The following is a 343,163-nucleotide window of genomic DNA, read 5'->3' as shown; positions in this document are numbered from 1 at the left end:
TGCAAAGGTAAGAAGAAGTTTTGAAGTGGCAAGCAAAAAGTGAAAATTTTTATTTTTCGTTTGCTTCGCTTTTCAACTCCTGCCCGCTTCCTTTCGAAGCGGGGTGCAAAGGTAAGGCCCTTTTTTCGACTCTCGCAAGCGGCGCTGAAAATTTATTTTTCTAGCACTTTGCCCAGCCGGCACGGGAAGCAAGACAAGCGCCACTCCCGGCAAGTTCCCGACCCTGTCATTTTTTTTGCTGCAGCGGTTGCGTTGGCAAAACCCGAGGCCCTGTTGGCGATTGGGAGTGCAAAAGTAGTGGGATTTTTTGAGAAGACAAGAGGGGATTAAAAAAATTTTCATGCGGTCATAGCTCGCCGCATACTCATACTATTTAGAAGAGGAGTCTATATGTTCTAAATGTTCTAATCATAAATAGACCTTAGGCCAAGTGTTGGCCAAGTCGCGCTTTTGGAAGCGCTGACGACCGATTCTCTTTATTGACTGGCTGAGGCAGTTGCTCACTTACCTGCTCGATGGCTTCGGGAAAGGTTACCACGGCCAAGTGGACGCGCATGGCGCATTGTTACCCAGACACGGCCGGTCGCGATATCGCCGACTTCGAGGCATAGGCCGTGCTGCGGTATGAAGGCGCAGGGGGGCGAAGCACCAGCTTTCGGTTGGTCACCGGAGCGTAGCCATTCCCAGCTTGCTGGGAACTTGCAAGTATGATTCTAATAAACCGAACGGGATAAAGGCTAGAGGAGAGGCTGTGCATTGCAGCTAGCGTCGGCACTAGCAAAATCAATATCTTTGGCGTTATGGATTGGCAATCTGTGAATGAATAGGCTATATGTGGTTCTGGTTCTGCTATTGGGATGGGCGCGCCCTAGCCAAAGCCAGCCGGCTAACCTCTACCTCGATAGCCTAACGCACCGCCTGACGGCCACGCCCGCCGATACCAACCGCGTGCGCCTGCTCGAACAGCTGGCCAAAGCCACGGCCGGCGAAAACAGCGCGCAAGCCCTTCGCTATGGGCAGCAGGGCCTGCAGCTGGCCCGGCAACTGCACGATGCTTACGGCGAAGCAACATTGCTTAACCAGCTAGCAGACAATTATTTTAGGCAGACAGACCTGGTGGCGGCGGTGCGTTACTACCAGCAGGTGGTGCGCCGGGCAAAGGATTTACCCCGGGCGCAGCGCCTGCTAACTCGGGCGCTGCTGGGGCTGGGCCGAATTGCCAGCCTGCAGCAGGACTTTGTTGGCGCTCAGCAATATTTCCAGCAGGCGCTACAGCAACTACAGCGACCACAGTACCGAGCCGAGCCGGAAGAACTGGGCGTGGCGCACAACAACCTGGGGATGTTCTATCTCAGTTGGCTGCAGTCGGGCCGGCCGTATCCGGACTCTACCAAGCGGTTGTGCTTGTACCATACCAGGCTAGCCCTGACCATTCTGCGCACCACTCGACTGCCAAAGGCCAATATGGCCCAATACCTCAATAGCCTGGGGCTGGTGCATGCCTTTTACCAACAGATTGACTCAGCTTATTACTACCATCGTAGCGCCCTGCGCCTGTTTCAGCGTGCGGGCAAATCTTATGGTATTGTCGTCACCCGCATATTCATAGGCAACCTGATGCTGGAGCAGCGCCGGTTTGCCGATGCCCTGGCCGTGACGCAACCTGCGCTGCCTATTGCCCGGCAACTCAATCTAAACTCGTTGGTGGTGGGCTGTCTGAACATTATTGCCGACGCGCTGGCCGCCCTCGGGCGCGGAAACGAAGCCTTTCCCCTGGCCAAGCGGGCCCATGAGCTGCGTGACAGCCTGAACCTGGTGGAGCGCGAAGCCAATCTGAGCCGACTGCGCTTGCAGTTCGATACCGAGCTGGAGCGGAGCCGGGTGCGGGAGCTGACCAACCGCAACCAGTTGCAGGAGCTGCAGGCCCGCAAGCAGCGCCAGTACCTATGGGGGCTGAGCAGCTTTTTAGTGGCCGTAGTGGCCGGACTGGTGGTGGCGGGTGTGCTGGCCGGGCGGCTGCGGCGGCAACGCACCGAGCTGCAGGCCACTCGCGCTGAGCAGGACCGCCTCTACGCCCTTATTGCCCACGATTTGCGCAGCCCGGTGATGGCTTTCGGCGGCTTGGCCGATTTGCTGACGACCTATAGCGAGCGGCAGGACACCATGCGCCTACTGCGCTTGGGCGGGCGCGTGCGGCAGGCGGCCGAGAGCCTACGGGCTCTGCTTGATAACCTGCTGAACTGGGCCTTGTCGCAGCGCGGCGAACTGCGCCCCGTGCCGGAGCCCCTGCGGGTAGCGGACCTGCTGGCCGAAATTGTGACCCTCTACCAGCCCAGTGCCCACACGGCCGGCATCGCGCTGGAAGTGCCCCCCGCTACCGAAGAGCAACTGGTGCAGGCCGACCGCAACATGACGCTCACCATTCTACGCAACTTGGTCAACAACGCCCTGCAGGCCACGCCCGCCGGGGGGCGAATCACGGTCAGCGTGGCCGATGCCGACGCCCACCAGCTGCAGTTGGCCGTGGCCGACACCGGACCGGGCATGGACGCGCCGGAGTTGCGCCTTGTCATGAGCGACCAGCCGCTGCCGGCTGCCGGCCCCTACCGGGGCCGGGCCGGGTTGGGGCTGCGGCTAAGCCGGCTTTTTGCCCGCTTGCAAGGCGGGCAGCTGGACCTGCGCAGTAAGCCCAGCCAGGGCACCACCGCCACGCTTTCGCTGCCGCGCCCCGGCCAGCCGGCTGGCCCGACACCACGCGGCTGACACCCGGAATTTTCTCACTTACACCCCAAAACCGTCTTCTCGCGCCGGGACGGAAGGACGGGTGAGAGGCACGGGTTACTATTGCCTTACTGTTACCCAGCGCGGGCTCACGCTACAGGAGCCGGGGCGCAGCGCGGGTAAAGTGGCTGGTAACCAATTGAGATTCATTTTATGAGTTCTTCGCTGCTGTTCGCTGACATTGACCAACAGCCGGCCCTGGCGGCCGTGCGGGTGCTGGTGGTGGAAGACGAGCCGCTGTATGCCGACCAGGTTGAGTCGATGCTGCTAGGCATGGGCTACGAAACGGTAGGCCCGGCCGCGAGTGCGCAAGTGGCAATGGCCCTCTACCGCACTGAGCCCATCGACCTGGTGCTGCTCGACATTGGCCTGCGCGGCCCTACCAATGGGTTGCAGCTGGCCGAGCAGTTGCTGGCGCACAGTCCCGTCCCGCTCATCTTCCTCACCTCGTTTAGCGACGAGCAGACCTTTCAGCTGGCGCAGGCCGTGGGCCCGGCGGCCTACCTGACCAAGCCCGCCGTGGCCGATACGCTGCACCGCGCCATTACTCTGGCTGTGAAGAACTTTGCCAGCAGCACTTGGCCCGCTCCCGATGCCTCCCCGCAGCCGGGGCCAGCTCAGGCAGCCGCCGATTCCGTCTTCGTGAAGGAGAATGGGCTGTTGGAAAAGGTGCACTTGCGCGACATTTTCAGCATTGTGGCCGACAATAAGACGTGCAGCCTGACGCTGGCCGAGCGCAGCATACCGGTGCGCATGTCCATGCGCGAGCTAGCTCGCATCCTGCCCGCCGAGCGGTTTGTGCAAATTCAGCGCAGCTACTTCGTCAACGTTGAGCACATCGAGCGGCTCGACCCCACCCGCCTGCTGGTGCAGGTGGGCAAGCAGGTGCTGCCAGTGGGCCGCCTCTACCTGCCCGAGCTCATCAGCCGCCTGCGCACTATCGGCTAGGCGATTCCAAGCAGTTGCTCCACCCGCTGCGGAGGGGTTTGCCGCATTCCGGGGCCCTGTTCTGCCCACACTCTGCTGCTATTCCTACCCTAAATCCACCTGAATGATAAAGCTTTTACATAACGCTGTCTTGGCTGTGCGCTGCCCCCGGCGGCGCTGGCGCGAGGCGGTGGCGGCCCCGGCTATTGGTCGGAATGCGGCATTCTCTCCATCACCCATTTTTTTCTTCCAGCACATGCAAGGAAATTTACTTCTGGAACCGCAGGGTTTGCTGTTCCGGCTACTGTCGCGCCGGGCCAGTCTGGCCAAGGTCTTCGGGACCGGGCTGCTGCTGCTCGGCAGCCTGGGCGCGCAGGCGCAGCTTAGCGGTGCCAGAGCCATTCCCGGCTCGGGCAGCACCGGCTATGCTAGCCTGGCGGCGGCCATTACGGACCTGAACGCGCAGGGCGTGGGCCCGGGCGGGGTCACGTTCAACATCGCGGCGGGCTACACCGAAACCTTTGCCTCGCCCACGGCAGGGGCCATTACGGCTTCGGGCACGGCGGCTAATCCCATCGTGTTTCAGAAGGCGGGCACCGGCGCCAACCCCACCATTACGGCGGGCATCGGTGCCTCGCCCACGTTGGACGCCATCATCAGCCTGGCGGGGTCTGACTATGTGACCTTCGATGGCCTGACGCTGGTGGACCCGACCTCCAACACCGGCACGAACCCCCAGATGGAATGGGGCTTCGCGGTGCTGAAAGCCGGCTCGCCGGCCGTGGATGGTGCCCAGAACGTGACTATTCGCAACTGCACCATCACGCTGCAGAAAGGCATCGTGACGTCGGGCATCTACTTAAACAACCACACGCCCACCGCCATTTCGCAGCTGACGCCCACTACGGCGGCCGGTACCAACTCGAACAATAAGTTCTACGGCAACACCATCAGCGGCGTCAACAACGGCATCTACCTGGCCGGCTACCTGGCCAGCAGCCCATACGCCCTCTACGACCAGAACAACGAGGTGGGCAGCATCGTGAGCGGCACCGCGGCCACGGGCAATACTGTTTCGAACTTCGGTACCACGGCCACGGCTTATGGCATCTACGCCATTTATCAAAATGGGCTGAAGGTGCAGGGCAACAACCTGGATTCGACCCCGACGGGCTCGGCCGCCGCTTCTACCAGCACGCTTTACGGTGTTCTGGTGAGCACCGGCGGCAGCGCCGACCTGCTGGGCAACACGGTGAACTTGGTGTCGAACGTTGTGAGCACCGGCTTTACTACGATTTACGGCATCCAGAATGGCAGCGGCGCCAACACCACCAACGGCACGGTCACCATCGCCAACAACAGCGTGACCATGTCGTCGGCCACGGCTAGTGTGGCTACTTTTTACGGCATCTACAATACGGCGGCGGTGACTAACCTGACCATCTCGGGCAACACCCTCAGCGGCTGGAGCCGGCCGACGGCTACCACGGGCTCGACCTACTTCGTGTATGTGGGCACCGGGGCCACGGCGACGGTGAACGTGTTTGGCAACACCATCAGCAACTACAGCGGCACAGCCACGACGGCGGGCGTGTACGGGTTCTACGGTTTCCACAACTCGAACTCGGCGGCGCAGTACTACGACAACACGATGCAGAACATTAACGGGGGCGGCAACAACCTGTGGGGCACGAACCTGTTCGGCAGCAGCACCCTCGACGTGTACCGCAACCGGATATCGGGCCTGACGGCGCTAGGTACTTCGCCCATTGTGTACGGCATTTACGCATCGGGCGCGACGACCAACGTGACCAACAACCTCGTGGGCGACATCAATGCCCCCGCTGCCTCCAGCGTGACGGCCATCTCGGGCCTGTTTTTGGGCGGCACCGTGGTGAATGCCCAGTACAACAGCATTTACCTGAACGCCACCAGCACGGGCACCAACTTCGGTACCTCGGGCATTACCTACAACTCGCTGAATACCTCGCCCATCACCCTGCGCAACAACGTGGTGGTGAACACCTCGACGGCGAACGGCACGGGCGTGACCGCAGCGCTGCGCCGCACCGCGGGCACGGCGGGCGTGGTGCCCGTGAACCTGACCACTACCACCAACGCCAACCTGTACTACGCGGGCACACCTTCGGCCACCAACCTGATTTACGTGGAAGGCCAGAGTGTCCCCTACGTCAACGCCCAGCAGACGCTGACGGACTACAAGAACTTCATGGCCGGCCGCGAAGCCAACTCGGTGACGGAGAACCCGCCCTTCGTGAGCACCAGCGGCACCAACGCCAACTTCCTGCGGGTGAGCACCACCACGCCCACCCAGATTGAGAGCGGGGGCGTGCCCATCAACGGCATTACGACCGACTACGCCAATGCCACGCGCAGCACCACCGCGCCCGACCTGGGCGCTTACGAGGGCACCTACCAGCCGCTCGACCTGACCGGCCCCACCCTGACGTACGCTCCCCTCAACAACACCAACAGCACCGCTGGCCCCGCGCTGGTCGTGACCATCTCGGACCCCAGCGGGGTGGCCACGGGCGCCAATGCCCCGCGTCTGTACTACCGCAAGGGCACCACGGGCGCCTTCGTGTTCGTGAACGCCACGAGCGTGAGCGGCAACAGCTACACCTTCAACTTCAACTACGCGCTGCTGCCCGGCGGCGTGACGACGGGCGATGTGATTCAGTACTACGTGTCGGCCCAGGACCTGGTGGCCTCGCCCAATGCCAGCACCAGCCCCGGCGGTGGCGGCGGCACCACGCCCCCCGGTACCACCGCACCGGCCTCGCCCGCCTCGTTCCAGATTGTGGGCACCCTGAGCGGCGCCTACTACGTGGGTACCTCGACGCCGCCCGCCGGTACGCCGGCCAACCGCATGTTTGCCACCCTCACGGCCGCGGCCAACGCCTACGCCATCAACGTGCTGACGGGCCCGACGACGTTCTACCTGCTCGACGCCGCGTACTCGGGTACGACGGGTGAAACCTTCCCCATCACGTTCAGCAATATTCCTTCGGCCTCTGCTACCAACACGCTGACCGTAAGCCCCTACACGGGCGTAAGTGCTACCGTGACGGGCCCGAGCACGGCGGCAGCCGTGGTGCTGTTTAACAACGCCCGCTACATCACGCTGGACGGCGCCAACACCGCTGGCGGCAGCACCCGCAACCTGACCCTGAACAGCACCAACGTTGCGGCTAACGCCGTGGTGTGGGTGGGCAGCCAGGGCGCCAACGCCGGCTCGACCAACATCACGTTGCGCAACCTCAACCTGGTGGGCAGCAGCTCGTCCAGCAGCAACTCGTTCAGCAACAGCAACTCGTTCGGCATTTATGTCTCGGCGGGGCTTTCGGTGTCCCTTCCCACGCCCAGCTCTTTCATCTACGGCGACGACAACGACAACCTGGTAATCCAGAACAACGCCATCACGGCCACCTACGACGCCATTTTTGCCAAAGCCAACGGCGTGCCCACGTCCTACGACGGCCTGCAGATTGTGGGCAACCGCATCGGGGCGGTGCCGTCGGGCACGAGCACGGCGGCGTTCGGCAACGTGCTCTTCCGCGGCATCGACCTGCAGGGCGCCACTGCCCCGCTCATTTCGCGCAACACCATTCTGGGCATTGACGGCTCGGCCGCTGCGTTCAACATTGCCGGCATCGAGCTGGGTGCCAACGTGACCAATGGGGTGATTTCGCGCAACGCCATTTCGGGCCTGCGCCAGCAAATCTCCAGCGGCTACGGCGCCTACGGCATCTTCCTGAGCAGCACCACCAACCTGACCAACACGGAAATTTCGAACAACCTGATTTCTGATATTCTCACGGGTGCTTATTCGAGCAGCAGCATTTATAACCCCTTCGGCATCTACATGACGGGCGGTACGGGCACCAAGCTGTACTACAACACGGTGAACCTGTTCGGTACGTTCTCGCCCAATGCGAGCTACGCCACGCCGAGCAACATCAGCGCGGCCCTGGCCGTGACGTCGGCCTCGGTGACCGGCCTGGATGTGCGCAACAACATCTTTGCGAACACCATTGCCAGCGCAGCCACTACCAACACGGTGAAGTCCTACAGCGTGTACTACACCAACGCCAGCGTGCTGGGCACCAGCGACTACAACGACTACTACGTGGCCGCCCCCAACGGCGTGCTCGGCTACGTGGCTGCTGACGTGGCCACGCTGGCGGCCCTGAAAACGGCCACTACCAAGGACGTGAACTCCATCAGCGCCGACCCGGTATTTACCTCGAACACCAACCTGCTGCCGGTGTCGCCGGCCGTGGCCGCTGCCGGTACGCCGCTAACCGTGACGGTGGACTATACGGGCGCCACGCGCCCGGCTACCACGCCCAGCCTCGGCGCTTACCAGTTCACGCCCGCCGTGACGGACCTAGCCCCGGGCCGCCTGGTGTCGCCGCTGAACAACAACACGGCTACCTGCTTCGGCGCCAATACGCCCGTAACGGTGCTGATTCGCAACAACGGCTCGGCCGCGCTCGACTTCGCTACCACGCCCGCCACCGTGACGGTGGTTATCAGCGGCCCGAGCAGCTCGACCCAAACCCTGACCCAAACCATTAACACGGGCACGCTGGCCTCGACGGCCACGCAGAACGTGACGCTCACCAGCCTGGCCGACTTCACGGCCCTGGGCACGTACTCGTTTGCCATCACGGCCACGGTGCAGGGCGACGGTAATACCACCAACGACCTGCTGACGCCCGCCCCCACGCTGAACGTGCTGGCCCCGGTAGGCGGCACGCTCTCGCCGGCAACGTCCTCGATTTGCGTGAGCGGTACGGCCTCGCTGAGCCTAGCTGGCCCGGCCAACGGCAGCATCCAGCTGCAGAGCAGCAACAGCGCCACCGGCACCTTCACCGATGTGGCCGGCGCCACGGCCACTACCTACACCACGCCGGTGCTCACCAGCACCACCTACTACCGCTACAAAGTGACCTGCGGCGCCAACGTAGCCTACAGCAACGTGGCCACCGTGACGGTGAATAACCCGGTGATTTCGGCCGCCCCCTCGCCGCTGAGCGTGTGCGCCGGCGGCACGGCCTCGCTCTCGGCCACGGTGCCGACGGGCATTAGCGTGCGCTACTTCACCACCGCCACCGGCGGCACGGCCGTGGGCACGGGCAACCCCTACGTGACGGCTCCCCTCACGGCCAGCACTACCTACTATGCCGAAGCCTTTGCCAGCGGCGCGGAGCGGGTTGGCAAAGCGACATCCGTTCAGACCAACGGCGGCTACAGCGGTACCAACACGGGTATAGTGCTCACGACCAACGGCCCCACGACCATTCAGGAGGCTACGGTGTACAACGCCACCGCCACCGCAGGCAGCCTGACCGTGGAGCTGCGCGACAACGTAACCGGCACCCTGGTGGCCACCGCAGGTCCGTTCGCAGTGGCGGCCGGCAGCACCAGCTCGCTGATTCCGACCGTGCTGCCCCTGAACCTGGCTGTGCCGGCTGCCGGCACCTACCGCCTGGTAACCGCCACTACCGGCACCCCGCCCACGCTGTACCGCGACAACGTGAACAGTTTCCCTTACACCACTCCCAGCGGGTCGGTGTCAATTATCGGGGGCTACATCGGCGGCGCCAGTTCGAGCTACTACTTCTTCTTCAATCTGCTGGTGGGCAATGACTGCGTTAGCACCTCGCGCACGCCGATTCAGGTGAACGTGACGCCGGGCCTGGTGGCTATGCTGGGCGCTGCCACGGCCAGCAGCTGCGGGAGCACGCCGTATCAGCTGAACGGCACCGTCGCCGGCACGGCCACGGGTGGCACCTACACCAGCTCGGGCACGGGCACCTTCTCGCCCAACGCCACCACGCTCAACACCACCTACACGCCCTCGGCCGCCGACGTGGCCGCCGGCACCGTGACGCTGACGCTGACCCCCACCGGCCCCTCGGCCGCCTGCACCCAGACGGCGCAAACCGTTCTATCGCTCTCGACCCCGCCCAACGCCTCGTTCAGCTACCCAGCTGGTACGTACTGCACCAACTCGCCCGTGACGGTAACGCCCGTGCTGGCACCAGGCGCTGTGGCCGGCACGTTTGCTACCACGGCACCCGGCCTGCGTATCGACCCGGCGACGGGTGTCATCACCCTGGCCACCACCAATATCGATGGCACCTTCACCATCACCAACACGGTGGCGGGCACGGGCGCTTGCAGTGCTGGCTCTTCGGCGACCACGACGTTCACGGTCATCTTCGGCATCGGCCAGCCCACGCTCACGGCCACGCCGCAAGCGGGCGGCGCCGTGGTGCTGAGCACGCCGGCCACGGCGGGCGTGACCTACCAGTTCTACCGCTCGACGGGCGGCGGGGCGCCTGTAGCCGTGGGCACGCCCACCGCCACCGGCACGCTGCAGCTCACCGCCGGCGCGCAAAGCGGTTCCTACACGGTCGTGGCCATCTCGTCGGCCGGTTGCTCATCTATTCCCTCGGCGGCCGTCACGGCCACGGTGCTGGGCACTGGCACGGCCACGCTGGCGGGCGTGAGCCTGCGCGTGTTCCCCAACCCGACGGCCGACGGCCAGCTGAGCGTGGAGCTAAGCGGCATCAACGCCAAAGCCTCGCAACTGACCGTGCTCAATGCGCTGGGCCAGGTGGTGCACACCGGCACGGTGGCCGCCGGCACGGCCCAGCTCCAGCTCAGCCAGCTGGCGGCGGGCGTCTACACCTTCCGGGTGCTGACCGCGCAAGGCGTGCTCACCCAGCGCGTCGTTCGCCAGTAATGGCGTAGCACTTCGCTTCATTTAAAAGCCCCGGCCTGACAGGCCGGGGCTTTTTTGTAGTTGCGTAACACGGCTGAATGCATCCATTACGTGGCTAGCCAAAGCCTATCGCCCCAGCTGTGGCCGCGGGCGTTAGACTGGCCAGCTCGCCTGGCCCGAACCGCTCATCGGCCATGTGCTCGGCCACGCGCTTTCCTAACTGGTCCCGCTGCCTATGCGGCCTGCGTAAACGAGGGTATTTTTCGGCTCTAATGTCCTTGTCCGATTCAATCCAATGAATATTTTTCGTTTTCCAGTCGAAATGCCTGGCGGAGGTTGGCAAAACTGGCGCATCCGGTGGGTGCCCTTAGTAGTGTGGGTGCTCTTGCTAAACCTGGTGCTCATGCTCCTGATTTCCATACCCAGAAAAGACCGAGTGATTCAGGACGCATGGCCAGTTCATGCGGCGGAAGATTGAAACACAGGGTTGGAGGCGTTCAACGAAACGGTCCGAATGAAATAGGGAGCATTTACTTTTGATTCATGGCGTTCCAACAGCCGCGCGAGAGCCGCCGATTAATCAGCCGAAGTTCGCTCACACTCAACCTCTTGTATTGCATTGCCGGCGTGTTGTTTGGGCTGGTAGGCGTTGCTTGCCTGCTTTTCACTTGGTACTGGCCGGGGCTGCTCTGCCTGTTCGCGGTGGGGTATCTGGCCCGCATGGCCTGGTTGCACGAAGTACGGGCCGACGCCACGCATTTTTACCTGCGTCATGCGTTTAAACGCCCGGTTTGGCTGGCGCGAAACGAGTTGCTCGCCATCGAGGGGAAGGGCTCTTTGTTCGGGGCGTTACGGCTCCGCTTCCCAACGGCTACCTATGCCTTTTCCCCGTTGCTGGAGGCATCCTGGCCCGTTGATTTTGGAGCAACGGACCGTTTCATTCAGATGTGGAGCACCCCGAAGGGTTAGCCAATTCCGTTTATGGGGTTTGCCGTATAACATTCTTCCCAACCGTTCAGCGAAAGGGTCCGGATGGAAGAATGAGGGTAATTTCGGACTCCATCGGTCCAGATTGCGTCTCGTTGCCAACAGGGCCGGTGGGACTGCCCGCCAACGCCCTGCCCTCGCCTCCGATGCGCCCGTACCGTGAAAGCCGCCTGAAATACTTGCCCCTTGCCTTGAGCGTGTTGCTGCTGCTGTGCCCAACCACCGGGCGGAGCCAAAGCCCGTACCTTCGCTCTTTTCCATTTTACTTGGACGAACGCATCATCCGTTCCCTCCAAGACAGCCTCCGGCGGGAACGGCGCAGCGCCCAGTTCCTGACGTTTCTCACGCACCAGCGCGGTCAAGACATCACCTATTTTCTCTGGGTGGAAAACAACCAGTGGCGGGTCGTGCAGCTAACGGACTCGACCATTTCCACGCCCTTGCCCTGCCCGCAGCCCCGCTTTTTAGCGGCCCGGGACCTGCCCCGCTTGGCGGTTCGGCAGTCCGAAGACCGGCTCCGGTTCATGCCCCCGCTCAACCCGCAGGCCACCAACAGCGCCTTGGTTGAAATGGCCGGCCGCCGGTACTTGATTCAACAGGGCGTCTACAGCAACTACGTGCTGGACAAAACCAAAGACCACGCGCGGGCGGCTTTTTTTCGGCAGCTGGTTGAGGACTTGGCCCCTTTGCACGGGCACTGGCACGTGGCCCGCGCCTACGAGCGCTACCCCAAGGAATAGCCCCGGCCCGGCAGCCTATTCGCCCAGGAGGACCGGTTTCGGTGCGGTGGCCAACGGGACAAGACGCCGGAACGAGGGGATGCCCGCTAAAACGGGCGTGGGTTCAGGGGGCATCATTTTCCATATTTTCTGTGGGAAGCCTGTGGATTGTGGGTTCCGTGCGCATCACCCTAGCCCCCTCCTTTTGGGGCCTGACGCCATGAGTAACCAAACAAGTGTGCCACAGCAGAACCGCGGGCAGGTCCCAGCGGCGTGTCCGTCCGTTGCGCCTGACGGCTACCCGTGCCACCCGGCCGAGCCGTTGCCCTGCTCAAGTCTCGAACGTTCCCGGGTCCGCTTTCTGGGCAAGGCGCGGGGGGTACTGCTCGTGCTCGTGGCGTTGCCGGGGCGGGGCCAAGCGCCCCAGTCGCGGCAGCCGCTCCAGGCGCAGCGCGCAACCGTCCGGACCTATCACCCGCCCGCCCGAAAACCGCATATGTGGGTCGACCCCGCTGTTTTCAAAGGCATCGCGTTCAAGATTGAAACGGGCCAACAGGACACGCTGCAGGTGTATGTGGGCGAGCGGTGGGTGTACGAATACATTGGGCCGAATGGCAAAAACCGGTACGGGGCCGTGTTTCACTTCTTACTGCACGCCGACAGCGTCCGTCGCCAACCCATTACCCTCATCGACCGCCCGCACGGGGTCTACACCACGTTTTCTCTCAAGCCCGCGTGCCGGTGTGTTTGGATAGCCCAGCTGCCAACCGGCCGCTGGTCGGTGGTGCAATCCCGGTTCGCGGTGGATTTCGAATAACTCTGACCGGCTTAGAGCTTATTTAAAGGGTCCGGATAGCGAAAGGAGCTATTCCGATAACTGCTTTGCCAAGAAGTCGAAGAAGCTAGCGGCATACAATTGCGTCTCTTCTCCAAACGACACATACACCGGTGCCTCGGAAGCGGCATTGGCCCGTGATAAATCTAAGAAGTATTCCTGCCCCAAGTAGTCGTTCATAATCATTAAATGCTCCGGCGGCAGGCCTTCCCTCGCTCGGTCCAATTCGTTTATGTGCACGACGTCGCCCCCAGAGACGGTGTCGAAATCCAGTCCGTACACGCTGTAGACTTCGTCCCCGTAAATCGTCCCGCTGCCGTACTGGCGCAGCCACCAGCAGTACGAGGGCGGAAACGCGACGCCCAACCGCGCTTCGGCCCGTTGAATCCATTCTTCCGAGGTACCGTCCCCAAACTCGGCGAAATCGACCGCGTCGGCACGCGTGGCAATCAGGTGCCGGATGGCAGCCGCTTGGCGGGCAAAGTCGTTCATCGGGACGCGCAACGCATGGGAATTAGTGGCAAGGGATAAGGTAGCGATATGACACGGACTTGTTCAAGCAAAGGGTCCGAAGAGCAAAAAGAGCATTTGTAAAAAGGGCTCTACTCGTTCGTTCCTGCCTGACGATTGGCTTGTAAGGTTAAGCTGAGCAAGCCGCCAGCGACTAAAATGGCTCCGCCCACGAACGGGAAGCCTGCCCCAACTAAGTCCGCCATGTTTGCGGACCACAGGAACGGAAAGCAAAACAGCATCCCGAATAGGCCCGCAGCCACGAGTACATAACTGCCGATTAGGCTCACCTTCTGGTGTATGGTGGGTTTGCTCATGAATGGGGTGGCTGAATGACGATTTTCGAAGCTACTAGTAAAATTTACTTTAATGGTCCGAAGAGCAAAGGGAGGGTCTATTTGGCTGTTTCGGCCGAAACGGTCCGAATAACAAGCGCCGTTACCGTCACCGGTTCGGCGCCGAACCGGTGACGGTAACGGCTACCAGTGTCGCGTCGGTTCGGCTACCGGTTAGGTGAAAGGCGCGTACGATTTGCCCTCGGTAGGCAGACGGGATTACGGAAAAGGGATGGTCAACTGTTCGTCCCGAAATTGTGGTTTATCCGACAAGCCGGGGTCTGTGAACCAGTCGTTTTCCGCCCCGTACATCACCAGGCCCCCGTACAGCAGGTAGAGTGCCGCCAGCGCCCGTCGCAAGGGGGCGTTGCGCGCGCGATTGACGTAATGCCAGCAGAGCCAGGCGAGCGGCGGCAGGCCGAACAGTAGCCATTGCCACGTTTGCTCGCCTTGATACGTGGGGACAAACGTGCTCGGGTCCGTGCGCATAAAGCCGGAAGGGATTTCCTCGGTTCCGATAATGTGTTTCTGCTGCCACGCCACCAGGCGCGACCCACGGGCGCACATCAGCACTACCCCGTACAATACCGCGACGACGGCGAGTGCAGAGCGCCACGTCCAGGTGCCCGGGGGAAGCAGGGCCAAGGCCAAATAGCCGAGCGAGAATACCGGGAAATAAAGCATTGTTCAAGAATACGGTCCGAAGGAAAGAAGGAGCATTTCAAGTAATGGGCTGTGCTCCGCGGGCCAATAGTCTTTCCTGCATGGGGGGACCAACTCCGAAAAGCACGTCGTGGTGATTCAAGCACAGCAGCCACGCATACTTTTTCGACACTAAGTAAATCTCATCGAGGTAGTAACACTCTGCCAACACGCGGCCGATGGCGCGGGGCGTGCCCTGGTAAAACCAGAATTTATCCCCCATGTTGACCGTTTCGTTGAGCACGAGCCAGACCACTTCTCCCGGGTCCACCAAGGAGGTCAGGCGGGTGTGGCACTCGTCGTCGCACACCAAGCCCACGGCGCCCGGCCGAAACCGTTCCCATAACCACACCGGGCGGGCAGTAGGGTGGTCCAAGCGGCAAAACACGTGGTAGAGGTTCTCCTCCAACTTCGCCCAGTTGGTCGTGCAGGGCAAGGGCGCAAAGTCCTGCTCGGAGAGCTGCAGCCGTTGGCGGGCTTGGTCAATTTCAGCACGGAGGTCGCTCCACATGAAACGAAAGTACTGTGCAGGCCGAAAGCACTTGCTTAACGTTCAGCGAAAGGGTCTGAGTAGAAAAATAAGGACCACATATTCTTCTTTCATCTGACAGCGTCGTCCGCGGCTGCGCTCTACCAGCTTGCCCTTCCGACTTTTGCCAGCATGAGAGCCGAAATCAAAGCCTACGAGCGCGCCGATAACGAAGACGTGTCAAGCTATGAACCCGACGACAAGCAGGTGTTCGGGTTCACCTTGCTGTTCTCGATTGGCATAAAAGGCCAAGTCGGAGCCGACTACTTTGAAGTGGACGTCGCTTCGCCCGGGTATTTGGAGCACCTGATGCCACAACCCTTTTTCCTGCGGCACGCCATCTTGGCAACGGATTACAATATTCCCGCGGTGGTCGCCTTGATGACTCGGTACGTGGACGCGTTGGAGGAGGACTCGTGGGAAGCGTTAGCCAGCAAAATCAGTCGGGTGGCCCGGTGGGAGTTCGAAGACTACAAAGCCTAGCACGTTCACTGTAACGGTCCGAATAGAGAAATGAGGTTTTTAATCAACTATTTAGAGATGAAGAGTCGAATCGTGTATTGCTCTTTCGGAACTCTATTCACCGTACTTAACTCAGTCAAGTCGATAATGCTGACCGTGTAGCCTTGCACTGCCTGCGGGTCGTCAATGGGCCGGTCCATGGTCTGGGGCGATTTGGTCAAACAGGAGACGCAGTGAAAATCCAGGTTTTGCGTACTGTTGCCGTTAAATTGCACCTGTACGGTGACGGTCGCGTACCCGCCGAAACAGCGGGAACAACTTTCTTTCGCACATCTTCCTTCTATGACATTGGAGAAGGAGACGCGGGCAACCCCGCCGTCCACACTGATCCTCTGCTGCTCTCCGTATTTCAACGTGACCTCGGCAACGCTCCCGCTGGCCAGGGCAGGCAGTTCGGGCTCCTGTTGTTGGGGCGCCGGCTCTTTTGTGCAGCTAGCAACACCGAGCACGAGGGCTAAACCAAGCGTAAGTAATTTATACATGGGTTCAACCGGATGGGGAGAAAAGAAAAAGGCGGGCCCAGGCGCCCGGTCATTCCTTAATAGTCGGTAATATAGCAGATGTAAGTAGTTTCGCTTCATCGATTCAGCGACGGCTCCCTTTTCTAAAACCCCTGGCGCTGCCTCGGGCGGAAGAGGGCGTTGCGGCGGCGGGCTTGGGGCAGCTCGTGCACGCGTTCACGGCCACACTTCTTTCCCTGTTGCTTGCATGAAACGCTATCTGTTCCCCCTGGTCCTGCTCTCGCTCACGGCCTGCGGCAAAAAGGACAACCCACCGCCGGCCGACCCCGCCTCGATTGTGGGCACTTGGCACCTGCAAACCCGCCGCCAGCAACAGCTGGCCCTGCCCGGAGCCGCCGTGCCCAGTTCGGACCGCACCCTCGCCTACGCCACCGTCACGTACGGAACCGACGGCACGTACACGGGCCAGGTCGAGGGCGTGGCCTTCTCCCCGGGCGGCACCTACGTCCTGAACGGCACGGCCCTGACCACGGCCTTTCCCGTCGTCGGGCCCATGACGGCGCAAGTCACCGAGCTCTCGGCCACCCGGCTGGTCGTGGAGCAAACGGACCTGAATTACAACAACACCGTCCGCATCATCACCACGACCACCGCCACGCGCTAATCTCGCCCGGCCCACGTTTACCAAAAGGGTCCAAATGAAATTAAGCCATTCCATATGGATGCTATTTTTGAAGCACTAATCATGGCTGTTCTGGCCGTCCCGGGCATTGTGATTAGATGGGTGCTTCATCGGGGCAAGGTGCCACTGAAAAAGCTGGCCCAGGACAAGGAGGCCGGGTACAATGCGACGTATACGGTCCTGTTGATGATTGCCCTTATCGCCTTCTATCAGTTTGTAATGAAAGCGTAGTTAACCGGTCACGCCGACCTTAACTCATCTATTCCTTCCGCCAGTAATCGGTGAGTAGCAAATTTTAAATTGTCCGTTCTGGGAAAGGATCCAAAGAGCAAAAGGAGCGTTCACCTTTAATCATCTCAAGCCAGCCGCCAGTCGTGCTACTCCGGGTTCACCGAAGAAAAATGCTGCCCGGGGGATACTTGCTGTAGTCAGTCTTGGGCGGTAACACCAGCCAAATGTCCACTCGGGTCGTGGGCACCTCCGCGGTGGGCCTACGATGTGTACCTGCCCGATGGCTGCTGGCGCAATCCGCAGGACGGCGAGGGCTTGCGCGTCCAACGGATGGCCATTGAGCGCAAAGACAAGCGGGCCGCGCAGGCCCAAGCGGCGGCCCAGCCGGGCGAAGGCCTGGCCACGAATGCGCCGGGGAGAAGCGAAGTCAATGACCCCGACGCCCAAGTGCTGCAAGTGCGGCGCTTCGGCCCGGGCAGCGGGCGTGTCCCCGCTTTTGTACACCACCACTTTGGTAATCTGCTGGACCGGTAACTTGGCCAACAGCCCGTTGACGATGACGGTGGAGTTGAGTACGTAGACCGGGTCGGGAATTGGGCCCTGGGGCCGGCTGTAGGCCGGTGTTTCTTGCGCGTGGCCCACAAGGGCGATGCCGCAGACGGTCAGCAGGCAGAAGAAGCGAAGCCAGCAATGCATCGTGGGGCAGAAAATGGGTATATGGTAAAGGCAACCAGCTGATGCTCGTATTCCTGCTTTTACACACAGAAAATAAATCGTGGCTACCGTTGTTCAGCCAAAGGGTCCGAATGGAAAAACAAGCGTTTCAATGATTGCCTGTTGTTTAATTTCTTAGGACGTTAGTCCCCGTCAGCTTGCACCTTTACTTGGTGCTGTTGCAAGTCGCTCACGATTTCATCGAGCGTGTCATGCTGCCACCCGCTAAAGCCGGGCGCTAAAATGGCGCGCAGGGCTCCTCGTTCGTAGACCCGTACCCTACGTTGGAAAATGCCTTTGCCCGCAAGCTCTTTCCGGTAGGTGACTTCCAAGTCAGCGTACGGCACTCGGCATTCCTTGCGGTACTGGCCAAAACGAAACGTGTACAGCACCAGCGCCTGCGGCTGCACCTGCACGCGGTAGACCCGCCTAGCGAGGCCAAATGCAAGTAAAATCCCCGCGTTGACGCTGGCCATTAACCAGCACAGGACGGGAAAAGACAACTGTGACGAACAGGTCAGCAAGAGCAGATTCACGGCCGCGAATTCTAAAGCAATTTTGCGGGAGCTGATGGTGTACATCCGAACGAATACGCTGGCTGGAATCAGGAGCAATGAGAGCCCAAGGTAAAGATGCAGCCCCACGATGCCGTATTTACACGTAGGCGGATGTGTTCAGCAAAAGGGTGACAAGGTAAAGCCGCTGTTTGATGAAGGGAGACTATCTTTTGGTCATGTTTCCTTGGAAAAAAGCATTGCTTGCTGGTAGAATCTTGCTAGTGGATTTGGTCGTCCTGCTCGGGTTGGGCGTCCTGATGATGGACTACGACGATTCGTACGATGGCCCGCCTTCCGAGTATGGCGCTTGGCACACCATGACTCCCTTTCAACGCGGAGTATCCGTGAGCCACAGCCTGTGGTTATGCGCGAATACGCTGGCTCTGGTTGCCTTGGTGTATTGGCTGATAAAGAAGCGCACACAGCCTTCTGTGAGCCACTAACCCACTGCAATCGGACGCTAGTAATGGTTTAGCGAAACGGTCTCGACCTGTCCCGCGCAACGCCCCGTTCAGCCCCCTATTTTGCCGGGGATGTTGTTGCCCACGAAGTCGCGGAGCCAGAAAAAGGCCACGGCCAGCAGCGCAAAGGACAACCCGTAGAGGACCGCTTGGCGGAAGCGGTAGCAGACGGCGTTCGAGAAGAACAACCCCAAATTCGCCACCATGCCCACGCCCGCCACAACGGGCAGCAGCAGAAACGCTGCCAGCCCTCCATAAGCGCCCCACCCAAAGGCCGCCAGCGCGAGCAGAAGCAAGAGGCCCCAAACGATGCCGTTCAGGCGCCAAACACCAGCATAGGCAGTTGAAGAGGACGCCGGTTCAGGGGGAGAAGACATAGCAGGCAAGAAAGGTACAGCTTACAAGATAACCGCCGTATCGTGCTAAACACATGTGCGTTCAGCGAAAGGGTCCAACGGGCCGAATCGGTGCGAACGCCGTGACGGTTTCCGTGGCGAAACGCGTGCGACACTCGCCAGGGAAATCGTCACGGCGTTCGCGTAGCCCCAACCGCGACCTGTCCAAAAGAAGTAGCTTTTCATTACCCTATATTTGGTTTTTGCGTCTGTCAAAGAGGGAAACAAGGACGAGCGTGCTCACCAATAACGCGAATATGTTGAACCCTTCCGTCGCGGGGGCGGGCATCCGCCACACCAGTTGGGAAGCCACGTCGGTGGGGTCCATCGTCCAGGTCACCACGCCGTCGAGGTAGTGAACGTTGACGGCAAAGCCGCAGCGCAGCCGCAGGAACAAGTCCCCCAGCTGCAGGTCCGCGAGCTGCACCAATTGCAGCGGCAGCACCAGTACGGGCCACCCCGGCCACTGTCGGAACTGGGCCAGCCCTGCCAGGAGCACGCCCACGCTAAATCCCAGCATCGCGAGAATAACCAAGTACACTTGCACGGTATGGGCGCCACGGGTGCCCGCTGTGAGCAGATAGTAGGTGTTCAAGCCCAAACCCAATACTCCGTAGAGCAGCTGGTAGCGACCCAAAAGACGATTCATATGCAAGAATAGCTCAAGCAGGTGTAGAAGCGCGCAAACAGACCAGTGATAGCGGGAGTATGCTGGACTAGATACTAATTAGCCTAGTTCAGCGAAAGGGTCCGGAGAGCAGAACGAGCGAAGTTAGGGAAGCACTTGTGGTGCTTCTGGTAGGGCGTCAAAAGCCGCCGTTGTCCTCCGAAAGCTAAGGAGCAAGCACACCGCCACCGCGGCGCACAGTCCCCATTGAAACAGGCCGTGGGCAATCCCCCATCCACCGTACATCCGCTGGTGGCCCTTGCTGGCTTCCACGAGGGCAAACACGGCTCCGCCCACCAAAAACAGCAACAGCAGGGCCTTGGCCCAGCGTTTCCCGTTCCACACCAGGTACGCGTGCCCGAACATCAAGGCCGACAAACACGCCGCCTGCCCCATGGTCACGGGCACGGGGCGGCCCGGGTCGTAGTTCCCTGTGTGGGTGAAGTACTGAAAGGCCGTGCTGATGAGGTGCCCGCTGCCGTACCCAATACCGGCCCAGTGTTCGTATCGTTTTTGTTGCGCTGGGTTCATGGAAAGAGGAAAGGCAATAAGGGCTACAAGCGACCAACCGCCGCCACAGTGCGAAGTCAACAGCAAATATGGCGTTCAAATTAACGGTCCGAAGGGCAACGCCGTTACCGTCCCCGCTTCGGCGCCGCATCTGCTTTAAATCAGTCGCCGGTTCCGCGCCGGTTTGGCTACCAGTTCGGTGAAAGGATCGTTTTATTTGTTCCTTCGCTACATCTTCCATCAGTTATGTCCTCTGGCGTATTACTTGGCCCTACCCACCTGCAAGGCCACACGATTCCCGTTGAAGCCCTTCAAGCCGTAGAGCCTTTTGAATGGCGGAGGAAGCTGCAGGGAGCAACCGGCAATGCGTGGTTTCGCCTCAAGTACGCCGGCCAACGGCATCACAAGCACACGAGCCTCCTGGTTGGGACGAACAGCCCGGTCGTTGTGGTGGCGGTGGATGTCGAGACCCAAGAAGAAATTCTGTTGTTTGACGGCAGTCAGCACGGGCACGAAGCCCTGTTTGGAGATACCTATGCACCGCCGTCGGACCGGGAGGCGTGGGCCTTTTACCAGGACCCTGACGGGGAGGGCACCTTCGGCGTGGTGCTGTCGGCCTACTATCAGATAGATTACGAGGACGAGGAAGAAGGCTACTTGAATGAAGTAGACCATCAGGGCAACCTTGCCCTGACTGATGGGCGGCGAATGCCGTTTGCCGAGGCGCAGCGGAATGGGTTCGATTGCTTTCAGATTGCCGTCACGAACCGCCTTGGCCGTACCACCGAAGTCGTTTCCGAGGAACTAGCCTAAGGTTAAGAAAACGGTGGGCAAGGCGAACAGTTGTTGGCGAAGACAGTGTGGCGCTACTTCTCCTTCAAGGCGCGGAAAAAAGCTGGCACCAACCGGTGTTGCTTCGTGAAGGAGGTGCATTGATTGGTTGTGATGGCCGGAAACCGCCGGGCCCATTCCCGGTACTGCTGCACGGCCGCGGCCCCGCTGTCTTTATAAAAGACTTGTTTTGCCTCCTCAAAGTAGGAATAGGAGCGCTCGTCGTGCCGGGGCAGTGCTTGAACCCCGCGGATGGCGCGCGCAAAGACGTACACCGTGTCGCCCGCGACGAACGGACGGTTGCAGTTCCCGTCTGCTTGCAGGACCACGACGGTATCGCGCCGAACCGGACCTTTCTTCCAGGCGATGACGCGCACCAGGACGTCGTCGCCCAAAAAGCGGGGGCTCCGGCGCGCGTCCCGCGGGCCAAGGGCCGCGACGGCTTGCCCCACCAAGACGGCGTCGGATTGCGCGTACAGTTGCTGCAGTTGCGCTTCGGTGTCGAACCACCGGCACCCACACGCCAGGGAGATGGCCGCACACGCGAACAGGCACAGCGGTGGGCCACAGGCCCGTTTCATGGCGGCGATGTTCATGGCGGGTTTTGCATCGGCCAAGATAGCACCGGCAGGGGCACCGGTACAAAGCAGCCGCCAAGCAATCAAGCGTATACCAAAAGGGTAGTATTTCAGCGCGGGGTTCCTAGCGGTCCGTGCGTGGCGGTTCTGGGGCGTCGGGTTGCCAGGCGTTGCCGAGCAAGCTCACTTGCCCTTGTTCGGGGGTGCCGGACCCGCGGGCCCGGCCGGTGGGGGCGAAGAGCAGCTCGTAGACCAGGGTGACGCGCTGCCCCCGCCACTGCACCCGGCCGAAGCCGGCGGGCTGTTCGGGCCCGTAGAGTGCCCGCAGCACGCGCAGCATCTCCGGGGCGTAGGCCTCGCTGGTGGGGGCGAAGGTGAGCCGGGCCAAGCGCCCGTCGCAAAAGCCCAGCCGCAGCCCGCGCAGGATCAGGCCCCCGATGACCACCGGCTCGCCCGGCAGCCAAGCCGTGAGCTGGCCCCCGCGGGCCGCGCGCAGGCCCAGGCCCGCCAGCGGCGCGGGCCAGTCGACCAGGCGCGTGCCGAAAGCGAAGCCGTGGAAGCCGTTGGCCGAGTCGAGCGCCGAGAGGCGGGGCGGCAGAGTGCAGGCGGCCTGGTATGCGCTGACCCCGTGCCCCGGCGCGGGGCCCTGTGCGGGCTTCTGTGCGGCGGCAGGGCCGAACCGCAGGGCCCCCAGGAGCCCGCAGGCCAGGGCCCGTGCTGTGGAGTGGCGCATGAACGAACGCGTGGCCAGTGGAACGGGTGCAAGATAACGCCCGGCCGCGCGGCGCCAACTTCGTGGCGCCAACCGTTTCAGGGCGAATCGTTCAGCGAAATGGTCCGAATGCAATAACGAGGATTTCAATTTAACCTAACGTAGCCTTCGAAGCTGCTAGTACTAGCCGCAGACCCGTATTCGTTACAGCAAACGACCACAAAACCCTCCACCGGTAAAAGAAGGACTTGTGGTCGTTTGCGTTTTGTAACGTGGACGGCTGCTTGGCAACCAGGGCTGCTTTACTCCACCGTCAGGCGCAGGGCCTTATTGCCCACGCGCACCACGTACACGCCGGTGGTCAGGCCGTCGGGCAAGGCCAGCACGGCCGTGCCGGCGGCATCAGCCGGGAGGCTCAGCACCAGCCGGCCCACGGCGTCGAACACCGAGACAGCCGAGCCCGGTGCCGCGCCGGTGAGTGTGGCGGCCCGGCTGGTGGGGTTGGGAAACAGGGCCAGCCCGGTCGATGCCGCCGACACGGCCACGGTGCGCACGGCCGAGTAGGCGAACGTGCCGTCGCGGTCTATCTGGCGCAGCCGGTAATAAACCAGTGGGCTGCCGTAAGCGAGGAGCTTCGGGTCCCGGAACTCGTAGTTCGTGCGTTGCGAGGTGGCGCCTGGGCTAGCCACGGTACCTACTTGGCTGAACTGTCTGCCGTCGGTCGAAACCTCCACGGCAAAATGGTCGCTGTTGCGTTCCGAGGCCGTGGTCCAGCGCAGCAGGGCGACGGAGCCGTCGGGCTCGGCCGTGAACTGGACCAGCTCCACGGGCAGCGGTGAGGAGCCCAGCGTGCCAATCACCGTCTGGCCGAAGGAATTGACCGGGAACGTCACCGTGCCGGCAGCGGCATTGGCCGCATTGGCCGCAATCACTTCAAACGGCCCGTCCTCGTTGCTGCCGCGCTTGAACAGCCGCAGCGTGGTGGCAAAAGCAGCAGCGTCGGTGGGAGTAATATCGGTGGCGCTGAGCGTGTAAGTGATGTTGGCGGCGAAGGCACTCGTGCTGTAGCGGTCCACTATCCAATAGGCCGGGGTGTATATTTTCTTCAGGCCCGGGGCACTGGGCTGGGTGCCCAAGGGCAGACCGCCGAGGCGGCTTACCACCACGTCGTAGGGCGTGCCGCCGGCCGTGCTGAAGTTGATGGCCGCATTGGTACCGGGGAAGGTGTAGTTGCCCGCCCCCGTTACCGACAACAAACTGCTGGTGCCAAAGCCCACCGGGGCGGTACTGCTGGGGCGCGTGGCGCCCGTGAGCGTGCCCACCGAACTGCTGACGAAGTCGGTGGCCGTGGTGCCGTTTTCGTTGAACTGCAGGTACGACACCAGGTCTTGCTCCGAGCCGCGCAGCGTGAGGTGGCGAAGCTGGCGGATTTCCGACTGGCTCAGCGGCCGCTGCCACTGGCTCACCTCGTCGATGTCGCCGGGGAAAAAGTTGGCGCCGGTGGTGCCCGCACTGCCCACGAAGCTGACGCGGGTGCCGCTGGCGCCAAAATTGGAGGCGGTGCTGGTCACCAGTTCCCCGTCCAGGTACACCCGCAGGGTGGCCGCGTCTTTGGTCGCGGCAATGTGGTGCCATTGATTCGGTGTCACTACGTTTGCCCCCGTTTGCGCCAGCACCGTGCCGCTGCCCGTGCCGAAGCCGGCCCCGAGGCGGCCGTCGCCGGTTACGGAGAGGTAAGCGGCGGCCGTGGTGCCGGTGCCGTTGCCCAGCACGTAATACGTGGCACTGCCCGTGCCAATGGCCGGCTTAATCCACGCCATTTGCGTGTAGATGCCGCTCAGCTGCGCCCCTGCGGCCGTGCCGAAGGCCACGTAGCCGGGCGTGCTGCCGCCGGCGAAACGCAGCGCCGTGCCCGCCACCCGGCTCGCTTGCACAATGGGGCGGGCGCCCGCCGGGTCCGGAACGGTGGCCGCGTAGGTTTGCCCGCTTATGGTCACGCTGCTTAAGGTGGCGTCGAGCACGTTGCCGGCTGTGGCCGTAGAGGCCACGTTGTACGTCAAATAGTAGTAATACGTGCCGGGCCCCAGATTGGTGGCCGAGCTGCTGCTAAGCCCGATGGTAATGCTGCCGTTGGGGTTCGAAACCGCGCCAATTGCCCCAAACAACGGGTTGAAGGAGGAAGCGTTGCCATAGTACAGGCGAGCGGCCGTGATGTCGGCGGGCGAGGTGGTGCCGCCGGTCGTGAACGTGAACGATTGCAAGGTCAGCCGGGGGTCGAGGATGTTGGAGCCCCCGGTGATGCTGATGGCGACGCGCAGAATCACTTGGTCGACGCTGCCCTGGATGACGGGGTCGGTGCTGGCCTGCACGGTGGTGTTGCCGGCGTACACGGCTTGGTTGATGGCCGTGAACCGATTGGTGTTGCTGTTGGAACTGACCAGCAAGCCACTGCTCTGGGCCGTGACGTAGGCGTTGTAATCGCCGGTGGCCAGCGGGGAACTAGGCGTAAAGCTGAAGGTGCCGCTGCTCGTAGCTGTGGTGGTGCCCAGGTTTCGGAGCGTGCCGCCGGCAGCGGGCGTGACGTAAACGGTCACGGTGCTGCCGGCCGGGGCCGTCCCGGTGAACGTGTGGGGGGCGTAGAGGTCAGCCAGGGAGCCTGGCGTAACGAGCACGGGAGTGGCCGTGTACCCCGCCACGTAGGTGAGCGAGTACGGCGCCGCGGCCGCACTCGGGTTGCCGGCCCGGTCGCGGAACGCCCCGGCCACCAGCGTCACCGTCGTCACTGTGCCGGGGGTGGTGGGCGTCACCGTGAACGAGTAGGGGCCAAAGCCGCTGCCGGTCGGCCCGCTGGTCACCACGCCATTGGTCACGATAATGTTGCTCGCCGAACCGGTTACGGCCTCATTGGTATACACCTCGAAGGGAATAGGCGTGGCATGGGTGGTGCCGCCACTGCCCCCGGCAGGTGAGCTAAGCAACACCACGGGCGCCACCGTATCCACGGTGAAGGTATTGGTGGTGGAGGAGGCACTCACAACCGCGCCGCTGCTCTGGGCGGTGGCCCGCACCGTGTGGCTGCCTGATGCAAGCGCCGTGGGCTGGGTCAGCGTCCAGGTGCCGCTGGCCGAGGCCGTGGTGGTATTCGAGAGAAGCGCGCCGTCCACGTACACCCGGATGGTGCTGTTGGCCGGAGCCGTGCCGGTGTAAAACGGCGTGGTGGTGTTTACAAAACCACCGTCGGCCGGGGCCGTCAGCACCGGGGCCGCCGTCACGGGCTGGGCGTAGGTGAAGCTGTAGGGGCTGGCGGCGGTGTTGCCGGTGTTGTTGGCGTCGGCGGCGGCGTTGGCCGGCACGCTCACCGTGACCAAGCCGTTGGCGACGGGCGTCACAGTAAAGGTGTACGTCGTGCCCGAGCCGCTGACGGTGCCGCCCGTGATTGTGCCGTTGGTCACGCTCACGTCCGCGGCCGCGAAACCGGTTACGGCCGCCGAGAAGGTCACGGTGAAAGGAATCGGGGTGGTGCCCGTGGTGCTGCCGCTGGCGCCCGCCGAGGAACTGAGCGTCGCCGTCAGGGCCGGGGCCGTCACGGCAAAGGAGGCCGAGGTGAAGGTAAAATACGCGTTGTTATTCGCGGGCTGAATGGTGCCGATAAACACGCCGTCGAGCAACACGTTCAGCGCCTGGTTGTACGACGAGTTGCAGCAGTTGCGTTGGCTAGTTTGGAAGCTTACCTGGTAGCCGCTGCCCGTGGGCAGAGCCAGGTTTTGCTGTAGCTGGCCCAGGCCCTGCACCACGCCCACGGCCACCCCGTTGGGAATGGGGAGCACCGGGTTGAAGGCGCTGCCGCCGTTGGCAATGCCCGACTGGCTGTTAAAGGTCCAATTCGCTCCGGTGGGGTTGTAGCCGTAGGTGCCGTTGCCGCTGCCCAAGGTGTTGTGGGTCTCAAAGCTGCCGTTCTGCAGCGCGTTGGCGAAGGGCGCGCCGCCGCTGAGTACCTGCACCACGTCTACGAATGCCGTCACGTCCCCGCCCGTGCCGCCCGTGCCCACGATGGTGAGCTGCGGCTGGGCCGCGAAGCTCTTGGTGATGGTATACTGTTCGCCCGCCGTGTAGGGCACGTTCGTTATCGAGGGGGAGGCGCCCGTGCTGTTGGCCACGTCCAGACGCAGGGTACTGGTGCTGGTGCTGCTGCCCGTGTTTACCACCACCGTGTAGGTCGTGCCCGAGCCGCTTACGCTGACCACCGTAGCGCCGCTGATGCTCCCGCTAGTCACGGTGGGCGTGAAGTTGCCGGTCGTCAAGCCCGCCACGCTTCCCGAGAACACCACCCGGTAGTTCACCTGGGACATGGCCGTGGGCGAAAGGTCCAGGCGCGTCACCGAGACGACGGTGACGTTCTGGTTGATGGTGTAAGTCTGGCCGCCGATGAAGCCGCCGCTCAGGGCGTTGCCCACCGCGTCGGTAATGCCCGTGCCGCTGCTTTTCACGTCGAGGCGCCCGGTGCCGTTGCCGTTCACGCCGGTCACCGTCACGTCGTACTGCGTGCCATTGCTGCCGCTCACCGAGGCCGCGCTGAAAATGGTGCCGGTGACGCCGCCGGTGGTCGTGAACGCAAAGCTGCTGGTGGTTATGCCCGTCACGGCTTCACTAAAGGTCACGCGGTACGTGAGCGCGGTGGCCGCGGTGGGGTTGGCCGCCGGGTTCTGGCGGTTGCTGCTGCTCACCGTCGGGGCCACCCTGTCGATGGTGTAGGTTTCGCCCGCAAACGGTAGCGCGGTGGTGATATCGACCGAGAGGTTGGTGTCGTTGGTTAAGCTTAAGGTGAGCGTGCCGCTGCCCGTAATCCCGGTCACTGGTACTGTCCAGGTATTGCCCGCGCCGACTACCGGCGTGCCCACGGTGCCGCTCGTGGTGCCGGTGGTGGCCAGCGGGGAGAAATTGGCCGCCGTCAGGCCCGTTACCGGCGCCCCAAACGTCACCGTGTAGTTCACAGCGGCGGCGTTTGTGGGGTTGGCGCTGGCCCGCACGATGGAATTGACCGTGGTGGTCGGCGTGCCCGTTACCTGAAGCAGGTCGAAGGCAAACTCGGCCTGGGTATCGTCGGCAATCAGCTCCAACTTAAAGTCTACCAATTGCCCGTTTGCGTCGGCCGGAATGTCAAAGTTGAAGTTGGTCAGCGCAGGAGTCAGCGTGGCCGTGCCGGCGGGGAGCGTGGGCAGGTTGGCGAGGTCCTGCGTCCGGTCCTGCTTCAGTTCAGCGTTGCCGTTGATGCTGGTGGTGTTGCCGCGGAACGAGCCAAACAACTTCCAGGCGCCGCTGCTGCCGCCCGTGCGGTAGTACATCTTGAACGAGTCGGTGTTCTGCCAGGCCGCACTGCTGCCCGACTCGGCTCCAAGCCGGATGGAAAACCTCAGGTTGCTGAAGGCGGTCGCGTCTACCTGCTGGGTTTCCAGCCGTCCGACTCGCTCTGGGTTTTGCAGGATGGCGTTGGTATTCACCCCGTACCAGTAGTACCCGTTGCTGATGTTGGTGAACGTGAGGCCCCCCGTGGTATTGGGAAAGGGGGTAGCGTTGGTGCGGGTAAAAGCGAAGCCGTTGCTACCTACAAACGAGTTTGAGGCATAGCGGGTACCCTCCTCGTCGTTGGTGAAGTCTTGCGTGTACGGCAGCGTAGCCGGGCCGCTTAACAGGGCTTTTACTAGAACATTGCGGGTCACCGTAGTACTGGTGGAAGTGCCGTTGCGCACCACAAACTGTATTGCCCGATTGCCCCCCCTGGCCGTAGCGCTATTGCTGTTGCGGTAGCGCACCGATTGCAGCACCGTTTGGTACTGGGCAGCCGAGGCATTGCCCGTAAGGTTCAAAACACCGTTGAGATACGACCCGCTGATAACCCCGGTAATGGGGCTGAATGTCAGTTCATCATTGCTCGAGAGTACATTGCTGACGATGGTCACCGTCGCGCCGGTGAGGCCCGTTGCGCTACCGGCGGCAATGGTGCTGGTAATCTGCGTGGCCGGGTCGCCTTCGTTGTAGTTGATGGTCGCAGTCTGCGCATCGCTCAGGGTTGGCGGCTGCACCGAAGTGGGAATGCCCGTGACGCGGATGTTATCAAACGCCAATTCCTCGGAAGCGCCGCGTTCATCTACCACTACCCGAACCATGAGCGAAGCCGGGGAGCTAGGAATGGTTGCAAAGGCACTATTACCAAAGGTGTAATCGGTCATCTTATAGTTAAGCGTAGGCTTAACCTCATCGTTGACGTCTCCGTCCAGGTCTTCATCCAACTCCATGAAGCCAAAGGAGCCGTTGTTATTATTGCCCGAGAACCGCCCGATGGTGATGTAATTGGCGCCACCGTCAACGGAATATTGAATTTCAATTTTGTCGGCGGCGTTGAATGAGCCAGCTGACGGGGTAGTGGGGTTGCCGGCGGCAGTAAACGACCCCTGGCCACGCGGGTCGGCCAGCGACACCGTTACCTCAATGTTGTCGTACCCACGCGCGTCGAAAGACGTCAGCGTTACGTTGCCCGGGTCACGTCCGCAGGTAGTGCCGGTATTGCTGGTGCAACGCACCCCTTCCGCAATCCAGAACCGGCCCGCGTAGTTCGCCGTCCCAGCGCTGTTTTTAATGGCAACAGGGTCGGCAGAGGAGCCGAAAGAATAATTTGTAGGGTCAGCAGGATTCTGCGGCGGATTCGTAGAGGTAATGGTAAAGTACTGGTTGCTAGCCAGCGTCACGCCCGAGCCGCGTAGGTCGAATGTGTTCGACGAGTAATTGACCGCCTCGTTAAGTTCAAACGACTGGCTTCGGATGGTAGCCCGCTGAGCCCAAGTGTCCGGGCTTAATCCCAGCAGCATGACTAGCCAGAGCAGTATGATTTTTTTCATATAATTATTTATTTTGCACATATAAAGATACACCGCATTGACGGTGGCTCTTTACAATACTGAGGTGCTAAGGCAAGAAATACTTACTGATGTCCAAGCAACCGCAAAGCCTAAGCTAGGCGGCGAAAAAGCAGGCGACAGGTGTTTTTAGGGCAGCGGAAACTAGCGAGCTGGCAGCAAGCCCGCCAGCGTCACAAATATCCCGTCCTTTCTAATCTTGATTTGTCACATTTTTATGCGACATCCAAACTACTTTTCACTCGCTCTCTTCAGCTCCGGCCGACGCGTCAGACCCGGCCCGCGCGGTGGCGGGCCAGCAGTTCAGTTCGAGAACTGATTTCCAGCTTTTCGTACACGCGCCGGATGAAGGTGCGCACAGTGTTGATGGAAATGCTCATGCGCTCGGCCACCAAGCGGTAGCTCAGGCCTTCCTCAATGGCCTGCACCAGTTGCATTTCGCGCGGCGTGAGGACCTCGGTGAGGGAAGGCGCGGGCTGGAAGTGCCGCACCACGTGCCGGGCAATGGCCGGCGACATGGGCGAGCCGCCGTCGAGCACCTCCAGCAGGGCCGTTTTCACGTCGCGCAGCAACGTGGTTTTCACCAGGTAGCCCACAGCCCCGGCGCACAGAGCCTGAAACAGCCGCTCGGCGTCGCTGTACACGGTGATGAGCACCACGTCGGCCTTGGGCAGCACCCGCTTGATGCGCGACACGCCTTCAATGCCCGAGAGGCCGGGCAGCCCGATGTCGCTCAGCACCAGTCGCGGCGGACGGGTGGCACTGGGCAACTCCGCCAGAAACTCTTCCACCGAGCCCACCACCAGCACACAGTCAAACTCGGGTTGGGCGCAGAGGTAGGTAGCGTAGGTCTGCCGAATGGAAGGCTGGTCTTCGATGATGGCGAGGGGCACGGTGCTGAGCATGGGGCAAAGGTACCGGCCCGTGCCGCGGGCCACTAGCGCATTTTGATGCGACAACAGCCCCCCGTTACCAGCGCACCGGCACCTGCACGCGCACGGCAAACGCGCCCTCGCGCGCGGTCGCCGTGGCGCTGCCGCCCATGGCCTGCGCCCGGGTCTGCATGTTGCGCAACCCGTGCCCCGAGTTGCGCTCCGGAGCCACAGCCGACGAAACCGGGCCGTCGTTCACAACTTCCAACACCAAGTGTGGGCCCCGGCGGTGCAGCCCCACGGTGACGGTAGCCGACGCCGGCGCGTGCTTTAAAATGTTGTGCAGCGCCTCTTTGTAAATAAAATAAAGATGGCGGCGCACGGGCGCAGGCAGCTGCGGGTTTTCCCACGGCACGTCCGTTTCGAAGCGCACGTCGCGGCCGGTGGGCACCAGCACGTCGTGGGCGTAGTCGCGCAGGCGGTCGAGCAGGTTGGGCACGGTGTCGTTGTGCGCGTCCAGGTTCCACACCACGTCGTTGAGCTGGCGCACGGCCATGCGGCTGTTGTCGGCCACTTCGGCCAAGTAGCCTTGCTGCGCATCGGGCGGAGCCAGACCCTCCTGCAGCAGGTCGGTTTGCAAGGCAATCTGGCTGAGCAACGTGCCCACGTCGTCGTGCAAGTCGGCGGCCAGCTGGCTGCGCAGCTTCTCCTCGCGCCGCTGCTGCCGGCGGCGGTGGAAGTTCAGCCCCGCCAGCCCCAACAGCAGGCTTGCCAGCACCGCCCCGCCGAGCAGCAAGCGGTTGCGCGCGGTGCGGTGCGCATTCTCGAGTTCGGCAATGCGCCGCTGCTGCTCCAAGGCCCGAATCCGCGCCTGCTGGCCTTCGACATTGAAACGGGCCTGGGCCTGGGCCACGGCCTCGGCGCTGGTCTGTCCCACCAAGGCATTCAGCATCCCAACGTAGCGGCTCAGGGTATCGAAAGCGCCGGGTCGGCGCGTGGCGTGCAGGGCGCGGGCCAGCACCAGGGTGTTGTCGGTAATCTGGGACTGATTGCCGAGTTGGCGAGCCAGCCGCATGGCTTGCTGGGCGTAGGCCAGGGCGGCGTCCGGCTGGCCACGCTGCAGGCAGGCGGTGGAAAGGTTGGCGGTAGCGTAGCTCTGGGCCCGGCGGTTGCCCACTTGGTTGGCCAGCGCCAGTTCGCGTTGCCACGTCACCACGGCCGAGTCAAGGTGCTGCTGGTGCTGTTGTAATAGGCCCACCAAGTCGAGTAAGTTGAGAACAGTGGGCGCATCTACTGCGGCCGTAACCCCGGCCATGGCTTGCCGGAGCGGCTTTTCGGCCTCGGCAAATTGTCCGCTTTGGATGTAGGTGTTGCCGATGTTGGTCAGCAGCAGCGCTTCATTGCGCGGATGGATGGGCAGGCAAGCCGCGTATACCTGGCGGGCCTTGTTGAAGTAAGCAATGGCCCCCTGCACGTTGCCCAGCGCTTGCCCCACCAGCCCCATGCCGTTGTACGCTTTGCCTGCCACGTCGCACAGGCGGGTGCGCTGCGCCAGCCACACCGCCGCTTCGTAGGCCTGCCCGGCGGCTACGAATTTCCCAGCGTTGTAGAGGTCATTGGCGACGGCCACCTGGGCCCGGGCCTCGCCTGTTTTGAATCCTAAGCGGCGGGCCAAGCGCAGGGCCTGCTGGTTGTAATAGAGTGAACTATCAAGGTTGCTGTGTCGCACCGCCATGCCATGGGCCAGGTAGCTACGAATCTGGCTGGTATCAGGTATCCCCGAACCGTGGGGAGCAATGGCAGCAACCACTGGTGGCAGTGGTGAACGCGGCGATTGGAAAAGACGACCGGACTGCGCTTGAACGGGCATCGGCAATACCCACCAGAAGATGGCGATGAAGAGCACGCTGCCAAACGAGTGCATAAGGAGTAAAACGGGGAAGCAGGAGCAAGGTCTGAAAAAAGACTTGTAAGTCGAAATGTTCGTATCGCTAGTAGTCCTGCTCTCGAGTTCACGCAAACGGTCATTTGCCTCGACCTTGCCGCGCTACAGACCGCGTCCCCCTCGTTCCTTGCGCAGATGCATAACAGGTTTCGACTTTCTGGGCCTCGTGCTTCTGAAGAAAGGAAGTCACAGAGCCATCTCGTTTTGTCGACTTGATATGCTGCAAAGCGCCTGCACTTAGACAACTCCATGTGGGGCTTAAGCAGCGAACCGCACCAAGAGACTTTATCAGAACACTTGCATAACCCATAGTATAATCCAAAACCAAAACAGCCACCTAGCAACGAAGCTAAATGGCTGTTTCTGAATGAGCGGGAAACGAGGCTCGAACTCGCGACCCTCAGCTTGGGAAGCTGATGCTCTACCAACTGAGCTACTCCCGCGGGGTGACTTGGTGGGCCGAAATTACGCCAAAGAACCGGATTTGCAACGGCCGCTAACCCCGGCTCCGGCCGCCGCGTATGACGGGGGAACATGGCTTCTGCTCCCCTCCCCCCTGCTACGCGCCGCCTGGTTGGCTTCCTGCTCATGCTGAGCGGCGGGCTGCTGGGCCTCGGCATGCTGCTGAAAGTATACGTGACGGTGATGAGCTGGAACACGACCTACCAGAGTTCATACGCCATGCTATCGGTATACTTGGTGGGGCTGCTGGCCAGCGGACTGCTCATGCGCCTAGGCCGGCGCATGCGGCGCGGCGATGATTTGTCGCGCCGCGACCCCGATACCGAAGAGATACTGTAAATCGGCCGCCGCGGACCGACCTTTGCCCCATGTCATCTCCCCTGCGCATTTCGTTGGCCAAGGCCAACGCCGCCACCGCCGCCCAACTCGCCGACCTGGGCCGCCAAACGTTCCAAGACACCTTCGCTGCCACCAACACGGCCGCCGATATGGCCGCGTACCTGGCCGAGAACTTCGGCCCGGACATTCAACTGGCCGAGCTGCAGGACCGCGAAAACACCTTCCTGCTGGCCCACATGCAGGCTGAGCTGGTGGGCTATGCCAAGCTGCGCGACAATTCAGCCATAGGGCTGGCCGAAGGGCAGAACCCGGCTGGCCGCCTCGAAATTGAGCGCCTCTACGTGCGCGACGATTGGCAGGGCACTGGCCTGGGGGCAGCCTTGATGCGCGGCATTCTGGCCCTGGCCGAGCAACTGCACTGCACCGCCGTGGTGCTGGGCGTGTGGGAGAAAAACGACAAAGCGCGGGCCTTTTATCAGCGCTTTGGCTTCCGCGAGATTGGGCAGCACGAGTTCCGGCTGGGGCAAGACGTACAAACCGACCTGATTTTGCGCAAAGGGCTGGCGGGGCGCTAAACCACCTACTTTTGGGAATGCCTATACCCGCTTTGCTGCGATTGTTGAAGGGACGTGCCACCGGTCTGAGGACGGCGCTGGCCCTACTGGCCGCGGCGGCCTGCCAACCGCAGCACGACGCCGCCAGCAACCCCACGCCCCCGCCCGTGGGGCATTACGAAGGCAGCCTGGCCCAAGCCGGCCGGCCCGATGTGCGCGCGGCCCTTGACATCCGCCATCCCAGCCCGGGCCACTACGAAGCCGAACTAACCGTACCGACGGCGCCCGGGCTCAGCTTCGTGGCCGATACGGTTGTTTTCGGCGACAAGCAACTCCGCCTCACGCGCCCGGCCCGGCCCGGCCAACGCCTGACGCTCACGGCAGAGGGTGATTTTTGGCGGGGCACGCTGGAAGTCGACTCGGCCAAGGCGACGACCGTGCTGCTCAAGCGCGGTAGCCCTTCGCCCAGCACCTACCATGTGGAGGAAGTGCCGCAGGGCAATGGCTCAGCCTGGCTTTTTGCCCCAGCCGATGTGAGCACCCTGGGTCCGGTGTTGGCCTTGCTGCCCGATTCGGCCACGGCGGTGGCCGCGCCGCTGTGGGCCGATGCGCTGGCCCGCGAGGGCGTTATCGTCTTGGTGCTGCCCATGGCCCATTCGGCCACGCCCGAAACCGAAACGCCCCGCCTGCAAAAGGCCTTGCGCCTGCTACACAACACGCCGGGAGCCGATACAGCCCACGTGGGCCTCTGGGCCGCCGGGCCGCGCGCGGCAGCGCTGGCGCAGGCCCTAGCCGCGCCGGGTGGGCCGCGTGCAGCTTACCTCATTGCCCAGAATCTAGTTGTTGACCCGGTCACCCGGGCCGCCATTCGGGAATTAAAAGACCGGAAGGTACCCCTACTGAGCTTACATGGCGGGGCCAGTGCTACCACGCAAGCCGCCACGCTCCGCAACGCTGTGGGTGGGCGGCGTGGAGCCACGGTGCGCACCTATCGCCAGGCCGGAACCAATTTGCTGGTGGCCGGGGACCTGGGCCCCCAACTTGCCCCAGGTGTGCCAGCAGAAGTTCTGGAATGGCTGCGGCAACAGTAGCGGTCAGGGCTAATGAAACCAAGACCGGCCAGCCGCTTACAAGAGCAGCAAGCCCTTTTCGCGCAAAAGCTGCCAGGCCGGGGTTTGTAGAAAAGCCTCAAACGAGCCCTCTGTTTTAGGAAAGCCAGCCGCCGCGTCTTTCAACAATACTTTGGTATCGTAATCGTGGCTGAGCTGGGTGAGCAGCTGGTGCAGCCAACGGCCAGCGGCTTCGGTGGTTTTCACCTCAAAATCCTCGGCCTGCTCGTAGCAGGTGAGCACGGCGCGGGGGGTCTTTTTGCCGGCTTCGAGGCGGATTTCAGGGGCATTGCCGAGCCAAAATAGGCGCTGGTTCTGGCGGGCAAAATCGGGCTTTTCGGGAGCCTGCAGGGCCTGCTGCACGAGGTGCCGCGGCGTGGTGGGGCGTGGCGTTTTGAAATCGAACCAACGGGCCAGCGGCTCGTCGAGAGCCACGCCGTGCAGGTAGTTATAAAGGCTTTTGGCCAGGCCGGGGCCGAAGGCTTCGTGGTCGGTGCCCAGGGGGTCGTCGTGCCAAAGGTCGTTCCAAGCGAAGCCGGCGGGCTCGGGGCCGATGGCTTGCACCTGGTACTTCGCCGGGTTTTTGCCCACAGGCGAGTGCGCCGTCATGGAAAAGCGATGCCAGTAGCCGCTTTGCACCACACCGGCGGCAAAGAGCTGGCGCACCACTTCGAGGCTGTCGATGGTTTCCTGCGCGGTTTGGGTAGGAAAGCCATACATCAAATAGGCGTGCACCATGATGCCGGCCTGGGTGAAACCCTCCGTGACGCGGGCCACCTGCGCAATGGTGACGCCCTTTTCCATAAGCGCCAGTAACCGGTCCGACGCCACCTCCAGCCCGCCGCTCACGGCAATGCAGCCCGAGGCAGCCAGCAGGCGGCACAGGTCGGCCGAGAAGGTTTTTTCGAAGCGAATGTTACCCCACCAGGTGATGGGCACGCGGCGCTTGAGTAGCTCGATGGCCAGGTCGCGCAGGGCCAGAGGTGGCGCGGCCTCGTCCACGAAGTGAAAGCCGGTCTGGCCGGTTTGCTGAATAATCTGCTCGATTCTATCCACCAGCAGGGTGCTGGGCGCGGTTTCGTACCTACTGATGTAATCCAGCGTCACGTCACAAAACGAGCAGCGTTTCCAGTAGCAGCCGTGGGCCACGGTGAGCTTGTTCCAGCGGCCGTCGCTCCAGAGGCGGTGCATGGGGTTGAGCACTTCCAGCACCGAGAGGTACTCCGTCAGGGGCAGGTCGGAGTAGTCGGGCGTGCCCACCTCGGGGTGCGGTACATCGGGGTGTGGGTGGTTGATGTACTCAATCTGGCCCTGCTCATTGCGGAGGAAGGTGCGCTGCAGCTGGTCGCGGGTGGGCGGGCTGTAGAGGACGGTCTGCAGGTCGCAGTGCACTTCGTCCTCTGCCTCGCTCACTTCCTGGCGGTCATGCAGAGTGAAGCGAAGCATCTCGCCTGCGTCGTTGCTATTTTTAGGCGATTCATTGGTTAGTAGCGGCACGCGAGATGCTTCGCTGCGCTCTGCATGACGTCCTTTTTGCTCGTTCAATCCGCCCAGATACTCCAGCAGCCGCAGCCAGGGGCCCTCGCCATCGTCCAGCGTCAGGTAGTCGATGTAGTCGAAAAAGCGGGGCTCCTGAATGGTGCGCAGCTCGGTGTTGGGGTAGCCGCCGCCCATCACGGTCACGGTGGCAGGGCTAAGGTGCTTGATGTGCTTGGCCAGCCGCAGGGCCCCGTAGAGGTTGCCGGGGAAGGGCACGGTGAAGCCCACCACATCGGGCTGCACGCGCGCCAGCAGCGGCTCCAGTTCCTCCAGCAGCATGCGGTCCAGCAGGTTGGGGGCCGCTTCCAGTTCGCGGTGCAGGGGCTCGAAGGAGGTGGCCGAAAGGGCCAGCTTCTCGGCGTAGCGTGAGAAGCCGAAGTGCGGGCCCACGGTTTCCTTGATGAGGTCGGCCAGGTCTTCGAGATAGAGCGTGGCCAAGTGGCGGGCCTGGTCGGTGAGGCCCATACTGCCGAAGGCGGTTTCAAGGTCGGCCACGTTATCAAAGCGGCTGGCTTCGGGCAGGAAGCGGCCGTGGCAGATGCGCGGGGCCAGCGTGAGGTCCTTGTTCTGCAGAAACCGGATGACCGGACCGATGGTGGCCAGGTAGCGGCGTTGCAGCCGCAGCATGCGCCGGGCGTTGTCGCTCAGGTCGAAATTTCCGGCCTCAATTTCCTCAAATACGCGTTTCAAGCCTGCTTCCGAAAACAGGCGCAGCACTAGCTGCAGGCCCATGTCGGCCTGCGTCACGGCGTAGCCGCGCCCGCCCAGAAAGCCTTTGATATAGGCCGTGGCCGGGTACGGGGTGTTGAGCTGCGTGAGCGGCGGCGTGAGCAGCAGGATGCGGGGCGAAGCAGTAGGCACAGTGGCATCTAACCCGGCAAGGGGCGCCGGGGTTCATTTCCCGGCAAAGGTCGGCACGGCGCCGGCTTACATCTTCATGCCACCCATGCCCGAGCTGCCCATCCCCTTCATGCTCATCCACGGGGCCGTGAGGCGCAGATATACCGAGGCCGAAAGCGGCAGCTTGCCGTAGCCGGGCCCCACATAAGCGATGCCGTAACGGTCATTCTGCAGGCTTTCGGGAATAAAGTAGCCCGTGATTTGCCCGCCCAAGCTCAGCTCCGGCCCGCGTGGGCCGCCCAGGCTGGCCAGCCGGTAACTGCTGCCCAGCGTGAGAGCATGGATGTTGAACACCTTAGCATCCAGGCCATCATAGAGGCCGGTGGCGTAAAAATTCAGCTCTTCGCTGTCCTTCTGCACAAACTCGTAGCGCCCGTAGAACGTGGGCCGGCCCAGCGTAAGGTTGGTTTCGGCCAGCACCGCGTGCTCGCCGTGGTGGCCGTCGCCGTGTTCATTCAAGCCCCACACCAGAGCCGAGGCCAAGTAGCGTCGCTCGCCCCAAGTGCGGCTGTGCAGCACCGAAGCGGTGGTGCGCGTCACGTTTTCGTCGGGGTGCAGGTCTTCGGGGCTTTTAATGAAGGCGCGGCTCACCTGCAGGGCCAGGCTGCGGCTGGGGTTCCAGTTGAGGCGGCCGGCCCAGGAATCGGCGCGCGGCTTGTCAAAATCGTAGCGGTACTGGTCGGGCTCGCGGCCCGTGAAGTTGCTGCCTTCCAGCTTGAACTGCTTGTAGCGCACGCCCAGCGTGGCCACCCCAAAGGTGATGTGCGTGGCATCGGTCCAGTGGTGCGAGAGGGGCGCGTCGGGGTTGGGCATGGCCGAGATGCGGTGCATGAAAGCCACCGGCCCGATGGCCGGCTCGCCCGGGTAGCCCATGTAGAGGCTCACGTCTACATCTTCATTGATGGCGTGCGTATAGCTGGCCGTTAGCCCCGAAATCAGGTCGTGCGGGTGTTGCTTGTCGATGAGCGGCCGGCCCTGGTAGCTTTCGCCGGTCTGGAACAGCAGTGGGTAGCCGCCGTTGGTTTCCGTCAGTGGGTCGAGGCTGACCATTAAGCTCAGGTTCAGCAGGCCCCGCGCGCCGATGGTGCGCTGAGCCATGGCCATGCCCCAGTTTGGCCCGTCGATGGCGTTGGCGTGGCCGCGCTTGCCGTTGTTGTTGAAGTTCTGGCTGGTGTAGCGGCCATAAGCGGCGGCATGGTACATCAGCATCCAGGGGCCCTTGTGCTGCATCCACATGTACATGGGCGTGGCATCAGGGTGCCAGCTGGTGCCCGAACCGTTGCGGCTCATGGGCAGGTTGCGCGAGAGCGAGTGGCTCATGCCGTCCATGTGCATAGCGCTGTCGTGGGCCATGGCCATGCTGCCCATGTCGTGCCCGGCCCCCGACATGTCCATGCCGGGGGTGTGCTCGTGTGGCGGGGCCGGATGGGCGGTTTGGGCAGGCTTGGCCGGGTCCATGGGCATGCCTTCCATCGAGTGCATGGGGGCCGCGTGGTGGCTGGTATCGGCCGGCGTAGAAGTGGCCGGCGTGCCTGGCGAAGCCGGTTTTGCGGCGGGTCGGGCGGCCCTGGGGCCAGCCGGCTTGGGCGCAACCGGGCGGGGCTTCGCTGGCTTTGGTTTGGGCGGCATGGGCATGTTCATGTCCATGTGATTATGGTCCTGCGCCAAGGCCGCCCGGCCTGGCGCGGCGGTAAGTAGCGCCGCCGCGACAATGCCCGCCACAGACGGCACGGCTAGCCGATTGAGAAAACAATGCTTCATGCCGCTAATACCCGAAATCTAGGCCTTGGGTTAAGGCAGCATTTTGCCGAAAACGTACAGCACCCGGGCTGGCACCGAATTGTGTAAGCCACGAGCGTAAATTCTACACCTTCCTATAGCGGTTTTCTGCGTAGAATCAGCTAGTTGTTTACAGTTGTTCACCTAACATTCTTGCCATGCAAATGCCCGCTGCCGCGCCCCGCGCCCGCCAAAACAACCAAACCGTTCTAGACGCCCTGAGCCGCTGCATTGCAGCTTGCGAGCTGTGCGCCGACGCCTGCCTCGATGAAGAAGATATTCACATGCAGGTCGCTTGCATCCGCCTCGACCGCGACTGCGCCGACATCTGTCGCCTCACCTCCGCCTTCATCGCCCGCGGCTCTGACCATGCCCAGCATGTGCTCAAGGAGTGCATCGAGATTTGCCAGAAATGCCATGATGAGTGCGCTAAGCACCAGCACGACCACTGCAAGCAATGCGCCGAAGCCTGCCGCGCCTGTGTGGAGGCTTGCAAAAGCTACGCGGCATAACGCCTGTCATTGCGAGGAGGCACGACGAAGCAATCCGTCCTGTTCTCAGCGACCCAACCTAATATTGTGACAAAGCCCAATAGGAAAGCCCCGGTGCCGTAGTGGTACCGGGGCTTTCTGGAGTAAGAGCGTGTCGGGTTTTGACAGGACGGATTAGCTACGCTGACCTTCGGTTGCCACGGGCTTCGCCCTCGCAATGACAGATGCCCCCTTACGCCAGCGCATCAAGCGACATGCGCTCGGGCAGCATCAGGCGGCGGAACTCGCTTACGGAATAGCCCGTCACTTGGCGGAACTGGTTGCTCAGGTGCTGGCCCGAGCTGTAGCGCATCTGGTCGGCTATCTGGTTCAGGGTCAGCTCGCCATAGCTGAGCAACTCCTTCACGCGCTCTATTTTGAGGCGGATGAGGTATTTCTCGATGGTGAGGTGGGCGGTGCGCGAAAACACCTTGCTCAGGTGCGAGTAGGTGGCCGCAAACCGGTCGGTGAGGAAGGCCGAGGTGGTGAGCGGCGAGCGCGCCGTGCGCAGGTGCTCCAGGTACTCGGCCAGAGTAGCTTTGATTTGCTCGGTGAGCTGCTCGGCCCGGCCGCGCAGCAGCTCGAAGCCGGCGGCGTGCAGCAGCGGAGCCAGGGCTTCAGGGTCGGCGGGGGTGGTTTCGTCGAGCTCGGCCACGCCCAGGCTCACGGCTTTGGGCCGGTAGCCGGCGCGCTCCAATAGGTTTTGCACTGCCTCCACGCACCGGGGGCACACCATGTTTTTGATATGCAGTAGGTTGGTTTTCAAGGTCGTTAACGTGTTTCTGGCCGCCGCGAGGGGGCCGGTGAGGAATGAGAACGCGCCGCTGCAGAACCGGCAGAAGTCCGGCGCGGGCGAGGCGCCGGAGTGGAAACTTCGGCCCACCCGCGTCCGAACCAGTGCCCGGTGGCCCAGGTCACGAATGGCACCACGGCCAGGAACGTGACGGCCAGCAGCCAGACGAATACGAGAAAGGCAAAAAAAAGTCGACTGAAAAAATGGTCCCCCGTGCCGAACAAGTAACCGACCAGCGTCAGGGCCAGCACGAAGCTCACGCCGGCCAGCACGCCCACGCGCCGCCAGGGCCAGGCGGCAACGTGTTTTTGGAGGCGACGGCGCAACGGAAGCAACATAAACAATGGGCAAAGAGGCGGTGAAAATAAGCGAAAATTTATTGAAGCCAATGACTTAGCCCAGCGCAGCCAGCAACTCGTGCTGCAAAGCTGCGCCGTTGTCGGCCTCGTACCAGGCGTTCATTTCTTTAATTATTTGATTGACATGCAACGATTTATCGGCGTGCAACCGGTGAGCCAATTCCTGCGCCGCCGCCGGGCGCGGGCCCCAGTCGCCGAGGTCGGTGCCGGTGGCCGCGTCGCGCCGCACGAGCTTGGGAATGCTGTTGCCGCCATTGGTCTGGTGGGCGGCCATCAGGGCGGGGTGGTCGGAGCGCAGCAGCACGTGCAGCGTCACACGGCCGGCGCTCACCTCGGCCAAGTGCGCCAGGATGGGCAGGGTGTGGGCGGTGTCGCCGCACCAGGCTTCGGCCAGTACCAGCCACTGCTCGGGCCGGGGCAGGTTGGCGAGCTTCTCCACCAGCTCCGGCAGCAGTGGCACAGCGTGGGCACGGTCGAGGTGGGCCTGGTTTTGGTCGGTGTAGCGAATGAGGCCGGGCGTCTGCTCGGGGCCGGTGGTGCGGCGCTCGGCGGCCAGCGTGGCCACCAGGGCCCGGAACTCGGCGTAGGTGTAGGCAGGCTGCGGAACGGCAACGGGCGAAATAAGGGAACTGGACATCAGGAACAAACGGAGTGAATGGAGGCGCCGGGCCGCGCCGGGTGCAACCCCAGGGCCGCGCCCACCGCTACAACCGTATCCGGCCGCCCTGGTTCGGGTTGCGCCGCGGGAGGTTATTTCTTTACCTTGCGGCATCGCTCATTTCTCACGCCTTCACCTTCACGCTTTCATGCTTCTGAAATCCTTCCTCCGCCCCCTCGCCGTGGCCTGCGCCCTCACCGCCACCTTTAGCGCCTGCAGCTCGGGCACCAAAGAAGGCGACACCAACGTGGAGCGCGGCTACACCAAAAAAGGCCCCGCCGCCCCGCAAGATGGCGTGGCTGGCGGCGACTCGGCCACCGCCGGCCTCGCCCGCGACACCGCCCATCGCCCCACCGGCAAAGAGCTCTACAAAGCCGCCGAAAACGCCACCGACCGCAACCACGACGGCATTGCCGACTAACCCTGTGGAGTTACCACAAATAAAAAGGCCCGCACCTAGGTGCGGGCCTTTTCCTTTTTTGCAGGTAGAAAGGTGGAAATTCAGGATGGCGCCCCGAGCAATGAGCGGTAAGGCAAGGCATTAATAGCTAACGCTTCGGTGCCATTACGTATCATCGTCCCCTCACAGGTTCAGGGCTTAGTAAAACACGAAGCCGTTCGGGCCCACTTTCACTTCAAACGAATCGATGGGGGCACCGGTAGCCTGGTAGCGAATGAAGCGGCCGTTGCTGCTGTAGCTGGGCGAAACGGCGCCGAAAATGGAATTGTCGCGCGGGTCGATGTCGAAGCCCGAGAAGTTGCGCCGAATAAAGGGTGCCCTGGGCAAGGCCGTGGCCGCGGTGCTCAGCTGGTACTCAGCCCCGCCAAAGCCGTAATACAGTTGGTCTTTGGCCGCGTTGATGCGCAGCTTGCCCGGGCTGGCCGTGCCGGGGAAGTTCAGCTTGAGTTGGGCGGTAGGGTTGCCGGGGTTGAAGCGCACGAGGGTCCCGTTCGATACGCGGGTGAGGGTGTAGGGGGGCACGCTCAGGTAGCTCACGAAGCCGCTGCACAGCACCCACAGGTTGCCGTCTTTGTCGGCCACCATGCTGCTGGGCCCGTCGGCCACGGTGATGGTGGAGGCCAGGGTGCCGGTAGCTTCGTCGATGACGGAAACGGTATTGTCGAGGCTGTTGGGCACGTAAATTTTGCCGCCCAGCACCAACAGCTGCTCGGGGTTGCGGCCCACCGTCACCCGGCTGGCCACGGTGTTGGTGGCCAGGTTCAGAATGCTGAGCACGCCGGGCAGGTAGCCAGTGTAAGGCCCGCGCCACTCCGTGACGTAGCCGCGCCCGCTTGAGCCCGCCGCGAAATAGCGCGGCTGCGAAAGCCCGCTGATGGTGGCCACCGACTTGAAATCGGTCAGGTTCACCACTTCAATCTTGTTGGAGGCATTGACCACAACGTAGCCGCGGCTGCCCTGCACGCCCATGCTTTGCACCACGTCGCCGAGGCGGCTGCCATTGTTGGCGCTCCCAAATGCGTCCACCGTCAGGGCCTTATTGGCTTTGTTGAATACGCTCACGGCGCCATCGCCAACCCCAAACTGACCTTCGCTCAGGATGTACACGCCATAGGTGGCGGGCGGCGTGGGCGCGGGGGTTTCTTCTTTTTTGGGGTCGCAGGCGGCCAGCAGGGCCAGGCCAGCCAGGAAGGGCAAAATTTCTTTTTTCATGTAAAAACACGCCGGTAAAACCGGTCAGGAATTGATAAAAAGTTTAAGAAATGGTGAAGCTTCCCGCGGCTAGCGCCAGCCCAGGCGCAGGCTGGCGCCGATGGCGCGCGGCGGCGCCGGCCGGCCGGGGTAGCTGAAGTAGGCTTGGTTGAGCAAATTGGAAGCTTGCAGCAGCACAAGAAGGCTGGTGTGGGCCGGCCCCTGAATGGTACGCCCCAGCGTGGCGCTCAGCAGACGGGTGCCGGGCAAAAAATCGGTGCCCGAGGCATTGGTGAAGCGGTAGCTGGTGAAAACCAACGTTGTGCTCAGCTGCCAGCCGCGCCACTGCTGGTCGGCGCCGAAACTGGCCTGGTGCGGGGGCACATAGGCCAATTGCACGCCCACCGGGTCGGAGTCGGCCGCCGAGCCCTGGGTTTTGCGGGTGTCGGTGTAGTGGTAGGCCACCTGCACCCGGCCCGTGTAGCGGCCTTGGCGCAGGCGCAGGGCAGTGTTGGCTTCCAGGCCCTGACTGCGCACCCGGCGCAGGTTGCGCGGGCTCCAGATGCCAGTGCTGGATTCGGGCAGCCACTGCACCCAGTCATCCACGTCCTGCCGGAAGGCCGTCAGCTCGCTTTCCAGCGTCCAGCGGCGGCCCCAGGCGCGGCGGTGGCGCAGGCCGCCCTCGTAGCCCACGCCCGATTCGGGGCGCAGCTCGGGGTTGCCGCCCGGCAGCCAGTACCGCTCGTTTAGGGTGGGGGCGCGGTAGCTGCGGGCGGCGCTGGCTTTTAGCGTTAGCGCCTGCGCCGAATCGGGCACGGCCAGCAGGTCCCATTCCAGCCCTAGCGTGGGTGTGAGCGGGGCCAGGCCGGCGGGTAGCACCGCCTGGCGCAGGTTGGCCGAGAGGCGCAGGGCCGGGCGGGGGTCGTAGCGCAGCAAGGCAAAGGCAGCAGCGCGGTTCTCGCCGATTTCGGCGGTACCGTAGCCATCTACCTGCGCCGCGAAGTGCTGGGCCTCGGCGCCCAGGCGCAGGCTGCCCCGCGCGCCCAGGGCCGTGGTGCGCTCGGCCTGGGCCTGGGTGGTGCGCACGCGGGAGTTGCTGGGGGCGCCGCCGTCGCGGTAGTTGAGGATGTCTTCAAACCACGCGCCGCGCACGGCCCACTGCTGGCGTGCACCCACGTGGCGGTAGCCCAGCGTGAAGCGGCGGCTTTGGTCGCGCTCGCGGGCCTGCGTGCCGATGATGTTGACGCCGGACTGAATTTCACGGTCCACATCGGTCAGCCAGGCAGCGGCGGTTAGCTCGCCGGCCTGGCCCAGGCGCCAGGCCACGTCGGGGCTTATGCTCCATTGGTGGCGCAGGGCGGCGTTTTGCAGGGTATAGCGCACGGGGCCTCGGGCTTCCTGCAGCAGGTAGGTGTAATTGTTTTGGGCTTCGCGGTAGCTGGCGGCCACGCGCACGGCCACGTTGGAGCTGGCGGCGCGGGCCTCCACGCTGCCGCCGGCCAGGCCAAAGCTGCCGGCATCGGCCTGCACGCTACCGCGCAGGCCGGGGCGCCAGTCGGGGGCCGCATTGAGCAGCACGGCGCCGCCCACTGCCCCGCTGCCGTAGAGGGCAGCCGCCGGGCCGGGCTGAATAGCCACGCTGGTGCTGGCGCCCACGGTCAGCAGCGAGAAGTCGTTCTGGCCCAGCGTGGGCAGCATGATGTTCAGCCCGTTCCAGAGCACGGCGGTGTGCTGGGCCGAGGTGCCGCGCAGGGCAATGGTGGCCAATTGGCCAGGACCGTAGTATTTGAGGGCCAATGGGGTACGGGCCTGCAGCACGTCGGCTAGGTTGCCGCCGCGGTACTGCGCCAGCGTGGCCGAATCGAGCTCCAAGCGGGTGCTGCCCACAGCAAACCGCTCGGGGCCCACGGCACGCACCTGCACCTCGCCCAGCCGGTGCTGCCGCTGGCTGAGGCGGGCCGAATCGGGCGGGGCCGTCTGGGCGCGGGCGGTGCCGGCGAGCAGGCACAGCAGCACCACTCGCCGTAGCGGAACTGGATGGAGGGAAATAAAACGCAGCAGAATCAAATTCTCAGTCAAGAAAATTCGATTCAAAATCCGGCGCCAACCAGCTGCCATTAGCAGCCAGCTACCGTCAGACCGAGGCCGAAAAACAGGGGTAATCTGGCCGCCCGAAGGTGGCCGCTGTTCTCTTTCTCCATCCGTCCTCCGCGAATGCTGAACCTGTGAATGCTCGGGCAGGTCTCCTGGCTTGCTCCGCCGAGCGGGCCGCCTTCCCATTTTATTGCTTGCTATTCAAGCAACAAACAGTGGCATTGTGGCCCGCTCCGATGTGAAGCGTACAGTTGCGGGGACAGCTCCGGCTTCGAACCGGATTCCCTTTTCAGCCGCGCCCCACGATTGGGGGGTTGGCACCAAAGCAGGGCAAAGGTACGGAGGAAGAACCGAGAAAGTCTCTGTCATCCTGAGCGCAGCGAAGGACCTTGTCACGTCAGAGTTTTCTAGCGTGACAAGGTCCTTCGCTGCGCTCAGGATGACAGACAATTATGCGGGTTTACCGGCGGAAGGTGAGGCCCACAAAGTATTCGTGGTCGGTCAGGCGGCTCAGGGCCAGATGGGTGCCGAGGTCGAGCTGCAGGTTGGGCGTGAGCTTGAAAATGGGGGCGATGTTGGCGGAGGGCTGCCAGCGGCGCTGCTCCGTGTTCCACATGGCCACGGCTTCGGTCACAAGCCCCACCTTCTCTGTGAAATCGTACTCGAGAGCCACTGAGGGCACCAGGCGCACATAGCGCTGTTCGGTTTCACGGTCGTAGTTCAGGTCGGTTTCGAGTTGGGCTTCGAGGTTGGCTTTGTCGCTCAGCTCGACGTCAATGGGCAGCACCACACCGTATTCGGTGGCACCATCGCCTACATTGCCACCAGTGGGCAGCCGTACGTAGCCAATGACCGACATGGCAAATTTGCCCAATTGGTCGTCGCCTATAAAGTTGTGCTTCAGGCGCAGGGTCAAGTCGCCAAAGCCGGAGTGGCGCTCCTGCCAGTCGTCGGCGTCCGAAGTTCGTTGCTTGGCCACACTGTAGAGGGGCACTTCCAGTTGCACGTCGGTGCGGCGGCTGAGGCCCAATTTCAGCATGGAGTAGGCCAGGTGCAGCTCGCGGTTTTTATCATCGTTGCCCGAGCCGCTGTTGATGAGGCGCAGGGCGTCCATTTCAAGCTGGAAATGGCCGGCATCTACCGTGAACGGGCTTTCGGTCACGCCGGGCCGGTCGGGCTGCAGCTCGCGCAGGCGGTTGCGCGGCACGGGTTTGCGCCAGCTGAAATGGGCCGAGTCGTAAGGGGAAGTTTTGGCCGGGGCCTGTGCCCAACCGAACGCAGGCAAGAGTAGCAAGGATAGAAAAAAGTGCTTCATGGCGCCCTGTACGCAGAAAATCAGATACGGTAACGTTGCCCAAATCCTATATAGCAGCCCAAGCCCAACGGTCTGAAGGGCTACTAAAACGGCACCAGCACCTTCACCCCCACGTTGCGCCCCGGATTATAAATGCCACTGCGGCCGTTGGGCGTACCGGCGTAGTATTCGAAGTACTTCAGCCGGTTAAGATGGGCCTGGTAAGCGGTGTCGAAGAGGTTATCGACCTGCACAATGAATTGGGCCACGGCCCGCCCGTCGCGATTGGTGTAGGTGGTGCCTGCGCCCAGGCCCAGCAGCACGTAGCCCGGCGTGGCCGTTTCGGTGTTGTCGAGGGCGTAGAAGCGGTTTTGGCGGGCGCTGCCGTCCAGCGTGACGCGGCCATAGGTGCCGGTGAAGCGGCCGGCACGGGCTGGCGCGGTGGCCCGCAGCTCGGTGCGGCCGCGCAGGGGCGGAATCAGGGGCAGGTAGCGGGCGGCTTCTATCTGATGGTCGGGCAAATTAGTTTGGGCGCTTTCGCCACTCACGTAGGCCGCGCTGCTGCTCCAGGCCAGCCAGGGCAGGGCTGCCGGGCGCCAGTTTAGGCTGGCTTCGAGGCCGTAGAGGCGGGCAGCAGCCTGCTGGAATTGGTATGTGACATTGCCGGGCACGATGACGACCGGCTGGCCGCTGGCGTCCTGCAGGCGGGCCTGGTAGATGAAGTTCTGCACATAGTTGTGAAACAGCTCCACCGACGCATCCACTTCGGACTGGTGCCAGAGCACGCCCACATCCTGCTGCCAGCTGAACTCAGGCTCGAAGCCCCGGTTGCCGAGGTACACGATGTGGGCGCCGGGGTCGAGGCCGTTGGAGCCGATTTCGGGGATGTTGGGGGCGCGGTAGCCGCGGGCCAGGTTGGCGCGCAGCGTCAGCTGCTCGGTAGCCACGTAGCTCGCCCCCAAGCTGGCCGACCATCCTTGGTAGCGCCGCCGAAACGCCGGAAACTGCAGCACCGCATCGGGTTGCGCCGGGCCGGCGGCCTGGTCAAACCCCGTAGCCGGGTTGGGCGCCACGTAGAAGTCGGCCCAGTTCACCAGCCGCGTGTCGTAGCGCAGCCCGCCGCTGACTTCCAGCTTGCCCAAGGGCTTTTTCAGCAGCACGAAGCCCCCCGCGTCCAGCAGATTGTAATTGGGAATGGGGAAGTCGGTGGCGTTGAGGTGACGGTTGAGCTGGCCCATGCCGTTGCTGCCCACGCTCACTTCCAGCCCTTGCCACTCGGGCAAATGGTAGCGCACGTCGTAGGTAAAGGTGCTCAGGCGCAGAGCCAGGCCCGGCTGGGCGGGCGCCGTGGGGTGGTTAAATTCCTCACGCTGGTTTTGCTGGGCACCCAACAGCAGGTGCAGCTCGCCCCCGCCCAGCGCCACCTGCGTTTTGCTGAACACACGGTAGTGCCGGATGCGCTGGTGCAGCGGGCCAATGGCGTAGCTGCGCAGTTCCTCATCAGTCACCAAGGGCCGGTTCTTCACGTCATCGAGCCCGCTCTCTGCCACCTGCCGCGTGAAACAACGGCTGAGCGAGTCGCGGCTGCCGTCGGGAATTTCCTGCTGGTTGTCGTAGAGCGTGAGGTACCAGTGCGAGCTGCCCCAGGCTTTGCGCACGCCCGCCATGCCCGTGAGCGTCAGTTCGCGAAAGCCAGTGTTATACACCAGCCCATCCACACTGTTACGGTAGTCGCGCGCCAGACGGTGGCTGGCCCGAAAGCTGGTTTGGAAGCCATTTTTTTGATAGTTAAGCCCCAGCGAATTGCCTACTAGGCCGTTGTTCGACTGGTATTCGGCCAGCGCCTCGCCGCGCAACCGGCCTTCGGGTCCGCTGGGCAGGGCAGGCAGTAGGTTCACCACGCCCGCCACGGCATCGGAGCCGTAGAGCAGGCTGGCGGGGCCTTTCACCACTTCCACGCGCTCGATGTCGTAGCCGTCTACCTCCACGCCGTGTTCGTCGCCCCACTGCTGGCCCTCCTGGCGCAAGCCGTTGTAAAGCGTTAGCACGCGGTTGTAGCCCAGCCCCCGGATGAAGGGCTTCGACACATTGGGGCCCGTCGTCACGGCGCTCAGGCCCGGAATGCCGCGCACGGCCGCGTCGATGACGTTGGTATTGGCGTTGAGGCTGATTTCGCGGCGGCCCAGGGTGGCAATGGGCACGGGGCTGCGCCGGATTTCGGTGGCCCGGCTCACACCCGTCACCACCACGTCGGCCAGGGCGGCGGGCGCGGCGGCCAGGGTCAGCGGCAGGCTCAGAGTTTCGCCCGGCCTCAGAGTTAAGTTGCGACTCACAGCCGTATAGCCCACTGCACTGGCCAGCACCCGAACCGCGCCGGGAGGTACGTTGGCAATGGTGAAAGTGCCGTTTGCATCGGCCGTGGCACCCAGGCCCGCAGCAGGCACAGCCACGCTGGCGTAGGGCACCGGCCGCTGCTGCTCGTCGCGCACCGTGCCCGCGACCGTGCCCGTTTGAGCCAGCAGGCCGCCCGGCAGCAGCCACAGCAGCACGAGTAGGAGAGACTTCATACGCAGGTTAATAATTATGTATGAATGTTTAAGGGTGCAGCTTCAACCAGCGCCGCCCGAACGACGCAGGATGGCGCTTGACGCGCCTCTACGCCGTTCGGCTATGCAAAACTCTACCCCTCCCCTAACGCCGTTTCCCAGAGCAAGTAGCCGTTCAGGGCAATGATGACGGCCGACACCGACCAGGCCAGCACACGCACTATCGGCCGGTTCACAAACACGCCCATCTTGGCCCGGCTGCTGGTAAACAGCACCAACGGCACCACCGCAAAGCTGAGCTGCATCGAGAGAATGACCTGGCTGAAAACCAATAGTTTTTCCGTCCCACTTTCGCCATAGATAAGGGCCACCACCAGGGCCGGCACCACGGCCACCAGGCGCGTGATGAGCCGCCGCACCCAGGGCCGCAGCTTGAAATCGAGGAAGCCTTCCATCACAATCTGGCCCGCCAGCGTGCCGGTCAGGGTTGAGTTCTGCCCTGATGCCAGCAGGGCCACCGCAAACAGCACGCTGGCCGCGCCCGCGCCCAGCACCGGCGCCAGCAGCTTGTAGGCATCCTGGATTTTGGCCACCTCCAACATGCCGTTGTGATGGAAAGCCGCCGCCGCCAGCACCAGAATGGCCGCGTTGATGAAAAAGGCTAGGAACAGCGCCACCGTCGAGTCGATGGTGGCAAACTTGATGGCCATGCGCTTGCCGGCCTCTGTCTGCTCAATCTGCCGCGTTTGCACAATGCTGGAGTGCAGGTAGAGGTTGTGCGGCATCACCGTGGCGCCCAGGATGCCAATGGCCACGTAGAGCATGCCCGGCGTGGTCACGACCGCGCGCTGCGGCACCAGCCCGTGGGCCAGCGCCACCCAATCGGGCCGCGACACGATGAGTTCGTACACGAAGCAGCCGAAAATCAGCACCATCAGCCCCGCCACAATGCTTTCGATGATGCGGAAGCCCTTATTTTGAAAAAACAGCACTACCAGCACATCCAGCGTGGTCAGCACCACGCCCCAGGCCAGCGGCAAACCAAACAAGAGGTTCAGGGCAATGGCTGAGCCAATGACCTCGGCCAAGTCGCAGGCGGCAATGGCGATTTCGCACAAAAACCACAACATCAAGCTGATGGGCCTTGAGTAATGGTCGCGGCAGGCTTGGGCCAGGTCGCGGCCCGTCACAATGCCGAGCTTGGCCGCCAGATGCTGCAGCAGCATGGCAAACAAGTTAGAAATCAGCACCACCGACAGCAGCGTATAGCCGTACTTGGAGCCGCCGGCCAGGTCGGTGGCCCAGTTGCCGGGGTCCATGTAGCCGACGGCCACCATCAGGCCGGGCCCCCAGAAGGCGAACAGCTTGCGCCAGAACGAGGCATTGGCGCCCGGCACCCGGATGCTGGCGTACACCTCGCTCAGCGAATTGCTGCGGCGCGGGTGTCGCCAGCCCGTTTCGGCTTGGGGGGGCGTTTCGGTAAGAGTAGAAGGAGGCACGTTGAATAATTGTTTCAATACAAATCTATAAAATTTAGACTTATCTAAAAATTCATTTCGACCGCCTTAAATACTGTTTTCTCCCCAAAAGGTTTCGCCGTGAGCGCGCATTGATTTAAAATCTCCTGGGCCCTGACGTTGCGCCCCACAACTGCTGGCGTTGTTGTGACGAAACATTCCGCCCGATTGGTTGCCGCCCGCCGCCCGACCTTTGCGCTGAAATCCCGTTCGCATGACTTCTTCGCAAACCAAACGCCGCCTCGGCCTGCTTTCCCTTCTGGTGAGCGTAGGGCTGGTGGCCATCAAGTTCTACGCCTACCACCTCACCCGCTCGCAGGCGGTGCTCACCGACGCGCTCGAGAGCATCATCAACGTCTTCACCAGCGGGTTTGCGCTTTATAGCCTCTACCTGGCCGGCCTGCCCAAGGACGAAAACCATCCTTACGGGCATGGCAAAATAGAAAACCTCTCGCTTGGCTTTGAGGGCGGGTTGATTTTTATGGCCGGTGCCTTCATTCTCTACCATGCTTCCCAGGGCCTGCTGCACCCGCAGCCCGTGGCCCGGCCCGATTGGGGCGTGGCGCTGCTAGCCAGCACAGCCTTCGTGAACCTGGGTGTAGGCCTGGTGCTGGTGCGCGCGGGCAAGCAACTGAAATCGGTAGCGCTGGTGGGCGACGGGCAGCACCTCTACATCGATGCCCTCACCTCCATCGTGTCGTCGCTGGCGCTGGTGCTGGTAGCCGTCACGGGCGTGGTGCGCTTCGACACGGGCGCAGCCCTGCTGCTGGGTGGCTTCATCCTGGTGAACGGCTGGCGGATGCTGCGCCGCGCCGTTTCGGGCCTGATGGACGAGGCCGATACGGCCACCGTCACGGCCGTCATTGCCGAGCTGCAAGCCCAGCGCCGCCAGCAGTGGATTGACGTGCACAACCTGCGCGTGCAGCGCTACGGCGCCAACCTGCACATTGATTGCCACATGCAGATGCCCTACTACTTCACGCTGGAAGAAGTGCACTCCCAGTTGTTTGATATCGAGGAGCTCATCAAGGAGCGTTTCGCAGTAGATGTAGAAATGTTTGTGCACGCCGACCCCTGCACCTTTGCGGCTTGTTCGTTGTGCCTCATGGCCGAGTGCCCGGTGCGCCTGCATCCTTTCCGCCAAGAAGTGGTTTGGGACATTCACAACGCCGTGAAAAACGAGCGCCACCACTTAGCCTAAACGCGGTGAGGCGAAGCTCAGCCAAGCCGTAACCATTATTCTGCATAAGCCTAAACGCAAAAAAGGGTGCCGCGATAATCGCGGCACCCTTTTTCTGGTGGAGTAAGCAGGAGGCGCTTAGCGCACTACTTCTACCCAGCCTTTGGTTTGAACGCCTTTGCTGTCGGTCAGCAAGTAGTAGTATACGCCAGCGGGTTGGTTGTCGCCGCCCCAGTTATTGGCGTAGTTCGACTGCTCGTACACCTTACGGCCCCAGCGGTTGTAAATCTCGATTTTGCTGTTGGTTACATTAACCGACGAGACACGGAAGTAGTCGTTCTGGTTGTCACCGTTGGGAGTAATAATGTTCGGCACCTTCAAGTCCGGCACGAAGACAATACGCTCCGAAAACAGCGTGCTGCAGCTGGCTGAGGCGGCTGGCACCGTCACGGTCAGACGCACCCGGTAGTAGCCGGCCTCCGTGAGCTTGAGCGGGCCAGGCGAAGCCGAGTTGCCGCCGAAGGCTACTGCCGGGTCGCCTACCGGTGCCTCCTGTACGTCCTTGAAGCGCTGATACGTCCAAGCATAAGCCGTGGGAGCACCTGCTACGCCAACGCCAGGAGTGGTTTGGTTGGTGAAGGTGAAGGTGATGGGCGGGTTGTTGGTGTACTTACCATTGGTACCCACCGAGTCGGCGGTAATGAACTTGGTCGTTATCACAGGTACAACTAGTACCTGTACCGTGGCAGTGGCCGTGCAACCATAGGGCGAAGCGCCGTTGGCAGCTACCGTATAGGTATTGACCCCAAGCGTGGTGGGACGCGCCGTGTATGTGGTGCCCCGAGTGTTTGCCGGTACACCGGCACCCGTCCACGTATAGGTATAAGTATCGTTCAGATTGCTCCCCGTGCCGGTCGGCCGGGTAGCCGCAGCCGTCAAAGTAACGGGCGAACCTAGGCAAACGGTGGGCAGCGAAGCCGTGGCCGTTACTACGGGCTGGGGAACCACGCGCACCAGCACCGACGTCGTGTCGCCGCACAAGCCTTGGGCAAAGCCCAGCTGCGGCGTAATGCGCAGCAGGTAGCGGGTGGTCACGGTGGGGTTCACGGAGATATTCTGGGTGTTCGTCACGGCCGGCAGGCCGTTGCCGCCCGGAGCCACGCTCCACTGGAAGGAGTAGGGCTGGAGCACGGTGGTGTTGTTGGCAATGCGGCGGATGGAGTCCGGACGGAGCACGTTGCCTTGGATGGTCAGCGAACCGCCGGGGCAGATAGAAGCCGGCGTTTGGGCGCCGATGCCGGGGCTGCCGATGGTGGCAGCGGCCGTGGCGAAGTTGCCGCGCAGCACGCGAATTACCAGCACCCGGTTTTGCACACCCTTGATGGGGCAGGCGTTGTCTTCAATCTTGAAGCTCAACAGGATGGTGCGGCCCACGGTGGTAGGCGAGGGCTGGAAGAAGAACACGCCCTTGGGGTTGGTGGTGCCGTTGCCGCTCAGGCTGAAGGTACCCACGTCGCCCGAATCCAAGTAGCGGGGGTCGGTGTTGATGTTCGGGGGCAGCGTCACAGTCAGCAGCTGGCCGGCGCTGGGGGTACGCAGGTTGTCGGGGTCGGTGAAGTTGAGCTCCACGCGCGAGTAGTTGCAGCTGCGTACGTCGATGCGGGTCGTGTCGGTCGTGTTCACCGTCGTCGTGTTCGAGTTCGTCGTCACGGCGTTGGCCTGCACGGGGTTGGGGGTGCTGTTGTTGCCGCAGTCAATCACGATGATGTTGGCTTCGCGGCGCACCGTGCCGATAATGCGGCGCACGCCGTTGATGCGGCGATACTCGGTGATAAGCACGGCAATCTGGTACTTGTTGCCCCCACCAGCAGCGCCGGCAGCCGGGTCGTAGTAGCCAGGCGTGAAGGTGATGGTGCGCGACTGCTGGTTGAAGTTGAACGTGCGGGCTACACCGGTCCGCAGGGGGCAAGTGCCCACCGTGTCGAGGCCGAGGCGAATGGGGTTGGTGGGGCTATACAGGCTGGAGGGCATGCCCGGGAAGCTGAAGAAGCCTTGGCCACCGCCGGGGCAGTTGATGGGAGCCAGCACTGCGCCGCTACCGGGCATCGTGTTGTAAGTAGCGGGCGTGCCGCAAGATTGCAAGGGAGCTGCCAGCGAGTACACCAGGGAGTCACCGTCGGCCTCGGTCGAGGAGAAGGTGATGGTTTGGCGCTGCTTCCAGCAAGCATATTGAATCGGAATATCCTGCGGGTCGAACTGGGGCGAGTTGTTGGCCACGGCCGTGCTGCCCTGGTTGCGGTTGTCGAGGGTGGCTTCCACGTACAGGTCGCCGGCTTGGATGTTGGCCAGGGCCGGACGAGCGTTTTGGTCGGTGCTCAGAATCCACTGCCCAGGGGTCAGGGTCACCGTGGCCGTGTAGTTATACACGTCGTAGTTGGGAAGGCCAACAGGGCCTTGGCAAGGCCCGGCCGATACGGCGGCGCAGAACGGGTTACCGGCTTCAACAGCCCCTTGCTGCACAAAGGGAGCGGTTACGGAAGCGGCGGCACTGCAACCTCCGTTTTTGCAGCTCAGCGTGAAAGCGCTGGGCGTGATACCGGAGCAGTCGCGATAGAGGCGGAATTTCACGCGGTACTGGTTGTTGCCCAGCGACACGTAGGTCATATCACCGCCCAGCAAGTGGGAAGCGCGTGCTTCCTGCGCGCTGCCCATAAGCAGGCCACACGCAAAGAGCAGCATGGTGAAGGAATGTAAGATTTTTCTCATGGGTGAAAAGGGGTGAAGTGAAGTAAAAAACGCAGCAGGGGTGGGTACTGTCGAATCAGCGGCCCAAGATACAGGCGGAAAAACGGAGTGCCAAGAAGTACCCACAAAGGCTTCAAACCAAGAGCAAATTACGGGCCAGACTTGACGAAATTTTGATATTATGGAACTTATTCGTGATATTTATTTAGTTCCTTTTGCCTGCATGTTTTAAAACTTCCTCGGGCCCGCATATCTGCAACGTGATGCCGGTGCCACGTCCCTGATTCCCATTCGTTCGCACAGCGCACTCCTATATATTGAAAGACGTGCATCAATGCTTGGTCGCGCTTCGACGCGCCTTTCGGATTTACAAGGGTTTCATAAATAACCTGATAAAGTTTTTTATAGCGCAAAAACCATCATAAGCATGTAATTGACTGCCTTTTCAGCTCGGCAGCCCGTTTTCATTTGGCTTAAAATGCGGTTGATTTTTTGTAACTGCCCGAGCTTTCTTTCTACATTACATTGCCAAAAGCATGTACCAGGGCCCTTTCGATAGGCTGGTTTTGCTAATTTTCCACCCTGCTCCACCCGTATTGTTCAACCTTTTCCCTCTTCACCCCATGCACACACCTTTACATGCGCGACAGCGCGGGCCCCTGAACTGGGCGCTGCTGCTGTTGGCAACCCTGCTGCTCAACGGCGGCGCTCTGCGGGCCCAAACGGCCGACACGTATAGTTTTACGCCCAGCACCGGCACCTACACGCCCCTCACGGGCGGCACACCCGTCACCACCATTCTGAGTGATGATGCGTTGTCGGGGACGATACCGCTGCCCTTCTCCTTTGTGTTCGACGGCAACACGTACACTTCCTGCAAGGTGTCGTCAAACGGCTGGCTGACCTTCAACCCCAACGCCACCGCCAATAGCCTGACCAACGATTTGGAAAATGGCACGGCCTCTGAGCGGCCCCGGGTGGCTCCTTTCTGGGACGACCTCACCGGTACCAATGGCACGGCCAGCTACCTCACCAGCGGTACGGCGCCCAACCGGGTGTTCACGTTTGAGTGGCGCAACTGGGCGCGCCTGAGCGTGACCGGGTCTTTTTCGATGCAGGTGCAACTAGTAGAAGGCACCAACGTGGTGCGCTTCGTGTACAGCCAAGGGACTAGCCTTGCTTCGGGTGTGACGGCTTCCATAGGCTTGTCGGGCGCCGGCTCGGGTCCTAACTCGTACCTGTCGTTGAGCAACTCCAGCACCTCGCCGGCGGCTAGCTCCACCACCGAAACGGACAACATCTCGACGTTTCCGGCCACCGGCCAGATATACTCGTTCACGCCTCCCATCATCACGGCGTGCCCCACGCCGCGCATTCAGAACTCGGCCACTACTACCAACTCGGCCATTATTCAGTTCAACACGACCAACACTCCCTCGGGGCCGTTCACAATATATTATGGACCGGCGGGCTTCAACCCGGCGCAAGCCAGCACCAGCACCAACTTCTACACGACGGTAACGACGCCCTCTTCACCCTATATCATCAATGGCCTGACCGCGCAAACCACCTACCAGTTCTACGTGGTGCAGAACTGCGGCGGCGCAACCGGCAACAGTAGCTTCTCCAGCGTGGGCTCCTTCACTACTAATCCCAACCCGGCTACCAACGACAACTGCGCCCAGGCCGTGGCCCTTCCCGTGGCCAACACGTGCACCACGCCTACCAACGGCACCGTGTTTGGCGCTACGCAGAGCACCGCGCCCACTTCCAACTGCACGGCCACTACTGCCAACGACGTATGGTACTCGTTTGTGGCCAACGGCAGGACGCAAACCATCACCTTCACTCCGCAATTTGCCGGCGTGCTGGACGTGCGCGCGGGCAACTGCACCTCCGCTACCAGCATTTTCTGCACTTCGGCTTCGGCAGGGTCCACGGCCACCAGCAACGTTGGGGGATTGACGAACGGCCAAACGTACTACGTACGGGTGTACCCCTCGGGCAGCACGGCACCGACGGCAGCCAACAGCACCTTCACGCTGTGCGTGACCACGGGCCCGGCGGTGCCGGCCAACGACGAATGCACGGGCGCCATCGCCCTGAGCGTGGGCAACACGTGCACCTCGCCGGTGCTTGGAACGGTGCTGGCGGCAGCACAAAGCCTGCCCCCGACGTCGGGCACGGGCTGCGCGGCCACCAACGCCTACGACGTATGGTATTCGTTCGTGGCCACGGGTTCTTCGCAGATTATAACCTTCGCTCCGTCGTTTGACGGCATTATGAACGTGCGCTCGGGTGCCTGTGCCACTTCTACCAGCATCTTCTGCGCGGCCACGGCCGCGCAGGGCACCACTGCCAGCACGATTACCGGCCTAACGAACGGCAACACGTACTACGTACGGGTATATCCTTCGACGGCTACGCAGCCCGCGCCCAGCTCCAGCTCGTTCGTTCTGTGCGCTTCGGGCCGTCCGCTGGGCGCCCGTGCCCAAGCTGACACGGAGGCACTGGTGGTGTATCCCAACCCGAGCAACACCGGCCAGCTCACCCTGCGCCTGAGCGGCCTGGCCCACGCCGGCCAAGCTACCCTGCTCAACGCCCTCGGCCAAACCGTGCGCGCTCAGGCCCTGAGCACCGCCGCCGAGCAGACGCTGGCCACCCGCGGCCTGGCCGCCGGCGTGTACACCCTGCGCGTTACCAGCGGCGAGCAGGTGCTCACCCGCAAGGTAGTCCTCGAATAAAGAGGCGAATGCCATTAAGAGGTTGGAAAAAGCTGGCGACTGTCAGCTTTTTCCAGCCTCTTAATGGCAATGCGTCGGGCTGGTTAAAAGGGCCACACCGCCTTTTTATGCTTAGTCCTCTTGGTTGTTTGCGAGGCACTGCGCTACCAACCGACGCTATTAGTGGATAAGCTTTTTGCATGCCCCAGCGGCTTTCAATGCGCAGGTCGCTAAACACTTCTTTCATTCTTCGCCCTTATTCTTTCATAACATGCAACACCTCGTACCAAACAATCCCCCATTTGTCACATCGGCTTCGCGCCGGTGGCAGCTTTCTCTGTTATTGGTGCTGCTTCTGATGGCGCCAAAAGCGTGGGCACAGACCTACCTCATCGGTACCAACCAAACCGCCTGCGCCGGCACCATCTACGACTCGGGCGGCGCCAGCGGCAATTACTCCAATAACGAAGACCTGACCAGCGTGCTCACGCCGGGCACGGCCGGCTCGAAGGTGTCGCTCACCTTTGCATCGTTTGCCACCGAGAACTGCTGCGACTACCTGCGCATCTACGACGGCCCCACGGCTTCGGCTCCGCTCATTGGCGAGTATAAAGGCGCCACCAGCCCCGGCACGGTGTACGCCAGCAACAGCACCGGCCAGCTCACGCTGGTGTTCCACTCCGATGGCTCGGTGGTGCAAAGCGGCTTCGAGGCCGCCATTTCGTGCCTGACGAACGTGCCCAGCATCACCAGCTTCACGCCCGCTAACGGGGCCGTGGGCACGAGCGTGGTCATCACGGGCACGGGCTTCACGGGCGCTTCGGCCGTCAGCTTCAACAACATTGCCGCCACTTCCTTCGTGGTAAACTCAGCCACCCAGATTACGGCCGTGGTACCCGCCGGCTCCACCACGGGGCCCATCCGCGTGACGGTCAATTCGCTAACGGCTTCCAGCTCCACCAACTTCACGCTGCAGGCGCCCACCATCACCAGCTTCACGCCCACCAGCGGCCCCGCTGGCACCAGCGTGGTGGTAACGGGCACCGGCTTCACCGGGGCTACGGCCGTTACCCTTGGCGGCACGGCTGTGCCGACTTTTACCGTTAACTCGGCCACGCAGCTTACCCTCACGGTTCCTGCCGGTGCCTTCTCCGGTCCCATTTGCGTCACTACGCCCGGCGGCACGAACTGCTCGACCGGCAGCTACAACACCGGCACCCAAGGTTACCTCATCGGCACCAACCAAACGACGTGCACGGGCACCATCTACGACTCGGGTGGCCCCACGGGCAACTACGCCAACAGCGAAGACCTGACCACTGTGCTCACCCCCGGTACGGCTGGCTCTCGGGTAGCGCTCAACTTCACGTCGTTTGCCACCGAAAGCTGCTGCGACTACCTGCGCATCTACGACGGGCCCACGGCCTCGGCTCCGCTCATCGGCGAGTATAAAGGCACCACTGGCCCCGGCAGCGTATTTGCCACCAACGCCACGGGCCAGCTCACACTGGTGTTCCACTCCGACGGCTCGGTGGTAGCGAGCGGCTTTGAAGCCACGGTGTCTTGTTTCACCATTTTGCCCACCATTACCAGCTTCACGCCCACGAGTGGGGCGGTAGGCACAAGCGTGACCATCACGGGCACGGGCTTCACCGGCGCCACGGGCGTGAGCTTTAACAACGTGCCGGCCACGACGTTCAACGTCATCTCGGCTACCCAGATTACGGCTGTGGTGCCCACCGGCGCTGCTACGGGCCCCATCCGCGTGACCAACGGCGTGACGGTGGCCAGCAGCACCAACTTCACGGTGCCTGCACCGACGGTGACGAGCTTCACGCCCACCAGCGGCCCGGCCGGCACTAGCGTGGTGCTGACGGGCACGGGCTTTGCCGGTGCTACGGCCGTAACCCTCGGCGGCACCCCGGTGACGACGTTCACCGTCAACTCCGCCACTCAGATTACCCTTTCGGTGCCGCCCAATGCTTTCTCGGGCCCCATTTGCGTGACCACCCCGGCCGGCAACGGCTGCTCGACCGGCAACTACGCCACCGGCAACCAGGCCTACCTCATCGGCACCAACGTGACCGCCTGCTCGGGCAGCATCTTTGACTCGGGTGGACCGACGGGCAACTACTCCAACAGCGAAGACCTGACCAGCGTGCTCACGCCCGCCAACGGCTCGAAAGTGGTGCTCACCTTCTCGTCGTTCTCGACGGAAAGCTGCTGCGACTACCTGCGCATCTACGACGGCCCCACGGCTTCGGCCACGCTCATCGGCGAGTACAAGGGCACCAACAGCCCTGGCACGGTGCAGGCCTCGGCCAGCAATACCACGGGCCAGCTCACGCTAGTGTTCCACACCGACGGCTCGGTGGTGCAAAGCGGCTTCGAGGCTGCCATTTCGTGCCTGGCCCCGCCCACCTGCACGGCGGTAACCAACCTGACGGTGACCAACGTGACGGCTACTTCGGCTACGCTGAACTTCACGCCCGGCGTGGGCAACAACAGCTATGTTGTGACTTACACGCCCACCGGCGGCACGGCTCAGACGGTTACGGCCTCGGCCTCGCCCATCACGCTGAACAACCTGATTTCGTCGACCCCCTACACGGTTAGCGTGCAGCCGGTGTGCACCGTAGGCACCTCGCCCAACACGACCACCACCGCCACCTTCACCACGCAGCTGCCCAACGACGAGCCCTGCGGCGCCCTCACCCTGGGCAACACGAGCATCACGTCTTCGAACGTGAACGCCACCACTAGCCTCCAGAACGGCATCAACCTGCCCGCTTGCTCGCCGGCCGCTGCGCCCAAGGACGTGTGGTTCACCTTCGTGGCCACTGCCACCACCCGTACGCTGACCCTGACCGGCACGGCCGCCGGGTCGGTGCGCGTGTACACGGCAGCTAACTGCACGACGGGTCCGTTCGCGCAGGTGTTCTGCCAGGCCGCGCCCGGCAACAACCAGAACGTGGGCCCCGTGAACCTGACGGGCCTTGTGGTGGGCACCCGCTACTACATTGCTGTGAGCGGCTACGGCAGCTCCGATGCCACCGGCACTTTCACCATCCTGGGCTCGCCCCTGGCTGCCCGTGCCCAAGCTGAGACGGAGGCGCTGGTGGTGTACCCCAACCCGAGCAACACCGGCCAGCTCACCCTGCGCCTGAGCGGCCTGGCCCACGCCGGCCAAGCCACCCTGCTCAACGCCCTCGGCCAGACGGTACTGACCCAGGCCCTGAGCACTGCCGCCGAGCAGACGCTGTCGACTCGTCGCCTCGCAACTGGCGTTTACACGCTGCGCGTGACGGTGGGCGAGCAGGTGCTCACCCGCAAAGTGGTGCTGGAATAGCCTTCCACTTCGTTACCAGACAAAAAAAGAGCCGGCAGCTTGCCGGCTCTTTTTTTGTGCGCGTTGGTGAGCAACAGGCAGGGTCATTCAATCACCAGCTTGCGGGTGACGCGCCCGGCGCTGCCTTCCACCTGCACCAAATAGGTGCCGGCCCGCATGCCGTTTAAATCCAGCTGAGCCGCAAGGCCAGTAGGCCGCAGCTCGCGCAGGGTGCGGCCGGTCAGGTCGCAAACGGCGAGGCGCGTGGTCAGAGCAGACAGTTGCACGGTGGCTTGGCGGCGTGCGGGGTTGGGGAAAATATCGAATGAAGGTGCGGCCGCGGAGCGGGTGGCCGAAGGCGCATAGGCGCGGTTTTCGAGTACCAGAATCCGGTCATCGGTGGTGGCGGGAGCCCCGCGGCCGTCGCGGTTGCTGGTCCCGATGTACACTTTGCCCTGCGGCGACACGCAGATGGCCCGCAGGCGGCCGAAGGTGCTGAGGTAGCCGGTGGAGGCGCCCACCGCCTGGCCGCCGGCAGCCAAGGGCAAGTGCAGCAGGGTAGCATTTTTGAGCACGGCCAGCAGCAGGCCGCCGCGCCAGGCCGGAATGGCGGGGTGGTTGTAGTAGGCCAGGCCGGCGGGCGCAATGGTGGGCGTCCAGGTGGTGAGGGGCTCGCGCACGTTGTTGGCGGCGCAGAAGGTGGCCTCGGCAGGTAAGTTGCAGTAGCCTTCCACGTTGGGCCAGCCGTAGTTGCGGCCGGCTTCAATCTTATTGATTTCGTCGTCGTTGTTAGGGCCGTGCTCCGAGCTGTAGAGGCTGCCGTCGGGCAGTTGCACCAGGCCCTGCGGGTTGCGGTGGCCGAAGGTGTAGACCGGGCTGCCTGCAATCGGGTTGTTGGCCGGGATGCTGCCGTCGAGGTTCAGGCGCAGGATTTTGCCGTTGAGCGAGGCCGTGTTCTGGGCCTGCGGCTGCTGCTGGGCGTCGCCGGTGCTCATCAGCAAGGTGCCATCGGCCAGCACCAGCAGGCGCGAGCCGCTGTGCGAGGTAGTGGCGTCGATGTTGCCCAGCAGCACCAGCGGCGCCGTGAGCGTGCCCGCCGCGGCCGAGTAGGTGTAGCGCACCAGCTTTTCCTTGAGGGCGCCGCTGGCCGTGTAGTTATACACCACATACACGTAGGGCGAGGTGGCAAACTGCGGGTGCAGGGCCAGCCCAAGCAGGCCGCTTTCGCCGGTAGGCGTCACGTCGGGCAGCGTGAGCAGGGCTTGTACCTGGCCGGTGGCCGGGTCGACGCGGCTGATGCGGCCGTAGCGCTCGGTCATCCAGATATAGTTATCGGGGCCCCACACCAACTCCCACACGGTGTTTAGGTTGGTGGCCAGGGCTGAGACGGTGACGGTGGCGGTGCCCACCGGAAACGTGGTGAGGGCCGGCGCTTGTCCGCATGCGGCCAACGGCAGCGCAGCCGTCCAAAAGGCCAGCGTGGCCGAGCGTAAGTAGTTCATGGCGATAGGCTAATGGCAAAGAAGTGACGGAACAAGAATGATAGATAGCCTAACGCAACCCGCGCCTTGCCGGATGCCGCTCCTACTGCTTTTGTAGCTTGCGGCTGCATCAGCCCCCCTCCTACTCATGTCCGACGTCCTCACCGAAACCCATCCCAGCGGCTACACCCTCAGCACCGACCCGGCCCGGCTCGACATCACGGCCATCCATCAATGGTTGAGTGAGGAGTCGTACTGGGCCAAGAACATTCCGCGCGCCACCGTGGAGCGGGCTATTGCCAACTCGCTAAACTTCGGTCTCTACGCTCCCGACGGCGCCCAGGCCGGCTTTTGCCGCGTAGTGACGGACAAGGCCACTTTTGCCTGGCTCTGCGACGTGTTTGTGCTGCCCGCGCACCGTGGCCACGGCCTCTCGAAGTGGCTGGTGAAGCAAATGCTGGCCCACCCCGACCTGCAAAACCTGCGCCGGCACCTGCTCGCCACCTTCGACGCGCACACGCTCTACCAGCGCTTTGGCTACGAGCCGCTGGACCGGCCGGAGCGCTGGCTGGAGATGAAGAAAGACAAGCCGTATGGGTGAAATCAATTTTAATCAAAGCTTACTTAGCATCGCATTTCAGCTTTATCCGATAAGAAGGATGACTGATTTTGATGCATAAGCATGACGACCTTTTAACAGTGAGCCCAGCTTTTTCTTCTTTTCTCCGCACCTATGGCAGCCTGCTAGCAACATGGCTTTTGCTTGGAATTACGCTTTGGTATGAATACTCACCCGGCACCTACCTGTTGGGTAACTCAAATACGGTTCCCCTTTTTGTGCCGGCCTTACATATTGTTCGGAACTTCCACCTGCTGCTGTTCCTCGTAATCAGTACTGGCTTACTCTTGCTGAAGAGCCGCTCGCCGAATCGACGGACATTGGTGTTATGGATTCTATTAATAGGTGTAGGGTATTGGTTAGTCGAACGCGCGTTTCGTTATCAATCAGCAGTTGATTATTACACAATTTGGAAATATCAAATTACTGAAAAGCTTAAGTATGACCCATTTTCCAATCCGAAGTTGGTGCCCTTGGCGCTGAGAGATGTGCAGAATCCAGCCGAGCCATTCCGCGTACGCATGAAGTTAGTGTTTGCATTAGGCCAAGCAGGAGTACAATCTGCTTTTCCGGTACTGCAGTCTATCGCACAAGCCCCTGACCAAAACCCAGACCTTCGTTATTATTGCTTTCTATCAATGCGGCAATTACAACCGCAACGTTTTGCTGCGCTATTGGCTGCTATGCCTGCAGATTCTGCAGTGGCTTTGTTTCGTCAGTACGAGCAACGCTAGCCAGAATAATTCATTTGTAGTCAACCAGCACAACTTATTTCGCCGGGCTTATCCACGCACTGCCCCTGATGTAAAAGCGCCACGGTAACCCCGCCGCCTCGGTCCCGGCGTACTCACGCCCTACGCGGGCGCTAGCCCTAATTGCTTCATTTCAAGTATTTCTCGGCAATGGCGGGATACACGTCCAGCAGCTCATTGGCTTTGCCAGTCCGGTCGAATACTGCCTCCCAGGTGTTCAGCGGTTCCCAGATGAAGGAGCCGATGCCCTTGCCGCCCGGCACGCTGAAAGCAATATCGTTTACCTCCCGCTTCAGGTGGGTGTATTCGGCCACCATAATCTGCTTGTCGTACTTCTTGGCGAGGGCGGCAATGTTGCTTTTCAAGTCGGCAAGGGTGCCGTGCCATTTGGGGTAGTACGACAGGCCAATGATGTCGTAGGGCACGTTGCGCTGGCGCAGGGCGTTGTAGAAAAACTCAGCTTCTTCGGCCTGGCCACCCAGCGCCACGTGCACCATTATCAGGGCCCGGGGGCTCACGGCCTTCACGCCCCGGAACCCGGCGTAGAGCAGCTGCGACAGGCTATCGAGGTTGTTGACGTGGCCTTCGGGCCAAATCATGCCGTGGTTAATTTCGTTGCCTATCTGCACCATGTCCGGCTCTGTGCCCTGGTTTTTGAGCTGCTGCATCACCCGCTGGGTGTAGGCTTGCACCGAGTCTTTGAGGGCACCGAACCCCAGGCCAACCCACGCGGCCGGCTTGTTCTGCTGCTGCGGGTCGGCCCAGTAGTCGCTGTAGTGAAAATCGAGCAACAGCTTCATGCCGGCGGCTTTCACGCGTTTGGCCATTGCTTTGGTATGGGCCAGGTCGCAAAAGCCCTGCTGGGGCGAGTAGCCCTTGGGCTGCGCCGGGTTGTTAAAGATGCGGAGCCGCACGTAGTTGAAGCCGTGCTCTTTCAGAATGGCAATGGCGTCCTTTTCCACGCCGTGGTCGGAGAACTTGATGCCGCGCGCTTCGAGCTGGGGCAAAAAGGAAATGTCAGCGCCCAGAATCTTGTCGGTGGTGGTTTGGGGGCGGTACCGTTCCCGCGTGACCTGGTGCGCTTGGCCCGGCCGAATCAGGTGGATTTCGGTGGCACCCGCGCCCAGGCTATCGGCTTTTGCCTCGAATTTTATGGGCCGGCGAGTGGTGCCGGCTCGCAACATAATCCGGGCCGTGCCGCTTAGCGGGGCTTGCCAGGTGCTGTCAGTTTTGCGCAGGCTTTGCGCATCAGTGCCGTTAATGCTGACCAGCTTGGCATCGCCCAACACTTTGTACGTCACCAGCCGAGCCAACCTGGGCACATCCTGCCCCTTGCGGTCAATCAACTTCGCTGTTATCAACACCTCGTCCTTGCCATTGGCCAGCATGGTGGTTTTGTAAGGCGTTACCTGAATTTCGGTCGGTTTGCCGGTCTGTGCCTGCAGGTTTCCGGTGCCCAGCCCAAGTACCACGAAGGCCCCGGCTAGCTTTTTGAATAGGTTATTCATCGGCGTAAAGTAACAGCGGCTGGAAGGGCTACGATTGGTCAGACGCCCTTTGCACGAACAAAAACCGCCCCGCCTCAACCCTGCAGATTCTGACTAAACAGGGCCATTTCACAAGAGTTCGGCGGAGGCCCGCTTCTATTTTGCCGGGCTCGTCCACTTGCTGTCCTTAATCCGAAAGCGCCACGGCAGCCCCGCCGCCTCAGCCCCGGCGTACTCCAGCCCCACGCGGGCGCTGGCCACCACATCGGCATCGGCCACCTGCTCGCCGTGGTCTTCAAACCAGATTACTTCACCCGTGACGGGCAAACCACTCAGCGCCGGGGTGATGCCCAGCGCCTGGCTCAGCAGGCCCGGGCCGGCGGTGAAGCCGCGCTTGGTGGCAGCCAGGCCGCGGCGGCGCAGCATTTCCTCAATGCCCTCGGTGGGCTCGATGGCCCGGATGAGCACGGCATCAGGATGCTGGGCATCGTGGGTAGCAATGTTGAACAGAGCGTAGCGGTTGTAAACAGTATAGATGTAGGCCGCGCCGCCGGGCACGTGTAAGCCTTGCGCCTGGTGGCGCTTGCGCTGCAGGTGCATCGTGAGGGAGTTGTCGCCCTCGTGCCGGTAGGCCTCGGTTTCGACCACGCGACCGGCCGTGATGATGCCATCAATATTGGTGCAGAGGTGCTTCCCGAGCAGGTCGCGGGCAATGGCCAGCACATCGGGGCGCTGGAAAAAGGAGGCGGGCAGCTTGGAATGCGGCATGGGCTCTAGCGGACGCGGTAACGCAGCCCAAGGGTCAGCAGCCAGGGTTGCTGCTGCCACGGCAGGCGCGTGGTGGGCTGGTCGTTCACGCGCAGGTCTACGTCGGCCGCTGGCAAATCGACGGTGCTACTGCTGCGGAACAGGAAAAAGCCACTCTCCTCATCCAGTTGCAGCTGCGTTTTGCTGCTCAAGGGCACCAGATAGCTGGCATCGGCAACCAGCTCAAACCGGTGGCTCAGCTCCAAGCCCAGGCCCAGGCTGGGGCGCAGGAAGTCGCTCACGGTTTGGATGCGGGCGCTCAGCTCGTCGGCGCCGAGGTGAGTGCCGGCCACGCGCAGGCCGCTGTCGGGGTTGTCGAAAGTGCCCAGCGGCAGGCCCGTCGTCTGGCGCAGGTAGCCCAGGCCGGCGCGGCCGTAGAGCGGCCGGTGGCGTGGCGTGAGATTGTGCTGGTAGCTCAGCCCCACTTCCCAGCCGTCGCCCTTGAACTGCCGGTGCAGGCGCTGCGTGGCCACGCTCACAGCCAGCTCCCGCGTCAGGGCGTATTGGTATTCGAACTGCGTGAAAACGGTCAGGTCCTGGGCGCGCACCGAGGCGGCGCGCTGCATCTGCAGGCCGTAGCCGGCCGGCGCATACGCCACCGTGAGGCCGGCGGCCGGCACGGCCAGCGGCCAGGCGCCCAGGTGCGAGCCGTAGCTGAAACGCTTCAAAAAACGGTCGAAGGCACTGAGCTTTTTCTCCTGCGGGTCGGTGCCGGCTTCCGAGGGCTTGAACAAAGAGTCGGCCTGCTGCTGGCGCTGTTGGTCGAAGATGCTTTTTTGCAGCGCCGCCGGGGGCAGCAGCGTGGTGTGGCCCTGCCAAAAGGCCGAGTCATAGGCCACCGTGTTGCGCAGAAACACGTCGTAGAGCTGGGCCCGCTCCAGGTAGCTGGGCCGCGCCGTCTGGGCCGTGTCGATAGCCGTGGTGAGGAATTCGCCGAAAAATTTCAGCGGCGGCCCCACCGGCAGTTTGGCTTCGGTTTGCCACCACACGGTTTTCAGGTGCCAGCGGCCGGCGTAGGGCTGGTACGCCACCCGCAAACTGCGCGAGTCGGCGATGTCGCGCGCGCCGTGGTTGAGGCCGGCGGGCGTGTAATGCCACTCGGCCCCGAGGAAGGCGTAGCTGTCCTGCTCAATGTACATGCGGCCTTCAAGAGCGGCGCGGCGGTTGCCATTCTTCGGCCCGAAGGTGATGACGTACACCGGCCGGTCCTGGAACGTGCTGCCCGGCGCCAGCCGGTAGTCGTAGTCTTTGAAGTGGGCAGGGTCGATGAACTGTGAGCGGCGGTGCACAAAATCGCCCATGTGCGCAATGAAGGGCCCGCCGGCCCAGTCGATGCGAATGGGGGTGCGGTCGCGCCGCAAATCGACCTTGCGCGACTGCTTTATCTGAATCTCGCCCTCGGCCGTGCGCCGCAGGTACGACTCCTTGAAGGCCAGCACCAGCCCCTCAGCCAGGTAGCGCGGCTGCCCGGCCGGGTCGTTGTCCGACTCGCGGTAGAAGCCCGTGAGCTGGGTGGGCCGCGTGGGGTAGTTGCGCGGAATGCGGGCGATGGCCTCCTTCACAATGCCCAGCACCGAGCCCGTCACCTGCACTTCGCCCAGCGCCGCCGGGCTGATGCGCAGCTCAACGCGCAGCTCCGGCCCCGGCAGCGGCGGCAGGGCGCGGGTGTATTTGCGGTAGCCCAGCAGGGCCACCTCCAGCTGCTCGCCCAGCAGCGCTGCCGGCACGCTCAGGGCAAAGCGGCCGTCCTCGTTGGTGCTGGTGCCAATGCGGTTGTTGGCCACGCCCACCTGCGCGTTCGGGATGGGTTGGTGGGTTTCGGCATCGATGACCTGGCCGCGTAGCACTTGAGTGGTTTGGGCCAGCGCAACTTTTGGTAGCCACAGCAACACAAGCAAGAAACCCAAAAGCCTCATCATACTGATTTTTAGCGCAATTTATGCTTACACAGGCAATGAATACCTTGTACGGCTCGACCAGTAACGCAGACTTTTAGGCCGTGCGTATTCCTCTTGTTGGCAACTGCTTACGTGCGGCCTGAAAGTCCGTGCTACAAGGCAATAGTTGCGCTTACCGCAGCCGGTATTGTATGCCCAGCGTGAACATTGGCCGGCCCAGCGACCAGGGTGCCGCGGCCGGCGTGTTGTTGACCAATACCGTGGCTCCGGTAGCCGGCAACGGCAAATCGACTTCGCTGCGGGTCAGAGAAAACCCGCTTTCCTCGGCCAGGTGCAGCTCGCTGCGCGTGTGCCAGGGCAGCAGCCAGCCGGCATCGGCCGCCACGGCGAGGCGGTGCGTCACTTCCACGCCCACGCCCAGCCGCGGCAGCCAGCCATCGGTAAACTCCTGTACGGCCACGCTGATTTTATCGGCGTTCAGCTTGGTGCCGGCCACGCGCAGGCCCTCGTCGGCGTTGTCGAACGTGCCAAAGTCGTAGCCCACCCGCTGCATGCTGTAGGAGATGCCTAGCCGGCCGTAAATGGGCCGGTGGCCGCGGTTGAAGTTGTGCTCGTACGTCAGGCCCGTTTCCAGGCCCCGGCCCTGGTAGCTGCCCGACACCTTCCGCGTGAGGTAGTAGGCCGATACGTTTTTGGTGAGGTTGGCCTGAATGTTAAAGTTGAAATAGCCGCTGTTCCAGAACGCATAGTCCCGGGCGGGGGTGCGCCGCTGCGCCTCCGCCCGAAACGACGAGCCTTCCGGGGCAAAGGTCATCTGCACATCGGCGGCCGAGGCGTGCAGGGGCAGCAGCCCGCCCGAGGGGCCGTAGCTCAGGCAGCCCAGCAAAGCCAGGAAAATGCTCTTGGCACCGGGCTTGGCCGCCGCTGCCGCCTTCGACGTTGGCCCGGCAAAGAGTTGCTCGGCCTGCGCCTGCCGCGCCTGGTCGCGCAGGGCGTGGCGCAACTGCTCGGGCGGCAGCAGGGTGGTGTAGTTTTTCCAGAAAGCCGAGTCGTAGCGCACCGCGGTTTGCCGGAACACGTCCTGGAACTGCGCCTTTTCGGTGTAGCGCGGGGCCGGCCGCTGCGCCGTATCGATGGCCGTGGTCAGGAACTCGCTCAGGTGGTGCAGGCGCACGCCGCCCCCCGTTTTGCCCACCGTGTTGTACCACACGCTTTTCAGGTGCCAGCGGCCCGCATAAAACTGGTAGTCGGTGCGGTAGGCGCGCTCCTCCGAATCGAAGGTGATGTATTCGCGCTTAATGCCGGCCGGCGTGCGGTGCCACTCAGCGGCCAGAAAGGCGTAGCTCTGTTGGTCGATGTACAGGCGGCCCGCAAAGTCGGCGCGGGTATTATTCGGCTTCGGGCCAAACTCGATGACGTACACCGGCCGGTCGTTGTAGGCGGTGAGGTCGGCCAGCTTGTAATCGTAGTTTTTGAAGTCGTTGGCATTGATGAAAGCCAGCCGGTTGTGCACAAAGTCGAAGCGGTGCGGAATGAACGGCCCGGCGTACCAGCCGGTATTGTCAAAGCTGGTCTTGCTTTGCAAATCCACCTTCCGCACTTGTTCAATTACGATTTCGCCATCGTCTTTCGGTTGCGTGTAAGGCGCTTTCAACACCTTCAGCACGGCCTCGCCCAGGTAGCGGTACTGGCTTCTTTCCAACTCCTCGTCCGACTCCCGAAAGAACCCTTCCAGCCGGGTGGGCCGCACTGGGTAGTTCTGCGGAATGCGCGCCACAGCTTCCTGCACAATGCCCAGCACCGAGCCCGTCACCTGCACTTCGCCCAGCGCCGCGGGCGCAATTTTCAGCGCAATGCGCAGCTCCGGGCCCGGCAGCGGCGGCAAGGGCTGGCTGTAGTTTTTGTAGCCGATTAAGGCCACCGTCAAACGCTCCTGGCTGTATGCCGGCGGCACGTTGAGGGCAAAGCGGCCGTCGGCGTTGGTGCTGGTGCCAATGCGGTTGTCGGCCACGCCCACCTGCGCGTTCGGAATGGGCTGGTGGGTTTCGGCGTCCAGCACCTGGCCGCGCAACACTTGGGTGGTTTGGGCCCACCCCTGGCCCACCAGCAGCACCAACCATCCCAGCAACAAGCAACGTAGCGTACTCATCATAGCTTTTCTGCGAAATAGCGGCCGGCTCATCCTGGCCGGACTCACAGGCAGATGCACGACCGACGCGGGCGGTTGCTTCGGACGTCGCGCATTTTTCCCGGGCCATTGCTTAGCTATCCACCGCGCCTTCCAAGGTGGGCGTCAGGCCTTTCTGCATGCCAAACGGCCCCGGCCGGGCATTGCTGCTCCGCCGGGGCCGTTTGGTGTTTTCCGGGCCTTAGTTTTAGCTATTCTCCGGCGTCAGCTTGCCCACCAGGTATTCGGCAATTTGCACGGCATTGGTGGCGGCGCCTTTGCGCAGGTTGTCGGCCACCACCCACATGTTCAGGGTGCGGGGCTGGGTTTCGTCGCGGCGCAGGCGGCCCACCAGCACGGCATCGCGGCCGTGGCTGTCTTTGGGCATGGGGTATTGGTTGGTGCTGGGGTCGTCCACGAGTTCCACGCCGGGCGTGCGGGCCAGGATGTCGCGAACCTCGGCCAGGTCAAATTCCTTTTCAAATTCCACGTTAATGGATTCGGAGTGGCCGCCCATCACCGGGATGCGCACGCAGGTGGCCGTAACGCGGATGCTGTCGTCGCCCATAATTTTCTTGGTCTCGTTCACCATCTTCAGCTCCTCCTTGGTGTAGCCGTTGGGCTCGAACACGTCGATGTGGGGCAGCACGTTCAGGTCGATGGGGTGCGGGTAGGCGGGGTTGGCGGCGGGCTGGCCGGCGCGCTCCTCCAACAGCTGGTCCACGGCTTTCTTGCCGGTGCCGGTCACGCTCTGGTAGGTGCTCACCACAATGCGCTGCACCTTATAAGCCTTATGCAGCTCGTTCAGGGCCACCACCATTTGAATGGTGGAGCAATTGGGATTGGCAATGATTTTGTCCTCGGGCGTGAGGGTGTCGGCGTTCAGCTCGGGCACCACTAGCTTCTTGGTAGGGTCCATGCGCCAGGCCGAGGAATTGTCGATAACGGTGGTGCCCACAGCGGCAAAGCGCGGGGCGTGCTCCTTGCTCACCGAGCCACCAGCCGAGAAAATGGCGATTTCGGGCCGGGCCGCAATGGCATCGTCCATGCTCACCACGGGGTATTTCTTTCCCAGAAACTCCACTTCCTGGCCCACCGATTTGGCCGAAGCCACGGGCAGCAACTCCGTAAGCGGAAACTGACGCTCGGCCAATACTTTCAACATCTCGGTGCCCACCAAACCGGTAGCACCCACAACAGCAATTTTCATGGAAAAAGCAGAAATATAAAAAGCTACACCCTTGACGGGCACGGAACTACAAATGTCGCCACAAATGGACTACTTTAGACGTCGCATAGGCTTAGGTTACGCTTATTGAGTCGTCTGTCATCCGCATTGGTTTCAATGAAACACCTTTTACTGCTCCTACTTCTGCTGCCGGTTTTCGCCCACGCCCAGCTGCGCGACGATTTCGCGGATGGCAACTTCACTGCCAACCCCACCTGGAGCGGCGATGCGGCCAGCTTCCAGGTCGTCACGCAACAGTTGCAAAGCAACGGCCCGGCCACCACGGGCACGCTGCTCTCGCTCAGCACGCCCTGTCAGGCCAGCACGGGCACCGTGTGGGAGTTTTGGGCCAACCTCAAGTTGTCCACTAGTGCCAACAACTTGGCCGACGTGTGGCTCATGGCCTCGCAAAGCGACCTTAAAAATTACGCAGGCTCTCCCAATACCGGCTACTTCGTGCGCCTGGGCGGCACCGACGACGAGGTGAGCCTCTTCCGCAAAGACTCGACCCGCGCCGCCGTGCTCGTCATTGATGGCCAGAATGGCACACTAAACAGCACCACCAACAACCTGGTGCGCGTGCGCGTGACGCGCACCACCGCCAACCGCTGGACCCTGGAGCGCGACCTCACCGGCGGCCGCAACTTCACGGCCGAAGCCGCCCAGCCCATCGACGGCACTTATCAGCGCAGCGCCTACTTAGGCGTGTCGCTGGTTTATTCCTCGGCCAACTCGCGCAGCTTCGCTTTCGATGACTTTGTGGTGACCGATGCCACTGCGCCCACGCTGCTGCGCGCCCAGCCCATCGACCCGCGCCTGGTAGATGTGGTGTTCAACGAAGCCATGGACCCGGCCACGGCCACCAACCCGGCCAACTACCGCCTGCAAAGCGGCGCTGTGCCCACGGCCGCGCGGTTCTTCTCCGCCACCAATACCCAGACGGTGCGCCTCACCTTCGGGTCTGATTTTGCGACCAGCAACGTGCTGGAAGTGCGCAACGTGGCCGACCTCTACGGCAACGTGGCCGCTGGGCCGCTCACGGCTGCCTTTGCCGGGCCGCCCGTGGCCCCACAGTTTGGCGACTTGATTATCAGCGAAATTTTTGCCGATGAGACGCCGCAGGTAGGCTTGCCGCTGTCGGAATACGTGGAGATTTACAACCGCAGCGCCACCAAGGTGCTCAGCTTGGGCGGCGTGAAGCTGGGCAAACCTACCAGCACCACCACTTTCGCCGTGTTTGCCGATACCGCTAAGCTGCTACCCGGCCAGTACGCTGTGGTGTGCGGCAGCACGCGCACGAGTCAATTTGTGCAGCCCGGCATCAAGGTGTACGGCCCCACCAACTTCCCTTCGCTCAGCAACGGCGGCGACCAGCTGGTGCTGCGCGGGCGCGACGGCCGCACGCTGTTTGAGGTGACGTACTCCGACACCTGGTACCGCGACGCCAAGAAGAAAGACGGCGGCTGGAGCCTTGAAATGATAGACACCAACAACTACTGCGCCGGCGCCAGCAACTGGACGGCCAGCAACGACCCGCTGGGCGGCACTCCCGGCAAAGCAAACTCGGTGCGTGCCGCCAATGCCGACGCCACCGCCCCCGCCCTGTTGCGCGCCGTGGCCCTGAACGCCACCACCGTGCGGGCGTATTTCTCGGAAAAGCTGGATAGCGCCGCCGCGGCAAATGTTGCCCGCTACGCCCTGGCCGCGCCCGCCCCAGCCGTGCTGCGCGCCGCGCCCGTAGCCCCCGATTTCCGGCAGGTGGACCTGACCCTGGCCGCGGCCCTGACGCCCAGCCGCACCACCACCCTCACCGTGCAAACGGCCACCGACTGCGTGGGCAACGCCAGCGGCCCCTTGCAATCGGCCGCGCTGGCGCTGCCCGAGGCCGCAGTGACTGGCGACGTGGTGATAAACGAACTGCTGTTTAACCCGCGCACCGGCGGCGTGCGCTTCGTAGAACTGCTGAACCGCAGCAACAAATTCATCGACCTGCAAGGCTGGCAAATCGGCAACCTGCGGCCCGACAACAGCGTGGACGCCGACGTGCTGAGCGCGGGGCCGCTGGTGCTGGCGCCGAGCCAGCTGCTGGCCTTCAGCACAAGCACTAGCAACCTTGTTTCGTACTACCCCACCAGCAGCGACGAAGCCAACCTGGTACAGCTGAGCAGTTTTCCTACCTTCCCAGACGCTAGCACGGCGCTGCTGTTCAATGGGGTGGGCAGTGAAATTGACCGCTTTGCCTACAACAAGAACATGCACCTGAGTTTGCTGGCCTCGCAGGAAGGCGTGTCGCTGGAGCGCATTCGGGCGGCGGGGCTGAGCAACGGCAGCAACTTCCACTCGGCGGCCAGCGCGGTGGGCTACGCCACGCCCGGCCGGCCCAACTCGCAGGCGCAGGACGCTGTGGGCGGCGACCAGGAATGGACGGTGCTGCCCGAGGTTTTCACTCCCGACGACGACGGCCAGCAGGATTTCGCCACCCTCAACTACCACCTCGACCAACCCGGCTACGCCGCCACCGTGACGGTGTACGACGCCCTGGGCCGCCTCACGCGCCGCCTCGTGCGCAACGAAACCCTGCCCACCACCGGCTTCGTGCAGTGGGACGGCATCGACGACCGGGGCCACAAGGCCGCCGTGGGCTACTACATTCTGCTGGTGGAGCTATTCCGCCCCAGCGGCGGCGAGAAGCGCGAGTTCAAGAAGACCGTGGTGCTGGGCGCGCGGTTTTAGCGGAGGGTTGGCCTGCGCCGCCTGTCATTGCGAGGCCGCGGGCCGTGGCAATCCGTCCTCTCATGCGCGACCAACCCTGAGTTGTGATAAAGCCATTAAAAAAGCCCCGATACCGCAGTGGTACCGGGGCTTTCTGGTAAAGGAGCGTGTCTGGTTTTGACAGGACGGATTACCGCGCTGCGCTCGCAATGACAGGCGGCGCAGGCCAGCATCACGTTAAACCCCTGCCGCTGTTTCGTATCTTAACCAATATGAACAGCGCCCAGCAACTCCAGCACCTGTACTGGCGCGCCGGCTTCGGCCCGCGCCCGCAAGACGTGGCCGCCGGCCTCAGCCCACGCAAGGCGCTGCGCCAGCTGCTGCACGATTCGGAGAAGTACGAGCCCTTGGTCGGCCCCAATCTCAACTACACCGACCCGCAGGGCATGGCCATGACCGACCCGGCGTCTATTAAAAGCAACCCCGTGCCCAATGGCATGGTGACCACGCCCGACCAGCCCGCGCCCCCCGGCGCGCCCGTGCCGCCGGTGGCGGCCATGCGCCCCCGGGCGGTGTTTCGGGGCGGCACCATTGCGGCGGGGGTGCCGCGCCTGCGCCGGGCCGACCTCACGCCCGAGCAGCGCAAGATGCAGAACGAGGGCATCCGCGACGCCTTCAACAACATGAGCACGGCCTGGATGGACCGCATGGCCACCTCGCCGGCCCAGCTGCGTGAGAAAATGGTGCTGTTCTGGCACGGGCACTTTGCCTGCCGCGTGCGCCAGCCCGATGCGGCCCTGAGCCTGCACAACACCATGCGCCAGCACGCGCTGGGCAAATTCCCCGACCTGCTGCTGGCCGTGAGCCAGGAGCCGGCCATGCTGCAGTTCCTCAACAACCAGCAAAACCGCAAGGAGCACCCCAACGAAAACTTCGCCCGCGAGGTGATGGAGCTCTTCACGCTGGGCCGCGGCAACTACACCGAAAACGATGTGAAAGAAGCCGCCCGCGCCTTCACCGGCTGGGGCTACGACTACCAGGGCCGTTTCAAGTTCCGGGAACGGGAGCACGACGCGGGCACCAAAACCTTTCTGGGCAAAACCGGCAACCTGACCGGCGAAGACGTGCTGACGCACATTATGGCCCAGCCGGCGGCGGCCACGTTTTTGGTCACCAAAATCTACCGCTTCTTCGTGAACGACATGCCCAACCCAGCGCACATCGAGCCGCTGGCGGTGGCCTTCCGCCGGAGCGGCTACGACCTGGCCGATTTGATGGAGCGCCTGTTTTCGGCCGACTGGTTTTACGAGCCAGCCAACGTGGGCACCCACATCAAAAGCCCGGTGGAACTGCTGGCCGGCATTCGGCGCACCCTGAATGTGAAAGTTGACAACAGCCAGCCGCTGTTGGGCTACCAGCGGGCGCTGGGCCAGAACCTGTTTCAGCCGCCAAACGTGGCTGGCTGGCCCGGCGGCCGCAACTGGATAGATTCGTCGTCGCTGCTGCTGCGCCTGCAGCTGCCGTCCATTTTGTTCAAGAACGCCGAGTTTGCGGTGGCACTCAAGCAGGACGAAAACGACATTGCCCCCAACCTGAGCAAGGCCGAGCGCACGGTGCGCCCCGGCGCAGGCGCCCACCTGCCGCTGGCCCCGCTGCAACAGCTGCTGGGCACCACGCCCGCCGCCCAGCAACCCGAGAAGCTCAGCGCCTTTTTGCTGCAAGCCAGCATCCGGCCCGAAAACCTGCAGCTGGTGCAGCTGGCCGCGGCTCAGAAAGAACCGGCCGAAGCCCTGCGCGCCACGCTGGTGAGCTTGCTGAGCTTGCCGGAGTACCAACTGGCGTAGGCTATAAATCAGAACGTCATGCAGAGCGCAGCGAAGCATCTCGCGTGCTCAAGTAATCAAGCTCGTTGAACCAAAGGTCAGCGTAGCCAACGATTGAGTCACCATTGCAGGCGAGATGCTTCGCTGCGCTCTGCATGACGCTCCAGCTTGCCATCCCCCTCCTTCCCACCCCTTTCCCTGAAAACAAACCATGGCTACCACCCGCCGCGAATTTCTTCGCAATTCCGCCCTGGCCAGCACGCTGCTGCTGGTGCCCAAATTCCTGCACGCCCTGGACAGGGGAGAGGGCCTGGCGCGGCTGCGCGATGCCACCAGCGCCCGGCGCCTCATTGTAATGCAGCTTAGCGGCGGTAACGATGGGTTGAATACCGTTATTCCTTATAAAAACGACCTGTACTACAAGGCCCGGCCCACGCTGGGCATCAAGGAAACCGCTGGCATTCTGGCCCTGGACAAGGACTTGGGCCTGCACCCGGCCCTCACGGGGCTGAAAGGACTGTACGACCAGGGCCAGCTGGCCGTGCTGAACGCCGTGGGCTACCCCAACCCCGACCGTTCGCACTTCCGCTCGATGGATATTTGGCAATCGGGCTCGGGCTCCGACCAGGTGGTGAGCACCGGCTGGCTGGGCCGCTACCTCGACTCGAACTGCCCCGACTGCCAGCGCCCCTACAACGGCCTCGAAATCGACGACACGCTGAGTCTGGCCATGAAGGGCGCCCAGCGCAAGGGCCTGGCCCTGAAAAACGCTGATAAATTCCACCAAATCACCCAAAACCGCTTTCTCTCGAAGGTGAGCAAGGAGGCCGCGCCTGAGCACCAGGACCAAGTGGACTACCTCTACAAGACGCTGGCGGAAACCGCGTCCTCGGCCGACTACCTCTACGACAAGTCGAAGATTTATAAGTCGAGCGTCGCGTATCCGAACTCCGATTTTGGCAAGAACCTGAAAACCACCGCCGAGCTGATTAACTCCGGCGTGGAGTCGCGGGTGTACTACCTGGCTCTGAGCGGCTTCGATACCCACGTGCGGCAGCAGGAGCAGCAGCAGCGCCTGTTCACCGACCTCGGCAACGGCCTAGCCGCCCTGGCCGACGACCTGCGCCAGCACGACCAGTGGAACAACACGCTGGTGCTGGTGTTCAGCGAGTTTGGCCGGCGCGTGGGCCAGAACGCCAGCAACGGCACCGACCACGGCACGGCCAACAACCTCTTCCTGGCCGGCGGCGCCCTCCAGAAAAAAGGCGTCCTCAACGACGCCCCCGACCTCGCTAACCTCGACCAGGGCGACCTGCGCCACCAGGTCGATTTCCGCAGCATCTACGCCAGCGTGCTGCATGACTGGCTGGGCGCCGACGACACGACCATCCTCGGCACCGGCTTCGAGCGCATGCCGGGGCTGGTGTAGGAGGCGAATTGGTGAGTTGGTGGGTTGTAGCTTGCGCGCTCATCGTTTAGCTACCCATGAATCGATTCTTCAGCGCCGCCTGCCTCTTGGCAAGCCTGGCAATTGCGCCCATTTCTAGCCGGGCCCAAACCACCGAACCCACAGTAGCCTACACCGGCCCGCGCTATCCCGGTGGGCCCGATTCGCTGCGGGCCTTGGCGTACCGCAGCACTCGGCTGGTCAGCCCTGCCCCGACCGGGAAAACCATGCTTTTATTCGAGATTGGCAACGATGGCCGGCCCGTCAATTTCAAACTTGTTCCCCCGCCCGGCCCCGTCAATCCGACCTTGCTAAAGGCCGCCGGTGAGGCCACCGAATATATTCGCGAGCGAATGCTGCCTTGGCAGCTCAGCGCCCCCGACCCGAAAGCCAAGCATACCACCGAACTGGCCAAGAATGCGTTGTTATTGGATTTCAGCAATTTGCCCCTCGGCGCCCGGCCCTATAGCTACGCCGAGCAGCAGCCACGGTTTTCGGCGCTGGCCAAGGTGCTGGGCAGCCGCCAGCTTCAGTACGTCAAGCCGCCGCTCACTGACCCCGCTCAGCGTGCGGCGTACATCTCCTCCGTCAAAGGGCTCGTGCACTACACCCAAATGCAGGTGCGCTACCCCGCCGAAGCCCTGCGTCGCCAGCAGGAAGGCCAGGTGTACGTTTCGTTTGAAGTGGCGGAAAACGGAGCCATTGAGCACCCCGAAATTCTGGGCACCGCCGGCAGCGCCCTCGATGCCGAGGTGCTGCGCGTCGTGCAACAGTTGCCCGCCGCCGATGCTCCCGCCCTGTTAGATGGCCGCCCGGTGCGCGTGCATTACGCCCTGCCCATCACCTTCAAAATTCAGTAGCCCGTTACCGCCCAAACACGGCCTCGGCCAGCGCCAGTACGGCGCGGCGCGTCACCTCGGGCTGCTCCAGGTACGCGAGGTGCCCGCTGCCTTCCAGAAACAGCGCCGAGCCAATGGCCGGCAGCGCGGCCTGGCGCACGGCGTCGTCGAAATGCACGGCCACGTCGTGCTTGCCAGCCACCATCAGCACCGGGTAGGCGGCTTTGCTGAGCACGGCGGTGCGGTCGGGCCTTGCCGCCATACCCCGCAATGCGCTGGTGATGGTGCTGGCGGGCGTGGCCTTGCCTATTTCTTCGAGCAGGCCGCGGGCGTCGGTGAGCTTGTCGCGGTTAATCGGGGCGAAGAGCGGGCGCACGAACGATTCCATAAATTTGGCTACGCCGTACTTCTCCACAAAGCCGATGTTTTTTTCGCGGTTCTGGCGCTTCTCGTCGGTGTCGGCCAAGGCGGTGGAGTTGATGAAGGCCAGGCCGGCCACGCGCTGGGGCCAGCGCTCGGCCAGGGCCAGGGCCACGTAGCCGCCCATGCTGTGGCACACCAGCAGCACGGGCTCGGGGCAGCCTTTCTGGTTGAGGTAGTCGATGACGTGGCGGGCCTGCGCTTCCATCGAGAAGTCGGGCACGGGGGCCAGGTTGGTGCCGTGGCCGGGCAGGTTGGGCGTCAGCAGCCGGTATTCTTCAGGAAAGGGGCGAACAAATTCGGTCCACACCTCGCGGCTTTCGGCAAAGCCGTGGAGGAAAACGATGGTGGGCGGGATGGAGGCGGGCGTCATAGCGGCAAAAGTAGCGTCAGGCGAGGGGCTGCGCATTGTGCAACTCCTCAACGCCGCTGTGCAGCGACGAGGCCCGCACGAACAGCTGTGGCTGCAGCACCACTTGCCGGGGCGTCAGGGCCCCGCCATCAGCCTCCACCAACTCGGTGAACAGGCGGAAGGCGGCCTGGCCCATTTCCTCGCAGCGCTGGTCTACCGACGTGATGTTGGGCTCGGCCACCGAGGTCAGGGCTTCATTACTGAAGCCGGCCAGAGCCACGTCTTCGGGCACGCGCACACCCTGGCTTTTGAGTACCTGCAGGGCCCCCAATGCGGCCGAGTCGCCGGCCGAGAACACGGCATCGGGTGGGGTGGGCAGGGCCAGGAGCTGGGCCATGCTCTCGCGGCCGCTATCCACGGTGAGGCTGCTGTGGAGGATGAGGTTTTCTTCGAGTTCGAGGCCGTATTCTTGCAGGGCGTCGAGGTAGCCCTGGCGGCGGTTCTTGTAGATGTTGAGGTGCAGCGGGCCGCCCAGGTGGGCCACCCGGCGGCAGCCCTGCGCCAGCAGGTGGCAGGTGGCCTGATAGGCCCCGGCGCGGTCGTCGAGCAGCACGGCGTTCACGCCGTCGCCGGCCGGCACGCGGTCAAAAAACACCAGCGGCACCTTGTGCTTGCGCACCTTGTCGAAGTGCTGAAAATCGGTGGTAGTGCGCGATACTGACACCAAAATGCCGGCCACCTGGGCCCGCAGCAGCGTTTCGATGTTGCGCCGCTCCTGGGCCACGTCCTCGTTCGACTGGCAGATGATGACGCTGTAGCCCGCCCGGCTGGCCGCCGTTTCGATGCCGTGCACCACCGAGGCAAAAAAGCGGCCCTCGATGTAGGGCACCATCACGCCCAGCAGCTGGCTGCGGCCCTTGCGCAAGGCGGCGGCCAGGTGGTTGGGCTGATAGTTGAGCTTTTTGGCCAGCTTGAGCACGGCCTGCTTGGTGGCCGGCCCGATGCTGTGGTGGTCGCTCAGGGCCCGCGAAATAGTGGTCATGGACACGCCCAGTTCCCGGGCCAAATCGGCCATAGAAACGGGGCGGGCGGCTTCGGACGAAGCAGCGGGTTGGGGTCGACGGGCAGCCATGGGGCAATGGGGAAAATTCTGCTGTAAAGCTACTTCGATTGCGCGCCTCTTGTCATCCTAAGCGCAGCGAAGGACCTTCTCATACCAGCGCCACTTGTAAACTACTGCTAATTGTTCTGGTGTGATAAGGTCCTTCGCTGCGCTCAGGATGACAGGCGAAGCGCAACGCTGCTAAGCACAGCCATCATTTTCTTCCGGCTTTCTGCATTTCTCCCCGTATAGGTTGAAACCAAAGCCGTTCTTTCCTGACCTTTGGCGCACTAACCCAATTGCACCTTTATGAACCCTCTCGTTGACATCCGTCAGTTCGACCAAAGCCTGTGGCTGGACTTCATCAGCCGCCCCATCATCACCGACGGCAAACTGCGGCACCGCATCGAGCAAGAAGCCCTGCGCGGCGTAACCTCCAACCCTGCCATTTTCGCCAAGGCCATCGGCGACTCGGCCGACTACGACTCGGCCATCAAGGCGCTGGCCCTGCAAGGCAAAACCACCGACGAGATTTACACCAGCCTAGCCGTGGCCGACGTACAAGCCGCCTGCGACCTGTTTCGCCCGCTCTACGATGGCGAAGGTCACGGCTCCGACGGCTACGTGAGCCTCGAAGTTTCGCCGGAGCTGGTGAACGACACCGAAGGCACCATCGCCGAAGCCCTGGACCTGTGGAAGGCCGTGGACCGTCCTAACGTGATGATTAAAGTACCGGCCACGCTGGAGGGCCTGCCCGCCATCCGCCGCCTCATTTCGGAGGGCGTGAACGTGAACGTGACCCTTATTTTCGGCCTGGAGCGCTACCGCCTGGTGGCCGAGGCCTTCATCGCCGGCCTCGAAGACCGCGCCGCCGCGGGCAAGCCGCTGGCCCGCATCGACTCGGTGGCCAGCTTCTTCCTCTCGCGCATCGACGTGCTGATTGACCCCATGCTGGAGAAAATGGCGGCCGAAGGCGGCGAGAAAGGCCAGCTGGCCCAAAGCTTGGTGGGCGAAGTGGCTATTGCCAGCGCCAAGCAGGCCTACCAGATTTATAAGGAAACCTTCGCCGGCCCGCGCTGGGAAGCCCTGGCCGCCAAGGGCGCCGAAACCCAGCGCCTGCTGTGGGCCAGCACCGGCAACAAGAACCCCAAGTACGACAACTTGCGCTACGTCGACGGCCTCATCGGCCCGCACACGGTGAACACCGTGCCCGTGGAAACGCTGGACCTGTTCGGCAAGAGCGGCAAGGTGGCCACCACCATCGAAACCAACCTGGAGCACAGCAAAGACGTGCTGGCCCGCCTGCCCGAGCTCGGCCTGAACCTGGAGGAGCTGACCCAGCACCTCGAAGAAGACGGCGCCCAGAAATTCAAGGAGCCCTTCGGTAAGCTGATGCAGTCCATTGAGAAGAAGCGCGCCCTGGCCGCGGCCGAGCAGGTAGACGAAGCCAAGATGGAGCTGGGCCAGTACCAGGCCGACATCGACGCTCAAATCAAGAAATTCCAGGGCAGCAACTTCGTAGCCGGCTTCTGGGACAAGAAGGCCGACCTCTGGGTGCAGGATGAGGCCGGGCAGCAAAGCATCCGCAGCTTCATGGGCTGGCTGCGCGTGGCCGAAACGATGGTGGGCCGCGTAACCGAAATCGAGCAGTTTGTGCACGAGGTAAAGGCCGCCGGCTTCAAGCACGTGGTGGTAATGGGCATGGGCGGCAGCACCATGGCCCCCATTGTGTTTAAGTCGTCGTTCGCTATGGGCGAAAACGGCCTGCCGATGTCGGTGCTCGACACCACCGACCCCGGCACGGTGCGCGAGATTGAAGCCTCGGTGCCGTTGGCTGAGACGCTGTTCATCGTGGCCAGCAAATCGGGCACCACGGCCGAGCCGCTGGCTTTTGGCGACTATTTCTACGCCAAGGTGAAGGAAATCAAGGGCGACAAAGCCGGCGAGAACTTCGTGGCCATCACCGACCCGGGCTCCAAGTTCGTGACCGATGCCACCAACGCCAAGTACCGCCGCATCTTCCTCAACTTCCCCGAGGTTGGCGGCCGCTTCTCGGCCCTCACCTACTTCGGGCTGGTGCCGGCCGCTCTCTACGGCCTGCCCATCGGCGAAATCCTGGAGCGCGCCATCCTGATGATGCGCGCCTGCGGCGCCTACGGTGCTACCGACAAAAACCCCGGCCTGGAGCTGGGCGCCGCCCTCGGCGTGCTTGCCGAGCAGGGCCGCGACAAGCTCACGCTGGTAGTGCCTGATTCGCTGCACGACCTCGGCCTGTGGCTGGAGCAGCTGCTGGCCGAAAGCACCGGCAAGGAAGGCAAGGGCATCCTGCCCGTGGCCGGGGAGCCGCTGGGCGAGCCGAGCATCTACGGCAACGACCGGGTGTTTGTGTACGTGGGCTACAAGGACCAGGCCGATGAGGCTAACACCAGCAAGCTGCAGGCGCTGGCTGCCGCAGGTCACCCCGTCATCACCCTGCTGATGAAGGACGCCTTCGACCTCGGCCAGGAGTTCTACCGCTGGGAAGTGGCCACGGCTGTGGCCAGCGCCGTGTTCCACATCAACCCCTTCGACCAGCCCAACGTGCAGGCCGCCAAAACGGCTACCGACAAGCTGATGAAGGCCGTGGAAGCCGACGGCAAACTGCCTGAGGGCGAAAAACCTGCCGCCAGCGAGAATGGTGTAGACTACTACACCGCTGCCCACGGCGAAGGCGCCGCCGGCGTGCTCAAGGCCTTCTTCGCCCAGGCCAAGCCCGGCGACTTCATGTGCCTGCAAGCCTACCTGACCGAGACGCCCGCCGTGAGCGCCAGCCTGCTGGAGCTGCGCCAGCGCGTGCAAAAGGCCCTGCACATTGCCACAACCTCGGGCTACGGCCCGCGCTTCCTGCACAGCACCGGCCAGTACCACAAGGGCGGCCCCAACACCGGCCTGTTCGTGCAGTTCACCGACGACAACCCGCAGGACCTACCGCTGCCCGGCCGCTCCTACACCTTCGGCACCTTCAAGAATGCCCAGGCTCTGGGCGACCTGCAAGCCCTGCACGACAATGGCCGCCGCACCCTGCGCGTGAACCTCGGCAACGATGCGGAAGCCGGCTTGAAGACCATGCTGGCAGCCCTGGCGCTGTAGTCCCTGCGCCTGTTGACGTTTTAAAGAACGTCATGCTGAGCGCAGCCGAAGCAGCTCTACCGCTGAAGTAAATAATTACTCCTGCAGTAGAGCTGCTTCGGCTGCGCTCAGCATGACGTTCTTTTTTGTTTCCTTTTGCTGAATCCCTCGCTTCTTACTTCCGCCCCGGAATGCGCAAAACGGTCAGCGAATTCGGTGCCAGCGTATAGCTCACCACCGGGCCAGACACAGCAAATTTCACTTCTTGCGGCACCAGTTTCTTGGGTTCCTGCAAGCTGTTCTGAGTATTCAAATCGTCGGCCGCCATCACCAGCGCACGGCCGGTTTTGCCCAGCTTCTTGGCGCCGACCATATTCACTGCCACGGCGCGCGGAGCAGCGGAGTAGTTCACCAATTTCACCACCAGCTCGCCGGCCGCGTCGTCGGCCACGGCGCTAGCGAAGAGGTTGTCGGTGCCATTCTTGGCATTTGCAGGCAGCTGTAGGGGTAGCATCGTGGTACCCTTGTTCTGGCTGAATAGCTGCTGCACATAGTAGTTCACCGTGCCGTAGGCGTTCAAGTTGTCGAACCAAATCAGGTTGGGCGTCCACTGCCAGGCATCCACGTGGGCCAGCATGGGCGCGTAGGAAGCCATGCTCACCACGTCGGCGTTGCGCTCCAGGCCGGTCATGAAGGCGGCTTCGGAGAGGGCGCAGTCCCAGTTATTTTTGTTTTCGTTGTTGGCAATGCCTGCGCTCTGCGCTGCGTACTCGCCGGCGAATATTTTGGAGCCGGTGCGGGGGTAGTTGTCATAGCGGCCCACGTTCTGGCGGAACCACTCGGGCTTGGCATAGTAGTGCTCGTCGATGTACTCGGCATTCAGCTCGCGCATGCGCTTGGTGGCCAAATCAAAGTTGGCGCCTTCCGGCGAGGGACCAGCGCTGCTTACCAGCTGGATGTTTGGGTATTTGGCCTTCAGGGCTTTCGCAAATGGCTCGTAGCGCTCCAGGTACTGGGGCCCCCATTGCTCGTTGCCGATACCTAGCATTTTCAGGTTGAAGGGTGCGGGGTGTCCCATGGCTACGCGCCTGGCACCCCAGGGCCTGCTGGCCGGGCCGTTGGCGAATTCTACCAGGTCCAACGCGTCCTGAATGAAGGTATCAAGCGTGGGTTCAGCCGCATCGGCCGCATTGGGCCCTTTAGCGGCGCTGGCGCTAATGGGCGCCAGCTCGGCTGAGTTGTACTGGCAGGCCATGCCTACGTTCAGGATGGGCAGTGGCTCGGCGCCGATGTCCTCGGCCAACTGGAAATACTCAAAAAAGCCCAGCCCGAACGACTGATAATAGTCGGGGGTGTAGCGCCACTTAAACTCTTTGTTCCAACGGTTTATCATGGGCTGCCGAGAGGCCACGTCGCCGATAGTTTGCTTCCACTGGTAGCGGTTGTCGAGCGTCATGCCTTCCACGATGCAGCCGCCCGGGAAACGCAAGAAGCCCGGCTTCATGTCTTTGAGCAGCTGCACGAGGTCGGGCCGCAAGCCATTCTCGCGTTTTAGCCAGGTGTCTTTCGGGAAGAGGGACACCACATCAAGGTCCACAGCTCCGGCGCCGTCCAGCGTCAGCTTGAGGCGGTCGCGGGCGGCCGTGGCCGAGGGCTTCAGCACTACCGCGTACTTTTTCCACTCGCCAGTGAGGCCCGTGATTTGGCCCTGGGCTAGGGTGCGGTCGCCATCCTGCAGCGTCACGGTCAGGCCGCTCACGTTGCCGGCACCTTTGCGGGCGTAAACCGAAAATGTGTATTCCGCGCCGTCTTTCACGCCCATGCCCCGGAATCCTTCGTTCACGAAGCCGGCATCCGGCCCGGCAGTTTTGGCACTCAGCCGCAGGAAGTGGCTATTGGCGTTGCTGATGGGCCGGTCGCCCGACACCACGTAGCTTTCCAACCCCGCCGCGCCCCTGATGGCCTTCCAACCGATGAGGTGGTCGTCGTACTCAAACGACTTGTTTTTCACCAGTTCCGGGTACAGCCCGCCGTCGGCCGCGAAATTTATATCCTCGAAAAACAGCCCAAACATGTTTTTAGGCACCGGCGCAATCGGCTTGTTCACCTGCACGGTAATGGTGGCTGGCGCAGCGGTTTGGGCGCGGGCGCTGGGGTAGCCGGCAAGCAGCACACCAGCAGCGGCGAGGATGGGTTGCGAAGAGCGCATGAAATAACAGGCGTTGGTTAGTCAGGGAATAAAGAACGTCATGCTGAGCGCAGCCCGAGCTTCTCTACCCCGTGCAATAGTTAGTTGCGCGGGAGAGTTGCTTTGGCTGCCCTCAGCATGACGTTCTTTTTTTATCGCTCAAGCAAACGTAGCGCCTAGCGTCCGCCAAACGCTACCTCGTTGTAGCGCAGCTCGTTCTTGAAGGTGCGCAGCTTGGTATCGGCGTCAATCACCACAAACTCGATGCCGGCCATTTCGGCGAAGTCTTCGAGGTATTCGGCAGTCAGGTTCTGGCTGTAGCCGGTGTGGTGGGCGCCGCCGGCCAGAATCCAGGCGGCCGCGCCGGTGGCCAGGTCGGGCTGCACTTTCCAGAGCACGCGGGCTACGGGCAGCTTGGGCAGGTCGGCGGCGGGCAGCACGGCTTCCACCTCGTTCACAATCATGCGGAAGCGGTTGCCGAGGTCCACGATGGTGGCGTTCAGGGCCGGGCCAGCGGGGCAGTTGAACACCAGGCGGGCCGGGTCGGCCTTGCCGCCGATGCCCAGCGGGTGCACTTCCACGCGCACCTTGCCTTCGGCAATGCTGGGGCAGATTTCCAGCATGTGTGAGCCGAGCACCTGCTCGTTGCCGGGCTCGAAGTGGTAGGTGTAGTCTTCCATGAAGGAGTTGCCGCCGGGCAGGCCGGCGCCCATCACCTTCATGGCGCGCACCAGGGCCGACGTTTTCCAGTCGCCCTCGCCGCCGAAGCCGTAGCCCTCGGCCATGAGGCGCTGGGTGGCGATACCGGGCAGCTGGGCCATGCCGTGCAAGTCCTCGAAGGTGTCGGTGAAGCCCTTGGCACCCTTGTCCTGCAAGAATTTGCGCATCCCGGCCTCAATGCGGGCCGCTTCGCGCAGGCTGTCGCGCTGGGCGCCGCCGGCTTTCAAGTCGTCGGCCAGCTCGTACTCCTGCTCGTAGGTGCGCAGCAAGTCGTCAATCTGCGCGGCGCTCACCTCGTTCACCACGGCCACCAGGTCGCCGATGCCGTAGGTGTTCACCTCGTAGCCAAACTTGATTTCGGCTTCCACCTTGTCGCCTTCGGTCACGGCCACATAGCGCATGTTGTCGCCGAAGCGGATGAACTTGGCCGACTGCCAGTCGGCCCAGGCGCAGGCCACGCGGCTCCAGATGCTCAGGCTCTCATGCACGGCGGCGCTCTGCCAGTGGCCCACTACCACCTTGCGCTTCAAGCGCATGCGGGCTCCGATGAAGCCAAACTCCCGGTCGCCGTGCGCCGATTGGTTGGTGTTCATGAAGTCCATGTCGATGTCGGCCCACGGAATGTCGCGGTTGAACTGCGTGTGCAAATGCGCCAACGGCTTTTGCAGGATTTTCAACCCGTTTATCCACATTTTGGCGGGGGAAAACGTGTGCATCCAGGCAATCAGACCCACACAGTTTTCGGCTTGGTTGGCCTCCTGCATGAGCTGGTAAATCTCCTGCGGCGTTTTCAGAATGGGCTTGTAAACGATTTTAATAGGCAACTTGGAGCCCAGTGCCTCTGCAATTTCCTGCGAGTGGCGGGCCACTTCTTCTAGGGTTTCGGGGCCGTAGAGGTGCTGCGTGCCGGTGATGAACCAGGCTTCGTAGTGCGAAATGTCAATCATGTTTCAGGCTAAAAAGAACGTCATGCAGAGCGCAGCGAAGCATCTCGCGTGCAGCAGTAAATCAATCAAAAGAATTTAGTGGTGGCACGCGAGATGCTTCGCTGCGCTCTGCATGACGGGCCGACTACGACTGCCCGTAGTAAGAATTCGCGCCGTGCTTGCGCTCGTAGTGCTTGCGGATGAGGGCATCCTTGAGGCGCGGCACCTCCGGCCGCAACGTGCAGCTCAGGTAGGCCATGCGGGCTACCTCTTCGAGCACAGCGCTGTTGTACACCGCTTTTTCCACATTTTTTCCCCAGGTGAAGGGGGCGTGGTTGGATAGCAGCACCATTTCTACTTCGCTGGGCGAGAGGCCCCGGCGCTGGAACTCGTTCAGGATTTGCCAGCCGGTCTGGTGCTCGTAGTCGCCGGCAATCATGGCGTCGTCCATGGGCGGGGCGCACGGAATGTCTACGGTGAGGTGGTCGGCGTGGGTAGTACCCAGAATGGGAATGTCGAGCTGGGCCTGGGCCCAGGCCGTGGCATAGGTGCTGTGCGTGTGCACGATGCCGCCGATGTGCTCCCAATGGCTGTAGAGCACGGCGTGGGTCTTGGTATCCGAAGAAGGCCGCTTCTCCCCTTCCAGCACGTTATTGGCGAAGTCGAGAATGACAATGTCTTCCGGCTTCAGCAGCTCGTAGGGCACGCCGCTGGGCTTGATGGCGAACACGCGCTTTTCGCGGTCCACCACGCTGGCGTTACCGAAGGTAAAGAGCACCAGCCCGAGCTTGGGCAGTTGCATGTTGGCGTCGTAGCACGCCTGTTTCAGGGCTTGGTATTGGCTCATGCGGTGGTGATGGCGGGCGTTTCGGTTTCCATAACGGGCTCGTCGGGCTGGCCCACGGTGGCGGCCTCCACGTACTTGCCGAAGGCCTGGTACTGCGCGTAGCGGGCCGCGTAGTCGGCCACGCGGGCGGGGTTGGGCGTGTAGGTTTCGGCAAAGCCGTTGCCCATGGCCTTTTGGGCCGACAGCACGTCGGCGTGCAGGCCGGCGGCCACGGCCGCGTACATGGCCGCGCCCAGTGCCGGTGCCTGCTCCGACACCGCAATGCGGATGGGCCGGTCGAGCACGTCGGCCAGCGTCTGCATCACGAACTGCGACTTCTTGGCCACGCCGCCGATGCCGATGACTTGCTTAATGGCAATGCCTTCCTCCTCAAACCGCTCCACAATCTGCTTCGAGCCGTAGCAGATGGCCTCCACCAGCGCCCGGAACACCTGGGGGGCGCTTGTGCCCATGGTCAGGTTCATAAGGGCGCCTTTCAGGGCCTGGTTGGCATCGGGTGTGCGGCGGCCGTTCACCCAGTCCAGGGCCAGCACGTGTGACTCTTCGGGGTTGACGGCAGCGGCGGCTTCGCTGAGCTTTACCAGCAACGTGTTACTCATTTCTTCACGCAGGGCCGCCTGCAGCTCCGGCGTGAGCACCTTGGAGTGCGGCAGCACCTGTTGCAAGGGCCACTCCAGCATCTGCCGGAACCAGGCCAGCAAGTCGCCGAAGGCCGACTGCCCGGCTTCCAGTCCCAGCATGCCCGGAATCACGGAGCCATCCACCTGCCCGCAGATGCCGGCCACGAGGTGGTCGCCTACTTCAGCAAAAGGCGCTACCACGATGTCGCAGGTGCTCGTGCCCATCACCTTCACCATCGAGTAGGCTTCGATTTCGCCCGCCACCGCGCCCGCATGGGCATCGAACGAGCCCACTGCTACCACTGTATCGGTGCTCAAACCAAGGCGCTGGGCCCACTCTGCGGAAAGATGGCCGGCCACCTCATCGGCGGTGTAGGTTTCGGTGAATAATCGATTGCGTAAACCGGCCAGTTTTGGTTCGAGGTGCACCAGAAACTCCTCCGACGGCAAGCCGCCCCAGCTCTCGTGCCACATGGCCTTGTGCCCGGCGGCGCAGCGGCTGCGCTTGAAGCTGGCCAGTTCGCCGCCGGTGAGCAGCAATGTTATCCAGTCGCAGTGCTCCATCCAGGAGTGCGCGGCCTGGGCCACGGCGTCATCCTCACGCACCACGTGGGCTATTTTCGCCCAAAACCACTCCGAGGAATAGATACCGCCCTCAAACTTGGTGTAGTCCTCGCCGCCCCAGGTGCGCGCCTTGTGGTTGATTTCGGCCGCCTCGGCCAGGGCCGTGTGGTCTTTCCAAAGCACGAACTGGGCGTTGGGGTTCTCGGCAAACTCAGGTAGCAAACCCAGGGCTACGCCCTCAGCATTCACCGGGCCGGGCGTGCTGCCGGTGGTATCCACAGCCAGACCTTTTATCTGGTCGGCGGGCACGGCCTGGGCCACGCGGCGCACCACGCCTTCCAGCCCCTCGATGTAGTCGAGCGGGTGCTGGCGGAACTGGTTTTTGGCCGGGTTGCAGTACTGCAAAGTTTTCCAGCGCGTGTAAGGGTGCACAGCCTGGGCCTTTTCGGCGCCAGTGCGGGCATCGATGAGCACGGCGCGCACCGAGTCGGTGCCGTAGTCGACGCCGATGACGTAGGCGGGGGTGGTGGGTTGGTCCACGGGGGTATTGAATTAATAGTTAATTGTCATGGCGAGCGCAGCGAAGCAATCCGTCCTGTCAAAACCAGACACGTGCTTTTGCGACAAAGCCCTAGACGCTGTGTGGAATTAGGGCTTTACCACAATAGAAGGCTGGTCGCTGAAAACAGGACGGATTGCTTCGCTGCGCTCGCAATGACAGACAAAGTCTTACTTCCGCACCCCGAACTTGTAGGTACTCACGGTGTGGTAGGTCTCGCCCGGCTTCAGCTCGGTGCTGGGGAACTTGGGCTGGTTGGGCGAGTCGGGGAAGTGCTGAGTTTCGAGGCAGAAGCCGGCGTGCTTGCCGTACACGGTGCCGCCCTTGCCCTTCAGGGTGCCGTCGAGGAAGTTGCCGGTGTAGAACTGGATGCCGGGCTGGTCGGTGGTTACTTCCAGAGTGCGGCCGGTGGCGGGGTCGTACACGGTGGCTGCGGCGTGCTCGCCGGTGGCGGTGTTCAGCACCCAGTTGTGGTCGTAGCCGCCGGGCACTTGCGCGATGCGCTCCCCGATGGCGTGGGGCGTGGTGAAGTCGAAGGGCGTGCCCTTCACCGGACGCAGTTCTCCGGTCGGAATCAGGGTGGCGTCCACCACGGTGTAGCGGTCGGCGGGCAGGGTCACCTCGTGGTTCAGCACATCTTTGCCGGCGCCGTGGTTCAGGTTGAAGTAGGCGTGGTTCGTCAGGTTGACGACGGTGGCCTTATCGGTGGTGGCGGTGTAATCAATTTTCAAGGCGTTGTCGGCCGTGAGGGTGTATACCACGGCCACGTTCAGGGTGCCGGGGTAGCCTTCCTCGCCGTCCTTGCTCACGTAGGTGAGTTTGAGACTCTGGCCGTCGGCGCTGCTGCCGGGCTCGGCCTGCCACACCACTTTGTCGAAGCCTTTGAGTCCGCCGTGCAGCGAGTTTGGGCCGTTGTTTTTGGCCAGGTTATATTCTTTGCCTTCTAAGGTGAATTTGCCGCCCTTGATGCGGTTGCCGTAGCGCCCAATCAGCGCACCGAAGTAGGGACCGGCTTTCAGAAACTCGGGGCTCTGGTAGCCGCTCACATTATCGAAACCCAGGATGACATCGCCCAGCTTGCCATCCTTGTCGGGCACGAGCAGGCTGGTGAGCGTGCCGCCGTAGTTGGTGATGGTGGCCTTCACGCCGTTGGCGTTGGTAAGGGTATAAAGTTGCACTTCGGTGCCGTCGGTGGTTTTGCCGAAGGAGGCGGAGGTGGGCATGGCAGTGGATTTCGTTTGGGCAGTATCGGCCGGGGCCGACGCCGCTGAAGTGGAGGTTTGCTCAGCGGAGGGGTTATTGCCGCAGGCGGCCAGCAACAGCAGGCCGGGCAATGTTACGGCCAGCAGCCCGGAACGGCGAAGTGAAATCATATAGGCGAGTTGAAAAAGTTTGTGCGGTGGGAAATCAAGGTGCACAAATCTACACAATCGATTGTGCGAAGCAAGCGGTATAGCCTGCAAAAACATTAGAAAGCCATAATCTTTAACTAGCAGTCGGTGCCGCGTTGGTGCCTTCGCTCCTGCCCTAAAAGCAAAAGCCCAGCACCGTTTCCGGCACTGGGCTTTTCAATCGATGCTTCACTGCAGCGCTGCCTGAGCGCCGCCAGCGGCTAGCGGTGGCTCAAACGCAGGACTTGCTGCGTGTTGCCTTGGCGCACGGTCAGGTAGTAGATGCCGGCAGGCAGGCGGTCGGCCAGCGGCAGCACCACTTCCTGGGTGCCCGGCGTGGCAGTCAGGGTGTGGGTGAGCACCGTTTGGCCCATCAGGTTGTGCAGCGTGAGCGCAACGTCGCCGGCCTGGGGCGTGAAGAGTTGCACGGCAACTTTCGAATCGAAGGGGTTGGGGTAGGCCGTGGCTTCGAAAGCAGCGCCTTCTTTGGCCGTGGTCAGGGTCTGCACAGGCGAGTAAGTGCGCTCACCCGTCACGTCCACCTGGTTCAGACGGTAGTACACCTGGCCGGCGGCCGGCAGGCGCAGGCTCTGGTCGGCAAACTGGTAGTTGATGCGGGCGTTAGCATTGCCGGCAGCCGTCACGCGGCCCACCGCTTCAAAGCCTTCGCCGTTGAAGCTGCGCTCAATGTCGAAGTAGGCGCTGTTCTTTTCCGAAGCCGTGGCCCAGGTGAGCACCGGCGTCTTGCCGGCCCAGGCGGCCTCAAAGCTCACCAGCGTCACGGGCAGCGGGCGGCTAACGGTAACGAGGGCTTGAGCCGTGGCCGAGCAGCCGGCGGCGTTGGTGGTCGTTACGGCGTAGGTGGTAGTGTACTTCGGCGATACCGTGATGGAGGCCGTCGTAGCCGCCAGCGGAATAGTGTTGCCGCCAGTGGTGGCAGTCCAAGCGTAAGGTCCGCTGCCGCTGGCCGTCAGGGTGGTAGAAGTAGTCGGGTCCGTGGTTGCAGAAGTCGGCGAAACCGACACAGTGGGCTTGGCATTCACCGTCACGGTCACGTCCTGGGAGTTATTGCCGCAGGGCGTGGCGGTAATAACACGGTAGGTGGTATTGGCAACAGGTGCTGGGGAAAAGGTAGCCGAGGAGGACAGCAGGGTGCCCAGGTTTGTGGTGTTATACCACTTGTAGGTCGTGTTGGTAATGCCGCCCGAGCTGGCCGTTAGCGTAACGGCGTCGCCGGCGCAGGTGCTGGGGGTGCTGGGCGTAACGGCGAAGGTGGGCGACACAATGCTCACCGTCACCTGGCTGGTGGCGGTAGCGCCGCAAGGGGTGGTGGCCGTCACGGTGTAGGTGGTGTTGGCAGTGGGGCTGGCCGTCACGGTGGCGCCCGTGGTGGTGTTCAATCCCGTGTTCGGCGACCAAGTGAAAGTAGCGCCGGGGTTGTCCGAAGTAGCCGTGAGGGGAACGGAACCGCCAGGGCAAATAGCTGCCGAAGGACCAGTCGATACGCTAATCTTCTGCGGGCCCACGGTCACGGTTACATCGCGGGTAATGGTGTTGCAGTCGGCCGTAGTGGCCACCACCTGGTAGGTAGTCGTGGTGGCGGGCGTCACGGTGAGGGAGCTGCCGGTAGAACGGACCGTGGCATCGCCTTTTATGAACCACTGATAGGTAGCGCTGGTACCGCTGTAGCTGGCCGTAAGCGTAGTGGATTGGCTGGGGCAAATAGCCGGAGCGGCTGGCGCAATCGTCACGTCTTTCACCGGAATGGTAATCTGCTGCGAGCTCTGGCCGCAGGAAGTAGTTGCTTCCACCGTATAGGTAGTGGTAACCGCAGGCGTCACTGAGAGTGTAGCACTGTTTTGACCGGGTACGGTCACGCCGTTGGCTTTCCAGGTGTAGCCGCCGCTGCTGGCGCCCGAGGCCGTGAGGGTGACACTGGAGCCAGCGCACACGCCCGTAGTGCTGCTCGTGCCCGACGAAGACAGCGACAGGGCCGGCGTGAAGGTGAAGTACACAAACCCGTCCTTGTTGCAGCCGCCGTAAGCATTGGCATCAGATTCGAGGCGGTACTCGGTAGCCGTCGTAAACGACACCGTGGTGCTAAGCGTGTTGCCCGCCGTAAGCGGCGCCGAGTTGATAATCTCCACCACGTCGGCGCCCGGAGTAGCCCCGTGGGTAATAACCCTAGCCCAGGTCAGCACCGCATTACTTGTAGAGCTGCCGTTGAATGTGTATTGCGCGCCGGCCGTGGGACACACGCTGGCGCCGGTGCCGCTCTGACCATTGTTGATGGTCTGCGAAGTCAACACTCCGTTGTTGTAATAGTTGACTGTAATTTGATTGGCGCACTGTCCGTAGCTGGCTAGCGGCACAAGCTGCAGGAAAAAGCTGAGGCAGCCCAGCAAGGTAAATAGTTTTTTCATCGTAAATCTAGTTTAAAGCGTAGGTATAAATACAATTTACTTGAAGACACTACAAAGTTACGAAGGTTTTTAATCAATATGATAATTTTTATTTTTCAATGGCAAATTAACTATTAATTTGGATTATATTAACTTTCTATAAAATATACAGCTCTTGAAAGGCCCAATTCCCACCCGCTGTTTTATATAATAAATCATATTAATAAGCTAACGGTTGTTCGTTTTCAAATTGCTATTACGCCCGAGTTTTATAGTTTGAAAAAGGGCCGGTAGAACCAGTTGTTCTGGCCTGCTTATGCCATGTGGGTACATCAAAAAAAGCCCCCAACCGTAGTTGGGGGCTTTTTAATTGACTATGCAAAGCAGATACTTATGCGGGACTGATGGCATCAAGTACCGCCATATCCTCAGCCGATAGCTGAACGTCGGCGGTTTTCATATTCTCTTCCAAGTGCTTCACCTTCGACGTGCCGGGGATAAGCAGGATGTTGGGCGAGTGGTGTAGCAGCCAGCTCAGGGCAATTTGCTGGGTAGTGGCGCCGTGCTTCTTGGCCGTAGCTTCGAGGGCGGCCAGTGCCTGGGCATTGCCGCCAGCCAGCGGATACCACGGGATGAAGGCCATGCCCTGCTCGCGGGTGTAGGTCAGCTCGGCCTCCCACTTGCGGTTGTCGACGCTGTACATGTTCTGCACCGACACGATTTTCACGTATTCCTGGGCTTTCTTAATCTGCTCGACGCTAACCTCCGACAGGCCAATGTGCTTAATGAGGCCTTGCTGCTGGGCGCGCTGCAGAAACTCCAGCGTCTGCTCAAACGGTACTTTGGGGTCGACGCGGTGCAGCTGGTAGAGGTCAATTTGCTCCAGCTTTAGCCGCTTGAGGCTTCCGTGCAGGGCTTCTTCGAGGTGCTCAGGGCTGGAATCAATCGGCCACTCGTTAGGACCAGTACGCAGCAGCCCGCCCTTGGTGCCGATGACGAGGCCGTTCGCATATGGGTGCAAGGCCTCCGCAATCAGCTCCTCCGACACATTGGGCCCGTAGCTGTCGGCCGTGTCGATGAAGTTGACACCGAGCTCCACGGCACGCTTCAGTACGCGAATAGATTCGGCATGGTCGCGGGGCGGGCCCCAGATGCCATCACCGGTGATGCGCATAGCGCCGTAGCCGAGGCGGTTCACGGTCAGGTCGCCGAGGGTGAAAGTGGGATTGTAGGTTGACATAAATTCGGGGTTAAAAGCGAAGCGCGCCACAACCGAGCAGAGCCGCCGCGGGCGCAGGAGAAGACAGCCCACGCCGGCAAATGGTTTTGGCGGCGCGCCATGTCGCCATGGAAACACCCAGCCACGGGGGCCGCCGCGTGTTACTTTTGGGCCCCTCCCCTTGTTAAGCAGGTTATGAACGAGCAGCTAATGGTCAAGAATTTTGGCCCCATCAAAGACGCCACGGTAGACTTCAAGCGCGTCACGGTTTTCATTGGCCCAACGGGCGGCGGGAAGAGCACGCTGGCGAAGCTGTCTGCGATTTTTAGGGATGTCGAATTTTATACTTCGTCAGAGGGAATAGCCCCTTTTCTTGATTATTATGGATTAACAAATTTTCTTAGTAGAGCGAGTGAATTATCATCGCAACGCGGTGAACAAGGTGTAAAAGTTACTGGCAAGCGCATCACTTTCAACCAAAAGACAAGGCAGCTTATAAGATATCAGACCAAAGAAGCTGCTAAAGGGTTTGTTGAGCATTCAAAAGCTAAAATGCCTAAGCTTTTGCAAACAGTTCGTCAAGCCGGCAAAATCGCATCACGCGAGGACAGCCTTGCATCTGACGCAGCTGAAAAGCTTATGGAAGACGTAAGGTCTCTTGTAGACAACCTAGTTGACGACACTAGCAATGAAATTATTAAGCTAGTTTTTGCTAAGCTTTTTCTTCAAACCAATCCGGCATATATACCATCGGAAAGGATTTTTTTATCATCAATAAGTAATTCTTGGGCTGGATTGATGAGAGACGATATAGGATTACCCCAACCATTACTTGCGTTCGCAAATAACTATGCGCAAGCGCGCCTGAACGTTACCGAACTCGATATCCCGCTCTTTAACGTGCATTATTCGCATAAGAACGATGAAGATTATATAAGTGTAGAAGGCGAGAAAAAACCTCTTAAGCTTTATGAGGCCGCAAGTGGTATCCAATCAGTTACACCGTTATTAATATTACTTGAGCGACTTAGCAAATACAATACAATACCTCATAGCTTCATCATCGAAGAGCCGGAGCTGAACCTCTACCCCGCTGCCCAACAAGGATTGCTAAACTGGCTGGTAGAGAAATGCACCAAGGACGAAAACGACCTGACGATAACCACACACAGTCCCTACATTTTGTCGCACTTCAACTTACTGCTTTATGCTTACCAAGTAGGCAGTAAAGACGAGGAAAAGCGGGCCAAAGTGAAGGCCATCATTCCCGAAGAATACTGGATAAACCCTGATGAGTTTGCCGCTTATTATGTGAACGGCCCGGAAGGAGAGAAAGGTGTTCGCTCGCTGGTTGATGCCGAAACCAAACTGATATCACGGAATGGTCTGGACACGATTTCAGGCATTCAGGCTGACCAGTTCGACCAATTGCTGGACATCAACAGCGGGTTTTAGGTAATGATAAACGGCGTACGTGAAGCATTTCGCGACTTAATGCGCGGCAATGCGTGCCAGGATGCTTTAACCCATTCTGAGTTTTTTATTCAAGACCCGCCCAGTCCCAGTGAGGAACCTTGTTTCCACTACCTACCACCGGTTCGTTCTCGATTCGATTTGCAGGTAGTAAATCAAGCCGAGCGGTTGGTTCACTTAGTCAAGATAGACAAGTGCCTGTACAAAGCCGGAGATGCTGCCCGCTGCGACTGTGCTCTTTTTACCAGCAACCAAGCTTATTTCGTCGAATTTAAGATGACGGATACAGACGCTACCTCAGCAGGCAATGAGCGTTATGCCCGGGCCAGTGACTGCATGCGCCAGTTGGAAGCAAGCATCAAGGCTTTTGTTGAGCAAGGCGCTATTCCACCGGGGTCCTTGGTCATTGCTTACGCCTGTGTAGGACGCACTCAGCAAACCCCATATCCCGGAGCCGACTTTTTGAAGCTCAGCGCCTCTTTCCGCGAAAGGTTTGAGGGCATCCCTATTCGGCCCCGCTTAGTCGTCGGCAACACACTAGATTTATCATAAAAGAAGCCCCCGCAGCACGCGCTACGGGGGCTTCTTTTGTTCCTAAAGCTACACGAGCAACCTACCGCAGCACCGTAGCCAGCGTGTCTGTGGCCACTTTGGCGCTGAGCTCGCGCACAGCGGCGGCGATGCCGGCGGCGTCGAAGCCGCACTCTTTGTAGAGTTCGTCCTGGGTGCCGTGCTCTACCACGCGGTCGGGGATGCCGAGGCGGCGCACTGGCAGGTGGAAGCCGTGGTCGGTGAGGAATTCGAGCACGGCCGAGCCGAAGCCACCGGGCAGGCAGCCGTCTTCCACGGTCACGATGGCGCGGTAGCGGCGGGCGATGTCGCGCAGCATTTCCTCGTCCAGCGGCTTGCAGAAGCGCATGTCGTAGTGGCCCGCATCGAGGCCTTCGGCCAGCAGGGTTTCGGTGGCCTTCACGGCGTAGTTGCCGATGTGGCCGATGCTGAGGATGGCCACGCCGCCCTCTTCGCCCTCGCGCACCACACGGCCCGTGCCGATGGCCACGCGCTGCAGCGGCGTGCGCCACTGCGGCATCACGCCCTCGCCGCGCGGGTAGCGGATGCTGAAGGGGCCCGCGTTTTCGGGCAGGGTGGCGGTGTACATCAGGTTGCGCAGTTCCTGCTCGTTCATCGGGGCGGCCACCACGATGTTGGGGATGCAGCGCATGTAAGCCAGGTCGTAGCAGCCGTGGTGGGTGGGGCCGTCGGCGCCCGCAAAGCCGGCGCGGTCGAGGCAGAACACCACGTGCAGGTTTTGCAGGGCCACGTCGTGCACCACCTGGTCGTAGCCCCGCTGCATAAACGAGGAATAGATGTTGCAGAACGGAATCAGTCCCTGTGTGGCCAGGCCGGCCGAGAACGTGACGGCGTGCTGCTCGGCAATGCCCACGTCGAAGGCGCGGTCGGGCATGGCCTCCATCATGATGTTCAGCGACGAGCCCGAGGGCATGGCCGGCGTCACGCCCATGATTTTGTCGTTGGCCTCGGCCAGCTCCACCAGCGTGTGGCCGAACACGTCCTGGTACTTAGGCGGTTGCGGCTTGTCGGGCGTCTTCTTGTAAATCTCGCCCGTGATTTTGTCGAACAAGCCCGGCGCGTGCCACAACGTCTGGTCCTTTTCGGCCAGCGCGTAGCCCTTGCCTTTCACCGTGACGCAATGCAGCAGTTTGGGGCCGGGAATAGTCTTCAGGTCGTTGAGGATGGTGACGAGGTGCTGCACGTCGTGCCCATCCACGGGGCCGAAATAGCGGAATTTTAACGCCTCAAATAAATTGCTTTGCTTGAGCAGCGTGGCCTTCATGGCCGCCTCCACTTTGCGGGCAATCTGCTGGGGGTTAGGGCCGAACTTGCTGAGCTTGCCCAGCACGTTCCACAGTTCGTCGCGCACCTTGTTGTAGGTGCGGGAGGTAGTGATGTCGGTGAGGTATTCCTTGAGCGCGCCCACGTTGGGGTCGATGCTCATGCAGTTGTCGTTGAGAATAACCAGCAGGTTGGAATTGGCTACGCCGGCGTGGTTGAGGGCCTCGAAGGCCATGCCGGCCGTCATGGCGCCGTCGCCAATTACGGCGATGTGCTGCCGGTCTTTCTCGCCTTTGTAGTCCGACGCCACGGCCATGCCCAGCGCCGCCCCGATGCTGGTGCTGCTGTGGCCCACGCCGAAGGCATCGTACTCGCTCTCGCTACGCTTGGGAAAGCCCGACATGCCGTGGTAGCGGCGGTTGGTGGGAAACCGGTCGCGGCGGCCGGTGAGGATTTTGTGGCCGTAAGCCTGGTGGCCCACGTCCCACACCAGCTGGTCGTAGGGCGTGTTGAAGACGTAGTGCAGGGCCACGCTCAGCTCGACCACGCCCAGCGAGGCACCGAAGTGCCCGCCGTAGATGCTCACCGAATCAATGATAAACTCGCGCAGCTCGGTGCTCAACTGGACTAATTGCTCAGGAGCAAGCTTTTTGAGGTCGTCGGGCGAATCAATCGCCGCGAGCAGCGGGCCGGGTTCAACTATCATCGGGGCAGGCGTGGTGGGATTGGTGACGGTATGTAACCGCCTGACCCGTTAAAAGATTGTGGGGCCGGCACAAAGGTACGACGGCGAACGAAGAGCGGTTGTTGGGGAGCGGCAGAATCAGCCCCTTGGTCGGGATTTAGCTGTTGATAATCTAGTTTTTGAATATCGCCCTAGCCTTCGTGGGGACCTTTGCGTATCGGCAAGCCGATGGCGTGAAAACGTCAGGCCGAGATAAGAAGACCGTCATGCTGAGCGAAGTCGAAGCATCTCTACCGCAATAGTAAATGAATACTTGTGCGGTAGAGATGCTTCGACTTCGCTCAGCATGACGGTCTGAATTGACTTATTAATTCAAAAAGAAAATAGCCGGATGCAACCTCCGGCCCCCTCAACGGCACTTTGGCCGTTATGCATTGTATGAAACGAAATATACCGGCTACGGCCGTCCTGTTTACTGCCCTGTTGGGCGCTTCTCACCTGGCCGCCGGCCAACAGACACCCGGCGGGGGCAGCCGTCCCGCCACGGCCGCAGCCCCGCGCGCGGCTGCGGGCCGCGTGTCCGGCACCGTGCTGGACGCCAGCACGGGCAAGCCCGTGTCCTATGCCTCGGTGGCGGTGCTGGACGCTAGCGGCAGCCCCGTGAACGGCGGCGTGTGCGGCGATGACGGCAAGTTTGTGCTGCCCGGCATTCCGGCGGGTACTTACACGGTGCAGGTGAGCTTCGTGGGTTATAAGAACGAAGACCGGACCGGCGTGGTGGTGACGGCCGGCAACGCGACCGATTTGGGCACGGTAAGACTGGCCGTATCGGCCCAGAAGCTGGGCGAAGTGGTGGTGACCGGCCAAAAGACCCTGATTGAGGAGCGGGTAGACCGCACCGTGTACAATGCCGAAAACGACCAGACCACCCGCGGCGGCGACGCCACCGACGTGCTCAAGCGCGTGCCCATGCTGAGCGTGGACCTCGACGGCAACGTGAGCCTGCGCGGCAGCTCCAGCATTCGGGTGCTCATCAACAACAAGCCCTCAACCATTGCCGCCAACAGCATTGCCGACGCGCTAAAGCAGATTCCGGCCGACCAGATTAAGACCGTGGAGGTCATCACCTCGCCCTCGGCCAAGTACGACGCCGAAGGTTCGGGCGGCATCATCAACATCATCACCAAAACCAACAACCTGAAGGGTGCCACGCTGGGAGTAAATATCAGCGCGGGCCTGCGCAACAGCAACCTAGGCCTGCAGGGCAGCCTGCGCACCGGCAAAATGGGCTTTTCGCTGAGCGGCTTCGGCCGGGGCCAGTACAACACGCCGGGCGAGTTCAGCAACACGCAGGTGACCCGCAGCCTGGGCACCGGCGCGGCCACCACCACGGTGCAGAGCGCCGATACGCGCCAGCAGGGCATTTTCGGGCGCTACTCTCTGGGCTGGGACTACGACATCAACAAGTTTAACTCGCTGCAGGCCTCGGTGAGCTACGGCACGCGCAGCGGCAACAACTACCAGGACGGCCTTTCGCGCCTCACCTACAGCGGGGCCACGGTGGCGGGCGCGCCCATTGGCACCGACCTGCGCGACACCTACGCCAAGGACCTGTCGGGCACCGTGGACGCCAGCCTGAATTACACCCACAGCTTCGAGAAGCCGCAGCACGAAATCAGCCTGCTGACCTTGTTCAGCCGCAACGACCGCACCAATAGCTTCACCAACACCATCTTTCAGTCGAGCGACCCGCGTAGCCCATCGCGCATTGTCAACGACAACCCCAGCTACAACGAGGAATACACCGTGCAGCTGGACTACCAGAATCCCGTTAGCAAAACTCAGATGCTGGAGTTGGGCGCCAAAAACATTCTGCGCCTGGTAAATTCCGACTACGCTACCACTTCGTACGGCGCCAACGGCGAAGTGCTGCCCGCGGTGGGCCTGCTCTCGGCCAGCAACGTGTTCAACTACCGCCAGAACGTGACGGCCGGTTACGCGGCCTACACGCTGCAGCTGCCCAAGGGCTTCACCCTGAAACCGGGCCTGCGCTACGAGTACACCACCATTGAGGCCAGCTTCGCCAAATCGGAAGCGGCCGATATTCCGAACTACGGCGTGCTGGTACCCAGCGTGAACTTCTCGCGCAAGCTCGACAACGGCAACGTGCTTAAGCTGGCTTACAACCGACGCATTCAGCGCCCCTCGCTGCAGTTCCTGAACCCCAACGTGAACGCGCAGAACCCCAAGAACGTGAGCCAGGGCAACCCCTACCTCGAGCCCGAATACACCAACAACTACGAGCTGGGCTACAACACGCTGGTGAAGAAGGTAAACCTGAGCATGAGCGCATTTGTACGCAACACTACGGGCTCAATTGAGGCCCTGCGCACGGTGCGCGGCGCCGACACCGTCTCGACCAACTACGCCAACATTGGCCAGCAAAACGCCTACGGCGGCAGCCTTAACGCCAACCTCAACGGCGCCAAGCTCAACCTGAACGCGGGCACCGATTTTTACTACACCACGCTCACCAACAACGTGCCCGACCGCAACTTCAATGCCTCCAACCAGGGCTTTGTGTTCAGCGGCCGCCTCGGGGGCTCCTACAACTTTACCCCGGTGTGGGGCGTGCAGGCCTTTGCCTTTTACCGCGGCCGCCAGGTGCAGCTGCAGGGCGACCAAAGCGGCTTCTACTTCTACACGCTGGGCATCAAGCGCGACTTTGCCGAGAAGCGCGGCAGCCTGGGCTTCGGGTTCGATAACTTCTTCACCCCTAAAATCACCATCCGCAACACCGTGGTGTCGCCGCTTATCGACCAAGCCAGCCGCAACCAGCTTGCCACGCTGGGCTTCCGCGTCAATTTCAGCTACCGCATTGGCAAGCTCACGGCCGGCCCCACGCGCCGCGGCAAGAGCGTGAACAACGACGACTTGAAGAGCGAAGGCGAAGGCGGCGGTGGCGGCGGCCTCGATGCAGGCGGCGGTGGCGGCCAGGGTGGCGGGGGCGGCGCTCCCGGTGGCGGCGGTCGCCCGGGCGGCGCGGGCGGGCAGCGGCCTGCTGGCGCCCCGGGTGCCGCGCCCAGCGGCTACCCCGGTGCTCCGGCCGGCGCTCGGCCGGGCGGCTACCCGGGCCAGCGGCCCGGTGCAGCACCGGCTGATAGCACGCTCAGCCGGCCCGCTACCGACAGCACCAGCGCGCCGGCCAACGGCCAGCGCCCGGCTGGCTTCCCCAACATGCAGCGCCCCACGGCCCAGCCCGCCGACTCGACGCGTCGTCCGGCAACGCCGGCCCAGCCCACGAGCCCCATCAACGCGCCGTCGCCCGGTACCGCCACGCCCAACGGCACGGTGCCGGCGGGCAGCCCCGGCGGCCGGCCCTAGCCAGTAGCTACCGAAACCGGATAAAAAGAACGTCATGTTGCGCAAGCCGCGGCATGACGTTCTTTTTATCACCCAACGCTGCTCTTAATTGATTTTTAACGCGGCGCCTGTGGGCCAGCCTCTACTTTTGTTCAGCTGCTACTTTTCCGCCTGATGACCAATAAGCTCCCCGCCGCTCTGCCCGACGCCGACGATGCGCACTTCCTGCAGCGGCTGCGGCCCTCGCGCCTGATTCTGCCGGTGGTGCTGGGGCTGCTGGTGGTGGGCTACCTGTTCTGGCACAGCTACAAGCCCGGCGAGCTGGCCCCGCTGGCCAATGCCGACTGGCGCTGGCTGCTGGTGGCCGTGCTGGTATTGGCCGCCCGCGACCTGGGCTACATCTACCGCATCCGCCACATCGCCGAAACCGAGCTCACCTACCGGCAGGCGCTGGATGTGATTATGATTTGGGAGTTTGCTTCCTGCGTGCTGCCCTCGGGGCAGGGCGGCACCGGCGCGGCCCCGTTCATTCTCGAAAAAGAAGGCATCCCGCTGGGTAAAGGGCTGGCCTACATTATGGTCACGGCCCTGCTCGACAACCTCTACTACGTGGTGATGGTGCCGCTGGTGGTGCTCATCGCCGGGGCGGGCCTCTACCCGCACGAGGCCCTGCAAACCGGCTTCGTGGCCACGCTGCGGGTGGCGTTTGGGGTGAGCTACTTGTTCGTGACGCTGTATGCGGGGCTGATGCTGTACGCCATTTTCGTCAATCCGAAGTCGGTGCGCCGGCTGCTGGTGCGGCTGTTCTCATTCCGGCTGCTGCGGCGCTGGCGGCGTGCGGCATACCGCCACGGGCAGGAGCTGGTGCGTGCCTCGCAGCAGCTGCGCGGAGCCGGCGCCGGCTACTGGTGGCGCGCCAGCGTGAGCACGGCCTTCGTCTGGACGGCCCGTTATGCCATCATCGGCTGCCTCATCGCTGCCTTCGTGCCCATGGATACGGGCACGTTCCTGTTCATTTTTGCCCGCAACATCACCTACAAAGTCATTTTGCTGGTGGCCATCACACCGGGCGGCGCGGGCATCGCCGAGGGTGCTTTCCCCACCTTCTTCGGCAAGTTCATCGGCACGGCCACCATGACGAGCTTCGTGGTATTGCTCTACCGCATTGTTACCTATTACCTCTACCTGGTATTGGGCCTGATTTTCCTGCCGCGTTGGGTGGCGCGGGTGTTTGGCAAGCAGCCAGCACAGGCTTAGAATGACCGTCATGCCGAGCGTAGCCGAGGCATCTCGCATGCGCAACGCAATTCAATCGGCGTAACGGTTTTGATTACCACCCCACGCGAGATGCCTCGGCTACGCTCGGCATGACGGTCAACAGAACCCAAACAAAAAAGCCCCGAACCACAATGGCTCGGGGCTTTTTGCAAGCAAAAATTCGCGCTTATTCCTTTTCCAGCATCAGCGTAGCGCCGTCAGCCGACTTCAGCGTGAGCTTGTCGTCGGTGAGGGTTTCAACCGAAAACTGGTTGGACGTAGCGCTGCCTTCGGGGGTGAAGGTGATGGTTTTGGCGGCCTGGTCGAAAGCGTATTTACCCGACACAGCTCCGGCGGCGCCGTCGGTCATGGTGTAGTTGCCGTTGGCAAAAACGTGAAGCTCCTGCTGCTTTTGCGCGTCGGTTTGCTTTACTTTGTCGCCGGTGGCATCGGTTTCTTTGGCAGTTTTCCAAACTTTGCTATCGGTACCATATAGCATATTCACGCCTTCTACCTTTCCTTTGTCGTTGCCGCAGGCGGTTACGAACAAAGAAAGCAACAGCAGCAAGCTGGCTACATAACGAAGCGAAAACAGGGACTGAGGTTTCATGAGCACAAAAAAGAATGGTGAAAGAATGAGGTTGTCTGCGGTTGCAAACTCGTCGGCTTACGGCGGCTAAGCAAAAGAGTTTAGCGCGAAACCCGGCCGAAGCTCGCCCGTATATGGGCCCTGTTAGCCGGCTCGCGGGTCAGCTATTCCACATTTTTTTCCATCTTACTGAACTAATCCATGGGACTCTTTGATTTTCTCAGCGACAAAGGCGAGCAAAAACCTGCAGAGCCCGCCGCAAAACCGGCTGCTGGCGGTACTGATTTCTTCGGAAACGCAGCCGATGCCAAACCGGCCACGGCCGGCGATTCGTACACCGTGGTAAGCGGTGACTCGCTTTCTAAAATTGCTAAAAACCACTATGGCGACGCTGCCAAGTGGCATCAGATATACGAGGCCAACAAGGCCACCATCGGCAGTAACCCTGACCATATTGAAGTCGGTCAGGTGTTAACCCTACCTAGTCTCTAGGTACTTTTTTGCAGAAAAAAGGTGAGAAAAGCCACTCTGTTTCAGGGTGGCTTTTTTGCGTTTGATGGCTCACAATCGCCTGTCATCCTGAGCATAGCGAAGGACCTTATCATGTTCGTGTCTTTTTGAATTACTGCAAACTGTTCATCGGTTGTAAGGTCCTTCGCTACGCTCAGGATGACAGGCGATGGGGCTAGCAAAAAATATTTTTCGCATCCACCGCTTGCCCGTCCGAAAATTTCTCCCGTACATTTGCCCTACCAACGCGGTACTCCCTGCTAACGGCGGGAAGTTTTAAGTTTTATACAGAAGCGGCGAGAGACTAGGCTCCCTGACCCGCTGGCAACCATCCTTCGCGAAAGGTGCCAATTCCTACCCACGGCGGCTTCGGCTACCCTGGGGCATATGACTCGAGTGCCATGGAATACCCCGCTGAATCCGCTTTTTTGAACCCGACTGCTCCGGCTGCTTTGCGCGCCGTGGTTTCGGGTTTTTCTGTTTTGGCCCATGGCGGCCAACTCTTCACCACGCGCCCGGCACGAATGCGAATGTGCTGTTGCCGCCCGTGTTGTTGCTAAGCTGATTTCAGCTTAGACTCCCCTCCCTCCTTTCTGGATTTTCTGGTGGCTTGCCATGGCCGGCGCGTACCCCTTCGGGTTCGGGCGGCTAGGTTCAGTCCGCCGCTTCAACACGGGCTACCCGGGGGTTTAGCATGTCACAAAGCGCTTACTAAAAGGCTTTTGACAAATCCAAAGTATTCATCATTAAGGGTTTTCAACCTTCCAAACGCAATAGCATCATGTCCGCTCCTTCCCTGCACTTCGAAACTTTGCAACTCCACGCCGGCCAGCAGCCCGACCCCGTCACCGGCTCGCGCGCCGTGCCCATTCATCAAACCACCAGCTACGTGTTCAAGAGCGCCGAGCACGGCGCCAACCTGTTTGCGCTGAAGGAGTTTGGTAATATTTACACCCGCCTGATGAACCCGACCACCGACGTGTTTGAGCAACGCGTGGCGGCGCTGGAAGGCGGTGTGGCAGCGCTGGCCACCAGCTCGGGCCAGGCGGCCCAGTTCATCGCCCTCAACAACATCCTGCAAGCCGGCGACAATTTCGTGAGCACGGCCTTCCTCTACGGTGGCGCCTACAACCAATTTAAGGTAGCATTCAAGCGTTTAGGCATCGAAGTGCGCTTCGCTGATGGCGACAACCCGGCCTCGTTTGAGGAGTTGATTGACGAGAACACAAAAGCCATTTACCTGGAAACCATTGGCAACCCGAGCTTCAGCATTCCAGATTTTGAAGCCATTGCGGCCATTGCCAACCGGCACGATTTGCCACTGATTGTAGACAACACCTTTGGTGCGGGCGGTTACCTGTTCCGGCCGCTGGAGCACGGCGCGCACATCGTGGTGGAGTCGGCCACGAAGTGGATTGGCGGACACGGCACCAGCATCGGCGGCGTGATTGTAGACGGCGGCACCTACGACTTCGGCAACGGCAAATTCCCCCAGTTCACCGAGCCCAGCGAGGGCTACCACGGCCTGGTTTTCAACGATGTATTCGGTAAAGGCGGCCCGTTCGGCAACATCGCCTTCATCATCCGGGCCCGGGTAGAAGGCCTTCGCGACTTCGGCCCTTCGCAGAGCCCGTTCAACGCCTTCCAGCTGCTGCAAGGCCTCGAAACCCTGAGTTTGCGCGTGGACCGCACCGTGGAAAACGCCCTGAAAATCGCTACTTGGCTGGAGCAGCACCCGCAGGTAGAAAGTGTGAACTACCCCGGCCTAGCCAGCAGTCCCTATCAACGCCTGGCCCAGAAGTACCTCAAGCGCGGCTTCGGCGGCGTACTGAGCTTCCGCATCAAGGGCAGCAAGGAAACGGCGACGCAATTCATTGACAACCTGAAGCTCATCAGCCACTTGGCCAACGTGGGCGACGCCAAGACGCTCATCATTCAGCCCTCGGCCACCACGCACCAGCAGCTGAGCGACGCTGAGCAGCTAGCGGCGGGCGTCACGCCCACCTCGCTGCGCCTGTCGGTGGGCATCGAGCACTTTGAGGACATCAAAGCCGACCTACAGGCCGCCTTCGATGCCGTGGGCAATTCGGCCAGCCAGCCCACGGAGGGCGAGGAAGTAAGCGAGCCCGAACTGGAGCACGCCCAGCCGCTGGAAGTATAAGCTATAGGTGTTGTGCCTGTCATCCTGTGCGCAGCGAAGGACCTTTTCACGTTTGGGTGAACTGTCAGTAAACGCTACTGACGTGGTAAGGTCCTTCGCTGCGCTCAGGATGACAGGGCCAACATCCGACACCTAATAAAAACCGCCGCCAGCGGGCCACCTCTGGTGGGCCGGCGCCAGCCTCGCTGGCGGCCTAAGCATTTGGCAGGGGTAGAATCGGCCCACGGGCTCACTGGCTTTCCTGATTTACAGTTGGAGAAAGATGGGGGTGAGATACCAATGGCGGGCCTTGTGGCCCGATTCTACCGCTGCCTTTAGTTGTTAGAACCCATGTCAGACCAGTTTTTTTACATCCCCGAGCTGCCCCTCGAAAGCGGCGAAACGCTGGCCGATGCCCGCGTGGCCTACCGCACCTGGGGCCAACTCAACGAAGACCGCGACAACGTGGTGTGGGTGTGCCACGCCCTCACCGCCAACGCCGACGTACTGACCTGGTGGCCCGGCCTGGTGGGTCCCGGCTGCTATTATGACCCGGCCGACTGGTTCATCATTTGCGCCAACGTGCAGGGCTCTTGCTACGGCAGCACCAGCCCGCGCGACCGGGACCCCGCCACAGGCCAGCCCCGCTACCAGCACTTCCCGCGGCTCACCATTCGCGACCTGGTGAAGGCCCACGAGCTGCTGCGCCAGGACCTGGAGCTGACGGACATCCATACGCTTATCGGGGGCTCTTTGGGCGGACAGCAGGCGCTGGAATGGGCCGTGCAGCGGCCCGATTTGTTCGACCACCTGGTCGTTATTGCCACCAACGCGCGGCATTCGGCCTGGGGCATTGCCTTCAACGAGGCGCAGCGGCTGGCCATCGAGGCCGACCCAACCTACGCCGCCGGCCAGCCCGGCGGGGGCGACGAGGGCCTGCGCGCCGCCCGCGCCATGGCCCTGCTCAGCTACCGCAGCTACGCGGCCTACGCCGAAACTCAGACCGACCCCGACGATGACGAGCTGCCCCGCGAGCACCGCGCCAGCTCCTACCAGCGCTACCAGGGCGACAAGCTGGTGGCCCGCTTTGATGCCTACAGCTACGTGGCCCTCAGCCGCAGCATGGATTCGCACAACCTCGGCCGCGGCCGGGGCGGGGTGGCGAAAGCTCTGCGCCGCATTGGGGCCCGCACACTGGTGCTGGGTATTACCTCCGACGTGCTATTTCCGCTGAGCGAGCAGCGGGAACTGGCCGCGCACATCCCCGGCGCCATGTATGGCGAGTTGGACTCGCGCTACGGGCACGACGGCTTCCTGCTGGAAACTGGGGCCATCACGCACTTTCTGGAGCGCTTTTACGCGCCCACGTTTGTGCACTAAGTGTTACGTCGAGCGTAGGCCAAGCTTTTCAGTAGCCAAAAGTGGCTTCAGAAGCTGGAAACGCCCTTATCAAGCACAAACCCAGGAAATAGGGCATAAAATCCGATTCGGAAGCACAAAACCAAAACACACAGTACAAAACTGCTTGTGCGAGCACAAGTGCTGGCCGGGTGTTGCAGCACCGCAGGCCAGCAAATTTAACTCTACAGTGATGAATGAAAACACTCCTCTTCGCATTGGCCTGATTGGGTTTGGCTGCGTTGGGCAGGGCTTCTACGACATTGTGCGGCAGCAGCCAGAGCTCAATCTGGTTGTGGCGCGCATCGCCGTGAAAACGCCCGAAAAGCCGCGCCCACTGCCCGCTGCGCACTTCACTTACCACGCCGATGAGCTGCTGGCCGACACGACGCTGGACGTGCTGGTTGAGGTAATCGATGATGCCGCCGAGGCGTTCCGGCTGGTGAGCGCGGCCCTGCGCCAGGGCCGCCGTGTGGCCACGGCCAACAAAGCCATGCTGGCCCAGCACCTGCCCGAACTGGTGCAGCTGCAGGCCCAGTTTGGCGGCACGATGCTGTACGAAGCGGCGGTGTGCGGCAGCATTCCGGTGGTGCGCACGCTCGACCAGTACTTCAGCCACGAGCCGCTGCGCGCAGTGAGCGGCATCTTCAACGGCTCTTCGAACTACGTGCTGACGCGCATGAGTGAGGAAGGCTCCGATTACGCGGCGGCGCTGGCCGAGGCCCAGCTGCAAGGCTTCGCCGAAACCGACCCGGCGCTGGATATGGGCGCCTTCGACCCCCGCTCTAAAGCGGTGATACTGGCCGCCCATGCCTACGGCACTTTTCTGGAAACGGATGCTGTGCTGAACCTCGGCATCGAGGGCATCTCAGCGGTCGATATTGCCTACGCGACGGCCCAGGGACAGAAAATCAAGGTAGTGGCTAGCCTCAGCCGCCTGCCCAATGGCCACCTCACGGCCCTGGTGACGCCGCAGCTCGTAGGCCCAGAGTCGCCGCTCTACGGCGTGGAGCGGGAGTTTAACGGCGTGGTGCTCGATGCAGCGTTTGCCGGCAAGCAGTTCTTGCAGGGGCGTGGCGCCGGTGGGCACCCCACCGGTTCGGCCGTGCTAGCCGATGTGCTGGCTTTGCGCCGCGGGCTGCGCTATCAGTACGCCAAGCAGTCGGCCCGGCCCGAGGCGCAGTTGACGCAGGGCCTGGAGCTGGATGCGTACGTGAGCCACCCGGACGCCGGCGTGCTGCGCGAGGTGCTGACCTGGCTGGAGCTGCCCGCGGAGGCCTTGCGCCTCACCGAAGCGGGCGGCGCCTATGCCACCGGGCCTGTGGCCGTGCAGCAGCTGTGGGCCTGGCGCCAAGAGCTGCGGGCCAATGGCGTGTTTGTGGCCCGCGCGGGCGAGGCGCGGGTAGCCGCGCCGGTAGCGGAGGCGGAGGCGGCCGTGCGGGCCTGACAGCAACAGGCCGTCATGCTTCGGCTTCCCTCAGCATGACGGCCTGTTGCACCATCCGTAATGATTCGTACTTATTTAAACTCGATGCGCACGGGCACCTGTCCGGGAACTTTCAATAAATAAAGCCCCGCCTTGAGTGACCCACGCAACACGGTGAGGTCGCGGGTGCTGGTGGGGTCGAGGGTACGCACCACGCGGCCGGCGGCGTCAAGCAACTGGGCCTCGGCCAGGTTCACCCAGGCCTCGGGCAGCTGAAGGCGAATGGCGTCGTTGGCCGGGTTGGGATAGGCGTGGGCGGTGGGCTGGGCGCTGGCTCCGGTGCGGGCGGCCAAGGTGGTGCCGGCCTGGGCCAGCGCCGGGCGCAGAAAGTCGCGGATGGCGCGGAAGGTGGTGTCGGCATAAGCCGTGTTGCTTTCGAAGGGAATGTGGCCAGCACGCGAAAGGCGCACCAGCGTGTTGCGCACGCCCACTTGCGTGGCACGGGGGTTCAGGCGGCCGCTGCCGTACACGTACTTGGGCGGCAGCAGCGAGCCCACCCGCCCTTGCAGGTAGGGCACGGTGCCGTCGGAAGTGCCGTGCACGCTCAGTAGGGGCGCGTTGCCGGCCTCGATGACGCTGGGCTGCTCGGTGGCACCGCTCAGGTTGAGCACGGCCAGCACGGCGCTGCTGTAGCCGGGGTTGCCGCTGTTGCCCTCGATACCGCCCAGCCCTGCCAGGCCCACGTAGGTCGGTACTTCCGTGGCTTTGTCGATATACCCCACGGAGAGGGCCATGAAGGCGCCGGCCGACGAGCCGCCCACTGCAATGTAGCTGGGCTGGATGCGGTAGGTGTTGGTGGTAGCGGCATCCTTGCGGAAGAAGCGCACGGCCGCGCGTAGGTCCTGCATGCCGCGAATAGCGGCCTGGGCCACCCCCACGGTATCGGCGGCGGGCGGCGGGAAGCCGGTGATGGGGAAGCCCAGGCGGTACTCAATGCTGGCCGTGACGTAGCCCAGCCGCGCAAACTGGGTGCACACGTTCACCATGTAAGCATCGGTCTTGGAGCCCGTGAGGAAGCCGCCCTGGTGGGCAAAGATGATGAGGGGGCGCCGGGGGAGCACGTCGCCGGTGGGCTGGTACACGTCCATGACCAGCGTTTGGGTAGAACCGGTGTAGGTGGTGGCCGAGCCGTAAGTGACGTTTGATGTCACGGTAACGTTCGGGAAAATGGGCCGGTAGTAGCGCCCGCTGGTGGTGTCGATGAACGTTTGGGCACGGGCGGCCGGCACGGCGGCCAGCAGCAACAGCAGGATGCGGAGAATGGATTTCATAAGGCTGCAAATTAAGTCATTGACAAGGACTTATTCTACCACCACGCGACGCACCAGGGCCGTGCCGGCCACGGTGAGGTGCAGCTGGTACACGCCCGGCGCCAGGCCGCGCACGTTCACCTCACCAGCTGCCAACGAACCCGCGGTTGCGGACAGCGGCAGGCGGCGCACCGTCTGGCCCAGCGCGTTGGTCAGCACGGCAACCGGGGCAACGGCGCCGGCCGGCAGCGGCAGCATCACGTGGAAGCTGCCCGAAGCCGGGTTCGGATACACCTGCAGCTGGGCCGCCAGGGCCTGGGCTGGGCTGGTAGCCAGCACACCGGCGCTCAGCTCCAAGGCAAAGCGGCCAGGTGCGGTGGTGCCGACCAGCGTGAAGGCGTAGCGGGTGCCGGCAGCCAACGGCGTGCGGGTGCCCGTTAGGGCATCAGTCAGGACGAGGGCACCGGGGGCGTAGTTAGCCAGTTGGTCGGCGGTGAGGACGTAGGCGCCCGGGCTGGGCACGCCCAGGTCCAATGGCACGGTAGTGGGTGCCCCCACCACGGGCAGGCCGTTGATGGCAAGCTGCTGGCCGGCAGCCAGGGTGGCGAGGTTCAGGCCGCTGGGGTTAGGCAGTTTCACGGCATCGAAGGCGGCATCCACGCCATTGGTGGCACCGGCTTGCTGGTAGACGTAGGCCTCATCGGTGGTAGCTGGCGTGGCCGCGGCAGCCAGCGTGAGGCGCAGCTGCGGCCGGGTATCGGTAGCGGTGCGCTGCAGAGTGGCGGTGTTAGACGTCGCAAAGTCGGGGACGCGGGCGCTGACCGGGAAGGTAAAGGTGACGGGATTGGGTGACAATGAGCGCACGAAGAAGCCCTGCCCGAGTGGGATGATGCGGCCGGCACCGCCCACGCCGTTCACGTAGGCGCGGTAGTTGCCGGCATACTGGCTGGTGCTCACAAAAATGTACATGGCACTGCTCATGCCCGTAGGTAGGGTGACATTATCCCAATCCAGGGCAGAAGCAAAAGGGCTGCCGAGCAAGTGCCATCCTGCATCGGCAGCAACAGCGCCGGTGAGTGTAAACGAGATGTCCCGGTCGTTGGCTAGCAGTGCGCCAGTGAAGGATAGGGTCTGGCCAGCGGTGATGTTCACGGCGTAGCCATGGTTACCAGGCAGGTAATTGGGAGCACCGGGACGCGATACCGGCACAAACCAGCCTCTGTCAAAGGTTGAATAAACGGTGGCCGTGGACAAAAGTATCCGGGACTGTTCGTAGCCAAATACATTGGGGAAAGGCCGTACTAAATCAGGCCGCGTGCTTGTGTTGTAGGCTGGATTGATGATGGGGGTGAAGGCAGGGGTGGCCAGGTCATCGGTAGTAGCACTTGCTACTGGCGGAGCGATGTGCCGGTAGCCCAGCCCCGGGTTGACGCTTGGGTCTAAGTAGAGCTGTACGGTCACGAGATTGTTCTGCGTACCAGCGCCCGGTCCTACCAGGGCCGTACCAGATGGTCCCGATAGCAACGTCACGGTCTGGAAGCGGTTATCCAAGAGCCCGCTGGTGGGTACATACCTTTGCCGGATGCTCACCGCTCTGGTTAGGGTTACCCTGTTATTTAAGGGCACGGCAATTTCCAACTCGCGCGCAGTAGTAGGCAGGCCGGTGCCGGTCACTTGGTCGGCCGTGCCGTTATAGACGTACACGGCGTCGTTGCTGAAGCTGCGCGCGCCCGTGTTGCGCACGGCCCCCGTGGCCCCACTGGCACTGATACCATCGACGTCGCAGATGCGCAGGGCGCCCCCGGCCTGCAAATCGAAGTTGCCCGGCCCATCCACTACAAAGCAATTGGTGTTCAAAGCGCCAGCCGGCTGACCACTCTGGCTTTTGATAACCAGCGTGCCATACACCGTCACATTGCCGCTGAGGGTGGCCGTGCCGCTGTTGATGGTGATGTCCTGGTAGGCACCGGGGGCTACGGTTGTGTTCGTGTTGATGACTAGGCTCGGCAGGGCCACGAAGGGCGCCAGCAGCGGGCGCAGAAAAGCCCGGATGTCGCGGTACGTCGTGTCGGCGTAGGCTGCCGAGTTGGGGCTGCCGGTGTCGGCGCTCTGCACCGGGTATTGCGGGATGTGGGGGGCCTTGCTGAAGCGACGCAGCACGTTGGGCACGCCCACGCTGCTGGCGTAGGGGTTCAGCAGGCCGCTGCCGAACACGTACTTGGGCGGCAGGCCCGCCCCCACGCGGCCCTTGAGGTAGGGCACCACGGCGTCGGCGGTGCCGTGGGCGCTGTAGAGGGGGGCGTTGCCGGGCTCGATGATGGCGGGCGGGTTGGTGGCGCCGCTCAGGTTGAGCACGGCCAGCGGGAAGCTGTTGTAGCCGGCGTGGCCGCTATTGCCCTCGATGCCGCCCAGCGCAGCCAGGTTCACGTCGGAGGTCACTTCGCTGGCTTTGTCGAGGTAGGCCACTTGCAGGGCCATGAAGCCCCCGGCCGAGGCGCCGCCCACCACAATGCGGCTGGGGCTTACCTTGTACACGTTGGCGGTGGCGGCGTCTTCGCGGAAAAAGCGCACAGCGGCGCGCATGTCCTGCATTCCGCGAATGGCCGCCCGGCTTACGTTGGTGGTGTCGAGGGGGAAGAACAGCAGCCGGTAGTCGATGCTGGCGGTGACGTAGCCCAGCTTGGCAAACTGCGTGCACACGGCTGTCATGTAGGCATCGTTGCGCGTGCCCCGCACGAAGCCGCCTTCGTGGGCAAAGATGATGACCGGCCGCTCGGTGGCCAGGTCGCCGGCGGGTTGGTACACGTCCATGAGCAGCGGCATGGCCGTGTTGAACACGGGGTTGGTGGTGTTGCCGTACACCACGCCCGTAGTCACGGTCACGGTGGGGAATATGGGCCGGAAGTACCGGCCCCCGGTGGTGTCGATAGGCGTTTGGGCCGCGGCTCGTTGCCAGGTGCCCAGCACCAGCAGCAACACCAGGAGTAAAGAAGCTTTCATAGAGAATCGGGGTGGAAAGGTGAAAGGGACTGAGCCAAAGGGCTGACGTAGAAACGGGGCGCAGGGTTGGGCCGGCTTTCAGGCCACCGCTCCGAAAGTACAACCTGCGTTATTTGCGCCTTCAACGCCTGCTTCCCCATGTCCGTCATCTTCCCCCCTGCCCTGCGCGCCGGCCAGCGCGTGGCCCTCGTGTCGCCCGCCCGCAAAATCTCAGCCGCCGAATTGGCCCCCGCCATCGCCACCCTCGAAAGCTGGGGGCTGGAGGTCGTTCTCGGCGACAGCATCGCCGGCGACTTCCACCAGTTCGCCGGGCCCGACGACCTGCGCCGCGCCGACTTCCAGCAGCAGCTCGACGACCCCGGCATCCGCGCCATCCTCTGCGCCCGCGGCGGCTACGGCACGGCCCGCATCGTGGATGGGCTCGACTTCGCCGGCTTCCGGGCCGCGCCCAAGTGGGTGGCCGGTTTCTCCGACATCACCGTGCTCAACAGCCACTTGCTGGCCCTGGGCTACGCCAGCATCCACGGCGTGATGCCGGTGCTGTTCCATCAGGAAGGCGGCGAGCTGGCCCTTGAAACCCTGCGGCGAGCCTTATTTGGCGAAGCCTTCCAGCCCATGACGGCGCCAGCCCATGCCCTCAACCGGCCGGGCACGGCCACCGGCGCGCTGGTGGGCGGCAACCTCAGCCTGCTTCAAACCATCACGGGCACGGCCTCGCAGGCGGGCTTTGCGGGCCGCATCCTGTTTCTGGAAGACCTGGACGAGTACCTCTACCACGTCGACCGCATGATGCTGCACTTGCACCGTAGCGGCCAGTTGGCCGGGCTGGCTGGCCTGGTGGTGGGCCACTTCTCGCAGATGCGCGACAACGCCATCCCCTTCGGCGTCACGGCCCAGGAAATCATCGACCGTTACGCCCGGTTGTACGACTTCCCTGTGGCCTACAATTTCCCTGTAGGCCACGAGGCCGATAATCTGGCCCTGGTGGTGGGCCAGACCGTGACGCTGACGGTAGACGAGGCGGGCGGGCGGCTGACAGTGTAGCCGGGCTGTCGCGGCGCTGGTAATGATTTCATTTTCAGCAAACTTTGGTTACCGTACGCATCCCAAGTCCCCTGACTTAGTCTTGTGCCGGCCGGTTGCGAGCCGTCAGCAAACATGCAGCAGGAACAAGTCGATATTCTAACACAAATCTTACTCACTGCCTTGTCTGGGTTGGCCTTTGCCGTTGGCCCCGACTGCGCTTGTGAGACCACGGGCGTGTGCGTGGTGCGCGTCAGCAGCAAAACCTTAAAGTTGACAGCCTAGCTGCTCGCTGCCGTCTCTGCTCCCTGTAAGGGCGGGTCCATGGGCCCGCCCTTTTTTGGCTGGGCATAGAGGCCGAATCTGCTTCAACCGCCATGGTAACAGCGGTGGATGCAGCCCCGGAATTGTAAGCTTTTCCACTATGTAAAAGAAAAGCTCAAATAATCATATCAACACCCTTTTAATATTGCTAAACAAGTATAAATTTGTACCTAGGCCAGCTGGCTTTCGGTTGGCAACATTTTTTATGCCCATGAAACAATTCTATTCACGCTACCTAGCAGCCTTGGGGTTGTTGGTGGGCACCTGGCTTCCGGCCAAGGCCCAAACAGAAGTCAGCCGGCAGGCCGCCGAGTTGGCATTGCAAACTCGCGAGCAGTGGGCTGGGACCGGCGTGGCTGCGGCGGACCTTCGCATTTCCAGCGCCCGTACTGAGGGCGCGGGCCTGCTCTACGCCTACCCGCAGCAGCTACAAGCTGGCATCCCGGTGTATAACCAGGTGGCCACGCTCGTCTTCAAGAGTGGCAAGCTGGCTCACCACGCGGGCAGTTTCGTGCCGGCCAAGGCCTTTGCGGGCTTGTCGGCCGCGCCTCGCGTAACGGCGGGGGCGGCCGTGGCCACGGCCGTGGCCAGCCTGCCCGGCCACCCTGATTTCAGCCCCGCCAGCCTGGGTGCTGCCAATGGCCCCGACAAGCAGCAAAGCTTTGCTGCGGCGGGGGTGGCGCGCCGGCCTATCGAAGCCCGCCTAGTGTGGGCTATGGGCCCCAACCGGACGCCCCGCCTAGCCTGGAACGTGAACGTGGACGTGAAGGCCTCGGCCGACTGGCTTAACATCCGGGTGGACGCCAACACCGGCCGGGTGCTGGAACAGGACAACTGGACCGTGAATGAGAAGGCCGAGCACATGGCCGGCCCCGCCCATTCGGATGAGACCAGCGCCAGCCCAACCCGCGGTGCTGCTTCCACCTTGAGCCGCCCAAGCGGTGCCAAAAAGGTGTCGGCCGTGACGCCGGCCAGCTACATCGTAGTGCCCTTCCCGGGTGAGCGGCCCGACGTGACCACGCCCGTCGCCGATACCAACCCCTGGCTGCGGGCCGGTGCCGGCAACGCCGCCACCACCCACGGCTGGCACTTCGACGGTACCACCAACTACCTCGACACCCGCGGCAACAACGTGTGGGCCTACGACGACAGCCTCAAGACCAACGCCCCGGGCCGCTTTGCCACCTCTACCGGCACGGCTAGCTCGCTTGTGTTCAACTACGCGCCCGACTTCACCAAAGCGGCCACGCTGGGCAAGAACCGCCGGGCCGCTACGGTGAACCTGTTCTACTGGAACAACCTGATGCACGACGTGATGTATCAGTACGGCTTCAACGAAGCCAGCGCCAACTTCCAGACCGATAACCTGGGCCGTGGCGGCACGGGCGCCGACCACGTGCGCGCCGAAGCCCAGGACGGCGGCGGCACCAACAACGCCAACTTCAGCACCCCGCCCGACGGCACCAGCGGCCGCATGCAGATGTACCTGTTTTCGGCGCCGGCGAAAGTGAACGTGACGGCCCCGGCCGCCGCCGTGGCCAGCTACAATGCCGTGGAGGGCGCCGTGAGCACTAACAACAAGCTCGCCGCCGTGGGCGCGGTTACCGGTCCGGCGGTATACTTTGACGACGCGGGCACGAGTCCTTTCACCCACTTGGCCTGCGGCGCCAGCGCCACCAGCCTGACCGGCAAAATTGCGCTTATCAGCAGCCTTGGCTGCACCGGTGGCTACGTGACGAAGATAAAGTCGGCCCAGACGGCAGGAGCCATTGGCGTTATTATGCTGCGGGGCATAGCGGGTGGCCCGGCCATCGTGATGGGCGGCACCGACAACAGCATTACCATTCCCGCCGTGATGGTGTCCAATGCCGACGGCATTACGCTGGGCAACCTGGCAGGCTCCGGCTTGGCCGTCACCATCCCGGCTCTGCCCTCGCTCGATGGCGACAACGACAGCGGCATCATGGTGCACGAGTACGGCCACGGCATTAGCAACCGCCTGACCGGCGGGGGCAGCAACACCAGCTGCCTCTACAACGCCGAGCAGGCCGGCGAGGGCTGGAGCGACTTCTTCGCCCTGATGATGACCACCGACTGGGGCAACACCCCCCTCACCGACGGCCCCCGGGCCCGGCCCATGGGTACCTATGCCCAGGGCCAAGCCGCTTCGGGCGGTGGCATCCGGCGCTACCCCTACAGCACCAACATGGCCGTGAACCCGCTGACTTACGCCAACATGGCTACCAGCACCGAGGTCCACAACATCGGCGAAATTTGGGCCGTCACGCTGTGGGACATGACCTGGAACATCATCCAGCAGCAAGGCCGCATCGAACCCAACCTGTATAATAGCGCCAGCACCGGCGGCAACGCCGTGGCCCTGCAACTCGTGATGCAAGGCCTGAAGCTGCAGCCCTGCCAGCCGGGCTTCCTCGACGGCCGCGACGCCATTCTGGCGGCCGACTCACTGCTCTACGGCGGGCGCTACCACTGCGCCATTTGGGGGGCCTTTGCCCGCCGGGGCATGGGCGCCAGCGCCCGCGAAGGCGCCTCCACCAGCGCCACCGACCAAACCGTGGCCTACGACCTACCCGGCGTGCGCCTGAGCAAGAACCTCACGCCCCTGGTGGGCAACCAGTTTGCCATCAACCTGACGGCCACCTGCGAGTGCCAGACCCAGGCCCCCGTTTCCCTCACCAACCAGCTGCCCACCGGCCTGCAGTACGTGAGCAGCACGGGCGGCACGCTCAGCGGCAGCACCGTCACCTTCCCCGCCCTAAGCTTTACGCAGGGCCAGCAGCGCACCTTCCAGATTGTGGCCCAAACGGCTACCGGAGCCGGTTGCGCCATTGTGCGGCCCGTGAACGACAACCGCGAAACCAGCACCACCGGCGGCCTCACGCCGGCCGTGGTGACTAACGGCGGCGGCAATGCCTGGGCCGCTAGCACGGCCCGCGCCCACAGCGGCACCACGGCCTGGGCCTGTATCGACCCCAGCGCCAGCTCGGACGTGACTCTGACGTCGGCCGCTTTCACGCCCACGGGCTTCTCGGTGCTGTCCTTCTACCACTTCTTCAGCACGGAGAGCATCTACGATGGGGGCATGGTAGCCATTTCGGTGAACAACGGCGCCTGGCAGGACGCAGCTTCTTATTTCCTGCTGAACGGCTACAACTCGGTCTTTGCCAGCGGCACGGCTTCGGTGGGCAAGCCCTGCTTCTCCGGCATCTCGTCGAAGGCGAGCGGTTCGGCCGCCTTCCAGCAGTCGCTGATTAACCTGACTTCGTTCAGTGGGCAATCCATTCGGGTGCGCTTCCAGTTCCAGTCCGATGCGCTCAACGACTACGGGGTCCTGCCGGGCTGGTTCGTGGACGACATCGAGGTGATGAACGGCTGCGGCGGCTTGCAGCAGGTGCAACTGCTCGACAACGCCAATGCCGTGGTGGGCAGCTACGCCCGGGCCACCTTCCTCACCCCGCTGCCGGTACCGGTCATCACCCTGCTCAGCCCGAACAGTGGGACCGTGGGCACGAGTGTGACCATCACGGGTACCGACCTGACCGGCGCCACGGGCCTGACCCTGAACGGCGCGGCCATTGCCGTGGGCGCCATCACGGCCAACACTGCCACCAGCCTCACCTTTACGCTGCCCGCCGGTGCCACCACCGGCCTGCTGACCGTGACCACGCCTTACGGCACCAGCAACGGCCTGACCTTCACGGTGACCTACCCCGACCTGACCATCAGCACGGGCACCACGGCCAGCCCCACCACGGTGGCGGCCGGCACGTATAACAGCATCACCGTGACGAACACGGGCGTGGCGCAGCTGAGCGGCGGCACCGTGGTGAACACGGCCCTAACCGTGCAGAACGGCGGCACCTTCGACACCAACTGCCAGCCCCTGACGGGTGCCGGCAGCTTCACGCTGGCTGCCGGCGCCACGCTGCGCATCTGCGACCCGGCCGGCATCAGCGCGAGCGGGGCCACGGGCGCGGTGCAGACCACCGGTGCGCGCAGCTTCGCGGCCGATGCCTCTTACGTGTACACCAGCCCCGCCGCCACGGCCCAGGCCACCGGCTCGGGCCTGCCCGCCACGGTGCGCAACCTGACCAATGCCACCACCGGCGGCCTTACCCTCACGCAGGCCGTGGGCATCGTGCAGGTGCTGGCCCTGCCCACCACCAGCAACCTGAGCCTGAACGGCCAGGCCCTCACGCTGCTGAGCGATGCCAACGGCACGGCCCTCATCGCCAACACCGGCGGTGGCAGCGTGACCGGTAGCACCGGCACGCTGCAGCGCCACATCGAGACGAACACCGCCGCCAGCGGCTACCGCCACTACGCCAGCCCCATGGTGGCTGGCGTGGGCGCCGAAACCCTGGCCACGCTGGCCACGACCGGCTACACGCCCGACTTCAGCGGGGCCGCCCCCTACAACAGCTCGGCCACGCCCGGACTGGTAACGCCCTTCCCCACGGTGTTCAGCTACAACCAGGACCGTATTGTTGGCCTCAACAGCACCTACGGCACCTTCGATAAGGGCTGGCAGGCTGCCCTGGGCACCGAGGTGCCGCAAGTGGGCCGCGGCTACTCGGTGCAGGCGCCCGGCGCCGCGCTGGTCGACTTTACCGGCACCTTCACCACCGGCAGCGTGAGCCGCGCCAACCTGCAGCGCGCCAACTCTGACCCGGCCACTGGCTGGCACCTGCTGGGCAACCCCTTCCCCAGCCCCCTGGACTGGAGCACCATGACCGTAGGCACCGCCGCCACCAACAACCTGCAGAACATGGACGGCGCCGTGTATGTGTACCAGAGCAGCGGCCCCTACGCCGGCAGCTACCGCACCTACCTGGGCGGTGCGCCCGGCGCAGCCTCGCCCATTATTCCGGCTGGCGCGGGCTTCTTTGTGCACACCACCTCGGCCGCAACGCCTGGCACCGTGCGCATGGCCGGCAACAACCGGGTGACCACCTTCGGGGCCCAGCCCGCCTTTGGCCGCAATGCCGCCGACCCGCGCCCGCAGCTCACGCTGGAGCTGCGCGGCACGGCTGGCCGCGACGCCCTGACGGTGTACGCCGACCCGGCCGCCACGGCAGGTGTTGACGCCGCGCTCGACGCGCTGAAGCTGCCCAACCCCACGGGCCTGAACCTATCAGCCCAGGCGGGCACCACTCAGCTGGCCATCAACGGCCTGCCGGCCTTCACCACGGGCACCGTGGTGCCGCTGACGGTGGGTGCGCCCGCTGCCGGGGCCTACACCTTGGCTGTGAGCGAGTTGCTGAACCTGCCCGCCGGCGTGGCCGCCGTGCTGGTCGACACTCAGCTCAACACCCGCACCGACCTGGCCACCCTACCCGCTACCGGCTACGCATTCAGCGTGAGCGCGGCCCAGGCCACGGCCGGCCTCTCCGGACGCTTCTACCTGAACCTGAGCGCCGCGGCGCCGCTGGCTACAGCCGGCGCCCATGGGGCGGCCACGCTGGCCCTGTTCCCCAACCCTGCCCACGGTGGCACCGCTACGCTCACGGGCGCTGCGCCCGGCACCGTGGTAACGGTGTTCGACGCCGTCGGCCGTCAGGTGACCTCGGCCCCGGCTGATGCCAAAGGCACCGCCACGCTGGCCCTGCCGGCCGGCCTGGCCACCGGCGTGTACGTGGTGCGCGCCGGCGCCCAGGCCCTGCGCCTGACGGTAGAGTAAGTTTCCGTTAGTCCGAACACGCAAAAGGGCGAGCCAATTGGCTCGCCCTTTTTGTTTGTAGCGAATTCTTGGCCTACGGCCGGCCTAAGAATTCCAGCACCGTCGCGTTGAACACAGCAGGGTTTTCCTGGGGGGCGTAGTGCGTGAGGCCGGGCAATATTTTCACCTCCCCCTTCGCAATGCTACTGGCAATGAGGCGGGTGTGCGCAGGCTGAATCAGGTCTTTCTCGCCTGCCAGCACCAACGTGGGGGCCGCGATGCCGGCTAAGTCAGCGCCCTTCATGCGGGGGTAGTCCAGCAGCAGCGTCATGAGCGGACGCACCTTGCGAGCCTGCTTGTTGATGGGGTAGAGCAGCGTGGTCATGGTTTTGCCTTTGTGTACTTCCTTCAGGGTAGCGGGTGTCACGGCCAGGGTATCGGCCCAAAGGTTGGCGCCCATGGTCACAAGTTTCTTCACCTGCTGCGGGTGGTGCAGGGCCAGGCTCAGGCCAGTATTGCCGCCGTCGCTCCAGCCCACCACGTTTGCGGCCGGGATGTTGAGGGCCTTGAGCAGTGCGCTCATATCGTCGGCAAACAGGTCGTAGGTCAGCGTTTGCTTGCCATTGGTGCTCTGGCCCTGGGCGCGGGTGTCGACGGCAATTACCTGGTAATGCTTGGCCAGTTCGGGAATCTGCCCGTTGAAGGCCGAGATGGACTGGCCGTTGCCGTGCAGCAGGAGCAGGGGTTCGCCGCTGCCGTAGGTTTCGTAGTAAAGCTTGATGCCATTGAGGGCCACGGTATGCCCCGCCGCTGCATTGTGGCCGTAGTTTACCACGCCCTGGCCCATGATTTCGAGGAAGTGGTTGCCGGCCGGCTCCTGCGCCACGCGGTAGCGGTAGGCATTGTTGAGAAACAAAGGCCGCCAGCCGTTGGGAAAGCCGTTGGCGCTATCGGCGCGGGTGGCTTCGAAGTCGCCGTTGAGTAGCGGCACGGGCTGCCACTGGCCTTTGCTTACAGCTACTTCCAGCTTGAAATCATCGTAGCCGAAAGTGCCGTTGAGGTACACATTGGCGTTGACCACAAGCTGTGCGGCCGCCTTGGGTAGCGTGCCAGTGAGGGAGAAGGTGCGCCACTGGCCGTCGCGCCGCTTGGCCCGCATCTGGCCGGGCTTGCTCATGGCCAGGTACTTCTTGTTCTTGTCAAACACCACCGTGAACACGTTGGCATCGGCACTGTCGCCGGCCGGGGCTTCCACTTTCATGCGGGCCGAGAGGCGATAGGGCTTGCCGGCGTAGGGCTGCACTTCGGCCCGCTGCCGGAAGTAGAACACGGGGCTGACCTGGGTTTTGAGTTTGGATTGGGCGGCGGCAGGCAGGCCGAATGCCAGTAGGGCGAGAAGGAAGAAAAGGTGTTTCAAGAAAGGAAGGAAATGGATGAGCTTACTGGATACAAAAAAGGCCGGCAAGTTGCCCTGCCGGCCTTTTTTTGTGCGTGTGCTTTAATCAATGTACAGCACCTGCGTCATGGTTTGGCCCACGGCCTTGAGCGTCTTGCGGTCGATGATGCTCATGTTATCCGTAGTGGCGTGGTGGTAGGCCGGGAAGTAGTCCTGGCCGTAGCTGGGGTGGTCGTAGATGTCCAGCGTGGGAATGCCCGCCTTGTTGGTGTACACGTGGTCGTCGGTGATGCCGCCGGTGTCCTGAAACAGGAAGAAGTCGGAATAGCCCAGCGTGGCGGCCGTGTTCCAGATTTTGTCGAGCGGGCCGCGGGCATAGGTGCGCGAGGTTTCTTCGCGGGTGAAGGTGCCGCCCTTGGCGCCCACCATGTCGAGCAGCACGCCGTACTCGGCCTTGTAGCCGGCGGGCAGCAGGTGGGTAGTCCAGTACTGCGAGCCCAGGCACCAGGAGTCGGTGCCGCTGCCATCGAGCTGGTTTTTCAGGTCCTGCTGGGTAGTGTCGTCGTGGCCCCAGTCTTCGGCGTCGAAGAAAATGAAGTCGACGCCCACGTTGGGGGCCAGTGAGTCGGGCTGCTGGCCGAGTACGCGGGCCATTTCCATGGCCACGGCCACGGCGCTGGCACCATCGGAGGCGCCGTCCATGGGGGCGTTTTTCTTTTTCGGGTCTTTGTCGTTGTCGGCAAAGGGGCGGGTATCCCAGTGGCCGAAGATGGCCACGCGCCGCGCCGCCGTGGGCTGGTACTGGGCGATGATGTTGCGGCAGCGGATGTTGGTGCCGTCAAACGTCATCGCGCTGAAGGGCTGTTCCATCACCTTCAGGCCGAAGCCTTTCATCTTGCGCACTATCCAGTCGCCGCAGGCCACGTGGGCCTTGGAGTTGGGCACGCGCGGCCCAAAGCTCACCTGCTTCGCCGTGAAGGCGTAGGCCGAGTCGGCATTGAACACCGGCGCCTTGGGCAGCTTGGGCGCAGCCGGGGCGCTACTGGTGTCGGTGGTTTCGGTGGTCTTGGTTTTGTCCGGGCAGCCGGTGAGGACCAGGAGGCCTGCCAGGGTGGCCAGGGGGAGGCGAAGGGTGCGGAAGTTCATATTCTTTATGTCATCCTGAGCGCAGCGAAGGACCTTATCACCGCTACGCCTTTACTAATTGCTGTAAGTTATTCAACGGTGAGAAGGTCCTTCGTCTTTGCTTGATGCGCAAAACGTTCAGGATGACAGACGGTTTTATCTGTTTCTATTCCTCGCTGTAGGCCCACTCCACGCCGGCCTTGGTATCTTTTATCACGATGCCCTGGCTTTTGAGGGTGGCCCGAATCTGGTCCACCTTGTCGTAAGCTTTGTCGGCTTTGGCTTCGGAGTAAAAGCCCAGCGTGAGGGTCAGTAGGTCTTCCACGTTGGCGCGGGGCTCGTCGCCGAGGCCCAGCACATCCTGCACGAAGGTGCGGTAGGTGCCGGCCGCCTGCGCCAGGGCCGCGGGGCCCACCTCGGCCAGCGCAGCCGGGTTGGCGGCCAGGGTGTTGAAGCGCTTCAGCAGGTCGAACAGCGCGGCCACGGCGCGCGGCGTGTTCAGGTCATCGTTGAGGAATTCGGCAGGCTTGGCGGCGAGCTGAAGCAACTGCGTTGCTTCGGTTGTCAGTTGTTGGCTGTCAGTTGTCAGGGCTTGGGCCTCCTTATTACTAGCAACTGACAACGAATCACTGACAACCAGCTTATCGAGCAGGCGCAGGCCGTTCATCAGCTTGCGGTAGCCTTTGCGGGCGGCTTGCAGGGCGTCGTCGCTCACGTCCACAGGCGAGCGGTAATGGGCTTGCAGCAGGAAGAAGCGCACCACCATAGGCGAATAGCCGAAAGCCAGCGGCCCGGTCGGCCCCTTGAACATATCGCCGAGCAACACGAAGTTACCCAGGCTCTTGCTCATCTTGGTGCCGTTCACGGTTATCATGTTGTTGTGCACCCAGAAGCGGGCCTCGTCGGTGTGCGAGTGGCTGCCCTGGCTTTGCGCAATCTCGCACTCGTGGTGCGGGAACATGAGGTCGAGGCCGCCGCCGTGAATGTCGCTCAGGTCGCCGAGATACTTGCGGCTCATGGCCGAGCATTCCAGATGCCAGCCGGGGAAGCCGTCGCCCCAGGGCGAGGGCCAGCGCATGATGTGCTCGGGCGCGGCCTTTTTCCACAGGGCAAAGTCCAAGGGGCTGCGCTTTTCGCTTTGGCCCTCCAGGTTGGCGCGGGTGCCGGCCAGCTGGTCCTCAATGCTGCGGTTCGAGAGCTTGCCGTAGCGCTTGCCCTCCTCGTTGTACTTGGGCACATCGAAATACACCGAGCCATTTACCTCGTAGGCCAGGCCGTTCTTGATGATTTCCTCAATCACCTGAATCTGCTCGATGATGTGGCCACTGGCCTGGGGCTCGATGTCGGGCGGCAAGCAGCCCAGGGCCAGCATGTGCTGGCGGTAGCGGTTGGTGAAGTGCTGGGCCACCTGCATGGGCTCGATGCGGGCCGCGCGGGCGGCTTTTTCCATCTTGTCCTCGCCGGTGTCGGCGTCGCTTTCGAGGTGGCCCACGTCGGTGATGTTGCGCACGTAGCGCACCTGGTAGCCCAGGTGGCGCAGGTAGCGCGTGAGCACGTCGAACACCACCGGGCCGCGGGCGTTGCCCAGGTGGGCTTCGCTATACACCGTGGGACCGCACAAGTACACGCCCACCTGGGGCGCGTGCAGGGGCTGGAATTCTTGTTTCTTGCGGGAGAGGGTGTTGTAAAGACTAAGCGGCATGACGCAAAGGTAGCGGGAGGAAAACTCCCCTCCTCTGATGAGGAAGAGATGTTCGAGCTTTGGCTCAAATGGGAATGATTGAACTCGTTGAACGATGTCCGAACAGGCGTTAACGTGGTTTGCAAGCCAGCCGTTCGGCAATAAGTAGTGGGAAACTCAAGACTGCCATTGTGGTTCGGTGCGGTCTCGTTCAACTACCTCCCTCAAGTGGCACCACTCTCGGTTTTGCTGCGCAAAAACGCCCTCCTCGCCTGAGGAGGGAAGTATCGGTCAACGGCGCAGGCGGTACAGCCCTTCCACCGGGAAATGGTCGCTCCATTTCATTTCGCGGTGCACCTGGCAGCCCAGCACCTGCCACTGCTTGCTGGCGAACTGCTGGTCGATGCGCAGGCCGGGCAGGCGCCCGTTGTAGGTGGCCCCAATGCCCAGGCCCACGGTGGCCCAGGCATTTTGCATGTGGTCGGCCAGCTGGTCGTATGGGTAGGAATAGGGCAGGTCGTTGAGGTCGCCGGCCAGCAGCACAGGGTAGGGCGAGCGAGCCACGCGGGCCAGCACGGTGTCAATCTGAGTGCCGCGGGCCACGGCGCCGTTGCGGAAGCGGCGCAGCAGGTTGGGGGCTTTCTGGCGCAGGCCGGCGCGGCTCTCGGTAGCGGCCGCAATGTCGGCGTCGGCCATGCTCATGCTTTGCAGGTGCAGGTTGAAGACGCGAATGGTATCGGGGCGGCCGCGGCCGGTGCGGGCGGCGGGGCGCACCACGTCGGCCCACATGGCGTGGTTTTGCGAGATTTTACCGAACGTGATGGTGCCACGCCGCACAATGGGGAAGCGCGAAAAAATGGCCAGCCCAAACTCGGCCCCGATGCCGTTGGTGAGCGTGACCGACACGAACGAGTGGCGGCCGCTGCTGCGCCCCAGGTATTCTTCGGAACGAAAAACGTCTTTGTCGTTGCGCGAGCCGTGGGGTTCGTTGTAAAACTCCTGCAAGCATAGCACATCGGCCGGGCTGGTAGCCAGCCAGCGAATCAAGCCAGTAGAAGAGGCATTGTTGGGCTCGCGCAGCTGGGCATACACGTTGAAAATGCGCACATTGGCCGACAGCAACGATACCTCGTGCGGATGCACTGCGAAGAAACGCGAGCGGGGCAGCGCCACCTTGGGCAAGGGCACGGGGCGGCCCCCGGCCGGCGGGGTTTCGCCCTGCATTTCCGGAAACACGAAGTGCAGGGCCAGGCCGCGCTGCACGTGCGGCCAGGTGAGGGCCAGTGCCACAATGGGCAGCACGGCCACCCGCCAGTTGCGCCGCAGCCAGTACAGGGCCAGCAGCGCCGTGCACACCAGCGCCACCGGCGTGGTGAGGGCCCCGAACACCACCGGCCAGAAAGCCGCCGCCGGCACCTGCTCGCAGGCAATGGCCAGCAGCAGCCACCCCAGGGTGAGCAAGGTTATTTTGAAAGCAAAAGAGCGGCGCACGGCACGGTAAAACGAGCCCGCAAAGGTAGCAGCCCGGGCCGAAGGCCGCGGCGATTCTCAACCTCGACTATCTTTAGCGGCATGAGCCGAATTCTACTCCTTGCGCTGCTCTTGCTAGCCGGCGGCCTTGTCCGCGAAAGCATTGCCGCTCCCTCTCCGCCCGCCGATGCTTCGCTGACTTTCTACGAAAACCGGGGCCAGTGGCCGGCCGCCGCCCGCTTCGGGGCCGCGCTGCCCGGCGGCACCCTATTTGTGGAGCCAGCCGGCTTCGTTTACTCGCTGCGCGACTCGGCCGCCCGGCCGTTGCACGGCGCTCCGGCCGCCGCGCCCGGTCCTCCAAGCCGGGGCCACGCCTATGCCGTGCACTTTGAGGGAGCCAAGCCCGCAGCGCCGCAGGGCGCCGAGCAGCTGCCCGGCCACCGTAACTATTACCTCGGCGCCGACCCCAGCCACTGGGCCACCGGGGTGCTGGGCTTCCGGCAGGTGCACTACCCTGAGCTGTACCCCGGCATCGACGCGATGCTGTACGAAAACGAACGGCAGCGGCTGGAATATGATTTCGTGGTGGCACCTGGAGCTCGGCCGGGCGCCATTGTGTTGCGCTACGACGGCGCCGCGGGCCTCACGCTGGACGCGGCCGGCAACCTGCGGGTGAAAACCAGCGTGGCCACCGTGACCGAGCTGGCCCCACGCGCCTGGCAAACCTCACACGACGGCCGCCGGAAGGCCGTGCCGTGCGCCTTTGTGCTGCGCGAAAACCAGGTGAGCTTCCGGCTGGGCGCTTATGACCCCGCCCTACCGCTTACCATCGACCCGGAAGTGATATTCAACTCTCATTCCGGCGCCACCTCGCTCGACTACGGCCTCTCGGGCACCTACGACGCGGCCGGCAACGTGTACTCGGCCGGCTGCTCATTCTCGGCCGGCTACTATCCCACCACGCTGGGGGCCTACGTGCAGACGTCGCGCCAGTCGGATGCCGATGTGGTGGTGAGCAAGTTTGCCGCCCAGGTCCAGGGCCAGGCCTCGCTGCTATACTCGGCCATCATCGGCGGCGGTGCTACCGACGTGCCCACCCGCGTGGTGGTGAACAGCCAAAACGAGCTGCTGATAATCGGTGCCACGGCTTCCAATAACTTTCCGACCACTACCGGGGCCTTCGACACCAGCTTTGGCGGGGGAGCGCCGGGGTCGGTAGCCGGGCCGATTACGTTTTCGGCGGGCTCCGATGTGTTTGTGCTCAAGCTGGGCGCCGTGGGCGAGCTGCTGGCGAGCACCTACTTGGGCGGCTCGGCCAACGACGGCCTGCTCAACCCGCCTGGCACGGCCAGCCTGTTCCACAACTACGGCGACGCCCTGCGCGGCGACGTGGCCGCCGACGCCGCCGGCAACATCTTCGTGGCCACCTACACGGCCTCGGCCGACTTTCCGCGCGGCAGCAGCGCGCTGCCCTACCACGGCGGCGCCCACGATGCCGCCGTGTGCCGCCTCAGCCCCGACCTGCGCCGCCTGGAGTGGACGGCCCTGCTGGGCGGTGGCGGCGACGATGCAGCCTACAGCCTGGCCCTGGCCCCCGACGGCAACCTCTATGTGGCGGGCGGCACCTTGGGCGGCGGGGGCCTGCAAAACACGGCGGGCGGCTACGTGAGCGCCCCGCCCAGTGGCGCCAGCAGCCAGCCCGATGGCTTCGTGACGCGCCTGACCTCTGCTGGCGTTGTGCTGCAAAGCACCTACTTGGGCACCAGCGCCTACGACCAAGCCTATTTTGTGGACGTGGACGCCGGCGGTAGCGTGTATGTAATGGGCCAAACCCTGGGCGCCTACCCTACCACTGCCGGGGCCCTGGCCACGGCGTCGGGCAGCCAGTTCATTCAGCAGCTCACGCCGGCGCTCACCGGGGCGGGCTTTGCGGCGGTGTTTGGCAGCGGCCGGGCGGGCATCACCGACTTTTCGCCCATGGCCTTCGGGCTCGATGCCTGCGGCAAGCTTTACGTGGCGGGCTGGAGCGGCAACAGCAATGCGCTGGGCACGATTTCGAGCACCACCACCCTAGCCAATATGCCCGTCACCCCCGACGCGCTGCGCTCCACCACCGACGGGTTTGACTTGTACTTTGCGCGCCTGGCCGTGGGTGGTGCGAGGCTCGAATACGGCACCTATTACGGCGCCCTGCAAGGCATCGGGGCCATAGGCGAACATGCCGACGGCGGTGCCTCGCGCTTCGACCGGGCCGGCCGGCTCTACTACAGCGGGTGCGCCGGCTGCGGCGGCTTGACGTTTCCGATGGTGCCTGGCGCGGGCTATTACCAGCTCACCAACGCCGGCGGCTTCTTCTGCAACCAAACTACGCTGAAGCTGGACATGGGCGACGGCAGCGGCGGCACGGTGGGCGCCCCCCTCACGGTGTGCGACAATGGTACGGCCGTGGCCCTCACCACCGGCCGCCCGGCGGGCGGCACCTGGAGCGGGCCCGGGGTGTCGGGCTCGTTGGCCGGGGGGTTCTTTTTTACGCCTACGGCCCAACTGGTGGGCACGCAGCAGCTCACCTACACGCTGCCGGCTGCGGCCGGCGTGTGCCGCCTGCCCGCCAGCCAACTAGCGGTGCGGGTGCTGGGCACGGGTCCCGTGCAGGTGGGGCCGCTGCCCGCCCGCTTGTGTTCGGGGCCGGGGCTGGCGCCCATTCAGCTCACGGGCATGCCGGCCGGCGGCACGTTCTCGGGCCCCGGGGTGGTTGGCAATGAGTTTCGGCCGGCCACGCTGGTACCGGGCACCTACACCATCCGGTACACGGTGCCCACTACGACTTGCGGCGGGGGCACGGCCTCGGTGGTGGTGCAGCTGGTGTCCCAGGCGCCCCCGGTGGCCGGGCTCGACACGGTGCTGTGCGCCAGTCAGACGCGCAGCATCCGGTTGCTCGGCAACCCGGCGGGCGGCATCTGGAGTGGGCCCGGCGTGAGTGGCTCAGTAGCCACGGGCTTCGTGTTCACGTCGCCGGGCACGCCGGGCACCGCGGTGCTCACCTATCAGGTCACGAGCGGCAGCTGCGCCGGGCAGGCCATCCGCCTGTTTACACTGGTGGCCGCGCCGGTGCCGGTGGCGCTGCTGGCGCCCACGCCGTGCAGCTTCGTTGGGCCGGGCACGGGACTGGCCACGGCCACCGGCCTGGCGCCGTTCACGGTGCAAACCGTCAACAACACCCCCGCCATTGCGGGCATTGCCACCTCCTATGTGTGGGACTTTGGCGACGGGCAAACCAGCACCGAACGCGCCCCGGCCCATACCTATGGGCAGCCGGGCACCTACGCCGTGCGCCTCACGGCGTCGCTGAACGGGGGCTGCGCCAACACGGCGGTGGCCAGTGCCGTGACGGTAGTCGACCCGCTGGTGCCCAACATCATCACGCCCAATGGCGACGACGTGAACGACTACTTTGTGCAGCACTTTTCCTGCCTGCCGGTGCAGCTGCGGGTGTACTCGCGCTGGGGCCAGGAAGTATTCCGGGCTGAAGAATACGCCAACAATTGGAACGCGGCCGATGTGTCGGCGGGCATCTATTACCTGGTGCTGCTCGACACGGCCGGGCGCCGCTACCGCGGCTGGCTGGAAGTGGTGAAATAAGCGCGACCAACCTCGCACGAATTTTGCGTCGCTGCCGTTCGGGCAGAAACCGGGCGGGCGCGGGCCGTGGCGTCATTTCCGGGGTTGCCTTCATCTTCATTCTGCTTTTGGTGCTTCTATGCCCGTACCTTTTCGCTTGGTTAGCCGGCGTTTACTTGCAACGCCGCTATTCTTTTTTTCGCTGCTCTCCGCCCGGGTAACCCTGGCCGCCGAGGGAGCACCTGGCAAGCCCAGCCTGGAGTTCATTCAGAACCAGGGCCAGTGGGCCAGCCCCGTGCGCTACGAAGCCGCGTTGCCCTCGGGCCGGTTGTTTGCGCTGCGCGATGGCCTCACCTACACCTTTGTGGACCCGGCCCTGCTGAGCCACCACCACAGCACCGTAAAGGGGGGTGCCGCGCCGGTCCCACAGCCCGTGAGCGCGGCGGCGCACGCCTATACCGTGCATTTTGAAAAGGCCAACGCCCGCCCGCGCCTCACGGCCGAAACGCGCACCGAAGGTGAGCGCAACTACTTTGTGGGCGCCGACCCCAAGCGCTGGGCCAGCCACGTGGCGGCCTTCCGCCGGCTGCGCTACGAGGAGCTCTGGCCCGGCATTGGCCTGACCTTGTACGAAAACAGCCAGCAGCGCCTGGAGTACGACGTGCTGCTGGCCCCGCGCGCCAACCCGGCCCGCGTGGCCCTGCGCTACGACGGCGCCAGCAGCCTCGGCCTGGATGCGGCCGGCAACCTGGTGGTGAAAACCACCGTGGCCACCATCACCGAAACCGCCCCGCAGGCCTGGCAAACCGATGCTGCCGGCCGGCACCAGGCCGTGCCCTGCCGCTTCGTGCTCACCGGCAACACCGTCACATTTGCCCTGGGCCAGTACGACCGCACCCGCGCCCTCACCATCGACCCGTCGGTGCAGTTTTCGACGCTCACCGGCTCGGCGGCCGACAACTGGGGCTTCACGGCTACTTATGATGCGGCCGGCAACCTCTACTCCGGCGGCATTGCCTTCGGAGCCGGCTACCCCACCACGAACGGCGCCTACCAGGCCAACTTCAGCAGCATGGAGGACATGGCCTTTATCAAATACAACACCAGCGTTTCGGGGGCTTCGGCGCGGGTGTGGGCCACCTACCTGGGCGGCAACAGTGCCGACTTTCCGCACAGCCTGGTGGTGAATGCCCAGAACGAGCTGGTGATTTTGGGCAGCACGTCTTCCACCAATTTTCCCACCTCTGTTGGCGCAGCCCAGCGCAACTTCGGCGGGGGCACGGCCCTGAATCCCTTCATGGCTCCTGCCAGCGCCGTGCAGTACATGATGCCCAACGGGGCCGACTTGGTGATAACGCGCCTCAGCGCCACCGGCAGCGCCCTGCAGGCCAGCACCTACTTGGGTGGCTCCGGCAACGACGGCGTGCAGCGCGACGGCTCGCAGCTGGCCGTGAACTACGGCGACGTGTTCCGCGGCGACGTGCTGCTGGACGGCGCCGGCAACGTGTACCTTGCTTCCAACACCACTTCGCGCAGCATTCCCCTGCTGAATACCGGCTTCAACCTGACCTCGGCGGCGGGCGGCGACGCGCTGGTGTGCAAGCTCAACCCCAACCTGAACACCGTGCTGTGGGGCGGCTACCTGGGCGGCGCCGGCGAAGACGCCGCCTATTCCATTCAGCGCGACGCGCAGGGCCGGGTGTACGTGAGCGGCGGCACCACCTCGGCCTCGCTGCCGGCCACGGCCGGGGCTTATCGGCCCGGCCGGCCGGGCGGCACCGACGGCTTCGCGGCCCGCATCAGCGCCGACGGCCTCACGCTGGACCGGGTGACGTACGTGGGCACTGGCGGCTACGACCAGGCCCAGTTTCTGCAGCTCGACGCGGCCGGCAACGCCTACCTGTTTGGGCAAACCATGGGGCAATTTCCGGTGACGCCGGGCCTGTACGGCAGCTCAAGCGGCTCACTGTTCATTCAAAAGCTCAACCCCGACCTGACGGGCAGCATCTACAGCACGGCCTTTGGCAGCCGCAGCGGCTTCCGGATAGGACCCAGCATTGTGCCCACCGCCTTTCTGGTGGATGACTGCGAGCGGGTGTACGTGAGCGGCTGGGGCGGCGACGACAACGACCAGGGCCAGTGGCTGGGCGGCAGCACGTTCGGCCTGCCTTTCACGGCCAACGCCGTGCAGCGCACCACCGACGGCTCCGACTTTTACCTGGCCCAGTTTGCGGCCGGCATGACGGGGCTGGAGTACGCCACGTTTTTTGGGCAAACGGGTGGCGCGGCCGAGCACGTAGACGGCGGCACCTCGCGCTTTGACAAGCGGGGCGTGGTATACCAGGCCATGTGCGCGTCTTGCGGCGGCGGCCAGGCCTTCCCGGTGCCGCCCGATGCCGGTTCCTACACCACCCGCAACGGCAGCCTGAACTGCAACAACGGCGCCTTCAAAATGACCTTCGACAAAATCACGGCCGACCCCGGCCCGCGCCGCTTCGTGTGCGTGGACGGCGGGCCCGTGGCGCTGGGTGGCACGCCCCTTGGGGGCACCTGGAGCGGGCCCGGCGTGCAGGCCGTGGCGGGCGGCGGCTACCAATTTGTGCCCGCTGCGGTAGGCCCCGGCCAGTACGGCATCACCTACTCGGTGGCGGCTACGGGCATTTGTGTGAGCACCCGCAGCGTGCGCTACGTGGTGGCGCCGCCGGTGGTGCCGGCCATGGCGCCCGTGCCGCCGCAGTGCACCAGCGGCGGCGCCGTGGCGCTGACGGCCACGCCGGCCGGCGGCTCCTGGAGCGGGCCCGGCGTGAGCGGCAGCAGCTTCCTTCCGGCCACGGCGGGGCCGGGCACCCACACCATCACCTACACCGTGAGCGACTCGCTGGGCTGCGGCACCACCACCCGGCAAATTGTGGTGACGCGCCCGCCCACCGCCACCCCCGGCCGCGACACCACCCTGTGCGCCGACCAACGCCAGCCCTTCCAGCTGCGTGGCTTTGCGCCGGCGGGTGGCGTGTGGAGCGGCCCAGGCGTGTCGGCCAGTGGCTTTTTCACGCCGCCCAACACCAACAACCGCGGCGGCGTGTTCACCCTCACTTACACCGTGACGGAAGGCCCCTGCCAAACCGCGGTGCAGCGCACGGTAGTGCTGGCCCCTACCTCCACCCAGAACGTGGACCTGAACCTGCCGGTGTGTGCCGCCCTGCCCCAGTACGCCGGCCTGGCACCCTTCAATTGCCTCCTGACGCCGGTGCTGCTGGCCCCCAACGCCACCTATCGGTGGGATTTTGGCGACGGACAAACCAGCACCGAGGCCACCCCCACCCACCGCTACGAGAAGCCCGGCTCCTACCACGTGCAGTTGCAGGCCCGCTACGGCAACTGCGAGGTCCTCACCGGCTTCGCGCCCGTGGAAGTGGGCGAAGTGCTGGTGCCCAACATCATCACCCCCAACGGCGACAACCTGAACCAGACCTTCCAGCCGCGCATTGGCTGCCTGCCTACCTCGCTGGAAGTGTACTCGCGTTGGGGCCAGCGCGTGTACCAGAGCAATGACTATAAGTTCGATTGGGACGCCCAGGGGCTGCCCGACGGCATTTACTACTACCTGTTGCGCGACACCGACAACCGCCAGGTGAAAGGCTGGGTGGAAGTGCACCGCTAGGGGTGCCCATGAGCCGGCACGGGTTCGGCTGGCCGCGCTTTATCTTTACGGAGGGGCCTGTTTCGCCCGGTTGTTGGGGCCGTTTCAACGGTCTTGTTCAGCCACCGGGCGGGGCAGGCCCTGCCCTAGCCGGGCTCTACTTATCTCGTTCCTTTCGCTATTGATGACAACTCAGCTACGCCTTGCTACTTCCGCGCTTTTCCTGCTGACTGCTGTTCCATCTTTTGGCCAGACAGCTGAACACGCCGGGCCCGCCAACCACACCCTCGAATTCATTGAAAACAAGGGCCAGTGGGACGCCCGCGCCCGCTACGAAGCCCAGCTGCCCGGCGGCCGCTTGTTTGCCGAGGCCAATGGGCTCACCTTCTCGCTGCTGGCCGATGGCGGCCCCGCCCGCCGGGGCCACACCGGCGGCAAGCGCACTGTGCCCCCAGCCGACAGCGCCGCCCGCGGCCATGCCCTGAAACTGCGGTTTGCGGGCGCCGCACCTGCCACCGTGACGGCCGAAACGCCCACCACCGAGCACCGCAACTATTTCCGGGGCAGCGATGCCAAGCGCTGGGCCTCCGACGTGCGCAGCTTCCGCGAGCTGCGCTACGCCGGGCTGTGGCCGGGCGTGAGCGCCCGCGTGTATGAAAGCGCCGACCAGCACCTGGAGTACGACTTCGTGCTGGCGCCCGGGGCCCGGCCCCAAGCCATTGCCCTGCGCCACGACGGCGCCAGCGGCCTACGCCTGGACGCGGCCGGCAACCTGCTGGTGCACACCAGCGTGGGCACCGTTACGGAGCGGGCCCCGCAGGCCTGGCAGGCCGATGCCGCCGGCCGGCGCCAGGCCGTGCCCTGCCGCTACGTGCTCACGGGCCAGACCGTCACGTTTGCCCTGGGCAAGTATGACAACCAGCGGCCGCTAACCATCGACCCGGTGGTGGTATTCGCCACTTACACCGGCGCCACGGCCGACAACTGGGGCTTCACGGCTACCTACGACACGCAGGGCAACCTCTATTCCGGCGGCATCGTGTTCGACCCGGGCTACCCTACCAGCCTGGGAGCTTACCAATCGGCGTTCTCGGGGCTGTTCGACATTGGCATTATCAAGTACAACCCCAGCGCGACGGGGCCGGCGGCGCGGGTATGGGCCACCTACCTGGGCGGCAGCGGGGCCGACTTTCCGCACAGCTTGGTGGTGAACAGCCAGGGCGAGCTGCTGATTCTGGGCTCGACGGGTTCGGCAGATGGGGCGTTCAGCACGGGGTTCCCTACCACCACCGGGGCGTTGCAGCGCACGTTCAGGGGCGGTAGCAACGCGGCGCCGTTTGGCTACAACTATTCACCCTACAACTCCCCTACTGGCTCCGACCTGTTTATCAGCCGCCTCAGCGCCAACGGCTCGGCCCTCCTGGCTTCCACCTACCTGGGCGGCAGCGGCAATGACGGCCTGCTGCCGCTGAATGTGAACAACTCGGCCTTTAGCAACACGCCGCAGCTGCCGCATAATTACGGCGACCCCTTCCGGAGCGACATCATTGTGGACGCGGCCGATAACGTGTACATCGCCACGCACACGACTTCGATAGATTTCCCGGTGGCACGGGGCCTCAACAGCACCTACCGCGGGGGTACTTCCGATGCCGTGGTGTGCAAGCTAAACCCCGGCCTGACGGCCCTGACCTGGGGCAGCTACCTGGGCGGCTCCGGCGCCGATGGGGCCTACTCCATTCAGCTGGAGCCCACCAGCGGCGACGTGTACGTGGCCGGCGGCACGCTCAGCCCCAATTTTCCGACGACGACGGGCGCCTACCGCACCACCCGGCTTGGCGACGTGGACGGCTTTGTGACGCGCATTGCGGCCAATGGCACCAGCGTGGTGCGCTCGACCTACGTGGGCACAGCCGATTACGACCAAGCGTATTTCCTGCAGCTGGGCACCGACGGCGGGGTGTACCTGCTGGGCCAGACCACCGGGCAGTTTCCGGTAACGCCCGGCCTCTACACCACGCCCGGGGCCACGCAGTTCATCCAGAAATTCGACGCCAACCTGGGCCAGAGCCTGCTCTCCACTGTTTTCGGCAGTTCTGACCCCTCGCAGCGCTTTCTCGTCAACCTCGACCCTACGGCTTTTCTCGTGGACCAGTGCGACCGGGTGTATGTGTGCGGCTGGGGCGGGCAGGTGAACGGCGGCTACCCCTATCAGGACTTCAACGGCTTCACCAGGGGCCTGCCCACCACGCCCGGTGCCGCCCAAACCACAACGGACGGGTCCGACTTCTACCTGGCGCAGTTTTCGGCTGGCCTCACCAGCTTGGCCTACGCCACCTTCTACGGCGACACCACGCCCGGCACCGAAGGCGAACACGTGGACGGCGGCACCTCGCGCTTCGACCCGCGCGGCATTGTGTACCAAGCGGTTTGCTCCTGCTTTTCAACCAACGGCTTTCCCATTCCGCCGGGCGCCAACTACTATTCGGCCATCAACAACAGCTACCTGTCAGGCTTCGGCACGGCCTGCAACAACGCCTCATTTGTTCTCAACTTCCAACCCAGCATCGCCAACGCCGGCTCGGCCCAGACGGTGTGCGCCACGGCCGGGCCGATGACGCTGGTGGGCCAGCCAGCCGGCGGCGTGTGGACCGGGCCGGGCGTGACGGGCTCGGCGGCCACAGGCTTCGTTTTTACGCCTTCGCTGGCGCTGCTGGGCGTGCAAACCCTCACCTACACCGTGCTCAGCACGGGCGCGTGCACCACTTCCGACACCCGCCGCGTGACGGTGACGGCCCCGCCTACAGCTACTTTCAACCCGCTACCGCAACAGGCCTATTGCCTGCCCGCGCCCGGTGCACCCGCCCTGGCGCCGGTGCGGCTCACGGGCACACCGGCGGGCGGCACGTTTAGCGGACAGGGCGTGACGGGCTCGGTGGCGACGGGCTTCTTCTTTACGCCCAATCTGGCGGCGGGCACCTACCAGCTGACGTACTCGGTGACGGCCAACAACTGCACGGGCACGGCCACGCAGACGGTGACACTAGCAACCATTCCCGCGCCCACCGTGCTGGCCGATACTGCTATTTGCCCGGGCAGCACCCAGGCCTTCCGGCTGCGGGGCTCGCCGGCGGGCGGCGCCTGGAGCGGCCCGGGCGTGACGGGCTCGACGGCCACGGGCTTCTTCTTTACACCGCCGGCCGGGTTCACCGGCCCCGTCACCGTCACATATAACTTCACCAACAGCTCGGGCTGCGGAGGTACCGCCTCCCAGCGCATTTCTACGGCCGCAGTGCCGCAGTTGGCGCCTACCTGGGCTCCCGTGTTTTGCCCCGAAACCCGCTTTGCGCCGCTGTCCCTGCGCTTCACGCTGGCGGGCACGGGCATCCCGGCGTCGCCCAGCGTGGTGTGGGATTTTGGCGATGGCACGCAGTCGACCGACGCCAACCCCACGCACACTTACGCCGCAGTAGGCTCCTACCGCCCGCTGCTGCGCCTGCGCTACAACGACAGCAAGTGCGAAACCCAGGCCGCGCTGCCCGTGGTGGAAGTGCTGGAACGCCGCATTCCCAACATCATCACGCCCAACGGCGACGACCAGAACCAATTTTTCCGCCTCGGCCCCGACTGCCCGCCGCGTCTGCAAATTTTCTCCCGCTGGGGCCAACAGGTGTTCGACTCGCCCGCCTACCGCGACGACTGGAAGGCCGAGGGCCAGCCCGATGGCGTGTATTACTACCTCCTCACCTACCCCGACGGCCGCAAGCTCAAAGGCTGGGTGGAAGTGGTGCGGTGAGTTAATTAATTGTCATTGCGAGGCCGCAGGCCGTGGCAATCCGTCCTTTTCTCAGCGACCAGCCTTCCAATGTGATAAGCTCAATAAAAAGCCCCGGTGCTGCACAGTGCCGGGGCTTTGTGGTAAAAGGGCGTGCTTGGTCTTGACAGGACGGATTGCTTCGTCGCCGCTTGATGCGCGGAATGCTCGCAATGACAGGCGTCTTATCCCTCCTTCATCCTCAAACCCAGTGTCAAGTCTTTCCAATCGGGTAGCAAGTCGGCCCAGGAGGCGCCGATGGCGCGGCGGTAATGGTAAAGCAAATAGGATGCACTAGCCGCATAGGAAGCCGACATACCCAACGCCGCGCCTACCATGCCCAGGCGCGGCACCAACAGCAGGCAGGTGGGCAGCGTCAGGGCCAGGCCCAGCAGGGCCGCGCGGTTGTTCACTCCGTAGCGGGCCATGCCACTGAAATAAGTGCTGGCCTGCATGCCCGCCCCGTTGAACAAAATGCCCGGTGCCAGCGCCACAATGACATTGTGGGCCGCCCCAAACTCGGGGCCGAAAATGGCGGCCAGCCACGCTGTGGGCACCGCCGCCAGCACCAGCACCGCCCCGGCCGTGGCCAGCAGTGTGAGCCGGCTGCTGCGCAGGGCCGCGTGCGTCTGGCCGTGCTTGTCGGCAGCATTTACCAGGGCCACATACTGAATGAGCGCCGTGCTGCGCGGAATCAGCCAGATGGCTTCGGCCAGCGCCACGCCCACTGAGAGAATGCCTAAGGTTTTGTTGCCCGATAGATAAGCGACGGCATAGTAGCCGAAGCGGTAGTTGGCAAAGGTGACCAGGTTGGAAAAGTGGGCGCCCCGGCTGTGGCGGGCCAACTCGCGCACCACGGCCCGGCGCCGGCCGCGCGGGCTGCTCCAGGCATCGGGCAGGCGCAGCAGCAGCATCGTGCTGACTAGCCAGGGCAAACCGTTGGCCAGGTAGTTGGCATAGTAATAGGCGTCAACGCTCAGCCAGTGTGCCGCCGCAAAGGCCAGCGCCAGCGCCCCGGCCAGCAGCGCCGCCTGCACAGTGGTGAGCACGTTGTAAGTCTGCTCGCGCTTGCGGCCCAGCAGCAAAAACAGGTTGATGGACAGCAGAATCTGGACCAAGGTGACACCCGCCAGGTGCAGCACATATTCCGTTGAAACCGGCCGCAGCAGGCCCACCGCGACTGCCCCCACGCCGCTCACCACCAGCGCCCAGCCGTAGGCCGGCGGCAGCAGATGCCAAACGTTGCGCCGCGGCACCAGATAGATGAGCGAGGAACCGCCCAGCAGCCCGGCCAGCAGCACCAGCCCCGACATATCGGTGTAGAACAAACTCACCTGCCCGCGCCCCGCCGCACCCAGGTAGCGCGCCGTGAGCCACACCACCGCAAAGCTCAGCCCCGCCGTGAGGACGCGCGACGCGAAGTGGTGAAGAATGCGTTTGAGCATGAAAGGGAAAATGAAAGCTGGCAACCAACGAACAAAAGAACGTCATGCCGAGCGCAGCCGAGGCATCTCGCCTGTGGCAGTAATTTAATCGCCTGTCATCCTGAGCGCAGCGAAGGACCTTATCACCTCAGAAAGCTCTGGTGTGATAAGGTCCTTCGCTGCGCTCAGGATGACAAACGGACCACACGCGAAACACCTTGGCCGCGCTAGGCATGAAGCTTTTCCGGACCTCAACTAATGGCCCAGCACCTGCCGGTACACTGCTCCAAACGCCGCGCCCACCGCCTGCGGCGCGCACCGCGCTGCCACATCGGCCCGTAGGCGTGCGGCATCGAACTGTTCCGAACCGCTGAGCACAGCTGTAAGGGCCGCTTCCAGGCCGGCTTCGTCGTCGGGGGTCACCAGCAGGCCGAAGGTGTTTTCGGGCTGAAATAATTCGGGCACGCCGCCGGTGCGCGTGGCCACCACCGGGCAGCCGCAGGCTCGCGCTTCAAGCAGCACGCAGCCAAACGTCTCGGCCCGACTAAAGGAAACAAGGGCGGTAGCACGGGCCATTTCGGCGGCTACGGCCTCGTGCGGCAGCTTACCCAGAAATTCCACCGTGCCATCAGTCAGCACGCCGAGCGAAGTGGCGTAGTCATGCAGCGCCTGCTCATCGGGCCCGTAGCCGGCAATGCGCAGGCGCAGGCCGGGCCACGCGTTGCGAAGCCGGGCCACTACCCGCAGCACGCCCGAGAGGTTTTTCACCTTGTTGTGAAAGGCAGAAACGTGCAGTAAGGTGGGCTGGTGGATTGGTGGATTAATGAATTGGTAGTTTGGCTGAAATAAGTCCGTATCGACCACGTTGGCAATGACCACCGAATTTGCATTCACAAAGCCCAACGCCGCCATGGCATCGCGCAGCCCACCCGATACGGTGTGCAGCGCCGCCGCCCGGCGCACCACCGCCCGCGTGAGCACTCGCCGCAGCCAGGTAATACCGCCCGACCGCTGAGGCAAGTACAGCGTCCAGTGCTCGGTGATAATGTATGGGATGCCGCGCACTGCCTTCAGTGCCCAGGCAAACAGACCCGTGCGCAACAGCACGTGCACGTGCACCACATCGGGCCGCTGGCCGCCCCAGTGCCGCCGCAGCCGCCGGTAGCCGCGCAACAGGCACCAGAAATACAACAGCAGCTTCAGCGGTTTATCAACGAAGCCCAAGCCCGTAGGAGCGGCGCGGTAGTAGTAGCGCAGCGTAGGCACGGGGCCGCTAAAGTCTTCCTCTGCCTCCGTTAATGTCGGCAGCGGCCCGCGCGCCACGGCGGCAAAGAGTACCGCCGCATCCACCCCGCCGTGCGCCGCAATGGCCGCCACGTGCCGGCCCACGAAATCGCCGTCCTGGTCGTCGAAGCGGTTGGGGTACCACTTGGGGAGGTGTAGAACGCGGGGCGTCTTCAATGATTAACGGTCCGTGATTAATGATTAATCCTTTTACAAAGCTAGGCCGCAACCTTCAAGCCCTGCCCCAACAAAAAAGCCGGCTCTGATTGTCAGAGCCGGCTTATCAATTTTGCACAGTCAGTGGCTATTAACCACTAACCGTTAGTCATTAACCATTAGAACGAGTAGCGCAGGCCCAGCTGGCCCTGCCAGCGCGAGGCCAGCTGGTCCACCGAGTAGGTGGCGGGGGTGCCGTAGGTGAAGGCCGGGCGGTTGTAGGTGGCAGCGTTGTAGCTGCTGCTCACCGTGCCAGCGCTGTTGATGTAGCCCACTTGGGTGAGGCCGGTGCCCAGCGTCGAGTTGAAGGTGTTCGGCACGAAGTACTGGCGGCCCCAGTTGCTGTTCAGCAGGTTGCCGAAGTTGATGATGTCGAGCGAAATCTGGATAGTGTGGCCCTTAGGCACGATGCCGGCCTCGTTGGCTTCGAGGCTGCCGAGCTTGGCTTCCAGCATCAGGCGGATGTCGGCCTGGTTGTTCCAGGGGGTGCGGCCGGCGTTGCGCTCGGTGTACTGGCCGCGGCGGGTGCTCAGGTAGCTGTCGCCGTCGATAAAGCTGTTGAAGGCGGCGTTTTTACCGGCGTCGAGCAGGTAGGGGCTCTGGTCGTTCGCGCGGCTCACGATGGCGATGTCCGAGGCCGTGGCCGGGATGTAGGCCAGCTGCACGTTGTTCTGCTGGCCGTTGCCGAAGTTGTAGTTGGTGTAGGTCCAGGTGAAGGGCGAGCCGCTGGCATAGGTCAGCACCGAGGTGAAGTAGCCGGTGAAGCGCTGGGCGAAGTTCTTGTGCACGTTGATGGAAGCCACCACGCGGTGGCGCAGGTCAAAGTTCGAGTAGGCCAGGGCCGGGTCGTTCACGTTCAGGGCCGGGTTCAGCTCCCAGTTCGATTGCGGCGAGTTCCGGATGCCGTTGCTGATGTCGTAGCTCTTGCCGTAGGTGTAGGCCACCGAGGCGTCAACCAGGTTGTTGATGGTCTGGCCCACCGAGCCGGTGAGCTGGTAGCGGTAGCCCTGGGTGGTGTTGGTCAGGAAGAAGGCGTTCGAGAAACCCGAGTTTACGCGGGTGCTGCCACCGGCCGGGGCCGAATACACGGGCGTCTGCGTGGGGCCGTTGGCCAGGTAGGTCACGTTGTCGGTCAGGTTGATGTTCTGGAACTTCACGTCCTGCAAGGTCTTGGTGTAGAGGCCTTCCACCGAGAAGCGCGTGCCGGTTTTCAGCTTGAAGTCCAGGGCCAGCGACGAGCGCCACACCTTGGGCATCTTGAAGTTGTTGTCAATCAGGTTGACCTCCGTGGGGCCGTTCTTGGGGTTGGCGGCGTTGTAGTTGGCGGCCGGCAGCTGGGCGTAAATCAGGTTGGGGTCGGTGTTCAGGTACACGGTTTTCACGCCGGTGTTGGTCGAAGCCTGAATGTTGTTGTAGTCCACCGAGTTGAAGTTCACGCCGTTGTTGTAGTAGGCGTAGCCGAACCAGGCAAAGGGCACCCGGCCGGTGAAGATGCCCGAGCCGCCGCGCACCACGAAGCTTTGGTCACCTTTCACGTCGTAGTTGAAGCCCAGGCGGGGCGAAAACTGCACCTGGCCCAGGTAGTTGTTGTTCAGCTCGGCCCAGGGCGTGTGGGTGTAGGTCTGGTTCAGCGTTTTGGCGTCGTTCTGCGGGTTGTTTACCAAGGCCGTGTTCAGGGTGGGCTTGGTGGGCAGCGAGGCGATATCGAAGCGGATGCCAGGCGTGATTTTCAGGCGGTCGTTCACGTTCCACTCGTCCTGCAGGTAGGCGCTGTAGAAGTTGATGTTGAAGGCCGCCGAGGGGTTGTTGTAGTTGTAAGCGTACGAGTTGTCGCCCTGCGTGCCGTTGTTGTAGGTACCGCGGATGCGGCTGGGCCGGTCGTTCAGGAAGTCGTTCACGTTGTTGTACTCGATGCGGCCGTTCCAGGAGTTGATGAAGCCGTAGTCGATGTGGTAGAACTCGTTGTGCGTGCCCAGCGTGAGGGCGTGCGCGCCCACGTAGTAGGTGAAGTTGTCGGTGAGCTCAAACGTGCGCTGGCGGGTGTTGAAGATGCTGGCCTCGCGGTCCGAACCCAGCAGAATCTGGTTCGAGCCGGCGTAGTAAGTAGCCGTGCCGGGCGTGCCCAGGCTGGTGCCCACGCCGTTAATCTGCACGGCCGGGTAGAGGTTGGCCTGCCCGCCGATGAGGTCGCGGTAGTCGTGGATGTTGGTGTAGCCCAGAATCAGGTTGTTCGAGAACTTGCTGCTGAAGTTGCTCTTCGCTTCCAGCACCGTCGAGTTCTGAATGTTGTGCTGCGTGTAGTCCTGCGAGCCAAACTTGAACAAGCTGCCCGAGCGCTCCAGATTGGTGGCTTCCGACTTAATGTAGTTGTGACGCAGCGCAATGCTGGTTTTCTCGTCCAGGTTCCAGTCGAGGCGGCCGAAAATCTTGTTGCTGTTCGCGTGGATGTTGTAGTCGTTGTAGTCGCCTACGTTGTAGCGGGCAGTGCTCAGAACCGGCGTGCCGTTGGTGTTGCGCACCACGCCGCCGTTGCCGTCGCTGGTCACGGTGTTGTAGTTGTTCAGCTTGGCCGAAATCACCTGAGCCAAATCCTGGGTCACGGGCGAGCCAGCCGTGCCAGCGCCGTAGAACTGCGGCTCCTGGCGGCGGGCAATTTCGGCGTTCGTAAAGAAGAACAGCTTGTTCTTAATGATGGGCCCGCCGATGCGGAAGCCCGTCTGGTAGTCGTGGTAATCGGAGCCAATGCGGGCATTATCGCCGTCGATGCTGCGGCCGGTCACGTTCTGGTTGCGGCCGTAGCCGTACACCGAACCCGTGAATTCGTTGGTGCCCGAGCGGGTCACGGCATTCACCGAGCCGCCGGTGAAGTTGCCCAGCTTTACATCATAAGGGGCCACCTGGGCCTGAATTTCCTGAATGGCATCCAGCGAAATGGGGTTCGAGCGGGCCGAGCCGCCGGGCAGGCCGCTGGTGCCGCTCTGGCCGCCCAGCGAGGGCGAGAAGCCGATGGCGTCGTTGTTCACGGCGCCGTCCAGCGTCACGTTGTTGTAGCGAAACGAGCTGCCGGCAAAGGAGCCATTCGAGTTGCGCGGGTCGAGGCGGGTGAAGTCCGACAAGCTGCGCGAGATGGTGGGCAGCTGCTGAATGGCGGCCGAGCCCACGTTGGTGCCGGCGCCGGTTTTGGTGGCCTGGGTGTTGCCGGTCACTACCACTTCGTTCAGCTGCTGGGTTTCGGTCACCAGCACGAAGTTGAGCCGGGTGGTATTGCCCAGCGTCAGGAATACGTTGTCAACTTTCTGCTCCTTGAAGCCTACATAAGTTACCGTCACGGAGTAGGGTCCGCCGGGCGCCAGGTTCGGGATGGTGAAGCGGCCGTCCATTTCGGTACCGGTGCCGCGCTTGGTGCCGGTGGGCAGGTTGGTGGCCACCACCGTCACCCCAATCAGGTCCTCGCCTTTGTCAGAGGTCACCTTGCCGCTCAGCGCGGAGGTGGTTACCTGGGCCATGGCGAACTGCGAGCAGCCCAACAGCACCAGCAAAAACAACTGCGTAAATGTGTGTCGAATCGACATAAAAATGAGGGAGTTGATTAACGGTACAAAGGTCCGGCCCCCTAACCGCGGCCTCACCCTCGGGCGCGTTTCCGAATTGTTGTATTTCACTTTTTCCCATAACCTGCCGGTAACATAAGGCCTGAAAACCTCGCTTTTCGGACCACTTTCGGCCCGTTAACCATTTCATAATTCAGAGGAAATTTCACCGCAACTTCATCCGGGTAGTTTTGCTGCCCGAATGGAAAACACTATTAATTACCGACATTTATTAACTATATTGCTGAGCTTATTTTTCAGCAATAGCGTCTTCGCCCAAACGACCGGCACCATCAAGGGCCTCGTAAAAGACGCCGCCACCCAGGAAGCCATCATCGGCGGCACGGTCCGCCTCGAAGGCACCACCCTCGGCACCCAAACCGACGTCGACGGCAGCTTCCATCTCGAGCGCGTGCCCAAAGGCACCTACACCCTCGTCATTTCCTCGGTCGGCTACATCAGCACCTCGCTGCCCGACGTGGCGGTAGAGCCCGGCAAAACCACAGTCATCAACACCACCGCCAAATCAGACAGCAAGGCGCTCGACGAAGTGGTGGTGCGCGGCGTGCGCCGCACTAACACCGAAATCTCGGTTATCACCGAAATCCGCCAGGCCAACGTGGTGGTGAGCGGCATCTCGTCGGAGCAGATTGTGAAATCGCAGGACCGCGACGCGGCCGAGGTAGTGCGCCGCATCCCCGGCGTCAGCATCATCGACAACCGCTTCATTCAGGTACGCGGCCTCAGCGAGCGGTACAACACCGTGTGGCTGAACGACGTGACCGCGCCCAGCTCCGAAACCGACAAGAAGGCCTTCTCTTTCGACATCGTGCCCAGCGCCCTCCTGGACCGCGTGCTGGTGTTCAAAGACCCCTCGCCCGAGCTGCCCGGCGACTTCGCCGGCGGCCTCGTGAAGGTGTACCTGCGCAAGCCCGCCCTCGACGAGCGCAGCTTCACGGCCAGCTACGTGAGCGGCTACCGCGACGGCACCACCTTCAGCAACTTCAACACCGACAAGGGCAGCAACGGCGATTTCGCCGGCTTCGGCGCCCCGGCCCGCGACCTGCCGGGCAACTTCCCGGTGCTGAACTCGGCCAGCTCGGTGGCCCAGCGCGACGCCTCGGCCCGCGACCTGGGCAACAGCTTCGGCATCCGCAGCATGACGGCCATGCCCGATGTGCGCTTCAACGCCTCCTACCTCGACAACATCAAGCTGGGCGAAACGCAGATTGGCTCGCTCACCTCGCTGAGCTACACCAACGCCTTCACGCGCTTCAGCATCGGCCGCAACGTGTACGACGCCGACGGCCAGCGCACCGACCGCCTGCAGGACGAGCAAGCCACCAACAACGTGCGCCTGGGCCTGATTCAGAACTTCAGCGCTCTGCTGAAAAACGGCACCAAGCTGGAGTTCCGCAACTTGTTCAACCAGTTTGGCCGCAACCAGATTACGACCCGCGACAACTTCTCGGCCGGCGACAACACGCTGGTGCGCAAGGCCTACGCGCTGGGCTACCAGGGCCGCACCACCTACACCGGCCAGTTGGCCGGCACCCACGTCTTCAACAACGAGAAAACCAACTTCGACTGGGTGGCCGGCTACGGCTACTCGGCTAAGAACGAGCCCGACCTGCGCCGCGTGGCCTACCGCAACGTGCCGCTGAGCGACGGCAGCTTGGGCCAGGAAATCCTGACCCCGGCCCCCGGCCAAGTCGACGTCATCAACGCCGGCCGCCTCTACCAGAAGCTAAATGAGCATGTGTACACCCTGAACGCCAACGGCAAGCACAAGCTGCTGGGCTTGGGCGAGCGGGAAATCGAGCTGGCCGCCGGCACCTATCTCGAATACAAGAAGCGCGACTTCACGGCCCGCGCCTTCGGCTACTCGCCCACTGACGGCACCCGCTTCCAGCAGTTGAAAAACCTGCCACTGAATACGGTGTTCGCGCCCGAGAATGTGGGCGGCACCGGCTTCCAGCTGCGCGAAGACATCAACTCGACTTACCGCTACACGGCCAGCAACGAGCAGGAGGCGGTGTACGCCTCCATCAACGTGCCGATTACGCCCAGCCTGAAGCTGCTGACCGGCGCCCGCTACGAGCGTAACGTGCAAATCATCAACACTGGTCTGAACGGCGCCCCCGTCAACCAGACGGTGACCACCAACTACCTGCTGCCCTCGGCCAACCTGAGCTACAATTTCACCGAAACCAGCCTGCTCCGCGCCTGCTACGGCCGCAGCCTCAACCGCCCGGAATTTCGCGAGTCGGCCCCGTTCTACTACTACGACTTCGACTTCAACGTGCTGAACTACGGCTCGCTGTACCTCAACCCGACCAACCCGCTGAAAGTCGCCACCATCGACAATTACGACCTGCGCTACGAGTGGTACCCCACCCCCGGCGAGCAGGTGCACCTGGGCGTGTTCTACAAGAACTTCACGAACCCGATTGAGAACGTCGTCATCCCCAGCACCAACCTGGCCTACTCCTTCGCCAACGCCCCCAGCGCCTACTCCTATGGCGTGGAGCTGGACGTGCGCAAGAGCTTCAACTTCCTCGACGACCTCATCGGCACCCGCGGCCTGAAAAACCTCACCGGCGTGTTCAACCTCTCGCTCATCAAGAGCCAGGTCGACCTCGGCCCCGGTATTGTGGCCTGGGACAGCAAGCGCGCCCTACAGGGCCAGTCGCCCTACGTGGTGAACACCGGCCTGTATTACCAGAACGAATCGGGTAGCTGGCAGGCCTCGGCCCTCTACAACGTGTTCGGCCCGCGCATCCTCTTCGCCGGCTCCGACCAGTACCCCGACGTGATTGAGGCCCCGCGCCACACCATCGACCTCTCGCTCACCAAAAGCCTGACCAAGCGCGTGGCCCTCAACCTGGGCGTGCAGGACCTGCTGAACCAGCGCGTGACCCTGCTCCAGGACTTCAACAAGGACAAGAAATACCAGCGCGACCTCGACCCCAGCCTGGCCGACTACCGCCGCGGCACCTACACCACCATCGGCGTGAAAGTGGCTTTCTAACGGCAGAACCTCACCCCCGGCCCCTCTCCACAGGAGAGGGGAGCCAGACAATTCAAAACCGCGCATGACCGGTGCCCCCTCTCCTCGAGGAGAGGGGGTCAGGGGGTGAGGTCTCGCCCGGCGGACTCCCCCAAAAACAAACTTCTCAATACCACACCCCAACCAATTCTTAGCATTCCTTATGCAAGTTCTCAACCCGTTCCGTCAGCGTGCCCTGCTCGCCTTCGCCCTGTTCTCGCTGAGCCTGGCGGCCTGCAAAAAAGACGAAGCCACCGTGACGCCCGACACCAACACCGGTACCACCACGGGCCAGACCGTGGAAGTGACCGAGGTGAAAACCAGCACTACCTGGAAAGCCGACACGAAATACCTGCTGAAAGGCTACGTGTACGTACGCTCCGGCGCCACGCTCACCATCGAGCCCGGCACCATCATCAAGGGTGACAAGGATTCGAAGGGCGCGCTCATCGTGGAGCCCGGCGCTAAGCTGATTGCCGCCGGCACCGCCGCCAAGCCCATCGTCTTCACTTCCAACCAGCCTAAAGGCTCGCGCAACTACGGCGACTGGGGCGGCGTGATTCTCTGCGGCAACGCCCCGGTGAACAGCATCGTGAACGGCGTGAAGCCCGTGGTAGAAGGCGGCCCCACCACCACCTACGGCGGCACCGACGCAGCCGACAACTCCGGCACCCTGCAATACGTGCGCATCGAGTTCGGCGGCATCGCCTTCTCGCCCAACAACGAGGTGAACGGCCTGACGCTGTGCGCCGTGGGCACGGGCACCACGCTGGACCACATCCAGGTGTCCTACTCCGGCGACGACTCCTACGAGTGGTTTGGCGGTACCGTCAACGCCAAGTACCTCATTGCCCACCGCGGCTACGACGACGACTTCGACACCGACAACGGCTACTCGGGCAAGGTGCAGTTTGCCGTATCGCTCCGCGACCCGCTGCAGGCCGACCAGTCGGGCTCGAAGGCCTTCGAGAGCGACAACGACGCCAACGCCTCCGACAACCTGCCCAAGACGAGCGCCACTTTCTCGAACGTGACCGTGATTGGGCCGCTGAACAACATCAGCAACGTGGGCGGCATCAGCTCGCAGTACGTGGCCGCGGCGCACATTCGCCGCAACTCGGCCCAGAGCATCATGAACTCGGTGCTGGTGGGCTACCCCGCTGGCATCCTGCTCGACCACGCCAAAACCGCCGCCAACGTGGCCGGCAACGACCTGCGCTTCCAGAACAACATCATCGCGGGCATGGCCGCCGGCACCGCCGCCACCCGCAACCAAAAGAACATCATCTACATCGGCCCGGCCGGCGGCGCGGGTTCGCTCACGCCCACCACGAGCATGAGCTCCGACACGGCGGCCTTTGGCGCAGCCATGGGCCCGCTGAGCTGGCTCTACAAATCGGGTAGCGGCAACAAGCGCTACACCAACGCCGACGAGGCCCGCCTGCTCAACCCCTTCAGCCTCACGGCTCCGAGCTTTATGCCCCTCACCACCTCCCCCATCGTCTGGACCTCGGCCACCAACACCAACCCGGTGGTGCCCCCGGCTTTCACCGACAGCAAGGTTTCGGACTCCTTCTTCACCCGCACCAGCTACATCGGCGCCTTCAGCGGCTCGGGCCAAAGCACCGACAACTGGGCCAGCGGCTGGACCAACTTCGACCCCCAGAACACCGATTACTAGCCTTTATCTACCTGCCATGAAAAAGGCTCCCTGGATTCGGGGAGCCTTTTTTGCGTTAAACCGAAGCTATTTAAACCAAAAAGAGCCTGTCATCCTGAGCGCAGCGAAGGACCTTTTCACGGCTGGGCAATTGCCGTTCACAAGTGAAAAGGTCCTTCGCTGCGCTCAGGATGACAGACGTTGTTGCCGCTTTCCTGGTCCTACTTGCTCAGCCGAAAAATAATCGGCAGCGTGCGCTGCACCCGCACGGGCTGGCCAGCCATGCGCCCAGGCGTCCACCAGGGCATGAGGCGCACCACCCGCAGGGCTTCCTCGTCGAAGCCGTGGCCGCAGCCTTTGGCCACTTCGGCGTCGCGGACGCGGCCCTGCTCGTCCACCACGAAGCGCACGTACACCGTGCCCGATAGGTTCTGTTGGGTGGCGGCTTCCGGGTACACTATTTTCTTCGCCAGGTATTGGTGCATGGCTGCGTCGCCGCCAGGGAAAACAGGCATCTCGTCGGCAAAGGTGAGCACGGCAGGGGCGGCGGGTGTCGCCTCCGAAGCGGAGGTCGGCACGGCCGAACGGCTGGCCATTTGGGCGTGCCCGGTAGTGGCCGTTCCAAGCAGCACAGCGCAGGCTAGCGTAAGTGTTTTGTTCATTGACACGTCGATATAAGAATAGCTCTGGCAAAGCTACCCGGCCGCATCAGCCAGTATATAAGCGCCGCAGTTATGCTTTTATCACGGTTTTATTAGCTGTGGCTGCGCAAGGGTTCAGCTCTGCGGCCGGGCAGTTTGCGCAGCTACCGGCCGAACGTTTGCTTCGTTCCTTTGCAGCCTCCAATCAGACTTTGCTCCCATGCTTATTTCCATGACCGGCTTCGGCCAGGCGCACCGCGAAACCGACACCTACACGGCCACCGTCGAGCTGCGCTCCGTCAACTCCAAAACCCTCGACCTGACCCTGCGCCTGCCGCGCTTCCTGATGCCGCACGAGCTGGAAATCCGCAACACTGTGGCCAAAGCCCTGCTGCGCGGCAAGGTCAACCTCAACCTCGACTTCGTGCGCCCGGCAGCGGTTCGCGCCGCCACCACGCTCAATAAGGAGGCTTTCCTTGCCGCTTTTCAGGAACTGAAGGAGTTGGCCCAAAGCCTGGGCGTGACGGCCGGTGAAGAAACCTTTGCCGCCGCCTTGCGCCTGCCCGGCGTCATTCCCACCGCCTCCGAAATGCGCGACGCCGAGCCCGCTGCCGAGGAAGTTGCCTGGGCCGAGCTGCAGCCGCTGCTCACCGAGGCGCTGGCTGCCATGCAGCAGTTCCGCCACGACGAAGGCCACACGCTGACCACCGAAATCTTGGGCTACGTGGCCACCATCCGGCAGCAGCTGGCCGCCGTGGAGCTGCACGACCCAGCCCGCATCGAGCACGTGCGCCAGCGCCTGGCCGGCCACTTAGCCGAGCTCACCAGCCACGAGCATTTCAACGAGACCCGCTTTGAGCAGGAAGTGCTTTACTACATCGAAAAGCTCGACATTGCCGAAGAAAAAGTGCGCTTGGCGGCTCACCTGGCCTATTTCGAGCAAGCGGTGCACCAGCCCGACGAGGCCGTGGGCAAGAAGCTGGGCTTCCTGGCCCAGGAAATTGGCCGCGAAATCAACACCATCGGTTCCAAAGCCAACGACGCCACCGTGCAACACCTGGTGGTGGGCATGAAAGAGGAACTGGAAAAAATAAAAGAGCAGCTGAACAACATTCTTTAGCAAGGCTTTTTTCGCTCAATGTGGCCACAGCCCAGTTGGTCGAGCCGGAGCCCTACTTGAGCGAAAAGAGGCAATAAATAGGATTATACTTGCAAATTTTACAATCGAACAAACATAAAATAGCGCTTTTCAATTGGATTTGTTATTGAAAAAATTAACCCCACACACTGTTTGCAACTTATAGAACCTTAGTACGTTATTCAAATAATTTTAAGCTCGGCTACAAACCTTTTAAAAAATAAAGCCATATTTGTGGCACCAAAGTTGGATATCTGATTATTGTATCTAACTTGGGTACTTAAATAGCGTTTTGTTACCCACCTCTATCCCCGATTAATATGAAATCTACATTTTTACTCTGTATTCTGGGAGTGCTGTTGATGGCCGCGCGTCCCGCATCCGAAATTGAATTGGTGAAGAAGCGCGTGCTCAGCGAGCGAGTGGAAATCCTGATTCCCAAGGGCTTCGAAGTGATGACTGAGCAGCAGATGGACTTTGCCTACGCCAAAGCCCAGAGCCGCCCCAGCGTCATTTTCACCAACAACAACCTGGTGAGCCTCGCCTTCAACTACTCCGACAACGACGCTGACCAGGACATGGTCGATATCTACTCGGCCTCGTTTGGCAAGACCTACCACAAGCAGTACAAAGACGCCACTTGGTTTGGCGACGGCGTGAAGAACATCAACAACCGCAAGGTGGGCTACCTCGAATTCATGAAGCCTGAAATGGGCCACGAGGTGTACACGCTGGTATTCTTCACCGACGTGGAAGGCAAGCTCATGATTTGCACCTTCAACTGCGCCGACCGTCAGAAGCCCGAGTGGGAGCCCATTGCCAAGCAAATCATGCTCTCGCTGAAAGCAAAAGGTTAGGCCTGATTCGCTGTTAGCCACAAAGCCGGTAGTCGAACGCAGGTTCGGCTACCGGCTTTTTTTTGCGCGGGGCGCTGCACCCTCTTCGTTCAGGAAATCGCGCACCAGGCCAAAGGCGCCCGCGAAGCCAGCCAGCGACAGCGCCGCGGGCTGGTCGTTCACGTCGTGGTAGGCAGGACTGCCGCCGCGGGTGTAGATGAAAAAGGCGGGCACCCCGGCTTCTGAGAAGGGATAGTGGTCGGAATTGGCCGCCTTGCCGCGGGCGCCGAGGGCGGGCAGGTAGTGGTGAGCCTCATTCAGCGCTACCAGCCGCTTGTAGGGCGCTTCGAACACGCGGCCATTCACCACGGTGGCGCCCTGCTCGCCGGTGCCCAGCAGGTCGAGATTGACCAGGAATTTAATGCTTTTGAGCGGGACCAAGGGATGGGTCACGAAGTAATTAGAACCCACCAGGCCGGCTTCCTCGGCCCCAAAAAGCAGGAACACTACCGAGTAGGCCGGCCGGTTTTCGGGGCGGGCGTAGTAGGCCGCCAATTCCAGCAGCAGGGCCACGCCGCTGGCGTTGTCGTTGGCGCCGGGGAAGTAGGCTTTGGGGCCCATCATGCCCAGGTGGTCGTAGTGGGCCGACACCACGAGGAAGGAATCGGGCTGGGCGGTGCCGCGCACCACGGCGGCCAGGTTCTGAGTTTGGTAGTTGGCCGCCAGCTTGGCGCCCACCCGCACGGTGCCCCACACGGTGTGGCCTTTAGCCGCGCCGGTGGCCGTGTCGCCAAAGATGGCTTTGTCGAGCCACAGCGGCACTTTCTCAGCCAGTACCTGCACGCGGGGCTGCGGCGCCTGCTCGGCGGCCAGCGAGGCCGTGAGCTTGGGCACCACGGTTATCATGGCCGCGGCGGAGTTGAGGCGTTGCTGCAGCAGCGACGGCAACTGGTGCAGGCGGGCGGCATCGGCGGCGCGCAGCAGGAGCACGCGCTTGCTCCAGGGCACCAGCAGGTAGCGGGCCTGCACCGTGGTTTTCGTGAACACCAAGGTGTCGAGCAGGAATATCCGGGCCTTCACCTCGCCGGCGGCGGAATTGGGCGCCGCAATGCAGGCGGTGCCGGCCCGCCAGGCCGTCGTCAAGGGGCTGCCATCGGCCTGAATGGACGCCGCTACCTCGCCCGGAAACGTGTTTACATCCAGCGTGAAGGGTTGCGTGAAGTTGGGCGCCAGCGGGGCCAGCTTCAGTCCGCGTAGCCGCTCACGCAGGTAGGCGGCGGCTTCGTGCTCACCTTGCTTCACGTAGCCGCGGCCGTGTAGCTCGGGCGATGCCAGCTTCTTGATAGTGGTGCGGGCACGGGGCAAATTTTGCGCGCGGGCGGAGCCGGCAGCCAGCATGGCGCCGGCCAGCAGCACAGCCGCGGCCTGCACCGCCGCGCTGGTTTGGCGCTTTTGCCGCAGGCTCCACATGGCAGCCAGCCCCACGGCCAGCACCGCCCCGATGCCGTCGCTTAGCAAGTCCGTCCACTCGCCGTGGCGGCCGAGGCGCATGGTCATTTGCAGCACCTCGATGAGGGCACCAAATGCGATGCTAGCGGCCAAAACGCACCAGCCGGCGTGGCGGGCCAGCCAAGGCCAGCGGCGCTGTCGGTGCGCCGAAAACCAGCTCAGCCCGGCCAGCACAAAAAACACGCCCGCGTGGGCGGCTGTGTCGAACGACAGCAGCTCCCACACGGGCGTGCGCGGCATTTCATTGGCCGGTGTCAGGGTGAGCACCAGCACGACGGCGGCCCAAGCCAGGGGCAAGCCGAAATAGGGACGTGGGGAAGCAGGAGGCAATGGGTCGGGGAGCAAAGAAACAAATGGCATTGCCGCGCCCTAGCCAAAACGGTGCTAGCTTTTTAGGCGCCCACCAGCTCGCCGTAGGCTTCGGCAGTCAGCAGCTCGTCGAGCTCGGCGGGGTTGGCGATGGAAATTTTCACCATCCAACCGTCGCCGTAGGGGTCCGAGTTCACGGTTTCGGGAGCGTCGGCGAGCTTGTCGTTGACTTCGAGCACCGTGCCCGTGATGGGGCTGAACAGGTCCGAAACCGTCTTCACGGCCTCCACCGTGCCGAATACGTCGTGCTGGGCCACTTCTTTGTCGAGGGTGTCGATATCGACGTACACGATGTCGCCGAGCTCTTTCTGGGCGTGGTCGGTGATGCCCACGTAGGCAACGTCGCCTTCAACGCGAATCCATTCGTGGTCTTTGGTGTAGTGCAGGGTGGCGGGCAGGTTCATATTATGGTGGAGTGGTGAGTTGGTGGATTTGCCGGTCAAAAGTACGCAGTGAACTTCGCCAACCTACCAATCCACTACTCCACCACCCCACCCTACTGGGCCAGGCTGTAGCGCAGCTGCACGCCGGCTTCGGTGTTGGAGTTGCGGAAGGCGTTGCTGATGCGCGGCGTGGTGATGGTCTGGCTGTAGTAGAGCTGCAGGTTGAGGCGCGTGTTGAGCAGGTAGTCCACCGTGGGGCGCAGCTGCATGGTTTTCGAGCCGTTGGTGATGGTGCTGGTGGGGTTGCCCACGCTAGGCGTTTGGCCCTGGGTGTTGCCGGGGTCGTAGGAGTTGTTGATGCTGCGCTGCACCGTGATGTTGTCGCGGATGCTGAGGTCGAGGCGGGCAGTGAGGTTGTTCTTCAGCACGCGCTGCTCGCCGCCCACCCGGAAGGGCAGTTTCAGGCTGTTGGTGGCGTAGCCGAAGCCCACCACAATTTCGTTGGTGTGCAGCTCAGTCACCTGGGCGTTGGTGGTGTTCAGCACCACCGAGCGGTCGGTGCGGTACTCCACGCGGCCGGTCACCTTGCTCACGGTTTGGAAGTTCACCCCCACCAGCGGCGACAGGCGCTCCACAATGCTCACCTGGTTCACGATGTAGTACGGGATGTACTGGCCGCTTTCGCCCACGATGGTGGGGATGCTCGGCTCGCCGGTGTATTGGTTCGACGTGGTGTAGCTGCCCACGTTGTAGAGCGACGAATAGGCGTGGTTGAGGGTGAAGGACGTGAAATAGCGCTTGATGAGCGGCAGCTGGGCAAAGCCGTTGTAGTCGACGCGCCAGTTGGGCAGCGGCAGCATGGCAAACGGGTTGTACTTGCCGGCCGTGTAGCCGTCCGACGACTTGCCGTGGTAGGCGTCGTTGAAGCTCTGGATGAGGACGGCCTGCGAGTTGTAGCCATAGCCCACGAGGCTACCGGTGGGGTTGGTGCCGGCATCTCCTGCCAGCCGGTCGCGCACAATACCCCGGTTTTTCACAAAGCGGTCGAAAGCTTTCGATGTTTCGCCGTTGGCCCCCAGGTCGCCAAACAGCGTCTGGATGGTGACGGTGGACGTGCTGAACGAGCCCGAACCCAGCGACTGCGGCACGATGGGGCCACTCAGGGGCTGCAGCGTGTTTTCATCCACACGGCGGCGGTAGTACGACTCGTTGTTGCGGGCCAGCTGCCGGCGCGCATCCACCTGAATGTTGAAGTCGCGGAAGGGCTCCAGGGTGGTGCGCAGCGTCAGGGTTTCGGTCAGCAGCGAGCTGAGGGCCGTGTTGAGGTACTGGCTCTGGTCGGTGTACCAGCCGCGGCTGCTGGCGATGCCGTAGAGCTCGGCCAGGTCGTACTGCTTGCCGATGATGAACGGGATGCCCGGCGCCAGGGAGCTCTGGTCGCCGCTGCCAAAGCTTTCCAACCCGAAGAACTTGGTTTTGGGCAGGTATCCGGGCAGCAGCGTGCCGTTGGAGCGGTTGTAGGTGAAGTTGATGGAACGCGCCGTCATCAGCGAGCGCAGCACGGCCTTCACAAAGCGGTTCTTCTCGCGGGTGGTGTCGGCCGCAGGTTTCTCCACGTTGCGGCGGGCTTCGCCGGGGGCGCCGCGGCTCTGCAGCTCTTCGCGCGGCCCGCGGGCCTTGGCGCTGGGCGGCGGGGCGTTGTTGATGATGTTGAGAAACTTCACCTTGTTGTAGAGCTTCACCAGGTCAATCTTGCCGTTGGCGCTCAGCTCGGCGTTGTTCTGAATGGTGTTGCCCAGGTCGAGCACGTAGGTGGTGGTGTCGGTGGGGTCGGTGGGGTGCAGCAGCGCCCGCTGCCCGCGCGAGGCCGCCTGCCAGTTGTAGTTGGCCGAGTAGCGGGTGTCGGCGCTCAGCCAGTCGGTGAGCGGGAACTTGTCGAGGGGCAGGCGGTAGGTGAGCGAGGCCGTTTGGGTGAAGTTGGTGGTGCGGCCGCCGCGCAGCAGGTTTTGCTGCACCTGCTCGCGGTTGCGCACGGCCTCGTCGCTCACCCCGATGGTGCGGCCCGGGCCCTCGTCCACCACGCCCCGGTTGGTGGCGGTGTAGTCGAAAATCAGGCTCTTGGTCAGGTCCCACTTCAGGTCGTAAATCCGGCTCACGTAAAACGACTTCTGAATGACGGGCGCAATGCCGTCGGTGCTGGGCACCTCGCCGGGGTTCAGGATGCGCTGCAGGAACCGTTCGTTGTAGCGCCGGTCGATGTCGGTGCGGAACGAGAAGCGCGAGGGCAGCGGCGTGAAGTTGATTTCCTTGAAAATCTTCAGGTACGGGTTGTCCAGGGCCTTGAAGCTGGCCAGCGGCATGTAGTTCTTGGGCGTGGTCTGGTACACGTAGGCCACGGCCGCGGTGTAGGAACGGGTGTAGTCGCGGTCTGTCCGGATGTCGGTGTGCAGGCGGTCGGTCAGCGAGTAGCTCAGGGCGATGTTTTCGAGGTCCCAGGGTCTGGGCTTGGCCAGGGGCGCGCCGGGCTTGGGCTGGGCCCGCTCCTTGCGCGCGTTCAGCACCGAGATGCTGCGGCTGGTGGTTTGGTCGATGACCTTCTTGCGGTACTCGGCCTTGGCCGCGGCGTTTTCCGCGTCAGTGCCTTTGTTAAACTTCAGCAGGCTCTGCTCCAGCTTGGTATCGGGGTCCAGGGGGTCGTAGAGGGGCGTGCGGGTTTCCTGGCCCACTTGCAGCAGCACGGGCAAGCGCACGTTCAGCTGGGGCGGCAGGAATTTCTCGGCCGCCACGGTGGCGTTGAGGTCGCCGCGCAGCACGTTGTCGGTGGAGCGCTGCTGCACCTTGTCCTGCAAGCCGCCGAAACCCACGCTGGTGAAGCTGCCCGTGGCCGTCACGTTGGCCACATCGGCCAGCTTCACGTTCAGGCGAGCCGTGGCGGCGTAGCCGGCCTGCTGCTCGAAGTCGAACACCCGGAACTCGTCGGCCCACAGGTTCACCGTCTTCGAGGAGGTGCTCGGGTCGGCCCCGTCGTTGAAGGGGTTCAGCACGCCAATCATCACGCCCTGCACGGCCGAGAAGTCGGGGTTGCCCACCACCGTGATGGAGGCGCCGTTGGGCAGCTTCACCGTGAAGGGCACGTTGAGAGGGGAGGTTTGGTTACGCTTGGCCTTGGCGTCGATGAAGTCCTGGAACGACACGTCGAGGCGGTTGGCTTCGGGCCACACCTGGTTGGCCTTGTCAGCTTCCGAACCCGTCACTTGGGTGGCATCGGTCAGCTGCAGGGGCAGCGAGTACTCGTAGTAGTTCTGGGTGTAGTCGGTGCCGATGCGAACGAACGCCCGGGTATCGCCGCTGCGGGTGGTGGGGTCGTCGGTGTCGCCGTGCAAAAACAGCCGCAGGCGCTTGTAGCGCAGCATGTTAATGGTCAGGTTCTTATAGGCCGCCTTGGCATAGCCGTCGCGTAGGTTCACCACGGCCAGGCGCAGGCTCTGCTCGTTTTGCAGGCGCGAGGTGCTGCTGCTGCCGTACTCTTTGTCACGCAGGATGCCGGGGGGCGACACGTACGGAATCTTGGGAGTAGAGCCGCTGGCCACGGCGATGCCGTTTTCCTCCACACTCACCGTCGAGATGTTGAAGGCATCGGCGTCGGTGAGCTGGTTTTGGCCCAGCGCGCTGCCGGCCGCCGCATCCACAATGCTGTAGTTGAAGCGGCGCCACTGGTTGGCCACAAACTGCGGCTGCACCATCCGCAGCACCACCGGCTCCTGCCAGCCGGTCATGTACATGCGCAGGAAGCGGATGGACTTGAAACCGAACGGCTGGTTGTTGTTACCCCGCACCGCCGTGAAGCCGTCCCGAATCGGAATCCGGAACTGATACCACGTCACCTGCTCGTTGTTGACGGTATTCGTTACCTTGTCGATGATGTAGCGGGCGTCAGAGTTACCCACGTCCAGTTGGCCCGGCTTCAAGTGCATGCGGTACTCATAGTACCGCTCCACGTCCTGCACCACATTGTCGCGGTTCAGGTCTTCCTTGTCGGGGTAGGCCGTCGAGCTAAGCTGGCTGTTCTCGGGCGAGTTGCCTTCGTAGCCGTCGTAGTTCTTGTAGCGGCCCAGCAGCTTGGTGTTGCTTTGGTCGTAGCTCGGGTCGAGATGGTGGCGGAAGTCGTCGCCCGAGGGGTCGGGCAGGTTCTGGTAGGCCGGACCGTAGCCCACCTGGGGCGCCGCAGCCACCGCCTTGGCCCGCTCAGCGTCGTTGTTCAGGCCGTCGAGGCCCACGTCCTGCCGCTGCCGGGCACCCGGTGTTGCGTTAAACGCATCGGTCAGAAACTGCTGGCGCGAGACGAGGCCATAGGGCGTAGTGTTGGTATTATCGGCAATGTCCTGCGGGTTGTCCGTCACGGGCAGGCCGTTCTCGAATTCGTACTGGTTGTTGTCCTTCAGCACGTCCTCGCTCACGTTGCCCAGGTTCACAATCAGGTCGCCGCCGGTGGTGTTGGACTTAGGCGTGGGGTTGTCGGGGTCTTGCACCACGCCATTAGCCGTGTTGATGAACGGGTCCATCATCCAGAACTCCAGATACTCGACGTTGGCGTTGTCGAAATCGGTGTCGAAGGTAATGGCGCGGCTCACGCCCGCGAAGTTGTTGATGTTGGCCGCCGGATTAGCCGTAAGCTGATTGGGACGCAGAATTTTACCATTTTGGTCGACGTCCGGATTGTAATTGTAAGGCCCCCGCTCGTTGGGATAATAAGCCATGTCGAACGTATACTCGAAGCCGTTACCGGTCGAGCCCAGGTCCTTGTTCGGAAATACCTCGTCGCGCCGCACCCCGCGCACGTAATGATTTGCCAAGTCGGTGGCGGTGATGTTGGCGGGCACGTTGGGGCCGCCGGTGTAGTAGCTCTGGTCGATGGTATACCAGGCCAGTTTGGCGCGTTCGTAGTTGTAGGGCAGCCCCACGGCCGAGCTGCTCCTCTGCGGCAACGGCGTGCTGGCCAGGCGCCAGGCCGGAATGCTGGCCAGGCCGCCCAGCGTGTAGGGTGTGCGCGCATTCTCGAAGTCGTCGACGTACGACACACCGTTCTCGCCGTTGCCCAGCTGCGAGCGGCCCGGCAGCAGCTTGGCAAACTCGCCGCTAAACGCAATGGTCGAAATCTCCTTGGTCGACACAAACGGAAGCATGTCGAGGTACTTGGTCAGCACCCGGCTGTCTTTCCGAATGGCGCCGTCCAGCCCAATCAGGGTGTTGTTGCCCGGCTCGTCGCCAATGTTCACGCGGTTGATGCCCGGCGCCTGGTTTTCGAGCAGGTGCAGCACCGTGCCGCCAATGGTCACGTCGTTGTTCAGCTTGTAATCAAGGCGGGTGCCCACCAACTTGCGGGGCTGCACCTGCACCAGTGCGTTCTTCTCGAAGCTCACCCGCAGTTCGTTGGCCGAGTTGAGGTAGGCCGGGTTCAGGATTTTCACCTTGGCCTGGTCGTAGAACACTTGGTAGTCGACGCCCTCGGTCAGCAGCGTCGAGCCCGACGTCACGCGCACCGAACCCTGCGCAATGCCGATGCCCGGCAGGTTAATCTCATCAGAGCTGGAGCCGCCCTGGAAGCGCCCGCGCAGGAAGAACTTGTCCTTCTCCTGCACCTGCTGGGCGTCGCTCTGCGTCTGGTTGTACAGCTCCGAATACACGTACTTGGTAATCAGATTGACCTCGCCCGCCAGCTGCGTTTGCAGGTAGTTGCCGAATGGCTGCACATTCGGGAAAATGATTTTGCCCAGCTCCGGGTCAATGGTCACGCCCGGAAAATAGTCGAAGTTGCCGTCGGGCAGCTTGTCGTTGTTCGAGTTCACGTGGTCGAGGTTCAGCACCTCAATCAGCGGGCGGTTGGCAATTTTGGCCCCCTCCTTCAGCGAAATCAGGTCGACGCCGGTCTGGTCGTCCTTGTAAATGATTTGCAGCTGGAAGTTGTCGCGCTGCAATTGCGAAGCGTTCAGGGGATAGATGTTTTTCATCATCAAATCCCAGGTCGGCGTGTTGCGGGTTTGCAGGTTGGGGTTCTGCGGGTTTTTGGCGGGGTCGGCCAGGCCCACGCCAGGATTGCTGGCGCGCAGCATCTTCAGAAACAGCACCTGGTCGGGCCCCACGCTGCCGCCTTCACCCGCCGCCAGCTCGCCCACCTTGTAGGTTTGGCCGTTGTAGATGTACTCGTAGCTCACGCCCAGCACCTGGTCGGGCAGTAGGGCTGTGTTCAGCGAGAGGTAGCCCAGCTGGGCATTGAAGGTGTATTCGCGGGTGTCGAGTTTGCGGGCCCGCACCCGCTCGAAGTCGATGTTCTTGGTCAGGCCCTGGGCGCCCTGCAGGTAGTTGTCCACGCCCAGGTTGTCGCGGGTGCCGCCCGCCCCGGCCACGGCCGTAAACAGCGAGTTAGCGTTGTTGTCGGCCGGGCTCTGCTGGGTTTTCCCACCGAGGCTGTACTTGCTCTGGTACAGCCGGAACGGCTCGGCGATGTCCATCAGCGTCACCACGTTGCGCAGGCTTTCGGTGGTGCGGTTGTCGTTGGTCACGTACACCTCCAGGCGGTTGATGGTCACGCCGCTCTGAATGGTGGGCAGGTTGCGCAGGGCTTGGTCGTACCGGTCGCGGAAAAACTGCGACAGGAAGAAGTGCCGGTCCTTTTCGTACTGGCTGGCCTTGATTTCGTACTGCCGGCTCTGCGCCCCGTTCTGAATGCGCACCTCGTCGGCGGTGCCGCGCACGGTGGCGGCCACAGCCGTCACGCCCAGCCGCCCAAACTGCAGCTGCGTCTTGATGCCGAACAGGTTCTGCCCGCCCTGCACCAAGGAGTTGGTCAGCGGCAAGCTCACGTTGCCTAGGTCCACCTTCTTGATGATGTCAGTTTCCTCGCCCGCGTAGTCGAACTTCATCTGGTTGTCGAAGTCGAACGAAGCCTTGGTGTCGTAGTTGAACACCAGCTTGAGCTTGGTGCCGATGGCGCCCGTTAGGTTGACGTTGATGTTCTGCTCGAACAGGAAGTCGCCCACGCTCTGCTGGCGCAAGGTCAGGGCCGGGTTTTCGTTTTTGTTGAAGCGCGCGCCAAACTTGAGCGTGACGGAGCCCGCCGGCCGGATATCGACGTAGCTGCCGCCAAAAATGCGGTTGGCAATGGGCCCAAGGTAAATCTTGGGAATCAGGCGCTGGGCCTGGGGAGTGCCCGGCGCAGCGGCCGGGCCCGTAATGCCGCCTTTGGCCTTCTGGCGGTAGTAGTCGGCCACGGCCTGGCGGCGCTGGTATTCCTCGTACTGCTTGTAGGTGAGCGCGCTGGGGTCGCGGTAGTCAATGTCGGACCCTATTTTTTCCTGCACCTGCACATTTTGCAGGCTGTCGTCAACCGTGACGCCCAGTTTTACGTTCTTGGGCAAGGGCAGCACCAGCGGCGACTCGCGGCGGTGCGGCCCAAAAGGGCTGCCCGGCCGGTCGTGGGCCCGCACCCGGGGGCGCTTGCTGGGCTTGTAGGGGCCCGTGGTGTCGGCCACCGCGCCGCGGAGGCGCGGGGTGTCCTGGGCCAGGGCCCGGCTGGCGCGCAGCCACAGGCGGCCGAGGCGTGGCGTGCCCGCCGGTGCGGCCTGGGCCCACCACGCCAGCAACGACGCAACCACAACTACCGACGCGGGGAGTAATTTCTGACCGGATTTCAAGCAGGGTAAAGGGATGAAGCCAGGGGCGCAATGAGCCCCAAGCTGTTAGCTGTTAGCCGATTGAATGACCGGCGATACTCTCTCTGGTGGCTCTTCAAACAATGAAGCAAAAATTGGGCCCGCTCCCGGCACCAAAGGAGGCGCAGGAGCTGCTAGCTAGCAGCGAAAGGCCGCTGGCTAACAGCTAAAAACGGTCCGGACTCAATGCGACTTCAAAGCAAATTTAATCAATTCCTCCACGCTCAGCTCCCCACCGTGCTTCTGCTGAATCTGGTCCAGCTGCTTCTCGGCGGCGGCCCGCGCAAAGCCGAGGGTCACCAGGGCCTGCAACGCTTCGGCGCGCCGCGTATTGTGCTGGCGGGCCAGCGGCACCGTGTCGACGCCGGCCTTGGCCAGCAGTTCGTCCTTCCGCATCTTGTCTTTGAGCTCCAGAATCACGCGCTGAGCCGTTTTCGGTCCCACGCCTTTGATGGCCTGAATGGCGCGCACGTTTTCGTGCACAATGGCGTCGCGGATTTCGCCCACGCTCATGCTGCTCACCATCACGATGCCCGTGCCCGGCCCGATGCCCGACACCGAAATCAGCTGCAGAAACAGCGCCTTCTCGCTGGGGTCCAGAAAGCCGTACAGTGTCTGTCCGTCCTCCTTGATGTGCTGGTAGGTATAGATTTTGGTGGCCTCTCCCTCCGCCGGCAGCTTGGAGAAAGTGGCTAGTGAAATGCGGACTTCGTAGCCCACACCTAAAATATCAACAATGGCCAGTGTGGCGTCTTTGTAGGCAAGTTTACCGTCGAGGTAGGCAATCATAGAGCGGGAAAGGAGAAACGGAAAAAGCGCTTCGGTAGCGGGTCAACACCGGCAAGGGGGTTTTCCCTCCCAAATTTACTGGCTTTTAGGCCAAAATTTTTGGGCAAAATGAAGAAGTTGTGAAGCTTCAGGCAACAAGGTAAGAAGCACGACATGCCGAACGCAGCGAAGCACCTTTACCGCAGCAGTAAATCAAATTACTCTTGCGGTAAAGATGCTTCGCTGCGTTCGGCATGTCGTTCGGCTGCTCTTTCCTAAGCCCCGCTCCTACAGCGCCTTGCTGCCCATCTGCGCATCGACCACGGCAATGGAAGCCATGTTCACAATGTCGCGCACGCTGGCGCCGAGCTGTAGGATGTGCACCGGTTTGCGCATGCCCATCAGCACAGGCCCAATCACCTCAGCACCACCAATTTCCTGGAGCACCTTGTAGGCAATGTTACCCGATTCCACATTCGGAAACACCAGCGTGTTGGCGCCCTTTTCCGCCAAGGGCGAGAAGTCGTAGTGCTCCTGCAGCAGTTGCGGGCTCAGGGCCACGTTGGCCTGCATCTCGCCGTCAATCAGCAGGTTGGGGAAGCGGGCCTTGGCCAGTTCGGTGGCTTTGCGGGTTTTTTCGGGCAGCACACCGGCGTTGGAGCCAAAGTTGGAGTAGCTGATGACGGCAATGCGCGGCTCGGTGTCGAAGAACTTCACGGCGCGGGCCGTGAGGCCGATAATCTCCACCATTTCTTCGGCCGTGGGGTTGATGTTCACCGTGGTATCGGCAAAGAAATACGGACCCTTCTTGTGCTGAATGATGTACATCGAAGCCACGCGGCGCACGCCTTCCTCGGTGCCAATTACCTGCAGCGAGGGAATGATGCTCTTGCCGTAGTCCTTGGTGAGGCCGGTGATGCAGGCGTCGGCCTCGCCGGTTTCCACCATCATGGCAGCGAAATAGTTGCGCTCCCGCATCAGGCGGCGGCCTTCGTAGAGCGTCATGCCGCGGCGCTGGCGCTTGCCGTAGAGAATGGCCGCGTACTCGTCACGCTTGGCGTCTTGCTTCAGAATGTTGATGATTTCACAACCTTCCAGGTCCACGCTGTTTTCGCGGGCAATGGTTTCAATCTTCTCCTGCGGCCCCAGCAGAATGGGCCAGCACACGCCTTCGTCGCGCAGAATCTGGGCGGCCTTGAGAATCTTGTAGTTGTCGGCCTCGGCAAACACCACCCGCTTAGGATTGGCCTTGGCGGCCGAGGTGATGCGGTTCATCAGCTTCTGGTTCACGCCGAGGCGCGCACGCAGGTGGTCTTCGTAGGCCGCCCAGTCTTCGATGGGCGCCTTGGCCACGCCGCTTTCCATGGCCGCCCGGGCCACGGCCGGGCTGATGCTGGTGATGAGGCGTGGGTCGAGGGGCTTGGGGATGAGGTAGGTACGACCAAACGCCAGCGTGTTGTCGCCGTAGGCCTTGTTCACCATCTCGGGCACCGGCTCCTTGCTCAGCTCGGCCAGGGCGTGCACTGCGGCCAGCTTCATGGCCTCGTTGATTTCGGTGGCGCGCACGTCCATAGCCCCCCGGAAAATGTAGGGGAAGCCCAGCACGTTGTTCACTTGGTTGGGGTGGTCGGAGCGGCCGGTGGCCATGATGAGGTCGTCGCGCGTGGCCATGGCCAGCTGGTAGCTTACCTCGGGGTCGGGGTTGGCCAGGGCGAAGACGATGGGGTTTGGCGCCATTTTCAGCAGCAGGCCGGCCGGCAGCACGTTAGCCGCCGAGAGGCCCAGAAACACGTCGGCGCCTTCCAGGGCCTCTTCCAGATTATTCACGGCCCGGCTGGTGGCAAACTGCATCTGAATGGGTGCCAGGTTGGTGCGCCGTTCGTGAATGAGGCCGTCTTTGTCGAACACCACCACGTTTTCCTTTTTCAGGCCCAGCGCCAGGTACAGCCGCAGGCACGACACGGCCGCCGCGCCCGCGCCGCTCACCACCATCTGCACCTCTTCAATCTTTTTGCCCACGATTTCCAGCGCGTTCAGCAGCGCGGCCGACGAGATAATGGCCGTGCCGTGCTGGTCGTCGTGCATCAGCGGGATGTTCATCTTCTCGCGCAGCTCTGTCTCAATGCGGAAGCATTCCGGCGCCTTGATGTCTTCCAAGTTGATGCCGCCGAAGGTGGGCTCCAGGGCCTTCACAATGCGGATAAACTCGTCGGGGTCGGTGGCGTCAATCTCAATATCGAAGCAGTCGATGCCGGCAAACTTCTTAAATAGTACGCCCTTGCCTTCCATCACTGGCTTACTAGCGGCGGGGCCAATGTTGCCCAGCCCCAGCACGGCCGTGCCGTTTGAAATCACGGCCACCAGGTTGCCCTTGGCGGTGTATTTGTACACGTCGTCGGGGTTGGCGGCGATTTCCTTGCAGGGCTCGGCCACGCCCGGCGAGTAGGCCAGGGCTAGGTCGAGCTGGGTGCTCACCGGCTTGGTGGGGATGACCTCAATCTTGCCGGCGGGCTCCTGCGAGTGGTAGTTGAGGGCGTCTTGCTTGTTTATTTTCAGCATCGGGGAATTCTTCGGGAAATGGAAACGGCCGCGCGGGCAGCGCGGCCGTGTAAGGCGAAATTAGGACGAAAAGCGCGGCAATGCCGGTTATTGCCTTTAAAAACCGCCTACGGATGCGCTTAGCTCTGCGGCACCAGCAGCTTCTGGCCCAGCTTCACCTCGTCGGACGTGAGGTGGTTGACTTCGCGCAGCTGCTGCACGCTCACCCCAAACCGGCGCGAGATGTTGAACAGCGTGTCGCCGGGCTGCACCAGGTGCACCTTCGAGGCCAGGTCCTGCTTGCCCGGCGTGGCTTTGAGCTTGGTTTTAGGCGCAGCTGCCAGTTCTTTTGCCGCAGCCTTGCCCGATTTGCGCGAGGCCTCAGCCACCGCCTCAGTTTCGGCCGGAGCGCTGAGGGCCAGTCGCTGGCCCAGCACTACATTTTCAGAGGGCAGTTTATTCCAGGCCACCAATTGCGCCACGGTCACGCCGTGCTCGCGGGCAACCTTGGTGAGGTTGTCGCCCTTGCGCACGGTGTAAGGGCCGTTGTTCATGGCCTCGTCAGCTGCCGAGGTGGTTTCAGCGGCTGCTTCCGGCTCGACGGCTACGGCAGCTTTGGCTTCGTTGCGTCTGGCCTCGGCGGCCTGCGACTGGGCCAGGCGGCGGGCGGCCACGCGGGCCTGGGCATCAGCAGCGGCCTGCTGAATGGCTTGCCGCTGCCGGATGGCCACCAGCCGGGCCTCCTGCTGCTTTTCCTGCTTAATCAGCTCCTGCACCCGGGCCACTTCCCGGGCGTTGGCCTCAGCCTGCTCCTTGCGGGCCAATACTTCCTCCTCCGAAACCAACGACCGCACCGGGCGTGGCGCGGCCGCAATGGCTTCCACCGGCGCTTTCGGCGTGCTGGGTGCCGCGGCGGGCAGGGGCACAAAAACGACCAGCTGCTTGCCAGGCTTCAGTGCCTTGCCCTTGGGCAATTCGTTCCAGCGGCGCAACTGGCTTTGGCTTACTTCAAACCGCTCGGCTAGGCTGGCCAGGGTTTCGCCTTTTTTCACCTTGTGCGGCACCCGCCGGAAACGGGGTGCCGCCGCTTCGTCTTCGGTGCGCGGGCCGCCGGTAGCGGCCAGCATTTGCTTGCTCACCCAAGGCTCCACGCCCTCCAGGCGCGGCGGCAGCGCGGCCAGCGGGCGCGGCAGCTCCGCCACCGGCTGGCAGTAGTCCAGCAGGGTATTGCGGTCCACATCGCCCAAATGCTCCGCCGCCGAGGCCGGAAACCGCACCGTGTAGGAGCGGTAGCCAGCCGGCAGGGCCGCGCGGCGCAACTCGGGGTTGAAGCGGGTGAGGAACAGGGAATCCTCGTAGCCACAGGCCCGGCTTAGGCGGCGCAGGTCGAAGGCGCGGCCGCGCAGGCCCAGCGTGTCCATGGGCTCGGCGTACTGGTAGCGCAGCTTGTCGGAGTGCAGGCCGTGGGACTCGGCGTATTTCATGCTGTACATGATGGCCGTGAAGGTGGGCACGTAGTTGCGCGTTTCGGCCGGCATGTGCGGGTACAGGTCCCAGAAATTCTTTTTGCCGGTGCGGCGCATCACGCGCTGTACGCTGCCGGCACCCCAGTTGTAGGCGGCCAGTACCAGCTCCCAGTCATGAAACACGCCGTAGAGGTAGCGCAGGTGCTTGCAGGCTGCCTCGGTAGCTTTTTCGGGTGCCATGCGCTCGTCTATCCACTCGTCGCGCACTAGGCGCAGGTCGCCGGCCGTGGGGCCCATGAACTGCCAAAGGCCGGTGGCGCCCACCGGCGACTTCGCGGTCGGAATCAGGGCCGATTCCACCACGGCCAGGTACTTCAGGTCGACGGGCAGGTTGTATTTGGCCAGGTATTTCTCAAACAGGGGGAAGTAAAGATTCTCGCGCTCCAGCACGCGCTGCAAGTAGCTGCGGTTGCGGGCCGTGAACAAGGTCACGTAGGCCATCACCGCGTTGTTGAACTGGTGCGGCACATCGGTTTCGAAGCAGCCCACCCGGTCGCACACCAAGTCGCGCAGGGTAGGCGGAGTGCGCAGCCACTCCAGCCGGGCCGAATCGACCTGCACGGGTGCTGCCACCAGCGAGTCGGGCTGCAGCTCCAAGCGCACCCGCACCGTGTCGCCCAACAGCGCTGGCATCGTGGTGCTTACGCGGCCGGCGGAGTCCGGGGCGGGCACCTGTTGGGCCATGGCTTTGGGCAGCGGCAATAGCAGCCCCAGCAGCCCCAGGCTCAGCCAACGGTGGTGGCGACAGGGCATTTTTGCGTGCTTAATCCCTTGCTTCATAGCACTAAGATATGTATTAGATAAAGAAGTTGTAGAGATGAAAGCAAAAAATTCCCATACGCAGCCCACTACCTTCAAGGTGACATCCAAACGAAAAAAGCCCCGGCCGTTTGGCCGGGGCTTTTTCTGGTTTTGAAAAAACTTACTTTTAAGCAGGTACTTCCTCCGTGATTGTGGCAGCAAAAGCCAGCAAATCAGCCTCCCGGAAAGCGCCGGCCATCACCTGCAAGCCAATGGGTAAACCGGCGGCATCCTCCCCTACCGGCACCGAAATGGCGGGCACGCCGGCCAGCGAGGCCTGCACCGTGAAAATATCGGCCAGGTACATCGAAACCGGGTCTTGCTTCTCGCCGATTTTGAAGGCCGTGGTGGGTGTGGTGGGCAGCACCAGGAAATCGTACTGGCGCAGCAGCTCGTCGGTTTTTTCCTTGATGAGCCGGCGCACGCGCTGGGCTTTGGTGTAATAAGCGTCGTAGTAGCTGGCGCTGAGCACGAAGGTACCAAGCATGATGCGGCGCTGCACCTCAGCCCCGAAGCCCTGGGCCCGGCTCTTCTTGTAGAGCGACTCCAAATCCGTAGCATCCGGGGCGCGGTAGCCGTACTTCACCCCGTCGAAGCGGCCCAGGTTGGAGCTGGCTTCGGCCGTGGTGAGGATGTAGTAGGTCGGAATCATGTAGTCGAGGTAGGGAAACTCCACCGCCTCCACCACGTGGCCCTGGCCGCGCAGTAGCTCCAGTTGCGTTTCCAGTGCCGCTTTGATTTCCGGGTTCAGCCCTTCACTGTTCACGGCATCGGCGATGTAGCCGATGCGGTAGTGCGGCGCAGGCGCGAGCAGCTGGCTATAGGCAGGCACCTCGCGTTGGCTGGCGGTGCTGTCCATGCCGTCGGGGCCGGCCATTATTTCCAGCAGCAGGGCGGCATCGGCCACCGAGCGGGTAATGGGCCCTATCTGGTCGAACGACGAGGCGAAGGCCACCAGCCCATAGCGCGAAATGCGCGAGTATGTGGGCTTGAAGCCCACCACCCCGCAAAATGCCGCCGGCTGGCGCACCGAGCCGCCCGTATCGGACCCAATTGAAGCCAGGCACATATCAGCCTGCACGGCCACCGCCGAGCCGCCCGACGAGCCGCCAGGCACCCGCGCCGGGTCGGCCGCGTTGCGGGCCGGGCCGAAGTAGGAAGATTCGTTCGAGCCCCCCATGGCAAACTCGTCGCAGTTTTGCCGGCCAATGAGAATGGCGTCGGCATCGAGCAGGCGCTGTACGGCCGTGCCGGTGAACAGCGACTTAAAGCCATCTAGCATCAGGCTGCTGCTTTGCAGCGAGTGCCCGGCGTAGGCCAGCACATCCTTCAGGCCGATGACCATGCCGGCCAAGGGCCCGGCGGTGCCGGCGGCCAGTTTAGCATCCACGGCGTCGGCCTGGGCGCGGGCCTCGTCGGGCCACACTTCCAAGAAGGCGTTGAGGGTGGGGTTCTGGCGCTCGATGTTGCCCAGATAATACTCAACGAGCTGCCGGCAGGACGTGGTGCCCGCCGCCAGCTCGCTACGAACTTCGGATAAAGACTGAAAACGCTTCAAACTACTTGCAGATTAGGTGCGCCCAAAGTTAGGCATCGGCGCTAGGACTGGCGTTGGCCGGAATGTAAGGCTGCCGGGGCTGGGTGCCCTCGGGGGCCAGATTGGGCGGCAGCTGCGAGGCCACAGGCGGGGCCGGCTCCTCGGTTTTGTGCGTGAATGCCTCGTCGGCAGCAGCCGTGGCCGCGGCAGCCGTGGTGGGCGCTACGTAAGCCGGCGTGGCCCAGGGGTCGAAGCCCGAGGCAGGCTCGGCATCAGCTACCGGCAGCGGGGCCGGGTACTGGTTTTGGGCGCCGTATTGCTGCTGGGGCGGGTAATTGTTGTTTTGCTGAGCGTAGTTGTTGGGCTGGGCTGGCTGGCCGGCCTGCTCAAACTCGCGTCTGATTTCTGTGCTGGCGTCCTTAAACTCACGGATGCCCTTGCCCAGACCCCGGGCCAATTCTGGAATTTTATTGGCCCCAAAGAAAATGAGGATGACCACCATAATCAGTATCACCTCGGAACCACCAATATCACCAAACATAAAGAGGACAGTTTAAATACTTAAAAACAGAAAAACAGCGTGTGGCGCTACTGACGCGGCTGCGAAGCGGGGTCGTTGGGATTATAGGCCGGCGGCGTGGGCTGCTGGTAGCCCTGCTGCGGATAACCCTGCGGGGGTTGCTGGGGATATCCCTGCTGGGGCTGTTGCGGATACCCATGCTGCGGATAGCCCTGTTGCGGCTGTTGGGGGTAGCCCTGCTGTGGGTATTGCTGCTGGTAGGGCGGCTGCGTGGGCTGGTCGCGGTACTGCGGCTGCTCTTCGGCTGGGGCACTGGCGTTCTTAAACTCACGCACCCCCTGGCCCATGCCACGGAAGAGCTCTGGAATGCGCTTGGCGCCAAACAGCAGAATAATGACGAACAGAATAAGCAGGATTTCGGTGGTGCCGAAGCTGCCAATTAGAAACAGGGGATGGTGCATGAGCGCATGGGCGCCAGGGCCCGATTAGGATGATAAAGGAGGATATACGCAGCCAAGCGCATTTTGGAGTGCCAAAGATACCCGATTGCAAGTGTTTGCTGAATGAAGCCGTTGCTTCGCAGGTAAATCAGTGTTATTGGACGGGTGAAAATTTGAGTTGAACGGATTGGCCTCAGCTGAACATGAACACTTCGTTAGTTTTGTTAAGTTTGTCACTTTGAGCTTTATTCTTTCCGATTAGCTTGAAGCTTCCTTTACTTCTTGCCAACTTCTGCTGTGAAATCTCCCAAAAACGCCACGCCCGCCGATGCCGACCTGCGCCAGGTAAACGAGACGGAACGCCTGGAATCGCTGCACAGCTACCAAGTGCTGGATACGGGTCCGGAGCAGGTGTTCAACGACATCGCGCAGCTGGCCGCCTTCATTTGCGGCACGCCCATTTCGCTGGTTTCCCTGATTGATGGCGAGCGGCAGTGGTTCAAAGCCCGGGTGGGCCTGCAAACGCAGGAAACCCCGCGCGAATACGCTTTCTGCCAGTACGCCATGCGGGCCGACAACGTGTACGAGGTGCGCGACGCCACCACCGACGCCCGCTTCGCCGACAACCCCCTGGTGACCGGCGACCCCAACATCCGCTTCTACGCCGGCGCCCCCCTGCTTTCGCCCGAGGGCCAGCCGCTGGGCACCCTTTGTGCCATCGACACCATTCCGCGCGAGCTCACCACCGACCAGCGCGACGCCCTCCGCATCCTCGCCCGCCAGGTGATGGCGCACCTGGAGCTGCGCCGCATTCGGGTGCAGCTTGAAGACGAACGCCAGAAACTCGACGGCGTGCTGCGCATGGCCAACAACGCCGGCGACGGCCTCTACGCCAACACCCGCGCCGAAATCTTCGTGAAGCAGGACCAGCGCCTGGTGCGCGTGCCCACCGCCGACCTGCAATACGTGGAGGCCCTGGGCGACTACGTGAACTTGCACACCAACCGCGAGCGGCTCACCATGTACGGCACCATGAAAGACTTGGAAACCAAGTTGCCGGTGCGCGATTTTGCCCGGGTGCACCGCAAGTACATCGTGCGCCTCGACCGCATTGTGGCCATTGAGGGCGATGTGGCCTTGCTCGATGGGGTGCGCGACAGCAGCGCGGCGCGCGGCGCTGTGCGCGTGCCCATCGGCAGCTCCTACAAAGCCGGCTTGCTGGGTCGCTTGAACCTAGTGTAGCCAGCGACTGCTTGTCGCATTGGCTTGCGCCTAGCCAAGCGGTCCGTTCGCCGGGTCAAAGGGTCCGTTCACCGAGTTGCCCAGATTTTAACCCCCGGCATTCGCCAATTTTGAATCGGTTATCGGTTGCAGCAAGCTCCAAAGGCCGCTTCTGCCGACAGCTAAGTTTGTTTTCATAGCTCAGAAAGACACCGCGCTTTGCTCGGTGTTTTTTTTTGCCCAAACGGCCGCGCCTGTCACTGCGAGCGCAGCGAAGCAATCTGTCCCGTAAGAATCAGAAACTCTCTTTTACCAGAAAGCCCCGGTGCTGCGCAGTACCGGGGCTTTCTGGTAAAAGAGCGTGTTGGATGTTGTACAGGACGGATTGCTTCGTCGTACCTCCTCGCAATGACAGGGGTTTTTATTTATGTCCCAGCCAGTTTTCAGGGTTGAGGTTGGCCGAGTTGTGCCACACCTGAAACTGCACTTCGGACGTGCCCTCGGCGTTGGTGGCCACCGTGCCGATGACTTCGCGGGCACTCACGCGCTGGCCCTCGTGCACGTTCACGGAGCGCAGCTTGGCATACACCGTGAAGAAGTCGCCGTGCTGAATCATGACAATGGTGTTCATGCCGGCGATGTTGGCGATGGTGAGCACCTTGCCATCGAAGCAGGAACGCACTTCCTCGCCGGCTGCAGTCTGGATGTCGACCCCACGGTTTTCGACGGTCACGTGCTTGAGCACGGGGTGCGGGTGGCGGCCGAAATGCTGGCTGATGAAACCCCGGCTCACGGGCCAGGGCAGCCGGCCCTTATTGCCGGAGAAGGACGACGAGGCCAGCGCTGTTTCGGGCGTGAGGGCAATGCGCACGGCCCGGCGGTCGGCGGCCGCTTCTGCTGCCGTTTCGGGAGCGTCCGACTCGGGCGCGGCGGTGTCGTTGTTGGCGTCGTTGGTTTCTTCGCTAGCTGCTGTTTCGCGGCGTGGGCGCGCAGGGCCGGCGCCACCACCCGCATTGCGCGCGGCGGCGGCCCGGCGGGCTTCGCGGGCAGCGGCCAGCGCGGCTTGGCGGCGCGCGGCCAGGCGGGCAGCCCGGGCGGCGCGGGCTATTTCCTCGCGCACCCGCTCGGCTATCAGGTTGTCGAGGCGGTTCACGGCTTGGCGGCGCTCTTCCAGCTCTTGGCGCAGGCCCTGCTCCTGCTGGCTGAGCTGCTGCACCATCTCATCTTCCTTCGACTTGAGCGTGAGCAGGTTTCTATTTTCGTTCAGCTGGTTGTTCAGCAGGCTGCTCTTGCGCTTCTGCTGCTGCGTGAGGCCCGAGAGCTGCTGGTGCAGCCGGTACTGCGTGCCCATGATGCGGGCCGCCTGGCGCTGCCGCTCCTCGGTGTATTGACGGATGTAGCGCAGGCGCAGCGCAAACTGGTTGAACGACTCCGAGGCAAACAAGAACATCAGTCGGTTGAAGCCGTTGGCCGTTTTTGAAGCCGTGTAGAGCAACCGGGCGTATTCGCCTTTTAGCTCGCGTAGGTTCTTCTGGGTTTGCAGCACCTGCGTGGCCGTTTGCTGCACGTTGGTTTCGATGCCGTGCAGCTGGGTCGAAATTCCTTGGATGACCTGCTTCTTCTCTGTCAGCTTTTCCTTGATGACGTTGAGCTGGCCCAGGCTCACCTTCTTTTTCTCCTGGGTTTGGTTCAGGGCTTGGCTGGTGGCTTGAATCTGGCGCAGGTTGGCCTGGCGCTCGCGCTCCAGTTGCTCCTTGGTTTTGGTGCGGGCTGAGCTGGTGGGGCGGCGGGCCTTGTTGGTTCGGGTTTTGGTGCGGGCCGGGGCAGTTTTGGCCGGTTGCTTCTTCTTGCGTTGCTGGGCAGCTACCGGCAGCGCCAGCCACACGCTGAGCAGACACAGCAGCACCAAGCGACCCCGGGCTATTTGCCGCGGCTCGCACGCTGTCTGCACCAGACCACTAGCCTTCGCTAAAAATTTACCACTCACCGAATACCCGTTCAAAGCCACTGTTTATTTCTGGCGCTTATAGCCCTTGGGCACGGAGAAGGGAAACGACAGTCGCTCACGCCCCACGTTCACCTTGCTATAGTTGATGGCCGCCGTGACGGCCCCCGCCGATGGCTGCTGCGCTTGGATAAAGACCGAGTTGGCAAAAGGCAGGTTGCCGGGCTCTTCCAGCGGCTTGAAATCGGTATAGTCCACGGTCAGGTTGCGCTGGGTGGCGGCGTCGCTCACCTTCATCTGCTGCACGCGGCCGGTGCCGGGCTGCAGCAGGCGCTCCACCAGCACGCCGGCCAAGGGGTAGCTCACGCGCTGGCGGTCGGCTTCCTCGGTGGCTATGGTGGGCGTGGTGCCGGCGGGCGCGGGCAGGTAGTCGCCCAGCAGAATTGCCTGCATCTGGGCGAAGCTCACGGGCACGTTCAGCAGCTTGCTCAGGTAGTCGTAGCCGCCGGTGAAGTAGGTTTTTTCCAGCTTGTTCACCACCCGCACCGAATCGGGCGTGAGCACAGCGCGCACGCCCTCCACGCCCAGCAGCCCGGCCGTCACCCAGATGACGCTGTCGCGGCGCATGCGTAGGGAAATGTTGGCGCTCTGCTTGTCGCCCTTCATGTTGATTTGGGCCTTGCCCTTGGCGTTCAAAAACAGGAACGACGTGTTGGTGGCGCGCACCGTGGGCTCGGCCACGGGCACCGAAGTTTTCGGACCGGTGGTAGAAACAACGGGCGTCGCTTTGCGGGCGCAACCGCCCACAAGCAGCCCTAGGGCCAGCAGCAAGGAAATTTTATTCATAGAGTTTGTGGTCTTTCAGTTTGCGCTCCAGCAGGTTGGAGGTGCCACCGGCTTTGTGGGCGCGCTGCCATTCGGCCACGGCCTTGTCCTTCTCGCCGAGCTGGTACAGTACGTCGCCGTAGTGCTCGATGATGGAGCCGTCCTTGGTGGTTTGCATGGCTTTGTCCAGTGCCGCTTTGGCGCCGGCATAGTCTTTCTGCTTATAGAGCACCCAAGCGTAGGTATCGAGGTAGGTGTCGTTGTCGGGATACTGCTTCACCACCTTGCCCGCCATTTGCTTGGCCTTGTCGAGCTTCTCGCCACGCAATGAGAGGAAATAGCTGTAGTTGTTCAGCACCTGCACGTTGTTCGGGTCGCTGTTCAGCGCCGATTCATACGCCGCGTCCGATTTCTCATACAGCCGCAATTCGTGGTAGGCATCGCCCAATTGAGCGTCGAACTGGCCCAACAGCTCCGGGTTGCTCACCACCAGTTTGCGGCCGTGCTCCAGAGCTTTCACGCCCTTCTGCGGCTGCTTTTTCAGCAGGTGTGCCGCGCCGTTGTAAAACCAAAGCGACGACTGGTTCGGAAATAGCTCCAGCGCGCGGTCGGTATGGGCCAGCAGCGAATCCGTCTGGCTTAGCTCCGCATCAATCAGCACCACCTGCTGCCAGATTTGAAACTTGGAATTGTCGAAGCGCAGGGCCTTCAGGTAGGTGTCGCGGGCGTCCTTTTTGTGGTCGGTCAGGGTTTGAATGTCGCCGGCCACGGCGTAGGATTTCGCGTCCTTGGGGTATGTTTTGATGGTTTCGGCCGCCAAGTCGCGGGCCAGCTGGTTCACCGATTCCTTGGGGCTGGGCAGCTGCTTGATGTAGCCCACCAGAATGCGCACCCGCTCGTCGATGTCGAGCGCAGGGCTGGCGAAGGCCTGCTTAAGCTGCTGGCCAGCCTCGTCGGGCTGGTTTTGCTGCTGATACACCTGGGCCAGAATCATGTGCGCCTGCGGGTTGTCGGGGTCGAGGCGCAGGGCCTGTTGGGCCACGCGCACGGCGTCGGGCAGGCGGTTGTTGCTGGCGTACATCTCGGCCTGGGCCAGCACGTAGCGGCTTTCCGTCGGGTTGGCCTTAATGAGCTTTTCGCCCTCGGCCAGGGCCAAATCCAGCTTATTCTGCTTCAGGAAAATCTGCTGCTTCTTGAACGAAATCTCGTCTACCTGCCCAAACTCCTTCTCGGCCTGGTCGAGCGTAGCCAGGGCTTCAGGTAGCTTGTTCTGGGCTAGGTACAGGTCGGCCAGATTGAACAGGTAGTTGCCCGAGTTGGGCACCTGCTTGATGAGGGCCGCGTAGGTTTTAGTGGCGTTGTCGTACTGCTTCTGGCTGGCCTGAATCTGGGCCAACAGCAGGTAGTAGTAGGCGTTTTTCGAGTCGAGGCGAATGGAGGCCTCGGCGTAGTTGGCAGCGTCGCGCAGGTTGCCGCTCAGCAAGTTGGCCTCGGCTATCTTGTAGTTGACGGCCGCGTTGTCGGGGTTCAGGGCGTAGGCTTTTAGCAGCTGCTCCAGGCCCTTGTTGTAGTCCTCCAGCAGCACGTACTTCACCCCTTCCACAAACAAGGCTTCGCTCATCTCGCGCTCGCGCTCGGTGAGGGGCGGCGCAGCCGCGCGCTTGGCCTTGGCTTCGGCCAGTTTCTTGTCGAGGTCGCGCTGTTCTTTTTCCAGAGCCCGCTGCTCTTTGCGGCTCAGCTTGGCCGGCGGCTGGGGCGCACCCGCTGGCGTTTGGGCGTGGCCCACGGCCACCGTCCCCATCCAAAGCAACAGACTAAGAGCAACTTGACGCATATACAACAAAACCGGACCTCGGGCCCGGCTCACGAATTTACGGGTAATACGAACGAACGACGCGGCCCTCTGCCGAAGGCCGCGTCGCTACTAACGCATTTCCGCTTTAAAATGTCACACGCGCAACTGGTTATAATCGCCGAGGCTCAAGTCATCGGGCGTACCGGTTACGCCGGCGTGGTTGCCAATCATCGAATTGGTGATGACGGCGTTCAACACCGAGGCCGACTGCTGCACGATGGAGTTCGACAGGCGCGAGTCGCGCACATTGGCGTGGTCGCCTAGGCTCACGTGCGGGCCCACCACCGAGTCGGTTACAATCACGTTTTCGCCAATATACACCGGCTCAATGAGCACCGAATTGGTGATTTTGGCTGATTGCGCCACCAGCGACTCGCCGCGCTCCTTGAGGTACTCCAGGTAGCGCTGGTTGGTAAACACCGTGGCGTCCTTATTGCCGCAGTCGAGCCACTCGGTCACGCGGCCGGGCACGAACACCGTGCCTTTGTTTTTCATGTTTTCGAGGGCGTTGGTGAGCTGGTACTCGCCTTTGTCCTTGATGTCGTTATCGAGCAGGTATTGCAATTCGCTACGCAAATACTCGCCGTCCTGGAAGTAGTAGATGCCGATGATGGCCAGGTCCGACACGAATTCCTGCGGCTTCTCCACAAACTCCGTAATCTGGCCCTGCTCGTTCAGCTTCACCACGCCAAAGGGGCGCGGGTCGTCTACCTTCTGCACCCAGATGGTGCCGGGCACGCTGCTGTCTAGGGTGAAATCAGCTTTGAACAGCGTATCGGCAAAGGCCACCACTACTGGGCCAGTCAGCGCCTGCTTAGCGCAAAGAATGGCGTGGGCAGTGCCCAGCGGCTCGTCCTGGTACACGATGGTGCCCTTGGCGCCCACCGATTCGGCAATTTTCACCAGGTTTTTCTCCACCTCGGCGCCAAAGCGGCCGATGATGAAAGCCACTTCGTCCACCGGCTCACCGCACACTTTGGCAATGTCCTCCACGAGGCGCTGCACAATGGGCTTGCCTGCAATGGGAATGAGGGGTTTGGGAACGGTGAGGGTGTGGGGGCGCATGCGCTTGCCCATGCCGGCCATCGGGACGATGATTTTCATGTGTTGTGTAGTGGTCAGGTATTTATAAAGTTCGTTCAGGGTGCACAGGACAACGGCCGCGCCCGCCCGGCAGCCATTCGGCGGCCCGAAGCTAGGGCCTGCCCGCCAACAACCGATTGCCGGATATTAGCTTTTTCCTGTACTGCCATACCCTCCCGCGCCGCGTTGGGTTGCGCTCAGGGTTTCGGCGGGCTGCCAAGCTATGGTTTCGTGCTTGGCAACCACCAGTTGGGCAATGCGTTCGCCGTCGTTCACCACGAAGGGTTCGTTCGACAAATTCACCAGCAGCACCCGGATTTCGCCCCGGTAGTCGGCATCAATCGTGCCCGGGCTGTTCACAATGCCAATGCCGTGCTTCACGGCCAGCCCACTGCGGGGCCGCACCTGCGCTTCATAGCCCACCGGAATTTCCAGGCTCAGGCCAGTAGGAATAAGCTGCCGCTCCAAGGGCTGCAGCGTCACGGGGCCGTCCACAAGGTGGGCCCGCAAGTCGAGGCCGGCGGCATGGGGCGTCTGGTATTCGGGCAGTGGGTGGCCCGAGTTGTTAATGACGGGGATTTGCATGGTCGAAGGAATGTTGAGCGGCGCCGCTGGCCCGCAAAGGAAACACAAGGCTTTCGCCCGATACGCTTGTTTCTAGGCAGCTTTGGTTGCTAGCGCCCGTTGCGGCCGTTCTACCACATACAACGCCGCGAGGAACAGTACCGTCAGGCCTGCGTGCCAGGCATGGCGCGCCCACCAGTCCTCCGGAGATATGAACCAGCCCAGTGCCACCAAGCCCACGGCAAACAGCAGCCACAGCCCCAGCCGCAGCGCCGGGTACGGCACCGGGAAGTGCTGCTCGCCCAAGCGCCAGCACAGAATGGCCATCATAAAGTAGCAGGCCAGCGTGGCCAGGGCCGAGCCCATGTAGCCTAGCACCGGAATCAGCAGGAAGTTGAGGGCAATGGTGAGCACCGCACCGCCTGCGCCGATGTAGGTGCCGAAGTAGGTTTTGTCTGTGAGCTTAAACCACACCGACAGGTTGTAGTACACGCCCAGAAACAGGTTGGCCAGCAGCAACACCGGCACCACTGCCAGCCCTTGCAGGTACTCGGGGCGCCGCAGAAACAACCGGCCGAAGTCTTCCACGTTGAGGCTGATGCCCACGAAGATGACCGCGCAGCAGAGCGTAAACCACTTCAGTATCATGGCAAACGTGGCCGGCGAATTCTTCTCGGTGCTTTGGGCAAAGAAGAAAGGCTCGGCTGCGTAGCGGAATGCCTGAATCACCAGCGACATGAAGATGCTCAGCTTGTAGCAGGCCCCGTAGATGCCCACCGCCGTGAGGCTGCTCTGGCCTGGGTAGAAGTTATCGGGCAGCCACTTGGGTAGCAGAATGCGGTCCAGCGTTTCGTTCACCATGCCCGCCAGGCCCATCAGCATCAGCGGGAAAGCATAAGCCAGCAGCGGCTTGAGGAAATCAAAATTCAGCTTAAACCGGAAGTCCAGCAACTCGCGGCCCAGTAGCAGCAGGGTGAGGCCACTGGCTACCAGGTTGCTCAGAAACACGTAGCCCACGCCCACCGTAGGGTCGTACACACGGGCCACCAGTGGCTGCAGAATGGGCAACCATTTTCCGCTCATCACCGCCGGGCAGAACACGATAAAAAACAGGTTCAGCACCACGTTACCTACAATGCCGGCCAGCTTGATACCGGCAAACTTGCGGGCCTTATTTTCCAGCCGCAGCCGGGCAAACGGAATAGCCGTCAGCGCGTCCAGCCCTAGAATAAGGGCCACCCAGATAGCGTATTGTTTATTCTCGTATGGAATTTCCAGCAACGCCAGCAGCGGCCGCGCCAGCAGCATGAGCAGCACCGTGAGGGTAGCCGTGCTCAGCAGCAGCAGGCTCAGCACCCGGTCATACAAATCCTTGCGGTCGGTACCCGGCCGGTTGGCAAAGCGGAAAAATGTGGTTTCCATGCCGTAGGTAAACACCACGTTCAGAAACGACACGTAGGCGTAGAGGCCCGTCACCACCCCATATTCGGCCGCCGCAAACGCCCCGGTATATATCGGCACGAGCAAATAGGTGAGCACCCGGCCCACAATGCTGCTCACGCCGTACACCGCCGTTTGCGAGGCCAGTTTTTTCGCTACACTCATTCGTTGTTAATCAAGAGCGTTTGTGAACGTCTGTCATCCTGAGTATTCCGAGCATCAAGCGGAGACGAAGGACCTTATCACGGCCGAATAACTATCGTCCGAACGTGATAAAGTCCTTCGCTGCGCGGACGCCAAATGAGGATGACAGATGCTTACCCTTCACACTACTATTTACCTGTGAACACGGCCGCGCGCTTCTCCACAAACGCCGTGGTGCCTTCCTTAAAGTCCTCACTGTCGAAGGCCCGGCCGAACGCCTCGGCTTCGGCCTTGTAGCCGTCGGTGCCTTTGTCGTAGTGGGCGTTCACACATTCCAGCACCATGCCCACGGCCAGAGGCGCTTTGCCCAGAATCTTGGTCAGCAGCTGCTGGCAGAAGGGCAGCAGTTCGGCCTGCGGCACCACGTGGTTCACCAGGCCCAGGCGCAGGGCCTCGTCGGCCTTCACCATGTCGGCCGTCAGCAACAGCTCAATGGCCTTACCCTTGCCGATGAGCTGCGGCAGGCGTTGCGTACCGCCGTAGCCCGGCAGCAAGCCCAGGTTCACCTCAGGCTGGCCGAAACGAGCGTTGTCGGCGGCCACGCGCATGTGGCAGGCCATGGCCAGCTCGCACCCGCCGCCCAGCGCGAAGCCGTTCACGGCCGCCACCACCGGCTTGGTGCTTTCCTCGATGCGGCAGAACGCCTCTTGGCCCCGTTCTGAAGCCCGGGCAGCCTGTGCGGGCGTGAGAGCGGCCAGCTCGGCAATGTCGGCCCCGGCCACAAACGCTTTTTCGCCGCTCCCGGTCAGGATGATGCCGCGCACGGCCGCGTTGTTGAGCGCCTGCTGCACCGCCGCGTCGATGTCGGCAATGGTAGCCGCGTTCAGTGCGTTGAGCTTGCTGGGCCGATTGATGGTGAGGGTGAGGATGCCGCTGGCGGCGTCGAGGTCGTAGAGCAGGTTTTCGAACGAAACAGACATAACGAAAAGAAGGCGGGTTTGACTTGGCCCGGCCAAAGATAGCGCCCCCGGCCGCTGGCGCCGGTCGTGCCAGCGCCGGGGTTCGTCGCCTTTCGGCCTCAGCTAGCCGAAAGCCAGGCCCAATGCCTGTCCCTTTCAGGCAATTTTGCCGCCGCAAGCAGGCTATTGATTTGACTATAAATACATAGCTTTAGCGCAAACTCATTTTTTCACCTTTCATTACCAACTACTATGGGTCTTGTTTCCGAATTTAAAGAGTTCATTTCCAAGGGCAACGTGCTCGACCTCGCCGTCGGTGTCATCATCGGCGCTGCGTTTGGCAAAATCGTCACGTCGCTGACCGACGACGTCATCATGCCGGTAGTAGGCCTCTTCCTGGGGCACACCGACTTCTCCACCATCATGGTGGGCCCGATGAAGGTAGGCTTGTTCCTCAACGCCGTCATCAACTTCCTCATCATTGCCTTCATCATTTTCATGATTGTGAAAGGCGCCAACAGCATCAAGAAAAAGCCGGTAGAAGTGACGCCCGTGCCCGCCACGCCCCCGCCGCCCACCACCGACCAGCAGCTGCTCATGGAAATCCGCGACGCCCTGCGCGCCGGCCGTATCTAACAAAAACGGCGCAGCCGTTCAGCCAGAAAAAACCGCTGTCCACCGTGCTGTGGGCAGCGGTTTTATATTTTTAGCTAAAGTTTAGGTTTTAAAACCGGTCAGTAATTTGCCGATTCAAAATAAGTTACGAACTTAGGCCCAACATAACGGACGAATGCGCAAAATTGCATCATTCAGTGAACCACCCCTCGCTCCCAACCGTTAAGTCGCATCCTCCCTCCACCCACCTCCTTTCACCTCATATGAAATTCTTCTTTGCTGCCGCCCTGCTCAGCGGGCTAAGTTTCGGTGCAACTTCCGTTGCTCAGGCCCAAACCGGCCCCGCTTTCCCCACCCCCAGCCAGGGCAGCAGCGAAGCCAACGCCCGCAGCACCTCGGGCACCAACGCCCTGGAACTGGCCCGCAACCAGCGCCGCGCCGCCATGACGCCCGAAGAAATCAAGCGTGACCAGCAGTTGGAGCTCCTCGAAGCCCGCACCGGCAACACCAGCTTCGGCGGCCGCAACGGTGGCCCCGAGCGCCAGTTCGATTCCAACCGCAGCGGTAGCGGTTTCATGGTGAAGAAATTCAAAGGCAAAAAAGGCTTTATGGAGCAGAAGCGTGGCCAAAGTCACCCCATCGGCGGTTCCAACCCGGCTGGCAAACCACTGGTGCACAAGCACAAAAGCAAGCACAAATTCCTGTTCTTTTAAGACTTGGTTTAATAAAAGAAAGCCCCGACTGCAGCTGCATTCGGGGCTTTCTTTTGTGGTCTATTGCCTGGCACCTTGGAATTAGCAGCGCGCCCTGTTCCACTGAGTAAATGACTGCGTAAAGCGACTGGCCAAAAAGAAAGCCCCGGCTGCATTGTGCAGCAGGGGCTTTTTCACCTTTGCAGGTTGCGCGTGCCTTACAGCGTACGCTTGATTTCCTTTTCTTCGAAGCCTTCAATGTTGTCGCCTTCCTGCAACTCGTTGAAGCCTTTGATGGAGATACCGCATTCGTAGCCTTGGCGCACCTCGCTCACGTCGTCTTTAAAACGCTTGAGGTCCTGAATGTCGCCGGTGTGTAGCACGATGCCGTCGCGCACCACGCGCACCTTGGTTTTGCGGGTCATGGTGCCTTCCGTCATCATACAGCCAGCAATGGTACCCACCTTGGTAATGTGGAATACCTGACGCACCTCGGCGTTGGCCACCACCACTTCTTGCACCGTCGGGGCTAGCATGCCTTCCATGGCATCCTTCACCTCATTGATGGCGTTGTAAATGATGGAGTACAAGCGGATGTCAATCTGCTCCTGCTCGGCCAAGCGGCGGGCACTCTGCGAGGGCCGCACCTGGAAGCCGATGATGATGGCGTCGGAAGCCGAGGCCAGCAGCACGTCGCTTTCAGAGATGGCACCCACGCCTTTGCTGAGGATGTTCACGGCCACTTCCGGCGTGCTCAGCTTGAGCAGCGAGTCGGATAGTGCTTCCACCGAGCCGTCCACGTCGCCCTTCACCAGGATGTTGAGTTCCTTGAACGAACCGATGGCCAGGCGGCGACCAATTTCGTCGAGCGTGATGTGCTTCTTGGTCCGGATGGTTTGCTCGCGGGCCAACTGCAGGCGCTGCGTTGCGATTTCGCGGGCTTCGCGCTCCGTTTCCATCACCTGCAGGCGGTCGCCGGCCTGCGGGGCACCGGTGAGGCCGAGCACCTGCACCGGCGTAGCGGGCGGCGCCGACTTCATCTTCTTGCCGCGGTGGTCGGTCATGGCCTTCACGCGGCCGAAGTGCGGGCCGGCCAGAATTACGTCGCCCACGCTCAGCGTGCCGGTTTGCACCAGCACGGTAGTCACGTAGCCACGGCCTTTGTCCAGCGAGGCTTCAATCACGGTACCAATGGCATTGCGGTCGGGGTTGGCTTTCAGCTCCAGCAGTTCGGCTTCGAGCAACACCTTCTCCAGCAGTTCTTCCACGCCGATACCCGACTTGGCCGAAACTTCCTGGCTCTGGTACTTACCGCCCCATTCTTCCACCAGAATGTTAATCTGGGAAAGCTCCTCGCGGATTTTCTCGGGGTTGGCAGCCGGCTTGTCAATCTTGTTGAGGGCGATGATAATCGGTACCCCAGCGGCCTGCGCGTGGTTGATGGCTTCCTTAGTCTGCGGCATCACCGAGTCGTCGGCCGCCACCACGATGATGGCAATATCCGTCACCTTGGCACCGCGGGCACGCATAGCCGTAAAGGCTTCGTGACCAGGGGTATCGAGGAAGGTGATGGGCTGGCCCGACTTGGTTTTCACCTCGTAGGCACCGATGTGCTGCGTGATGCCGCCGGCTTCGCCCTTGGCCACGCTCGCGTCGCGGATGTAGTCAAGCAGCGAGGTTTTGCCGTGGTCGACGTGACCCATGATGGTGACAATGGGGGCACGCGGCTTGAGGTCTTCCTCAGCATCGCCGGCATCCACATCAATCTCCTCTTCTTCGGCCGACAGGAATTCCACGTCAAAGCCGAATTCATCGGCAATCACGGTAATGGCTTCGGCGTCAAGGCGCTGGTTGATGGACACGAACATGCCCATTCCCAGGCACACCTTGATTACCTCGTTCACGTTCACGTCCATCAGCGAAGCCAAGTCGTTGGCCGAGATGAATTCCGTGAGTTTGAGGGTCTTGGCGTCGAGCTCGTTCTGGGCGCGCAGGGCCTCGCGGTCCTCCGCCAGCATGCTGCGCTTGTCGCGGCGATACTTAGCGCGGTTGGCCTGGCCGGTGGCTTTGTTACCGCCGAGCTTGGCCAGCGTGGCCTTAATCTGCTCTTGAATCTGCTTTTCAGCCTGCTCCGGCGTGAGGGCGGGTGCATTCGGCTTGGGAGCCGACTGACCGCCGCGCTGACCGGGGCCGCCGGGGCGGTTGCCCTGGCCTTGGCCGCCACCGGGGCGGTTGCCCTGATAGCCGCCACCCTGCCCACCGGCCGGACGGTTGCCCTGGTAGCCGGGGCTGGGGGGCGATGTGGTGCTGCCGGGAGGGCCAGGCAGGCGCGTGCGCTTTTTCTGGCCGGGGCCGGCGGGCAAGCCGCGCTTGCTCACGTCCGACGATGCGATGGGGCGGGGGCCACGGCCACCCGGCCCACGCCGGTCGTTGTTAATCGAAGACAGGTCGATTTTGCCGAGCACCGTGAGGCCCTTCAGCGTGTCCGACTTGGCTACTATGGTGCTGTTGTCTTCTGCGGCTGGGGCTTCGGCCGGAGCCGGGGCGGCGGTCGTAGCGGGGGCCGCAGCTGCGGGGGCTGCAGGCGTAGCCGCCACAGGGGCTGCCGGCGCCGGAGCAGGTGCTTCAGCCTTGGGAGCAGCCGGAGCGGGCTCGGCCTTGGCAGCGGGCGCCGGAGTTGCGGCCGGTGCTACAGGAGCAGCGGCGGGTGCCTCTGCTTTGGGAGCAGCCGGAGCTTCAGCCTTGGGGGCGGCTGGCGCGGGCGCCGGAGCGGCCGTGGCAGCAGCGGCCGGAGCCGGAGTTGCCGGGGCAGCGGGACGGGGCGGTATTACGCGGCCTTTGCTGTCCAGCTCAATTTTACCCAGCACTTTCAGGCCGGGCGCCAATGAGGGCGTTTCGGCTGCGGGTGCGGGAGCCGGCGTGGGGGCCGGGGCTGGCGCGGCGGGGGCAGCCGCCGGAGCGGTTGCTACCGGAGCCACGGGCGCGGCCGGCTTGGGAGCCGGCGCGGCGGCCTGCACCGGACGCGGCGCGGGGGCTGGCGCCGGCTTGGGCGCAGCATCCAGCTCACTCTGGCGCTTGGCCTGAATGACTTTTTGCGCCTCTTGCCGGTCGTGGGCCGAGGACGCGAATTCTTTCTCAAGCATCGACACCTGGTCGCCCGTGAGCTTGGTAGTCGGCTTGTTTTCTACTTGTATGCCTTTTTTGGCCAGGGCCTCGACCACCCTGTCCATACCAATATTCAGGTCTTTGGCCGCCTGTTGTAGCCGTTTCGGGGTTGCTTCCGCCATTCTATCTATCTCGCGTAACGATACGCTTCTAATTGCAAAGGTATTACATTAAATCTTGCCAGCAGGACGCAAACCGCACCTGCTGGCACGATTTGTTACCCTCGCCGTGGCGGCCGCCCGGCCGTCATTGGGCCGGCGTGGCGGGAGAGCTGGCGCCCGCATCCTCATTTTCGGTAGGCAGCACCGCGTGTTCGGCCGCCGTGGCGGTGGCCGAAGCGTGCGTTACGGCTGCTTCCTCGTCGGCCACTTTGCCCGCAGCAACGCGGTTTTTAGCAGCTTCCAGGGTGCTGTCGTCAAGGTCCTCGTCGTCGGCAAATTCCTGACGGATGATGCGATACACATCATCCACGGTTTCCTCTTCGAGCTCGGTGCGGCGCACGATGTCATCTTTCTTCACAGCCAGAACAGCGCGGCCAGTGTCGAGGCCAATTTTCTTGAGCTCGGCCAGTACCCAGGGCTCGATTTCGTCTGAGAATTCTTCCAGCGAGATGTCTTCCTCGTAGTCGGTGGCTTCGCGGAACACGTCGATTTCCATGCCCACCAGGCGGCTAGCCAGCTTGATGTTGGCGCCGCCACGGCCGATGGCCAGGCTCACCTGGTCGGGCTTCATGAATACGGACACCCGGCCGTTTTCCTGGTTGATTTTCATAGAACCCACCTTGGCCGGCGATAGTGCCCGCGCAATGTAGAGCTCCAGGTTGTCGGTGTAGTTGATGATGTCGATGTTCTCGTTTTCGAGCTCGCGCACCACCGGATGAATGCGGCTGCCCTTCATGCCCACGCAGGCGCCCACGGGGTCGATGCGCTCGTCGTAGCTTTCCACGGCCACTTTGGCGCGCTCGCCGGGCTCGCGCACCACGTTTTTAATGGTGATGAGGCCATCATAAATCTCGGGCACTTCCAGCTCAAACAAACGCTCGAGGAAAGCCGGTGCGGCGCGCGAGAGGATGATTTTCGGCGTGCCGTTGATGACTTCCACGCGGTGCACTACGGCACGCACGGTGTCGCCTTTGCGGAACCGGTCCTTGGGGATTTGCTCGCCCTTGGGCATCACCAACTCGTTGTCGTCTTTGTCCATGATGAGGGCCTCGCGGCTCCACACCTGGTACACTTCGCCGGTCACGATTTCGCCCACCTGGTCCTTGTATTTCTGGTACAGGTTGTCGCGCTCCAGGTCCTTCACGCGCTGAATCAGCGTTTGACGGGCCATGAGTACGGCGCGGCGGCCAAAGTCTTCCAGCTTCACAGCCTCGGCCACCGATTCACCTACCTCAAAGTCGGGCTCGATTTTCTGGGCTTCGGCCAGCGGAATTTTGTCGTGGTCCCAGATATCTTCCGAGTTGTCGTCCACGATTTCGCGGTTGCGCCAGATTTCAAGGTCGCCGTTGTCGGGGTTGATGATGACGTCGAAGTTCTCGTCCTGGTCGTATTTCTTCCGAATCATGGTGCGAAACACGTCGTCCAGGATGCTCATCATCGTGGGCCGGTCGATGTTCTTGCTCCGGGCAAATTCGCCGAAGGATTCAATGAGTTCGTGGCTGTTCATAAGAGGCAGAACTGTATTTATTTAAAAGAGATAACAACCTTGGCCTCTTTAATGTCCCCGAAGGAATAAAAAGCGGCGGGCAGGGTGGTTTTCTTGGTTTTTTGCTTGATGACTTCTTCAATTTCGACGCCCTCGGGGGTGGCAGCGGTGAGGGTGCCGGTTTTCTCGGTGCCGTCGTTCAGCTTCAGGGCCAGCGAGCGGCCGATGTGGCGCGCGTATTGGCGCGGGTCGGTGAGGGGCTGGTCGGCGCCGGGGCTGGTGACTTCGAGCGAGTAGGCAGCCTCTTCGCCGTAGTGCTCGTCGATGCGGCGAGCCAAGCGGCGGCTGATGGTAGCGCACTCGTTGATGCCCAAGCCGTTGGGGCCGTCGAGCACGACGGTGACTTTGGGCAGCACCGAATCGGAAACGGTGAGGCCGACGAGAAACAGCTCCTGGTCGCCCATGGCGTCGTGGAGCATTTCCAGCAGCAGGTTACGGTCGAAACGCATAGTAGTTGAGCGAAGCGGGCAAAAAAAGAGGGGACTGTGCGTCCCCTCTTTATCAGATTGAATACCAACTTCGGGGCAAAGGTACGATAATACGCGGCCGAATGCAAGATGAGGCTACCCGCCCCAAGCCACCCTGTGCCCCGGACGCAACGCTTGCCGTAATTTACCGCCCTTGCCTAGCTGATGCGACGAAGCAACGCCTCGAGCGGCAGCGCAGGCTTCATTCCTCACTTATTAGTTCGTTTGCTCATGAAAGTTTCTTCGCGCCTTCGCTACCTAGGTTTCGGACTGGCAGCAATCCTGCTTAGCGGTGCCGCCCACGCCCAAACTACTCCCGCCACCTCCGGCCAGCCGCTGCCTGACCCGCAGTCGCGCGCCCTGATGCAGCCGGCCAAGCCCAGCCCTGCCGCCACGGCCACCGGCAAAGTAGGCAGCACCGACGTTACGGTGAACTACAGCAGCCCGGGGGTGAAAGGCCGCAAGATTTTCGGTGGCCTGGAGACTTATGGCAAAGTGTGGCGCGCTGGGGCCAACGAGGCAACGACGGTAGAATTCAGCAAAGACGTGAAGGTGGAAGGCAAAGCGCTACCGGCCGGCAAGTACGGCTTCTTCGTGATTCCGGCCGAGAGCGGGCCGTGGACGGTGATTTTCAACAAAGTGCCCAACCAGTGGGGCGCTTTCAAATACGACGAGAAGCAGGATGCCCTGCGCGTGATGGTGACGCCCCGCAAATCGGCCACGCTGACGGAACGGCTGGTGTATGAGATAAAATCGCCGGGGCTGGTGCTGCGTTGGGAAAACATTGAGTTGCCGGTGGCGATTAAATAGCAACCTTTGACTACTTGGCTTTGAAGCGGGCGGCCCAGGCGGGCCGCCCGTTTACTTTTGCGTCTCTCGCGACCTACTCAACTCATGGACTACAAACTCACCCAATACAGCCACGGCGCGGGCTGCGGCTGCAAAATTGCGCCAGCCGTGCTCGACCAGATGCTGCACACCAGCATTGCCCAGCCCCAGCACCCCAAGCTGCTGGTGGGCAACGCCAGCCGCGACGATGCGGCCGTGTACGACATCGGCGGGGGCCAAGCGGTGATTTCGACCACCGACTTCTTCATGCCCATCGTGGACGATGCGTATGACTTCGGCCGCATTGCCTCGGCCAATGCCATTTCCGACGTGTACGCCATGGGCGGGCGGCCGCTGCTGGCCATTGCCGTGCTGGGCTGGCCCGTAGATAAGCTGCCGCCCGAGGTGGCGCGCCGCGTGCTGGAAGGCGCCCGTAGTATCTGCGCCGAGGCGGGCATTCCGCTGGCTGGTGGCCACAGCATCGACTCGCCGGAACCCATTTTTGGGCTGGCCGTGACGGGCATGGTCGACATCAAAGACCTGAAGCAGAACGACACGGCCACCGCTGGCTCGGAGCTGTTCCTGACCAAGCCGCTGGGCGTGGGCATTCTGACCACAGCCCAGAAAAAAGGCATTTTGCGGGACGAGGATGCCGCCCTGGCGCCGGCTCAGATGATGCAGCTCAATAAAATTGGAGCCGAGCTGAGCAAGCTGCCCGCCGTGACGGCCCTGACCGACGTGACGGGCTTTGGCCTGCTGGGCCACTTGGCCGAGGTGTGCGAGGGCAGCCACCTCACGGCTGAAATCGACTTTGCGAAAGTGCCGCGCCTTGCGGCGGCTGAGTCGTATTTGAAGCAGGGCAGCGTGCCCGGCGGCACCAACCGGAACTGGGCCAGCTACGGCCATAAGGTGGGCCAGATTACCGACGAGCAGCGCGCCTGGCTGTGCGACCCACAGACGTCGGGGGGCCTGCTGGTGTGCGTGGAGCCCGGCGGGCAGGCGGCGGTGCGGGCCGTATTCGAGAAGCACGGGCTGGCGCTGGAAAGCTTCGGGCGCTTGCGCGAACACGCGGAAGGCGAGGCCTGGGTGCAGGTAAGCGCCTAAGGCAGGCCGTTTGAATGAAGCTTTCCTTCCTTCGCCCGCTGCTCGAAGCAGCCGTGGTTCTTTTGCTGGTGCTGGGGGCAGCGCGCTGGGTGAGCGGGCTGTTCTCGAAGCGTACACAGGTTTACCAAACCACGGCGGCAAGACAGCTGAGACTGCTATTCTGGCCGCTGCTGGCATTGGGCGCGGGGTTGAGCGTGCTGCCCGCCGTGGCGATGGGCAACCAGCCGGCCAGTGGGTTTGAGTGGGCGCTGACGGGTGGCTTCGTGCTATTCACCTTGCTGCTCAGTGGCCCGGCGCTGCTGCTGCACCTGCGCTACTGGACGCTGAACCACGACACAACGTTGGTATTTCAGCCCGCTGACAACCGGTTTGAAGTGTATGAAGCAGGACTGCGGCTGCCGTTTGCCCGGCGCGATTTGGCCCGTATCGAAGGGGTGACGTGCCGGGCCCGCCGCACCTTCTGGGCGAAGTACGACTACCTGCGGCTGCACCTCGTGGACGGCCGCGTTATTGTTCTCACCTCTTTGCTCACGGAGCTGGAGCCGCTGGCCAGCTTTCTGCGAAGTGTCCCCACTGAGCGCCGTGCTGTCTATTGGTGCTGGGTATAGGCAGCTTTTTATCATCCGTCATCCTGAGCGCCGCGAAGGACCTTCTCACCATGGAACTAGTCGTTCTTGGGTGAGAAGGTCCTTCGCGGCGCTCAGGATGACAGATGATTCCTACTTCCGCTTGTATAATCCTGGCGTCCCGGTCGGCTCGTACGGCCCGAAGATGCCGGGGAGCAGCTGCTTGAGGCGCGGCATGTGGCGGCCCTGGTCGAGCAGATAGGAAGGCGGGGTTTCGCCCATTTTCTGGGCCACGCGCACCACGGCGGCGTACTCGTTGAGGTGGCCGAAATCGGCTTGCGAGAGCGACCAGTCTAGGTAGGGCGTGGCGGGGTGGTTGTGGAAGTAGGCGCGGTCGTCGGGGCCGAGGATGAACAGCGTCTGGCCACGCAGGGCGGCATAGCGCGGGTCGGGCGCCAAGCCGAAGCGGCTTTCGGCGGGCATGTGCAGCAAACTTTCGAGCCGCGGCACGTGGGCCCGGTAGCGCAGCACCACGGCCGCATTGATGATGAGCAGCAGCAACAGCTCCTGCAGCAACGGCCGCGGGCCGCGCTGCCACAAAAACAAGCTGAAGTAGGCCAGCGGCGTGAGCAGCAGCACCAGCACGCCCGGGGCCGTGCCGCGCTCCACGGCGGCCGTGGCAATGGCCACCGCCAGCCACACCAGCATCATTTGCCGGAACTTGGCCTGGAACACCAGCCCCAGCGACGTACCCAGCGAGCGCAGTAGCGCCAGCGCCAGCACCACACCCGGCACTATGAGCAAGCGCAGCTGCAAGCCCGCCGGCAGGCCGCTGGCAATCAAATCGGTAAGGCCCGGCTGCAAATGAAACTGCACAAACCCCGGCAATGCTCCAGTGTAGAAAAAGAACGTGGCCACCAGCGCGTACGGAAAGAAAAACCCGCACAGCAACAGCAGGGAGCTCCGAAAGGAGTTGGCCGCGAAAATGACCACCGCAAACAGGCCCACTATCAGAAACAAGGCCAACGGCAGGTAGCACAGCGCCCCCAGCCCCACCAGAAATCCAGCCCGGAAGAGGCGGCGGTTGTCGTAGCCCTCGCGCGAGGTGGGTAGCAGCGCGCTCAGAGCAAACGCCACGAACGTGTTGCCGAGCAACAGCGGCGACAGCGCATCCAAATCGGTGCTGATGCTGCCCACCAGCAAGTAGGTGAGGGCGGCCAGATAGCCGCGCTCGGGGTGCACGTCGTAGCGGTTGAACACTAGGTTGAGCCGCAGGGCCTGCACCAGCAAGAGCAGCAGCGCCACCACCCGGTAGAGCCAAACCGGCCGGGCCACCACCGCATCGAGCCCGCCGAAAAAAGCCGCTGCCAGCGGGGCGGTGCCGTCGTAGAGGTCGCGGTAGGGCAAGGCTCCGCCGTGCAGGCGCTCGCCCACCAGCAGTGCACGCAGCTCAGCGGCCGTCACGGGCAGGCCCGCCCAAAGCAGCGGCAGGCGCAGGGCCAGCACCAGCACCAACAGGGCCAGCAGCTGAGCGGGCAAGGAGCTTTTGAAAAAGCGGAGCAAGCGTTAGGGTATAAGGGAAGGAGGGTCTGGGGGCAGGAGTTGTTGGCAAAGGTATTCTTTGGCCGCAAGCCTGGCCCGCATTGTGGTTGTTCAGGGCCAAACTCCTCCCCTCCTCCCCCCATACCCTCCTACCCTAAATCGCCGCGTATCTTTGCTAGTCATTATGGAAAGCAAACGACAACAAAAAATGGCCAGCCTGCTGCAGCAGGAGTTGGCCGCTGTGCTCCAGCGCGACTTGCCGCACCTGTTTGGGGGCGGCCTGGCGCCGGCCATCAGCACCGTGAAGGTGACGCCCGACCTGGGCCAGGCACGCGTGTACCTCAGCCTGCTGCTGGGCAACGACGCGGCCGACCGCCTCGAAATCATTCGCGACAACGCCAAAGAAATTCGCCACGCCCTGGCCAAGCGTATCCGCCAAACTGCCCGCGTGGTGCCCGAGCTCATCTTCTTCCACGACGACAGCGCCGCCTACGCCGCCCACATGGACCAAGTGCTCGGCACGCTGCACATCCCGCCCGCTCCCAAAGACGATAAAGGCGAGGACGACGACAAACCGGCTCGCCCGCGCCTTTTCAAAGGTGAATAATTTTTAAGGGCAGGAGGGTGTAGGGATAAGAGGGTAAGGGTTGGTAACTCTTGCTTCTTCTGAACCCACCCCCTCCTCTCCTCCTACCCCCATACCCTGCTGCCCTCCCTTGTATTACGACCCGATTAAAAAGACGCTCGGCCAGGTATTCAACCGCACGCCGTGGCTGCGCCGCCTGTTTTACCACCTGCTCGACCTGCTGCTGCTGCGCACCTGGCACGTGCACCGCGAGTTGCGCCGCTGGGCAAAGGGCCGCACCCAGGAGCCGCTCAACATTCTGGACGCCGGCTCTGGCTACGGCCAGTACACCTACTGGCTGAGCAGCCTGAGCAGCAAGTGGAACATCCTGGCCGTGGATGTGAAGGAAGAGCAAGTAGCCGACTCGAACGCTTTTTTCCGCCAAATCGGGCGGCGTAACGTGCAGTTTGCGGTGCAGGATTTGGTGCTGTACCAGGAGCCAAACTCATTCGATTTGGCTTTGTCGGTCGACGTGATGGAGCACATTCTGGAAGACGTGGAGGTGTTTCGCAACATCCACGCTTCGCTGAAAGATGGCGGCATGTTGTTGATTTCGACCCCCAGCGACCAGGGCGGCTCCGACGTGCACGACGACGGCGAAACCAGCTTCATTGAGGAGCACGTGCGCGACGGCTACAACATCCGCGAAATCCAGCAGAAGCTCACCACCGCCGGTTTCGACCGCGTGGAGGCCCGCTATTCCTACGGCGAGCCGGGCCAGGTTTCGTGGCGCCTGAGCATGAAATACCCCATTCTGATGCTGGGTAAGTCGCGCCTGTTTTTCATCCTCCTGCCGTTCTACTACCTCGTGGTGTTTCCTTTTTGCCTGTTGCTAAACTGGTTCGACGCCCGCACCACCCACGACTCCGGCACCGGCCTCATCGTGAAGGCTTGGAAGTAGGGCCAACGCGCCGGCGCCGACCAGCGTTAGCCCGTATTCAATAGTTTTACCCGAAATTGCTTCCTTCCCGACGGCCTGCTTCTCTGCCTGCTAACTCCAATTTGTGAGAGTCCCCATCCTCATTGCCCGGCGCTACTTCCGCTCGAAGAACAAGCGCAACATCATCACCATCATTTCCAACATTTCGATGATTGGCGTGGCGGTGGGCACCATGGCGCTCATCATTGTGCTGTCGGTGTTCAACGGGCTGGAGGACTTGGTGCGCACGCTTTACGGCAAGTCGGACCCCAACCTCGTCATCTCCGCCGCCAAAGGCAAAGCCTTCCCGGTTGACCGCGCCTTTCTGGTGAAGCTGGAAAACACGCCCGGCGTGGCCCTGCTCACCGAAGTCATCGAGGACAACGCCTTGCTGCAATACCACGACCGCCAGATGGTGGTTAAGATGCGCGGCCTGAGCGACAATTACTTCGGCCAGAGCCAGATTGATGCCAACATCCGGGAAGGTGACCACCGCCTGCGCCGCGACAGCTTGGAGCTAGCCCTGGTGGGCGCCGGGGTGCAGCACGAGCTCAGCATCACCCTGAACAACCGCCTGGCGCCCATGCGGCTGCTTTACCCGCGCAACACACCCGGCAAAAAAGCTCTCAGCACCGACCCCAGCAACGCCTTCAACGAGGAAGACCTGATTGCGGGCGGCGTGTTCCTCATCGAGCAGCACATCGACGACAGCTACATTTTCGTGCCGCTCGAATTTGCCCAGCGCCTGTTGGGGTATGGCGACCGCCGCACCGCCCTTTACGTGAAGGTGGGCCAGAGCTTCGAGATAGAGCAGGTGAAAAACGAGCTGCGCAAGATGCTTGGCCCAAACTTCAAGGTGCAGGACTCGGATGAACAGCACGTGAGCTTGTTCAAGGCCATTAAGGTGGAGAAGCTGTTCGTGTTTATCACCTTCACGCTCATTCTGCTCATCGCCTCGCTCAACATCTTTTTCTCGCTCTCAATGCTGGTCATCGACAAGAAAAAGGACATTGCGGTGCTGCTGGCCATGGGCGCCAGCCAGAAAACGGTGCGCCGTACCTTTCTCTACGTGGGCGCCATCGTGGCGCTGGTGGGCGCGGCCACGGGCCTGGTGCTGGGCGTGACCTTGTGCTGGCTGCAGCAGCGCTTCGGCTTCGTGAGCATGGGCATGGCCACGAGCGTGGTGGACGCCTACCCGGTAAAAATGCAGGCTTCGGACATCATTTTTACATGTATGTCCATCATTCTCATCACGCTGGCCGTGAGCATCCGGCCTGCGCTGAATGCCAGCCGCCTCGATGTGCGCGAGAATTTGTAAGCCCGGCCGCATCCTGGCGGGTTTCTGGCCGTAAGCGCTAAGCCGCCCCCGAAGCGCAAAATTCTGCCGTGCACATTTCCGCTTTCGGCCCTAACTTGCGCCTTCCGCGTGCCCGGCTATGAAAGTATCTACCGCAGAACCGTTTCAAATCGTTTACTCGCTCTTCGAGCACGAGTTCCTCGGGCACTTGTTCGCGGCCTATGTGGTGCAGCTCGGGCCCCGGGGCCAACTCACACTGCAGCACCAAACGGTATCAGGAAAAAACGCTCACGAGTTTGCTGCCGGCCTCGATGCTACTGATTTTGAGCTAGTAGAGCTTTGCGACCAGATTCAGCAGGAGGCTGTGGTAAAGGAATTCTGGCCCCGCAAAATCGCGACGGCCGAGTTTTTCCTCAAGACTTACCATGCCGAGAAGGGCGACAAGCCACTGCAGGAACTCATTTCCAAGCACGTGCAGGCGCGTATGGGTGCCATTCTGGCGCGACTTTCGGGCAAATGCGTGTTCATCATGGGCCGCGACGGTGAGCCTACCTGGAAGGAAATTGGCCTGGCGCCGGCCAAGGCGTCTATCCTGTTCCACTTCCGCCGCAACGAAGAAGGCACGCACTACTTCCCTACCATTCAGTACCAGGGGCAGAAACTCGATTTTCAGTACAAGGACGCTGTATTGGTGTGTTTGCAGCCCGCCTGGTTGCTGCTGAACGACTTGCTTTATTCTTTCCGCACTGAGGTGGACGGCAAGAAGCTGCTGCCGTTTTTGAAAAAGAAATTCATTGTGGTGCCCCGCAACGTGGAAGAAAGCTACTTCCAGAAGTTCGTGGCGCCACTTATGGAGTCGTTTGAGGTGCACGCCCGCGGCTTCGACATTCGCTCGGAGCGCTACGTGGCGCGGCCCCGCCTCACGTTCAGCGACACCCTGCCGGCTGCGCCCGCGCCCGAGGCGCCGGTGCGCCCGCCCGGGCCCCCACGTCGGGGCCGCATCCCGCTGCCCAAGCCCGTAGCGCCCCTGCTCACCGGCGCCGAAACCGAGCAGATTCACTTCGAGCTAAGTTTCCGCTACGGCCCGCACCTCATGCCGCTGGGCACCAACAAGCCCGTGAGCGTGCACCTGGAAAAAACGGCCGACAGCTACGTGTTCCACCGCCTGCTGCGCAACCCCGAGCAGGAGCAAGCCACGGTGGAGGAGCTGCGCGCCCGTCACCTCACCGTGGAAAACGGCCACGCTACCCTGCCCAAGGCCGAAGCCTTCAAGTGGCTGCATGACAATACCTCGGCCCTGGCCGAGCTGGGCTACACAATAGAGGCGGCCGACTCGGCCACCAAAAGCTATTTCATCGGGCCCACCAGCGTGCACGTGGGCATTCAGGAAGCCGGCGACTGGTTCGACGTGCGCGGCACGGTGCGCTTCGGCGACATTGAAGTGCCGTTTATCAAGCTGCGCGGGCACATTCTGCAGCGCCGCCGCGAGTTTAAGCTGCCCAACGGCCAGATTGCCATCATTCCCGAGGAGTGGTTTACGGACTACCTGGAGCTGTTTGCCTTTGGCGAAGAAACGCCCGAGGGCCTCAACCTGCGCCGCCACCACCTGGCCCTCGTGGCTGATTTGCAGAGCAACGAGCTGGCCACAGTGCGCATGGGCCGCAAGCTGGAAAAGCTACGCGACTTTGCCGAGGTGGAAGACCACCCGCTGCCAGTGGGCTTTCAGGGCGAGTTGCGTCCTTACCAAAAGGCCGGCTACAACTGGCTGCGCTTCGTGCAGGACTTCCATTTCGGCGGCTGCCTGGCTGACGATATGGGGCTGGGCAAGACCATTCAGACGCTGGCCATGCTGCAGCACCGTCACGAAAGCGGTGAAAACCAAGGTGCTGCTTCGTTACTGGTGTTGCCTACGTCGCTGGTGTTTAACTGGCTGACGGAGGCAGAGAAGTTTACGCCCGACCTCCGCATTCTGGCCTACACTGGTACCTACCGCGACAAAAACCCCGACCGGTTTGCCGACTACGACGTGGTGCTGACCAGCTACGGCATCGTGCGCCTCGACACGGAGTTGCTGGCCAGCTACAAGTTCGACTACGTGATTCTGGATGAGTCGCAGGCCATCAAAAACCCATCGAGCACTACTTCGCAGGCCGTGCGGCAGCTGCGCTCCAAGCACCGGCTCATCCTCACGGGGACGCCGGTGGAAAACAGCACTATGGACTTGTGGTCGCAGATGTCCTTCATCAACCCCGGCTTGCTGGGCACGCAGGCGTTCTTCCGCAAAGAGTTCCTCAAGCCCATTGAGAAGCACCAGGACGAAGGCCGCACCCGGCGCCTGCACGCGCTGATTAAGCCATTTATTCTGCGCCGGCACAAGGCCCAGGTGGCCAAAGAACTGCCCGAGAAAACCGAGCAGCTCAGCTACTGCCCCATGACGGAGGAGCAGGCCCACGCCTACGAGGAAACCAAGAGCTTCTACCGCAACAAAATCCTGCAAAACCTCGACGAGCATGGCCCGGCCAGCACGCAGTTTCTGCTGCTGCAGGGCCTCACGCGCCTGCGCCAGATTGCCAACCACCCGCGCCTGGCCGACGAGAATTACACCGGCGAGTCGGGCAAGCTGCGTGAGGTGTTGCGCATGATTCGCAACGTGGTGGCTGAGGGACACAAGGTACTGGTGTTTAGTCAGTTTGTGCAACACCTGGCACTGGTACGCGCGGCGCTGGATGAGCGGCAACTGGAGTACGCCTACCTCGACGGCGCCACTCGCGACCGGCCCGCCGAAGTGGCCCGCTTCCAGGAAGATGAAAACCTGCGCATCTTCCTCATCAGCCTGAAAGCCGGCGGCGTGGGCCTCAACCTAACTGCGGCTGATTATGTGTTCATCCTCGACCCGTGGTGGAACCCCGCCGTGGAGGCCCAGGCCGTGGACCGCGCCCACCGCATCGGCCAACAGCGGCCGGTATTCACCTACAAATTCATCACGCAGGGCACGGTGGAGGAGAAAATCCTGGCTTTGCAGCGCCGTAAGCTGGCGTTGGTGAGCGAACTGATTGCCACCGACGAGGCCGTGATAAAGCATCTGACGCGGGCCGACATTGAGGAATTATTGGGATAGGCCGCACAGGGTTCTGGGCCGGCAAACACCTGGCAACGGCCGGTTCGGGGGTTGACTGCATCGCCTGCGCTCAATTTTTCAAAAAGAAGGGCGTTTCTTTGCTAAAACAAGGATTTTTTGGCCTCCCCCGACGGGTTGTCGACGTCAGAGCTGTGCTTATGAAGGCCTTTTGGGCGCTGGTGCTGGTTATGTTTCCGTATTGGCTGCGCGCGCAGCCGGAAACGACCGTGCCCACCGCCACCTACACCGATGCTGAGGGCCGCTTCACGCTGACTTACCCGCAGACTTGGCAACTCCGGTTCAGCGCCGGAATTGCCGACGCAGCCTTCTACGCGCCGGCCACCGGGCAGCCCGTGCCGGCCGTGGTGACGGTGACGGCCCGCGCCCTGCCCGATGCCATAAAGGACCGGCCGCTCACCGGTCCCAGCACCCAAGACACGCTGTGGCAGAGCATCCGCCGCCTGCCCCAGGCCCAGGTCATTCGGCTGGACCAGAAAAACTACGGGCGCTACGAAGAAGTGCGCTACGATTACAGCTACGCCCCTGGTCCGGGCCAGGCCGGCCGCCTGCACGTGGCGGGCCGCCGCCTGTGGCGTGTGGGCTACGAGTTTGTGGTAGAATACCGGGCGGCCACCAATCAGGATGCTCGCACCCTACCCGAAGGCCAACAGCTGCTTGACTCATTTGCCTTTACCGATAAGTCCATCACCAGCCGCCGCTACGCCGACCAGGTGTGCGACGGCAAGATGTACGGCATTGCGGCCATGAGCCACCGCACCGGCCAGTGGGAAGACGACTGCCGCACGATACACGAGTTTTCGACCGACGACCTGTCGGACGGCGCCGTGGTGCACCGGAATGCGTTGCCCTTTCAGTCCTACGCCCTGGCCAAGGGCTTCGACAATTGCCTGTATTCGGTGACGAAAGCGCCCACCAACCAGCCCGAGCCCGTGTACCGTTACGACCCCGCCACCCGGCGCGGGGCCTACACCACTTGGCAGCTGCCGGCCCAGGGCATCAACAACATCTGGATTTCGGCGGCGACGGACGAGCGTGGCGACCTGTACTTCCTCACCTCCGACGCCGATAAATTGGTGAAAGTGAGCCCTGGCGACGGCGGCACCGTGACAATGGTCTGGAGCAAAGACCCCACACGCCAGGCCACCTACTACCCCGACATTGCCTTCGACGGCGCCGGCACCCATGGCAACTTCTGTCTCGACGATGCCAACACCGTGTACATGGTGTATAGCACCGACGGCTCGCTGGTGCGCGTGGATGTGAAAACCCAGCGCGTGGCCCCCGAGCTCTTGCCCATCACCGGCCTGCCCAAGCGCGGCGGCTACAGCGACGTGCTGTTTCAGAACGACGAAGCGGGCCGGCGGCGCCTGTTTCTGGCCGGCCCGCACGGCCTTTACAAAGTGAATCTGGCCCAGCGCAAGGCCAGCTACGTGCGCCGGGGCACTTATACGGATTTGGCTGGCTGCAACCTGTTTCGGGTGACGTACCGGTCGGCCCTGCCGCTGCCCGCGGCCACCGTGCCGTGGCGCGGGCGCGTGCTAAACGCCGCCACTTACCAGCCGCTGACGGCCGCCGAGCTGCGCATTGGCCGCGAAACGGCTTCGGCCGTGGTGCCACTTTCTACCGACGGCAGTTTCTCCTATGGTGCGGCCGTGCCTGGCAAACCCTATTTCTACCGGGCGCAGCTGGCCGGGTTCATTGAGGCCGACAGCAGCTGGACGGTGGGCGCCGGCCCCACGGTGCACGACATTTTGCTGCGGCCCCTGGCTGTGGGCACCACCCTGCCGCTGGCCAACGTGCAGTTTGAGCAGGGCCAGGCCGTGCTGCTGCCCGGCTCGGCCCGCGCCCTCAACCAGCTGGTGGAGCTGATGACTGAAAACCCGCGCCTCACCATTGAGGTGCGCGGCCACACCGACAACGTGGGCGAGCCTGCCAAAAACGTAGCCCTCAGCGAAGCGCGGGTAGCGGCCGTGAAAGCCTACCTCGTGGCCCACGGCGTGGTCGAAACGCGCATCACCGGCATCGGCTTTGGCGGGGCCAAACCGGCGGCCAGCAACGCTCAGGAAATCACGCGCAAGCTCAACCGGCGGGTAGAGTTTCGGGTGACGGGGATATAGGGTTTGTTTGTTGCTAGTTGTTAGTTGTCTGTTGTCAGTAACAATTCTGGGTCGCTTGGCTTCTGAATCCTGACAACGGACAACCTGCAACAAACAACCAAAACCATGCTTCTCACCCTCCGAACCACCGTGCCCAAGTCCCCGGCTCAGGTAATGGCCGGCTTTACGCGCGCACTGTTTGAGGCGCTGGCGCCGCCGTTTCCCACCATGCGCGTGCTGCGGTTCGACGGCTGCCGCACCGGTGATGAGGTGGAGATTGAACTGAACACGGTGGTGAAGAAGCTACGTTGGACCTCGCTGATTGTGGACGACGGTGTGCTGCCTGACGGCACGCATTTCTTCATCGACGAAGGCCAGATTGTGCCGCCGCCGTTACGCTACTGGCGCCACCGCCACCTGTTACAGCCGGGGCCCGGCGGCTCTTGCATCATCGTGGATGCGCTGGAGTACCGCACCGCCTCGCCCTGGCTCGACCGGCTGCTGTACCCGGCCATGTGGGCGCAGTTTGCCTGGCGTCGGCCTATTTACCGGAGGTGGTTTCGATGAGTAGCAAGACTTAAGTAACAAGCAATAAGATGCTATACGTCAGCCTCATTCCATGCCATACGCTGTCTTGCTACTTATTACTCACGTCTTACTACTTTAATTACAAATCCAGCACCATGCGCACGTCGCCAGGCTGCTCGGGCATGAGCGAGGCGGCGCGGAAGCCGAGCTTGTCGTAGAGCTTCAGGGCCGGGAGCAGGGTTGAAATGGTGAGTACCTCGACGCGGCGTGCGCCCAGTTGGCGGGCTTTGCCCAGCATGGCTTGTCCCAGCGCCCAGCCGATGCCGCGGCGCTGCGCTGCGGGTGCCACGGCCAGCCGGGCCAGCTCATACACATTGTCGTGTTCCTTTACCAAGGCGCAGGTGCCCACGATTTCGTCGTCGCACACGGCCATCAGGATGTGGCCGCCGCGCTCCACAATGTATTGCTGCGGGTTGTCAACCGGCTGGCGGTCGGCGCCTTCAATGTAGAAGTAGCGGGTAATCCATTCGTAGTCCAGTTCGGCATTGAGGGCTTCGAAGGCGGCCCGGTGCGCGGGCTCAAAATCAATAATGGAAACGCCGGTGGGCATTGGGTGGGATTGGGGAAATAGCGGACAGCGGATAAGTAGCTGCAAAGTTCGCACACAGCGGGCCGTACCTTTGCAGTATTATGCTGAATCCCGCCACTATCGTCCTCAAAAACGGAAAAGACCACAGCCTGCGCCGCCGCCACCCTTGGGTGTTTTCGGGCGCCATTGCCCGCGTGCACGGCGACCCACGCGAGGGCGACCCCGTGCGCGTGGAAACCCCCAGCGGCGAACTACTGGGCGTAGGCCACTTCTCGGGCGGCGGCTCCATTGCCGTGCGCATGCTCGATTTTGGCACTAATGCTACCCTGCCCACGGCAGCCTATTGGGAAGAAAAGCTGGGCAACGCCTATCGCCTGCGTCAGCGCCTGGGCCTGACCGGCACGGCCGACACCAACGTGTTCCGCCTCGTGCACGCCGAGGGCGACGGCCTGCCCGGCCTTATCATCGACGTGTACGGCGACGTGGCCGTGGTGCAGGCCCACAGCATCGGCATGTACCGCGCCCGGCCCGACATTGCGGCGGCCCTGCGCGTGGTGTTTGGCGACCGGCTGCGCGCCATTTACGACAAGAGCGCTGAAACCATTCCCGGCAATGCCGCGCCCGACGCCAAGAACGGCTACCTCTTCGGCGAGAGCAACGGCACCGAGCACGTGGTGCAGGAAAACGGCCACCGCTTCGCCGTGGACTGGGAAACCGGCCAGAAAACCGGCTTCTTCATCGACCAGCGCGACAACCGCGACCTGCTGGCCCGCTACTCGCCCGGCCGGCGCGTGCTGAACACTTTCTGCTACACCGGCGGCTTCTCGGTGTATGCCCTGGAGGCTGGTGCCGAACTGGTGCACTCCGTGGACAGCAGCAAGAAAGCCATTGCCCTCACCGAGCGCAACGCCGAGCTTTCGCACCACGCCGACCGCCACGCCGCCTACGCCGATGACGTGCTCGGCTTTCTGAAAAACCACTCGGCCGAGTACGACCTGCTGGTGCTCGACCCGCCCGCCTTTGCCAAGCACATGGGCGCCCGCCACGCCGCCCTCATGGGCTACAAGCGCCTGAACGCGGCCGGCATTGCGCACCTGGCCCCGGGCGGGCTGCTGTTCACGTTCAGCTGTTCGCAGGTGGTAAGCCCCGAATTGTTCGAGGGCGCGGTGCTGGCAGCGGCCATCGAAGCGGGGCGGCCGGCGCGCATCCTGCACCGCCTCACCCAGCCAGCCGACCATCCGGTAAGTTTGTTCCACCCGGAAGGCGCCTACCTAAAAGGGCTTGTGCTGGCGGTGGAGTAAGGAGTATTAAACAAAAAACGCCTGTCATCCTGAGCGCAGCGAAGGGCCTTCTCACGCTAGAAAATTCTGACGTGAGAAGGCCCTTCGCTGCGCTCAGGATGACAGGCGGGCAGTTTATTCAATAGGTTTTCCCGCTACTTATTCCCCGCCGCGCCCGGCGCGGGCATTTGCAGCAAAAACTGGCTGCCACCGGCGCCGGAGGTATAGGTGGGCACATTGCTGCCGCCTTTTTCCCAGGCTTCAATCCAGCGCATTTGCACCAGTAATGGCGTGAGCGACTGTTGCTGCTTTTCGTTGGCGTAGGCCTGGGCATCGGCGGCGATGCGGATGGCTTTGGCGCGGCCCTCGGCCTCGGCAATATTGATACGGGCCTGGGCTTCGGCCTGGCGGATGCGGTTTTCGGTTTGCAGGCCGGTCTGCACGGCGGTGTTTTTGGCGTCGATGGCGGCTTTGAGGCTGGCGGGCGGTTCCAGCTTGGTGGTAATTTGCTGCACGATAAAGCCCAGCGCCTGTAGCTGGCCCACGAGGTTGGCCTTCACCTGGGCCTCGTAGGTGCCGCGGTTGCTGATGAGGCTGTCGGCGGTGTAGCGGTTGGTGGCCACGCGGTAGGCCTCGTACACGTCGGTTTTGAGGAAGCCGTCTTCGATGGCGGGCAGCGGCCGGCGGTACTGCCGGAAAATGTCGTCTACCTTGTCGGACTGGATGTAGTAGTTGAGGCTGGGTGCTACGCCAAAGCTGGAGCCGTCCTTGCTTTGCACCTCAAATTCCTCGTACTCTTTGTGCTGGGTGTAAATGGGAAACTCGTGCACTGCCGTGCTCAGCGGGCTGTAGAACACCCAGCCCGTGGTGTAGGTGATGTCGTCGACGCCGCGGCTCGCCCCGGCCAAATTGACCTTGATACCCACGTTGCCCGCGTCTATGCGCTCCACTTTAATCAGGCTGCAGCCGCCCACGAGAACCAGCAGGAAAAGTCCCAGGAACAGCAACGGTTTCAGCCAGTTTCGCCCGGGAGTAAATTGATAATCGGCCATTTAGGTTATTGCAGGTAAAAGGTGTAAGTAAGGTAAATTCAGTAGCGCCAGAGCGCGCGGCTGGCTTGGCGCAGCGAAAGAACGACACCGGCGGCTAATAGCAGCAAGCCTAGCAGGCCGCAACCCAGCAACCAGTCAGAAGGCCGGCTTAGCCAGTCCAGGCAGCGAGTGCCGGCCCAGGGCAGCAGGCCGAAATAAAACAGCAGCCAGAACACAGGCCGCAGCGAGAAGGCAGTTTTGGCGGGCATGGCGCGGAGAGTTGAAATGAAAAGTCGTTTCATTGACTTGTATCGCGCGTTCTTGCCGGGCATTACAAGGCTCGTCCTTGCTTTGCGCAGTGCGCTATTTTGCACGGCTTCAAAACATCTGCCCACCAGTTGCGCGTTATGCCCGCAGTGTTTCGCAAAAACAAACCTTCTGCGCCCAAGCAGCCCGTGGCCGTCATTGGCGCGGGCATTGCCGGCATTGCGGCGGCGGCGCGGCTGGCGGTGGCCGGGCACCCGGTCACGGTGTTTGAAGCCGGGCCCACGTTTGGGGGCAAGATGCACCAATTCACGCTGCCGGGTGGTTACCGCTTCGATGCGGGTCCGTCGCTCTTCACCCTGCCGCAGCTGGTGGACGACATTTTCCGGCTGGCGGGCCGCAACCCGGCCGAGTACTTCCGCTACGAGCGGCTTGACCCCATCACCCATTACTTTTTTGCCGACGGCACCCGCCTTCACGCCTGGGCCGATGCTGCGCAATTTGCCGCCGAGGTACAGGCCAAGTTGGGCACTCCGGCCACAGAAGTCACCCGGTTTCTGCAGCGCGCGGGCCGGGCCTACGACGCCACGGCGGGCACCTTCCTGCACAAATCACTGCACAAAGCCGGCACCTACCTCAGCCCCGAAACGCTGAAAGCCGTGGCCGCCCTGCCGCAGTTGGGCCTGCTGGGCACCATGCACCAGCGCCACGAGCAGGCGTTTGGCCAGGACCCGCGCCTCGTGCAGCTCTTCGACCGCTACGCCACCTATAACGGCTCCGACCCCTACCAGGCGCCCGCCACGCTGAGCATGATTCCGCACCTGGAGCACGGCATTGGGGCTTTTTACCCGGAGGGCGGCATCTATGCCATTGCCGAAAGCCTGGTGCGGCTGGCGGAGGAGTTTGGGGTGAAGTTTCGCTACAACGAGGCGGTGGAGGAAATCATTGTGGCCGAAAAGCGCGTGACTGGCCTGCGCACGGCGCACGACGTGTACGACTTTGGCCGGGTGGTGAGCAACATGGACGTGGTGCCCACCTACCGGCGCCTGCTGCCCGGCCAGCCCGCGCCGGAACGCACCCTTAGCCAGCCCCGCTCCTCCTCGGCCCTGATTTTTTACTGGGGCATCAGCCGCGCGTTTCCCGAGCTGGACGTGCACAACATCTTCTTCTCGACCGATTACAAGGCAGAATTCGACGCCATTTTCCAGCAGAAAACGGTGGCCGACGACGTGACGGTGTACGTGAACATCACCTCCAAAAAAACGCCCACCGACGCCCCACCCGGCCACGAAAACTGGTTTGTGATGGTGAACGTGCCCCACGACCAGGGTCAGGACTGGGCCGCCCTCACCCAAAAAACCCGCGCCGCCGTGCTCCGTAAGCTGAACCAGGCGCTGGGAACCGACGTGGCGCCACTCATCGCCGCCGAAAAAGTGTGGACGCCGCCGGGCATTGCCGCCGATACGTCGTCGTTCGGGGGCGCGCTTTACGGCAGCTCCTCCAATAACGCGCTGGCGGCTTTCCTGCGCCACCCCAATTTTTCGGGGCGGCTGGAGGGGCTGTACTTTTGCGGCGGCTCGGTGCATCCCGGCGGCGGCATTCCGCTCTGCCTGCTGTCGGCCAAAATCGTTTCGACTTTAATTAATGAGGGATAAAGGAAAGGAAACAAGGAATAAGGAACGGGCCCCGATTCCGTCGTCCCTCCGTTACCGGCCAGCTTATCCCTTATTCCGTTTACCCTTGTATGCCTGATTCCAACGAGCCGCTTGCGGCCGCTCAAACCCGCCGGCTCCGCATTGCGCAGGGGCTGGTGTTGCTGTTCCACGTCACGGGCTTCATTGGGCTGGCCTTTTCGAAAGACCCCAGCTTTTACCTGCAGTTCACGCCGCTCACCCTACTGCTTTCGGCCCTGCTGCTCCTGGGCTTCCAGCGGAAGCGCAACGCCAGCTTCTGGAGTTTTTGCATCACGGTGCTGTTGCTGGGCTTTGCGGTCGAGTTTATTGGGGTGAACAGCAACGGGCGGCTGTTTGGGCACTACACCTACGGCGATACGCTGGGCTTTAAGCTGTTTGAGAAGGCCTCGCTGGGCGGCATGCCGCTCAACGGCGTGCCACCCCTCATCGGCCTCAACTGGCTGGTGATGACGTATGTGTGCGGCATGCTGGCCGGCTACCTGCCCCTGCCCGAGCTGCCGCGCATCCTGCTGGCCGCCGGGCTCATGGTGGGCTTCGATGCTTGCCTGGAGCCGGTGGCCGGCACCTACGACTTCTGGCATTGGACGGCCAACGTGATTCCGCTGCAAAACTTCCGCGACTGGTTTATCGTTGCTTGCATCCTGCAGATGTTTTTCAACCGCGCCCAGTTCCCCAAGTACAACGCCTTGGCTCCTACGGTGTACCTCACGCAGCTGTTGTTCTTTTTCTTGCTCGGCGCTTTTCAATAAGCCAAGGAATAGACGCGGCAGGAGGCAGATTTCAGCGTCTAATGGGAATTAATGCGCGGGCTTCTGCGGTTTTCGGGCCTTAATTCGCGTTCCTTTCCGCTTACCCATGTCCGATTTTACGCTTACCGCCGCCTCGCTCGAAGCGGCCATGCCCATCTTCCACCGCTACGGCCTGCACACCGCTTCCGATGAAGTGCTGGCCACGGCATTGCACACCAGCGAGGCCGGCCTCACGGCGCAGTTCCCCAGTCGCGAGCTACTGGTGCACCATACCATTCTGGCCGACATGGAGCGGCAGAAGCGCGAGCACAAGGAACTGTATGTGCAGTACACCACGGCCGTGGAGCGCCTCTACGGCCTGCTGCAGCTGGGCCTGCGCGACCTGGCCTCGGTGCCCGGCCAGTTTTACGTGGACCTGCAAACCGGCTTTCCGCAAACCTGGGACGCGGTGATGGACCACCTCAACAGTTACTCGGCGCCTCAGCTGCAGCAGCTTCTTAACGACGGCATTCGTAGCAGGCTCTTCCGGTCAGACATTAACATTCAGCTGGTTACCAAAATTCTGATTGAGCAGCTGAACCTGTTGCTCAACCCGCAGGTGTTCCCGCCCGACCGCTACAACATGCGCGAGGTGTTCCGCAGCATCTTCCTGTACTACATTCGCGGCATCTGCACCGACGAAGGCGCGCGGATTGCGGCCGAGCATTTTGCCCGGCTGTAGGCGTCCCGGCCCCGGTCGGGCCTAATCGACTGTACACATGCGTTTATCCTCATGGGGCGGCTGGCTGGTGCCGGCCGCGGCGGGCCTGCTGCTGGCGAGCTGTCAGGGCAAAAAATCGACGGACTCAGAAACGGACTCCCGCACCGTTATCCGCAACGAAACGGTATCGACGGACACGGCCAGCGTGCCCGCCCCGAACGACGGCATCACGCCGGCACTGTTGGCCCGGCACATCAAGGTGCTGGCTTCGGATGAGTTTCAGGGGCGCCGGCCGTTCACCGTGGGTGAGGAGAAAACGACCAACTACCTAGCGGCGGAATTCAAGAAACTGGGGCTAAAGCCGGGCGCTAACGGCAGCTATTTCCAGGCAGTGCCGCTGGTGGAGATTGTGGGCACGCCCGACCCGGTGGCGACGGTGACGGGCAACGGCAAGAACCTGACGCTTAAGTATCGCGACGACTTCATGTTCCTGACGGAGCACGAGCAGCCCACGGTGGCCATCAAGAATTCGCCGCTGGTGTTTGCCGGCTACGGCGTGACGGCGCCCGAATACGGCTGGGACGACTACGCCGGCCTCGACGTGAAGGGCAAAACCGTGGTGGTGCTCATCAACGACCCCGGCAACGCGGGCAACGACACCACCATGTTCAAGGGCAAGGCCATGACCTACTACGGCCGCTGGGGCTACAAGTACGAGGAAGCCGCCCGCCACGGCGCCACCGGCCTGCTCATCATCCACGACACGGCCCCCGCGTCTTACCCCTGGACGGTGGTGCAGAGCAGCAATGGCGGTGCCAAGCTGCGCCCCCAAACCGCCGACCACGGCGCCAGCAAAGTGTCGCTGGAAGGCTGGATAACGCTGGACGCGGCCAAGCGCCTGTTCACGGCCGCCGGTCAGAACTATGACCAAGCCTATGCCGCCGCCAATAAAAAAGGCTTCAAGGGCACAGCGCTGGGCCTGAACCTGACCACCACCATCCACAACAAAATCACGCGTAAGGCCTCGAAAAACGTGGTGGCCGTGCTGCCGGGCGCCACCCGGCCCCAAGAGTACATCATCTACTCGGCGCATTGGGACCACCTCGGCATCGGCAAGGCCATCAACGGCGACTCCATCCACAACGGCGCGCTGGACAACGCCAGCGGCTGCGCGGCCCTGCTGGCCATTGCCAACGGCTTCGTGCAAGCCAAGGAAAAACCCGGCCGTAGCATTGTTTTCCTGGCCGTGACGGGCGAGGAACAGGGCCTGCTGGGCTCCGATTACTACGCCCAGCACCCGTTGTTCCCGGTGAAGAATACCGTGGCCGACATCAACATGGACGAGCTGCTGGCCTTCGGACCGATGCGCGACGTGACCATCACGGGCTACGGCCAGTCGGAGCTAGACGACTATGCCCGCGCGGCCGCCAAAGAGCAGAATCGGTACATCATCCCCTACCAGCACCCCGAAACCGGCAGCTTCTACCGTTCCGACCATTTCAGCTTTGCCAAGGTGGGCATCCCGGCCCTCTACGCCAGTGGGCAATACGACAGCCGCCTGCACGGCAAGGCCTACGCCGAACAGCAGCGCAAGGACTTCGAGGAGAAAAACTACCACCAGCCCTCCGACGAGTACGACCCTAGCTGGGACCTTCGCGGCGCCGCCCAGGACGCCCGTCTCCTTTTCCGAGTAGGCCAGAAGCTGGCCGGCGAAACCACTTTCCCCAAGTGGAAAGAAGGCTCGGAGTTCAAGGCCACGCGGGAGAAGAGCATGGCCAGCAAGTAATCCCCTGGTTCTGTCATCTTGAGCGCAGCGAAGGACCTTTTCACGTTTAAAACACTGAGTTCTGACGTGAAAAGGTCCTTCGCTGCGTTCAGCATGACGGGCTTGCTAGTTCAGCTCTACCAGTGGCGTCTTCGCATCCAAGTGCCCCTGTTGCTCCAACAGCTTAGCCGCGGCGGTGAGCTGGGCGGGGCCGTGGGCGTTGACGAGGATGAGCGGGCCGCTGGGGCCAGTAGTGCTCAGCAGGAAACCCTGCTCGGGGCGCAAGCGCTGGCGGCGCAGGGCCGGCAGGTTGTCGCGCAGGTAGCGCAGGGTGGCTTTGTGCTCGCGGGTGACGAGAATGACGGGCAGCACCTCGCCGCTCTGGGCCCGGCTCAGGGCTTTGGCCGAATTCAGAATGGGTGTTGTGGAATAGGTGAATGTGCTCCGGAACCGGTCGCGGAAGGGCTGTACGGTGGCCTGAAAGTCGTCGGCATTGGTCCAGTATAGCACGTTGCGAAACAGGTTTACATAGCTTGTAGCAGCCTGCGGAAATGTTTGGTCGAAGAGGCCAACTGCTTGGTTAACGAAGGCGCTGTCGATGGTCTGGCCGCGCTCCACGTAGCCTGTCATCAGCGGGTAGAGGGCTTTGGCGTAGCGGTTGATGTAGTCGTCAAAATACCACTCGCCGCTTTCGGGGCGGCCCTTTTGCTGGGCGTAAATCCATTCGCCGGCCACCGTGGCCAGGGCTTCTTCCATCACGTTGTAGGCGTAGCGGCCGTTAGGCGAGGGGTGGTGCAGGTACCAGCCTTCGAGCTGCTGCTGCAATCCCAGCCGCTGCTGCGTGGAGAGGGTGTGGCTCATTTCGTGAAACACCACGGCCGTGCCGTCCACAAACGTGCGCGACCTGGGATGGCAGTCCAGTAGCACCAGGTTGCCGGTGGCGGTGGCGTGGTTGGTAAAGGTCAAATCGCCCATGCCCGGCTTGGCGTCGAGCTGCGGGGTGAGCAGCACGCGGTAGGGCAGGTCGTCGGGCCAAACGCTGCCGTAGAAAATGCGCAGCTGCCCGAACTTATCCATGAGTTGGCTTTTGGCCAAAAACTCGGCGTAGGCGGGGCGCAGGCGACCCAGCTCCGCGGCGTAGGGTTGCCAGGCCAGGGTGTCGAAGGCCGGCGTGAAATAGCGGTACACGCTGTCGAGGCTCACCAGCACCTCGTTGGGCAGCAGGCCGGCGGTGCGGCGCTGCAGGTCGGGCAGGTCCTGGGCGTCGGCGCTGGCGGCCAGGTAGCTGGGCACAATGGAGCCCACGCTGCCCAGACGCCCGGCGGGGTAGCCGTCGCGGTCGAAGCCCGGGTCGCGGTCGAGGCTTTGGTAGCGCCGCAGCCAGCGACGGGCGGCGGGAGTATTGAAGCGACTGGTTTCGAACACTTTCCTACTTCCCCGGTAGCTGTTGCTGCCGCCAGCCAATGTTTCCACAAAGCGCACCAGCGCGTGCGTGCGGCTCACCTCGACGCTGACGGCTGGACCGGAGTTGGCGGCTGTAGACTGTTGGGCGCAAAGAGAAAAACTTTCCAGCAGAAGAACGAGAGACAAGAGCAGCTTCATGCTGCTAAAAATAGCGCTGAATTCGCCTGTCATCCGGAGCGCCGCAAAGGACCTTCTCACAACTGCGCGCGATGGAAGCTGCTGGCGCGCGTCTCTGACGCGCGCCAGCTCATCGTTACACTGTCATTACACCAGCAGCCACCCAAGCAACACTGCCCGCGCCGTCCAGGCCAGCGTGCGCAGCCAGTTGGTGCGCGTGAGGCCGTCGATGGCGATGTAGTCGAACCCTTTTTCTAACCGGTTGTGGAAGGGTACTGAAATGAAGAAGGTGGCCGCCCAAACCAAGGCCACCAGCCCCAGGCTCCACCAGCCGACCCCGCCGGGCAAGGCGGCGCGGCCGGCCCAGGCCAGCCAGATGGCCAGGACCAGCTCCAGCACCATGGGTGCCATCACCACGTGGCCTATGCGCCGGGTGTGGGCATGGTGAAAGGCCACCCAAGCGTCCTTCGGCACCAGCCCGAAGCTGGGGTAGTGCACCACCTGCACCATCCAGATGAGGCCGGTGAGGCAGGCGGCGACGGCGAAATTGAGCAGCAGAAGTAGGTGAAGCGACATGAGCGGAAAAATAATTTCGAGAAAAATAGAGCCGTTTTTACGGGCAAGCGCGCCACGCAAACGTTCCCGTGGAAAGGCGCCGAAACGGCCAACATTTCCGTGCCTATACGCTTGTGCGTAGGTTCGCACCGCACTTTTTGCCCCGATTATGGCTGTAAGCACCGAAACCCTGACCCAACTGTTCCCGCCTGATGCGGCGGCCATTCCCGACGCCTGGCGCCGCCCCGAGCCCCTGCACCAGCGCCAGTACCTGCTCGACGGCGAGCTGCGCGAGTGGGCCGGCCCCACGCAGGAAGTGGTATCGCCCTTGTTCGAGCGCCAGCCCGACGGCTCCCTGAAGCCCCGCGTCATCGGCTCCTACCCGCTGCTCGATGAGGCCGAAGCCCTCAAGGCCCTCGATGCCGCTGTGCGCGCCTACGACCACGGCCGCGGCGAGTGGCCCACCATGAGCGTAGCCGACCGCATTGCGGCGGTGGAGAAATTCACCCGCCTCATCGTGGCCCGCAAAACCGAAATCGTGCAGCTGCTGCTGTGGGAAATCGGCAAGTCGGCCGCCGACTCCGAGAAGGAGTTCGACCGCACCGTGGATTACATCCGCAACACCATCGACGCCCTCAAGGACATGGACCGCGACTCTTCGCGCTTCACCATTGAGGAAGGCATTATCGGCCAGATTCGGCGCTCGCCGCTGGGCGTAGTGCTGTGCATGGGCCCCTTCAACTACCCGCTGAACGAAACGTTCTGCATGCTCATCCCGGCCCTTATCATGGGCAACACGGTGCTCTTCAAGCCCCCGAAGCACGGCGCCCTGCTGCACTACCCGCTGCTGCAGGCTTTCACCGAAGCCTTCCCGAAAGGAGTGGTGAACACCGTGTACGGCCGCGGCAACACCGTGGTGCCGGCCCTCATGGCTTCGGGCAAGATTGACGCGCTAGGCCTCATCGGCAGCAGCCGCGTGGCCGACTCGCTCAAGAAAATGCACCCCAAGAGCAACCGCCTGCGCGCCATCCTGGGCCTCGACGCCAAGAACGCCGCCATCGTGATGCCCGACGCCGACCTCGACGTGGCCGTGAAAGAAGCCGTGCTGGGTGCCCTCAGCTTCAACGGCCAGCGCTGCACGGCCCTGAAAATCTTCTTCGTGCACGAGACCATTGCCGAGGATTTTGTGCAGCGCCTCGCCACCGAAATCAACAAGCTCAAGCCCGGCATGCCCTGGGATGCCGGCGTGAACATTACGCCCCTGCCCGAGCCGCAGAAGCCCGACTACCTGGCCGAGTGCATTGCCGACGCCCAGGCCAAGGGCGCCCGCGTGGTGAACGAAGGCGGTGGCACGGCGGCCGGGCCGCTGGTGTTTCCGGCGCTGCTGTTTCCGGTACAGGAAGGCATGAAGGTGTGGCGCGAGGAGCAGTTCGGGCCCATCGTGCCCGTGGCTTCGTTCGCCCATGTCGACCAGGCCATTCAGTACATTATTGACTCCGACCACGGCCAGCAGGTGAGTATTTTCGGCTCCGAATCGAAGGAAGTGGCCGACCTCATCGACCAGCTGGTGAACCAGGTGAGCCGCGTCAACATCAACGCCCAGTGCCAGCGCGGCCCCGATACCTTCCCCTTCACCGGCCGCAAAGACTCGGCCGAGGGCACCCTCTCGGTGTACGACGCCCTGCGCTCGTTCAGCATCCGCACCGTGGTGGCAACCAAGATGACGGACGCCAACAAGCACCTACTGAACGAAATTGTGGACGGGCAGGAAAGCAGTTTTCTGAGCACGCGCTTTATTCTGTAAGCAACGGGCTACTTAAGCAAAAAGCGGGGGCTGTGCAGGAATCGTTTCTGCGCAGCCTCCGCTTTTTTTATGGCTGTGAGCTAAAGGCGGCGGTAATCGTCGGCGTTGCTTCAATACCAACAAGCAACGCCGAACCGTTGTGCTGCATCTGCCGCTCATTATCTTGTGCAATAGCTTTTTCAACCGCCAATCCCATGCGCCGCCTCCTACCCTTCCTTGCCAGCTTTCTGCTACTTAGTTTGACGCTGCGTGCCCAGCAGGCCCCGTCCACCGCCGCGTTTGATGCCTACTGCACGGTCTTCTTTAAGGAAATCCAGGGTTTGTCGGCGGCCAAGGATTACCGCCAGATTCTGAGTCGCTATCCGGAGTGGGAAATGAAGTACAACGCCCTAGGACCATCTGACAAGCAGCTCTTTCGAAGCGCTCTGGCCAGTGTGGATTACAACCGCGCCTGCTACTACGCCCTGCTGAAGGACAAGCCCAACGCGTTGCTCAGCTTCCGGCACGCGGTGGCGCACGGCTACCAGAACTACAGCCACGCCAAGGTAGACAGCGACCTGGACCTGATTCGGAACGACAAAGATTTTCAGCAGCAAATGGCCCTCATTCGGGAGCACGGCGATTTCATCTACGTGCTGCAGCAGGCCCGGAGCTACGCCTCCAACGAGGGCCGGCCGCTGCCCACTTTCACTTACCAAAGCGCCGAGGAGCCGCACCTAGTGGCGCTGCGCAAAACTCACAAGCTCGATTCCATTGCCGGCCAGGGCAACGAAGTGTCGCGCTTTATCAACTTGCTGCACTGGGTGCACGAGCAGGTGCCGCACGACGGCAACCACGAAAACCCGGCCGTGCGCAACGCCCAGGATTTGCTGCGCGTGTGCCGCGCCGAAAAGCGCGGCCTGAACTGCCGCGGCCTGGCCACCATCCTCAACGAGGCCTATTTGGCCATGGGCTACAAAGCGCGGTTTGTGGGCTGTATGCCCAAAGACAGCACCGACTACGACAGCCACGTCATCAACGCCGTGTACTCGACAACCCAGCAGAAATGGCTGTGGATGGACCCCACCAACGACGCCTACGTGATGAACGAACAGGGCCAGCTCCTGAGCATCGAGGAGGTGCGCGCCCGGCTCATCGACGGCCGCCCCCTGCTGGTGAACCCCACCGCCAACTGGAACCACAAAGTATCGAAAACGAAAGAGGATTACCTCTACCAGTATATGGCCAAAAACCTCTACAAGCTGCAATGCCCCGTGAGCAGCCAGTACGACCTAGAAACCCGCACCGGCAGCAAAAACCTGCAGTACGTCACGTTACTGCCAGCGGCCGTGGGCACCACCAAGCCGGCCGTCCGCCACACGCAGGACGGCCCCACGAGCTTCACGCTTTACAACACCAGCAACGCGGCGGCCTTCTGGCAAAAGCCCTGACCAATCCGCTATTTCGCCGCCGGCAGGCTGACGGTCACGTTGGTGCCGGCGCCGGGGCGGCTCTGGATGACGAGGGTGCCGCCGTGCCGGTGTACGAAGGCGCGGCTCAGGGCCAGGCCGAGGCCCAGGCCGGTGGCGCGGGGCTTAGGCGTGGGGGTGGGCTCGGGCAGGGCCGGGCCGCTCATGAGCGAGGCCACGGTGGCCGCACTCATGCCGGGCCCGGTGTCGGTGCAGCTGATGAGCACCATTTGGGGGTCGTCGGGGTCGGGGGCTGCTTCGAGGTGGACGTGCCCGCCGGTGGGCATGAACTTAAGCGCGTTGCCTACCAAGTTGCGCAGGATGGTGCGGGCCATGTTGCGGTCGGCCATCAGGCGCAGGCCGTCGGGGGAGGCCATGGTGATGTGCTGCCAACTCGCGGCGGCCGTGGTTTGGTACAGGGCCTGGCATTCGGCAAACAGCTCCGATACGAGGATGGGCGCCGGGCGGCACTCCAGCTCGCCGGTCTGGCTCACGGCCCAGTTCAGCACGTTGTCGAGCAAGTGGTTGAGGCTATCGGCAGCCTGGCGCACCATGGCGGGCAGGCGGGCCAGGCCGGCCTGGTCGTTCTGGGCGATGTATGAGTCGATGAGGCTGGTGACGCCGGCAAAGGCCGTGACCGGGCCGCGCAGGTCGTGGGCCACAATGGCGTAGAGCTTGTCTTTAAACGAGGCCACGCTGCGCAGCTCTACCGATACCTTCTCCAAGTCGCGGTTTTTGGCGGCCAGTTCGGAGCGGCTGCGGCGCAGGTTGCGGTAGAAGTACGCGGCCACCAGCAGCGCCAGGGTGAGCACCACCACGGCCCCAATCAGCACGCGGCTGTATTCCACTTGCACGTCGTGCTGCTCGGTGAGCTGGCGCAGGCGCCGGGCCCGCTCCTGCGCTTCGGAACTGACCTGCGCCGCAGCCAGCGTTTGGGCGGTTTGGCGGTTGTTGAGCGTGTCGTTCAACTCCACGTAGCGCTGGTTCCACTCGTAGGCCTGCTTGTAGTTTTCACGGTCGGCGGCCTCGGCCGAGAGGATGCTGTAGGCGTCGAGCACGCGCTCTAGGTAACCGCTCTGCCGGGCCAGCTGCAGGGCTTCGCGGGCCGCGGCGTCGGTGCGCTCGGGCTCGCCCATCTGGATGTAGTACATCGCCAGCATCACAAGCTGGTTGGCCTGGCTGCGTAGGGCGTGCTGCCGGCGGCTGATGGCCAGTGCCTGCGTCAGCAGGCGCTTCACGCGGCCCATGTTGCCCACCCGCATCTGGTAGGTGGCCAGGCTGGAAAGGTAGTTGGCCTCGGCCGTCGAATCGGCTTCGCGGCGGGCCAGGCCCAAGGCCAGCGAGTCGTAGTGCAGGGCCTGCGGGAATTGCTGCCGATAAAAGAACAGCCCGCCCACGTTGCCCAGCAGCCGCATGCGGGTGCTGGGCCGCACGCCCGGCTGGTTGGCCAGGCGCAGGGCCTTGCGGTAGTGGCGCCAGGCCGTAGTAGAATCGCGCCGCTCGTGGTACACGCTGCCCTGCGCGGTATACGTGCGGGTGAGGCCGTCCACGTCTTTCAGGCGGCGCGCTACCTCCTGCGCTTCGCTGAGTAGGCGCAGCGCCTCGGCCCCGTTCGATAGGTTGGCGTAGCAGCTGGCCAGCACCAACAGGCTCCGCAGCAGCGGTGGCCCCTGCTCGTTGGCTGGCAGCGTGCGAGCCAGGGCCACTGCGGCTTCGCCATAGGGCAGGGCGCGTGCTGGCTGCTCGTTGTGCAAGGCATAGCACAGGGCGTTGAGCAGGCGCAGCCGCGTGGTGTCGGGCAGCGGAGTTGAGAGCTTTTGCCGCAGGGCTTCGGTGCGCGCCGGCAGGGCCTGGTCGGCAGCCTGCGCACGGACAGGCAGCGCCAGCCAGCCAAAGGCGAGTAGCCAAAACAGCAAAAATCCGGGCCGGGTCATGAAGGGCTGCATAGTGCTAGTCAAAGATACGCACAAGTCAGCCAATATTCATGCTTTAATGCTATTTCAAAATATTTCAGGTTGTAAATTTTTGAGAAGCGCAATTGGCAAAATTAGGCCAAAACAGGCCCAGGATTTCATTTTAGCCATATAATGCATACAGCCTCCCCCTCTAAAATTTATTTTTAGAAAGACTGATGCAATTTCCCGAGTTTAGGCCGCGCCCCTATGGTGGGCAGATGCGTACAACTTAGGGGTGCTTTTAGCAGCGCTACTGCCCAGCCTGCTCGCGGGCCAGCTTGGCGTTGAGGCGGGCGGCGTCGCCGCGCCGTACCACGCGGGCGATGTGAATGCTGAGCTCGTAGAGCAGCATGATGGGGATGGTGACGATGATTTGGGCCGAAATGTCGGGCGGGGTGATGATGGCCGCGATGATGAGGATGACCACAATGGCGTGCTTGCGGTACATCTGCATGAGCTCGGGCGATACGAGGCCGGCCTTGGCCAGGAAAAACACTATCATGGGCAGCTCGAACACGAAAGCGCACGAGAGGCTCATGGTGCTTAGGGTGCTCAGGTAGCTCTGCATGTCAATCTGGTTTTCGATGGTGGGGTCTACCACGTAGCCGGCCAGAAAGTTGATACTCAGCGGCGCGGCGATGTAGTAGCCGAACAGCAAGCCCAACGCAAACAGCACCGACACAAAGAACACGGCCCCCTGCGAGTTGGCCCGCTCGTGCGGGTACAGGCCGGGCTTCACAAAGCGCCACAGCTCCCAGAACAGGTACGGAAACGTCAGGCAGATGCCCGCCATGAATGAGGTGCTGATGTGCATGGTGAGCTGCCCGCTCATTTGCCGGTTCTGAATCACGAAACCGATTTTATCGATGCACAAGTCCGGCGCATGCACCCAGTTGCCGAACTTGCAGAACATGCGGTAGGTCCAGAAATCGGGCCGCGATGGGCCTAGAATCACGTCGTGGAACAGGAAGTCCTTGGCAAAAAACGCGGCAGTCGTGAACACGACCACCGCAATGGCCGACCGGATGATGTGCCAGCGCAACGCCTCCAGGTGGTCGATAAAGGACATTTCGTGCTGTTCGCCCGAGAGGTTAGGTTGTTGAGGTTGCACGGAGGGAAATCAGAGGGAATTAATGAGGGGAAGCAGTGAGCCGAAAGAACGTCATGCAGAGCGCAGCGAAGCATCTCGCTCGCGTTGTGCCAGCAGTATTGGTTACTGCGGCACGCGAGATGCTTCGCTGCGCTCTGCATGACGTTTTTGGCGCAGCTCGCCTACTTACGTAAAAAGCTACGCAAACAGCGGGTAGTCCTGCAGCCAGGCGTTCACGCGCTGGCGCACCTGGCCGATGCGGGTGTCGTTGTCATGGTTCATCAGCGTTTCGTCAATCAGCTCCACGATGCGCTGCATGTCCGACTCGCCCAAGCCGCGGGTAGTTACGGCGGCCGAGCCGATGCGGATTCCGCTGGTCACGAAGGGCGACTTGTCGTCGAAGGGCACCATGTTTTTGTTGATGGTGATGTCGGCGCGCACCAAGGTGTTTTCGGCCAGCTTGCCGCTGAGGCCCTTCGAGCGCAGGTCAATCAGCATGAGGTGGTTGTCGGTGCCGCCCGAGATGATGTCGTAGCCCAGGGCCACGAAGCCCTTGGCCAGCGCCTGGGCGTTGCGGGCCACCTGCTGGGTATAGGTTTTGAAGTCGTCGCCCAACGCTTCACCAAAGGCCACGGCCTTAGCGGCAATGACGTGCTCCAGCGGCCCGCCCTGGGTGCCGGGAAACACGGCGCCATCCAGCACGGCCGACATGGGGCGAATTTCGCCTTTTGGCGTTTTCAGGCCGAAGGGGTTTTCGAAGTCCTTGCCCAGCATGATGAGGCCGCCGCGGGGGCCGCGCAGGGTTTTGTGCGTGGTGGTGGTCACGATGTGGCAGTGCTCGAAAGGCGAGTTCAGCAGGCCTTTGGCGATGAGGGCCGAGGGATGCGAGATGTCGGCCAGCAGCAGGGCGCCCACCTCGTCGGCGGCTTCGCGCAGCGCTTTGTAGTTCCAGTCGCGCGAGTAAGCCGAGGCGCCGCAAATAATCATTTTGGGCCGCTCGCGGCGGGCCGTTTCCTTGATTTTGCTCCAGTCGATGAGGCCGGTTTCTTTTTCAACGCCGTAGAAGCTGGGCTGGTAGAGCTTGCCCGAGAAGTTCACGGCCGAACCGTGGGTGAGGTGGCCGCCGTGCGAGAGATCGAAGCCGAGGATTTTGTCGCCAGGCTGCAGACACGCCAGCATCACGGCGGCGTTGGCCTGGGCACCGGAGTGGGGCTGCACGTTGGCCCACTGCACGCCGAACAGTTCCTTCACGCGGTCGATGGCCAGTTGCTCTACCTGGTCCACGATTTCGCAGCCGCCGTAGTAGCGCTTGCCGGGCAGGCCCTCGGCGTACTTGTTGGTGAGCACGGAGCCCTGGGCGGCCATCACCTGCTCCGACACGTAGTTTTCGGAGGCAATGAGCTCAATCCCGTGGGTTTGGCGGGCTTTTTCCTGGGCGATAAGGTCGAACACGGCAGTGTCGGACAGGCGGGCGGGGGCGGCAGTTTGCATGGGCGTAAAGGTAATAGGGAAGCGGGGGAGATGGGTAAAGGGAAAGTGGCCGTCGCGCTGTCGTTCTGGCGTGGCACCCACCCAATTCCCCGTTTTCGTTGTTACTTGCTAGTGCCTTTGCTTCTTGCCATGTCTGCGCCCCTTGCCGAAACCCTTACCCAGCTGCGCGTCGGCAATCAGAAGTTTCTGATTGACTTTTACCAGCGCAGCCGGCACTTGTTTGCCCGCTGGGCCCAGCGCCAGTACCGACTCGATGCCCCGCGCGCCCACGGCCTGCTGCAGGACACGCTGCTCGATTTCTACGACCAGGTGGCCGACGGCCGCATCACCAAAATGCCCGACGACCTGCGCGCCTTCCTCTACGGCATGGCCCAGCAGCGCCTCGACGCCAACGTGCCCGCCCACGTGCCCCTGCCCGCCGCCGAGGCCGGCCGCCGCCAGCGCCTGCTGGCCCAGTTCAACCAACTCGGGCCCGACTGCCAGCGCGTGCTTACCTTCTTTTATTTCCGCGGCTACCACTTCGAAAAGATGGGCGGCAAAATGGGCTTCCCCAACGCCACTGTGGCCCGGCTCCAGAAAAGCGCCTGCCTGCGCAAACTTTACGACCTGCTGAAATGAGTCCTGCGACTCCGCCCCGCCCCGACCTCCGCCCCTACTTCGACGAGCTGGAACGCTTTGCCGACGGCCAGATGACCCCGGCCGAGCAGGAGGCCTTCGAGCTACGCCTGGAGCAGGACGAGGCCCTGGCCGAAGCCCATGCCGCCTACGAGCAGCTCACCGCCGACCTGCGCTGGGCCGCCGGGCACGACACCCTGCGCCTGCGCCTGCAAGCCCTCGACGAGCGCATGAACGAGCGCGGCAACGCCCTAGCCCGCACCGAGCAGCGCACCAAGCTGCGCCAGCGCCGCGGCACCATCCTCACCGCCGTGGGGGTGCTGGTGCTGCTGGCTGCCGGGGTGGCCGCCTGGTACCTGAGCCGCCCCAGTGCCGCCCGCCCCGCCCGCAGCTGGGAAGCCTACTACCAACCCGACCCGGGGCCGCTGGTAACGCCCGCGCTGCTCCAAGACCGCCCCCTGCTGGCCGAAGCCCTCGACCAGTACCAGTCGGGCCACTACCCGGCGGCGCTGCACTCGCTGGGCCGGCTCTCGCCGCCCAGCGTGGGAGCCGACACCCTGCAGTACCTGCGCGGCCTCATCTTGCTGCGCCAGGGCCAGGGCAGCGCCGCCCAGCTCTACCTACGCCGCGTGGCCGAAGACAGCGGCATCGGCGAGCTGCCCCGCCGCGCCCGCTACCACCTGGGCATGGCATATTGGCAGGCCCGGGAGTGGGCGCCCGCCCTGGCTGAGCTGCGCGCCGTGGCCGCCGACTCGCTCAACCCCTACCGCACTACCGCCCGCCGGGCCGTGGCCGCCGGTGTGCTTGAAGGGCGGTAGCTGCATATGGCTATGGCCTGATACCATCAAACACAACGCCCCGGCTACGCGCGTAGCCGGGGCGTTGTGTTTGGGTTCGGAACTGGTCTAAAATGGTTAGAACCGGTCGAGACCGGTTTCAGACTACTCCCCTACACAAGAAGCCCCAGCCACTCTCGTAGCCGGGGCTTCTCCATCAGGCGGGGCGGCGCGGACGCGCGGTCCTCGGCCTCAGTTTTTCACCACGCGCTGGCGCATCACCTGGCCGGCCACGGTGGCGGTGAGGGTGTAGGCGCCGGCCGGGGCCACGGGCTGCACTTGCTGCGGGGCCGCGCCGGGGGCCACTTCCTGGCGCCACACCTCGCGACCCAGGCCGTCGAGCAGGCGCAGGGTGGCGGTGGTGGCCGTGGGGTGCGCCAGGGCAACGGTCAGGTCGGAGCCGAACTGCGTGGGGTAGGCGGCGAAGGTGGGAGCAGCGGCTTCGAACACCAGCTTTTGCGGGCCGAAGTAGTGCGCCTCACCGGGGGTGCGGTCGTCTTGGCGGAGGCGGTAGTAGCGCAGGCCTGCTTTGCCCGCGCTGGCGTCCACGAAGCGGTAGTGGCGCGCGGTGCTGCTGTTGCCCGCCTCGGCTGCCACGAAGCCGATTTCGCGGAAGTTCTGTCCGTCCGTCGAGACTTCGATGCCGAAGCCGCGGTTGTCCTGCTCGGTGGCGGTGGCCCAGGTGAGCACCGCGTTTTGGCCCTCGCGCACGGCCTGGAAGGCGGTGAGGCCTACCGGCAGCGGGGCGTTGATATCGCCCAGCGTCCAGCGCGAGAAGCCGTCCACGCGGTCGAGCACGGCGTAGCCGGTGCCGGCGGGGCTGCCTGCGCCGGCGCTACTCACGCCTTTGTTCACCCAGGTAACGCCGCCGTTGCTCGACTTGAAGAAGCGCAGGTTGGCGCGGCTAATGCCGTTGAGCTCGTGGTCGAGGTAGCGCAGGGTCAGGGCCAGGTCGAGGCCGGTGAGCACGTCGGCGTCGATGTCGAAATAGCGTAGGATGCCCTGGCGGCCGCCTGCGCCCACCGGCGCCGTGCCCGTGATGCGCGTCACGAAGGTGCTGCCGGGCAGGGTCGAGTTGGCGGCGGGCAGCATTTCGAGGCCCACGCCGCCGAAGTCCTCCACGGTGCCGGCTGAGGGCGTGCGGTTCACTTCCACCCGGCCCAGCACGTAGCTGGCGTCGGTTTCGCTCAGGTTTGCCAGGCGGTCGAGGGTGAGGGCGTAGCGGCCGGTGGCCAGCACGCCAGCTAGCATTTGCACGCCGTTGTAGATGGTGGCGTTGTTGGTGAGGGTTTTGGTGCCCGTGCCGTTCACCTCCAGGTTGAAGTAGAGGCCGCCGCTCACAGTCTGGGGGCCGTTGCCGGTCAGCTTCACCTTGCCCGTGGAGCAGGTGAACTGGCCCGTGTTGGTCATGTTGCCCTTGATTTCGATATCGCCCAGTGTCTGGGCAAAGGTGCCGGAATTAACGAAGTTGCCGGTGATGAGCATGTCGCCGCCGGTGTGGTTGAGAATGCCCGCGTTGGTGAGGTTGCCCTGCACCACGGTCAGGCCGTTTTCTACCACCATCAGCTGCCCGCTGCTCACCGTGAACGAGCCCAGCACGGTGGTGGCCCGGCTCACCAGGCTGTTTACGCCGCTGGTGCCCGTGTTGCTCACGCCCGACACGGTGTTGCCGCTCAGCTCGTTGCGCCCGGCATCTACGCCGAAGGCGGTGAGGGCCGCCGAGCTTGTGCCCGTCAGGCTCACGTTGCTCACCGTGTTGCCCATCACCTCGTTGGTGAGGCTGGTGCTGCTGCCGCAGCTCATCACGATGCCGCGGAAGTTTTGCGTGCCGGCATTCACCCAGGTGCCACCCGTGGCGCCCGCCGCCTGCCCACCAATGGCGTTGTTCGACACCAACGCATCGTTGGCACCGGAGCCGGGGCCAAAGTCGATGCCCGTTTGGGCGCTGGTGGGCGTGGCCGAGGCGTTGTAGTAGATGCTGTTGTTGCTGATATTCCAGCCGTCGCCGTTGCCACCGCTTACCAGCACGCCGGTGCGGGTGAAGTTGAACAACTCGTTGCGCGTCAGCGTGAAGGCATCGTTGGCGCCGCCGGCCGCGTTGGCCGCATACACCAGGTTGGCGGGCAGCTGCGAGGGGTTGGCATTATAAACCCAGCTTTGGGTGAGGGTGTTGTAATCGTTGCCGGCGCTGGCGCCGTCGCCAATGACCACCACGCCGCTGGTGAACGAGGAAGCCGCACCGCGCACCAGGATTTCGCTGGCCGTGTTGTGGGTGGCATCGTCGCTGAACACCAGTGTGGGCGCCAGCTGGCTGTTTTGGCGCAGGGTGAGGGCACGCGTGCTGCCGTTGTTGCCGCTGAGCGTGACGTAAGCACTGCCCGCTCCGAACGTAAACGTACCGTTGATAATCGGCGTCACGCCAGTTGCCGGCTTGATGGTGAGGGTGTTGGTGGCCGTGCCGGTTTTGTTTATCAGCACATTCTCGCTATAGGAGCCGCTGAGTAGCTGCACCTCGTAGGCCTGCGTGAGCGGCGAGGGAATTGCCGCCAGCGCCTGCGTAATGGTGGAGTAGTCGGCCTGCCCGTTGCCCACCGTGATAATGACTGCCGCTTGGGTGCGGATGCCCAGCAGCAACAGCACCGTCAGCAATAGCGCCACTACTTGCCAGCGCCGCCGCTCCCACCAAGGCAGGGCTGGCAGCGGCCCGAAAGAGTGAGTGGTTGAGGGTAAGGAGTGTTTCATGACAATTAACAAAAAGAGTTTGACGATGGCAGCTCGGCTTTGAAAAGCCAGCCTACTATCTGCTGCTTGCCAAGCATCCAGCCAACCAGGTATAATTCAATTTATACCCTGATTCGTCTGTCCTGACAGCTTTGTCTGCCGATTTCGGCAAACCGAACAAATAGCATTTATCAAACCTATCCCCTTACCCATCCGAAGCGCAATAGCACTGTCAATGACTTATCAGCACAATCCTATAAATCCGCTATTTTGTTTGCACGTTTCTATACTTTTCTAACTATCTTACAATTAAATTTTTAGTAAACGGAATAATTTATTTAATTTTTAATAACGCCCTATTAATTCAAAAATAACTACCAAAGCAGAAGCGCATATATAACTTTAACAATAAATCTACCGCACAAAATATAATTCAATTTTAAAACTGTTAAGCTTTTCCAAAAACAGCCCTTGTAATAATTCAAAAGCCCGAACCTTTCCTGACAGGAAGGGTTCGGGCTTTGTGCATTTAAGCTCCAGCCGCAATTAGCGTTTGCCAATAGCGTAGGCAGGCTCGCAGTTCGGAACCAAGGTCAATTCCCAACTGTTCAGATTCAAGGCAGCGAGGTGGGCTAGTTCGGGGTTGTGACGGTACACGCAGCCGGTGTCGAGGCCCAGCGCGCCGGGGTGCGTGGCGGCTTTGCTGCGTACCTGGGCCGCGGGCGTGGGCACGTGGCCGTGCAGCAGGCGCCGCCCACCCAGCCGCGAGGCGTCGTACACAAATTTCTTGGTGTTCATCATGGTGTCGTGGTCCTGGCGCATCTCATCCGGCGGCAGGGCGAAGTTGTAGCCCGCGTGCACGAGCACGAAATCGGGCAGTTCAATTTCGAAGGGCATGGCGGCCAGCCAGTTGAGATAGGTGGCCGGGATGTCGGCCATGCGCCGCACGCCAAAGCTGCGCAGCGTGGGCTGCCGCCCGCGCGGGCCCAGCCAATCCCAGCGCCAGCGCTTGCGGGCGGCATCGAGCAGGGCCTGGTCGTGGTTGCCGCGCAGGCAGCGCACGCGGTAGCCGCGGGCCTGCAGCTGCATGAGGTAGTCGAGCACGCCGCGGCTGTCGGGGCCTTTGTTCACATAGTCGCCAAGAAGGTAAAGCTCGTCTTGGGGCGTCAGGCGCAGCTCTTCTTCTACTAAGCGGCGGAAGGTGTGCAGGCAGCCGTGCAGGTCGGTGGTGGCAAAGCGGCGCATAGGTTGAGGTAGTGCGTTTAGAGCAAAGAGAAACGTCATGCTAAGCGAAGCCGAAGCATCTCTACTGCGTAACTAAATCTTGACGATTGGATTACTGCAGTAGTAGAGATGCTTCGACTTCGCTCAGCATGACGTTCTGGTGTTGTTCTAATTCTAAGGCCTAATGCCCGCCGCCGTACGATGGCCGGTCGAGTTCCGGCTTGTCGGTGTTGCGGTTGGGGTGGCGCTGGCCGGCGTCGAGGGCCTCTTGCTCGAGGCGGGCCTGAGTGGCCTCGTCCAGGTCGTTTACGGGGAGGTCGCCGGTGCCTTTGGGCAGGCCTTCGCCAGCAGGCGCGCCGTGGTTTTCGCCAGACTGTTGGTTGGTGTTATTGCTCTTGTACGGCATGATGAAGGAAGTTAGAAAGTGGAAAATGTGGAAGGTTTCTTACTTCAATCCCGTGCTACCAAGCGGGGCGGCCGTTATTGGTCGATAGCCGTGTCGGAAGCGTTGGGGTCGTTGAGTTCGGCGTTGGTATCGGTGCCGGTGATGGGCTTGATGGGGCGGGGCTCCATCTGGCCCATGCCCACGCGGGAGTTGGGGTTGAGCATCTCGTCGACGCCGGGGCGACGGTCGTGCAGGTCCAAATCGTCGACCGGGCGGCCGCTGGGCTCAATGGTGGCGGTGAGTTCGTCGTCGGCGGGCAGGTCTTGGTTTTCGCGGCCGGCGCGGCCCTCGTCGTTCGAGCGGATGTTGTCTTTGGGCGGGCTCATGTTGTCGGCGGTTTCGTTCACGCCGAGGGCGGTTTCGCCACCGGCCGTGTCGGAGCCGTAGCCCTCCTTGCCCTCGCGGTTGCCGAAGCCGCCGCGGGCCGCCTCGTTCTTGGGGGGGTCGGCGTTGGGAATGTGGTGGCCGGCCTCCATTTCTTCATTGGTAGTGTCGTCGTTGATGACGCGGATGGGGCGGTTGTTGGGGTCGATGGCCATTTGTTTAGGGATGAGGGTAAGGGAAATGAGGGTGGGAAGTGCGTAGGAAAGGTTTACTTTGGTTTGGGCGTTTGGGTTGTGCTTTGCCTTCCGTCCGGTTTGTGTCTCTCCTATCCCCCACACCCTCCCGCTCCAAGCCCATGTGGACCGAAACCGCTAACAGCCTTTGCCGCAGCTTCCGCTTCGCAGATTTCAAAACGGCCTTCGCCTTTCTCACCGACGTGGCCGCCGAGGCCGAGCGCCTCGACCATCATCCCTGGTTCAGCAACGAGTACAACGTGGTGGAATTCCGCCTGCGCACCCACGACGCCGGCAACACCGTGACCCGACGCGACCACCGCCTGGCCGCGGCTATTGATGCCGTGGCAGCGCGGTATGGGGGTTTGCTCAATGAATAATGAGGAACCAGAAACGTCTGTCATCCTGAGCAAAGCGAAGGACCTTTTCACCGAAGAACGATTTGCGACCGTCTGACACGCTGTGCCCCCCTGCATTGGGATAAGGTCCTTCGCTACGCTCAGGATGACAGACGCTCCCGGTTCCTCATTCCACCGCCTCACAGGCTACCTTTGCCCCATGCCCAACACGGTTCTGTACCTCGTGCCCACGCCCATCGGCAATCTGGAGGATATTACCCTGCGCGCTATCCGCGTTCTGGGTGAGGTGGGCACCGTGCTCTGCGAGGACACCCGCACCAGCGGCCGCCTGATGCAGCACCTGGGCTTGAAAAAGCCGCTTCTCTCCTACCACCTGCACAACGAGCACCAGCAAGTGCCGCGCCTGCTGGCCCGCCTGGAGCAAGGCGAAACCATGGCCCTGGTATCGGACGCCGGCACGCCCGGAATTTCCGACCCCGGGTTTCTGTTGGTGCGCGAGTGCCTAGCCAAAGGCCTGGGCGTGGAGTGCCTGCCCGGCGCCACCGCCTTCGTCCCGGCCTTGCTGAAGTCGGGCTTCGGGGCCGAGCGGTTCACATTCGAAGGCTTTTTGCCGGTGAAGAAGGGGCGGCAAACGCGCTTGCAGCAACTGGCCGCCGAGACGCGCACCATGATTTTTTACGAGTCGCCGCACCGCATTGTGAAGACCTTGGGCCAGTTAGCCAAAGTACTGGGGCCGTCGCGCCCGGCTTCGGTCAGCCGGGAGCTCACTAAATTGTTTGAAGAAACCGTGACCGGTACGCTGGCCAGCCTTGAGGCTGACTTCGCCGCCCGGCCCGCTATTAAAGGAGAAATTGTCGTTGTCGTCGAAGGAAACCTTGCCCCGCCCGCCCGCGAGCCCCGCCCCGGCCGCGAAGACCGAACCCGCCGCTTCGCCGACGCCGACGATGACGAGCCCGACGGCGACGACTAGCCTGCTGCGCCTGCGCACGCCAGTGCTGGCCGTGCTGGGCGCCCTGCTGCTGAGCGGCGGCTGGGCCCCCTGGCCCACGGCCTGGCTGGTGCCGCTGCTGTTCGTCGGCTGGCTGCCCTACCTCGTCATGGAGCGCAAGCTCACGCTGGAAGGCGCCCGCAAGGGCCGCGTGTTTGCCAGCACCTACCTCATGCTGGTGCTTTGGAACGCCCTCACCACCTGGTGGGTGAGCTACGCCGAGCTAGCCGCCGGCATTGCCGCCGTAGTGCTGAATGCGCTGCTGATGTGCCTGCCGCTTATGGCCTTCCGCCAGACCAAGAAGCGCCTGGGCAACCGCTGGGGCTACCTCTCCCTACCCGTGTACTGGATTGCCTTCGAGCAAGTGCATTTGCACTGGGACATCACCTGGCCCTGGCTCACGCTCGGCAACGGCTTCGCGGCCGCGCCGCAGTGGGTGCAGTGGTACGAGTACACGGGCTTTCTGGGCGGCTCGGTGTGGGTGTGGGCGGTGAACCTGCTGGCGTTCTGGGCGTGGTTTGGCCGCGGCGGCGTGGGCCCCTGGGCGGTGGAAGGGCCGGCCCGCTTCCGTTGGGCGGCGCCGGTGCTGACAGTAGCCATGCCGCTGTTCGTTTCGGCGCTCATCGGCCGCAGCTATGAGGAAAAAGGACCGAAGGCCGAAGTCATCGTGGTGCAGCCCAACCTCGACCCCTACGTAGAGAAGTTTGAGGGCGGCGCCCAGTTTGTGCCCTACGACGAGCAGCTGACGCGCCTGCTGAAGCTCTCGGAGCAAAAGCTGACGCCCGAGACTCGCCTCATCCTCTGGCCCGAAACGGCGTTGGAAGAGCCTTATTGGGAAAATACGATTGAAAGCCACCCCAAAATCCGCCGCGTGCGGGCCTGGCTGGCGCAGCACCCCGGCGTAGCCCTGCTCACGGGTATTACCACCCTGGGCTCCTACCCCAACAAGGAAGCGGCCAGCGAAACAGCCCGCTACCGCGACGACCTCGGCTACTACGACTTCTTCAACACCGCTGCCTACTTTGCCAACGCTACGGCCCCTGTGGCCCTCTACCATAAGTCGCGCCTGGTGCCCGGCGTGGAGAAGATTCCGCCCGTGCTGGTGTCCATCGTGTCGCACATCGACCTGGGCGGCACCGTGGGCAGCGTGGGCAGCCAAGCCGAGCGCACGGTATTTGCCGCCCCGGCCAACGCCCCGGCGTTGCGCGTAGCCCCTATCATCTGCTACGAATCCATCTACGGCGACTTTGTGGGCGAATACGCGCGCAACAGCGCCACGCTGCTGGGCCTCGTCACGAACGATGCCTGGTGGCACGACTCGCCCGGCTACCGGCAGCTGCTGAGCTACGGCCAGCTGCGCTGCATCGAAACGCGCCGCGACCTGGCCCGCTCGGCCAACACCGGCTTCACCGGCTTCATCAACCAGAAAGGCGAAATCACTCAGCGCGAAACCGCCTGGATTCCTACCTCCAGTCGCGCCGCCGTGCACCTCAATACGGAGACGACCTTCTACGTCCGCTTCGGCGAGCTGATTGGGCGCGGGGCGCAGATTGCGGCGGTGCTTCTGCTGGTGGTGGCTGTGGTAGTGGGCTGGCGCCGCAAGCAGCTGCCAGCGTAGAGACCCAATAGTGTGCGGCTTGCAGTTGAACGTCCGGTGCCGCGTCGTTCGCACAAACGCTTAAATAACATCAGCTAACGAAGTTCAGCGAAGCTGACAACGAGACGCAACTTGTTGTGTGTCTACATCTTGATTATGCCCATCGACCTCACTCAACTCTCTCACGACGTAGCCGCCCTGTGCCGCCGCACAGCCGAGTTCATTCGCCAGGAAGCTACCTCCTTCGACCGCGCCAGGATTGAGCACAAGGGCCTGCACGACCTTGTGAGCTACGTGGACCAGGAAACCGAGCGCCGCCTCGTGGCCGGCCTGCGCGAGTTGCTACCCCAGGCCGGCTTCATCACCGAGGAAGGCACCGCCGGGCCCGACTCCCAGACCGAGGAGTTTACCTGGATAATCGACCCCCTCGATGGCACCACCAACTTTGTGCACGGCCTGCCGGTATACTCCATCAGCGTGGGGCTGCTGCACGGAGCCGAACTGGCCGTTGGCGTGGTGCACGAGGTAAGCCGCGACGAAAGCTTCCGGGCCGTGCGCGGCGGCGGCGCTTTCTGCAACGAGCGGCCTATCCGTGTTACCGACGTGGCTGAGCTGAGCGGCTCACTCATTGCTACTGGCTTTCCCTATAAAGACTTCGGCAAGCTCGACGGCTTCCTGCAAATCCTCGGCGCCTTCATGACGCGTACCCACGGCGTACGCCGCCTCGGCTCCGCGGCCGTCGACCTGGCCTACGTGGCCGCCGGGCGCTGTGAGGCCTTCTTTGAGTTTAACCTTAATTCCTACGACGTGGCAGCGGGCATCCTGCTGGTGCGCGAGGCCGGTGGCCACGTCACCCAATTTCTGACCGACGGCGACCCGCTGTTCGGACGCGAAGTGGTGGCCAGCAACGGGCATTTACATGCGCAGATTCAGGGAGTGATTGGGGAGTTCTGGCAGCAATAGGCCGTGTGCCACGGCAAACTATTTCCCGCACAACGTAGTTTTCCTCACATGCTGCTCGCCCTCACCTCCGTCGAAATTCAGTACTTCCTGATTGCCGCTGCCTTCCTAGCGGCGGCGTTTTACGTGGGACGCATCTTCTGGCGCGCCTTCTTTAGCCGCACGGCGGCGGGCTGCGCCAAGGGCTGCGGCGGCGCTTGCGGGCAGTTGGACGTGGACCGGTTGCAAGCCACCATTGAGGCGCGGGCGGCCCGCGAAAAGGCAGCCGTCTGAGCCGCTAAACTTTCTGCTTAGCCTGCATAACCCGCCCCCGCCCCGGCTCCGTATAGCCGAGGCGGGGGCGGCGGTTTTAGCCCCGTTCCGCGCTTCCTTCCATTACCCCAAAACACCCCACCGCCATGCAGGACAAAGAAGAAGAACGGTCGCTTGTCAACGTTGAGAACCGACTGACCAAGGACGGCTTCACCCACGATTTTAAAGTAACTGATGGCCGCCTCCACACCCTCGACTCGGCCTCGCCGAAAAGCTACACCCCCGACGAAGTAACCATCGTGGACTTCTACCGCTTTGAGGGCGAAAGCAACCCCGACGACATGTCCATCCTCTACGCCATCCAAGCCAACGACGGCGTGAAGGGCACCATCTCCTCGGCCTACGGCACCTACGCCGATTCCGACACCGACGACTTCCTCAAGCAAGTGGAAGACCTCGGCAAGAACCTGGACAAGAAGGACAAGTAGTCCGGACGTTGGCCTAGCAAGAACGTCATGCTGAGCGTAGTCGAAGCATCTCTACAGCAGCAGTAATCATTTACTATTGCGGGAGAAATGCTTCGACTGCGCTCAGCATGACGTTTTTTTATTGCTGATGCTTCATCCCCACACTTTCGTGCCTTCCGAGCAGTTGCGGCACATCTCAATCTGGTCGCGGCCTTTGAGGAGGCTGCTGCGGAAGCGCTGGTACTTAGGGCCGCGCCAGAGCTGCGCGAAGGTTTCGGTTTTGAGGTCGCCCTGCCGGTACTCGGCGTCTTTATCAAAGCAGCAGGGTACCACCAGCCCATCCCAGGTGATGACGCAGGAGTGCCACATTTTCCAGCAGTGGTCCACCAGCTTGTTTTTCAGGCTCCAGGTGCCGTTGCCGTTGTTCTGGTAGCGCGAGTAGTAATCGATGGTAGGAATGAGTGGCGAGCCGTGCTGGTGGTCGTAAATCTGGGCGGTTTTAAACCACACGTCGTCCACGCCCAGGGCATCGGCCAGCTGCCGAGCGTCATCAATCTGGTGCTCGTTGGGCCGCACCACCAGAAATTGGAAGATGATGCGCGGCGTGGCCGACTTCAGTTCCTTGCGCCACTTCACCACGTTGCGGGTGCCTTCGAGCACCTTCTCCAGCTTACCACCCACGCGGTACTGCTGGTACACGTCCTGCGTGGTGCCATCGAGGGAAATGATGAGGCGGTCGAGGCCGCTCTCCACGGTTTTGCGGGCGTTTTGGTCGTTGAGGTAGTGGGCGTTGGTGCTGGTGGCGGTGTAGATGCCCTTGCTAGCCGCGTATTTCACCAGCTCCAGAAACTGCGGGTGCAGGTAGGGCTCGCCTTGGAAGTAGAAAATCAGGTACCACAGCCGACTGGCCACCTCGTCGATGGTACGCTTGAACAAATCCCCTTGCAGCATGCCCGTGGGGCGCGTGAAGGAGCGCAGGCCGCTGGGGCACTCGGGGCAACGCAGGTTGCAGCTCGTGGTGGGCTCAAAGCTCAGGGCCATGGGCAGGCCGCGCAGCCGGGCCTTGCCTGTAATCTTGCTCAGGATGTAGGAGCCCACCACCTGCACGGTATTCCACACACGCAGCGGCGTGGCTTTGGAGAGGAGGTTGAGGCTATCGGTGAGCGTAGACATGGGCAAATGAGGAAGGCCAAAAATACGTCATCCTGAGCGCAGCGAAGGACCTTATCACGTCTGAACAACTAACGCCAGGAATGTTCTAGCGGCTGCTCTTGCGTAATAAGGTCCTTCGCTGGGCTCAGGATGACAGATAACTCCTGGTTGGCTACTTTTTCGTGGCCGGGAAATCAATGGCGCTGGTGTAGGTGCTGGCCTTGCCAAACGACTGGTTGATTTCGTCGATAGCGGCGCGGCTGCTCAGGCGCTTGGGCTTGGTGTTGAGGAAGGTGCCGTCTTCGCCCACCAGCATGTAGGTGGGCACTTCCTGCAGGGCGTATTCCTTGGCCAGGGCCGAACGCAGCCCGCCGCCGGGCACGCGCGCCTGCACGCCGGGCAGCTTTTTCACCGTTACCAGCGACTTCCAGGCCTGCTCGTTTTCATCGAGGGCGATGTTGATGAAGGCGATGTTTTTGCCCTCAAACTTGCGCATCATTTCCTGGGCATACGCCAGGTCGCGCAGGCAAAGGCCGTTGGTGGTTTTCCAGAAGTTGAGGTAGACCAGCTTGCCGGCAAAGTCGTGCAGGTGCACCGTGTCGCCGCTGGCGGTGGGCAGCTTGAAATCGGGCGCCGGTGCGCCGATGGCAAACTCCTTGTGCTGGTCGAAATCGGACTGCAGAATGGGGAAATACTGGTTTTTGGGGTCGTAGTTGCGGAAATCGGCCAGCATGGCGGCCGACTGCTTCACGTGCCCAAAACGGAACGACTCCTGCAGGATGCGGCCCAGGATGATGGCGCGCGTGGGGCCGGTAAGCTTCTTGCTGGCCAGGGCGTAGGAGGCGGGATAGAAGTCGGGGTCGGTGCGCTGGTGGTGGTCCTGGGCCACGGCGAAGTGCACGTAGTTGAGCAGGAACTCGTGGTATAGCTCGCTCATGGCCGCGTTGGGGTCGTTCAGCAGCCCGGGCTCACGCAGGAAGTTGTAGTAGTCGGGTGCCATTTTCAGGCGACCTTCGGTGTTCACCACCTGCTCGCGCAGGTCCTGGAAGGTCAGCTTGTCGTTGGCGTAGGCATATACCACTTCGGCGTGGGCGTAGTTGTAGAAGTCCTGCGTGAACGACTGCTTGGCCGCGTGGTCTTCCAGAAACTCAAACTCGTGCTTGCGGCGGTACTCCAGAAAGGACAGAAACGGCGCCTCGTAGAGCTGAATGTTGTCGGGCAGTACCTGGAAACCGTCGTTTTCCACGAACTGGGCATCGGCTTCCACCAGGTAGTTGTTGGCATTGGCGCCCTGCTGGCGGTGGCGCTGCTCGTCGGTTAGGTTGTTGCCGTTGCGCAGTTTGGTGGCCAAGCCGGTGGGCACGTCGTTGGCCTTGAAGCGCAGCGTGCCCGACATGTCGTTGCCCTTGAAACGGGCCTCAATGTCGGTGCCGGGGTCGAGGTAGAGCGGGGCCACGTCGTCGCCGTACACCAGGTCGGCCTTAGTGGGTCCGCTCACGGGTATAGTCAGCTTGAACTCTCCTTTCTCACCGATTTTAGCCCGATACAGCTTCTCTTTAGGGTCGAGCGGGTTTTCGCGCAGCGACACGGCAACGGAATCGGTGGTGGGGTTGCTGATGCGGCCGGTGAGCGTGGCCGTGCCGCCGGTGGCCCCAGTTTCGGCCGGGGCTTTGCGGGCGGCGGCGCCCACCACGGTGGTTGTCATGCGCCCTTGCCCGTGGCCCAACAGGGGCCCCAGCACCAGCGCCACGCCCAACAACCGACGCGCATGTAAAAGGAAAGTAGATGTCATATCTAATAATAACCAGCTGCCGACAGCTGCCGGCAATTGCTAAAATCGACTAAACCAGCACTTGCTTGGGGCCGTCTTACCTAGTCATTCGCGGTAAAAGCCTATCAGCACTCCGAAGATACGGCTTTTTAATTTATAAAGTCCAAAAATGGTTTCATAATTCTTATTGCCTTTACCGGGGCAGTACTCGACGCAGGCTGCTATATCGGTTCCGGGCCGGCTGATTATCAGAGCACTTTTCGAGTCATTAACCTCGAATAGAAGGACAATAAGGTTGCGCTATGTTCGTTAAAGCAGCTTGTTTACCCATCCAGCGCGGTTTCGTGGCCGGCCGCTGCAAACGGCCTGCACTCATATCGTTCAATGGCGGGCGGGGGTGGGCCCCGCCCCTTCACCATTGGCCGTTACCCAAAAAGTCCATTCAGCACCTCGTCGAGCCTGCTCACGGGCTGCACCTTGAGGCCGAAACGGGCCATGTCGAGTCCCTTGCCGTTGAATTGCGACACGTACATCTCCCGGAAGCCCAGCTTCTCGGCTTCGGCCAGGCGCTGGTCGAGGCGGCTCACGGCGCGGATTTCGCCGCTCAGGCCCACCTCGGCGGCCAGGGCCACGTTGCCGGGAATGGGCAGGTCGTTGAGCGACGACACCACGGCCGCGCACACGGCCAGGTCCAGCGCGGGGTCATCCAGGCGCAGGCCGCCGGCGATGTTGAGGAACACGTCGGACTGGCCCAGGCGCAGGCCGGCGCGCTTTTCGAGCACGGCCAGCAGCATTTGCAGGCGCTTGGCGTCGAAGCCGGTGCTGCTGCGCTGCGGGGTGCCGTAGGTGGCGGGCGTCACGAGGGCCTGCACTTCCACCAGCAGGGGGCGGTTGCCCTCTAGGGTGGCGCCGATGGCCATGCCGCTCAGGCTTTCGCCGCGCTGCGAGAGCAGGATTTCGCTGGGGTTGCTCACCTGGCGCAGGCCGTCGCCCTGCATCTCGTAGATGCCCAGCTCGGAGGTGCTGCCGAAGCGGTTTTTAGTGGTGCGCAGGATGCGGTAGCTCAGGTGCCGGTCGCCTTCGAACTGCAGCACGGTATCCACCATGTGCTCCAGGATTTTGGGGCCGGCAATGCTGCCGTCCTTGGTGATGTGGCCGATGAGCAGCACGGGCGTGCTGGTTTCCTTGGCAAACTTGAGAAACTCGGCGGTGCACTCGCGCACCTGGCTCACGCTGCCGGCGCCGCTTTCCACCAGCGTGGAATGCATGGTCTGGATGGAATCGACCACGAGGATGTTGGGCTGCACCTGGTCGATTTGGCGGAAGATGTTCTGGGTGTTCGTCTCCGTCAGGATGTAGCAGCCCGACTGCCGGCCCTCGGCCATGCGCTCGGCGCGCATCTTAATCTGGGCCTCGCTTTCCTCGCCGCTCACGTAGAGCACTTTCATATTGCGCAGGCTGAGGGCAATTTGCAGCATGAGTGTGCTCTTGCCGATGCCCGGCTCGCCGCCGATGAGCACCATAGAGCCCGGCACCAACCCGCCGCCAAGCACGCGGTTCAGCTCGCCGTCGGGGGTGATGATGCGGGGTTCGTCTTCCACCAGGATGTCGCCCAGGGCCACGGGCCGGGCGGCTTTGGTCAGGTTGCCGCCGGGCACGGTGCTGGCGGGCTTCCACTGGCCGGTGGTGGTGGCCGCGGTTTCTTTCTGGACGACTTCTTCGACGTAGGTGTTCCACTCGCCGCAGGCCGGGCAGCGGCCTATCCATTTGGCGCTCTGGGCGCCGCAGTTCTGGCAGAAAAAGACGGTTTTGGCTTTGGCCATGCTGGTTTTTATAGGGAGATGGGGGTGTGATTTATAAGGCCAGCGGGGGCAAAAAAGTTGCCTCGGAAACGGGGGCGGCAAGGTAAGGCGGGGGCGCTGCTGGCGCGCGTGTCCGACGCGTGCCGGCTGGGGTCGAGCCTGCGGCTCGCCATAGGGTAGTGGCAGCAAAGTCGTTCAAAGCCCGAGCCGCAGGCTCGGTGCCGGTCGGCTCGCGTCGGAGACGCGCGCCAGCGGGCTTTCCCCGCAGCCCCACTACCCGCCACGACCCGGCTCCGGATAACCAAAAGCCCACCGGACCGGCGTCCGATGGGCTTTTCGGGGTTTGGCAAGGGCAGGGAACCACGCTCGGGCCTGGTTTTGGGCGGTAGCCACGCGTTTGGAGTTGCGCTGCTTAGCGGCTCTCGATTCGCCCGGCTACAAATTGCCGCAGGCGGGGCACTTGCTAGGCAAGAAGGTGCGGCTCACGCTCACGAAGTTTTCCACCGGGTCGCCGCCGCAGCTCGGCGTCACGCGCACGCCCAGCGTGGCCTGGGGCCGGCAGCGGTTCAGCGCCACGCTCACGGAATACTGGCCGTCAAAACTCGAATCGTACACCCCGTCGACGGTCCACTTGTAGTCGGTGCCCAGGTTCGGTCCCGACACCGACGCCGTGGCCGTGGCGTTGCAGTCGTCGTCCACGGCGTAGGCCGTGGCCAGGTCGGGGGTGCCGGCGCAGGCGCTGGGCCCAATCTGCACCACCTGCCCCTCCGAGGGCACGCCCTGGCTGTTGAGTACGAACAGCCAGTAGTGGCCCGGCGGGCACACGGTGCCGTCGGCCGGGGCCGTGAGGGCCACCGATGTGGCCCCCTGCGCCGTGGTCAGGCCGCTTTTGTTCAGTTCCAGAAAGCGCTGGTTCATGTTGAAGGAGTGCGTGACCGAGGAGAGGCGCACCAGCGTGACGCGGGCCACCGTGCCGCTGCCCGCCCGGGCCACCACCGTGAAGGGCTGCCCGTAGCCCACGTGCGCCGGCGCTCCCGTGATGGTGGGCCGCGCCCGCAAGTTGCCGGCGGCGTCGAACAGGTAGGGCGGGCTGTAGATTTCGGCCGTGCAGTGGTTGTCCTGGTTAGGGACGAAACGTGGCACGTAATTAATAACTTCCTCGCCCCCGGCCGAAAGCACGCGCCCGTCGGGCAGCAGCACGGCGGTGGAGTGGTACATGCGTGCTTCCTTCATGGGTGCCACCGTGGTCCAGGTGCCCGGGCCGGTAGGGCCGTTGGGGCCGGGCGTGGGCGTCCAGATTTCGGCATCGAGCACGGCCTGTGCCCGGTCGCTGCTGCCTGTTACGCGTGAGCCGCCGGTGATGAGCACCGAGCCGTCGGGCAGAATGGTGGAGTTGACGTGGTGCCGGGCGTTGCGCATGGGCGCGGCCGGCGTGATGACGGGCTGGAGGAAGCTCGAATTGGTTATCGTGCCGTTGGCCCCGCTGGTCAGGTCGATGACTTCGGCGGTATTGGTCACCGTCTGGCCATCAGAACCGCCCGCTAGCAGAATGCGGCCGGGCCAGAACATGGCCGCCGTGCCCTGGCCCCGGAGACCATAATTGCGTGTTTGCGCATCGGCTGCCGTCCAAGCGCCTGCCCGGGGCGTCGTACTGCCGCTGCCGGGCAGCGGCGGGCTACTGCCTGCGGGGTCGATATAACCAATGTAGGGGTCTGGGCCCGCATAGAACACCTTGCCATTGGGCGCGGCAAACGTCCAGGGATAGGTTGGGAACGGTCGGAAGTCTGCTGTGTATGGTATGCTCCGCAACACACCCCGCAGCTCGGTCCAGTTGCCATTGTGCCAGAGCTCTGGAAATCGTTCTTCGTTTTTTAGTATTTGGGTAGGTTCGGTTTCGCCGGCCGTGGTCAGCACATCGCCATTATAAAGCGTAGTGTTGGTGGGGTACCAGCGGTTACGGGTCATTTCATGCTCCCTGTTCCAGCTTACTGGGTCCTCTACGGTTCCTGGCCTAATGGCAGTAGGGTTAATTCTGTAATCGTAGGTATTGGCATGGTTCAGCCCTTTGATGTATTCGGGCACATATTCATTCTGTGGAGTATTTCTATCATCCTTCACCTCGGCAATTGTTTCGTCATGCCCACCAGTCATCAACAGCTTTCCATCGGCGAGGAAGCTGTGGCCGGTGCAAAAAGCGTTAGTCCAACGGACATGAAATATTGTTGAAGAGAGGTGGTTAAGATTGGGCTCCCAACGGTAGATATCGGTTCCAGGATGAGAAGCACCTGGAGTAGAAAACTGATTGTCGTTATGCCCTTGCCAGGAAAGCACTATCCCGTTGGGCAGCACGCTGGTATGAATACCGATAAAAACACGTTCAAGCTGAGTCGTGTCCTGGCCCTCAAACCCCCACGAGGCCTTCCGCCACCAGCCGGCTAAACCGCGGTTTGTCGTGATAGTGATGTCAATCTCGCTCGTGCTGGAGAAGTTGTCGCCCAGCTCGATGCAGTTCGCGTCGCGCACGGGCTGGGTGCGGCCAATCGTGTTGGAGAACGTACAGCTTTGCCCCCAGCCGGGCTGGGCCAGGGCCCAGCAGCCGATGATTAGTAAAAGTTTGTACATGGTGAAATGACCCTAGAGTGTTTGTTTAGTTTATGCGGTTTTTCTCCGCTATTCCACCACCAGCCGCCGGGTTTGAGCTCCGGCCCGTACCAAGTACACGCCGGGGGGTAGCCCGGCCGGCAATGCCAGTTGCAACGTGCCCTGCGGCGGCACCGTACCCGCCAGCACCTTACGGCCCACGATGTCGAGCACCTGCACCACCTGGCCCGGTGGCAATCCGGCCACGGTCACGGCCGTATGAGCCGGGTTGGGGTACACGTCGAATGTATCGTCGCGGCCGTTTCGCACGGCCAATGGGCCATTGACGCCCAGCCGGGCCTCAAAAAGAGAATACGTACTGGAAGCGTTACCCCAAGACCCGGGTAACGCGGTTAGAGTGAGTGCGCCCAGCGGCAGCGTACTCCCATAGAACGACCCGGCCACGTACACCCGGCCTTGAGCATCGAGGCGGCGTGGCGCGCCGCCTTCATTGTCCGGCCCGCCGGCCCGCCGGGCCCACAGCCACCGGCCGGCCGTGTCGAGCTGCGCCACCACAATGTCGTCGCCGCCGGCGCTGAACAGCGTAGTGCTGCCGAACTGGCTGCCCGGGCCCGGCCCGCTGGCCCCCGGCGGCGGGCTGAAACCTCCGCCCACGTATAGCTGCCCCTGCGCGTCGAAGAGAGGGCCGCCCAAGCCTTCATCGCCGTCGCCCCGGCTTTGCGCGGCCCACCGCCACCGGCCCGTCGCCACGTTCAGCTTGGCCACGAACGCATTATACGTGCGGCTGGTGTAGGCCGGCGGCTGGCGCGGCCCGGTGTTGGTCAGGGTCGTGCGGTCAAACTTAAGGGTATCGGACGTGAAAACGCCCGTGGAATACGCATTGCCGTACCTGTCCAGCACTACCCCGAATTGCTGGCAATGCCCGTTGGTGAGCACGCCGGCCTGGATGGCCGTGGCCCACTGCCAGGCCCCGGTCGCGTCGACCTTGGCAATGTAGGCGGTTTGGGCGCCGTTCGAGGCCGTGACCAAGAAAGGGCCGTAGTGGATACGCCCGCGAAAATGCCCCGACAGGTAAGTATTGCCGGCCTCGTCGGTCGCTACCGCCGTCGCGCTGCTGCCGAAATCCTCGTTATTGCGCACCCATTGCCAGATGCCTCCTGAACTGAGCTTGGCCACAAAAGCAATGTCCCGCCCGTTTCGGTCGGGGCTGGGCACTTGAATACTACCAAAGAAAGCCACCGAACTGGTGAACGTGCCGGCCACGTAGGCGTTGCCAAACAGGTCGACGCCCACAGCCGTGCCGTAGTCGTCGCCATTGATGCGCGTGCCCCCGCCCGCGCTCACGGCCCAGTCCCAGGCCCCAGCCGCCGTCACCTTGGCCGCGAACACGTCGCTGGTGGTCGTGCCCGCCGCTGCCCGGTTGGTGAGCACCGTGGCCCCGAACGTGGCCGTAGCCGTGGGGAAGGAGCCGGTCACATACACGTTGCCCGCCGCGTCCACGGTCAAAGCCTTGCAGCGCTGGTCACCGGCCCCGCCCCCGGCAAGGGCCCACTGGTACGTGCCCGTGGCGTTGCGCTTGGCCACCACTACCTCCATCTCGCCGGTCCCGGTGGCAAAGGTGAAAGAACCGAAGTGAACCGTACCGCTGAATGTGCCGGCTTGATAGGTGTTACCCTGCGCGTCGGTGTATTCGCTTAAATCGTAGATGATGCCACTGCCCGGCGTGGCCAGCGAAGGCAACGTGGCGGCTTGGTCGATGACTAATTGGGGGTTCTGGGCCCGGGCCGGGCGGGTAAGCGTGGCGGCCAACGCGAGCAAAAAGAGAAGCGTTTTCATATCAGAAAGAATGATAAATCCTGCTTACTTGCCCACTGCTGGCGCAGCATTCTGATTCATCTTTGCCGCCAGGGCGGCTACTTCGGCTTGCAGCCGCGCGTTCTGCTTGTTCAGTTCGATGACGTGTAGCGTCAGCTCTTCCAGACTTTGCAGCAGCCGGGCATTCATCTCGCCCACGTCGATGCCGTTCTTCTCCACCTCGGCCGCCGAGGGGATGGCGGGCAGGTGGCGGTTTTGCTTTAGGTAGGCTTCCAGTTCGGGCAGGGGTTGCAGGGCGTAGGTGGGGGCAAACACAAAGTCGGCCCAGTTGTTAACCTGCGTCACGAAGATGGACTGGGCCACCAGCTTGCCGTCCACAGCCAGGCGGTAGTCGGGGTGATAGGTGGGTTCATAACGGCCGATTTGCACCCGCCCGCCGGTGGGCTGCGCCGTTTGCCCGGTAGCGGCCGGCATGATTTTCATGACCCGATAGCTGGCCACATCATCCGGGTGATACCACTGCGTGCCCACGGCGCCCGTGACTTGCGTGCCTTTGTTGGTGGGAAACGCCGTGAAGTTGAGCGTGCCCTCGTCCTCGGCCCAGATAAGCGCCCCGCCGTTGCGGCTGCCGGCGGCGTTGGCGTCGCAGGCAATGTCCGCGTCCGGCTGGCGGGAGGCGTTGAAGCCCACGCAGGCGCCGCCTTTAGCAACTCCGGGGATAAGTGCGCCCTGATTGTTGCGGCGCTCGCTGCCCACCTCGTCCATCGAAACGGCGTAATTACCCGTGCCCACGTTGAGCATGGAGCGAGGGAATTCCGCCACGTTATAGCCTATTCCTGTGCGGCCATTTCTCATTATCCTCAGTAGGGAGGTCCACCCCAGCGCGTCACGCACCATAAAATAGTGCGCTACGCCAGTTGCTGGTGCGTTCATGCCGGCTATGTAACCAATGGAGGCTTTGCTGGGCGATGAGCTTAGCTCCAGATAGGCGCTGGAGTTGCTGTTCGCGTCGGCATTCATGAAGTGCGTACCGCCGTTGACAGCTGCCCCATTGTAATTAGTGTTTGTTTGAGCTTGCGCTTCATGGCCGCTCATGGTCATGATTGTGGCACTCGTAAGTAAGTAAGTAAGTAAGTGTTTCATGGGGGTGACCGGGTTTGGTGAGTGGAAGCGGAACTGCTTGTCCTGTTAAATGTATGAGAAAGAGAACAGCTTCCCGCATCCCAACTATATAAACACGTAGAAATACCTGGGTGCCGCCGCGCCCGTTTCCGGCGCTTCGCCCGGCACTCCGGCGGCCTCAACATTGCGCCCCGCATCGGGTTATAGGGCTATGGCTATAGCTCCTCCCCTCACCCCCGCCGACCTGGCCGCCGTCACCGCCTTCGCCGGCCTGCCCGCCGAAACCATTGCTTGGCTGCTAACCCACGGCGAAGGCCGCGCCCTCGCCCCCGGCGAAGTCCTCTTCGAGCCCGGCGCCCCGGCCGAGCTGATGACGGCCGTCATCCGGGGCGGCATCCAGTTCTACCAGGTGAAGGGCGCCCAGCGCGAGCCCGTGTTTCGCATCGAGGCCGGGCAGGTGTCGGGCGTGCTACCCTACTCGCGGCTGCGGGTGCTAGCTGGCCAGGGCGTGGCCATCGGCGACACCCTGCTCTACACCCTGCACCGCGACCAGTTTCCGGCCCTGGAGCAGGCCAGCCCCGAGCTCACCCAGCGCCTGGTGGCCGTGATGAATGACCGCAGCCGCGACCAGGTGCGCGTGCAGGAGCGCGACGACAAGCTGCGAGCCCTAGGCAAGCTTTCGGCCGGCCTGGCCCACGAGCTCAACAACCCCGCCGCCGCCATTGCCCGCGCCGGCCAGGCCCTGGCCCGGCGCGCGGCGGCCAAGCCCGCCCTGTTTGTGGAGCTGGTGGGTTACTGCCCCTCCCCCGAGGCCATGCGCGCCCTCACCGGCCTGGCCGTGCCCGCCGAGGCGCCCCCCGCGCCCCTCTCGGCCCTGGAGCGTGCCAACCGCGAGGACGAACTGGCCGACTGGCTCACCGACCAGGGCTCACCCGATGGCTACCACCTGGCGCCGGCCCTGCTCGAAGCCGGCGTGACCGTGGAAGCCTTGGCGCCGGTGGCCGCCCTGCTGCCGCCTGCCGCCCGCCCGGCCGCCTTTGCCTGGCTCGAAGGCCAGCTCACCACCATGCAACTGGTGCACGACGTGCAGGAGGCCGGCGGCCGCATCAGCAAACTGGTAGCCGATGTGAAAACCTACTCGCACATGGACCGCGCCGGCGGCTTTGAGCTGCTCGACGTGACCACCGGCCTCGAAAGCACCCTCAACATGCTGGGCTTCCAGCTGCGCCAGAAAAACGTGCACCTCACCCGCGACTACGCTCCCGACCTGCCTCAAATCCGCGGTCAGGTCAGCAGCCTTAATCAGGTGTGGACCAACCTGCTCGACAATGCCATTGACGCCCTGCCCGCCCAAGGCGGCGAAATCACACTGCGCACCCGCCGCGAGGGCGACTTCGTGCGCGTGTTCCTGATTGACAACGGCACCGGCATCCCGCCCGAGGTGCTACCGCACATCTTCGAGCCCTTCTACACCACCAAGCAGGCCGGCGACGGCTCGGGCCTGGGGCTGGATATTGCGCAGCGCATCATTCACCAGCACGATGGCCGGCTGGAAGTTGATTCCAAGCCCGGCCGTACCGAGTTTTGCGCCTGGCTGCCGGTAGCGGGTAGCCAAGCATAAAAAGAACGTCATGCAGAGCGCAGCGAAGCATCTCGCCAGCAGTAGTAATTAGCTGAAGCACGCGAGATGCTTCGCTGCGCTCTGCATGACGTTCTTGTCATCTCTTATTGAAAACAACACATGGCCATTGCTAAACCGATTATTCTCGCCGTCGACGACGACCCGCAGGTGCTGGCCGCCATTGCCCGCGACCTACGCCAGGAATTCAGCCAGGAGTACCGCATTCTGCGCGTCAACTCGGGCCCCGAAGCCCTCGAAACCATTAAGGAGCTACACGCCAAGGAAGAGCCGCTGGCTCTAATTCTGGCCGACCAGCGCATGCCCCAGCTCGAAGGCGTGGAGCTGCTCACAGCCTCGCGCGAGTTCTTCCCCGACGCCAAGCGCGTGCTGCTTACCGCCTACGCTGACACCGAAGCGGCCGTGCGCGCCATCAATTCGGCTCGGCTCGACCATTACCTGATGAAGCCCTGGGACCCACCCGAGCAGCTGCTCTACCCCACCCTGCACGACCTACTAGCCGCCTGGCAAGTCACCAACAAGCCGCGCTTCGACGGCGTGCGGCTGATTGGGTTTCAGTGGTCGCCGCTGTCGCACGAGCTCAAGGACTTTCTGAGCGGCTACATGGTGGGCTACCAGTGGCTCGACTACGAAACCAACCCCGAAGCCCAGGCCCTGGTGAAAGCCCGCGGCTTCGAGCCCACCGACCTGCCCGTCATCATCTGCGCCGACGGCAAGGCCGTGGCCAACCCCAGCAAGGCCGACTTGGCCAATAGCCTCGGTATTGCCAACCAGCCTCTGCAGGACATGTACGACGTGGTGGTGGTGGGCGCCGGCCCCAGCGGCCTGGCCGCGGCCGTGTACGGCGCCAGCGAGGGCCTGCGCACGCTCATCATCGAGCGCCAGACGCCCGGTGGACAGGCCGGCACCAGCTCACGCATTGAAAACTACCTGGGTTTCCCCACCGGCCTGAGCGGGGCCGAGCTGGCCCACCGCGCCTGGACGCAGGCCGTGCGCCTCGGGGCCGAGTTCCTGGCCCCGCAGGAAGTAAACGACTTGTGCATTCAGGACGGCTACAAAGTGCTCACCCTTAGCGACGGCCGCGAAGTGAAAACCAAGGCCGTGGTGCTCACCACCGGCGTGAGCTACCGCACCCTCGACGTGCCGGGCATGGACCGCCTCAGCGGCGCAGGCGTGTACTACGGCGCGGCCCGCACCGAGGCCCGCAGCTGCGACGAGCAGGACGTGTACATCGTGGGCGGCGGCAACTCGGCCGGCCAAGCGGCCATGTATTTGGCCACCTACGCGCGCAACGTCTACATCGTCATCCGCGGGGCCAACCTGGCCGCCAGCATGTCGGCCTACCTCATCGAGCAAATCCGCAACACCCCTAACATCGTCCTCATGCCCTTCTCGCAAATCAAGGAAGTGTGCGGGCAGGACCACCTCGAAGCCGTGATGGTCGACATTAATGGCACGGTAGAAAAGCGCCCGGCCCGGGCCCTGTTCGTCTTCATCGGGGCCAAGCCCAGCACCGAATGGGTGTGCGACCAGGTCCTATGCGACGGCAAAGGCTACGTCCTCACCGGCCGCGACCTGGTGGCCGACCCGCGCTACGCCCAATCGTGGAAAAAAACCCGCGAGCCTTACCTGCTCGAAACCTGCGTGCCCGGTATCTTCTCGGCCGGCGACAGCCGAGCCGGCGCCATGGCCCGCGTGGCCTCCGCCGTGGGCGAAGGCAGCATGGCCATCAAGTTCGTGCACCAGTATCTGGACGAGTAAGGTGTCGGACAGCCGGGAGGGTGTCTGTCATTGCGAGGCCGCAGGCCGTGGCAATGACAGACACCCATGCGCGACCAGCCCTGAGTTGTGATGAAGCCAATTAAAAAGCCCCGGTACTTCGCAGTGCCGGGGCTTTGTGGTAAAAGTACGTGTCTGGTGTTGACAGGACGGATTGCCGCGCTTCACTGCGTTCTGCTCGCAATGACAGACGACGCCCCTCCCTACTACTCCTCCAGCATCAGCTGCTCAGGCAGGTGCATGAGGTAGTCGCCGTAGCCGCTCTTGCGCAGCGGGGCGGCAATGGCGCGGAGCTGGTCGGCATTGATGAAGCCCTGACGGTAGGCAGCTTCTTCAATGGAGCCCACTTTCAGGCCCTGGCGCTGCTCAATCACCTTCACAAATTCGCCAGCCTGCATCAGGCTCTCGAAGGTGCCGGTGTCGAGCCAAGCCGTGCCGCGGCCCAGGATGCCCACTTTCAGCGTGCCGCGGCGCAGGTACTCCTTGTTCACGTCGGTGATTTCGTACTCGCCGCGCGGGCTCATCTCCAGGTTTTTGGCGATTTCTACCACGTCGTTGTCGTAGAAATACAGGCCAGGCACGGCGTAGTTGCTCTTAGGCTGGGCCGGCTTTTCTTCAATGCTAAGGGCCTTCTTGTTCTCGTCGAACTCCACCACGCCGTAGCGCTCGGGGTCGTGCACGTGGTAAGCAAACACCACGCCGCCCTGGGGGTCATTGTTGGCCTTCAGCAGCTCCGAGAGGCCGGCGCCGTAGAAAATGTTGTCGCCAAGCACCAGCGCCACCTTGTCCTTGCCGATGAAATCGGCACCCAGCACGAAGGCCTGGGCAAGACCGTTGGGTACCTCCTGCACTACGTACTGGAAATCGCAGCCTAGGTTTTTGCCGTCACCCAGCAGCTTCTTGAACTGGGCCTGGTCGTGCGGCGTGGTGATGATGAGCACTTCCCGGATGCCGGCCGACAACAGAATCGACAGCGGGTAGTAAATCATCGGCTTGTCGTAAACAGGCATGAGCTGCTTCGAAACGGCCAGCGTGAGCGGGTGCAAGCGGGTGCCGGAGCCGCCGGCGAGGATAATGCCTTTCATGGGTTGAAGTACTAAAACGTCATGCAGAGCGCCGCGAAGCATCTCGCGTGCAATGGTGATTCAACGGTTTGATTTACTGCGGCACGCGAGATGCTTCGCGGCGCTCTGCATGATGTTCGGACTAATTTCTTTCCTGAATGAAGCTCTGGTTGGCCTTGAACCACTCCAGCGTCTTCCGCAGCCCTTCGCGGATGCGCACCTGCGGGTTGTAGCCCAGCAGGTTACGCGCTTTGGAAATATCAGCCAGTGAGTCGCGAATGTCGCCGGCACGGTCAGGGCCAAACTTCGGCGCCAAATCGGAGCCTGCTTCCTCGCGCAGGATGTCGTACATCTGCACCAGTGAGGTGCGGTCGCCCACGGCGATGTTGTAGACCTGGCCCAAAGCCTCAGGGTTCTCCACCAGCGCAGCGCGGATGTTAGCTTCCACGCAATTCTCCACGAAGGTGAAGTCGCGGGTTTGGCCGCCGTCGCCGTTGAGCGTGGGTGCCTCGTTGCGCAGAATGGCATCGATGAACAGCGGAATCACGGCCGCGTAGGCTCCGCCCGGGTCCTGGCGCGGGCCGAAGATGTTGAAGTAGCGCAGGCCAATGATTTCCATGCCGTAGGTGCGGGCAAACACGTCGGCGTAGAGCTCGTTGGCGTATTTGGTCACGGCATAGGGCGAGAGGGGCTTGCCGATGCGGTCTTCCACCTTGGGCAGGCCGGGGTGGTCGCCGTAGGTCGAACTGCTGGCCGCGTACACAAAACGCTTCACGCCCGCATTTTTTGCGGCCGTCAGCATCTGCACGAAGCCGCCTACGTTAACGTCGTTGGTCAATACGGGGTCTTTGATGGAGCGCGGCACCGAGCCCAGGGCGGCCTCGTGTAGCACCACGTCCACGCCCTCGCAGGCGTTGGCGCATACGGCAGCGTCCCGGATGTCGCCGTCCAGGATTTCAAGCCGGTCATCACCGGCAAACAGCGCCAGGTTTTTGCGGAAGCCGTTGGAGTAGTTGTCCAGCGTCCGCACTTTCTTGACGCCGTATTTCAGCAAATACTCCACGATGTTGGAGCCGATGAAGCCCGCGCCGCCGGTTACGAGGAAAGTCAGGTTGTCGAGCGGCCGCTCATGGAAGGGGGATTCGTACACTTCGTTGAATTAAGAGTAAAAAGTTAGGAGTTAAGAGTTGAGTCCTGGCAGCTTGAGTGGCCTAAGCAACAACTCTTAACTCCTAACTTTTAACTCTTAACTGAAGCGCTGCGCTACCGCCCCGCGTACTGCTTGGCGTTGTACTCTTGGTAAGCGCCGCTCGTTACGCTGTTCAGCCACTCTTCGTTGGCGAGGTACCAGTCTACAGTCTGGGCCAGGCCCTGCTCGAAGGTCACGCTCGGCTTCCAGCCCAGCTCGTTCATGATTTTCGAAGAGTCGATGGCATAGCGCATGTCGTGGCCCGCGCGGTCCGTCACGAACTTGATGAGCTTGCGCGAGGTGCCCACTTCCTGGCCGGTTTTCTGGTCTACCACGTCGCAGAGCAACTCGATGAGCTTGAGGTTCTGCCACTCATTCACGCCGCCGATGTTGTAGGTATCGCCGTTTTTGCCCTTGTGAAACACCGCGTCGATGGCCGTGGCATGGTCCTTCACAAAAAGCCAGTCGCGCACGTTTTCGCCCTTGCCATACACCGGCACCGGCTGGCCGGTGCGCAGGCGGTGGATGGCCAGCGGAATGAGCTTCTCAGGGAAGTGGTTGGGGCCGTAATTGTTCGAGCAGTTGCTCAGCTTGATGGGCAGGCCGTAGGTGTGGTGCCAGGCGCGCACAAAGTGGTCCGACGAAGCCTTAGAAGCCGAGTAGGGCGAGCGGGGGTCGTAGGCAGTTTCTTCCGTGAACATCTCGGGGCCGAAGTCCAGCGAACCGTACACCTCGTCGGTGCTCACGTGGTAGAACACATGGCCCTCGTAGCCCTTGGGCTGCCACAAATGACGCGCCGCGTTCAGCAAATTCACGGTGCCGATGACGTTGGTTTTTACAAACGCCATGGGGTCGGTGATGCTGCGGTCCACGTGGCTTTCGGCCGCGAGGTGAATCACCGCGTCGGGCTCCTCGTGGGCAAACAGCTGGTCGATGAAGTTCTGGTCGGCAATGTCGCCTTTGATGAACTTGTAGTTCGCGGCGTTTTCGATGTCGCGCAGGTTCTCCAGGTTGCCGGCGTAGGTCAGCGCATCCAGGTTGAGAATCTGGTATTCGGGGTACTTTGTAACGAACAGCCGAACAACGTGGGAGCCGATGAAGCCGGCGCCGCCGGTGATGAGGATTTTCATGTGTTTGGATGGTTGGTCATGCTGAGCGCAGTCGAAGCATCTCTCTCGCGCAACGCAATTAGTTACTCTCGCAGTAGAGATGCTTCGACTGCGCTCAGCATGACGTTCTTTTCGTGTTTACTTCGCCAAAGTTTGCTGCCACTTCCAGGCGCTGGCCAATGCATCGGCCAGCGAAGTTTCGGTTTTGAAGCCCAGCACCTGCTCGGCCTTGGTGGCATCGGCATAGATGGCGGGCACGTCGCCGGGGCGGCGCGGGCCGATGCTGTAGTTCAGCTTCTGGCCGCTGGCTTGCTCGAAGGCCTGCACCACTTCCAGCACCGAGTTGCCGTGGCCAGTGCCCACGTTGAAGGTTTCCACGGTATCGGTGGCCTTGCGGTCGAGCAGGCGCTGCACGGCCACCACGTGGGCCTTGGCCAAATCCACCACGTGGATGTAGTCGCGGATGTTGGTGCCGTCGGGCGTGTCGTAGTCGTTGCCGTAGATGGTCAGCTTCTCGCGGATGCCAGCCGCCGTCTGGGTGATGAAGGGCACCAGGTTGTTGGGTACACCCAGCGGAAGCTCGCCAATCTTGGCCGAGGGGTGGGCCCCAATCGGGTTGAAGTAGCGCAGGAGAATGGTGCGAATCTGGTTGTCGGGCGCACCGGCTACATCGTGCACAATGTCTTCGCACATCTGCTTGGTGCGGCCGTAGGGCGAGGAAGCCGGCTTGGTGGGCGTGGCCTCCGTCACGGGCAGTGCATCAGGAATGCCGTACACGGTGCACGAGGACGAGAACACCAGGTTTTCAACACCCTTTTCTTTCATCACCTCCAGCAGCGTCAGCAGCGAGCCCACGTTGTTCTGGAAGTAAGCCAGCGGCTTCTGCACCGACTCTCCCACTGCCTTAAATGCGGCAAAGTGGATAACGCCCTTAATATCTTTTTCGGTTTCGAACACCTGGCGCAGGGCAGCCGCATCGCCGCAGTCGATGCGGTGCACGGGCACCTTCGTACCCAGAATGGCCTCAATGCCCGCCACGGCCGACTCCTGCGAGTTGCTGAAATCGTCGACGATAACGGGCTGGAAGCCAGCCTGCGCCAACTCCACCACCGCGTGGGAGCCGATATACCCGGCACCGCCGGTCACGAGAATCTTCATAGTCAATGGGTGAATGGGTGAATGGGCGAATGGTTGACTGGCTTAAATAAGTGCGTCATTCAGCCATTCGCTCATTCGCTCATTGAATCAGAGGCTCCAGTACTGCAGGTCCTTCATCTTGCCGCGGTACAGGCCTTTGATGTCGACCAGCACGGCGTTGTCGGAGGTGATGGATTTGAAGTAGGCTTCATCCTTTTCGGCGTAGGGCGTGTGGCTCACAGCCACAATCACGGCGTCGTAGTCTTTGCGCACGTCGTCGTTGTGCGTCAGGCGGAAGCCGTACTCGTGGTGCAATTCGTTGGAGTCGGCGTGCGGGTCGATGATGTCGACGTTGACCGAGAAGTTTTTCAGCTCCTGAATCACGTCGGCCACTTTCGAGTTGCGGATGTCTTCCACGTTTTCCTTGAAGGTGGCGCCCATTACCAGCACGCGGCTTTTGGCTACGTCCTTGCCCTTCTTAATCATCATCTGCACCGTTTTGCGGGCGATGTAGGCCCCCATGTTGTCGTTGGTGGTGCGGCCGCTCAAAATCACCTTGGCGTCGTAGCCCAACTCCTTCGCCTTGTAGGTCAGGTAGTAGGGGTCCACACCGATGCAGTGGCCGCCCACCAGACCGGGACTGAACTTGAGGAAGTTCCACTTGGTACCGGCGGCTTCCAGCACCTCGTAGGTGTTGATGCTCATGCGGTCGAAAATCATCGACAGTTCATTCATCAGGGCGATGTTAACGTCGCGCTGGGTGTTTTCGATGATTTTGGCGGCTTCGGCCACCCGGATGCTGCTGGCGCGGTGCACGCCGGCCTGCACCACTAGCTCGTATACTTTGGCAATCACATCGAGGCTTTCCTCGTCGCAACCAGCCACCACTTTCACAATGCTCGTGAGGGTGTGCTCTTTGTCGCCGGGGTTGATGCGCTCGGGCGAGTAGCCCACCTTGAAATCGTGCGGGAATTTGAGGCCCGACAGGCGCTCCATCACCGGAATGCAGTCTTCCTCGGTGCAGCCGGGGTACACGGTGCTCTCGAACACCACGTAGTCGCCCTTTTTCAGCACCTTGCCCACCGACGACGACGCGCCGAGCAGCGGCTTGAGGTCGGGCATGGCGTGCTCGTCGATGGGCGTGGGCACGGCCACGATGTAGAACTGGGCCTGGCGCAGCACCTCCAGCGAGTCGGTGAAGGTAATGTCGCAGCCCTCGAAGGCTTCCTTGTTGAGTTCGCCGCTGGGGTCGATGCCTTGCTTCATCTGGGCCACGCGGCCGGCATTGATGTCGAAGCCAATGACCTTCAGCTTCTTGGCGAATTCGAGGGCAATGGGCAAGCCCACGTAGCCGAGGCCGATAACGGCCAGGGTGGCCTCTTTGCGCAATAGTTCGTCGTACACGTAGTTAGATTTTCGAGGTTCGTTTTTCGGTTTTGGCGAGCGGGCGCACCGATTGTTCGTCGGCGCTAAGCTCGTATTGTTCGCCGCTTTCGGGGCAGGTGGCCCGGCGGTCGGCGTCGAACTGGAGGCGGTGCCCGAAGGCGCTCATCCAGCCCTGCGGCCGGGCGGGCGCGCCGTATACGAGGGCATAGGCCGGTACGTCGTGCGTGACCACACTGCCCGCGCCCACAAAGGCGTAGCGCCCCAGCCGGGTGCCGCACACAATGGTGGCATTGGCCCCAATGGTGACGCCCTGCTCCAGGTAGGTGGTCTGGTACTGGCCAGCGCCCTTGCGGGGCACGGCACTGCGCGGATTTTTCACGTTGGTGAACACCACAGAGGGGCCCAGAAACACGTCGTCTTCGCAGATGACACCGCCGTAGAGACTCACGTTATTTTGCACCTTCACGTTGCGGCCCAGCACTACGCCGTCGGCTACGAAAACGTTCTGGCCCAGGTTGCAATCTTCGCCAATGTCGGCCCCCGCGCTGATGTGGCAGAAATGCCACACGCGGCTACCCCGGCCTATCTGGCAGCCCTCGTCGAGGACGGCGGTGGGATGGGCGTAGTAATCGGGCGTAGCGTGCGGCATGCGGGCAGGCAAGGAGTTTGGCCCGGCAAAGGTAAGCCCGGGGCGGGGTTGGGTTCGTACTTTTGGGTAATTCCCTCAATCCGACTGCCTCACGGCACTGCCCGCGTTCCAAACTGACCCGACCAACTACGTCTCAGCCGAAGATTACCTGCGCATGGAACGCGAGGCCGAATGCAAGCACGAATACTTTGAAGGCGTCATTCGGGCTATGGCCGGGGCCAGCTATGCCCATAACCGCATTTGTACCAACCTCACGGTCGAAATCGGCAGCCAGTTGCGCGGTAAAAACTGCTCGGCCGTAGGCAGCGACCAGCGGCTCCAGATTCTGAGCGGCAGCGCCTACGTTTACCCCGATTTGACCGTGGTATGCGGCCAGCCGGAGTTCAACAAAGAGAGAAAAAGTTTGATACGCTGCTCAACCCCACGCTGCTGGTGAAAGTGCTTTCGCCCTCTACAGCTAATAACGACCTGGGAGAAGTTCATGTACTACCGCCAGATTCCCATCCTGCGGCAATACCTCATTATGGACGCGCAGACCGTGCACGCCGAGCTGTATTCGCAGGATGAGCTGGGCCGCTGGGTGCTGACCGAAACCCGCGACCCAGCGCTGTGCTGGACCTCAGCAGCATAGCCTGCCAAGTGCCGCTGGCGGAGGTGTATGCGGGCGTTGGAGTGTCTTAGCGTGCGTTCTTTAAGGCGTATTGAAAGCCAACATAAGAAACAGGTACACGAGCTCACAGAAACCAGCCAAAGCCCACGATATGGCTACTGCTAAAAGCTCCGGAACCCGTGGGGTTCTGCCGAGTAGATAAAACCCAATGGCAGTGATGATATTTCCAGCCAGCAGAATGCCTGCGGCATAGAAAGCCGAATAGTTGGGATAAGCCGGCACGTAATGCCTTTGCATCCAATTCTGGCCAGCATCTGGTGAAATATTCGGCGGGACGGTTTGCTCCTGTACCCAACCGGCAAACGCGGTCAGGCAAAAGTGAAGAAACAGCACGAGAACACCCGCAGCCGCGAAACGCAATGCTTTCTCACCAAAGCTGACCCGGGCGCTCAGGGGGTTCACAGCTTCACGCACACGTTCTGCGCTTCGGTGAAGAAACGCAAAGCCTCTAGCCCGCCTTCGCGGCCCACGCCGGAGTTTTTCATGCCGCCGAAGGGCGTGCGCAGGTCACGGTGCAGCCAGGTATTCACCCACACGATGCCGGAGTGCAGTTGGTGGGCCACGCGGTGCGCGCGCTGCAGGTCGCGCGTCCAGAGGGTGGCCGAGAGGCCGTAGTCGGTGCTGTTGGCCATCAGCAGGGCTTCCTCGTCGGTGTCGAAGGGCGTGAGGGTGACGACGGGGCCGAAAATCTCCTCCTGGTTCACCCGGCAGTCGTAAGGCAGGTTTTCAAACACGGTGGGCTCCAGGAAGTAGCCGTTTTCGCAGCGGCCGGGCACCGTGGCGCGGTGGCCACCGGCCAGCAGCGTGCCGCCTTCCTCGTGTGCCAGCTGGATATAGGCCAGCACCTTGTTTAGATGCGCTTCGCTGACCAGGGCGCCCTGCTTGGTGTCAGCTTCGAGGGGGTCGCCGATGCGCTGGTCCTTGAGCTGCTTCAGAAACTCGGTTTTGAAAGCCTCGTAGATGGGCCGCTCCACGAAAATGCGGGAGCCGCAGAGGCAAATCTGGCCCTGGTTGGCGAAGCTGCTGCGGATGCTGGTGGCTACGGCCGCGGCCAGGTCGCAGTCGGCGAAAACGATGTTGGGGTTCTTACCGCCTAGTTCCAGACTGAGCTTTTTGAACATGGGCGCAGCCGTGGCCGCCAGGTGCCGCCCGGTGGCCGTGCCGCCCGTGAAGCTGATGGCCTTGATACCCGGATGCTCCACAATGGCTTGCCCGCAATTTGGCCCGTTGCCGTGCACGATGTTGAGCACGCCCGCGGGCAGGCCCGCTTCGATGCACAGCTCGCTTAGTAAGAAAGCCGTAGCGGGGGTGATTTCCGACGGCTTGGCAACCACGCAGCAGCCCACGGCCAGGGCCGGCGCTATTTTCCAGGAGAAGAGATAGAGCGGTAGATTCCAGGGCGAGATGCAGCCCACCACGCCCACGGGGTGGCGCACGGTATAGTTCACGGCCACGCCCTCCTGCACGTGGGCTTCGGTGGCGAAGTGGCCCGCGGCGGTGCCGAAGAAGTGAAAGTTGCTGGCGGCCCGCGGAATGTCCATCACCCGGGCTAGGCTGAGCGGCTTGCCGTTGTCCTGGCTTTCGGCGCGGGCCAGACGCTCCAGGTTGGCGTCAATGAAGTCGGCGATGCGCACCAGCAGGCGGCCCCGGTCTTCGGCGGGCAGGGCGCGCCAGGCGGGCAGGGCGGCTTCGGCGGCGTCCACGGCGGCGGCCACGTCTTCGGGGCCGGAGTCGGGAATCTGGCCGTAGACCTGGCCGGTGGCGGGCTCCACGTTGTCGAGGTAGCGGCCGGCCTGCGGGGCTACCAGCTGGCCGTTGATGTAATTCTGGATGCGCAGCATAAGCGAGGGGAGTGGGTGAGCAAAGCTAACAACCCGCGTACACTGACGCCGCCGACGCTACTTTACCAGCGGCAAATCCGGCGGCATGTTTGTGTCCGAAATCAAATACAGTGGGCGCTGGCGCACATTGGCCGACAGCCGGGCGATGTACTCGCCGATGATTCCCACCGAAATCAGCTGCACGCCGCCCAAAAACAGAATGCTCAGCATGAGCGAGGCCCAGCCCGGCTGGTAGTCGCGGGTGATGAAGCGGGCATACAGCGTGTAGAGCGCCACCAGAAAAGCAATGCCCGACACTAAAAACCCACTAATGGTGGCCACCTTCAGCGGCACGTCGGAGAAGGCGGTGATGCCGTCGAGGGCCAGGCGCATCATCTTGCGGTAGGTGTAGCCGGTGGCGCCGCCGGCCCGCTCGGCGCGGTCGTACTCGATGAATGTTTGGCGGTAGCCCATCCAGGAAATCTGGCCGCGGATGAACTTGTTCTGCTCCGGCATCTGGCGCAGCCCCTCCACCACCTTGCGCGAAACGATGCGAAAGTCGCCGGTATCGACCGGGATGGAAACGTGCGTGATGCGTGCCAGCAGCCGGTAAAACAGGCGAGCCGTGAGGCGCTTGGCGGCGCTGTCGCCCTGGCGCGAGCGCCGCTTGGCATACACTACGTCATGTCCTTCGCGCAGCTTGTCGCGCAGGAGCGGAATGAGCTCGGGCGGGTCCTGCAGGTCGGCGTCGATGATGACAACGGCCGCGCCCGTGGCCCGGTCCAGGCCAGCGGTCACGGCAATCTGGTGGCCGAAGTTGCGGCTCAGGTCGATGTAGCGCACCCGCATGTCGCGGGCGGCCAGGGCCAGCAGCAGGGGCAGCGTGTGGTCGCGCGAGCCGTCGTTGACGAACACCAGCTCGAAGCCGCCGGGCAGGGCCAGGGGTTCCAGCACGCGCAGCAGGCGCTGGTACAACTCGCCCAGGTTGGCTTCCTCATTGTAGAGGGGAATGACGACGGATAGCTCCACGCGAATAAATGCAGTATGCCGGCCGCGAACGGCCATAATAAGGGCAGGCGCCCGATGCGCTGCTCCTGGGCCGCGCCGGGCCGGGCTCCAAAAATACCCAGCCCCGGGCCATAACGGTGCGCACTGCCTTTTCAGCATTCTAAAACGCAGCTTCTCACCGGCCGGTAAGTACGCTGATAATGCCTCGTTGGGCAGGCTTGGGGAGCTGTGCAGCCCTACGCGTTTTGCAAAAAAGGAACAAGGAAAAAGCACGGGCAGTCGCTAGCTTTGTAGCGCTGCTTTGTCTTGGGCGGTGCGCTTTTGGTTTCGCTTTTTTCATCTCGCTTGCCCGTTCTCTCCGTCATCATTCCGGCCTACAACGAAGCCGCACGGGTGGGCCGCACCATCGAACAGGTGCTGGTTTACCTGCACGCGCAGCCGTTCAGCAGCGAGTTGATAGTGGTGAGCGACGGCTCGACGGACGACACCGGCCGCATTGTGGAGGGCTACTTCGCCGCCCACCCCGGCCCCATTGCCACCCGCCTCATCAGCTACCCCGCCAACCGGGGCAAGGGCTACGCCGTGCGCCAGGGCCTGCTGGCCGCCGCCGGCACCGTGGCCCTGTTTTCCGACGCCGACCTCTCGACGCCCATTGAGGAGTTGCACAAGGTGGTCGACCCCATTCTGGACGGGCACTACGACGTGGTGTTTGGCTCGCGGGCTCTCGACCGCAGCCTCATTGGCGTGCACCAGCCCTGGCTGCGCGAATACAGCGGCCGGGTCTTCAACCAAATTATGCAGTGGGCCACCGGCCTGCCCTACGCCGACACGCAGTGCGGCTTCAAGGCATTCCGCCTGGCCGTCTGCCGGCCCGTGATTGAAGGCGCGGTGCTCGACCGGTTCGGTTTCGACGTGGAGCTGATTTACCTCGCCCACCAGGCCGGCCTGCGCCTGCTGGAGCGGCCCGTGCGCTGGAACGACGCCGCCGGTAGCAAAGTGGGCCTGTTCAGCGGCCTCGACGGGTTTCGGGAGCTGCATCAGCTCCGGCGCCGCGCCGCCCGCGGGGCCTACGACGAGGCGCTGCGCCGCACGCGCCAGGCGCTGGCCCAGCCCGGAGCAGCCCCAAAGAGCGGGCAGCCTTCTAACTAACGGCGCGGAACCAGCGCCAGCGGCGTTTGTGCACGCAAGCGCAGGTTGGAGCTGGCTGGAAGCGGCTGCCCCCGGGCTGCTACGTTTTTTGGCCCCTCAACCATTCGCAAGGGCTGTTCTAACTTGCGGGCTGTTTGCGTCTGCCCCATCCTTTTTTTCATGAAAGCCACCATTCTATCCGCGTTTCGGAAAGTCGATAACGCCTCCTTTTCGTTACGCAAGGTTGGATTGACGGCCGTGCTTCTGCAGGCACTTGTGCTGGGGCTCACCTATTCGCTGCTGCTGTTCAACCCGGGGAAGTACCTCACTTCTGACCACTACGACGGCACCAAGTCCTACTTTTCCATTGCCACTTTTTTGCAGCAGCCCATGGGCGACGGCATGCTGGTGCGCGGGCACAATTACCCGTTTGGCGAGTATATGTATTACACCGACAGCGCGCCTATTGTGGTGGCGCCGCTGCACGCGCTGGTGCAGGCGGTGCCCGCGCTGGCCCCCTACGGCCTCTACATCTACGACCTTTTTATCCTCTCCAGCCTCGTTATCAGCACCGGGCTGCTGGTGCTGATGCTGCACCGGTTGGGCTTGCCGGCCTGGTTTGTGGTGCTGCTGAGCGTGGCCCTGCCTTGGCTCAACCCGCAGGCTGTGCGCCTGAACGTGGGCCATATGAACCTGACATACACGCCAGCTATTCTGTTTGTACTGTGGCGCTTGCAAGTGCTGTACGCCGCCTGGCGCGCCGGCGCGCCGCTGGCCCGGCAGTTTGTGGTGCTGCTGGTGGGCATCGTGCTGGCCGCCTGGATTCACTTCTACTACCTGGCGCTTATGCTGGGCACGATGGGCTTCTTCGTGCTGGTGCTGCTTTACCAGAGCGTGCGCGCCGGGCGCCCGTGGCGCCCGCTGCTGCTGGGCATGGCGGGCGTGGCCGTGGGCGCGGTGGCCCTCACTTGGGGCCTGCTGCAGGCGCTGGACCCGCGCATTCACGAGCGGCCCGTGGGCAGCAACGGCTACGACTGGATAGAATGGCGCTTTCAGTTCACCGCCCTGTTTAAGGGCTACGTCTACAATAAGGTCCAGTTTCCGCTGGAGCGCACTTCGGGCGTGCCCTACGAGTCGTCGGCCTACCTCACCAGCTTCGTGCTGTTTGGGCTGTTGCTGGTGGGCGTGCTGCTCTTGCTAAAGCGGCTGCCGGCCGAGGCCCGCCTGCCCCAGCCTTCGGCCGATGCCACGGAGGGCTTCCTGCAATGCCTGCTGCTGGCCTGCGTGCCCATGGCTTTCATCGCGCTGGGCGAAAACATCGACCTCGACAATGGCAATTACGTGCTGCACAACTACCTGAACGTGTTCCGCTGGCTGCACAAGGTGACGGACCGCGTGACGCAGTTCCGGGCGCTGGGCCGGTTCATCTGGCCGTTCTGGTGGGCGGTGGTGCTGTGCTTCAGCTGGTACGTGGCCCGGTGGCGCTTCATTCCGCGGCTGCGCTGGGCGCTGCTGGTGCTGGTGGCCCTGCTGGTGGTAGATACGGTGAATGCCACCCACTTCTACCGCACGCAGGCCCAGGCCCCCAACCTGCTGCGCACCAGCGACGACTCGCCGGTGCGGACGTTGCTGGGCTGGCCCGCCAAGGGCCGGTACCAGGCCATTTTGCCCATCCCCTTCTACCATGTAGGCACCGACTGGAGCGACGAACCCACCAACCTCAACCTAGACCCCGACGACCCGCTCTGCAACACCACCTACCAGCTCTCGATGGTGTCGGGGCTGCCACTGATGGCGCACAAGGCTGCCCGCGCCATCACCGGCCAGGCCGAAGCGCTGTACTCCGTTTTCCAGCCCGGCGGCCCTTCGCCGGCCCTGCTGGAACGCCTCGACCAGCGGCCCATTCTGGTGTACCTGGACACGGCGTACTACGACGGACGCAACAACTACTACCGCGACATGCTCCGCGACCGGCCCACCATGCGGGCGGTGTTTGAACGCGCGCCGGCGTTCATCCAGGAGCAGCACATGGTGCGCATCGCCCACCAAGGCAGCCAGTCGCTCTACGAGTGGTTTCCGAAGGGCCAACCCACCCCTGGGCCTGCCTCACGCTAAAGCCAAGTGTGGGCAGCAGAAACCAAAGCCTTATTCCCAGTTTGGTTTCTGTGCATAGCCGTGCCATTCAACCGTTCGGCCCGATGAAACGCTGGTAAGTAGAGCGTTTTATCGGGCCGAACGGTTGAATGGCACGGCTATCTGCTATTTATCGGCTTTCACCTTTTCAAAAAGCACAGCTCGAAACTGGTCCCCGGTTGGTCTTGAAGCGTCAACCGGAATAGAGTCTCTCCAGAGCTGCTTGAATCGGCCGTCCTTCTGCAGCATATCGAGCGGCAAATGCGCCTCGACGGGGCAAAACCAGCTGTCCCAATATACATAGGTGCCCATGGGCACGCCGTCTAAGTACGGGGCCCAGTCTCTGGTGAGGGGAGGCGAAGCCGTGCTATCGAACATGTCCACGTCCATGGGCACCGCAAAATAGGGGTGCGTGTACGCAACGGGGTGCCACCTGTAGCCGGTGTTATAGCGCTTCAGCCAATTGGCGCCGCGGTCGGCCAGCACCATATCCGGCGCTGGCTGGAAATCGCGGCGCCAGTGCAACGTGCTCCTTCCACCCACGTTGATGCCGCTTTCGGCCCAGTAGTTGATGTCGTGGGTAAAGAGTAGGAACACGACGGCCGCTACACCAGCGGTTGCAATCAAATTGCGCGTGCGCGCGGTACGCCCCAGCTGGCTTAGCCACGCCAGCCCGCCCAGCGCCGCCACGGCAAACAAGGGCGTAAGCACCGTCAGCACGCGCGTCATGCCGAAAGAGCCAAACAATCCCAAGGCCCAAAAGGCCGATTGGATGAAGATAAACGCCACAATGCTGCCGTAAATGAGCAGCAGCTCGGCCCGGAATGACGGCTGTCGCCACTCAGCAGGGCGGGTGGCCCGCCACAGCATCCGCAAGCCGCCCACTATCGAGAAAAGCAGTATTGGCCAGCCCAGCAGCGTCGGCAGGTTCTCCACAAAGCGGCTCCACAAGCCGTGGCCGTATTGCGAGTGAAAGCCGTAGGGGTTCTTGGTGAATATCCACGTAAAATCACCCAGCATCAACCCACCCACGAAGCTGTATACCACGTAGCCCAACAGCAAAAACGGCAAGGCCCGCCAGTGGCGGCCCCAGACGAGGTACACCATCCAAATGGCCAGAAACATGGCTCCTTCGGAACGTGCAAACGGCAAAAAAGAGAGCAAGGCCGCCGACCAGACCGGCCGGTTGGTAACCGCCAGCGCAACCGCCCCAATCAGCAACAGCCCAAACGTGGGCTCCGTGAGCCCCGAATACTGAATGCGGAAATAGTCGGGCGCTCCGTAGCAAAACAGCACGGCCAGGGCTGGCCACGGCAGCCGCAGCCGCCGCGCCACCACGTAAGCCGACTGTGCCGACACGGCCACCACGACGCACTGGTAAAGCTTCATGCCCAGGAACCCGCTTTGCGCGGGCAGCGCGGCCAGCAGTGTAAACACGGGCTTGGCCCAGGAGTCGAGCAGGTTTTCGGGGTGTTGCAGGACGGATTTGGCGAACAGGTAGTGGTGGATGCTGTCGCCGCTGTCGTACGTGCTTTTGGTTAGAAACGCGACCAGCACCGACACCCCAAGCAAAATGGCGGACAATAGCCACGCAACGCGTTTGTCGCTCAGCACGAGCCTCAGCCTCATGTCGTAAGCCGTCGTTTGGTAGGTATCATCACCAGCCACCACTTGGCTGTTCCATTCTGATATTCTTAGCATAAAGACTCGTTGTGTAGCTGCGCAATTGGCTTGCGGCCGGGACCGGAAACATGAAAACCGGCTGTTAGGCGCTGGTTTGTGTCCGGGAATCAGAAATTGGTATTCGTTTGGGCATAAATAGCTCGCTGCAATTTACAACTCCTCGCCCAATTCAGTCAGTGCTTTGGGGGCCCAGCCGGCCCCCGTGACAGTAAGTTTTTTGTCAAAAAAATGCCTGCCGCACTGGTTCTACTCCCTTTTCGCCACGGCCGCCCCCGTCCCAACTACGGTGTGCCCCCGTCTTCCATTCCCGCATTGCGCCCGTATCGAACCGCTGCCTCCACCTCGCTCTGCCGAAGCATTTGGCCAGCCGCACAGCAACCTTGTAAGGCATCACCCGGGACGTAATCGAGGGGTTGTCGGGCGCGGCCAACAAGGGCCAGAGCAACAGAGCCGTGCACGCAACGGCCACCACACCTACACCGACTAGCCCTAGCCAGTACCGCCGGGGGTGTAACCATTGATTGACAAGAAAAGACGGCTTTGATAAAAGCGAAATCAGCTTCCAAAGCAACTGCTCTTTCACCGGGGATGCCGACTCCTAAACCAGCGTTTGCGAATCGCCCGCAGTCGTTTCGTTCCGCACAGCGGCCGGGCGTAGCTTTGCGACGGATTGCCCACGGGCCTGCACAGCAAATGAAGGCCATCCTGCCTCAGCGGCTGAGCGGTGGCAACGGCACCCACCGCCTTTACTATCAATGAACACGCTAAATCTGCTCCTGTTATCCGGCGCGGGCCTGTTGCTAACGGCCAGCCTGTGGCTATGGTATCGCCGCCGCATAGGCAGTGCCTTGGTCACCCTGATGGGGGCGTCGTTCTTGCTGCGGCTGCTGATGGCCGCCCTCGACCCTTTTCTGCACGACTGGGATGAGCGCTACCACGCTTTAGTAGCGAAGCACTTGATGAGCCACCCCTTGGCGCCCATGCTCAGGCTCGACCAACTGTTGCCATACGACTACCAGGCGTGGTGCTGCAATCACATCTGGCTGCACAAGCAGCCCCTGTTTATGTGGCAAATGGCACTGAGCATGGCCGTATTTGGTACAAACGAGCTGGCGCTCCGGCTACCCAGCGTAGTGCTGGGAACCCTGGTGCTGTATCCTGCTTACCGAATAGGACGCTTATTGTTTAACGCCGACACGGGGTACGCGCTGGCCTTGCTCTTGGCAGTTGCCCACTACCAGTTGGAACAAACGAGCGGCCTCATCGGCATGGACCACAACGACGTCGCCTTTGGCGTGTACATCACGGCCAGCCTGTGGGCCTACTACGAGTACCGCACCAGCCGCCACCCCACGAAGTGGCTGGTGCTGGTGGGTGTGCTGGCTGGAGCCAGCGTGCTGTGCAAATGGCTGGTTGGGCTGTTGGTCTACGCCAGCTGGGGCACGGCAATTGTGTTGGAGCAGCCCCGGCGCGTGAGCGAATACCTGCGCCTGGGCGCGGCGCTGCTGATAACGGTTGTCGTCGCGCTGCCCTGGCAGCTTTACACAGCGTGGCGCTTTCCGCTCGAAAGCAGCTACGAGCGCGCCTACAACTCTCGCCACTTCGGCGAAGCCCTCGAGGGCCACAGCGCGGCGTGGTACTACCACCTGAACTTACTGCCGCTTCATTACGGCTGGGTGCTACTGGGCCTGATGCTGCTGGGCTTTGCAATAGCTGCCTACCGAGGCTGGCTGCTACGGCTGCTGCCCCTGCTGGTGGCAGTGCTGGCGGTGTACACCCTGTTTTCGCTGGCCGCCACTAAAATGTATTCCTACACCTATGTCGTAAGCTCAGTACTGTTGCTACTGGCAGCTTTGCCGGTGGCTGCCGCTTGGCAGTGGCTGCGCCAGGCGCCCTCCAAAGCCGGCATAGCGGGCGCCGTGCTCTTGGGCGCTACCGTGGTGCTATTCAGCCTGCGGCCGGCCGAGGTATACAGCAACCACTTGGACGAAGGCGTCGACCACCCGTTCTGGCCTACGGCGGGCCGGGCCGCCCGCCTGAACAATGCTGTTATCTACCGCCAGCTCGACCGGGACGTGCCGGCCGGCTACGTCGTGTTCAATGCGCTGGGCGGCGACGAAATTACGGCCATGTTTTACGCCAACCGGCCCGTGTACTCGTGGTGGCCCTCGCAGGCACAAGTGCAACGCCTGCAGGCGCTAGGGTGGCACATAGCGTATTTCCCTGACCACCACGACCAGCACCCGCCCGACTACATCCGTCAAGCACCCGGTGCACTGCCCTTGTGGGGGCAGCTGCAATAAGCCCCCGCGCAACGCAAGCTGTGCCAACAAGCCCTTAATGACTCACTAGCTACCGCCAGCTAACCACAGTTTTGCTGTATTTTTGGACCGTGGCGTATTCCACGCGTTTTGCTTTCCTCATGAAAAACACTTACTACTCCTTCTTGGCCCTGGTTCTTGCCGCTTGTGGCCACGCCACGTCTGAAAAACCGGCCGGGTATATGGCAGGCAATGACTTTGAATCGGTCGCGGGTTGGACAAACGGATGCGACGTCCCGCCCTCCCTCACCACCTCCAAAGCCCATTCCGGGCGTTATTCGGTGAAAGTGGGGCCGGCCGCCGAATACTCGTTGGGCTACAGCAGTGTAGCCAGCAAGCTCAGCACTACCCGGTTCTCAAAATTAAAAATAAAGGCGTGGGTGAACGTGCCCAACGACAAATCGGCTGCTACGCTGGTTGTAGAGGTCGACCCCGCTACCACTGCGCCCGACCAAAAACCCTTGCTTTGGAAAGGACTTGAATTGGCTAAGACAGCCGGTGGATATAACAAGTGGGTCGAAGTCGAACAAACCGTGGATATGCCGGCTACCATCACGCCCGAATCCCAGTTGAAGGTGTACATGTGGCGGGGCGCCAACGCCGGTGCCGAAGACATCTACCTCGACGATATTGAGCTACTAAACGCTGACAAATAAGGCACTGCTCCCGCCTCGCCCGTGTCCTTCGCTCGGTGGTAGCACAAGGCTCTCGGGCGGGACGGGGGCGGCTGCGAGCGGGCGTCAGGCTCCTAGCAAGCCGTATTTCAGGATGCAGTAGATGGCGCGGAAACCGTCGCGCCAGCCAATCTTCTTGCCCTCGGCGTAGGTGCGGCCGTAGTAGCTGATGCCTACCTCGTAAATGCGGGCGTCGGGCACGCGGGCCACTTTGGCGGTCACCTCGGGCTCGAAGCCGAAGCGGTTTTCTTCCAGCTTCAGGCCCTGAATGATGTCGCGCCGGAACATCTTGTAGCACGTTTCCATGTCCGTCAGGTTCAGGTCGGTGCACATGTTGGAGAGGAAGGTGAGCCAGGCATTGCCGATGCTGTGCCAGAAAAACAACACCCGGTGCGGGTTGCCGCCCATGAAGCGCGAGCCGAACACCACGTCGGCGAAGCCTTTCAACACCGGCCGAATAAGCAGATTATACTCCTCGGGGTCGTATTCCAGGTCGGCGTCCTGAATGATGACGTAGTCGCCGGTGGCCTCGCGGATGCCGGTGTGCAGCGCGGCGCCTTTCCCTTTGTTCACGGGATGCTCCAGCAGGCGCAGGCCCATTTCGGGGTAGCGCGCGGCGTAGGCCCGAATGGTATCGGCCGAGGCATCGGTGGAGCAGTCGTTGACGAGGATGATTTCCTTGCCGATGTTATTCACCAGTTCCAGCTCACGCAGCAAATCCAGAATCTGGTGAATGGTGCGGGCCTCGTTATAGACCGGAATGACGATGGAAAGTGTATCGAATTTTACCACGAGAAGAAAGCTGGGCAAGGCAAATGAATAGCAAAGGTAAACGCTGGCGCTGCGCTTGATGATTAAGGAATAGCAGAAAACATCTGTCGTCCGGCGCGCAGCGCAGGGCCTGCTCACGACTAAAGCATTTGGGGCTGACGTGAGCAGGCACTGGGCTGCGCGCCGGATAACAGTATTTGCGTCTTATTCCATTGCTACAGGCTGCCGGTGCGGCCGCCATCCACGGGCACGCTGGTGCCGTTGATGTAGCCAGCGGCGGGCGAGGCCAGGAACGCCACGGCTGCAGCCACCTCCTCGGCCAAGCCAAAGCGGCGGGCCGGGATGGTGCGCAGCATGTCGGCCTCGATGGCATCGGCGGGCTGGCCGGTTTGGGCGGCTTTCTTCTCCACCAGCGAGTGGTGGCGCTGGGTGAGGGTGGCGCCGGGCAGCACGTTGTTCACGGTGATGCCCTGCGGGCCGAGCTCGTTGGCCAGGGTTTTGGCCCAGCTGGCCACAGCCCCGCGAATGGTGTTGCTCACGCCCAGGCCCGGCAGCGGAATCTTCACCGAAGTGCTGATGATGTTGACGATGCGCCCAAAACCGGCCGCCTTCATGCCCGGCACCAGCGCCTGTGCCAGCAAGTGGTTGCAAATGACGTGCTGGTTGAACGCCACCCGCAGCGCATCAACCGATGCCTCCAGCAGCGGGCCGCCGGCCGGGCCGCCGGTATTATTCACCAGGATGTGGAAACCGACCGGGTGCTGGGCCAGGTAAGTCTGCACCACCTCGGCCACGTGGCTGGGGTCGTCGAAGTCGGCCACGAGGTAGTCGTGCGCTTGTCCGGCCGGCGTGGGCAGGGCGGCGGCCACCTCGCGCAGGCGGTCTTCGTTGCGGGCCAGCAAGGTGATGGCGCAGCCATTTTCGGCCAGGGCCTCAGCCACGGCGCGGCCGATGCCCTGGGTGCTGCCACCTACCAGGGCGCGGCGGTTTTCTAAGGAGAGATTCATAGGAAGAGGAGGGTACTGTTGGGCAATGAGTTTGAATTTTTGCGGCCCGCGCGCTCACTGGCCCGGCGGTGTGAGCAGCACGTAGCCGTCCACTAGCTGCTCGCGGTAGCCGTAGGGCTGTAGCAGCTGGCGCAAGAACAAGTGGGCCGGCTGCTCGCGGAATTCGGGGCTGATGACGAAGGCCGCCGGGTCGTACTGGCGCAGAAAGGCCTGCACCTGCCCGGGGCCGGGCGGCGCGGGCGCAACGGTGTCGGGTTTAATCTGGCGCCGGAGCACACCGCCCAGCACGGGGTCGTTTTGCAGGGCCGCAAACTGCTCGTCCGACACCCGCGAGAGGTAGCCGATGGGCATCTTCTTGTGGTGCACCGTTTGGTAAAACAAGCTGGTGGCCTTCATCTGGCCCAGCAGTCGGTTGCCACTCGAAGCGCCCAGCGGCACGGGAATCAGGGTTTTGCCCGGCATCCTGGCCACTTCGTGAAATACACGCGGCACCGCAGCCCGCGAGCTACGGTCGTAAGGCCGGGGCCAGTATTCAAACAGCACCAGGCCTACCAGCACCAGGCCCAGCGCCGTGCGCGCCGTGGCGTGCAAGCGGGCCGGCCAGGCCGCCTCCAGGGCGCTGAAGGTGAGGATGGGCAAGAACAAGCCTACCATCATAATCCAGCGCGTGGGGCAGCGGATGTTGTTGAAAAACGGAATGAAGTGCAGCAGGGCGGTGGGCAGGTGCAGCCGGTCGTGGCCGTAAATGCGCAGGGCCGGCACCGTGAGCATAGCAAAGAAGATGAGCACCCACGCCAGCGGGCGGCCCTGCGCATCCTGCGCCACGGCCGAGAGCGGCCGGCGGTGCACCCGGCGCAGCAGCCACAGCCCGATGGCCAGCAGCGGCAGCGCGTAGCCGATGAAGAGCGTGTTCTCCAGTGAGCCGGGCATGTTGAACACCTGGGGGTTGTGGTATAGCCGGGCGGCCCAGTTCCAGTACACAAACCGGCTGGTGGGCGGCGGCAGCAGGAAGCTGACCAGGTCGCCGCCCCACCAGAAGGCGCCGTGGTCGTCCACACCCCAGCGGCGTAGCAGCCGGATGAGGACGTGGCTCACCACCAAGATGCCGCCCAGCCACGCCCAAGTGCGCAACGCCCCCCACCGGATACGTCCCAGCGCCAGCCAGTACCACGCCGCGTAGGCCAGCGAAAAATACAGCAGCCCAAACAGCACGTAATAGTCGCTGAGCAAGGTGATGAAGCCCAGCGCCACGCACCCGGCCACCGCGCCCCAGCTGCGCACCCGGGGCAGGAATTTGCGTTCCTCAAACGCAAACGCCTGTAGAAAAGCCAGCACGTAGAAGGGCACCGTGGCCGTGAGCACCAGATTGTAGTGCTCGGGCAGGCGCTGCAGCTTGTAGGGCGAGTAGGCGAAGATGAACCCCGCCAGCAACGACAGCAGCGGGCTTTGCAGCCAGCGGCGGGCCAGCAGGTAGGCCCCGGCGCCCGAGAGGGCGTAGCTCAGCAGCAGACCCAGGTTGACGGCCAGCAGGTCGTTGCCGACCAGCAGGCCGATGAGGCCCAGAATAGGCGTGTAGGTGTGCAGCAGCAGCCACGCGCCGCCCGGGTAGAACAGCCAATCGGTATGAAAAATGGGCTGACCGGTTTGCACCGCCGTGCGGAAGTGCCAGACGTTCCAGGGGTAGGTATAGGAATCGTGCCCGGGCACCACTAAAAACTCCGACGTGAAATGCGCCGCCAGCGGCCAGGTGAAAACGAGGAACAGCGCGCCGTAGAAGGCCGTCAGCAACGCCAGTCGCAGCCAGTTTTTCATAGAAGGGAAGGCAGGCGCCCGAAACAGCACCGTGGGCAAAAGTAGGGCATGAGGGTAGGCCTTGACATGAATCTCATTGCAAAACGTCATGCTGAGCGCAGCCGAAGCATCTCGCGTGCGGTAGTAATCCAATCGTTGCAACGTCATTGATTAGTAGAAGCACGCGAGATGCTTCGGCTGCGCTCAGCATGACGTTCCTTTTTACAGGCGTTCACAATCCTTTCCCCGTCGGCCGCTGGCGCAAAAACCGTGGCCCGGCCGTAGCTTAGCAACCCCAACCACCCACGCCGTTGCCATGATAACCCGCCCCTTCAATTTCCAAAAATGGATTGACGAACACCGCCATTTGCTGAAGCCCCCGGTGGGCAACCAGCAGGTGTTCAAAGACAACAAGGACTTCATTGTGATGGTGGTGGGCGGCCCCAACGCCCGCAAAGACTACCACGTGGATGCCGGCGAGGAGCTGTTTTGGCAAATTGAAGGCACGATGACCGTCAAAATCATCGAAGACGGCCAGCCCGTCGACATCACCATCGGGCCCGGCGAGATGTTTCTGCTGCCGCCCAATGTGCCGCATTCGCCGCGCCGGCCGGCCGGCACCGTGGGCCTGGTGCTGGAGCGCTACCGCGAAGGCGGCGAGCTCGACGGCTTCCAGTGGTACTGCGAAAACTGCGGCCACAAGCTCTACGAGGAGTTTGCCGAAATCACCGACATCGTGGCGCAGCTGCCGCCCATCATGAACCGCTTCTGGGCCAACGACGACCTGCGCACCTGCAAGAACTGCGGCACCTACATGGAGGCCCCCGCGCCGGTGGCCTAACATCTGCCATCCTGAGCGCAGCGAAGGACCTTCTCACCCAAGAACGACTGGTTCCTTGGTGAGAAGGTCCTTCGCTGCGCTCAGGATGGCAGCCTATTCTTCCCGCTCTCTTCCCTCCCCTCGCCTGCCCACCCCGTGCTTTCCATCGACATTCATACCCACATTTTGCCCGAGCGCTGGCCCGACCTCAAGGAGCGGTACGGCTACGGCGGCTTCATCCGGCTGGAGCACCACAAGCCCTGCTGCGCCCGCATGATGCAGGACGACAAGTTTTTCCGCGAGGTGCAGGACAACTGCTGGGACCCGGCGGTGCGCCTGCGCGAGTACGACCATTTTGGCGTGCAGGTGCAGGTGCTGAGCACGGTGCCCGTCATGTTCAGCTACTGGGCCCAGCCGCTCGACTGCCTCGATTTGAGCCAGTTGCTCAACGACCACATTGCCGACGTGGTGCGCCGCTACCCCACCCGCTTCGTGGGCCTGGGAACCATCCCGATGCAGGCGCCCCAGCTGGCCATCCGGGAACTGGAGCGCTGCATGAAAATCGGGCTGGCCGGCGTGCAGATTGGTTCGCACGTGAACGACTGGAACCTCGACGCACCGGAGCTATTTGAGGTATTCGCCGCTGCCGAGGAGTTGGGCGCCTGCGTGTTTGTGCATCCCTGGGACATGATGGCCCAGGGCAAAATGCCCAAATACTGGCTGCCCTGGCTGGTGGGCATGCCCGCCGAAAGCACGCTGGCCCTGTGCTCGCTCATCTTCGGCGGGGTGCTGGAGCGGCTGCCCAACCTGCGCGTGGCCGTGGCCCACGGCGGGGGCTCGTTTGCCAGCACCATCGGCCGCATCGAGCACGGCTGGCAGGTGCGCCCCGACCTCTGCGCCGTCGACAACCCGCACAACCCACGCAAGTACCTGGGCAAGTTCTGGGTCGACTCGCTGGTGCACGCCCCGCTGATGCTGGACTACTTGGTGAAAACCCTGGGAGCCGACAAAATCACCCTCGGCACTGACTACCCCTTTCCGCTGGGCGAGTTGGAACCGGGCCAGCTCATCAAGTCCATGCCATTTTCGGATGATGTCAAGGCGCGCATGCTGGGCCAGAATGCCTTGGACTGGCTGGGACTGGCAGCCGAGCGGTTTGGCAGTATTGGCCAGCACACGGCTAAGATTGTTGGTTGATAAAGTCTTAAGCCAGCCGCCTGCATGCAACGCGCAGCGAAGCATCTCGCTCGGGGAAGTAACTGATTACTTGCGCGAGCGAGATGCTTCGCTGCGCTCTGCATGACGTTCTCGCATACCCGCCGAAGGCCATAACCTTTTGTTAGCATCGGCAACCGCTTTAAGCCGACCTTTGCGGCCATGACCGCCCCGCATGCCCCCACCCCCGCCGCCGAGCTCGACGCTGCCGATTCTTTAGCTTCCTTCCGCCAGGAGTTTCATTTGCCGCCCGGCCCCGATGGCCGCCCGGTGGCCTACTTCTGCGGCAACTCGCTGGGGCTGATGCCCAAGGCGGCCCGTGCGGCCGTCGAAACCGAGTTTGACACTTGGGCGCGGCTGGGCGTGGAAGGCCACTTCGAGGCGCCTTCGTTCTGGATGCACTTCCACGAAACCCTCACCGAGGCCTCGGCCCGGCTGGTAGGCGCCAAGCCCATTGAGGTGGTGGTGATGAACAACCTGACGGTGAACCTGCACCTGCTGCTGGTGTCGTTTTACCGCCCCACGGCCACCCGCTACAAGATTCTGATGGAAGGCGGCGCCTTCCCTTCCGACCAGTACGCCATCGAAAGCCAGGCCCGCCTGCACGGCCTCGACCCCGCCGACGCCATTGTGGAGCTGGTGCCCCGCCCCGGCGAGCACACCCTGCGCACCGAAGACATTGAAGCCACCATTGCCGGGCTGGGCGACTCGCTGGCCACCGTCCTCATCGGCGGGGTGAACTACTACACCGGGCAGGCCTTTGACATAGCCGCCATCACCAAAGCCGGCCACGCCGTGGGTGCCTACGTGGGCTTCGACCTGGCCCACGCCGCCGGCAACCTCGACCTGCGCCTGCACGACTGGGACGTGGATTTTGCCTGCTGGTGCACGTACAAGTACCTCAACTCCGGCCCCGGCGGCACCTCGGGCGTGTTTGTGCACGAGCGGTTTGCTCACCGGCCCGACCTCGTGCGCCTGGCCGGCTGGTGGGGCCACGATGCCAGCGTACGCTTCCAGATGAAAAAAGGGTTCCGGCCCATGCCCGGCGCGGCCGGCTGGCAGCTTTCCAACGCCCAGATTTTCCCGATGGCCATTCACCGGGCCAGCCTCGCCATTGTGGACCGCGCCGGTGGCATGCCCGCTATGCGCCGCAAGAGCGAGCAGCTCACCGCCCGCCTCGAAAGCCTGATTCGCGGCCTGAACCTGCCGGCCGATAAACTCGAAATCATCACGCCCGCCGACCCGGCCCAGCGCGGCTGCCAGCTCTCGGTGCTGGTGCACGAGCGCGGGCGCGAGCTGTTCGACTACCTCGCCGACCAAGGCATTATCGCCGACTGGCGCGAGCCCAACGTCATCCGCCTGGCACCCGTGCCGCTCTATAATTCGTTTGAAGACGTAGACCGGGTGGGCGAAGCGTTGCGGCAATTCACAATAAGCAATGAGGAATGAGTAATTGCTCAACATGACTTCCTCTGCTTATCCCACTACCGGCCTGCTAATTGCCCATTGCTAATTGTTAACTGTTAATTGAATTCCATGGAAGATTACGCCGCCAAGATGCTGCTCAAAACTGATGCGGCCCTGCGCGAATACGTGACCGGCCATGCCCAGTACCGCGAGGCCGCCGTGCTCGCCGCCCTCGACGAGCTGCGCCGCCGCGGCCAGACTGCGCCCGAAGAAGCGTCCCTGCGCCCCGGCCTCGAAGCTGGTGCGGCCGAGCAGGCCGCCCGCGAAGCTGCTCTGGAAGCCGAGCGCCAGCGCGCTGCTCCGCCGGTGGAAGCAACTGACGAGCCCAGCGGCCCGGTGCTGTATTCGCAGACGGCCATTGTGCTGTTTTCCTTGCTGTTCACCATGATAATGGGCGGCATTTTGCTCAGCATCAACTTGTATCGGCTGGGCCGGAAGGGCGCCATGCTGGGCCTGCTGCTGTTCATCCTGGCTTATTTGGTGGCGGGCAGCCTGCTGATGGGGCCGCTCCTGACAGCGCTGGGCATCAGCCCCGTGCTGGGCGGGCTGCTGTTTAATATTCCGGCGGCACTGCTCTACGCGCTGTGGGTGTGGCCGCGCTACGTGGGGCCCATCAGCTACCGCAGCCGCAGCATTCTGTTGCCCATGCTCATCTATTTTGTATTTGCCTGGGGTGCTTTAAAGCTCATCACCTTCCTGCCCCAAAAGGAGCGGCAGAAACTGGAGAAGATGATGCAGAAGTAAGCCTTAGCAACGCGGGCCGCTCTGTTTTGCGAATTGACCCAAGCTTAAGCATGCCGCTGACTCCTATTCCGCTGCCCGGTGCCGACTTGCAGTTCGACCCCGCATTTCTGCCCGAAGCAGAGGCGGCCGCCCTGCTGGCCAGCCTCACCGCCGGGGTAGCCTGGGAGCAGCGCAACATCCGGCTGTTTGGGCAGGAGTTTCCGCAGCCGCGCCTCACGGCCTGGTACGGCGATGCCGAGGCCCGCTACACTTATTCCAACCTTACCTGGGAGCCCCGCCCCTGGACGCCCACGCTACAAGCCCTGCGCCAGCGCGTAGAAGCCGCCGCCAACGCCCGCTTCAACAGCGTGCTGCTGAACCTGTACCGCGACGGCCGCGACAGCATGGGCTGGCACGCCGACGACGAGCCCGAATTGGGCCCGACGCCCATCATTGCCTCGCTCAGCCTGGGCGCCTTGCGCCGCTTCCGGCTGCGGGCCCGTGCCGGGCTGGCGCACCCACCCCTTTCCCTCGATTTGCCCTCGGGCAGCTTGCTGCTCATGCGCGGTGCTACGCAGCAAAACTGGCAGCACGCCCTGCCCAAAACCACCCGCCTGCTGGGCCCGCGCCTGAACCTGACCTTTCGCTGGGTAGCCGGCCAGGCGTAGGTTGACTTTTGAGCCTAGTATACTATATCGGGGTGCCCACTCAGCTCTGAAAAGTAGCCGTCGCCCACCTCGTAGTCGCCGACCCGGAAAGTTGGCGTTGTTTCAGGAGTTGCCTTCGCTTCGGCCGCGGCTTCGGTGGCTTCTGGCCCTGGGGTAGTTGGGGCGTCAGCAGGCACTTGGTTGGTTAGCGGCTGTGTCTGGGAAGTTGTCGGAATTGAATATGATGGTTTGCGGGGCATCAATGAACGGGATGATGTGGAAAGAAACCTCAGCCGTATTCAGCGACTTGCATAGCAGGAGTGCCCTTTTACAAGGAACGTACCAAGCCCGGGTGGCACCGACAAAGCCGGCTGCCATGGCAGAAAAGGGGCGCTATGCGCGTGTTACAGTCGGGACCGGCCGGGCTGCCTGCGGGAGCAGCGGCTTTAACAGCAGCACGCCGGGAAAAAACCTGCTTGAGCCGATAGGGTGATGGGCTAGCTACCGCAACCGGTAGAGATGGGCAGGAAAGTCAGTAGAAACGGGAAGAGCATGACACTAACGAATATCCTCTTTAAAACTCACTGGCACATGATAACGCTAATACAACCTAATAACCGTCGCGTGGTCCATTAATAACGAATGTCTGGGCAGCCGAATAGCCGCAGGTCGCCTTCTTCGCTGACCACGTAGTCGCCGATGCGCAGGGCCTTCGGAGTGGGCAAGGGCAGTGCGGGCGCGGGCAGCCGGTGGCGCCAGGCAGCCGGGCGGGGGTCAAAATCGGCAATAGCCAGCGACACGGTCAGCGGCCGGGCCTGGCGGCGTCCGGCCCGGCAGCGCCACCGCTGGTAGCTCATACACTTATAGCGAAAACGAAAGCGAGTCATAACAAATGATGATTTAGTTCTAATTCGACAAAGGTCTTGCACCGGTTGCCTGGGGCGAAAATTTTACGACTAGTCATATCAGATAGGCGATGAGTACAACTAAACGGCGGATGGAAATGCGCGGCCCGACTGGCAATGCGCCGGAGCGTAGTAGTTTCGCCTCCCACCCGCCCGCTGGGGCTCTCCACCCTCTTCTTACTTCGTTATGGCTGCTGAAATGCCGTTGTTGCCCGCTGCCGAGCCGCTCACCGTGATGGGGGCTGGCTTGGTTGGTTCGCTGTTGTCGCTTTATCTGGCCCGGCGCGGGCACCCGGTGCAGGTGTTTGAGCGGCGGGCCGACCCGCGCCGGGCCGGCTTCCAAGAGGGCCGCTCCATCAACCTCGCCCTGTCGGACCGCGGCTGGCGGGCCCTGGAGGGCGTGGGCGTGACCGACGACATCCGCCAAGTGGGCATTCCGATGACGGGCCGCGTGATGCACGACGTGCAGGGCAACCTCACCCGCCAGCCTTACGGCCAGGATGGCCAGGCCATTTACTCCGTGAACCGCGGCCACCTCAACCGCCGCTTGCTTGACCTGGCCGAGGCCCAGCCCAACGTGCGCCTGCAGTTTGGCCAGCAGTGCCTCGGCATCGACCTCAAGAAGCAGGCCCTGCACCTGCTCGACACGGCCACGCAGCAGGAGCACACCGCGCCCTACACCCGCCTGTTTGGCACCGACGGCGCGTTTTCGGCCGTGCGCGGGGCCCTGCAGCGGCAGGAGCGGTTCGACTACTCGCAGGACTACCTCGACTATGGCTATAAGGAACTGACCTTGGTAGCTGGCCCCGGCGGCAGCTGGCAGCTCGAGAAAAACGCCCTGCACATCTGGCCGCGCGGGCAGTACCTGATGATTGCGCTGCCCAACCTCGATGGCTCATTCAACGGCACGCTTTTCTTCCCCTACGAGGGCGCCGAGAGCTTCGCGGCCCTGCAAACGCCGGCCGACGTGACGGCCTTTTTCAACCGCGTGTTTCCCGACGCCGTGCCTCTGATGCCGGACCTGGAGCAGGAGTTTTTTGAGCACCCCACAGGCTCGCTGGTCACCATCCGCTGCTTTCCGTGGAAGTTCGACGACGACGTGCTGCTGCTCGGCGACGCCTCGCACGCCATTGTGCCCTTCTACGGGCAGGGCATGAACGCCGGCTTCGAGGACTGCAGCGTGCTCAACGAACTGCTAGACCAGCACGGCGACGCGGCCTGGGCTACCATTTTTGCCGAGTTTCAGCAGCAGCGCAAGCCCAACACCGACGCCATGGCCGACCTGGCCGTGTACAACTTCGTGGAGATGCGCGACCGGGTGGCCGACCCGCGCTTCCTGCTCCAGAAAAAGATTGAGGCCAAAATCTCGGCCCAATACCCCGGCCGCTGGACGCCGCTTTATTCACAGGTCACGTTCTCGCACACGCCCTACGCCCAGGCCTGGGCCGCCGGCCAGCGCCAGGACGCCATCATGGCCCGCCTCATGCCCCACATTCAGGCCGAAGCCGACTACGACCGGCCCGACGTGCAGGCCCTTGTAGAGCAGGAAATGGCCGCCCGGCCCTAGCCACCGCGCCGGCTAGCGAATGGCCAGCCCGGTGCCATCGAGGGCCTGGGCGGTGCCAGCCAGGCGCTGGCACAAGTCCTCGTAGGCGGTGAGCTGGCGGGCGTCGAGCACGCCGTGCACGGCCGAGCGGTACGCACGCCGGGCCTCGGCCGCATCGGCGGGGGTGGCGACCAAGGCCAGCACCTGGCGCTCGGCGGCCGTGGTGGCCTCCACGGCCAGGCGCTGGGCCTCGGTGAGGGAGAGGGCATCCGTCAGAAACCGGGCGATGCGCCGGGCCTCGCGGAGCTGCGCCGACAGGCTGGGCACCAAAGCTTCGTTGCGCGCCTCGGTTTCGGCGGTGGTCAGGGGTTTGGGCCGGGGGCTGGCGTGCGCTTCTAAGGCGCTGCCAACCAGCAAAAACATCAGCCAGGCAAATGGGCGCAATTTCAGCATGAAGTTAAAAGCAGAAGTACAGAGCCAAAAAGCAGGCTCATTCTGTGTTATTTGCAAATAGCAAAGCTATTCTTTGCCATTTATTGCGGTTGCTGCGGCTGGTTGGTTGCGCGCTTTTCCTCTGCGAGTAGTTACTTTATACCGGCGAACGCACCAGTGCTTTCGTCATTTGCTCTTCTTTTCCTTGTCTATGTTAACATGCGCCATCATTGACGACGACGAAATCAATCGTCTGACGCTTGAGCACTACATTGAACTCACGCCAGACCTGAAGCTGGTGGCCTCTTTGAGCGACGGCATTGCCGGCCTCACATACTTCCGCGAGGGCAACAAGGTGGATGTGCTGTTTCTCGACATTGAGATGCCGCACCTCAGCGGCCTGGAATTGCTGCGCGTGCTGACGGACCCGCCCGAGGTCATCATCACCACGGCCCGGCAGGATTTTGCCGTCGATGCCTTCGAACTGCGCGTGACCGACTACCTGGTGAAGCCCTTCGAGTTTGCGCGTTTCACGCAGGCGGTGCAGCGTGTGCAAGCCCGCGCCAGCCACAGCGCCAGCGCATCAGCCACCCCCGCCGCCCCCGAAGCGCCGGCCAACGCCGACCTGTTTGTGAAGGTGAACAGCCGCATGGTGCGCATCAACTTCGACGATGTGCTATACGTGGAGGCTCTCTCCGACTACGTCAACATTGTAACGCCCAAGCAGAAATACATCGTCTATACTACGCTCAAGGCCCTCGAAACCCGGCTGGCGCCGTTCCCGAACTTCATTCGGGTGCACCGCAGCTATTTGCTGAACACGCAGCACATCGAATCCATCGAAGACAACACCGCCAACCTGCGCGGCGGCCACTTCGTGCCCATCGGCAAGTCGTACCAGGATGGCTTCTACAAGGGCCTGCAGCGGATTTAAATTTTTCAGAGCCAATATATTAGAGCCAGTAACCAAGACGGAGTCCCTCACTTGTCTTGGTTACTGGCTCTAATCCTTTTCCACCACCTGCTGATAAACCGGCAGTTGGTAAAAAGGCCGCAACAGGCGCACCACGTCCAGGGCGTCGGCCAGGGCTTCGTGGGCCACTTCTTGGTCGTCGAAGCGGGCGCGGGCCTTGCAGATGCGCATGCTGGGCAGGCGCGAGTCTTTGTGCCAGTTGAGGTAGAACACGGCCGGGTCGAGCATAGCGGGTTCGGCGCGCACGAGGGCGCCGTAGCCCGGCAGTTCTTTCAGAAAGCCCAGGTCAAAGACGCCGATGTTTTTGCCCGCCATCGTCACCGACACGCAGTCCTTGGCATCGGGCCGGAAGCCGTGCGCCAGCAGAAACGCGCGCAGCTGGGGCATCAGTTCCTCGGGGGTGCATAGCTCGGGGTTGGGCTCTTTTTGGGCCAGTTCCTGCAGCAGGCGGGCATTTAGGGCCAGGGCGCCGGCGGTGCCCACGTACTCGGAGTGGCGCACCACGCGCCGGAAGGCGGGCAGCTCGGCCAGCGGCAGCGGGTGGCGCGAGTCTTCAATGACGGCCGCCAGCTCCAGAATCTGGTGGCGGCGCGGGTTCGAGCCGGAGGTTTCGAGGTCGAGGGAAACGTAGCGCATGGCCGGTTGTACGGGCAATGGCTGCCGGCCGCTGCTTGCTCAACCGCCAAACACCTTTTTCAGCAGCTCGGTGGTGCGGGCCACGGGGTTTTGGCGGATGTTGGCTTCCTCTTGGGCGATGAGCGTGAATAAGCCGTCGATGGCCTTGCCGGTGGCGTACTGGTTGAGGTCGGTTTGCACGGGCTGCACCAGCGGAATGCGGTTGTAGGTGGTGCTGAGCTGGGTGTAGTACTTGGTGGCGCCCACCTTATCGAGGCTTTGCTGGATGATGGGCTGAAACGCCGTGGTGAGCTGGCCGGTCGTGGTGCGCTTGAGGTACTGCGTGGCAGCGTCTTGCTGCCCACTCAGAATGTTCCACACGTCCGTGAAGGTCAGGCTCTTGATGGCATTCAGGAAAATGGGCTTGGCGCTCTTGGCGGCGTCTTCGGCCCCGCGGTTCAGGCTCAGCTCGAAGGCATCGACCTGGCTGCCCAGGCCCAGGGCGCGCAGCTTGGTGGCCACGCGCTGCGCATCGGGCGGGAAGGGAATGCGAATGAGCGAGTTCAGGTTGAAGCCGTCGGTTTGCGAGGCCTGGTCGGCGCCCTTGCTGATGCCCTGGATGAGGGCTTCCTTGAGGCCATTGGCGGCTTCGGCGTTGCTCACACTGCCGGGGGCGGCGCCGGTGGTTTTGCCCATTGGGGGCAGCTTGATGTTGCCGATTTTGGGGAGGGAAATCTGGGCCGAAGCGTGGCCGGAAGCGCCCAGCACGAGGGCCAGCAGCAAAAAGTAGTTCTTCATAAAGCAGACAGCCGGATAAAAATAAAACCCCGGCGCCGGGCGTTGCCCGGCCGCGCAGCGGGTTGGAATGCCGGCAAACCTAGCCCGCAGGCCATCCTGCCGCATGTTATTATCGACCACGAGGCAACCTATCCCGACTGGTACCGGTCATCCATCGGCTGGGCCGATGGGACGGGGGCTTGCCGGCGGCATAGCCCCACTATGGCACGCCCTTAGGACTTTTAAGCGAGAATTTTATCTTCCAAAAAGCCGGTTTATTGCATTCTAAGCCACAGTCTTGCTTTTACCGCTGCTCCCAAACCAGAATTATTGCGCTCAGGCCCTAGATTAGGGGTTCCTTACTGCCACATTCCGCCTTTCCATGAATTTAGTCCGCGCTGCCAGCCTGGCATTGCTGTGCATCCCTTTGTTTGGCCACTTCGCCGCCGGCCAAGCGGCGGCCCCTGATGCGGCGCTGGCCGCGGCCGTGGGGGCCGCACAGCAGCAGTATGCAACGGGTTTTGCGTTGTCGTCGCAGCTTTACAACGGCCCCGAATACATTGACTACGCCAGGCCCTACCACCAACGAACGGGGCACCAATTTTTTGGCGAGCCCACCCGGCAGCCGGGCAGCGTGTTCTACAACGGCCACAACTTCCCCAACCTGCAGCTGGCCTACGACGTGGTGCGCGACCAGGTGGTGGTGACGCCGCCCCGCAGCCCGCTGTCGCTGCGGTTTGTGAACGAAAACGTGGGTTCGTTCTCGCTCAACAATCACCGCTTTGTGCGGCTGGTGGCTGACAGCGCCAATAGCCGCGTTATCCAGACGGGGTACTACGAAGTGCTGCTCGACAGCACCGTGCAGGTGCTGGCCCGGCGCTCCAAGCGCATGCAAGAGCGGGTGGTGCAGCAAGGCGTTGATGTTGAGTTTGTTTCACAGGACGAGCTGTTTATCAAAAAAGCCGGCATCTACTACCCAGCGAGCCGCAAATCGACCGCGCTGCGTGTGTTTGCCGACCGCGGCAAGGAGATGCAGGACTATGCGAAAGCGCAAAAGCTGTCGTTTAAGAAAGCGCAGTTTGAGGCTTCCCTCGTGCAGCTGGCCCGCTACTATTCCGGACTGACGACGCGCTAAGCGCCGGCCGCCCTGCTTTTTTCTGCGCTATCTATTCCTTTCCATGAAGCATTACTACGCCACTTGCTGCGGCCTGTTTTTTCTACTGCTGAGCCTGACCAGCTACGGGCAACAAGCCGAAAAAACCGTGACCGGTGACTTCAACCACGTGCTCTTCGAGCAGTTTGCCAGCCAGGTAGAAGCCCAGACGGCCTACCGGTTCTACTTCGACCCCGCGGCCGTGGACAGCCTCTTTGTGACGCTGCGGGTGCAGGCCCAGCCCGTGCCGACTGTGCTGCAGGAAGCCTTGCAAAACACGAAGTTCCGCTTCGCTATCGACGACGAGCGCCGCGTATTCGTGACGGCCGGCACAGTGATTTCGGCAGCTCCTGCGGCCGATTTCTACGAGCCCAAGGCTGCTTCGGCCGCCGTGGCCCAGGCCGACGATGAACCCGCTGCCGCAGCCCCCACCCGCTCGCGCCTGGTGAGTGCCTCCGAATACAAGGTGTACGAGATTGGCTCGGGTAGCGGCACGGGCAAGGTGACGCTGGCCGGCCACATCCGCGAGCAGAAGTCGGGCGAGCCGGTGATTGGGGCATCCATCATCGACGAGGCGCTGAAGGTGGGTGCCATCACCGACCAGTTCGGCTCCTATTCGCTCACGCTGCCGGCCGGGCGCCACGACCTGCGCATCCGGGGCCTGGGCATTAAGAACACCAAGCGGCAGGTAGTGCTGCGCGGCGACGGCAAGCTGGAGATTGAGGTGGAGGAAGACATCGTGACGCTGAAGGAAGTGGTGATTGAGGCCGAAAAAGACAAGAACGTATCGGGCATGCAGATGGGCCTGGAGAAGCTGGATATCAAGACCATGCGCCAGGTGCCCACGGCCTTTGGCGAGACTGATATTCTGCGCGTCATCATGACCCTGCCGGGCGTGAAAACCGTGGGCGAGGGCAGCACCGGCCTCAACGTGCGCGGCGGCGCCACCGACCAGAACCTGATTCTGTTCAACGACGCCACCATCTACAATCCGTCGCACTTGTTCGGCTTCTTCTCCGCCTTCAACCCCGACATTTTGCAGGGCGTGGAGCTGTACAAAAGTGCCATTCCGGCCAAGCTGGGCGGGCGCCTGGCATCGGTGCTCGACATCACGACCCGCGAGGGCAACAAGAAGAAGTTCGGCGGAGCGGGCGGCATCGGGCCGCTCACCAGCCGCGTCACGCTGGAAGGGCCCATTATGAACGAGAAAAGCTCGTTCATCGTGAGCGGCCGGGCCAGCTACTCCGACTGGATTTTGAAGCAGCTCTCGGACAAGAATTTCGCCCAAAGCTCGGCCCAGTTCTATGACATCACGGGCCACGTGACGCATGAGTTCAACGAGAAGAATTCCATTTACGCCACGGGCTACTTCAGCTCCGACCGGTTCCGGCTGGCCAGCGACACCACCTACAGCTACCGCAACCAGGCGGCCAGCCTGAAGTGGCGCCACAACTTCAACAACCAACTCTACGGCGTGCTCACGGGCACCTACAGCCACTACGACTACGACGTGACGACCACCAAAAACCCGGTGTCGGCGTCGCAGCTCAAATACGCCATCAACCAGTCGGGCCTGAAGGCCGACTTCACGTACTATCCCAACAACCGCCACACCATCGACTTCGGCGGCAGCACGCTGCTCTACAATATTGCGCCGGGCAGCTTCCTGCCGCAGGGCGACAAGTCGCTGGTGCGGCCCGACGTGCTGGCCAAGGAGCGCGCCCTGGAAAGCGCGCTGTACGTATCAGATAAGTTTGACATCACCTCGCGGTTTTCCATTTCGGCGGGCTTGCGCTACTCGTTCTTCCAGGCCCTGGGGCCGCGCGACGTGCTCCAGTACGCCCCCGGCGAGTCGCGCTCCGAAGCCACCATTACCGACACGGTGCGCTACGGCTCCAACAAGGTGCTGGCCTCGTACCAGGGGCCGGAGTACCGGCTGTCGGCGCGCTACTCACTCAGCGACAGGTCGTCGGTGAAGGCGAGCTACACCCGCACACGCCAGTACATTCACCAGCTCACGAACACGGCCTCGGTGTCGCCCACGGACGTGTGGAAGCTGAGCGACAACAACATCCGCCCGCAGGTGGGCGACCAGTACTCCATCGGCTACTACCGCAACTTCAAGTCGAACACCATTGAGCTGTCGGTGGAAACCTACTACAAGACCCTGCGCGACTTTGTGGACTACAAGAGCGGCGCCACGCTGGTGCTCAACCACCACATCGAAACCGACATCATCAACGCCGAGGGCAAGGCCTACGGCGTGGAGTTCTTCGTGAAGAAGCTCACCGGCAAGCTCAACGGCTGGGTGGGCTACACCTACTCCCGCTCGCTGGTGCAGGTGAACGCCGCCACCACTTCCGACATGGTGAACGGCGGGCAGTACTACCCCAGCAACTTCGACAAGCCGCATGATGTGACGCTGGTGGGCAACTACCGCTTCTCGCGCCGCTTCAGCACCTCGGTCAACTTCAACTACAGCACGGGCCGGCCCATCACGCTGCCGCTGGCCAAGTACTACCTCGGCAACTCGCTGCGCGTGTACTACTCCGACCGCAACGCTTACCGCGTGCCCGACTACTACCGCGTCGATTTGGCTCTGAACATTGAGGGCAGCCACAAGGTGAAGAAACTGGCCCACAGCTCCTGGACGGTGGGCGTGTACAACCTCACCGGCCGCCGTAACCCATACTCCATCTACTTCAAATCGGTGGGCGGGCAAATCAAGGGCTACCAACTGTCCATTTTCGGCAACCCGATTCCGACTGTCACCTACAATTTCAAGTTTTAAGATGAACACCTTCGGGTTTTCGGTTGGCCGGGCCTTGATGGGCTGTTTCGCGCTGCTGGCGTTGCTGGCCGGGTGCACCGACGCGTACATGCCCGACGTCATCGGCACGCCGCCGGGCTACCTGGTAGTCGACGGCTTTCTGAATGCGCAGGGCGTGACCACCATTCGCCTCTCGCGCGCCTTCGCCGTGGCCAGCAAGGCAGCCGCCCCCGTCGAGACGCGGGCCGCCGTGACCATAGAAGACAACACCGGCGCGCGCCTGCTCCTGGCGGAAACCAGCACGAAGGGAACCTATGCCTCGGCTTCGCAGCAACTGAACCTGAACCGACAGTACCGCCTGCGCATCATCACACTGGCGGGCAAGGAATACGCCTCGGCCTTCGTGCCCGTCAAAATCACGCCGGCCGTGGATAACCTGACTTGGCGCATCAACGGCAACGGCCTGAACTTTTACGTGAGCGCCCACGACGCCGCCAACGCCACCCAGTACTACCGCTGGGAAACCGACGAAACCTGGGAGATTAGGCCGCCCTACGCCCCGGTGGTCGAGTACGTGACGGCCGCCCGGGCCATCCGCCCCATCGCGGTGCCCTACCCCACGGTGTGCTACGGCAACATGCGTTCCAATGCGGTGCTCATCGACAAAACCACGGCCCTGACCCAAGACGTGGTGTCGGACTTTCCGGTGAAGCAACTGCTGCCGGCTTCGGAGCGGCTTTACACGCGCTACAGCATCTTGGTGCAGCAGCACGCCCTCACCAAGGACGAGTACGCCTATTGGGAACTGTTGAAAAAAAACACGGAGAGCATTGGCACGCTCTTCGACCCGCAGCCGGCCCAGCTTACCGGCAACGTGCGCTGCCTCACCAGCCCCGACGAAGTAGTGCTGGGCTTTGTGGGTGCCCACTCTGTTTCGGAAAAGCGCCTTTTCATCAGCCGCACCGATTTGCCCGCGGGTTGGCCGCGCATTTCCGGCTACGAAAACTGCGTGCCGCCCGACACGGTGTTTTTGAAACCCAAAGGCATGGTGCCGCCTCCTAAGCCGGAAGAAGTGTTGCTCACTGCCTTCGGCCCGCAGAATATGCTGCCCATCGAGGAAATTTATATCGCCGGTTTTCTGGGCGGCTACACAACCAAGCCGCGCGACTGCGTGGACTGCCGCACGCGCGGCGCGGCCACACGCCCCAGCTTCTGGTAGTCGGTTCGGTTCTGCAACGTTTCCTTTCCAACCCGCTATGTTTTCCACCTCCCTGCGTCTTATCCGACAAGGCATCAGCCTGATGCTCCTGGCGTTGCTGGCCGGGTGCACGGAGGCGTACATGCCCGAGGTTGTCACGTCGCCGCCGGGCTACCTGGTGGTCGACGGCTTTCTGAATGCGCAGGGCGTGACCACCATCCGCCTTTCGCGCACCTATGCCGTGGCCAGCAAGGCGGCTGCTCCCGTCGAGACGCGGGCCGCCGTGACAATGGAAGACAACGCCGGCACCCGCTATGTGCTGACGGAAAGCAGCGTGAAGGGCACCTATGCCTCGACCGCGCAGCAACTGAACCCGGCCCGCCAGTACCGCCTGCGCATCATCACGCTGGCGGGCAAGGAGTACGCTTCGGCTTTCGTGCCCGTCAAAATCACGCCGGCCGTGGATAACCTGCGCTGGCAGGTCGAACAGGATGGGCTGAATTTCTATGTGAACTCCCACGACGACGCTAACGCCACGCGTTACTACCGCTGGGAAACCGACGAAACCTGGGAAATTCACCCGCCCTACGCCCCCACGGTGGAGTACGTGACGGCCAGCCGGCTAATCCGTCCCATTGCGGTGCCCTACCCTACCCTGTGCTGGGGCAATGCCCAATCGACCAGCGTGCTTATCGACAAAACCACGGCGCTCAGCCAAGACGTGGTGGCGGACTTTCGGGTGAAGCGGCTGCCGGCTAATTCGGAGCGGCTGTATGCGCGCTACAGCATTTTGGTGCAGCAGCACGCCCTCACCAAGGAGGAGTACGCCTACTGGGACTTGCTGAAGAAAAACACGGAGAGTATCGGCACACTCTTCGACCCGTTGCCGGCCCAGCTTACCGGCAACGTGCGCTGCCTCACCAGCCCCGCCGAGCTGGCCCTGGGCTTCGTGGGCGCGCACTCGGTTGCGGAAAAACGCATTTTTATCAACCGCACCGATTTACCGCGGCCCGGCATCGTGCTCACCGGCTACGAAACCTGCGTGCCGCCCGACACGGTGTTCCTCTACCGGTCGCCCCCGCCCAATAATCCCGCTTCGATACTGTTCTCGGCTTTTGGCAGCCAAACCGTGCTGCCCATCGACGAGCTGATTAACCCCACCACGCTCACCCTGTACGGCTACTCAGCCAAGCCGCGCGACTGCATCGACTGCCGCACGCGCGGCACTGTGGTGCGGCCCAGCTTCTGGTGATTTTCCTTTCCTGCTATTATTCCTGCTCATTGAATATTTTCCGAAACGCGTCGCCCCGCCCCCGGGCCAGCCTGGGCCTGCTACTGGCCCTGCTAGCCGGGTGCACCGACCCGTACATGCCCGACGTCATCACCGCGCCCTCAAGCTACCTGGTGGTCGACGGCTCCATCAACACCGCCGGCGTGACGACCATCCGCCTCTCGCGCACGCAGGCGGTGGCCTCGAAAAGCGCCGTGCCAGTGGAGACGCGGGCCGTGGTCTACATCGAGGACGAGGGCGGGACGCGCTATGCGCTCACGGAAACCAGCGTGAAGGGCACCTACGCCTCGGCCGCCCTCACCCTGAACCCGGCCCGCAAGTACCGCCTGCACCTGAACACGACCGGCGGCAAAGAATACGCCTCCGACTACGTGCCCGCCAAGCTCACCCCGCCCATCGATGCCGTAACCTGGAACACCGACAGCAACGGCCTCAACATCCTTGTGAGCACCCACGACGCCGCCAATGCCACGCAGTATTACCGCTGGGAAACCGACGAAACCTGGGAAATCCGACCGCCCTACACTCCTGACATTGAATATTTTGGCGGGGCCATCCGCAACATTACCGTGCGCTACCCCACCCTGTGCTGGGGCAACGAGCGCGCCACCCGGGTGCTGCTGACCAAAACCACGTCCCTGACGCAGGACGTGGTGTCCGGTTTCCGGGTGCAGCAGTTGCTGCCAACTTCGGAGCGGCTTTACACGCGCTACAGCATCCTGGTGCAGCAGCACGCCCTCACCCAGGAAGAATACAGCTATTGGGAGCTGCTGCGCAAGAACACGGAAAGCATCGGCACGCTTTTCGACCCGCAGCCGGCCAGGCTCACCGGCAACGTGCACAGCCTCAGCAGCCCCACCGAGGTGGTGTTGGGCTTTGTGAGCGCCCATTCCATCACCGAAAAGCGCATATTCATTCGCAACGCCGACCTGCCCTCCACCTGGCCGGTGGTGAGTGGCTACGAGGCCTGCATGCCGGCCGACACCGTGTTTGTGCCGCCGCCCGGCGTGTTTCCGCCGCCCAAGCCCGAAGAAGTGCTGCTGGCCGCTTTCGGCCAGAATTCCATTCTGATACCCATCACCCGGGCGCGTAATTCGGCGGGCGACGTGGTGGGCTACACTGCCAAGGTGCGCGACTGCGTGGACTGCCGCACGCGCGGCACCACGGTGCGGCCTTCTTTTTGGTAGCCCTGCCTTTTCGGTTGCCAGCAGGCCTACCTCTTTCCACAAGCGTGCTTTTTGTCTCATGTCGTCCCGCCTCCTCCGCTTCCTTGCTTCAGCCTGCGCCGCTCTGGTGTGGGGTGGGGCCCTGCTGGCGGGCTGCACCGACGCTTACCTGCCGGAGGTCATCAGCACGCCCGCAAACCAGTTGGTGGTCGATGGCTTCATTAATGCCGCAGGCGTGAGCACCATCAAACTCTCGCGCACTTACGCCATCAGCGCGGCCGGCGCGGCGCCGGTGGAGACGCGGGCCGTGGTGTACATCGAGGACGAGGGCGGCGCGCGCTACCCGCTGACGGAAAGCAGCACGAAAGGCACTTACAACTCGCTGCCTCTCACCCTGGCCCCAACGCGCAAGTACCGCCTGCACCTCAACCTCACAAGCGGCAAGGAGTATGCCTCCGACTTTGAGGCTGCCAAGCTCACCCCGCCCATCGACGCTGTGACCTGGAACGTGAACAGCAACAAGCTCAACATTTACGTGAGCGCCCACGACGCCACCAACCGCACGCAATACTACCGCTGGGACTACAACGAAACCTGGGAAATTCAGTCGCCCTACCAGCCGTCGGTGGAATACGTGCCCAATAGGAATGTGGTGCGGCCCATTGTCAATCGGCTTCCCACCGTATGCTGGGGCAGCGCCCGCTCCACCAAGATGCTGCTGGCCAAAACCACGTCCCTGACTCAGGACGTGGTGGCCAACTTTCCGGTGCGCCAGCTTGAGCCCGCGTCGGCCTACCTCTACACGCGCTACAGCATCCTGGTGCAGCAGCAGGGCCTCACCAAAGAAGAATACGAGTACTCGGAACTGCTGCGCAAGAACACGGAAAGCATTGGCTCGCTCTACGATGCGCAGCCCGTGCAGCTCACCGGCAACGTGCGCTGCCTCAGCAACCCCACCGAGGTGGTGCAGGGCTTTGTGGGTGTGCATTCCATCAGCGAAAAACGTATTTTCATTCGGAGCACCGACCTGCCCAGCTCCTGGCCCGTGGTGACGGGATATGAGAATTGCACCCCGCCCGATACGTTTTACATCGACCGGCACACTTGCCCCTGCTACCCCAAACCCCAGGTTGATTTGCTGCTGACAAGGGCCTTCGGCGCCGGTACCTTCCTGCCCATCGAGCCGCTGATTGCGCGCGACTCGCTTTACGGGCCCATCGACTCGGTGCAAGGCTACACGGCCCGGGAGCGCGACTGCATTGATTGCCGCACGCGGGGCACTGCCGTGCGGCCCAGCTATTGGTAAACGATTTATGCAGCACCGCTTCTATTTTCCTCGAACAATCCGCTCATGAAAAGCCCCTTACTTTCCGTCTGCTCGGTGCTGGCGTGGTGCCTGGTCCTGCTGGCCGGCTGCACCGATGCCTACCTGCCCGAGGCCATCCAGGCGCCGCCGTCCTTTCTGGTAGTCGATGGCTTTATTAATCCCACGGGCATCACCACAGTTAAGCTCTCGCGCACCTATGCCATCGGTTCGCCGGCCGCCGCGCCAGCCGAAACCCGCGCCGTGGTGGCCATCGAAGACGAAACCGGGGCGCGCTACACCCTGCCCGAAACCAGCGTGAAGGGCACTTATACGTCGGCCGCCCTCACCCTGAACCCGGCCCGCAAGTACCGCCTGCGCCTCAACATCACGGGCGGCAAAGAATACGCTTCCGACTACGTGCCCGTCAAGCTCACCCCGCCCATCGACTCGGTGACGTGGAAGTTTGAGAGCTCCGAATTTCGGGTGTTGGTCAGCGCCCACGACGCCACCAACCGCACCCGCTACTACCGCTGGGACTACGACGAGACCTGGGAGATTCTGCCCGCCTACAGCACCGGCCTCGAATACACCAACCACGCCCTGCGGTTTCGGGCCGTGCCGCACCCGCAGATATGCTGGGGCAACGACGTGGCCCGCACGGTGCAGATTGACAAAACCACCACCCAAAGCCAGGACGTGATGAGCGAGCACCGCCTGCGGGTGCTGCCGGCCAACACCGAGCGCCTGTTTCGGCGCTACAGCATTCGGGTGCGGCAGTACGCCCTCACCAAAGAAGAATACGACTACTGGGAGCTGATGCGTAAGAACACCGAAAGCATTGGCTCGCTCTTCGATGCGCAGCCCGTGCAGCTCACCGGCAACGTGCACTGCCTCAGCAACCCCACGGAGGTGGCGCTGGGCTTCGTAGGGGCCCACTCGGTGGTCGAAACGCGCATCTTCGTGACTCGCAGCCAACTACCGGCCGGCGTTGGCACCCTCTCGGGCTTCGAGTCCTGCATTCCGCCCGAATTTGTCAACCTCTACCCCGGCACCGGCGAAAGCCCCGAACAAATCCTGGAGCGGGTGTTGGGCAAGTTCGAATACTTGCCCATCGTCGAAGGCCAAAATTTACTGACCGGGGAATTGGGCATCTTCGTGGCCAAGCCCAACTGCCTCGACTGCCGCCTGCGGGGCACCGACGTGAAACCCTCTTACTGGCCCTGATGCCCACGCCCATTTCTTTCCTTTCGCCCTTGCCACCGAAGCTTATGAAATTGACTACTCGCCACGCCCCGTGGGGCACCCGGACGGCCTTGGGCCTGCTGCTGGGGCTGGCCGGTGCCCGGGCCGCCGCGGGCCAAGCCGCCGCTCCGCTCGACTCGCTGGATGGCCTCACGGGCAAGCTGCTGCGCTACGAGCAGCGTGGCCCCCACGAAAAGCTGTTTCTGCACCTCGACCGCCCGGTGTACCTGAGCGGCGAAACCCTGTGGTTTAAGATTTATGCCGCCGATGGCACCCGCGCCCGCCCCCTGGCCCTGAGCAGCGTGGCCTACGTGGAAGTGCTGGATGCCGACCACCGCCCCGTGCTGCAAACCAAAGTGGCCCTGCAAAAAGGCAGCGGCCAGGGCTCGCTGGTGCTGCCCACGGCCCTGGCGGCGGGCAGCTATACGGTGCGGGCCTACACCAGCTGGATGAAAAACTTCAGCCCCGATGCTTATTTCCACCGCACGGTCACGGTAATTAACACCCAGTTGGCCTCCGGCGCCGGCGCGCGCGACTCGGCCACGTCCTACGACGCGCAGTTTTTCCCCGAAGGCGGCCACCTGGTGCGCGGCCTGCGCAGCCGGGTGGCGTTCAAAATCGCCGACAAAGCCGGCCGCGGCGTGAGCGCCGAAGGCAAGGTGCTCAGCTCCAGCGGGGCCGTGGTAGCCACGTTCAAAACCCTGCGCTACGGCATGGGGCACTTCGATTTCACGCCGGCCCGGGGCGCCGACACCTACACTGCCACCATCACGCTCGGCCCCAAGCGCGCCCTCACGCGCCCCCTGCCCGCCCCTGCCGAGCAGGGCTACGTGATGCGCCTCGACGACACGGGCCCCGACCAGCTGACCCTGACTGTGACCGCCACCGGCGGGGCGCCCACCGAAACGCTGGCACTGCTGGCCCACTCGCGGCAGCAGGTGGCCCTGGCCACGCGCCAGCCGCTGGCGGGCGGGCAGGCCGCCTTCACGTTCCCGAAAAGCGCCTTGCTCGACGGCGTGTCGCACCTCACCCTGTTCAACGCCGACCGCAAACCGGTGTGCGAGCGGCTGTACTTCCGGGCGCCGCAGCGGCTGCTGGCCCTCGCGGCCCGGGCCGACAAGCCGCAGTACACCACCCGCGACAAGGTGAGCGTGCAGGTGGGCGCCGAGGCCCAACCAGCAGCTGAAGCAGCCAATCTGTCGATGGCCGTGTACCGGCTCGACTCGCTGACCACGGCGGCCGCCCCCGGCATCGACCGCTACCTCTGGCTCACATCGGACCTGCAGGGAACGGTGGAAAACCCTGATTATTACTTCACGGCCACCGGCCCCGAAGCCGCCGAAGCCACCGACAACCTTTTGCTGACGCAGGGCTGGAGCCGCTTTAAGTGGGAAGACGTGCTGGCCGCGCCCAAGCCCTTCGAGTTTTTGCCCGAGCCTTACGGGCCCATCGTGCAGGCGCAGGTGCTGCGGGCCGGCACCCGCCAGCCGCAGCCGGGCATCACCACCTACCTGGCCTCGCCCAGCCGCATCGTCGACCTGAGCGTGGCGGCCAGCAACGCCCAGGGCATTGTGCGCTTCGAGCCCAAGCGCTTCGGTGGCAGCCGCGAAATCATCCTGCAAACCGACCCCGGCCAGGACAGCACCAGCCAGCTCACGGTGGTCAATCCGTTCTCGGAGCGCTACGCCACGGGGCCGCGCCCGGCGTTCGGCATCACCCCACGCTTCCAGCAGGACTACGCCAAGCGTCACTTTCAGGCGCAGGTGCAAAGCGCCTTTGCGGGCCGCTACCGCCACCGCTACGCCACCGAGCGGGTGGATAGCCTCAGCTTTTTCGGCAAGCCCGACGAAACCTACCTGCTCGACAAGTTCACGCGCTTTAAGGTGATGGAGGAAGTGCTGCGCGAATACGTGCCGGGCGTGATTGTGCGCATTCGCAAGGACGGCTTCCACCTGCTGGTGGTGGACCGGCTGAACAAGGCCGTGCTGTCGGAAAACCCCATGGTGCTGCTCGACGGTGTGCCCGTGTTCAACATCAACAAGATAATGGCCTTGAACCCGCTCAAGATTCGGAAGCTGGAGGTGATGGACGGCCGCTATTTCCACGGCCCGGCCGTGTATAACGGCCTGGTGAGCTTCACCACTTACAAGGGCGACCTCGAAGGCTTTCCGCTCGACCCGCGCGTGCTGGTGCAGGAGTACGAGGGCGTGCAGCGTCAGCGCGAGTTCTACGCCCCGCGCTACGACACGCCCGAAGCCGCCAAAAGCCGCCTGCCCGACCTGCGCAACCTGCTCTACTGGAACCCCGAAATCAACCTGACTGGCCTCACCGCCAAGACGCTTGATTTCTACACCGGCGACCAGGCCGGGCGCTACCTCGTGGTGCTGCAAGGGCTGGCCACCGATGGCCGGGCGGGCAGCCGCAGCTTCGTGCTGGACGTGAAACCGGCGCTGTAGCACAGCCTCTTGGCAAGCAAAAAGGGCGGTGCCGGGTTTCATCCCGGCACCGCCCTTTTTGCTTGCCAAGAGGCGTTATTCCAGCACCACCCGCCGCGTAACCGGTCCCGTGGCGTAGTCGACGCGCAACACGTAGAGGCCACGCGCCAGGGTTGCCGTGTTCAGCGTGAGCTCGGCTTGGGCGACGGGTTGCGTTAGCGCGGTTTTGCCCAGCGCATCTACCAACGTCACGCGCTGCGGCCGGGCCGCGGCATCCAGCTTCAGGTTGAGGGTGGCGTGCGCGGGCACGGGCCAGGCTTCCGTTGGGGTGGTTTGCGCCGAGCGCACGGCCAGCACACCGGCCGGCCGCAGGCGCACCAGCCCCGTCACGGGTTGGCTGCCGGCTTGCAGAAAGTAGCCCCCCACCACCAAGGCCCCATCGGGCTGCACCAGCACGTCCGAAACTGCGTATTGCGAGTATAACGGGCTGGGCGCGGGCGTTGGGGTCGTGATAAAGTTCTGGTCAAACGTGGGGTCAAACTGCCCATTGGCTTCGAGCCGGGCCAGGAGCGTAGGGGGCGCCGCAAACTGAGAGCTTTGTTGCATGCGGCCCCCTACCACTAAACGGCCGTCGCTCTGCCCGGCCACTACACTTATTCCATTATAAGGCAAGGCAGGCCCATTGATAGGGCGGAAGGGCGTGGCAAAGCCCGCAGCGGCCGTTCCGTCGGCCGCCAGCTTGCTGAGCACTTCGGTTGCACTCAGAATGCCGGTGGCCACGTAGCCACCGGTAGCCGGAATAGAGAAGACATTATTCACCCAGGCTCCGAAAACGCCCGGCGTAGGCGGTGAGGTCGGTAGCGTGTAAGAGAAAGCGGGGTCGGGTTGGCCATTGGGCAATAGCCGTTGGATGGCGTTGGGCCCCGATGCGGTGATGACAATATTTCCGTTGGCCTGTACAAGGCCTTTGTAAATAGGCGCTTGGCTAGCCGGCGGCACAAACGTGGGGTCTACCGCCCCAGTAGTAGTGAGCCGAGTCAGGTTGGCCTTGCCGGCGGCGTCGGTGAAGGTGCCGCCCACAACGAGCTGCCCGGGAGTCTGCTCGGCTACTAGCTGAACGCTACTGGAGGAAGGCGTAGAAGTAGGGCTGAGCGTGATGCCGGGCACAAAGCCGGCATCGGCCGTGCCGGCGGTGGTAAGCCGCGTAAAAACCGGCTGGACATTCAGGCTGCTCCCCGTAAAGCTATTGGAAGTATAGCTGCTGCCGGCCAACAGAACTTTGCCGTCGGCCTGCACGGCCAGCGCCGAGGTAGCCCAGCTGGCGCTGTTGGGCTGCCGCCACGCAAAGCTCAGGTCGGGCTGGCCGGTGGGCAGCAGGCGGGCCACCCGGTCGGTGAAGTGCCCGTCAATGGTATTGAACCGCCCGGCGATGACCAGCTTGCCGTCGCTCTGCCGCACTATTTTTTGGATGCTCCCGACAATCTGCAGCAACGGGGTAAACCCGGCATCGAGGGCACCGCTGGGCTGCAGCAGGGCCACCGTCCGGCGCTGGCCCGCGAAGTTGTTGATACCGCCCCAGGTGAGCAGGTTGCCGCCGGGCAGGCTGCGCACTTCGGCCAGCGCCCAATCGGGCCCGGTACCGGTCTGAAAGGTGGGGTCAACGGCTCCGTTGGCCTGCAACCGAAACAATCGATTATCAAAAGAATAAGTCTGGCTGGATACCGACGAATACGTATTCATGAGCACAGCAAGCTGGCCGCTGGGCAGCACCGCCACCCGGTCGCAGTCGCGGCCAATCAGGCTGGCCGGGCACGTAAAAGCCGGGTCGATAGCCCCTGAACTAAGCATGCGAAACAGGGGCACTGCCTGTCCATTGATAACGTTAATTCCCAGCCCGCCCACCAGCAGCGAATTGTTGGCGTCCAGCGCGATGCTGTTGATGTAGAGGCGGGCGTTGGTGTAAGCCGCGGGGTGATAAGTGGCATCGGTGCTGCCGTCGCTATTGAGGCGGGCAAAAAAGAATTGCCGAACCCCGTTGATGGCCGACAAGCTCCCGCCCAACACGATTTTCCCATCCGTCTGCAGCGCCATCTGCTGGTCCTGCGAGAAATTCGTCAATGCCGCATTGAAGCTGGTATCGCGCGAGCCGTCGCTCATCACCCTAAACAAATCGAAACTAACCGAATACCCCGTCAAGTAAAGGCCCAGCACGAGGATGCGGCCGTCGGGCTGCACAATTACCTGCGTCACCTCGGGCAGGCTGCCCGCCCCCGGCAGGGCCAGGTTGAACGTGGCGTCCAGGGTGCCATCGGCATTCAGCCGGAACAGGTAGAGGCGCTGCACCGCGCCCGCCGTGTAGTTGCCTTGCACCAGCAGCTGCCCGTTGGCCATCGGGTGCACTTTTTTCACCAGCACTGTAGCCGCGCTCAGGTTCTGCCGAAACGTTTGGTCGGTGGCCCCAGCAGCATCGAACCGCGCCAGGTTGCTCACGGCCTGGCCATTGGCCCGAATGAAAGTGCCCCCTACTACATACTGGCCGTTGGGCATTTGGGCCGCGTCCGTCACGTTCCCCTCGCCATAGACCTCGGGGATGTGAAAAGTCGGGTCGAGGGTTTGGGCCGCCGAGCTTAGCGAAATGGCCACCAGCAACAGGCCACCCGCAAAGCGTGTTGAGGCCCAAATTTTGAACAAAGCGAGCAAGTACGGTACAGTCTGTTTCATGTGCTTTTGTTGTTGGGAAAGAAAGGTTTACTACCTGACCGGTTGCCGGGCTACAAGGTTGCCGAATGAAGCAAAAATCTAGCCGTCTATTCGGTTCCAACGTACTTTCGCTTACCATGACCGATACCGCCGCTCCCACCCCCAAGAAGCTTTTCCTGCTCGACGCGTTTGCCCTCATCTACCGCTCGCACTTCGCGTTCAGCAAAAACCCGCGCATCAACTCCAAGGGCATGAACACGGGCGCCGTGCTCGGCTTCACCAACACACTGGTGGAGGTGTTGCAAAAGGAGAAGCCTACCCACATCGGGGTGTGCTTTGACGCGGCCAAGAAGACCTTCCGCCACGACCAGTTTGCCGAATACAAAGCCCAGCGCCAGGCCATGCCCGAAGACATCGGCATCGCCATTCCCTACATCAAGAAAATTATCCAGGGCTTTCACATCCCCATCCTGATGATGGACGGCTTCGAGGCCGACGACGTGATTGGCACGCTGGCGCAGAAGGCCGAGAAGGAGGGTTTCGAGGTGTTCATGATGACGCCCGACAAGGACTACTGCCAGCTGGTGACTGAGCACATCAAAATCTACCGCCCGGCCTTCATGGGCAACGCGGCTGAAATCCTGGACGTGGACCACGTATTGGCGCGCTTCGAGATTGAGCGCGTAGAGCAAGTCATTGACATTCTGGGCCTGCAGGGCGACGCAAGCGACAATATTCCCGGCATCCCCGGCATCGGCGAGAAGACGGCCAAGGCGCTGATTAAGCAATACGGTTCAGTAGAGAACCTGATTGCCAACTCCGACCAGCTCAAGGGCAAGCAGCAGGAAAACGTGCGCAACTTCGCCGAGCAGGGCCTGATGAGCAAGGAGCTGGCCACCATCCACGTGAACGTGCCGCTCGACTTCGAGCCCGACAAGCTGGTGCTTGATGCGCCGGATGAGAACAAGCTGCGCGAGCTGTTTGAGGAACTGGAGTTCCGGCAGCTGTCGGCCCGCATTTTGGGTGGCGGCAGCGGCCCTGCGCGCACGCCCGCCAGCGTGGCCAAGCCCGGTACCACCGGCGCCCGGCGGCCCCGCGTGGCAGCCAGCGGCCAGGCTTCGCTGTTCGGCAATCCCGGCGACGAGGCCGTGGCCATTGGGGCCGAGGAAGGCGAAACGGCCGGCTACGGCGCGCCCAGCGGCCCGCGCAAGCGGCTGGAAGACGTGCCCTACAACTACCACCTCATCGACACGCCAGAGCTGCGCAAGTCGCTGCTCAGCTTCTTGCTGCAGCAAACCGAAGTGAGCTTCGACACCGAAACCACCGGGCTGGATACCATGACGGCGCGGCTGGTGGGACTGAGCTTCTGCTGGCTGCCGGGCGAGGCTTACTACGTGCCCGTGCCGGCCGACGACCAAGCGGCCACCCAGGCCATTGTGGATGAGTTCTGCCCCTTCTTCTCGGCCGAAAACATCCTGAAAATCGGCCAGAACATCAAGTACGACCTCACCATTTTGCGCCACTACAACGTGGAGGTGACCGGGCCGCTGTTCGACACCATGCTGGCCCACTACCTCATCGAGCCCGACATGCGCCACAACATGGACGTGCTGGCCGAAACCTACCTGCACTACTCGCCCATCTCCATTACTGAGCTCATTGGGCCCAAAGGCAAGAAGCAGAAAACCATGGCCGACATCCCGCCGGCCGAGGTGAAGGACTACGCCTGCGAAGATGCCGACGTGACCCTGCAGCTCAAGCACGTGTTCGAGCCTATGCTGAAAGACCTGGGTTTGCTGGGCCTGCTGAACGACGTGGAAAACCCGCTGGTGCCGGTGCTCAGCAGCATCGAGTACGAGGGTGTGCGCATCGACTCAAGCGCCATGAACGAGTACTCGGCCGAGCTGCAGGGCTACATCACGGAGCTGGAAGGGCAGATTTTCCGCGAGGCCGGGCAGGAGTTCAACATCGGCTCGCCCAAGCAGTTGGGCGAGGTGCTGTTCGACAAGATGGACATCGGCAAGGGCAAGGTGAAAAAAACCAAAACCGGCCAGTACGCCACCGGCGAGGAAGTGCTGAGCCAGCTGGCCGCCGACAACCCCATTGCCGGCCTCATCCTGGAGCACCGCCAGCTCACCAAGCTGCGCAGCACCTACGTGGAGGCCCTGCCCCAGCTGGTGAGCGTGGTGGACGGCCGCGTGCACACCAACTTCAACCAGGCCGTGACGGCCACCGGACGCCTCAGCTCCACCAACCCCAACCTGCAGAACATTCCCATCCGCACGGAGAAGGGCCGCGAAATCCGCAAGGCCTTCGTGCCGCGCGACGACCAGCACGTGCTGCTGGCTGCCGACTACTCGCAGGTGGAACTGCGCATCATGGCCGACTTTTCGGGCGACAAAACCATGATTGAAGCCTTTCGCCTGGGCCAGGACGTGCACGCCAGCACGGCCAGCAAGGTGTTTCACGTGCCCATTGACCAAGTAGACAGCGAGATGCGCCGCAAGGCCAAAACCGTCAATTTCGGCATCATCTACGGCATTTCGGCTTTCGGGCTGGCCCAGCGCATCGGCATCGGCCGCAAGGAAGCCACCGACATCATCGAGACCTACTTCCAGGAATTCCCCTCGGTGAAGCAGTTCATGGACGACAGCATCAACCGCGCCCGCGAGCTGGAATACGCCGAAACGCTGCTCAAGCGCCGCCGCTACCTGCGCGACATCAACTCGCGCAACGCCACGCTGCGCGGCTACACCGAGCGCAACGCCATCAACGCCCCCATCCAGGGCACGGCCGCCGACATCATCAAGATGGCCATGATTAATATCTACCACTGGCTGCGCGAGGAGAAGCTCCAGACCCGTATGATACTGCAGGTGCACGACGAACTCGTGTTCGACGCCGTGCAGGAAGAGGTGGAGTACATCACGCCAAAAATCAAGGAGCTGATGACCACCGCCCTGCTGCTGCCCCACGGTGTGCCGCTGGAAGTAGAAGTGGGCACCGGGCGGAACTGGCTGCAGGCACACTAGCGAATGGGCCAACGCCTCCCATATGCACATTAGAAGAAGGCAGCATCGGCTAATCGTTTCAACGTCTCTTCTTAGCCTATGGTAGTTTCGCTAGCGCACCGTTTATGGGTGTTAACACGGGCCTTGGTCATTTGCGTCATGCTCAGCCAGCCGTGCAATGGCCAAGTCAAAGAACCAGCTGCGCCAGTCGCCAACCCGTATGCTTCGCTGGAAGAATTGCGCAGCTTGTTTTCCTCGCTTACTCAGTCTTCGGGCAGCTCTGGTTGGTCGGGCGCGCCGGTCATTTTTCAGGATACCGTTTACGCGGGTCAACATTCGGGCGCGGGGCGCTGGCCGCTGGCCGTTCGCATGGCGGAGCAGCCCCTGCGTTTGAGGCGCCAGGCCCTGCGCTTAAGCAATCCGTTTGGCTTGGCTGCCTGGCCGCTTTCGTATTCGGTTATCTACCAGCACTGCTTGGTGGTGTTGTTTTCACCGGGAAAGTTTGCCTGCTACCGGCTGACAGATTTTAGCCGGAATGAGCTGTTGGAAAAGCAGCTCAACACCCAGCAGTTCGAACAGCACTGGTTGTTTAACAAGCAATTGGTGGGGTGGCACAACGGACGAGCCTACGCCTACGACACTCTCCAACACGCATGGCAACGCGCGGCCCAGCCCTTGCCGTTTGACAAGCAAACTAAGATTTACGAAGACGAGCGTTTCGCTTGTTCGATGGTGTGCGCGGGAGAATTTGGCGGCCTGCTGTATTTCTACGATAAGCAAACCGGGCGCACGCACTACGTCGAAGCCACCTGCGGCACTTCGGTGTGGAAACAAGACGGGCGCTACCGCGTGCTGGCTTCGTTGGCCCACATGAGCGGCAGCGCCCGCAGCGGCATCATTGCAGCGCCCGAAACCCTGCCAGAGGTAGCCACGCCACCCGTGGCTGCCCAGAGCTGGGAGTACACTTTTGCTAACTCGATTCCCAACCCTGCTGTGCAGCGCGTCTTTGCCTATTATGGCCTGACAATGCTCGGCGGCCTGCGGTGGCAGAGCCAAACCATGTACCTGGTAAGCTGGCGGGATGCCACCTTCCTGGCAACCCTGGCTGATGGGCAAATGGTCGTCGTTGACCCGCTTTTCAGCAGTTCATTAGGGCATACGGGCCTCACCACTCCCTATGGTGTTAACCTAGCCCTTACCGCGCTGCTTCATTATAAAGGAAGGCAGGAGCGTGAGGCCGCTTGCCTGGTGACAAACGGCGAACAGCTTACTAAAATTGAGTGGGGGAAGTAGCTAACCTAACCTCCTAAATTTTAACGGGATACGTGGCCTGGCAGCGCACTGCCGGATGTAAAAGCAAGCCTTGCATACAACTGCTTCACGGCGCTCTGCGGCTACCTCCACTTGCTATCAGCCGTATACCCAAGCTTTCACCCCACCTGCTCTACTGCTATGCCCCACCACCCCCACACTTCCACCCTGCAAAACGTAGCCCGCGGCGTGCTGGGCTCTTTTATGGTGCTGGCCGGCACCAGCCACCTCACGTTTGCACGGCGAGAGTTCCAGGCCCAGGTGCCTGATTTCGTGCCCGGCGATAAGGATACCACGGTACTGGCCTCGGGCGTGGTAGAAATTGGGCTGGGCCTGGCGCTACTGTTGCTGAAGGGCAAGAACCGGCGACGCATGGGCCTGGGGCTAGCGGCTTTTTACGCAGCCGTATTTCCGGGCAACGTGCACCAGTACACCCACCGCATTTCGGCCTTTGGGCTCGACACCGATGCCAAGCGACTGGCCCGGCTGTTTTTTCAGCCCGTGCTGATGGGCGCGGCCCTGTACTCAACGGGCGCGCTGCAGTCGTCGAAAATCGGAAATAGCAAAGCCTAATGGATAGACCTGACCAAAAAGTCATGCTGGCCGAACTGACCAGCTTGCTCACCAAGGGCAACGCCCACGCCACCTTCGAGGACGCCTGCGCCGGCCTGATGCCCGACATCTGGAACCGGCACGTGCCCGAGGTGCCTTACACCATCTGGCAGCTGGTAGAACACGTGCGCATCGCGCAGTGGGACATTGTGGAGTTCTGCTTCGAGCCCAAGCACGAGTCGCCGAAGTGGCCCGATGGCTACTGGCCCGCCCCCGACGCCACCGCCGACGAAGAACAATGGCAGGAAACCCTCGACCACATCCGCCAAAACCGCCAGCGCTTCCTGCACCTCATTCACGCCCCCGGCACCGACCTACTGGCCAAAATACCGCACGGCGACGGCCAAACCCTGCTGCGCGAAGCCATGCTCATTGCCGACCACAACGCCTACCACACTGGCGAAATCATCCTGATTCGGCGGTTGCTGAAAGCTTGGAAATAAGCTGGTTCATCACAAACAAAAAGCCCGGCACGCACACGCGCCGGGCTTTTTTGTCGACCGCGAAGCAGCTACGGCAGCAGCTGCAGCTTGTGCGTCAGGGTTTGCGAGCCGGCTTGCACGCGCAGGGTGTAGAGCCCGGCGGGCAGGCCCTGGATGCCAACGGCTTGCTCAGCAGCGTTGGCCAGTGGCTGCTGGCGCACCACTTGGCCCAGGGCATTGATGAACGTGATAGTACCCGTACCCAGGGCCTTTTCTAGTCGCAGCGTGACGCTGGCGCCGGCCGTGCCGGGGTTGGGGAATACCGTGAGAGCCGTGGAAGCCACTTGGGGCCGGTTAGCCAGCGGCGAAAGGCCGATGGAAAAGGCGCCGGTAGCATCGCCCGAGGCGTAGCCCGATACGGCCACGTAGTGCAGGCGGCCCGGCGTGAGGCCCGTTACGGTGACGTTGCCCACGGCCGTGTTGGCGGCGCCGCTGGACTGGCAGAATACCTGGGCGAAGCCCGTGGTGCAGGTGGTGGCCGTGAACACGCGCACCATGCCGGCGGGGGCACCGCTCAGGTAGAGCGGGGCGCTGGTGGCGGTGGGCGTCCAGGTAAACCACACGTCTTTGGGCGACACGGCCGGCGAGCAGGCCGGCGTGATGATGCTGGCCAGGTTGGTGAAGGTGCTGTTGGCGTTGGTGGTGGCCAGGCCAGCCGTGAGGGGCAGGGCGCCGCAGGGCTCGTCGTTGTTAGGGATGGGCTGTTGCAGGGTGGTGCTGCGGGTGTTGTTGGCCGGGGTGGGGTCGGCTACGCCGTTGGGCTGGCTGGCCGTCACAGCCAGCGTGTAGGTACCGAAGGGCAGCGTGAGGCCCTGCGTGAACGTGAACTGCTGCGTGGCGCCAAACGCCACCGATGCCCCCGTGAACGTTTGGGCAACGGGCGCGCCGCCATTCAGCGTGTAGCTGAGCACGAGGCTGGTGAGCACGCTGCTGCCCAGGTTGCGCACGGTAACCGTAATGGGGTTGTTGCCCGCCGTCAGCGGTGAGGTGGGTGCGTCGATGCTCACCAGCTCCACATCGTTCAGCACCACGCCGAACTCGTAAGCGCCGATATCGGGCGGGCTGGTGCGCAGCGCGCCGGCGAAGTCGCGCGGCACGCGGGGCAGGGTGGCCGCGGTGCCGGCGCCATTCAGCGCGGCGGCCGTGGGCACAAAGCTGCCGGCGTTGAGGAAGGCCGGGTCGGCGGCCACGCTGTTTTGGTCGAAGGCGCCGCTGTTGGCCGCGCGCCAGTCGGCCAGGGTCACGTAGTTGGTGTTGCCGTAGCGGCTCGTCACGGCGGCCGTGCCCGTGCCCACGTACAGGTCGTTGTAGTCTGAAGTAAAGGCCGAGGTGTTGGTATCGACGTTGAGTGCGTAGCGGCCCTGAGCCCCGGTTTGCGTGATGCTCACCAGGTTGTTGCGGAAGTCGATGTTGGTGGTCACCCCCGTCTGGTAGAAGCCCACGATGCCCGAGGTCGAGGCCACCGAGCTGTTGAGCACGATGGTGTTGTGGTAGTAGCGGGCGTAGCTGGAAGCGCTGTTGTAGAGCACGTTGATGGTGCCAGACGTATTGAAATTATAGAACAGATTGTTCACCACGTCGTTCTCGGTGCCGGCCGCGCCCGAGGTGCCGCTGAAGTAAACCCCGTAGGCCGGCAGCGAGCTGCTGGCACTCGTCTGGGTGTCGTGAATGCGGTTTCGCTCGATGGCCGTGCCCACCGAGCCCGTCACGTACACTCCGTAGAAGGTGATGGTGGAGCCCCGGCCTTCGCGGTGGATGTTGTTGCCCACTATCTGGCAGCCAGCGTAGTTGGTCAGCAGGATGCCGTAGTTGTAGAAATCGCGCACGGTGGTGCCCGTGATGCGCACGCCCGTGGTGCGGCTGCTGGTCGAAATGCCGGTGAGCGAAATGCCGTAGGCCCCGCCGGCGATGGAGTCGTTCTCGATGCGCAGGTTGGTGGCGTCGCCCGGCGAGGACGTGGTGACCAGCGCGCCGCTCACGGCAATGCCTGCGTTGGCGGTGGTGAGGGTGGCCGCGGCGGGCGCCAGAATCACGCAGCCCTTGATGCGGTTGTTCACGGCCTGCCCAATCAGGTTCACCCCAATGCCGTACTGCGCCGAGCTGGCCAGGTCGATGGTCAGGTTTTGCAGGGTCACGTAGTCGGTGCCGTTCAGCAGCACGGCCGCGGGCTGGCCCGAGGTGCCGGTGTAGGCGAGGCGCTGCCGGGCCGCGCCGCCGTCCACCACAATGGTGTCGGTGGCGCTCACGCCGGCCACCTGGCCCAGCGAAAACTGCTCGGTGTAGGGGCCGTTCAACACGTTGAGGCGCACCGAACCGGCAATGCCCGCGCTGTTGAGCGTGGTGGCCGCTTCGGCAAAGCTGGTGAAGTTGGTGGCGCTGCCCGCTACTTGTTTATTGATGGTATAGGTGCCCACCATGGGCGTGTAGAAGGTGCGGCTCAGGCTGCTCGTGGCGGTGCTGCCGTTGGGCGCGCTGGCCGTCACGGTCAGGGCGTTGCGCCCGCTAATCAGCGTGGCAGGCGTCGTGAACGAAAAGCTCTGGGTAGCGCCCACGGCTAAGCCGCCGGCCGGCGTCAGGGTTTGCGTCACGGCCGGGGCGTTGTTGAGCACGTAGGCCAGCTGCACGGTGGTGAGGGGCACGGTGCCGTTGTTCAGCACCGTCACCGTCACGGTGCGGCTGCCCGTCGTCACGGGCGGGGCCGGCGAGTCGATGCTGCGCAGCACCACGCCGGGCGTGTTGGCCGGCGGCGTAAACTCGTAGGCCCCTAAATCGGGCGCCGTGCTGCTGCGGGTGGCGCCGGTGAAGTCGTCCGGCACGGCCGCCACCGGGGCGGCGGTGCCGTTGAGGGCCACGGCGGTGGGACGCAGGTTGCCAGTGACCACGCTCACAAACTGCGGCTCCACGCTCAGGCTGTTCTGGTCGAAGGCGCCGCCGTTGGCCTGGCTCCAGTCGGTGAGGGTAGCGTAGGCCGTGGTTTGGTAGAAGCCGGTGCGGTAGGTGCTGCCGCTGCCCACCAGGTCGTTGTTGTTGCTCACAAACGTGGAGCCCACCGACGACACCAGAATGGCGTAGTTCAGGCCCGTGCCGGTGCGGCTCAGGCGCACAATGTTGTTGCGAAACTCCACGTTCAGGCCCGTGGTCTGGTAGAAGCCGAAGCCGCCGCCCGTGCCGGTATTGGCCTGGTCGTTGATGTCGACGGTGTTGTAGTAGTACTTGGCGTTGTCGGAAGACCCGTTGAAAATGCCGTACACCGCCGAGCCGCTCAGGTCGTAAATCAGGTTGTTGGCAATGACGTTGGGCGTGGTGGGGGTAGCCGCCGCAAGGGTGAAAAGGTAGATGCCATAAGCCCCGGAAGTGGTGGTGGTGCCCGCCGGAAACGCCTGGTGAAAGCGGTTTTTGGCCACCGTGGCGCCGCTGGTACCGGTGTTTATGTTGATGCCATAGAACGAGCCGGCGCCGGTGCGGGCCGGGCGCGACACGTCGTTGCCGGTCACCTGCGCGCCGCTCAGGTAGCCGATGTAAATGCCCGCGTCGTAGCAGTCGCGCACGGTGTTGCCGGTAATCTGCACGCCGGGCGTGGGGGCCGTGAGGCTGCCCGAGCCCACCACCGCAATGCCGTAGTAGCCGCCCACCACGGTGTTGTTTTGCAGGGTCAGGTTTTGGCTGGCCGTAGCGCCGGTGGTGGTGGGGAAGGTGGTCGAGGCGTTCGATACGATGCCCGCGAAATTGGTGCTGGTACTCGCGGCAGCGGTGGAGGCCGTCACGGTGCAATTGCTCAGCACGTTGTTGTCGGCGTTGTTCAGCAGCTGCACACCCCAACCGTAGGTGGTTGTGCTGGTGCCGCCCACCGTGGCGTCCACCAGCAGATTGTTAATGGTCACGTAGTCGGCCCCATTCAGGGTAATAACTGCCCGCTGGGCGCTGTTGCTCGACCCAAACTGAATGGTGCGCCCACCGCCGTTAAACGTCACGCGGTTGGTGGCGCTGCTGCCCGTGAGCTGGTTCAGGCTGAACTGCTCGGTGTAGGGCCCGCCGCTCACCGTAAACGTCACGGGCCCGCTCACGCCGCCGGCATTCAGGGCCGTGGCGGCATCCTTGAAGCTGTTGAAATTGGTGCCCGCCGTGGTCTGCGCGTCGTTGATGGTGTAGGCACCGCTCAGCGCGGTTTGGGCCCGGGCGCCCAGCAGGGTGGCCAGCCCCAGGCCGCCCGCCAGCAACCAGCGGTGCGCCCGCGACGGGCGTTTAGTTGGTAAAGGTGTTTGCATGGTTTTATCGAAAGTTGGTTGTGAAGCGTGAAGTGATGGTGGGCGTAGCTTAGCGCGGGACGACCCCGCGGGCCCCTTCCGGGGCGAACCGTAGCGTGGACTCTGCGAGTGCGTCTTATCAGGATGTTCGCCTAGGCGCGGGCTTGCAGAGTCTACGCTACAAGTGTCAGGCTCCCTTATCTTTAGGAGAGGAGGCGCCCCAGAGGGGTCCCGTGAGGTCCCGCCATCGGCCTACCCTATCGTGCGCAGTCGGCGCAGCAACTCATCCTGGTAGAGGCGGCTGACGGGCAGCAGCTGCTTGCCCACCTGCACGAGGTGGCGCACCGGGTCCAGCCGCTCGATGTGCTCGATGTTCACGTAGTAGCTGCGCTGAATCTGCACAAACCGCTCGGGCGGCAGGTACTGCACCAGCTCGCGCAGGGCCATGCGCACGTGCACGGTGCGCTCGGCCAGCGTGAGGCAACACAGCTTGTCCTCGGCCACCACCGACTGCACATTGCTGAGCCGGATTTTTTCCAGCAGCCCGTTTTCCTTCACGAACAACGCATCGGGCAGCGGCGCCACGGGCAGCGGCTCGGCGGCCGGCGCGGGCGGGGCGGCGTGGTGCTGGCCGAAATTGTGCACGGCCAGCGCCAGCGCCCGACCCAGGGCGGCCAGCTCCACGGGCTTGGTGAGGAAGGCAGCCGGCCCCGTGTTTTGGGCCCGCGCAAACGTCTGGCTGTCGTTCAGCGAAGTGAGGAATACGACGGGAATGGGGCGGTGCGCCAGCAGCTGGGCGGCCAGGGCGATGCCGTCCACGGAGCCGCGCAGGTTCACGTCGAGCAGGGCCAGGTCGATGGTTTCGGTGCGGTGCAGGGCCAGGGCAATGCGCGCGTCGGCGGCCGGGCCCACGGGCTCGTAGCCCAGGTCTTGCAGGGCGGCTTCGAGCTGCTCGGCATACAGCGGCTCGTCTTCCACCACCAGCACCCGAATAACCGACTCCGCAGGCAAGGCCATCACTTGTTCGACCGGCAACAGGCCGGCAGGCGACGAATATACGCAGCCCGCCCCGTCAGGAGGCGACCCATTCACCAGCGTCTCAGCAGCATCAGCAACAGTAACAATGGAATAGCTCATGCACCAGCAGCTGTCGGCTCAGTGCTTCTCAGGAGAAGAAAAGCTGCCGACTGCCCCGGCAAGATGCCCAAAACATTAAGCCGTTGGAACAGCCCCGGCGCCAGTGGTCGGAATCAGGGCGCCAGTGGTGGCGCTGGGGGCGTGGGCTGCATCGGCTACGGGCGCCGGGGTGGCGGCCTGTAGCGTGAGCACAGCGGTGGTGCCCTGACCTGGGGCGCTTTGCAAAGCCAGCCGCCCGCCCAGCACCCGCGTAAACAGCACGCTCAGCCGCAGCCCCAGCCCGGTGGAGGCCGGTGCCTCGGCCGAACGCGGCCCCACCTCGCCGCTGAGCAGCTGCGGAATGCGCTCCGGGCTAATGCCCGGGCCGGTATCCGTCACCCGGATTTCTACCGCGTCTTGCTCTGCCGTGGCGCCCAGCGTGATGCTGCCGCCCGCTGGCGTGGCTTGTAAGGCATTGCTGACCAGGTTGCGCACAATGGTGCGGAGCATGTTTTCATCGGCCCGGGCGTAGCCAGCCGCGCCAGGCGATAGTTGCAGCTGCACGCCCGCCGCCTCGGCGGCCGACTGGTACAGCCCGGCCACCTCGGCCAATAGCTTTTCAACGCCCACACGCTCAATTACTGGCACCAGCTCGCCGCGTTGCGAGAGGGCCCAGCCCAATAGGTTGTCGAGCAGGGCGCGCAGGCTTTGGGCGGCTTGCCGCACGCGCCCGCCCAGGCCGGCCAGGCGGGCCGTGTCCTGCCGCTCAATGTATCGGGTCATCAAATCGGCCAAGCCGCTGAAGGCCACCACGGGCGAGCGCAAATCGTGGGCCACCAGGGCGTAGAGACGGTCTTGCTCGGCACGAGTAGTGGTCAGCTCCTCGTTTTGGCGGGCCAGCAGGGCGCGGCTGCGGCGCAGGCGCCAGCCCAATACGCCCGCCACCAGCAAGCCCAGCACCGTCACGCCCAGCACGGCCGTGGTCAGCAGCAGGTACTGGCGCTGCTGGCGGGCCTGCTGGCTGAGGGCGCGCACGCGGTTGCGCTGCCGCTCGGTGTCGAACTGCACCTGTAGGCGCGCCAGGGCCTCGCGCTGCTCGCTGGTTTGCAGGCTGTCGAGCAGGTGTTGTTGCAAGCGGGCCAGCTGGAAGGCTTCCAGGCCCCGGCCGGTGGCGGCCAGATAGTCGGCCCACGACTCGTAGCCCTGCACGATGATGCCTGGGGCTTGCAGCCGCCGGGCCTGCGCCAGGCCCGTCTGCAGAAAGGGCGCCGCCTGCGCCCAGCGGCCCTGCTTGCCGTAAACGCTGCCCACCGAGAGCCACGACTGCGCTTCGCCGTAGGCATTGCCGGCGCGCTGGTGCAGCCGCAGTGCCTGTTGGTGGCAGTACAGCGCCGAGTCGAGGCGGCCGGCCGACTCGTGCACCACGCCCATGATATTGTACAGCGTGGCCAGCCCGTTCTTCGAGGCCTGTTTTTGGTAGAGCCGCAGGCCCGCCCGGGCGTAGTGCTCCTGCAAGCGCGGCACCGAATCGGGCACCGCGCCGCCGGCTCGCATCCAGCCGGCGTAGAGCATGGCCAGGTTGTTTTGGCCCATGGCGATTTCGCTCGGCGTGGCGGCGTAGCGGCGCATTCCGGCCTGGGCCTGGCGAAAAAACCGGTCGGCCTGGGCAAACTGCTCTTGTTGCGCCGCCACGCGGCCCAGACCCACCCAAGCCTGCACGGCCTGGCGGGCAGCCCAGGGCTGCCGCTCGGCCCGGCGCGCCACTTCCTGGTAGTAGCGGCTGGCGGTCAGGTAGTCTTGCTGCTGCAAGGCCACACCAGCCAGCGCCGCCAGGCACGCCAGCTCGCCGCGTTCGTGGCCCAGGTGGCGCGCCAGGGCCAGTCCGGCCCGGCCGTAGCGCAGGCGCTCGGCTGCGCTGCTCATCTCCGACTCGTTGCATAAGCCGAGCAGCAACTGCACGCGCGTCGTGTCGGGCGGGGCGGAAGCCAGGCGCTGCCGCAGGCTGTCGGCTACGGGCGTGGCCGCGCGGCCCGGCATGGCCAGCGCAACGAACACCAGGAGCAAAAGCAGCCGCACAGAATAACAGAGTTTGTTGGAAGTTAGCTGCAATATGCCGCTTCCTTTCGACATCTGAACCGCGCCAAATGCAAAAACGCCCGGCACGGCAGGCGCGTCGGGCGTTTGTTAAGGCGCTGAGTGGGGCGGCGATGCCTATTTCTTGTAGGCCACGCGGTAAATCACGCCGTTGTCGTCGTCGCTCATCAGCAGCGTGCCGTCGTTGGCCTGAATGAGGCCGCAGGGCCGGCCAAATTCCGACTTGTCATTCTCGACCAGAAAGCCGGTAATGAAATCCTCGAACTTCTCGGGCTTGCCCTGCGCATCAAAGTGCACGCGCACCAGCTTGTAGCCCGAGGGCTGGGCCCGGTTCCAGGAGCCGTGCATGGTCACGAAGGCGTCGTTTTTGTAGGCGGCCGGAAACTGGCTGCCTTTGTTGAAAACCAGGCCCAGCGGGGCCGAATGGGCTTTGTAGAGCAGCAGCGGGCGCTGGTTTTTGGCGTCGAACTGCTCGTAGGTTTCGCCGCTCTTGGGCTTGTTGGCAGGGTAATGCTTGCCGTCGGCGATGATGGACGGCCAACCGTAGCCGGCGCCAGCCTTAATCTGGTTCAGCTCTTCCATCTGGTCCTCGTCGCCGAGCCAGTCGATGCCGTGGTCCATGCCAAACAGCTGACCGGTGGCCGGGTGCCAGTCGAAGCCGATGGTGTTGCGCAGGCCCTTGGCGTACACACTACGGCCCGAGCCGTCGGTTTTCAGCACCAGCAGGGTGGCATTTTCGGGGTTGTCTTCGTCGCAGGCATTGCAGGTGCTGCCCACCGAGAGGTAGAGCTGGCCATCAGGCCCGAAGTGCAGCACGCGGTTGGCGTGCTGGCCGGCGTCGGGCAGGTCTTTATACAGGATTTTAGGCTCGCTCAGGCCGCCGTCGGGCAGCACATCGGCCACGTATACTTCCCGGATGGCACTGAGGTACATCTTGCCGTCCTTCAGGGCCAAGCCGTGCAAATGCGGCTTCTGGGCTACCTGGCGCACCACTTCGGCCTTGCCGTCCTTATTGGCGTCGCGCAGCAGCGTGATGGTGCCCTTCACGCGGTTGCTCACGTAGAGGTCGCCGTTGGGGGCCTGGGCCAGCATGCGGGGCATGTCGAGGCCCTCGGCATACTTGCTGATGATGAAGCCGGCCGGCACCTTCAGGGCGGCCACGCGGGCGTCGGTGGCGGGCAGCTTATTGGGCAGGTAGATGTTGCCCGTCATCTTGAAGGGCGTGGCGGCCGGCGGCACGTTTTGGGCGGTGGCGGGAAGGGTGGCGAGCAACGCAGCGCCTAGTGCAGCGGGTCGGATAAAGGACATGGAATGGGGCATTAAGTGCAGGCCTTTCAACTTCCGTTGTTCAGCTGGGGTTGCGTTTGAACGCCAACCAATGCACTTATATCGGGTTGCAGGCCCAACCCTAGCCAATGAATCTGACCTTTATCGTGTATCCTATGCTCGTTATCGCAACCGGCCTAGCCCCTACGCCACTCCCACCGTGCGGCGGATGCCTAGCTTTTTCATGCGGGCCTCCAGGGTTTTCGGATTGATATCGAGCAGCACCGCCGCGCCTTGTGTGCCGCTCACCCGGCCGCCGGTGCGCTGCAAGGCGGCCAGAATGTGGTCCCGCTCCTGCTCCTTCAGCGTCTTGATGGCCGTGGCGGCTGGCGCGGCTGGGGCCACGGGCGCGGCCATCATCAGCGGAGCGCCAGCAAAGCCCGCAAACTCCAGAAACTGGCCTTGGCTCACAATGATGGACTGTTCCAGCACGTGCTCCAGTTCGCGGATGTTGCCGGGCCAGCTGTAGGCTTGCAGGGCGGCCAGGTCGTCGGGCCGCACCTGGCGCACGGGCTTGCCCAGGCGTTTGCTCAGGCGCTGGATGAAGTGGCGCATCAGCGGCTCGATGTCTTCGCGGCGCTCGCGCAGGGGGGCCAGCTCGATGGGGAAGACGTTGAGGCGGTAGTACAAGTCGGCCCGGAAGCGGCCGGCGGCCACCTCATCGGCCAGCACGCGGTTGGTGGCGGCGATGACGCGGGCGTCGGAATGCAGGACCTTGGTGCCGCCCAGCCGCTCGAACTCTTTTTCCTGCAGCACCCGCAGCAGCTTGGCCTGCAGGTCGAGCGGCAGCTCCCCGATTTCATCCAGGAAAATGCTGCCGCCATTCGCCAGCTCAAACTTGCCGATGCGCCGCTCTACCGCCCCGGTGAATGCCCCTTTCTCGTGCCCAAACAACTCGCTTTCAATTAGCTGGGCAGGCAGAGCGGCGCAGTTCAGCTTAATGAGGGCACGGCCGTGGCGTGGCGAAGCATTATGCAGCTCGCGGGCCACTAGCTCCTTACCGGTACCTGTTTCGCCCGAAATGAGCACGGTCGTATCCGTTGGGGCCACCAGGCCGATGCGGCGCTGCACCAGCTGCAGGGCCGGGCCGCTGCCCACGAAAGCACCCGAGTCGGCCCCGAAGCGGGCGTTGGTGTTGATTTCGTCTACTAGGTAGGTACGTTCCTCTTCCACCTGCGCCTTCAGCGCCTCAATTTGCTCGAAGGCGAACAGGTTTTCCAATGCCAGCGCAATCTGGGGCGTGAGGGCCAGCACGGTAGCCAGGTCGTCGGGGTGGAAAGCGGTGGGATTGGGCGAGGCCAGGATGAGCACGGCGGCGCCATCGGCCCGCTCCCAGATGGGCGCGATGAGCATAGCGCGCGTTCCGTAATCCTCGTACACGCGGCGCAGAAAAGGGTAGCGTTGCGCCAAGGCCCGGAAACTGTCAGCAGTGTACAGGCCGGGCTTTTGCAGCAACTCATTCATCTGCTGGTACATTCCCGAGGTATCGAGCTGATTAATACCGTTGCGCCGGTCAGGGTCGAGGGTTTGCAGCGGCGTGCCGGGCGCCTCGCCCTGCCGCGAAAACTCGGCGAAGCCCTCAAAGGCCTCCTGCTTGCCGGCGCGCTGCACCCGCAGGCCGAAATAGTCGAAGTCTACTACCCGGCTCAAAGCCTCGGCCACGGCCCGGAACAGGGGCTCGCGCTGCTTGATGCTGAGCAGTGCGTTGGTGATGTTGAGCTGCAGGGTGCGCTCCTGCTCGCGCCGGGCTACTTCTTCGAACGCCAGCGTATTGGCCACGGCCACGGCGATGAGGGAGCCAATCTTTTCCAGCAGCTTTTCGTCGGCGGCCGTGAGGTTGGGCGTGCGGCGTGAGGCCAGGGTGAGAAAGCCCGTGAGGCGCCCGCCGATGTGCAGCGGCACGGCCGTGATGTGGGTGACGCCCAGCTTGCTAAACTTGTTGAAAGGCGCATAATTGGGGTAGTCGGCCAGGTATTCTTGCGGCGTAAACTGCTGGACGCGCGGGTCGGCTACCAGCTTTTCGATGGGCGAGCCGGCAATGGGCGTGAACTGGTCGGCGCCGGGCGGCAGCGCCGGGGCTTCGTCGGCCCCGAAGTAGTCGCGCAGAAACAGCCGCTTCATCTTCAACTCCTCATCGAAAATGTTGATGCCGATGAACTCGAAGGGGAAGATGAGGCGCAGCTTGGTTGTCACCGCCTTGAACAGCTTGTCCTTTTCGCGAATGGTAGCAATGGCCTCGTTGAGGTGGAGCAGCAGAGTCTCGTCGGTGGTGGGCATGGCAATGGTTCCGGCTTCGGCTAGTGCCGTCGTAGACGAATCAGACAGGCAGTTACTTAAATTGTTCGCTGTTTTTCCTGAAATAACAGGAGTAAAACTCTACCAATTCCTGATATTTCAGAAAAACAGATTAAAATCTTTAATCCCATCATTAGCAGAAATGGCAGCAACTAAATTTTAATTATCTAGTATTCAATGGGTAGATATGAAAAACTTCTCTCCCATTGGTGCTGGCACGTCTTTCGGTAAGGGCGGGGCACACCCTATGCCAATTGGCCTTATGTTTTCTTCTCAATCACTGAAAGGTTTTGCCGGTTTGTCGCTCTTCGGCGGCCTGGTGCTGGCCCAGCCAGCGCTGGCGCAAAACCAGCCCGGCGTGCCGGCGGCCTCGCAGGCCATCGGCCTGGCCAGCGACTCCCTGACCCTTGGCGCCACGGTGCAGGCCGTGCTCGACGCCAACCCCGGCATCACCAACCTTACCGAGCTGAGCAACGCGGCCACTAGCCGCCTCAGCCAGACGCGCGCCGGCTTCCTGCCCCAGATTACCGGCACAGCCACCTACACCCGCATCGACCCGGTGGTGAAGCTGCCCTTCAACGGCGAGACGCTGCAGTTTGCGCCCAACAACAACTACGACTTTCACGTGACGGCGCAGTACCTGCTGCTAGATTTTGGCAAGAATGACGCCACGGTGAAAGTGGCCGAATCGCAGGTGCAGACGGCGCAGGACAACATCACGGTGGCCCGGCGCGACCTGTCGTTCAGCGCCGCCCAGCTGTACTACAACATCCTTTTCATGCGCGAGAGCATTCGGGTGCAAGACCAGCAGATTGCCTCGCTGAAGGCCCACCGCAACGAAATGCAGAAACGCGTGGAAGGCGGCGTGAGCACCAAGTTTGATGTGACGACCACCGACGTGCGCATCACGCAGGCCGAAAACACCAAGCTGGACCTGCAAAACCAACTCCGCAACCAACAGGTGCAGCTGGCCCGCCTGCTGCACAAGCCCGAGCAGGCCGACATTCCGGTGAAAGGCCGCCTGACCTACGAGCCTCAGCAAGTAGACATGCAGGCCGAGCTGACCAAGGCCAGCAACAACCGCCCCGAGGTGAAGCTGGCCCGCGATGCCGAAAACACGGCCGTGCTCCAGTCGCGCCTCATCGAGAAAAGCAACCTGCCCAGCCTAGGCGCGGGCGTGCAGGCCGGCGGTAAAAACGGCTACATCCTGCCCGATATCAACCGGATTCGGTTCAACACGGTGGGCGTGCTGCAGCTCTCGGTGCCGATTTACGACGGCGGCCGCAACAAAAAGCAGCGCGTAGAAGCCGCCGCCAACTCCCGAGCCGCCGTGGCCCGCACGGCCGACACGCAGGAGCAAATCCGGGCCGATGTGCGCCAGGCCGTGAACAACATGGAGTTCAGCCAGGCCCGCTACAACAACGCCGAGCAGCAGGTGGCCCAGGCTTCCGACGCCCTCACCCGCGCCCAGGGCCGCTACCGCTACGGCGTGGGCCAGAACCTCGACGTGCTCGACGCCGAAACCCAGCTGGCCCAGGCCCGCCTGGCCCGCGCCCAGGCCATGTACAACTACACTCTCGGCCAATACCAGCTCAAGCGCGCCACCGGCGAGCAGATTTGGCAATAAGCGCTAAAGCAAAGAAAGGCATGTCATGCTGAGCGCAGCCGAAGCATCTCTACCGCAATACTAACTGAATTACTGCTGCACGCGAGATGCTTCGACTGCGCTCAGCATGACGTTCTGAAGCTGCCAATAACCTCCCCCAAAATGAACCTCTCCACCATCCTTTGTCCGCTCGATTTCTCGGCCGCGTCGGCTGGGCTGGTGGCGTATGCGGCCGCGCTGGCGGCAGCCACCGGGGCTGAGCTGCGACTCTTGCATGTGTGTGAGCCGCAGGAAGACCCCACCGGCCAGCAGCCCGACGCCAAAGTGTTCGGCTCGTGCCGCGACCGGATGCAGGCCCTGCAGGCCTCGGCCGAGCAGGCAGGCGTGGCCCGCGTGCACACCGGCATGGTGCGCGGCGAGGCGGCTCCGGAAATCGTAGCCGAAGCCGACCGCCAACAGGCTGATTTGATTGTTATTGGGGCGCACGGCCAAACGGGCCTTACCCGCTTCCTGATGGGGAATACCGCCGAAATCGTGCTGCGCACCGCCCGGTGCGCCACGCTGCTGGTGCGGGCCCCGCTCCAACCCGAAACTGCGGCGGCGCAGGCCTAAGCGGCCCGTCGCTCCTCTCCTTTTTCCGTAAAACACCGCCCCCGAATACCTACTAAGATGGCCCAGACCGAAACTTCCCCCGCTGTGCAAAACGCCCCCGCTCCCTATCCTAACGCGGCTACGACTGAAGCCGAGCCCCTGGAGGAGCCTAAAAAGCGGAATCCGCTTGTCTTTATTATCCTGGCTGTAATCCTGCTCGCCGGCGGCTACTATGGCTGGCACCGCTACCAGTTTGCCAAAGCCCACGAAAGCACCGACGACGCCCAGGTAGAGGGCGACGTGTACCCTGTGCTGCCCCGCGTGGGCGGCCCCGTGCTGAGCGTGAAAGTGGACGACAACATGCCCGTGAAAAAGGGCGACGTCCTCGTCACCATCGACCCTTCTGACTACCAGCAGCGCGTGAACGCCGCCGAGGCCGCCCTGCTCGCCGCTCAAGCCCAGGTAACGGCCGCCCGCGCCGGTGTAGCTACCGCCCAGGCCAACGTGCGCACCGCCCAAACCGGCATCGGCGTGAGCCAGGCCAACCAAGAGCGCCTGCAGAAAGACCTCAAGCGCAGCACCTTCCTGCGCCAGCAGGACATCATCCCGCAGAGCGAGTACGACGCCGTGCAAGCCAACCTGAAAGCCACCGCCGCCCAGCGCGCCACCGCCACCGACCAGGTGAGCGTGGCCCGCCAGCAAGTGGCCGCCGCCGAGCAGCAGGTAGCCGTGGCCCAGGCCGTGGTGAAGCAGCGCCAGGCCGACCTCGACAACGCCAAGCTGCAGCTGAGCTACACCACCATTGTGGCTCCGCAGGATGGCATCATCAGCAAGAAGAACGTGCAGCCCGGCCAGGTAGTAGGCCCCGGCCAGCAGTTGTTCGGCATCGTGGGCAGCGCCCGCACCTGGGTGGTGGCCAACTTCAAGGAAACCCAGCTGGAAGACATGAAAGTAGGCCAGCCGGTGAAAGTTGAAGTGGACGCCTACCCGAACGAGGAGTTCCAGGGCCACATCGAGTCGCTGTCGGCCGCTACCGGCGCCCGCTTTGCCTTGCTGCCCCCCGACAACGCTAGCGGCAACTTCGTGAAAGTGACCCAGCGTATCCCGGTGCGCATCGCCCTGGATAAGGTGGACCCCGAGCACCCGCTCCGCGCCGGCATGAGCGTGAATGCGGTGGTGCAAGTGAAGTAAGCAACGGTTGTTTTGTTCTGTCATCCTGAGCGCAGCGAAGGACCTTATCACAGCATAACAAGTAGCATTAATTCCATTAATGCGAACGTGATAAGGTCCTTCGCTGCGCTCAGGATGACAGAAAAATACCTAAAGACAAAAACGAATGGAAACCGGATTTACCAAGTGGATTATCGTTGTGACGGTGGTCCTCTGCTGCTTGCTGGAGCTCATTGATACCAGCATTGTGAACGTGGCCCTGACTCAGATGATGGGCAACCTCTCGGCCACGCAGCAGGAAGTAACCTGGGTGATTGCCTCCTACGGCATCGCCAACGTGATTGTGATTCCGATGACCGGCTTCCTGGCTGAGCAGTTCGGGCGTCGCAACTACTATTTTGTGTCGGTGGTGCTTTTCACGCTGGCCTCCATGGCCTGCGGGCAGAGCACCAACATCTGGGAGCTGGTAGCGTTTCGCTTCATCCAGGGCATTGGCGGCGGTGCGCTCATGGCCACGTCGCAGGCCATTCTCATCGACACCTTTCCGCCCAAGCAGCTGCCGCTGGGCCAGGCCCTGTTTGGCATGGGCGTGATTATTGGCCCCACCATCGGCCCCACGCTGGGCGGCTACATCGTGGATAACTACGACTGGCCCTGGATTTTCTACGTGAACGTGCCGGTGGGCATTCTGGCCGCCATCTTCACCATGCTGTTTATCCGCGACCCTGAGCGTATCAAAAACGCCATTCCGCGGCCGCTGCGCGAGATTGACTGGGCCGGCATTGGCCTGCTGATTCTGGGTGTGGGCTCGCTGCAGCTGGTGCTGGAGCAGGGCGAAACCGAAGACTGGTTTGAAAGCTCCTACATCAACTCGTTTGCCCTGCTGGCGGCTATTGGCCTCATCGGCTTTGTGTGGCGCGAGCTTACGGCCAAGGCACCTATTGTAGACCTGCGGGTGCTGGGCAGAAGCCGCAACTTGGCCGTAGGGGCGCTGCTCTCGTTTGTGCTCGGCTTTGGCATGTTTGCCTCGGTGTTCATCTTCCCCATCTTCACCCAGCGCATTCTGGGCTTCACGGCGGCCCAAACGGGCTACATCCTGCTGCCCGGCGCCTTGGCTTCCGGCTTCATGATGCCCGTTATTGGGCGCATGCTGCAGGCGGGCGTGCCCCAGAAGCTCATGATTCCGGTGGGCTTCACCATCTTCTTCATCTTCACGTTCTGGATGGGCCACATCATTTCGCCCACCGCCGGCGAAAGCGACTTCTTCTGGCCCCTGATGGTGCGCGGCCTGGGCATGGGCCTCATCTTCCTGCCCATCACCACCATGAGCCTCGCGGGCCTCAAAGGCAAGGACGCCGGGCAGGCTGCCGGCCTCACCGGCATGATTCGCCAGCTCGGCGGCTCGTTTGGCGTGGCCATTGTGGGCACCTATCTGGAGCGCAGCATCGCCCAGAACCGCATCAGCCCGCTGGCCCACATTTCGCTCTACGACACGGCCACGGTGCAACGCATTCAGGCCTTCACGCAGAACTTCCTGGCCCACGGCTTCCCGCTGGAGCAAGCCCAGAAGCAGGCCTACGCCGCGCTGGAAGGGATTTTGATGAAGCAGGTGTCCATTATTACCTACACCCAAGTGTTCACCATGATTGGCTTGTTCTTCGTGGTGTGCCTGCCGCTGGTGCTGCTGATTAAGCGGGTGAAAATCACGGGTAAAATCAGCATGGACGCGCACTGATGCGGCCTGCTGCCCTTGGTAGTTTGAAAGCCCCGGCTCTGCGCGAGCCGGGGCTTTTTTAGGTGTTGGGGTGTTTATTTGCGGCCTCCTCCCCTTCTGTCTTCTTGCATGCTAAAACCATTTACCATCCTTCTGGCATTTGGCCTGCTAGCCGGTGTGGCCCGGGCTCAAACGCCTACCGCTGCCAACGCCGACCCGGCCCAGTGGGTGAATCCGCTGATGGGCACCGATTCCAAACCGGACTTGTCGAATGGCAACACCTACCCGGCCATTGCCCTGCCCTGGGGCATGAACTTCTGGATGCCGCAGACCGGCAAGATGGGCGACGGCTGGGCCTACCAGTACAGCGCCGACAAGCTGCGCGGCTTCAAGCAGACGCACCAGCCCTCGCCGTGGATGAACGACTACGGGCAGTTTGCCCTCATGCCCATCACGGGCAAGCGCGTGTTCGACGAGGAAGCCCGCGCCAGCTGGTTTTCGCACAAGGCCGAGGTGGCCGAGCCCAACTACTACCGCGTGTACCTGGCCGACCACGACGTGACCACCGAAATAGCGCCCACCGAGCGCGCCGCCCGCTTTCGCTTCACCTTCCCCAAGTCCGACAGCGCCTACGTGGTGATTGACGCGCTGGACCGCGGCTCCTTCGTGAAGGTGCTGCCTGGGCAGCGGCGCATCATCGGCTACACCACCCGCAACAGCGGCGGCGTACCGAAGAACTTCAAGAACTACTTCATTCTCGAATTCGACCACGATTTCAACAGCACCGCACTTTATCAGGATAAAGCCCTGGCACCGGGAGTGCTAGAAGTGACGGCCAAGCACGCCGGGGCCGTGGTGGGCTTCAAAACCCGAAAAGGGGAACGGGTGAACGCGCGGGTAGCCTCGTCATTCATCAGCCCCGAGCAGGCCGAACTAAACCTGCGCGAAATAGGCGAGCAGGACTTTGATGCGGTGCGCCAGCAAGGCCGCGCCGCCTGGAACAAGGCGCTGGGCCGCATTGATATTGAGGGCGGCACCGAGGCGCAGCGGCGCACGTTCTACTCTTGCCTGTACCGCGCGCTGCTGTTTCCGCGCAAGCTTTATGAACGGGATGCCAATGGCAACGTGATGCACTACAGCCCTTTCAACGGGCAGGTGCTGCCGGGCTTTATGTACACGGATACGGGCTTCTGGGACACGTTTCGGGCGCTATTTCCCTTCCTGAATTTGCTGTACCCCGATGTGAATACCGAGATTCAGCAGGGCCTGGCCAACGACTACCGCGAAAGCGGCTGGCTGCCGGAATGGGGCAGCCCCGGCCTGCGCGACGTGATGGTAGGCAACAACTCGGCCTCGGTGGTGGCCGATGCCTACCTCAAGGGCATCCGCGGGCAGGACATGAACGTGCTCTACGAGGCCCTGACGCACGGTGCCAACAACGCCGGGCCCCTCGACGCCGTGGGCCGTAAGGGCGTGGCGTATTACAACAAGCTCGGCTACGTGCCCTACGACGTCAAAATTGATGAAAATGCAGCCCGCACGTTGGAATACGCCTACGACGATTTCACCATCTACCAGTTGGCCAAGGCCTTGGGCAAACCCAAAAAGGAAATCGACCTCTACGCCCGGCGCAGCCAGAACTACCGCAAGCTCTTCGACAAGGAAACCGGCCTCATGCGCGGCCGCAACCAGGACGGCTCGTTTCAAAAGCCCTTCAACCCGTTTAAGTGGGGCGGCGCCTTCACCGAGGGCAATAGCTGGCACTACACCTGGTCGGTGTTTCACGACGTGCAGGGCCTGATTGACCTAATGGGCGGCCGGCAGAAGTTCGTGGCTACGCTCGATACCGTTTTTACGCTGCCGCCGGTGTTCGATGCGTCGTACTACGGCGAGGTCATTCACGAAATCCGGGAGATGCAGATTGCCAACATGGGCAACTATGCGCACGGCAACCAGCCCATCCAGCACATGGTGTACCTCTACAACTACGCCGGCCAGCCCTGGAAAGCCCAATATTGGGTGCGCGAAACCCTCAACCGCCTCTACCTGCCCACGCCCGACGGCTACTGCGGCGACGAAGACAACGGCCAAACCTCGGCCTGGTACGTCTTCTCCGCCCTGGGCTTCTATCCCGTGTGCCCCGGCACCGACCAGTACGTGCTGGGCGCCCCGCTCTTCCCCAAAGCCACCCTGCACCTGCCTTCGGGTAAGGATATCGTATTGAATGCGCCTAACAACTCGGCGGCCAACCGCTATGTGAATGGACTGACTTTCAACGGTCAGCCTTATGACAAGAACTGGCTCAGCCACTCGGAGCTGATGCAGGGCGCGACGTTGAATTTTGACATGAGCGCCGCGCCGAACAAGAGCCGGGGCACGCAGCCGGCCGCTGCGCCGTACTCCTTTTCCAAAGCGAAGTAAATGACTCCGTACAAACGAAAAGGCCCCGGCAGCACGAAGCTGTCAGGGCCTTTTCGTTGTTCAACTAATAAGCCGAGGTCGTCGGGTTGTTACTGATACTGAATGTACAACGGCTTGGGCGTGAGCTGCGTCAGCACTTCCACCGGCGTCATCATGTGGTGGGGCTTGGGTTTGGGGTCGTACTCGTAGAACAGCTTAAAGCCGGTGTACTGCACGGGCTCCGTCTGGATGTAGTCGTGGTACGAATCCTTTTTCAGGGTGGGCTCACCGTGGCCGTCCATGTGCATCACCACCTGCACGCGCGGGTCGAGCTTGATGTTTTTGTAGTTGGTCAGCATCTTCCGGGTGAAGCGGTGCACCGTCAGCACTTTGGGCGGCAGCTTGTTTTCGCTCACAATGCGGGCCAGGTAGTTGATGGTCCAGTTCACGTCCTTGGCGTCGAGCGTACCGATGCGCTGGTTGGGCCGGATGCCGGGCATGGTGGCCAGCGAAAACTCGGGGTCGATGCCGAGGTGAATGTCGGGCTGCTTGAGGTAGGGCTCCAGCTTGGGCACTTCCACCTGCAGGGTGCTGTGGCCGGGCTGCACGTCTAGGAACAGGATGCACTTGTGCTCGCGGGCCCAGGAAATAACTTCTTCGATGGTGGCTTTCGAGTTCATCAGGCGCCACTTGCCGTCTTTGCCGGGCGAACCCTGGGCGGTGATGGTCACGTTGTGCAGGGCCGGTTGCACCGGAATGCTGGGGTCGGCGGCCTGCCACTCCTTCAGCACGCCGGCAAACTTGCGGAACATCTGCTCCTTGGGCTCGCGGCCCAAGATGCCCATGCCCTTTGAGCGGATGTTGCCATAAAATGCCACGATGCGGTGGCCCGGCAGAATGGCGCCCGGCAGCTGGCCGGTTTTCTTGGCAATGCTGTCGGCCTTCAGCGAATCGCGCCGCATGGCCATCGCCTTGATTTTGATGGTATCGACGGGAGCGGGCTTATTAGCCACGCTGTCGTTGGCGGCGGCACCGCCGTTTTCGCCCTCGTTGGGGCTGGTTTTGCAGGCGGGCAAGCTGGCGGCGGCCAGCAAGCCGAAGGTGGCGGCCACGAGCGCGGCCCGCGACGTTAGAGAAAACAACACTGAATGAAAACGGGTTAGAAGGCCAGTACAGCGTGCAAGTTAGCCCATTTTGCCGGGTTGGCGTTGTGTTTAACGCAGAAAAGCCCCGACGCGGGCCGGAGCTTTTCGAGCGGTTTCTTGCCTATTTCCAACTGGAAAGCGTGCCGGGCCCTTCTAACAGCCTGCGCCGGTTTGTTTGGGGCCCCAGTTGCCATACCAATTGATTAGCTGCAAACCGACGCTATTTGCCGGCGCTTTTGTCACAAACCGCACCGGCACCGTGAAGCTCACCGCCACGGCTTTGCCGTCCTGCCGGCCCGGGATGAAGCGCGGCAAGGTCCGAATGGCATCCAGGACGGCGTGGTCGTATCCGCGCGACAGTCCTTTCACGATGGTGATATCTTTCACTTCGCCGGTTTCGGTTACCGTGAATTTTGCGAACACAACGCCTTCTTTCGGATTCAAGCGCAGGTCATCGGTGTATTTTGTGTGGCTTTGCAGGTACTGCGCAATTGCCTGCGCATTGCCCCCGCCGGGCAGCTGCGGCATTTGCTCCACGTAGGTATACACGCGGTCAATGCTGGAGACGGCGGGAGCGTCGGAACCTGCAATTGCGGGCGGTGGGGGCGGCGGAATGTCGCCGTCATAGAACTTGCCGGATGTTTCGGACGCGGTGGCGTTGACGGGGGTAACGGCCGGTTTGGCATTGGGAGCTACCTCATCGGTGCTGCGCTCGCAAGCAACGGTGAACACCAGGGCGCCGAGCAGCGGCAGCGCCAGCCACTGCTTCCAGCGGCGAACGGGGGAGGTTTTCTGAATCATGGCAATGCGACGTAGGGTTTGGGAATGGGAGAAGGTGTGCGCAAGCGGGATGGAGAAACCGAGGCGGCTGGCCACTTGCCGGGCCAGCAGGTGTGTGTAGGAAATGGCAGGGGCAAAGGCCGGCGCCTGGGCCGCGGCGTGGCGCAGCGCCTCTTCGTCGGCCAGGTACTCGTGGGTGAGGGCCAGGGCCCGGCCGCACAGGTGAACGAAGGGGTTGAACCACAGCCCGGCGCGCAACAGCTCCAGTAGCAGACGGTCGTAGGTGTGGCCCTGGCGCACGTGGGCGCACTCGTGGCGCAGCACTTGGTCGGCCTCAGCCGGGCTCAGGGCCAGGGTGTTATCCCAAAAGACCAGGCGGCCGAACGAGCTGGTGGGCACCGCGCCGTGGGTGGGCACCAGCGTGTAGCCCTCGCGCTTTTCGCGGGCCAGGCGGCGGGTGCGTCCCCACAGCTGCCCCAGTTCCAGCGCCAGCCGGCCCAGCATGAAGGCGACGCCTGCGAGGTAGGCTAGCAGCAGAACCAGCGGCCAGGTAGCCGGAGGAGCTGTGGCACCTTCCGAGCTCACGGCCACGACGGGCAGCAGCACCGAGGCCACGCCCGCCAGCGGGGCCGGCCCGACGCCCCAGCTTGCCGGCCAGGCCACCGGCAGCAGCGGCAGGCCCGCCGCCAGCACCGGCCCCAGCACCAGGTACCAACGGTTGTAGGCAAAGCTGCGCTCCTGGCGCAAGGCCAGGCGGTAGCAGAGCCAGCACGCGCCCAGCAGCCCCGTGCTGAGCAGCATCCAGTTAAGCAGGCTGATTTGGTTCATCGTCTTCGGTGGGGTTTTGAGGTTGGGAAGCGTGGCGGAGAAGTTCGTCGAGCTGGGCAGCGTCGAGGTTTTCTTCCTTGGCGAAAAAGGAAACCAGCCGGCTGAAGGAATTGCCGAAGTGCCCGCCCAGCAGCTTGCGCAGCGAGAAGCGGCGGTAGTCGTCTTGCTGCACCAGCACGTGGTAGCGGTGCGTGCGCCCAAACGCCTCATGCCCCACAAAGCCCTTGGTTTCGAGGATGCGGATGATGGTGGACACCGTGTTGTAGGCCGGCTGCGGAGCCGGCAGCTCGGCCAGCACGTCCTTCACGAAGGAGGGGCCGCGGCGCCAGAGCACTTGCATCACTTGTTCTTCGGCGCGGGTGAGTTCGGGGAAAGCAGCGGGGTCCATTGAGGGGCAGCGGTGGAATCGATGAGGTAGTTGTAAACGTACAACTAATTTTTTAGTTTAAAAACTATTTCATTAGTTGATAAGAATTTTTCGGCGTTGCAGGCGCCAGCGCCCGTAAGCCTTCGGGCAAGCAAATCGCCACTTGGTACGCGGCCAAACCCTTACTGCTATGTCACGACTCCTACTTGCCGGACTACTGGGCCTGCTGGGTGCGGGCTCTGCCCATGCCCAAGCCGAAACAGAAGCTCCTAAAGCCGCCGCTACCCCGGCAATTTCAACTACTCCGGCTCCTGCCGCCACCGCGCCGGCGCGGCCGGCCTCGCCGCGGCAGCTTTTCCCGGGCCTGTTTGAGGCTGTGCAGCTGGGCCGCATCTTCCCTGATAATAAAACCTTTGTGGACGCCACGCCCCGGCAGCGACCCGCCACCATCCTAGCGGCGTGGCAGCGCGAGAAAAGCCAGCCCGGCTTTCGGCTAAAAGCCTTTGTGGAAACGCACTTTAACCTGCCCACGGAAACCACCGCGGTTTTTAAAACCGATGCAAAAGCCGGCCTGCGCCACCACCTCGACACCTTGTGGACGGTGCTGGCCCGCCCCGCCGCCCCGCCCGTGGACGGGGCCGATTCGCTGGCCGCGTTTGGCTCGCTGCTGCTGCTGCCCAAACCGTATGTGGTACCGGGCGGGCGCTTCCGGGAAGTGTACTACTGGGACTCTTACTTCACCATGCTGGGGCTGACCGAGGCAAGCAAGACTCAGATGGTGAAGGACATGGCCGACAATTTTGCGTTTCTGATTGGCCGCTACGGGTTCATTCCGAACGGCAACCGCAGCTACTACCTCACCCGCTCGCAACCGCCGTTTTTTGCCCGCATGGTGCAGCTGCTGGCCCAGGAGCGCGGTAACGGCGAACTGCTGCGCTACCGCCCGGCCCTGGAAGCCGAGTACCGCTACTGGATGCAGGGCGCTGAAAACCTGAAGCCCAGCACCGCCACCCGCCGCGCCGTGCGCCTGCCCTCCGGCGCCCTGCTCAACCGCTACTGGGACGACAGCGACCAGCCGCGCGAGGAATCGTACGCCGAGGACGTGGCCGCCGCTAAGCTGAGCAAGCAGCCAGCCGCGCAGTTCTATCGCCACGTGCGGGCGGCGGCCGCCTCGGGCTGGGACTTCAGCAGCCGCTGGTTTGGGGCCAGCGGCGGGCTGGGCAGCATCCAAACCACCGACCTAGTGCCCGTCGACCTCAACTGCCTGCTGTATAACCTGGAAATGACGCTGGCCGAAGCCGCCCGCGTAGCCGGCCAGGCGGCGCAGGCCCGCACCTATGCCGCCAAAGCCGAGCAGCGCAAAACGGCTCTGCTGGCCCTGTGCTGGGACGCCCAGGCTGGTTGGTTTCAGGACTACAACTGGCGGCTACGCCGACGCTCCGGCGTGCGCACGCTGGCGGGCGTGTTTCCGCTGGCATTTGGGCTGGCCACCGCGCCGCAGGCCAGCCGCGTGGCGGCGGGGCTGAAAGCTAATTTCTTGAAACCGGGTGGCCTGGTAACCACCCTCAGCGCTACCAAGCAGCAATGGGACGCGCCCAATGGCTGGGCCCCGCTGGAGTACCTAGCCATTGAAAGCCTGACGCGCTACCAGCAAACGGCCCTGGCCGACACCGTGGCCCACCGCTGGGTACGGCTGAACAGCCGCGTGTTTGCCCAAACCGGTAAGCTGCTGGAGAAGTACGACGTGGTGAACGTGAACCGCCCCGCCGGCGGGGGCGAGTACCCGCTGCAAGACGGCTTCGGGTGGACCAACGGGGTGCTGCTGAAGCTGCTGAATCGGGAGCGGCGGTAAATAGGGGAAAACGCCTGTCATCCTGAGCGCAGCGAAGGACCTTCTCACGTCAGATTTCTCTAACGTGAGAAGGTCCTTCGCTGCGCTCAGGATGACAGAGAAATATTTCTCTCGTCCCCGGCAGCCTTTTCGGGAAGTAACTTGTCTGCCGGGCAGCACCCGGCCGGGCTGCGCTGCTTTCCCGATGTAATGCCCCTTTCTACGGAGCTAGATGACCTGCTTGCCCGTTGCGGCCGCCACGAGCCGGCGGCGCAGCGTGCCCTGTATGCCCGCTACGCCGGCCGCATGCTGGGCGTGGCGCGCCGCTACGTGCGCTCGGTGGCCGAGGCCGAGGACATCCTACAGGATGCTTTCGTGAAGGTGTTCACGCGCCTCGCGGATTTCCGGGGCGAGGGCTCTTTTGAGGGCTGGATACGCCGCATTGTGGTTACCACCGCCCTCAACCACTGGCAGAGCGGGCAGCACCGCCGCCAGCAACTGTTGCTCGACGATGTGCCCGAACCCTTCGCGGCCGATGCCGACGCCTTCGACCGCCTGGGCGTGGCCGAGGTGCTGGCTTTGATGGAAAAGCTGCCCGACGGCTGCCGCCTCGTGCTCAACCTCTACGCCGTGGACGGCTACAGCCACGGCGAAATCGCGGAGCTGCTGGGCATTCAGGAGAGCACCTCCAAGGCCCAGCTCAGCAAGGCCCGCAAACAACTCACCCGGCTGCACCAGCAGCAGGCCAGCTACTTGAACCTATGATGCCCGAACCAGAAGAAAACCGCCTCGACCAGTCGCTGCGCGACAAATTCGAAGACTTCAGCCTGGAGCCCTCCGCGCCGGTGTGGGCCGGTATTGAGCAACGCATTGCCGCGCCGGCCGCCCCGCCAAACGGGCGGCGCCGGCCGCTGCCTTTGCCGCTGCTATTCGGGCTGGTGGCACTGCTGAGCGGGCTGGCGGGCTGGCTGCTGCCGCACGAGCCGGCCCCGGGGCGGCCGGTGGCTGCGGTGCAGGCTCCGGCCGTGACTTCAGGTACTTTGGAGGAAACAACGCGCGCGCGCAAGGCGTCGCACCAATCTATGCAGGCGCCCACCCAGAAGGTTCAGCGCTTGCGTTTGTCATCGCGGGAAGTGGCGGCTGCTTCGCTCGGCACAGCTGCTTCGGTTCCCACCACAGCCCGGTTGAATGCTGCCTCCCATAACCCACGTGCTATTTATTCGAACGGAAAAGCGCAGCAAACTCGCCGGCCAGCGCTATCGGTGGCAATAGCGGGCGTGCTGACAGCTGACCGGAAGCCTATTGCTCCGGTTTTCACTGCGTCCGCTCCTGAACCTGCAGCAACCCAGGAAACGGCTGTAGCTCAAGTGCCAGTTGCAGTGCCTTCGCCAGCCGCAGCCGCCGACTCCACCCCCGCCACGCTGCAGCCCCTGGCCGGGCTGGAGCGGCAAGTGCTGGTGCAGCTGCCCAGCATTGCCACCCTGAGGCCGGGCGTGCGCCTTCCCGCCGGCAGCCAGCCGGCCCTGCTGCGGGGCCTGCGGGCCGAGCGCGCCGAGTTGCTGCGCCTGCAGCGCCGCACCGACAGCCTGCTGCTGGTGCTGGGCGACGTGCCCGCTGCCCCCGCGCTGGCCCGCGCCGACACCGCTGACCTGAAACCGAAAACCATAAACCCGAAACCAGCCTCCCGCTGGAGCCTGCTACTGGCCGCTGCCCCCGAACAGAACACCCTCACCCTGCAAGGGCGCGAGGGTGACTCGCTCACGGCCCTGCGCCGCAACCACGAAACCGGCCGCGCCGGCTTCAGCGCCAACCTGCTGGCCGAATACCGCCTCACGCCGCGCCTGAGCGTGGGCGGCGGCGTGGGCTACAGCACCTACGGGGCCGACCTGCGCATCACCAACAAAACTACCGCCGTGAGCGTGACCTACAACACCACGACCACGACGACCGCCACTGCCTACACCAGCACCCACCAAACCTACTCGGTGCGCATCATCCAGATTCCGCAGCCCTCGCCGGTGTTCAACGCCAGCGGGCAGGTCATTCGCTACGACACGGTGTATGTGCCGCGGCAAGACACGGTGCGTACCACCACCATTCAGCACGACACGGTGCGCACCACCAGTCACGTCACCACGCCGCTCATCAGCAAGAAGGAAACCCTGACCACCCGGCTGCTGCAGCCCAACTACCGCTTCTTCACGGTGCCAGTGCTGCTGCGCTACCGCCTGGCCGCCCCCGGCACCAGCCGCCTCTGGACCGACGTGGCCGTGGGCGCTCAGCTGCAATTCTTCCTGGGCGGCACGCAGGTGACGACGGATGACGGTGAAAACTTCCGCACCGAGAAGATAACCGTGGGCAGCGGCCCCTTCCGGGCCCTCAACGTGGGCCTCACGGGCTCGCTGGCGCTGAACTATGCCCTCACCAACCGCTTCAGCGTGAGCGTGGCGCCCAGCCTGCGCTGGCAGGCCCTGTCGCTCTACAAGCCCGAAACGGGGCTGCGGCAGCAGCCCACGGCCACGGGCCTGCTATTTGGACTGCGGTTCGAGCTATAAATAATTAGTTGACTTTAACAGCAGCCTTTTCCGGAGGCGGCTGGTCTGGCTGATTGAAACGCGGCGCCGCGCTCCGGCCGGGGCGGTGCCAGCCGTTTTATTTCGCGCGGCCACGCATTTGGCTTTTTCACTACCATTGGTCTGAGCTTATGAAACTTTTACGCCATTGCTACCTGCTGGCACTCTTGCTGTTCGGGGCCGGCCTGGGGTCGGCGCGGGCGCAGTCCTTCGCCTGGGCAAAATTGTCACGCACCCCAAACGACACGGTGAGGTCTAACACGGTCAATAGCGTTACCGACTCCAATGGGAATACCTACGTTCACGGAACCTACCGCGACAGCGTGATAGTGGGAAGCAGCACCTTTCGAGCCCTTGGCACGATGTCATCGGTTATCGTCAAATACGACTCGACCGGCACCGTGCTCTGGGCAAAGAATCTGAACGGAGTGGTTATCGTTTCGCTGGCGGCCGATAATAGCGCCGGTGGCTTCTACTTCACAGCAGAGCAATACACCAATAATGGCCCCATTACCTGGGATGGCGCTCCTTTGCCATTGGCTGCGACTCCGCCTTCGCCGTTTCACGCCAAATGCTCAGCCTCGGGCGCATTGCAATGGGCACAGCCCTTGCCGGTTAATACCGGTCAAGGCTGCACCGTGGTGGCCGATGACGCGGGCGACGCCTACCTGCAGAGCATTGCATACTCCAGTACCACCGTGGGCGGTGTACCAGTTAACGCCAACTCGGTTTACATCCTCAAAATCAACGGTGCGGGCGTTACGCAATGGGTGCAAACGTTGCATTTTGCCCCGGGCATTGGTTTCTCTTTCAGTAGCAGCAAGTTCGGGGCGAAGCCAGGGGGCGGCTGCTTGCTAAGCGGATGCATTCCGGCGGGGGCAAATTTGCTGTTGGGGCCGGGCTCGGGCACATCCTTGCTCACTTCTGCGTCCATTAACGACCAGTTGCTCATCAATTTCAACGCATCTGGCACGCCGCTTTGGACTATTGTGATGGGGTCCTGGAGCCAAAGTGCCTCGCTGGGAGCACTCTTGGCCGATGCCGCGGGCAACTGTTACATTACCGGCAGTGCGCCCAACGGGATTCAACTCAGTGGCGTCGCGCTGGGCCCCAGCTTCTTTTTAGCCAAATACAATGCCTCCGGCGCCATGCAATGGGCCCGCGGTGAACAACAGGGAACAGCTGGCAACATGGGCTACCAGCTAGCTGCCAATAGCCGGGGGGTGAATGTCGCGGTATCGGTTCAAAACCCGGTTAACAGCCCGGTCAAGCTGGGGCCGCTGACCCTGCGTTCTTACTTCAACATCGTGCATTACTCGCCGCAAGGGGATGAACAGTGGGCCGCGTCGGACTCGCGTACCGACTACAGTGTGTCGGCGACAAGGTTTAGCTATTATTCGATAAGCAGCTTGGGGCTGGACTCGCGCGGGAACCTATACGCCGCCGGCACCCCTCGAACGCAAACCAACCGCCCCGGCCCGTCAGTCAATCTGCCGGTGCTGCAGCTGGGAGCCCTAACGACCGTGGGAAGTGGCCTCGTGGCTTGCCGCCTCAATGCCTACGCAAACACCTTGCGCGGCCAGGTTTACCTGGACCAGAACGGCAATGGGCAGCAAGATGCTTCCGAGCAAATGTTTGCGCGGCCGCTCACCGGCATCCTGGCCCAAGGCACCGCAACGAGCTATTTCCCGGTGGGGGCCGATGGCGTGCTGCAAGCTTATGCGGCGCCCGGCGCTTACCAGCTCAGCCTCGCCCCCGTGGCCCACTACACGATATCGCAGCCCAGCAGCGGTTCTTACGCCGGCACCTTCAGTGGCAGCAACCAGCTCATTTCCGGCCAGCATTTTGGCCTAGTGCCCGTCGCTAACCAAGCCGATGTGCGCGTCACCCTCACGCCATACGGGGCCGTCCGGGCCGGCTTCACCGTTCGTTACCGCGTCACGGTGGAGAACGTGGGCACCACCACGGTCAGCGGCACGGTCACGGCCACGCTGGACAGCCACCTTAGCTACATCAGCAGCACGCCCAGTGGCACCCGCACGGGCCAAACCGTGAGTTGGTCCTACGCCAACTTGGCCCCGTTTGGGCACCTGGATTACGACGTGCTGGCCAGCCTGCCCACCAATGTGGTGCTCGGCACTGCCTTGCTTTCTACCGCCACGGCACCCCTCGTCGGCGACGTGGATGCGACCGATAACACGAGCACGGCCGCTCAAACGGTGGTTGGCCCCTTCGACCCCAACAGCATTGAAGTCAACTACGAACGGCTGACCCCCGCCCAGGTGGCTACCCGCTTGCCCCTCGACTACACTATTCACTTTCAGAACCTGGGCACGGCCGAAGCCACCGCGGTTATCCTCTCCGATACCCTGGACGCCAGCAAGCTCAACTTGTCCAGCCTCGCGCTGGTGGCCCAGTCGCACAACTGCAGCTGGTCGCTGGCCAGCACCGGCCCCAATGCCGGCCAGCTGACCGTTCGTTTTCTTGGCATCAACCTGCCCGGACGCAACGTCGACGTTATCCGCTCGCAAGGTTTCGTGCGCTTTCGGGTGCAGCCACGCACCACGCTGGCCGTGGGCGAAGTGATTCCGAACCGCGCTGGCATTGTGTTCGATTTCAATGCTCCGGTCATGACCAACACGGCCACTACCACCGTGATGCTGGCCTCGGCCGCCCTGGCCAACCACACGGCCGCTGCCTGGAACGCCTACCCCAACCCCGCCACCGACGCCGTGACCGTGGCGGCCGACCTGGCCACGGCCGGCCCCGTGCGCCTCGACCTGCTCGATGCCCTGGGCCGCAGCGTGCGCCGGCAAACTTTCACGGCCCCAGCTGGCCCGCTGCGCCAAACGCTCGACCTGCGTGACCTTGCACCTGGTTTTTACGTACTACGCCTAACCCCGCCCACCGGCCCGGCCAGCAGCCAGCAGCTGGTGCGGGAGTAGCCGTCTACCCCGGTTCTTTTACCAAGGCTACAAAAGCCGGGCCGCCCAGTGGAGCGGCCCGGCTTTTTTGCGTTTTGGGGCCGGAGCGTTGGTCGATTGGAGCAGGCGGCTGGTCTGGAAAGGGGGCGGTTTGGTCGGCTCACACAAGGGCTGCGGCGGAAGGCGGCAGCAAACGCAGCGCGGTTTGGCACGGTTTTGTAATGTCTCCTGTCATCGGCCACTGCGCCGGGCCAAGCAGCCCGGGCAGGCAATAGAGCCGCTTTTCTTCACCTTCCCAACCTATTCTGGTCATGAAATTTTCACGCCTTTCGGGCGGCCTGGCCGCGGCTTGCCTTTTGATTTCCGCAGCAGCCGGCTCGGCCTCGGCTCAAGTGTACCGCGACGCCTACGGCAACCCCAAAGCTGCTCCTTCGCCCAAGCCCATGGGCAGCAGCTCGAGCCGCCGCACGCCCAGCTACAGCAAGCCCGCGTACTCCACCTCCAACTCGACCAGCACCACCAATTCCGGCGTGCGCTTCGGCTTCCGGGGCGGCCTGAACGTAGCCGACCTGCAGGGCGACGCCGTGAAGAGCTTCACCACCCTGGCCGGTTACGCCCCCGACGGCTCCATTAGCAAGTCGATGCGTCCCGGCTTCTATGCTGGCATTTATGCCACGCTGCCGCTGGGCCCCGGCTTCGCCATCGAGCCGGGTGTTAACTATTCCGAAAAAGGCGCTGTCCTCACGGGTAACCTCCCCTTCCCGGCCCTCGATTTCCTGAACGCGAAGGTGACCGGCACGGCCCGCCTAGCTTACGTGGATGTGCCGGTGCTCGCCAAGGTATACGTCACGCCGGGCTTTTACCTCTACGCCGGTCCGCAGGCCTCGTTCCTGGTGAATGGCAAAGCCCGCGTGGATGCCAGCGTGCTCGGCTTCTCGGCCTATAAGCAGGACTTCGACGTCTCAAACCAGCTCCGCAAGGTCGATTTCGCCGCCGTGGCGGGCCTGGGCTACCAGTTCGACAACGGCTTCGGCCTCAGCGCCGGCTACGACTATGGCCTCACCTCCTTGGATGCCGACAACCGCTTCCAGGCCTACAACCGCGTGGCCAAAGTCGGCCTGAACTACTCCTTCTAAAGCCGACTATCGGCCATTTTATTCCTCTTATTCTCGTTCCCTTATTGCTTGGGTAAGCATCCGAAATAGATTATAAAAAAGGCCCTGCCGGTAGTCCGGCGGGGCCTTTCTGGTTAGATACCCGAATGAAAACACTTGTCATCCTGAGCGCAGCGAAGGACCTTCTCATGAGAGAACAGTTTGCAGTAATTACTCCAAACGTGGTAAGGTCCTTCGCTGCGCTCAGGATGACAAACGTCTAAAACGGCGCCTGCCCCTACCGTTTGCCCACCGTCCCACTTCCGCTCAGGCCCTCGGCCAGGCGCACCAGGCGCACCAGCTCGGCACGGTAGCCGTCGGCATCGGTACCGCGGGCGCCGTTGGCTAGCTGCTCGGTGGCGGCCCAGGTGGCCGTGCCGCCTTGCTCGCTCTGGCGCAGCAACATGCCAAACTGCGCCACGGCGGCGGCAAAGCGGAAATCGGGCGAGGCCTTTTCGATGGCCAGCGCGGGCCCGGTGAGGGGCTGGGCCAGCAGCTTGCTAGTGCTGCCCTGCGGCTCTTTGTAGCGCAGCTTCACCGTCAGCACGTCGTTGGTGATGAACTGCTGCATGCTGACGGTGGCAGGCTTCGAGGGCTGGTACTTGAGGTCGTCGACTAACGGCCGGGCGCTGCCCACGGGCACTATTTCGTAGAGGGCCGTCACGGTGTGGCCGGCGCCTAGCTCGCCGGCGTCTTTGCGGTCGTTGTTGAAGTCTTCGGCTTCGAGCAGGCGGTTTTCGTAGCCCACGAGGCGGTAGTTGGCCACGCGGGCGGGGTTGAATTCGACTTGCAGCTTCACGTCCTTGGCAACGGTGAAGAGCGTGCCGCCAAACTGGGCCACCAGCACCCGGCCGGCCTCGTCGAGGTTGTCGAGGTAGGCGTAGTTGCCGTTGCCTTTGTCGGCCAGGGTTTCCATGCGGGCGTCGCGCAAGTTGCCGCGGCCGCAGCCCAGCACCGTCAGAAACACGCCGCTTTCGCGCTGCTCCACAATCAGTTGCTCCATGGCCGCGTCGGAGCTTTCGCCCACGTTGAAGTCACCATCGGTGGCCAGAATCACGCGGTTGTTGCCTTCCTTGTTGAAGCTCTGGCGGGCCGTGGAATAGGCCAGGCGCAGCCCCGCGCCGCCGGCCGTGGAGCCGCCCGCCTGCAGCCGGTCGATGGCATCCAGAATAACTTGGGGCTGCGAACCGGGCGTGGGCGGCAGCACCAGGCCGGCGGCCCCGGCATAGGCCACCAGCGCCACGTGGTCCTGGGGCCGCAGCTGCTTCACCAGCAGCTTCAGGCCGGCCTGCACCAGGGGCAGCCGGTCGGGGCCCGACATGGAGCCCGATACATCGACCAGAAACACGAGGTTGGCAGGCGGCAGCTTGGCGGTTTCTACTTTCTTGGCTTGAATGCCAATGCGGGCCAGCTGGTGCGCCGGGTTCCAGGGGCAGGCGGCCAGCTCGGTGCTGATGCGCACGGGGTCGGGCGAGGCGGCGGGAGGCGCGGCGTAGTCGTAGCGGAAGTAGTTCAGCATTTCCTCTACTCGCACGGCGTCGCGCGGGGGCAGCTGGCCTTCGTTGAGGAAGCGGCGCACGTTGGTGTAGGAAGCGTTGTCGACGTCGAGCGAGAAGGTACTGAGCGGGTCTTTCTTCGCTTCGAAAAACTTGTTTTCCTGCACGTGGGCGTAGGTGTCGCCGGCGCCGGCTTCGGCCCGCGCCGGCAGGGTAGGCATGGACGGGGCGTCAAGATGGTAGCCATAATCAGCCGACTTATTTGCCATTGGCGCGCCAACGCCCCGGATAACGACGCGCTTGCCCTTGGCGTCGTCCGGCGCGGCGGTCTGAATCTGTACGCCCGCCACTTTTCCTTGCAGCACCTGGGCGGCCGCGCCGGTGATTTCCTTTTTGGTTTCGATGCCGTAGGCCGTCACTACCACTTCATTCAACTGCCGATTGTCGGGCTGCAAACGCAGGTTCAGCGTGTGCAATTTCCCCACCGGCTTTTCCACGGTTACATAGCCCACAAAAGCAAACCGAAGCACGGCTTTGGCGGCGTTGGGCACCCGTAGCGAATAATTGCCCTTCGCATCCGTCTGCGTGCTGAGGGTGGTGCCCTTCACCACTACCAATACGCCGGGAAACGGCTGGTTGGCCTCGTCCGTCACCCGCCCGGACACAACTCGGGCATCGGCCTGGCTGGCTGGTGAAACGGGCAAAGCAACACTTTGGGCCACGACGGGCAGTGCGTTCAGCAGGGCCGCCAGCAGCGGCAGCAGCAATAAGTTTCTCATGGCAGCAAGACTTGGTTAGGTGGAACTTGCTGACCTGATGCGGGAGGGTAGCGGATTGCACACGCCGGCTTGTAGCGCAAGCCGAAGCTCGTGTTACCTGCCCATTTCCCCCAAAATTGCCCTAACTTCCCAGCGCCATGTTCTTTCGCCGCGCCAAACCGTCTGCCGCTGCCGCGCCACTCTCCGACCAGGAGCTGCTGGCCCGCTACCGCGCGCACGGCAACGTGGCCGACCTGGGCCTGCTCTACGACCGGTACCTGCCCGAAGCGTTTGCCGTGTGCCGCCGCTACCTGGCCCCGCCCGACGAAGACGCCCAGGATGCCACCATGCAGCTCTTCGAACACCTAGTGAAGGTGCTGCGCACCCACGCGCCCGACAACTTCCCGGCCTGGCTGCACACCACCGCCCGCAACCATTGCCTGATGCAGCTGCGGGCCCGCAAGCGCGCCGGCCCCAGCGCCGGGCCCCTGATTTTGACCCTGCCTGACGCCACCGATGTGGAAACCGCCGGTGCCCGGCATCTGCTCGACGAGGAAGCCGCCGCCGAGGACGCCCAGGAAACCGAAATCCGCCTGCAAAGCATGGAAAAGGCCCTGGCTCAGCTCCCCCCGGCCCAGCGCCGTTGCCTCGAATTGTTTTACCTCGAAAAGAAAAGCTACCGCGACATCGCCATCGAAACCGGCCTCGAACCAAACCTGGTGCGCAGCCACCTGCAAAACGGCAAGCGCATGCTGCGCCGCCAGCTCGACCCACCGGCCCCGGCTGTTTCCTCGTCGCACGCCCCGCTTCCCGCTTCCGATAATAACCCGCTCCATGTCGCCCGCTGATTCGCCTTTTGCCCAGCTGCCCGCTCCCGGCCCGCACCCGGCCACGGCCGAGCTGCGTGCCTACGCGGCCGGCACCCTGGCGCCCACCGAGGAGCACCGCATCGAGGCCCACACCCTCGACTGCGAGCGCTGCGCCGAATTGGTGGAAGGCTTCTCGATGAGCGACGGCCCCACCACCGACCGCGCCATTGCCGAGCTGCGCACCCGCCTGCAAGCCCGCCTGGGCCAAGCCGAGCCCGAACCCGCGGCGGGTGGCTGGGCCTGGCCGCGCCTGGCGGCCGCGGCGGCGCTGCTGGCCGTGGTGGGCACCGGCATCTGGGGCTGGGAAAAATACGAATCAGCCGCGCCGCCTGCTACTGCGCGCCAGGAAGCTCCCTCTGCGCCGGCTGCTGCGCCGGCTGCTGCGCCGGCTGCTGCGCCGGCTGCTGCGCCGGCTGCTGCGCCGGCTGCCCCTCCAGCTGCACCGGCTACTCGCTCAGCTGCACCAATAGCCGCAGCGCCCCAAGCGCCCGCCCCGGCCAGCCCTGCTCCTGCCGACTACGCGGCCGTGCAACGCCCGGCAAAACCCCGCGCAAGCCGGCAGCCCGCTCCCTCAACCTTGGGAGGTACCGATTGGCTTGCCAATTCGGCTTCCCGCCTGCCGGCCTCGCCCCCGCACCGGCCAGCAGCAAGGCCCGCTGCGCCTTCCGCAGCACCGGCTGCCGATATGGTTGTTGCTTCGGAAACGGCCGCCCCAGTGGGCATATCCCAAGCCAACCAGGCAACTGCAGGCGCCGACGACAACTCCCAGGAATCAAAACTGGCCCGGGCCGACCTGGCCCCGGCGGCCAAAAGCGAAAGCGTGCTCACCCAACCGGCCGCCGATTCCGTGCGTTCGCTCAGCGAAGTAGCCGTAACAACGGCTGCTCCCCTGAGGAAAGCCAAGGCCAAGCTGGCTGAACCCGCGCCGGCCATGGTGCTCAACACGCCCATGCCCGCGGGCTTCGCCATCAAGCCGGCACCGGTGGGCGGCACGCCAGCCTTCCGCGACTACCTGCGCCGCGAGGCCGCGCAGTTTGAGCCCGAAAAGGAAAACCGCATCAGCGGACTGGTGCACGTGCAGTTCACCGTGGGCGCCGACGGGCAGCTGAGCAACCTGAAAGTGACCCGCGGCCTGCGCGCCGACTACGACGCCGAAGCCCTGCGCCTGGTGTGCGAAGGCCCCAAATGGCAGCCCGGCATCGCCGGTGGCCGCCGCGCCCCGCTCACGGTAGATTTCACCATACCGTTTTAGTTGTCAATTGTCAGTTGCTCGTTGTCGGGCCAATAGATTGGCGTTTTTCCTAACAACTGACAACGACTAACTGACAACCAAACTCACAGCTCGGCGCCTGGCTTCACGGTGCCGGCGTCCACGGCTTTCAGGAAGGTGAGCAGGCCTTTGAAGTAGGTTTGCTGGTCGTCGTACATGCTCATGTGGCTGCCTTGGGGGCAAATGAGAGAGTTGCCGCGCTGCACCTTGGTGGCAATCATGCGCATGTGGGCGGGGTCCATGGTGTCGTACTTGCCGCCGATGCTGAGCACGGGCACGGCCAGCTTGGGCAGGTCGGGCACGCGGTTCCAGTTCACCAGCTTGCCCGAGATACCGAACTCGCTTGGGCCCTGCATGGTCACGTAGAGCGACTGGTTGAGCTTGCTCATGGCGCGGGTCACGGGCTCGGGGTTGGGCACGATGCGGCACAGGTGCTCGGCGTAGAAGTTGGGTTCGAGCAGGCCCATGTAGCGCGGGTTGCTGAAATCCTTGCGGGCTTCAATCTGCCGGATTTCCCTGAGCACTTCGGGTTTCATCTGCTTGGCCAGTACCTCGTCGGCGTAGCGGCCGTAGTCGGGGCAGCTCATCATCATGTTCGAGATGATGAGACCCTTGAGGTTTTGCTGGTACTTGAAGGCGTACTCAGCCGCCAGGATGCCGCCCCAGCTGTGGCCCAACAGGTAGAAATTGGTGTTGTCGAGTTTCAGGGCCTGGCGCACCTGCTCTACCTCCTCCACGTAGCGCGGCAGGCTCCACATGGCGGTATCGCGGGGGTTGTCAGAGTTGCCGCAGCCCAGCTGGTCGTAGTAGATGAATTCGATACCCTCCTTGGGCAGAAAGTTCTCGAAGCACTCGAAATACTCGTGCGTGGCGCCCGGACCGCCATTGAGCAGCAGCACCTTGATTTTGGGGCTGTTGCCGTACTGCTTGGTCCAGACCTTGAACGTGCCCTTGGGCGTGCTGATGGGAATCACGCGCACGTTGCCGTCCTGCACGCCGGTTTCGGGGTTGTCGAAGTAGCTGGCCGGCACGGCGGCCGTGGTAGCGGCCGTTTCGGAAGCAGCATTGGGCTGGCTGCAGCCTGCCAACCAAGCGGTACCAAGCACCCCAATTGCTAGTTGCAGGAAAGTAAAGGTCTTCATTTACAATGCGGTGAATGAATGAGCAAAGTGGTTATCAGCAGCGGCCCGGCCACGGGGCAGCATTTGGCTGCGGCGTACCCCCAACCAGCATTACAGCGGGAGCCTGGCTCCTGGCAATCTGACACAAGGTAGAGCATATCAGCCACTCGCAACCAACGCTTTTCAGATGGTGGCAGGCAGCCCAAGCTGGCTGCCACTGTAGCAGCATTTGTTCCGCTCGCTTCCTTGACAGGCAATAAGAGCTTTTACGCAAATGCCTCATTCTTTATTAGCAGGATTCAATTATTAATAATCGACTTGGCAAATATTATATCTACTGAATACACATCTCAATTCAGACAATATTCATCATACATCATCCGTAATTTGATTTATTTTTAATAATACCCCGCAATTTTAAAAATTATTTATCAATACAAAAAACAGTGCTTTATAATCTATGTAACCGCCTACTTAGACATGTTCAAATTAACCATGGGAACCATTCCACCCCGAACATCCTTTCTGCCCTCGTCACGGATTTCAGTCCTGCTTTCATTCACTTCACCCAATAGTCTTGATGCAGAAATTTAAATCGACCTCGCGCTTTGCTTCCCTGCTGCTCGGCGGCTCTTTGTTTGCAGCTTCGTGCGGCCTCGTTTCCTGCTCGCGGGAAGAGGTAGCCCCCAGCAGCGCCGCCACCCCCACCACCAACACGGCCAGCGACGTGCGCGCCGACGATTTGATACCCGGCCAATACATCATTGTCTTGAAAGACAATGCAGTGGCCACTGACCCCACCGATACTTACGCCGACAAAGTGGGCAAAGTGCGGGCCGCGGCCCAGGGCCTGCTGCGCGGCCGCGGGCTGCAAGCCAGCGCCGTGGGCAACGCCTATGGCCACGTTATCAAAGGCTTTTCGGCCCGCCTGACGGGGCATGAAGCCGCCGCCCTAGCCAGCGACGGCCGCGTGGCCTACGTGGAGCAAGACAAGATTGTCAGCCTCGGCAAGCCGGTGAAAGGCGGCACGGCCCCCGCCCCCGCTCCCACCCCTTCGACCCAAACCATTCCTTACGGCATCAGCCGCGTGGGCTCGGGCGACGGCACCGGCCGCACCGCCTGGATTATTGACACAGGCATCGACCTCACTCACCCCGACCTGACCGTAGACCAGGGCCGCAGCCGCTCGTTCCTGAGCAGCAGCAGCGGCGCTGACTATGCCTCGCCCAACGACGGCAACGGCCACGGCACCCACGTGGCGGGCACCATTGCCGCCAAAAACAATTCGATTGGCGTGGTGGGCGTGGCCGCCGGCGCCACTGTGGTGGCCGTGCGCGTGCTCGATTCGAGCGGCAGCGGCACCAGTTCGGGCGTGATTGCGGGCATCGACTACGTGGGAGCCAACGCCCGCGTCGGCGACGTGGCCAACATGAGCCTTGGCGGCAGCGCCTCGCAGGCCCTCGACGATGCCGTGCTGAATGCGTCGAACAAAGGCATCCTCTTCGCCGTGGCCGCCGGCAACGATGGCGTAAGCGCCACCCAAGCCTCGCCGGCCCGCGTAAACGGTGCCAACATCTTCACCGTGTCGGCCATGGACAACACCGATACCTGGGCCTACTTCTCGAACTACGGCAACCCGCCCGTGGACTACTGCATGCCCGGCGTCAACATCAACTCAACCTGGATTGGCGGCAGCTACAACACCATCAGCGGCACGAGCATGGCCACGCCGCACATGGCCGGTGTGCTGCTCCTGCGCGGCAAGTCTTTCACCACCAACGGCAGCGTAAAGAGCGACCCCGACGGCTCGGCTGACCCCATTGCGCACTTGTAAGACGACTTATCATTACAGAAAAAGGCAGCCCAAGGGCTGCCTTTTTTGTTTCCTAAGGGATAGCGCTGACCGGTGCCTTAGCCGCTGTAGCCACCGCCGCTTTCGGGCTCGGTGGCGCTGCCGCCGGGCTTGGTGGGGGTGGGCAGGTCAGACTCGGTCGTGACTTCAACGTCGCTGTAGTCGGGGGCGCCGTTGCCTTGCACGGGCACGGGCGGCTCGTGGGTAGGGTCGGGGGTGGGAGTGGGCTGGTTCATAAAGCAAATAGGTTGGGTTGATTGCGTGTACGGCATTGGACCGGGCATGGCTGCCTGGCGGCGGGCGGGGCCGGCCCGGCTGCGTACTTTTGCGCCCGGCAGGCGCTGCCTGGCGTCTGCTCGAACTCACTGATTTACTCCTCCACTCCACCAACCCGCATGGATTTCCGCACCGAAAAGGACACCATGGGCACCGTGCAGGTGCCTGCCACCGCCTACTGGGGCGCGCAAACGCAGCGTTCCATCGAGAATTTCCCCATCGCGCAGGACATCAACAAGATGCCCAAGGAAATTATCGCCGCTTTCGCCTACCTCAAGAAGGCCGCCGCTTTCACCAACCGCGACGCCGGCGTGCTGCCCGCCGAGAAAGCCGAGCTGATTGGCAAAGTGTGCGACGAAATCCTGGCCGGCAAGCTGGCCGATTCGTTCCCGCTGGTGGTGTGGCAAACGGGCTCGGGCACGCAAAGCAACATGAACCTCAACGAGGTGATTGCCTACCGCGGCCACGTGCTGCAGGGCGGCCAGCTCACCGATGAGAAGAAGGCCCTGGCCCCCAACGACGACGTGAACAAGAGCCAGAGCTCGAACGACACGTTCCCGACGGCCATGCACATCGCGGCCTACAAAATCCTGGTCGAAACCACCATCCCCGGCATCGAGAAGCTGCGCGACGCGCTGAAAGCCAGGTCGCAGGAGTTCATGCACATCGTGAAAATCGGCCGCACCCACTTCATGGACGCCACGCCGCTCACGCTGGGCCAGGAGTTTTCGGGCTACGTGTCGCAGCTCGACCACGGCCTGCGCGCCATCAAGAACACGCTGGCTCACCTGAGCGAGCTGGCGCTGGGCGGCACCGCCGTAGGCACGGGCATCAACACGCCCAAGAACTACGCCGTGAACGTGGCCAAGCACATTGCCGACCTCACCGGCCTGCCCTTCATCACGGCCGAGAACAAGTTTGAGGCCCTGGCCGCCCACGATGCAATTGTGGAAGCCCACGGCGCCCTCAAAACCGTGGCCGTGAGCCTGATGAAAATTGCCAATGACATTCGCATGCTCAGCTCGGGCCCGCGCGCTGGCATCGGCGAAATCGACATTCCCGACAACGAGCCCGGCTCCAGCATCATGCCCGGCAAGGTGAACCCCACCCAGTGCGAAGCCATGACGATGGTGGCCGCCCAGGTGATGGGCAACGACGTGGCCATCTCGGTGGGCGGCTCCATGGGCCACTTCGAGCTGAACGTGTTCAAGCCCGTCATGATTTACAACTTCCTGCACTCGGCCCGCCTCATCGGCGACGTGTGCGTGAGCTTCACTGACAAGTGCGCCGTGGGCATCAAGCCGCTGGAGAAAAACATCAAGAAGCACGTCGACAGCAGCCTGATGCTTGTGACGGCCCTCAACCCGCACATTGGCTACTACAAAGCCGCCGAAATTGCCCAGACGGCCCACAAAAACGGCTCGACGCTGAAGGAAACCGCCCTCAAGCTGGGCTACGTGACCGAAGAGCAGTTTAACGAGTGGCTGAAGCCGGAGGAAATGGTAGGCGAGATGAAGTAGCCTTTGCCATCTTCAATTGGGTATAAAAAAGAAGTCCCGGCTTTGCAGCCGGGACTTCTTTTTTACAGATGCGGCGCCGTCGGCTTAGCCTTTACACTGCCGCGGCCCGCAGCAACGGAGCCACCCGCGTACCCAGCAGCTCGATGGATTGCATGATTTCAGTGTGCGGCAACGCGGCTACGTCCTGCTGGAAGGTGACGCGGGAGATACCGCCCAAGGCTTCGCTGTGACGCAGGATTTTGGCGGCTACCTCCTCGGGGCTGCCTACCAGCAGCGCCCCGCGCGGCCCGGCCTGGGCGTCGAACATGCCCCGCGTGACGGGCGCGCCGCCCCGCTCGCGGGCGCGGTTGGTGAAGGTGCGTGCATACCCCGGAAAGAACTCCTCCATAGCCTGCTCGGTGGTTTCGGCCACGTAGCCCAGCGAGTGCAGGCCCACCTGCAACTGCTCGGGCGCGTGGCCGGCCCGGCGGCCCGCTTCGCGGTACAGGTCCACCAAGGGCCGGAAGCGGTGGGTATCGCCGCCGATGATGGCCACCATCAGCGGCAGGCCCAGCGTGCCCGCCCGCACAAACGAAGCGGGCGTGCCGCCCACGCCTAGCCAGATGGGCAGCTGCGCCTGCACAGGCCGCGGGTAGATGCCCTGCCCCGTGAGTGCCGGCCGAAACTTGCCCGACCAGTGCAGTTTTTCCTGCTCGCGAATGCGCAGGAGCAGGTCCAGCTTTTCGGCAAACAGCTCGTCGTAATCGTCGAGGTCGAAGCCGAAAAGCGGGAAGGCTTCGATGGAGGAGCCGCGGCCCACCACCATTTCGGCCCGGCCCTGCGAAATCAAATCCAGTGTGGCGTATTCCTGGAACGCCCGCACCGGGTCCGTGGCGCTCAGCACGGTGACGGCGCTGGTGAGGCGAATGCGCCGGGTGCGCGCCGCGGCGGCCGCCAGAATCACGGCGGGGGCCGAATCCAGGAACTCCGCGCGGTGGTGCTCACCGATGCCGAACACGTCGAGGCCTACCTGGTCGGCCCGCTCGATGCGGTCGAGCAGCTGGCCCATGGCTTCGGCACCGCTCGGCTTTTGGTTGGTGCCGTTATCAAAGAAGGCGGCAAAACTATCGATTCCAATTTCCATGTTTGTTCAGTTTAGTTCGGTGGGAAATGGTCGGTCAAATCCTGAGGCTTGGCTCAGTCATGACCAAAACGATTCAAATGTACATACATTATATGTATGTACATTATTCATGCAATAATAATTCTGCTCCCGTAAGCGGCAACCCTGGCGGCAACCACTTTCTTATTTTCCCAGCATCTTTGCCGCCCCATGGATTTCTCTGCTCCCCTTGTGCTCGAAAACAGCCGTGCCCGCCTGCGCCCGCTGGAAATTGGCGACTTCGAGGCCCTCAAAGCCGTGGCCTTCGACGCTGACCTTTGGAAATACACCCTCACGCGCGGCGACGACGCGGTGAGTCTGGCCGCATACATCCGGCAGGCGCTGGAAGACCGAGCGCGAGGCGTGCGCTACCCCTTTGCCATCATCGACCGCGAAACCGGGCAGCTGGCCGGCAGCACCAGCTACTACAACGTGGTGCCCGCCGACCAGCGCCTGAGCATTGGCTACACCTGGGTGGGCACGCAGTTCCAACGCTCTGGCCTGAACCGGGCCTGCAAGCACCTGCTGCTGTGCCACGCTTTTGGCCAAATGGGCTACGAGCGGGTGGAGCTCGAAACCGACTCGCGCAACTACAAGTCGCGCACGGCCATGGCCCGCATGGGCGCCACCGAGGAAGGCACCCTGCGCAGCCACCGCATTACCCAGGGCGGCCTCCGGCGCGACACCGTCATTTTCAGCGTTATCCGGCAAGATTGGTCGGAGCTGCGCCAAACCACTTTCCAGCAGTACGAAGCCCGTGGCTGAGCCCCCAGTTCCTAACCGGCTGCGGCCCCCCGAGGGCCTGTGGCGGCGGCGCGTGGCCAGCTTTGGCCACGCCTTTCGGGGGGTGTGGGCCGCGCTGCGCTCGGAGGTGCATTTGCGCTTCCACGCCTTCGCTACGGTGGTGGTTATCGGCCTGGGCTTTTACTACGGCATTTCGCGCCTGGAATGGGCACTGGTAGCCATTTCGGTGGCCTGCGTGTGGTCGGCGGAGCTGATGAATACGGCCATTGAAGCCCTCACCGATTTGGCCTCGCCCGATTACCACGTGCTGGCCGGCAAAGCCAAGGACGTGGCCGCCGCCGCTGTGCTGCTGGCGGCGCTGGGGGCGCTGGTGGTGGGCGGGCTGGTGTTCGTTCCGCGGCTGTTGGTGCTATAACCCCCGTCCCGACCTGAACCATTGCCCGCGTGCGGCGTAACCATAGCCGGTCTGGCCGTATTAGCGTCAGCCGTTTCTTTTTCTTCGAGCTTATGCGCCTGCTTTCCTTCGCCGCCTTGTTGCTGACCACCGCCTGCGCTCCCCAGCAGGTGAGCGTGACCACGCCCACCACGCCGCCCGAAAACGGCCAGGTAAACGGCCCGTCCACACCCGCGCCCACCAGTGCTAATACCGTGGACCCCGTGCCCGCCCGCGTAGCCGAGTCGGACACCACCGCGCGCCCGCCGTGGCTGAAGGCCCGCATTGCCGAGGTGCTGGCCGAGCGCAAGCGCAACCCCATCACCCGCATCCTGCGTTACGACTACGAGGGCCGGAAAGTGTATTACATCTCGGCTCCGTGCTGCGACCAATACTCTAACGTGTACGACACGCAGGGCAAGCTCATTTGCCAGCCCGACGGCGGCATCACCGGCAAAGGCGACGGCAAGTGCCCGGACTTTGACAAACGTAAAACCAACGAAAAACTGGTGTGGCAAGACCCGCGGTAATGAAGTGCTGAGGGTTGAGTGTTGAATGTTGAGTTGCTATGTCTTCAGAGCTCATCATTTCAAATTCAACCCTCAGCATTCAAAACTCAACACTATTGATATGAATACTTTAGAAAAACTCGGCGCTTTCAACGTGTGGGCCAACGAAACGGTCCTGCAGCGCCTCGATGAAATTGCGGCCAGTGGCCAGGAAATTCCGACCGTGGTGCTGCGCCTGTTCAGCCACGTGCTCAACGCCCAGGCCATCTGGATTTCGCGCATCGGCGGCCAGCCCCAGCCTGTAAAAGTGTGGCAGGAGCACGACCTGCCCACCATCCACCGCCTGCACGAGCAAACCTCAGAAGCTTTGCACCAGCTGATGGTGCACGCCGACGAAACCGAGCTGCAGCGCCTGATTTCCTATACCAACTCCTTGGGCAACAGCTACGACAGCATGGTGCACGACATCCTGACCCACGCGGTGGTGCACGCCAGCTACCACCGCGCCCAGGTAGCCACCCGCCTGCGCGACCACGGCTTCGGGCCCGTCAACTCCGACTTCATCACCTACTGCCGCGAGCTGAGCGCGGCCGCCCAAGCGGCTGTGCCCAGCCTGTAAGCGCACCAGCACTGTTTCATTTACGTTTCTTGAAAACCCTTCCGGTCCCGGGAGGGTTTTTTGGTCCTACCCACCCGCCAATCATCTGTTAGCCATGACCGAAACCCAGGCAACGGCCGCGCCGGTTCTTTCCGCCGAACGGCTCAACCAGTCGTATTCCTACGCCGCCTACCGCCAGCTCCTGGACGAGCTGATGGCCGAGAACCGGACCACCGGACCCAACCAGTCGGAGCAAATCATTCAGTATGCGCGTCTGAACCTCAAGCGCATGCAGCGCCTCGACAAAACCGTGGAGCTGCTGCCCGAGCTGCAACGAGCCCTCGACCAACTGGACCGGGGCTACGAGTGGCTCATCATCACGGAGGGCTGGTGCGGCGACGCCGCCCAGATTGTGCCCGTGCTGGAGGCTGTGGCCCGCGCCAGCCAAGGCAAAATCAGCACGCGCTACGTGCTGCGCGACGAAAACCTCGACCTCATGGACCGCTACCTCACCAACGGCGGCCGCTCCATTCCCAAGCTCGTGGCCCTTTGCACCGACACGCTGAAGGAAGCCGGCACCTGGGGCCCGCGCCCGGCCCCGGCCCAGGAGCTGTTCAACCGCCTCAAGGCAGAGGGCGTTTCCTACGAGGACTTTGCCACCCAGCTGCACACCTGGTACGCCCAGGACCGCACCCTCAGCACCCAGCACGAGCTGGTGACGCTGCTGCACAACCTGAAAAAATTCTAGCCTGCCCAACGGCCAAGCTAGAAAAACAAAACCGTTGTCATCCTGAGCGCAGCGAAGGACCTTATCACGCTAGAACAAATGATTCTGACGCGATAAGGTCCTTCGCTGCGCTCAGGATGACAACGGTTTTGTTTTGTTTAAACAGGCCCTACTGAACGCTCACCGAGCCCAGGTCGGTAATCTGGTCGTTGGTCACGTTCACGCCGGTGCGGGTGGCGTTGTGATAGGGGAGGGCCGTCTGGAATTCGACGCGGTAGGTACCGGCCGGCACGGCGCGAATGAGGAAGCCGCCAAGAGCATCGGCCGTGGTGCTGAGCGTGTCGTTGGGCGTCACGGAAGTGCGGATGGCCAGCACCAGCGGCTTGGCCGCAGCGGGCGTTACGGTGCCGCGGATGCCGCCGGCCACGGCCGTCGTGACGGTCCGGATAACGGGCTTGAGGTTGTAGTCGCCGTTGCCACGGGCCACGATGGATTTGGCCACGTCAAAGTCAAGCACCAGCTGGTAGGTCACGTCACGCACCAGCACGGCGTCAATTTTCAGCTTTACGCCGGACTGCTGGCCGCTGGGCGTTTTCAGAGGCTTCACGGTGCCGTCGCGCAGCGTCAGGGTGTTGTTGTTGCCGAGGATGAGGCGGATTTGCGAGATTTTACCGGCCGGGAAGTCGGCGCTGGTGAGCAGGGCCGAGTTGCCGTTGGTGTAATCCATCACGTTGTAGATGCCCGGCCGGATGAGGCTCAGGTTCTGCCAGCCTTCTTCTTTATCGTCGTCGCTCACGTGCACCTGCACTTGCTGCACGTCCAGGTTCACGGCTTTGTAGTCACCGGGCGCGTCGGTCAGGCGCACTTCAAATTTAGACATGCCGGCCGACGAGTCATCCGATTTAGAGCAGCTCGCCAAGCCCAACAGGGCCGCAGCGGCGTAAGGTAAAAAACGTGTGATTTTCATAAAAATGGATAATTAGGCCTATGATGGGGCATGAAACGGCCCGGTCAACCAAGAGGTTGCCGGGCCGCTGCTTTCAACAATATTGCCAAAACAGGCCTTTATTGGGTCAATCCAACTACTTCACCGAATCAGCCGGTTCCACGGGTTTGGGCTTGGCCTTGGGTTTGCCAAAGAGGTTGTTGAAGCTTTTGGACAGCTGTTCCTTGGCCTTATTGGCAGCATCGATGCGCTGTTGCTTTTTATCGAGCTCGGCCTGACGAGCGGCCTCTTCTTCCGTTTGGCCGGCACGGCGGATGCTGTCTTCCTTGGAGATGGCGCGGGGCTTCACGCCCAGCAGGTCGAGCGCTTTCTGCTTGGCCACGTTTTTCACCAGCGTTTTGCCCTGGTCCTTCATGCTGCCGCTCGTGAGCTTCACCACCGGCGCCTTCACCGTGCCGCCGATGTTGAGGCCCAGCGTCACGCGGTCGGTGCCCTGGATGTTCTGCACGCCCGTGAGTTGGGTAAGCTTGCTGTTGAGGGCGTTGCCGAGCTTGCCCGTGGGCGTGTTGATGGCCGTGACATAGGCCAGCGCCCCGGTGAGGCTGTTCTGGCCGCCCAGGGTCATTTTCACGTCGCCGATGGTCACGTCGAAGGGCTGCACCACGAGGTTGCCGTCCACGAGGTTGGCCTGTATTTTCTTGTCTACCACCACCAGCGTTTTCAATTCAGGCAGCGTGGTCAGGCTGGCAATTTTGGTCATTACCTCACTCTGGTTGATGGCCGCTCGCACCACGTCGAAAATGCCCTTGCCGCTCAGCGTGGCCAGGTTCGGCATCATGTCGGCTCCCATCTCGCCGCTCACGCTGAAGTTGGTGCCGAACACGCCCTCTACCTGGCTGGCCAGCGGCACCAGCGTCTTGATGGTGTTAAACGCCGAAAAAGCCTTCTGGAAATTCAGGTCTTTGATGTTCAGCCCAAAGTTGAATTTGGGGTGGGCCAGGTTCTTGCTGCTGTAGCTGCCCGTGGTGCCAAACGTAGCGCCCAGGGTGTTGAACGTCATGTTCTTGAGCGTGGCCGTCTGGTCGTTCACCGCCACCGAGCCCTGGGCATTGGTCAGCTTCAAGTTGTCGTAGGTCACGTTGTCGACGTGGCTGTTCAGCACTAGGTCAAAGAATTTGGGAATCTGCAGCACGCCCTCGGCCTTGGCCGGGGCCTTGCCGCCGGTGCTGGCCACCGTGGGCTTGGCCGATACCTCGTCCACCATCCACTCGTTCACGTTGAAGTTGCGCGAATTCACCGTCAGGTTGCCTTTCAACGACTGCCCCGGCGTGAACAGGTAGCCCAGGTAGTTGCTCACCGTGCCCGAGGCCGCGAAATCGGAGCTACCGGCCGTGCCGTTCAGGCTTTGCAGCGCAATCTGGTTGTTGTTGAAGGTGGCCGTGCCGCTGCTGATTTTCACCCCCTGCGGCAGGTCCTTGCTCTTGTAGGTCACATTGTTGGCTTTCACCGTGCCGCTGGCCACCACGTTCTGGTAGCGGCCGGCTTCCACGTCGGCCATGTTGCCCTTGGCGGCAATGTCGCCCGACACGCGCCCGGTCACGGTCATACCCTCCAGCGGGAAAATCTTGGTAATCTTGGTCAAGTCCACCGTGCCGCGCACGTTGGTGTCGAACACCGGCTTGTCGATGTTGTGCGCCGTGAGGCGGCCTTCCAGCGGCTCGCCCTCCAGCACCATCCGAAACTGCGGCAGGTTTATCTGCGTGTCGTTCACCTGGCCGGTGGTGTTCACCACCGTGCCGCTGAGGTTGATGTTCTCAATCGGGGCCGGGAATTTGGCCGATTTCACGTAGCCATTCGTGAGGCGGATGGCCGCATTCACCACCGGCATCTGCGTCTTGGAATAGGTGCCCTTGGCTGTGCCGTCCACGAAGAACTGCCCACGCATGTTCAGGTCCTTCACCGGGTACACTTTCAGGGCCTCGGCCAGGTTCACGTTGGCTTTCACGCGGCCGTCTACCTTCATCGGGTTCAGGCCGTCGATGGCCACGTTGCCGTCCACCGGGTCAGGCCCGAGGTCGAGATGAAACTGCGGGATATTGACCTTCACGTCGTTGGTCACGCCCGTGGGGTTATCCACCTTCATCTTGAGGTTGATGTTCTTGGCCTCGCGCGGCAGGTCGGGGTACTTGAAGCGGCCGTTGGTCACCACCAGGTTCACGCCGTAGCCGGGCAGGGTGGTGGCCGTCTGCGTGCCCTTGGCGTAACCATCAAACGCCACCTTGCCGCTGGTTTCGATGTTCTTAAACTTCTCGGTAAATACGCCCGGCACCAGGCTGAGCAGGGTTTTGAAATCCGTTTCCAGCGCCTTAAAAGTGATGTCGTAGGTAATGTCCGTGGCATTCGGCAGCCCGATGGCGCCCGCGAAGCTGAACGGGAAATCGTTGAGCTTAATCTTGTTGTCTTTGAACGTGTAGAGGTTCTTGTTCAAATCCATGTTCAAGGTCACGTCGGCGTCGAGCTGCTTGTCGGTCACATAGGCCACGCCGCCGTAGGTCATGTCGAGGTCGGCCGCTGTGGTTTTGGAGGTCATGTCGAACACATTGCTGGCAAAGTCGCCGCTACCGCTGTGGTTCACACCGCGCGCCTCCATGCGGAAGGGCAGGGTCAGGTCTTCGTAGCGCAGGTGGCCGTCGGTCATTTTCCAGCCCTTAATGGCCAAACTCACCTGGCTGGTGTCCTGGCCTTTGGCTGCGGCGGCCGAATCTGAAATCATCACGTCCCAGTTGGCCCGGCCGCTTTTCAGGCGGCGCAGGCTCAAGTCGGGCCGCTCCAGCTCCACGCTGTTAATCTTGATTTCCTCGCCTTTAATCACTGTCATCACGTCCAAGCCCACCCGCAGGTTGGGCAGGTAGGCCAGCGTATCGCGGCTGAACGAGTCGAGCCCAATCACGCGCAGGTCCCTGATGTCGAGCGTTAAATCGGGGAAGGAGTGGAGCACGCTCACGCCGATGTTGGCCGGGTCGTACTGCACCTGGGCCCGCACGCGCTGAGCTATCTGCTTATCAGCTAGTGCCCGCAGCTTGTCCTTAAATAAAAAGGGCGCGGCCACCACCGCCAGCACCAGTACCACCAAAAACACACCTACTCCCAACAAAATTTTCCGCATGGCAAAAGCTAATAAGGTATTCCAGACAAAGATAGACGGCCCGCCCGGCTGCCTTTTTCACAGAAAAGCACGATTCGCTCTCCCAACAGCGGGTTTCAGCAAAAGGTGTTCTGTAGGCTTATTCAAACCAAGTTATGCTTTAGCCTTTTACAGCACACGCATGCAAATTGGTGCCTAATGAACAGCTTACTTACCAATACTGCTCGCCTTATTGTTTTTGACATGATGCCAATGGCCATCATCTAGGGCGCATGGCCTCCTTCAAAGCAACTGTTCGATAAGCCACCTGACTACATCGAATAAGTCATATATAATTCAAGAATTTTCATAGGTGATTTTCCAAGTTATATTTGCACACTTGTCTGGTGTCATCATTCGGATTGTTGCTCTTATTGCTATCATGAAGCGCTTTACTACTTCCTTATCTGTTTTCATGGTGCTGGCAGCTGGTCCAGTATTAGCCCAGGTGGCTCCCATGAGCCTGACGGGCAACGTGCAATCCGACGACCGCAGGGCGCTGTCAGGGGCGGCCATCACCGTCATTCACGTGCCGTCGGGCACACGCTACGCGGCAGCCTCCAATGCTTCCGGGCGCTTTGTAATTTCCAACCTGCAGGCCGGCGGGCCCTACCTCATGCAAGTGGGCGAGGGTGGCTTCAACTCGCAGACGCTGGAAAGCATCTTTTTGGAAAATGGAAAAACGGCCAATTTCACCGTCACGCTCAGCCGGCTTACCAGCGCAAAAAACCGCGCCGGACGCGACGACAAAGCGGCTCCCGAAGCGGCCGTTACCGAAAGCCTGGCCCCGGAAAGCGTGGTGGGCGGGCCGGTTTACATTACGACGCGCACCGGGGGAACCGGGTCGTCTTCCTCAGCAGCCATGTCGGCAGGCACAACTTCCGCGGGCGGCGCAACTCGGGCCGCAAGCCCGCCAGCCGCCGCGCCCCCGGCCGCAGCACATGCGCCGGCTGCCGCGCGCTACCGGCGATACCCAAGCACCCGCTCCACCGGTCCCAAAAAGGCCCACGACCCCGTTGTGCCGGGCCATTTCGATGCCAAAACCGGCGACTACGTGTACGAAACCGGTGCGCTCACCACCCTGAAGCTGGCCGATGGCGGCACCATTTCGGGCGTGGGCATCAACTCGACCGAGAGCAACCTGTACCGTTTCCTGACCAACCCCGCCGCCCAGGTCGACACCATGGACCTGACCAACGGTTGGTACAACTTTGACCGCGTGTTTTTCACGCCCGGCAAGGCCACGCTCACGCCCGAATCGATGGGCCAGCTGCGCAACATTGCCAGCCTGCTGCGGGCCTATCCCACGGCGCGCATCAAGCTTGGCGGCTACACCGACAGCACCGGCACCTACAAGGTAAATAAGCAGCTCAGCGAGGCCCGGGCCCGCACGGCTTGGGCCAGCCTCGTCGACATGGGCATCAGCCCCAGCCGCATCGAAGCCCGCGGTTACGGCCGCAACTACGCCATCGCGCCCAACACCACCGAAGTAGGCCGCGCCCGCAACCGCCGCCTCAGCGTGAAAGTGCTGCAAAAGTGAGCCTGTGCCGTTTGGAGTAGGCGCACGGGCCCTGGCCGTACCTTCGCGGCGGTGGCCGCACTATTTTGGGGGCCGGCCGCGTTACTTCGGTTCCTATGCCCAAGCGTTTTTCTTCTTTGTTTCTGCCCGCGAAGCGCGGCCTGGCCCCGGCCCTGCTGCTGGGCACGGCGCTGGGCGCGCACGGGCAGGATGTTTACTTCTCGCAGCCCTACGCCACGCGCCTGCACACCAACCCGGCCTTCACCGGCCTGGTCGATGACTATAGCGTGACGCTGAGCTACCGCAACCAGCTGCCGCTGCTGGCGGGCTCTTTCGTCACGGCTCAGGCTGCGGCCGACGTGCGCCTCAACCAGCCCGGCCAGCACCACGCCCTGGGTCTGCTCATCAACCAGGACCGCACCGGCGCGATAGGCTACACGCGCTTCGAAGTGGGCGGGCTTTATGCCTATCACACCCGCATTAAGGAGAAGCTGGCCTTGAGCGGCGGCTTGCGCGCCAGCTACGGCCGCCAGCGCGTCGGATATGACAATTTCGTGTTTGGCGACCAGATTCGGGAAGACGGCAGCGTGGCCGGCCCCTCGGCCGAGTCCCTCGATTTTCCGCCCGTCAACTACTTCAGCGTGGGCACCGGCGCGGTGCTCTATAGCGAGCAGTTCTGGCTCAGCCTGGCCGGCCAGCACCTCAACCAGCCCAGCCTGGGCTTTCGCAAGCAAAGCGAGCTGCCGCTGCTCCTGAATCTTTCGGGGGGCTATAAGTTCTTTAAAGTGAAGCCCGGTCCTGGCGTTGCTACCCGCGAGGTAAGCTACACGCCGGTGGCTGCCTACACCCGCCAGGGTGGTTCTCAGCGCGTTGAGACCGGTATTTACTTCACGGCCTCGCCCGTAACGCTGGGGGCGGTGTACCGCAATATTTACGTGCCGGGCAGCGTTGGGTCGCAGCACGTGCTGGCCGTGGTGGCCGGGGTGCAGGCCGGCGGCCTGCGCCTGGGCTACAGCTACGACGTGGGCCTCAGCCGCCTCAGCGCCGACCTGGGCGGC

General features: G+C 62.7%; 240 protein-coding genes, 1 tRNA gene and 2 riboswitches (1 of these 243 running past the window's edge). Of the genes, 118 read left to right on the top strand and 123 right to left on the bottom strand.

The window, feature by feature from the left end; all coding sequences use genetic code 11:
- Nucleotides 1-819 precede the first annotated feature (819 nt).
- The 6 genes from I2I01_RS16545 to I2I01_RS16520 all read left to right on the top strand — a co-directional run bounded on the left by I2I01_RS16545 (nt 820) and on the right by I2I01_RS16520 (nt 12,988).
- On the top strand, nt 820-2,763 hold the full coding sequence (locus I2I01_RS16545) for a sensor histidine kinase (RefSeq protein WP_196287568.1): 1,944 nt from the start codon (nt 820-822) through the stop codon (nt 2,761-2,763).
- A 171-nt stretch (nt 2,764-2,934) separates the two neighbouring features.
- A complete protein-coding gene (locus I2I01_RS16540; RefSeq protein ID WP_196287567.1) occupies nt 2,935-3,729 on the top strand; it encodes a LytR/AlgR family response regulator transcription factor in 795 nt (264 codons plus the stop codon).
- A 235-nt stretch (nt 3,730-3,964) separates the two neighbouring features.
- Entirely contained in the window at nt 3,965-10,486 is a 6,522-nt protein-coding gene (locus I2I01_RS16535; protein ID WP_196287566.1) for a T9SS type A sorting domain-containing protein, read from the top strand.
- 522 nt (nt 10,487-11,008) lie between these two features.
- On the top strand, nt 11,009-11,434 hold the full coding sequence (locus tag I2I01_RS16530; RefSeq protein ID WP_196287565.1) for a hypothetical protein: 426 nt from the start codon (nt 11,009-11,011) through the stop codon (nt 11,432-11,434).
- Nucleotides 11,435-11,718: 284 nt separating this feature from the next.
- On the top strand, nt 11,719-12,192 hold the full coding sequence (locus I2I01_RS16525; protein WP_196287564.1) for a hypothetical protein: 474 nt from the start codon (nt 11,719-11,721) through the stop codon (nt 12,190-12,192).
- Between the two features lie 475 nt (nt 12,193-12,667).
- Entirely contained in the window at nt 12,668-12,988 is a 321-nt protein-coding gene (locus I2I01_RS16520; RefSeq protein WP_196287563.1) for a hypothetical protein, read from the top strand.
- A 48-nt stretch (nt 12,989-13,036) separates the two neighbouring features.
- Here the strand turns inward: I2I01_RS16520 and I2I01_RS16515 are convergent, their stop codons facing one another.
- The 4 genes from I2I01_RS16515 to I2I01_RS16500 all read right to left on the bottom strand — a co-directional run bounded on the left by I2I01_RS16515 (nt 13,037) and on the right by I2I01_RS16500 (nt 15,064).
- Nucleotides 13,037-13,498 carry an SMI1/KNR4 family protein gene (locus I2I01_RS16515; protein WP_196287562.1) on the bottom strand — a complete coding sequence of 154 codons (462 nt, stop codon included), beginning with the start codon at nt 13,496-13,498 and terminating at the stop codon, nt 13,037-13,039.
- 110 nt (nt 13,499-13,608) lie between these two features.
- Nucleotides 13,609-13,833 (bottom strand): hypothetical protein, encoded by a 225-nt coding sequence (locus I2I01_RS16510; RefSeq protein ID WP_196287561.1) that lies wholly within the window; start codon nt 13,831-13,833, stop codon nt 13,609-13,611.
- Between the two features lie 237 nt (nt 13,834-14,070).
- Nucleotides 14,071-14,535: a hypothetical protein gene (locus tag I2I01_RS16505; protein WP_196287560.1), complete on the bottom strand. Its 465-nt coding sequence runs from the start codon at nt 14,533-14,535 to the stop codon at nt 14,071-14,073.
- Between the two features lie 37 nt (nt 14,536-14,572).
- Complete coding sequence (locus I2I01_RS16500) at nt 14,573-15,064, bottom strand: DUF6756 family protein (protein WP_196287559.1); 492 nt, start codon at nt 15,062-15,064, stop codon at nt 14,573-14,575.
- A 150-nt stretch (nt 15,065-15,214) separates the two neighbouring features.
- Between I2I01_RS16500 and I2I01_RS16495 the strand changes: the two genes are divergently transcribed.
- Nucleotides 15,215-15,565 (top strand): immunity 8 family protein, encoded by a 351-nt coding sequence (locus I2I01_RS16495; RefSeq protein WP_196287558.1) that lies wholly within the window; start codon nt 15,215-15,217, stop codon nt 15,563-15,565.
- Between the two features lie 47 nt (nt 15,566-15,612).
- On the opposite strand, the gene I2I01_RS16490 is transcribed toward I2I01_RS16495, so the two are convergent.
- Complete coding sequence (locus I2I01_RS16490; RefSeq protein ID WP_196287557.1) at nt 15,613-16,086, bottom strand: hypothetical protein; 474 nt, start codon at nt 16,084-16,086, stop codon at nt 15,613-15,615.
- A gap of 226 nt (nt 16,087-16,312) precedes the next feature.
- Between I2I01_RS16490 and I2I01_RS16485 the strand changes: the two genes are divergently transcribed.
- From I2I01_RS16485 to I2I01_RS16475, 3 genes are all read left to right on the top strand, one after another.
- A complete protein-coding gene (locus I2I01_RS16485; protein ID WP_196287556.1) occupies nt 16,313-16,729 on the top strand; it encodes a hypothetical protein in 417 nt (138 codons plus the stop codon).
- A 54-nt stretch (nt 16,730-16,783) separates the two neighbouring features.
- On the top strand, nt 16,784-16,978 hold the full coding sequence (locus I2I01_RS16480; RefSeq protein WP_196287555.1) for a hypothetical protein: 195 nt from the start codon (nt 16,784-16,786) through the stop codon (nt 16,976-16,978).
- 267 nt (nt 16,979-17,245) lie between these two features.
- On the top strand, nt 17,246-17,512 hold the full coding sequence (locus I2I01_RS16475) for a hypothetical protein (RefSeq protein WP_196287554.1): 267 nt from the start codon (nt 17,246-17,248) through the stop codon (nt 17,510-17,512).
- A gap of 323 nt (nt 17,513-17,835) precedes the next feature.
- On the opposite strand, the gene I2I01_RS16470 is transcribed toward I2I01_RS16475, so the two are convergent.
- The 4 genes from I2I01_RS16470 to I2I01_RS16455 all read right to left on the bottom strand — a co-directional run bounded on the left by I2I01_RS16470 (nt 17,836) and on the right by I2I01_RS16455 (nt 20,303).
- Entirely contained in the window at nt 17,836-18,273 is a 438-nt protein-coding gene (locus I2I01_RS16470) for a hypothetical protein (protein WP_196287553.1), read from the bottom strand.
- A gap of 487 nt (nt 18,274-18,760) precedes the next feature.
- The gene (locus I2I01_RS16465; RefSeq protein ID WP_196287552.1) at nt 18,761-19,087 is read right to left on the bottom strand and encodes a hypothetical protein; all 327 of its coding nucleotides are present in this window, start codon (nt 19,085-19,087) and stop codon (nt 18,761-18,763) included.
- A gap of 208 nt (nt 19,088-19,295) precedes the next feature.
- Complete coding sequence (locus I2I01_RS16460) at nt 19,296-19,754, bottom strand: hypothetical protein (protein WP_196287551.1); 459 nt, start codon at nt 19,752-19,754, stop codon at nt 19,296-19,298.
- Nucleotides 19,755-19,877: 123 nt separating this feature from the next.
- Nucleotides 19,878-20,303, bottom strand: coding sequence for a hypothetical protein (locus I2I01_RS16455; RefSeq protein WP_196287550.1), 426 nt, complete (start codon nt 20,301-20,303; stop codon nt 19,878-19,880).
- Nucleotides 20,304-20,528: 225 nt separating this feature from the next.
- On the opposite strand from I2I01_RS16455, the gene I2I01_RS16450 reads away from it, so the two are divergent.
- Entirely contained in the window at nt 20,529-21,095 is a 567-nt protein-coding gene (locus I2I01_RS16450) for a hypothetical protein (RefSeq protein ID WP_196287549.1), read from the top strand.
- A gap of 53 nt (nt 21,096-21,148) precedes the next feature.
- Here I2I01_RS16450 and I2I01_RS16445 read toward each other — a convergent pair whose 3' ends face one another.
- The 6 genes from I2I01_RS16445 to I2I01_RS16420 all read right to left on the bottom strand — a co-directional run bounded on the left by I2I01_RS16445 (nt 21,149) and on the right by I2I01_RS16420 (nt 32,574).
- Complete coding sequence (locus tag I2I01_RS16445; RefSeq protein WP_196287548.1) at nt 21,149-21,709, bottom strand: hypothetical protein; 561 nt, start codon at nt 21,707-21,709, stop codon at nt 21,149-21,151.
- 106 nt (nt 21,710-21,815) lie between these two features.
- Nucleotides 21,816-22,424 carry a hypothetical protein gene (locus I2I01_RS16440; RefSeq protein WP_196287547.1) on the bottom strand — a complete coding sequence of 203 codons (609 nt, stop codon included), beginning with the start codon at nt 22,422-22,424 and terminating at the stop codon, nt 21,816-21,818.
- Between the two features lie 281 nt (nt 22,425-22,705).
- Nucleotides 22,706-29,296 (bottom strand): LamG-like jellyroll fold domain-containing protein, encoded by a 6,591-nt coding sequence (locus I2I01_RS16435; protein ID WP_196287546.1) that lies wholly within the window; start codon nt 29,294-29,296, stop codon nt 22,706-22,708.
- Nucleotides 29,297-29,583: 287 nt separating this feature from the next.
- Nucleotides 29,584-30,219: a response regulator gene (locus I2I01_RS16430; protein ID WP_196287545.1), complete on the bottom strand. Its 636-nt coding sequence runs from the start codon at nt 30,217-30,219 to the stop codon at nt 29,584-29,586.
- A gap of 64 nt (nt 30,220-30,283) precedes the next feature.
- Complete coding sequence (locus tag I2I01_RS16425) at nt 30,284-31,996, bottom strand: tetratricopeptide repeat-containing sensor histidine kinase (protein WP_196287544.1); 1,713 nt, start codon at nt 31,994-31,996, stop codon at nt 30,284-30,286.
- A gap of 505 nt (nt 31,997-32,501) precedes the next feature.
- Nucleotides 32,502-32,574, bottom strand: a tRNA-Gly gene (locus I2I01_RS16420).
- Nucleotides 32,575-32,665: 91 nt separating this feature from the next.
- On the opposite strand from I2I01_RS16420, the gene I2I01_RS16415 reads away from it, so the two are divergent.
- The 3 genes from I2I01_RS16415 to I2I01_RS16405 are packed head-to-tail and all read left to right on the top strand — an operon-like array spanning nt 32,666 to nt 34,577.
- Nucleotides 32,666-32,932, top strand: coding sequence for a hypothetical protein (locus I2I01_RS16415; RefSeq protein ID WP_196287543.1), 267 nt, complete (start codon nt 32,666-32,668; stop codon nt 32,930-32,932).
- 29 nt (nt 32,933-32,961) lie between these two features.
- On the top strand, nt 32,962-33,507 hold the full coding sequence (locus tag I2I01_RS16410; RefSeq protein WP_196287542.1) for a GNAT family N-acetyltransferase: 546 nt from the start codon (nt 32,962-32,964) through the stop codon (nt 33,505-33,507).
- A gap of 17 nt (nt 33,508-33,524) precedes the next feature.
- Nucleotides 33,525-34,577 (top strand): hypothetical protein, encoded by a 1,053-nt coding sequence (locus tag I2I01_RS16405; protein ID WP_196287541.1) that lies wholly within the window; start codon nt 33,525-33,527, stop codon nt 34,575-34,577.
- Between the two features lie 36 nt (nt 34,578-34,613).
- Here the strand turns inward: I2I01_RS16405 and I2I01_RS23300 are convergent, their stop codons facing one another.
- Together I2I01_RS23300 and I2I01_RS16395 are read right to left on the bottom strand one after the other, a co-directional pair.
- Nucleotides 34,614-36,995 (bottom strand): B12-binding domain-containing radical SAM protein, encoded by a 2,382-nt coding sequence (locus I2I01_RS23300; RefSeq protein WP_211537997.1) that lies wholly within the window; start codon nt 36,993-36,995, stop codon nt 34,614-34,616.
- A gap of 66 nt (nt 36,996-37,061) precedes the next feature.
- Nucleotides 37,062-38,795 (bottom strand): hypothetical protein, encoded by a 1,734-nt coding sequence (locus I2I01_RS16395; RefSeq protein ID WP_196287540.1) that lies wholly within the window; start codon nt 38,793-38,795, stop codon nt 37,062-37,064.
- Nucleotides 38,796-38,971: 176 nt separating this feature from the next.
- Here I2I01_RS16395 and I2I01_RS16390 point away from each other — a divergent pair, with 176 nt between their 5' ends.
- Nucleotides 38,972-39,325, top strand: a complete 354-nt coding sequence (locus I2I01_RS16390; protein ID WP_211537996.1) for a four-helix bundle copper-binding protein — start codon at nt 38,972-38,974, stop codon at nt 39,323-39,325.
- A 211-nt stretch (nt 39,326-39,536) separates the two neighbouring features.
- Here I2I01_RS16390 and I2I01_RS16385 read toward each other — a convergent pair whose 3' ends face one another.
- From I2I01_RS16385 to I2I01_RS16375, 3 genes are read right to left on the bottom strand one after another with little or no spacing between them, the layout of a single operon-like run.
- A complete protein-coding gene (locus I2I01_RS16385; RefSeq protein WP_211537995.1) occupies nt 39,537-40,109 on the bottom strand; it encodes a helix-turn-helix domain-containing protein in 573 nt (190 codons plus the stop codon).
- Between the two features lie 5 nt (nt 40,110-40,114).
- Nucleotides 40,115-40,474 carry a hypothetical protein gene (locus I2I01_RS16380; RefSeq protein WP_196287539.1) on the bottom strand — a complete coding sequence of 120 codons (360 nt, stop codon included), beginning with the start codon at nt 40,472-40,474 and terminating at the stop codon, nt 40,115-40,117.
- A 55-nt stretch (nt 40,475-40,529) separates the two neighbouring features.
- A complete protein-coding gene (locus I2I01_RS16375; RefSeq protein WP_196287538.1) occupies nt 40,530-41,132 on the bottom strand; it encodes a thioredoxin family protein in 603 nt (200 codons plus the stop codon).
- Between the two features lie 169 nt (nt 41,133-41,301).
- Here I2I01_RS16375 and I2I01_RS16370 point away from each other — a divergent pair, with 169 nt between their 5' ends.
- Nucleotides 41,302-41,574, top strand: coding sequence for a hypothetical protein (locus tag I2I01_RS16370; protein ID WP_196287537.1), 273 nt, complete (start codon nt 41,302-41,304; stop codon nt 41,572-41,574).
- Nucleotides 41,575-41,751: 177 nt separating this feature from the next.
- Here I2I01_RS16370 and I2I01_RS16365 read toward each other — a convergent pair whose 3' ends face one another.
- The 5 genes from I2I01_RS16365 to I2I01_RS16345 all read right to left on the bottom strand — a co-directional run bounded on the left by I2I01_RS16365 (nt 41,752) and on the right by I2I01_RS16345 (nt 50,237).
- Nucleotides 41,752-42,825, bottom strand: a complete 1,074-nt coding sequence (locus tag I2I01_RS16365; RefSeq protein WP_196287536.1) for a YncE family protein — start codon at nt 42,823-42,825, stop codon at nt 41,752-41,754.
- Nucleotides 42,826-42,894: 69 nt separating this feature from the next.
- Entirely contained in the window at nt 42,895-44,883 is a 1,989-nt protein-coding gene (locus I2I01_RS16360; RefSeq protein ID WP_196287535.1) for a TonB-dependent receptor, read from the bottom strand.
- Nucleotides 44,884-45,023: 140 nt separating this feature from the next.
- Nucleotides 45,024-45,238, bottom strand: a riboswitch (cobalamin riboswitch).
- A gap of 120 nt (nt 45,239-45,358) precedes the next feature.
- Complete coding sequence (locus I2I01_RS16355) at nt 45,359-46,213, bottom strand: transporter (protein ID WP_196287534.1); 855 nt, start codon at nt 46,211-46,213, stop codon at nt 45,359-45,361.
- A gap of 83 nt (nt 46,214-46,296) precedes the next feature.
- Nucleotides 46,297-48,759: a TonB-dependent receptor gene (locus tag I2I01_RS16350; protein WP_196287533.1), complete on the bottom strand. Its 2,463-nt coding sequence runs from the start codon at nt 48,757-48,759 to the stop codon at nt 46,297-46,299.
- 113 nt (nt 48,760-48,872) lie between these two features.
- Entirely contained in the window at nt 48,873-50,237 is a 1,365-nt protein-coding gene (locus I2I01_RS16345) for an Nramp family divalent metal transporter (protein WP_196287532.1), read from the bottom strand.
- A 232-nt stretch (nt 50,238-50,469) separates the two neighbouring features.
- Here I2I01_RS16345 and I2I01_RS16340 point away from each other — a divergent pair, with 232 nt between their 5' ends.
- Complete coding sequence (locus I2I01_RS16340; protein WP_196287531.1) at nt 50,470-51,456, top strand: cation diffusion facilitator family transporter; 987 nt, start codon at nt 50,470-50,472, stop codon at nt 51,454-51,456.
- Nucleotides 51,457-51,573: 117 nt separating this feature from the next.
- On the opposite strand, the gene I2I01_RS16335 is transcribed toward I2I01_RS16340, so the two are convergent.
- On the bottom strand, nt 51,574-54,201 hold the full coding sequence (locus I2I01_RS16335; protein ID WP_196287530.1) for a gliding motility-associated C-terminal domain-containing protein: 2,628 nt from the start codon (nt 54,199-54,201) through the stop codon (nt 51,574-51,576).
- Nucleotides 54,202-54,803: 602 nt separating this feature from the next.
- Here I2I01_RS16335 and I2I01_RS16330 point away from each other — a divergent pair.
- Nucleotides 54,804-56,924 (top strand): T9SS type A sorting domain-containing protein, encoded by a 2,121-nt coding sequence (locus I2I01_RS16330; protein WP_196287529.1) that lies wholly within the window; start codon nt 54,804-54,806, stop codon nt 56,922-56,924.
- A 337-nt stretch (nt 56,925-57,261) separates the two neighbouring features.
- Nucleotides 57,262-60,252 carry a CUB domain-containing protein gene (locus I2I01_RS16325; RefSeq protein ID WP_196287528.1) on the top strand — a complete coding sequence of 997 codons (2,991 nt, stop codon included), beginning with the start codon at nt 57,262-57,264 and terminating at the stop codon, nt 60,250-60,252.
- A gap of 83 nt (nt 60,253-60,335) precedes the next feature.
- Here the strand turns inward: I2I01_RS16325 and I2I01_RS16320 are convergent, their stop codons facing one another.
- A complete protein-coding gene (locus tag I2I01_RS16320) occupies nt 60,336-61,733 on the bottom strand; it encodes a PQQ-dependent sugar dehydrogenase (protein ID WP_196287527.1) in 1,398 nt (465 codons plus the stop codon).
- A gap of 127 nt (nt 61,734-61,860) precedes the next feature.
- On the opposite strand from I2I01_RS16320, the gene I2I01_RS16315 reads away from it, so the two are divergent.
- Together I2I01_RS16315 and I2I01_RS16310 are read left to right on the top strand one after the other, a co-directional pair.
- On the top strand, nt 61,861-62,313 hold the full coding sequence (locus tag I2I01_RS16315; protein WP_196287526.1) for a GNAT family N-acetyltransferase: 453 nt from the start codon (nt 61,861-61,863) through the stop codon (nt 62,311-62,313).
- A 98-nt stretch (nt 62,314-62,411) separates the two neighbouring features.
- A complete protein-coding gene (locus I2I01_RS16310; RefSeq protein WP_196287525.1) occupies nt 62,412-63,065 on the top strand; it encodes a HEAT repeat domain-containing protein in 654 nt (217 codons plus the stop codon).
- A 146-nt stretch (nt 63,066-63,211) separates the two neighbouring features.
- Here I2I01_RS16310 and I2I01_RS16305 read toward each other — a convergent pair whose 3' ends face one another.
- The 5 genes from I2I01_RS16305 to I2I01_RS16285 form a co-directional block, all read right to left on the bottom strand.
- Nucleotides 63,212-64,591: a glycosyl hydrolase 53 family protein gene (locus tag I2I01_RS16305; RefSeq protein ID WP_196287524.1), complete on the bottom strand. Its 1,380-nt coding sequence runs from the start codon at nt 64,589-64,591 to the stop codon at nt 63,212-63,214.
- 135 nt (nt 64,592-64,726) lie between these two features.
- A complete protein-coding gene (locus I2I01_RS16300; protein WP_196287523.1) occupies nt 64,727-65,338 on the bottom strand; it encodes a DNA-3-methyladenine glycosylase in 612 nt (203 codons plus the stop codon).
- 5 nt (nt 65,339-65,343) lie between these two features.
- On the bottom strand, nt 65,344-67,269 hold the full coding sequence (locus I2I01_RS16295) for a carboxypeptidase-like regulatory domain-containing protein (protein WP_196287522.1): 1,926 nt from the start codon (nt 67,267-67,269) through the stop codon (nt 65,344-65,346).
- 178 nt (nt 67,270-67,447) lie between these two features.
- Entirely contained in the window at nt 67,448-69,427 is a 1,980-nt protein-coding gene (locus I2I01_RS16290; protein ID WP_196287521.1) for a carboxypeptidase-like regulatory domain-containing protein, read from the bottom strand.
- A gap of 223 nt (nt 69,428-69,650) precedes the next feature.
- Nucleotides 69,651-70,652, bottom strand: coding sequence for an aspartate-semialdehyde dehydrogenase (locus I2I01_RS16285; protein WP_196287520.1), 1,002 nt, complete (start codon nt 70,650-70,652; stop codon nt 69,651-69,653).
- A gap of 135 nt (nt 70,653-70,787) precedes the next feature.
- On the opposite strand from I2I01_RS16285, the gene I2I01_RS16280 reads away from it, so the two are divergent.
- The 4 genes from I2I01_RS16280 to I2I01_RS16265 all read left to right on the top strand — a co-directional run bounded on the left by I2I01_RS16280 (nt 70,788) and on the right by I2I01_RS16265 (nt 77,512).
- Complete coding sequence (locus tag I2I01_RS16280) at nt 70,788-73,403, top strand: lamin tail domain-containing protein (protein ID WP_196287519.1); 2,616 nt, start codon at nt 70,788-70,790, stop codon at nt 73,401-73,403.
- A gap of 251 nt (nt 73,404-73,654) precedes the next feature.
- Nucleotides 73,655-75,226 (top strand): DUF1800 domain-containing protein, encoded by a 1,572-nt coding sequence (locus tag I2I01_RS16275; RefSeq protein WP_196287518.1) that lies wholly within the window; start codon nt 73,655-73,657, stop codon nt 75,224-75,226.
- Nucleotides 75,227-75,416: 190 nt separating this feature from the next.
- Nucleotides 75,417-76,634, top strand: coding sequence for a DUF1501 domain-containing protein (locus tag I2I01_RS16270; protein ID WP_196287517.1), 1,218 nt, complete (start codon nt 75,417-75,419; stop codon nt 76,632-76,634).
- A 56-nt stretch (nt 76,635-76,690) separates the two neighbouring features.
- Complete coding sequence (locus tag I2I01_RS16265) at nt 76,691-77,512, top strand: energy transducer TonB (protein WP_196287516.1); 822 nt, start codon at nt 76,691-76,693, stop codon at nt 77,510-77,512.
- Nucleotides 77,513-77,516: 4 nt separating this feature from the next.
- On the opposite strand, the gene I2I01_RS16260 is transcribed toward I2I01_RS16265, so the two are convergent.
- Together I2I01_RS16260 and I2I01_RS16255 are read right to left on the bottom strand one after the other, a co-directional pair.
- The gene (locus I2I01_RS16260) at nt 77,517-78,284 is read right to left on the bottom strand and encodes an alpha/beta fold hydrolase (RefSeq protein WP_196287515.1); all 768 of its coding nucleotides are present in this window, start codon (nt 78,282-78,284) and stop codon (nt 77,517-77,519) included.
- A gap of 16 nt (nt 78,285-78,300) precedes the next feature.
- Nucleotides 78,301-79,395 carry a LacI family DNA-binding transcriptional regulator gene (locus I2I01_RS16255; protein ID WP_196287514.1) on the bottom strand — a complete coding sequence of 365 codons (1,095 nt, stop codon included), beginning with the start codon at nt 79,393-79,395 and terminating at the stop codon, nt 78,301-78,303.
- A gap of 279 nt (nt 79,396-79,674) precedes the next feature.
- Here I2I01_RS16255 and I2I01_RS16250 point away from each other — a divergent pair, with 279 nt between their 5' ends.
- Nucleotides 79,675-82,494, top strand: coding sequence for a bifunctional transaldolase/phosoglucose isomerase (locus I2I01_RS16250; protein WP_196287513.1), 2,820 nt, complete (start codon nt 79,675-79,677; stop codon nt 82,492-82,494).
- A 154-nt stretch (nt 82,495-82,648) separates the two neighbouring features.
- Here the strand turns inward: I2I01_RS16250 and I2I01_RS16245 are convergent, their stop codons facing one another.
- The 7 genes from I2I01_RS16245 to I2I01_RS16215 form a co-directional block, all read right to left on the bottom strand.
- Complete coding sequence (locus I2I01_RS16245; RefSeq protein ID WP_196287512.1) at nt 82,649-84,682, bottom strand: alpha-L-arabinofuranosidase C-terminal domain-containing protein; 2,034 nt, start codon at nt 84,680-84,682, stop codon at nt 82,649-82,651.
- Between the two features lie 155 nt (nt 84,683-84,837).
- Entirely contained in the window at nt 84,838-86,328 is a 1,491-nt protein-coding gene (gene araA / locus I2I01_RS16240) for an L-arabinose isomerase (RefSeq protein ID WP_196287511.1), read from the bottom strand.
- A gap of 124 nt (nt 86,329-86,452) precedes the next feature.
- On the bottom strand, nt 86,453-87,154 hold the full coding sequence (locus tag I2I01_RS16235; RefSeq protein WP_196287510.1) for an L-ribulose-5-phosphate 4-epimerase: 702 nt from the start codon (nt 87,152-87,154) through the stop codon (nt 86,453-86,455).
- Nucleotides 87,151-88,878, bottom strand: coding sequence for a ribulokinase (locus I2I01_RS16230; protein WP_196287509.1), 1,728 nt, complete (start codon nt 88,876-88,878; stop codon nt 87,151-87,153). Before I2I01_RS16230 ends, I2I01_RS16235 begins: the two co-directional genes overlap by 4 nt.
- Before the next feature lie 189 nt (nt 88,879-89,067).
- The gene (locus tag I2I01_RS16225) at nt 89,068-90,270 is read right to left on the bottom strand and encodes an aldose epimerase family protein (RefSeq protein ID WP_211537992.1); all 1,203 of its coding nucleotides are present in this window, start codon (nt 90,268-90,270) and stop codon (nt 89,068-89,070) included.
- 239 nt (nt 90,271-90,509) lie between these two features.
- Nucleotides 90,510-92,711 carry an Ig-like domain-containing protein gene (locus I2I01_RS16220; protein WP_196287508.1) on the bottom strand — a complete coding sequence of 734 codons (2,202 nt, stop codon included), beginning with the start codon at nt 92,709-92,711 and terminating at the stop codon, nt 90,510-90,512.
- Nucleotides 92,712-93,081: 370 nt separating this feature from the next.
- The gene (locus I2I01_RS16215) at nt 93,082-93,930 is read right to left on the bottom strand and encodes an aldo/keto reductase (protein ID WP_196287507.1); all 849 of its coding nucleotides are present in this window, start codon (nt 93,928-93,930) and stop codon (nt 93,082-93,084) included.
- A 174-nt stretch (nt 93,931-94,104) separates the two neighbouring features.
- On the opposite strand from I2I01_RS16215, the gene I2I01_RS16210 reads away from it, so the two are divergent.
- Both I2I01_RS16210 and I2I01_RS16205 read left to right on the top strand, forming a co-directional pair.
- Entirely contained in the window at nt 94,105-95,364 is a 1,260-nt protein-coding gene (locus I2I01_RS16210; protein WP_196287506.1) for an AAA family ATPase, read from the top strand.
- Between the two features lie 3 nt (nt 95,365-95,367).
- Nucleotides 95,368-95,934, top strand: a complete 567-nt coding sequence (locus I2I01_RS16205) for a hypothetical protein (protein WP_196287505.1) — start codon at nt 95,368-95,370, stop codon at nt 95,932-95,934.
- A gap of 61 nt (nt 95,935-95,995) precedes the next feature.
- On the opposite strand, the gene dxs is transcribed toward I2I01_RS16205, so the two are convergent.
- Complete coding sequence (gene dxs, locus I2I01_RS16200) at nt 95,996-97,942, bottom strand: 1-deoxy-D-xylulose-5-phosphate synthase (protein WP_196287504.1); 1,947 nt, start codon at nt 97,940-97,942, stop codon at nt 95,996-95,998.
- A 417-nt stretch (nt 97,943-98,359) separates the two neighbouring features.
- Between dxs and I2I01_RS16195 the strand changes: the two genes are divergently transcribed.
- Nucleotides 98,360-101,305: a TonB-dependent receptor domain-containing protein gene (locus I2I01_RS16195; RefSeq protein ID WP_211537991.1), complete on the top strand. Its 2,946-nt coding sequence runs from the start codon at nt 98,360-98,362 to the stop codon at nt 101,303-101,305.
- A gap of 153 nt (nt 101,306-101,458) precedes the next feature.
- Complete coding sequence (locus tag I2I01_RS16190; RefSeq protein ID WP_196287503.1) at nt 101,459-102,541, top strand: lysylphosphatidylglycerol synthase transmembrane domain-containing protein; 1,083 nt, start codon at nt 101,459-101,461, stop codon at nt 102,539-102,541.
- A gap of 187 nt (nt 102,542-102,728) precedes the next feature.
- On the opposite strand, the gene I2I01_RS16185 is transcribed toward I2I01_RS16190, so the two are convergent.
- Nucleotides 102,729-103,151 carry a hypothetical protein gene (locus tag I2I01_RS16185; RefSeq protein WP_196287502.1) on the bottom strand — a complete coding sequence of 141 codons (423 nt, stop codon included), beginning with the start codon at nt 103,149-103,151 and terminating at the stop codon, nt 102,729-102,731.
- A gap of 180 nt (nt 103,152-103,331) precedes the next feature.
- On the opposite strand from I2I01_RS16185, the gene I2I01_RS16180 reads away from it, so the two are divergent.
- The 4 genes from I2I01_RS16180 to I2I01_RS16165 all read left to right on the top strand — a co-directional run bounded on the left by I2I01_RS16180 (nt 103,332) and on the right by I2I01_RS16165 (nt 108,625).
- Nucleotides 103,332-103,622, top strand: coding sequence for a LysM peptidoglycan-binding domain-containing protein (locus I2I01_RS16180; protein WP_196287501.1), 291 nt, complete (start codon nt 103,332-103,334; stop codon nt 103,620-103,622).
- A gap of 298 nt (nt 103,623-103,920) precedes the next feature.
- Nucleotides 103,921-104,034: riboswitch (SAM riboswitch) on the top strand.
- A gap of 387 nt (nt 104,035-104,421) precedes the next feature.
- Nucleotides 104,422-105,801, top strand: a complete 1,380-nt coding sequence (locus I2I01_RS16175; protein ID WP_196287500.1) for an O-acetylhomoserine aminocarboxypropyltransferase/cysteine synthase family protein — start codon at nt 104,422-104,424, stop codon at nt 105,799-105,801.
- A gap of 330 nt (nt 105,802-106,131) precedes the next feature.
- Entirely contained in the window at nt 106,132-107,160 is a 1,029-nt protein-coding gene (locus tag I2I01_RS16170) for a homoserine O-acetyltransferase family protein (protein ID WP_196287499.1), read from the top strand.
- 211 nt (nt 107,161-107,371) lie between these two features.
- Complete coding sequence (locus tag I2I01_RS16165; protein ID WP_196287498.1) at nt 107,372-108,625, top strand: homoserine dehydrogenase; 1,254 nt, start codon at nt 107,372-107,374, stop codon at nt 108,623-108,625.
- 71 nt (nt 108,626-108,696) lie between these two features.
- Here the strand turns inward: I2I01_RS16165 and I2I01_RS16160 are convergent, their stop codons facing one another.
- The gene (locus tag I2I01_RS16160) at nt 108,697-109,935 is read right to left on the bottom strand and encodes an alpha/beta hydrolase fold domain-containing protein (protein WP_196287497.1); all 1,239 of its coding nucleotides are present in this window, start codon (nt 109,933-109,935) and stop codon (nt 108,697-108,699) included.
- 30 nt (nt 109,936-109,965) lie between these two features.
- Nucleotides 109,966-112,914, bottom strand: coding sequence for an alpha/beta hydrolase fold domain-containing protein (locus tag I2I01_RS16155; protein ID WP_196287496.1), 2,949 nt, complete (start codon nt 112,912-112,914; stop codon nt 109,966-109,968).
- Nucleotides 112,915-113,052: 138 nt separating this feature from the next.
- Between I2I01_RS16155 and I2I01_RS16150 the strand changes: the two genes are divergently transcribed.
- Together I2I01_RS16150 and I2I01_RS16145 are read left to right on the top strand one after the other, a co-directional pair.
- Nucleotides 113,053-113,958, top strand: coding sequence for a S66 peptidase family protein (locus I2I01_RS16150; protein WP_196287495.1), 906 nt, complete (start codon nt 113,053-113,055; stop codon nt 113,956-113,958).
- A gap of 514 nt (nt 113,959-114,472) precedes the next feature.
- On the top strand, nt 114,473-119,962 hold the full coding sequence (locus I2I01_RS16145; protein ID WP_196287494.1) for a M36 family metallopeptidase: 5,490 nt from the start codon (nt 114,473-114,475) through the stop codon (nt 119,960-119,962).
- Nucleotides 119,963-120,035: 73 nt separating this feature from the next.
- On the opposite strand, the gene I2I01_RS16140 is transcribed toward I2I01_RS16145, so the two are convergent.
- The 4 genes from I2I01_RS16140 to I2I01_RS16125 all read right to left on the bottom strand — a co-directional run bounded on the left by I2I01_RS16140 (nt 120,036) and on the right by I2I01_RS16125 (nt 125,634).
- The gene (locus tag I2I01_RS16140; protein WP_196287493.1) at nt 120,036-121,358 is read right to left on the bottom strand and encodes an alpha/beta fold hydrolase; all 1,323 of its coding nucleotides are present in this window, start codon (nt 121,356-121,358) and stop codon (nt 120,036-120,038) included.
- Between the two features lie 81 nt (nt 121,359-121,439).
- Complete coding sequence (locus I2I01_RS16135) at nt 121,440-122,483, bottom strand: M28 family peptidase (protein ID WP_196287492.1); 1,044 nt, start codon at nt 122,481-122,483, stop codon at nt 121,440-121,442.
- 145 nt (nt 122,484-122,628) lie between these two features.
- Nucleotides 122,629-124,164 carry a cysteine--tRNA ligase gene (gene cysS, locus I2I01_RS16130; RefSeq protein ID WP_196287491.1) on the bottom strand — a complete coding sequence of 512 codons (1,536 nt, stop codon included), beginning with the start codon at nt 124,162-124,164 and terminating at the stop codon, nt 122,629-122,631.
- Nucleotides 124,165-124,434: 270 nt separating this feature from the next.
- A complete protein-coding gene (locus I2I01_RS16125; protein WP_196287490.1) occupies nt 124,435-125,634 on the bottom strand; it encodes an endonuclease/exonuclease/phosphatase family protein in 1,200 nt (399 codons plus the stop codon).
- A gap of 81 nt (nt 125,635-125,715) precedes the next feature.
- On the opposite strand from I2I01_RS16125, the gene I2I01_RS16120 reads away from it, so the two are divergent.
- From I2I01_RS16120 to I2I01_RS16110, 3 genes are all read left to right on the top strand, one after another.
- On the top strand, nt 125,716-129,252 hold the full coding sequence (locus tag I2I01_RS16120; RefSeq protein ID WP_196287489.1) for a DUF7948 domain-containing protein: 3,537 nt from the start codon (nt 125,716-125,718) through the stop codon (nt 129,250-129,252).
- Nucleotides 129,253-129,370: 118 nt separating this feature from the next.
- Nucleotides 129,371-132,892 (top strand): DUF7948 domain-containing protein, encoded by a 3,522-nt coding sequence (locus tag I2I01_RS16115; RefSeq protein ID WP_196287488.1) that lies wholly within the window; start codon nt 129,371-129,373, stop codon nt 132,890-132,892.
- Nucleotides 132,893-133,055: 163 nt separating this feature from the next.
- Nucleotides 133,056-136,667 carry a DUF7948 domain-containing protein gene (locus I2I01_RS16110; RefSeq protein WP_196287487.1) on the top strand — a complete coding sequence of 1,204 codons (3,612 nt, stop codon included), beginning with the start codon at nt 133,056-133,058 and terminating at the stop codon, nt 136,665-136,667.
- Nucleotides 136,668-136,870: 203 nt separating this feature from the next.
- On the opposite strand, the gene I2I01_RS16105 is transcribed toward I2I01_RS16110, so the two are convergent.
- The 3 genes from I2I01_RS16105 to I2I01_RS16095 all read right to left on the bottom strand — a co-directional run bounded on the left by I2I01_RS16105 (nt 136,871) and on the right by I2I01_RS16095 (nt 143,181).
- Complete coding sequence (locus tag I2I01_RS16105) at nt 136,871-138,130, bottom strand: lipopolysaccharide biosynthesis protein (RefSeq protein ID WP_196287486.1); 1,260 nt, start codon at nt 138,128-138,130, stop codon at nt 136,871-136,873.
- 234 nt (nt 138,131-138,364) lie between these two features.
- A complete protein-coding gene (locus tag I2I01_RS16100) occupies nt 138,365-139,570 on the bottom strand; it encodes a glycosyltransferase (RefSeq protein ID WP_196287485.1) in 1,206 nt (401 codons plus the stop codon).
- Nucleotides 139,571-139,728: 158 nt separating this feature from the next.
- Nucleotides 139,729-143,181 carry a carboxypeptidase regulatory-like domain-containing protein gene (locus I2I01_RS16095; protein WP_196287484.1) on the bottom strand — a complete coding sequence of 1,151 codons (3,453 nt, stop codon included), beginning with the start codon at nt 143,179-143,181 and terminating at the stop codon, nt 139,729-139,731.
- Nucleotides 143,182-143,440: 259 nt separating this feature from the next.
- Here I2I01_RS16095 and I2I01_RS16090 point away from each other — a divergent pair, with 259 nt between their 5' ends.
- Nucleotides 143,441-146,230, top strand: a complete 2,790-nt coding sequence (locus I2I01_RS16090) for a TonB-dependent receptor (protein WP_196287483.1) — start codon at nt 143,441-143,443, stop codon at nt 146,228-146,230.
- 181 nt (nt 146,231-146,411) lie between these two features.
- Complete coding sequence (locus tag I2I01_RS16085; protein WP_196287482.1) at nt 146,412-147,929, top strand: hypothetical protein; 1,518 nt, start codon at nt 146,412-146,414, stop codon at nt 147,927-147,929.
- 200 nt (nt 147,930-148,129) lie between these two features.
- Here I2I01_RS16085 and I2I01_RS16080 read toward each other — a convergent pair whose 3' ends face one another.
- Nucleotides 148,130-148,570: an energy transducer TonB gene (locus tag I2I01_RS16080; protein WP_196287481.1), complete on the bottom strand. Its 441-nt coding sequence runs from the start codon at nt 148,568-148,570 to the stop codon at nt 148,130-148,132.
- Between the two features lie 199 nt (nt 148,571-148,769).
- Here I2I01_RS16080 and I2I01_RS16075 point away from each other — a divergent pair, with 199 nt between their 5' ends.
- A complete protein-coding gene (locus I2I01_RS16075; protein ID WP_196287480.1) occupies nt 148,770-149,669 on the top strand; it encodes a YicC/YloC family endoribonuclease in 900 nt (299 codons plus the stop codon).
- Nucleotides 149,670-150,007: 338 nt separating this feature from the next.
- Entirely contained in the window at nt 150,008-150,544 is a 537-nt protein-coding gene (locus tag I2I01_RS16070; RefSeq protein WP_196287479.1) for a hypothetical protein, read from the top strand.
- A gap of 48 nt (nt 150,545-150,592) precedes the next feature.
- Here the strand turns inward: I2I01_RS16070 and I2I01_RS16065 are convergent, their stop codons facing one another.
- The 9 genes from I2I01_RS16065 to I2I01_RS23575 form a co-directional block, all read right to left on the bottom strand.
- On the bottom strand, nt 150,593-152,362 hold the full coding sequence (locus I2I01_RS16065) for a VanZ family protein (protein ID WP_196287478.1): 1,770 nt from the start codon (nt 152,360-152,362) through the stop codon (nt 150,593-150,595).
- Nucleotides 152,363-152,424: 62 nt separating this feature from the next.
- Complete coding sequence (gene gcvH, locus I2I01_RS16060; RefSeq protein ID WP_196287477.1) at nt 152,425-152,805, bottom strand: glycine cleavage system protein GcvH; 381 nt, start codon at nt 152,803-152,805, stop codon at nt 152,425-152,427.
- A gap of 92 nt (nt 152,806-152,897) precedes the next feature.
- Entirely contained in the window at nt 152,898-160,475 is a 7,578-nt protein-coding gene (gene sov, locus I2I01_RS16055; protein ID WP_196287476.1) for a T9SS outer membrane translocon Sov/SprA, read from the bottom strand.
- Between the two features lie 201 nt (nt 160,476-160,676).
- A complete protein-coding gene (ruvA, locus tag I2I01_RS16050) occupies nt 160,677-161,282 on the bottom strand; it encodes a Holliday junction branch migration protein RuvA (protein WP_196287475.1) in 606 nt (201 codons plus the stop codon).
- Between the two features lie 267 nt (nt 161,283-161,549).
- Complete coding sequence (locus I2I01_RS16045) at nt 161,550-163,820, bottom strand: NADP-dependent malic enzyme (protein ID WP_196287474.1); 2,271 nt, start codon at nt 163,818-163,820, stop codon at nt 161,550-161,552.
- Nucleotides 163,821-163,939: 119 nt separating this feature from the next.
- Nucleotides 163,940-166,078, bottom strand: a complete 2,139-nt coding sequence (locus tag I2I01_RS16040) for a LysM peptidoglycan-binding domain-containing protein (protein ID WP_196287473.1) — start codon at nt 166,076-166,078, stop codon at nt 163,940-163,942.
- Between the two features lie 175 nt (nt 166,079-166,253).
- On the bottom strand, nt 166,254-167,684 hold the full coding sequence (gatA, locus tag I2I01_RS16035; RefSeq protein WP_196287472.1) for an Asp-tRNA(Asn)/Glu-tRNA(Gln) amidotransferase subunit GatA: 1,431 nt from the start codon (nt 167,682-167,684) through the stop codon (nt 166,254-166,256).
- Between the two features lie 28 nt (nt 167,685-167,712).
- Entirely contained in the window at nt 167,713-168,204 is a 492-nt protein-coding gene (locus I2I01_RS16030; protein WP_196287471.1) for a Sec-independent protein translocase subunit TatA/TatB, read from the bottom strand.
- A 47-nt stretch (nt 168,205-168,251) separates the two neighbouring features.
- Nucleotides 168,252-168,644, bottom strand: a complete 393-nt coding sequence (locus tag I2I01_RS23575; protein WP_196287470.1) for a Sec-independent protein translocase subunit TatA/TatB — start codon at nt 168,642-168,644, stop codon at nt 168,252-168,254.
- Nucleotides 168,645-168,920: 276 nt separating this feature from the next.
- On the opposite strand from I2I01_RS23575, the gene I2I01_RS16020 reads away from it, so the two are divergent.
- On the top strand, nt 168,921-169,865 hold the full coding sequence (locus I2I01_RS16020; protein WP_196287469.1) for a GAF domain-containing DNA-binding protein: 945 nt from the start codon (nt 168,921-168,923) through the stop codon (nt 169,863-169,865).
- A gap of 400 nt (nt 169,866-170,265) precedes the next feature.
- On the opposite strand, the gene I2I01_RS16015 is transcribed toward I2I01_RS16020, so the two are convergent.
- The 7 genes from I2I01_RS16015 to I2I01_RS15985 all read right to left on the bottom strand — a co-directional run bounded on the left by I2I01_RS16015 (nt 170,266) and on the right by I2I01_RS15985 (nt 178,680).
- Complete coding sequence (locus I2I01_RS16015) at nt 170,266-171,750, bottom strand: murein hydrolase activator EnvC family protein (protein ID WP_317196899.1); 1,485 nt, start codon at nt 171,748-171,750, stop codon at nt 170,266-170,268.
- Nucleotides 171,751-171,855: 105 nt separating this feature from the next.
- Nucleotides 171,856-172,635 carry a DUF4292 domain-containing protein gene (locus I2I01_RS16010; protein ID WP_196287468.1) on the bottom strand — a complete coding sequence of 260 codons (780 nt, stop codon included), beginning with the start codon at nt 172,633-172,635 and terminating at the stop codon, nt 171,856-171,858.
- Entirely contained in the window at nt 172,628-174,448 is a 1,821-nt protein-coding gene (locus tag I2I01_RS16005) for a tetratricopeptide repeat protein (RefSeq protein ID WP_196287467.1), read from the bottom strand. The genes I2I01_RS16010 and I2I01_RS16005 overlap by 8 nt, the downstream gene beginning before the upstream one ends.
- A gap of 114 nt (nt 174,449-174,562) precedes the next feature.
- Entirely contained in the window at nt 174,563-175,573 is a 1,011-nt protein-coding gene (locus tag I2I01_RS16000) for a sugar phosphate nucleotidyltransferase (RefSeq protein ID WP_196287466.1), read from the bottom strand.
- A gap of 126 nt (nt 175,574-175,699) precedes the next feature.
- Nucleotides 175,700-176,137: a dUTP diphosphatase gene (gene dut / locus I2I01_RS15995; RefSeq protein ID WP_196287465.1), complete on the bottom strand. Its 438-nt coding sequence runs from the start codon at nt 176,135-176,137 to the stop codon at nt 175,700-175,702.
- Nucleotides 176,138-176,209: 72 nt separating this feature from the next.
- On the bottom strand, nt 176,210-177,721 hold the full coding sequence (locus tag I2I01_RS15990) for an oligosaccharide flippase family protein (protein WP_196287464.1): 1,512 nt from the start codon (nt 177,719-177,721) through the stop codon (nt 176,210-176,212).
- A 167-nt stretch (nt 177,722-177,888) separates the two neighbouring features.
- A complete protein-coding gene (locus I2I01_RS15985) occupies nt 177,889-178,680 on the bottom strand; it encodes an enoyl-CoA hydratase/isomerase family protein (protein WP_196287463.1) in 792 nt (263 codons plus the stop codon).
- A gap of 231 nt (nt 178,681-178,911) precedes the next feature.
- Here I2I01_RS15985 and mscL point away from each other — a divergent pair, with 231 nt between their 5' ends.
- The gene (gene mscL, locus I2I01_RS15980) at nt 178,912-179,295 is read left to right on the top strand and encodes a large conductance mechanosensitive channel protein MscL (RefSeq protein WP_196287462.1); all 384 of its coding nucleotides are present in this window, start codon (nt 178,912-178,914) and stop codon (nt 179,293-179,295) included.
- 242 nt (nt 179,296-179,537) lie between these two features.
- A complete protein-coding gene (locus tag I2I01_RS15975) occupies nt 179,538-179,987 on the top strand; it encodes a hypothetical protein (RefSeq protein WP_196287461.1) in 450 nt (149 codons plus the stop codon).
- Nucleotides 179,988-180,184: 197 nt separating this feature from the next.
- Here the strand turns inward: I2I01_RS15975 and infB are convergent, their stop codons facing one another.
- From infB to I2I01_RS15960, 3 genes are all read right to left on the bottom strand, one after another.
- Nucleotides 180,185-183,253, bottom strand: a complete 3,069-nt coding sequence (infB, locus tag I2I01_RS15970) for a translation initiation factor IF-2 (protein ID WP_196287460.1) — start codon at nt 183,251-183,253, stop codon at nt 180,185-180,187.
- A 124-nt stretch (nt 183,254-183,377) separates the two neighbouring features.
- Nucleotides 183,378-184,799: a transcription termination factor NusA gene (nusA, locus tag I2I01_RS15965; protein ID WP_196287459.1), complete on the bottom strand. Its 1,422-nt coding sequence runs from the start codon at nt 184,797-184,799 to the stop codon at nt 183,378-183,380.
- Between the two features lie 17 nt (nt 184,800-184,816).
- The gene (locus I2I01_RS15960) at nt 184,817-185,287 is read right to left on the bottom strand and encodes a ribosome maturation factor RimP (protein ID WP_211537988.1); all 471 of its coding nucleotides are present in this window, start codon (nt 185,285-185,287) and stop codon (nt 184,817-184,819) included.
- A gap of 249 nt (nt 185,288-185,536) precedes the next feature.
- On the opposite strand from I2I01_RS15960, the gene I2I01_RS15955 reads away from it, so the two are divergent.
- From I2I01_RS15955 to I2I01_RS15945, 3 genes are all read left to right on the top strand, one after another.
- Entirely contained in the window at nt 185,537-186,115 is a 579-nt protein-coding gene (locus I2I01_RS15955) for a DUF2911 domain-containing protein (RefSeq protein WP_211537987.1), read from the top strand.
- Between the two features lie 84 nt (nt 186,116-186,199).
- A complete protein-coding gene (gene selD, locus I2I01_RS15950; RefSeq protein WP_196287458.1) occupies nt 186,200-187,237 on the top strand; it encodes a selenide, water dikinase SelD in 1,038 nt (345 codons plus the stop codon).
- 14 nt (nt 187,238-187,251) lie between these two features.
- Nucleotides 187,252-187,845 carry a hypothetical protein gene (locus I2I01_RS15945; RefSeq protein WP_196287457.1) on the top strand — a complete coding sequence of 198 codons (594 nt, stop codon included), beginning with the start codon at nt 187,252-187,254 and terminating at the stop codon, nt 187,843-187,845.
- Nucleotides 187,846-187,956: 111 nt separating this feature from the next.
- On the opposite strand, the gene I2I01_RS15940 is transcribed toward I2I01_RS15945, so the two are convergent.
- A complete protein-coding gene (locus tag I2I01_RS15940; RefSeq protein WP_196287456.1) occupies nt 187,957-189,366 on the bottom strand; it encodes a hypothetical protein in 1,410 nt (469 codons plus the stop codon).
- A 163-nt stretch (nt 189,367-189,529) separates the two neighbouring features.
- On the opposite strand from I2I01_RS15940, the gene I2I01_RS15935 reads away from it, so the two are divergent.
- From I2I01_RS15935 to I2I01_RS15910, 6 genes are all read left to right on the top strand, one after another.
- Nucleotides 189,530-189,952: a ribosome-binding factor A gene (locus tag I2I01_RS15935; RefSeq protein ID WP_196287455.1), complete on the top strand. Its 423-nt coding sequence runs from the start codon at nt 189,530-189,532 to the stop codon at nt 189,950-189,952.
- 109 nt (nt 189,953-190,061) lie between these two features.
- The gene (locus I2I01_RS15930; RefSeq protein ID WP_196287454.1) at nt 190,062-190,871 is read left to right on the top strand and encodes a class I SAM-dependent methyltransferase; all 810 of its coding nucleotides are present in this window, start codon (nt 190,062-190,064) and stop codon (nt 190,869-190,871) included.
- A 103-nt stretch (nt 190,872-190,974) separates the two neighbouring features.
- Entirely contained in the window at nt 190,975-192,207 is a 1,233-nt protein-coding gene (locus I2I01_RS15925; protein WP_196287453.1) for an ABC transporter permease, read from the top strand.
- 118 nt (nt 192,208-192,325) lie between these two features.
- Complete coding sequence (locus I2I01_RS15920; RefSeq protein WP_196287452.1) at nt 192,326-195,304, top strand: DEAD/DEAH box helicase; 2,979 nt, start codon at nt 192,326-192,328, stop codon at nt 195,302-195,304.
- A gap of 158 nt (nt 195,305-195,462) precedes the next feature.
- Nucleotides 195,463-197,442 carry an OmpA family protein gene (locus I2I01_RS15915; RefSeq protein WP_196287451.1) on the top strand — a complete coding sequence of 660 codons (1,980 nt, stop codon included), beginning with the start codon at nt 195,463-195,465 and terminating at the stop codon, nt 197,440-197,442.
- Between the two features lie 105 nt (nt 197,443-197,547).
- The gene (locus I2I01_RS15910; RefSeq protein WP_196287450.1) at nt 197,548-197,988 is read left to right on the top strand and encodes an SRPBCC family protein; all 441 of its coding nucleotides are present in this window, start codon (nt 197,548-197,550) and stop codon (nt 197,986-197,988) included.
- Between the two features lie 100 nt (nt 197,989-198,088).
- On the opposite strand, the gene I2I01_RS15905 is transcribed toward I2I01_RS15910, so the two are convergent.
- A complete protein-coding gene (locus I2I01_RS15905) occupies nt 198,089-198,559 on the bottom strand; it encodes a GNAT family N-acetyltransferase (protein WP_196287449.1) in 471 nt (156 codons plus the stop codon).
- A gap of 83 nt (nt 198,560-198,642) precedes the next feature.
- Here I2I01_RS15905 and I2I01_RS15900 point away from each other — a divergent pair, with 83 nt between their 5' ends.
- On the top strand, nt 198,643-199,839 hold the full coding sequence (locus I2I01_RS15900) for a class I SAM-dependent rRNA methyltransferase (RefSeq protein WP_394369282.1): 1,197 nt from the start codon (nt 198,643-198,645) through the stop codon (nt 199,837-199,839).
- 134 nt (nt 199,840-199,973) lie between these two features.
- Here the strand turns inward: I2I01_RS15900 and I2I01_RS15895 are convergent, their stop codons facing one another.
- Nucleotides 199,974-200,870: a prohibitin family protein gene (locus I2I01_RS15895; RefSeq protein ID WP_196287447.1), complete on the bottom strand. Its 897-nt coding sequence runs from the start codon at nt 200,868-200,870 to the stop codon at nt 199,974-199,976.
- Between the two features lie 38 nt (nt 200,871-200,908).
- Nucleotides 200,909-201,118, bottom strand: coding sequence for a hypothetical protein (locus I2I01_RS15890; RefSeq protein WP_196287446.1), 210 nt, complete (start codon nt 201,116-201,118; stop codon nt 200,909-200,911).
- A 138-nt stretch (nt 201,119-201,256) separates the two neighbouring features.
- Here I2I01_RS15890 and crtD point away from each other — a divergent pair, with 138 nt between their 5' ends.
- From crtD to I2I01_RS15870, 4 genes are all read left to right on the top strand, one after another.
- Nucleotides 201,257-202,768 carry a 1-hydroxycarotenoid 3,4-desaturase CrtD gene (crtD, locus tag I2I01_RS15885; protein WP_196287445.1) on the top strand — a complete coding sequence of 504 codons (1,512 nt, stop codon included), beginning with the start codon at nt 201,257-201,259 and terminating at the stop codon, nt 202,766-202,768.
- 89 nt (nt 202,769-202,857) lie between these two features.
- A complete protein-coding gene (locus tag I2I01_RS15880; protein WP_196287444.1) occupies nt 202,858-203,556 on the top strand; it encodes a carotenoid biosynthesis protein in 699 nt (232 codons plus the stop codon).
- 106 nt (nt 203,557-203,662) lie between these two features.
- Nucleotides 203,663-204,277: a TetR/AcrR family transcriptional regulator gene (locus I2I01_RS15875; RefSeq protein ID WP_196287443.1), complete on the top strand. Its 615-nt coding sequence runs from the start codon at nt 203,663-203,665 to the stop codon at nt 204,275-204,277.
- 37 nt (nt 204,278-204,314) lie between these two features.
- Entirely contained in the window at nt 204,315-206,042 is a 1,728-nt protein-coding gene (locus I2I01_RS15870; protein WP_196287442.1) for a M28 family metallopeptidase, read from the top strand.
- A gap of 105 nt (nt 206,043-206,147) precedes the next feature.
- Here I2I01_RS15870 and I2I01_RS15865 read toward each other — a convergent pair whose 3' ends face one another.
- Nucleotides 206,148-207,611 (bottom strand): hypothetical protein, encoded by a 1,464-nt coding sequence (locus I2I01_RS15865; protein WP_196287441.1) that lies wholly within the window; start codon nt 207,609-207,611, stop codon nt 206,148-206,150.
- Nucleotides 207,612-207,749: 138 nt separating this feature from the next.
- Nucleotides 207,750-208,178 (bottom strand): hypothetical protein, encoded by a 429-nt coding sequence (locus I2I01_RS15860; RefSeq protein ID WP_196287440.1) that lies wholly within the window; start codon nt 208,176-208,178, stop codon nt 207,750-207,752.
- Nucleotides 208,179-208,326: 148 nt separating this feature from the next.
- On the opposite strand from I2I01_RS15860, the gene I2I01_RS15855 reads away from it, so the two are divergent.
- Both I2I01_RS15855 and I2I01_RS15850 read left to right on the top strand, forming a co-directional pair.
- Entirely contained in the window at nt 208,327-209,961 is a 1,635-nt protein-coding gene (locus I2I01_RS15855; protein WP_196287439.1) for an NADP-dependent glyceraldehyde-3-phosphate dehydrogenase, read from the top strand.
- Nucleotides 209,962-210,155: 194 nt separating this feature from the next.
- Nucleotides 210,156-211,391 carry a transglutaminase domain-containing protein gene (locus tag I2I01_RS15850; RefSeq protein WP_196287438.1) on the top strand — a complete coding sequence of 412 codons (1,236 nt, stop codon included), beginning with the start codon at nt 210,156-210,158 and terminating at the stop codon, nt 211,389-211,391.
- Nucleotides 211,392-211,399: 8 nt separating this feature from the next.
- On the opposite strand, the gene I2I01_RS15845 is transcribed toward I2I01_RS15850, so the two are convergent.
- The 3 genes from I2I01_RS15845 to I2I01_RS15835 form a co-directional block, all read right to left on the bottom strand.
- Nucleotides 211,400-213,355 (bottom strand): ATP-binding protein, encoded by a 1,956-nt coding sequence (locus tag I2I01_RS15845; RefSeq protein WP_196287437.1) that lies wholly within the window; start codon nt 213,353-213,355, stop codon nt 211,400-211,402.
- Nucleotides 213,356-213,614: 259 nt separating this feature from the next.
- Nucleotides 213,615-214,475 carry a twin-arginine translocase subunit TatC gene (gene tatC, locus I2I01_RS15840; RefSeq protein WP_211537986.1) on the bottom strand — a complete coding sequence of 287 codons (861 nt, stop codon included), beginning with the start codon at nt 214,473-214,475 and terminating at the stop codon, nt 213,615-213,617.
- A gap of 177 nt (nt 214,476-214,652) precedes the next feature.
- A complete protein-coding gene (locus I2I01_RS15835; protein WP_196287436.1) occupies nt 214,653-215,945 on the bottom strand; it encodes a serine hydroxymethyltransferase in 1,293 nt (430 codons plus the stop codon).
- Nucleotides 215,946-216,074: 129 nt separating this feature from the next.
- Between I2I01_RS15835 and I2I01_RS15830 the strand changes: the two genes are divergently transcribed.
- Both I2I01_RS15830 and I2I01_RS15825 read left to right on the top strand, forming a co-directional pair.
- Nucleotides 216,075-216,563, top strand: a complete 489-nt coding sequence (locus tag I2I01_RS15830; RefSeq protein WP_196287435.1) for an RNA polymerase sigma factor — start codon at nt 216,075-216,077, stop codon at nt 216,561-216,563.
- Nucleotides 216,560-217,378: a tetratricopeptide repeat protein gene (locus I2I01_RS15825; protein WP_196287434.1), complete on the top strand. Its 819-nt coding sequence runs from the start codon at nt 216,560-216,562 to the stop codon at nt 217,376-217,378. The genes I2I01_RS15830 and I2I01_RS15825 overlap by 4 nt, the downstream gene beginning before the upstream one ends.
- A 210-nt stretch (nt 217,379-217,588) precedes the next feature.
- Here the strand turns inward: I2I01_RS15825 and I2I01_RS15820 are convergent, their stop codons facing one another.
- The 4 genes from I2I01_RS15820 to I2I01_RS15805 all read right to left on the bottom strand — a co-directional run bounded on the left by I2I01_RS15820 (nt 217,589) and on the right by I2I01_RS15805 (nt 222,325).
- On the bottom strand, nt 217,589-220,138 hold the full coding sequence (locus I2I01_RS15820) for a hypothetical protein (RefSeq protein ID WP_196287433.1): 2,550 nt from the start codon (nt 220,136-220,138) through the stop codon (nt 217,589-217,591).
- Between the two features lie 525 nt (nt 220,139-220,663).
- Nucleotides 220,664-221,362, bottom strand: coding sequence for a metallophosphoesterase family protein (locus I2I01_RS15815; protein WP_196287432.1), 699 nt, complete (start codon nt 221,360-221,362; stop codon nt 220,664-220,666).
- Nucleotides 221,363-221,522: 160 nt separating this feature from the next.
- On the bottom strand, nt 221,523-221,747 hold the full coding sequence (locus I2I01_RS15810; RefSeq protein ID WP_196287431.1) for a hypothetical protein: 225 nt from the start codon (nt 221,745-221,747) through the stop codon (nt 221,523-221,525).
- 74 nt (nt 221,748-221,821) lie between these two features.
- Nucleotides 221,822-222,325 (bottom strand): hypothetical protein, encoded by a 504-nt coding sequence (locus I2I01_RS15805; RefSeq protein ID WP_196287430.1) that lies wholly within the window; start codon nt 222,323-222,325, stop codon nt 221,822-221,824.
- 140 nt (nt 222,326-222,465) lie between these two features.
- Between I2I01_RS15805 and I2I01_RS15800 the strand changes: the two genes are divergently transcribed.
- The 6 genes from I2I01_RS15800 to I2I01_RS15775 all read left to right on the top strand — a co-directional run bounded on the left by I2I01_RS15800 (nt 222,466) and on the right by I2I01_RS15775 (nt 226,987).
- Nucleotides 222,466-222,723, top strand: coding sequence for a 4a-hydroxytetrahydrobiopterin dehydratase (locus tag I2I01_RS15800; RefSeq protein ID WP_196287429.1), 258 nt, complete (start codon nt 222,466-222,468; stop codon nt 222,721-222,723).
- Nucleotides 222,724-222,901: 178 nt separating this feature from the next.
- Nucleotides 222,902-223,672 carry a 16S rRNA (cytidine(1402)-2'-O)-methyltransferase gene (gene rsmI / locus I2I01_RS15795; protein ID WP_196287428.1) on the top strand — a complete coding sequence of 257 codons (771 nt, stop codon included), beginning with the start codon at nt 222,902-222,904 and terminating at the stop codon, nt 223,670-223,672.
- Entirely contained in the window at nt 223,647-225,308 is a 1,662-nt protein-coding gene (gene lnt, locus I2I01_RS15790; protein ID WP_196287427.1) for an apolipoprotein N-acyltransferase, read from the top strand. The genes rsmI and lnt overlap by 26 nt, the downstream gene beginning before the upstream one ends.
- Before the next feature lie 135 nt (nt 225,309-225,443).
- Complete coding sequence (locus tag I2I01_RS15785) at nt 225,444-226,250, top strand: inositol monophosphatase family protein (protein ID WP_196287426.1); 807 nt, start codon at nt 225,444-225,446, stop codon at nt 226,248-226,250.
- A 48-nt stretch (nt 226,251-226,298) separates the two neighbouring features.
- Nucleotides 226,299-226,520: a hypothetical protein gene (locus tag I2I01_RS15780; protein WP_196287425.1), complete on the top strand. Its 222-nt coding sequence runs from the start codon at nt 226,299-226,301 to the stop codon at nt 226,518-226,520.
- A 125-nt stretch (nt 226,521-226,645) separates the two neighbouring features.
- Nucleotides 226,646-226,987, top strand: a complete 342-nt coding sequence (locus tag I2I01_RS15775; RefSeq protein WP_196287424.1) for a hypothetical protein — start codon at nt 226,646-226,648, stop codon at nt 226,985-226,987.
- 132 nt (nt 226,988-227,119) lie between these two features.
- On the opposite strand, the gene I2I01_RS15770 is transcribed toward I2I01_RS15775, so the two are convergent.
- The 6 genes from I2I01_RS15770 to I2I01_RS15745 all read right to left on the bottom strand — a co-directional run bounded on the left by I2I01_RS15770 (nt 227,120) and on the right by I2I01_RS15745 (nt 237,250).
- Nucleotides 227,120-228,139 (bottom strand): SPASM domain-containing protein, encoded by a 1,020-nt coding sequence (locus tag I2I01_RS15770; RefSeq protein WP_196287423.1) that lies wholly within the window; start codon nt 228,137-228,139, stop codon nt 227,120-227,122.
- 151 nt (nt 228,140-228,290) lie between these two features.
- A complete protein-coding gene (locus I2I01_RS15765; protein ID WP_196287422.1) occupies nt 228,291-229,910 on the bottom strand; it encodes a TlpA family protein disulfide reductase in 1,620 nt (539 codons plus the stop codon).
- A gap of 404 nt (nt 229,911-230,314) precedes the next feature.
- The gene (gene radA, locus I2I01_RS15760; RefSeq protein ID WP_196287421.1) at nt 230,315-231,712 is read right to left on the bottom strand and encodes a DNA repair protein RadA; all 1,398 of its coding nucleotides are present in this window, start codon (nt 231,710-231,712) and stop codon (nt 230,315-230,317) included.
- A gap of 414 nt (nt 231,713-232,126) precedes the next feature.
- The gene (locus tag I2I01_RS15755; RefSeq protein WP_196287420.1) at nt 232,127-234,313 is read right to left on the bottom strand and encodes a galactose oxidase early set domain-containing protein; all 2,187 of its coding nucleotides are present in this window, start codon (nt 234,311-234,313) and stop codon (nt 232,127-232,129) included.
- Between the two features lie 48 nt (nt 234,314-234,361).
- Complete coding sequence (locus I2I01_RS15750) at nt 234,362-236,128, bottom strand: T9SS type A sorting domain-containing protein (protein ID WP_196287419.1); 1,767 nt, start codon at nt 236,126-236,128, stop codon at nt 234,362-234,364.
- A gap of 24 nt (nt 236,129-236,152) precedes the next feature.
- Nucleotides 236,153-237,250, bottom strand: a complete 1,098-nt coding sequence (locus I2I01_RS15745) for a hypothetical protein (RefSeq protein ID WP_196287418.1) — start codon at nt 237,248-237,250, stop codon at nt 236,153-236,155.
- 190 nt (nt 237,251-237,440) lie between these two features.
- On the opposite strand from I2I01_RS15745, the gene I2I01_RS15740 reads away from it, so the two are divergent.
- On the top strand, nt 237,441-238,850 hold the full coding sequence (locus I2I01_RS15740; protein ID WP_196287417.1) for a sensor histidine kinase: 1,410 nt from the start codon (nt 237,441-237,443) through the stop codon (nt 238,848-238,850).
- Nucleotides 238,851-238,970: 120 nt separating this feature from the next.
- Nucleotides 238,971-240,629 (top strand): FAD-dependent oxidoreductase, encoded by a 1,659-nt coding sequence (locus I2I01_RS15735; RefSeq protein WP_196287416.1) that lies wholly within the window; start codon nt 238,971-238,973, stop codon nt 240,627-240,629.
- 224 nt (nt 240,630-240,853) lie between these two features.
- On the opposite strand, the gene rfbA is transcribed toward I2I01_RS15735, so the two are convergent.
- The 6 genes from rfbA to I2I01_RS15705 all read right to left on the bottom strand — a co-directional run bounded on the left by rfbA (nt 240,854) and on the right by I2I01_RS15705 (nt 247,181).
- Nucleotides 240,854-241,732 carry a glucose-1-phosphate thymidylyltransferase RfbA gene (gene rfbA, locus I2I01_RS15730; protein WP_196287415.1) on the bottom strand — a complete coding sequence of 293 codons (879 nt, stop codon included), beginning with the start codon at nt 241,730-241,732 and terminating at the stop codon, nt 240,854-240,856.
- Between the two features lie 121 nt (nt 241,733-241,853).
- Nucleotides 241,854-242,861: an SDR family oxidoreductase gene (locus I2I01_RS15725; protein WP_196287414.1), complete on the bottom strand. Its 1,008-nt coding sequence runs from the start codon at nt 242,859-242,861 to the stop codon at nt 241,854-241,856.
- 113 nt (nt 242,862-242,974) lie between these two features.
- Nucleotides 242,975-244,030, bottom strand: a complete 1,056-nt coding sequence (gene rfbB, locus I2I01_RS15720) for a dTDP-glucose 4,6-dehydratase (RefSeq protein WP_196287413.1) — start codon at nt 244,028-244,030, stop codon at nt 242,975-242,977.
- A 117-nt stretch (nt 244,031-244,147) separates the two neighbouring features.
- On the bottom strand, nt 244,148-245,167 hold the full coding sequence (gene galE / locus I2I01_RS15715; RefSeq protein WP_196287412.1) for a UDP-glucose 4-epimerase GalE: 1,020 nt from the start codon (nt 245,165-245,167) through the stop codon (nt 244,148-244,150).
- An 87-nt stretch (nt 245,168-245,254) separates the two neighbouring features.
- Nucleotides 245,255-246,550 (bottom strand): nucleotide sugar dehydrogenase, encoded by a 1,296-nt coding sequence (locus tag I2I01_RS15710; protein WP_196287411.1) that lies wholly within the window; start codon nt 246,548-246,550, stop codon nt 245,255-245,257.
- A 4-nt stretch (nt 246,551-246,554) separates the two neighbouring features.
- Complete coding sequence (locus tag I2I01_RS15705) at nt 246,555-247,181, bottom strand: acyltransferase (RefSeq protein ID WP_196287410.1); 627 nt, start codon at nt 247,179-247,181, stop codon at nt 246,555-246,557.
- Nucleotides 247,182-247,278: 97 nt separating this feature from the next.
- On the opposite strand from I2I01_RS15705, the gene I2I01_RS15700 reads away from it, so the two are divergent.
- Complete coding sequence (locus I2I01_RS15700; RefSeq protein WP_317196898.1) at nt 247,279-247,617, top strand: Uma2 family endonuclease; 339 nt, start codon at nt 247,279-247,281, stop codon at nt 247,615-247,617.
- A gap of 45 nt (nt 247,618-247,662) precedes the next feature.
- A complete protein-coding gene (locus tag I2I01_RS15695) occupies nt 247,663-247,812 on the top strand; it encodes a hypothetical protein (protein ID WP_196287408.1) in 150 nt (49 codons plus the stop codon).
- Between the two features lie 60 nt (nt 247,813-247,872).
- Here the strand turns inward: I2I01_RS15695 and I2I01_RS15690 are convergent, their stop codons facing one another.
- The 3 genes from I2I01_RS15690 to I2I01_RS15680 are packed head-to-tail and all read right to left on the bottom strand — an operon-like array spanning nt 247,873 to nt 250,700.
- Nucleotides 247,873-248,265, bottom strand: a complete 393-nt coding sequence (locus I2I01_RS15690; protein WP_196287407.1) for a hypothetical protein — start codon at nt 248,263-248,265, stop codon at nt 247,873-247,875.
- Entirely contained in the window at nt 248,250-249,692 is a 1,443-nt protein-coding gene (locus I2I01_RS15685; RefSeq protein ID WP_196287406.1) for an aldehyde dehydrogenase, read from the bottom strand. Before I2I01_RS15685 ends, I2I01_RS15690 begins: the two co-directional genes overlap by 16 nt.
- A 57-nt stretch (nt 249,693-249,749) precedes the next feature.
- Complete coding sequence (locus I2I01_RS15680) at nt 249,750-250,700, bottom strand: glycosyltransferase family 2 protein (protein WP_317196896.1); 951 nt, start codon at nt 250,698-250,700, stop codon at nt 249,750-249,752.
- A 324-nt stretch (nt 250,701-251,024) separates the two neighbouring features.
- On the opposite strand from I2I01_RS15680, the gene I2I01_RS15675 reads away from it, so the two are divergent.
- Both I2I01_RS15675 and I2I01_RS15670 read left to right on the top strand, forming a co-directional pair.
- Nucleotides 251,025-251,828 (top strand): dolichyl-phosphate beta-glucosyltransferase, encoded by an 804-nt coding sequence (locus tag I2I01_RS15675; RefSeq protein ID WP_196287405.1) that lies wholly within the window; start codon nt 251,025-251,027, stop codon nt 251,826-251,828.
- 159 nt (nt 251,829-251,987) lie between these two features.
- The gene (locus tag I2I01_RS15670; protein ID WP_196287404.1) at nt 251,988-253,922 is read left to right on the top strand and encodes a hypothetical protein; all 1,935 of its coding nucleotides are present in this window, start codon (nt 251,988-251,990) and stop codon (nt 253,920-253,922) included.
- 144 nt (nt 253,923-254,066) lie between these two features.
- On the opposite strand, the gene I2I01_RS15665 is transcribed toward I2I01_RS15670, so the two are convergent.
- Complete coding sequence (locus I2I01_RS15665) at nt 254,067-255,641, bottom strand: hypothetical protein (RefSeq protein WP_196287403.1); 1,575 nt, start codon at nt 255,639-255,641, stop codon at nt 254,067-254,069.
- Nucleotides 255,642-256,378: 737 nt separating this feature from the next.
- Between I2I01_RS15665 and I2I01_RS15660 the strand changes: the two genes are divergently transcribed.
- The gene (locus tag I2I01_RS15660) at nt 256,379-257,926 is read left to right on the top strand and encodes an ArnT family glycosyltransferase (RefSeq protein WP_196287402.1); all 1,548 of its coding nucleotides are present in this window, start codon (nt 256,379-256,381) and stop codon (nt 257,924-257,926) included.
- A gap of 119 nt (nt 257,927-258,045) precedes the next feature.
- Complete coding sequence (locus I2I01_RS15655) at nt 258,046-258,600, top strand: hypothetical protein (protein WP_196287401.1); 555 nt, start codon at nt 258,046-258,048, stop codon at nt 258,598-258,600.
- Nucleotides 258,601-258,684: 84 nt separating this feature from the next.
- Here the strand turns inward: I2I01_RS15655 and I2I01_RS15650 are convergent, their stop codons facing one another.
- The 3 genes from I2I01_RS15650 to I2I01_RS15640 form a co-directional block, all read right to left on the bottom strand.
- Entirely contained in the window at nt 258,685-259,428 is a 744-nt protein-coding gene (locus I2I01_RS15650; RefSeq protein WP_211537984.1) for a glycosyltransferase family 2 protein, read from the bottom strand.
- 176 nt (nt 259,429-259,604) lie between these two features.
- The gene (locus tag I2I01_RS15645) at nt 259,605-260,396 is read right to left on the bottom strand and encodes an SDR family oxidoreductase (RefSeq protein WP_196287400.1); all 792 of its coding nucleotides are present in this window, start codon (nt 260,394-260,396) and stop codon (nt 259,605-259,607) included.
- A 54-nt stretch (nt 260,397-260,450) separates the two neighbouring features.
- Entirely contained in the window at nt 260,451-262,208 is a 1,758-nt protein-coding gene (locus I2I01_RS15640) for a hypothetical protein (protein ID WP_196287399.1), read from the bottom strand.
- A 295-nt stretch (nt 262,209-262,503) separates the two neighbouring features.
- On the opposite strand from I2I01_RS15640, the gene I2I01_RS15635 reads away from it, so the two are divergent.
- From I2I01_RS15635 to I2I01_RS15615, 5 genes are all read left to right on the top strand, one after another.
- On the top strand, nt 262,504-263,028 hold the full coding sequence (locus tag I2I01_RS15635) for a 3-hydroxyanthranilate 3,4-dioxygenase (RefSeq protein WP_196287398.1): 525 nt from the start codon (nt 262,504-262,506) through the stop codon (nt 263,026-263,028).
- A gap of 135 nt (nt 263,029-263,163) precedes the next feature.
- Nucleotides 263,164-264,204: an amidohydrolase family protein gene (locus I2I01_RS15630; protein WP_196287397.1), complete on the top strand. Its 1,041-nt coding sequence runs from the start codon at nt 263,164-263,166 to the stop codon at nt 264,202-264,204.
- A gap of 180 nt (nt 264,205-264,384) precedes the next feature.
- Complete coding sequence (kynU, locus tag I2I01_RS15625; protein ID WP_196287396.1) at nt 264,385-265,671, top strand: kynureninase; 1,287 nt, start codon at nt 264,385-264,387, stop codon at nt 265,669-265,671.
- A gap of 87 nt (nt 265,672-265,758) precedes the next feature.
- Nucleotides 265,759-266,433, top strand: coding sequence for a hypothetical protein (locus I2I01_RS15620; protein WP_196287395.1), 675 nt, complete (start codon nt 265,759-265,761; stop codon nt 266,431-266,433).
- A gap of 50 nt (nt 266,434-266,483) precedes the next feature.
- A complete protein-coding gene (locus I2I01_RS15615; RefSeq protein ID WP_196287394.1) occupies nt 266,484-267,080 on the top strand; it encodes an alpha-ketoglutarate-dependent dioxygenase AlkB family protein in 597 nt (198 codons plus the stop codon).
- Between the two features lie 611 nt (nt 267,081-267,691).
- Here I2I01_RS15615 and I2I01_RS15610 read toward each other — a convergent pair.
- Nucleotides 267,692-267,946, bottom strand: a complete 255-nt coding sequence (locus tag I2I01_RS15610) for a hypothetical protein (protein ID WP_196287393.1) — start codon at nt 267,944-267,946, stop codon at nt 267,692-267,694.
- 205 nt (nt 267,947-268,151) lie between these two features.
- Here I2I01_RS15610 and I2I01_RS15605 point away from each other — a divergent pair, with 205 nt between their 5' ends.
- Complete coding sequence (locus tag I2I01_RS15605; protein ID WP_211537983.1) at nt 268,152-269,531, top strand: FAD-dependent oxidoreductase; 1,380 nt, start codon at nt 268,152-268,154, stop codon at nt 269,529-269,531.
- A gap of 12 nt (nt 269,532-269,543) precedes the next feature.
- Here the strand turns inward: I2I01_RS15605 and I2I01_RS15600 are convergent, their stop codons facing one another.
- Nucleotides 269,544-269,963 carry a hypothetical protein gene (locus tag I2I01_RS15600; protein ID WP_196287392.1) on the bottom strand — a complete coding sequence of 140 codons (420 nt, stop codon included), beginning with the start codon at nt 269,961-269,963 and terminating at the stop codon, nt 269,544-269,546.
- A 190-nt stretch (nt 269,964-270,153) separates the two neighbouring features.
- Between I2I01_RS15600 and I2I01_RS15595 the strand changes: the two genes are divergently transcribed.
- Nucleotides 270,154-270,876 (top strand): LytR/AlgR family response regulator transcription factor, encoded by a 723-nt coding sequence (locus tag I2I01_RS15595; RefSeq protein WP_196287391.1) that lies wholly within the window; start codon nt 270,154-270,156, stop codon nt 270,874-270,876.
- Between the two features lie 69 nt (nt 270,877-270,945).
- Here the strand turns inward: I2I01_RS15595 and I2I01_RS15590 are convergent, their stop codons facing one another.
- Nucleotides 270,946-271,551, bottom strand: coding sequence for a 3'-5' exonuclease family protein (locus I2I01_RS15590; RefSeq protein ID WP_196287390.1), 606 nt, complete (start codon nt 271,549-271,551; stop codon nt 270,946-270,948).
- A 39-nt stretch (nt 271,552-271,590) separates the two neighbouring features.
- A complete protein-coding gene (locus tag I2I01_RS15585) occupies nt 271,591-272,328 on the bottom strand; it encodes a DUF4197 domain-containing protein (RefSeq protein ID WP_196287389.1) in 738 nt (245 codons plus the stop codon).
- 361 nt (nt 272,329-272,689) lie between these two features.
- Here I2I01_RS15585 and I2I01_RS15580 point away from each other — a divergent pair, with 361 nt between their 5' ends.
- The 8 genes from I2I01_RS15580 to I2I01_RS15545 are packed head-to-tail and all read left to right on the top strand — an operon-like array spanning nt 272,690 to nt 284,889.
- Nucleotides 272,690-273,442, top strand: a complete 753-nt coding sequence (locus tag I2I01_RS15580) for a hypothetical protein (RefSeq protein WP_196287388.1) — start codon at nt 272,690-272,692, stop codon at nt 273,440-273,442.
- A gap of 43 nt (nt 273,443-273,485) precedes the next feature.
- Nucleotides 273,486-276,251, top strand: a complete 2,766-nt coding sequence (locus tag I2I01_RS15575; protein ID WP_196287387.1) for a TonB-dependent receptor — start codon at nt 273,486-273,488, stop codon at nt 276,249-276,251.
- Nucleotide 276,252: 1 nt separating this feature from the next.
- Entirely contained in the window at nt 276,253-277,449 is a 1,197-nt protein-coding gene (locus I2I01_RS15570) for a DUF4249 domain-containing protein (protein WP_211537982.1), read from the top strand.
- A gap of 37 nt (nt 277,450-277,486) precedes the next feature.
- Complete coding sequence (locus tag I2I01_RS15565) at nt 277,487-278,680, top strand: DUF4249 domain-containing protein (protein ID WP_211537981.1); 1,194 nt, start codon at nt 277,487-277,489, stop codon at nt 278,678-278,680.
- Nucleotides 278,681-278,709: 29 nt separating this feature from the next.
- Complete coding sequence (locus I2I01_RS15560) at nt 278,710-279,906, top strand: DUF4249 domain-containing protein (protein WP_196287386.1); 1,197 nt, start codon at nt 278,710-278,712, stop codon at nt 279,904-279,906.
- Between the two features lie 58 nt (nt 279,907-279,964).
- Nucleotides 279,965-281,191, top strand: coding sequence for a DUF4249 domain-containing protein (locus tag I2I01_RS15555; protein ID WP_196287385.1), 1,227 nt, complete (start codon nt 279,965-279,967; stop codon nt 281,189-281,191).
- Nucleotides 281,192-281,236: 45 nt separating this feature from the next.
- Nucleotides 281,237-282,415: a DUF4249 domain-containing protein gene (locus I2I01_RS15550; RefSeq protein WP_196287384.1), complete on the top strand. Its 1,179-nt coding sequence runs from the start codon at nt 281,237-281,239 to the stop codon at nt 282,413-282,415.
- Between the two features lie 44 nt (nt 282,416-282,459).
- Nucleotides 282,460-284,889 (top strand): MG2 domain-containing protein, encoded by a 2,430-nt coding sequence (locus I2I01_RS15545; RefSeq protein ID WP_196287383.1) that lies wholly within the window; start codon nt 282,460-282,462, stop codon nt 284,887-284,889.
- A gap of 75 nt (nt 284,890-284,964) precedes the next feature.
- On the opposite strand, the gene I2I01_RS15540 is transcribed toward I2I01_RS15545, so the two are convergent.
- Nucleotides 284,965-287,589 carry a T9SS type A sorting domain-containing protein gene (locus I2I01_RS15540; RefSeq protein WP_196287382.1) on the bottom strand — a complete coding sequence of 875 codons (2,625 nt, stop codon included), beginning with the start codon at nt 287,587-287,589 and terminating at the stop codon, nt 284,965-284,967.
- A 116-nt stretch (nt 287,590-287,705) separates the two neighbouring features.
- Between I2I01_RS15540 and polA the strand changes: the two genes are divergently transcribed.
- The 4 genes from polA (at nt 287,706) to I2I01_RS15520 (ending at nt 292,945) form a co-directional block, all read left to right on the top strand.
- A complete protein-coding gene (gene polA / locus I2I01_RS15535; protein WP_196287381.1) occupies nt 287,706-290,600 on the top strand; it encodes a DNA polymerase I in 2,895 nt (964 codons plus the stop codon).
- 408 nt (nt 290,601-291,008) lie between these two features.
- The gene (locus I2I01_RS15530; protein WP_196287380.1) at nt 291,009-291,872 is read left to right on the top strand and encodes a hypothetical protein; all 864 of its coding nucleotides are present in this window, start codon (nt 291,009-291,011) and stop codon (nt 291,870-291,872) included.
- Nucleotides 291,873-292,031: 159 nt separating this feature from the next.
- Nucleotides 292,032-292,463, top strand: a complete 432-nt coding sequence (locus I2I01_RS15525) for a DoxX family protein (protein ID WP_196287379.1) — start codon at nt 292,032-292,034, stop codon at nt 292,461-292,463.
- Nucleotides 292,463-292,945 carry a DinB family protein gene (locus tag I2I01_RS15520; protein ID WP_196287378.1) on the top strand — a complete coding sequence of 161 codons (483 nt, stop codon included), beginning with the start codon at nt 292,463-292,465 and terminating at the stop codon, nt 292,943-292,945. Before I2I01_RS15525 ends, I2I01_RS15520 begins: the two co-directional genes overlap by 1 nt.
- Nucleotides 292,946-293,013: 68 nt before the next feature.
- Here I2I01_RS15520 and I2I01_RS15515 read toward each other — a convergent pair whose 3' ends face one another.
- From I2I01_RS15515 to I2I01_RS15495, 5 genes are all read right to left on the bottom strand, one after another.
- Complete coding sequence (locus tag I2I01_RS15515; RefSeq protein WP_196287377.1) at nt 293,014-297,249, bottom strand: beta strand repeat-containing protein; 4,236 nt, start codon at nt 297,247-297,249, stop codon at nt 293,014-293,016.
- Between the two features lie 231 nt (nt 297,250-297,480).
- Nucleotides 297,481-298,365 (bottom strand): LytR/AlgR family response regulator transcription factor, encoded by an 885-nt coding sequence (locus tag I2I01_RS15510; protein ID WP_196287376.1) that lies wholly within the window; start codon nt 298,363-298,365, stop codon nt 297,481-297,483.
- Nucleotides 298,366-298,440: 75 nt separating this feature from the next.
- The gene (locus I2I01_RS15505; RefSeq protein WP_196287375.1) at nt 298,441-300,420 is read right to left on the bottom strand and encodes a sensor histidine kinase; all 1,980 of its coding nucleotides are present in this window, start codon (nt 300,418-300,420) and stop codon (nt 298,441-298,443) included.
- 135 nt (nt 300,421-300,555) lie between these two features.
- Nucleotides 300,556-301,746 (bottom strand): PQQ-dependent sugar dehydrogenase, encoded by a 1,191-nt coding sequence (locus I2I01_RS15500; protein WP_196287374.1) that lies wholly within the window; start codon nt 301,744-301,746, stop codon nt 300,556-300,558.
- 162 nt (nt 301,747-301,908) lie between these two features.
- Nucleotides 301,909-304,041, bottom strand: a complete 2,133-nt coding sequence (locus tag I2I01_RS15495) for a sigma-54-dependent Fis family transcriptional regulator (protein ID WP_196287373.1) — start codon at nt 304,039-304,041, stop codon at nt 301,909-301,911.
- 280 nt (nt 304,042-304,321) lie between these two features.
- Here I2I01_RS15495 and I2I01_RS15490 point away from each other — a divergent pair, with 280 nt between their 5' ends.
- From I2I01_RS15490 to I2I01_RS15470, 5 genes are all read left to right on the top strand, one after another.
- Nucleotides 304,322-305,686 carry a TolC family protein gene (locus I2I01_RS15490; RefSeq protein ID WP_196287372.1) on the top strand — a complete coding sequence of 455 codons (1,365 nt, stop codon included), beginning with the start codon at nt 304,322-304,324 and terminating at the stop codon, nt 305,684-305,686.
- 141 nt (nt 305,687-305,827) lie between these two features.
- Complete coding sequence (locus I2I01_RS15485) at nt 305,828-306,277, top strand: universal stress protein (RefSeq protein WP_196287371.1); 450 nt, start codon at nt 305,828-305,830, stop codon at nt 306,275-306,277.
- A 57-nt stretch (nt 306,278-306,334) separates the two neighbouring features.
- A complete protein-coding gene (locus tag I2I01_RS15480) occupies nt 306,335-307,447 on the top strand; it encodes an HlyD family secretion protein (protein WP_196287370.1) in 1,113 nt (370 codons plus the stop codon).
- Between the two features lie 145 nt (nt 307,448-307,592).
- Nucleotides 307,593-309,161 carry a DHA2 family efflux MFS transporter permease subunit gene (locus I2I01_RS15475; RefSeq protein WP_196287369.1) on the top strand — a complete coding sequence of 523 codons (1,569 nt, stop codon included), beginning with the start codon at nt 307,593-307,595 and terminating at the stop codon, nt 309,159-309,161.
- Between the two features lie 108 nt (nt 309,162-309,269).
- A complete protein-coding gene (locus I2I01_RS15470) occupies nt 309,270-311,561 on the top strand; it encodes a GH92 family glycosyl hydrolase (RefSeq protein ID WP_196287368.1) in 2,292 nt (763 codons plus the stop codon).
- Nucleotides 311,562-311,650: 89 nt separating this feature from the next.
- Here the strand turns inward: I2I01_RS15470 and I2I01_RS15465 are convergent, their stop codons facing one another.
- From I2I01_RS15465 to I2I01_RS15455, 3 genes are all read right to left on the bottom strand, one after another.
- Nucleotides 311,651-312,685 carry a hypothetical protein gene (locus tag I2I01_RS15465; RefSeq protein WP_211537980.1) on the bottom strand — a complete coding sequence of 345 codons (1,035 nt, stop codon included), beginning with the start codon at nt 312,683-312,685 and terminating at the stop codon, nt 311,651-311,653.
- Between the two features lie 153 nt (nt 312,686-312,838).
- Entirely contained in the window at nt 312,839-314,293 is a 1,455-nt protein-coding gene (locus I2I01_RS15460; protein WP_196287367.1) for a M56 family metallopeptidase, read from the bottom strand.
- Nucleotides 314,271-314,681, bottom strand: a complete 411-nt coding sequence (locus I2I01_RS15455) for a BlaI/MecI/CopY family transcriptional regulator (protein ID WP_196287366.1) — start codon at nt 314,679-314,681, stop codon at nt 314,271-314,273. The genes I2I01_RS15460 and I2I01_RS15455 overlap by 23 nt, the downstream gene beginning before the upstream one ends.
- Before the next feature lie 169 nt (nt 314,682-314,850).
- Between I2I01_RS15455 and treF the strand changes: the two genes are divergently transcribed.
- The 5 genes from treF to I2I01_RS15430 all read left to right on the top strand — a co-directional run bounded on the left by treF (nt 314,851) and on the right by I2I01_RS15430 (nt 323,124).
- A complete protein-coding gene (gene treF / locus I2I01_RS15450) occupies nt 314,851-316,512 on the top strand; it encodes an alpha,alpha-trehalase TreF (protein WP_196287365.1) in 1,662 nt (553 codons plus the stop codon).
- A gap of 189 nt (nt 316,513-316,701) precedes the next feature.
- Nucleotides 316,702-317,256 (top strand): RNA polymerase sigma factor, encoded by a 555-nt coding sequence (locus I2I01_RS15445; RefSeq protein WP_196287364.1) that lies wholly within the window; start codon nt 316,702-316,704, stop codon nt 317,254-317,256.
- Complete coding sequence (locus I2I01_RS15440; protein ID WP_196287363.1) at nt 317,253-319,046, top strand: hypothetical protein; 1,794 nt, start codon at nt 317,253-317,255, stop codon at nt 319,044-319,046. Before I2I01_RS15445 ends, I2I01_RS15440 begins: the two co-directional genes overlap by 4 nt.
- Before the next feature lie 149 nt (nt 319,047-319,195).
- Nucleotides 319,196-322,009, top strand: a complete 2,814-nt coding sequence (locus I2I01_RS15435; protein ID WP_196287362.1) for a DUF7619 domain-containing protein — start codon at nt 319,196-319,198, stop codon at nt 322,007-322,009.
- A 290-nt stretch (nt 322,010-322,299) separates the two neighbouring features.
- Nucleotides 322,300-323,124, top strand: a complete 825-nt coding sequence (locus I2I01_RS15430; RefSeq protein ID WP_211537979.1) for a porin family protein — start codon at nt 322,300-322,302, stop codon at nt 323,122-323,124.
- Between the two features lie 256 nt (nt 323,125-323,380).
- On the opposite strand, the gene I2I01_RS15425 is transcribed toward I2I01_RS15430, so the two are convergent.
- The gene (locus I2I01_RS15425) at nt 323,381-325,417 is read right to left on the bottom strand and encodes a vWA domain-containing protein (RefSeq protein ID WP_196287361.1); all 2,037 of its coding nucleotides are present in this window, start codon (nt 325,415-325,417) and stop codon (nt 323,381-323,383) included.
- Between the two features lie 137 nt (nt 325,418-325,554).
- Here I2I01_RS15425 and I2I01_RS15420 point away from each other — a divergent pair, with 137 nt between their 5' ends.
- Nucleotides 325,555-326,244 (top strand): RNA polymerase sigma factor, encoded by a 690-nt coding sequence (locus tag I2I01_RS15420; RefSeq protein WP_196287360.1) that lies wholly within the window; start codon nt 325,555-325,557, stop codon nt 326,242-326,244.
- Nucleotides 326,231-327,517: an energy transducer TonB gene (locus tag I2I01_RS15415; protein ID WP_196287359.1), complete on the top strand. Its 1,287-nt coding sequence runs from the start codon at nt 326,231-326,233 to the stop codon at nt 327,515-327,517. The genes I2I01_RS15420 and I2I01_RS15415 overlap by 14 nt, the downstream gene beginning before the upstream one ends.
- An 83-nt stretch (nt 327,518-327,600) precedes the next feature.
- On the opposite strand, the gene I2I01_RS15410 is transcribed toward I2I01_RS15415, so the two are convergent.
- On the bottom strand, nt 327,601-328,677 hold the full coding sequence (locus I2I01_RS15410; RefSeq protein WP_196287358.1) for a proline iminopeptidase-family hydrolase: 1,077 nt from the start codon (nt 328,675-328,677) through the stop codon (nt 327,601-327,603).
- A 559-nt stretch (nt 328,678-329,236) separates the two neighbouring features.
- Here I2I01_RS15410 and I2I01_RS15405 point away from each other — a divergent pair.
- Entirely contained in the window at nt 329,237-330,490 is a 1,254-nt protein-coding gene (locus I2I01_RS15405; protein WP_196287357.1) for a S8 family serine peptidase, read from the top strand.
- A gap of 77 nt (nt 330,491-330,567) precedes the next feature.
- On the opposite strand, the gene I2I01_RS15400 is transcribed toward I2I01_RS15405, so the two are convergent.
- Complete coding sequence (locus tag I2I01_RS15400) at nt 330,568-330,744, bottom strand: hypothetical protein (protein ID WP_196287356.1); 177 nt, start codon at nt 330,742-330,744, stop codon at nt 330,568-330,570.
- 159 nt (nt 330,745-330,903) lie between these two features.
- Between I2I01_RS15400 and fumC the strand changes: the two genes are divergently transcribed.
- Nucleotides 330,904-332,304: a class II fumarate hydratase gene (fumC, locus tag I2I01_RS15395; protein WP_196287355.1), complete on the top strand. Its 1,401-nt coding sequence runs from the start codon at nt 330,904-330,906 to the stop codon at nt 332,302-332,304.
- Nucleotides 332,305-332,395: 91 nt separating this feature from the next.
- On the opposite strand, the gene I2I01_RS15390 is transcribed toward fumC, so the two are convergent.
- The gene (locus tag I2I01_RS15390) at nt 332,396-333,427 is read right to left on the bottom strand and encodes an Atu2307/SP_0267 family LLM class monooxygenase (protein WP_196287354.1); all 1,032 of its coding nucleotides are present in this window, start codon (nt 333,425-333,427) and stop codon (nt 332,396-332,398) included.
- A 189-nt stretch (nt 333,428-333,616) separates the two neighbouring features.
- On the opposite strand from I2I01_RS15390, the gene I2I01_RS15385 reads away from it, so the two are divergent.
- The 5 genes from I2I01_RS15385 to I2I01_RS15365 all read left to right on the top strand — a co-directional run bounded on the left by I2I01_RS15385 (nt 333,617) and on the right by I2I01_RS15365 (nt 336,477).
- A complete protein-coding gene (locus I2I01_RS15385) occupies nt 333,617-334,210 on the top strand; it encodes a GNAT family N-acetyltransferase (protein ID WP_196287353.1) in 594 nt (197 codons plus the stop codon).
- A complete protein-coding gene (locus I2I01_RS15380; protein ID WP_211537978.1) occupies nt 334,203-334,604 on the top strand; it encodes a diacylglycerol kinase family protein in 402 nt (133 codons plus the stop codon). Before I2I01_RS15385 ends, I2I01_RS15380 begins: the two co-directional genes overlap by 8 nt.
- Nucleotides 334,605-334,696: 92 nt before the next feature.
- Nucleotides 334,697-335,152 carry a DUF6970 domain-containing protein gene (locus I2I01_RS23285; protein WP_211537977.1) on the top strand — a complete coding sequence of 152 codons (456 nt, stop codon included), beginning with the start codon at nt 334,697-334,699 and terminating at the stop codon, nt 335,150-335,152.
- A 100-nt stretch (nt 335,153-335,252) separates the two neighbouring features.
- Nucleotides 335,253-335,750, top strand: coding sequence for a DinB family protein (locus I2I01_RS15370; RefSeq protein WP_196287352.1), 498 nt, complete (start codon nt 335,253-335,255; stop codon nt 335,748-335,750).
- A gap of 94 nt (nt 335,751-335,844) precedes the next feature.
- Entirely contained in the window at nt 335,845-336,477 is a 633-nt protein-coding gene (locus tag I2I01_RS15365) for a thioredoxin family protein (protein WP_196287351.1), read from the top strand.
- Nucleotides 336,478-336,625: 148 nt separating this feature from the next.
- Here I2I01_RS15365 and I2I01_RS15360 read toward each other — a convergent pair whose 3' ends face one another.
- Together I2I01_RS15360 and I2I01_RS15355 are read right to left on the bottom strand one after the other, a co-directional pair.
- Complete coding sequence (locus I2I01_RS15360; protein WP_196287350.1) at nt 336,626-337,423, bottom strand: DUF4382 domain-containing protein; 798 nt, start codon at nt 337,421-337,423, stop codon at nt 336,626-336,628.
- Nucleotides 337,424-337,538: 115 nt separating this feature from the next.
- Nucleotides 337,539-340,568, bottom strand: coding sequence for an AsmA family protein (locus I2I01_RS15355; protein ID WP_196287349.1), 3,030 nt, complete (start codon nt 340,566-340,568; stop codon nt 337,539-337,541).
- Between the two features lie 400 nt (nt 340,569-340,968).
- Here I2I01_RS15355 and I2I01_RS15350 point away from each other — a divergent pair, with 400 nt between their 5' ends.
- Nucleotides 340,969-342,126, top strand: coding sequence for an OmpA family protein (locus I2I01_RS15350; protein ID WP_196287348.1), 1,158 nt, complete (start codon nt 340,969-340,971; stop codon nt 342,124-342,126).
- 95 nt (nt 342,127-342,221) lie between these two features.
- A protein-coding gene (locus I2I01_RS15345) for a PorP/SprF family type IX secretion system membrane protein (protein ID WP_196287347.1) crosses the window boundary here: on the top strand, nt 342,222-343,163 show its 5' portion. The gene runs 105 nt beyond the window's last position; the window shows 942 of its 1,047 coding nt (coding positions 1-942); its start codon is at nt 342,222-342,224; its stop codon lies beyond the right edge, outside the window.

Origin of the sequence: Hymenobacter properus (genome assembly GCF_015694735.1) — a bacterium.
Taxonomy (GTDB): domain Bacteria; phylum Bacteroidota; class Bacteroidia; order Cytophagales; family Hymenobacteraceae; genus Hymenobacter; species Hymenobacter properus.
The sequence above is the reverse complement of the archived record's forward strand: the minus strand, read 5'-3'. Positions and strand labels throughout refer to the sequence as shown.

Coding starts and splice junctions, on each gene's coding strand:
- I2I01_RS16545 (WP_196287568.1), top strand. CDS start 820: ATGAATAGGCTATATGTGGTTCTGGTTCTGCTATTGGGATGGGCGCGC.
- I2I01_RS16540 (WP_196287567.1), top strand. CDS start 2,935: ATGAGTTCTTCGCTGCTGTTCGCTGACATTGACCAACAGCCGGCCCTG.
- I2I01_RS16535 (WP_196287566.1), top strand. CDS start 3,965: ATGCAAGGAAATTTACTTCTGGAACCGCAGGGTTTGCTGTTCCGGCTA.
- I2I01_RS16530 (WP_196287565.1), top strand. CDS start 11,009: ATGGCGTTCCAACAGCCGCGCGAGAGCCGCCGATTAATCAGCCGAAGT.
- I2I01_RS16520 (WP_196287563.1), top strand. CDS start 12,668: ATGTGGGTCGACCCCGCTGTTTTCAAAGGCATCGCGTTCAAGATTGAA.
- I2I01_RS16515 (WP_196287562.1), bottom strand. CDS start 13,498: ATGAACGACTTTGCCCGCCAAGCGGCTGCCATCCGGCACCTGATTGCC.
- I2I01_RS16510 (WP_196287561.1), bottom strand. CDS start 13,833: ATGAGCAAACCCACCATACACCAGAAGGTGAGCCTAATCGGCAGTTAT.
- I2I01_RS16505 (WP_196287560.1), bottom strand. CDS start 14,535: ATGCTTTATTTCCCGGTATTCTCGCTCGGCTATTTGGCCTTGGCCCTG.
- I2I01_RS16500 (WP_196287559.1), bottom strand. CDS start 15,064: ATGTGGAGCGACCTCCGTGCTGAAATTGACCAAGCCCGCCAACGGCTG.
- I2I01_RS16495 (WP_196287558.1), top strand. CDS start 15,215: ATGAGAGCCGAAATCAAAGCCTACGAGCGCGCCGATAACGAAGACGTG.
- I2I01_RS16490 (WP_196287557.1), bottom strand. CDS start 16,086: ATGTATAAATTACTTACGCTTGGTTTAGCCCTCGTGCTCGGTGTTGCT.
- I2I01_RS16485 (WP_196287556.1), top strand. CDS start 16,313: ATGAAACGCTATCTGTTCCCCCTGGTCCTGCTCTCGCTCACGGCCTGC.
- I2I01_RS16480 (WP_196287555.1), top strand. CDS start 16,784: ATGGATGCTATTTTTGAAGCACTAATCATGGCTGTTCTGGCCGTCCCG.
- I2I01_RS16470 (WP_196287553.1), bottom strand. CDS start 18,273: ATGTACACCATCAGCTCCCGCAAAATTGCTTTAGAATTCGCGGCCGTG.
- I2I01_RS16465 (WP_196287552.1), bottom strand. CDS start 19,087: ATGTCTTCTCCCCCTGAACCGGCGTCCTCTTCAACTGCCTATGCTGGT.
- I2I01_RS16460 (WP_196287551.1), bottom strand. CDS start 19,754: ATGAATCGTCTTTTGGGTCGCTACCAGCTGCTCTACGGAGTATTGGGT.
- I2I01_RS16455 (WP_196287550.1), bottom strand. CDS start 20,303: ATGAACCCAGCGCAACAAAAACGATACGAACACTGGGCCGGTATTGGG.
- I2I01_RS16450 (WP_196287549.1), top strand. CDS start 20,529: ATGTCCTCTGGCGTATTACTTGGCCCTACCCACCTGCAAGGCCACACG.
- I2I01_RS16445 (WP_196287548.1), bottom strand. CDS start 21,709: ATGAACATCGCCGCCATGAAACGGGCCTGTGGCCCACCGCTGTGCCTG.
- I2I01_RS16440 (WP_196287547.1), bottom strand. CDS start 22,424: ATGCGCCACTCCACAGCACGGGCCCTGGCCTGCGGGCTCCTGGGGGCC.
- I2I01_RS16435 (WP_196287546.1), bottom strand. CDS start 29,296: ATGAAAAAAATCATACTGCTCTGGCTAGTCATGCTGCTGGGATTAAGC.
- I2I01_RS16430 (WP_196287545.1), bottom strand. CDS start 30,219: ATGCTCAGCACCGTGCCCCTCGCCATCATCGAAGACCAGCCTTCCATT.
- I2I01_RS16415 (WP_196287543.1), top strand. CDS start 32,666: ATGGCTTCTGCTCCCCTCCCCCCTGCTACGCGCCGCCTGGTTGGCTTC.
- I2I01_RS16410 (WP_196287542.1), top strand. CDS start 32,962: ATGTCATCTCCCCTGCGCATTTCGTTGGCCAAGGCCAACGCCGCCACC.
- I2I01_RS16405 (WP_196287541.1), top strand. CDS start 33,525: ATGCCTATACCCGCTTTGCTGCGATTGTTGAAGGGACGTGCCACCGGT.
- I2I01_RS16395 (WP_196287540.1), bottom strand. CDS start 38,795: ATGAAGCATTGTTTTCTCAATCGGCTAGCCGTGCCGTCTGTGGCGGGC.
- I2I01_RS16390 (WP_211537996.1), top strand. CDS start 38,972: ATGCAAATGCCCGCTGCCGCGCCCCGCGCCCGCCAAAACAACCAAACC.
- I2I01_RS16380 (WP_196287539.1), bottom strand. CDS start 40,474: ATGTTGCTTCCGTTGCGCCGTCGCCTCCAAAAACACGTTGCCGCCTGG.
- I2I01_RS16375 (WP_196287538.1), bottom strand. CDS start 41,132: ATGTCCAGTTCCCTTATTTCGCCCGTTGCCGTTCCGCAGCCTGCCTAC.
- I2I01_RS16370 (WP_196287537.1), top strand. CDS start 41,302: ATGCTTCTGAAATCCTTCCTCCGCCCCCTCGCCGTGGCCTGCGCCCTC.
- I2I01_RS16365 (WP_196287536.1), bottom strand. CDS start 42,825: ATGAAAAAAGAAATTTTGCCCTTCCTGGCTGGCCTGGCCCTGCTGGCC.
- I2I01_RS16355 (WP_196287534.1), bottom strand. CDS start 46,213: ATGAAGCACTTTTTTCTATCCTTGCTACTCTTGCCTGCGTTCGGTTGG.
- I2I01_RS16350 (WP_196287533.1), bottom strand. CDS start 48,759: ATGAAGTCTCTCCTACTCGTGCTGCTGTGGCTGCTGCCGGGCGGCCTG.
- I2I01_RS16340 (WP_196287531.1), top strand. CDS start 50,470: ATGACTTCTTCGCAAACCAAACGCCGCCTCGGCCTGCTTTCCCTTCTG.
- I2I01_RS16335 (WP_196287530.1), bottom strand. CDS start 54,201: ATGAGAAAAATCTTACATTCCTTCACCATGCTGCTCTTTGCGTGTGGC.
- I2I01_RS16330 (WP_196287529.1), top strand. CDS start 54,804: ATGCACACACCTTTACATGCGCGACAGCGCGGGCCCCTGAACTGGGCG.
- I2I01_RS16325 (WP_196287528.1), top strand. CDS start 57,262: ATGGCGCCAAAAGCGTGGGCACAGACCTACCTCATCGGTACCAACCAA.
- I2I01_RS16320 (WP_196287527.1), bottom strand. CDS start 61,733: ATGAACTACTTACGCTCGGCCACGCTGGCCTTTTGGACGGCTGCGCTG.
- I2I01_RS16315 (WP_196287526.1), top strand. CDS start 61,861: ATGTCCGACGTCCTCACCGAAACCCATCCCAGCGGCTACACCCTCAGC.
- I2I01_RS16305 (WP_196287524.1), bottom strand. CDS start 64,591: ATGAATAACCTATTCAAAAAGCTAGCCGGGGCCTTCGTGGTACTTGGG.
- I2I01_RS16300 (WP_196287523.1), bottom strand. CDS start 65,338: ATGCCGCATTCCAAGCTGCCCGCCTCCTTTTTCCAGCGCCCCGATGTG.
- I2I01_RS16290 (WP_196287521.1), bottom strand. CDS start 69,427: ATGATGAGTACGCTACGTTGCTTGTTGCTGGGATGGTTGGTGCTGCTG.
- I2I01_RS16285 (WP_196287520.1), bottom strand. CDS start 70,652: ATGAAAATTGCTGTTGTGGGTGCTACCGGTTTGGTGGGCACCGAGATG.
- I2I01_RS16280 (WP_196287519.1), top strand. CDS start 70,788: ATGAAACACCTTTTACTGCTCCTACTTCTGCTGCCGGTTTTCGCCCAC.
- I2I01_RS16275 (WP_196287518.1), top strand. CDS start 73,655: ATGAACAGCGCCCAGCAACTCCAGCACCTGTACTGGCGCGCCGGCTTC.
- I2I01_RS16270 (WP_196287517.1), top strand. CDS start 75,417: ATGGCTACCACCCGCCGCGAATTTCTTCGCAATTCCGCCCTGGCCAGC.
- I2I01_RS16265 (WP_196287516.1), top strand. CDS start 76,691: ATGAATCGATTCTTCAGCGCCGCCTGCCTCTTGGCAAGCCTGGCAATT.
- I2I01_RS16260 (WP_196287515.1), bottom strand. CDS start 78,284: ATGACGCCCGCCTCCATCCCGCCCACCATCGTTTTCCTCCACGGCTTT.
- I2I01_RS16255 (WP_196287514.1), bottom strand. CDS start 79,395: ATGGCTGCCCGTCGACCCCAACCCGCTGCTTCGTCCGAAGCCGCCCGC.
- I2I01_RS16250 (WP_196287513.1), top strand. CDS start 79,675: ATGAACCCTCTCGTTGACATCCGTCAGTTCGACCAAAGCCTGTGGCTG.
- I2I01_RS16245 (WP_196287512.1), bottom strand. CDS start 84,682: ATGCGCTCTTCGCAACCCATCCTCGCCGCTGCTGGTGTGCTGCTTGCC.
- araA (WP_196287511.1), bottom strand. CDS start 86,328: ATGATTGACATTTCGCACTACGAAGCCTGGTTCATCACCGGCACGCAG.
- I2I01_RS16235 (WP_196287510.1), bottom strand. CDS start 87,154: ATGAGCCAATACCAAGCCCTGAAACAGGCGTGCTACGACGCCAACATG.
- I2I01_RS16225 (WP_211537992.1), bottom strand. CDS start 90,270: ATGATTTCACTTCGCCGTTCCGGGCTGCTGGCCGTAACATTGCCCGGC.
- I2I01_RS16220 (WP_196287508.1), bottom strand. CDS start 92,711: ATGAAAAAACTATTTACCTTGCTGGGCTGCCTCAGCTTTTTCCTGCAG.
- I2I01_RS16215 (WP_196287507.1), bottom strand. CDS start 93,930: ATGTCAACCTACAATCCCACTTTCACCCTCGGCGACCTGACCGTGAAC.
- I2I01_RS16210 (WP_196287506.1), top strand. CDS start 94,105: ATGAACGAGCAGCTAATGGTCAAGAATTTTGGCCCCATCAAAGACGCC.
- I2I01_RS16205 (WP_196287505.1), top strand. CDS start 95,368: ATGATAAACGGCGTACGTGAAGCATTTCGCGACTTAATGCGCGGCAAT.
- dxs (WP_196287504.1), bottom strand. CDS start 97,942: ATGATAGTTGAACCCGGCCCGCTGCTCGCGGCGATTGATTCGCCCGAC.
- I2I01_RS16195 (WP_211537991.1), top strand. CDS start 98,360: ATGAAACGAAATATACCGGCTACGGCCGTCCTGTTTACTGCCCTGTTG.
- I2I01_RS16190 (WP_196287503.1), top strand. CDS start 101,459: ATGACCAATAAGCTCCCCGCCGCTCTGCCCGACGCCGACGATGCGCAC.
- I2I01_RS16185 (WP_196287502.1), bottom strand. CDS start 103,151: ATGAAACCTCAGTCCCTGTTTTCGCTTCGTTATGTAGCCAGCTTGCTG.
- I2I01_RS16180 (WP_196287501.1), top strand. CDS start 103,332: ATGGGACTCTTTGATTTTCTCAGCGACAAAGGCGAGCAAAAACCTGCA.
- I2I01_RS16175 (WP_196287500.1), top strand. CDS start 104,422: ATGTCCGCTCCTTCCCTGCACTTCGAAACTTTGCAACTCCACGCCGGC.
- I2I01_RS16170 (WP_196287499.1), top strand. CDS start 106,132: ATGTCAGACCAGTTTTTTTACATCCCCGAGCTGCCCCTCGAAAGCGGC.
- I2I01_RS16165 (WP_196287498.1), top strand. CDS start 107,372: ATGAATGAAAACACTCCTCTTCGCATTGGCCTGATTGGGTTTGGCTGC.
- I2I01_RS16160 (WP_196287497.1), bottom strand. CDS start 109,935: ATGAAATCCATTCTCCGCATCCTGCTGTTGCTGCTGGCCGCCGTGCCG.
- I2I01_RS16155 (WP_196287496.1), bottom strand. CDS start 112,914: ATGAAAGCTTCTTTACTCCTGGTGTTGCTGCTGGTGCTGGGCACCTGG.
- I2I01_RS16150 (WP_196287495.1), top strand. CDS start 113,053: ATGTCCGTCATCTTCCCCCCTGCCCTGCGCGCCGGCCAGCGCGTGGCC.
- I2I01_RS16145 (WP_196287494.1), top strand. CDS start 114,473: ATGAAACAATTCTATTCACGCTACCTAGCAGCCTTGGGGTTGTTGGTG.
- I2I01_RS16135 (WP_196287492.1), bottom strand. CDS start 122,483: ATGAACTTCCGCACCCTTCGCCTCCCCCTGGCCACCCTGGCAGGCCTC.
- cysS (WP_196287491.1), bottom strand. CDS start 124,164: ATGCCGCTTAGTCTTTACAACACCCTCTCCCGCAAGAAACAAGAATTC.
- I2I01_RS16120 (WP_196287489.1), top strand. CDS start 125,716: ATGAGCCGAATTCTACTCCTTGCGCTGCTCTTGCTAGCCGGCGGCCTT.
- I2I01_RS16115 (WP_196287488.1), top strand. CDS start 129,371: ATGCCCGTACCTTTTCGCTTGGTTAGCCGGCGTTTACTTGCAACGCCG.
- I2I01_RS16110 (WP_196287487.1), top strand. CDS start 133,056: ATGACAACTCAGCTACGCCTTGCTACTTCCGCGCTTTTCCTGCTGACT.
- I2I01_RS16105 (WP_196287486.1), bottom strand. CDS start 138,130: ATGCTCAAACGCATTCTTCACCACTTCGCGTCGCGCGTCCTCACGGCG.
- I2I01_RS16095 (WP_196287484.1), bottom strand. CDS start 143,181: ATGTCGATTCGACACACATTTACGCAGTTGTTTTTGCTGGTGCTGTTG.
- I2I01_RS16085 (WP_196287482.1), top strand. CDS start 146,412: ATGCAAGTTCTCAACCCGTTCCGTCAGCGTGCCCTGCTCGCCTTCGCC.
- I2I01_RS16080 (WP_196287481.1), bottom strand. CDS start 148,570: ATGAACAAAACACTTACGCTAGCCTGCGCTGTGCTGCTTGGAACGGCC.
- I2I01_RS16075 (WP_196287480.1), top strand. CDS start 148,770: ATGCTTATTTCCATGACCGGCTTCGGCCAGGCGCACCGCGAAACCGAC.
- I2I01_RS16070 (WP_196287479.1), top strand. CDS start 150,008: ATGAAATCTACATTTTTACTCTGTATTCTGGGAGTGCTGTTGATGGCC.
- gcvH (WP_196287477.1), bottom strand. CDS start 152,805: ATGAACCTGCCCGCCACCCTGCACTACACCAAAGACCACGAATGGATT.
- ruvA (WP_196287475.1), bottom strand. CDS start 161,282: ATGATTGCCTACCTCGACGGTAAACTTGCCTACAAAGACGCCACACTG.
- I2I01_RS16045 (WP_196287474.1), bottom strand. CDS start 163,820: ATGCTGAAAATAAACAAGCAAGACGCCCTCAACTACCACTCGCAGGAG.
- I2I01_RS16040 (WP_196287473.1), bottom strand. CDS start 166,078: ATGCCCTGTCGCCACCACCGTTGGCTGAGCCTGGGGCTGCTGGGGCTG.
- I2I01_RS16030 (WP_196287471.1), bottom strand. CDS start 168,204: ATGTTTGGTGATATTGGTGGTTCCGAGGTGATACTGATTATGGTGGTC.
- I2I01_RS23575 (WP_196287470.1), bottom strand. CDS start 168,644: ATGCACCATCCCCTGTTTCTAATTGGCAGCTTCGGCACCACCGAAATC.
- I2I01_RS16010 (WP_196287468.1), bottom strand. CDS start 172,635: ATGAATAAAATTTCCTTGCTGCTGGCCCTAGGGCTGCTTGTGGGCGGT.
- I2I01_RS16005 (WP_196287467.1), bottom strand. CDS start 174,448: ATGCGTCAAGTTGCTCTTAGTCTGTTGCTTTGGATGGGGACGGTGGCC.
- I2I01_RS16000 (WP_196287466.1), bottom strand. CDS start 175,573: ATGAAAATCATCGTCCCGATGGCCGGCATGGGCAAGCGCATGCGCCCC.
- dut (WP_196287465.1), bottom strand. CDS start 176,137: ATGCAAATCCCCGTCATTAACAACTCGGGCCACCCACTGCCCGAATAC.
- I2I01_RS15990 (WP_196287464.1), bottom strand. CDS start 177,721: ATGAGTGTAGCGAAAAAACTGGCCTCGCAAACGGCGGTGTACGGCGTG.
- I2I01_RS15985 (WP_196287463.1), bottom strand. CDS start 178,680: ATGTCTGTTTCGTTCGAAAACCTGCTCTACGACCTCGACGCCGCCAGC.
- mscL (WP_196287462.1), top strand. CDS start 178,912: ATGGGTCTTGTTTCCGAATTTAAAGAGTTCATTTCCAAGGGCAACGTG.
- I2I01_RS15975 (WP_196287461.1), top strand. CDS start 179,538: ATGAAATTCTTCTTTGCTGCCGCCCTGCTCAGCGGGCTAAGTTTCGGT.
- infB (WP_196287460.1), bottom strand. CDS start 183,253: ATGGCGGAAGCAACCCCGAAACGGCTACAACAGGCGGCCAAAGACCTG.
- nusA (WP_196287459.1), bottom strand. CDS start 184,799: ATGAACAGCCACGAACTCATTGAATCCTTCGGCGAATTTGCCCGGAGC.
- I2I01_RS15960 (WP_211537988.1), bottom strand. CDS start 185,287: ATGCGTTTCGACCGTAACCTGCTGCTGGAAATGCTCCACGACGCCATG.
- I2I01_RS15955 (WP_211537987.1), top strand. CDS start 185,537: ATGAAAGTTTCTTCGCGCCTTCGCTACCTAGGTTTCGGACTGGCAGCA.
- selD (WP_196287458.1), top strand. CDS start 186,200: ATGGACTACAAACTCACCCAATACAGCCACGGCGCGGGCTGCGGCTGC.
- I2I01_RS15945 (WP_196287457.1), top strand. CDS start 187,252: ATGAAGCTTTCCTTCCTTCGCCCGCTGCTCGAAGCAGCCGTGGTTCTT.
- I2I01_RS15935 (WP_196287455.1), top strand. CDS start 189,530: ATGGAAAGCAAACGACAACAAAAAATGGCCAGCCTGCTGCAGCAGGAG.
- I2I01_RS15920 (WP_196287452.1), top strand. CDS start 192,326: ATGAAAGTATCTACCGCAGAACCGTTTCAAATCGTTTACTCGCTCTTC.
- I2I01_RS15915 (WP_196287451.1), top strand. CDS start 195,463: ATGAAGGCCTTTTGGGCGCTGGTGCTGGTTATGTTTCCGTATTGGCTG.
- I2I01_RS15910 (WP_196287450.1), top strand. CDS start 197,548: ATGCTTCTCACCCTCCGAACCACCGTGCCCAAGTCCCCGGCTCAGGTA.
- I2I01_RS15905 (WP_196287449.1), bottom strand. CDS start 198,559: ATGCCCACCGGCGTTTCCATTATTGATTTTGAGCCCGCGCACCGGGCC.
- I2I01_RS15895 (WP_196287447.1), bottom strand. CDS start 200,870: ATGGCCGATTATCAATTTACTCCCGGGCGAAACTGGCTGAAACCGTTG.
- I2I01_RS15890 (WP_196287446.1), bottom strand. CDS start 201,118: ATGCCCGCCAAAACTGCCTTCTCGCTGCGGCCTGTGTTCTGGCTGCTG.
- crtD (WP_196287445.1), top strand. CDS start 201,257: ATGCCCGCAGTGTTTCGCAAAAACAAACCTTCTGCGCCCAAGCAGCCC.
- I2I01_RS15880 (WP_196287444.1), top strand. CDS start 202,858: ATGCCTGATTCCAACGAGCCGCTTGCGGCCGCTCAAACCCGCCGGCTC.
- I2I01_RS15875 (WP_196287443.1), top strand. CDS start 203,663: ATGTCCGATTTTACGCTTACCGCCGCCTCGCTCGAAGCGGCCATGCCC.
- I2I01_RS15870 (WP_196287442.1), top strand. CDS start 204,315: ATGCGTTTATCCTCATGGGGCGGCTGGCTGGTGCCGGCCGCGGCGGGC.
- I2I01_RS15860 (WP_196287440.1), bottom strand. CDS start 208,178: ATGTCGCTTCACCTACTTCTGCTGCTCAATTTCGCCGTCGCCGCCTGC.
- I2I01_RS15855 (WP_196287439.1), top strand. CDS start 208,327: ATGGCTGTAAGCACCGAAACCCTGACCCAACTGTTCCCGCCTGATGCG.
- I2I01_RS15850 (WP_196287438.1), top strand. CDS start 210,156: ATGCGCCGCCTCCTACCCTTCCTTGCCAGCTTTCTGCTACTTAGTTTG.
- I2I01_RS15845 (WP_196287437.1), bottom strand. CDS start 213,355: ATGCAGCCCTTCATGACCCGGCCCGGATTTTTGCTGTTTTGGCTACTC.
- I2I01_RS15835 (WP_196287436.1), bottom strand. CDS start 215,945: ATGCAAACTGCCGCCCCCGCCCGCCTGTCCGACACTGCCGTGTTCGAC.
- I2I01_RS15830 (WP_196287435.1), top strand. CDS start 216,075: ATGTCTGCGCCCCTTGCCGAAACCCTTACCCAGCTGCGCGTCGGCAAT.
- I2I01_RS15825 (WP_196287434.1), top strand. CDS start 216,560: ATGAGTCCTGCGACTCCGCCCCGCCCCGACCTCCGCCCCTACTTCGAC.
- I2I01_RS15820 (WP_196287433.1), bottom strand. CDS start 220,138: ATGAAACACTCCTTACCCTCAACCACTCACTCTTTCGGGCCGCTGCCA.
- I2I01_RS15815 (WP_196287432.1), bottom strand. CDS start 221,362: ATGCGCCGCTTTGCCACCACCGACCTGCACGGCTGCCTGCACACCTTC.
- I2I01_RS15810 (WP_196287431.1), bottom strand. CDS start 221,747: ATGCCGTACAAGAGCAATAACACCAACCAACAGTCTGGCGAAAACCAC.
- I2I01_RS15805 (WP_196287430.1), bottom strand. CDS start 222,325: ATGGCCATCGACCCCAACAACCGCCCCATCCGCGTCATCAACGACGAC.
- I2I01_RS15800 (WP_196287429.1), top strand. CDS start 222,466: ATGTGGACCGAAACCGCTAACAGCCTTTGCCGCAGCTTCCGCTTCGCA.
- rsmI (WP_196287428.1), top strand. CDS start 222,902: ATGCCCAACACGGTTCTGTACCTCGTGCCCACGCCCATCGGCAATCTG.
- lnt (WP_196287427.1), top strand. CDS start 223,647: ATGACGAGCCCGACGGCGACGACTAGCCTGCTGCGCCTGCGCACGCCA.
- I2I01_RS15785 (WP_196287426.1), top strand. CDS start 225,444: ATGCCCATCGACCTCACTCAACTCTCTCACGACGTAGCCGCCCTGTGC.
- I2I01_RS15780 (WP_196287425.1), top strand. CDS start 226,299: ATGCTGCTCGCCCTCACCTCCGTCGAAATTCAGTACTTCCTGATTGCC.
- I2I01_RS15775 (WP_196287424.1), top strand. CDS start 226,646: ATGCAGGACAAAGAAGAAGAACGGTCGCTTGTCAACGTTGAGAACCGA.
- I2I01_RS15770 (WP_196287423.1), bottom strand. CDS start 228,139: ATGTCTACGCTCACCGATAGCCTCAACCTCCTCTCCAAAGCCACGCCG.
- I2I01_RS15765 (WP_196287422.1), bottom strand. CDS start 229,910: ATGACATCTACTTTCCTTTTACATGCGCGTCGGTTGTTGGGCGTGGCG.
- radA (WP_196287421.1), bottom strand. CDS start 231,712: ATGGCCAAAGCCAAAACCGTCTTTTTCTGCCAGAACTGCGGCGCCCAG.
- I2I01_RS15755 (WP_196287420.1), bottom strand. CDS start 234,313: ATGTACAAACTTTTACTAATCATCGGCTGCTGGGCCCTGGCCCAGCCC.
- I2I01_RS15750 (WP_196287419.1), bottom strand. CDS start 236,128: ATGAAAACGCTTCTCTTTTTGCTCGCGTTGGCCGCCACGCTTACCCGC.
- I2I01_RS15745 (WP_196287418.1), bottom strand. CDS start 237,250: ATGAAACACTTACTTACTTACTTACTTACGAGTGCCACAATCATGACC.
- I2I01_RS15740 (WP_196287417.1), top strand. CDS start 237,441: ATGGCTATAGCTCCTCCCCTCACCCCCGCCGACCTGGCCGCCGTCACC.
- I2I01_RS15735 (WP_196287416.1), top strand. CDS start 238,971: ATGGCCATTGCTAAACCGATTATTCTCGCCGTCGACGACGACCCGCAG.
- rfbA (WP_196287415.1), bottom strand. CDS start 241,732: ATGAAAGGCATTATCCTCGCCGGCGGCTCCGGCACCCGCTTGCACCCG.
- rfbB (WP_196287413.1), bottom strand. CDS start 244,030: ATGAAAATCCTCATCACCGGCGGCGCCGGCTTCATCGGCTCCCACGTT.
- galE (WP_196287412.1), bottom strand. CDS start 245,167: ATGAAGATTCTCGTGACCGGCGGTGCCGGGTATATCGGCTCCCACGCG.
- I2I01_RS15705 (WP_196287410.1), bottom strand. CDS start 247,181: ATGCCGCACGCTACGCCCGATTACTACGCCCATCCCACCGCCGTCCTC.
- I2I01_RS15695 (WP_196287408.1), top strand. CDS start 247,663: ATGTACTACCGCCAGATTCCCATCCTGCGGCAATACCTCATTATGGAC.
- I2I01_RS15685 (WP_196287406.1), bottom strand. CDS start 249,692: ATGCTGCGCATCCAGAATTACATCAACGGCCAGCTGGTAGCCCCGCAG.
- I2I01_RS15670 (WP_196287404.1), top strand. CDS start 251,988: ATGAAAGCCACCATTCTATCCGCGTTTCGGAAAGTCGATAACGCCTCC.
- I2I01_RS15665 (WP_196287403.1), bottom strand. CDS start 255,641: ATGCTAAGAATATCAGAATGGAACAGCCAAGTGGTGGCTGGTGATGAT.
- I2I01_RS15660 (WP_196287402.1), top strand. CDS start 256,379: ATGAACACGCTAAATCTGCTCCTGTTATCCGGCGCGGGCCTGTTGCTA.
- I2I01_RS15655 (WP_196287401.1), top strand. CDS start 258,046: ATGAAAAACACTTACTACTCCTTCTTGGCCCTGGTTCTTGCCGCTTGT.
- I2I01_RS15645 (WP_196287400.1), bottom strand. CDS start 260,396: ATGAATCTCTCCTTAGAAAACCGCCGCGCCCTGGTAGGTGGCAGCACC.
- I2I01_RS15640 (WP_196287399.1), bottom strand. CDS start 262,208: ATGAAAAACTGGCTGCGACTGGCGTTGCTGACGGCCTTCTACGGCGCG.
- I2I01_RS15635 (WP_196287398.1), top strand. CDS start 262,504: ATGATAACCCGCCCCTTCAATTTCCAAAAATGGATTGACGAACACCGC.
- kynU (WP_196287396.1), top strand. CDS start 264,385: ATGACCGCCCCGCATGCCCCCACCCCCGCCGCCGAGCTCGACGCTGCC.
- I2I01_RS15620 (WP_196287395.1), top strand. CDS start 265,759: ATGGAAGATTACGCCGCCAAGATGCTGCTCAAAACTGATGCGGCCCTG.
- I2I01_RS15615 (WP_196287394.1), top strand. CDS start 266,484: ATGCCGCTGACTCCTATTCCGCTGCCCGGTGCCGACTTGCAGTTCGAC.
- I2I01_RS15610 (WP_196287393.1), bottom strand. CDS start 267,946: ATGACTCGCTTTCGTTTTCGCTATAAGTGTATGAGCTACCAGCGGTGG.
- I2I01_RS15605 (WP_211537983.1), top strand. CDS start 268,152: ATGGCTGCTGAAATGCCGTTGTTGCCCGCTGCCGAGCCGCTCACCGTG.
- I2I01_RS15600 (WP_196287392.1), bottom strand. CDS start 269,963: ATGCTGAAATTGCGCCCATTTGCCTGGCTGATGTTTTTGCTGGTTGGC.
- I2I01_RS15595 (WP_196287391.1), top strand. CDS start 270,154: ATGTTAACATGCGCCATCATTGACGACGACGAAATCAATCGTCTGACG.
- I2I01_RS15590 (WP_196287390.1), bottom strand. CDS start 271,551: ATGCGCTACGTTTCCCTCGACCTCGAAACCTCCGGCTCGAACCCGCGC.
- I2I01_RS15585 (WP_196287389.1), bottom strand. CDS start 272,328: ATGAAGAACTACTTTTTGCTGCTGGCCCTCGTGCTGGGCGCTTCCGGC.
- I2I01_RS15580 (WP_196287388.1), top strand. CDS start 272,690: ATGAATTTAGTCCGCGCTGCCAGCCTGGCATTGCTGTGCATCCCTTTG.
- I2I01_RS15575 (WP_196287387.1), top strand. CDS start 273,486: ATGAAGCATTACTACGCCACTTGCTGCGGCCTGTTTTTTCTACTGCTG.
- I2I01_RS15570 (WP_211537982.1), top strand. CDS start 276,253: ATGAACACCTTCGGGTTTTCGGTTGGCCGGGCCTTGATGGGCTGTTTC.
- I2I01_RS15565 (WP_211537981.1), top strand. CDS start 277,487: ATGTTTTCCACCTCCCTGCGTCTTATCCGACAAGGCATCAGCCTGATG.
- I2I01_RS15555 (WP_196287385.1), top strand. CDS start 279,965: ATGTCGTCCCGCCTCCTCCGCTTCCTTGCTTCAGCCTGCGCCGCTCTG.
- I2I01_RS15550 (WP_196287384.1), top strand. CDS start 281,237: ATGAAAAGCCCCTTACTTTCCGTCTGCTCGGTGCTGGCGTGGTGCCTG.
- I2I01_RS15545 (WP_196287383.1), top strand. CDS start 282,460: ATGAAATTGACTACTCGCCACGCCCCGTGGGGCACCCGGACGGCCTTG.
- I2I01_RS15540 (WP_196287382.1), bottom strand. CDS start 287,589: ATGAAACAGACTGTACCGTACTTGCTCGCTTTGTTCAAAATTTGGGCC.
- polA (WP_196287381.1), top strand. CDS start 287,706: ATGACCGATACCGCCGCTCCCACCCCCAAGAAGCTTTTCCTGCTCGAC.
- I2I01_RS15525 (WP_196287379.1), top strand. CDS start 292,032: ATGCCCCACCACCCCCACACTTCCACCCTGCAAAACGTAGCCCGCGGC.
- I2I01_RS15520 (WP_196287378.1), top strand. CDS start 292,463: ATGGATAGACCTGACCAAAAAGTCATGCTGGCCGAACTGACCAGCTTG.
- I2I01_RS15515 (WP_196287377.1), bottom strand. CDS start 297,249: ATGCAAACACCTTTACCAACTAAACGCCCGTCGCGGGCGCACCGCTGG.
- I2I01_RS15510 (WP_196287376.1), bottom strand. CDS start 298,365: ATGAGCTATTCCATTGTTACTGTTGCTGATGCTGCTGAGACGCTGGTG.
- I2I01_RS15500 (WP_196287374.1), bottom strand. CDS start 301,746: ATGTCCTTTATCCGACCCGCTGCACTAGGCGCTGCGTTGCTCGCCACC.
- I2I01_RS15495 (WP_196287373.1), bottom strand. CDS start 304,041: ATGCCCACCACCGACGAGACTCTGCTGCTCCACCTCAACGAGGCCATT.
- I2I01_RS15490 (WP_196287372.1), top strand. CDS start 304,322: ATGTTTTCTTCTCAATCACTGAAAGGTTTTGCCGGTTTGTCGCTCTTC.
- I2I01_RS15485 (WP_196287371.1), top strand. CDS start 305,828: ATGAACCTCTCCACCATCCTTTGTCCGCTCGATTTCTCGGCCGCGTCG.
- I2I01_RS15480 (WP_196287370.1), top strand. CDS start 306,335: ATGGCCCAGACCGAAACTTCCCCCGCTGTGCAAAACGCCCCCGCTCCC.
- I2I01_RS15475 (WP_196287369.1), top strand. CDS start 307,593: ATGGAAACCGGATTTACCAAGTGGATTATCGTTGTGACGGTGGTCCTC.
- I2I01_RS15470 (WP_196287368.1), top strand. CDS start 309,270: ATGCTAAAACCATTTACCATCCTTCTGGCATTTGGCCTGCTAGCCGGT.
- I2I01_RS15460 (WP_196287367.1), bottom strand. CDS start 314,293: ATGAACCAAATCAGCCTGCTTAACTGGATGCTGCTCAGCACGGGGCTG.
- I2I01_RS15455 (WP_196287366.1), bottom strand. CDS start 314,681: ATGGACCCCGCTGCTTTCCCCGAACTCACCCGCGCCGAAGAACAAGTG.
- treF (WP_196287365.1), top strand. CDS start 314,851: ATGTCACGACTCCTACTTGCCGGACTACTGGGCCTGCTGGGTGCGGGC.
- I2I01_RS15445 (WP_196287364.1), top strand. CDS start 316,702: ATGCCCCTTTCTACGGAGCTAGATGACCTGCTTGCCCGTTGCGGCCGC.
- I2I01_RS15440 (WP_196287363.1), top strand. CDS start 317,253: ATGATGCCCGAACCAGAAGAAAACCGCCTCGACCAGTCGCTGCGCGAC.
- I2I01_RS15435 (WP_196287362.1), top strand. CDS start 319,196: ATGAAACTTTTACGCCATTGCTACCTGCTGGCACTCTTGCTGTTCGGG.
- I2I01_RS15430 (WP_211537979.1), top strand. CDS start 322,300: ATGAAATTTTCACGCCTTTCGGGCGGCCTGGCCGCGGCTTGCCTTTTG.
- I2I01_RS15425 (WP_196287361.1), bottom strand. CDS start 325,417: ATGAGAAACTTATTGCTGCTGCCGCTGCTGGCGGCCCTGCTGAACGCA.
- I2I01_RS15420 (WP_196287360.1), top strand. CDS start 325,555: ATGTTCTTTCGCCGCGCCAAACCGTCTGCCGCTGCCGCGCCACTCTCC.
- I2I01_RS15415 (WP_196287359.1), top strand. CDS start 326,231: ATGTCGCCCGCTGATTCGCCTTTTGCCCAGCTGCCCGCTCCCGGCCCG.
- I2I01_RS15410 (WP_196287358.1), bottom strand. CDS start 328,677: ATGAAGACCTTTACTTTCCTGCAACTAGCAATTGGGGTGCTTGGTACC.
- I2I01_RS15405 (WP_196287357.1), top strand. CDS start 329,237: ATGCAGAAATTTAAATCGACCTCGCGCTTTGCTTCCCTGCTGCTCGGC.
- I2I01_RS15400 (WP_196287356.1), bottom strand. CDS start 330,744: ATGAACCAGCCCACTCCCACCCCCGACCCTACCCACGAGCCGCCCGTG.
- fumC (WP_196287355.1), top strand. CDS start 330,904: ATGGATTTCCGCACCGAAAAGGACACCATGGGCACCGTGCAGGTGCCT.
- I2I01_RS15390 (WP_196287354.1), bottom strand. CDS start 333,427: ATGGAAATTGGAATCGATAGTTTTGCCGCCTTCTTTGATAACGGCACC.
- I2I01_RS15385 (WP_196287353.1), top strand. CDS start 333,617: ATGGATTTCTCTGCTCCCCTTGTGCTCGAAAACAGCCGTGCCCGCCTG.
- I2I01_RS23285 (WP_211537977.1), top strand. CDS start 334,697: ATGCGCCTGCTTTCCTTCGCCGCCTTGTTGCTGACCACCGCCTGCGCT.
- I2I01_RS15370 (WP_196287352.1), top strand. CDS start 335,253: ATGAATACTTTAGAAAAACTCGGCGCTTTCAACGTGTGGGCCAACGAA.
- I2I01_RS15365 (WP_196287351.1), top strand. CDS start 335,845: ATGACCGAAACCCAGGCAACGGCCGCGCCGGTTCTTTCCGCCGAACGG.
- I2I01_RS15360 (WP_196287350.1), bottom strand. CDS start 337,423: ATGAAAATCACACGTTTTTTACCTTACGCCGCTGCGGCCCTGTTGGGC.
- I2I01_RS15355 (WP_196287349.1), bottom strand. CDS start 340,568: ATGCGGAAAATTTTGTTGGGAGTAGGTGTGTTTTTGGTGGTACTGGTG.
- I2I01_RS15350 (WP_196287348.1), top strand. CDS start 340,969: ATGAAGCGCTTTACTACTTCCTTATCTGTTTTCATGGTGCTGGCAGCT.